At 51.5% G+C, this 461,373-nt stretch carries 393 protein-coding genes, 13 tRNA genes, 10 rRNA genes, 8 other RNA genes, 3 pseudogenes and 3 riboswitches (2 of these 430 cut by a window edge); of the genes and pseudogenes, 158 read left to right on the top strand and 269 right to left on the bottom strand.

The genetic code is table 11. The features are described 5' to 3' along the window. The 3 genes from dinF to ACF2G4_RS15865 form a co-directional block, all read right to left on the bottom strand. A protein-coding gene (gene dinF, locus ACF2G4_RS15875; protein ID WP_409075129.1) for an MATE family efflux transporter DinF crosses the window boundary here: on the bottom strand, positions 1–441 show its 5' end (the start). The gene continues 882 nt to the left of window position 1, outside the view; the window shows 441 of its 1,323 coding nt (coding positions 1–441); the start codon lies at positions 439–441; its stop codon lies beyond the left edge, outside the window. Between the two features lie 108 nt (positions 442–549). Next, entirely contained in the window at positions 550–1,164 is a 615-nt protein-coding gene (gene lexA / locus ACF2G4_RS15870) for a transcriptional repressor LexA (RefSeq protein ID WP_215847907.1), read from the bottom strand. Positions 1,165–1,270: 106 nt separating this feature from the next. After that, on the bottom strand, positions 1,271–1,639 hold the full coding sequence (locus ACF2G4_RS15865) for a diacylglycerol kinase (protein ID WP_215847908.1): 369 nt from the start codon (positions 1,637–1,639) through the stop codon (positions 1,271–1,273). 128 nt (positions 1,640–1,767) lie between these two features. On the opposite strand from ACF2G4_RS15865, the gene plsB reads away from it, so the two are divergent. Beyond that, positions 1,768–4,191, top strand: a complete 2,424-nt coding sequence (plsB, locus tag ACF2G4_RS15860; RefSeq protein WP_243078826.1) for a glycerol-3-phosphate 1-O-acyltransferase PlsB — start codon at positions 1,768–1,770, stop codon at positions 4,189–4,191. A gap of 76 nt (positions 4,192–4,267) precedes the next feature. Here plsB and ubiA read toward each other — a convergent pair whose 3' ends face one another. From ubiA to ACF2G4_RS15840, 4 genes are all read right to left on the bottom strand, one after another. Beyond that, the gene (gene ubiA / locus ACF2G4_RS15855) at positions 4,268–5,134 is read right to left on the bottom strand and encodes a 4-hydroxybenzoate octaprenyltransferase (protein WP_409075980.1); all 867 of its coding nucleotides are present in this window, start codon (positions 5,132–5,134) and stop codon (positions 4,268–4,270) included. Positions 5,135–5,163: 29 nt separating this feature from the next. Beyond that, entirely contained in the window at positions 5,164–5,676 is a 513-nt protein-coding gene (ubiC, locus tag ACF2G4_RS15850) for a chorismate lyase (protein WP_409075128.1), read from the bottom strand. Positions 5,677–5,763: 87 nt separating this feature from the next. Further along, positions 5,764–6,174, bottom strand: coding sequence for a phosphate-starvation-inducible protein PsiE (gene psiE, locus ACF2G4_RS15845; RefSeq protein ID WP_243078797.1), 411 nt, complete (start codon positions 6,172–6,174; stop codon positions 5,764–5,766). A 65-nt stretch (positions 6,175–6,239) separates the two neighbouring features. Beyond that, positions 6,240–6,947, bottom strand: a complete 708-nt coding sequence (locus tag ACF2G4_RS15840; protein ID WP_409075127.1) for a UTRA domain-containing protein — start codon at positions 6,945–6,947, stop codon at positions 6,240–6,242. A gap of 216 nt (positions 6,948–7,163) precedes the next feature. On the opposite strand from ACF2G4_RS15840, the gene ACF2G4_RS15835 reads away from it, so the two are divergent. The 7 genes from ACF2G4_RS15835 to ACF2G4_RS15805 all read left to right on the top strand — a co-directional run bounded on the left by ACF2G4_RS15835 (position 7,164) and on the right by ACF2G4_RS15805 (position 13,798). Next, positions 7,164–8,225: an ABC transporter substrate-binding protein gene (locus tag ACF2G4_RS15835; RefSeq protein WP_215847912.1), complete on the top strand. Its 1,062-nt coding sequence runs from the start codon at positions 7,164–7,166 to the stop codon at positions 8,223–8,225. Positions 8,226–8,245: 20 nt separating this feature from the next. Further along, entirely contained in the window at positions 8,246–9,058 is an 813-nt protein-coding gene (locus tag ACF2G4_RS15830; RefSeq protein ID WP_243078800.1) for an alkaline phosphatase family protein, read from the top strand. Beyond that, entirely contained in the window at positions 9,055–9,894 is an 840-nt protein-coding gene (locus ACF2G4_RS15825) for an ABC transporter permease subunit (RefSeq protein WP_215847914.1), read from the top strand. Before ACF2G4_RS15830 ends, ACF2G4_RS15825 begins: the two co-directional genes overlap by 4 nt. 9 nt (positions 9,895–9,903) lie before the next feature. Then, complete coding sequence (locus tag ACF2G4_RS15820; protein ID WP_215848358.1) at positions 9,904–10,689, top strand: ABC transporter permease; 786 nt, start codon at positions 9,904–9,906, stop codon at positions 10,687–10,689. 2 nt (positions 10,690–10,691) lie between these two features. Next, positions 10,692–11,684, top strand: coding sequence for an ABC transporter ATP-binding protein (locus ACF2G4_RS15815; RefSeq protein ID WP_409075126.1), 993 nt, complete (start codon positions 10,692–10,694; stop codon positions 11,682–11,684). A 110-nt stretch (positions 11,685–11,794) separates the two neighbouring features. Then, a complete protein-coding gene (locus tag ACF2G4_RS15810; protein ID WP_409075125.1) occupies positions 11,795–13,420 on the top strand; it encodes a Na/Pi cotransporter family protein in 1,626 nt (541 codons plus the stop codon). Positions 13,421–13,459: 39 nt separating this feature from the next. Further along, positions 13,460–13,798: an SMR family transporter gene (locus tag ACF2G4_RS15805; protein ID WP_215847916.1), complete on the top strand. Its 339-nt coding sequence runs from the start codon at positions 13,460–13,462 to the stop codon at positions 13,796–13,798. Between the two features lie 57 nt (positions 13,799–13,855). On the opposite strand, the gene panS is transcribed toward ACF2G4_RS15805, so the two are convergent. The 3 genes from panS to lysC form a co-directional block, all read right to left on the bottom strand. Further along, a complete protein-coding gene (panS, locus tag ACF2G4_RS15800) occupies positions 13,856–14,773 on the bottom strand; it encodes a ketopantoate/pantoate/pantothenate transporter PanS (RefSeq protein WP_215847917.1) in 918 nt (305 codons plus the stop codon). Positions 14,774–14,957: 184 nt separating this feature from the next. After that, a complete protein-coding gene (aqpZ, locus tag ACF2G4_RS15795) occupies positions 14,958–15,650 on the bottom strand; it encodes an aquaporin Z (protein ID WP_409075124.1) in 693 nt (230 codons plus the stop codon). 279 nt (positions 15,651–15,929) lie between these two features. After that, the gene (lysC, locus tag ACF2G4_RS15790; RefSeq protein WP_215847919.1) at positions 15,930–17,282 is read right to left on the bottom strand and encodes a lysine-sensitive aspartokinase 3; all 1,353 of its coding nucleotides are present in this window, start codon (positions 17,280–17,282) and stop codon (positions 15,930–15,932) included. 118 nt (positions 17,283–17,400) lie between these two features. After that, positions 17,401–17,594, bottom strand: a riboswitch (Lysine riboswitch). 423 nt (positions 17,595–18,017) lie between these two features. Between lysC and pgi the strand changes: the two genes are divergently transcribed. The 5 genes from pgi to ACF2G4_RS15765 all read left to right on the top strand — a co-directional run bounded on the left by pgi (position 18,018) and on the right by ACF2G4_RS15765 (position 24,036). Next, complete coding sequence (gene pgi / locus ACF2G4_RS15785; RefSeq protein ID WP_215847920.1) at positions 18,018–19,664, top strand: glucose-6-phosphate isomerase; 1,647 nt, start codon at positions 18,018–18,020, stop codon at positions 19,662–19,664. 581 nt (positions 19,665–20,245) lie between these two features. Further along, on the top strand, positions 20,246–20,494 hold the full coding sequence (yjbE, locus tag ACF2G4_RS15780) for an exopolysaccharide production protein YjbE (RefSeq protein WP_215847921.1): 249 nt from the start codon (positions 20,246–20,248) through the stop codon (positions 20,492–20,494). 73 nt (positions 20,495–20,567) lie between these two features. Then, positions 20,568–21,215 carry a YjbF family lipoprotein gene (locus ACF2G4_RS15775; protein ID WP_243078804.1) on the top strand — a complete coding sequence of 216 codons (648 nt, stop codon included), beginning with the start codon at positions 20,568–20,570 and terminating at the stop codon, positions 21,213–21,215. Next, complete coding sequence (locus ACF2G4_RS15770; RefSeq protein WP_409075123.1) at positions 21,212–21,946, top strand: capsule biosynthesis GfcC family protein; 735 nt, start codon at positions 21,212–21,214, stop codon at positions 21,944–21,946. The genes ACF2G4_RS15775 and ACF2G4_RS15770 overlap by 4 nt, the downstream gene beginning before the upstream one ends. Continuing rightward, entirely contained in the window at positions 21,946–24,036 is a 2,091-nt protein-coding gene (locus ACF2G4_RS15765; RefSeq protein WP_409075122.1) for a YjbH domain-containing protein, read from the top strand. Before ACF2G4_RS15770 ends, ACF2G4_RS15765 begins: the two co-directional genes overlap by 1 nt. Positions 24,037–24,099: 63 nt before the next feature. On the opposite strand, the gene metH is transcribed toward ACF2G4_RS15765, so the two are convergent. Next, positions 24,100–27,783, bottom strand: a complete 3,684-nt coding sequence (gene metH, locus ACF2G4_RS15760) for a methionine synthase (protein ID WP_409075121.1) — start codon at positions 27,781–27,783, stop codon at positions 24,100–24,102. 195 nt (positions 27,784–27,978) lie between these two features. Between metH and iclR the strand changes: the two genes are divergently transcribed. After that, a complete protein-coding gene (gene iclR / locus ACF2G4_RS15755) occupies positions 27,979–28,806 on the top strand; it encodes a glyoxylate bypass operon transcriptional repressor IclR (protein WP_215847925.1) in 828 nt (275 codons plus the stop codon). On the opposite strand, the gene aceK is transcribed toward iclR, so the two are convergent. The 5 genes from aceK to ACF2G4_RS15730 form a co-directional block, all read right to left on the bottom strand. Next, positions 28,760–30,523: a bifunctional isocitrate dehydrogenase kinase/phosphatase gene (gene aceK / locus ACF2G4_RS15750; RefSeq protein WP_243078807.1), complete on the bottom strand. Its 1,764-nt coding sequence runs from the start codon at positions 30,521–30,523 to the stop codon at positions 28,760–28,762. The genes iclR and aceK overlap by 47 nt on opposite strands. 60 nt (positions 30,524–30,583) lie before the next feature. Beyond that, positions 30,584–31,885 carry an isocitrate lyase gene (gene aceA / locus ACF2G4_RS15745; protein WP_409075120.1) on the bottom strand — a complete coding sequence of 434 codons (1,302 nt, stop codon included), beginning with the start codon at positions 31,883–31,885 and terminating at the stop codon, positions 30,584–30,586. A gap of 17 nt (positions 31,886–31,902) precedes the next feature. Next, a complete protein-coding gene (aceB, locus tag ACF2G4_RS15740) occupies positions 31,903–33,501 on the bottom strand; it encodes a malate synthase A (RefSeq protein ID WP_409075119.1) in 1,599 nt (532 codons plus the stop codon). Positions 33,502–33,765: 264 nt separating this feature from the next. Further along, entirely contained in the window at positions 33,766–34,695 is a 930-nt protein-coding gene (gene metA, locus ACF2G4_RS15735) for a homoserine O-succinyltransferase (RefSeq protein WP_215847928.1), read from the bottom strand. Between the two features lie 106 nt (positions 34,696–34,801). Continuing rightward, on the bottom strand, positions 34,802–35,653 hold the full coding sequence (locus ACF2G4_RS15730; protein ID WP_332626483.1) for a LysR family transcriptional regulator: 852 nt from the start codon (positions 35,651–35,653) through the stop codon (positions 34,802–34,804). Positions 35,654–35,878: 225 nt separating this feature from the next. On the opposite strand from ACF2G4_RS15730, the gene ACF2G4_RS15725 reads away from it, so the two are divergent. Genes ACF2G4_RS15725 through ACF2G4_RS15715 form a run of 3 tightly spaced genes read left to right on the top strand, consistent with a single transcriptional unit; the run spans position 35,879 to position 39,442 of the window. Continuing rightward, positions 35,879–37,012 carry a M20 family metallopeptidase gene (locus tag ACF2G4_RS15725; protein WP_409075118.1) on the top strand — a complete coding sequence of 378 codons (1,134 nt, stop codon included), beginning with the start codon at positions 35,879–35,881 and terminating at the stop codon, positions 37,010–37,012. After that, positions 37,009–37,812: a transporter substrate-binding domain-containing protein gene (locus ACF2G4_RS15720; RefSeq protein WP_243078812.1), complete on the top strand. Its 804-nt coding sequence runs from the start codon at positions 37,009–37,011 to the stop codon at positions 37,810–37,812. The genes ACF2G4_RS15725 and ACF2G4_RS15720 overlap by 4 nt, the downstream gene beginning before the upstream one ends. Next, positions 37,799–39,442: a M28 family peptidase gene (locus ACF2G4_RS15715; RefSeq protein ID WP_409075117.1), complete on the top strand. Its 1,644-nt coding sequence runs from the start codon at positions 37,799–37,801 to the stop codon at positions 39,440–39,442. Before ACF2G4_RS15720 ends, ACF2G4_RS15715 begins: the two co-directional genes overlap by 14 nt. A gap of 97 nt (positions 39,443–39,539) precedes the next feature. On the opposite strand, the gene rrf (ACF2G4_RS15710) is transcribed toward ACF2G4_RS15715, so the two are convergent. The 5 genes from rrf (ACF2G4_RS15710) to ACF2G4_RS15690 form a co-directional block, all read right to left on the bottom strand. Further along, a 5S ribosomal RNA gene (gene rrf / locus ACF2G4_RS15710) occupies positions 39,540–39,655 on the bottom strand. 97 nt (positions 39,656–39,752) lie between these two features. Beyond that, a 23S ribosomal RNA gene (locus ACF2G4_RS15705) occupies positions 39,753–42,659 on the bottom strand. Positions 42,660–42,867: 208 nt separating this feature from the next. Beyond that, a tRNA-Ala gene (locus ACF2G4_RS15700) sits at positions 42,868–42,943 on the bottom strand. Positions 42,944–42,990: 47 nt separating this feature from the next. After that, a tRNA-Ile gene (locus ACF2G4_RS15695) sits at positions 42,991–43,067 on the bottom strand. A 73-nt stretch (positions 43,068–43,140) separates the two neighbouring features. Further along, positions 43,141–44,682: ribosomal RNA gene (locus tag ACF2G4_RS15690) — 16S ribosomal RNA — on the bottom strand. A gap of 632 nt (positions 44,683–45,314) precedes the next feature. Here ACF2G4_RS15690 and purH point away from each other — a divergent pair. Further along, entirely contained in the window at positions 45,315–46,904 is a 1,590-nt protein-coding gene (gene purH / locus ACF2G4_RS15685) for a bifunctional phosphoribosylaminoimidazolecarboxamide formyltransferase/IMP cyclohydrolase (protein ID WP_243080114.1), read from the top strand. An 18-nt stretch (positions 46,905–46,922) separates the two neighbouring features. Then, the gene (gene purD / locus ACF2G4_RS15680) at positions 46,923–48,203 is read left to right on the top strand and encodes a phosphoribosylamine--glycine ligase (RefSeq protein WP_409075116.1); all 1,281 of its coding nucleotides are present in this window, start codon (positions 46,923–46,925) and stop codon (positions 48,201–48,203) included. Between the two features lie 34 nt (positions 48,204–48,237). On the opposite strand, the gene ACF2G4_RS15675 is transcribed toward purD, so the two are convergent. The 6 genes from ACF2G4_RS15675 to nudC all read right to left on the bottom strand — a co-directional run bounded on the left by ACF2G4_RS15675 (position 48,238) and on the right by nudC (position 52,637). Further along, entirely contained in the window at positions 48,238–48,900 is a 663-nt protein-coding gene (locus ACF2G4_RS15675) for a DUF1481 domain-containing protein (RefSeq protein ID WP_243080116.1), read from the bottom strand. A gap of 70 nt (positions 48,901–48,970) precedes the next feature. Beyond that, positions 48,971–49,243: a nucleoid-associated protein HU-alpha gene (hupA, locus tag ACF2G4_RS15670; RefSeq protein WP_215847934.1), complete on the bottom strand. Its 273-nt coding sequence runs from the start codon at positions 49,241–49,243 to the stop codon at positions 48,971–48,973. A 188-nt stretch (positions 49,244–49,431) separates the two neighbouring features. After that, a complete protein-coding gene (locus ACF2G4_RS15665; protein WP_215847935.1) occupies positions 49,432–50,022 on the bottom strand; it encodes a YjaG family protein in 591 nt (196 codons plus the stop codon). A gap of 62 nt (positions 50,023–50,084) precedes the next feature. Then, positions 50,085–50,753: a deoxyribonuclease V gene (gene nfi / locus ACF2G4_RS15660; RefSeq protein ID WP_215847936.1), complete on the bottom strand. Its 669-nt coding sequence runs from the start codon at positions 50,751–50,753 to the stop codon at positions 50,085–50,087. Positions 50,754–50,755: 2 nt separating this feature from the next. Further along, positions 50,756–51,823, bottom strand: coding sequence for a uroporphyrinogen decarboxylase (gene hemE, locus ACF2G4_RS15655; protein WP_215847937.1), 1,068 nt, complete (start codon positions 51,821–51,823; stop codon positions 50,756–50,758). A gap of 43 nt (positions 51,824–51,866) precedes the next feature. Then, on the bottom strand, positions 51,867–52,637 hold the full coding sequence (gene nudC / locus ACF2G4_RS15650) for an NAD(+) diphosphatase (protein ID WP_215847938.1): 771 nt from the start codon (positions 52,635–52,637) through the stop codon (positions 51,867–51,869). Between the two features lie 89 nt (positions 52,638–52,726). Here nudC and rsd point away from each other — a divergent pair, with 89 nt between their 5' ends. The 3 genes from rsd (at position 52,727) to thiE (ending at position 56,069) form a co-directional block, all read left to right on the top strand. Further along, on the top strand, positions 52,727–53,233 hold the full coding sequence (rsd, locus tag ACF2G4_RS15645; protein ID WP_215847939.1) for a sigma D regulator: 507 nt from the start codon (positions 52,727–52,729) through the stop codon (positions 53,231–53,233). A 90-nt stretch (positions 53,234–53,323) separates the two neighbouring features. After that, a riboswitch (TPP riboswitch) is annotated at positions 53,324–53,422 on the top strand. An 89-nt stretch (positions 53,423–53,511) separates the two neighbouring features. Next, positions 53,512–55,440: a phosphomethylpyrimidine synthase ThiC gene (gene thiC / locus ACF2G4_RS15640; protein WP_409075115.1), complete on the top strand. Its 1,929-nt coding sequence runs from the start codon at positions 53,512–53,514 to the stop codon at positions 55,438–55,440. Next, positions 55,437–56,069: a thiamine phosphate synthase gene (gene thiE, locus ACF2G4_RS15635; protein ID WP_409075114.1), complete on the top strand. Its 633-nt coding sequence runs from the start codon at positions 55,437–55,439 to the stop codon at positions 56,067–56,069. The genes thiC and thiE overlap by 4 nt, the downstream gene beginning before the upstream one ends. A 188-nt stretch (positions 56,070–56,257) precedes the next feature. Here the strand turns inward: thiE and ACF2G4_RS15630 are convergent, their stop codons facing one another. Further along, on the bottom strand, positions 56,258–57,724 hold the full coding sequence (locus ACF2G4_RS15630; protein WP_409075113.1) for a PLP-dependent aminotransferase family protein: 1,467 nt from the start codon (positions 57,722–57,724) through the stop codon (positions 56,258–56,260). A gap of 174 nt (positions 57,725–57,898) precedes the next feature. Here ACF2G4_RS15630 and ACF2G4_RS15625 point away from each other — a divergent pair, with 174 nt between their 5' ends. Then, positions 57,899–58,087 carry a DUF1127 domain-containing protein gene (locus ACF2G4_RS15625; protein WP_215847942.1) on the top strand — a complete coding sequence of 63 codons (189 nt, stop codon included), beginning with the start codon at positions 57,899–57,901 and terminating at the stop codon, positions 58,085–58,087. 51 nt (positions 58,088–58,138) lie between these two features. Here ACF2G4_RS15625 and rpoC read toward each other — a convergent pair whose 3' ends face one another. From rpoC to ACF2G4_RS15560, 13 genes are all read right to left on the bottom strand, one after another. Beyond that, positions 58,139–62,362, bottom strand: coding sequence for a DNA-directed RNA polymerase subunit beta' (gene rpoC / locus ACF2G4_RS15620; protein ID WP_243080122.1), 4,224 nt, complete (start codon positions 62,360–62,362; stop codon positions 58,139–58,141). A gap of 133 nt (positions 62,363–62,495) precedes the next feature. Further along, positions 62,496–66,524: a DNA-directed RNA polymerase subunit beta gene (gene rpoB / locus ACF2G4_RS15615; protein WP_243080123.1), complete on the bottom strand. Its 4,029-nt coding sequence runs from the start codon at positions 66,522–66,524 to the stop codon at positions 62,496–62,498. A gap of 330 nt (positions 66,525–66,854) precedes the next feature. Further along, complete coding sequence (rplL, locus tag ACF2G4_RS15610; RefSeq protein WP_215847944.1) at positions 66,855–67,217, bottom strand: 50S ribosomal protein L7/L12; 363 nt, start codon at positions 67,215–67,217, stop codon at positions 66,855–66,857. A 66-nt stretch (positions 67,218–67,283) separates the two neighbouring features. Continuing rightward, entirely contained in the window at positions 67,284–67,781 is a 498-nt protein-coding gene (gene rplJ, locus ACF2G4_RS15605; RefSeq protein WP_215847945.1) for a 50S ribosomal protein L10, read from the bottom strand. 297 nt (positions 67,782–68,078) lie between these two features. Beyond that, a complete protein-coding gene (gene rplA, locus ACF2G4_RS15600; protein WP_215847946.1) occupies positions 68,079–68,783 on the bottom strand; it encodes a 50S ribosomal protein L1 in 705 nt (234 codons plus the stop codon). A 3-nt stretch (positions 68,784–68,786) separates the two neighbouring features. Continuing rightward, entirely contained in the window at positions 68,787–69,215 is a 429-nt protein-coding gene (rplK, locus tag ACF2G4_RS15595; protein WP_215847947.1) for a 50S ribosomal protein L11, read from the bottom strand. A gap of 150 nt (positions 69,216–69,365) precedes the next feature. Next, complete coding sequence (gene nusG / locus ACF2G4_RS15590; RefSeq protein WP_306208808.1) at positions 69,366–69,911, bottom strand: transcription termination/antitermination protein NusG; 546 nt, start codon at positions 69,909–69,911, stop codon at positions 69,366–69,368. Position 69,912: 1 nt separating this feature from the next. After that, positions 69,913–70,296, bottom strand: coding sequence for a preprotein translocase subunit SecE (gene secE, locus ACF2G4_RS15585; protein ID WP_215847949.1), 384 nt, complete (start codon positions 70,294–70,296; stop codon positions 69,913–69,915). 229 nt (positions 70,297–70,525) lie between these two features. Continuing rightward, positions 70,526–71,710 carry an elongation factor Tu gene (gene tuf, locus ACF2G4_RS15580; RefSeq protein WP_409075112.1) on the bottom strand — a complete coding sequence of 395 codons (1,185 nt, stop codon included), beginning with the start codon at positions 71,708–71,710 and terminating at the stop codon, positions 70,526–70,528. A gap of 108 nt (positions 71,711–71,818) precedes the next feature. After that, a tRNA-Thr gene (locus ACF2G4_RS15575) sits at positions 71,819–71,894 on the bottom strand. A gap of 5 nt (positions 71,895–71,899) precedes the next feature. After that, positions 71,900–71,974 (bottom strand) — tRNA-Gly (locus ACF2G4_RS15570). Between the two features lie 193 nt (positions 71,975–72,167). Further along, a tRNA-Tyr gene (locus tag ACF2G4_RS15565) sits at positions 72,168–72,252 on the bottom strand. Between the two features lie 7 nt (positions 72,253–72,259). Beyond that, positions 72,260–72,335: transfer RNA gene (locus ACF2G4_RS15560), tRNA-Thr, on the bottom strand. A 684-nt stretch (positions 72,336–73,019) separates the two neighbouring features. On the opposite strand from ACF2G4_RS15560, the gene coaA reads away from it, so the two are divergent. Then, positions 73,020–73,967 (top strand): type I pantothenate kinase, encoded by a 948-nt coding sequence (gene coaA / locus ACF2G4_RS15555; protein WP_243080127.1) that lies wholly within the window; start codon positions 73,020–73,022, stop codon positions 73,965–73,967. Between the two features lie 49 nt (positions 73,968–74,016). On the opposite strand, the gene birA is transcribed toward coaA, so the two are convergent. The 10 genes from birA to pepQ form a co-directional block, all read right to left on the bottom strand. After that, positions 74,017–74,976 (bottom strand): bifunctional biotin--[acetyl-CoA-carboxylase] ligase/biotin operon repressor BirA, encoded by a 960-nt coding sequence (gene birA / locus ACF2G4_RS15550; protein ID WP_332624901.1) that lies wholly within the window; start codon positions 74,974–74,976, stop codon positions 74,017–74,019. Beyond that, on the bottom strand, positions 74,973–76,010 hold the full coding sequence (murB, locus tag ACF2G4_RS15545) for a UDP-N-acetylmuramate dehydrogenase (RefSeq protein WP_332624902.1): 1,038 nt from the start codon (positions 76,008–76,010) through the stop codon (positions 74,973–74,975). The genes birA and murB overlap by 4 nt, the downstream gene beginning before the upstream one ends. A gap of 152 nt (positions 76,011–76,162) precedes the next feature. Beyond that, positions 76,163–76,278, bottom strand: a 5S ribosomal RNA gene (rrf, locus tag ACF2G4_RS15540). A 97-nt stretch (positions 76,279–76,375) separates the two neighbouring features. Continuing rightward, positions 76,376–79,282: ribosomal RNA gene (locus ACF2G4_RS15535) — 23S ribosomal RNA — on the bottom strand. Positions 79,283–79,496: 214 nt separating this feature from the next. Further along, positions 79,497–79,571 (bottom strand) — tRNA-Glu (locus ACF2G4_RS15530). Positions 79,572–79,662: 91 nt separating this feature from the next. Next, positions 79,663–81,204 (bottom strand): 16S ribosomal RNA (locus ACF2G4_RS15525). Between the two features lie 406 nt (positions 81,205–81,610). After that, the gene (hemG, locus tag ACF2G4_RS15520) at positions 81,611–82,147 is read right to left on the bottom strand and encodes a menaquinone-dependent protoporphyrinogen IX dehydrogenase (RefSeq protein WP_243079690.1); all 537 of its coding nucleotides are present in this window, start codon (positions 82,145–82,147) and stop codon (positions 81,611–81,613) included. A gap of 18 nt (positions 82,148–82,165) precedes the next feature. Next, the gene (gene trkH, locus ACF2G4_RS15515; protein WP_215847952.1) at positions 82,166–83,617 is read right to left on the bottom strand and encodes a Trk system potassium transporter TrkH; all 1,452 of its coding nucleotides are present in this window, start codon (positions 83,615–83,617) and stop codon (positions 82,166–82,168) included. 32 nt (positions 83,618–83,649) lie between these two features. Next, entirely contained in the window at positions 83,650–84,267 is a 618-nt protein-coding gene (locus ACF2G4_RS15510) for an IMPACT family protein (protein WP_409075111.1), read from the bottom strand. Continuing rightward, complete coding sequence (gene pepQ, locus ACF2G4_RS15505) at positions 84,267–85,598, bottom strand: Xaa-Pro dipeptidase (protein WP_409075110.1); 1,332 nt, start codon at positions 85,596–85,598, stop codon at positions 84,267–84,269. Before pepQ ends, ACF2G4_RS15510 begins: the two co-directional genes overlap by 1 nt. Before the next feature lie 186 nt (positions 85,599–85,784). On the opposite strand from pepQ, the gene fadB reads away from it, so the two are divergent. Continuing rightward, the gene (gene fadB, locus ACF2G4_RS15500) at positions 85,785–87,968 is read left to right on the top strand and encodes a fatty acid oxidation complex subunit alpha FadB (RefSeq protein WP_409075109.1); all 2,184 of its coding nucleotides are present in this window, start codon (positions 85,785–85,787) and stop codon (positions 87,966–87,968) included. A 10-nt stretch (positions 87,969–87,978) separates the two neighbouring features. Then, positions 87,979–89,142 (top strand): acetyl-CoA C-acyltransferase FadA, encoded by a 1,164-nt coding sequence (fadA, locus tag ACF2G4_RS15495; protein ID WP_409075108.1) that lies wholly within the window; start codon positions 87,979–87,981, stop codon positions 89,140–89,142. A 72-nt stretch (positions 89,143–89,214) separates the two neighbouring features. Here the strand turns inward: fadA and fre are convergent, their stop codons facing one another. The 3 genes from fre to pepE all read right to left on the bottom strand — a co-directional run bounded on the left by fre (position 89,215) and on the right by pepE (position 92,248). Further along, entirely contained in the window at positions 89,215–89,916 is a 702-nt protein-coding gene (gene fre, locus ACF2G4_RS15490) for an NAD(P)H-flavin reductase (RefSeq protein WP_215847956.1), read from the bottom strand. 41 nt (positions 89,917–89,957) lie between these two features. Beyond that, on the bottom strand, positions 89,958–91,442 hold the full coding sequence (ubiD, locus tag ACF2G4_RS15485) for a 4-hydroxy-3-polyprenylbenzoate decarboxylase (RefSeq protein WP_215847957.1): 1,485 nt from the start codon (positions 91,440–91,442) through the stop codon (positions 89,958–89,960). 80 nt (positions 91,443–91,522) lie between these two features. After that, positions 91,523–92,248 (bottom strand): dipeptidase PepE, encoded by a 726-nt coding sequence (gene pepE / locus ACF2G4_RS15480; RefSeq protein ID WP_215847958.1) that lies wholly within the window; start codon positions 92,246–92,248, stop codon positions 91,523–91,525. Between the two features lie 208 nt (positions 92,249–92,456). On the opposite strand from pepE, the gene rfaH reads away from it, so the two are divergent. Continuing rightward, positions 92,457–92,945 (top strand): transcription/translation regulatory transformer protein RfaH, encoded by a 489-nt coding sequence (rfaH, locus tag ACF2G4_RS15475; RefSeq protein WP_215847959.1) that lies wholly within the window; start codon positions 92,457–92,459, stop codon positions 92,943–92,945. Here rfaH and tatD read toward each other — a convergent pair. From tatD to udp, 10 genes are all read right to left on the bottom strand, one after another. After that, positions 92,942–93,724 (bottom strand): 3'-5' ssDNA/RNA exonuclease TatD, encoded by a 783-nt coding sequence (gene tatD / locus ACF2G4_RS15470; RefSeq protein ID WP_409075107.1) that lies wholly within the window; start codon positions 93,722–93,724, stop codon positions 92,942–92,944. The two genes, rfaH and tatD, sit on opposite strands and share 4 nt — an antisense overlap. A gap of 100 nt (positions 93,725–93,824) precedes the next feature. Then, complete coding sequence (gene tatC, locus ACF2G4_RS15465) at positions 93,825–94,583, bottom strand: Sec-independent protein translocase subunit TatC (protein ID WP_243079696.1); 759 nt, start codon at positions 94,581–94,583, stop codon at positions 93,825–93,827. Then, positions 94,583–95,110, bottom strand: coding sequence for a Sec-independent protein translocase protein TatB (tatB, locus tag ACF2G4_RS15460; protein ID WP_409075106.1), 528 nt, complete (start codon positions 95,108–95,110; stop codon positions 94,583–94,585). The genes tatC and tatB overlap by 1 nt, the downstream gene beginning before the upstream one ends. A 3-nt stretch (positions 95,111–95,113) precedes the next feature. Further along, entirely contained in the window at positions 95,114–95,368 is a 255-nt protein-coding gene (gene tatA / locus ACF2G4_RS15455; RefSeq protein ID WP_409075105.1) for a twin-arginine translocase TatA/TatE family subunit, read from the bottom strand. 110 nt (positions 95,369–95,478) lie between these two features. Then, positions 95,479–97,116: a ubiquinone biosynthesis regulatory protein kinase UbiB gene (gene ubiB, locus ACF2G4_RS15450; protein WP_409075104.1), complete on the bottom strand. Its 1,638-nt coding sequence runs from the start codon at positions 97,114–97,116 to the stop codon at positions 95,479–95,481. Continuing rightward, on the bottom strand, positions 97,113–97,718 hold the full coding sequence (locus tag ACF2G4_RS15445; protein WP_409075103.1) for an SCP2 domain-containing protein: 606 nt from the start codon (positions 97,716–97,718) through the stop codon (positions 97,113–97,115). The genes ubiB and ACF2G4_RS15445 overlap by 4 nt, the downstream gene beginning before the upstream one ends. 12 nt (positions 97,719–97,730) lie before the next feature. After that, positions 97,731–98,489 (bottom strand): bifunctional demethylmenaquinone methyltransferase/2-methoxy-6-polyprenyl-1,4-benzoquinol methylase UbiE, encoded by a 759-nt coding sequence (gene ubiE, locus ACF2G4_RS15440; RefSeq protein WP_215847965.1) that lies wholly within the window; start codon positions 98,487–98,489, stop codon positions 97,731–97,733. A gap of 75 nt (positions 98,490–98,564) precedes the next feature. Next, positions 98,565–100,064, bottom strand: a complete 1,500-nt coding sequence (gene rmuC, locus ACF2G4_RS15435) for a DNA recombination protein RmuC (protein ID WP_215847966.1) — start codon at positions 100,062–100,064, stop codon at positions 98,565–98,567. Between the two features lie 85 nt (positions 100,065–100,149). Next, the gene (locus ACF2G4_RS15430) at positions 100,150–101,418 is read right to left on the bottom strand and encodes a tetratricopeptide repeat protein (protein ID WP_409075102.1); all 1,269 of its coding nucleotides are present in this window, start codon (positions 101,416–101,418) and stop codon (positions 100,150–100,152) included. Between the two features lie 97 nt (positions 101,419–101,515). Continuing rightward, complete coding sequence (gene udp / locus ACF2G4_RS15425) at positions 101,516–102,277, bottom strand: uridine phosphorylase (protein WP_215847968.1); 762 nt, start codon at positions 102,275–102,277, stop codon at positions 101,516–101,518. Between the two features lie 304 nt (positions 102,278–102,581). Here udp and ACF2G4_RS15420 point away from each other — a divergent pair, with 304 nt between their 5' ends. Beyond that, entirely contained in the window at positions 102,582–103,418 is an 837-nt protein-coding gene (locus ACF2G4_RS15420; protein WP_409075101.1) for a dienelactone hydrolase family protein, read from the top strand. 52 nt (positions 103,419–103,470) lie between these two features. On the opposite strand, the gene metE is transcribed toward ACF2G4_RS15420, so the two are convergent. Next, on the bottom strand, positions 103,471–105,741 hold the full coding sequence (gene metE, locus ACF2G4_RS15415) for a 5-methyltetrahydropteroyltriglutamate--homocysteine S-methyltransferase (protein WP_409075100.1): 2,271 nt from the start codon (positions 105,739–105,741) through the stop codon (positions 103,471–103,473). 144 nt (positions 105,742–105,885) lie between these two features. On the opposite strand from metE, the gene metR reads away from it, so the two are divergent. Beyond that, a complete protein-coding gene (gene metR / locus ACF2G4_RS15410) occupies positions 105,886–106,812 on the top strand; it encodes an HTH-type transcriptional regulator MetR (protein WP_215847969.1) in 927 nt (308 codons plus the stop codon). 82 nt (positions 106,813–106,894) lie between these two features. Beyond that, on the top strand, positions 106,895–107,374 hold the full coding sequence (locus ACF2G4_RS15405) for a DUF1456 family protein (protein WP_332626455.1): 480 nt from the start codon (positions 106,895–106,897) through the stop codon (positions 107,372–107,374). A gap of 115 nt (positions 107,375–107,489) precedes the next feature. Here the strand turns inward: ACF2G4_RS15405 and ACF2G4_RS15400 are convergent, their stop codons facing one another. Continuing rightward, positions 107,490–108,350: a carboxylate/amino acid/amine transporter gene (locus ACF2G4_RS15400; protein WP_409075099.1), complete on the bottom strand. Its 861-nt coding sequence runs from the start codon at positions 108,348–108,350 to the stop codon at positions 107,490–107,492. Positions 108,351–108,714: 364 nt separating this feature from the next. Between ACF2G4_RS15400 and glpT the strand changes: the two genes are divergently transcribed. Further along, on the top strand, positions 108,715–110,055 hold the full coding sequence (gene glpT / locus ACF2G4_RS15395) for a glycerol-3-phosphate transporter (protein WP_409075098.1): 1,341 nt from the start codon (positions 108,715–108,717) through the stop codon (positions 110,053–110,055). A gap of 50 nt (positions 110,056–110,105) precedes the next feature. On the opposite strand, the gene yigL is transcribed toward glpT, so the two are convergent. Both yigL and pldB read right to left on the bottom strand, forming a co-directional pair. Then, on the bottom strand, positions 110,106–110,906 hold the full coding sequence (yigL, locus tag ACF2G4_RS15390; protein ID WP_243079706.1) for a sugar/pyridoxal phosphate phosphatase YigL: 801 nt from the start codon (positions 110,904–110,906) through the stop codon (positions 110,106–110,108). Positions 110,907–110,961: 55 nt separating this feature from the next. Next, positions 110,962–111,954 (bottom strand): lysophospholipase L2, encoded by a 993-nt coding sequence (gene pldB, locus ACF2G4_RS15385; protein WP_243079707.1) that lies wholly within the window; start codon positions 111,952–111,954, stop codon positions 110,962–110,964. 114 nt (positions 111,955–112,068) lie between these two features. On the opposite strand from pldB, the gene rhtB reads away from it, so the two are divergent. After that, positions 112,069–112,692 carry a homoserine/homoserine lactone efflux protein gene (rhtB, locus tag ACF2G4_RS15380; RefSeq protein WP_215847973.1) on the top strand — a complete coding sequence of 208 codons (624 nt, stop codon included), beginning with the start codon at positions 112,069–112,071 and terminating at the stop codon, positions 112,690–112,692. Positions 112,693–112,751: 59 nt separating this feature from the next. Here rhtB and rhtC read toward each other — a convergent pair whose 3' ends face one another. From rhtC to pldA, 3 genes are read right to left on the bottom strand one after another with little or no spacing between them, the layout of a single operon-like run. Continuing rightward, positions 112,752–113,375 carry a threonine export protein RhtC gene (gene rhtC / locus ACF2G4_RS15375; RefSeq protein ID WP_409075097.1) on the bottom strand — a complete coding sequence of 208 codons (624 nt, stop codon included), beginning with the start codon at positions 113,373–113,375 and terminating at the stop codon, positions 112,752–112,754. Between the two features lie 12 nt (positions 113,376–113,387). After that, complete coding sequence (gene recQ, locus ACF2G4_RS15370; protein ID WP_215847974.1) at positions 113,388–115,214, bottom strand: ATP-dependent DNA helicase RecQ; 1,827 nt, start codon at positions 115,212–115,214, stop codon at positions 113,388–113,390. Between the two features lie 24 nt (positions 115,215–115,238). After that, positions 115,239–116,117: a phospholipase A gene (gene pldA, locus ACF2G4_RS15365; RefSeq protein WP_215847975.1), complete on the bottom strand. Its 879-nt coding sequence runs from the start codon at positions 116,115–116,117 to the stop codon at positions 115,239–115,241. Between the two features lie 195 nt (positions 116,118–116,312). On the opposite strand from pldA, the gene ACF2G4_RS15360 reads away from it, so the two are divergent. After that, positions 116,313–116,783 carry a thioesterase family protein gene (locus tag ACF2G4_RS15360; protein ID WP_215847976.1) on the top strand — a complete coding sequence of 157 codons (471 nt, stop codon included), beginning with the start codon at positions 116,313–116,315 and terminating at the stop codon, positions 116,781–116,783. A 54-nt stretch (positions 116,784–116,837) separates the two neighbouring features. Beyond that, entirely contained in the window at positions 116,838–117,743 is a 906-nt protein-coding gene (rarD, locus tag ACF2G4_RS15355) for an EamA family transporter RarD (protein WP_215847977.1), read from the top strand. Here the strand turns inward: rarD and ACF2G4_RS15350 are convergent. The 10 genes from ACF2G4_RS15350 to ACF2G4_RS15305 form a co-directional block, all read right to left on the bottom strand. Then, entirely contained in the window at positions 117,708–118,766 is a 1,059-nt protein-coding gene (locus ACF2G4_RS15350; protein ID WP_243079710.1) for an AbrB family transcriptional regulator, read from the bottom strand. The genes rarD and ACF2G4_RS15350 overlap by 36 nt on opposite strands. A gap of 97 nt (positions 118,767–118,863) precedes the next feature. Beyond that, the gene (corA, locus tag ACF2G4_RS15345; RefSeq protein ID WP_215847978.1) at positions 118,864–119,817 is read right to left on the bottom strand and encodes a magnesium/cobalt transporter CorA; all 954 of its coding nucleotides are present in this window, start codon (positions 119,815–119,817) and stop codon (positions 118,864–118,866) included. A gap of 188 nt (positions 119,818–120,005) precedes the next feature. Next, positions 120,006–120,062: a YsgD/CorL family protein gene (ysgD, locus tag ACF2G4_RS15340; protein ID WP_370661507.1), complete on the bottom strand. Its 57-nt coding sequence runs from the start codon at positions 120,060–120,062 to the stop codon at positions 120,006–120,008. A gap of 66 nt (positions 120,063–120,128) precedes the next feature. Beyond that, positions 120,129–122,291: a DNA helicase II gene (uvrD, locus tag ACF2G4_RS15335; protein ID WP_409075096.1), complete on the bottom strand. Its 2,163-nt coding sequence runs from the start codon at positions 122,289–122,291 to the stop codon at positions 120,129–120,131. Between the two features lie 54 nt (positions 122,292–122,345). Further along, positions 122,346–123,062 carry a 5-amino-6-(5-phospho-D-ribitylamino)uracil phosphatase YigB gene (yigB, locus tag ACF2G4_RS15330; protein WP_409075095.1) on the bottom strand — a complete coding sequence of 239 codons (717 nt, stop codon included), beginning with the start codon at positions 123,060–123,062 and terminating at the stop codon, positions 122,346–122,348. Further along, entirely contained in the window at positions 123,059–123,964 is a 906-nt protein-coding gene (gene xerC, locus ACF2G4_RS15325) for a tyrosine recombinase XerC (RefSeq protein WP_243079713.1), read from the bottom strand. Before xerC ends, yigB begins: the two co-directional genes overlap by 4 nt. Beyond that, positions 123,961–124,665, bottom strand: coding sequence for a DUF484 domain-containing protein (locus tag ACF2G4_RS15320; RefSeq protein WP_215847982.1), 705 nt, complete (start codon positions 124,663–124,665; stop codon positions 123,961–123,963). Before ACF2G4_RS15320 ends, xerC begins: the two co-directional genes overlap by 4 nt. Further along, a complete protein-coding gene (gene dapF / locus ACF2G4_RS15315) occupies positions 124,662–125,486 on the bottom strand; it encodes a diaminopimelate epimerase (protein WP_243079714.1) in 825 nt (274 codons plus the stop codon). Before dapF ends, ACF2G4_RS15320 begins: the two co-directional genes overlap by 4 nt. Before the next feature lie 29 nt (positions 125,487–125,515). Beyond that, positions 125,516–125,716 (bottom strand): LPS translocon maturation chaperone LptM, encoded by a 201-nt coding sequence (lptM, locus tag ACF2G4_RS15310; RefSeq protein ID WP_243079715.1) that lies wholly within the window; start codon positions 125,714–125,716, stop codon positions 125,516–125,518. Positions 125,717–125,863: 147 nt separating this feature from the next. Beyond that, on the bottom strand, positions 125,864–128,422 hold the full coding sequence (locus ACF2G4_RS15305; protein WP_215847984.1) for a class I adenylate cyclase: 2,559 nt from the start codon (positions 128,420–128,422) through the stop codon (positions 125,864–125,866). A 316-nt stretch (positions 128,423–128,738) separates the two neighbouring features. Between ACF2G4_RS15305 and hemC the strand changes: the two genes are divergently transcribed. From hemC to hemY, 4 genes are read left to right on the top strand one after another with little or no spacing between them, the layout of a single operon-like run. After that, the gene (gene hemC, locus ACF2G4_RS15300) at positions 128,739–129,680 is read left to right on the top strand and encodes a hydroxymethylbilane synthase (RefSeq protein WP_243079716.1); all 942 of its coding nucleotides are present in this window, start codon (positions 128,739–128,741) and stop codon (positions 129,678–129,680) included. Next, positions 129,677–130,417, top strand: a complete 741-nt coding sequence (gene hemD, locus ACF2G4_RS15295; RefSeq protein ID WP_409075094.1) for a uroporphyrinogen-III synthase — start codon at positions 129,677–129,679, stop codon at positions 130,415–130,417. The genes hemC and hemD overlap by 4 nt, the downstream gene beginning before the upstream one ends. A gap of 24 nt (positions 130,418–130,441) precedes the next feature. Then, positions 130,442–131,575: a uroporphyrinogen-III C-methyltransferase gene (gene hemX / locus ACF2G4_RS15290; RefSeq protein WP_215847986.1), complete on the top strand. Its 1,134-nt coding sequence runs from the start codon at positions 130,442–130,444 to the stop codon at positions 131,573–131,575. 2 nt (positions 131,576–131,577) lie between these two features. Beyond that, a complete protein-coding gene (gene hemY, locus ACF2G4_RS15285; protein ID WP_215847987.1) occupies positions 131,578–132,774 on the top strand; it encodes a protoheme IX biogenesis protein HemY in 1,197 nt (398 codons plus the stop codon). Positions 132,775–133,346: 572 nt separating this feature from the next. Here the strand turns inward: hemY and ACF2G4_RS15280 are convergent. The 21 genes and pseudogenes from ACF2G4_RS15280 to trxA all read right to left on the bottom strand — a co-directional run bounded on the left by ACF2G4_RS15280 (position 133,347) and on the right by trxA (position 149,427). Continuing rightward, a non-coding RNA gene (locus tag ACF2G4_RS15280) (RtT sRNA) lies at positions 133,347–133,476 on the bottom strand. 34 nt (positions 133,477–133,510) lie between these two features. Continuing rightward, positions 133,511–133,640: non-coding RNA, RtT sRNA (locus ACF2G4_RS15275), on the bottom strand. A gap of 34 nt (positions 133,641–133,674) precedes the next feature. Then, a non-coding RNA gene (locus tag ACF2G4_RS15270) (RtT sRNA) lies at positions 133,675–133,804 on the bottom strand. Positions 133,805–133,838: 34 nt separating this feature from the next. Beyond that, positions 133,839–133,915: transfer RNA gene (locus ACF2G4_RS15265), tRNA-Pro, on the bottom strand. A gap of 21 nt (positions 133,916–133,936) precedes the next feature. Further along, positions 133,937–134,023 (bottom strand) — tRNA-Leu (locus ACF2G4_RS15260). A gap of 16 nt (positions 134,024–134,039) precedes the next feature. Beyond that, positions 134,040–134,115: transfer RNA gene (locus tag ACF2G4_RS15255), tRNA-His, on the bottom strand. Positions 134,116–134,212: 97 nt separating this feature from the next. Beyond that, a tRNA-Arg gene (locus tag ACF2G4_RS15250) sits at positions 134,213–134,289 on the bottom strand. 158 nt (positions 134,290–134,447) lie between these two features. Then, entirely contained in the window at positions 134,448–135,188 is a 741-nt protein-coding gene (gene wecG / locus ACF2G4_RS15245) for a lipopolysaccharide N-acetylmannosaminouronosyltransferase (protein ID WP_409075093.1), read from the bottom strand. 37 nt (positions 135,189–135,225) lie between these two features. Then, positions 135,226–136,569: an ECA oligosaccharide polymerase gene (gene wzyE, locus ACF2G4_RS15240; RefSeq protein WP_409075092.1), complete on the bottom strand. Its 1,344-nt coding sequence runs from the start codon at positions 136,567–136,569 to the stop codon at positions 135,226–135,228. After that, a complete protein-coding gene (locus tag ACF2G4_RS15235; protein WP_409075091.1) occupies positions 136,566–137,633 on the bottom strand; it encodes a TDP-N-acetylfucosamine:lipid II N-acetylfucosaminyltransferase in 1,068 nt (355 codons plus the stop codon). The genes wzyE and ACF2G4_RS15235 overlap by 4 nt, the downstream gene beginning before the upstream one ends. Further along, on the bottom strand, positions 137,630–138,880 hold the full coding sequence (gene wzxE / locus ACF2G4_RS15230) for a lipid III flippase WzxE (protein WP_409075090.1): 1,251 nt from the start codon (positions 138,878–138,880) through the stop codon (positions 137,630–137,632). The genes ACF2G4_RS15235 and wzxE overlap by 4 nt, the downstream gene beginning before the upstream one ends. Then, positions 138,880–140,010, bottom strand: coding sequence for a dTDP-4-amino-4,6-dideoxygalactose transaminase (gene rffA / locus ACF2G4_RS15225; protein WP_409075089.1), 1,131 nt, complete (start codon positions 140,008–140,010; stop codon positions 138,880–138,882). The genes wzxE and rffA overlap by 1 nt, the downstream gene beginning before the upstream one ends. Next, entirely contained in the window at positions 139,997–140,704 is a 708-nt protein-coding gene (gene rffC, locus ACF2G4_RS15220; protein WP_409075088.1) for a dTDP-4-amino-4,6-dideoxy-D-galactose acyltransferase, read from the bottom strand. The genes rffA and rffC overlap by 14 nt, the downstream gene beginning before the upstream one ends. Further along, positions 140,682–141,563 carry a glucose-1-phosphate thymidylyltransferase RfbA gene (gene rfbA / locus ACF2G4_RS15215; RefSeq protein ID WP_243079724.1) on the bottom strand — a complete coding sequence of 294 codons (882 nt, stop codon included), beginning with the start codon at positions 141,561–141,563 and terminating at the stop codon, positions 140,682–140,684. Before rfbA ends, rffC begins: the two co-directional genes overlap by 23 nt. An 18-nt stretch (positions 141,564–141,581) precedes the next feature. After that, on the bottom strand, positions 141,582–142,652 hold the full coding sequence (gene rfbB, locus ACF2G4_RS15210) for a dTDP-glucose 4,6-dehydratase (RefSeq protein WP_332624882.1): 1,071 nt from the start codon (positions 142,650–142,652) through the stop codon (positions 141,582–141,584). Continuing rightward, the gene (wecC, locus tag ACF2G4_RS15205) at positions 142,649–143,908 is read right to left on the bottom strand and encodes a UDP-N-acetyl-D-mannosamine dehydrogenase (RefSeq protein WP_409075087.1); all 1,260 of its coding nucleotides are present in this window, start codon (positions 143,906–143,908) and stop codon (positions 142,649–142,651) included. The genes rfbB and wecC overlap by 4 nt, the downstream gene beginning before the upstream one ends. Next, positions 143,905–145,035, bottom strand: a complete 1,131-nt coding sequence (wecB, locus tag ACF2G4_RS15200) for a non-hydrolyzing UDP-N-acetylglucosamine 2-epimerase (protein ID WP_215847993.1) — start codon at positions 145,033–145,035, stop codon at positions 143,905–143,907. The genes wecC and wecB overlap by 4 nt, the downstream gene beginning before the upstream one ends. Positions 145,036–145,045: 10 nt before the next feature. Continuing rightward, positions 145,046–146,098, bottom strand: a pseudogene (gene wzzE, locus ACF2G4_RS15195) (ECA polysaccharide chain length modulation protein); the annotation flags it as partial. Between the two features lie 30 nt (positions 146,099–146,128). After that, entirely contained in the window at positions 146,129–147,208 is a 1,080-nt protein-coding gene (gene wecA / locus ACF2G4_RS15190; RefSeq protein WP_215847995.1) for a UDP-N-acetylglucosamine--undecaprenyl-phosphate N-acetylglucosaminephosphotransferase, read from the bottom strand. Between the two features lie 280 nt (positions 147,209–147,488). After that, complete coding sequence (rho, locus tag ACF2G4_RS15185; protein ID WP_215847996.1) at positions 147,489–148,748, bottom strand: transcription termination factor Rho; 1,260 nt, start codon at positions 148,746–148,748, stop codon at positions 147,489–147,491. 346 nt (positions 148,749–149,094) lie between these two features. Beyond that, positions 149,095–149,427: a thioredoxin TrxA gene (gene trxA, locus ACF2G4_RS15180; RefSeq protein WP_003851963.1), complete on the bottom strand. Its 333-nt coding sequence runs from the start codon at positions 149,425–149,427 to the stop codon at positions 149,095–149,097. 117 nt (positions 149,428–149,544) lie between these two features. On the opposite strand from trxA, the gene rhlB reads away from it, so the two are divergent. Further along, complete coding sequence (rhlB, locus tag ACF2G4_RS15175) at positions 149,545–150,837, top strand: ATP-dependent RNA helicase RhlB (RefSeq protein ID WP_215847997.1); 1,293 nt, start codon at positions 149,545–149,547, stop codon at positions 150,835–150,837. Positions 150,838–150,844: 7 nt separating this feature from the next. Further along, positions 150,845–152,329, top strand: coding sequence for a guanosine-5'-triphosphate,3'-diphosphate diphosphatase (gene gppA / locus ACF2G4_RS15170; protein ID WP_243079824.1), 1,485 nt, complete (start codon positions 150,845–150,847; stop codon positions 152,327–152,329). Positions 152,330–152,426: 97 nt separating this feature from the next. On the opposite strand, the gene rep is transcribed toward gppA, so the two are convergent. Beyond that, positions 152,427–154,448, bottom strand: a complete 2,022-nt coding sequence (gene rep, locus ACF2G4_RS15165) for a DNA helicase Rep (protein ID WP_409075086.1) — start codon at positions 154,446–154,448, stop codon at positions 152,427–152,429. 139 nt (positions 154,449–154,587) lie between these two features. Between rep and ppiC the strand changes: the two genes are divergently transcribed. Beyond that, entirely contained in the window at positions 154,588–154,869 is a 282-nt protein-coding gene (gene ppiC / locus ACF2G4_RS15160; RefSeq protein WP_243079729.1) for a peptidylprolyl isomerase PpiC, read from the top strand. On the opposite strand, the gene ACF2G4_RS15155 is transcribed toward ppiC, so the two are convergent. Together ACF2G4_RS15155 and pdeH are read right to left on the bottom strand one after the other, a co-directional pair. Further along, the gene (locus ACF2G4_RS15155; protein WP_409075085.1) at positions 154,870–156,930 is read right to left on the bottom strand and encodes an AsmA family protein; all 2,061 of its coding nucleotides are present in this window, start codon (positions 156,928–156,930) and stop codon (positions 154,870–154,872) included. A gap of 63 nt (positions 156,931–156,993) precedes the next feature. Next, a complete protein-coding gene (pdeH, locus tag ACF2G4_RS15150) occupies positions 156,994–157,767 on the bottom strand; it encodes a cyclic-guanylate-specific phosphodiesterase (protein ID WP_409075084.1) in 774 nt (257 codons plus the stop codon). 270 nt (positions 157,768–158,037) lie between these two features. On the opposite strand from pdeH, the gene ACF2G4_RS15145 reads away from it, so the two are divergent. From ACF2G4_RS15145 to ACF2G4_RS15130, 4 genes are all read left to right on the top strand, one after another. Beyond that, a complete protein-coding gene (locus tag ACF2G4_RS15145) occupies positions 158,038–158,970 on the top strand; it encodes a sugar kinase (protein WP_332624887.1) in 933 nt (310 codons plus the stop codon). A gap of 280 nt (positions 158,971–159,250) precedes the next feature. Then, the gene (locus ACF2G4_RS15140) at positions 159,251–159,571 is read left to right on the top strand and encodes a hypothetical protein (RefSeq protein WP_215848001.1); all 321 of its coding nucleotides are present in this window, start codon (positions 159,251–159,253) and stop codon (positions 159,569–159,571) included. Between the two features lie 29 nt (positions 159,572–159,600). After that, positions 159,601–159,822, top strand: a complete 222-nt coding sequence (locus tag ACF2G4_RS15135) for a hypothetical protein (protein ID WP_215848002.1) — start codon at positions 159,601–159,603, stop codon at positions 159,820–159,822. A gap of 384 nt (positions 159,823–160,206) precedes the next feature. Next, positions 160,207–161,079: an alpha/beta hydrolase gene (locus tag ACF2G4_RS15130; RefSeq protein ID WP_215848003.1), complete on the top strand. Its 873-nt coding sequence runs from the start codon at positions 160,207–160,209 to the stop codon at positions 161,077–161,079. 4 nt (positions 161,080–161,083) lie between these two features. Here ACF2G4_RS15130 and ACF2G4_RS15125 read toward each other — a convergent pair whose 3' ends face one another. The 8 genes from ACF2G4_RS15125 to bcsR form a co-directional block, all read right to left on the bottom strand. Next, positions 161,084–162,601 (bottom strand): pitrilysin family protein, encoded by a 1,518-nt coding sequence (locus ACF2G4_RS15125; protein ID WP_332624888.1) that lies wholly within the window; start codon positions 162,599–162,601, stop codon positions 161,084–161,086. 238 nt (positions 162,602–162,839) lie between these two features. Further along, positions 162,840–164,126, bottom strand: a complete 1,287-nt coding sequence (locus tag ACF2G4_RS15120; RefSeq protein ID WP_215848004.1) for a dicarboxylate/amino acid:cation symporter — start codon at positions 164,124–164,126, stop codon at positions 162,840–162,842. A 229-nt stretch (positions 164,127–164,355) separates the two neighbouring features. Next, a complete protein-coding gene (gene hmsP / locus ACF2G4_RS15115; protein ID WP_409075083.1) occupies positions 164,356–166,362 on the bottom strand; it encodes a biofilm formation regulator HmsP in 2,007 nt (668 codons plus the stop codon). A 148-nt stretch (positions 166,363–166,510) separates the two neighbouring features. After that, on the bottom strand, positions 166,511–169,981 hold the full coding sequence (bcsC, locus tag ACF2G4_RS15110; RefSeq protein WP_409075979.1) for a cellulose synthase complex outer membrane protein BcsC: 3,471 nt from the start codon (positions 169,979–169,981) through the stop codon (positions 166,511–166,513). Beyond that, a complete protein-coding gene (gene bcsB, locus ACF2G4_RS15105; protein ID WP_409075082.1) occupies positions 169,974–172,271 on the bottom strand; it encodes a cellulose biosynthesis cyclic di-GMP-binding regulatory protein BcsB in 2,298 nt (765 codons plus the stop codon). The genes bcsC and bcsB (ACF2G4_RS15105) overlap by 8 nt, the downstream gene beginning before the upstream one ends. Positions 172,272–172,298: 27 nt before the next feature. Then, a complete protein-coding gene (bcsA, locus tag ACF2G4_RS15100) occupies positions 172,299–174,896 on the bottom strand; it encodes a UDP-forming cellulose synthase catalytic subunit (RefSeq protein WP_409075081.1) in 2,598 nt (865 codons plus the stop codon). After that, positions 174,893–175,624, bottom strand: a complete 732-nt coding sequence (gene bcsQ, locus ACF2G4_RS15095; protein WP_243079738.1) for a cellulose biosynthesis protein BcsQ — start codon at positions 175,622–175,624, stop codon at positions 174,893–174,895. Before bcsQ (ACF2G4_RS15095) ends, bcsA (ACF2G4_RS15100) begins: the two co-directional genes overlap by 4 nt. After that, entirely contained in the window at positions 175,624–175,821 is a 198-nt protein-coding gene (bcsR, locus tag ACF2G4_RS15090) for a cellulose biosynthesis protein BcsR (protein WP_215848007.1), read from the bottom strand. Before bcsR ends, bcsQ (ACF2G4_RS15095) begins: the two co-directional genes overlap by 1 nt. A gap of 236 nt (positions 175,822–176,057) precedes the next feature. Here bcsR and bcsE point away from each other — a divergent pair, with 236 nt between their 5' ends. Genes bcsE through bcsG form a run of 3 tightly spaced genes read left to right on the top strand, consistent with a single transcriptional unit; the run spans position 176,058 to position 179,457 of the window. Next, positions 176,058–177,608: a cellulose biosynthesis protein BcsE gene (gene bcsE / locus ACF2G4_RS15085; protein WP_409075080.1), complete on the top strand. Its 1,551-nt coding sequence runs from the start codon at positions 176,058–176,060 to the stop codon at positions 177,606–177,608. Next, the gene (gene bcsF, locus ACF2G4_RS15080; RefSeq protein ID WP_215848008.1) at positions 177,608–177,796 is read left to right on the top strand and encodes a cellulose biosynthesis protein BcsF; all 189 of its coding nucleotides are present in this window, start codon (positions 177,608–177,610) and stop codon (positions 177,794–177,796) included. The genes bcsE and bcsF overlap by 1 nt, the downstream gene beginning before the upstream one ends. Beyond that, positions 177,796–179,457: a cellulose biosynthesis protein BcsG gene (gene bcsG / locus ACF2G4_RS15075; protein ID WP_243079741.1), complete on the top strand. Its 1,662-nt coding sequence runs from the start codon at positions 177,796–177,798 to the stop codon at positions 179,455–179,457. Before bcsF ends, bcsG begins: the two co-directional genes overlap by 1 nt. 434 nt (positions 179,458–179,891) lie before the next feature. Here bcsG and ACF2G4_RS15070 read toward each other — a convergent pair whose 3' ends face one another. From ACF2G4_RS15070 to ACF2G4_RS14955, 24 genes are all read right to left on the bottom strand, one after another. After that, positions 179,892–180,896 carry a glycosyl hydrolase family 8 gene (locus tag ACF2G4_RS15070; protein WP_409075079.1) on the bottom strand — a complete coding sequence of 335 codons (1,005 nt, stop codon included), beginning with the start codon at positions 180,894–180,896 and terminating at the stop codon, positions 179,892–179,894. A 9-nt stretch (positions 180,897–180,905) separates the two neighbouring features. Next, complete coding sequence (gene bcsD, locus ACF2G4_RS15065) at positions 180,906–181,352, bottom strand: cellulose biosynthesis protein BcsD (protein ID WP_243079743.1); 447 nt, start codon at positions 181,350–181,352, stop codon at positions 180,906–180,908. After that, the gene (locus tag ACF2G4_RS15060; RefSeq protein ID WP_409075078.1) at positions 181,352–185,155 is read right to left on the bottom strand and encodes a cellulose synthase subunit BcsC-related outer membrane protein; all 3,804 of its coding nucleotides are present in this window, start codon (positions 185,153–185,155) and stop codon (positions 181,352–181,354) included. The genes bcsD and ACF2G4_RS15060 overlap by 1 nt, the downstream gene beginning before the upstream one ends. Positions 185,156–185,164: 9 nt before the next feature. Next, positions 185,165–187,645, bottom strand: coding sequence for a cellulose biosynthesis cyclic di-GMP-binding regulatory protein BcsB (gene bcsB / locus ACF2G4_RS15055; protein ID WP_409075077.1), 2,481 nt, complete (start codon positions 187,643–187,645; stop codon positions 185,165–185,167). Further along, on the bottom strand, positions 187,642–189,750 hold the full coding sequence (gene bcsA, locus ACF2G4_RS15050; RefSeq protein ID WP_215848013.1) for a UDP-forming cellulose synthase catalytic subunit: 2,109 nt from the start codon (positions 189,748–189,750) through the stop codon (positions 187,642–187,644). Before bcsA (ACF2G4_RS15050) ends, bcsB (ACF2G4_RS15055) begins: the two co-directional genes overlap by 4 nt. A gap of 53 nt (positions 189,751–189,803) precedes the next feature. Continuing rightward, positions 189,804–190,607, bottom strand: a complete 804-nt coding sequence (gene bcsQ / locus ACF2G4_RS15045) for a cellulose biosynthesis protein BcsQ (protein ID WP_243079746.1) — start codon at positions 190,605–190,607, stop codon at positions 189,804–189,806. Next, complete coding sequence (gene bcsO / locus ACF2G4_RS15040; RefSeq protein WP_332624895.1) at positions 190,598–191,257, bottom strand: cellulose biosynthesis protein BcsO; 660 nt, start codon at positions 191,255–191,257, stop codon at positions 190,598–190,600. Before bcsO ends, bcsQ (ACF2G4_RS15045) begins: the two co-directional genes overlap by 10 nt. A gap of 520 nt (positions 191,258–191,777) precedes the next feature. Next, positions 191,778–192,800 carry a dipeptide ABC transporter ATP-binding subunit DppF gene (dppF, locus tag ACF2G4_RS15035; protein WP_215848016.1) on the bottom strand — a complete coding sequence of 341 codons (1,023 nt, stop codon included), beginning with the start codon at positions 192,798–192,800 and terminating at the stop codon, positions 191,778–191,780. Next, positions 192,790–193,776, bottom strand: a complete 987-nt coding sequence (gene dppD / locus ACF2G4_RS15030; protein ID WP_215848017.1) for a dipeptide ABC transporter ATP-binding protein — start codon at positions 193,774–193,776, stop codon at positions 192,790–192,792. The genes dppF and dppD overlap by 11 nt, the downstream gene beginning before the upstream one ends. 12 nt (positions 193,777–193,788) lie before the next feature. Beyond that, the gene (gene dppC / locus ACF2G4_RS15025; protein WP_243079747.1) at positions 193,789–194,691 is read right to left on the bottom strand and encodes a dipeptide ABC transporter permease DppC; all 903 of its coding nucleotides are present in this window, start codon (positions 194,689–194,691) and stop codon (positions 193,789–193,791) included. A gap of 9 nt (positions 194,692–194,700) precedes the next feature. Further along, complete coding sequence (gene dppB, locus ACF2G4_RS15020; protein WP_215848019.1) at positions 194,701–195,720, bottom strand: dipeptide ABC transporter permease DppB; 1,020 nt, start codon at positions 195,718–195,720, stop codon at positions 194,701–194,703. Between the two features lie 172 nt (positions 195,721–195,892). Next, positions 195,893–197,503 carry a dipeptide ABC transporter periplasmic-binding protein DppA gene (gene dppA / locus ACF2G4_RS15015; protein WP_215848020.1) on the bottom strand — a complete coding sequence of 537 codons (1,611 nt, stop codon included), beginning with the start codon at positions 197,501–197,503 and terminating at the stop codon, positions 195,893–195,895. A 748-nt stretch (positions 197,504–198,251) separates the two neighbouring features. Continuing rightward, a non-coding RNA gene (locus tag ACF2G4_RS15010) (RtT sRNA) lies at positions 198,252–198,381 on the bottom strand. 34 nt (positions 198,382–198,415) lie between these two features. Continuing rightward, a non-coding RNA gene (locus ACF2G4_RS15005) (RtT sRNA) lies at positions 198,416–198,545 on the bottom strand. A gap of 34 nt (positions 198,546–198,579) precedes the next feature. Beyond that, positions 198,580–198,709: non-coding RNA, RtT sRNA (locus tag ACF2G4_RS15000), on the bottom strand. Positions 198,710–198,743: 34 nt separating this feature from the next. After that, positions 198,744–198,873, bottom strand: a non-coding RNA gene (locus ACF2G4_RS14995) — RtT sRNA. Between the two features lie 34 nt (positions 198,874–198,907). Next, positions 198,908–199,037: non-coding RNA, RtT sRNA (locus ACF2G4_RS14990), on the bottom strand. A gap of 34 nt (positions 199,038–199,071) precedes the next feature. Beyond that, positions 199,072–199,148: transfer RNA gene (locus ACF2G4_RS14985), tRNA-Pro, on the bottom strand. 125 nt (positions 199,149–199,273) lie between these two features. Continuing rightward, positions 199,274–200,965, bottom strand: a complete 1,692-nt coding sequence (gene eptB / locus ACF2G4_RS14980; protein WP_409075076.1) for a kdo(2)-lipid A phosphoethanolamine 7''-transferase — start codon at positions 200,963–200,965, stop codon at positions 199,274–199,276. A gap of 205 nt (positions 200,966–201,170) precedes the next feature. After that, on the bottom strand, positions 201,171–201,932 hold the full coding sequence (locus tag ACF2G4_RS14975; protein ID WP_409075075.1) for a molybdopterin-dependent oxidoreductase: 762 nt from the start codon (positions 201,930–201,932) through the stop codon (positions 201,171–201,173). Further along, a complete protein-coding gene (locus ACF2G4_RS14970) occupies positions 201,925–202,539 on the bottom strand; it encodes a cytochrome b/b6 domain-containing protein (RefSeq protein WP_409075074.1) in 615 nt (204 codons plus the stop codon). Before ACF2G4_RS14970 ends, ACF2G4_RS14975 begins: the two co-directional genes overlap by 8 nt. 3 nt (positions 202,540–202,542) lie before the next feature. Further along, on the bottom strand, positions 202,543–203,154 hold the full coding sequence (locus ACF2G4_RS14965; RefSeq protein WP_215848023.1) for a DUF5666 domain-containing protein: 612 nt from the start codon (positions 203,152–203,154) through the stop codon (positions 202,543–202,545). Positions 203,155–203,282: 128 nt separating this feature from the next. Continuing rightward, complete coding sequence (locus ACF2G4_RS14960; RefSeq protein ID WP_243079750.1) at positions 203,283–203,711, bottom strand: organic hydroperoxide resistance protein; 429 nt, start codon at positions 203,709–203,711, stop codon at positions 203,283–203,285. 98 nt (positions 203,712–203,809) lie between these two features. Further along, positions 203,810–204,274, bottom strand: a complete 465-nt coding sequence (locus ACF2G4_RS14955; protein WP_243079751.1) for a MarR family winged helix-turn-helix transcriptional regulator — start codon at positions 204,272–204,274, stop codon at positions 203,810–203,812. Positions 204,275–204,337: 63 nt separating this feature from the next. On the opposite strand from ACF2G4_RS14955, the gene ACF2G4_RS14950 reads away from it, so the two are divergent. Next, a complete protein-coding gene (locus tag ACF2G4_RS14950; RefSeq protein ID WP_243079752.1) occupies positions 204,338–204,931 on the top strand; it encodes an HD domain-containing protein in 594 nt (197 codons plus the stop codon). Positions 204,932–204,980: 49 nt separating this feature from the next. Here ACF2G4_RS14950 and ACF2G4_RS14945 read toward each other — a convergent pair whose 3' ends face one another. Beyond that, positions 204,981–205,274 carry an HTH-type transcriptional regulator gene (locus tag ACF2G4_RS14945; protein WP_215848026.1) on the bottom strand — a complete coding sequence of 98 codons (294 nt, stop codon included), beginning with the start codon at positions 205,272–205,274 and terminating at the stop codon, positions 204,981–204,983. Positions 205,275–206,210: 936 nt separating this feature from the next. On the opposite strand from ACF2G4_RS14945, the gene ACF2G4_RS14940 reads away from it, so the two are divergent. The 12 genes from ACF2G4_RS14940 to ACF2G4_RS14885 all read left to right on the top strand — a co-directional run bounded on the left by ACF2G4_RS14940 (position 206,211) and on the right by ACF2G4_RS14885 (position 219,651). After that, positions 206,211–206,930, top strand: coding sequence for a FadR/GntR family transcriptional regulator (locus ACF2G4_RS14940; RefSeq protein WP_243079753.1), 720 nt, complete (start codon positions 206,211–206,213; stop codon positions 206,928–206,930). Beyond that, positions 206,927–207,931 carry an ABC transporter ATP-binding protein gene (locus tag ACF2G4_RS14935; protein WP_409075073.1) on the top strand — a complete coding sequence of 335 codons (1,005 nt, stop codon included), beginning with the start codon at positions 206,927–206,929 and terminating at the stop codon, positions 207,929–207,931. The genes ACF2G4_RS14940 and ACF2G4_RS14935 overlap by 4 nt, the downstream gene beginning before the upstream one ends. After that, entirely contained in the window at positions 207,928–208,989 is a 1,062-nt protein-coding gene (locus ACF2G4_RS14930) for an ABC transporter ATP-binding protein (protein WP_215848028.1), read from the top strand. Before ACF2G4_RS14935 ends, ACF2G4_RS14930 begins: the two co-directional genes overlap by 4 nt. Positions 208,990–209,050: 61 nt before the next feature. Then, the gene (locus tag ACF2G4_RS14925; RefSeq protein ID WP_243079826.1) at positions 209,051–210,523 is read left to right on the top strand and encodes an ABC transporter substrate-binding protein; all 1,473 of its coding nucleotides are present in this window, start codon (positions 209,051–209,053) and stop codon (positions 210,521–210,523) included. A gap of 18 nt (positions 210,524–210,541) precedes the next feature. After that, entirely contained in the window at positions 210,542–211,483 is a 942-nt protein-coding gene (locus ACF2G4_RS14920) for an ABC transporter permease (protein ID WP_215848029.1), read from the top strand. 2 nt (positions 211,484–211,485) lie between these two features. After that, a complete protein-coding gene (locus tag ACF2G4_RS14915; RefSeq protein ID WP_215848030.1) occupies positions 211,486–212,361 on the top strand; it encodes an ABC transporter permease in 876 nt (291 codons plus the stop codon). A 15-nt stretch (positions 212,362–212,376) separates the two neighbouring features. Further along, positions 212,377–213,978, top strand: a complete 1,602-nt coding sequence (locus tag ACF2G4_RS14910; protein ID WP_409075072.1) for a gamma-glutamyltransferase family protein — start codon at positions 212,377–212,379, stop codon at positions 213,976–213,978. Between the two features lie 226 nt (positions 213,979–214,204). Continuing rightward, the gene (locus ACF2G4_RS14905; protein WP_215848032.1) at positions 214,205–214,921 is read left to right on the top strand and encodes a DUF3053 domain-containing protein; all 717 of its coding nucleotides are present in this window, start codon (positions 214,205–214,207) and stop codon (positions 214,919–214,921) included. Between the two features lie 446 nt (positions 214,922–215,367). Continuing rightward, positions 215,368–217,311, top strand: a complete 1,944-nt coding sequence (locus ACF2G4_RS14900; RefSeq protein ID WP_215848033.1) for a PTS mannitol transporter subunit IICBA — start codon at positions 215,368–215,370, stop codon at positions 217,309–217,311. A gap of 116 nt (positions 217,312–217,427) precedes the next feature. Then, on the top strand, positions 217,428–218,576 hold the full coding sequence (gene mtlD / locus ACF2G4_RS14895) for a mannitol-1-phosphate 5-dehydrogenase (RefSeq protein ID WP_332624932.1): 1,149 nt from the start codon (positions 217,428–217,430) through the stop codon (positions 218,574–218,576). Positions 218,577–218,640: 64 nt separating this feature from the next. Continuing rightward, positions 218,641–219,186, top strand: coding sequence for a mannitol operon repressor MtlR (gene mtlR / locus ACF2G4_RS14890; RefSeq protein WP_215848364.1), 546 nt, complete (start codon positions 218,641–218,643; stop codon positions 219,184–219,186). Between the two features lie 102 nt (positions 219,187–219,288). Next, complete coding sequence (locus tag ACF2G4_RS14885) at positions 219,289–219,651, top strand: YibL family ribosome-associated protein (RefSeq protein WP_243079758.1); 363 nt, start codon at positions 219,289–219,291, stop codon at positions 219,649–219,651. 7 nt (positions 219,652–219,658) lie between these two features. On the opposite strand, the gene ACF2G4_RS14880 is transcribed toward ACF2G4_RS14885, so the two are convergent. The 4 genes from ACF2G4_RS14880 to ACF2G4_RS14865 form a co-directional block, all read right to left on the bottom strand. Beyond that, entirely contained in the window at positions 219,659–220,621 is a 963-nt protein-coding gene (locus tag ACF2G4_RS14880) for a VirK/YbjX family protein (protein ID WP_409075071.1), read from the bottom strand. Positions 220,622–220,752: 131 nt separating this feature from the next. After that, entirely contained in the window at positions 220,753–222,693 is a 1,941-nt protein-coding gene (locus ACF2G4_RS14875) for a methyl-accepting chemotaxis protein (protein WP_409075070.1), read from the bottom strand. A 276-nt stretch (positions 222,694–222,969) separates the two neighbouring features. Further along, positions 222,970–223,587 carry a superoxide dismutase [Mn] gene (sodA, locus tag ACF2G4_RS14870; RefSeq protein WP_243079760.1) on the bottom strand — a complete coding sequence of 206 codons (618 nt, stop codon included), beginning with the start codon at positions 223,585–223,587 and terminating at the stop codon, positions 222,970–222,972. Positions 223,588–223,745: 158 nt separating this feature from the next. Continuing rightward, complete coding sequence (locus ACF2G4_RS14865; protein ID WP_243079761.1) at positions 223,746–224,771, bottom strand: LacI family DNA-binding transcriptional regulator; 1,026 nt, start codon at positions 224,769–224,771, stop codon at positions 223,746–223,748. A 295-nt stretch (positions 224,772–225,066) separates the two neighbouring features. Here ACF2G4_RS14865 and ACF2G4_RS14860 point away from each other — a divergent pair, with 295 nt between their 5' ends. The 4 genes from ACF2G4_RS14860 to alsE all read left to right on the top strand — a co-directional run bounded on the left by ACF2G4_RS14860 (position 225,067) and on the right by alsE (position 227,929). After that, complete coding sequence (locus tag ACF2G4_RS14860) at positions 225,067–225,507, top strand: PTS sugar transporter subunit IIA (RefSeq protein ID WP_409075069.1); 441 nt, start codon at positions 225,067–225,069, stop codon at positions 225,505–225,507. A 19-nt stretch (positions 225,508–225,526) separates the two neighbouring features. Then, a complete protein-coding gene (locus tag ACF2G4_RS14855; RefSeq protein ID WP_243079763.1) occupies positions 225,527–225,793 on the top strand; it encodes a PTS sugar transporter subunit IIB in 267 nt (88 codons plus the stop codon). Positions 225,794–225,945: 152 nt separating this feature from the next. Then, positions 225,946–227,208 (top strand): PTS ascorbate transporter subunit IIC, encoded by a 1,263-nt coding sequence (locus tag ACF2G4_RS14850; RefSeq protein WP_409075068.1) that lies wholly within the window; start codon positions 225,946–225,948, stop codon positions 227,206–227,208. A gap of 43 nt (positions 227,209–227,251) precedes the next feature. Continuing rightward, the gene (gene alsE / locus ACF2G4_RS14845) at positions 227,252–227,929 is read left to right on the top strand and encodes a D-allulose 6-phosphate 3-epimerase (RefSeq protein WP_409075067.1); all 678 of its coding nucleotides are present in this window, start codon (positions 227,252–227,254) and stop codon (positions 227,927–227,929) included. A 43-nt stretch (positions 227,930–227,972) separates the two neighbouring features. Here alsE and ACF2G4_RS14840 read toward each other — a convergent pair whose 3' ends face one another. Continuing rightward, a complete protein-coding gene (locus tag ACF2G4_RS14840) occupies positions 227,973–229,313 on the bottom strand; it encodes an aspartate aminotransferase family protein (RefSeq protein ID WP_409075066.1) in 1,341 nt (446 codons plus the stop codon). Positions 229,314–229,490: 177 nt separating this feature from the next. Here ACF2G4_RS14840 and ACF2G4_RS14835 point away from each other — a divergent pair, with 177 nt between their 5' ends. Further along, positions 229,491–230,267: a DeoR/GlpR family DNA-binding transcription regulator gene (locus tag ACF2G4_RS14835; protein ID WP_215848044.1), complete on the top strand. Its 777-nt coding sequence runs from the start codon at positions 229,491–229,493 to the stop codon at positions 230,265–230,267. Here the strand turns inward: ACF2G4_RS14835 and fdhD are convergent. Continuing rightward, positions 230,264–231,061: a formate dehydrogenase accessory sulfurtransferase FdhD gene (gene fdhD, locus ACF2G4_RS14830; protein WP_409075065.1), complete on the bottom strand. Its 798-nt coding sequence runs from the start codon at positions 231,059–231,061 to the stop codon at positions 230,264–230,266. The two genes, ACF2G4_RS14835 and fdhD, sit on opposite strands and share 4 nt — an antisense overlap. Before the next feature lie 232 nt (positions 231,062–231,293). Here fdhD and ACF2G4_RS14825 point away from each other — a divergent pair. The 4 genes and pseudogenes from ACF2G4_RS14825 to ACF2G4_RS14810 all read left to right on the top strand — a co-directional run. After that, positions 231,294–231,758, top strand: a pseudogene (locus ACF2G4_RS14825) (formate dehydrogenase subunit gamma); the annotation flags it as partial. Beyond that, positions 231,758–232,684 carry a formate dehydrogenase accessory protein FdhE gene (gene fdhE, locus ACF2G4_RS14820; RefSeq protein WP_409075064.1) on the top strand — a complete coding sequence of 309 codons (927 nt, stop codon included), beginning with the start codon at positions 231,758–231,760 and terminating at the stop codon, positions 232,682–232,684. The pseudogene ACF2G4_RS14825 and the gene fdhE, both read left to right, overlap by 1 nt. Positions 232,685–232,732: 48 nt before the next feature. Then, entirely contained in the window at positions 232,733–233,344 is a 612-nt protein-coding gene (locus tag ACF2G4_RS14815; protein WP_243079769.1) for a glutathione S-transferase, read from the top strand. Positions 233,345–233,469: 125 nt separating this feature from the next. Further along, positions 233,470–233,677: pseudogene (locus ACF2G4_RS14810) on the top strand (type II toxin-antitoxin system ParD family antitoxin). A 33-nt stretch (positions 233,678–233,710) separates the two neighbouring features. Here ACF2G4_RS14810 and glyS read toward each other — a convergent pair. Further along, on the bottom strand, positions 233,711–235,780 hold the full coding sequence (gene glyS / locus ACF2G4_RS14805; protein ID WP_409075063.1) for a glycine--tRNA ligase subunit beta: 2,070 nt from the start codon (positions 235,778–235,780) through the stop codon (positions 233,711–233,713). 9 nt (positions 235,781–235,789) lie between these two features. Next, entirely contained in the window at positions 235,790–236,701 is a 912-nt protein-coding gene (gene glyQ / locus ACF2G4_RS14800; RefSeq protein WP_215848047.1) for a glycine--tRNA ligase subunit alpha, read from the bottom strand. Between the two features lie 399 nt (positions 236,702–237,100). Between glyQ and ACF2G4_RS14795 the strand changes: the two genes are divergently transcribed. After that, positions 237,101–238,096: an acyltransferase gene (locus tag ACF2G4_RS14795; RefSeq protein ID WP_409075062.1), complete on the top strand. Its 996-nt coding sequence runs from the start codon at positions 237,101–237,103 to the stop codon at positions 238,094–238,096. On the opposite strand, the gene ACF2G4_RS14790 is transcribed toward ACF2G4_RS14795, so the two are convergent. Both ACF2G4_RS14790 and yieH read right to left on the bottom strand, forming a co-directional pair. Next, the gene (locus ACF2G4_RS14790; protein ID WP_243079780.1) at positions 238,081–239,013 is read right to left on the bottom strand and encodes a GlxA family transcriptional regulator; all 933 of its coding nucleotides are present in this window, start codon (positions 239,011–239,013) and stop codon (positions 238,081–238,083) included. The two genes, ACF2G4_RS14795 and ACF2G4_RS14790, sit on opposite strands and share 16 nt — an antisense overlap. A 22-nt stretch (positions 239,014–239,035) precedes the next feature. After that, positions 239,036–239,695, bottom strand: a complete 660-nt coding sequence (gene yieH / locus ACF2G4_RS14785) for a 6-phosphogluconate phosphatase (protein ID WP_243079781.1) — start codon at positions 239,693–239,695, stop codon at positions 239,036–239,038. A 130-nt stretch (positions 239,696–239,825) separates the two neighbouring features. On the opposite strand from yieH, the gene ACF2G4_RS14780 reads away from it, so the two are divergent. After that, a complete protein-coding gene (locus tag ACF2G4_RS14780; protein WP_409075061.1) occupies positions 239,826–241,139 on the top strand; it encodes an NCS2 family permease in 1,314 nt (437 codons plus the stop codon). 50 nt (positions 241,140–241,189) lie between these two features. Here the strand turns inward: ACF2G4_RS14780 and ACF2G4_RS14775 are convergent, their stop codons facing one another. The 7 genes from ACF2G4_RS14775 to rpmH all read right to left on the bottom strand — a co-directional run bounded on the left by ACF2G4_RS14775 (position 241,190) and on the right by rpmH (position 247,078). Continuing rightward, positions 241,190–241,939, bottom strand: coding sequence for a 4'-phosphopantetheinyl transferase family protein (locus ACF2G4_RS14775; protein WP_409075060.1), 750 nt, complete (start codon positions 241,937–241,939; stop codon positions 241,190–241,192). 289 nt (positions 241,940–242,228) lie between these two features. Continuing rightward, positions 242,229–242,819 carry a malonic semialdehyde reductase gene (locus tag ACF2G4_RS14770; RefSeq protein ID WP_409075059.1) on the bottom strand — a complete coding sequence of 197 codons (591 nt, stop codon included), beginning with the start codon at positions 242,817–242,819 and terminating at the stop codon, positions 242,229–242,231. Positions 242,820–243,236: 417 nt separating this feature from the next. Further along, positions 243,237–244,601 (bottom strand): tRNA uridine-5-carboxymethylaminomethyl(34) synthesis GTPase MnmE, encoded by a 1,365-nt coding sequence (gene mnmE / locus ACF2G4_RS14765; RefSeq protein WP_215848060.1) that lies wholly within the window; start codon positions 244,599–244,601, stop codon positions 243,237–243,239. A 92-nt stretch (positions 244,602–244,693) separates the two neighbouring features. After that, entirely contained in the window at positions 244,694–246,340 is a 1,647-nt protein-coding gene (yidC, locus tag ACF2G4_RS14760; RefSeq protein WP_215848061.1) for a membrane protein insertase YidC, read from the bottom strand. Positions 246,341–246,342: 2 nt separating this feature from the next. Then, entirely contained in the window at positions 246,343–246,600 is a 258-nt protein-coding gene (gene yidD / locus ACF2G4_RS14755) for a membrane protein insertion efficiency factor YidD (protein ID WP_215848062.1), read from the bottom strand. Then, positions 246,564–246,923 carry a ribonuclease P protein component gene (rnpA, locus tag ACF2G4_RS14750; RefSeq protein ID WP_215848063.1) on the bottom strand — a complete coding sequence of 120 codons (360 nt, stop codon included), beginning with the start codon at positions 246,921–246,923 and terminating at the stop codon, positions 246,564–246,566. The genes yidD and rnpA overlap by 37 nt, the downstream gene beginning before the upstream one ends. A 14-nt stretch (positions 246,924–246,937) precedes the next feature. Beyond that, positions 246,938–247,078: a 50S ribosomal protein L34 gene (rpmH, locus tag ACF2G4_RS14745; RefSeq protein ID WP_003023858.1), complete on the bottom strand. Its 141-nt coding sequence runs from the start codon at positions 247,076–247,078 to the stop codon at positions 246,938–246,940. A gap of 598 nt (positions 247,079–247,676) precedes the next feature. Here rpmH and dnaA point away from each other — a divergent pair. The 11 genes from dnaA to ACF2G4_RS14690 all read left to right on the top strand — a co-directional run bounded on the left by dnaA (position 247,677) and on the right by ACF2G4_RS14690 (position 261,130). Further along, a complete protein-coding gene (gene dnaA / locus ACF2G4_RS14740) occupies positions 247,677–249,080 on the top strand; it encodes a chromosomal replication initiator protein DnaA (protein WP_215848064.1) in 1,404 nt (467 codons plus the stop codon). A gap of 4 nt (positions 249,081–249,084) precedes the next feature. Beyond that, the gene (dnaN, locus tag ACF2G4_RS14735) at positions 249,085–250,185 is read left to right on the top strand and encodes a DNA polymerase III subunit beta (RefSeq protein WP_243079784.1); all 1,101 of its coding nucleotides are present in this window, start codon (positions 249,085–249,087) and stop codon (positions 250,183–250,185) included. 173 nt (positions 250,186–250,358) lie between these two features. Beyond that, positions 250,359–251,444, top strand: a complete 1,086-nt coding sequence (gene recF / locus ACF2G4_RS14730; RefSeq protein ID WP_409075058.1) for a DNA replication/repair protein RecF — start codon at positions 250,359–250,361, stop codon at positions 251,442–251,444. Between the two features lie 17 nt (positions 251,445–251,461). After that, positions 251,462–253,870, top strand: coding sequence for a DNA topoisomerase (ATP-hydrolyzing) subunit B (gene gyrB / locus ACF2G4_RS14725; RefSeq protein WP_215848066.1), 2,409 nt, complete (start codon positions 251,462–251,464; stop codon positions 253,868–253,870). Positions 253,871–254,138: 268 nt separating this feature from the next. Further along, positions 254,139–254,945 (top strand): sugar-phosphatase, encoded by an 807-nt coding sequence (gene yidA / locus ACF2G4_RS14720; protein ID WP_215848067.1) that lies wholly within the window; start codon positions 254,139–254,141, stop codon positions 254,943–254,945. A gap of 152 nt (positions 254,946–255,097) precedes the next feature. After that, entirely contained in the window at positions 255,098–255,796 is a 699-nt protein-coding gene (locus ACF2G4_RS14715) for a FadR/GntR family transcriptional regulator (RefSeq protein ID WP_243079787.1), read from the top strand. Beyond that, complete coding sequence (locus ACF2G4_RS14710) at positions 255,793–256,668, top strand: 2-dehydro-3-deoxygalactonokinase (RefSeq protein WP_409075057.1); 876 nt, start codon at positions 255,793–255,795, stop codon at positions 256,666–256,668. The genes ACF2G4_RS14715 and ACF2G4_RS14710 overlap by 4 nt, the downstream gene beginning before the upstream one ends. Continuing rightward, on the top strand, positions 256,652–257,269 hold the full coding sequence (locus tag ACF2G4_RS14705) for a 2-dehydro-3-deoxy-6-phosphogalactonate aldolase (protein WP_409075056.1): 618 nt from the start codon (positions 256,652–256,654) through the stop codon (positions 257,267–257,269). Before ACF2G4_RS14710 ends, ACF2G4_RS14705 begins: the two co-directional genes overlap by 17 nt. Further along, positions 257,266–258,414 (top strand): galactonate dehydratase, encoded by a 1,149-nt coding sequence (dgoD, locus tag ACF2G4_RS14700; protein ID WP_215848071.1) that lies wholly within the window; start codon positions 257,266–257,268, stop codon positions 258,412–258,414. The genes ACF2G4_RS14705 and dgoD overlap by 4 nt, the downstream gene beginning before the upstream one ends. Before the next feature lie 96 nt (positions 258,415–258,510). Then, positions 258,511–259,833: an MFS transporter gene (locus tag ACF2G4_RS14695; RefSeq protein ID WP_243079790.1), complete on the top strand. Its 1,323-nt coding sequence runs from the start codon at positions 258,511–258,513 to the stop codon at positions 259,831–259,833. A 46-nt stretch (positions 259,834–259,879) separates the two neighbouring features. Continuing rightward, positions 259,880–261,130: a DUF3748 domain-containing protein gene (locus ACF2G4_RS14690; protein ID WP_409075055.1), complete on the top strand. Its 1,251-nt coding sequence runs from the start codon at positions 259,880–259,882 to the stop codon at positions 261,128–261,130. Here ACF2G4_RS14690 and ACF2G4_RS14685 read toward each other — a convergent pair. Continuing rightward, positions 261,111–261,473, bottom strand: a complete 363-nt coding sequence (locus tag ACF2G4_RS14685) for a YceK/YidQ family lipoprotein (RefSeq protein ID WP_409075054.1) — start codon at positions 261,471–261,473, stop codon at positions 261,111–261,113. The two genes, ACF2G4_RS14690 and ACF2G4_RS14685, sit on opposite strands and share 20 nt — an antisense overlap. Positions 261,474–261,760: 287 nt before the next feature. Here ACF2G4_RS14685 and ibpA point away from each other — a divergent pair, with 287 nt between their 5' ends. Further along, positions 261,761–262,177, top strand: a complete 417-nt coding sequence (gene ibpA / locus ACF2G4_RS14680) for a small heat shock chaperone IbpA (RefSeq protein ID WP_215848074.1) — start codon at positions 261,761–261,763, stop codon at positions 262,175–262,177. Positions 262,178–262,264: 87 nt separating this feature from the next. Here the strand turns inward: ibpA and ACF2G4_RS14675 are convergent, their stop codons facing one another. From ACF2G4_RS14675 to ACF2G4_RS14650, 6 genes are read right to left on the bottom strand one after another with little or no spacing between them, the layout of a single operon-like run. Beyond that, positions 262,265–263,176, bottom strand: coding sequence for an EamA family transporter (locus tag ACF2G4_RS14675; RefSeq protein WP_409075053.1), 912 nt, complete (start codon positions 263,174–263,176; stop codon positions 262,265–262,267). A 21-nt stretch (positions 263,177–263,197) separates the two neighbouring features. Next, positions 263,198–263,698, bottom strand: a complete 501-nt coding sequence (locus ACF2G4_RS14670; protein WP_409075052.1) for a YbaK/EbsC family protein — start codon at positions 263,696–263,698, stop codon at positions 263,198–263,200. A gap of 29 nt (positions 263,699–263,727) precedes the next feature. Next, on the bottom strand, positions 263,728–264,528 hold the full coding sequence (locus ACF2G4_RS14665) for a 2OG-Fe(II) oxygenase (protein ID WP_243079794.1): 801 nt from the start codon (positions 264,526–264,528) through the stop codon (positions 263,728–263,730). A gap of 5 nt (positions 264,529–264,533) precedes the next feature. Beyond that, positions 264,534–265,241: a class II glutamine amidotransferase gene (locus ACF2G4_RS14660; protein ID WP_215848078.1), complete on the bottom strand. Its 708-nt coding sequence runs from the start codon at positions 265,239–265,241 to the stop codon at positions 264,534–264,536. Then, on the bottom strand, positions 265,229–266,503 hold the full coding sequence (locus ACF2G4_RS14655; RefSeq protein ID WP_409075051.1) for an acetyl-CoA carboxylase biotin carboxylase subunit family protein: 1,275 nt from the start codon (positions 266,501–266,503) through the stop codon (positions 265,229–265,231). The genes ACF2G4_RS14660 and ACF2G4_RS14655 overlap by 13 nt, the downstream gene beginning before the upstream one ends. A gap of 18 nt (positions 266,504–266,521) precedes the next feature. Continuing rightward, complete coding sequence (locus tag ACF2G4_RS14650) at positions 266,522–267,988, bottom strand: hypothetical protein (protein ID WP_409075050.1); 1,467 nt, start codon at positions 267,986–267,988, stop codon at positions 266,522–266,524. A 239-nt stretch (positions 267,989–268,227) separates the two neighbouring features. On the opposite strand from ACF2G4_RS14650, the gene ACF2G4_RS14645 reads away from it, so the two are divergent. Then, positions 268,228–269,679: a PLP-dependent aminotransferase family protein gene (locus ACF2G4_RS14645; protein WP_243079797.1), complete on the top strand. Its 1,452-nt coding sequence runs from the start codon at positions 268,228–268,230 to the stop codon at positions 269,677–269,679. Here ACF2G4_RS14645 and ACF2G4_RS14640 read toward each other — a convergent pair. The 9 genes from ACF2G4_RS14640 to ACF2G4_RS14600 form a co-directional block, all read right to left on the bottom strand. Further along, entirely contained in the window at positions 269,676–270,923 is a 1,248-nt protein-coding gene (locus ACF2G4_RS14640; RefSeq protein ID WP_243079798.1) for a valine--pyruvate transaminase, read from the bottom strand. The genes ACF2G4_RS14645 and ACF2G4_RS14640 overlap by 4 nt on opposite strands. A gap of 81 nt (positions 270,924–271,004) precedes the next feature. Continuing rightward, on the bottom strand, positions 271,005–271,979 hold the full coding sequence (gene ghrB, locus ACF2G4_RS14635; RefSeq protein ID WP_243079799.1) for a glyoxylate/hydroxypyruvate reductase GhrB: 975 nt from the start codon (positions 271,977–271,979) through the stop codon (positions 271,005–271,007). Between the two features lie 72 nt (positions 271,980–272,051). Continuing rightward, on the bottom strand, positions 272,052–273,332 hold the full coding sequence (locus ACF2G4_RS14630) for an MFS transporter (protein ID WP_409075049.1): 1,281 nt from the start codon (positions 273,330–273,332) through the stop codon (positions 272,052–272,054). A 35-nt stretch (positions 273,333–273,367) separates the two neighbouring features. Continuing rightward, entirely contained in the window at positions 273,368–274,321 is a 954-nt protein-coding gene (locus tag ACF2G4_RS14625) for a sugar kinase (RefSeq protein ID WP_215848081.1), read from the bottom strand. A 9-nt stretch (positions 274,322–274,330) separates the two neighbouring features. After that, the gene (locus ACF2G4_RS14620; RefSeq protein ID WP_409075048.1) at positions 274,331–275,077 is read right to left on the bottom strand and encodes a sugar phosphate isomerase/epimerase family protein; all 747 of its coding nucleotides are present in this window, start codon (positions 275,075–275,077) and stop codon (positions 274,331–274,333) included. Positions 275,078–275,215: 138 nt separating this feature from the next. Then, positions 275,216–276,241 carry a LacI family DNA-binding transcriptional regulator gene (locus ACF2G4_RS14615; RefSeq protein ID WP_215848082.1) on the bottom strand — a complete coding sequence of 342 codons (1,026 nt, stop codon included), beginning with the start codon at positions 276,239–276,241 and terminating at the stop codon, positions 275,216–275,218. Positions 276,242–276,306: 65 nt separating this feature from the next. Then, entirely contained in the window at positions 276,307–277,296 is a 990-nt protein-coding gene (locus ACF2G4_RS14610; protein WP_332624916.1) for a LacI family DNA-binding transcriptional regulator, read from the bottom strand. Between the two features lie 162 nt (positions 277,297–277,458). Beyond that, positions 277,459–278,121, bottom strand: a complete 663-nt coding sequence (locus ACF2G4_RS14605; RefSeq protein ID WP_215848084.1) for an OmpA family lipoprotein — start codon at positions 278,119–278,121, stop codon at positions 277,459–277,461. Between the two features lie 116 nt (positions 278,122–278,237). Continuing rightward, positions 278,238–278,798 carry a DNA-3-methyladenine glycosylase I gene (locus tag ACF2G4_RS14600; RefSeq protein ID WP_409075047.1) on the bottom strand — a complete coding sequence of 187 codons (561 nt, stop codon included), beginning with the start codon at positions 278,796–278,798 and terminating at the stop codon, positions 278,238–278,240. Between the two features lie 139 nt (positions 278,799–278,937). Here ACF2G4_RS14600 and ACF2G4_RS14595 point away from each other — a divergent pair, with 139 nt between their 5' ends. The 6 genes from ACF2G4_RS14595 to ACF2G4_RS14570 all read left to right on the top strand — a co-directional run bounded on the left by ACF2G4_RS14595 (position 278,938) and on the right by ACF2G4_RS14570 (position 284,768). After that, positions 278,938–279,648, top strand: a complete 711-nt coding sequence (locus tag ACF2G4_RS14595) for an autotransporter (RefSeq protein ID WP_409075046.1) — start codon at positions 278,938–278,940, stop codon at positions 279,646–279,648. Positions 279,649–279,724: 76 nt separating this feature from the next. Continuing rightward, on the top strand, positions 279,725–280,408 hold the full coding sequence (locus tag ACF2G4_RS14590; RefSeq protein WP_243079805.1) for a hypothetical protein: 684 nt from the start codon (positions 279,725–279,727) through the stop codon (positions 280,406–280,408). Between the two features lie 113 nt (positions 280,409–280,521). Next, positions 280,522–281,058 (top strand): primosomal protein DnaT, encoded by a 537-nt coding sequence (dnaT, locus tag ACF2G4_RS14585; protein WP_409075045.1) that lies wholly within the window; start codon positions 280,522–280,524, stop codon positions 281,056–281,058. Next, entirely contained in the window at positions 281,058–281,798 is a 741-nt protein-coding gene (gene dnaC, locus ACF2G4_RS14580) for a DNA replication protein DnaC (protein ID WP_215848088.1), read from the top strand. The genes dnaT and dnaC overlap by 1 nt, the downstream gene beginning before the upstream one ends. Before the next feature lie 184 nt (positions 281,799–281,982). After that, complete coding sequence (locus ACF2G4_RS14575; RefSeq protein ID WP_409075044.1) at positions 281,983–283,506, top strand: sodium:solute symporter family protein; 1,524 nt, start codon at positions 281,983–281,985, stop codon at positions 283,504–283,506. A gap of 128 nt (positions 283,507–283,634) precedes the next feature. Beyond that, positions 283,635–284,768 carry an ROK family protein gene (locus ACF2G4_RS14570; protein WP_215848089.1) on the top strand — a complete coding sequence of 378 codons (1,134 nt, stop codon included), beginning with the start codon at positions 283,635–283,637 and terminating at the stop codon, positions 284,766–284,768. A gap of 46 nt (positions 284,769–284,814) precedes the next feature. On the opposite strand, the gene ACF2G4_RS14565 is transcribed toward ACF2G4_RS14570, so the two are convergent. From ACF2G4_RS14565 to ACF2G4_RS14525, 9 genes are all read right to left on the bottom strand, one after another. Then, entirely contained in the window at positions 284,815–286,263 is a 1,449-nt protein-coding gene (locus ACF2G4_RS14565; RefSeq protein ID WP_243079807.1) for a sugar porter family MFS transporter, read from the bottom strand. Between the two features lie 658 nt (positions 286,264–286,921). After that, positions 286,922–287,314 carry a hypothetical protein gene (locus ACF2G4_RS14560; protein WP_409075043.1) on the bottom strand — a complete coding sequence of 131 codons (393 nt, stop codon included), beginning with the start codon at positions 287,312–287,314 and terminating at the stop codon, positions 286,922–286,924. After that, positions 287,301–288,158: a hypothetical protein gene (locus tag ACF2G4_RS14555; RefSeq protein ID WP_409075042.1), complete on the bottom strand. Its 858-nt coding sequence runs from the start codon at positions 288,156–288,158 to the stop codon at positions 287,301–287,303. Before ACF2G4_RS14555 ends, ACF2G4_RS14560 begins: the two co-directional genes overlap by 14 nt. Before the next feature lie 253 nt (positions 288,159–288,411). Beyond that, positions 288,412–290,748: a phage/plasmid primase, P4 family gene (locus ACF2G4_RS14550; protein ID WP_409075041.1), complete on the bottom strand. Its 2,337-nt coding sequence runs from the start codon at positions 290,746–290,748 to the stop codon at positions 288,412–288,414. 14 nt (positions 290,749–290,762) lie between these two features. Next, positions 290,763–291,086 (bottom strand): DUF5375 family protein, encoded by a 324-nt coding sequence (locus ACF2G4_RS14545; RefSeq protein WP_409075040.1) that lies wholly within the window; start codon positions 291,084–291,086, stop codon positions 290,763–290,765. Continuing rightward, on the bottom strand, positions 291,083–291,307 hold the full coding sequence (locus ACF2G4_RS14540) for a hypothetical protein (RefSeq protein WP_409075039.1): 225 nt from the start codon (positions 291,305–291,307) through the stop codon (positions 291,083–291,085). The genes ACF2G4_RS14545 and ACF2G4_RS14540 overlap by 4 nt, the downstream gene beginning before the upstream one ends. Beyond that, positions 291,304–291,843 (bottom strand): host cell division inhibitor Icd-like protein, encoded by a 540-nt coding sequence (locus tag ACF2G4_RS14535; RefSeq protein ID WP_409075038.1) that lies wholly within the window; start codon positions 291,841–291,843, stop codon positions 291,304–291,306. Before ACF2G4_RS14535 ends, ACF2G4_RS14540 begins: the two co-directional genes overlap by 4 nt. A 5-nt stretch (positions 291,844–291,848) precedes the next feature. Further along, positions 291,849–292,067 (bottom strand): hypothetical protein, encoded by a 219-nt coding sequence (locus ACF2G4_RS14530; protein WP_409075037.1) that lies wholly within the window; start codon positions 292,065–292,067, stop codon positions 291,849–291,851. Then, positions 292,064–292,330 (bottom strand): helix-turn-helix transcriptional regulator, encoded by a 267-nt coding sequence (locus ACF2G4_RS14525; RefSeq protein WP_409075036.1) that lies wholly within the window; start codon positions 292,328–292,330, stop codon positions 292,064–292,066. Before ACF2G4_RS14525 ends, ACF2G4_RS14530 begins: the two co-directional genes overlap by 4 nt. A 541-nt stretch (positions 292,331–292,871) precedes the next feature. Here ACF2G4_RS14525 and ACF2G4_RS14520 point away from each other — a divergent pair. Together ACF2G4_RS14520 and ACF2G4_RS14515 are read left to right on the top strand one after the other, a co-directional pair. Then, positions 292,872–293,609, top strand: a complete 738-nt coding sequence (locus tag ACF2G4_RS14520) for a septation initiation protein (RefSeq protein WP_409075035.1) — start codon at positions 292,872–292,874, stop codon at positions 293,607–293,609. 79 nt (positions 293,610–293,688) lie between these two features. Next, positions 293,689–293,964, top strand: a complete 276-nt coding sequence (locus ACF2G4_RS14515) for an ogr/Delta-like zinc finger family protein (RefSeq protein WP_409075034.1) — start codon at positions 293,689–293,691, stop codon at positions 293,962–293,964. Between the two features lie 223 nt (positions 293,965–294,187). Here ACF2G4_RS14515 and ACF2G4_RS14510 read toward each other — a convergent pair whose 3' ends face one another. Genes ACF2G4_RS14510 through ACF2G4_RS14495 form a run of 4 tightly spaced genes read right to left on the bottom strand, consistent with a single transcriptional unit; the run spans position 294,188 to position 297,723 of the window. Beyond that, positions 294,188–295,690, bottom strand: a complete 1,503-nt coding sequence (locus ACF2G4_RS14510) for a retron St85 family RNA-directed DNA polymerase (protein WP_409075033.1) — start codon at positions 295,688–295,690, stop codon at positions 294,188–294,190. Between the two features lies 1 nt (position 295,691). Beyond that, on the bottom strand, positions 295,692–296,369 hold the full coding sequence (locus ACF2G4_RS14505) for a hypothetical protein (RefSeq protein WP_409075032.1): 678 nt from the start codon (positions 296,367–296,369) through the stop codon (positions 295,692–295,694). Continuing rightward, the gene (locus ACF2G4_RS14500; protein WP_409075031.1) at positions 296,353–296,547 is read right to left on the bottom strand and encodes a hypothetical protein; all 195 of its coding nucleotides are present in this window, start codon (positions 296,545–296,547) and stop codon (positions 296,353–296,355) included. Before ACF2G4_RS14500 ends, ACF2G4_RS14505 begins: the two co-directional genes overlap by 17 nt. A gap of 9 nt (positions 296,548–296,556) precedes the next feature. Then, positions 296,557–297,723, bottom strand: a complete 1,167-nt coding sequence (locus tag ACF2G4_RS14495; RefSeq protein WP_409075030.1) for a tyrosine-type recombinase/integrase — start codon at positions 297,721–297,723, stop codon at positions 296,557–296,559. Between the two features lie 438 nt (positions 297,724–298,161). Between ACF2G4_RS14495 and xylB the strand changes: the two genes are divergently transcribed. Beyond that, the gene (gene xylB / locus ACF2G4_RS14490) at positions 298,162–299,604 is read left to right on the top strand and encodes a xylulokinase (protein WP_409075029.1); all 1,443 of its coding nucleotides are present in this window, start codon (positions 298,162–298,164) and stop codon (positions 299,602–299,604) included. Between the two features lie 83 nt (positions 299,605–299,687). On the opposite strand, the gene ACF2G4_RS14485 is transcribed toward xylB, so the two are convergent. The 24 genes from ACF2G4_RS14485 to ravA all read right to left on the bottom strand — a co-directional run bounded on the left by ACF2G4_RS14485 (position 299,688) and on the right by ravA (position 326,241). Further along, a complete protein-coding gene (locus ACF2G4_RS14485) occupies positions 299,688–300,926 on the bottom strand; it encodes an MFS transporter (protein WP_409075028.1) in 1,239 nt (412 codons plus the stop codon). Between the two features lie 97 nt (positions 300,927–301,023). Then, on the bottom strand, positions 301,024–301,758 hold the full coding sequence (gene phoU, locus ACF2G4_RS14480; RefSeq protein WP_215848091.1) for a phosphate signaling complex protein PhoU: 735 nt from the start codon (positions 301,756–301,758) through the stop codon (positions 301,024–301,026). Between the two features lie 17 nt (positions 301,759–301,775). Next, positions 301,776–302,549, bottom strand: coding sequence for a phosphate ABC transporter ATP-binding protein PstB (pstB, locus tag ACF2G4_RS14475; RefSeq protein ID WP_215848092.1), 774 nt, complete (start codon positions 302,547–302,549; stop codon positions 301,776–301,778). 44 nt (positions 302,550–302,593) lie between these two features. Beyond that, a complete protein-coding gene (gene pstA, locus ACF2G4_RS14470; RefSeq protein ID WP_243079810.1) occupies positions 302,594–303,484 on the bottom strand; it encodes a phosphate ABC transporter permease PstA in 891 nt (296 codons plus the stop codon). Then, positions 303,481–304,443 carry a phosphate ABC transporter permease PstC gene (gene pstC, locus ACF2G4_RS14465; RefSeq protein WP_409075027.1) on the bottom strand — a complete coding sequence of 321 codons (963 nt, stop codon included), beginning with the start codon at positions 304,441–304,443 and terminating at the stop codon, positions 303,481–303,483. Before pstC ends, pstA begins: the two co-directional genes overlap by 4 nt. A gap of 87 nt (positions 304,444–304,530) precedes the next feature. Beyond that, the gene (gene pstS, locus ACF2G4_RS14460) at positions 304,531–305,574 is read right to left on the bottom strand and encodes a phosphate ABC transporter substrate-binding protein PstS (RefSeq protein WP_215848095.1); all 1,044 of its coding nucleotides are present in this window, start codon (positions 305,572–305,574) and stop codon (positions 304,531–304,533) included. 165 nt (positions 305,575–305,739) lie between these two features. Beyond that, positions 305,740–307,569, bottom strand: coding sequence for a glutamine--fructose-6-phosphate transaminase (isomerizing) (glmS, locus tag ACF2G4_RS14455; protein ID WP_243079812.1), 1,830 nt, complete (start codon positions 307,567–307,569; stop codon positions 305,740–305,742). Between the two features lie 145 nt (positions 307,570–307,714). Then, a complete protein-coding gene (glmU, locus tag ACF2G4_RS14450) occupies positions 307,715–309,085 on the bottom strand; it encodes a bifunctional UDP-N-acetylglucosamine diphosphorylase/glucosamine-1-phosphate N-acetyltransferase GlmU (protein ID WP_409075026.1) in 1,371 nt (456 codons plus the stop codon). A 162-nt stretch (positions 309,086–309,247) separates the two neighbouring features. After that, on the bottom strand, positions 309,248–309,667 hold the full coding sequence (locus tag ACF2G4_RS14445) for a F0F1 ATP synthase subunit epsilon (RefSeq protein WP_215848098.1): 420 nt from the start codon (positions 309,665–309,667) through the stop codon (positions 309,248–309,250). A 24-nt stretch (positions 309,668–309,691) separates the two neighbouring features. Beyond that, positions 309,692–311,089 (bottom strand): F0F1 ATP synthase subunit beta, encoded by a 1,398-nt coding sequence (gene atpD, locus ACF2G4_RS14440; RefSeq protein ID WP_215848099.1) that lies wholly within the window; start codon positions 311,087–311,089, stop codon positions 309,692–309,694. A 30-nt stretch (positions 311,090–311,119) separates the two neighbouring features. Next, on the bottom strand, positions 311,120–311,986 hold the full coding sequence (gene atpG / locus ACF2G4_RS14435; RefSeq protein ID WP_215848100.1) for a F0F1 ATP synthase subunit gamma: 867 nt from the start codon (positions 311,984–311,986) through the stop codon (positions 311,120–311,122). Between the two features lie 52 nt (positions 311,987–312,038). Continuing rightward, complete coding sequence (gene atpA, locus ACF2G4_RS14430; RefSeq protein ID WP_215848101.1) at positions 312,039–313,580, bottom strand: F0F1 ATP synthase subunit alpha; 1,542 nt, start codon at positions 313,578–313,580, stop codon at positions 312,039–312,041. A 14-nt stretch (positions 313,581–313,594) separates the two neighbouring features. Beyond that, positions 313,595–314,128: a F0F1 ATP synthase subunit delta gene (gene atpH / locus ACF2G4_RS14425; RefSeq protein ID WP_215848102.1), complete on the bottom strand. Its 534-nt coding sequence runs from the start codon at positions 314,126–314,128 to the stop codon at positions 313,595–313,597. 14 nt (positions 314,129–314,142) lie between these two features. Beyond that, positions 314,143–314,613 carry a F0F1 ATP synthase subunit B gene (gene atpF, locus ACF2G4_RS14420; protein WP_215848103.1) on the bottom strand — a complete coding sequence of 157 codons (471 nt, stop codon included), beginning with the start codon at positions 314,611–314,613 and terminating at the stop codon, positions 314,143–314,145. Positions 314,614–314,717: 104 nt separating this feature from the next. Further along, the gene (gene atpE, locus ACF2G4_RS14415) at positions 314,718–314,957 is read right to left on the bottom strand and encodes a F0F1 ATP synthase subunit C (RefSeq protein ID WP_003849523.1); all 240 of its coding nucleotides are present in this window, start codon (positions 314,955–314,957) and stop codon (positions 314,718–314,720) included. A gap of 48 nt (positions 314,958–315,005) precedes the next feature. Next, positions 315,006–315,824 (bottom strand): F0F1 ATP synthase subunit A, encoded by an 819-nt coding sequence (gene atpB / locus ACF2G4_RS14410; protein WP_215848104.1) that lies wholly within the window; start codon positions 315,822–315,824, stop codon positions 315,006–315,008. 8 nt (positions 315,825–315,832) lie between these two features. Next, positions 315,833–316,213: a F0F1 ATP synthase subunit I gene (gene atpI, locus ACF2G4_RS14405; protein ID WP_215848105.1), complete on the bottom strand. Its 381-nt coding sequence runs from the start codon at positions 316,211–316,213 to the stop codon at positions 315,833–315,835. A gap of 713 nt (positions 316,214–316,926) precedes the next feature. After that, on the bottom strand, positions 316,927–317,544 hold the full coding sequence (rsmG, locus tag ACF2G4_RS14400; RefSeq protein ID WP_409075025.1) for a 16S rRNA (guanine(527)-N(7))-methyltransferase RsmG: 618 nt from the start codon (positions 317,542–317,544) through the stop codon (positions 316,927–316,929). Between the two features lie 47 nt (positions 317,545–317,591). Continuing rightward, positions 317,592–319,481, bottom strand: coding sequence for a tRNA uridine-5-carboxymethylaminomethyl(34) synthesis enzyme MnmG (gene mnmG / locus ACF2G4_RS14395; RefSeq protein ID WP_243079814.1), 1,890 nt, complete (start codon positions 319,479–319,481; stop codon positions 317,592–317,594). A gap of 433 nt (positions 319,482–319,914) precedes the next feature. Further along, the gene (gene mioC, locus ACF2G4_RS14390; RefSeq protein ID WP_409075978.1) at positions 319,915–320,355 is read right to left on the bottom strand and encodes an FMN-binding protein MioC; all 441 of its coding nucleotides are present in this window, start codon (positions 320,353–320,355) and stop codon (positions 319,915–319,917) included. 155 nt (positions 320,356–320,510) lie between these two features. Beyond that, positions 320,511–320,972 carry a transcriptional regulator AsnC gene (gene asnC / locus ACF2G4_RS14385; RefSeq protein ID WP_215848108.1) on the bottom strand — a complete coding sequence of 154 codons (462 nt, stop codon included), beginning with the start codon at positions 320,970–320,972 and terminating at the stop codon, positions 320,511–320,513. Between the two features lie 104 nt (positions 320,973–321,076). Continuing rightward, complete coding sequence (gene ovoA / locus ACF2G4_RS14380) at positions 321,077–323,215, bottom strand: 5-histidylcysteine sulfoxide synthase (protein ID WP_409075024.1); 2,139 nt, start codon at positions 323,213–323,215, stop codon at positions 321,077–321,079. Positions 323,216–323,287: 72 nt separating this feature from the next. Next, positions 323,288–324,748: an ATPase RavA stimulator ViaA gene (gene viaA, locus ACF2G4_RS14375; RefSeq protein WP_409075023.1), complete on the bottom strand. Its 1,461-nt coding sequence runs from the start codon at positions 324,746–324,748 to the stop codon at positions 323,288–323,290. Continuing rightward, positions 324,745–326,241, bottom strand: coding sequence for an ATPase RavA (gene ravA, locus ACF2G4_RS14370; protein WP_243079817.1), 1,497 nt, complete (start codon positions 326,239–326,241; stop codon positions 324,745–324,747). The genes viaA and ravA overlap by 4 nt, the downstream gene beginning before the upstream one ends. A 290-nt stretch (positions 326,242–326,531) precedes the next feature. Between ravA and kup the strand changes: the two genes are divergently transcribed. Beyond that, on the top strand, positions 326,532–328,400 hold the full coding sequence (kup, locus tag ACF2G4_RS14365) for a low affinity potassium transporter Kup (RefSeq protein ID WP_243079818.1): 1,869 nt from the start codon (positions 326,532–326,534) through the stop codon (positions 328,398–328,400). Here kup and qseC read toward each other — a convergent pair. Further along, a complete protein-coding gene (qseC, locus tag ACF2G4_RS14360; RefSeq protein WP_409075022.1) occupies positions 328,397–329,770 on the bottom strand; it encodes a quorum sensing histidine kinase QseC in 1,374 nt (457 codons plus the stop codon). The two genes, kup and qseC, sit on opposite strands and share 4 nt — an antisense overlap. Then, entirely contained in the window at positions 329,758–330,429 is a 672-nt protein-coding gene (qseB, locus tag ACF2G4_RS14355) for a quorum sensing response regulator transcription factor QseB (RefSeq protein WP_409075021.1), read from the bottom strand. The genes qseC and qseB overlap by 13 nt, the downstream gene beginning before the upstream one ends. A gap of 163 nt (positions 330,430–330,592) precedes the next feature. On the opposite strand from qseB, the gene ACF2G4_RS14350 reads away from it, so the two are divergent. From ACF2G4_RS14350 to rbsR, 7 genes are all read left to right on the top strand, one after another. Continuing rightward, the gene (locus ACF2G4_RS14350) at positions 330,593–330,988 is read left to right on the top strand and encodes a YgiW/YdeI family stress tolerance OB fold protein (protein WP_215848367.1); all 396 of its coding nucleotides are present in this window, start codon (positions 330,593–330,595) and stop codon (positions 330,986–330,988) included. 182 nt (positions 330,989–331,170) lie between these two features. Further along, the gene (gene rbsD / locus ACF2G4_RS14345; protein WP_215848109.1) at positions 331,171–331,590 is read left to right on the top strand and encodes a D-ribose pyranase; all 420 of its coding nucleotides are present in this window, start codon (positions 331,171–331,173) and stop codon (positions 331,588–331,590) included. Between the two features lie 7 nt (positions 331,591–331,597). Continuing rightward, entirely contained in the window at positions 331,598–333,106 is a 1,509-nt protein-coding gene (gene rbsA, locus ACF2G4_RS14340) for a ribose ABC transporter ATP-binding protein RbsA (RefSeq protein ID WP_409075020.1), read from the top strand. Beyond that, positions 333,103–334,074, top strand: coding sequence for a ribose ABC transporter permease (gene rbsC / locus ACF2G4_RS14335; protein WP_215848110.1), 972 nt, complete (start codon positions 333,103–333,105; stop codon positions 334,072–334,074). The genes rbsA and rbsC overlap by 4 nt, the downstream gene beginning before the upstream one ends. Before the next feature lie 26 nt (positions 334,075–334,100). Next, positions 334,101–334,976 (top strand): ribose ABC transporter substrate-binding protein RbsB, encoded by an 876-nt coding sequence (gene rbsB / locus ACF2G4_RS14330; protein ID WP_215848111.1) that lies wholly within the window; start codon positions 334,101–334,103, stop codon positions 334,974–334,976. Between the two features lie 63 nt (positions 334,977–335,039). Then, a complete protein-coding gene (rbsK, locus tag ACF2G4_RS14325; protein WP_215848112.1) occupies positions 335,040–335,969 on the top strand; it encodes a ribokinase in 930 nt (309 codons plus the stop codon). Positions 335,970–335,982: 13 nt separating this feature from the next. After that, positions 335,983–336,966 (top strand): ribose operon transcriptional repressor RbsR, encoded by a 984-nt coding sequence (gene rbsR / locus ACF2G4_RS14320; protein ID WP_243079827.1) that lies wholly within the window; start codon positions 335,983–335,985, stop codon positions 336,964–336,966. Here rbsR and mdtD read toward each other — a convergent pair. Further along, the gene (gene mdtD / locus ACF2G4_RS14315; RefSeq protein ID WP_409075019.1) at positions 336,963–338,366 is read right to left on the bottom strand and encodes a multidrug transporter subunit MdtD; all 1,404 of its coding nucleotides are present in this window, start codon (positions 338,364–338,366) and stop codon (positions 336,963–336,965) included. The two genes, rbsR and mdtD, sit on opposite strands and share 4 nt — an antisense overlap. A gap of 533 nt (positions 338,367–338,899) precedes the next feature. Here mdtD and ACF2G4_RS14310 point away from each other — a divergent pair. The 4 genes from ACF2G4_RS14310 (at position 338,900) to rrf (ACF2G4_RS14295) (ending at position 343,940) form a co-directional block, all read left to right on the top strand. Then, a 16S ribosomal RNA gene (locus ACF2G4_RS14310) occupies positions 338,900–340,441 on the top strand. Positions 340,442–340,531: 90 nt separating this feature from the next. Continuing rightward, positions 340,532–340,606 (top strand) — tRNA-Glu (locus ACF2G4_RS14305). A gap of 214 nt (positions 340,607–340,820) precedes the next feature. Further along, a 23S ribosomal RNA gene (locus ACF2G4_RS14300) occupies positions 340,821–343,727 on the top strand. A 97-nt stretch (positions 343,728–343,824) separates the two neighbouring features. Next, positions 343,825–343,940, top strand: a 5S ribosomal RNA gene (gene rrf / locus ACF2G4_RS14295). 95 nt (positions 343,941–344,035) lie between these two features. Here rrf (ACF2G4_RS14295) and mobB read toward each other — a convergent pair. Both mobB and mobA read right to left on the bottom strand, forming a co-directional pair. Then, a complete protein-coding gene (mobB, locus tag ACF2G4_RS14290; protein ID WP_409075018.1) occupies positions 344,036–344,542 on the bottom strand; it encodes a molybdopterin-guanine dinucleotide biosynthesis protein MobB in 507 nt (168 codons plus the stop codon). Between the two features lies 1 nt (position 344,543). Continuing rightward, positions 344,544–345,110 carry a molybdenum cofactor guanylyltransferase MobA gene (gene mobA, locus ACF2G4_RS14285; RefSeq protein WP_409075017.1) on the bottom strand — a complete coding sequence of 189 codons (567 nt, stop codon included), beginning with the start codon at positions 345,108–345,110 and terminating at the stop codon, positions 344,544–344,546. Positions 345,111–345,162: 52 nt separating this feature from the next. Here mobA and ACF2G4_RS14280 point away from each other — a divergent pair, with 52 nt between their 5' ends. The 4 genes from ACF2G4_RS14280 to polA all read left to right on the top strand — a co-directional run bounded on the left by ACF2G4_RS14280 (position 345,163) and on the right by polA (position 350,290). Continuing rightward, on the top strand, positions 345,163–345,438 hold the full coding sequence (locus ACF2G4_RS14280; RefSeq protein WP_409075016.1) for a YihD family protein: 276 nt from the start codon (positions 345,163–345,165) through the stop codon (positions 345,436–345,438). Positions 345,439–345,481: 43 nt separating this feature from the next. Continuing rightward, on the top strand, positions 345,482–346,468 hold the full coding sequence (locus ACF2G4_RS14275; RefSeq protein WP_243079959.1) for a serine/threonine protein kinase: 987 nt from the start codon (positions 345,482–345,484) through the stop codon (positions 346,466–346,468). Positions 346,469–346,494: 26 nt separating this feature from the next. Then, positions 346,495–347,124, top strand: coding sequence for a thiol:disulfide interchange protein DsbA (gene dsbA, locus ACF2G4_RS14270; RefSeq protein WP_409075015.1), 630 nt, complete (start codon positions 346,495–346,497; stop codon positions 347,122–347,124). Between the two features lie 376 nt (positions 347,125–347,500). Further along, positions 347,501–350,290, top strand: coding sequence for a DNA polymerase I (gene polA, locus ACF2G4_RS14265; RefSeq protein WP_243079961.1), 2,790 nt, complete (start codon positions 347,501–347,503; stop codon positions 350,288–350,290). Positions 350,291–350,711: 421 nt separating this feature from the next. Here the strand turns inward: polA and yihA are convergent, their stop codons facing one another. Next, positions 350,712–351,359, bottom strand: a complete 648-nt coding sequence (gene yihA, locus ACF2G4_RS14260; protein WP_215848119.1) for a ribosome biogenesis GTP-binding protein YihA/YsxC — start codon at positions 351,357–351,359, stop codon at positions 350,712–350,714. Positions 351,360–351,911: 552 nt separating this feature from the next. Between yihA and yihI the strand changes: the two genes are divergently transcribed. Together yihI and hemN are read left to right on the top strand one after the other, a co-directional pair. Next, on the top strand, positions 351,912–352,433 hold the full coding sequence (yihI, locus tag ACF2G4_RS14255) for a Der GTPase-activating protein YihI (RefSeq protein WP_215848120.1): 522 nt from the start codon (positions 351,912–351,914) through the stop codon (positions 352,431–352,433). A 236-nt stretch (positions 352,434–352,669) separates the two neighbouring features. Then, entirely contained in the window at positions 352,670–354,043 is a 1,374-nt protein-coding gene (gene hemN, locus ACF2G4_RS14250) for an oxygen-independent coproporphyrinogen III oxidase (protein ID WP_409075014.1), read from the top strand. A gap of 48 nt (positions 354,044–354,091) precedes the next feature. Here hemN and glnG read toward each other — a convergent pair whose 3' ends face one another. The 3 genes from glnG to glnA form a co-directional block, all read right to left on the bottom strand. Continuing rightward, on the bottom strand, positions 354,092–355,501 hold the full coding sequence (gene glnG / locus ACF2G4_RS14245; protein WP_215848121.1) for a nitrogen regulation protein NR(I): 1,410 nt from the start codon (positions 355,499–355,501) through the stop codon (positions 354,092–354,094). Between the two features lie 7 nt (positions 355,502–355,508). After that, a complete protein-coding gene (gene glnL / locus ACF2G4_RS14240; protein WP_215848122.1) occupies positions 355,509–356,558 on the bottom strand; it encodes a nitrogen regulation protein NR(II) in 1,050 nt (349 codons plus the stop codon). A 139-nt stretch (positions 356,559–356,697) separates the two neighbouring features. Then, positions 356,698–358,107 (bottom strand): glutamate--ammonia ligase, encoded by a 1,410-nt coding sequence (glnA, locus tag ACF2G4_RS14235; protein WP_215848123.1) that lies wholly within the window; start codon positions 358,105–358,107, stop codon positions 356,698–356,700. Positions 358,108–358,553: 446 nt separating this feature from the next. Here glnA and typA point away from each other — a divergent pair, with 446 nt between their 5' ends. The 5 genes from typA (at position 358,554) to fabY (ending at position 363,523) form a co-directional block, all read left to right on the top strand. Continuing rightward, complete coding sequence (typA, locus tag ACF2G4_RS14230; RefSeq protein WP_215848124.1) at positions 358,554–360,377, top strand: ribosome-dependent GTPase TypA; 1,824 nt, start codon at positions 358,554–358,556, stop codon at positions 360,375–360,377. 235 nt (positions 360,378–360,612) lie between these two features. Next, positions 360,613–361,209 carry a glucose-1-phosphatase gene (gene yihX, locus ACF2G4_RS14225; protein WP_409075013.1) on the top strand — a complete coding sequence of 199 codons (597 nt, stop codon included), beginning with the start codon at positions 360,613–360,615 and terminating at the stop codon, positions 361,207–361,209. A 3-nt stretch (positions 361,210–361,212) separates the two neighbouring features. Next, positions 361,213–362,082, top strand: coding sequence for a virulence factor BrkB family protein (locus ACF2G4_RS14220; RefSeq protein ID WP_215848126.1), 870 nt, complete (start codon positions 361,213–361,215; stop codon positions 362,080–362,082). Next, positions 362,079–362,516, top strand: a complete 438-nt coding sequence (dtd, locus tag ACF2G4_RS14215; protein WP_409075012.1) for a D-aminoacyl-tRNA deacylase — start codon at positions 362,079–362,081, stop codon at positions 362,514–362,516. Before ACF2G4_RS14220 ends, dtd begins: the two co-directional genes overlap by 4 nt. Positions 362,517–362,575: 59 nt before the next feature. Beyond that, positions 362,576–363,523: a fatty acid biosynthesis protein FabY gene (gene fabY / locus ACF2G4_RS14210; RefSeq protein WP_215848128.1), complete on the top strand. Its 948-nt coding sequence runs from the start codon at positions 362,576–362,578 to the stop codon at positions 363,521–363,523. Positions 363,524–363,550: 27 nt separating this feature from the next. Here fabY and ACF2G4_RS14205 read toward each other — a convergent pair whose 3' ends face one another. The 7 genes from ACF2G4_RS14205 to gmk form a co-directional block, all read right to left on the bottom strand. Further along, on the bottom strand, positions 363,551–365,230 hold the full coding sequence (locus tag ACF2G4_RS14205) for an AsmA family protein (RefSeq protein WP_215848129.1): 1,680 nt from the start codon (positions 365,228–365,230) through the stop codon (positions 363,551–363,553). Between the two features lie 118 nt (positions 365,231–365,348). Continuing rightward, complete coding sequence (locus tag ACF2G4_RS14200; protein WP_215848130.1) at positions 365,349–366,722, bottom strand: NCS2 family protein; 1,374 nt, start codon at positions 366,720–366,722, stop codon at positions 365,349–365,351. 90 nt (positions 366,723–366,812) lie between these two features. Next, positions 366,813–368,891: an ATP-dependent DNA helicase RecG gene (gene recG / locus ACF2G4_RS14195; protein WP_215848131.1), complete on the bottom strand. Its 2,079-nt coding sequence runs from the start codon at positions 368,889–368,891 to the stop codon at positions 366,813–366,815. Further along, entirely contained in the window at positions 368,888–369,583 is a 696-nt protein-coding gene (trmH, locus tag ACF2G4_RS14190) for a tRNA (guanosine(18)-2'-O)-methyltransferase TrmH (protein WP_215848132.1), read from the bottom strand. The genes recG and trmH overlap by 4 nt, the downstream gene beginning before the upstream one ends. Positions 369,584–369,586: 3 nt before the next feature. After that, positions 369,587–371,692 carry a bifunctional GTP diphosphokinase/guanosine-3',5'-bis pyrophosphate 3'-pyrophosphohydrolase gene (gene spoT, locus ACF2G4_RS14185; RefSeq protein ID WP_409075011.1) on the bottom strand — a complete coding sequence of 702 codons (2,106 nt, stop codon included), beginning with the start codon at positions 371,690–371,692 and terminating at the stop codon, positions 369,587–369,589. A gap of 20 nt (positions 371,693–371,712) precedes the next feature. Beyond that, complete coding sequence (gene rpoZ / locus ACF2G4_RS14180) at positions 371,713–371,988, bottom strand: DNA-directed RNA polymerase subunit omega (RefSeq protein WP_003851346.1); 276 nt, start codon at positions 371,986–371,988, stop codon at positions 371,713–371,715. 54 nt (positions 371,989–372,042) lie between these two features. After that, positions 372,043–372,666, bottom strand: coding sequence for a guanylate kinase (gmk, locus tag ACF2G4_RS14175; protein WP_215848369.1), 624 nt, complete (start codon positions 372,664–372,666; stop codon positions 372,043–372,045). Between the two features lie 267 nt (positions 372,667–372,933). Here gmk and ligB point away from each other — a divergent pair, with 267 nt between their 5' ends. Next, the gene (gene ligB, locus ACF2G4_RS14170) at positions 372,934–374,676 is read left to right on the top strand and encodes an NAD-dependent DNA ligase LigB (protein ID WP_409075977.1); all 1,743 of its coding nucleotides are present in this window, start codon (positions 372,934–372,936) and stop codon (positions 374,674–374,676) included. Here ligB and ACF2G4_RS14165 read toward each other — a convergent pair. Further along, positions 374,614–375,231: a trimeric intracellular cation channel family protein gene (locus ACF2G4_RS14165; protein WP_243079969.1), complete on the bottom strand. Its 618-nt coding sequence runs from the start codon at positions 375,229–375,231 to the stop codon at positions 374,614–374,616. The genes ligB and ACF2G4_RS14165 overlap by 63 nt on opposite strands. 300 nt (positions 375,232–375,531) lie before the next feature. Between ACF2G4_RS14165 and ACF2G4_RS14160 the strand changes: the two genes are divergently transcribed. After that, positions 375,532–376,218 carry a LuxR C-terminal-related transcriptional regulator gene (locus ACF2G4_RS14160; protein ID WP_409075010.1) on the top strand — a complete coding sequence of 229 codons (687 nt, stop codon included), beginning with the start codon at positions 375,532–375,534 and terminating at the stop codon, positions 376,216–376,218. Positions 376,219–376,278: 60 nt separating this feature from the next. Here ACF2G4_RS14160 and ACF2G4_RS14155 read toward each other — a convergent pair whose 3' ends face one another. From ACF2G4_RS14155 to ACF2G4_RS14130, 6 genes are all read right to left on the bottom strand, one after another. Further along, positions 376,279–376,923 (bottom strand): oligosaccharide flippase family protein, encoded by a 645-nt coding sequence (locus ACF2G4_RS14155; RefSeq protein ID WP_215848136.1) that lies wholly within the window; start codon positions 376,921–376,923, stop codon positions 376,279–376,281. 93 nt (positions 376,924–377,016) lie between these two features. Beyond that, positions 377,017–377,283, bottom strand: a complete 267-nt coding sequence (locus ACF2G4_RS14150) for a hypothetical protein (protein WP_215848137.1) — start codon at positions 377,281–377,283, stop codon at positions 377,017–377,019. Between the two features lie 435 nt (positions 377,284–377,718). Beyond that, positions 377,719–378,114, bottom strand: coding sequence for a polyketide cyclase (locus tag ACF2G4_RS14145; RefSeq protein ID WP_243079971.1), 396 nt, complete (start codon positions 378,112–378,114; stop codon positions 377,719–377,721). A 136-nt stretch (positions 378,115–378,250) separates the two neighbouring features. After that, positions 378,251–379,393 carry an alanine racemase gene (locus ACF2G4_RS14140; RefSeq protein ID WP_409075009.1) on the bottom strand — a complete coding sequence of 381 codons (1,143 nt, stop codon included), beginning with the start codon at positions 379,391–379,393 and terminating at the stop codon, positions 378,251–378,253. Positions 379,394–379,687: 294 nt separating this feature from the next. Continuing rightward, positions 379,688–380,611: a kdo(2)-lipid IV(A) palmitoleoyltransferase gene (lpxP, locus tag ACF2G4_RS14135; RefSeq protein ID WP_243079973.1), complete on the bottom strand. Its 924-nt coding sequence runs from the start codon at positions 380,609–380,611 to the stop codon at positions 379,688–379,690. Between the two features lie 819 nt (positions 380,612–381,430). Next, positions 381,431–382,294 carry a YicC/YloC family endoribonuclease gene (locus tag ACF2G4_RS14130; protein WP_215848140.1) on the bottom strand — a complete coding sequence of 288 codons (864 nt, stop codon included), beginning with the start codon at positions 382,292–382,294 and terminating at the stop codon, positions 381,431–381,433. Positions 382,295–382,450: 156 nt separating this feature from the next. Between ACF2G4_RS14130 and ACF2G4_RS14125 the strand changes: the two genes are divergently transcribed. Beyond that, positions 382,451–382,876 (top strand): DUF3574 domain-containing protein, encoded by a 426-nt coding sequence (locus ACF2G4_RS14125; protein WP_409075008.1) that lies wholly within the window; start codon positions 382,451–382,453, stop codon positions 382,874–382,876. A 35-nt stretch (positions 382,877–382,911) separates the two neighbouring features. Here ACF2G4_RS14125 and ACF2G4_RS14120 read toward each other — a convergent pair whose 3' ends face one another. After that, positions 382,912–384,096: a NupC/NupG family nucleoside CNT transporter gene (locus ACF2G4_RS14120; RefSeq protein WP_243079976.1), complete on the bottom strand. Its 1,185-nt coding sequence runs from the start codon at positions 384,094–384,096 to the stop codon at positions 382,912–382,914. 148 nt (positions 384,097–384,244) lie between these two features. Here ACF2G4_RS14120 and rph point away from each other — a divergent pair, with 148 nt between their 5' ends. Next, positions 384,245–384,961 (top strand): ribonuclease PH, encoded by a 717-nt coding sequence (rph, locus tag ACF2G4_RS14115; protein WP_215848143.1) that lies wholly within the window; start codon positions 384,245–384,247, stop codon positions 384,959–384,961. Positions 384,962–385,010: 49 nt separating this feature from the next. After that, positions 385,011–385,652 (top strand): orotate phosphoribosyltransferase, encoded by a 642-nt coding sequence (gene pyrE, locus ACF2G4_RS14110; protein WP_215848144.1) that lies wholly within the window; start codon positions 385,011–385,013, stop codon positions 385,650–385,652. Between the two features lie 32 nt (positions 385,653–385,684). On the opposite strand, the gene slmA is transcribed toward pyrE, so the two are convergent. The 3 genes from slmA to coaBC form a co-directional block, all read right to left on the bottom strand. Beyond that, a complete protein-coding gene (gene slmA, locus ACF2G4_RS14105; RefSeq protein WP_243079977.1) occupies positions 385,685–386,281 on the bottom strand; it encodes a nucleoid occlusion factor SlmA in 597 nt (198 codons plus the stop codon). A 120-nt stretch (positions 386,282–386,401) separates the two neighbouring features. Next, positions 386,402–386,860 (bottom strand): dUTP diphosphatase, encoded by a 459-nt coding sequence (dut, locus tag ACF2G4_RS14100; RefSeq protein ID WP_215848146.1) that lies wholly within the window; start codon positions 386,858–386,860, stop codon positions 386,402–386,404. Beyond that, complete coding sequence (gene coaBC / locus ACF2G4_RS14095; RefSeq protein ID WP_409075007.1) at positions 386,838–388,058, bottom strand: bifunctional phosphopantothenoylcysteine decarboxylase/phosphopantothenate--cysteine ligase CoaBC; 1,221 nt, start codon at positions 388,056–388,058, stop codon at positions 386,838–386,840. Before coaBC ends, dut begins: the two co-directional genes overlap by 23 nt. 184 nt (positions 388,059–388,242) lie before the next feature. Between coaBC and radC the strand changes: the two genes are divergently transcribed. From radC to mutM, 4 genes are all read left to right on the top strand, one after another. Next, positions 388,243–388,899, top strand: a complete 657-nt coding sequence (radC, locus tag ACF2G4_RS14090; RefSeq protein WP_409075006.1) for a RadC family protein — start codon at positions 388,243–388,245, stop codon at positions 388,897–388,899. 241 nt (positions 388,900–389,140) lie between these two features. Continuing rightward, entirely contained in the window at positions 389,141–389,377 is a 237-nt protein-coding gene (gene rpmB / locus ACF2G4_RS14085) for a 50S ribosomal protein L28 (protein ID WP_215848149.1), read from the top strand. 20 nt (positions 389,378–389,397) lie between these two features. Further along, positions 389,398–389,565: a 50S ribosomal protein L33 gene (gene rpmG / locus ACF2G4_RS14080; RefSeq protein WP_003024094.1), complete on the top strand. Its 168-nt coding sequence runs from the start codon at positions 389,398–389,400 to the stop codon at positions 389,563–389,565. Between the two features lie 69 nt (positions 389,566–389,634). Beyond that, positions 389,635–390,444 (top strand): bifunctional DNA-formamidopyrimidine glycosylase/DNA-(apurinic or apyrimidinic site) lyase, encoded by an 810-nt coding sequence (mutM, locus tag ACF2G4_RS14075; protein ID WP_215848150.1) that lies wholly within the window; start codon positions 389,635–389,637, stop codon positions 390,442–390,444. A 2-nt stretch (positions 390,445–390,446) separates the two neighbouring features. Here the strand turns inward: mutM and coaD are convergent, their stop codons facing one another. From coaD to rfaQ, 5 genes are all read right to left on the bottom strand, one after another. Beyond that, positions 390,447–390,926 carry a pantetheine-phosphate adenylyltransferase gene (coaD, locus tag ACF2G4_RS14070; protein ID WP_215848151.1) on the bottom strand — a complete coding sequence of 160 codons (480 nt, stop codon included), beginning with the start codon at positions 390,924–390,926 and terminating at the stop codon, positions 390,447–390,449. After that, a complete protein-coding gene (locus ACF2G4_RS14065) occupies positions 390,923–391,699 on the bottom strand; it encodes a glycosyltransferase family 2 protein (RefSeq protein ID WP_215848152.1) in 777 nt (258 codons plus the stop codon). The genes coaD and ACF2G4_RS14065 overlap by 4 nt, the downstream gene beginning before the upstream one ends. Next, positions 391,699–392,973, bottom strand: a complete 1,275-nt coding sequence (gene waaA, locus ACF2G4_RS14060) for a lipid IV(A) 3-deoxy-D-manno-octulosonic acid transferase (protein ID WP_215848153.1) — start codon at positions 392,971–392,973, stop codon at positions 391,699–391,701. Before waaA ends, ACF2G4_RS14065 begins: the two co-directional genes overlap by 1 nt. Positions 392,974–393,065: 92 nt before the next feature. Beyond that, on the bottom strand, positions 393,066–394,199 hold the full coding sequence (locus ACF2G4_RS14055; RefSeq protein WP_409075005.1) for a glycosyltransferase family 4 protein: 1,134 nt from the start codon (positions 394,197–394,199) through the stop codon (positions 393,066–393,068). Further along, a complete protein-coding gene (gene rfaQ, locus ACF2G4_RS14050; RefSeq protein WP_243079983.1) occupies positions 394,192–395,268 on the bottom strand; it encodes a putative lipopolysaccharide heptosyltransferase III in 1,077 nt (358 codons plus the stop codon). The genes ACF2G4_RS14055 and rfaQ overlap by 8 nt, the downstream gene beginning before the upstream one ends. Before the next feature lie 601 nt (positions 395,269–395,869). Between rfaQ and ACF2G4_RS14045 the strand changes: the two genes are divergently transcribed. Beyond that, positions 395,870–396,892 (top strand): glycosyltransferase family 9 protein, encoded by a 1,023-nt coding sequence (locus ACF2G4_RS14045; protein ID WP_243079984.1) that lies wholly within the window; start codon positions 395,870–395,872, stop codon positions 396,890–396,892. Between the two features lie 2 nt (positions 396,893–396,894). Here the strand turns inward: ACF2G4_RS14045 and ACF2G4_RS14040 are convergent, their stop codons facing one another. The 3 genes from ACF2G4_RS14040 to ACF2G4_RS14030 all read right to left on the bottom strand — a co-directional run bounded on the left by ACF2G4_RS14040 (position 396,895) and on the right by ACF2G4_RS14030 (position 400,313). After that, positions 396,895–397,989 carry a glycosyltransferase gene (locus ACF2G4_RS14040; RefSeq protein WP_215848155.1) on the bottom strand — a complete coding sequence of 365 codons (1,095 nt, stop codon included), beginning with the start codon at positions 397,987–397,989 and terminating at the stop codon, positions 396,895–396,897. Positions 397,990–398,077: 88 nt separating this feature from the next. Further along, positions 398,078–399,106, bottom strand: a complete 1,029-nt coding sequence (tdh, locus tag ACF2G4_RS14035; RefSeq protein WP_243079985.1) for an L-threonine 3-dehydrogenase — start codon at positions 399,104–399,106, stop codon at positions 398,078–398,080. After that, positions 399,090–400,313: a glycine C-acetyltransferase gene (locus ACF2G4_RS14030; protein WP_409075976.1), complete on the bottom strand. Its 1,224-nt coding sequence runs from the start codon at positions 400,311–400,313 to the stop codon at positions 399,090–399,092. The genes tdh and ACF2G4_RS14030 overlap by 17 nt, the downstream gene beginning before the upstream one ends. A gap of 230 nt (positions 400,314–400,543) precedes the next feature. Here ACF2G4_RS14030 and rfaD point away from each other — a divergent pair, with 230 nt between their 5' ends. The 3 genes from rfaD to rfaC are packed head-to-tail and all read left to right on the top strand — an operon-like array spanning position 400,544 to position 403,514. After that, a complete protein-coding gene (gene rfaD / locus ACF2G4_RS14025; protein WP_243079986.1) occupies positions 400,544–401,476 on the top strand; it encodes an ADP-glyceromanno-heptose 6-epimerase in 933 nt (310 codons plus the stop codon). Positions 401,477–401,493: 17 nt separating this feature from the next. Next, entirely contained in the window at positions 401,494–402,552 is a 1,059-nt protein-coding gene (gene rfaF / locus ACF2G4_RS14020; RefSeq protein WP_409075004.1) for an ADP-heptose--LPS heptosyltransferase RfaF, read from the top strand. Further along, positions 402,540–403,514 (top strand): lipopolysaccharide heptosyltransferase RfaC, encoded by a 975-nt coding sequence (gene rfaC / locus ACF2G4_RS14015; RefSeq protein WP_409075003.1) that lies wholly within the window; start codon positions 402,540–402,542, stop codon positions 403,512–403,514. The genes rfaF and rfaC overlap by 13 nt, the downstream gene beginning before the upstream one ends. 54 nt (positions 403,515–403,568) lie before the next feature. Here the strand turns inward: rfaC and ACF2G4_RS14010 are convergent, their stop codons facing one another. From ACF2G4_RS14010 to envC, 5 genes are all read right to left on the bottom strand, one after another. Next, on the bottom strand, positions 403,569–404,480 hold the full coding sequence (locus ACF2G4_RS14010) for a glycosyltransferase family 2 protein (protein ID WP_409075002.1): 912 nt from the start codon (positions 404,478–404,480) through the stop codon (positions 403,569–403,571). 104 nt (positions 404,481–404,584) lie between these two features. Beyond that, complete coding sequence (locus tag ACF2G4_RS14005) at positions 404,585–405,826, bottom strand: O-antigen ligase family protein (protein WP_409075001.1); 1,242 nt, start codon at positions 405,824–405,826, stop codon at positions 404,585–404,587. Between the two features lie 2 nt (positions 405,827–405,828). Continuing rightward, on the bottom strand, positions 405,829–406,950 hold the full coding sequence (locus ACF2G4_RS14000; RefSeq protein WP_409075000.1) for a glycosyltransferase family 9 protein: 1,122 nt from the start codon (positions 406,948–406,950) through the stop codon (positions 405,829–405,831). Between the two features lie 213 nt (positions 406,951–407,163). Next, a complete protein-coding gene (locus ACF2G4_RS13995; RefSeq protein ID WP_409074999.1) occupies positions 407,164–408,075 on the bottom strand; it encodes a divergent polysaccharide deacetylase family protein in 912 nt (303 codons plus the stop codon). 3 nt (positions 408,076–408,078) lie between these two features. Beyond that, on the bottom strand, positions 408,079–409,380 hold the full coding sequence (gene envC, locus ACF2G4_RS13990) for a murein hydrolase activator EnvC (protein WP_243079993.1): 1,302 nt from the start codon (positions 409,378–409,380) through the stop codon (positions 408,079–408,081). Positions 409,381–409,632: 252 nt separating this feature from the next. On the opposite strand from envC, the gene ACF2G4_RS13985 reads away from it, so the two are divergent. The 5 genes from ACF2G4_RS13985 to cysE all read left to right on the top strand — a co-directional run bounded on the left by ACF2G4_RS13985 (position 409,633) and on the right by cysE (position 412,751). Next, complete coding sequence (locus ACF2G4_RS13985; protein WP_215848163.1) at positions 409,633–410,064, top strand: rhodanese-like domain-containing protein; 432 nt, start codon at positions 409,633–409,635, stop codon at positions 410,062–410,064. 19 nt (positions 410,065–410,083) lie between these two features. After that, positions 410,084–410,338, top strand: coding sequence for a glutaredoxin 3 (gene grxC, locus ACF2G4_RS13980; RefSeq protein ID WP_215848164.1), 255 nt, complete (start codon positions 410,084–410,086; stop codon positions 410,336–410,338). 37 nt (positions 410,339–410,375) lie between these two features. Beyond that, a complete protein-coding gene (gene secB / locus ACF2G4_RS13975) occupies positions 410,376–410,846 on the top strand; it encodes a protein-export chaperone SecB (protein WP_215848165.1) in 471 nt (156 codons plus the stop codon). After that, complete coding sequence (gene gpsA, locus ACF2G4_RS13970; RefSeq protein ID WP_243079994.1) at positions 410,846–411,862, top strand: NAD(P)H-dependent glycerol-3-phosphate dehydrogenase; 1,017 nt, start codon at positions 410,846–410,848, stop codon at positions 411,860–411,862. The genes secB and gpsA overlap by 1 nt, the downstream gene beginning before the upstream one ends. Positions 411,863–411,929: 67 nt before the next feature. Next, on the top strand, positions 411,930–412,751 hold the full coding sequence (gene cysE, locus ACF2G4_RS13965) for a serine O-acetyltransferase (RefSeq protein ID WP_215848167.1): 822 nt from the start codon (positions 411,930–411,932) through the stop codon (positions 412,749–412,751). On the opposite strand, the gene trmL is transcribed toward cysE, so the two are convergent. From trmL to cpxR, 3 genes are read right to left on the bottom strand one after another with little or no spacing between them, the layout of a single operon-like run. Continuing rightward, positions 412,748–413,221 carry a tRNA (uridine(34)/cytosine(34)/5-carboxymethylaminomethyluridine(34)-2'-O)-methyltransferase TrmL gene (trmL, locus tag ACF2G4_RS13960; protein ID WP_215848168.1) on the bottom strand — a complete coding sequence of 158 codons (474 nt, stop codon included), beginning with the start codon at positions 413,219–413,221 and terminating at the stop codon, positions 412,748–412,750. The genes cysE and trmL overlap by 4 nt on opposite strands. Before the next feature lie 35 nt (positions 413,222–413,256). Then, entirely contained in the window at positions 413,257–414,636 is a 1,380-nt protein-coding gene (gene cpxA / locus ACF2G4_RS13955; protein WP_215848169.1) for an envelope stress sensor histidine kinase CpxA, read from the bottom strand. Continuing rightward, on the bottom strand, positions 414,633–415,331 hold the full coding sequence (cpxR, locus tag ACF2G4_RS13950; RefSeq protein ID WP_409074998.1) for an envelope stress response regulator transcription factor CpxR: 699 nt from the start codon (positions 415,329–415,331) through the stop codon (positions 414,633–414,635). The genes cpxA and cpxR overlap by 4 nt, the downstream gene beginning before the upstream one ends. Positions 415,332–415,479: 148 nt before the next feature. Here cpxR and cpxP point away from each other — a divergent pair, with 148 nt between their 5' ends. From cpxP to ACF2G4_RS13920, 6 genes are all read left to right on the top strand, one after another. Next, entirely contained in the window at positions 415,480–415,989 is a 510-nt protein-coding gene (gene cpxP, locus ACF2G4_RS13945; protein WP_215848171.1) for a cell-envelope stress modulator CpxP, read from the top strand. A gap of 450 nt (positions 415,990–416,439) precedes the next feature. After that, positions 416,440–416,601: a general stress protein gene (locus ACF2G4_RS13940; RefSeq protein ID WP_215848172.1), complete on the top strand. Its 162-nt coding sequence runs from the start codon at positions 416,440–416,442 to the stop codon at positions 416,599–416,601. Positions 416,602–416,860: 259 nt separating this feature from the next. Next, positions 416,861–417,763, top strand: coding sequence for a CDF family cation-efflux transporter FieF (gene fieF, locus ACF2G4_RS13935; protein WP_409074997.1), 903 nt, complete (start codon positions 416,861–416,863; stop codon positions 417,761–417,763). Positions 417,764–417,969: 206 nt separating this feature from the next. Next, positions 417,970–418,932 carry a 6-phosphofructokinase gene (gene pfkA, locus ACF2G4_RS13930; protein ID WP_243079998.1) on the top strand — a complete coding sequence of 321 codons (963 nt, stop codon included), beginning with the start codon at positions 417,970–417,972 and terminating at the stop codon, positions 418,930–418,932. Positions 418,933–419,073: 141 nt separating this feature from the next. Continuing rightward, positions 419,074–420,066: a sulfate ABC transporter substrate-binding protein gene (locus tag ACF2G4_RS13925; protein WP_409074996.1), complete on the top strand. Its 993-nt coding sequence runs from the start codon at positions 419,074–419,076 to the stop codon at positions 420,064–420,066. A 126-nt stretch (positions 420,067–420,192) separates the two neighbouring features. Further along, a complete protein-coding gene (locus tag ACF2G4_RS13920) occupies positions 420,193–420,966 on the top strand; it encodes a CDP-diacylglycerol diphosphatase (protein WP_409075975.1) in 774 nt (257 codons plus the stop codon). Positions 420,967–420,995: 29 nt separating this feature from the next. Here the strand turns inward: ACF2G4_RS13920 and tpiA are convergent, their stop codons facing one another. Continuing rightward, positions 420,996–421,763 carry a triose-phosphate isomerase gene (gene tpiA / locus ACF2G4_RS13915; protein ID WP_215848175.1) on the bottom strand — a complete coding sequence of 256 codons (768 nt, stop codon included), beginning with the start codon at positions 421,761–421,763 and terminating at the stop codon, positions 420,996–420,998. A 119-nt stretch (positions 421,764–421,882) separates the two neighbouring features. Next, complete coding sequence (locus ACF2G4_RS13910) at positions 421,883–422,473, bottom strand: YiiQ family protein (protein WP_215848176.1); 591 nt, start codon at positions 422,471–422,473, stop codon at positions 421,883–421,885. 101 nt (positions 422,474–422,574) lie between these two features. Between ACF2G4_RS13910 and ACF2G4_RS13905 the strand changes: the two genes are divergently transcribed. After that, positions 422,575–423,009: a DUF805 domain-containing protein gene (locus tag ACF2G4_RS13905; protein WP_215848177.1), complete on the top strand. Its 435-nt coding sequence runs from the start codon at positions 422,575–422,577 to the stop codon at positions 423,007–423,009. Here ACF2G4_RS13905 and fpr read toward each other — a convergent pair. Beyond that, positions 423,000–423,746 (bottom strand): ferredoxin--NADP(+) reductase, encoded by a 747-nt coding sequence (fpr, locus tag ACF2G4_RS13900; RefSeq protein ID WP_409074995.1) that lies wholly within the window; start codon positions 423,744–423,746, stop codon positions 423,000–423,002. The two genes, ACF2G4_RS13905 and fpr, sit on opposite strands and share 10 nt — an antisense overlap. A gap of 269 nt (positions 423,747–424,015) precedes the next feature. Between fpr and emrD the strand changes: the two genes are divergently transcribed. Continuing rightward, positions 424,016–425,209, top strand: coding sequence for a multidrug efflux MFS transporter EmrD (gene emrD / locus ACF2G4_RS13895; protein WP_279234075.1), 1,194 nt, complete (start codon positions 424,016–424,018; stop codon positions 425,207–425,209). Here the strand turns inward: emrD and glpX are convergent. The 3 genes from glpX to ACF2G4_RS13880 all read right to left on the bottom strand — a co-directional run bounded on the left by glpX (position 425,199) and on the right by ACF2G4_RS13880 (position 428,700). After that, positions 425,199–426,209, bottom strand: coding sequence for a class II fructose-bisphosphatase (gene glpX, locus ACF2G4_RS13890; protein WP_215848178.1), 1,011 nt, complete (start codon positions 426,207–426,209; stop codon positions 425,199–425,201). The genes emrD and glpX overlap by 11 nt on opposite strands. 92 nt (positions 426,210–426,301) lie before the next feature. Continuing rightward, complete coding sequence (gene glpK / locus ACF2G4_RS13885; protein WP_243080001.1) at positions 426,302–427,816, bottom strand: glycerol kinase GlpK; 1,515 nt, start codon at positions 427,814–427,816, stop codon at positions 426,302–426,304. Positions 427,817–427,845: 29 nt separating this feature from the next. Beyond that, positions 427,846–428,700: an MIP/aquaporin family protein gene (locus ACF2G4_RS13880; protein ID WP_243080002.1), complete on the bottom strand. Its 855-nt coding sequence runs from the start codon at positions 428,698–428,700 to the stop codon at positions 427,846–427,848. A 407-nt stretch (positions 428,701–429,107) separates the two neighbouring features. Between ACF2G4_RS13880 and zapB the strand changes: the two genes are divergently transcribed. Further along, positions 429,108–429,347 (top strand): cell division protein ZapB, encoded by a 240-nt coding sequence (gene zapB, locus ACF2G4_RS13875; RefSeq protein ID WP_193406104.1) that lies wholly within the window; start codon positions 429,108–429,110, stop codon positions 429,345–429,347. A gap of 54 nt (positions 429,348–429,401) precedes the next feature. Here zapB and rraA read toward each other — a convergent pair whose 3' ends face one another. From rraA to priA, 6 genes are all read right to left on the bottom strand, one after another. Next, positions 429,402–429,887 carry a ribonuclease E activity regulator RraA gene (gene rraA / locus ACF2G4_RS13870; RefSeq protein ID WP_215848179.1) on the bottom strand — a complete coding sequence of 162 codons (486 nt, stop codon included), beginning with the start codon at positions 429,885–429,887 and terminating at the stop codon, positions 429,402–429,404. A gap of 157 nt (positions 429,888–430,044) precedes the next feature. Beyond that, on the bottom strand, positions 430,045–431,382 hold the full coding sequence (hslU, locus tag ACF2G4_RS13865; RefSeq protein WP_215848180.1) for an HslU--HslV peptidase ATPase subunit: 1,338 nt from the start codon (positions 431,380–431,382) through the stop codon (positions 430,045–430,047). Between the two features lie 11 nt (positions 431,383–431,393). After that, a complete protein-coding gene (hslV, locus tag ACF2G4_RS13860) occupies positions 431,394–431,924 on the bottom strand; it encodes an ATP-dependent protease subunit HslV (RefSeq protein ID WP_215848181.1) in 531 nt (176 codons plus the stop codon). A gap of 89 nt (positions 431,925–432,013) precedes the next feature. After that, complete coding sequence (ftsN, locus tag ACF2G4_RS13855; protein ID WP_243080003.1) at positions 432,014–432,955, bottom strand: cell division protein FtsN; 942 nt, start codon at positions 432,953–432,955, stop codon at positions 432,014–432,016. Positions 432,956–433,110: 155 nt separating this feature from the next. Further along, complete coding sequence (gene cytR / locus ACF2G4_RS13850; protein ID WP_409074994.1) at positions 433,111–434,148, bottom strand: DNA-binding transcriptional regulator CytR; 1,038 nt, start codon at positions 434,146–434,148, stop codon at positions 433,111–433,113. Between the two features lie 165 nt (positions 434,149–434,313). Beyond that, positions 434,314–436,509: a primosomal protein N' gene (gene priA / locus ACF2G4_RS13845; RefSeq protein ID WP_409074993.1), complete on the bottom strand. Its 2,196-nt coding sequence runs from the start codon at positions 436,507–436,509 to the stop codon at positions 434,314–434,316. Positions 436,510–436,736: 227 nt separating this feature from the next. Here priA and rpmE point away from each other — a divergent pair, with 227 nt between their 5' ends. Then, positions 436,737–436,952, top strand: a complete 216-nt coding sequence (rpmE, locus tag ACF2G4_RS13840) for a 50S ribosomal protein L31 (RefSeq protein WP_215848184.1) — start codon at positions 436,737–436,739, stop codon at positions 436,950–436,952. A 78-nt stretch (positions 436,953–437,030) separates the two neighbouring features. Here the strand turns inward: rpmE and metJ are convergent, their stop codons facing one another. Continuing rightward, on the bottom strand, positions 437,031–437,348 hold the full coding sequence (metJ, locus tag ACF2G4_RS13835) for a met regulon transcriptional regulator MetJ (RefSeq protein WP_215848185.1): 318 nt from the start codon (positions 437,346–437,348) through the stop codon (positions 437,031–437,033). 270 nt (positions 437,349–437,618) lie between these two features. Between metJ and metB the strand changes: the two genes are divergently transcribed. The 3 genes from metB to metF all read left to right on the top strand — a co-directional run bounded on the left by metB (position 437,619) and on the right by metF (position 442,325). Further along, positions 437,619–438,779, top strand: coding sequence for a cystathionine gamma-synthase (gene metB, locus ACF2G4_RS13830; RefSeq protein ID WP_409074992.1), 1,161 nt, complete (start codon positions 437,619–437,621; stop codon positions 438,777–438,779). 2 nt (positions 438,780–438,781) lie between these two features. Then, positions 438,782–441,217 (top strand): bifunctional aspartate kinase/homoserine dehydrogenase II, encoded by a 2,436-nt coding sequence (locus tag ACF2G4_RS13825; RefSeq protein WP_409074991.1) that lies wholly within the window; start codon positions 438,782–438,784, stop codon positions 441,215–441,217. 211 nt (positions 441,218–441,428) lie between these two features. Then, positions 441,429–442,325, top strand: coding sequence for a methylenetetrahydrofolate reductase (gene metF, locus ACF2G4_RS13820; protein ID WP_215848187.1), 897 nt, complete (start codon positions 441,429–441,431; stop codon positions 442,323–442,325). A 129-nt stretch (positions 442,326–442,454) separates the two neighbouring features. On the opposite strand, the gene ppc is transcribed toward metF, so the two are convergent. Both ppc and argE read right to left on the bottom strand, forming a co-directional pair. Then, the gene (gene ppc / locus ACF2G4_RS13815; protein ID WP_243080008.1) at positions 442,455–445,106 is read right to left on the bottom strand and encodes a phosphoenolpyruvate carboxylase; all 2,652 of its coding nucleotides are present in this window, start codon (positions 445,104–445,106) and stop codon (positions 442,455–442,457) included. Positions 445,107–445,477: 371 nt separating this feature from the next. Beyond that, positions 445,478–446,626: an acetylornithine deacetylase gene (gene argE, locus ACF2G4_RS13810; protein WP_409074990.1), complete on the bottom strand. Its 1,149-nt coding sequence runs from the start codon at positions 446,624–446,626 to the stop codon at positions 445,478–445,480. A 167-nt stretch (positions 446,627–446,793) separates the two neighbouring features. Between argE and argC the strand changes: the two genes are divergently transcribed. The 4 genes from argC (at position 446,794) to argH (ending at position 451,300) form a co-directional block, all read left to right on the top strand. Continuing rightward, a complete protein-coding gene (gene argC, locus ACF2G4_RS13805) occupies positions 446,794–447,798 on the top strand; it encodes an N-acetyl-gamma-glutamyl-phosphate reductase (protein WP_332625912.1) in 1,005 nt (334 codons plus the stop codon). An 18-nt stretch (positions 447,799–447,816) separates the two neighbouring features. Then, positions 447,817–448,593, top strand: coding sequence for an acetylglutamate kinase (gene argB, locus ACF2G4_RS13800; RefSeq protein ID WP_409074989.1), 777 nt, complete (start codon positions 447,817–447,819; stop codon positions 448,591–448,593). Positions 448,594–448,617: 24 nt separating this feature from the next. Then, a complete protein-coding gene (locus ACF2G4_RS13795) occupies positions 448,618–449,835 on the top strand; it encodes an argininosuccinate synthase (RefSeq protein WP_215848190.1) in 1,218 nt (405 codons plus the stop codon). A gap of 91 nt (positions 449,836–449,926) precedes the next feature. Beyond that, a complete protein-coding gene (gene argH / locus ACF2G4_RS13790; RefSeq protein WP_332625914.1) occupies positions 449,927–451,300 on the top strand; it encodes an argininosuccinate lyase in 1,374 nt (457 codons plus the stop codon). 125 nt (positions 451,301–451,425) lie between these two features. On the opposite strand, the gene ACF2G4_RS13785 is transcribed toward argH, so the two are convergent. Then, positions 451,426–452,160: a glutathione peroxidase gene (locus ACF2G4_RS13785; protein WP_215848191.1), complete on the bottom strand. Its 735-nt coding sequence runs from the start codon at positions 452,158–452,160 to the stop codon at positions 451,426–451,428. Between the two features lie 126 nt (positions 452,161–452,286). On the opposite strand from ACF2G4_RS13785, the gene oxyR reads away from it, so the two are divergent. After that, positions 452,287–453,204, top strand: a complete 918-nt coding sequence (gene oxyR / locus ACF2G4_RS13780) for a DNA-binding transcriptional regulator OxyR (RefSeq protein ID WP_215848192.1) — start codon at positions 452,287–452,289, stop codon at positions 453,202–453,204. Here oxyR and sthA read toward each other — a convergent pair. Further along, entirely contained in the window at positions 453,187–454,587 is a 1,401-nt protein-coding gene (gene sthA, locus ACF2G4_RS13775; RefSeq protein WP_215848193.1) for a Si-specific NAD(P)(+) transhydrogenase, read from the bottom strand. The genes oxyR and sthA overlap by 18 nt on opposite strands. Before the next feature lie 192 nt (positions 454,588–454,779). On the opposite strand from sthA, the gene fabR reads away from it, so the two are divergent. Together fabR and ACF2G4_RS13765 are read left to right on the top strand one after the other, a co-directional pair. Then, on the top strand, positions 454,780–455,424 hold the full coding sequence (gene fabR / locus ACF2G4_RS13770; protein WP_215848194.1) for an HTH-type transcriptional repressor FabR: 645 nt from the start codon (positions 454,780–454,782) through the stop codon (positions 455,422–455,424). Between the two features lie 18 nt (positions 455,425–455,442). Further along, entirely contained in the window at positions 455,443–455,796 is a 354-nt protein-coding gene (locus ACF2G4_RS13765; RefSeq protein WP_215848195.1) for a YijD family membrane protein, read from the top strand. A 35-nt stretch (positions 455,797–455,831) separates the two neighbouring features. Here ACF2G4_RS13765 and trmA read toward each other — a convergent pair whose 3' ends face one another. Next, the gene (trmA, locus tag ACF2G4_RS13760; RefSeq protein WP_409074988.1) at positions 455,832–456,935 is read right to left on the bottom strand and encodes a tRNA (uridine(54)-C5)-methyltransferase TrmA; all 1,104 of its coding nucleotides are present in this window, start codon (positions 456,933–456,935) and stop codon (positions 455,832–455,834) included. 111 nt (positions 456,936–457,046) lie between these two features. After that, a riboswitch (cobalamin riboswitch) is annotated at positions 457,047–457,229 on the top strand. Positions 457,230–457,298: 69 nt separating this feature from the next. Here trmA and btuB point away from each other — a divergent pair. The 3 genes from btuB to ACF2G4_RS13745 all read left to right on the top strand — a co-directional run. Continuing rightward, positions 457,299–459,176 (top strand): TonB-dependent vitamin B12 receptor BtuB, encoded by a 1,878-nt coding sequence (gene btuB, locus ACF2G4_RS13755; protein WP_409074987.1) that lies wholly within the window; start codon positions 457,299–457,301, stop codon positions 459,174–459,176. Beyond that, positions 459,121–459,972 (top strand): glutamate racemase, encoded by an 852-nt coding sequence (gene murI, locus ACF2G4_RS13750; RefSeq protein WP_215848198.1) that lies wholly within the window; start codon positions 459,121–459,123, stop codon positions 459,970–459,972. The genes btuB and murI overlap by 56 nt, the downstream gene beginning before the upstream one ends. 402 nt (positions 459,973–460,374) lie before the next feature. Next, positions 460,375–461,373 (top strand): 16S ribosomal RNA (locus tag ACF2G4_RS13745) (it continues 543 nt past the right edge of the window).

The following is a 461,373-nucleotide window of genomic DNA, read 5'->3' as shown; positions in this document are numbered from 1 at the left end:
CACCAGATTCGCCAGCATCGCGGGGGCGCTAAGCCAGCGAATATGGATAAACAGCGTTGCCTGCTCCAGCACTTGCGGATTACCGCCAATCATATGCGTGGCAAGCTGGCTGACAGGGTCGCGTAAGAAAATGAAAATTACGCCGGCGACAAGCGCCATCATCAATGGCTGAGTCAGGGCACGAGCCAGCGCAGCTTTATCATTCGCACCGAATGCTTGTGCCGTTAAACCGGTGGTGCTCATACGCAGGAAAAGCAGCAGCATAAACAGGAAGCTAGTGATAGTGGTGCCTACAGCGACGCCGCCGAGGTAAACAGGACTATCAAGGTGCCCAATAACAGCGGTATCGACCAATCCCAGCAGCGGGACGGTGATATTAGAAAGGATCATCGGCAGCGCAAGCCGCCAAAGATTTTTATCAGTTGCAGTCAAAAAACGCATTCGCAAATCCGTGCTCAGCGCCGCTGCATCAGCAGGTAAGACAGCAGCGGCTAAATTTGGGCAGACAGAATAGCATCAGACTGGCGAACAAAAGCGACTATAGGAAGATTACAGCCACTCGCCGTTGCGAACGACGCCAACAGCCAGACCCTCAATGGTCAGCGACTGGGCACGCGTATCGACCACAATCGGTTCAAAGTCGTTATTTTCTGGCAGAAGATGAACAATTGAACCCTGTTTTTTCCAGCGCTTAACGGTGACTTCATCATCAATACGCGCGACAACCACTTGTCCGTTACGCACATCTTGCGTTTTGTGCACCGCCAACAAATCACCGTCCATGATGCCGATATCTTTCATCGACATACCGCTTACGCGCAGCAGGAAATCAGCGGAAGGCTTAAACAGACCGGGATCAACTTTGTAATGCGTTTCAATGTGTTCTTGCGCCAGCAGCGGTTCACCTGCGGCCACGCGGCCAATCAGCGGTAAACCTTCCGAGGCTTCTTCTTCCATTAACAGACGAATACCCCGAGAAGCGCCAGAAACAATCTCAATAACGCCTTTACGCGCTAATGCTTTGAGATGCTCTTCTGCCGCATTGGGTGAACGGAATCCCAGCTGTGCGGCAATTTCTGCACGCGTTGGCGGCATGCCTGTTTGATTGATGTGATCGCGAATCAGGTCATAGACCTGCTGCTGCCTGCTGGTTAACGCTTTCATCCCGCCCCCTGGTTGTTTATACAGTCGCTGTGAGTATATACAGGTATTGGTGAAATGGAAACCAAAAGTCAGGCAATAATCAGCCGTTTGACGGGTTCTGGAAAGCCTATCGCAAATGCGACCAAAGCAAAGCGATCCAGACGAAAACGGCCAGTAAGATACTCAGCAAGACGGCGGCTGAACCCATATCTTTTGCACGCCCGGCAAGGGGATGGTGCTCCTGCCCGATGCGGTCAACAACAGATTCAATCGCACTATTGAGGATTTCAACGATGACCACGAGCACGACGGCCCCAATCATTAATACGCGAGAAACGGTGTCCACATCCAGCCAACACGCTACCGCAATGGCGATTAACGCGGCGATAGCTTCCTGGCGGAACGCCGCTTCGTATTGCCATGCAGCACGAAGACCTTGCCACGAATAACCGGCAGCCTTCACAATTCTAATAAGACCGGTGGCATTATTTGCCATATTATGGGAACCCTTTCAACGGATTGACGTCAATGTCTGGGCTGCCAGCTAATGGCACCACCACAGATCTTCGCTGCGCTTTCTGGTATGCTTGCGGCGCTTTGCTAACAAGAGGCTTCATGTTGTCTATGTCAGGTTGGCGTAAACTTTATTATAAATTACTGAATTTACCACTCTCGTTTTTGGTAAAGAGTAAGGCTATTCCGGCCGATCCCGTTTCTGAACATGGTCTGGATCCTACCCGGCCCATTATGTATGTTCTGCCGTACGATTCGAAGGCCGACTTACTGACATTACGCGCGCAGTGCATTAAGCACGATCTGCCCGATCCCCTCTCTCCACTCGAGATTGATGGCTCGCTGCTTCCACGCCACGTTTTTATCCACGATGGCCCGCGCGTATTTCCCTATTTTGTGCCCAGCGTTGAGTCGGTGAAAATCTTCCATGATTACCTCGACTTGCATCGCAACAATCCGGCACTCGACATTCAAATGCTGCCGGTAACGGTGATGTTTGGTCGGGCACCGGGGCGCGAAGTTCAGGGTGAAGATACGCCGCATCTGCGCGTTTTAAATGGTGTACAGAAATTCTTTGCGGTGATTTGGCACGGGCGCGACAGCTTTGTGCGTTTCTCACCCACCGTTTCGCTGCGCCGCATGGCGACTGAACACGGTACAGATCAATCCATCGCTCAGAAGTTAGCGCGTGTTGCGCGTATTCACTTTGCACGTCAGCGTCTGGCCGCGATCGGCCCCCGTTTGCCGGCTCGTCAGGATCTCTTTAATCGGTTACTGCAATCGAAAGCGATTGAGAAAGCCGTTGAAGATGAGGCACGCAGCAAAAAAATCTCTCATGAAAAAGCGCAGCAAAATGCGGTTGAGATGATGGAAGAGATTGCAGCCAACTTCTCTTATGAGGCGATTCGCGTTACCGACCGCGTAATGGGCTGGTTGTGGAGCCGTCTTTATCAGGGCATTAACGTCAACGGCGGCGAGCGCGTACGTCAGTTAGCACAAGATGGTCACGAAATTGTTTATGTGCCTTGCCATCGCAGCCACATGGATTATTTGCTGCTCTCTTACGTGCTTTACCATCAAGGATTAGTGCCGCCTCACATCGCAGCGGGTATTAACCTCAACTTCTGGCCTGCTGGACCGATTTTCCGTCGTTTGGGCGCCTTCTTTATTCGTCGTACTTTCAAAGGCAATAAGCTTTACTCCACCGTATTCCGCGAATATCTGGGTGAACTGTTTACCCGCGGATATTCCGTTGAGTACTTTGTCGAAGGTGGACGCTCTCGCACCGGTCGCTTACTTGATCCCAAAACCGGTACGCTGGCAATGACGCTTCAGGCGATGCTGCGTGGGGGTAATCGTCCGATTACGTTAGTGCCCATTTACATCGGTTATGAACACGTGATGGAAGTCGGCACCTACGCTAAAGAGTTACGTGGCGCAGCCAAAGAGAAAGAAGGCTTTATGCAGATGGTGCGCGGCTTGCGTAAGCTGCGCAACCTGGGCCAGGGCTACGTCAACTTTGGCGAACCGCTGCCGCTGGTTAATTATCTCAACAAGCGAGTGCCAGAATGGCGTGATGCAATCGATCCTATTGAGCCACAACGCCCAAGCTGGCTAACGCCAACGGTGAATGACATCGCCGCGCGGTTGATGGTGAGGATTAATGAAGCAGGCGCTGCCAATGCCATGAACCTGTGCGTGACAGCCCTGCTCGCTTCGCGTCAGCGCTCACTCACGCGTGAACAATTGATTGAGCAGCTCGAATGCTATACCCAGCTACTGCGTAACGTGCCTTACTCACCCAACTCAACCGTGCCGGATCTTACCGCCGAAGCGCTGCTTGATCATGCAATGGGCATGAACAAGTTTGAAAGTGAGAAAGACAGCATTGGCGATATCATCATTCTGCCGCGTGAGCAGGCGGTTTTGATGACGTACTATCGCAACAATATTCATCACATGCTGGTGATGCCGTCGCTGATTGCCGCTATCGTGCAGCAGCATCCGAATTTGAGCGAAGCTGAGTTGTTGCGTCAGGTTAGCCTGATTTACCCCATGCTGAAGAGTGAACTTTTCCTGCGCTGGCAAACCGATGAGTTGCCGCAGCTGCTGTCCAATTTCTGTGAAGAACTGGCGCGTCAGGGCCTGATCACTATCGAAAATGGTCAGTTACGTTTTACTGCCGCACGCTACCGTACTCTGCAACTGCTGGCGGCCGGTATTCGCGAAACGTTGCAACGGTATGCCATTACTTTCTCGATTCTAAGCGCTAAGCCTGCGATTAACCGCGGCACGCTGGAAAAAGAGAGCCGCACGTTAGCGCAGCGCCTTTCAGTTCTGCACGGCATCAATGCGCCGGAGTTCTTCGACAAAGCGGTCTTTACCTCACTGGTGCTGACGCTACGCCACGAAGGCTATATCAGCGACAGCGGTGATGCAGACGTGTTACAGACGCAGGCAACCTGGCTTATTTTGGCCGACCTGGTTACCAGCGATGTACGCCTGACGATTGAGAGCGCAGTGGCGCACGAATAAGCGTTTGGTCATATTGATGTCAAAAAAAGGCGACCTCTTTAAACAGGTCGCCTTTTTATTGAGTGCCAAGAATGCGTTAGAAAATATGGCTGAACGGCGCCGTATTCATCAGCACACCGATAAACAGCACCAACCCAACATAGTTATTGTTGAGGAAGGCCTGAAAACAGGGCTGACGCTCGCGCTGGGCAATCAGTCGCTGTTGATGCACAAACAGCGCAGCAGCCAATAATAAAGACCAGTAAAACGCGCCATTTAATTGCAGTAATAAACCTACCCACGCCATCAGTATTAGCGTTGCCAACTGCAGTAACCCAATGATCAGTTTGTCAAAACGACCAAACAGAATCGCTGTCGACTTCACGCCAATCTTCAGATCATCATCGCGATCAACCATGGCATATTGCGTGTCATAAGCCACCGTCCAGCAAATATTAGCGATGAATACCAGCCAGCAAACAAAAGGTAAGGACTCACTAACTGCGGCCCACGCCATTGGAATAGCCCAGCCGAATGCCGCCCCCAGCACCACCTGCGGCAAATGGGTATAACGCTTCATAAAAGGATAAACCCAAGCCAGCGCCAGCCCCACGACGGAGAGCAGAATAGTCATCAGGTTCATGGTCAGCACCAGTACGAATGCCACTAATGCCAACCCAACAAACAAATATTTTGCCTCTTTTGAACTCACCGCACCGCTGGGTAACGGGCGATTTTGCGTGCGCTGGACGTGACCATCCACCTTGCGATCGGCATAGTCGTTAATGACGCATCCTGCAGCACGCATCACGATAACGCCCAAAACAAACACCACCAGTACGGAAATGGGTGGCACCGCCATGTTAGCCAGCCACAATGCCCACAGCGTAGGCCACATCAACAACAAGGTGCCAATCGGTTTATCGATACGCATCAGGCGGCTGTATGCCTGCAACTTACTCATTTGTAATGTCTTTTGCACAATGCAATTCCTTAACCCCGATCGCGATAGAGCGGCGAAGCGGGCAAAAACAGTTCAGTCAGCAGCAGTGGTTTACCTGACAAGCGCAGGCGAGAGCGACGGCCCCATAAATCATCGACCTTTCCCGGCTCGATAAAATCACGGCTCAACGTTGAAGAGGAGAAAAGATAGCGGCCAAGCGGGCGTGTGCCTAACTGCTGCAACATTGCCTCCAGGCCATTCAAGGTACTTTCCGGCACCACCGTTCGCCCGGCCAGCCAGGGTTCGTCGTCACCGAAAAGAATAATTTCACGCAACCAATAGCGTTCATCGTTTGGTAGCAACGTCAGTTCGTCCGTAAGTTCGCTGGCGTTAATGAAACCTTCGCGCACCGGCTGCACCGTTACTCGCTGACAATGTTGCTCAAAGCGCCGCGTCATGGAATCTTCTTCCATCAACCAATCCAATAGCACAGGCGAAAGCGTCGGTTGCGTGGGCGAAAGCCAGTTGAGCGCACGTAATAGGCTGAGCGCATCTTGCGACATAGCACCACTCCCAAAAATTTGCAGGGCGCTAGTTTAACGCAGAGCGGCCCAGTGAACACCTGTCGTCGTGCAGAACCCTTAGCTGGTTTATTCGCGTTTTAGTCGCTGACTGTTTGCCAGCCATAACGTTACAACCAGCACCAAAATGGCGGCTGAATAGCACAACGTATCGAACGGATTTTTGTGGTCAACGATGATCAGACGAATAATCGCCGTAATACCGATATACACGAAATAGCGTAATGGGAAGTGATAACCCGACTGAAAATACTTAACAATCAAGGCAATAAACTCAAAGTAGAGGAAATAGATCACGATTCCATCAATCAGCAAATAGGACGAAGCCTGTTCGCTGCTGTTGAGTAAAACATTGGCTAAATGGATGGTTTCTTTACCAAGGAATACCACCAATATAATGGCCAGGCTCAGCAGACCTAAATTCAGCACCCATTGCAATACGGTTGCAAAGTGCTGCGCCATAGGATTTTTTTCACTCATGTTGTGTCTCTGAAAAGTCGATTATTCGCTGGCGCTATCATGCGTTAGCGTGACGCAAATCACAATCATGCTTCCACCTCAACACAGAGCGCGTCGTAACGCCAGTATTCACAATCGCAGTCAATGACCTGCTTCTGCTGGTTGCGATTGATTCGCGTGATAAGCAAACCTGGGCTGCCGGCTGCGACATTTAGCGCCGGGGCGGCAACGTCGGGTAAGGGGCCAGGGAGAATGGTGAAACGTGCGCCGCCGTAGCGAATGCCGTAACGCTGATCGTAGAGATCGGTCAGAGAGCGCGTAAGATCTTCGGAAAGCAGGCCGGGAAAAAAGTGTGGATTGAGGTAATGCTCAACATACAACACGGCCCGGCCATCAATGCGACGCAGACGACGAATACAGAAAACCGTTTCCCCTTCTTCCAGCATCAGCGCGGCGGCTATAGCGCCCTGCGCAGACACTTTCTGTGCGGCTATGACTTCGGTGCTGGCATGACGTCCTTGCTCGGCTGCCATGGCATGAAAATGACTGTGATACAGAGGATTATAGATAAGTCGCGGAGGCGCAATAAACCAGCCACGGCGCAGTTCACGATAAATTACGCCTTGCGCTTCCAGCTTCCCCAGTGCTTCGCGCAGCGTGATACGCGTAGTGGAAAACGCTTCACTTAACGCCCGTTCTGCAGGCAGTCGGCCACCACTGAACTCACCCGCTTTGATGCGCGCCAGCAAGGCGCTGGCAATCACATCTGCCGTTTTAGGTGCTATCGACTCCACAACAATAGCCTCATTTTGGTGCGCTTTCGCACTGCGTCAGTTCGATGACAACCTTTCCGTATCCGATCATTCCGAATGGATTTTATGGGAAATATTACGCATCCCCTCGCCCTGCACGTCTTTGTCATAAATCATTCATATACACCCGCTACATTGGCTCGGTTCTTGCTGGACTAGACCAGACAGGCCACTCAACTTACACCGGGAGCAACTGAGATGAAAGCGTTTATCGCCTCTGTAGTAGCCAGTGCTGTATTCCTTGCCTTGCCTGCTGCGCAGGCTGCCGATAATGACCTTGCCGCCTTAGAAAAAGCCGCCCGCAGTGAAGGTCAGGTCAATAGCGTCGGTATGCCGGACAGCTGGGCAAACTGGAAAGATACCTGGAATGACATCAACAGCAAATACGGTTTGAAGCACAGCGATACCGATATGTCTTCGGCGCAGGAGCTGGCTAAATTCGATGCAGAAAAAGAGAACGCCAGTGCAGATATCGGTGATGTGGGTGCGGCATTTGGTCCCATCGCTGTGGCTAAAGGTGTTGCACAACCCTACAAACCCACACATTGGGATCAGATTCCAGCCTGGGCGAAAGACAAAGAAGGCAACTGGGCGCTGGCCTACACCGGTACTATCGCGTTTCTGGTGGATAAACAGCAGGTGAAAGATGTCCCGCACAGCTGGGCCGATCTGAAGAAAGGTAAGTATGTAATCACTATCGGCGATGTCGGCGTGGCGGCTCAGGCGGCTAACGGTGTACTGGCAGCAAACTACGCGTTAGGTGGCGATGAAAAGAACCTGAAACCCGCGCTTAATTTCTTTGCTGAGTTGGCGAAGCAAGGTCGTCTCGGCGTAACCGATCCGGTGATTGCTAACATTGAGAAAGGCGAAGTTCAGATGGCGGTGTTGTGGGACTTCAATGGCCTCAACTATCGCGATCAAATCGATAAAAACCGCTATGAAATCGTGATTCCTTCCGATGGTTCAGTGACCTCCGGTTACACCACCATCATCAACAAATATGCCAAACACCCGAACGCGGCCAAACTGGCGCGTGAATATATCTTCTCTGACGCTGGCCAAATTAATCTGGCAAAAGGCTATGCACGCCCGATCCGCGCTGAACATCTGACTTTACCTGCTGATGTACAAGCCAAGCTGCTGCCGCAATCTGAGTACAAAAATGCGCGCCCTATCAAGGATCAGGCTGCGTGGGATAAATCCTCCAAAATGCTGCCGCGCCTGTGGCAAGAAAACGTCATCATCAATATGCAACAGTAAAGCGTGGCAAGGAGAACGGAATGAAAACGATCCTCGTGGTGCTGGACGGCTTAAGCAATCAGGTCGCGCAACATGCAATGGGCTACTTGTATGCCGAATGTGCGCAAGGTCATGGTCACTATTACACCCTTACCTGCGAATTGCCGTCCCTGTCGCGTCCGCTGTATGAGTGCATCCTGACCGGCATTCCGCCGGTTAAGAGCGGAATAATTCATAACGGCGTGAGTCGATTGAGTCGTGAGCGCAGCATTTTTCACTATGCGCGTGCAGCTGGGCTGACCACGGCGGCAGCGGCCTACCATTGGGTGAGTGAGCTTTATAATCAAACACCGTTCGTTCCGGCGCGCGATCGTCATACCGACGCGCCGGACTTGCCCATTCAGTATGGGCATTTTTACTCTGACGACAGCTACCCCGATTCTCATCTGTTTGAAGACGCTGAAAGTTTGCGCCTGCGCCACAACCCAGACTTTATGTTCATTCATCCGATGAACATTGACGATGCAGGCCATAAACACGGGTTGTCTTCACCGCAATACCGTAATCGAGCGCGCATGGCAGATGGTTATTTGTCGCACTGGATGCCGACCTGGCTGGCAGAAGGATATCAGGTGATTGTTACCGCCGATCACGGCATGAATGACGATCGCTCGCACGGGGGTATTTTGCCGGAAGAAACTCAGGTTCCGCTGTTTGTGTTTGGCCGCGCTTTCTCACTTCAAGCCGAGATTGCGCCACAGCAAACTGAACTGTGCGGCACGGTCTGCGAACTGCTGGGTGTTACGCATGACAAGCCCATCTGTCGTGGCTTACTGGCGGAGCCGAACGCATGAGGGGAAAGAGGTTAGCGCTGCTGCTTCTGCTCCCCTTCGCGCTGTTTTGGGTTGCTTTTCAGCTCGCCCCGTTGGTATGGATTGCTATCAACAGCTTTTGGAGCGAGATGAATGAAGCCTGGGGCTGGGATAACTATCACGACATCCTGACGTCACCCTTTTATTTACAGGCCTTCCGTTTCTCGTTAGACATCTCGTTTTGGTCGAGTGTGTATGGGCTGCTGATTTCACTGATTGCCGGTTATTCACTGCATCAGGTCGGTAGCGGGCGTTTACAACGCTTCATGATGTCGTTCACTAACATGACCAGCAACTTTGCTGGCGTGCCGCTAGCGTTTGCTTTCGTGATTCTACTCGGCCTGAATGGCTGCCTGACGTTACTGCTGCGCCATTATGAATTGATTGAAAGCTTCAAGCTGTTCTCGCGTAACGGCATGGTGCTGGTTTACACCTGGTTCCAGATCCCCCTTGGCGTACTGCTGCTTTATCCGGCATTTGATGGATTAAAACGTGACTGGCAGGAATCTGCCGCGCTGCTGGGTGCCAGCCGCTGGCGCTACTGGTGGCATATCGGCCTGCCGATTTTGTTTCCGGCACTGCTTGGCACCTTTGTCATTTTACTGGCGAATGCGTTGGGCGCTTACGCCACCATTTATGCCCTGACCACCGGCAATTTCAACGTCGTTCCGGTACGGATTGCGGCATTGGTTTCGGGTGATATCTCGCTGGATCCCAACACTGGCAGCGCGCTGGCCATGCTGCTGGTGCTGATCATGGCGCTGATTACCGTGGTGCAGCAGTATTTGGTGCGCCGCAGCTATCTCAACGCGAAATAGGGAGCAATGATGTCGCGTGCGGAACAGATTTATCATCGTTTGATCGTGTGGTTGCTGTTTCTCATACTGGCATTGCCGCTGGTAGCGACCTTGCTCTATGCCGTCTCATCAGACTGGAGCAACACGATCCTTCCTGAAGGTTACTCGCTGAAGTGGTTTATTCAGCTGTGGAGCGATGGCCGATTTTTAACAGCACTCGGCCATTCTTTGCTGATTTGCTTTGGCGCGCTGATCTTTTCGCTGGTGCTGGTGCTGCCTGCAATGTTTGTAATCGCTTACTACTATCCACGACTCGATGCCGTAATGAATGTGCTGATTCTAATGCCGTTTGCCGTGCCGCCCGTTGTCTCTTCGGTTGGCTTATTACAACTCTATTCGTCTTCGCCGCTGATGCTGACCGGCACACCGTGGATTCTTATCGGCTGTTATTTCACTATCGCTCTGCCCTTTATTTACCGCGCTATCGCGAACAATATGCAGGCAATTAATTTGAGAGAATTGATCGACGCCGCGCATCTGTTAGGTGCCAGCACCTGGCAAGCGGCTTTGTTCGTGGTGCTGCCGAACCTGCGTAAAGGCGTATTAATTGCGGTACTGCTTTCATTCTCGTTTTTGATCGGTGAGTTTGTATTCGCTAACCTGCTGGTCGGCAACCGCTATGAAACGTTGCAGGTTTATCTCTTCAATATGCGCAACGGCAGCGGCCACTTCACCAGCGCACTGGTTATCTCCTATTTCTTCGTGGTGCTGCTGGTGACCTGGCTGGCCAACGTCCTGAATCCTGAGCGAGGCTGATCATGAGCTACCTTGAAGTCAAACAACTGAATAAAAGCTACGGCCCAACGCAGATTTTCCAGCAGATTGATTTCAGTGCCGAAGAGGGTGAGTTCGTGACGTTACTCGGCCCCAGCGGCTGCGGAAAATCTACGCTGTTGCGCTGTCTGGCAGGATTGACCTCGGTGGATAGCGGGCAGATTTTATTGCAGAGCAAAGACATCGTGCCGCTGTCGCCACAAAATCGCCACATCGGCATGGTGTTTCAGAGCTATGCGCTGTTCCCCAATATGACCGTAGAAAAAAACGTCGCCTTTGGTTTGAAAATGCAAAAGCTGCCGGGCCATGAAGTGCAGCAGCGTGTAACCGAAGTACTGGCGTTGGTAGAGTTAACCGAGTTTGCCCGCCGCTATCCACATCAGCTCTCCGGTGGGCAATGTCAGCGTGTGGCGCTGGCGCGATCGCTGGTGACGCGCCCACGTTTACTGCTGCTGGATGAGCCGCTCTCGGCGTTGGATGCGCGCATTCGTCGCCATCTACGCGATCAGATTCGCCGTATCCAGAAAGAGCTCAAACTCACCACCCTTTTCGTGACGCACGATCAGGAAGAAGCGTTAACGCTCTCTGATCGTATCGTGCTGATGAACAGAGGGAAAATTGTGCAAAACGGTGATGCCGAGTCGCTGTATACCCAGCCGGTTGATCACTTTGCCGCCGGTTTTATTGGTCACTATAACCTGCTAAGCGCAGAGCAAGCCACGCAACTCACCGGACAAACATTCCATTCACAGGTCGCGATCCGCCCAGAGACAATACGTTTCACCCCGTCAGGTAGCGGCATCCCGGCTGAGATCATTAGCCACACCCTGCTTGGCAACGTAATCCGTTATCGTGTCAGCGCGCACGGTATAGAACTTTCTATCGACGTTTTGAACCGCACGGCGGCGGATTTACACCCTGTTGGCATGCAGATTGGTCTACAGTTAGAGATGTCGACGTTGCGCCAGGTGGCTTAAAACACAGGAAAAAATCGCGCTTCGCTCGGCAATATCCTTCACAGATTGCTCTCTCCGTCAGGCTGGCAATCTGTGCTGTTTAAAGCCTGATGGTCGAGGAGCATCTATACGTGTTAACCCTGCTTAATCTCCTTTCCGCGGTCGCACTGTTGGTATGGGGCACGCATATCGTGCGTACTGGCATTATGCGCGTTTATGGTGCTGATTTACGGCGCGTGTTAAGTCGCAGTATTGAACAAAAACCCATGGCATTCCTTGCCGGAATCGGCGTTACCACGCTGGTGCAAAGCAGTAATGCCACCACGCTTTTAGTCACTTCCTTTGTTGCGCAAAACCTGGTCAGCCTGACGCCCGCCTTAGTGGTGGTACTGGGCGCAGATGTCGGCACGGCGATCATGGCGCGTATTCTGACGTTTGATCTCTCCTGGCTTTCACCGCTGTTTATCTTTTTTGGCGTGGTGTTTTTCCTCGGGCGTAAACAGACGCGAGCCGGTCAACTCGGTCGGGCCAGCATTGGGTTGGGATTGATTCTTTTAGCGCTGCAGCTGATCGTCGAGGCCGCACGACCGATTACGCAAGCTTCCGGTGTACAAGTGCTGTTTTCCAGCCTGACCGGCGACATCATGCTGGATGCGCTGATTGGCGCGGTCTTCGCCATTATTAGTTACTCAAGCCTGGCGGCGGTGTTAATCACAGCAACCTTAACCGCCACCGGGGTGATCTCATTCAAAGTCGCGCTTTGCCTGGTGATTGGTGCCAATCTCGGCAGCGGATTGCTGGCAATGATCAACGCCAGCGGTTCCAACGCTGCGGGCAAACGCGTCGCATTGGGCAGCTTGTTATTCAAGCTGATTGGCTGCGTCATCATCTTGCCGTTCGTCAATCCGGTCGCGATATGGCTCGATAAACTGCCGGTCAGCGATGAAGAGTTAGTGATCTTCTTCCACGTTTTTTACAACCTGATTCGCTGTGTGGTGCTGGTGCCTTTTGCTGATCCTATGGCGCGTTTGTGCCGTCGCTTGATCAGTGATGACACTGAAAGCGCACTTATTCTTAAACCCAAACATTTGGATCGAAGCGCATTGGATACACCAGCGCTGGCGCTGGTCAATGCTGCTCGTGAGGCATTACGCATGGGCGACGTGCTGGAGCAGATGCTTGATGCCTTCAGCAAGGTCGTGCATGGCGAACCGCGTGAAGAGCGAACGGTTCGCAGGTTAGATGACGATGTGGATGTGCTTTATACCGCCATCAAACTTTACCTGGCGCGTATGCCAAAAGAGGATTTAGGCGAAGAAGATTCGCGGCGCTGGAGCGAAATTATCGAGATGTCGCTGAATCTCGAGCAGGCCGGCGACATTATTGAGCGCATGAGCAGCGATGTTGCCGACAAGTCCCTTGCCGCACGGCGTGCTTTTTCCGCTGAAGGATTAAAAGAGTTGGAAGCATTACACGAACAGTTGATTGCTAACCTACGGCTTAGCTTGTCCGTATTTCTTTCACATGATGTCACCAGCGCCAAACGACTACGCCGCGCCAAGCATCGCTTTCGCCTGATGATTCGCCGCTATTCGCATGCGCATGTGGATCGCTTGCATCAGAAGAATGTGCAAAGTATTGAAACCAGCTCGCTACATTTGGGTTTATTAGGGGACATGAAACGTCTGAATTCTCTGTTCTGTGCCACCGCTTACACGGTGTTAGAACAGCCCGATGATGAGCGAGATTATGAATGACTTGTTTGCGTCATGTCATTGCGCATTTAAGGAGAAAGGATGTTTAACGTTTATATCATATTAGCGATCGCCATCTGCGCCGAAACCTTAGCAACGACCATGATGAAATCATCAGAGGGTTTTACTCGCCTGCTGCCCAGCGTTGTGGTGGTGGTTGGGTACGCCATCTCGTTTTATGGCCTGTCTCAGGTAGTCAAAACCATGAATATCGGCGTCGCCTATGCGATTTGGGCAGGAATGGGCATTACGCTGGTGTCCATTTTGTCGTGGGCTATTTATAAACAGAAACTGGATCTACCGGCGCTGCTGGGAATGGGATTAATTATTGCCGGCGTGGTGGTGATTCAGCTGTTTTCAAAATCGGTCACTCACGGATAACACCGCGCAGCGTAAAAACCCGCTACAGTTCCAGGAAATGTAGCGGGCAGTATCAACTTACTTCTTCTTGATCGGTTTGCCTGACCAGTAGCCTGCCAGCAGCGAACCCGAAAGATTGTGCCATACCGAGAACAGTGCGCCAGGCAACGCGGCCAGCGGTGAGAAGTAGAGCTTGCCCAGCGTCGCCGCCAGACCTGAGTTCTGCATGCCGACCTCCAGCGCCAGCGTGCGGCAGGTAGATTCGTCGAATCCAAAAAGTTTGCCACCCCAATAGCCGCCAAGCAGGCCAATGGCGTTATGCAGAATCACCGCGACGATCACCACCAAGCCCACCGAACCAATAAAGCTCTGGCTGCCCGCGACCACTGCACTGATGATCAACAGAATGCAGATCATCGAAAACGCAGGTAAATAAGGTTCTACGCGACGTACCACGCTGTTCATGCTGTGGTGAATGATCAAACCCAAACTGATTGGAATGACGACGATTTTTACAATGCTCAACAGCATGCCGACCACATCGACTTGAATATGCGTATCAACATAGAAACGTGTTAGCAGCGGCGTGGCAAACACGCCCACCAGCGCGGAAACCGATGAGATAGTGACAGACAGCGCGACATCCCCTTTCGCCAGATAGATCATCACGTTAGATGCGGTACCACTGGCAACGCTTCCCACCAGAATCATACCCGCTGCGAGATCCGGCGGCATATGAAACAGTTTGGCCAATCCCCAGGCTGCCAATGGCATGACCAGATAATGCAAAAACGTACCGGCGATGACCGGTGCCGGGCGCACCAGCACCCGTTTGAAATCATCAATATTGAGCGTTACACCCATACCAAACATAATCAGCATCAGCAGGTAAGTAACCCAGGGACCAATACCAAGAAATGTCGTTGGGGAATAGTAAGCGGCGACAGATAACAGCACGGCCCACAGTGGGAACAGGCGGGTTAAAGTGGCGAGCATGGCCAGACTTCCTTATAAGAATGTTGTGTTTTTACGCAGGTTTGCCATAGAAATACGCGACGCAGGAACGGCTGCGAAAGCGGAAGCAGGATCATAACATTTCGTTATCACGACGTAAGGCGGAGATGAGGTCTGAAGGGAAAATGCGGATCGACTGCTGCCAATCCGCCTGAAAATGTCAAAATTACTCTGCTTTTTCCAGTATAAAGCGGTAGATCACACCACCAATTGCCGCACCAATGACGGGCATCAGCCAGAAGACCCACAGTTGTGAAATCGCCCAATCGCCCTGAAACAAGGCAACGCCGGTGCTGCGCGCTGGGTTAACGGAGGTGTTGGTGACAGGAATACTGATCAGATGAATTAAGGTTAAGGCCAGGCCAATTGCGATAGGGGCGAAGCCTGCCGGTGCACGCTTATCTGTCGCACCCATGATGACAATCAGGAAAATGGCCGTCAGCACCACTTCAATGATCATCGCTGACATTAAGTTGTAGCCGCCCGGTGATTGTTCGCCGTAACCATTTGATGCAAAACCGCTGGCAGCAACATCGAAATCCGCTTTACCGCTGGCAATCAAATACAACACGGCACCTGCACCTACCGCACCAATAAGCTGCGCAATAATATAGGGTAAAACGTGTGATGACGGGATGCGGCCACCGACCAGCAAGCCAATAGTGACCGCTGGATTAAAGTGACCACCCGAAATATGACCCACCGCGTAGGCCATCACTAATACGGTCAAGCCAAACGCCAGCGCGACGCCAGTAAAGCCAATACCTAACTCTGGAAACGCTGCAGCCAATACTGCGCTGCCACAACCGCCTAACACCAGCACGAATGTGCCGAAGATCTCCGCCACGAACTTTTGCATAATTTTCCCTTATAAGGCTGAAATAATTCAGCGGCGCTGATTATCGATTAGCACGCATTAAGCGCAACCGGAGAGAGGGATTTCAGTTCAATTATTGAGCAAAAAGAGGTGATTCAAGACGCATCTTGCTGGTGTAGCGCGGTTTGTCAGAAATAGCCGGGACGAATTTCAAGACGGGTGTGAGATATTTACTTACTTAAACAAAGATAATAAATAAAAAAGCCGGACCCTGTCCGGCTTGGCTTATTAACGAAATATTTAGTCGTAAAATATCCGCGTTTATTCAAAAAGGTTGTGATGCAGAGTACGTACTACGCTCTCCGCATCGGTGCCTGGCACCAGAAAACAGAGGTTATAGCTGCTGGCGCCATAGCAAATCATACGCAAGTTGAAAGGTTCGAGTACCCCGAAGACCTCTTTGCCCACACCGCAAGCTTTCGACAGGTTGTTGCCGATAATGGCCACCAACGCCAGATTCTCTTCCACTTCTACCCGGCACAGCGACGAAAGTTCAGTCAGCAAAGCCTGTGTCAGCAGGCTGTCACCGGTGGAGGTTGAACCGGTGGTGTCGAGCGTCAACGCCACGCTCACTTCGGAAGTGGTAATCAAATCAACCGACATACTGTGGCGCGCCAGGATGTTAAAGACTTCGGCAAGGAAGCCACGTGCATGCAGCATGTTCAGGCTGTGTAAGGTCAGCAAGGTTTGCTTGCGACGCAGCGCCAGCGCACGGAACAGCGGTGGGTTCTGGCTTTCATTACAAACGCGTGTGCCACCCGCAGACGGGTTTTTGCTTGAACCTACAAATACCGGAATATCGCTGCGAACCGCAGGCAACAGCGTAGCGGGATGCAGTACCTTGGCACCAAAGGTTGCCATTTCGGCCGCTTCTTCGAAGGTAATTTCATCAATGCGCTTCGCTGTTGGCACGACGCGAGGATCGGTAGTGTAAATACCGGGCACATCGGTCCAGATATCAATGCGTGCAGCATGCAGCGCTTCGCCTAACAGCGCTGCGGTGTAATCACTGCCGCCACGGCCTAACGTGGTGGTGCGGCCTTTGCTTTCACTGCCGATAAAGCCCTGCGTTACCACCAGCGCTTGCTCGATACGCGGCTTAAGTTGCGCGATCGTCTGTTCTGCCAACACGTTGACTTCCGGTTCAGCGCGGCCAAAACGGTCGTTGGTCCGCATCACTTTACGCACATCAAACCATTCAGCGTTTACCTGACGTTCGCGGAGAATCTCCACAAACAGCAGCGTCGACATCAACTCACCGTGGCTCACCAGTTCGTCGGTTAACGCGGTAGAGGTTGCCAGCGCGGCAGCTTCAGACAACATGGCAATGTTTTCGATCATGCGGTCGATTTCGTCACGAATGACGTCGGGACGTTGCAGATGATCAATGATGTTGTATTGAATACGGCGGATCTCTTCCAGCAGCAGGACGCGTTGCGACGGTTCCTGACCTTCAGCGAGAGAAACAAGGAGATTGGTAATGCCCGCAGAGGCGGAAAGCACCACCAGACGCGTATTGGCATTGGCCAGCACCACATCGGCGCTGCGGTTCATGGCTTCAAAATCGGCAACGCTGGTGCCACCAAATTTCGCCACAATCAGAGTTTGAGACATGTTACGACCTCGTGTCAGGTTATCTTGCTCCCGCACGTTTAACTGCGGACGAGAGACATTCTATCAGCCTTGGCACAAGGAAAGAGCAGAAATGGGCAGACCAGATCGGGTAGACGAGTCACCCAGAAGCGCCCCACCTTGCAAAACGTCCGACTGGGAACGTTTCTGGTGACAACCCAAGGGATTCAGCCCCTGTAGCCGACAATCAATCCACCGCGAATTGACCACCTCGGCGTCGCTCCCCCTGATGTGTTTTCACTGGATTACGGTTCCTCCAACACACTGCCTGGGCGACGCGCCTCTTCTGGCTTGCGCTTAGTGGCGCAAGTAGGCGCATAGAAATATCGGTTTCTGGCCCCGCTGTCAACGCTGTTGCCTGAAGGATTTTTCATTTTCAGAGCACCGCGTGGCAAATTTGCCCGCGCCGCAGCAATTAGAGTGCTAAATGGGTTCAGCCAGCAGGCTATTTCCTGATGCGGCACAAGGAAGGTGAAGCAGATTTTCGCCACACTACGCCCTGTTTTTGCATCGAACTAACCCGAAAATTGAGGCCAGAAAAATCTGGCGAAACGACGCGCCAGGCCGCACCTGCCCGCGAATGGTTCGATACCAACACAATCACTGCGGTGACAAATTTTTTCCTTTCAGTTGCAACTGTGGTCATACTGAAACGCTAACCGGGTACGCTGTGACCCCGATGGAATGACGGTTCTTAATATCAACAAGAGTGTTGCCATGAAAAATATCAATCCGACACAAACCGCAGCCTGGAAAGCGCTGCAACAGCATTTTGAACAGATGAAAACGGTAGAAATCGCCGACTTGTTTGCCCAGGATGCCGATCGTTTTGCCAAATTCTCTGCCACCTTTGATGATCAGATGCTGGTGGATTTTTCGAAAAACCGCATCACTCAGGAAACCCTCGATAAATTACAGGCGCTGGCGAAAGAGACCGATCTTAGCGGTGCCATCAAATCCATGTTCTCTGGCGAGAAGATTAACCGCACCGAAGATCGCGCGGTTCTGCACGTTGCGCTGCGCAACCGCAGCAACACGCCAATCGTGGTTGATGGCAAAGATGTAATGCCGGAAGTGAACGCAGTGCTGGATAAGATGAAAGGCTTCTCTGAGCGCATCATCAGCGGCGAATGGAAAGGCTATACCGGCAAACCGATCACCGATGTCGTCAATATCGGTATTGGCGGCTCGGACCTCGGCCCTTTCATGGTGACCGAAGCGCTGCGCCCCTATAAAAATCATCTGAACATGCATTTTGTCTCCAACGTTGATGGCACCCATATCGCCGAAACGTTGAAAGATCTCAGCCCGGAAACCACGCTGTTCCTGGTGGCTTCTAAAACCTTCACCACGCAAGAAACCATGACAAACGCCCACAGCGCGCGTGACTGGTTCCTGAAGACGGCGGGCGATCAGCAGCATGTGGCGAAGCACTTTGCCGCGCTGTCGACCAACGCGAAAGCGGTGGGTGAGTTCGGTATCGATACCAATAACATGTTCGAATTTTGGGACTGGGTTGGCGGACGCTATTCACTTTGGTCAGCGATTGGCTTGTCGATCATTCTTTCCATCGGTTTCGATAACTTCGAGCAGCTGCTAAGCGGCGCGCATGCAATGGACAAGCATTATTCCAACACGCCGGCTGAACAAAACTTGCCGGTGCTGCTGGCGCTGATTGGTATTTGGTACAACAACTTTTTTGGTGCTGAAACCGAAGCTATTCTACCTTATGACCAATATATGCACCGTTTTGCGGCCTATTTCCAGCAAGGCAATATGGAATCCAACGGTAAATATGTCGATCGCGAAGGCAATCCGGTGGATTACCAAACCGGCCCAATCATTTGGGGCGAGCCTGGCACCAATGGTCAGCACGCGTTCTATCAGCTGATTCACCAAGGCACCAAATTGGTTCCGTGTGACTTCATCGCCCCTGCGATTACGCACAATGCCTTAACCGATCATCATCCAAAACTGCTGTCGAACTTCTTTGCTCAAACCGAAGCGCTGGCATTTGGTAAGTCGCGTGAAGTGGTTGAAAAAGAGTTTACTGATGCCGGTAAAACAGCGGAATCCGTTGCGCACATCGTGCCATTCAAAGTGTTTGAAGGTAACCGCCCAACCAACTCGATTCTGCTGCGTGAAATTACGCCGTTCAGCCTGGGCGCACTGATTGCACTGTATGAGCACAAAATTTTCACTCAAGGTGCCATTCTGAATATCTTCACGTTCGATCAGTGGGGCGTGGAATTAGGTAAGCAACTGGCAAACCGTATTCTGCCTGAACTCGAAAATGACGACAAAATTGAGAGCCATGACAGTTCCACCAATGCCTTAATTAACCGCTATAAATCCTGGCGTTAATTTATTGCTGATTTCACTGGGCGGCATTATTGCCGCCCTTTTTTTGCCATAAAAGCTGAAACTGGGCGCTAATTAACCCCATCCCCCCTGCTCAACCGTTAGATAATTCTTAAAATAACCTCAGTAAATTCTGAACTTGCTGTTTTTTTTCTGGGTTTAACCCTATTAAAACTGGCCCTAAAACGCAGCCGAAAAATAATTAGCCATTGATTATTAACGTAATTATTATTTGCCTGTGATCAGGAAAATCTGATTATTCCTATTCCGTACCAATATTTAATAAAATGGCACAAAACACTTTGAAATATTCATAGCGCCAGCCAAATATCTGGCTAGATGGCGTAAACCTCCGATTTAAAAAGTGATTAACGCCAAATTGGCTTAATTATGACCGTCTTGCGCCCTCTTTTTCACTGGCTTTTACATACGCTGAACTCTGGTAATTTGTTGCCCTATACTGAACGCGCCCGCAATGGGCAACCCCGTAGTTTTTACGTTGTTGGTGCGCAAATATCGCCTGCCTGCAGCGTTAATGACGAAGGGGAAAGATCCTTCATTCACTCAATGCAGGAAATGTTGTTATGAAAAAATACATGGTTGCCGGTGCAGCCCTACTTTACGTTGCTGTCTCTTCCAGTGCTTTTGCAGCGCCAGAAGAAGCAGGTGCCGCAGCAGGCGCGCAGGCGGGAGCAATCTCTGCCGGTGCGTCTACCGCTGTCGGTATCGGCGCACTCGGCGCGTTAGTGGGACTCGGCGTTGCCGCTTCTGGCGGTGGTGACGGGGCAAATACCGGTACAACAACCACGACCACAACGAGCACCACTCGTTGATGTAGCACCTTTAAACATAACCACACTTTCGTGTGGTTATTTTTACTTTGGCATGACTTATCAGGGACACACAGTGCGCCAACTTCCTCTGCTGCTCGCTTGCCTGTTGCTGCAGGCTTGTACACAAACGCAAAAAGGGCTGGAACAAACCGTGATGCTAGCCATCAGCGGCCCCGATGATGTAACCGTTACTGACCAACAGGTAGACGCTCTGCCTTACGCCAGCATTTACGCCCGAATCAATGAAGGCCCGCGTATTTTTGTTGTGCTGGGTTACAACGAAAACAATCAACAAAAATGGGTAACGCAAGACAAAGCCATGCTGGTGACCGCAAAGGGTCGTTTGATTAAAACGCTGGGCCTGCCAGACGATTTACAGCAGGTTAGCAATCTGCAGCAGGATCCACTCGCAGACAGCCTGCACATTCAAGAGGGTGCAAGCTGGACACGCATTGTGCAGTGGACCGAACAAGGTAAAGTGCGCGCTGGCACGGTCAGTTCCACTTTCCAGCGCGGCGACGATGAAGTGATAGAGATTGCGGGTAATCGCATCGCCTGTCGGGTTTGGCATGAGCAGGCGCGTATCGACAGCTTGGGTCGCGAATGGGAAAACACGTTCTGGATCGATAACCGCAGCGGCGAAGTGGTGCAAGCCCATCAGATGCTGGCGGCGGATGCCTTCCCTGTTGAAATCACCATTCTGAAGCCGGCAAAATCATGAAAAAAATAACGCTAATGCTGACCGGTCTCAGCCTGTTCAGCGCAACAGTTTTGGCTGAAGGCCAGATAACAGTCCATGCGCCGCACAATCAGAACAGCGTGCAAATTGATGCCGTACAAAACCTGGCACAGCTGATGACACAACCTGCACTGCTGCCCTTTAGCCAGGGCGCGGTTATCGCTGAACGCGGTGCCACCGCCGTGGCACAGCAACAATACCAACAAACCCTGGCCCAGTTGCGGGCATGGCGTGCCGACAGCAGCGGCGATCGTGCTGCTGCTATCGATGAAGTACTTCGTCAGTTAGGTGAAATCAACGTTACCGGACGCCAGTTTACCCCGCTGGATCCCGACTGGATTCGTCTGCACCCCGCTGATAATCGCCGCCTCGAAGGGCAATACGATCTTTATCTGGCTGCGCCGACAAATACCGTACTCGTGCTGGGCGCACTCTCCGGTGCCGGGAAAGTCACCTGGCAGCCAGGCCAATCGGTCCGTCAGTATCTGGCAAATCATGAGCTTCTCTCCGGTGCTGAGCATAATTTTGCCACGGTGATCTCCCCTTCCGGTACGACCCAGCAAGTGCCTGTCGCTTACTGGAACCACCGTCATGCTGAAGTTGAACCCGGCAGCATTATTTGGCTCGGTTTCTCTTCATGGAGCTTGCCTGGCGCTTATGACGACCTGAACAGTCGCATGCTTACCGTTCTGACTCACCGGATACCAGACTGATGAAAAAACGTTATCTCTTCAGCCTGTTGGCTGTTTCTGTGGCGACCGCGTGTCAGGTACAAGCTGGCACTTGGCAGGAACCGGTTGGCCCTTCTCAATCGGACTTTGGTGGTGTTGGCCTGCTGCAAGTGCCTACGGCGCGCATGGCAAAAGAGGGTGAATTTAGCCTGAACTTCCGCGATAACGATCAATATCGCTATTACTCTGCGTCATTGCAGCTATTTCCCTGGCTGGAAACCACCGTGCGCTATACCGATGTGCGCACCCGTGAGTACAGCGCCGTTTCATCATTCAGCGGCAATCAAAGTTACAAAGATAAAGCATTCGACCTGAAGTTACGCTTGTGGCAGGAAGGTTACTATTTGCCAGAAGTCTCATTGGGTACACGCGATCTCGGCGGCACCGGTTTGTTCGACAGCGAATATCTGGTCGCCAGCAAAGCCTGGGGTCCGTTTGATTTCACGCTCGGCCTTGGCTGGGGCTACCTTGGTAACAGCGGTACGGTCAAAAACCCCTTCTGCTCTTATAGCGACAGCTATTGCCAGCGCCCGGGCGTAGGCCAGGCGGGTTCGATCAACGGCTCACAAATGTTTCATGGCCCAAGCGCCCTGTTTGGCGGTGTGGAGTATCAAACGCCGTGGCAGCCGCTGCGCCTGAAGATGGAATATGAAGGCAACGATTATCAAGATGATTTTGCCGGTCGTTTAGAGCAGCGCAGCAAGCTGAACGTCGGCGCTATTTATCGAGTTACCGATTGGGCTGATATCAACGCCAGCTACGAACGCGGCAATACGTTTATGTTTGGTGTGACCATCCGCACTAACTTCAACGACCTGCGTCAGGAACATCTCGACAGCGCTAAACCTGCTTATGATCCGCATCCGCAGCCGACGCTGTTAGAACCGACAGTGGTTGCCAACCAGTTAACTGACCTGAAGTACAACGCCGGGCTGAATGGCCCGCGCATCCAGACCAAAGGCCATACGCTGTTTGTCTCTGGCGAGCAGACTAAATATCGTGATACGCGTGAAGGTGTTGATCGCGCAAACCGTATCATGATGAATAACCTGCCGGCTGGCATCGACACCATTAACGTCACAGAATCGCGCTTTAACATGCCGCAGGTCACCACTGAAACCAAGGTTTCCAGCCTGCACAATGAACTGGCCGGTTATCCGTTGGGCCATGAACAACCTTTGCAGCAAACGCGTAAAAATCCGGTTGATGCCGGACAAACTGAACAAGGGATGTTTATCCGTAAGGATCGACTGAATTACAGTTTGTCGCCGGTGCTAAACCAATCGGTGGGCGGCCCAGAAAGTTTTTATATGTATCAGGTTGGCGTAATGGGTAACGTTGATTTCTGGCTTACCGATCACCTGTTGGTTGGCGGCAGCCTGTTTGGCAACCTTGCTAATAACTACGACAAGTTTAACTACAACGGCGCGCCTGCCGATTCAACCTTGCCCCGCGTACGTACTCACATTCGTGATTACGTCGAGAACAATGTGTACGTCAATGACCTGCAAGCCAATTACATGGGACATCTCGGTAATGGCTTCTACGGTCAGATATACGGTGGCTACCTTGAAACGATGTACGGTGGCGTCGGTGGCGAACTGCTTTATCGCCCGGTCGACAGCAACTGGGCAGTGGGCGTGGATGCAAACTATGTCCGCCAGCGTGACTGGGACAACATGATGCAGTTCACCAACTACAAGGCGCCAACGGGTAATGTCACCGCTTACTGGCGTCCGTGGTTTATGCAGGATGTGTTGGTGAAAGCCAGCGTCGGGCAGTATCTGGCGAAAGACAAAGGCGTCACGGTAGATCTCTCCAAACGCTTTGATAGCGGCGTGATGGTTGGTGTCTACGCCACCAAAACCAACGTTTCGTCAGAAGAGTATGGCGAAGGTGACTTCACCAAAGGCTTCTATATCTCTATTCCGATGGATCTCTTCACTGTGACGCCAACGCGTGGCCGTGCGCAGGTTAACTGGGTGCCGCTGACGCGTGATGGTGGTCAGATGCTGGGACGTAAATACCAGCTGTATGATTTGACTTCCGATCGCGACGCACGATTCAACTGATACCAGAGAGAATAAAACAAGGGCGACCACCGGGTCGCCCTTGTTGTTTACGCTGTTCTGCTGCTAATCCGCATCGTAACCCAGGTTCGGTGCCAGCCAGCGTTCGACTTCCGTTACCGACATCCCTTTACGTGCCGCATAATCCTCAACCTGATCGCGCTGAATCTGCGCCACTGCAAAGTAGCGGCTGTCAGGATGGCTGAAGTACCAACCTGAAACTGACGCGCCAGGCCACATGGCAAAAGATTCCGTCAGCTTCATACCGGTCATGGTTTCAACGTCCAGCAGTTGCCAAATCGCGGCTTTCTCGGTGTGCTCCGGGCAGGCCGGATAACCTGGCGCAGGGCGAATTCCCTGATAATTTTCGCGAATCAACTCTTCATTGCTGAGGTTTTCATTCGGCGAAAAGCCCCAAATCACTTTACGCACCCGCTCATGCAGATACTCGGCAAATGCTTCTGCCAGACGATCGGCGAGCGCCTTAACCATGATTTTGTTGTAGTCGTCATGCTGACGGTCGTAAGCCTCTGCCAGCTCATCTTCTTCGAGTCCGCCTGTAACGGCAAACGCGCCAAAGTAGTCCGCTTTTCCGCTGCTTTTAGGGGCGACGAAATCGGCCAGGCAGTAGTTGGCGAAGTCGGTTTTCTCTGTCTGCTGACGTAAGTGATGACTCACACTTATTACGTCGTCACGCTGCTCATCTTTGTAGATATGAATGTCATCACCAACGCTATTGGCCGGGAAAATACCGACGACACCGCGTGGCGTCAGTGCGCCTTTTTCACTCAGCTTATCCAGCATATCGTTGGCGTCGGCAAACAGGCGTTTCGCCTCTTCACCTACCACCTCATCTTCAAGGATGCGCGGATATTTGCCCGCCAGCGACCAGGTCATAAAAAACGGCGTCCAGTCGATGTAGTTACGCAACGTATCAATGCTCGCCTCTACCGCGCTAACACCAAGACGATGCGCCACCGGCGGCGTGTAACTTTCCCAGTCAAGGCTGGTGGCGTTATCACGCGCAACCTGCAATGAAACCGGCGGCGTACGCGGTTTCTTGCGGGCGTGCTGAATACGCACAGTTTCGTACTCTTTGCGGGTGCGTGCCACGAAGTCATCTTTCAGCGTAGCGGATAACAGTGAGGAAACCACGCCAACCGTGCGCGAGGCATTTTGCACATACACTGTCGGGCCGCTGTAGTTCTGCTCAATTTTCACCGCGGTATGCGCTTTTGATGTGGTCGCGCCGCCAATCAGCAGCGGCAGCGTGAAGCCTTGACGCTCCATCTCTTTGGCCATATTGACCATTTCATCCAGCGACGGCGTGATCAAGCCCGATAAGCCAATGATGTCAGCGTTCACTTCGCGGGCGGTTTTCAGGATTTTTTCGCCCGGTACCATCACGCCAAGATCGATGATTTCGTAGTTATTACACTGCAACACCACGCCAACGATATTTTTACCGATGTCATGCACATCGCCTTTTACCGTCGCCAGCACGATTTTACCGTTGCTGCGCCCCGCTTCTTTGCTCGCCTCAATAAAGGGTTGCAGATAAGCCACCGCTTGCTTCATCACCCGCGCTGATTTTACTACCTGCGGCAGGAACATTTTGCCCTCGCCAAACAGATCGCCCACCACGTTCATACCTGACATCAGCGGACCTTCGATCACTTCAATTGGACGCGGAGCCTGCTGACGCGCCTCTTCAGTATCCTGTTCAATAAATTCGGTAATGCCTTTAACCAGCGAATATTCCAGGCGCTTCACCACGTCCCAACTGCGCCATTCAGCCAGCTGTTTTTCTTGTGAGCCATCGCTTTTGCCGCCGCGATATTTCTCGGCTAAATCCAACAGCCGTTCGGTGCCATCATCGCGGCGGTTGAGAATAACGTCTTCGACCGCGTTTCGCAGTTCGTCAGCCAAATCGTCATAAATCGCCAGCTGACCGGCGTTGACGATCCCCATATCCATGCCTTTTTGGATGGCGTAATAGAGGAACACGGCGTGAATCGCCTCACGCACCGGGTCGTTGCCGCGGAATGAGAACGAGACGTTGGACACGCCGCCAGAAATCATCGCATGTGGTAATTCGCGTTTGATGTCTTCACAGGCGCCGATGAAATCCATTGCGTAGTTGTTGTGTTCTTCAATGCCGGTCGCCACCGCAAAGATATTGGGGTCAAAAATGATGTCTTCCGGCGGGAAGCCCACTTGCTCAGTCAGGATTTTGTAGGCGCGGCGACAGATTTCAATTTTTCGCGCGCGCGTATCTGCCTGACCGACTTCGTCAAACGCCATTACTACCATCGCGGCGCCGTAACGACGTACCTGACGCGCATGATGAATAAAGGCCTCTTCGCCCTCTTTCATTGAGATGGAGTTCACGATGCCTTTGCCCTGAATACATTGCAGGCCTTTTTCGATCACTTCCCATTTCGAGGAGTCGATCATGATCGGCACGCGTGAAATGTCAGGTTCACCGGCGATCAGATTCAGGAAACGCACCATCGCCGCTTCGGCGTCAAGCATGCCTTCATCCATGTTGATGTCGATGATCTGCGCGCCGCTTTCAACCTGCTGCAACGCCACTTCCAGCGCTTCGTTGTACTTATCTTCTTTAATCAGGCGTTTAAACTTGGCTGAACCGGTAACGTTGGTACGTTCACCCACGTTCACGAACAGCGACTCAGCGGTAATATTCAGCGGTTCAAGACCGGAAAGCCGGCAAGCGACGGGAATTTCTGGCAGCTTACGTGGCGCAACGCCTTCAACCGCACGCACCATTGCGGCAATGTGCTCCGGCGTAGTCCCACAGCAGCCGCCGATAATATTGAGAAAGCCTGACGTCGCCCATTCACCAATCTGCTGCGCCATAATGTCGGCGTCGAGGTCATATTCACCAAAGGCGTTGGGTAAACCCGCGTTTGGATGGGCGGTAACGTAACCTTCCGCAATGCGCGACAGCTCTGCCACATACTGACGCAGCTCATCGGGACCCAGCGCGCAGTTAAGGCCAAACGACAGCGGTTCGGCGTGACGCAGCGAGTTATAAAAGGCTTCAGTGGTTTGCCCAGAAAGCGTTCGCCCAGAAGCGTCGGTGATGGTGCCCGAGATCATCAGCGGCAGGTCCACGCCCAGCGCTTCCATCTCAGTTTTAACCGCGTAAACCGCCGCTTTGGCGTTCAGGGTATCAAACACCGTTTCAATCATGATGATGTCAGAACCCCCTTCCACCAGCGCCCGTGTGGATTCACGATAAGCATCCACCAACTGATTGAAGGTCACGTTACGATAAGCGGGATCGTTAACATCCGGCGAGATCGAGCACGTGCGGTTAGTTGGGCCTAATACGCCCGCGACATAGCGTGGACGATCCGGCGTTTTCGCCGTCCATTCATCTGCGCTGGCGCGCGCAAGCCTGGCGGCTTCGAAGTTGATCTCTGCCGACAGCGATTCCATCTGGTAATCCGCCATCGCGATAGTGGTAGAGTTAAAGGTATTGGTTTCGAGAATATCGGCACCCGCGGCAAGGTAGGCGTTGTGGATCTCGCGGATCACTTCCGGCTTGCTCAATACCAGCAGATCGTTGTTACCTTTGAGATCGCAGGACCAGTCAGCGAAACGGCTGCCGCGAAAATCCTGCTCATCCAGCTTGTAGCTCTGGATCATGGTGCCCATGCCGCCGTCCAACACCATAATGCGTTGCGCGAGCTGCTGATGCAGCGCTTCGATTTTGTTGCTCACTGTTGCCTCATTAACGTCAATCTGCTGGCAGAAATACCCGCCCGACATACTGTCATAACTTCGTGAAGGGTCAAAGCAACCTTGGATGAGACATTTTCAGGCAAAACGACTAAGAGATCCGACCAGAAAAGCGTTGATTGCAAATCAGCCAATTAAAACGAAAATGATTTCCATATTGCAGAAGGAGAAACAGCAATGGTTACACCTGTGGCCGCCAAACGCGGTAAGAAACCTCGCGGCACGATCGCTGCTACACCTGCAGTCGGGCAGGTTCAATCCTTAACCCGTGGCCTGACATTACTGGAACTGATCGCGGATTCTCACGGCAGCGTCGCACTCACCGAACTCGCTCAGCAAGCGGGTTTACCTAATTCCACCACGCATCGTTTACTGACTACCATGCAGCAGCAAGGCTTTGTGCGTCAGGTCGGCGATCTCGGCTTTTGGACTATTGGCGCCCATGCTTTTGTGGTCGGCAGCAGCTTTTTGCAGAGCCGCAATCTGCTGGCCTTGGTGCATCCGGTGTTGCGCTCGTTAATGGAGACGTCGGGTGAAACCGTTAACCTGGCGGTGCTGGATCTCAGCGATCATCAGGCGGTGATTATCGATCAAGTGCAGTGTACGCAGTTGATGCGCATGTCTGCGCCCATTGGGGGAAAATTACCGATGCACGCCTCTGGCGCGGGCAAAGTTTTTCTGGCGCATCTGACCGACGAACAAGTCACCGCGCTGCTGCATCAAAAGGGATTGCATCACTACACACCCAAGACGCTGATGTCGCCGCAAAGCCTCAAAGCAAACCTGGCTCAGGTGCGTAAAGCGGGATTCTCATTTGATGATGAAGAACATGCGCTGGGCCTGCGCTGTGTGGCAGCACCGATTTATGACGAACACGGTGAAGCCTTCGCCGCTATCTCTATTTCAGGGCCGATTGCACGCATGACTGACGATCGCATCACCGAGTTAGGCGCGCTGGTCATTCGTGAAGCACGTCAGGTAACGCTGGCGTACAGCGGACGTTAGCATAACGCTCGCTGAAGCGCTGCGCCTGCTGCCAGGCGATGACCTCCTCGACGTGACCTTGCGTGATGCGCTGCTGCTGGGCACGCCACCAGCTCGCGTCGAAAAGCTCAGGGTGCAGCTGCTGTAACAGCGCGCCTGTTGTCGCTTCACTGCACAATGCGTAGCGAAAGGTTTCGGGAAAAACATCATCCACTCCCACGCTGTACCAAGGCTCAGCGCTTAACTCATCCTCTTCATAACGCGCTGCCGGCACGTCACGAAAATGGAGTTCACTCATTGGGCGGATTTCATCGTAGTCATAAAACACCACGCGACCATGGCGCGTCATACCAAAATTTTTAAACAACATATCACCAGGAAAGATATTGGCCGCCGCCAACTGTTTGATGGCATTACCGTATTCCGTGATGGCATGCTTTCGCTGTGCGGCATTCGCCTGAGTAAGATAAAGGTTGAGTGGCTGCATACGTCGCTCCAGCCAAAGATGGCGGATGATGAGGCGATCGCCTTCAATATGCATTTTTTCAGCAATCGTCGCGTTAAGTTCCGCCATTAGTGCAGGAGAAATTTGCTTCAACGGCAGCGCGAACTGCTCAAATTCCTGAGTATCCGCCATGCGTCCTACGCGATCGTGTTCTTTAACCAATTGATAACAGGCGCGCACCTGCGCTTCTGTAACCTCTTTTTGTGGGGCAAAGCGGTCTTTGATCACTTTGAATACCCGATCAAATCCTGGCAGCGTGAACACCATCATCACCATGCCACGCACGCCAGGCGCGACTTCACAAGGGTGTTGCGTGTTAGCCAACGCCTGGAGGTACTCGCGATAGCTTTCAGTTTTACCGTGTTTCTGGCAGCCGATTGCCATATAGCGTTCAGCGAGCGTTTTGCCCGGTAGAATCGGCTGTAGCCACGCCACCAGCGCGGCGGGGATCGGCGCATAAACCATGAAATAAGCGCGCGCGAAACCAAACACAATGCTGGCATCGTCCCTCGCCGTTAGGCAAGTATCGATCCACAATTCGCCCTTTTCGCTGCGCTGAATCGGGAGCAGAAAAGGATAAATTCCCTGCGGCAAATGCAACCGCGCCACAATCCAGGCGGTTTTATTACGGAAAAAAAGTTCACAGCTTACGTCCAGCCAACCCTGTTCTAATTCCACGGCCGTAAAGTGTTCATTGAGATGCTGCACAATCCACTTTTCATCCCGCGCACTATCCTGCCACTGAAGTGTTAAAGGCAGATCGCGCAGCAGCTGATGAATCAGCGCCAGCCAGCCTTGCTGCGGTTGATAGCAGCGAGAGAGCGGACGCGAAGGCGCAATATTTGTCGCACCAGGTTGCGAGCTCACGATAAACAAACGCTGGGGTTGTAAATGTTCGTGTCCATGCAGTCGGCAATAAACCGAGTTGAAAAAGCTTTCAGCAATTTCATAGCGTGGGTAGCCCGGCAGCAAGGTTTCGTAATGACTTTTTACCCGCAACCAAAACGCATCATCCCAGCTGGCGGCGCCGTTCAGAATGCGCAGCTGATCGGCGACTAACCCAACATGATGATCATAAAGATGAATACGTGCCTTCATCGCCTGCTGCACCGCATGCCATTCGGCCTGCTCGAAGCGCTGCTGCGCGCCAGCGGTGATATCCAGAAAGCGACCATACTGGGCGTCGAAACCTTGCAGAATGGTATGGGCAATCAACGATTCGCGTGGCGGCATGGCGCGTCCCCCATAAAAAGCCCGCCTGTGAAGTGGCAGGCGGGAAACAGAGACAGAGAATTAAAACTGATGTTCTTCCGTCGAGCCGGTTAGCGCCGTCACCGACGATTTTCCGCCCTGAATAAGGGTGGTGACCTGATCGAAATAGCCGGTGCCGACTTCCTGTTGATGCGAAGCGAAGCTGTAACCGCGTTCACGGGCTGCGAATTCTGGCTGCTGCACTTTTTCCACGTAGTGTCGCATCCCTTCGCCTTGCGCATAGGCCTGGGCAAGGTCGAACATGTTGAACCACATGCTGTGAATGCCCGCCAGCGTGATGAACTGAAAGCGATACCCCATCTCGCTTAGCGCCTGCTGAAAGCTGGCGATGGTGCTGTCGTCGAGATTTTTTTTCCAGTTGAATGAGGGCGAACAGTTGTAGGCCAGCAGCTTGCCAGGAAACTGAGCGTGGATTGCCTCGGCAAAACGGGCTGCCATCGCCAGATCGGGCGTGGATGTTTCACACCACAGTACGTCGGCATAGGGTGCGTAAGCCAGGCCACGACTGATCGCCTGTTCAATACCAGCGTTGGTACGGAAGAATCCTTCGGCGGTACGATCGCCACGAATAAACGGACGGTCATATTCATCGCAATCGGACGTGATCAAATCTGCAGCGTCAGCGTCAGTGCGCGCCAGCAAGATCGTTGACACGCCCATCACATCTGCAGCTAAACGCGCCGCAACCAGTTTTTGCACGGCTTCCTGCGTGGGCACCAACACCTTGCCCCCCATGTGACCACACTTTTTCACCGCAGCCAGCTGATCTTCAAAATGCACCGCCGATGCCCCCGCGCTGATCATCGCTTTCATTAACTCAAAGGCATTCAGTACCCCGCCAAAACCCGCTTCTGCATCAGCGACAATCGGCAAGAAATAGTCGATGTAGCGGCTGTCGCCAGGCTCAATGCCGCTGGACCATTGAATCTGATCGGCGCGCTGAAAGGTTCGGTTGATACGTTCGATCACCTCGGGCACGGAGTTCACTGGATACAACGATTGATCCGGGTACATCTGCCCAGCGACGTTGGCGTCTGCCGCGACTTGCCAACCGGAAAGGTAAATGGCTTCAATGCCAGCTTTGGCCTGCTGCAAAGCCTGGCCGCCCGTTAACGCGCCAAGACTGTTGATATAGCCTTTCTTCGCCTCGCCATTAAGCAATGACCATAATTTCTCCGCGCCACGTTCCGCCAGCGTGCAGGCTGGATTAACGGAACCGCGCAGGTTAACGACATCTGCCGCGCTGTAAGGGCGAGTGATGCCTTTCCAGCGACTATTTTGCCAACCCTGTTCGAGTTGTTGAATTTGTTGGGTACGTATCATAGCAACGGCTCCTTCATTCATGGGATCAGGCGGTAGCCCGGCAGAGTGAGAAACGAAACCAATTTATCTTCTGTGGTGATTTGCACCATAAGCTGCGCAGCTTCACCATAGCAACCGGCGTTGAAACGCGCATCGCCCAGCGAGGTTTGTAGGTTAATGAGCTCTTCGGTAAGCCATTTCTGGAACAGCTCGGTGGTTACGCGTTGTCCATCGTTGAGCTTTTGCTGATGGCGTATCCATTGCCAGATTGAGGTACGTGAGATTTCAGCGGTGGCGGCATCTTCCATCAATCCTTCAATCGGGACGCAGCCGTTACCGCCAATCCACGCTTCGAGATAGTGCAGCGCAACGCGAATATTCGCACGCATTCCCGCTTCGGTACGCTCGCCTTCACAAGGTGCCAGTAATTGCTCGGCAACGATTGCGGCGTCATCATTTCGCATCACATCAAGCTGGTTCAGTCTGTTGCCCAACACGTCATCGAATACCGCTTTTGCCGTGTCTGCCAGTCCCGGATGCGCAATCCATGTGCCGTCATGCCCGTTGTTTGCTTCGCGCTGCTTATCTTCTTTTACCCGCTGTAACACCCATTCGTTACGCGCAGCCTCTTTACTCGGAATCAGCGCCGACATGCCGCCCATCGCGAACGCGCCACGACGATGGCAGGTTTTGATCAGCAAGCGGGAATAACAGTCCAGAAACGGCTGCGCCATGCTAATGGATTGACGATCGGGAAGAATACGATCGGGATGTTGACGCAACGTTTTGATGTAGCTGAAGATGTAATCCCAGCGACCGCAGTTCAGTCCCACAATGTGATCGCGCAGATTCCAGAGGATCTCATCCATCTGAAACACTGCTGGTAAGGTTTCGATTAAAACGGTGGCTTTAATTGTGCCGCGCGGTAGATCAAAACGATCCTCGGTAAAAGTGAAGATCTCACGCCACCAGCCGATCTCTTGTCCGCTCTCAGTTTTTGGCAAATAAAAATAGGGGCCGCTGCCCTTTGCCAGTAGCGCTTCGACGTTATGAAAAAAGTAGAGCGCGAAATCAAACAAGCCGCCGGATATTGGCTTTCCTTGCCACTGAACGTGCTTTTCTGACAGATGTAAGCCGCGCACCCGACACATCAACACTGCAGGATTGGCGCACAGCTGATAGATTTTGCCGTTATCGCCAGTAAAGCGCAGCGTTCCCTTCACGGCTTCACGTAGGGTTTGTTGTCCTTCGATCAGTTTGTGCCATTCAGGCGTGAGTGAATCCTCAAAATCTGCCATGAAAACATTAACGTTGGCATTCAGGGCGTTAATCACCATTTTGCGATCGGGCGGCCCGGTAATTTCCACCCGACGATCCCTCAAATCTTGTGGGATAGCTCGGATCCGCCACTCGCCTTCTCTTATGGAATCCGTTTCCATATCGAATCCTGGAAGTTCTCCCTCGTCGTAACGTTGCTGCCGCTGCTGACGTATCGCTAATAAAGCCTCACGTTGCGCAGTAAAACGTTCGACCAATGCATGCAAAAACGCAATCGCTTCTGGGGTAATAAGCTGCTGTTCGGCATGATTAAAGGGCTGAGTGAAATCTAAAGCACTACTGATAACCGAGTCTGTCATGGTGGCTTACTCCTGTTATTAGCGAGATCGACGTGGGTGGATCCGAATGTAGGGTAATTTTTAAGCTACAGGATCAAAGCATATGCATTTTAATTTTAAAATCAAAAACTATTTCCATTTTAATCTTATTAACGATTTATCTTATTGATAAATAATTAATTAAAACATGTTTAATAGAAGGAATGGTTTTCACTACTGAAATACAGACACAAAAAAACCGTGACAGCGAGTGGCTATCACGGTCTGATTTGATGAAGTCGGGAATTACTCTAAGGTTGGATTCATATGGCGCAGATCGTATGGTGTGATCTGGTAGACGTAATAGTTAAGCCAGTTAGAAAACAACAGATTACCGTGGCTGCGCCATGTCGCACGCGGCGGCAACTCAGGATTATCCTGAGGAAAATAATTGTGCGGAATAGCAGGGTTTAAGCCAGCCTCATAATCACGATGGTATTCACCCGATAATGTCAGCGCATCATATTCCGGGTGCCCGGTGACAAACGCCAGACGTTTATCTTTACTGGCCATCAGATACGCGCCGGTTTGTTCCGATTCAGCAAACAGCTCAAGATCGGTGTAATCAGTGATGAGTTGAGTGGGAAAATCGGCATAACGTGAATGCGGAGCCAGGAAATTATCGTCAAATCCTCGGGTCAGCAAGGCGTGTGGATGCAGGGTTTGATGCTCAAAGACGCCAGATAATTTGTGCTGACGCGTTTGCTTGGGAATACCGTACAGGATATTTAGCGCGGCCTGAACTGCCCAACAGACAAACAGCGTTGAGGTGACGTGTTCCTTAGCCCAATGCAATATGCGCTGAATCTGCGGCCAGTAAGCAACATCATTGAAATCAACCAGCCCCAGCGGCGCACCTGTAACGATTAAGCCATCATAGTTGTCATGCTTAATATCTTCGAAATTACAGTAGAAGTTATTGAGATGCTCTGTAGGCGTATTGCGAGATTCGCGGCTATCGATGCGTAACAGCTGAATATCGATCTGCAAGGGCGAGTAAGAAAGCAGGCGCAGAAACTGGTTTTCAGTCTCAATCTTTTTAGGCATGAGATTCAGTACCAGTACTTTAAGCGGGCGGATCTCCTGAATACTGGCGCGCGATGACGTCATCACAAAAACATTTTCATTGCGCAAAAAATTCGCAGCCGGTAATTCGTCGGGAACCCTGATTGGCATAGCCTGCTTACCTCTTATAACCGTATAAACGTTTAGACATCCAGATGCCCAACCTTAGCCTGGTGACTCTGTAATGTCGAGACTTCATGCGAATGATGAAAATGTTTCAACTTAGATCGGCAAACATCTCGACAAAGGGCAAAATCACTGACGCATCGCTGCTGGCATGACGATAGAGTAACCAGGTTCGGCTTTTAAGTGCTGTACCAGCCACTTGCAAAGGTTGGCACCAAAGCCGATCTGAAAGCGGCTGATAGCTTGAAACAATGGCATATCCTAATCCACGCTCAACCATCGCCAGGCACACTTCCAATTTATCGACTTGCATCGCTATGCGCGGTGCTAGCGTGAAATTGGCATTCCACCATCGCTCAATCAGATGCGTAATATGCCCGCCATGGTTGATACGAATTTGTGGTAACTGCGGTAGCAGCTTTAAATCGAGTGGCTGCTGACTAACCAGCCAATAATCATCAATGTCGACCAGTCGTTTGCCATCGCGCCAGTGGTAATCATCTTTAACCAGCGCAACATGGATCTCCTCACGTTGCAGCTTTTGGTACATCTCCTCACTTAATCCGCTAACCAAATTTACCCGGATGCCACTGTGCTGCTGGCTAAAGCGCGCCAATATTTCTGGCAGACAATAGGCGGCATAATTGCTGGTTACGCCAATACGTAATTCACCCTGTCGCGGCAGATTCAAACTCTGTAGGGTTTGTCGCAATTGCTGTGACTCGTTAAGCATTTTCTCAGCATGTTGTGCCAGATAGCGCCCTTGAGCACTGAAAACTATTTGACGTCCACTCTCTTCGAATAATAAAACGCCTAGCTTGCGTTCAATCTGTTTCAGCCGATAACTTAGTGCGGGTTGCGACGTAAACAGTTGTTCTGCTGCGCGGGTAATGTTGTGGTATTGCCACACCGTATAAATAATCTGCCAATCTTTTTCGTTCACCGTCACGCTCCTGATAATGCCACTTCCATAAAATAATTTTTGCTTTAAAGCCGCAAGCAATAAAAAAGCTCAATTGGGAATTAATGTTCAACGGGTTTATATCTGAGTAATACATTTTAATTCAATGCATTACTCGCACCTTTATGGTGAGAGAAAAGCCTTAGGTGCACCATGAAAGAGCAGAAGAATAAAATTATTTATGCTGTTGAGCAGTTACGAGACGCTATGACAGCACTGTCCCGCGATATACATAGCCATCCTGAGTTGAGCTTCAATGAGCATCGTTCCTCTGCTGCGTTGCAGCAGCCGCTTCGTGACGCTGGATTTATTCTTACCCAGCCGCTAGCAGAACTGGAAACCGCCTTTATTGCCCGTTATGACAGCGGCAAACCCGGGCCACGTATAGCGTTACTGGCAGAATATGATGCGCTGCCTGAATTAGGGCATGCCTGTGGACATAACTTGATTGGTACCGCCTCGGTAACAGCGGCTTTAGCGTTAGTGCAGAGTGGCGCGCTGAATTCAGGTTGTCTGGAAGTCATTGGCACGCCTGCAGAAGAGGAAGGCGGCGGAAAAATCATTATGGCCGAGCAAGGGATCTTTACCGATGTCGATGCTGTGATGATGTTTCATCCCAGAGAGAAAAACATGGTGACGCGCGGCGCGTTAGCTTGTGTTGATGCGGTATTCAAATTTTACGGCAAAGCAGCCCATGCTGCTTCCGCTCCCCATCTTGGTATCAGCGCGCTTGACGCCGTGATCCAGACGTTTGTGGGTATCAATGGATTACGGCAGTTTTTTACAGATGATGTGCGCGTACACGGCATTATTACGCACGGTGGTGATGCCACAAATATTGTACCGGCCTATGCGGAAGCCAAATTTCTGATGCGTGCAGCAACAGTAACTGGCTTGCAAACGGTGCGACATAAAGTGTTCGCTGCGGTTGAAGCCGCGGCCGCAATGAGTGGCGCGCGTGTTGAGATTGAAGAAGGGCTAACTTATGCAGAGCGCAATAATAATCTGGCGCTAGCCGATCTGTTCCAGCACAACCTTTTGCAACTGGGTCTAACAACAGAAGCGCCACCGGAACGCGGTGGCGTTGGCTCCTCTGATATCGGTAATGTCAGCCAACTTACCGCAGCTATTCACCCTTATTTACGTATCGGCGACGTGGTGCCACATACCCCAGAATTCGCCATAGCGGCGGCTTCTGATGCAGGTATCGACGCCATGCTTAATGCAGCAAAAGCGTTAGCAATGACTGCGTTTGATCTGCAAAACCCTGAACACTTTCAATCTGTACGTCAGGAATTTTGTGCCTGGCAAGCGGCTAATTCTGTTGGAGATTCAAAATGAAATCAGCATTAACGTTACTGGCTACATTGGCCTTGGGGATGGCAGGCACAAGTTATGCCGCCGGAGAGACATTACGTGTAGGTGCAGATTTGAGTTACCCACCTTTTCAGTATCGTGATCAAAACGGTACGCCAACCGGCTTTGAAATCGATATCACTAACGCGGTTTGCAAAGCAGTACAGGTCAAATGTGATTATGTCGTCAGCAGTTTCGACGCTGAGATTCCCTCATTGATGGCCAAAAAAGTCGATTTCATCTCCCCGTTAGGCGCAACAGCAAAACGGCGTAAATCCATTGATTTCAGCGATTTTATCTACCATATCCCTACAAAGTTAGTTGTGCATAAAGGGAGCAACTTACAACCTGACGTCGCGTCTTTGCTCGGCAAACGTATTGCAGTGCAGCAGGGTTCTATACAGGAAATGTATGCCAATAAATATTGGGCTCCTAAGGGTGTTGATATCGTGATGTATCCTGACCAGGACGTTATTTATCAAGATCTGGCTTCTGGCCGATTGGATGGCGCACTGAGCCCTGGCGTGGCGGTGACTTACGGCTTCCTGAATAAACCGGAAGGAAAAGATTTTGCTTTAACCGGCCCAGAAGTACGTGACGATCTGCTGTTCAGCATTGGTTCTGCCTATGGCGTGCGTAAAGACGATACAAAAACGCAGAAGTTGCTGAACGAAGGTCTGGCTAAAATCATGGCTGACGGTACTTGGGAAAAAGTGAAACAACACTATTTTGGCGATTTAGAAATGAAAGTTACTCGTGCAGAAAGTACCCATGCTGCCAAATGATTTGCAGCAGGCAATGCAAGCGCTGTTGCAATCGTTTCAGCATTTGCATCGCCTTTCGGGAAGCGCGGATGCTGAACGCAGCGTTGACTGGCTTTGCGCGCAACTGAGGACACATCAAATTCCTTTTAAGCGCGAGCGTTGTCGGCTCTGGCTTAGTGATCCTTTGGAAGGTTCGTTGATAGTGCAAGGCAGCGTGCCTTTAACAATCCCAGCAAAAACGCGCTCATTTTCAGCGCATTGCCCCGAAGGTATTGAGGCTGAGTTGTATTATGATCAACGCTCGCTGGTTTTTGTGCCTGAATCTGAATATGAAAGTTGGGCCAACGCAGTTCGCGGAAAACTCGTAGTGGCTGATCAAGGTTATGAAGATTATGTTCAGCGTCTTATGCAGGCGGGTGCGGCTGGATTAATTCATATTTGGGGTTCGGTGGAGCCAGCCTTGCATGAGGAAACGGTGAGCCCGATTTGGGGTACACCTGTACCCGATGACGTGCTGCGCTATCCAACTTTGCCCGTAATAAGTATCAATCATCAGGAGGGTAAAACCCTTTTGCAGCATATGCTGCATTCACCGTTACAAGCATGCATTTTTACCCGGTTACATGAGCATGTCGCGGAGTGTTCGTTACCGATAGTGGAATTGACGGGGGAAAGCGAAGAGTTTGTCCTGCTCTCTTCTCACTACGATTCCTGGCATGAAGGCGTGACCGATAATGCAACGGGGAATGCACTTTGTCTGGCGATGGCGCTACATTTTGCTCATAACAGCGGACCGTTAAAACGAGGATTACGCATCGCGTTTTGGCCTGGTCACTCAAATGCGCGTTATGGTGGCTCAACATGGTATGCCGATAACTATCGTGCCGAACTTATGCAGCATTGCGTGGCACATATCAACGTTGACTCACCAGGCTGCGTGGGAGGTAGTGAAGTTGTCGTCAATGCCAGCGGTGCAGAATCCACGTTCTGGTTGAATCAAGCGATAACATCGGTAACGGGAACCACTGCATCACGCATCACACCTATGGGCAAAGGCGGTGATCAGTCCTTTTGGGGATTAGGAATTCCATTGCATTTTGCATTGCGAGAAGAGCCGGCCTTACGCACTTCTCTTTCTCCGGGAAGCGGTGGCGGTTGGTGGTGGCATACTGAGGAAGATACGCTTGATAAAGTCGATGAGGCGCATTTATGGCGCGATGTACAAATTCATCAACGCTGGCTAGAGACATTACTGTTATCTGACACACTTCCTGTTGATCCAACAAGTTATGTCTGTGCATTACGCGGTGCCTTGGCTCAGCTGCAGATCGAACTCGATCCGATGTTTTCTGTTAAGCCTATCGATCAAATGCTGCAAGCATTGGAAAAAGCATTATTGCTTGAACATCAACCTACTGATTTAAAAAGAGTAATTGGAATTTTGCATCGTGTGAGATATCGCGCGAGTGATGACTATCACCCTGATTTGAGTTATCACGGAGGTGCTTTTCCCGGCTTGCAAATACTCCGTGGCCATAGATCAGAGCAGTGTAGTGAGCGCTTCTGGCTGATGCTTGAAACTCAATTTATACGGCAGCGTGATCGTGCATGTGAGTTATTTGCAGCGAGTTTAGACATTCTAAAAAGATAATGTGGGATTACTGGCGGGCTTTATTAGCTTGGTTTTAATAAAATTTAGACGTAAAAAAGCCCTTTGCGGATGCAAAGGGCTTTTTTACTTATTTGATGCCTGGCAGTTCCCTACTCTCGCATGGGGAGGCCCCACACTACCATCGGCGCTACGGCGTTTCACTTCTGAGTTCGGCATGGGGTCAGGTGGGACCACCGCGCTACAGCCGCCAGGCAAATTCTGTTGTCCCGCGCCGCCTTCGCCGCGCAGGGTTATCCGTCGAACAAGCTGAAATTTCTCTGTCTCTCAACCAAAACGCCTCTGGCGTTGTAAGGTTAAGCCTCACGGGTCATTAGTACCGGTTAGCTCAACGCATCGCTGCGCTTACACACCCGGCCTATCAACGTCGTAGTCTTCAACGTCCCTTCAGGACCCTCAAGGGGTCAGGGAAAACTCATCTCGGGGCAAGTTTCGTGCTTAGATGCTTTCAGCACTTATCTTTTCCGCACTTAGCTACCGGGCAGTGCCACTGGCGTGACAACCCGAACACCAGCGGTGCGTTCACTCCGGTCCTCTCGTACTAGGAGCAACCCCCCTCAGTTTTCCAGCGCCCACGGCAGATAGGGACCGAACTGTCTCACGACGTTCTAAACCCAGCTCGCGTACCACTTTAAACGGCGAACAGCCGTACCCTTGGGACCTACTTCAGCCCCAGGATGTGATGAGCCGACATCGAGGTGCCAAACACCGCCGTCGATATGAACTCTTGGGCGGTATCAGCCTGTTATCCCCGGAGTACCTTTTATCCGTTGAGCGATGGCCCTTCCATTCAGAACCACCGGATCACTATGACCTGCTTTCGCACCTGCTCGAGCCGTCACTCTCGCAGTCAAGCCAGCTTATGCCATTGCACTAACCTCACGATGTCCGACCGTGATTAGCTGACCTTCGTGCTCCTCCGTTACTCTTTAGGAGGAGACCGCCCCAGTCAAACTACCCACCAGACACTGTCCGCAGCCCGGATTACGGGCCTACGTTAGAACATCAAGCATTAAAGGGTGGTATTTCAAGGTTGGCTCCACGCGGACTGGCGTCCGCGCTTCAAAGCCTCCCACCTATCCTACACATCAAGGCTCAAGGTTCAGTGTCAAGCTGTAGTAAAGGTTCACGGGGTCTTTCCGTCTTGCCGCGGGTACACTGCATCTTCACAGCGAGTTCAATTTCACTGAGTCTCGGGTGGAGACAGCCTGGCCATCATTACGCCATTCGTGCAGGTCGGAACTTACCCGACAAGGAATTTCGCTACCTTAGGACCGTTATAGTTACGGCCGCCGTTTACCGGGGCTTCGATCAAGAGCTTCTCCTTGCGGATAACCCCATCAATTAACCTTCCGGCACCGGGCAGGCGTCACACCGTATACGTCCACTTTCGTGTTTGCACAGTGCTGTGTTTTTAATAAACAGTTGCAGCCAGCTGGTATCTTCGACTGGCTTCAGCTCCGGGAGCAAGTCCCTTCACCTACGCGCCAGCGTGCCTTCTCCCGAAGTTACGGCACCATTTTGCCTAGTTCCTTCACCCGAGTTCTCTCAAGCGCCTTGGTATTCTCTACCTGACCACCTGTGTCGGTTTGGGGTACGATTTTGTGTTACCTGATGCTTAGAGGCTTTTCCTGGAAGCAGGGTATCAGTTACTTCAGCACCGTAGTGCCTCGTCGTCACGCCTCAGCCTTGAGGCCGTCCGGATTTACCTGGACTGCCAGCCTACACGCTTAAACCGGGACAACCGTCGCCCGGCTAACCTAACCTTCTCCGTCCCCCCTTCGCAGTAACACCAAGTACAGGAATATTAACCTGTTTCCCATCGACTACGCCTTTCGGCCTCGCCTTAGGGGTCGACTCACCCTGCTCCGATTAACGTTGAACAGGAACCCTTGGTCTTCCGGCGAGCGGGCTTTTCACCCGCTTTATCGTTACTTATGTCAGCATTCGCACTTCTGATACCTCCAGCAGACCTCACAGTCCACCTTCGACGGCTTACAGAACGCTCCCCTACCCAACAGCGCTTACGCGCCGCTGCCGCAGCTTCGGTGCATGGTTTAGCCCCGTTACATCTTCCGCGCAGGCCGACTCGACCAGTGAGCTATTACGCTTTCTTTAAATGATGGCTGCTTCTAAGCCAACATCCTGGCTGTCTGTGCCTTCCCACATCGTTTCCCACTTAACCATGACTTTGGGACCTTAGCTGGCGGTCTGGGTTGTTTCCCTCTTCACGACGGACGTTAGCACCCGCCGTGTGTCTCCCGTGATAACATTCTCCGGTATTCGTAGTTTGCATCGGGTTGGTAAGCCGGGATGGCCCCCTAGCCGAAACAGTGCTCTACCCCCGGAGATGAGTTCACGAGGCGCTACCTAAATAGCTTTCGGGGAGAACCAGCTATCTCCCGGTTTGATTGGCCTTTCACCCCCAGCCACAAGTCATCCGCTAATTTTTCAACATTAGTCGGTTCGGTCCTCCAGTTAGTGTTACCCAACCTTCAACCTGCCCATGGCTAGATCACCGGGTTTCGGGTCTATACCCTGCAACTTAACGCCCAGTTAAGACTCGGTTTCCCTGCGGCTCCCCTATACGGTTAACCTTGCTACAGAATATAAGTCGCTGACCCATTATACAAAAGGTACGCAGTCACCCCATAAAAGAGGCTCCCACTGCTTGTACGTACACGGTTTCAGGTTCTGTTTCACTCCCCTCGCCGGGGTTCTTTTCGCCTTTCCCTCACGGTACTGGTTCACTATCGGTCAGTCAGGAGTATTTAGCCTTGGAGGATGGTCCCCCCATATTCAGACAGGATACCACGTGTCCCGCCTTACTCATCGAGCTCACAGCTTGTGCACTTTTGTGTACGGGACTATCACCCTGTACCGTCGGACTTTCCAGACCGTTCCACTAATGCACAAGCTGATTCAGGCTCTGGGCTGCTCCCCGTTCGCTCGCCGCTACTGGGGGAATCTCGGTTGATTTCTTTTCCTCTGGGTACTTAGATGTTTCAGTTCCCCAGGTTCGCCTCGCAACACTATGTATTCATGTTGCGATGATGCACTGAGTGCACCGGGTTTCCCCATTCGGACATCGACGGCTGTAGCGGTTCATATCACCTTACCGTCGCTTTACGCAGATTAGCACGTCCTTCATCGCCTCTGACTGCCAGGGCATCCACCGTGTACGCTTAGTCGCTTAACCTCACAACCCACAGGCGTTTTGCAACGCTGCGTGCTGTAAGCATTTGAGAGACTCGAACGCGTCGCCTGTGCACCCCTTATTACGGAGGGATGCGGCGCGCGTCGTTTCAATTTTCAGCTTGTTCCGGATTGTTAAAGAGCAGTAAAACTTCGCAATGCACTCGAAAATGCATTCTGAAGTTTTGTTTGGGTATCAACGGGGGAGTTGATGGTGGAGCTAAGCGGGATCGAACCGCTGACCTCCTGCGTGCAAGGCAGGCGCTCTCCCAGCTGAGCTATAGCCCCAAAAGTCTGGTAAAACCCGTCGACCAGTGATCCTGACGAACAGGATTTGGTAGGCCTGAGTGGACTTGAACCACCGACCTCACCCTTATCAGGGGTGCGCTCTAACCACCTGAGCTACAAGCCTGCCGGGGTTTTACTGCTTCTTTACTTTTCTATCAGACAATCTGTGTGAGCACTTCGCGGGAGGTATCTTCAGGTAAGGAGGTGATCCAACCGCAGGTTCCCCTACGGTTACCTTGTTACGACTTCACCCCAGTCATGAATCACAAAGTGGTAAGCGCCCTCCCGAAGGTTAAGCTACCTACTTCTTTTGCAACCCACTCCCATGGTGTGACGGGCGGTGTGTACAAGGCCCGGGAACGTATTCACCGTGGCATTCTGATCCACGATTACTAGCGATTCCGACTTCACGGAGTCGAGTTGCAGACTCCGATCCGGACTACGACGCACTTTGTGAGGTCCGCTTGCTCTCGCGAGGTCGCTTCTCTTTGTATGCGCCATTGTAGCACGTGTGTAGCCCTACTCGTAAGGGCCATGATGACTTGACGTCATCCCCACCTTCCTCCGGTTTATCACCGGCAGTCTCCTTTGAGTTCCCGACCGAATCGCTGGCAACAAAGGATAAGGGTTGCGCTCGTTGCGGGACTTAACCCAACATTTCACAACACGAGCTGACGACAGCCATGCAGCACCTGTCTCAGAGTTCCCGAAGGCACCAAAGCATCTCTGCTAAGTTCTCTGGATGTCAAGAGTAGGTAAGGTTCTTCGCGTTGCATCGAATTAAACCACATGCTCCACCGCTTGTGCGGGCCCCCGTCAATTCATTTGAGTTTTAACCTTGCGGCCGTACTCCCCAGGCGGTCGACTTAACGCGTTAGCTCCGGAAGCCACGCCTCAAGGGCACAACCTCCAAGTCGACATCGTTTACGGCGTGGACTACCAGGGTATCTAATCCTGTTTGCTCCCCACGCTTTCGCACCTGAGCGTCAGTCTTCGTCCAGGGGGCCGCCTTCGCCACCGGTATTCCTCCAGATCTCTACGCATTTCACCGCTACACCTGGAATTCTACCCCCCTCTACGAGACTCAAGCCTGCCAGTTTCAAATGCAGTTCCCGGGTTGAGCCCGGGGATTTCACATCTGACTTAACAGACCGCCTGCGTGCGCTTTACGCCCAGTAATTCCGATTAACGCTTGCACCCTCCGTATTACCGCGGCTGCTGGCACGGAGTTAGCCGGTGCTTCTTCTGCGGGTAACGTCAATCGACGCGGTTATTAACCGCATCGCCTTCCTCCCCGCTGAAAGTACTTTACAACCCGAAGGCCTTCTTCATACACGCGGCATGGCTGCATCAGGCTTGCGCCCATTGTGCAATATTCCCCACTGCTGCCTCCCGTAGGAGTCTGGACCGTGTCTCAGTTCCAGTGTGGCTGGTCATCCTCTCAGACCAGCTAGGGATCGTCGCCTAGGTGGGCCATTACCCCGCCTACTAGCTAATCCCATCTGGGCACATCCGATGGTGTGAGGCCCGAAGGTCCCCCACTTTGGTCTTGCGACGTTATGCGGTATTAGCTACCGTTTCCAGTAGTTATCCCCCTCCATCGGGCAGTTTCCCAGACATTACTCACCCGTCCGCCACTCGTCACCCAGAGAGCAAGCTCTCCTGTGCTACCGTCCGACTTGCATGTGTTAGGCCTGCCGCCAGCGTTCAATCTGAGCCATGATCAAACTCTTCAATTTAAGTTTGATTTGCTTAAACAAGTTAAGCGGTGCTCATCTGTAAAACGTCATAATGAATTTCATTATGTGTTCACTCGTGAGGCTTGATATTTTTTACGTCCGGAGACGCTGATATCCATCCTGCGAGTGCCCACACAGATTGTCTGATAAATTGTTAAAGAGCAGTGCGAACAGCGGCTTAGCCGGTCTGTCGCGAGGGGCGTATAATACGCTTTCCCTCCTCAGAGTCAACCTCTTTTTCAGAAGCTTTTCTCCGTCGACTCAGTCTCCTGAATCTCTCAACCCGTCAGCCCGTTGCCGGTGTGCCGTGTTGATGGATGCGCATTATAGGGAGTTGTTCGGCATCCGCAACCGTTAAATTCAACAAAAACAACCGTTCGCTGCATTCCACAGCAAAACCCCGCCTTATACGCAGTTACACACAAAGTTATCCACATTATTCGGCGTGATAAATTTAGGCGAGCATCACGCAAACGTTTTCGCTACAATGCCGCCGACGTAACGGACGCCCCTTTTCGGGGCGTTACCTGAAGTTTTCGTGCTTTCTTTTCTTTATATATAGAGAGAAGAGCACGCTAAGCTTGATGTAACGCTCTTATTTACGCGAAACAAAGCCAAGGGATAAAACCACCATGCAACAACGTCGTCCTGTACGCCGCGCTCTTCTCAGTGTTTCTGATAAAGCCGGTATCCTCGAATTTGCTCAGGCACTCTCTCAACGCGGTGTTGAACTGCTTTCTACAGGTGGCACAGCTCGCCTACTCGCTGACGCGGGGCTATCTGTCACAGAAGTGTCTGACTACACCGGTTTCCCGGAAATGATGGATGGACGCGTCAAAACGCTGCACCCGAAAGTACATGGCGGTATTTTGGGTCGTCGCGGTCAGGACGATGACATCATGGCGCAGCACGCTATCAGCCCAATCGACATGGTGGTCGTTAACCTCTATCCCTTCGCTCAAACTGTCGCGCGTGAAGGTTGCTCTCTTGAAGACGCCGTAGAAAACATTGATATCGGCGGCCCGACAATGGTGCGCTCTGCGGCTAAAAACCATAAAGATGTGGCGATTGTAGTGAAGAGCAGTGACTACGAGGCGATCATTGCCGAGCTGGATGCCAACGAAAACTCTCTGAAGCTAGAAACCCGCTTTGATCTTGCGATCAAAGCTTTCGAGCATACCGCTGCCTACGACAGCATGATTGCCAACTACTTCGGTAGCCTGGTTCCTGCTTATCATGGCGGAAGCAATGAGCCTGCGGGACGCTTCCCACGTACTTTGAATCTTAACTTTATCAAGAAGCAGGATATGCGTTATGGCGAAAACAGCCATCAGGACGCTGCCTTCTATATAGAGGAGAATGTGCAGGAAGCTTCTGTCGCCACTGCGCAGCAGGTTCAGGGCAAAGCACTTTCTTACAACAACATTGCTGATACTGATGCTGCGTTAGAGTGCGTCAAAGAATTCAGCGAACCTGCCTGCGTTATCGTCAAGCATGCAAACCCTTGCGGTGTGGCCGTCGGCGAATCCATTCTCGCTGCTTATGAGCGCGCCTACAAAACCGATCCTACTTCTGCTTTCGGCGGCATCATTGCCTTTAACCGTGAGTTAGATGAAGCCACCGCCCAGGCAATCATCAGTCGCCAGTTCGTTGAAGTGATCATTGCTCCTTCCGCAAGCGAAGCCGCATTGAAGATAACGGCCAGCAAGCAAAACGTGCGTGTTTTAGTTTGCGGACAGTGGCAAGAACGGACAAAAGGCTTGGATTTCAAACGTGTCAATGGCGGTTTGTTGGTGCAGGACCGCGATTTAGGTATGGTCGAAGCCAGTCAGCTTCGCGTAGTCAGCAAACGCCAGCCAACTGAGCAAGAATTGCGTGATGCACTGTTCTGCTGGAAAGTGGCGAAATTTGTTAAATCGAATGCGATTGTCTATGCACGCGACAATATGACCATCGGTATTGGTGCCGGTCAAATGAGCCGCGTTTACTCCGCCAAGATTGCAGGTATCAAAGCGAGCGATGAAGGATTGGACGTTAAAGGGTCTGCAATGGCATCGGATGCTTTCTTCCCCTTCCGTGACGGTATTGATGCTGCTGCCGCAGTTGGCATTAGCTGTGTGATTCAGCCAGGCGGTTCCATTCGTGATGATGAAGTGATTGCTGCTGCCGATGAACACGGTATCGCCATGATCTTCACTGAAATGCGTCACTTCCGTCACTAATCGTTTGGAGAGTTAGAAATGAAAATTTTAGTCATCGGAAATGGCGGACGTGAACATGCGCTGGCATGGAAAGCAGCTCAATCGCCATTGGCTGAAACCGTTTTCGTTGCCCCAGGCAATGCGGGCACTGCATTAGAACCTGCGCTGCAAAACATCGCCATCAATCCAACGGATATCGCTGCTTTGCTGGAATTCGCTCAACGCGAAAAGATTGACCTGACGATTGTCGGTCCAGAAGCTCCGTTGGTGATTGGCGTCGTTGATGCTTTTCGCGCCGCAGGCCTGAAAATTTTTGGCCCAACGCAAGCCGCAGCCCAACTGGAAGGTTCAAAAGCCTTCACGAAAGACTTCTTGGCACGCCATAAAATTCCTTCAGCGGAATACCAGAACTTTACGGAAGTCGAACCTGCGCTGGCCTATTTGCGCGAGAAAGGCGCACCGATCGTAATTAAAGCGGACGGCCTTGCTGCGGGAAAAGGCGTTATTGTTGCGATGACGCAGCAAGAAGCTGAAGACGCCGTTAACGATATGCTGGGAGGTAATGCATTTGGCGATGCTGGACACCGCATCGTTATTGAAGAGTTTCTTGAGGGTGAAGAAGCCAGCTTTATCGTGATGGTCGATGGCGAGAACGTGTTGCCTATGGCCACCAGCCAGGATCACAAACGTGTCGGTGATGGCGATACCGGACCGAACACTGGCGGCATGGGCGCATATTCACCTGCTCCTGTCGTCACTGATGAAATCCACCAGCGTGTGATGGATCAAGTCATTTGGCCTACCGTGCGCGGCATGGCTTCAGAAGGCAACGTTTATACCGGCTTTCTGTACGCAGGCTTAATGATCGATCAATCAGGTCAGCCGAAAGTGATCGAATTTAACTGCCGCTTTGGCGATCCAGAAACTCAACCGATCATGCTGCGTCTGCAATCGGATCTGGTTGATCTTTGCCTGGCAGCCTGTGAAGGCAAACTGGATCAAAAAGATTCGAAGTGGGATCCGCGTCCTTCATTGGGCGTGGTTTTGGCAGCGGGTGGCTATCCGGGTAACTACAACAATGGCGATCAGATTCATGGTCTGCCGCTTGAAGAAGTTGCTGACGGCAAAGTCTTCCATGCTGGCACACGTCTTGAAGACGATTTGGTACTGACTAATGGTGGCCGCGTGCTGTGTGTTACGGCGTTAGGCGATGATGTAGCTGCTGCACAGAAGCGTGCGTATGAGCTAACCAAGCCTATTTCATGGCAAGGCAGCTTCTGTCGTCACGATATTGGTTATCGCGCCATTAACCGCAAGTAAGCAAAAGGGGCACGCAGTGCCCCTTTTCACCTCTTCAAAAATCCGCTTCTTTAGGTTGCTCTGCGCAATCATCCTGCGAACTGACTCGCAACAACTGAACACCTTCCGGTGCTTCCAGCCATGAAACCATCAACGGCGCATGCGCGCTACGCTGCTGCTGCGCTAAAGTCTGTAACGCCAGTGCATCAAATGAAGGCGTCACACGCTGCCCTTCACAAGTTTGAATGACGTTGCCGCCTTGCCAATGGCCTTGCTTGAGAAACACGCGGCCACTTAACAGTGCATCACTCACTTTATGCATGCGCTGAGCGTCAAACTTATAGAGTTCGACTGAATCTGAGCTAACAGCTTCACGTCGTCCGGCAAGCTGCCGCTGCATAAAGTTGAGGCTGCCTTCCTGGTCAAAACGCAGCGTGACATCATCTGGCGTATCGCCGTTGATTTTTCGCTGCACGCTAATGAGCGAATCTTCAAGCCAGATATAATCCGTGGTTTCAACCGCATCGCCATTAAAAGGAGTAAAGATCGTACGTAAATGCGTTGCCTGATGGTCGCTATTCTTGCGCCACATACGCACGGCACCGCGATCGGCAAGATAACCACTGGCAGAAAAAGCAGGAATATCAGGGGTCGAACTGCACCCAATAAGTAACAAGGAGAGAATCAGGGTAGGAAAACGCCGGAACAGCGGAGTCATGATGTTTAACCCCTTAAACAAAAGGGGCGAAAACGCCCCCTGTTTTAAAGCTTGACCGCAGTGCGACGTCTTACTTAACGGCGTCTTTCAGCGCTTTACCAGACACGAATGCCGGTACGTTTGCTGCAGCGATTTTGATCTCATTGCCAGTCTGCGGGTTGCGACCGGTACGCTCAGCGCGGTGGTTCACTTTAAAAGTACCAAAACCAACCAGTTGTACAGCATCACCATCTTTCAGAGACTCAGTGATCGCAGCCAGAGTTGATTCCAGCGCTGCCTTTGCCTGGGTTTTAGACAGGTCAGCTTTTTCTGCGATTACATCAATCAGTTGAGTCTTGTTCATAAGTTATCCTTAAAGTGTATTTATCGCTTGCTAAGCAACGAGTGCGAGGGAAAAGCCACAATCTGGCACTCTCCAGCCAGCACGCACCGATAGCCACAATTTTCAGCCCCCCAAATGTAGACCAGACAGGGGGCCGATGTGAAGCCTCCAGGCGCGCTAATTCGGGCCTGAAGTCACGTTTTCTCGCCTTACTGCTGAAATTTTATACCGATGTTACTGATTCCCGCTTCACGCAGGTCCGATCGGAGTCCTTTGATTAATTCAAGGTCACGCTCTTCACAGTCCGCGAGCAGGCGAAAAATCTCCCATTGCAGGTCCCATTCATCGATTATTGCTGGGTTTTCACGCAGCTCTTCATCGGTCATTTCACGACCTGCCTGAGTCATTTCCAGCATCGCTATCGTGGTGATTGAGCTTTCGCTGACTTCAATGGCATGTTCCAGCGTCTCACCACTTAACTGTGCATGGAGCACTTCGCTTAATGCCACACAGGCATCGATAGCCGGATAAACGCCGTAAACCTCAAAAGCTTCGCCATCAGGAATAGCAGCTTCCAGCTTCTCAAGTTGGCTATCAAAATTAATCTTTGCATCTTTGACCGTCAGGTTTTCCCAAATCAAATCGAGAATACGACGGTAAAGCGCCGGATCGGCAAACTGCGTCTGCTCGCAAAAAGCCCAGTAATTGGGATACATGCGTTCGCACAGGCAAGCCATAAAGGTCAGGTGTTGCCAGCTTTCCAGCTTTGCCAGACGCAGATGAACGGGATTTTGTAACATGAAGGTGGCTCTTATTCGTTTAGCTGGCGGCAGTGTATCGTAAAAATGCCGCGTAAACAGCGTTAAAGCGTGTTTTGCCAACGCTGAAAGGCGGTACGATTTGAAGCGACAGCATCCGCCCAGCGCGTAGGCTCAGGCAAACGATAGCCGCGCGTACAGTTTTCAACCCAATGCAGCGCACTGTCCAGGCTAACACGATGCCCGGTCGCAATGAACAAGGGGTTACAACGCTGTTTGCTACGCCATACCCAACCGATTTGCTCGCCTTTGTCGATCAGCGGCTGGCGGCTTCCCGGTTGTGGGTCAACGTCTTGATAACGACCACATAAGCGACGCTTAGCGACGCCAATCGTAGGAACATCCACCAGCAAGCCAAAGTGTGATGCAACACCCAGCCGACGAGGATGCGAAATACCGTGACCATCAACAAATAACAGATCGGGTTTTTGCTCAAGCATCTGCCATGCCGCCATTAACGCGGGATACTCACGGAAAGAGAGAAAGCCGGGAATATACGGCATGGTGGTTTCGATACGCGCAATGCGATGTTCCACCAGCTTCAGAGAAGGATACTCAAGGATGACCAGAGCGGCACGCGTGATAGTACCCTCTTGCTCAAAGCCAACGTCTGCGCCGCCGATAAAGCGTGGCGGCAACACGTCAAAATCATCCTCACGCACCACGTCTGCGGCGCGTTGAAGCTGCTCGGCACGTAGTGCGGCAATATCCATATTTACTCCTGGTGCCATGGACGAGATAAGCGATGCACGGCTTCAACAAACGTGCCCGCGTGTTCAGGTGGGACATCCTGATGAATGCCGTGACCCAGGTTGAATACGTGACCATCACCTTTGCCAAAGCTTTCCAGAATTCCCGCGACTTCCTGCTCAATACGTGCAGGTGGTGCATAAAGCATGGAAGGATCCATGTTGCCTTGCAAGGCGACTTTGTCACCTACGCGACGGCGAGCGTCACCGATATCAGTTGTCCAGTCTAGGCCGAGCGCATCACAACCCGTTTCCGCCATCGCTTCCAGCCATTGCCCGCCACCTTTGGTGAACAGCGTAATCGGCACGCGGCGCCCTTCATTTTCATGCAAAACGCTATCGACAATTTTATGCATGTAATAAAGCGAGAACTCGCGATAATCTCGACCCGTCAACACCCCACCCCAAGTATCGAACACCATTACCGACTGCGCACCGGCACGTATTTGTGCATTCAAGTACAAAATGACGCTGTCTGCCAGCTTGTTCAGCATCGCATGCAGCGTTGTGGGATCGGCGTACATCATCTTTTTTATCTTAGTAAAGGCTTTGCTGCTGCCGCCTTCGACCATATATGTTGCCAACGTCCACGGACTGCCTGAGAAACCAATCAGCGGCACTTCGCCTTTTAAATTCTTACGAATAGTGCGCACAGCGTTCATAACATAACCCAGTTCCTGTTCAGGATCGGGGATCGGCAGGCGCTCAACATCGGCTCGACAGGTAATTGGGTTTGAAAAGCGCGGGCCTTCACCGGTTTCGAAGTAAAGTCCAAGCCCCATCGCATCGGGAATCGTTAAGATATCGCTGAAGAGGATCGCCGCATCCAGTTCATAACGACGCAGCGGCTGTAGCGTAACTTCGCAAGCCAGCTCGGCGTTTTTACACAGCGACATAAAATCGCCGGCTTCGGCGCGGGTCGCTTTGTATTCCGGTAAATAACGCCCGGCTTGTCGCATCATCCAGACCGGCGTGACATCAACCGGCTGACGTAACAGGGCGCGCAGATAACGATCATTCTTCAGTTCAGTCATTTTAAGGCTCTCTCAATTTCAAGCGCGTAGTGTAGCACTTTCCTTATGCTCCGGCGCGGCAGATGGCGACGGTATCTTCTATCAAGCGGCGCGCCACGGTGCCTGGCGGCGGTAGCATTGGCAGCGCGTCATAGCGGAACCAACCTGCATCCAGCAACTCTTTGCCGTCATGTTGCAGATCCCCGCTCTCATACTCAGCCATAAACGCCACCATCAATGATTGTGGAAAAGGCCAGGGTTGTGACGTCACGTAACGCACATTTTTAACCCGCACATTGCTCTCTTCCATCACTTCACGCGCCACAGCTTGCTCCAGCGTTTCGCCCACCTCGACGAATCCCGCCAGCACGGTATAAATGTTATTACGTTGTCGCGCATGATTCGCCAGCAGGATTTCATCACCCCGACGAATCGCAACAATGATACAAGGCGCGATCTGCGGGTAATAACGCTCACGACAATGACTACACAAACAGGCAAATTCATGTTTGCTGCGGTTCATTTCGTGACCGCAATAGCCGCACCAGCGATGGGATCGATAAAACTCTGCCAGTTGAACACCGCGCCCAGCGAGTTGAAACAGGCCAACTTCTTCATCGATTAATTGACGTACCGAGAACATGCTTTCAGATCGCGCTTCGCAAATGAGCCACACTTTTTCACCCAGCCACTCGCCGATGACCTGACCTTTAGTGCCAGTCAGACCGAATTTTTCTGCAGGTCCATGCGGTAATTCACCTTGTGGCAGCCAAAGTTTTTGCTCATGGCTGACAACCCACCATCCAGCGTCTACGCTTGTGATCTCGAATTGCATTTTTTTCGTCATCCTTAGCGTCAAATGGCACGCTGAAGTCCTGATGTTAAGTGTGTAGATAAACAACTATAACTCACATGGAGTTAGATATGCTTAACCAGTTAGACGTCCTGGCCGAGCGCGTAGGTGGCAGCAACGAACTGGTGGATTCGTGGCTTGAAGCCCGTCGCCAACTCTTAGTCGCCTATTACCATTTGGTAGGATTGAAACCCAATAAAGAAGCTTTAACGACGCTGGATGAACAGGCGTTGGATAATTTTTGTCACGGCTTGGTGGATTACCTTTCTGCCGGACACTTCAATATTTACGAGCGCATTATTAGTGAAATGAGTGGCGACAGTCCGATGATTGCTGCTGCGCAGATCTATCCGCCGCTTGAAGCCAATACGGAACGTTTGATGCAGCTGTATGATGGTCATTTGCAACAGGCAATTGACGATGATAACTGCGTGACTTTCCAGAAAGCGCTTTCTGAAGTCGGCGAAGTTTTAGAAACCCGCTTCACGCTGGAAGATAAATTGATTCAGCTGGCGTGGGATCAACAGCTGGCGCGCCCGCCGGTCGCCAATGACAGCCAGATGGCTCGTCCCGCTTAACGTTAATCACATGTAAAAGTCTTGTGATTACCTAAAAGCCCTTTTATGCTGAACGGGTTTTGATGACGCCAGTCTGATAAACCCGTTTTTAATTTCTTGTCGGAGTGCCTTCGGGCTGAGACCGTTTATTCGGGATCCGCGGAACCTGACCAGGTTAGAACCTGCGTAGGGAACAAGAGTAAATCTTCTTAGTACGCTGGCACTATTTTTGTCCATCGTATCGCTTACTCCTTCCGAACTCCGGACAAGCAACGTTCCCCCTTAACTGGAAAATTGCTATGTCTACTTCGAAAACCAATCGTCGCGAACAACGTGCCCAGGCGCAGGAATTTATCGATTCCCTGCAAGGCGGCAGTGCATTCCCCCACTCTAAACGCATTTGGATTACCGGTAGCCGTGCTGACATTCGCGTGCCAATGCGTGAAATTCAACTCAGCGCCACCCAAATTGGCGGTACCAAGGACGAACCTCGCTTCGAAGAGAATGAAGCCGTGCCGGTGTATGACACGGCAGGCGCTTATGGTGATCCAGACGCGCAGATTGATGTGCATCGCGGTCTTGAAAAACTGCGTGCTGGCTGGATTAACGATCGCGATGACAGCGAAAATCTCACGCAAATTAGCTCGACTTACACGCAGCAGCGTTTGGCCGATGACGGTCTTGATCATTTGCGTTTCGAGCATTTACCTCAACCGCGACGTGCCAAGTCCGGTCGCCGGGTGACACAATTGCACTACGCGCGTCAGGGCATCATCACGCCAGAAATGGAGTACATCGCACTGCGTGAAAATATGGGCCGCGAGCGTATACGTGGTGAAGTGCTGCTGCAACAGCATCCGGGATACAGTTTCGGTGCTAATTTACCGGAAAATATTACGCCGGAGTTTGTGCGCCAGGAAGTCGCCGAGGGTCGCGCCATTATTCCCGCCAATATTAATCACCCCGAATCGGAGCCGATGATTATTGGTCGCAACTTTTTGGTGAAGGTGAACGCCAATATCGGGAACTCGGCAGTAACCTCCTCTATTGAAGAAGAAGTGGAAAAATTAGTGTGGTCAACGCGTTGGGGTGCTGACACGGTAATGGATCTCTCCACCGGCCGTTATATACACGAAACACGTGAGTGGATTTTGCGTAACAGCCCGGTTCCGATTGGTACCGTACCGATTTATCAGGCGCTGGAAAAAGTGAATGGCGTGGCAGAGGATCTTAACTGGGAAATATTCCGCGATACGCTGTTAGAACAGGCTGAGCAAGGTGTCGACTACTTTACGATTCATGCTGGCGTGCTGCTGCGTTACGTGCCGATGACGGCAAAACGCCTGACCGGCATTGTCTCGCGTGGCGGTTCGATTATGGCCAAATGGTGCCTGTCACATCACAAAGAGAGCTTTCTCTATCAGCATTTTCGGGAGATTTGTGAAATTTGCGCCGCATACGATGTCTCGCTTTCGTTGGGAGATGGCTTACGCCCAGGTTCTATTCAGGATGCCAACGATGAAGCGCAGTTTGCCGAGCTGCATACGTTGGGTGAATTGACGAAGATTGCCTGGGAATATGACGTACAGGTAATGATTGAAGGCCCTGGCCACGTTCCGATGCAGATGATACGCCGCAACATGACCGAACAGCTTGAACATTGCCATGAAGCCCCTTTTTATACGCTCGGCCCACTAACAACTGACATCGCACCGGGTTACGATCACTTCACTTCCGGTATTGGCGCAGCCATGATTGGCTGGTTTGGCTGTGCGATGCTGTGTTACGTCACGCCAAAAGAGCATCTTGGCCTGCCGAATAAAGAAGATGTAAAGCAAGGCTTAATCACTTACAAAATTGCTGCTCACGCCGCCGATCTCGCCAAAGGGCATCCTGGCGCGCAAATTCGCGATAACGCCATGTCCAAAGCGCGTTTCGAATTCCGTTGGGAAGATCAGTTTAATCTGGCGTTAGATCCCCATACCGCGCACGCCTATCACGATGAAACGCTACCGCAAGAATCGGGCAAGGTGGCGCATTTTTGCTCAATGTGTGGCCCGAAATTTTGCTCAATGAAAATCACGCAGGAAGTGCGTGAATATGCCGCACAACAAGAAGCCGCAGCGCAGCCGATTGAAATGGGTATGGCGCAGATGTCTGAAAATTTTCGCAGTCGTGGAGGTGAGCTTTATCACCCAGCGGATACGACTCTGGAGGAAAAATTATGAATGCATTTCCCACCACTTCACCACGTTTAGGGCTTTATCCGGTGGTTGATAACGTTGAGTGGATTGAACGCCTGTTGAAAGCAGGCGTGCGTACTCTTCAACTACGAATCAAAGATCAGCCTGATGAGGCAGTCGAACCCGCTATTGTTCAGGCGATCACGTTGGGTAAGCAGTATCGTGCACGCCTGTTTATTAATGATTACTGGCGATTAGCCATCAAGCACAACGCGTATGGTGTGCATCTTGGTCAGGAGGATTTGGATGTCGCGAATTTGGCGCTGATCAATCAGGCTGGATTACGGCTGGGTATTTCCACGCATGATGATGCTGAACTGGATCGTGCGCTGGCATTGCGCCCTTCCTACATTGCACTTGGACATATTTTTCCAACACAAACCAAAGAGATGCCTTCTGCGCCGCAAGGGCTGACTGAACTGAAGCGCCATCTGGCACGTTTGCAAGATATCCCCACCGTGGCGATTGGCGGTATCAGTATTGCGCGAGCGCCAGAAGTATTGGCAACCGGTGTGGGTAGCATTGCTGTGGTTAGTGCAATTACACAAGCAGCGGATTGGCGTGAAGCAACGCGAACCTTACTGGCATTGGCCGAACCGGAAGCGGTTATTTAATCGCATTCTGTAATCTGCTACGCATTAACGTTATTACTTCTGCAAACGAACAGGTAAAGTTGGAAAGCCGCGCGCAGTGACGAAGTTAGTCACTGGCGCGTTTTTTGTTACTTGGTAGAGTTGTTCTCGCCAGACAACGTTGCCTGGCCAGGGCCAGTTTCTCCCTCTTTCTGGCCCTGCTTCCTCAACTACTTAGCTGCAAGGATTTCGATTTGTTGCTCTTGAGTAGTTTCGTGCGCACAGGTTGCCATAGCACGTTCTATTGCCTTGCCCACCAGCACCAATGCCTGCTCCGTTTTGTCCGTTAACGGCAGTCCATAATTCAGCCGCAGGCAATTACGATATTTACCCGACGCGGAAAACAGCGAACCGACAGCAATTTGGATATGTGATTCACGCAGTTCACGATTAAGGCGAACAGCATCAAATGCCTCCGGCAATTCGACCCACATCAGGAAGCCACCTTGTGGACGTGATACACAGATTCCACACGGGAAATAGTGACGCACCCAGCAATTAAAAGTTTCATAGTTGCGCTGATAGAGCTGCCGCATACGACGCAGATGCGGTAAATAATGTCCCTGCCGAATGAAATCGGCCACTGCATGCTGCGGCTGGGTTGCAGTAGAACCGGTGACGATATATTTCATATGTAATACTCGATCGCGATAACGACCCGGTGCAACCCAACCAACACGCAGACCCGGTGCCAGTGTTTTGGAGAATGAGCTGCACAGCAAAACGCGGCCATCCATATCCAAAGATTTGATGGTGGATGGACGTGGATATTCCCATGCGAGCTCGCCGTACACGTCATCCTCAATGACCGCAGCATCAAAACGTTGCACTAAAGCCAGCAAGGCGCGTTTACGATTTTCGGGCATGATGAAACCCAGCGGATTATTGCAATTGGGCACAACAACAACGGCTTTGATTGGCCATTGCTCAAACGCCAGCTCTAATGCTTCAAGGCTAATTCCACTCACCGAATCGGTAGGGATTTCGATGGCGCGAATACCAAAACCACGCAGCGTTTGCATAATGCCGTGAAACGAAGGCGACTCAACAGCAATGATGTCGCCCGGCTCACATACAGCGCGAATTGAAACCGACAAAGCTTCATGACACCCCGTCGTAATGACAATGTCTTCAGCGGTGAGCTGACAACCGCTATCAATTGACAGGCGCGCAATTTGTTCGCGCAGTGCAACGACGCCATAAAGATTGTCGTAGTTAAGTAGATACGTCTCCTGCTTTTGCGCCTGACGGCTAAAGGCTTTCCAGAGTGGCTTTAACGTTGACTGCGTTAGGTCTGGCATGCCGCTACCCAATTGCAGAATGTCATCTTCTAAACGGCTATCCAGCAACTCAAGCACCCCATCCCATTGCGTAATTTCTACTGGTCGCTGTGCTGGACGCGTCAAGGCAGGCATCGGCGGCGTTGCTTTTCTCGAGGCAACAAAATAGCCAGAGCGAGGTTGTGGCGTGATTAGCTGTTTCTCCTCAAGCAGATGATACGCCTGCTGCACGGTGCTAATACTGACGCCATGCTCAGCGCTTAACGTCCGTACTGAGGGCAGACGTTCACCACTGCGATAAAGACCCTGTTCAATACGCTGAGCCAGCAGCGTTGCCAGATGTTGATAGCGCGTCATCGTATGCCTCACATTAAGCGTATAAGAAATAATTCAATACAGATTGAGGTTATTTTTACCATTCAGTTCGATTACATTGCAATCTGTATGTTAAATAAAGGTGATTTTTGAGTCTGTATCATTACAGTTTAGAAGCCGAAAATAACTCTCAGGCACATTACTGAGGGTAAGATCATGGGATATGAAGAGAATCGAGCAGCGAAACCTTTTTCAGGGACCCCACTCCTTTTGATACGCGTTTTATGGCATAGCTTTAAAAATTGGCAGCTGCGCCGCGAAACGCGAATAATATTGTCGAGGCTGAGTGATACTCAGTTGAAAGATATTGGTATCAGCCGCGATGAATGGAACAAGTTAAATTAAAGACATAAAAAAACCCTGCCGAGGCAGGGTTTTTTATTATGCGGCTAACGATTAATCGTTGTCGCTACCGCCGAGACCGGCGTTCAACAGTTCAGCCAGGCTCGCTGAGGCTTCATCCGCAGTGACCTGCGGTGCTGCCGGCACTTCGCCAATCTGACGGCGACGTGTACGCTCCTGATGATAAGCGTAACCGGTACCGGCTGGGATCAGACGACCCACGATTACGTTCTCTTTCAGGCCACGCAGTTCGTCGCGTTTGCCCGCAACGGCTGCTTCGGTCAGGACACGTGTTGTTTCCTGGAACGATGCGGCAGAGATGAACGATTCGGTTGCCAGTGACGCTTTGGTGATACCCAGCAGGTCACGCATAAAGGTTGCAGCAACTTTTCCGTTCGCTTCCAGTTCGCGGTTAGCGATCTTGATGCGAGAGAATTCTGCTTGCTCACCTTCCAGGAAGTCGGCACTGCCCGCGCTCTGGATGGTCGCTTTACGCAGCATCTGACGAACGATGACTTCGATGTGCTTATCGTTAATCTTAACGCCTTGCAGACGGTAAACTTCCTGCACTTCGTTAGTGATGTAACGCGTCACCGCATGAACGCCACGCAAGCGCAGGATGTCATGTGGAGATTCTGGGCCATCGGAAACCACGTCACCACGCTCAACACGTTCACCTTCGAACACGTTCAGCTGACGCCATTTCGGAATCATCTCTTCGTAATGCTCGCTACCGTCGACTGGTGTAATCACTAAGCGACGCTTGCCTTTAGTCTCTTTACCGAAGGAGATGATACCGCTGATCTCCGCCAGGATAGCTGGCTCTTTCGGGCGACGCGCTTCGAACAAGTCAGCAACGCGTGGCAGACCACCGGTAATATCCTTAGTACCGCCAGATTCTTGCGGAACACGCGACAGCGTATCACCCGCACTGATCTTGACGCCATCTTCCAGCTGAACAATCGCTTTGCCCGGCAGGAAGTACTGAGCTGGCATGTCGGTGCCTGGGATCAAGACATCATCACCGTTAGCATCAACAATTTTCAGCGCAGGACGCAGATCTTTACCACCAGCAGTACGCTCGGCGCTGTCCAATACCACCAGCGATGACAGACCCGTTAAGTCATCTGTCTGACGCGTGATGGTTTGGCCATCGATCATGTCAGTGAAGCGAATATAACCGCCCACTTCCGTGATAACCGGCATGGTATGCGGATCCCAGTTCGCTACAGTTTCGCCTGCAGCAACCTGCTCGCCGTCACCTTTCGCCATAGCAGCACCGTAAGGCACTTTATAGCTTTCTTTGGTGCGTCCGAATTCGTCGATCATTTTCAGTTCGACGTTACGCGAGGTGATCACCAGCTTGCCAGCAGAGTTCGTTACCGACTTAGCGTTGGTCAGCTTGATGGTACCTTTGTTCTTCACCTGAATGCTGGATTCAGCTGCCGCACGCGATGCCGCACCACCGATGTGGAACGTACGCATTGTCAGCTGTGTACCCGGCTCACCGATGGACTGCGCAGCGATAACACCGATCGCTTCACCTTTGTTGATGATGTGACCACGTGCCAGGTCGCGACCATAGCAATGCGCACACACACCAAAATCGGTTTCACAACCTACTACAGAACGGACTTTAACGCTGTCGACAGAGTTCTCTTCCAACAGGTCACAGATGTGTTCATGCATCAGCGTGTTACGTGGAACCAGAATATCTGCGGTGCCAGGCTTCAATACATCTTCAGCAGTTACACGACCAAGAACACGTTCACGCAGCGGCTCTTTAACGTCGCCACCTTCGATGACAGGTGTCATCATGATGCCTTCGTGCGTGCCACAATCGTCTTCTGTAACAACCAAATCCTGCGCAACGTCAACCAGACGACGCGTCAGATAACCGGAGTTAGCTGTTTTCAGTGCGGTATCCGCAAGACCTTTACGTGCACCGTGCGTCGAGATGAAGTACTGAAGTACGTTCAAGCCTTCGCGGAAGTTCGCAGTAATTGGCGTTTCAATGATGGAGCCATCTGGTTTCGCCATCAGACCACGCATACCGGCCAGCTGACGAATCTGTGCAGCAGAACCACGCGCACCAGAGTCGGCCATCATAAAGATGCTGTTAAAGGAAACCTGTTTCTCTTCTACGCCGTCACGGTTAATCACGGTTTCAGTAGAGAGGTTTTCCATCATCGCCTTCGCTACACGCTCATTCGCGGCAGCCCAGATATCGATGACTTTGTTGTAACGTTCGCCAGCGGTAACCAGACCAGACTGGAACTGCTGCTGAATCTCAGTAACTTCAGCTTCTGCTTCGGCAATGATTTCCACTTTCTTAGCTGGAATAACCATGTCGTCGATACCCACAGACGCGCCTGAACGGGCAGCGTATGCGAAACCGGTGTACATCGTCTGGTCAGCAAAGATAACGGTCGGCTTCAGGCCCAAAATGCGGTAACAGGTGTTCAGCATTTTAGAGATAGCTTTTTTACCCAGCGCCTGGTTGACGATGGAGTAAGGCAGACCTTGCGGTACGATCATCCACAGAATCGCACGACCAATGGTGGTGTCGATGATGCTGGTTTTCGCAACGAATTCTTCTTGCTCGTTTTTGCTGTATTCAGTGATACGCACTTTGACGCGTGCATGCAGCTCAGCCAAGCCAGCGCGGTATACACGCTCAGCTTCTTTAGGGCCGGTCAGCACCATGCCTTCGCCTTTAGCATTCACTTTGTCGCGGGTCATGTAGTACAGACCCAGAACAACGTCCTGAGAAGGAACGATGATTGGCTCGCCGTTCGCTGGGGACAGAATGTTGTTGGTCGACATCATCAGCGCACGCGCTTCCAGCTGGGCTTCCAGCGTTAGCGGTACGTGAACAGCCATCTGGTCACCATCGAAGTCGGCGTTATAGGCCGCACAAACCAGCGGGTGCAGCTGGATCGCTTTACCTTCGATCAGAACCGGTTCAAAGGCCTGAATACCCAGACGGTGCAGCGTAGGCGCACGGTTCAGCAGAACCGGGTGCTCACGGATCACTTCGTCAAGGATATCCCAGACAACCGCTTCTTCGCGTTCAACCATTTTCTTCGCGGCTTTGATGGTGGTGGCCAGGCCACGCAGCTCCAACTTGCCGTAAATGAACGGTTTGAACAGCTCAAGTGCCATTTTCTTAGGCAGACCGCACTGATGCAGGCGCAGGTATGGACCTACGGTGATAACCGAACGACCAGAGTAGTCGACACGTTTACCCAGCAGGTTCTGACGGAAACGACCCTGCTTACCTTTGATCATGTCAGCGAGCGATTTCAGCGGACGCTTGTTGGAACCGGTGATCGCACGACCGCGACGACCGTTATCCAGCAATGCATCAACGGCTTCCTGCAACATACGTTTTTCGTTACGAACGATGATGTCTGGCGCAGCCAGATCCAGCAGACGTTTCAAACGGTTGTTACGGTTAATCACGCGGCGATACAGATCGTTCAGATCTGAAGTCGCGAAGCGGCCGCCGTCCAGCGGTACCAGCGGACGCAAATCCGGTGGCAATACAGGCAGCACGGTCAGGATCATCCACTCTGGCTTGTTACCAGACTGAACGAACGCTTCCAGCAGCTTGATACGCTTGGTCAGTTTTTTACGCTTGGTTTCAGAGTTGGTTTCGTTCAGCTCTTCACGCAGCTGCTCGCACTCTTGCTCCAGATCCATGTTTTTCAACAGGGCCTGAATCGCTTCGGCGCCCATTTTAGCGTCGAATTCGTCACCGAACTCTTCTAACGCATCAAGGTATTGCTCTTCAGTCAGAATCTGACGTTTCTCGAGGTTGGTCATGCCACCTTCGATAACAACGTAAGATTCAAAATAGAGCACGCGCTCGATATCGCGCAGTGGCATATCCAGCAGCAAACCGATACGTGATGGCAGTGACTTCAGGAACCAGATGTGCGCAGTTGGCGACGCCAGTTCAATGTGGCCCATGCGCTCACGACGCACTTTAGTTTGGGTTACTTCAACGCCGCATTTCTCACAGATCACTCCGCGATGCTTCAGGCGCTTGTACTTCCCGCACAGGCATTCGTAGTCTTTTACCGGCCCAAAGATACGGGCACAGAACAGACCATCGCGCTCTGGCTTGAAGGTACGGTAGTTGATGGTTTCCGGCTTTTTGACTTCACCGAAAGACCATGAACGGATCATGTCTGGCGAAGCCAGCGCAATCTTGATCGCATTAAACTCTTCGGTTTTAGTCTGCGCTTTTAGAAACTTTAGTAAGTCTTTCACGGATTAGCTCCCGTCGGAGTGAGACTCTCAGGGGCGTTCAACCGAAATTGAACGCCCCATAACCAGTACAATTGCGAGCGCTTTAGCCCTGTATTAAGCCGCTGCACAGAGGGCTGCGGCTTAAAATTCAGGGTTACTCGTCTTCCAGCTCAATGTTGATACCCAGCGAGCGAATCTCTTTCAACAGTACGTTGAAGGATTCTGGCATGCCCGGTTCCATCTGATGATTGCCGTCTACGATGTTTTTATACATCTTAGTACGACCGTTCACGTCATCAGACTTAACGGTAAGCATTTCCTGCAGGGTATATGCAGCGCCGTATGCTTCCAGCGCCCACACTTCCATCTCACCGAAGCGCTGACCACCGAACTGCGCCTTACCACCCAGCGGCTGCTGAGTAACCAGGCTATAGGAACCGGTAGAACGCGCATGCATCTTGTCATCAACCAAGTGGTTGAGTTTCAGCATGTACATATAACCTACGGTTACCTGACGTTCGAACTGTTCACCGGTACGACCATCAAACAGCGTAATCTGACCCGAAGAAGGCAAGCCGCCGAGCTCTAACAGCTCTTTGATTTCGCTTTCTTTCGCGCCGTCGAACACTGGCGTCGCGATTGGCATACCTTTTTTCAGGTTCTCAGCCAAACGCAGCACTTCATCATCGCTGAAGGTGTTCAGATCAACTGTCTGACGAAGGTCGCTACCCAGATCGTAAGCACGCTGGATAAAGTCACGCAGTTTTGCGACCTCTTCCTGCTTCTTCAGCATGGCGTTGATCTTCTCGCCGATACCTTTCGCCGCCATACCTAAGTGCGTCTCAAGGATCTGACCGATGTTCATACGTGATGGTACGCCCAGCGGGTTCAGTACGATGTCGACCGGCGTGCCGTTCTCATCGTAAGGCATATCTTCGATCGGGTTGATCTTGGAGATAACACCTTTGTTACCGTGACGACCAGCCATCTTGTCACCCGGTTGGATCTGACGTTTAACAGCCAGATAAACCTTAACGATTTTCAACACGCCTGGTGCCAAATCATCGCCTTGGGTGATCTTACGACGCTTACCTTCGAGTTTTTTCTCAAACTCGTGCTTCAGCTCATCGTACTGCTCTGCCAGCTGTTCCAGCTGGTTTTGCTTAGCTTCATCAGTCAGGCCGAGTTCTAACCAGCGCTCACGAGGCAGTTTGTCCAACTTATCCGCTTCAACGCCACCAGAAATCAGTACCGCTTGAATACGGCTGAACAGGCCAGCTTCGAAGATCTTCAGTTCTTCAGACAGGTCTTTCTTGGCCTGCTTCAGCTGCATCTCTTCGATTTCCAGCGCACGCTTGTCTTTTTCCACGCCATCGCGGGTAAAGACCTGAACGTCAATAACCGTGCCCGAAACACCGTTCGGTACGCGCAGTGACGAATCTTTCACGTCAGACGCTTTTTCACCGAAGATGGCACGCAGCAGTTTTTCTTCTGGGGTCAGCTGAGTTTCGCCTTTAGGCGTCACTTTACCGACCAGAATGTCACCACCAGTCACTTCTGCACCGATATAAACGATGCCGGACTCATCCAGTTTAGAAAGCGCAGCTTCACCCACGTTAGGGATATCAGCCGTGATTTCTTCTGGCCCCAGCTTGGTGTCACGAGACACACACGCCAGTTCCTGGATATGAATGGTGGTGAAGCGATCTTCCTGAACGACACGCTCGGAGACTAAGATGGAGTCTTCGAAGTTGTAACCGTTCCACGGCATGAACGCTACGCGCATGTTCTGGCCCAGTGCCAGTTCACCGAGATCGGTGGACGGACCATCTGCCAACACGTCGCCGCGCTCAACCGGCTCATCCAGGGACACGCAAGGCATCTGGTTGATGCAGGTGTTCTGGTTAGAACGGGTGTATTTAGTCAGGTTGTAAATGTCGATACCGGCTTCGCCCGCATGCATTTCGTCTTCGTTAACTTTGATAACGATACGAGAAGCATCAACGTACTGAACAGTACCACCACGTTTCGCTACGGCGGTAACACCGGAGTCAACCGCAACTGCGCGCTCCATACCTGTACCAACCAGCGGCTTATCAGCACGCAGAGTTGGAACGGCCTGACGTTGCATGTTCGCACCCATCAAGGCGCGGTTGGCGTCATCGTGTTCCAGGAACGGAATCAGTGACGCACCGACAGAAACCACCTGCTGGGTGGAAACGTCCATGTAGTCAACCTGATCGCGGCTGAACAAGCTTGATTCGCCTTTGCTACGGCAAGTTACCAGGTCATCAACAAACGCACCGTTTTCATCAAGTTCGGCGTTCGCCTGAGCGATAACGTAGTTACCCTCTTCAATTGCAGAGAGGTAATGAATTTCATCAGAAACCACACTGTCGATAACACGACGATACGGGGTTTCCAGGAAGCCATACTCATTGGTCTGTGCATAAACAGACAAGGAGTTGATCAGACCGATGTTTGGACCTTCCGGCGTTTCGATTGGGCAAACACGACCGTAGTGCGTTGGGTGTACGTCACGCACTTCAAAGCCGGCACGCTCACGCGTCAAACCGCCCGGACCGAGAGCAGAAATACGACGCTTATGCGTGATCTCTGACAACGGGTTGTTCTGATCCATAAACTGTGACAGCTGGCTCGAACCGAAGAACTCTTTCACCGCCGCCGAAATCGGCTTGGCGTTGATCATGTCCTGAGGCATCAACGTATCAAGGTCGCCCAGAGAAAGACGCTCTTTCACTGCACGCTCAACACGTACCAGACCAACACGGAACTGGTTCTCAGCCATTTCACCGACTGAACGAATACGACGGTTACCGAGGTGGTCGATATCGTCCACTTCGCCTTTACCGTTACGGATATCGATCAGTTTCTTCATAACTTCGATGATGTCTTCTTTGCTCAGGATACCTGAGCCTTCGATTTCATCACGCAGCAATGAACGGTTGAACTTCATACGGCCTACAGCGGAGAGATCGTAACGATCTTCAGAGAAGAACAAGTTCTCAAACAAGTTCTCTGCGGCTTCACGCGTTGGCGGCTCACCAGGACGCATCATGCGGTAGATCTCAACCAGTGCGCTCAGACGATCGCTGGTTGGGTCAACACGCAGGGTCTCGGAGATATAAGGGCCGTGATCCAGGTCGTTAGTGAACAGCGTTTCAATGCGCTTGTGACCGGCTTGGCTCAATTTAGCCAGCAGATCCAGCGACAGCTCCATGTTGGCAGCAATGATCAGTTCACCTGTGCTCTCATCGATATAATCTTTAGAGACCACTTTGCCCGCAATGTATTCAACCGGTACTTCGATGTGCTGAATGCCATCTTTTTCCAGCTGACGAATGTGGCGAGCAGTGATGCGACGCGCTTTCTCAACGTATACCGTGCCGTTTGCTTCGATATCGAAGGTGGCGGTTTCACCGCGCAGGCGCTCAGGCACCAATTCCATCTGCAGCTTGTTATCACGGATTTCAAACACCACTTTCTCGAAGAAAATATCGAGAACTTGTGCAGTGGTGTATTGCAGTGCGCGCAGAATGATAGTGGCCGGCAGCTTACGACGACGGTCAATACGGACAAAAAGGTTGTCTTTCGGGTCGAACTCAAAATCGAGCCATGAACCGCGATAAGGAATAATGCGTGCGTTGTACAGCACTTTACCCGAAGAGTGGGTTTTACCCTTATCGCTGTCGAAGAACACGCCAGGACTACGGTGCAGCTGAGAAACGATAACACGCTCAGTACCGTTGATAACAAAGGTACCGTTGTCGGTCATGAGCGGAATTTCGCCCATGTAGACTTCTTGTTCTTTAATGTCTTTTACGGTGCCTTCTGGCGCTTCGCGCTCATAGATCACCAGACGCAGTTTCACGCGCAGCGGTGCCGAGTAGGTCACGCCACGGATCTGACACTCTTTCACGTCAAAGACAGGTTCACCCAGACGATAGCTCACATACTGCAATTCTGAATTGCCGCTGTAGCTCGCGATAGGGAAGACGGAACGGAATGCAGCTTCCAGTCCGTACTGACCTTCTGGATCTTGCTCGATAAACTTCTGGAACGAATCAAGCTGGATGGAAAGGAGATAAGGTATGTCCAAAACTTGTGGACGTTTACCAAAATCCTTACGAATACGTTTTTTCTCGGTATAGGAGTAAACCATAGGGTTCCTCAGCTAGCTGACAAGTCGACCCACGCTGTCCGTCCTGAAAGGACAGTTCATGCAACACGATTTTGTTTGATTCACAGACTGCGCGGCAGTATGTGCAATACCTCTTTCTATCACTCTTAAATCATTTCATCGCTTTAGTGTGGGCAGGGAACCCTCACAGAAAAGCGGTATATCAAGTCGTCGATAGAGAAAGATATTGAAGAGCAACAATGGACAAACAGTGTGAAACCCCATTGAGGCCCTGTAGCGCAAAAAGGCTGGTGACCATAAAGTCACCAGCCATCAGTCTGAAACTACTCAGACTGCAACCCTAAGGTTGTCTTACTTAACTTCAACTTCAGCGCCAGCTTCTTTCAGAGCAGCTTCAAGTGCAGCTGCGTCATCTTTGCTGATGCCTTCTTTGATCACGCCAGTTGCTTCAACCAGATCTTTGGCTTCTTTCAGGCCCAGACCAGTTGCGCTACGTACGGCTTTGATTACTGCAACTTTGTTCGCGCCAACAGCTTTCAGTACGACGTCGAATTCAGTTTTCTCTTCAACAGCTTCAGCTGGGCCAGCAGCAACAGCTACAGCAGCAGCAGCAGAAACGCCGAATTTTTCTTCCATAGCAGAAACCAGCTCAACTACTTCCATTACGGACATAGCTGCAACAGCTTCCAGAATTTGGTCTTTAGTGATAGACATGTGTATTGTTCCTAAGAATCAGAAAAAGTTTATACGTTAGCAAGTACGAAGAAAAAGAATTTGGCCTTAAGCCGCTTCTTTTGCATCGCGAACAGCAGCCAGAGTGCGGACCAATTTGCCTGCAGCGGCTTCTTTCATGGTCGACATCAGACGTGCCAATGCTTCTTCGTAGGTCGGCAGAGTTGCCAGACGGTCAATATCAGCCGCCGTGATCAGCTCACCTTCAAAGGCCGCAGCTTTGACCTCAAATTTTGCATTCGCTTTCGCGAAATCTTTGAACAGACGAGCAGCAGCGCCCGGGTGTTCCATAGAATATGCAATCAGGGTCGGACCAACAAACGTGTCTTTCAGGCACTCAAACTGAGTACCTTCAACGACGCGGCGCAGCAAGGTGTTGCGGACAACACGCATGTAAACGCCAGCTTCACGACCTGCTTTACGCAGTTCGGTCATTTTATCAACGGTAACGCCACGAGAATCCGCAACAACCGCTGAAAGCGCACCTTTGGCTACTTCGCTGACTTCAGCAACAATCGCTTGTTTGTCTTGAAGATTTAATGCCATTAGCTTTAGCTCCTGGATTTGACCGGGGAAGGATTTCCCCGGAACTCACTTCACTTACTTATCCCGAGGGAAAATAAGCGCTATTACACGGTGAGCAGAATCCAGCTAAGAAAAAATTCTTTTGGTTCTGTCACCGTCTACGCAGGGGATTAAGCGTTACATCCGAAAATGTGCAGCTCCTGCGGTCTTGGACGGAGGCCAGGATAAGGCCTGGCTCCAACCTAAATACTTTGGCATGCGTATACGCATAACGGGCGTAAGATTCTAGGTGAATTTTTCGCCCGTTTCAAGCAGCAATTAGTTTGCTGTTGCGCTCAGACCAGCCTGATCAACGGCAAGACCAGCACCCATGGTGGTGGAGAGGCTGACTTTCTTGATGTACACGCCTTTCGCCTGTGATGGTTTTGCTTTTTTCAGCGCAACCAGCAGAGATTCCAGGTTTTCTTTCAATTTGTCAGCGTCAAAATCCACTTTACCGATGGTGGTATGGATGATGCCGTTTTTGTCGTTACGATAACGAACCTGACCCGCTTTAGCATTTTTAACTGCTTCAGCAACGTTAGGCGTTACAGTACCAACTTTAGGGTTTGGCATCAGACCACGTGGGCCCAGAACCTGGCCTAACTGGCCAACAACGCGCATTGCATCTGGAGATGCAATAACAACGTCAAAGTTCATTTCGCCTTTTTTGATCTGATCAGCCAGATCTTCCATACCTACCAGCTCAGCGCCAGCTGCTTTAGCAGCTTCTGCATTTGCGCCTTGGGCAAATACAGCAACGCGTACTGAACGGCCAGTACCGTGTGGCAGCACAGTTGCGCCACGTACGTTCTGATCAGATTTACGAGCGTCGATGCCGAGGTTAACAGCAACGTCAACGCTTTCTACGAATTTAGCAGTAGCCAGTTCTTTCAGCAGAGCAACGGCTTCAGCGATGTCATACTGTTTAGTCGCGTCCACTTTGTCGCGGATCACGCTCATGCGCTTGGTCAGCTTAGCCATTTCTTAATCCTCTACTACCAGGCCCATGGAACGAGCAGTACCTTCGATGGAGCGAGTCATCGCTTCAACGTCAGAACCAGTCATGTCCGCAGCTTTGGTTTCTGCGATTTCACGTACCTGAGTACGCGTTACTTTACCGACTTTGTCTTTATTCGGCTTACCAGAACCAGATTTGATGCCTGCTGCTTTTTTCAGCAGAACGGCGGCTGGAGGCGTTTTAGTAACGAAGGTGAAAGAACGGTCGCTGTATACAGTGATAACAACAGGAGTCGGCAGACCTTTCTCTAAAGATTCGGTCTTAGCGTTGAACGCTTTACAGAATTCCATGATGTTAACACCCTGCTGACCCAGAGCTGGACCAACCGGTGGACTTGGGTTCGCCATACCAGCTGCAACCTGCAGCTTGACGTAGGCTTGTACTTTCTTAGCCATGATATTTCCTCAATTGGGTTTTAGCGCCTGAATAGACAGGCTCCCCGTGATAACGATTTATACGCTAGCAAGAGCGCATAAAAACAAAAGGCGCGAAATTGTAGTGAAATTTCGCGCCTGCTGCAATAGCTAAATTATGAGCAGAAAAAGTTAGCCTTTTTCTACCTGACCAAAGTCGAGTTCGACAGGGGTAGCACGTCCAAATATTGAAACGGACACTTTCAGGCGGCTCTTCTCGTAATCCACCTCTTCCACCACACCATTAAAGTCAGCAAACGGACCATCACTAACACGGACCATTTCGCCTGGCTCGAACATCGTTTTAGGACGCGGCTTATCTCCAACCTGCTGCAGGCGGTTCATAATCGCGTCGACTTCTTTGTCGCTTATTGGCGCTGGGCGGTCAGATGTACCACCGATGAACCCCATAACGCGAGGAACGCTGCGTACGAGGTGCCAACTAGCGTCATTCATGACCATCTGTACCAGAACGTAACCGGGGAAAAACTTGCGCTCGCTTTTACGACGCTGACCGCCACGGATCTCAACCACTTCTTCAGTTGGAACCATAACTTCGCCAAACAGTTCTTCCATGTTGTGCAATTTGATGTGCTCACGTAGTGATTGCGCTACGCGGCCTTCAAAACCGGAAAACGCCTGCACGACGTACCAGCGTTTTTTTGGAGCTTCAGACATCTCAGAACCTCAGGCCAGTGATAAACGATACCAGACGGACCAGAATACCATCTAGCCCCCACAAAATCAGTGACATCACGGCGGTAACCGCGGCAACGATTAACGTGGTGTGCAGCGTTTCCTGGCGAGTCGGCCAAATGACCTTACGCATTTCGGTTCTTGCTTCACGTGCAAAAGCCACGGTCGCTTTGCCTTTTATCGTTAAAAGCGCTATGCCGCCAGCCGCTGCGATCAGCACGACCACAGCTAGCGCACGCAGAGGTAATGTCACATCGCGAAAGTAATAATTACCCACAATTGCCGCGAGTAACAACACTGCTACGACCAGCCACTTTACCGCTTCCAGGCCGCGCCCGCTCCCTTGAGCTTCGGTATTCGCACTCATAAACCAACCTGCCACAATAATTCAGAAACTATTCTGCCCCGCAGTGCGAGGCATCCAAACCGAATGAGCTTTTGGGGCGTAACTCGGCATCCAACGCCGCATAACAGAGCCTGTCTCAACAATGATTATGGTTGAAAATCACTGATGAGCCAGGTTCTATGAGACAGCGTGCAAAAAGGGCATCAAATGATGCCCTTTTCGTGTGCATTGCGTCAAATGTTATCGATAATTATGCGATAACTTTGGCAACAACGCCCGCACCAACGGTACGGCCGCCTTCACGGATTGCGAAGCGCAGACCATCGTCCATAGCGATTGGGTGAATCAGGGTAACAATCATTTTGATGTTGTCTCCCGGCATTACCATCTCAACGCCTTCTGGCAGCTCTACTGAGCCAGTCACGTCAGTTGTACGGAAGTAGAACTGTGGACGGTAGCCTTTGAAGAACGGAGTATGACGGCCGCCTTCGTCTTTCGACAGAATATAAACTTCTGATTCGAACTGGGTGTGTGGCTTGATTGAGCCTGGCTTAGCCAGAACCTGTCCACGCTGGATGTCTTCACGCTTGATACCGCGCAGCAGAACACCACAGTTTTCGCCAGCCTGACCCTGATCCAGCAGTTTGCGGAACATTTCAACGCCGGTACAGGTTGATTTCACGGTATCTTTGATACCAACGATTTCAACTTCGTCGCCGACTTTAACGATGCCGCGCTCAACACGACCGGTAACAACAGTACCACGGCCAGAGATTGAGAATACGTCTTCGATTGGCAGCAGGAACGGCTTGTCAATTGCACGCTCTGGCTCTGGGATGTAGGTATCCAGGAATCCAGCCAGTTCGATGATTTTCTCTTCCCACTCAGCTTCGCCTTGCAGCGCTTTCAGAGCAGAACCACGAACGATTGGAGTATCGTCGCCTGGGAAATCATACTGAGTCAGCAGATCACGGACTTCCATCTCAACCAGTTCCAGCAGCTCTTCATCATCAACCATGTCGCACTTGTTCAGGAACACGATGATGTAAGGAACGCCAACCTGACGACCCAGCAGGATGTGCTCACGGGTCTGAGGCATTGGGCCGTCAGTCGCAGCAACAACCAGGATCGCGCCGTCCATCTGCGCAGCACCGGTGATCATGTTTTTTACATAATCGGCGTGGCCTGGGCAGTCAACGTGTGCGTAGTGACGAGTAGCGGTTTCATACTCAACGTGAGCGGTGTTGATGGTGATCCCGCGCGCTTTCTCTTCTGGGGTGCTATCGATTTGATCGAATGCACGAGCCTGACCACCGCTGGTTTTAGCCAGAACGGTAGTGATTGCTGCAGTCAGGGTGGTTTTACCGTGGTCAACGTGACCGATGGTGCCCACGTTTACGTGCAGTTTGTTACGTTGAAATTGTTCTTTAGCCATCGTTTGTCCCTCTAAGACACGGATATATCAAAGATATCATGACATTAACCAGGCAGTGCCTGACTGCAAGGAATTACAGAGAGAAAATCAGGAGGGAGATAAAGGAAGTGGTGCTGATACCCAGAGTCGAACTGGGGACCTCACCCTTACCAAGGGTGCGCTCTACCAACTGAGCCATATCAGCACATCTGGAGCGGGCAGCGGGAATCGAACCCGCATCATCAGCTTGGAAGGCTGAGGTAATAGCCATTATACGATGCCCGCATCCTGGAACTCGGCTACCTGTTCTTTCTGTAGCTTGTGAATAGTAAGAGAAGTCCCCCTACTATTCTTAGCCTGTCAGCGTTGCTGACTGGCTTTGACTGCGCTAATGCACAATCTGAATTCAGGGTGAGAAGAAGTGACTCACCTGACAGATAAACTGATTGTTTATCAGTTCTCAACCCGAGGGTTGAAATGGTGGTGGGAGAAGGATTCGAACCTTCGAAGTCTGTGACGGCAGATTTACAGTCTGCTCCCTTTGGCCGCTCGGGAATCCCACCTACTTGATGGTGCCGGCTACCGGAATCGAACTGGTGACCTACTGATTACAAGTCAGTTGCTCTACCAACTGAGCTAAGCCGGCATCAAGTGACGCGCATTCTAGGAAGGTCGGCGGTTTGATGCAACAAAAAAATCGCTATTTTTGTTCTTTCGCTTACTATTTGTGCGAATCAAAGCAAATCAGGCTAATTTTGAAGAAAAATTGCTCGATTACGTTGTCTTTTCCATAGAATAATCAAAAGTGCAGTACGTGTTTTTAGATTTAAAGCTCATCATTTTCTAGAAAAGAATTTCGCTAGCCCTCCTGGCAGATGAAAAACAATGAAGATTTGCTTCTTACAACTTTGTAGTACTGCTCTAAGGCTCCCTTTTTTGGTACGTTTAGGTTAAAGAAAAGTCAGTATGAGAATTTTATCTCTATATAGCGCTCGTATTAGATGATTCACCATCAACCAAACACAACATATAGCGGCTGGATAACGAATGTTGTGAATGACCCCGATGTGCACTACCGCCAATCATCTCTTTTACCTACCCACCTTTATGTTTCTCAATCAAGTCAACTCACTACAGTTACAGCAAAAATGCGGTCTCGCTTGCGAAAGCAGTAACGCAAATATCTTTTTGCTTCTTTCAAAAGCCATACTGGTGATACCCTCCATTCCAATGTTCCCGACCTTAAAACAGTAGACAGCACTCCATCTTCGTTATGATGTTGCCTCTAAGGAAATCATGCTTGGTGGAAAAATTGCTGCCAGATATGCTTATGGACAAAACAACACAACTCACAACGCCTTACTTACAGTTCACTCGTACGCAATGGGCTGCATTGCGCGATTCTGTTCCAATGACCTTATCAGAGGATGAAATCGCACAATTAAAAGGAATCAATGAAGATCTTTCATTGGAAGAAGTTGCTGAAATTTATTTGCCTCTTTCTCGCCTTCTAAATTTTTACATCAGCTCGAACTTGCGTCGTCAAGCTGTGCTGGAACAATTCTTAGGCACTAACGGGCAAAAGATTCCCTATATAATAAGTATTGCTGGCAGTGTTGCGGTGGGTAAAAGTACTACAGCTCGTGTATTACAAGCGCTCCTGAGTCGCTGGCCAGAGCATCGTAAGGTGGAGTTGATTACTACTGATGGATTTCTTCATCCTAATGCCGTGCTCAAAGAGCGTGGTTTGATGAAGAAAAAAGGTTTTCCACAATCGTATGATATGCACCGCTTGGTGAATTTTGTCTCCGACCTGAAATCAGGAGCGAGGCAGGTAACAGCACCTGTTTATTCTCATCTTACTTATGATGTCATTCCTGATGGTGACAAGATTGTTCACCAACCTGACATACTTATCCTGGAAGGGTTAAACGTTTTACAAAGCGGCATGGATTATCCCCACGATCCTCATCACGTATTTGTATCTGACTTTGTGGACTTTTCCATTTATGTTGATGCCGAAGAAGAGCTTTTAAAAAATTGGTATATCAATCGATTTTTGAAATTTCGCCAAGGAGCATTTAGCGATCCTGACTCCTATTTTCACCATTATTCTCAATTACCTGAAAATGAAGCGGTCGAAATAGCCAGCAACTTATGGAAAGAGATCAACTGGTTGAATTTAAAAGAAAATATACTACCAACACGCGAGCGGGCGAGTCTAATAATGACTAAAAGTAGCAACCATGCTGTCGACAAAGTACGCTTAAGAAAATAGTGTGTTGGCAATTATAAATATAAATGCCTGCTTTTAAGCAGGCTTTTATTTAATTTGGTCTTAAAGAAATTTCACCACCGATCCAAGATTTAATTTGGCCATCTTGCTCTAACAATAAGCCACCTTGATCATCAACGCCTCGGGCAATACCGTGAACTTCCCGTTCACCTATAAGTAATTTCACCGGGCGATTAATGAAATTATCCAGCGCTGCCCAACGCGTTATAAAGGGCTTTAGGCCATCGACTTCAAATACAGATAATGCTTCACGTAAACTGTTTATAAGCTTAGCGGCGAGCTCATTTCGATCAATGTTGACATCCGCTTCTTGCAGATTAATCCAACCTTGGTTAATTTGAGTCGCTTCAGCGCTACGCATAGCTAAATTGATGCCAGCGCCTATAACAATTTGCGCAGCATCGCCTGTTTTTCCGGTTAACTCCACCAATATGCCTGCAAGTTTACGATCATTAAGATAAAGATCGTTTGGCCATTTGACCCTTACTTTTTCTGCGCCTAAAGCTTGCAAAGTTTCAGCCATGACTATGCCAATAACTAAACTAAGCCCCATCGCAGCAGCAGGGCCTTGCTCCAACCGCCAGTACATTGACATATATAAATTTGCGCCGAATGGAGAAAACCACTGTCGTCCACGTCGTCCACGGCCCGCTTGTTGATATTCAGCAATACAAGCATCACCCGACTGAAGTTCATTTATTCGATCCAATAAATACTGATTAGTCGAATCGATAACAGGGATAACGGCCAAGTTAGGATTCTTCAACTTAGCTATAATTTCTGCTTCATTTAACAATTTCATTGGCGACGGCAAGCTATAACCTTTACCGGTTACAGTGTAGATATCCAGGCCCCAGCCTTTTAGAGTTTGAAAATGCTTATTAATAGCTGCCCGGCTCATGCCGAGCAGCTCACCAAGTTGTTCACCTGAATGAAATTCTCCATCAGATAATATTTCAACCAGCTTGAGCGGAACGCTGTGATCTTTCATGATATTACCTCAACCGCATTGCATTCACCTTGGGCTTGAATAAACCTTACTTCTGGCTCAAGCCACACTTCAAATTTTTTTCCAACCTGAGCACGCACTACTTTAGCCAGAGTAACAATATCTTGCGGGGAAGCATTATCAGCATTGATTAAAACTAATGCTTGTTGCTCATGCACCGCAGCTCCTCCAATGCGAAATCCTTTCAGCTGACATTGGTCAATTAACCAACCCGCTGCTAATTTAATCTCACCCGAAGCTTGCGGATAATGAGGTATATCAGGAAAGCATGATATTAGCGTGGCAGCTTTCTCATAGCTAACTACAGGGTTTTTAAAGAAACTGCCTACATTCCCCGTTACCGCAGGATTAGGCAGTTTACTTTGCCGCATATTGCAAACAGCGTTATAGACTTCCCATGCAGTTACTGTAGCGGGGTTTAACGACCTTAAATCACCATATGACAATATTGGTTGCCATTTCTTTTTTAATTTGAATCCTACAGCGATGATCGCATACCCAAACTGATATTGGTGTTTGAAGATACTATCTCGATAAGCGAATTGGCATTCATTCTGCTGCAGTCTTTCCGTTTTTCCTGTCCGTAAATTGAGTATATCGACATACTCACAGACATCTTTTAATTCGAGGCCATAGGCACCAATATTTTGAATTGGCGAAGAACCCACCATTCCAGGTATTAAAGCCAGGTTTTCCAAGCCTGGAATACCTTTTTCCAAGGTAATCTGGACCAGTCGATGCCAATTCTCTCCAGCTCCTACATGTAGCTTCCAACTTTCAGTTTCCTCGCGAATCTCGATCCCCTTGATTCGATTGAGTACAACTGTCCCGTCAAAATTTTCCATGAAAAGTACATTACTTCCTTCACCCAGAATAAGGAATGGAGAATGCTCGATTTGGCTTGCCTGCCAAGCTTTTAAAATATCTTCAGGGGATTTTGCAACAATACGCATTTGTGTACTGACATCGAGACCAAGCGTGTTGTCGGCTTTTAAGGAAGGATGCTGGATAGACATTTTACGGCCTTAACTAATTTAAACTTTTAGTAGTTTACCGCATCACATACAGCATGTTGGGATGATTTTATCGCTTATAATCGAAAGCCAGTACAAACTCCAGACGTAAAAAAGCCCTTTGCGGATGCAAAGGGCTTTTTTACTTATTTGATGCCTGGCAGTTCCCTACTCTCGCATGGGGAGACCCCACACTACCATCGGCGCTACGGCGTTTCACTTCTGAGTTCGGCATGGGGTCAGGTGGGACCACCGCGCTACAGCCGCCAGGCAAATTCTGTTGTCCCGCGCCGCTTTCGCCGCGCAGGGTTATCCGCTGAACAAGCTGAAAATCTCTGTCTCTACAACCAAAACGCCTCTGGCGTTGTAAGGTTAAGCCTCACGGGTCATTAGTACCGGTTAGCTCAACGCATCGCTGCGCTTACACACCCGGCCTATCAACGTCGTAGTCTTCAACGTCCCTTCAGGACCCTCAAGGGGTCAGGGAAAACTCATCTCGGGGCAAGTTTCGTGCTTAGATGCTTTCAGCACTTATCTTTTCCGCACTTAGCTACCGGGCAGTGCCACTGGCGTGACAACCCGAACACCAGCGGTGCGTTCACTCCGGTCCTCTCGTACTAGGAGCAACCCCCCTCAGTTTTCCAGCGCCCACGGCAGATAGGGACCGAACTGTCTCACGACGTTCTAAACCCAGCTCGCGTACCACTTTAAACGGCGAACAGCCGTACCCTTGGGACCTACTTCAGCCCCAGGATGTGATGAGCCGACATCGAGGTGCCAAACACCGCCGTCGATATGAACTCTTGGGCGGTATCAGCCTGTTATCCCCGGAGTACCTTTTATCCGTTGAGCGATGGCCCTTCCATTCAGAACCACCGGATCACTATGACCTGCTTTCGCACCTGCTCGAGCCGTCACTCTCGCAGTCAAGCCAGCTTATGCCATTGCACTAACCTCACGATGTCCGACCGTGATTAGCTGACCTTCGTGCTCCTCCGTTACTCTTTAGGAGGAGACCGCCCCAGTCAAACTACCCACCAGACACTGTCCGCAGCCCGGATTACGGGCCTACGTTAGAACATCAAGCATTAAAGGGTGGTATTTCAAGGTTGGCTCCACGCGGACTGGCGTCCGCGCTTCAAAGCCTCCCACCTATCCTACACATCAAGGCTCAAGGTTCAGTGTCAAGCTGTAGTAAAGGTTCACGGGGTCTTTCCGTCTTGCCGCGGGTACACTGCATCTTCACAGCGAGTTCAATTTCACTGAGTCTCGGGTGGAGACAGCCTGGCCATCATTACGCCATTCGTGCAGGTCGGAACTTACCCGACAAGGAATTTCGCTACCTTAGGACCGTTATAGTTACGGCCGCCGTTTACCGGGGCTTCGATCAAGAGCTTCTCCTTGCGGATAACCCCATCAATTAACCTTCCGGCACCGGGCAGGCGTCACACCGTATACGTCCACTTTCGTGTTTGCACAGTGCTGTGTTTTTAATAAACAGTTGCAGCCAGCTGGTATCTTCGACTGGCTTCAGCTCCGGGAGCAAGTCCCTTCACCTACGCGCCAGCGTGCCTTCTCCCGAAGTTACGGCACCATTTTGCCTAGTTCCTTCACCCGAGTTCTCTCAAGCGCCTTGGTATTCTCTACCTGACCACCTGTGTCGGTTTGGGGTACGATTTTGTGTTACCTGATGCTTAGAGGCTTTTCCTGGAAGCAGGGTATCAGTTACTTCAGCACCGTAGTGCCTCGTCGTCACGCCTCAGCCTTGAGGCCGTCCGGATTTACCTGGACTGCCAGCCTACACGCTTAAACCGGGACAACCGTCGCCCGGCTAACCTAACCTTCTCCGTCCCCCCTTCGCAGTAACACCAAGTACAGGAATATTAACCTGTTTCCCATCGACTACGCCTTTCGGCCTCGCCTTAGGGGTCGACTCACCCTGCTCCGATTAACGTTGAACAGGAACCCTTGGTCTTCCGGCGAGCGGGCTTTTCACCCGCTTTATCGTTACTTATGTCAGCATTCGCACTTCTGATACCTCCAGCAGACCTCACAGTCCACCTTCGACGGCTTACAGAACGCTCCCCTACCCAACGGCGCTTGCGCGCCGCTGCCGCAGCTTCGGTGCATGGTTTAGCCCCGTTACATCTTCCGCGCAGGCCGACTCGACCAGTGAGCTATTACGCTTTCTTTAAATGATGGCTGCTTCTAAGCCAACATCCTGGCTGTCTGTGCCTTCCCACATCGTTTCCCACTTAACCATGACTTTGGGACCTTAGCTGGCGGTCTGGGTTGTTTCCCTCTTCACGACGGACGTTAGCACCCGCCGTGTGTCTCCCGTGATAACATTCTCCGGTATTCGTAGTTTGCATCGGGTTGGTAAGCCGGGATGGCCCCCTAGCCGAAACAGTGCTCTACCCCCGGAGATGAGTTCACGAGGCGCTACCTAAATAGCTTTCGGGGAGAACCAGCTATCTCCCGGTTTGATTGGCCTTTCACCCCCAGCCACAAGTCATCCGCTAATTTTTCAACATTAGTCGGTTCGGTCCTCCAGTTAGTGTTACCCAACCTTCAACCTGCCCATGGCTAGATCACCGGGTTTCGGGTCTATACCCTGCAACTTAACGCCCAGTTAAGACTCGGTTTCCCTGCGGCTCCCCTATACGGTTAACCTTGCTACAGAATATAAGTCGCTGACCCATTATACAAAAGGTACGCAGTCACCCCATAAAAGAGGCTCCCACTGCTTGTACGTACACGGTTTCAGGTTCTGTTTCACTCCCCTCGCCGGGGTTCTTTTCGCCTTTCCCTCACGGTACTGGTTCACTATCGGTCAGTCAGGAGTATTTAGCCTTGGAGGATGGTCCCCCCATATTCAGACAGGATACCACGTGTCCCGCCTTACTCATCGAGCTCACAGCTTGTGCACTTTTGTGTACGGGACTATCACCCTGTACCGTCGGACTTTCCAGACCGTTCCACTAATGCACAAGCTGATTCAGGCTCTGGGCTGCTCCCCGTTCGCTCGCCGCTACTGGGGGAATCTCGGTTGATTTCTTTTCCTCTGGGTACTTAGATGTTTCAGTTCCCCAGGTTCGCCTCGCAACACTATGTATTCATGTTGCGATGATGCACTGAGTGCACCGGGTTTCCCCATTCGGACATCGACGGCTGTAGCGGTTCATATCACCTTACCGTCGCTTTACGCAGATTAGCACGTCCTTCATCGCCTCTGACTGCCAGGGCATCCACCGTGTACGCTTAGTCGCTTAACCTCACAACCCACAGGCGTTTTGCAACGCTGCGTGCTGTAAGCATTTGAGAGACTCGAACGCGTCGCCTGTGCACCCCTTATTACGGAGGGATGCGGCGCGCGTCGTTTCAATTTTCAGCTTGTTCCGGATTGTTAAAGAGCAATATCTCAAACACGGCTGAAAAGCCGGCTTTGAGATATTTTGTGGAGACACCTTTCACCTGTCACCAAGCAAGTGGCGTCCCCTAGGGGATTCGAACCCCTGTTACCGCCGTGAAAGGGCAGTGTCCTAACCGCTAGACGAAGGGGACACAAAGGTGTGTCACGACTTCGCAGCCGTCTTGCTCATTACTTTTCTATCAGACAATCTGTGTGAGCACTTCGCGGGAAGGTATCTTCAGGTAAGGAGGTGATCCAACCGCAGGTTCCCCTACGGTTACCTTGTTACGACTTCACCCCAGTCATGAATCACAAAGTGGTAAGCGCCCTCCCGAAGGTTAAGCTACCTACTTCTTTTGCAACCCACTCCCATGGTGTGACGGGCGGTGTGTACAAGGCCCGGGAACGTATTCACCGTGGCATTCTGATCCACGATTACTAGCGATTCCGACTTCACGGAGTCGAGTTGCAGACTCCGATCCGGACTACGACGCACTTTGTGAGGTCCGCTTGCTCTCGCGAGGTCGCTTCTCTTTGTATGCGCCATTGTAGCACGTGTGTAGCCCTACTCGTAAGGGCCATGATGACTTGACGTCATCCCCACCTTCCTCCGGTTTATCACCGGCAGTCTCCTTTGAGTTCCCGACCGAATCGCTGGCAACAAAGGATAAGGGTTGCGCTCGTTGCGGGACTTAACCCAACATTTCACAACACGAGCTGACGACAGCCATGCAGCACCTGTCTCAGAGTTCCCGAAGGCACCAAAGCATCTCTGCTAAGTTCTCTGGATGTCAAGAGTAGGTAAGGTTCTTCGCGTTGCATCGAATTAAACCACATGCTCCACCGCTTGTGCGGGCCCCCGTCAATTCATTTGAGTTTTAACCTTGCGGCCGTACTCCCCAGGCGGTCGACTTAACGCGTTAGCTCCGGAAGCCACGCCTCAAGGGCACAACCTCCAAGTCGACATCGTTTACGGCGTGGACTACCAGGGTATCTAATCCTGTTTGCTCCCCACGCTTTCGCACCTGAGCGTCAGTCTTCGTCCAGGGGGCCGCCTTCGCCACCGGTATTCCTCCAGATCTCTACGCATTTCACCGCTACACCTGGAATTCTACCCCCCTCTACGAGACTCAAGCCTGCCAGTTTCAAATGCAGTTCCCGGGTTGAGCCCGGGGATTTCACATCTGACTTAACAGACCGCCTGCGTGCGCTTTACGCCCAGTAATTCCGATTAACGCTTGCACCCTCCGTATTACCGCGGCTGCTGGCACGGAGTTAGCCGGTGCTTCTTCTGCGGGTAACGTCAATCGACGCGGTTATTAACCGCATCGCCTTCCTCCCCGCTGAAAGTACTTTACAACCCGAAGGCCTTCTTCATACACGCGGCATGGCTGCATCAGGCTTGCGCCCATTGTGCAATATTCCCCACTGCTGCCTCCCGTAGGAGTCTGGACCGTGTCTCAGTTCCAGTGTGGCTGGTCATCCTCTCAGACCAGCTAGGGATCGTCGCCTAGGTGGGCCATTACCCCGCCTACTAGCTAATCCCATCTGGGCACATCCGATGGTGTGAGGCCCGAAGGTCCCCCACTTTGGTCTTGCGACGTTATGCGGTATTAGCTACCGTTTCCAGTAGTTATCCCCCTCCATCGGGCAGTTTCCCAGACATTACTCACCCGTCCGCCACTCGTCACCCAGAGAGCAAGCTCTCCTGTGCTACCGTCCGACTTGCATGTGTTAGGCCTGCCGCCAGCGTTCAATCTGAGCCATGATCAAACTCTTCAATTTAAGTTTGATTTGCTTAAACAAGTTAAGCGGTGCTCATCTGTAAAACGTCATAATGAATTTCATTATGTGTTCACTCGTGAGGCTTGATATTTTTTACGTCCGGAGACGCTGATATCCATCCTGCGAGTGCCCACACAGATTGTCTGATAAATTGTTAAAGAGCAGTGCGAACAGCGGCTTGGCCGGTCTGTCGCGAGGTGGCGTATATTACGCTTCTCTCCTTCAGAGTCAACCCCTTTTTCAGAAGTTTTCTCCGGCGACGCAGTTTCCTGTGTCTCCTGAACCGCCATCCCGTTGCCGGTTTGCCGTGTCAGTGGAGGCGCATTATAGGGAGTTCTTTCGGGCTGACAAGAGTTTATTTCAAATAAATTATCGTTCGATTTAATTTTCAACAAATCGTGTTTTTTTAACTCGTCTTGCCTGGTAAACGTGCAAATTCTTGGGCGAAACGCGTCACTTGTTGCCAGTCGGTGTATTCAACTTCTTTACTTGAATCAGTTTCGCCACCGGTCATTCGCATAATAAGCTGAATCATAATGCGATCGAACCAGCGATAACGCGGATAACGTAACGCGCCAGCAAACACAGCACAGCAATCTGGTTGCCAAGGAGACTGATTAAGAAACTTAGCGGTATACGCATTTGTTTCAGGCGAGCGTTTCTCTGGTTTGCGCGCAGTTAGGTTTACGGAGAAGAAGCCACTGGAACGTTGCTGTAGTTCACGCTGATGGCGCTTAACAAACTCTGCTACTGCCGGATGAAAATGCCCATAGCGAATTGAGGCCCCAATCAGCACGCGATCATACTGTGTCCATTCCACATTGGTCGTATCCAAAATATTCAGCACATCGCATGCCTGCTTCCCTTCCAGCTCTTTCGCTATAGAAGAAGCGATGAGTTGCGTTTGCCCATCGCGGCTGGAAAAAAGAATCAGTGCTTTCATTGTTAGTATCCTTATTTATTACTCACGCCAGAAAGTTGGCGTAAACAGCACCAACAGCGTGAATACTTCGAGACGACCAAACAGCATCGTGGAGATCAAAATCCATTTAGCCACATCATTCATTGAGGTGAAGTTATCTGCCACTACCCCCAAGCCCGGGCCTAGATTATTCAGCGTTGCGGCGACTGCCGCAAATGCTGAGAAGTCGTCTACGCCTGTGGCGATAATTGCTAGCATGCTGATCAGGAACACCAGCGCATACGCAGAAAAGAATCCCCAAACCGCTTCAAGAATACGTTCCGGCAACGCGCGGTTACCCAGCTTGATGGTATAAACCGCATTGGGATGGACGAGACGCTTCAATTCACGATTGCCCTGCTTACACAGCAACAGGATACGAATGACCTTTAACCCACCGCCCGTTGAGCCCGCACAGCCACCGATAAAAGCAGAGCAAAGCAGCAGCACTGGTAAAAACAGTGGCCACCGCGCAATGCTATCAGTAGTAAAGCCAGCGGTTGTCGCCATAGAAACGACCTGAAAGAAAGCCTGGTTCAACGTTTGCCAGCCGCTGGCATAAACATTATGAAACCACAGCACCAGCGTACAAATCATAACCAACGTGAGCTGCACACCAATAAACATGCGAAATTCAGGGTCACGCCAGTAAACACGTAAGTTGCGTCCACTTAGCAGTGAAAAGTGCAAACCATAATTACAGCCTGAGATCAGCAAAAATACCGCCACGATAGTGTTGATAGTTCCACTATTAAAGTAACCGAGGCTGGCATCATGAGTAGAAAAGCCGCCGATAGCGATGGTCGAAAAACTGTGGCCTATAGCATCAAATACGGGCATACCCGCCAGCCAAAGCGCGATGGCGCAGGCAATAGTTAATAACACATAGATTAGCCACAACGTTTTGGCCGTTTCGGCGATACGTGGCCGCATTTTGTTATCTTTCAGCGGACCGGGCATTTCAGCACGATATAACTGCATTCCGCCCACGCCCAAAATAGGCAGAATCGCCACGGCTAAAACAATGATTCCCATCCCGCCAAGCCATTGCAGCATTTGGCGATAGAAGAGAATCGCTTTAGGAAGAGAATCTAATCCCACCAGAGTGGTTGCGCCGGTAGTGGTCAATCCAGAGAAGGATTCAAAGAACGCATCAGTAATAGAAAGATGGGGTTGCTCGGCAAAAATGAACGGCATCGCACCCACGCTGCCCAGCACCGTCCAAAACAGCACCACAATTAGAAACCCTTCGCGCGGTTTTAGCTCGGTCTTCTGTTTGCGGTTTGGCCACCACAGCAGTGAACCAATAACTAATGCCATCATAAACGTCTGACTAAAAGCACGACCGGCACCGTCGCGATAGATCAGCGCGACCAAACCTGGCAAGATCATCGTGACCGAAAAGAGGATCACCAGCAGACCGACAATGCGGGTAATGGCGCGAAAATGCATTCAGCCGTTCCTTTAAAAAGAGAGTAAACAGATCAAGGTGTGAGCGAGAAAAGCGTCAACGCGCCTCGACTAAAGTCTGACAGATTTTGTCTGAATCCATCAATTTGTCCATAAGGTAAGGCCAGCGTCAGGGAAATGCGATCTTGATAATGACTCTCTGCGATCTTGCCCTCAAAGCGAAGCAATAGACGTTCAATATCACTGAGTTGTGCGTAATCACACTGAAGCGAAAAGAGTTTCATTGGCACCTTTAGGGTGCGCGTCAGCTGTTTCAAACCTTGCTGTACGCCGCCGCCATAGGCTTTTACTAATCCACCAGTACCCAACATAATGCCGCCGTAATAGCGCACCACGACGGCAGTAATTTCACCGATGTTTGCACCCATCAGCTGTGCCAGCATCGGTTTACCCGCCGTTCCGGAAGGCTCGCCATCATCGGAGAAACCCAGCTGCTGCGAGTCATTGGGAGCACCAGCAACCCAAGCCCAACAATGATGACGCGCACCGGGATGTTCATTTCTGACCTGCTGAACAAAGGCACGTGCCGCTTCTACCCCGTCGGTATGAGCTAACAGAGTAATAAAGCGGCTTTTTTTAATCGTCTCCTCACTGACGCTTACCGCGTCAGCGGGAATGTCGAAGGCGTTCATCAGGCAAGATTCAAATCGCGCGTCATGTTTTCAATACGATTGGCATGAATCACTACATTATCTTCGATGCGCACTCCCCCAAACGGCTTCAGCGCATCAATGGCTTGCCAGTTAATGTGCTGGCTAAACTTACCGGCACGCAACGAAGCAAGCAGAGAGTCAATGATATAGAAACCCGGCTCAATAGTGATCACCATGCCCGGCTCCAGCACGCGAGTACAACGGAGATAAGGATATTGTGAAGGTGCTGCAAGATGAGTGCCGTGATCATCCTGCATAAAACCAGCCACATCATGCACCTGTAATCCCAGCGGATGGCCCAAGCCGTGCGGCATAAATGGCCCAGTAATATCTTCAGCCACCAGCGCTTCTTCACTGAGCCCCTGAACTAAATCGAACTTCAGCAGCAGTTTGGCAATACGCTGGTGCATTTCCAGATGGTAGTCGGTATAACGCACACCTGCTTTCAAAGTAGCAATCAGCGCCAGTTCTTCTGCATTCATCGCTTCTACTAAGCTGGCATAGAGCGATCCGCTTTGCGCTGCATAGCTACGGGTTAGATCAGCAGCGTAACCAAGATATTCAGCGCCAGCATCAATCAGAAAGCTGTGGCGTTTCGCCGGTGGTTGATGATCCAACTTGGTGTAATGCAACACCGCAGCATGTTCATTTAAGGCGATAATATTACCGTAAGGCACATCGGTATCGCGATGGCCCGTTGCCGTCAGGTAAGACTGATTGATGTCAAACTCGCTGAGACCAGCAGAAAAGGCTTCTTTTGCCGCACGATGCCCCGCAATCGCCACTTTTTGCGCCTGACGCATGCAGGCCAACTCATATTCGGTTTTGATGCTGCGATGATAATGCAGGAAATCGATCACCGCTTTAGGGTTCACATTGCCCGAAGAAATACCCAACTGCCCAGCTCGCTCAATAACCGGGCCGATATACGCAACGTTATCGCGCTGCGCGGGCAGCAGTTGTCCAATCTCATCCGCTTTTTTCAGACCAATAACTTCAACGTCATCAGTCCAAAAACTGTTCGGCAGCGGCTCGACGTTGTGCCAGTAATCAACCGGAGAATAAAACCAGAGCTTGGGTTTATTTACGCCATCAATCCAAAGCCAACAATTAGGAACTTGAGTGACAGGAACCCAGGCTTTGAACTGTGGATTCACTTTGAAGGGATAACTGTGATCATCCAGAAATACCGTCAGCAATTCGCCGGAGTGAATCAGCATTGCATCAAGCTTATTGTGCGCCAGCACCTGCTGTGCCCGTTTTTGCAACGTAGCGATATGCGCGTGATACAGGGTTTTCAGTGAATCCATGGCCGTTTCTCCAGAGTCGCGAAATCGCCGCAGTTTAGCACAGCCGCAAAGTGGATGCCGTGTTCCGGGAGGTTGTGATCTTGTTAGCAAATACCTGAAGAGCCGTTTGCAAAAAATTAACATCACTCCCACACTCACGATCATCTGGTATGACCAGATCACCTTTCGTGGTTTCAGGAGACGCACATGCTCTACCAAGGCGCAAATCTTTCTCTTCACTGGCTGGACGACGGCATCGCCGAGCTGGTTTTTGATGCACCCGGTTCGGTAAATAAACTCGACACAAAAACGGTGGCAAGTTTGGGCGAAGCCATCGCCGTACTGGAACAGCAACCAACTTTACGTGGTCTGGTGCTGAGCTCGGCTAAACCAGCGTTTATTGTGGGCGCAGATATCACGGAATTCCTGTCACTATTTGATGCGCCGACCGAAAAGCTCAGCCAGTGGCTAACTTTTGCAAACAGTATATTTAATCGACTCGAGGATTTGCCGGTTCCAACCATTGCCGCTATTGACGGTTACGCCTTAGGTGGCGGCTGTGAATGTATTCTGGCCACCGATCTCCGTGTCGCCACGCCCGCCGCACGTATTGGCTTACCCGAAACCAAACTGGGCATCATGCCAGGTTTTGGCGGTAGCGTACGTTTACCCCGCTTGCTCGGTGCCGACAGCGCCTTAGAAATTATTGCGGCAGGTAAAGATGTTGATGGTTTGAGCGCACTGAAACTCGGTTTAGTGGACGCGGTGGTTGAAAGCGACAAGCTGCGCCAGGCTGCAATCACCATGGTCAAAGAGGCAGCGGTGAATAATAGCTGGCGTCAACGCCGCGCGCCAAAGCTGGCACCTTTGAAACTCAGCCCGATTGAAGCAGCGATGAGTTTCACTATTGCCAAAAGCATGGTGATGCAAACTGCCGGAAAACATTATCCTGCACCGATGACTGCAGTTAAAACCATTGAAGCCGCTGCTGCGCTGGATCGTAACGATGCGCTAAAGCTGGAAACGGCTGCGTTTGTACCGCTGGCGCAATCGGATGAAGCTCGTGCTTTGGTCGGTATCTTTCTTAACGATCAATATGTCAAAGCGTTGGCAAAAAAACGCAGTAGTGAAAGCGGTGCGCCATCACAGGCTGCGGTTCTGGGCGCTGGCATTATGGGTGGCGGCATCAGCTACCAGTCAGCGTGGAAAGGCGTGCCGGTTAAAATGAAAGACATCAATCCGCAGGCGCTAACACTTGGTATGAATGAAGCCAGCAAATTGCTTAATAAGCTGCTGGAGCGCGGAAAAATTGATGGCGGCAAGCTGGCGAGCGTCATTGCTACCATCCAACCGACATTGGATTACTCTGGCTTTGAGCAGGCCGATATCGTGGTGGAAGCCGTGGTAGAAAATCCGCTGGTCAAAGCTAAGGTACTGGCTGAAACCGAACTTCATCTGCGTCAGGACGCCATTCTAGCCTCAAACACCTCCACCATTCCTATCAGCCAACTGGCACAAGCGCTGCAACGTCCCGAGAATTTCTGCGGGATGCACTTCTTTAATCCCGTGCCGCGTATGCCACTGGTTGAAGTCGTGCGTGGTGAGAAAACCAGCGAAGCGACGATCGGTAAAGTGGTGGCCTGGGCCAGCAAAATGGGTAAAACGCCGATTGTGGTAAATGATTGCCCCGGTTTTTTCGTCAACCGCGTATTGTTCCCCTACTTCGCCGCTTTTAGCTTGCTGCTACGCGATGGAGCGGACTTCCGTCACATTGATAAAGTCATGGAAAAACAGTTCGGTTGGCCGATGGGCCCAGCGTGGCTGCTGGATGTGGTCGGCATTGATACTGCACATCATGCGCAAAGCGTCATGGCCGATGGTTTTCCACAGCGCATGAAGAAAAATTATCGCGATGCCATCGATGCCCTGTTTGATGCCAATCGTTACGGCCAAAAGAACGGCAAAGGTTTCTGGCATTGGGAAGAAGATAAGAAAGGAAAGCTGAAAAAAGTGGCAGATGCGGAAGTGGATACGCTGCTGCAACAGGTTTGCCAGCCTAAACGCGAGTTCACGGATGAAGAGATTCTTAACCGCATGATGCTGCCGATGCTGAACGAAGTGGTGCGCTGCTTGGAAGAACAGATTGTCGCCTCACCTGCCGAAGCGGACATGGCCTTGGTTTATGGCTTGGGCTTCCCACCATTCCGTGGTGGCGCGTTGCGCTATCTCGATACGCTGGGCAATAGCAATGTGGTTGATCAAGCGAAACGTTATACCTCGCTCGGTGCTCTCTACGAGCTGCCCGCGTTGCTGCTGCAGAAAGCTCACCAGCATGAAAGCTGGTATCCCGCCGCCAAACCCATTGATGAAGCTGCGCTGAAAAGCGCCTGAGGTAAAGAATATGGAAAATGTGGTGATTATTGATGCGGTGCGTACACCAATGGGCCGCTCGAAAGGCGGCGCGTTCCGCCATGTACGCGCCGAGGATCTTTCGGCACACCTGATGCGTGAATTGCTGAGTCGCAATCCCGCGGTGAATGCCTCTACACTGGATGACATTATCTGGGGCTGCGTTCAACAAACGCTGGAGCAAGGTTTTAATATTGCCCGTAATGCGGCGCTGTTGGCAGAGATTCCGCACCGCGTGCCGGCAACGACCGTCAACCGTTTATGCGGTTCTTCTATGCAGGCATTACACGATGCGGCACGCACCATTATGGTTGGCGATGCCCACAGTTGCCTGATTGGCGGCGTTGAGCATATGGGGCATGTACCCATGAGCCACGGCGTAGATTTTCATCCCGGATTAGGCCGCACGGTGGCGAAAGCCGCAGGCATGATGGGATTAACCGCCGAAATGCTGGCACGCATGCATCACATCAGCCGTGAGCAGCAAGATGCTTTTGCGCTACGCTCACATCAGCGCGCATGGCAAGCCACACAGCGTGGCGATTTTCAGCGCGAGATTGTCGCTACTTACGGCCACGATGTTGATGGTGTCTTGAAGCGCTATGACTTTGATGAAGTGATTCGAGAAGAGACCAGTCTTGAAGGGCTGGCAGCACTAAAACCGGCGTTCGATCCGGTAAACGGCACCGTCACAGCAGGCACATCATCTGCATTATCAGATGGCGCAGCAGCCATGTTGGTGATGAGCGAAAGCCGCGCGCGTGAACTGGGCCTGACGCCACGTGCACGCATAAGAAGCATGGCGGTGGTGGGTTGCGATCCTTCTATCATGGGTTATGGCCCGGTTCCTGCCAGCAAGTTGGCATTAAAACGCGCCGGGCTAAGCATCAGCGATATCGATATTTTTGAGTTGAATGAAGCGTTCGCAGCGCAAACGCTGCCGTGCATTAAAGATTTGGGATTGTTGGAGCAGATGGATGACAAAATCAATTTGAATGGCGGCGCTATTGCACTCGGACATCCGCTGGGTTGTTCAGGCGCACGTATCAGCACCACATTACTGAACATCATGGAACGACGCGATGCCCAATTTGGCCTTGCAACAATGTGCATCGGCTTAGGTCAGGGCATCGCTACCGTATTCGAACGTCTTTAATACGTTGAGTCTCAACCTGGCTGTTTTTACCCGCCTGTCAGAGGCGGGTTTTTTCTGTTTGCCAATGCGTTATCAAATGAAGGCGAAAGCATCACCGTACATTTGTGCTTCAACCGCGCCGCGTTCGGCACAGAAGCGATCGCGGGCAATTTTCGCCATCTCAAAACGGCCGGCAATATAAATTTCATGCTCGCTCAGCGTACTGAAATCCTGCATTACCGCGGTAAGCACCGTGCCGGATCGACCTTGCCAGCCCTGTTCTGGCTGTTCAACGACCGGGATCACTTTGAGATTAGGATGCTTAACTGACAGCGCATTGAGCTCTTCCAAATCGTACAAGTGTTTCAACTCACGGCCGCCCCAGTAAATGGCAATGTCGCGGTTCGGCTGCTGCGCCAGTGCGGTAAGCAGAATAGAACGCGCATAAGAGAAGCCTGTTCCACCTGCGATCAAAATTACCGGCTTAGTACTCTCTTCACGCAGCCAGGCATCACCATGCGGAATATCCACAGTAATTTGGCGATCGTCACGAATACGATCCATCACGGCCATTGCATACAGGTTCAGGTCGGAAGCCCCGATATGCAGCTCAATAATTTCTTTTTCCATCGGCGTCGATGCCAGCGAAAACGGGCGCTTATCGCGTTCGTCCATCACCACCATCAAATACTGTCCCGCGCGAAAATTAAAATCCGCTTCTGGAATCAGACGAACGCGATACACCGTGTCGGTAATCGCTTCAACTGAAGTTACTTTACAGCTTAACGTTGTCATGCGTTCCCTCTGTCGGGTCGTCTTTATGGTTGTGCTCACCGTCAGCGTTGTGGCGGCTGATCGAAAATACCTAACTCATCCCAGATGGCGTCAATGCGCGCCGTGACCGCAGGATCTTTCTCAATGGGCGTTCCCCATTCACGCTGCGTTTCACCCGGCCATTTGTTGGTCGCATCAAGTCCCATTTTCGATCCCAAACCGGAAACCGGTGAGGCGAAATCGAGGTAATCGATCGGCGTATTCTCAACTAATACCGTATCACGCGCGGGGTCCATACGGGTTGTAATCGCCCAAATCACATCGTTCCAGTCACGCGCATTAACGTCGTCGTCACACACAATAACAAATTTGGTGTACATGAACTGCCGTAGGAATGACCAGACGCCAAACATTACCCGTTTAGCATGTCCCGCGTACTGTTTTTTGATCGTGACTACTGCCAGGCGATATGAGCAGCCTTCAGGCGGTAAATAGAAATCAACAATCTCCGGGAACTGCTTGATAAGGATCGGTACCAGTACTTCATTCAACGCCACACCTAAAACCGCAGGTTCATCTGGTGGGCGTCCGGTATAGGTTGAATGATAGATCGCTTGATGACGCTGCGTTATATGCGTCACGGTAAATACCGGGAAACTGTCTACTTCATTGTAGTAGCCAGTGTGGTCGCCGTAAGGACCTTCGGGTGCCATGTCGCCAGGTTCGATATAGCCTTCCAAAACGATTTCCGCGCTGGCCGGAACTTCAAGATCGTTGGAGAGGCATTTCACGACTTCGGTCTTATTGCCACGAAGTAAGCCGGCAAAGGCATATTCAGACAACGTATCTGGCACCGGTGTCACTGCACCAAGGATGGTAGCAGGATCCGCACCCAGCGCGACAGAAACCGGAAAGCGCTCACCCGGATGCGCTTTGCTCCACTCCTGAAAGTCGAGTGCGCCACCGCGATGCGAAAGCCAGCGCATGATCAACCGATTTTTGCCGATGACCTGCTGGCGATAAATGCCCAGATTTTGACGCTCTTTATGAGGGCCACGCGTTACGGTTAACCCCCAGGTAATAAGCGGCGCGGCATCACCAGGCCAACATTTCATTACCGGGATACGCGATAAATCCACTTCATCACCGCTGAACACCACTTCCTGACAAGGCGCATTGCGCAGACGTTTAGTCGGCATGTTCAGCACTTGTTTGAACTGCGGCATCTTGTCGAACAGATCGCGGAATCCTTTAGGCGGCTCAGGTTCTTTTAAAAATGCCAGCAATTTGCCAACTTCACGCAGGGCGCTCACCTCTTCCTGTCCCATGCCCATCGCCACACGTTTTGGTGTGCCAAACAGGTTGCACAGTACCGGCATGTCATACCCTTTTGGGTTTTCAAACAACAATGCAGGCCCGCCAGCACGTAAGGTACGGTCGGCAACCTCCGTCATTTCCAGTATGGGATCGATCTCTTGGGTGATGCGCTTTAATTCACCACGCTGCTCTAACAGCGCGAGGAAGTCTCTTAAATCATGATATTTCATGCGGCTTTAGCTTTCCGGCCAGAGTGAAGCGGCCATTATAAGGCCGAATAACTTGGTATGTTGAGGTTTATGCGGCAACCTTAATCGCAGCGAAAAGGAACCAGCGATTGCAGTGCGCTGACATCGTAACAACGCTGAATCGGCTGGTTGTGACGGAACAGTTTAAAATCTTCATCACGCACGCTGAAGTAATTGAGACGATCTTCGCTGACGTGCAGAAAACTGCCTTCACGCAGCGCTATTACGGATTCATCAGGATTAACGGCGCAGAACTCTGCCAGCCGCTCATCGCGCGTTTCACCCATGTGACCGCTGACGTGTGCGTCAATATAATGAGGATTGATTTGAACCGGGAACAAGCCTAGCGCAGGCAACACCACAGTGCTGCGAACTGGCATGTCATTGGTGGTGCGGATCGACGGTGTCGCCACGTTACAACCCGCGCTCCAACCGACGTAAGGCACGTTACGCTCACGGACTGCGCGCTGGATCGGCACAACCAGCCCTTTTTCATGCAGCATCTGATTCAAAAACCAGGTGTTTCCGCCACTGACCAGAATCAGTTCTGCCTGTTCAATCGCCTCAACAGCGGATGAAAAATCCTGGATAGAGCGCACTGAAATTCCCAGCGAAACGCTAAGATCGACGGCACGCTGTTGCTGGTCGCCGCGAATAATCGCATAGGGAATAAGCACAGCAGAAGTGATGCCGCGCTGGGCAATCATCGCGTGCAGCTGAGGCTGCGCATAACCCAACAGCGGTGCATCATCCGCTAACTTGCCATTGCTCAACAGAAACAGTTCCATCAGGTGATCCTTTTCGCATAGGTAATGGGCATCGAGTCTGATACAGAGGATAGCGGGACGTCAATTTCCAATCCGCTTTTCTGAAGCCATTCCGCATGTTAAGAAAAGTCTCAGTTTATTTTAGCGTCTCACCCCTTTCAGCGTTTCGATGCGCTATAACTCTGGCAGCAGGTTTGGTATTCTTAGCGTCCATTCGATGGGAGCAGTTATGGAATCCTGGTACTTACTTTATTGCAAACGTGGACAGCTCTTGCGCGCTAAGGAACACCTGGAGCGGCAAGAAGTCAATTGCCTCAGCCCGATGATCGCGCTGGAAAAAATTGTGCGCGGCAAACGCACTACAGTAAGTGAACCGCTGTTCCCTAACTATCTGTTTATCGAATTTGATCCAGAAGCCATTCATACTACGACCATTAGCAGCACACGCGGCGTCAGCCACTTTGTGCGTTTTGGCACAACACCCGCAACCGTCCCCTCTGCTGTTATCGAAGCGCTGCAAACCGATGCACCGCAAATTTTGCTCGACCCAGAGACGCCGCAAATCGGTGACGAAGTCATCATCATCGAAGGCACTTTTGAAGGTCTGCGCGCTATTTTTGCGGAACCAGATGGAGAAACGCGTTCTATATTGCTGCTAAACCTGCTCAACAAGCAGGTCATGCGTAGCGTAGATAACAAACAGTTTCGCAAGGCTTAAAGCAGACGAAATAGCGTTCGCGCATTGTGATCGACGCGCGCAGTTAACGCCTTAACATCCTCTCCTCGCCAGGTAGCAACCTGTTGAGCAATATGCGGTAAAAAGCAGGGCTCATTGCGACGGGAAGTCGGACGTGGCCGCATATCACGCGGCAACAAATAAGGCGAGTCGGTCTCCAGCAGCAGACGATCCGCTGGAATCAACGGCAGCATCTCACGCAGCTCCAGTCCTCGGCGCTCATCGCATACCCAACCAGTAATGCCTACCGACAAGCCTAAACTCAGGCAAGCCTCCAGTTCGTCACGCGTGCCGGTAAAACAGTGCAACACCGCGCCGGGCAGTTTAGACAACCAAGGCTCCAGTACCGCAACGAAGCGATCGTGCGCTTCACGGCAGTGCAGGAAAACCGGCATATTCAATTCCGCCGCTAAAGCCAACTGAGCATCAAAAGCATATTCCTGCTGTTGATGCGCCGATAAATTGCGATTGAAGTCGAGCCCGCATTCACCAATCGCCACCACTTCGGGTTTTTCCGCCAAACGGCGTATTGAGCTGGCGATTTCAGCTGACCATTCGCTGGCATGATGCGGATGTACGCCTGCCGTAGACCAGCAGAAGTTTGGCTGGCCCGCCGCAAGCCGCTGCGCTTGCTGGCTTTCCAGCGCATTGGTGCCGGTAATCAGCATGCCGGTGACGCCCGCTTCGCGCGCGCGTTTAACCACCTTTTCCCGGTCGGAGGCGAATTGCGTGCTGGTCAGGTTTACACCGATATCAAACATACTTTTTCCCATTTGTAAGAGAGATATAAACAAAAACCGCCCAGAAGGCGGTTTGGATTCAACTTTATCCCGCCGATGCGGGGCGCTCTTAATAGAGACATCAGGATTCGGTGTTCTGTTCCTCATCCTGCTCTCGGCGGCCTTTCCCCACATAGTAACGTGAGAAGAATACGCCGACTTCAAACAGGCAGTACATCGGAATAGCGAGCAAAGTTTGGGAAAAAACGTCCGGCGGCGTCAGCAGCATGCCAACGACAAAGGCACCCACCAAAATATAAGGGCGTTTTTTTCTTAAATCATCTGGATTAGTGATACCAGTCCAGCAAAGCAGCACAATCGCTACCGGCACCTCAAACGCTACACCAAACGCCATAAATAACGTCATGACGAAATCGAGATAGTTGGTGATATCGGTCGCGATGGTAACGCCCTGCGGTGCCGTTTTGGCAAAAAAGCCAAAGGCCAGCGGAAACACAATGAAGTAGGCAAAAGCTACACCGATATAAAACAGCAGCGTACTGGAGAACAGCAGCGGCATGACCAGCTTGCGTTCATGACGATATAACGCTGGCGCTATAAAGGCCCAAACCTGGTACAGAATCACCGGCACTGCGAAAAATACCGACACAATAATAGTCAGCTTTATCGGCGTAAAAAACGGTGATGCGACATCCGTTGCGATCATGCTAGCGCCGGCCGGCATCTGACTAATCAGCGGCGAGGCAACCAGATGATAGATATCGTTAGCAAAGTAAATCAGCGCCAGAAAGATCACCAAAACGGCGATGATACAGTTTAGCAGGCGCTTGCGCAGCTCAATCAGATGGCTGATGAGCGGTTGGGTATCTTCAACGGCCATTATCGTTCATCACTTGCAGAAGAGGTTGTTGCTGTGCTGTGGGCGGTGGCTGACTTTTCAAGTTTCACCGCTGGCGTGGCTTCGACGCTACCGGGAGTCTGGGCAGGCGCGCTGGCCTGGCCTTCCGCTGTCGCCGGCGTCACAGGATGAGAAACCTGCGCTGACTCGACAGGTTTCTGCTGCGGAGCATGAATGGTGTTCGCTTCGTCTTCCTCTTTTTCGATATCAATGCTCTGTTGATAGGAGCGCTTCATCGAATCCGCCGTTTTACGCAGCTCTTCCATTGAGTCTTTTAGCTCAGGCGAAAGCGTGCCGCGGCCCGCTTCTTCGACCTTCTTCAGGCTGTCTTGCAACTCTTGCAGTTTCAGCTCTTGCGCCAGCTCGTTTTGCACATTGGCTGCCAGCGAACGTATCGCCCTGATCCAGCCGACTACGGTTTTCACCGCAACCGGTAAACGTTGCGGGCCGAGAACGATCAGCCCGATAACGAACACCAATACCAGTTCACTAAAACCAATATCGAACACGGTTTACACCTGCTTGTCGTTCTTGGCTTCTTCTTTGTTAGCCGAGGTTTGCTGTTTGTCCGCCAGCGTTTTGGCGTTGAAGTCAGCGTCCTGCTCGTTCGGGTGATCCTTTTTGTTGTCCTCATCACCCATGGCTTTTTTGAAGCCACGAATTGAGGAGCCCAAATCCGAACCCAGATTGCGTAATTTATTGGTACCGAAAAGAAGTACAACAATCACGGCAATAATTACCAATTGCCAAATACTGATACCGCCCATGGGATAGCCTCTAATATTCTGTGAAAAACTGTTCAATAATGCACCACAGAGAGCCTGTATAAATCAGGCCTGAGCCAGCGACATTACCGCGTTTTGTGCTGAAGTGACAATCAGTTTGTCTTACGCCAGCCAATTAACCAAGAGACAATCCCCGCTGCCATTAACACGGCAGGAAAGAAGTCCCATTCCGGTCGACTCAAGAGTACCGCCGTGCCGCTTAACAACAGCGTGGCACCGACGCCAAACAGATACTTCGCCTGATGATGGCGGGTACGCTGCACATTGAGATCGCCCACTAACTTATCGACGCTATGCCGCAAAAGCTTATGCTGACGCATGCTGTCGTAAAACAGTTCCGGCAGTTCAGGCAATTTTTCTGCCCAGAATGGCGCTTTCTCTTTCACCGCACGAATGATTGCCGGGATACCGATCTGATCCTTGATCCAGTCTTCAAGGAAAGGTTTTGCCGTCTTCCACAAATCCAGTTGCGGATAGAGCTGACGTCCAATCCCTTCTACATAGAGTAGCGTTTTTTGCAGCAAAACCAGCTGCGGCTGTACTTCCATATTGAAGCGACGTGCCGTATTAAACAGATTCAGCAGCACGTGACCAAAAGAAATCTCAGCCAGCGGCTTCTCAAAAATCGGTTCGCAGACGGTACGGATAGCAAATTCAAAATCTTCAACATTCGTATCTGGCGGAACCCAACCAGAGTCGACGTGTAATTCAGCGACCTTTTTGTAATCACGGTTAAAAAAGGCGATGAAATTTTCAGCTAAATAGCGTTTATCTTCTTTGTTAAGCGAACCCACGATGCCGCAGTCGATGCCGATATATTGCGGATCTTCTGGGTGATCGTAGCTCACGAAGATATTGCCGGGATGCATATCTGCATGGAAAAAACTGTCGCGAAAAACCTGCGTGAAGAACACCTGAACGCCGCGCTCGGCGAGCAATTTCATGTTCACGCCGTGTTGTTCAAGCGTCACTACATCTGAGATAGGGATGCCATAAATGCGCTCCATCACCAGCATTGTTTCGCTGCAGTAGTCTGAATAAATCTCAGGCACATACAGCATGCGGCTATCTTCAAAGTTACGACGCAGCTGAATAGCATTCGCCGCTTCACGCAGCAAATTCAATTCATCAATCAAGGTTTTTTCATAATCACGCACCACTTCAAGCGGGCGCAAACGGCGACCATCTGGCAGCAAGCGCGGCACCCAACGCGCTAAGCGATAGATCAGCTGCATATCTGCTTTGATCACAGGCAGGATGTCTGGGCGGATCACCTTGATAACGATTTTCTTGCCATTGGATTTCAGCGTCGCGGTGTGAACTTGCGCTATCGAGGCCGATGCCAGCGGTTTGATATCAAAATCATCAAACCAGGTTTCAATCGGCGCTCCCATCGAGGCTTCAATCTGCGCTTTCGCTTTGACGCCATCAAAAGGCGCAACACGGTCCTGCAAAATAGCCAGTTGGTCAGCAATCATTGGCGGGAACAGATCGCGACGCGTTGATAGCATCTGACCAAATTTAATCCACACTGGCCCAAGCTGCTCCATGGCCATACGCAAACGCGCACCAATCGGCTCTTCAACATGCTTGTTGGGAATCCAGAAAACGCAGCGACGCCACAGACGAAGCGGAAGGGTAATGCGCATTTGAGGAATTAATTCATCAAGGCCGTAAGTTAAAAAAACCTTGATAATGAAATACAAGCGGCGGATCTCACCAAAACTCATTTCGCCTCCAGCTGCGCTAAACGCGCAGTGAGCGCATCAAGCGAACGTTCCATCGCGTCTACCTCTTCGGAAAACCAGGCTAACTCCAGCGCGCCGGGTGCAACGCGCCACTCTTCAGTAATCGCCTGACCTAAATAATCCTGGCGCCGTTGCACTTCGCCTTTTACAAAACGCAAAGCACGCTGCGCGCCTTGGCTAATGCCCTGGGCCGCGATATCACCGATCCAGGGTGCCAAATATTCGGCGGGATCCAGCTCAGCCAGATCCATCAGTGCAGAAAATTGCTGCACCACCTGCAAGTCGCCTTCAACTTCCAGTTCACCGCTGCGGATCAGGCTGGTGAGCTGTTGACGATCGCGCAGTTTCGGCAATGTTTTTAGCTGGGTGATCACCGTGCAATCGCTGACATCCTGCCAATCACCCAACACATCCAGCTGTTGCTCGCTGAACACCAGCACTAAAGGATTGGAAAATTCGCTCAAACGCAGCGTCAGTACTTTACCTGCCAAACGTTGGCGCGCAGCTTTCAGGCCGCGGTCGCGATACAGCACGCGGTTCAGTGCAGTCTCAAGTCCGGCAGTGATTAGGGGCGTTAAGGTCATCACCATAGTCGTTTAGAACTTAAATCCACGGTGCAGCGCAACGATGCCGCCGGTCATATTGGAGTAGGTGGTATTTTCAAATCCAACATCGTTCATCATCGCCTTCAGGGTTTCCTGATCGGGATGCATACGGATTGACTCGGCCAGATAGCGATAGCTTTCTGCGTCTTGTGCCACCAACTGGCCAATACGCGGCAGGATGTGGAAAGAATACGCATCGTAAGCTTTGCTTAATGGCTCAAGCATCGGCTTAGAAAACTCCAACACCAGTAAACGTCCGCCCGGCTTTAATACGCGAAACATCGACGCCAGCGCTTTCTCTTTTTCGGTCACGTTACGCAGACCAAAAGAGATGGTGATGCAGTCAAAATAGTTATCCGGGAACGGCAGCGCTTCGGCATTTGCCTGCACGTAATTGACGTTGCCAACCACGCCGAGATTGCGCAGTTTTTCGCGACCCATTTTCAGCATGGAACTGTTGATGTCAGCCAGTACAACCTGACCCGTTTCACCAACCAAACGAGAGAACTTTGCGGTTAAATCACCGGTTCCGCCCGCCAAATCTAATACACGTTGACCACGGCGCACGCCGCTGCTGTCAATGGTAAAACGCTTCCAGATGCGATGAACGCCAAACGACATTAAGTCATTCATCACGTCATATTTTGCCGCTACGGAATGAAACACGTCCGCGACTTTGTCAGCCTTCTCGCTTTTAGCGACCGTCTGAAAGCCAAAATGGGTAGTTTCCTGCTGTGATTCATCTGCCATCGGTTTTACCTGCTCCACAAACAATTCTTCACGAAGTGTATCAGAGTCACGGAAGTCAGGCACGCAGCGCCCATGTTATTCATGGAGGCGTCTCACACGTAAGTCGCTGTCATCCGCTTCGTTTTCATCTTCTAACTCATCTTCAGCATCGCTTTCTGGCTTTGCACGTTCCACCAGCAAAGGATTGATTGAGCGCTTCACTTCAACCCCAAGGTCCCGAAAACCTTCGCTTTGCGCAATGAGATTTCCGCGCCCTTCTGCCAGCTTCTTCATCGCCTCGCGATAGCTGTTTTGCGCTTTATCCAGATTGACGCCAATCCCGCTCATGTCATCGACAAACAGCCGCATCTTGTCATACAGTTTTGCCGCACGCTCGGCGATACGCTGTGCATTGCGGCTTTGATGTTCATAACGCCACAGATTATTGATGGTACGTAGCGCCACCAGCAGCGTGGTTGGGCTAACGAGCATGATGTTCTGCTGTAGCGCTTCACTGATCAGTTCAGGCTGGCGATCAATAGCCAACAAAAAGGCTGGCTCAACCGGAATGAACATCAACACATAATCCAACGATCGTAAACCCGGCAATTGTTGATAATCTTTGCGCCCGAGCAAGCGAATGTGTCCGCGCATTGCGCTGATATGTTCCTGAATCGCCTGCTCGCGATCAACTTCATCTTCCGCGTTGAAGTAGCGTTCATAGGCAACCAGCGTCATTTTAGCGTCAATCACCACATCCTTATCTTGCGGTAAACGAACGATCACATCCGGTTGCATCCTGCCCTGCTGTTCCGACTGAATGCTGACTTGAGTTTCATATTCGTAGCCTTCGCGCAGACCTGATGCTTCCAGCACCCGGCTCAACACCACTTCGCCCCAGTTTCCCTGGATTTTATTATCGCCTTTCAGCGCTTTAGTAAGGTTAACCGCTTCCTGCGCCATCTGGGCATTCAGCTGCTGGAGCTGACGAATTTCATGTGTGAGCGTATGGCGTTCGCGCGCCTCAAGGCCAAAACTTTCATGAACCTGACGACGAAAACCATCCAGCTGTTCACGCAGCGGGCTAATCAGGCTGTTTAGACTTTGGCGGTTCTGTTCATCGACGCGCCGCCCGCTGTTTTCAAAAATGCGGTTAGCGAGATTTTCAAACTGGGCGCTCAGGCGCTGTTCACTGTTGGTCAGCAGACGCTGCTTCTCTTCCGTGGCGAAACGCGTCTCTTCCAGTCGGATGGTGACTTCACGCAGCTCAGCTTCCTGAGCACTATTAACTTCCAGCTGATTACGCAACTCGCGATTCAGCTGCTCGCTTTCGCTGCGCCAATAATCCAACTGTTGCAGACGCTCATTCGCCCCGCTCAACGCACCATGCAGTTGACGAAGTTCTTGCTCGCGTTGCTGAGATTGTTGTTGAAGTTGGTCGATATGCAGCTGCTGGCGCTGTTGTGCTGCTTCCAGCAAGCGACGCTCGGTAGCAAAACTGGCGAGTTGTTGACTGGCGCGCAGTTGCGCCAGTATCCAGCCAATGCCCAAGCCTGCCAGCGCCAGGCAGGCGCTGATAATGATGTGCTGATCCATGATTCCCTCGCCAGATGCGTTGCTGAGGGAAAAGGTAGAGTCGCACTGTATGAATGTCCAGACAATTCTGCCCGGCGTTAAGGCGTTATAACGCTCTGACGCTCAGCGTGCCTGCTTGCCAGTCATCAATCAGGAAAAACGGCATCGGCAGCACCCATTCTCCTTTTTTAACTTTCGCCGGATAATTCCAGGTATTGCCGCCGTAAGTGATTTCAACCTGCTGCTCTTCGCCGTCAACGCCATTGGTTTTTCCTGCCATGCTGGCAAAACCAGCGTTGCTGCCTACATGGAAACTGTCCGTTTTCCAACGTATCGGTGCATGTGCTGGCCAAGGCTGCGCCTGATAAAAATGAAAGATATCATCGTGATTGAGAATACTTTCTCGCACTGTTGGCCATAAGGCGACTTTCAGGAAGTACTGATCGGTAAAGCGTTCGCTGCCTTCATATTGTGCAATGAAGTCACGCATCGACTGTTCAACGTTGTTAAATACGCCATGACAGCCGCCCCACATTCCTGCCAGCAATAATTCGGTGTGTGAATAATAGTCACGCATATGGTGGAACCAGTATGGCGAAGCTAGCCAGGCGTTAACCGCCGCCACTTCACGTTCCGAAAGCAAGGAATCTGCGTCACGCACGATGTAGCGTTTTACCGCAGGATCATCCATCACCAGGAAACGCCAAAGCGTAGGGAAAATAGTTTTTTCATGCGACATATCTACTAACTGTACATGCCGCTGCTCAAGGCGCTGCCAGACATGTTTCGGCACGGTGTCGTCAAGATAGACTCGGCAAACCCAGCCCGGATAGAACTCTTGTGCCACCTCCACGTTTTTGATCAGCGTTTCGCAATAGCGCGGCTGACCACCATAAAGGCTAAACGAAATCACGTTTTGTTCAGGCTGGCTAAGATCGATGGGTTCGGGTTGCGGTGCAGGATAAGCGTAGCGCTGGCCTTGACTAAAACGTGCATCTGACTGATTCAGTGATTCCAGGCCATAACGCGCCACTTCTTCATTTTTACCTAACCAACCGCAGACTTCTGTCAGGCCATCCAACCAGGTTTCCGAAGCGGTGGCACGCAATGCAGCAGGTGCCTGATAGATTTTTTGGTAAATCTTGTAGGATTTATTGTATTGACCCAGACGCATCAGGCAGAGCGCATAATCGCTCAGCACTTGCATTTGATTAGGCATAAAACGCAGAACTTCTTCACAGCATTTCATCGCCTGCTGGAAATTATTCTGGCTCATCGCGACGCGGAAGCGCGCGGCGCTGTTTTCCATTTGCGCTTGCAGCGCAGCGGGATTAGGTCCAAAGGACGGCCGACGTACAGGAATCGTATTGCGCATAAGAAAGTTCTCAGGTTCAGCTGAAATGGCGCGCATCTTAAGGGAAGCAGCAGGTCAACCTTTATAAGCCCGGTCTTGAAACCTGCTGCCGCGCGCGTTATAGCAAGCGACGCGCCGCTTCTACAACAATCTTCACCGCATCGCTTTCGGTCTGTTTCATGGTCGCCGCATCTGGAATCTCTTTCTGCGTACGATTCACGATAACGCCCGCCACCATACCGGCTCGCAGCCCTTGGCTGGCGCACATGGTTAACAGTGTAGCGGATTCCATCTCATAGTTGAGAACACCCATCTGTTGCCACTCTTTCATTGAACCTTGAAAGCGGCTGACGACGCGTCCTGAAACAGTGTCATAGCGTTCCTGACCTGGATAAAAGGTGTCGGAAGATGCCGTGATACCAATATGGGTAGCTGCGCCACACTCCTCTGCTGCCGCAACCAAGGCAGTCGTGCAGGCAAAATCCGCTACTGCGGGGAATTCCATCGGTGCAAAGTGCAGGCTGGCACCATCTAAACGCACTGATGCGGTTGTGACTAATACGTCACCTACATTAATGTGCGGTTGAATCGCGCCGGTGGTACCAACACGCAAGAAGGTGCGCACCCCAAGCTGGGCCAGCTCTTCAACCGCAATGGAAGTGGAAGGCCCGCCGATACCGGTTGAGCAAACAATCACCGGTTTACCATCCAGTTTTGCTAGCCATGAGGTAAATTCACGGTGCGAAGCCAGATGCTGCGCATCGTCCATCAGTCCGGCGATTTTCTTAACGCGCTCCGGATCGCCGGGCACAATGGCTAAAGTCGCCCCTTGCAGATCGGCTTTGGTAAGACCAAGGTGGAAAACGTCAGACTGTGTCATTTCAGACTCCTGATTAAAAGAAAGTAGCGCGCCACTTTACGTCAGCCCGCCCGATAAATATGTGATAACACTCACTTCATAAAATGAAAGTTACATTTTTTATCAGAAAAAATGCGATCAATATCACACCTTGAGTTTAAGTCATCCCGCACTGCTACAAGCTGTACTGTGAAGCCAGTCAGCGCAATGTTAAAGAGGTAGGTGATTTTATCTGTTGCTGACTCTGTTACCCCTTGTCTGGTCCGCGCGAAATCTGGCCAGGCTATAGTTACGTGATTGCGCTATTGCTTGCACGGAGAAAACAATGAAAACCGAAGATAATATGGCACAAAAATCAGCGGGAGGCGGCTTTGCACCTGCAGTGCAGCCGACTGCTTCTACGACCATTTTTACTGAAAGCCCCGACATTCAATTCGGCGAAACCTCAGTCCCAAGCCAGGGCGAGAACATGCCTGCTTTTTTTGCCAAACCCAAAGGCGCTGAAAGCGCATTGCCGGTCGTACTCGTCGTGCAGGAAATTTTTGGCGTACATGAACATATTCGCGATATTTGCCGCCGTCTGGCGCTAGAGGGTTATCTGGCGGTTGCACCTGAGCTCTATTTTCGCGAAGGCGACCCGAACGAGTACACCGATATTCCCACGCTATTTAAAGAACTTGTGAGCAAAGTGCCCGACACACAAGTGCTCGCCGATCTCGATCACGCGGCCAATTGGGCAGCGCGTAACGGCGGTGATATTCGCCGGATGGGCATTACCGGCTTCTGCTGGGGCGGTCGTATCAGCTGGCTTTACGCAGCACATAATCCACAGTTGCGTGCCGCCGTGGCGTGGTATGGCCGCGTAATGGGAGACAAAACCATGAAGCAGCAAAAACATCCAATAGATATTGCTGTCGATCTTTCCGCGCCGGTGCTGGGTTTATATGGCGGGCAGGATGAGAGCATCCCCCTGGAAAGCGTGGAGCAGATGCGTCAGGCGATACATGCTGCAAATGCCAAAGCTGAAATTATCGTTTATCCCGAAGCAGGCCATGCTTTTAATGCCGATTATCGACCCAGCTACCACGCAGAGTCAGCCAAAGATGGCTGGGCGCGCATGCTGGCCTGGTTTAAACAATACGGTGTTGCGCCATCCGCTTAACCAATAAAAAAGGGGGCGCCTGAGCGCCCCAAAGATTCAACTCAACACACCTTTACACTTTTTCACCACGCAGGTTTTTCGCTGCTGTGACCATGTTCGCCAGCGCTTGGCGCGTTTCGGTCCAGCCACGCGTTTTCAGGCCGCAATCTGGGTTCACCCACAGACGCTCTTCTGGAATACGCTTAGCCGCCTTCTGCAACAGCGCTTCTATCCATTCAACGCTTGGTACATTTGGCGAGTGAATGTCATACACGCCTGGACCAATTTCGTTCGGATATTCGAAGTCTCTAAACGACTCCAGCAGATCCATATCTGAACGAGATGTTTCGATGGTGATCACGTCCGCATCCAGCGCCGCAATAGAATCCATGATGTCGTTGAACTCGCAATAACACATGTGGGTGTGAATCTGCGTGTCGTCTTGCGCTACGGCAGCATTCAGACGGAAAGCATCAACGGCCCATGTCAGGTATGCAGCCCAATCAGATTGATGCAGCGGCAGACCTTCGCGCAGTGCGGGTTCGTCGATCTGGATGATGCCGATACCCGCCTTTTCCAAATCGACTATTTCATCACGCAGCGCCAGCGCAATTTGCTTAGCGATGGTTTCACGCGTCACATCTTCACGGGGAAATGACCAGCAAAGAATGGTTACGGGACCGGTCAACATGCCTTTTACCGGCTTGTCCGTCAGTGATTGCGCATACTTCGCCCACTCAACGGTGATCGCTTCAGGACGGCTTATGTCACCAATGATTACCGGTGGCTTAACGCAGCGAGAACCGTAACTTTGTACCCAACCGTTTTGTGTAAAGACGAAGCCATCAAGATGTTCACCGAAATATTCGACCATGTCGTTACGTTCAGCTTCACCGTGCACCAGTACGTCCAGACCTAAGCGCTCTTGCTCAACAATCGCCTGCTTGATGTGCCCGGCAATGCCGGTGCGATAGTGGTTGCCATCCAGACGACCCTGTTTGAAATCCAGACGCAGGCCACGAATCTCTGTGGTTTGCGGGAAAGAACCGATGGTGGTGGTTGGCCAGGCTGGAAGGTTAAAGCGTTGACGCTGTGCCTTAGCACGCTCGCCATAAGGGCTTTGTCGTTCACTATCCTGTGCGGTGATCGCTTGCAGACGTTGACCCACTGCAGCGTTGTGTACACGGCTAGAGTGAGCACGAGCACGAATCGGCGCGCTCCAGGCTTCCAGCGAGGCGGCATCATCATTATTTAATGCCTGACTCAGCAGTGAAAGCTCAGCACATTTCTGTAGGGCGAAAGCAAACCAGCTTTTCACTTCTTCATCCAGACGTGTTTCCACGCTCAGATCAATCGGACTGTGCAGCAGTGAACAGGAAGAGCCGATCCACAATTGCTCCCGCTGACTCACCAGCGGTTGCAGGCGTTTAAACCAGCTACTCAGATCAGCACGCCATACGTTGCGGCCATTAATCACGCCGAGCGAAAGTAACCAGGAAGCAGGAAGTTGCTGGTTCAGTTGCTGAATGTCATCACGACCGTGAACCAGGTCAACGTGCAGACCCTGTACCGGCAGTTCACGAATCACATCAAGATTCTGACTAATACTGTCGAAATAGGTCGTTAGCAGTATTTTGCTTTGGCCTTGCAGCACAGCGTAAGCCACTTTAAAAGCGTCGCGCCAGGCCTGCGGCAGTTCCAGTGACAGCGCAGGCTCATCAATTTGCACCCACTCAATACCACGCTTAGCCAGTTCATCCAGAACCTGCTTATACACCGGCAGAATATCGTCCAGCAGTGATAAACGATCAAATTGCTCGCCCTTGACTTTACCCAGCCACAAATAGGTCACCGGACCAAGCACTACGGGTTTGATTTTATGGCCCAGTGACAGCGCTTCGTCTACTTCATCCAGCAGCTGCGTCCAGGTCAGTTTGAACTGCTGACCTTGAGTGAATTCCGGCACCATATAGTGATAATTGGTGTTAAACCATTTGGTCATTTCAGCGGCTGCAGCCGGTTCGCCGGTCGGTGCACGGCCACGTCCCAAACGGAACAGCGTATCGAGATCAACTGAACCCTCTTTGTTCTGGTGACGAGCAGGCACGTTGCCCAGCAGCAAGCTGGTGGTCAAAACATGATCGTACCAGGCGAAATCGCCAACCGGCAGCAGATCCACGCCGGCATCTTTCTGTTGTTGCCAGTGACGTGCACGCAGCTCGCGGCCCACTGCCAGTAACGCTTCCTGGCTGCTGTTACCCGCCCAGTAGCTTTCCTGCGCTTTCTTCAGTTCACGACGCAGACCAACACGAGGGAAGCCGAGAGTATGGTTCAGAATGGTCATTTGCTGTTCTCCAGATATTCTTTCTCTTTGGCTTGAAGCTGGCAGCCAAAGATGTTTAGCCGTCCAGATGTTTACACCGCTATATTCTGCGGGTACTGTATGTTCCTCAAGCGCAATTTGTTCATTTCGATGTGAAGGACTCTCATGATCGAACTCAAGCACCTGCGGACGCTTCAGGCTCTGCGTAATACTGGCTCGCTGGCTGCTGCTGCTGCCCAGCTTCATCAGACGCAATCTGCGTTGTCACATCAGTTCAGCGATCTGGAACAGCGGCTGGGATTCCGCCTGTTCGTCCGTAAAAGTCAGCCGTTGCGATTTACGCCGCAGGGAGAAATTTTATTGCAACTGGCTGAGCAGGTTCTGCCGCAAATACAGCAAGCGCTGCAAGCCTGCCATGAGCCGCATCAAACCACGCTGCGCATCGCAATTGAATGTCACAGCTGTATTCAGTGGTTAACACCTGCGCTGGATAATTTCCGCCAAAGCTGGCCGCAAGTGGTAATGGACTTCAAATCTGGCGTCACCTTTGATCCGCAACCCGCCTTGCAACAAGGCGAGCTGGACGTGGTGCTGACGTCCGATATCCTGCCGCGCTCTGGCCTGTTTTATTCACCGATGTTTGATTTTGAAGTCCGCCTTGTTCTGGCGCCGGATCACCCGCTGGCGCAGGTTGAGCACATTTCGCCAGACGATCTCGCTGACGAGGTATTAATGATCTATCCGGTGCAGCGACAACGCCTTGATATCTGGCGTAACTTCCTGCAACCCGCTGGCGTCAGCCCGGCACTGAAAAGCGTTGATAACACGTTGTTGTTGATTCAGATGGTGTCGGCGCGCATGGGCATTGCCGCCTTGCCACATTGGGTGGTTGAGAGTTTTGAGAAACAGGGATTGGTGGTAACTAAAACCTTGGGTGATGGATTATGGAGTCGGCTTTACGCCGCCGTACGTGACGGCGAGCAGCGCCAGCCGGTGCTGGAAGCCTTTATTCGTTTTGCTCGCCAGCACGCCTGTGAGCATCTGCCGTTTGTGCGCAATGCCCAGCTTCCGGGTACCGTACTGCAACGCTAATCAATCGCCACAAACCTGCGCGAGCGCAGGTAAAATCCCCTATAATGCGCAGCCTGTCGACTGACCATAAGAAGATTTCACCATGACTAACAATGATATTCTGCGCAGCGTGCGCTACATGCTCAATTTGAGCGATGCCAAAGTGGTGGCGATTTTTGCGCTGGCAGGTTGCGATGTGCCAGAAACCGATGTGCAGACGTGGTTAAAAAAAGATGACGACGCCGCGTATCGTCCCTGTCCTGACGTGTTGATGGGTTATTTCCTTAACGGGCTTATTTTCCATCGCCGTGGCAAAAGTGAAGATATGCCAGCGCCTTCCATTGAGCGCAAAATGAACAACAACATCTTTATGAAAAAACTGCGCATCGCTTTCGATTTGAAAACTACTGACATTCCTGACGTACTGAAAAAGGCTAACTTCACCGTTTCTCAAGCTGAAATTGGCGCGATCTTCCGTAAACCTGATCACAAAAACTACCGCGAGTGCGGCGATCAGATTATGCGTAATTTCCTGAAGGGACTCGCGATGATTCATCGTCCAAAGACGGGTAAACCGGCTTAAGTTCGCCTCACGCTCATTGCAAAAATATAACGGCGAAGCCCTGAGTAAAGGCTTCGCCATTTTTACGTTGCTGCTTCGCCTTTTCGACGAAAAGCCGCCTGGCCATAATCAATAATTATGTCGGACTCTTTCCAATAACCCAGCGTTTATGCACCCATAACGAGGCAATAATTACCGCTGCCCCCGCGATAAAACTCGGCCAATGCGGCTGCTGCTGCCAAATCGCCAGATTCACCAGTAATCCAGCCGGCACATGCATATTGTTCATGATGCCCAGCGTGCCTGCATCGACCTGCGTTGCGCCATAGTTCCACATGAAATAACCCAGACCCGAGGCTGCTACGCCTAACCACACCAGAATGCTCCACTGCAGCGAAGTCGTCGGTAATTTATTCGGATTTCCCCAAACGCACCAGGCGATCGCGGCAATCAGCACCGCGCCAAGATAGAACCAGGAAAAGGCGGTGTGTTGCGGCATTGGACGCGTTTCTTGCAGGCGTTTGTAACCCACCATGCCAGCCGCAAAACAGATATTTGCCAGCTGCACCAGCAGCAGACCAAACCAGAAATTTTCGCTGACTTTGTCGTAACGAATAATCGCGGCACCCGCTACGGCCAATAGAGCGCTAAAGATATAGCCGATACGCAGTGGACGCTTGCTTATCACGTCATAAATCAACGTGACATAGAGCGGCGTCATCACCGTGAACAACAAAAATTCTGACACGCTGAGATAGAGATAGGCTTCGAAACTGATCAAATACATGATGCCGAGCTGCAACATGCCCACCAACATATAAAGCAACAGCGTTGAAAGGCGATAACCACGCCAGCGCAGGAAGGGTAAAAACACCAATGCCGCCAAAGCCAATCGCATTAAAACTGAGAACCAGGTATCCACCTGTCCCGCCAGATATTCGCCAATCAGGCTGAATGAAAAAGCCCAAAGTATGGTGGTAACAATCAATAACAGCACGCTAACGACCCCGATATAAACGAAGTGACCAGTGTAAACAATGTGCTTTAATAAGGTTGCGCTATTTGGTTTACAACTGAGTGTTAACAGAGCAATCAAACCTTTGCTTGCTGTTTTGTGAACCCCTTACACTTCAATGAAAATCCATCTCTTCATCTCCTCTCGACAAAACGCGCGTAATGATCCATTTTTTGGATTTAAACGCGCTTTACTGTCACAAAACTGTAACAAATGCGCGATTCATCACAGTAACGTTACGAAACCATTATTATTCTGTGCGCGAAATGGAACACCAGAGTAAATCTTTTTTTATAATCCACGTTGCTGGGAACGAAAACCATAATGCGCCCGGAGGGCCACTCCTATGCTGAGTATCTTTAAACCCGCGCCCCATAAGTCGCAGGTTGCTGACGAATATATCGATCCGCTTTACCGCCGCCTGCGCTGGCAAATTTTCATTGGCATCTTTTTTGGCTACGCCGCTTACTACCTGGTCAGAAAAAACTTCGCTCTCGCCATGCCTTATTTGGTAGAACAAGGATTTTCCCGTGGCGATCTGGGTTTCGCGCTTTCCGGTATTTCCATCGCGTATGGCTTTTCCAAATTCATCATGGGTTCCGTTTCGGATCGCTCGAATCCACGCGTTTTCTTACCGGCTGGATTGATTCTGGCTGCGGCTGTGATGCTGATAATGGGCTTTGTGCCTTGGGCAACGTCCAGCATCATGGTGATGTTTGTGCTGCTGTTTGTGTGTGGCTGGTTTCAGGGAATGGGCTGGCCACCGTGTGGTCGTACCATGGTGCATTGGTGGTCGCAAAAAGAGCGCGGCGGCATTGTTTCGGTGTGGAACTGCGCACATAACGTGGGCGGTGGCATTCCTCCACTGCTTTTCCTGCTCGGCATGGCTTGGTTCAATGACTGGAAAGCGGCGCTGTATATGCCTGCTTTTGGTGCGATTGCGATCGCAATTATTGCTTTTGCTTTAATGCGCGACACGCCCCAATCCTGTGGTTTACCGCCTATTGAAGAGTATAAAAACGATTATCCGGTGGATTACGACGCCAGCCATGAAGAGGAACTCACGGCTAAACAGATCTTCATGAAGTATGTTTTACCCAACAAACTGTTGTGGTACATCGCATTGGCTAACGTGTTTGTTTATCTGCTGCGTTACGGCATTCTTGACTGGTCACCGACTTACCTCAAAGAGGTCAAACATTTCAGCCTGGATAAATCTTCCTGGGCTTACTTCTTATATGAATACGCTGGCATTCCCGGCACCCTGCTGTGCGGCTGGATGTCAGATAAAGTCTTCCGCGGCAATCGTGGTGCAACCGGTGTGTTCTTCATGACATTGGTGACCATCGCTACAGCGGTTTACTGGCTAAATCCGCCAGGTAATCCCGGCATTGATATGGCTTGTATGATCGTTATCGGCTTCTTGATTTACGGCCCGGTAATGCTGATTGGCCTGCATGCGCTGGAGTTGGCACCGAAAAAAGCGGCAGGCACAGCGGCAGGTTTTACGGGTCTATTCGGCTATCTGGGCGGTTCGGTTGCAGCCAGCGCTATCGTGGGTTACACGGTGGATTATTTCGGCTGGGACGGTGGATTTTTAGTGATGATTGTCGGCTGTGTGTTAGCAGTGATTCTGCTGCTGCTGACAATGGTCAGCGAACATAAACACAAAAAACAGTTGGCCTGAGTCGACATAAAAAAGGCCGGATAACCGGCCTTTTTCTTTCAACAGCTTATCTATGATAAAAACAGAGCGCGCAAGGTTTGCGGCACAGCGTCCTCGACATTGCTGCCAATCACTTCGACTTCAGGCAAGGTATCTTTTAAACGCTGGGCAGCATTCAGCATGATGCAGCTTTTGCCTGCCATACTCAGCATTTCAACATCATTCATGCCGTCCCCAAAAGCGATGCACTCTTTCAAGGAGTAGTTGAGCAGTTTTGACACCGCTTCCAACGCATGGCCCTTGGAAACGCCGCCCGCCATCACTTCCAGGCACGTCGGCAGCGAGAAGCTAACGTTAACGCGGTCGCCCCACCGTGCTTCAATCGCCTGCTCCATGGGAATCAGATGCTCAGGATTTTCACAGGTAAAAAAGACCTTGCTGATACCGTCGGTTGGCAGCATGCCTGGCTCGTAAACCTGATAATTGAACACCGATTCGCGGAAATAATCTTGTTCTGCCGGACGCGAACGGCTAACAAACCATTCGTCGTCACGATAGACGTGCGTCAGAATTTCAGGGTGATGATATTGCAGGCCGTAAAGATCGCCCGCGATGTCCTGATCCAGATTGTGACTAAAGATCAGTTCACCATCGGCATTGTGAACACGCGCACCGTTAGACGTGATCATGTAAGCCGGGATACCCAGTTTATCGCGCATCTGACCAACATCAATGTGATGGCGGCCCGTAGCGAAAACGAAGTGAATATTGCGTGCCACCAGTTGTTGCAATGTTTCGCGGGCAAACGGTGTGATGCGATGTTCGGGAGAAAGCAGCGTGCCATCCAGGTCGGATGCAACGATGTAATACATGAAAACCTCGGGTATTTATTTCAGGTGGCTGCAGCCAGCAAGGTAAATGAAAGAGTTAGCAGTGGGCTGAAAAAAAGTCGACCACGGCGTTCAGCGCTTCGGCGCGCATTTCGTCTTTTTCAAACAAGATCTCATGCCGCGCACCTTCTATAACTAGCGGTTTATCGCCTGCGCATGGATGACCTGCAGACGCCATCGCGGCGCAAAAGAGATCCTGCGAACGGTTATCGACGACACGATCGTCGCTGGCTTGTAACAGCAGCACCGGCGTCGTGATTTTATCGGCCTGACTAATAATGTTACGTCCGGCATGAATCCCTTCGCGAACCCAATGATAGGTGGGCCCGCCGACGCGAATCGCCGGATCGTCAGCGTAAAAACGCAAATTACGGCGATAACGTTCCGCGCTGTGTGTCAGGCGGTTAATGCCAAACGGATGCGCTCGCCAGCGTCCTGTGCCTAGTGCATAACCATCGCGCAGGGTCGGGCGTTTTTCAGCCCAATCAAGAATACGGTGCGCCATCCATTCCGGTAACGGCAAGGCAATACCGAACATCGGGGCAACCAATGCCACACCGTGAAAAGCCTGCGGCTGACGCGCCAAAAACAGCGTCAAAATTGCGCCGCCCATAGAGTGCGCTAAAGCATAGCGCTGTTGATAATGGCCACCAACGATCTCTTTTAAGTAGAGCGTTTCCAAATCATCAACGTAGTGGGTAAATTCGTCCACATGTCCACGATGCGAATCTTCCAGTAAACGATCCGATCTTCCCTGACCACGATGATCGAGAATGATCACATCGAAACCGCAATGAAACAGATCGTACGCCAGCTCGGGATATTTTACGTAACTCTCGATGCGGCCCGGCACAATCAAGATAACGCGCTTATGTTGCGGCGAGGTGAAGCGCACATAGCGCAAAGTCAGGTTTTCTACCCCAATAAACTCACACTCTTCTCGACCGTGCCAAAAATCCAGTAAAGGCCCGGTTGCAAAGGCGGCAAATGCTTTTTCACGCCGAAGCCAACTGGCTTTGTGTTGATTCATTCACCCTCCTGTTTGCCCTGAAAAAAGAGTCTGATTCGCCGCGTGTCGCCCATAGCGCCGCGCTTATTTCTGGCGTATTGTGTCACACTTCCGTCGATACAGGGAACGTAACCCATGACCATCGAATGGTGGCTGACCTATCTTCTCACCACCTCAATTCTCAGTTTATCGCCAGGTTCTGGCGCAATTAACACCATGAGCACGGGCATCAGTCACGGCTATCGCGGGACAGTTGCCTCGATAGCGGGCCTGCAGCTTGGTCTGTCGCTGCATATTGTTTTGGTGGGCGTGGGTCTCGGCGCACTGTTTTCTCAATCGCTGCTGGCGTTCGAGATGTTGAAATGGGCTGGCGCCGCTTATCTGGTTTGGCTTGGCATACAACAATGGCGCTCCGCCGGTGCCATTGATCTCAATGCGGTTTCTAAAGCCATGCCGCGACGTCGCCTGTTCAAACGTGCAGTGTTGGTGAATCTCACCAACCCGAAAAGTATTGTGTTCCTGGCCGCGCTGTTTCCGCAGTTCATTCTGCCGCATCAGCCACAGCTGGCACAATTTCTGGTGCTGGGCATCACCACAGTGGTCGTCGATATCATCGTGATGATTGGTTATGCCACCTTAGCGACACGCATTGCCGTGTGGATTAAGGGGCCAAAGCAGATGAAATTGCTGAATCGTCTATTTGGTGGGATGTTTATGGCCGTTGGTGTGTTGCTGGCCAGCGCGAGAAAGATTGCCTGATTTATCCTGCTGAATATTGCCCAGCCCGTTCGGGAGCGAACGGGCAAGCAAAGCCGTTCTTACCGCGAAATAATCAAGTGAATGCCGAATCCAGCAAACAGTACGCCTGCCATACCATCTATCCATTTCGCTAAACGCTGATACCTGCTACGCATCCACGGCATGGCAAAAATAGCCGCTACCAACGTAAACCACGCAAACGTCTCGCCGATGATCAGCAGGAATAACCCCCAGCGCTCCATCGCGCCGACATCATTACCAACAAACAGCGAGAACACGCTACCGAAGTAGATGATCGCTTTCGGATTCGAAAGGTTAGTAAGAAAACCTTTCAGGAAGCTCATGCCTTTTTTCGGCAGCGCGACCGTCGGCTCAGAGGGCTGAGGCTGCTTGTGGCGCTGGCGTGCTGAGCACATCAGCTGCCACCCCATCCACAGCAGATAAAGACCGCCGCCGACCATAATGATCTGATGCAGCCAGGCCATTTTTTCCAGAATCAGATGCAAGCCCATCAGCGCCACACCCGCCCAGATTACAATACCTAGCGTGATACCAAACACACCCATCATCGCCTCTTTACGTGAGCGACTGGCGGCAGTTTGAGAGACAAAAAAGAAATCCGGGCCAGGGCTCATCAGTGCAACCAAATGAACCAGCGCAACGGTAGCGAATAACATCAACATAATTAGCGTCCTTTACTCTTCATCAAGATGTTCTTTAATCATCACCAAAAATGGCTTACCAAAACGCTCCAGCTTGCGTTGACCTACACCGTTGATGCTTAACATCTCTGATGCGCTCACCGGCATCTGTTCTGCCATTTCAATCAGCGTTGCATCGTTGAATACCACGTAAGGCGGGATGTTCTCTTCGTCGGCAATGGCTTTACGCAGCTTGCGCAATTTGGCAAACAGCTTGCGATCGTAATTGCCGCCATGAAATTTCGCTGAGCTATTGCTCTTGGGTTTGGCGGTAATCAGTCGCGGTACCGCCAGCATCAACGGTACTTCACCGCGTAATACCGGTCGCGCCGCTTCCGTCAGCTGCAAAGCGGAATGCATAGCAATGTTTTGCGTCACAAATCCCAAATGGATGAGCTGACGTAGCACGCTGACCCAATGCTCATGGCTGTGATCTTTGCCGAGTCCATAAACCGGTAATTTATCGTGGCCCTGTTCGCGAATACGCAGATTGTTTGCCCCACGCAGCACTTCGACAATGTAACCCATGCCGAAACGCTGACCGACACGATAAATACCTGACAACGCTTTTTGCGCCTCAACTAAACCGTCATACCGCTTAGGAGGATCAAGGCAAATATCGCAGTTGCCGCACGGCTGCTGGCGACCCTCGCCAAAGTAATTAAGCAGCACCAGACGGCGACAGGTTTGTGCTTCTGCAAACGCATTCATCGCATTCAGCTTGTGCCTTTCAATGTCCTGCAATGGACCGGGTACTTTCTCTTCCAGACATTTACGTAGCCATGCCATATCAGCCGGGTCGTACAGCATCATCGCTTCTGCCGGCAACCCATCACGCCCGGCACGACCGGTTTCCTGATAATAGGATTCGATATTGCGTGGAATATCGAAGTGCACCACAAAACGTACGTTGGGCTTGTTGATTCCCATACCAAACGCCACCGTGGCGACCACTATTTGTAAGTCGTCACGTTGGAACGCTTCCTGCACGCGAGCGCGCTGTTCACTGTCTATGCCTGCGTGATAGGCACCTGCGCTCAGGCCACGGCTCTGCAAACGCGCAGCGGTGTCTTCAACCTTTGCTCGGCTGTTGCAGTAAATGATACCGCACTTGCCTCGCTGATCCTGGACGTAACGCAACAGCTGCTCGGTGGGTTTGAATTTTTCCACCAGCGTGTAGCGAATATTGGGACGATCAAAGCTGCTGATCTGGATAAGCGGATCGTGCATGTGCAGCAGGTTAATGATGTCATTACGCGTGGTTTCGTCGGCGGTAGCGGTCAAGGCCATTACCGGCAAATCGGGAAAGCGCTGACGCATTTTTCCCAATGCACCATATTCCGGGCGGAAATCGTGGCCCCATTGCGAAATACAGTGTGCTTCGTCAACAGCCAACATTGCTGGCTGCCAGTGCGCCAGACTGTCGAGGAAGTTATCCATCATCAGGCGCTCTGGTGCGATATAAAGCAGCTTAATGCGGCCAGTACGGCAATCTGCCATTACCGCTTGCTGCTGCTCACGCGTCATCGTCGAATTCAGGCAAGCCGCCGCCACACCGTTTGCCAGCAGCTGATCCACCTGATCTTTCATCAGTGAAATCAGCGGCGACACCACCAGCGTCAGCCCTTCCTGCACCAGCGCGGGGATCTGATAACACAGCGATTTACCGCCGCCAGTAGGCATCACCACCAGACAATCTCGCCCGTTCAGCGCTTCATTAATAATGCTTTGCTGACCGGGACGAAACTGCTGGTAGCCGAAAGTATCTTGTAATACTTGCTGTGCCAGCGCTTCCTGATTAAGAACTGCCGAGGTTGCCACGCTATTCCTGCTTTAAGTCGTTGGTCAGAAGAGGTCGTTCAGCGTCACGCCGACACCAATACGCGTCTGGCGATGATCGTAGTCGATCAGCGATTCACCATAACCGCTAAATAATTGGGTGTAAAAACGCACGTGTTCCGTGATGGGATAACTCCAACCCAACTGCGCGCCACCGAAGCCGGAGTTCCAGTTGTAGTTACCTTCCATACTGAAAATACTGTCGCCCATCATATAGCCGAGTTTGAGACGGTAATAGCCCATATATTTGGTGATATCGGGGTTATCATCGCGGCTGCTGCTTTCCGGTAAACGGTACCACGGCTTCACTTCGGCGAGGAAGTTGCCGTTTTGTGCCATCAGGCGGGCATACAGGCGGTTCCAGCTACGCGAAGTGGGATCGCTGCGACCATTCGATTGATGGTTAAAGCCCATTTCAACATCACGTAACGTCCAGCCTGCGAACGAGTAATCGGTCGCCCAGCCAAGGAAAATTTGCGGTTCGTAGTTGGTTTCACGAAACGGAGCAGACTGGCTTTGGTTCGACAGCTGCCACCATGAACGTTGTGTATAAGATGCACCCAGCACCGAGTTGTCACCCAAAATCCCGCGCCACAGCGGAAAGGCCAGGCTGAGCTGGAACTTCACTTCATCTTTACGCGCTTCTTTGGCCCAATTGTAAGAGGAGATCGCCTCTTTATTGATATCACTGGTATAGGTATAGAGTAGATAGTTGCTCTCATACGGATACAGCACAAACGGGTTATCATGTTTTTCCAACATGTTCGCAATAATGCTGCCGCGAACCTGCGGTACGTCATGGATCTCTTTAACCGTGGCTTCTTCTGCTTGCGCCAAAGTAGGAAGTAACAACGTTGCCGCCAACAAGGCGCGATGCTTACGCATAAAATTCTCCGGTGAAACGCTGCGTATTTGAAAAGAGCGGTGTGGGTGTCTTAAAAAGCAGGCCATTCTACACGCAAATGGCGCTTAATATGAGCGCTGATTTCCTAAACTGGAAAGCCTCTCGCTAGCGGCATAGAATACACATCTCATTAACATTTGGGCGCCACGTTAGCGTTATTTTTCAGGAAAAAAACCATGTCATCAGTACTGCTGACTCAGCAGGAAGCGCGCCGTCTTATCGGCGAAATTTTTGTTTATCATATGCCCTTTAACCAGGCGTTAGGACTTGAGCTGGAACGACTGGAGCCAGATTATGCGGAGCTGAGTTTCGCTAATAAAACCATGCTGGTGGGTAACGCTGCTCAGGCAATTTTGCATGGCGGCGTTATCGCTTCAGTGCTGGACGTTGCAGCAGGCATGGTTTGTGTGAGCAATGCTCTGACTCGTCAGGAAAGTATCAGCGAAGATGAGTTGCGTCAGCGTCTGTCGCGCATGGGAACCATTGATATGCGCGTAGATTATTTACGGCCTGGGCGCGGTGAACGATTTACCGCCACCAGCAGCCTGTTGCGCGCCGGTAATAAAGTGGCGGTCGCACGCGTTGAGCTGCATAACCAGCAAGGCGATTACATCGCCACGGCAACCGCGACCTATTTGATTGGATAACTTATACGACGTGCAAGCGTCGCCGTTTTTTGGATAGTCGTTTTCGGAAGGTCTATGGATACGCAACAAACGCGCCAGGGCATTGGCTTTGCTCTTGGCGCTTATTTTATTTGGGGCATCGCACCCGCCTATTTCAAACTGGTAAAAGAAGTCCCACCGACTGAAATCATGACGCATCGGGTGATCTGGTCTGCACTGTTTATGTTGCTTTTGATCACCCTAAGCCGCAGTTGGGGAGTCGTTCGCGGTGTATTACGTCAGCCCAAAAAAGTGCTGATTTTAGCGGCCACCGCGCTGACTATCGGCGGCAACTGGCTGCTGTTCATCTGGGCGGTAAATAATCAGCACATGCTGGAAGCCAGCCTTGGCTACTTTATTAATCCGCTGATCAACGTGGTATTCGGCATGCTGTTTCTGCGCGAGCGCTTCCGTCGTCTGCAATGGCTGGCGGTATTTCTGGCGACGCTGGGTGTTGTCGTGCAGCTGTGGCAGTTTGGATCGCTGCCCATTATCGCGCTGGGCCTGGCCTTGAGCTTCTCTTTTTACGGTCTGGTGCGTAAAAAGATTCAGGTTGATGCGCAGAGCGGAATGTTGATCGAAACGCTGTGGCTGTTTCCGCTGGCGGCAATTTACCTGTTTGGTTTTGCCGACAGCAGCACCAGCCATTTGGGCGCGAACCCAATGAGCCTGAATATAAAGCTGATTGCAGCCGGTATTATTACTACCATTCCGCTGATGCTGTTCGCCGCCGCGTGTAGTCGCCTGCGCCTTTCCACCGTCGGCTTTTTCCAGTATCTCGGTCCAACGCTGATGTTTTTACTGGCGGTGCTTTTTTATGGTGAAACCATCACGCCAGATAAAATGGTGACTTTTGGTTTCATCTGGCTGGCACTGCTGGTGTTTGTCTACGATGCGGTTTCCACCTCAATTCGCGCTCGCTCGCGTGTGGGCGTAGCGTGAAATAAAGCGGGCTAATGCTGGGCCGGTCAGCAAAATGGTGAACAAGCGCAGCGTTTGTAACGCCATCACAAAAGCAATATCGACCCGGCTACCCGCCGCGATGATCGCCACCGTATCAAGCCCGCCGGGGCTGGTGGCGAGATAGGCTGTCATCAAATCAATGTGTAATACTCGCGTGAGCATCCAGGCTAAACCGCCACACAACAGCATCAGCCCGATGATTGAGATGATCATTTGCGGCAAAGTCCGTAGCGCCAATAAAAACACCGGTCGGGTAAAGCGCAGGCCGACGCTCCAGCCAATTAACGCATACGCCAGCGCCAGTAGCCATTCAGGTACCTGCAACAGCGCGACACCGGTTGAGTGCAGAGCGGCACCGACCAACGCAGGCAGAAGCAGCGCACCAGAAGGAATACGCAGCCGGGTGCCGAGCCATGCGCCAGCAAACATCACGCCGAGCGTGACCCAAAACCCCTGATTCAGCGGCGGGAACCAGAGCAGCTCAACACTGTGCGCGGTATCACCCAGCCCTATACGCGCCACAATCGCCGCCGCCGTGGCGACAAAAAGTACGCGTAAATATTGCATGAAAGCCACCAGACGGACGTCCGCGCCAAAATCCCCCGCCATTGCGACCATCGCAGAAGCGCCACCGGGCGACGATCCCCATGCACCCGTTGGTCCGGGTAAATGGCTAAAACGCACCAGCAGAAAACCAGATAAACCGCTAGCGGCCAGCGTCAACACCAATACCGCTAACACGATCGGCCAGTCTTGCAGTAGCGGCGTCAGGATGGATGGCGACAGGCTTTGCGCAATCATGCAGCCTAATACTGCCTGCGCCAGCAGGAAAAAACGCTTATTGATACGTAGCGTTGCGCCTGACAATCCCATTACCACGCCGACAATCATCGGCCCAAGCAACAGCGCGGCAGGAACATGAAAATAGTGGAACAGCGCACCCAATAAAATTGACGCGAACAGCAGCAAAGTCCATTGCGCGCGCAACGAGAGAGAATCCATAAGGGAGAAATGTATTGAGGAAACGAGGATTTAGATTACGCAGAATTGCCAGCGGGAGCCAGTAAAACGGGCCGTAATAAACGGCCCGTAACAAAGATTACAACCAGTTTTTACGTTTGAAATAGAGATAAGGCGCCAGCCCCGCAAGGATCATCAGGCCAATTGCTGCCGGATAACCAAAGCTCCATTTCAGCTCAGGCATGAATTCGAAGTTCATGCCGTAGCTTGATGCCACCAGCGTCGGCGGCAGGAAGACCACGGAAACCACCGAGAAGATCTTGATGATGCGGTTCTGTTCAATGTTGATAAAACCCATTGCCGCCTGCATCAGGAAGTTCACTTTCTGGAACAGCGATTCATTATGTGGCAACAGTGATTCGATATCGCGCAGGATTTCACGCGCCTGCTCCAGCTGATTACCCGGTAAACGCGCCTTGCGCACCAGGAAGTTGAGCGCACGCTGGGTATCCATCAAACACAAACGCACTTTCCAGCCGATATCTTCCAGCTCTGCCAAACGCGACAGCGCCTGATCGTACTCTTCGCCCTGCTGACCTTCCATGATCACCCGGCTCAGTTTTTCCAGCGCGCTGTAGATGTTTTCGATTTCATCCGCCAGCTGTTCAATTTTGGTTTCAAACAGATCGAGCAGCAGTTCAAAGGCGTTGCCGTCGATCAACGTTTGATTACGGGCGCGCATGCGATAGAGGCGAAACGCCGGCAGTTCGCGCTCACGCAGCGTATAAAGACGGCCTTCACGAATGGTAAACGCCACAGTGGAGTTACCAGCGTGATCTTCTGCATCTTCATAAAAGAAGAAGGAGTGAATATGCAGGCCATCTTCATCTTCGAAGAAACGCGCAGAGGCTTCGATATCTTCCAGTTCAGGACGCGTCGCCAGACTTTGGCCTAACTCAGTTTGTACCCGCTCACGCTCGCCCTCTTCCGGTTCGATCAAATCGACCCAGACTGAAGAAGTGAGTTGGTGCGTTTCGTCTTCCAGTTCAAGACGCGTCAGGCGGCTGTGATCAAGTTTAAATGCGCTCAGCATAGCAATACTCCCCATTGCAGACTTAATGGGACAAGCCAGTACGCCGTTCTACAAAGCAGAACGGGCACGGCTAACACCTGAACACGGAAACTCACGTTTCAAGGGTAAATCAGTGCTGACTCATGCGACGAGATTAAAGAAGGGAGGTCGCTGATAACCGCTAAGGCTACCCGCGTAAAGAGGTAGCCTTAGATGTTATTCCTGTTAACCAGGTATTCGAGCCAGCATCGACTGGGCGTGTCCAAGGCATTGTCCTCTCATGATAATAGTGGGCGCATGTTACGCTGAGACGAAAAAGTCGTCAACCGATGCTAAAGCGTTTCCAGTTTGGCGTAAGCAGCAACTAACCATTTGATTCCCTGCCCCTGAAACGCCACCTGAAGTCGGCTGTGTTCGCCGCTGCCTTCCAGATTGATGATGGTTCCTTCACCAAATTTGGCATGTTTTACTCGCTGCCCCAGCGTGAAGCCGCTGTCGTTTTTCGTTATTGGCGTTCCCATACGTTGATGGTTGACCGGTCGCGTTACGCTGGCACGCAAACGTACTTCTTCAATGCAGGCTTCCGGTAATTCGCCGATAAAGCGCGAAGGACGGTGATACACCTCTTTACCATATAGGCGACGGGTTTCAGCGTAGGTCAGCGTCAGTTTTTGCATGGCGCGCGTCACGCCAACGTAGGCAAGACGACGCTCTTCTTCCAAACGTCCGCCTTCATCCAGCGACATCTGGCTGGGGAACATGCCCTCTTCCATGCCAACGATAAAGACCTGGCTAAACTCCAGCCCTTTAGCTGAGTGCAGCGTCATTAACTGCACCGCATCCTGCCATTTATCCGCCTGGCCTTCGCCCGCTTCCAGCGCAGCATGCGATAAAAATGCCTGCAGCGGCATCAAATCTTCGTCTTCATCTTGATAGCTGAACTGGCGTGTTGCCGTGACCAGTTCCTCAAGGTTTTCGATACGCGCCTGGCCTTTTTCGCCTTTTTCCTGCTCGTACATCATCCACAGGCCTGAATCTTTTATGACCCGATCGGTTTGCACATGCAGCGGCATTTCTGCGGTTTCGGTTGCCAGCGAATCAACCAGCTCACAAAAGCGTTGCAGCGCGGACGCCGCTCGACCCGCTAAGGCGCGCGTCTGCAATAATTCACGCGTCGCTTGCCACAGCGTCAGCTGTTTTTCCCGCGCAGTTTGCCGCACGACATCCAGCGTACGATCGCCCACGCCACGAACGGGGGTATTGACGACGCGCTCGTAGGCCGCGTCATCGTTACGGTTGGCCATCAGTCGCAAATAGGCCAGTGCGTCTTTGATTTCCTGACGCTCGAAGAAGCGCATACCGCCATAAATACGGTACGGCATACTGCTTTGCAGCAAGGCTTCTTCCAGCACGCGTGACTGAGCATTGCTGCGATAGAGAATGGCGCAATCTATCAGCGCATTGCCGTTTTCGTGCCAGGCTTTGATGCGATTCACCACAAAGCGCGCTTCATCCAGCTCATTAAAGGCGCAGTAAATTGAAATCGGCTCGCCGTCGCTGCCATCGGTCCACAGCTCTTTGCCGAGGCGACCGTTGTTATTCGCGATCAAGGCGTTAGCCGATTTCAGAATATTATTGGTTGAGCGATAGTTTTGCTCAAGGCGGATAGTTTCTGCGCCAGTAAAATCTTGCAGAAAGCGCTGGATGTTCTCGACCTGCGCACCACGCCAGCCGTAAATCGACTGATCGTCATCACCGACAATAATGACGCGTCCGCTGTCACCTGCCAGCATGCGGATCCATGCATATTGAATGTTGTTGGTATCCTGAAACTCGTCCACCAGCACGTTGGTAAAACGTTCGCGGTAGTGATTCAGAATGTGCGGCTTGTTAAGCCAGAGTTCATGCGCACGCAGCAGCAGCTCGGCAAAATCCACCAATCCAGCACGATCACACGCTTCCTGATAAGCCTGATAAATACGCAGCCAGGTTTGCTCCACCGGATTGCCATAGCTTTCGATATGCTTTGGACGCAGCCCTTCATCTTTTTTGCCGTTGATGTACCACATGCCCTGACGCGCAGGCCATTGCTTATCATCAAGATTCATCGCTTTGATCAGACGCTTTAACAGACGCAACTGGTCTTCGCTATCGAGGATCTGAAAATCCTGCGGCAAATTAGCATCCAGATGATGCGCACGCAGCAAGCGGTGCGCTAAACCGTGGAAAGTGCCGATCCACATTCCGCCCTGGCTGGTGCCAATCAGCTGTTCGATACGGTGACGCATCTCTGCGGCGGCTTTATTGGTGAACGTTACCGCCATGATTGAGTAAGGCGAGCAGTTTTCCACCGAGAGCAGCCAGGCGATACGGTGCACCAGAACGCGCGTTTTTCCGCTGCCCGCGCCTGCTAATACCAGCAGGTTATTGCGCGGGGCCGCAACGGCCTCGCGCTGTTTGTCATTCAAACCGTCGAGCAGTTCAGAAACGTCCATAAGCACCAATAAGTCAGAGAGTGTAAAGCAAAAGACTGGATATATTTACAGCCATTATAGCAGTGAGGTGAGCGATGCCAACTGTGAAATTTCAACATGCGGCAGCAGGCGCGCATCGTTGATGTGCATAAGATTGCCTTGGCGCAGGTTGATCCAGCAGGCTTGCATGCCGCAGCGCAGCGATCCGGCCACATCGGTAGTGAGATCGTCACCCACGTGCAGGATGTGTTCCGGCGCGATGTTCAAACGTTTTGCGGCCAGATGATACATATCTTCCCATGGCTTAGCGCGACCATCCGGGCCGGCACGCAACGCAAACTGGAAGTAGTCAGCAATTCCCAACTTTTCTAACTGCGCATTGCCGTTGGTGATGGCCACCAGCGGCACTTTTTCCGCCAACATTTTCAGCGTTTGATGCGTCTCTTCTGGCATTTTCACTTCGCTACGCCATTGATGGAAAACCTCCATCACCTGCGCAGCCCCGGCAAAGGCTTGTTCTGCGGGAATGCCAGCATTCAACATCGCCAGCTCAACCGAACGACGACGCCATTCCGACACATCATGGTAGATATCGGGCTCCCGCAGCAGCAATTCATCACGCAACGCCTGATACGCTTCCGTCGTGAAAGTTTGCAGCGAGGGATGGAACGCCTGTAGCGCAGCGTGGGATTCTGCGGTGGTTTTACGTATTACCGGATAATTGTCGTAAAGCGTGTCATCGAGATCAAAAGTCATGGCTTTGATGGCACGTAAGGGACGATAAAACTTCATTCTTTCTTTCCTCGTTTGGCGCGGGGATGGGCAGCATCGTACACCGAAGCCAGATGTTGGAAGTCGAGATGGGTATAAATTTGCGTAGTTGCAAGGTTGGCATGCCCCAACAGCTCCTGCACCGCACGGAGATCGCCACTCGACTCAAGTAAATGGGTCGCAAAAGAGTGGCGAAGCTTGTGCGGATGGATATGGCTGGCTACGCCCTGCTTGATGCCCCACTCCGCAAAGCGCTTCTGCACGTTACGCGCCGATATACGACAGCCACGCGTGGAGAGAAACAGCGCATCATCCTCGCAGCCAAAGCTGGCGCGCAGCGGCAGCCAATGTTCAAGCCAAGTTACAGCAGTACGACCAATCGGTACGCGGCGTTCTTTGCTGCCTTTACCTGTTACCCAGACTTCACCTGAAGCCATATCGACATGGCGACAATCCATGCCTACCAGTTCAGAAAGACGCAATCCACCGCCATACATCACTTCCAGCATGGCGCGATCGCGTACCGCTAGCGGATCATCAAGATCGATCTCAAGCAGCTGATTCACTTCATCAACATCAATATTTTTAGGTAAATGACGCGCTTTTCTCGGGGTAACAATGCCTTTTGCAGGATTGGCACTTAACATGCCCTGACTGACTTGCCAGTCAAGAAAACTGCGCAACGCCGAAAGACGCAGCGCGAGGCTGCTGGCGGAAAGACCGGTGCGGCGACTGCGTGCCGCCATGCTGCGCACCTGTGCCGGTTCCAGCGTCGCCCAGGCGCTGATTTTCATCTCATTCGCAATAATCACCAACGCGGCGAGCTGGCGCGCATAGTTGCTTTGCGTGAGCGGACTGAGCTGGCGCTCCACTTTCAGATAGCGCAGAAATCCGTCGACGGCATCCTGCAGCGAATGACTCATGCGCGTTCTACCCAGCGCATCAACAGTTCAGGCATCATTTGTGACAGATGCTGCAACAGCAACGTGCCCATGCCCGATTGATAATGCTGGCTGTCGCGGCTGCTGAAAATCAGCACGCCCAAATCGCCATGTTCGCCCATTAACGACATCGCCACCGAGCCAATCGCTTTGGCTTGCGGCAGCAGCAACAGCAATTCCGGGCCATTAATGCTGCCGAGATAATGGTGTTCATTGCCAAAACGTTGAATACGCAGCGGCTCAAACAGCTGGCGTGAAAGGCTTAGCTGAATAAAATCAGACGGCGCGCCAAGACGCCATTGATCATTGAACAAACGAATGTTTGCACCCGCCAGGCCCAGCTCACGCGCCCAGCGGTGCAGGCGATTTAACATCTCCTGCAGAGAATCGGCCGCCGCTAAATGTCCCTGTAACGACAGCAGACGATCAAACAGCTGGTGATTATTAGTGGCTTGCTCCATCAGCAGCGTGATCTCTTCTTCCAGCTGCTGGATATGATTGCGCTGACGTGCCATGTGCCATTCCACCAGCGACACGCTGCCACGTACCGGATGCGGCACCGCCATTTGTTCGACCTGGCGCGCATTGCGGATAAAGAAATCGGGATTTTGCCGCAGGTAATCGTTAACGGCTTGATCGTCCAGCAAGACCGTATTATCGGCTTGCTCTTCGATATTTTTCATAGATGAATAAACCCATCGTAGACGTGTGTGGCTGGGCCGGTCATGTAAAGTGGTTCTCCAGCCCCTTTCCAGGCGATATGCAGCGTGCCGCCGGGTAAATCAACACGCACTTTTGGTGCCAAAATTCCCTGCTGGATGCCACAAGCAACGGCTGCACATGCACCGCTACCGCACGCCTGGGTTTCGCCCGCACCGCGTTCATACACGCGCAGCCGAATATGTTCAGGATTGACGATTTCCATAAAGCCAACGTTGACGCGCTCTGGGAAACGTTCATGGCCTTCAAGAATTGGCCCTAATACTTCAACCTGTGCCGTTTTTACACTTTCGACCTGAATCACGCAGTGCGGATTCCCCATCGATACCGCGCCAAACATCACAGTTTGTTCAGCAACGCGGAGCAGATAAATGTTTTCCGCTTTGTTGGCGCGAAAAGGCACCTGCTGAGGCTCAAAGTCAGGCAAGCCCATGTTGACGCAGACCAGATCGTCCGGCGTTACGCTTAACACCATGCGGCCCGCCTGCGTGCTGACGCGGATGTCGCTCTTGTTGGTCAAGCCTTTCAGTTGCACAAAGCGGGCAAAACAGCGTGCGCCGTTGCCGCATTGCGACACTTCGCTGCCATCTGCGTTGAAGATACGATAGTGAAAATCGAGGTCAGGATCGTAAGGTGGTTCAACGATAAGCAACTGATCAAAGCCGATACCCAAATGACGATCGGCCAATCGGCGAATCAGTTCGGGCGAAAAAAAGACATTTTGCGTCACAGCGTCCACAACCATGAAATCGTTGCCGAGGCCGTGCATTTTGGAGAACTGCATTTTTTGCTCCGCCGGATGCGCCATTGAAATTAGTTCGCTTGAGTGCTCGAATCGTCAGTCACTAATCCGCTCACATCCGCTTTGGAAGCCTCTGTTTTTTGCGACTCAGTCGGTGTTTTTTGCGTTTGCGGCTTATCCTTCGGCGGGAAGTAAAGCGGTCCTTTTAACCCACAGCCTGCAAGGCTCGTTAATGCCAAGGCAATTCCCAACAGGCTAATTACTTTCTTCATTCTTTATGCTCTTCATGTCCTTTACCTGGATGCTTATCATCGCAGTTGAAGTCGGAAAAGCAACAGGAAATCCCCGTAAATAGCGTGAGCGTTGTGACAAGCTGTGAAGATGGCGGCCGCGCATTCATGCTGTGCGGCCCACCAGAATCAATGCATCTGATAACGCGGCTGGTAGTCGCTGTTGTCGTTGTCTGGCTGAGAAGCACACAACTGCGTCAGCGTCTGGCTGCGGAAAGGAATCACCTGGAAACGCTCGCCGGTGTTCACAATTTGATAGAACTGCGGCAGGTTAAAGTTGATAAAGCTGGAGCCGTAGGTAAACCGGTCATGCGAAGATGAATAGAACCGGCTAACGTCACGCACCAGCTCCTCTTTACTGCCTTCACAGTGGTGATAAACCTCAACCCGATTAGTTTCATCCAGAATATAGATATTAAAACCACGCTCATCGGTGGTGTCTTCAAAGAAGAACTGGATGATGCCTTCACTCGCATAAGCGTTGACGACCGGCGGTAGCGGCGTCTGATTGGTTTCGACTTTAATCGACAAGCCATGCAGTTTGTTGTTGGAAATCGCTCCATAAAACTCGACGGCATTTTCCAACTTCTGCACCGAGACGCTCATGCGTTCGAAGAACAGGCCCCAGGTTTCACCCGCCATACGCAAGGCTTTAAAGCGGCCCGGCTCCTGTCGCGTACTGGAAAGGCGCAATTCGATGCATTCCGACACCAGTTGCTGCACACGAGTACGAATTAAACCACGCAGATGCTGGCTGTAGCAGAATACTTCTACCGTATCGGGTGGCGCGGCATCTTGATGCATTTTGCCCAGAATGGTTTTCAATCCTTCAATCATCGCCTGCTCGCCGCTGAAATGCAGCGTACGTACTTCATTCCACGAGTTGCGATACAGCAGATCGATGCTGCCAATCAGACATTGCTGCTGTTGACCAAAGCTGAACACATCCAGCTTACGGAAATCAAAATGCACTACCTGATTACGAAACGCCGAGGTGGGATCGTATTCAAGATTCACAATGATCGCGAGATGACGAATTTCGCACGGGCTGTACAACGCTTTTGGCGTAGGTGAAGGCACACGCAGCGGGAAATGGCTGGAAACATCATTCACCAGCTCCTGCAAACGTGCCAAGTCGCAAATCTCATTACCTTTTATATGCAGCCGCGTTTTGCTGGTCATTAACCCGTTGAACCACGCCCACGCCACCAGTTTATTGAGGTAGCGGTTATATTCCAGCGGCTGATGGCTGATGATCGAGTTCATGTCCGGCGACTGATTATACAAATACCAGCCGGAACGATTGGCACGTCCCGGCGGCACATGGATAAAGGTCAGATTCTCCTCCGAAAGATCGGGCGAAATTTGCGGGTTAACCAAGGTGACTTTACCCGGCAACGCTTCAAACGCTGCGTACAGTTTACGTGTCAGCACGCCGATATCCTGCGGGCTGGCGCTGACACTTAAATTGTTGCGGCGCGCAAAGCGGATCAAGTTGCGATAACTCTGCATCATCGCATCCAGTAATTCATTATGGGCTTCACGAACCCGCTCGATTTTCCAGCCTGCACGATTATCGAGAATGGCCAGTTTTTCTTCGTCCCAGCCCCACTCTTTAACCAGCTGCGACAAAATCTCACGACGCCAGCCGGTGCGATGTGAATGCTCTTCACTGGTGAGCTTTTCACACACTTTGAGATAGAAGCAGCGGCGCACTAAATCAAGGCGTGGCTGATCGTCAACGCTGGTCAAATAATGCGTGACGCGTTCCAGCATCATGCAATAAGGATCAAGACCGAAGCAGACGATTTCACCATCATGCAGACGTTGCTTGATATCCATCGCCAGCAACTGCGTGTTGGGGTATTCCCAGCTGTACGCTTCCAGCAGCAAGGTTTTCAACACCGCTTTATAAGGCGAGTCGATACTTTTATAGAGCTGCCACAAGCTGGCACCGAAGTACTCTTCTGCCGACAGCGTGCCGAGGCCGCCTAAATCCAACCATTCGTTGGGTGTCAGCACACCTTTGGCATAAAGCGACATGACGTATTCGTCATAATGATGCTCTTCTTCGCCTGGAACCATATTCCACAGAATACGTTTGCCCGCCATGCGAACCGCGGTGCGGTAGAATTCATCCAGCAACAAAATATGTTGTGTTGAACCACAGTCTTCGCCACCGAGGTTACCGCTTTCGTTATGTCGAAAACGGTTTTCATCAATCAGAAAGAAACTGACTTCTACGCCCATCGACACACACCATTTCTGCAGCAAGGTACACTTACGTTGCAGATTGAGGCGCTCTTCATTGTCGAGCCAGGATTGATGGCAAACCCAGATATCAAGATCCGATATGCTGTTTTGTCCTACGGATGACGTACTGCCCATAGAATAGATGCCGGTAATCGGCATTTGCCCTTTCGGTGTATCAGCCAACGTAAGGTCATGATCGCCGGTCAAGTCAGCCAGCAAACGGTGCTGGTTTTCTTCAGGCGTGAAGAAGCTGATGCCATGTGGAACGTTACCTTCAAGGTAACCCGGCATCAGCGGATGTTGATAATGTAATAAGGTTGGCAGCAGACTGTAGACGCGCTGGAAAGCGGGTCCCATGGCAGCCAGCGCGCGATCAATACGCAGCTGGTTGATAGCATCCAGTCTCTGTTTCAGTGTCTCAATGTAGAGGTACAAGACGTTTCGCCTGATTGTCCTAATGTTTAAGCACCCTGTTTCCAAAATCTGCCGCTTTATAATCAAGATGTCGTGCAGATTATTGCTGGAAACGTGATCAATCTATCACTCGGCAGATTGACCGTAAAGAAAGTTGCGCTACTTAACAGTTTAGCACGTTCCTGCTGGCGTCCTGCCTTTTCAGACTCTGGCTCAAAGCTGCACCGCGATAAACACGGGCGAAATCTGAGAGCGGACTGTTTTCAATCCGTTGAAACTGACAGCATTCCCCTATCGATGATAGGATATTCGGTGAACGATCAAAATGGTTAACAGCATGTTAGACAAAATTTTCAGAATTGCTACAAGACAGAGTCCACTCGCTTTGTGGCAGGCACAATATGTACAGCAGCGCCTCATGAGCGCCCATCCAGGCTTACGCGTTGAGCTGGTTCCGATGGTCACCAAAGGTGACATTATTCTTGATACGCCGCTGGCTAAGGTCGGCGGTAAAGGCTTGTTCGTTAAAGAACTCGAACAGGCTATGCTGGAAAATCGTGCCGATCTGGCGGTGCATTCAATGAAAGATGTGCCGGTGGATTTCCCCGAAGGTTTGGGACTGGTGACCATTTGTGAACGCGACGATCCGCGTGACGCGTTTGTCTCTCATCATTATGCTTCAATCGACGAACTGCCGCAGGGTGCGATAGTGGGTACCTCCAGTTTGCGACGCCAATGTCAGATCAGCGCACGCCGTCCTGATTTAGTGATTAAAACCTTACGCGGCAATGTTGGAACGCGCCTGGGCAAGCTGGATGCCGGTGAATATGATGCCATTATTCTCGCCGCAGCCGGGCTAAAACGTTTAGGTCTGGCCGATCGCATTCGCCAACCCTTGCCTGCAGAGATTTCTCTGCCTGCGGTGGGCCAAGGTGCGGTGGGCATAGAATGCCGCCTTGATGACACGACGCTGATTGGCTTGCTGCAAGCGCTGAATCACGAAGACACAGCCGTGTGTGTAAAAGCTGAGCGTGCGATGAATACACGCCTCGAAGGCGGTTGTCAGGTTCCTATCGGCAGCTTTGCGCTGCTAGAAGGTGATCAACTTTGGCTGCGCGGCATGGTAGGTGCGCCGGATGGTAGCGTGATGGTCAGCGGCGAGCGCCGTGGCCCACGCGATCAAGCTGAGCAAATGGGAACCTCCCTGGCGGAAGAGTTGTTAGAAGGTGGCGCGCGTGAAATTCTGCGTGACGTTTATCAAGGCCAACCGCCTGCATGACCATTTTGGTGACCCGCCCGGAGCCCGCTGCGGCAGAATTAGTAACACGTCTGCATGCGCTGGGAAAACAGGCCTGGAGCCTGCCGCTGATTGAATTCGCGCCGGGCGGCGATCTTGATCGTCTGCCACAACAATTGGCAGATTTACGTCCCGGCGATTTGGTTTTCATGCTGTCGCAGCAGGTTATCCACTTTGTCCATCCCGCGATGCAACACGCAGGCGCAGCGTGGCCCGCCGACGTAGACTATTATGCAATTGGCCGCAGCACCGCGCTGGCGTTTCACACTATTAGCGGACTGCATGTGACCTATCCCCACGCGCAAGAAACCAGCGAAGAACTTATCCAGCTGAATGTGTTGCAGCGTGTAGGCCATAAGCGCGCCTTGATATTGCGGGGTAATCAGGGTCGGGAGTTGCTCGCAGACACTTTACGCAGCCGGGGCGCGGACGTCCTGTTTAGTGAATGTTATCAGCGCTGCCAAAAGCATTATGACGGGGCGATAGAAGGCAAACGCTGGCGAGAGCGCGGTGTTACTACTTTAGTCGTGACCAGCGGTGAAATGTTACAACAACTTTTTTTGCTGTTCCCCGCAATTGACCGTGAGGAATGGTTGCTTAACTGTCGGCTGCTAGTCGTCAGTGAACGTTTGGCTACCCTGGCCGCAAATTTGGGTTGGCAGGATATTCAGGTAGCCGATGGTGCCGATAACGACGCGCTGCTGCGTGCGTTACGCTGAACTTAACAATGGGATGTGCCACATATGACGGAACAAAAAGACTCCTCCGCCATGGTTGAAGAAACCACCCCAGCGGTTGAACGCTCTCCTTCCGCCAGCAACAAACCACCGCGTAATAATAAAAACGGTGGCATGGTGCTGGGTGCGGTAGCGATTGTGATCGCCCTGGCAATTGGCGCCGGTTTATACCTTAATGGGAAACATCAGGCCGATTTACAAGCACAAACCAACCAAAGCCTGAGCGAACAACTTAGTGCCCTGCAACAGCAGGCCAACAGCGACAAACAGCAGCTGACGCAGCAGTTAACCAGCACTGAAAGCGCCTTGAAAACGGCGCAGACTCAGCTGGAAGGTTCCGCGAAAGAACTGACAACGCTGCGTGAGAAAGTGGCGGTGATTTCTGGCAATGATGTACGCAGCTGGTTATTAGCCCAGGCAGATTATCTGGTGAAACTGGCGGGCCGCAAATTGTGGAGCGATCAGGATGTCACCACGGCAGCAGCGTTGTTGAAAAGCGCTGATGCCAGTTTGGCTGACATGAACGATCCTAGCGTAATGAATGTACGTCGTGCGCTAACGCAAGATATCAGTACCTTGTCAGCGGTAACGCAGGTCGATTATGACGGCACGATTCTCAAGCTGAATCAGTTATCGAACGGCGTGGATAATCTGCGTTTGGCCGACAACGACAGCGATGATGCCCCGATGGACAGCGACGGCGGCGAGCTTTCCAGCTCGGTTCGTGAATGGCGTCAAAATCTGGTTAAAAGCTGGCACAACTTTATGGATGATTTCATTACCATCCGCCGCCGCGACAATACTGCGCAGCCGTTGCTGGCACCGAACCAGGATGTCTACTTACGCGAAAATATCCGTTCACGCCTGCTGATTGCTGCGCAGGCTGTTCCACGCCATCAAGACGAAATCTACAAACAATCGATCGATACCGTTTCGACTTGGGTGCGTGCCTGGTATGACACCAACGACGCCGCCACCAAAGCCTTTCTCGCCCAGCTGGATGAGTTGAGCCAACAGAACATCAACATGGATTTACCCGAAAACCTGGAAAGCCAGCCGCTGCTGGAACAGTTGATGCAGACCCGTGTGCGGAACCTGTTAGCGCAACCTTCCGTCGATGCTAATCAGCAGGGAGGCTAAGCATGCTCAAGGTATTTATCCTCTTTGTGCTGCTGATTGCTGGCGTGGTCCTTGGACCGATGATCGCTGGCCATCAAGGTTACGTGCTGATTCAAACGGATAACTGGAACGTCGAAACCAGCGTGACCGGTTTAGTGATCATCTTGATTATTAGTTTGTTGGTGATTCTGGCGGTGGAATGGCTGTTGCGTCGTCTGTTCCGTACTGGCGCGCGTACACGCGGCTGGTTTACCGGACGTAAACGTCGCCGTGCTCAGCGACATACGCAATCAGCATTAATGAAACTGGCAGAAGGCGATCATAAGCAGGTCGAGAAACTGTTGTCGAAAGATGCCGATCATGCGGATGTGCCCGTAGCGAACTACTTGCTGGCAGCGGAAGCAGCGCAACAGCGTGGTGATGAAGTGCGAGCAAATCAGCATCTTGAACGTGCATCTGAACTCTCTGAAAACAATACTATTCCTGTCGAAATTACTCGCGCCCGCATTCAACTGGCCCGCAATGAAGATCATGCCGCGCGTCATAGCATAGATCGCTTGCTGGAAGTGGCGCCGCGCCATCCTGAAGTGTTACGTCTAGCAGTACAGGCCTACATCCGTACCGGAGCGTGGAGCGCATTGTTAGATATTCTGCCTGCAATGCAGAAAGCGCAGGTTAGCGATGACAACCAGCGTACCGCACTGCAACAGCAAGCTTGGCTTGGCCTGATGAGTCAGGCGATGGCCGATCAAGGCAGCGATGGCTTGAAGCGCTGGTGGAATAACCTGAGCCGCAAAACGCGTCAGGAAACGGCACTGCAGGTGGCGATGGCGGATCATCTCATTGAATGTGATGACCACGACACTGCGCAGGAAATCGTGCTGGAAGGATTGAAACGCCACTACGACGATCGTCTGGTACTGCTGATGCCTCGCATCAAAAGCGGGAACCCAGAAGCGCTGGAAAAAGCGTTACGACTGCAGATCAAGCAACACGGCGCAACGCCGCTACTGCACAGTACGCTGGGTCAGTTGTTAATGCGTCATGGTGAATGGGAGCAGGCCGCCGAAGCGCTACAGCAAGCCTTGGCGCAGCGCCCAGATGCTTTTGATTACGCCTGGCTGGCAGATGTCTACGATCGTCTGCGTCGCCCAGAAGAAGCGGCGAAAATGCGGCGGGAAGGTTTATTGCTGACGCTAAAAAATAATCCTAACGCGTAATAGGTAGGATATGTACAGCCGGGCTTGCCCGGCTTTTTTTTGCCTGTCACTTTTAATGTCTACTGCCAAATTGCAGATAAAAAAACACCTGCCATAAGCAGGTGTAAGATCAGGTCGATAAGACAACTGGACGGTACCCGACTCAACGTGGTGTCTGTTGATCCTGTAAAGCTCACGCGATACAAGCAGGCAGACAACAGGTACCCAAAATTGGCTCTGCGTCATTCCCAGGTTTATGTAGCATCCGCTAACATAAGAGGTGGAATGAGCATCTACAAAGATATTATTGCATAAATCGTGCCAGATTGGGATATCCCTAAAAAATCATTATCTTTCTGTAGGTTAAAACTGACAGACAAGAGAGAAAATTACGGGAAACGAAAAGTGTGTCGGTTAAAAGCGACAGGTAAGAGAAAGGCTGTATCCATTCAGAGACAATCTCAGTAAAACCAAGTAAATACCTTATTAAACAAAAGATTATTCGTCTCACATCAACGACAGTACGCTTAAATCACTGCGCGATTTTTCTAAAGACGAAAAAAAACCTGCTTCAGGAAGCAGGTTTCTAAAATTGGTCGGCGAGAGAGGATTACGCTTCTCGCTGAGAAGCGCCCTGCGGGCCGTTGCTGAAGCAACGTGGTCTCGCTACGCTCGGCTCAAACCTCCTTCGGAGGTTCTCATCCTCTGTTTGCTACAGGCGAAAAAAAACCTGCTTCAAAAAGCAGGTTTCTAAAAGTGGTCGGCGAGAGAGGATTACGCTTCTCGCTGAGAAGCGCCCTGCGGGCCGTTGCTGAAGCAACGTGGTCTCGCTACGCTCGGCTCAAACCTCCTTCGGAGGTTCTCATCCTCTGTTTGCTACAGGCGAAAAAAAACCTGCTTCAAAAAGCAGGTTTCTAAAAGTGGTCGGCGAGAGAGGATTACGCTTCTCGCTGAGAAGCGCCCTGCGGGCCGTTGCTGAAGCAACGTGGTCTCGCTGCGCTCGGCTCAAACCTCCTTCGGAGGTTCTCATCCTCTGTTTGCTACAGGCGAAAAAAAACCTGCTTCAAAAAGCAGGTTTCTAAAAGTGGTCGGCGAGAGAGGATTCGAACCTCCGACCCTCTGGTCCCAAACCAGATGCGCTACCAAGCTGCGCTACTCGCCGATTTTTTTAATTTGTTTTGCCTGGTGCGAAGAGAGGGACTTGAACCCTCACGTCCGTTAAGACACTAACACCTGAAGCTAGCGCGTCTACCAATTCCGCCACCTTCGCGTATCCCAGCAAAATCTGGGGTGGCTAATGGGACTCGAACCCACGACAACTGGAATCACAATCCAGGGCTCTACCAACTGAGCTATAGCCACCACAATACTTAATGTTGCAAGCCAAAAACCTACATCATATAAATCTTTACTACTAACTCGGTAATCAAACCACCGCAGCTCTTGCGCACAAAGTTAATGGCGCGCCCGACAGGATTCGAACCTGAGACCTCTGCCTCCGGAGGGCAGCGCTCTATCCAGCTGAGCTACGGGCGCGTAGCGCCGTTGCGGATGTGCATACTAGAGATAAGCGCCCATCGTGTCTAGTGCTTTTTAAATAAAAAAACGCGTTTGATTACGCTTTGTGCATTTCGTCGACAAATAGACCATTTATCTTGCTCGCACGCATGAAAACGCTGCATTTATCAGCACTATCAGAGATCGCCGCGCCAATGATAGCGCAGGTATTTCAGCAGCTTTAACTGCCTGCGCCAGCGGCTGGGTTGTCTGATCAGCCGATAAAGCCACTCTAGCCCCATATTTTGCCACATTTTCGGCGCACGCTTCACATGCCCAGTAAAAACGTCATAGGTGCCGCCTACACCCATGTAGAGCGCATGGGTCCAATGTTCGCGGCACGCCAGCATTAACTGTTCCTGACGCGGTGATCCCAACGCCACCGTCACCAACTTTGCGCCGCTGGCAGCCACACGCATAAACAGCGCATCACGCTCAGCCGGAGTAAAGTAACCATCCTGAGCACCAACAATATTCACATTCCATTGGCGACGCAGCTTGTCACACGTTTCCTCCAGCACCGCCTGGCGGCCACCAATCAGAAAAACCGGCGTCCCTTCACGGCCAGCGCGTTCCATTAGCGCTTCCCATAAATCTGCACCCGCAATTCGGTTTACCGGCGCACCTGGGTATTTTTTGCGAATGGAACGCACAATGCTAATGCCATCAGGATATTTGAACTCAGCATGCTGCAGTAAGGTATTAAGCCCTTCATCCTGCTCAGCAGTTAATATCTTTTCCGCATTGATCGCGACCAACGTGCCCGTCCGTATGCCCTTTTCCGGCATAAGAAAATCAACAAAAGACGCCATGCTGTTAAAGCCATACAGCGCCACGCCGCGAATCTGATACTGCGGCGTGTCAGGTAACATAGTCATAGTTATTCTATATCTTCCTGTGAATCCCAAAGGCTGATCAGGATGGGCTGTGTAACGCCCGTACGCCGCGACTGCGAATCAGTCCGGCGTGATCCAGTAACCTAAAAATTAATTTCGCAATGCCTAAACAGGCAGCAAAAATGAGGCAGAAAAACACCACGCGCGAACCAAAAGCATCCAGGCCTTCGCGCGCCAGCACAATCATGTTAAACACCGCACCAAAGCAGAAGCTCTGCAAAATAGCGCCGCTATAGCGATTCGTTTCAGTGCGCCCGCGTTCATAAAGCGCATCAAAACCTTTGATGATCATGCCAACCGCGACCGCGCCTACAGGAATAGCCCAAACACCCCCCATCACCAGCAGCGAGCCAATTAACGTTGGCGAAATGGCCAGCCCGGAATGGTTATTCAGCACTTCCCAGGTAAAGTAATTGGCACTGTTCAGCACCATAACCGGGCGACCTGGCCACAACCAGCTCGGGATAAACACATAAAAGTCACGCCACAGTGGCGCAAGGCCCTGAAACTCAATCTTGTGATAATTCTCCAGCAGCAAGGCCAGATTTTCCCACGGCGAGAACGTATCGCGCGTCAGGTAAAGAAAAGTGTAAAACGCTTCTGCACCCATCACGTCCAGGTTGTAACGCCGCAACGCCAGCCAAAACATGCCGCAAATGGCCATTACACCTGCCGCCGCTAACATCCATAACGTAATCCAGCCACGCGTAATGCCTATAAAAAGAAACAGTGCAAAGGCAATGATGATATTGGCTCGCGTGCCGCCCACCAGCGCATAGGTGAGCAAACCGAAGGCTGCGGTGATAATCAGAAACAGCATCCAGTTGCGCTGGGTTGGGCGCAAGAAATAGGGGATCAGCATTGCGGGTATAAAGAAATAGAAGAAACGCTTAAGCGCAACGCCAGAGACTTCGCTGGAGAAAATCTGGTTGTAAGCGGTCAGGCGGAACAGAAGAAAACCATTGTGCAGGAAGAAAACTGTCACGGTGCCCAATGCCACCAGCGCCAGGATCACACAGGTTAAATGTGTTTCTACTCGATTCATCTTCAGCCAGGGTTTCGCTGGCGGCGCATTAATCGGTTTGAGCCGCACTTTATAACTGACGTAATAGATTGCGTAAAAGGCGCTCGCCGACAGCAGCGCCTGCAACAGAAACTGAGGAGGCACCACCGACGTATCAAAACGAAACACCAGCACGCAGCTTAGTGGAAAACCAAAATAAAAAGTGAGTAAAAACAGCAAGGTAAAAAACAGATGGAAATTGAAACGCACACGCTTAAATTCCCGCCAGGTCAGGGTAAGAATAAAACCGAGTGAGAGCAGATAAACCACCAGCAGACCGCTAAACTGCATCAGGCTCATGAAGATTCCTCTTCGCAAAAACATAACGCTTCACGCCAGCCCGTCAGATAACCGGGAGCAAAGAAGGCGATTGCCTGTTTATCACATCCCATCAATTGACGTCGCGCTTCCGCCACAACGGCTAGATTGAGGGCATCCTCACTAAACAACACCGGCAGTTGCTGCTCGCTGACATCGCGCCAAAAAGGATTTTTTCGACTCAACACAAAGGGCACATTGGCCTGTATCAGTAAAGATAGCGTGCCAATGCCCTGCTGACGTTCGAACATAAAATAACCTAAATGGCAGCGTGAGAGCAGATTTAAATAGGCATCAAAGGCCAGGTTATCGCGTAGCAAGCGCACTTGTCCAGCCGGGAACAACCTGTCCGCGGTGGCCTGTATTTGCTCAATATACAGATCGTTATTGGGCGGATAGCCGAGCGGCACCATTACTTTTACCTGTTCGCCAAACTGCTCATGAATGGCGTTTAAACCCGCAATATGACGGTTACTGACGTCGCCGGAGTTACCGAGCAAGAGAGTGAACGTTTCTTCTGGTTCAGCTGTTACCGCCGCATCAGGCATTTTGGTCGGGAAATAGAGCAACGATGTCGCAACGTTGGGATGCTGTTGTTGGTAGTGATGTAAATCACCACGCGTGGCAAACACGCGCGCCACCCTACCCTGCGCGATACGCCGCAACAGATAAAACAGGCGGAATTTCAGACTGCGCGAGTCTTCATATAAGTCAGCACCCCACACATGCCAAAACAACTGCGAACGGCGCACTTTGCCGCTTAGCAGCGCCAGCCAGATCCAGGGATTAAACTGCCCATGACAAAAGAAGCGCTGCTGACGATACTTCGCCCGCTCAATCAGTTTTTGCGCCAGCGCTTTCTTGCTGCTGAATGTTTCTATCTGCAGCGCGTTAAAGGACTGAAAGTGTTCAGGCTGCTGCGTGACCACCATAAAATAGCGTGGCGATGCGGTTGGCTGTTCAACGTGCATAACATCGTTAAAAAAGCGCAGCACCGTCAGATTGTGATGGGGAATATCGGATCCCAAAACGTGAATCAAAATCATTTTTTCCGACAATAAACAATGAAAGCGCCACAGCAAAGGGCGAAATAGGCCACATAAGTGAACATATAGGCTTGCGCAGCGCCGGTGGCACCGTGAAGCGGTATGAGCCAACGCGAAAAAAGTGTCAGTAATGTGAACTGGCTGATTTCGGTCAAAATATAGAAGCGCAGCGAAGCTTTGGCGATCACCAGATATCCGAAAACGTAAGCGCCGACTTTAAATACGTCACCGCAAAGTTGCCAGACAAACAGGTCGCGCATACCACGAAAGGCATCAGAGAACAGTAAACTGATCGCCATATCGCGCAGCAGCCAAACGCAGAAACTGGCAGCGGCTACTGCAGGTAAAACAAAACGTATCGCACGACCTATTTCGCGGGCGATGTCCCGCTTGTGCTCCAGACGTGCCAGCGTGGGTAAAAGCCAGACGCTAAATGTCGCGGTGATAAATTGCAGGTAGGCATCTGAGATGCTGGTGACGCCTTGCCACAGCCCAACCTGAGCCCAGCCTTGCTGATCGGCGAGTAAATTACGCATCATCACCCAGGCAACCGGTAATGTGACAGCGGTGATCAGCGCCATGACAGTGTATTTCGCCAGCCTGCGGGCAATATCGGGTTGCCATTGTGGCCGCAGCCAACTCAGCGGCAGCGGTACGCGCCGCTTTAGGATAATCATTGCCGGTAAAACCAGTAATGCAGGCACCAGCGCCAGGCCGATAAGCGCGCCCTGATAGCCGCCAAGCCACCAGCACAACACGTAACCCGCCAAGCCGATTAAGCTGCCAAGTATCAACGCCAGCGCATTACCACGCGCGTCGCGATACCCTTTGATTAACGCCAGCGTCAAATTGGCCCAGGCAATACCAAGCTGCAAAAATGCCACAACGCGAATCACGTTTTGAAAGCGATCGTGACCAAACAGCGCTTCACTGATCGGCGTAGCGGCCAGTAAAAATATCAGCGCCACCAGGGTTGAAAAACCCAACACCATCGCCGACGCCGTGCCCACTACCGCGCGTAGCCGTTCTGCTTCCTGCTGTGATTGCGCGACGTAAGTCGTCACGCCATTGAAAATTCCCGCTCCCGCTAAGACGCCCAGGACGGTGATCAACTGACGGAAATTCCCGGCCTGCCCTACGCCTTCTGGCCCGAAACTCACCGCCAGCAGTTTTACCACCAACAAGCCCGCAGCAATTTTTACCAGCGTAGACGATGCCGTCCACACTGAGGCTTTAGCTAATGACATCAGGAAAAGAAGCTCAGCAGAGAGCTGATCACTGTGTTTTGGTTATTGTCCGACAGGTTGTAGAACAACGGCAGACGTAACAGGCGTTCACTTTCTTTGGTCGTAAAGCGATCGTTGCCAAAAAAGCGTGAAAAGCGTTCTCCAGCAGGCGAGCTATGCAGTGGGATGTAATGAAAAACAGTAAGAATTTCCGCTTCTTTCATCCAGTTAATCAACGCCTGGCGATCGTCTTGATCGTGCAATTTCAGATAAAACATGTGCGCGTTATGTTTACAGTCCGCTGGGATGGTAGGGAGCGTGATACGGCCTTTAGCGGCTAACGGTTGCAAGGCATCATGATAACGCTGCCACAGACGCAAACGCTGCTGGTTAATGCGTTCCGCGGCTTCCAGTTGCGCCCAGAGATAGGCTGCTTGCAGGTCAGACATCAAATAGCTGGACCCCCTATCGCGCCAGGTATATTTGTCTACCTGACCACGAAAGAACTGGCTGCGGTTGGTGCCTTTTTCACGAATGATTTCAGCACGCTCAACCAGACTCGCATCATTGATTAGCGTGGCACCGCCTTCACCGCCCGCCGTGTAATTTTTGGTTTCGTGAAAACTAAAGCAGCCAATATGACCAATACTGCCGAGCGCCCGACCTTTGTAACTCGACATCACGCCCTGCGCTGCATCTTCAATCACGAATAATCGGTGTTGAGTCGCCAGCGCCATAATGGTGTCCATTTCGCAAGCCACACCCGCGTAATGCACCGGCACAATAGCCCGGGTCTTATCTGTGATTGCCGCTTCAATCAGGTTTTCATCAATATTCAGCGTATCAGGCCGGACATCGACAAAGACGATTTTTGCGCCACGCAGCACGAACGCATTGGCCGTTGAAACAAAGGTATAGCTCGGCATGATCACTTCATCGCCGGGCTGAATATCAATCAGCAGCGCGGCCATTTCCAGTGATGCGGTGCAGGACGGCGTTAGCAGGACTTTTTTACTGCTGAAGCGTTGTTCCATCCACTGTTGGCAACGACGTGTAAAACCGCCATCACCGCAGAGTTTGCCGCTGCTCATCGCCGACTGCATATAGTCGATTTCAGTGCCCACAATCGGGGGCGCATTAAATGGAATCATGACCTTTCCTGTAGAACCAGTACGCCGTGCTTTCCAGCCGCGCACCGCTGCGTAAATAAAGGCGCATCGCCGTGAGATTGCTAAGTTGGGTGGCAACACGTAATTGCTTTAATTGCCGAACCCGCGCCCAATCGGCGGCAGCGAGCATCAAGCGCAGGCCAACGCCGTTGCCTTGCGCTTCCGGCAGCACCGCCAGCAAACCGATACGCGCATCCCCGTCAACTTCACGCATCGAGACAAATCCCTGCAAAGCACCGGCTTCATCGCTGGCAACCAGGCATTGATTATCGAACGTGCCGCGTACGGCATTTTCAATCCACTGAGCATAGAAGCGGCCACTGTCATCTGCGGCATACCAAGGCGCACGAAAGCGGCTTTGATTAAAAACCTGCATCGCTGCGTCGCGTAGCGCAGGGATCTGAGATTCCCGGGCAATGCGAATGCCGGTTTGGCGTTCAGTGTGTTTAAGGGTGAGCGCTAAATCTGCCTCGCCTTCCACCAGTTGAAAACCGTGTTGGCCGAGCGCATCAATCACTTCCGCTTGTTCTGCAGACACTTTAATGTGTAGCAGCGCGCAGGGATGTTGCACGGCAGTAGCCAACGGCGTTTCACCATCAAGCTCCAGCCGTACCGTATCAAGGCCGAAGAACTGGCTCTCCCACGCAAGGGGATTAATATTGACGAGGACGGGCATGCAATAAATCCAGCAAATACTGGCCGTAGCCAGTCTTAGTTAAGGCTTCACCGGCAGCACGCAACTGATCGTCACTCAACCAACCGTTGCGCCAGGCAATCTCTTCCAGACAGGCAATTTTAAATCCCTGTCGCTTTTCAACCGTTTGCACAAACATACTGGCTTCAATCAGGCTGTCGTGGGTGCCCGTATCAAGCCAGGCGAATCCACGGCCAAGCAGCTCAACCGAGAGGGCACCACGCTCAAGATACATTTGATTGATGGCGGTAATTTCCAACTCGCCACGCTCGGAGGGCTGAACCTGTTTAGCGAATTCAACCACTTGATTATCGTAAAAATAGAGTCCGGTGACAGCCCAGCGCGATTTGGGTTGCTTTGGCTTCTCTTCGATCGATAACGCATGAAAGTTATCGTCAAATTCCACCACACCAAACCGTTCTGGATCCATGACCTGATAACCAAATACCGTGGCACCCTGATTCTGCTCGACAACTTTCTTGAGCTTAGGGCTGAAACCCTGGCCGAAATAGAGATTATCGCCCAGTACCAAACAGCAACTGTCGTTGCCGATGAAGGTTTCGCCAATGATAAAGGCTTGCGCTAATCCATCCGGGCTGGGTTGTACTGCATAGGTAATCTGAAGGCCAAATTCGCTGCCATCACCTAATAATCGTTGAAACTGGTCACGATCTTCTGGCGTCGTAATGAGCAAAATATCGCGAATTCCCGCCAGCATTAATACCGATAATGGATAGTAAATCATCGGCTTATCGTATACGGGCAGCAACTGCTTCGAAACGGCGCGGGTGATGGGATGTAGCCGCGTGCCCGAACCTCCAGCCAAAATAATGCCTTTCATCTCTGCTCCTTGCGCCTGTTATTGCGTTAAGCCGAGGCGTTCACCACGATAACGGCCATCAAGAATAGCCTGCCACCACGCGGGATTATCGAGATACCATGCCACGGTTTTACGCATGCCGCTTTCAAAGGTTTCCTGTGGCGTCCAGCCAAGTTCACGTGCGATCTTGCTGGCGTCGATGGCATAACGCTGATCGTGGCCAGGACGGTCAGTCACGTAGGTAATAAGGTCACGGAAATGTGCGGTATTTGTTGGTTTGCGATCTGCAGCCAGCTCTTCCAACAGCGAGCAAATCGTTTCCACTACCTCAATATTTTTGCGTTCGTTGTGACCACCAATATTGTAAGTTTCACCCACTTTACCTCTGCTCACCACGCGATAAAGCGCGCGCGCATGATCGTCCACAAATAACCAATCGCGTACTTGCTGCCCATTGCCATAAATCGGTAAGGCTTTGCCTGCCAGTGCATTGATGATGGTGAGCGGAATCAGCTTTTCGGGAAAATGGTAAGGGCCGTAATTGTTTGAGCAGTTCGTGACGATAATCGGCAAGCCGTAAGTGCGTAGCCAGGCGCGAACCAAATGGTCGCTGCTGGCTTTGGTTGCAGAATAAGGGCTGCTCGGTGCATACGGCGTCGTTTCAGTGAAAAATGCGCTCTGGTCATGAAGATCGCCAAATACTTCATCCGTTGAAATATGATGGAAGATAAAAGCCTTTTTGCGCTCATCTTCCATCGAATTCCAGTAAAAGCGCGCAGCTTCAAGCAGCTGATAAGTGCCGATAATATTGGTTTCAATAAAAGCGATCGGCCCATCAATTGAACGATCAACATGGCTTTCCGCAGCCAGATGCATGATGCAATCGGGTTGATACTGTTTCATCACGCGGTCTAATTCTGACCGGTCGCAGATATCTACCTGTTCAAACTTGAAACGCGGATGGTGAATAACGCTGGCCAAGGACGTAAGGTTGCCAGCGTAACTCAGTTTATCCACCACCAAGACTTGATGATCAGTTTCGTTGATCAAATATCTCACCAGCGCTGAGCCAATAAAACCAGCGCCGCCCGTCACCAGAAACTGCTTCATCGCCACACGCCTTTGGTATCTACAATCCAGGATTGCGTAACTTGCGCAGCATCAATGGCACGGAAAGCATGGTGATCAACCAGCATCACCAGCAAATCAGCTTGGTTAAGTGCCTCTTCGCAGGCAACTAACGTGGCATGTTCAGCCAGCGCAGACGGAATCTGGGTAATATTGGGCTCAACAACCCATGTAGCGCCGCTGTGCCATTCGGCAATCAGCTGTGCTACGCCCATCGCCGGGCTTTCGCGTAAATCATCGATATTCGGTTTAAACGCCAGACCAAAACAGGCGATGGTGAGCTCACTGGCACGTTTACCGGTTTGCACCAGGCAATCGGCTAAGGCTTTTTTCACCTGATCTAATACCCACTGCGGTTTGGCATCATTGACTTCGCGCGCAGTGCGAATCAGCCGCGCCAGTTCAGGATTTTGCGCCACGATAAACCAAGGATCGACAGCGATACAATGACCGCCTACGCCGGGTCCGGGCTGGAGAATATTGACGCGCGGGTGGCGATTTGCCAATGCGATCAGTTCCCACACGTTAATCCCTTGATCGGCACAAATCAGCGATAGCTCGTTGGCGAAGGCGATATTGACGTCACGGAAACTGTTTTCCGTTAGCTTGCACATTTCAGCGGTGCGGGCGTTGGTTTCAACACATTCACCTTTAAGGAAAATGCGATACAACTCGCTGGCGCGCGCAGAACAGGCGGCTGACATGCCACCAATGACGCGATCGTTATTGATAAGCTCAACCATGACCTGCCCAGGCAAGACGCGTTCCGGGCAATAGGCAATAAAAATATCAGGAGCTTCACTCTGCTGCGGAAAGCGCAAATCAGGACGCGCTGCGGCTAACCATTCCGCCATTTGTTCGGTGCTGCCGACGGGCGAAGTCGATTCGAGAATCACTAAATCGCCCTTTTTAAGCACCGGTGCGATGGATTCTGCGGCCGCTTTGACGAAGCGTAAATCGGGTTGGTGCTCATCCCTAAACGGTGTGGGTACGGCAATCAGAAAAGCCTCTGCGGCTTCGGGTTTTGTGGTTGCCCGTAGATCACCGCGCGCTACAGCGTCATGCACTACGCGATCTAAATCGGGCTCAATAATATGAATCTCGCCACGATTGATGGTTTCAACAGCACGCGCATTGATATCTACGCCTACTACCTTTTTCCCTTTAGAGGCAAAAACGGCTGCGGTTGGCAGCCCAATGTAACCCAGTCCAATGATGGAAATGGTTTCAAAACTCATAAGTCGACTCTGTTATCTTTTAAGGCTTGCAAAATGCGTCCGCAGGCGGCGCCATCACCATAGGGATTATGGGCGCGGCTCATTGCCTGCCAGGCGGCTTCATCCGTCAGCAACTGGCTCACTTCATTAACGATTTTTTCAATATCGGTGCCAACCAATCTTACTGTTCCCGCTTCCACCGCTTCAGGTCGTTCAGTGGTATCACGCATTACCAGCACCGGTTTACCCAGCGAGGGCGCTTCTTCCTGAACACCGCCCGAATCGGTAAGAATCAGCCAGGCACGATTCATCAGCCAGACAAAAGGCAAGTACTCTTGCGGTTCAATAAGAATGATGTTTTCAATGCCGCTGAGAATGCGGTTTACCGGTTCGCTGACGTTGGGATTAAGGTGAACCGGATAAACAATTTGCGCATCAGGATGCTGACGAGCGATTTGTGCCAGCGCGCTACAGATGCGTTCAAAACCCTCACCGAAGCTTTCACGACGATGGCCTGTAACCAGAATCAGCTTTTTACTTTCATCAAGAAAAGGGTAACGTGCGGTTAATTGCGCATTGAGATCGCTGTCATCTAACACCCGATCGCGCACCCACAGCAGCGCATCTATAACCGTATTGCCGGTAACAAAGATGCGCGCATCCGGCAGGTTCTCCTGCAGCAGATTCTGCCGTGAACGTAACGTTGGCGTGAAATGCAGACTGGCGAGGTGTCCCGTCAACTTGCGGTTAGCCTCTTCCGGCCACGGCGATGATAAATCGCCGGTACGCAGTCCCGCCTCAACATGCGCGACGGGAATCTGTTGATAAAATGCGGCCAGGCTTGCCGCCAGCGTGGTGGTGGTATCACCATGTACCAGCACGACATCAGGTTTGAAATCGAGCAATACGGTTTTCATGCCCTGCAAAATGCGGCAGGTGATTTCAGTCAACCCCTGTTCAGGGCGCATGATGTTGAGATCGTAATCGGGTTGCAGTTGAAATAAACGCAGCACCTGATCAAGCATTTCACGATGCTGCGCAGTCACGCACAGACGTGATTCAAAGGCGGGATCCTGCGCCAATGCTTTCACAAGCGGCGCCATCTTGATGGCTTCGGGGCGAGTACCAAATACTGTCAGAACTTTCACTCTGTTTCTCTCAATGACGCGGTTCTAACATCGGACGCGGCCGACGCATCAGCGCCACACCTGCACCCACCAACGCGCCAATGGCGCCCCACATGATCATCATAAACAGACGACGCGGGCTGTCACGCGAGACCGGCTCTTCCGGTGTGCGTAAATAGCGGTAGGTTTGAAATTTGCTGTTCAGCGCCGGACCTGCCTGCAACGTGGTAAGCATTGCTCTGTTTTGATCATAGCTTATATCATAGGTCGGGCCCGTTGCCTGCAAAGTCTCTAGCTGACCTTGCAGCATCGGTTGACCTAACAAAAACAGATCGCTGTCCGCCAGGTTTTCTCCAATATCACGCGGCTGCTTTTCACGAATACCTTGCTGGTCTGCAATTTTTAACGCCTGTTGCAGGCGATGCTCCTGACGCTGAAACACCGCTTTTGCCACATCTTCCTGACGTTTAACCTGGGCTTGCAGCTGTGCACTGCGCACTTGCCATGCGCCGGTAAGTTCAGTGTTGAGATGACGTGCAGCACGTTCGCTGGCGTAGGCGATATATTGCCGCAGCAGATTGTTAGCATCGCTGGCCGTTTCCGCCTTTAATTTGACGTTATCGAAGGTACTGTGCGCGGTGTCAGCGGGTGTAAACTGGACATTACCGATTAAATCGTCCAGCAGCGCCGCATCATTATGCGCATTCCCCGTTTTACGGCTTTTGAAATAGTCCGTTTGCTGCCAGAACTCCCGGCGCGTATCCCAGGATGAGAGCTGCATGACAAATTCCTGGTAAACCTCATCCATGATCGTAGGCGACGGTGCACTCAGCGTCAGCGCATTGTTATGCACGTCCAGGTTACTGAGAAACTGCTGCTGAGCGTAGTAAGAACCCAGCATATTCACCGTTGGGCGTTCAGTCATCGCCGTGGTGCTCCATACCTGTTTCATCAACAGCGTGGCTAGCCAGGCGATCACGGCAAACAGCAACGCAAGACCAATAATCCAGCGCTTTCCACGCCATAAGCAGCAGCACAGGCCGCGAATATCCAGTTCGTTCTCCACAACGTCAGAGGGCATAACAGGGTTATCCTTTGTAAGGTCTTATCAGAGTCATTTTTTCTTCGCGTCTCGGGCGCTATTAATACGGCGCTTGATGCGTCGAATACGTCGCGCTACACGCCAGGCATGCTTCAGGCAATAGCCGTAAACCATAAAGGCAAACAGGAACAGCACCAGCATCACCCATTCGGGGATAAAGGCGAGATATTCGCCTAACACACCAATACCCGCGAGAATCGCGGCAGCAACGGTGATCAACATAAAGGCCTGACGCGAGCTAAAACCGGCCCGCATGATCAGGTGATGAATGTGCTGGCGGTCGGCAGAAAACGGACTCATGCCTTTGCGCAGGCGACGATACATGATCGCAACCATGTCCATCAGAGGAATGGCGATTAACCACAGCGCGGTAACAGGGGTGATGGGATGGCTTAATCCTTGCGTCGTTTCCAGCAAAATCCAGATGATGGTAAAGCCAATCATCGTACTGCCGGCATCGCCCATAAAGACTTTATAGCGGCGCCCCAGAAAACCGAGATTAAGCAGGATATAAGGCAGCGTGGCGGCGATCATCGCAAAGCACCACATGGCGAGGCTGAACTGACCATCGAAATAGAGGATGATGCCCATCGCCGCAAAAGTAACAGACGCAAGGCCACCCAGCAGGCCGTCAATGCCATCCACCATATTAAAGGCGTTAATGGCCGCCCATACGGCAAACAGCGTTAGCACATAGCCAAACGGCCCAACAATCAACTCAACCGGACCGATAATAAACCCAAGGCTGAGTAAGTAGAGTTTGGCACCCACCATCATCACAACAGCAACAATGGCTTGCACCACGGCGCGAATTTTCACGCTGATATCAAAGCGATCGTCTAGCGCGCCTACCAATACCAGAACACCCGCGCAGGCTAAAAACAGCAGCGCGTGCGGCAAATAATAATTTGTAATCGCGAAGGTAAAACAGATCCCTGCATATACGGATATGCCGCCAACCAGCGGAATCGCCCCATGATGACGTTTACGCGAATTCGGCGTATCAACCAAACCAATTTTTTTAGCTGCTTTACGAGCAAAAAAGAGGAAGACTAAAGAAAAGAGAAAAATTAAACCAAGCTCAGTACTCATAGTGAGTAAATTCACGTTAAACGCTCTCAGCTAACATCTTGGGCAACAATACGCGAAAATCCACTTTTACTGCTGCTCCAGAATCCGAATTCTGCATGAAGAGGTGCGTGAATGCTTAATAATTCACCACCGCTACCACAGTCATTATAAATGCTCCTGTCAGAGTTCAATCCTATAGCCCAGAAATGAAAAACGCCACGTTAAGACGTGGCGTTGTTACGATTTCCTGCTCATTTTACTAAAAAAGCCGAAACTCGCGTTCGGCTTATTTTTTATAAAATCAGGAACGCTTCATCATATCGAAGAATTCGTCGTTGGTTTTGGTCATCGCCAACTTGTTAATGAGGAATTCCATGGCATCGATTTCGCCCATTGGGTGAATAATCTTGCGCAGGATCCACATTTTCTGCAGCTCTTCCTGAGTGGTAAGCAGCTCTTCTTTACGCGTACCTGAACGATTGTAATCAATCGCTGGGAAGACACGTTTTTCAGCGATTTTACGTGAGAGGTGCAATTCCATGTTACCGGTGCCTTTAAACTCTTCGTAAATCACTTCGTCCATCTTCGAGCCCGTATCAACCAGAGCGGTCGCGATGATGGTCAGGCTGCCGCCCTCTTCTACGTTACGTGCTGCACCGAAGAAACGCTTCGGACGATGCAGGGCGTTAGCGTCCACACCACCGGTCAATACTTTACCAGAAGCGGGTACCACGGTGTTGTAGGCACGCGCCAGACGCGTAATGGAGTCGAGCAGAATGATCACGTCTTTCTTGTGTTCGACCAGGCGCTTGGCCTTTTCGATCACCATTTCAGCAACCTGAACGTGGCGAGAGGCTGGCTCATCAAAGGTCGAAGCGATAACTTCACCTTTAACCAGACGCTGCATCTCAGTCACTTCTTCTGGACGTTCGTCAATCAGCAACACCATCAGCACGCAATCGGGATGGTTATACGCCAGGCTCTGTGCAATGTTCTGCAGCAGCATGGTTTTACCGGCTTTCGGCGGTGCGACGATCAGACCACGTTGACCGCGACCAATTGGCGAAGCCAGATCCAGTACGCGAGCTGTCAAATCTTCAGTTGAGCCATTACCCCGCTCCATACGCATACGGCTGTTAGCGTGCAGCGGCGTGAGGTTTTCGAACAGAATCTTGTTCCGCGCGTTCTCCGGCTTGTCATAGTTGACTTCGTTAACTTTCAGCAGGGCAAAGTAGCGCTCACCTTCTTTAGGTGGGCGAATTTTGCCAGAAATGGTGTCACCAGTGCGAAGGTTAAAGCGGCGGATTTGGCTAGGGGAAACGTAGATATCATCGGGACCGGCGAGGTAGGAGCTGTCTCCAGAGCGGAGGAAACCAAATCCATCCTGCAATATCTCCAGCACGCCATCACCAAAGATGTCTTCGCCGCTTTTCGCGTGCTGCTTCAGGATTGAGAAAATAATGTCCTGCTTGCGCATGCGAGCCTGGTTTTCCAGCCCCATATTTTCGCCGAGGGTAATCAGCTCAGAAACCGGCGTGTTCTTTAATTCGGTAAGATTCATAGTGATGGGTTCTTAAACTCGGGGTAATACTCGGAATGTTTGTCGTGAGTGGTATGGCAATTAATCCATGCCTGTTAATGGCTTTTTTCGACTCTTCTCGACGATCATCGTCAGGGATGGCGACTGGAAGCGTGGAGAGGGTTCGATTGCTATGCCAAAGTTGGAGCTAACCGTCAGATTGCAAAACCGCTGTTATAGGTACAGTGCGACAGGGTTTAACAAGGGAAAACTTTTAGATGCTAACTACAAGGTAAGTGCGTAATGCAGTCTTGGTAACTTAGCATGCTTGAAAGAGAACGTCCAGCAGCAGGCAAAAAATTCACCAATGCTGAACGTTCAGTCCTGATTAAGCCAGATTGGCGTTCAGGAACTCTTTCAATTGACCTTTGGACAAGGCGCCCACTTTGGTCGCGGCGACTTCACCGTTTTTAAACAGTAGCAGCGTCGGAATACCACGAATACCGTATTTCGGTGCAGTGCCCGGATTGTCGTCGATGTTCAGCTTAGCGATGGTCAATTTGCCATCGTACTCTTCTGCGACTTCATCAAGGATAGGGGCGATCATTTTACAAGGACCACACCATTCAGCCCAGAAATCTACCAGTGTAACGCCGTCGGCTTTTAGCACGTCGGTGTCGAAACTGTCATCGGTCAGATGAACGATTTTATCGCTGCTCATGTTTTACTCCACAAGATTATGCCTGGCGAATTGGCGTAAAATATACCAATGTAGGTTGACTTTATTTCATCGGATACGCTTTCGTAAAGCGATAGTAAGCTGATATTCTACCACACTATGAGCAAAACACACTTAACCGAACAGAAGTTTTCCGACTTCGCCCTGCACCCTACGGTGGTGGAAGCCCTTGATATTAAAGGCTTTCAGCATTGCACGCCGATTCAGGCGTTAGCACTGCCTTTTACGCTTTCAGGGCGTGATGTCGCAGGTCAGGCGCAAACCGGTACCGGAAAAACGATGGCGTTTTTAACGTCAACGTTTCATCATCTTCTCTCAAATCCTGCGGCGGAAGGCCGTCAGGTCAATCAGCCACGCGCATTAATTCTGGCCCCAACGCGTGAACTTGCGGTGCAAATTCATGCCGACGCAGAACCGCTGGCAGCCACAACCGGGTTGAAACTTGGCCTGGCATATGGCGGCGACGGCTATGATAAACAGCTTAAAGTGCTGGAAAACGGCGTTGATATTCTTATCGCCACCACCGGTCGTTTAATCGATTACGCAAAGCAAAATCACGTTAACCTCGGTGCTATTCAGGTCATGGTGCTGGACGAAGCCGATCGCATGTTTGATCTCGGCTTTATTAAAGATATTCGCTGGTTATTCCGCCGCATGCCGGCTGCGTCCCAACGTCTGAGTATGTTGTTCTCCGCCACGCTCTCCTACCGAGTGCGTGAACTGGCGTTCGAACACATGAACAGCGCCGAATATGTTGAAGTAGAACCCGAGCAAAAAACCGGTCACCGCATTCAGGAAGAACTTTTCTATCCGTCTAACGAAGAGAAAATGCGCCTGCTGCAGACTTTGCTGGAAGAAGAGTGGCCAGACCGCGCGATCATTTTCGCCAATACCAAGCATCGTTGTGAAGATATCTGGGGCCATTTGGCTGCCGATGGTCATCGCGTTGGTTTGTTGACAGGTGATGTGGCACAGAAGAAGCGTCTGCGCATTCTGGATGACTTCACCAAAGGTGATGTTGACATTCTTGTCGCTACCGATGTTGCCGCACGTGGCCTGCACATTCCTGCGGTAACTCACGTCTTTAACTATGACCTGCCGGACGATCGTGAAGATTACGTTCACCGCATTGGTCGTACCGGACGCGCAGGTGCCAGCGGCCATTCAATCAGCCTGGCGTGCGAAGAATACGCACTGAATTTGCCTGGCATTGAAGAGTACATTGGTCACAGCATTCCGGTCAGTAAATACAACAGTGACGCGTTGATGAGCGATCTGCCGCCACCAAAACGTCTGGCGCGTAGCCGCACGGGCAACGGTCCACGTCGTGGCGGTAACAACGCCAACCGTCGCGGTGCACCACGCAACAATAACCGTAAACGTTCGAGTTAAGCTCACCATGCTAAGCGCATCGTCACTTTATGCTGCGATTGATTTAGGATCTAACAGCTTTCATATGTTGGTGGTGCGCGAAGTGTCTGGCAGTATTCAGACCGTTGCGAAAATTAAGCGCAAGGTACGCCTTGCTGCAGGTCTGGATAAGAGCAACCAGTTGTCAGCTGAAGCGATGACGCGCGGCTGGCAATGTCTCAAACTGTTTTCGGAACAGCTACAAGATATTCCTCTTGATCAAATTCGCGTCGTGGCAACTGCCACGCTGCGTCTTGCGTCCAATGCGCAACAATTCCTTGAAACCGCTCAAAAAATTCTCGGCTGTGACATCAACGTGATCAGCGGAGAAGAAGAAGCCCGCCTGATTTATCAAGGTGTGGCTCACACCACAGGTGGTTCCGATCAACGATTGGTGGTCGATATCGGTGGCGGCAGCACAGAACTGGCAACCGGCGACGGGTCCCACGCTACGGTGTTATTTAGCTTATCAATGGGTTGCGTCACATGGCTGGAGCGTTTTTTCAGCGATCGCCATCTGGCAAAAGAAAATTTTGATCAGGCTGAACAAGCGGCGCGTGAAATGATTCACCCTGTGGCGTCTCGGCTGCGCGAACAAGGCTGGCAAGCTTGTGTTGGCGCATCAGGCACCGTTCAGGCGCTGCAAGAGATTATGGTGGCGCAAGGTATGGACGAGCGCATCACCTTAAGCAAATTGCAGCAACTAAAACAGCGTGCAATTCAATGCGGCAAGCTGGAAGAGTTGGAGATTGAAGGATTGACGTTGGAGCGTGCGCTGGTTTTCCCCAGCGGCCTGTCGATTTTAATCGCCATTTTTCAGGAGCTGCATATCGAAAGCATGACGCTGGCGGGCGGCGCGCTGCGCGAAGGGTTGGTTTACGGCATGCTGCATCTGCCCATCGATCGCGATATTCGTACCCGCACGCTGCAAAATGTTCAGCGCCGCTTCAACATTGACGTCGAACAGGCGAGCCGCGTACGTCAGCTTGGGGAAACGTTTTTCCGTCAGGTCAGCGCGCTGTGGAAGCTCGATCAGCGCTGTCGCGATTTACTGCTTAGCGCCTGCGCCATTCACGAAATAGGCCTGAGCGTTGATTTCCGCCATGCTCCGCAACACGCTGCTTATCTGATTCGCCATCTCGACCTTCCCGGTTTTACGCCTGCTCAGAAAAAATTGCTGGCTTGCCTGCTGCAAAACCAAAGTGGCAGCATCGATTTAGCGCTGCTCACGCAGCAAAATGCCGTGCCGCCGCGCCTGGCGGAGCGCATGTGTCGCTTACTGCGTTTAGCGATTATTTTTTCGAGCCGCCGACGCGACGACACATTGCCAGCGGTGCGATTACGGGCCGATGATGATGCCCTGCACCTTACGTTGCCAGCGGGCTGGCTTGATATGCATCCGCTACGCGCTGAGTTGCTCGAGCAGGAAAGCCATTATCAATCTTACGTCCACTGGCTGTTAACGATTTCCTGATCGCAGCCGCTGAACTTGTCAAAGCAACCTTAAGCCTGCATTCAGTGTGATTTAGCGATCAGAGGCCAGATTTGGCCTCTTGATCACTCGGTTTCAACTACGCTTTCTTCGCCTTTTCCAGCATCGCTCTTAATCCTGCCACGCGACTCTGGCCGGTTTTCATGCGCTCTTCCGCACTTACCACTTTACGTTCGGTTTCCCACACCACATCATCTTGCGGCAGCTCAAGTAAGAAGCGGCTAGGTTCTGGGCGCATTAACTCGCCATATTGGCGACGTTCGCGGCATAAAGTGAACGTCAGCTCCTTTTGCGCACGGGTGATGCCCACGTAAGCAAGGCGGCGTTCTTCCTCGATATTATTTTCATCGATGCTGCTCTGATGTGGCAGCAAACCCTCTTCCATGCCGACCAGATAAACGTACGGGAACTCCAGCCCTTTCGAAGCATGCAGCGTCATCAGTTGCACCTGATCCAGCTCTTCATCGCTTTCACCGCGCTCCATCATGTCACGCAAGGTAAAGCGCGTAACAACCTGCGCCAGCGTCATTGGCTCATCCAGATCGGTGCCTTCAAGCATCTCAGTCATCCACTGAAACAGCGTATTGACGTTTTTCATGCGCATTTCAGCGGCTTTAGGGCTGCCTGACGTTTCAAACAGCCAACTTTCGTAATCGATACCGCGGATCAAGTCGCGCACGGCATTCACCGGTTCACGTTCGGTCAGTTGGATCAGCGTATTCAACCATTGGGTAAAACGCTGCAAATGCTCCAGTCCGCGCCCCGTCAGCGTTTGTCCCAGCCCCACATCAAAGCTGGCGTTAAATAAACTTTTATTGCGCAGATTGGCCCATTCACCCAGCTTTTGCAGCGTGGCCGGCCCAATTTCACGGCGTGGCGTATTGACGATACGCAGAAAAGCGCTGTCGTCATCGGGATTGGTTAACACGCGCAAATAGGCTAATAAATCTTTGATTTCCGGGCGCGAGAAGAACGAAGTGCCACCTGAAATACGATAAGGAATACGGTTTTGCATCAGCTGCTTTTCAAACACGCGCGACTGATGATTGCCACGGTAAAGAATGGCGTAATCTTTGTAGGCCGTTTTATTAATGAAGTGATGCGCAATCATTTCACCCGCCACGCGCTCTGCTTCATGATCTTCATTATTCGCGCTCAGCACTTTTAATTCATTGCCGATGCCCAGCTCGGAAAAAAGACGTTTTTCAAACACATGCGGATTGTTGGCAATCAAGATATTCGCCGCTTTCAGAATGCGCTGCGAGGAGCGGTAATTTTGCTCCAGCTTGACGACCTCCAACGCGGGAAAATCTTCTTTCAGCAGAACCAGATTTTGTGGGCGTGCGCCACGCCACGAATAGATCGACTGGTCGTCATCGCCAACGACGGTAAAACGCGCCCGCGCCCCTACCAGCAATTTCACCAATTCGTATTGGCTGGTGTTGGTGTCCTGATACTCATCGACCAGCAGATAACGAATGCGCTGCTGCCAGCGTTCACGCACTTCCTGGTTGCGCTGCAACAAGAGCGTAGGCAGCAGAATCAAATCATCAAAGTCCAACACGTTGCAGGCTTTAAGGTGCTGGTCGTACAAGCTATAACAGTGCGCAAAAATAGTATCTCGCTCGGAACGCGCCAGAGCGGCGGCCCGAGGCGGATCGACAAGATCGTTTTTCCAGTTTGAGATCGTTGAAATAAGCTGCTGTACCAGTGCTTTATCTTCTTCCAGCCACTGTTTGGTCAGCTCCTTCAGCAAGGCGAGCTGGTCTTGGTCGTCAAACAGCGAGAAGTTTGATTTCATGCCCAACGCGACGTATTCGCGCTTAATGATCTCAAGCCCCAAGGTATGGAACGTTGAGATCATCAGCCCACGAGCTTCTTTGCGGCCCAATGTCTGCGCCACTCGCTCTTTCATCTCGCGAGACGCTTTATTGGTAAATGTTACCGCTGCAATGTGGCGTGCCTGGTAGCCGCACTCACGAATCAGATGCGCAATCTTATTGGTAATAACACGGGTTTTTCCCGATCCCGCACCCGCCAGCACCAGGCAAGGTCCGGTGACAAATTCGACAGCACGTTGTTGACCGGGGTTTAAACGCATAACGGAATATCACTCAGTAGAAAATGAAAAAGGAGGCAGACACCCGATCTCGAACCAGAACCACAGCGGTGAGCAACGCACCTACAGTTCGAAAGATAGGGTTATAATGGGCGACGATTATACACAACGAGACACTATCATGGCGAAAACCGCGGCGGCTTTACACATCCTCGTGAAAGAGGAAGCGCTGGCTAAAGAGTTACTGGCAAAACTGGAAAAAGGCGAAAATTTCCAGCAGTTGGCGAAGAAACATTCAACCTGCCCATCAGGGCGTAACGGCGGTGATTTAGGGGAGTTTCGTCAGGGGCAAATGGTGCCGGCCTTTGATAAAGCGGTCTTCACCTGCCCGCTACTGAAACCTTACGGACCGGTGAAAACCGCCTTTGGTTATCACATCATCAAAGTGATCTACCGTAACTGATTACTTCTTGCTCTTCATCTGCTGCAAAATAGTGCTGCACTGATTGTCTTCATTATCACTTGGAGAAATCAGTGCCAGCAATGCGGCGGCAGGCGCAACCACCGCGCCCAATGCTACCGCTGCCGCGCCACGTGCAATTAACGGCCCCGCTTTCACCCCCGCATCCGGGCTTTTAAACGTGCCGCGCACGTAAAGCGGCGATCGCAGCGTGATAATGCGCACACCTTTGCTCTCAGGATTAACGGTGAGATCCATGCGTTCGTTGGCAAAGTTGGCGTTGCCGGTAATATTAATCACCGCGTTCTCGGTATCGAACACAAAGAGGTTCGGCGTTGCTAAGCCGTTTTGCAGTTTGATATCGGTCGCAGCGCAGTTGATACGCACTTCATCATCACCGAAGAGTTTACCCACCACGTAATTACCGACATTCAGCCCGGCTATTTCCATCAGGCTGCGGCTAATCAAACCATCGTTCATCAGCAACTTGAGTTGACCATTACTGGTCGCCAGCAAATCCGCCACTGAGTTGCCGTTGCCGGTAAAGCTGGCATCACCGTTTAGCTGACCCATGCTGTTTTGCATGGCAGTCACATCCGGGAACAACTGACGCAGATGCAATTTACGTGCATGTATATCCGCGCGTCCCCGCATCGGGGTTCGATCGCCTTCCAGATGTATGGTGCTGTTCAGACTGCCGCCCGCCATACCAAAGCGCAGCGGATCTAACAGCAAATCACCGTTTTTAAGCTGTAAATGGGTATAAAGATCGCTTAACGGCAGCGAATTACTGTGTTCGATGCGCTTTCCGCTGAACTTCACATCAGCGTCCATGACATCCCAGCTTTTGGTATCAAACTTGTCATGCGGCAAGACACGATCGGCAGGCTGCGTCGATTTTTCACCGCGCTGCGCTTTAGCCTGCACGGTTTTTTCACTGCCTTTACCGGAATCTACCCCAATCAGCGGCCCCAAATCAGCCATGCGCAGCTGACGAGATGTCAGTTCGCCAGCCAGTTTAGGCCGCGGTTTGCCTTGGGTATAAGTCAGCGATCCGTGAATATCGCTGTCGCCAATATGTCCATTAAAATTCTCATAGTGGAAAACCGGCCCCTTCTCACCCGCAAACTTGGCGATCAGATGACCATCGGTTTCGTACGGCGGGGTATCAGGCAGCAACACGCCGGTTAAACCATACAAGTTGGCTAAGGTGTCACCCGAGAAGCGCAGACGCACATCCAGTCCACCAAGATTCATCGGATCTTGCAACCCGCCCGTGACCTGCACGCGTGTACTGCCGTTGCGAATATCTGCCTGGAGAGGGAATGGCGTTGTCTGGCTGCGCAGCGATAACATGCCACCAATTTTGCCTTCGCCAACCAGCCGCTCATTGTTATAGGTGCCGTTCGCCTGCCAGCCAAAGATAAAATCACCCGCGCCTTTTTGCTTGTCATCGCCGCCAGCAATTTGTGCATAAGGTAACGGTTTACCCAGCGGATTCACTTTTACCGTGACATCGGCTTTATTGACGGCGTCGCGATAACGAATCTGACCTTGATCAAACAGGATATTGTCGAGACGGAATGACCAGGCTGACGGCGGCGCGTTTTCATCTTTGCTGTCACTGTTGGCAAGATTGAAGGTCCAGTTATTTTTCTTATCCGCTGTTTGGATCAGGCGTGCATCGGGCGCTTCCAGTTTGATCCACGGAATAAAAACTTCTTTATGCAGCAGAGCCAACGGTGCCAGCGTGGCGTCCACGCGTTGTAAATGCACCATCGTCACTTCTGGAATTTCGGGCGGATTGCCCAGCATGATGTCCTGCGCATGCAGATGCGGCCACGGCACCCAGCTGCGCCAGCCCGGTTCGTCGCGATTGCGCTCCCAAGCCACGCCTAAATCGCCGCGAATGGCGAAAGGACGGTTCAGTTCCGTGGAGACTTTCTGGTTGATGGTTGGCTTCAGGCGATTCCAGTCAAACGTGGCAATCACCACGATGATCACCACAACCAACAATAAAAAAATCCCAATAATCCAGCTTACTATTTTTCCCGTACGTGACATTTTGCATTCTCCTTGCCCTTCCCCGGTCTCCGTTAAAGATAGTCGAGAGCGTGGGGAACGGCATCAGGGAAGCTGGATAGGAAGATGATTCAATTCAGAAAAGGGCACTGGGCGCGAAAAAAAATAGCCTTGCGCCGCCATAGCAGGAGAAGATTGCACTTGTTGCCACTCCTCTTCTGTTTCTACACCTTCAACAATCACGCCATTGCAGTATCGGTTAATCAAAGCCAACAACATAGAAAACAAGCTGCATCCCTCTTCGCTGGCGCGCAGCAGGATGAACAGTTCACGCGAAAGCTTGATGTAGTCGTACTTGAGTTCAGTCAGAGCAGAGAAATTTGCCATGCCGGAACCGAAATCATCCAGCCAAAGCGGGCCAAGTTCCGGCATCTGCGCCACCATCTCTTCCTGCGGCAAAACATGGTGTTCGGTCAGTTCGAATCGCACCCAAGGCAAGCGCGCAATTAAATTGCGAATGGTGGGATGATTTTGAATCGACAGCAGCGAAGGGCCGTCAATATTCACGGATGCGACAATGCCGGTGCGTTCGAAAAAAGTGGCCCACTGCGTTAAGAGTTCCAGCTGTTCATGCACAACATACAGGCGTTGAGGAATATCGAGCGCCGCGAAATAGGCTTCAGACGATAACTTATCCTCCGGCGTAGACGGATGGGTGATGGCGGTCAACAATTCAATCGCTAACAGCCGACCCGTTGTCTGATAGATCGGCTGAAAAGTATAAAACCGTTGGCATTGCTGCCAGAAAAGGCGCGTTTCCTGCGGGGGATTGATGTCAGTCGAAGAAGGTAGTCTGGGACTAATATTCTCCATCACCATGGTATTTTCCTGGTTGGTGGCGAGCGCCTCAATGCGGCAACCCAACGGCAATTTTGGTAATTACTTTATTTTAGGGCCGCAATAAAGCGAAGAGTGTACCAACCCACCAACCTAAACAATCGGCGAAAAAAGCCTGCATTTATTCGCTTTATCAATCAGATCGCACCCTAATCGCGACTTAAGTGGAATCAAAACGGCGTTTTAAAAATCGTTGACGTCTGCCATACCAGACGCGAGACTAATGCAATATTTCACTACAGGCCGAAAACCATGACGCAGAAAAAAATCGCCGTTATTGGCGAATGCATGATTGAGCTGTCCGAAAAGGGTGAGAACATTAAACGTGGTTTTGGCGGTGATACGCTCAACACCGCAGTTTATATCGCCCGCCAGGTTGATGACGCGCAGCTAAGCGTAGATTACGTTACCGCGCTGGGTACAGATTCGTTCAGCGATCAAATGATCGCCGCCTGGCAGCAGGAAAAGGTTAAAACCGATCTGATTCAGCGGCTAGATAACAAAATGCCGGGCCTGTATGTGATTGAAACTGATCCACACGGCGAACGCACCTTCTGGTACTGGCGCAGCGATGCTGCCGCACGGTATTGGCTCGACAGTGCAAACAGCGACGCGGTTTGCCAGCAGCTCGAAAATTATGATTACCTCTATTTAAGCGGCATCAGCCTGGCGATTTTGCCTGATGCCAGCCGTGAGAAATTAATGGATCTGCTGTCGCGTTGTCGCGCCAACGGCGGCAAGGTGATATTTGATAACAACTACCGTCCACGCTTGTGGGCTGATAAATCCCAGGCACAAGCGGCCTATCGCGCCATGCTAAATTGCACTGATATCGCCTTCTTGACTCTGGATGATGAGCATTTGCTATGGGGTGAACAGACGCTTGAAGCGGTTATTGCCCGAACGCGCGAGGCTGGTGCCAGTGAAATCGTCATCAAACGCGGCGCAGAATCTTGCCTGGTTGCTATCGGTGATGATCCTTTGATTGATGTCGCTGCGGTACGTCTGGCGAAAGAAAAAATCATTGATACGACGGCAGCAGGTGACTCATTCAGCGCGGGCTACCTTTCTCAACGTTTGGTCGGTGCATCGCCTCAGGCGGCGGCCGAGCGAGGCCATCTCACTGCCAGCACGGTGATCCAACATCGCGGCGCCATTATTCCGCTAAATGCCATGCCGAATTAATATCTCGCCCCATTTATTGGGGCGTTATTATAACAACGCGTTAAAAAATCCATACATTAAATTTCGCCCTCCGATAATAATATTAATAATTACTGTTACCTGAACACGTTAAATATATGAATAATATAACCTGTCATTTTCAATAAAATAGTAGATCTGCGTCTGAAAAAAATAATTAACTTCCTGCTTTAGATTTACTCTGCAGCCCATTTATTTTATATTTTTTTGGTCTTGAGAAAGACAAATCTATAAATCTGACCACTAAAATAAGGAAATTTCCATGCGTGAACTGACTTTAAAAGAAGTCGAGATCATCTCTGGCGCGGGCAACTTTGCAGACAAATCCAGCGGTGGAACCATCTCCAGTGGCTACAACGGCGGCAAAAGGGGTGGCGCGCCAAAAAGTTGCGCTAACGACGTCGGCGCAGGCGCTATCATAGGATTAATCGGTGGTATTCCTGGCGGCCCGGCGGGAATGGCAATGGGTGCTACTGCGGGCGCACTGGGTGCGTCTTTAGGGTGCAATAATAGCCCGTACGGTGGCAACAAAAATAATAATAGTAATAACAACAGCGGGATTGGCGGACAATGTTCCTGGTAACGTTTGAATAAGCCGTTGCGGTGATGAAAATGCGCTTAAACGATCCACGCACCCGTAGAACAATAATCAGTCTGCTTTCATTATTTATAGCAATGCATATTGCTTATAACACCAGCTTATGTCGTTTTTCAGTTACAAAAAACCCTTACGATCTTTTAATGTGGTTTTTTATGATTGTTGGCGTTTATAGTTTTTTTGCTGCAATTTTCCGCGCACTTGATTGGTATAACGGAAAATCAAGGCAACCTTAATAAATCAGGCAGCGCTGTGCTGCCTTTTTTCAAGGTCTGAAACATCAATAACATTGATAATTGCCGAGTTAAAAAAACTAAAAATTTCAGTGTCGATAAAATTTTACGCTTTGTATTTTAGTTATTAACTCAAATTTCAACGGTTCTACCCTTTCTTCTCTGCAACATATAAAACCCCGTTATAGATTTATTATTAATAATCTTAAAAATCATTAAGTTACAAAATCACCTTGCCACCAGGCATAGTCCTAATCTGCTTATTTTTACCGTTTTCGGATGGACGTCGCTGCTAAAAAAGACCATCTTTTAATCAACAACAGCAGGACGCTGTTTACCCGGCCGCGAACAAAACAATTACAACAGCTCTCGCATCAGGACCTATTTATGAACACAGAAATTATTAATATCTGGCCGCAAGGTGATGCGCCAGGTGCGAGCGACTCGCGCGCTCAGCCTCAGATTGTTGATATGGCGAAGCCGTATGAACCTTTTGATCGTGCCGCTTCGGGCGTTCGCTGTCCAGAAATGGCCATTTGGCATCCGATTGAGTCCAACGGCATTACATTGCTTGTTGCGCCCGGTGGTGGTTATCACCGCGTAATGATTGATCGTGAAGGCAGCGCGCTTGCCACTTTTTTCACTTCCATGGGCTATACGCTGGCGGTCATGACGTATCGCCTGCCCTACGATGGGCATCATGAAGGCCCGGATGCACCGCTGGCAGATGCGCAGCGTGCGGTACGCGTATTGCGTGAACGTGCGCAGCGCGGCTTGAACGGTAAATATATCGTGATGATGGGTTTTTCAGCGGGAGGTCACGTTGCTGCCAGCTTGGGCACACGTTTCGCGGAAAAGCTTTATCCGGTGCAGGACAACGCTGAAAACCACTCGCCGCGCCCAGATGCCATGGTGCTGGTGTATCCGGTAATCAGTATGCGTGAAGGATTGGCCCATGAAGGCTCTCGTACCCGCCTGCTTGGTGCCTGGCCAGATCAGCAAACTATTGATGCTTATTCAATGGAAACACGCGTCCATGCGCAAGTCCCGCCGACGTTATTGATCCACGCTGCTGATGACGAATCGGTATCGGTCAATAACAGCATGGTGTTCTTTAGCGCATTACGGGAACATAACGTTCCAACAGAAGTGCATTTCTATCAGAAAGGCGGACACGGCTTTGGTATCCGAGGTGTGGCAGATTTGCCCCTCGCCAGTTGGCCAATGTTAGTGACCGAATGGCTCAGGGCAAAAACCTGAGTCGTTAAGAAGCCGGCGGCGCAACGTCGCTGGCGCTACCATCGGGTTGGCTAGTGCTGCTGTCCGGCTGGCTGGCATCGCTGCTGGTTGCAGGCGTTGCCGGCGGAGCCATCACCTTATCCCAGTCGCTTTGCAACATTTTCACGTTGGTTTCCGCTTCGCCTTCCGGCTGAATCAACACCATCATCAATTCCTGACTGAGTTGCTGACGCAGTTCCTGATTCAGCTGCTCGCGCGTTAATCCAGCCAAAAAAGCCTGACGCAGTTTTTGATATTGTTCAGGCGCAATATCCACCACGGAATTTTGCTGCGAACGCAGACGCTGACTGATTAACACGTCAGTATCGGTGCGGGCATAGGTGGTAAACAGTTTGTTCAGCTCCAACAGTTTTTGCGCCATCAGCGCATCAAACTCTTCCTGCGGTAAACCTTTATCACGCACTTTCGCCAGCTCACGCGCCACCAGATTCATATTCTGGGACAGCGTGTCGTTGCGCGCATCCATGTTGATTGAGCATTGCGCACGTTGGTATAGCACACGGCAATCGAAACCAACCTGTACGCCCTGCGCTTTGCTGTCGCTTAGCGCACGCTGCACATGCCAGAACAACGCTTCACGTGCCAGATCGCCTTGCCAGTAACGCTGCAAATTTTGCGAATCACGAATCGGCTGCCATGGCGTATCCCACACCAGCGACAGGCGATCCTGGCTCATCTTGCCATTGACCAGATTCACCGGCTCATGCGGCAACGGAGAAAGCGTCGGCAACGGCGCAGGCGCATCGCGCTTGCCTTTTAGCGGTGAGAAAGCTTTATTGATCTGTTCCGACAGACTGCGGCTGTCGACGTTGCCAACCACATAGAGTGTCATTGCATCGGGTGTATACCATTGACGATAAAAGGTTTCCAGCTGAGCCAAATCCACCGGCGCGCGCGGCTGCTCGGCGGGGTCATGTGCCAGTAGCGCCGACCCTTTCAGACGAAAGCGCCACCAGACATCCTGGGTGTTTGCTGGCCAAGTCGCAATAGGATCGGAAGCGGAAAGCGCGGTGTTAACCACTTGATCGGTAATGGCCATATTGCCTGCCGTTGCCGCCAACCAGTTCAATGCTTCTTTCAACAATTCTGGCCGGTTATTGGGCAGGCTAAGGTTAAATTGGGTGTAATCATAAGATGCGATGACCGGCGGGAGCGGATGCTGCGGGTCCATCGCTTGCTGCCATAAGGCGCGTTGTTGATTAGTGTCGAGCGCAGTGTTGTGCACCATGGCAAGGCGCGGCAGCAGATGACTGAAACCTGCCTGTTGCGTCCCTTCCACCAGCGAACCGGTGTTTACCACCATACGCAGTTCAATGCGATCGCTGGGGCGTTGTGGTGTCGCCAGCAACTGCCAGTTGAAACCGTTATCCAGTTTCCCTTCCTGCCAGGCAGGATCGGGTTGCAGCGTTTCTGCTTGTACACCATAACTGGTTGCCGCCAGCACTAATCCACCAACTAAAAGCCGAATTCTGGTGCCCTGCATGTGAACCCCTACTCAAACAATTCAAAAAATCGTTATCACTGGCGCATACTGCCGCTGTTATTAACGAACCGGCAGGCGCCGGACCGCGCTGTTATCCAACAACAAAGTCTTTGACCACAGGAAGGTCATGATGTCGCGCAACGAAGTGAAAAACATTAACTGGGGTTCATTATCCAAATGCCCGCTGTCAGGGCAAGCGACAGCGGGCATTTGTGGGGATTTAAATGGAAATCAGTGATTAAACAGAGGATTCAGACGTTTTTTTCGTCTTATTGCTACCTGAAAGTGTCTCCTTCAACTGGTTTTCATCCAGCTGACCTACCCACTTCGCGACTACCACCGTTGCCACACCGTTGCCGACCAAATTGGTCAGCGCACGCGCTTCGGACATAAAGCGGTCAATACCGAGAATCAACGCCAGGCCTGCTACCGGTAAATGCCCCACCGCTGAAAGCGTCGCTGCCAGCACAATAAATCCGCTGCCCGTTACGCCCGCCGCTCCTTTTGAGGAGAGCAGCAATACCACCAGCAAGGTGATTTGGTGGAAGATATCCATGTGCGCATTGGTTGCTTGCGCGATAAATACCGCCGCCATGGTGAGATAAATAGAGGTGCCATCAAGGTTAAACGAGTAACCCGTTGGAATAACCAGCCCCACTACCGATTTCTTGCATCCGAGACGTTCCATCTTATCCAACATGCGCGGCAGCGCTGATTCAGAAGAAGACGTGCCCAGCACAATCAACAACTCTTCTTTGATATAGGCGATGAACTTGAAGATGTTAAAGCCCACTACGCGCGCAATTAGCCCTAAAACTATCACCACGAACAGAACACAGGTGATATAGAAGCAGACGATCAACTGACCAAGCTGGACCAGCGAGCCAACGCCATATTTACCAATGGTGAAGGCCATCGCACCGAAAGCACCGATTGGCGCAAGGCGCATAATCATATTGATAATGCCGAAGATCACACCCGAGAAGCTTTCGATAACGTTGAAAATCAGCGTACCGGCGTTGCCCATACGATGAAGCGCAAAACCGAACAGCACGGCAAACAGCAGCACCTGTAAAATATTGCCGCCAGCAAACGCACCGATCACGCTATTAGGAATCACATCCAATAAGAAGGCGACGATACCTTGCTGCTCAGCCTGCTGCGCATAAACCGCCACGGCTTTGGCATCCAGCGTGGCCGGATCAACATTCATTCCTGCACCTGGCTGCACCACGTTGACCACGATCAGCCCGATAATCAGCGCAATGGTACTGACGATCTCAAAATAGAGCAGCGCGACTGCGCCAGTCCGTCCAACTGCTTTCATGCTTTCCATGCCAGCAATGCCGGTCACTACCGTACAAAAGATTACGGGAGCGATGATCATCTTGATCAGTTTTACGAAGCCATCACCCAACGGCTTCATCTGAGTACCTAACTCGGGATAAAAATGACCCATCAAAACGCCGATGCCGATGGCAACCAGCACCTGGAAGTAAAGGCTTTTAAATAGCGAGGTTTTCATAAACAGGAGTCCACTAGCGACAGAAATGACGATATTGTCGTATTCGTTATCATGACCGTCAGGCTGGAAAAACCAGACATCAACCGGTAGCCGAAAAATAACACTCTGTTTACGTGATTAATACAGGCTGACAAAGCCCAGGGAAATGATACAGACATAATTCTGAACTGAAACGCTTCAGCTGCGACTTTTGTAACTAAAATTCTCGCAAAATCAATGTATCAGGTGATTATTCTGTTCGTGACGGTTTCACAATCCATTGTTGATTGAAACGTGTCAGATTCACAGCTTCAGAGTAGAGGTAGCCTTGACCAATATGAATACCGCGCGCCAGTAGCCAGTCGCGCTGCTCATTCGTTTCAACACCCTCAGCAATGACATCCAGATTAATGATGTCGGCGATTGCCGCCACAATACGCACCATGGTGTCATCATCGGGCAAAGCTGAGACAAAACTGCGGTCCATCTTCAGTTTATTCACAGGCAGGGCTTTGAACTGATGCAGGTAATTCAGATTGGAATAGCCCATGCCAAAATCATCCAGCGCTACGGCCACGCCGGTTTGCTGAAGCATTCGCAATAGCGAAATCGCCTGTTCTGCATCGCCAATCTGTGCCGTTTCGGTAATCTCCACCACAAAAGTGCCGGGCGCAATACGATGGCGCTCTAACAGCGACTGGAGATGCGTCACCATGCTGGCATCACGCAGTTGCACGGCTGAAATGTTCACGCTGAGTGGAATCATCACGCCATGCTTTTGCCAACCCGCCAGAATGCGGCAGGCTTCTTCGAATACCCAACGGCCAATGGCGGAGATCACGCCAATCTCTTCGGCGCTGGCAATAAATTCTTCCGACAATCCGTAGCTGCCATCCGGTTGGCGCATGCGCAGTAGCGCTTCCGCACCTGCCAATTCACCGGTTTGCATGTTGATTTGCGGCTGGAGGTAGAGCGCAAACTGCTCGTCATGCAGGCCCTGCAAAATATCGTGCTCTTGGGTTAAACGCTTTTGCGCCCGCTCCGTTAAGGCAGCATCAAAGAACAGGATTTGGTTTTTGCCTTGATGGCGTGCCGACATCATTGCCGAGGTCGCGCGGTCCAGCAGTTCATTGGCGCCCAACGGCTCATCATCGCGTAATGCCAATCCGATACTGGCATTGGGGCGTAATTGCAGCTGCTGCAAATTCACCGGCTGATTAAGTCGAATGATCAGGTTGCGCGCCAGTCGTATCGCCCGGAACGGATTATTGGCGCGCTTCATGAGCAGCGCAAAATCACTGGGGCCGGTTTGCGCCAGTAAGGTGTGATCGTCGAGTGTGCTGCGTATTTTCTCCACCAGCGTCAGCATCAGCGTGTCGCGCTGTTCGTCACTCAACACGCCGTTGGCTTCCTGTAGCGTTTCTACGCGGATCACCATCAAACCAAACGGTCGACAAGGATGGCGCATGTGTTGATCAACCAGGGCGAGAAACAGGGTGCGATTCGGTAAATCAGTCACGGCAAAGTGGGTCGTCAGGCGACTCATTTCATCATGCACTGACTCCAGCACCTGCTGATTGCGATTGTAACTGCGGATCAGCATGCCTATTTCATCATCGCGATGTCCCTGCGGCAGCGTCAGCTTGTGCGCCAGAATAGATTGCGGCGGCAGTTCCTGTAGCTCGCGGGAGATATTCCGCAGAGGATGGATGATTAAACGGTTGATACACCAGCTGATCGCTACCGAAAGAATCAGCGCCAGCAGCAAATAGGTGATGATCATGGTCGAGAGCGTGCTGAGAATAAATTGATACACGCGCGAGGAGTTCGCTTGCAACACCAAATACGCCAGCGGTTTAGGCGAACCGGTATTTTCAACGGAATAGAGCGGCAGTGTAATTTGCACCGGCAGTTCAAACAGGCGCGCCACTAAGCGCGGCACCGGTTTTTCGGGTTCGAAATCCGCATGCAGCGCCTGAAAAGCGTTGGGTAATACCACATCCGCGCGGGATAAAATCCCGGCAGGTTTCAGCGAATGTAAAATGTGTTCAGCTTGCGGTATATCGGCTCGCAGTACCGCTTCCGACAGCGGCTGACGCACGCTATGCGCAATCGTTTCCATTTGCTGGGCGTAGTCAATCCTGCGCTGCTGCACAAAATGAAACAGTTGAATGACGATAAAAATGCTGACCGTGATAACGGCAACCAGCGAAACTGTCGCCATCTGCTTTATCGTAAGTGACCGACTTACCCGCAAAAATTCTCTCCCGACTACAAAAAAGCTCAGATATCAGACAGGAAAATGCGCAGCAAGTATATCCCAACGCAATGTTTTTTTTGATGCTTATGCGGCAAGTCGACGCAGAATCAGACCAGCGCGCCAGATTCTCCTCAGACAAGGCGCGCTATTTAAAATCGGCATAAGGCACCAACGCCTGCGGTGGCATCGCCAGATCGCCTTGCCATCCTGCGGCTGAATAACGCAGATAAATCAAACCGTGGCTTGGCGTGTAATCTTCAGCTTGCTGGATATCAATGCCCGCGCCAATAAACCAGTTTGCGGTCACGCGTCGCTCTAGCAGCGCCTGCAAAGTGTAACCGATACCGCGACTGGTGCTGCTTTCTGACAGGGGATTCGAGGCCAGCATAAAGCCCGGATTCAGCGGATAGCGCCGCTGCGCATCACGATGAGATTGCGACCATGAAGCTGAACCGCCGAGTTCATACGACCAGTTTTCCATGCGCTGCCGCCAGCTCACCGGCAGCGAGAAAGAGAGGTAGCGCTGCGGACTGTAATAACCGCCCTGACCAAAGCTGTAACCGCTGAGATCCTTCTGGTAATGCCACAGCATGCTGTTCAATCCGACGGTAGCGCGGCGATTGTCTTCATTAATCAGCTTGTAGTAATAGCCGCCCATTACACGTTCGCGGCTATTATCCGCAACGTTTTCACCGCTAATCTGATGCGCGCTTACATCGCCCCATATACCCTGTGCGCCGCCGCGATCGTAACTCAACCCCATTCCCCCGCCGGTGGCGACCACGCCGCCAACAGTTTTTCCGCCCTGTGCCGAGGGATCACGCGTACCCGCAAAAGCCAGTAACGAACTGGAGATGGGACGCCGTGAGGCGTTGATAACAATGCCAACCTCTTTCAGATCGGTTTTCCAGCTGATGCCGCCGACCCAATTTGTCACCGCAAAGCCCAGCGGCGTGGTGCCGACATCCGCCGACCAGCGATCACTCTTCCAACCGATGCCGACAGCCGTGCCTTCGTCGCGTTGGGTAAAGTCTCGGCTACAGCCGCCAGAGTTGGCGTCATTACAACTGCCGAACAGGGCGTCATGCGTACCGTTCGCGTGAGCAAAGCTCCCCGCCGAGAGCTGTACATGATCGAGCCGGACAAAAGTGCGTCCTGCTGCCAGCGGCGTGTCGGCCTGCAACAAGGTGGTGTGCGCGGTAAAATCAGAAAGTCCGCCGCTGCCTTTATTACGTGAATAATCCTGTTCCAGCGTCAGCGTCGTCTCTTGCTGACGATAAAGATCGGCGGCATCGCGGCGAATGCTGCGTTTTAGCCAGTCATCCTGCAATTCATTGCGCGTTAACGCCGTTAAGCTCTCGCTATTTTCCGGCCGTGTTGCCGTGATGCCGCTGGCGACCATCGCGTCACGATAATCATTAAGCGCCGCCGTGGACTGCTGCTGCGTCAGTTCAACGCGTGCCGCATCTCGGTAAATCAATGCTTTATCGGGTGAAGGCGGATCAGAAGCCACGCGAAGCTTTAGCGCCTGAAACAACTGCTGCGCGCGTGTTGTTTCGCCCACCTGCTGCCAGGCCAGCGCGATACGACGTTCGCTGTTACTGGTTTGCCGTTCAGTAGAAGGCAGTTTTTGCAACGCCTTGTACGCTTCCGACTTGTGTTTTAAAACAATTAGCGCGTCGATACGGCCTAATCTGGCATCGCTGTTATCCGGTTCTTTTATTAAAACTTTTTGATAGGTATCCAGCGCCTGTCGCGCATCGCCTCGCTCCAACGCCCAATCCGCTAACAGCATGTCGCGGCGCGTTGATACAGGCTGCTGAAGCAGCAAAGCCGTTGCGGCCTTTTCCTGGCCCTTTTCACGCAGCGCACGCGCCTCAGCCAGCAGCTTGTCCTGCATCAACCGAGCCGCCAATGCCCGCATATTATCGTCCCATTTTGCCGACGGCAGCCGGTGCATGGCGAAAAGCGCGGCATCGCCATCGTCATGGCTGGAAAGATAAAGCGCAGCGGCATAATGAGCAGTCACATCGTCAGGATGGTGATTCAGCAGCGCGTGCATGATGCCATCGCCCTGCTTCTTCTCGCCGCCGTTGTGCAGCGCACCCGCAAGGCGATAGTTAAGCCAGACATCATTCGGGGTTAACTGTGCCGCCTGTTGATACTTCACCGCAGCCTGCGCCCAATGGGTTTGCTGCGCCAGCGCATCACCTTCTGCACGCAAGGTATCGCTATGTAAATCACGTAATGTTTCTGCTAATGCAGGCTGCTGCGCGGCGGGCAGGCTACTCATAAATTGCAGCGCACGTGCCGGAGATTCGCTTTGATAAAGCCCAATCAAGCGACGAATGGTGGTGATATTGCTACGATCACGCGTCAACGCCTGCTGCCAAAGCTGCTCTGCTTTCTGGCTATTTTTACACGCCAGCGCCACGTCACCGAGGCCAATCAGCGCATAACTGTCGCGATCGTCAAGCGTCTGCGCCGTACGATAGTACTGTTCTGCCCTGTCGATATCCTTTTTTGCCAGCGCCTGATCGCCGTTCTCAATCGCCAGCCAGTAACGGTTGGTTTGCAGCAGCGATTGCCATTTGCCAAGCTGTGTACTTTGCTGCCCAGCTTTTACTGCGCGTTCCAGCCACCTGATTGCGCTGGCACGATGATTGACTCGCGCCTGTGCCTGGCCCATTGCACCCAGCAATTCGGCATCGTCGGGATGCGCTTTGATCGCTGCCGTCAGCGAGGGAATAGCATTCGCGCCGCCGCCAGCCTCGACTAATGCCAAACCACGTACGCGCTGGCGATAAGCGGGATCGGCCAGCAACGTTTGCTGGCGCGTAAGCTCTTCTTCACCTTGCCGCTGCTCGTCACCGCTGTTGAAGAGACTGAGATAGTGTTGCAATGCAGCCACGCTGCTGTCGCTGACGGGCTGATTACGGATTTGCGTCAGCCACAGCTCTGCTGCGGCCACGCGACCTTCATTGATGTTGGCAAGACGACGCAGTTGCGTCACCGCTTCAGCAGGCTGTTGGTGTTCAAACGCCATGCGTGCCAACTGCAGTTCAACGCTGATGTTGCCCGGATAACGCTTTTCCAGCGCCTGCAACTGTTGGTATGCCGTCGTTTCATTGCTGGGTAAGCGCGCCACCAAACGCCAATATTCCAGTGCCATACTGACATCAGGAAAAATCCCGGCAAATTGCGCATCGTAAGCGGCTTTGGCTTCTGCCAGCCTTCCCGACGCCGCCAACAAGCGTGCTTCCTGCAATTTTTGCCGCCCCTCGCCTGACATCATCTTCAGTCCCGCCGCCGACTCACGTGCGGCTTCAGAATCTGGCGCGACATGACGCAGTTGCGCCATCAGGCTCTGCGCCTGCGTCAAATCGCCCTGATGCAGTGACACGCGCAGGCGTGCCGCCAGCACCTGCGGATTTTCAGGGTCGATTTTTTCCAGTCGATAGAGCGATTGCTGAACTAAGTCGTACTTGTTGATCGATTCACCGGTGCGAATCTGCGTAAGCAACCACGCCATCGGCGAAACCTGTGGGCCCGAAGCCTGGGCGGTTAACGCGCCCAGCAATCCGCTCAGCAGCAGGCTCAGACGAATATTATTCATCATCATCTTCAGCTAAACGGCGGCGGCTCACCATTCGCATCAGGCGCCATGCCATCAGCGCAAACAGCACCACCACAATCACCGCGCAGGAAGCCAGCCAGAAAGGATGCGTTGCCAGCGCGTTCCATAAACGTTCCCACCACGGCAGATGCCCAACGTAATAACTTTCGCCAACGCGCAGGCTATCAACACCCGATTCACGAATAATGGCGGCTGAACCAAACACGTTGCCACGCTTGCTGCTGTCGAGCATGGCGCTGTTCAGCAAATCCCAGGCGCGCGGGCTGCCATCCGCCAGCAAAGCCACCACGCTACGCTGCGCATTAAACGGCGACTGGAAGCCGATAATCGCTGCCAGCGGGCCGCGTGAGCCAATCGTGGTGGTGCTTTCGACCTGACGATCGCTGCTGTTTTGCGCCGTGATATCCGACAGCGGCTGGCGCATCGGCTTGTTCATCCAGCCCTGCGCGGCTTCAACCAGCGTATTGATCGTGCGTTCATCCTGCAGATCCGCCGGAATAGTGCCGATCATCAGAAGATCCCTGTCCTGCTCTTTCGCGTTGCGCCAGTCGTCCGTCAACTGCACCCGCAGCGCCGGATAACCGGTTTGCGCGCCCATATTGCCTAGCGCATCGAGCAACGTGGTCATCTGTTGCTGACCGGGATTTTTATTCACCAGCACCAGCGTTTGTGATAAGTCAGCGTATCGGCTGAACGGGAAACCGGCATTGGCAAAGGCGCGCAGCGACGGCATTTCGATGTAATGGCGATAACCGGAAAAATCGATGCTTGAACTTTCGTCAATTACCACATGATGCCCAACCGGCGCGACAGTTTCGCAGCGTCCGTCGGCGGTGCCGCCAATAAAGGTATTGGCGTAATCGAAATCAAAACGCAGCTGATTCACTACGCCCAACCGCAGCGCCGGAATGGTGAGCTGGCGACTGCTGTCCTGCAAACCCTGAATCAATGAAAGGCGCAGGATCTGTTTATCCGCAGTATCTTTGGGTTGCAGTGGATAATCCTGCATAAACTGGTTGTTAAGATGCACCGCCAGCCGCGATCCATCTTGTTGGATCGGCGCACTGTAGCGGTAAATCAGATCCATATCGATGCCGCGTGCGCGCACTAAAAAGAGATCGGGCGGCAGGTTAAGCGTCAGGCTAATCGGATTGGGCTGCAGTCCGTCAGATTGCAGCTGATTTTGATACTGCGTGAGCTCCGCAAACGTAGTGCGTCGGTCAGTTCGCACCCAGCTCGGCGCGTCATACGCTTTGCGCGGTTCACGTAATTTAACGCTGTCGATTGTGGAGGTGTCGCCACGCAGCAGCAATTCACCCTGCGCAATCCCTTGCACGGCCGTGATCAAATCATTGTCATCACGCCCCAGAATCAGCAGCATTTTTTCATAAGGATTGCCGGGCTGGCTGACAATCTCTACCGTTGGCTTGCTGACTGACGGATGATCATTGAGGAAATCTGGGCGCTGCGCGTTGGTGGCAAACACCACCGCATGCTGCTGCTCGGGTAGCTGGTTATACAACACCGGAAACGTTTGACCACGCCACGCAGCTTTACTGCCAAACCACGAGGCCAGCATCGCCGCAGCGCGCTGTTGGTTAAGCGTGGGTTGGGTGCTGAATACCATCGGCAACGTCAGCGGACGCGCATCGCGGGCATCAAAGAACGGTTCCGGGAAATGCGAAAGATCATCTTTTAACGGCAATTTTTGCAGCGTTAAATCAAGGCGGCTCTCTTTGCCAATATCCAGCCAAATGGTGCTGTTGGCCGGGTTTTCGCAGACGTTCGCGTAATGGCCTACCAGCTCAAGCCGAATACGGTTGAAATCAGCAATGAAGCGCGGATCGAGTGAAATCTGCGTTTGGTTGCGTTTTCCCAGCTGGTCGGCGGTTAGCGTCACCAGCCCCACCATCTCATCATTAAGGTAAATTTTCAGCTGTGATAGCGTCGGGATCAGCGCGGGAGACGGGCGATAGCTGAGATTCAGCAAGGCTCGCGTCACCACTTCATCACTGCGCACACCAAATTCAATCTGGCTGGTGGTCTGGGTACCGCGTAGCGCCATGCTGCCTGGCGACGGGGCAACCTGAGCAAAATTCAGTAGGCTGTCACGCAGTGGCGCATTCGGATCGCTGGCTGTCGCTGTCAACGCAATCGGTGCTGCTGCAGCGTAAGTTGGCATCATCGGACTCGCGGGTTGGACTGCTAAACAGCTCAGCGTCGCGGTGCCCATCAGCAGGGCGGTGAACCAACCGGTTAATCTTGTCATGGTTATCTCAATCAATGTGTTGAACTGTCACGCCTGTTGGCGCGCACTGACGCTTTTTGGCAGCAGCGAGGCCAGCCAACTCAGTAGTCCGGTAAGCAGCGTAAACAGCTGACGTAATTGCGGCGGCCCATACTCTGCCAGGCGCAGATAGCCTTTGAAGCCCAGCACCATAATATCGGCAAGACTTTGCACCGGTTTATCTTCGGGGAAACCGTCCTGCCACAACGCCCAGGTATCGGCGCGAGCAAACGTGCACTGGATAAATTCGATGTGTTGTTCGGTGCTCAGTTGATGCAGCCGAATCCCGGCGCGACGCCCAAATACGCGCTGTACTTGGCAGGGGAAACTGAACTCCTGCTGTCCGCGCCGTAACAGTAAGTGCACCGCTTCATCTTCCACCAGCGCGTCGGCTTCGCGCAGTTCAACGCCGACGCCACCATCCGAATAGTCGCGCAGCGTACACGGCACCATGTGACCATCTTTGCGGGCAATCGCAGCGGGCATGGCAATTTCTACGCGGTGCGCTTCGCGTATCTGCCGCGCCTCTACCGATACCGCGACCGCACCGCCCAGAATCACCATGTTGTAAATCACCCAGATCAAGCTGACCCAAACGGTGAGGATTTCTGTGGTTGGGCCATTCGCCATGCGCCAAAACGCCATGCCAATGCCCGCCAGGTTGATCAGCACCAGGCACATATAAGGACGCGTGATGACCCAATCGAGATGCTGTTCCGCCACCAACCCACCTTTGGCCGTGACGTTAAAATTACCTTTGTGTGGATTAAACAGCGCCACCGTCGTTGGCCGGGCGATATACCAGGCAAGCACGGTTTCATAGACCTCGCTCCAGAAAGAGTGACGCCAGCGGCCCTGAATACGTGAGTTGGTCATGCTGGTGTGCAGCATGTGCGGCAAGACATAGAGGGCGATCGCCAGTGCGGGCGCATAAATGATGTAGGCGTGGAACAGCAAAAACGCTAACGGCGCGAGCAGGAAGATCAGCCGTGGAATCCCCGCCAGAAAATGCAGCATCGCGTTGGCATAACAGAGGCGTTGTACCAGTTTCAGCCCTTTGCCAAACAGGGGATTATCCAGCCGGAAGATTTGCACCATGCCACGCGCCCAGCGAATACGCTGACTAATATGCGCAGAGAGATTTTCTGTCGCCAGCCCCGCCGCTTGCGGAATACGAATATACGCAGACTTGTAGCCGCGACGATGTAAACGCAGCGACGTGTGAGCATCTTCTGTCACGGTTTCAACGGCGATGCCACCAATCTCATCCAGCGCGCTACGGCGCAACACCGCACAGGAACCGCAGAAGAATGTCGCGTCCCAGGTATCGTTGCCATCCTGTACCAGGCCATAAAACAGCGAACCTTCGTTAGGTGTACGACGAAAGCGACCCAGATTGCGTTCAAACGGATCGGGAGAGAAAAAGTGATGCGGCGTTTGCAGCATCGCCATTTTTTCTTCTTTTATGAACCAGCCCATCGTCATCTGTAAAAACGAGCGGGTTGGGACGTGATCGCAGTCGAAAATAGCAACGTAATCACCCTGACAGCGGGTTTGTAAGGCATGATTGATGTTGCCCGCCTTGGCGTGTTCATGGGTTGGACGTACCACGTAATGCACGCCAACGCTGGCCGCAAACTCGCCAAAATCGTCGCGCGTGCCGTCATCCAGCAGGTAGATATTCAGCTTCTCTTTCGGCCAGTCGATACCCAGCGCGGCATAAATCGTCGGCTTCACCACGCTCAAGGGTTCGTTAAACGTCGGCACCAGCAAATCCACGCTCGGCCACTGATCGACGGGAATCGGCATTGTCATCGGCTGACGATTGAGCGGCCAAAGCGTCTGGAAGTAACCCAGCACCAGCACCGTCCACGAATAGGTTTCCGCCGCAATCAGCAACACGCCAAAGCTCAGACTCAGCGGATCGTCCCCGTTAAGCGTTGAGGTATAGCGCCACCACAAATAGCGGCAGGAAACGGTTAACGACAGCACAATCAACATGATGGTGGATAAACGGCCCGGTACACGACGCACCAGCATCGCCAATCCCCACAGCAATAGCACAAAAATAAATTGCGTCATCAAGCCAAACGGCTGAGAGATACAGAGCAGCGCCAGCAGCGTCGTACCCATAGCAACGATGATAAACAACACGCGACGCAGGGTGGGTGAAAGACGGCGTAACCGTTTTTCTGCGCGTTGACTAACGCCTTGCGCATCCATGCGTTCAGGCAATTGTCCCAGCCATTGATACAAACGTTGACGCCAGCGGAACAGCGGCTGAAACGCGTTAAGTCGCAGACGTTCGCTGCGGACGCTGCTATCCAGCGGCAAAAACAGCAGCAGCCAGAAGCTTTGTAGCAGATAACGCAGAATATCAAGCGGCCGCGGCCGTTCGGGCGAGATATGTGGATAAAGACGACGGCGATCCTGAATCACATGTTGCCAGGCTGGCGTTTCAAAGCGTAAAAAGGCCCAACCCAGCGTGCACCATAGCAGCTGCAACACGCTGGCAATGACAGACGCGTCATGTTGACGTGCGCCGCTATAACGCCGTTGCAGCGCCTGACAAACCTGAGGGATCAATAGCCAGCGCAGCGGATTCACTGACGCACTCCCGCTATATGCAAAATCAGCCAGTTCGCTAACGTGGTGATCTCTTCGCTCGCCAAGGCGTGTGGACGATACTCACCCAGCGGCTGCTTCATCATCAGTGATTCTGCCAGTGCTTCATCCCGATGAATCAGCACCGGGATCAGGTGGGTGAGCGATGCCAGCCACAGCTGATGCAAATCCTGCTGCAATTTGCTGTTAGCATTAAATTGGTTGAGTAAAAAACGCGTATTGGCCGCAAAGGTATGTTGATGTAAACGCAAATGGCAATTGGCATCCGGCGTTAATACCTTAAGTACGCAGTCAGCCTGCGCCAGCAGAGTGTGATGCCAGGGCAAGCTGATGGCTGGGATATCCAAAAAAAGCCATTGATAGTTGCGTTTCAGGACCGGAATGGCGTTGAGCAGTTCGGCGGCGATCTCGCCATCCTGCTGTAAAAGCGTTAAGTCAGATTGATGAATGAGCTGACCAAACGGCAGCAGATCAAGGCCAGCCTGATAGCGCAGTGCGCTCTCCTGCCAGCGTTGTCCGTCGCGGATTGCCTGCATCCAACCGCGTGTCGCGGTAAGCGGCGCGTTGAAATGCGCCGCCAGCTGGTTTTCAGCATCACCATCAATGGCTAATACCGATTCGCCCAACGCGGAAAGCGCCCAACTCAGCGCCGCAGTGAGTGACGTCGCGCCAGTCCCGCCGCGCAAACCCTGAATCACCACCGTTGGCATTAGCGCTGCTGCTCCGCGACAACAGACGCTAATTCCGTCAGCAATGGCCAGCGCGCCACGATGCCCGCCAGCCGTTCTTCACGCGCAATATCAATATAGTGAAAAGTCTTGATCGCAAAAGCTTCTCTCAAGGCACTGATATCATCTTGCTGCTCACTGGCAGAGGTCACCACTGAAAAGGTGTTTTCAATATTCATTACTCTTCACTACAAAAAGTTTGTCACAAAGCGTTCGCCACAGAACTTTTTGTCACAAATAAGCGACGCAAGTTAATGTGCAGTTTTATTATTTAAATTTAATACAGGCATGCTGCGTTACGCCGATCATAAATCATTCAGAGGTATTCTGTCATAGCGTATTTTTAAATATCTTCGGTTACATTCGCCGCTTTCTATAATAAGCTAGCGCTGACTGAATGAATCGCGATACTTAAATGAAAAACTCCTCTCTACTGGGCCTGCAACAGGTTCAGCCAGAATTAATGGCAATGCAATCACCGGGATGTTATTGGGTTACCTGCCAGCGTCAGGAAGATGCCCGACACTTTATTCGTCAGGTGATCAGTGCTCAACAGTCAGCAACGCTAATCAGTGCTGATGAAGCACCTCGCGCCTTACTGACACCCACACCCGCAGCGGGCCCCGATCGTATTCCGCTGTTTTCGCTACCAAAAAATAAAAAAAGCCTGCTAAAACTCGACAGCGATTTAGCGCGAACTCTCAGTAATAAAAGCGGCCTGGTGCTGTTTTATACGGATTCGCTTCTATGGGATAAATTATCCGCTGAAGAATTGACGTTATGGATGAAACGTATCCGTAGGGTAATAACAAAAAAAGCATTCACCTTTTTAATCATCACCTTTGGCTCCACAATTATTAACCTTCGTGACAATCTTCAACGGTATTTTCGGCAGATTGACGGCGTCGCACATTTAGAATTCCAGCAAGATAGTTGGCAATATCGAATTAATTGGTGGTATTCGACCGATAGATTGTTGGCAGATCGTGCATTGCGCTTAAAACAGCATAATGAATGTTTTATTGCCGTTAATGAAAAAGAACAGCCTGAACCTTTAAGCCGTGATGATGTAACCCATTATCTCGCCGATAAAATTGTACTGGAAGGGGCCCCACCGCTATCAAAACAGTGGGTTTTATTCGCGGATAATGAGCAGGTTTTTTCCCGCGCACAACAAGCCAGTGCGGCAACGGTCATTTTTAGCCTGACGCACACAGAAGAGATCAACTCGCTGGCAAAACGTGTGCATAGCCTGCGCCGTTCACGCGGTAACGGCTTAAAGATTGTCATACGTGAGATGAAAACCAGCCTGCGCTACAGCGATGAACGCCTGCTGCTGGCGTGCGGTGTCAATGCCATCGTGCCGTCAACGGCACCGATGTCACGTTTCCTGACGACGCTGGAAGGCTTGCAGGGTTTGCAATTCAGCCGACACGTTCCGGGCAATCTTGACGCGTTGATCAGCGCATTGCAGCCCTTGCAGCAAAAGGGGTATCTCCGGTTGGATGCCTTTTGCCTGGCGGTGTCGCAGTTGATGTCGAATACGCTGCTGCCAGAAAACGATAAAGGCTTGTTGGTCGCGCTGCGTCCCGTCCCAGAGCTAAAGACGGAACAGATTCTGACGCTGTGTAAGCCGCGCCGCTACGGTGATTTAGTCACCACGCTGGACGATCGCGTCTATCTGTTTTTGTCGTCTTGCCGTTTCAACGATCTCGATACCGCGCTGACGTTTATCTTTTCGCTGCCGCACGATCAGCTTTTTGCTAATCGGGTGCTGTGGTTTGAGGATCATCAAATCCTCGCTGAGGTTGGCAAGATAAAAAATGTCGTGCCTGATTCCCTGCGCGAAATGCCGCTGTTGATGGAATCGACGACTGTTGAAAAAATCACGACTGGCGCGACGCGTATGCCGTTGCGCCGCATACCGCAACCCGTCTCACTCAATCTTGAGGGGAAAAGACGCTGATGAACTTGATGGATAGCGTGCAGATTGCGCTGCTTGTTCTGTTTCTTTTGTTATTTTTGAAGCCGTTATATCGCCACTGGTTGCCACGCCGCTGGAACGGATTCCTGAACCGCCTGTTGCCTGCACGTGCGTTGAAGTCTCACGGTTACTGGCAGCGAGAATCCTCGAAAAAGGATGTGAAACGTTAATGCATCACCACACACATGATTCCGCCTCCTCTACGTTGCTGTGGAACGGCTGGCGTGGGTTGGGCGGCTGGAATTTCTACTTTCTGCTTAAGTTTGGCCTGTTATGGTACGGCTACCTGAATTTCCATGCGCTGACTAACCTTGTCTTCCTTGCCTGGCTGCTGTTTCCGCTGCCCTCTTTACGCCTGCATCGTCTGCGCAATGGGCTATCAATTCCGCTGAGTATTGCGCTGTTCTGGCACGATACCTGGTTGCCAGGCATGCATTCCCTGCTCAGTCAGGGCGATCAGCTGGCGGGATTCTCTGGCGCGTATCTGCTTGATCTGACTAACCGGTTTATTAACTGGCAGATGATCGGTGCGGCTTTCGTGTTACTGGTGCTGTACCTGTTTGTTTCGCAGTGGGTTCGCATTTCAGTGCTGGTTTCGCTGATGCTGATTTGGCTCAATGTCATGAATTTTGCCGGTCCCTCGTTCGCATTACTGCCGACGAAAGCCGCCACGCCAGAAGTGGCACGTAACGTTGCGCCGGGCGAAAAAGCCGTCGTTAATTCGTCAGACCCGCTCGATCAGTCTGCACCGCCCAGCAGCGCTAACTTGACGGCCTGGCTCAACCGTTTTTACGACAGTGAACGCCAGCGTGTGACAGAATTCCCTGCCGCGCTTCCGGCGGATTCGCAGCCGTTTGATATTTTAATCGTCAACATTTGCTCGCTGGCCTGGTCAGATGTTGATAGCGCTCAACTGCGTAATCATCCACTGTGGCAGCACTTTGATATTGTGTTGAATAACTATAACTCGGCAACCGGTTACAGCGGCCCGGCCGGCCTGCGTTTACTGCGCGCCAGCTGTGGGCAAACCTCGCACAGCGATCTCTATAAGCCCACCGATCAGCGCTGCTACCTGTTTGATAATCTCGCTAAGCTGGGTTTTAAACAGCAGTTGATGATGGATCACACCGGCGTGTTTGGTGGCTATCTTAAAGAGCTGCGTGATTATGGTGATTTGCAGGCACCGCTGATGTCGCAAGTGGGTATCGCACCTGCGCTGACGTCGTTTGAAGGGTCGACAGTGTTCAATGACGCGCAGCTTATGCAGCGCTGGTTAGATGAACGCAGCAAAAGTAATGATGCCCGCAGCGCGACTTTTTATAACCTGATTCCGCTGCATGACGGCACGCGTGAACTGGGCAGTAGCCAAACCGCCGCCTGGAAACCGCGTGCGCAGCAACTGTTTAACCAACTCGATAGCTTCCTGAATAATCTGGAGAAATCTGGCCGTCGAGTCATGGTGGTGGTGGTGCCGGAGCATGGCGCAGCGTTGCAGGGTGACAAAATGCAGATGTCAGGTTTACGCGACATTCCCAGCCCCAGCATCACACATGTGCCGGTAGGCATTAAATTTGTCGGCATGAAAGCACCCCATCAGGGGCAGCCGTTAACGATTGATACGCCCACCAGCTTGCAGGCGATTTCAGCGCTGGTTTCGCGGGTAATTGATGGCCAGGTATTTAATGCGCCGAATGTGAATATGTCAGCCTTGACCGACAATCTGCCGCAAACGCCTGTGGTCTCTGAAAATGATAATGCGGTGGTGGTGATGTATCAGGGCAAACCCTGGATTCGCCTTAATGGCGGCGATTGGGTGGCTTATCCGCAGTAGGGATGCTGGTCCCAACCTTTTTAAGTGCGAGGTCGTCTGTCCCCCACCTCAATCCTCTTAAGTGCGGGGTCGTTTGTCCCCCACCTCAATCCTCTTAAGTGCGAGGTCGTTTGTCCCCCACCTCAATCCTCCCCCATAAATGGGGGAGGAAGATGCTGCCATATGTTAGTGATGAGGCTGCATGTGGCAGCGTCTCCTTCCCCCGCGGTGCGGGGGAAGGCTGGGATGGGGGGCAGCGCGCAGAGGAGGTCGTTTGTCCCCCACCTCGGTCCTCCCCCATAAATGGGGGAGGAAGATGCTGCCATATGTTAGTGATGAGGCTGCATGTGGCAGCGTCTCCTTCCCCCGCGTCGCGGGGGAAGGCCGGGATGGGGGACAGCGCGCAGAGAACAAAAAAACGCGCAGAGGACAAAAACATGCGCAGAGCACTTAACTCAGTGCTTATCCTGAAGCGCCAGCCACGTCAGTAACTGCAGGCTAGAGGAGAAGTAGTTCTGATCCGGGGCGAGGGTATCGCTGATGTAACCGGTTTGATTCATCGTCAAATCCCGCACCGCTAACAATCCACCCTCGAGGTTATAAGGTGCTGGCGTATTGGCCAACACATCAAACCAGGCAGGCGTTTGCTGACGACTGTAACCCTGCCAGACACGCTGGAACGGCCCCAATGCCAGGCTTTGCGGATCGTACCACCAGATATTGAGCGGAATACGAATCGCGTCATAACTAAAGCGGTTGGAATAGCCCAATGCGGGTGCCAGCGATCCATCCGCGTTCAAGGCTACCCAATCCAGCGGCAGGCCGGTTTTGCCGAAATGCATTTCGCTCAGCAAATCGTTGCCATCATCGATCAGTTTGCTCCAGACCTGAAGATGGCTGCGCTGCGCGAACGCCTGCCAGGCCGCAAACAGGAAATAAGACGGATTCAGCACCACATAGCTGTTTTTATTAAAGCCCTGCGCACCCGGCAGCATCACGGTATGGCCGCCAAAGGTGATCACATTGAGCTTCACAATGGCGCGCTGAATACGATCCGAAGCCTGCTGATACTCATTTGCCTGCCATTTCTGCGCTGCACGTTGCAGCGCCCAGGCAATCAAGACATCGCCGTCTGAAGCATTGTTTTTATCCGCAACAGGATTGTCGTTGCCCGGTGTGTAGCGCCAGTAAAACAGGTCGTTTTGTGCATTGCGCAAATGCGTTTGCGTCCACAGCCAAAGCTGGTCAAAAGTGGCGCGATCATCATTAGCTACCGCCAGCAACATGCCATAACCCTGACCTTCGGTATGGCTGACGTTGTTATTCGCGGTATCAATGATGCGCCCTTCTGGCATCACAAAGCGGCTTTTGAACGTATCCCAGCCACTCGCACTAGCTTGCACGCTAAAAGCCATTATCAAACAATAAAATAGCCATCTCAGGCAGACCTTCGCTCTCATTCCAACGTCCTATTGATATCGATAATGCAGCGTATTGCCGTCATTCAGTTCAAGTACGATTTGTACTGCTGCGCTACCGCCCTGGCCTTGCAGCCAGCCCGAATATAATCCGGCCAGTACCGCGCCAAAAGCAGATTGCCAGTCTGCTACTGCCTGCGCATTATCACCGGCTGGCAACGCATGATGCTTCAGCAGCAGCGCGTTATCTTGTGGTTGCAGCTGCACAAAACCCCAGTTAAAACGTGCCAGTTGTAGGTTAATTTCGCGCTCCAGATCCTGGACAGTGCGTGCTTCTGGCAAAGGGTAGCGCGCAGCCAGTGATTCACCCCTATTCTGTAAAAAGGCTTCAGCTTCAGCCTGACCGGCGTTGGCGACCATGCCTTCCAGCAATACGCTGACCAGATCAAACCAGCCGGGTTGATGCGGGTGCGATGCCCCACCGAAATGTTCACTCATTACTTTTCTCCGAACATATAACGGACATTCAACTGCGCCGTGCTTTCGTTGTAATCGCCAAAGGTGTCATAGCCAAGCTGGCCACCAATCGTCACGTCTTTGTTGATCTTGTAATCCGCGCCAGCATGCAGGTTATAGCCGATGCCGTTTTTGCTGTCGCCCGAATAGAAGGCGCTCTTCGCGCTACCCGAGGCAGCCAGCGCTTCCATTTGTGACTGAAGGTTTGGATCGTCCGGGAAGTAGGCGCTCTTATCCTGGCTGTAGGATTGATAACCGACCGAACCGCCAACGTTGACTTTCAGGTCATCAAACTTGCGTGAGAAATCGACCGGGAATGACACCGAAGCATAGTTCTGCGGGCTGAAGTAACCGCCCTGACCGTAGCTGAAATAGCTCAGGTTTTTCGAAAAATCCATCCACGACAGGCTCATGCCCACTTTCAGCTCGCGGTCGTCGTAATGATAAGGACGCACATACGCGCCAGCGGTTGCCTGCATACTGGTGTTGCTGGCCACGTTTTCACCAATATAGCTGTAGCCGCCCGCGCCGACATAGAAACCCGCATCGCCGTTGTCGTAACTCAGCAAAGCGTTGCCGCCGTTCTTGGTGACGCGGCCCCATTTCTTGCCGCTGGTTTTATCTTCCAAACCCACGTAGGAGAGCAGGCTGTCAGTCATTGCGCGACGTTCACCCGTCAAGATCAGCGTCAGGAAGTCTGTCAGCTTCGGCGACCATTGAACGCCACCCACCAGCGTGCTGAGATCCTGGCCCAATGGCGTACTGCCTAAATCAACTTTGTAGCTGTCGCCTTTCAAGGCGAGGTTCAGTTCAACGCCCGATGCGGTTTGTGAATCGGTGGTGGCGCTTGGCTGATCGGTTACGGTTGCCCCGCCTGCCGCCACGACGTTGCCTTGCGTGATCGCGTTGGTGCCGAAACGGCGCCATGCATCACCCGATGCGCTGCCTGCGGTCAGAGAAACAGGCGTCAGGGTGAAGTCGAAGCGCGACTCACCAAACGGCACGGTAGAGAAGGTCAGCGGCGCTTTGGCTTCGGTCAGTTTGCTCAGACCCGATTCACCATCACGTCCACGCACCTGCACCGTGCCCTGCGCCCAGGTGCCGGTTTTTTCTTGCAGATCGTCCATCATGGTGTCGATCTGATGCAGCATCTGCGTCTGCGGTGACGGCATACTCGCGCCGCTCGCCAGCGTGACGCCTTCAGCGCTGCTGGTAGCAGCCGGTGCACTTTGCCACGGCAACACGGTGCCGTAGCTGGACGGCGAGCGCCCTACTGGCGAGGTGCTGCGGTTGATAAACGGATTATCCGCTAAGGCCAGGCCGCCCACGGTTGGCGTGCCGCCTTGTGCACCTTGCAAACCAATCAGCTGCCCACGCGCCGAGCGCAGATAAACCATCGCTTGTGAATGCTCACCGTTGGCTTCAGCCACGCGCGCCATCAGCAGTTGCCGCTCGGGCGTCTGAACACTGTTCAGGCCGCGCGATAAATCGTTGGCACGCTGGACGTTGTTCTGCGCCAGTGCAACATTAATGGCACCGACTCGCGCATCTTGCGTTGGCGTGTCCTGCGTCATCAGATAGTCATACACCACGCCCGCATCTTTGTTCATCTTGCCGTCTTGATAGAGACGTGCCATAGCGAACATCAGATCGCGGTTTTGCGGATCGTGTTGCAGCGCGCCGATCAGCTTGTCGTAAGCGGCGGCGTACTGTTTCTGCTGACGCAAGCGATCTACTTCATTGATCAAATAACCGTTACGAATACCGGCCAGCTGGGTTGGCGTGCTGCGCGCCTGCAGTTCTGGGCTGCTAAGGAAACTCTGCGCTTCGCTGCCTAAACCCGCCTGATTCAGCACGTTAACCTGCGCGGCGTAATCGCCTGCATTGCCCTGTACACCGCGCTGCATGTTGCCGCGCACCACAGCAACCGCCGTAGTGACATCGCCCGCTTTCGCCAGCTTCTGCGCCAGGTTGCCCGCATCCACTGGATTAGTTGGCGGATGGGCCGCCAGCGCTTTTAGCGTATTCGCTGCTGCCGCGTTCGAACCCTGCGCCAGATATTGATCGGCAGTGTTCATCTGCAAATTGAAATTCACACGCTGCGCCAGGTCTCGCATCTCACGCGTTTGTGCGCTGGACGGAATCCGCGACAGCAGCACGCTGGCCTGTTGCCAGGCACCACTTTCGCTGGCGTTCAGTGCGCCCGCGTAAAGCTCGCTGCTGCTGGCGCCGTTACGCATCACCGGCTGCATCACGTTAGCCGCTTGTAGACTGTCGCCCTGCTGGCGATAGAGACGCGCCAGGTCGAGACGCAACCAGCCTTCGTTTGGATAACGCTGAATGCCCTGTTGCAGCGTAGCGATTGCGGCACGGGTATTGCCCGCCGCCAGCTGGCGTTTGGCCTGCTGACGAATCGGATCGATGCTGCTGCCACGCGGCGTCACGCTTTGACGCACGCTGTCCGGTAAAGAAGAGAGCAAGGTATTGGCTTCTGCACTGCGATTCTGCTGACGCAGCACGTAGAACAAGCCCTCTTTCGCGCTGCGGTTGTCCGCATCGCTTTGTAAAACAGCGCGATAAGTTTGTTCTGCCTGCTCCAGCTGATTACTGCGACGCTGCACATCGGCGCGGAACAGTTTTGCAGAAATCCCTTTTTCGCCTTCGGCCTGCGTTAACGGCTCGCTCAAAGCCAAAGCCTGCGCGCTGTCACCGCTTTTCAGCGCTTGCTGTGCGTTAGCCAACTGCGCATAGAAGCGAGCATCCGCTGCCTGTTTCTGACGCTCGGCACCTTGATCGCCTCCCATCTGAGCAGCGCGTTGCAGATAATCTGCGGCGTCCTGATAACGTCCTGCACGCTGCGCGACATACCCCATGCCCGCCAGCGCGTCGGCATCTTGCGGATTGGCAGTCAGCACTTTTTCAAAGTTACTTTGGGCACCGCTCACGTCGCCACTGTTCAGCGCGGTGAAACCTGCGCCTTTCTCAGCACCGCCGACGTTTTTACGGTAATAATCCAGCACCGCCGAATCTTGCGGGTGACGCTGCTGCCAGGTTTGATAGATCGCCGCATCCGTGGCTTGTGGTGCGAGCCACAACAGCGCCTGGCGCAGCGATCGATCGGCATCTTTATTGCCGTCCGCCAGCGATCCCAACACATCGACCCCTTCACGGCGTGTCGACTCTTGATAAGTCATTGCTTTACCCAGCGCCAGCTTAGCGCCGGTATCTTGCGGGTGTTCTGCGGAGAACTGACGCAGCGCTTCAACTGCCTGCGGCAGCAGCGTGCGATCGCCCGCCATGGTCAGATAATATTCTGCCGCCACGCTGGCAGGGGGTTCATTGCCGCTAAAGGTGTTGCGCCAGGTTTGCAACGCCGCCGCGATATTGCCGCTGCGCGCCTGCTGGCGAGCCAGTGACAGCTGCGCCTGCGGAATGGTTTGCAATTGGCGAGCGTTATCCAGCTCGCTCAGATGGGCATCATTGGGTGAAACCTGACTCAGGCGTGCGCGATACTGCGCCGCGCTGGCGTTATCACCGCCCTGCTGCGAATAGAGCGCCAGCAAATAGAGCGCCTGCGTATTGTTGGGTTCAACCATCAATACTTTTTGCAGCGAGGACTTAGCCAGATCGTCATGCGCTTTTTGATGCCAGTAAGCCGCCTGATCAAACAGGGCCTGTAACGCAGGATTGGTGGACTCAGCCGCCAACAGCGGCTGAGAAAGTGTCAGTGCGCCGCCCAGAAACAGCGCGTGACGTATGCCGGCACTCAACAGATTTTTTTTCATTATTGTTCCTTACTTCTTGCCGGAATCACGATCATTTTTGTAGTTGAGGCGGCGTCCTGCGTGACGTTTCAACATTACCCACACCGCGCTTCCCACCAATGCCGAAAGCAACAGCGCCGTCATCGCCAACAGCACAGAATGCTGGTTGGCATACCACACCACCATCATGTACCACGGCATTTCTCCGCTCGGGAACTGCGGCCCGACGCGGAAGCTGCGGATACCGTTTTCATCAGTAATGATGGCGGTATCGCCACGAATGCCGGCATTGATGCGCGCTGAACTTAAATCGTTATGCAGACGCAGCAGCTGATCGTCACTGCTTGCAACCGTCATAACCACCAGGCGATCCGGGTTCCAGGGTGAGCGATAGCTCAGGAAGCCACGCCATGACTCATTCGAAGAGAAATAACGATCGGCGTCCAGCTGCTGGCGATACCAATCCCCCATCAGCCAGGCGCGGGCTTTTTCCAACGCACTCGGCTCTTTCACGCCAAAGGTGCTGCCGCTGGCTTCGTAAGGTGAATTTGCTAGCATCGCCTGATTAAACGCGCTGTTGCCGGTGGTGCTAATGGCAAGCACATCACTCTGCTGTAAACGCGCCAGGTTGGTGCCGCCGTTTGGCAGGCCAAACAGCACCTGATTCTGAGCCAGTGCTACGCCCGTTGCGTTACCGGCTCGCGCAGCCAGATCCAGCAGGGTAGAGATCTCCGCATCGGTGGGCTTTTCTGGCAGCAGCAGTGTGGTCTGGCCAAAGTCCGCCAGCCGCGTGAACGGGAATGATGCGCCAACAAAGTAGGAGAGATTCGGCAACATGCTGAAGTGACGCGTATTGCTTAAATCAATCCACGAATCCTCTTCGATGCGGCTCTTAATGTTGTTATTCAGCAGTACACCGCATGGCGCATCGGCCTTTGGCTTGATGTTGAAATAGAGCGCCAACTGGTTGTCACCGTAGATCAGGTAAGGATCGAGGTTGAGCTGATACTGCTCCTGGCGCGCATCACCGCCCAAACGATGCCAGGCATTTTCCAGCAGGCCGACTTTGTTTACCGTCAGATTACGCAGGAAGGTGCCGTTCAGCGTCACGTTGAGTAACGAGGCGTTTTCATCAATCCAGCTTTCTGACGGGAAGCGATAGTGCAGATTAACCGGCACAGTGTCGCCATCCCACAGGAACAGGTCGGGCGCGGCGCGGAAGTTAACGCGCATCGCATCGTGCCAGATTCCGGTGCTGGTCAGGCTCTGATCTTTACGCAACAGCTCACTCAGACGCACCGGGCGGCTGGTGTTGATCCAGCGTGGCGCATCGTAAGGCTGACGGTTGGCGATTGACTGCGGCTGCACTTGCAGCGCGCTGCCATCGGTGGTCAGCGGCTGTGAAGTCAAACGGTAAGCCGCCTGACGAAGCTGCTTCTCATCTTCGCCGCTCACCAGCAACAGCTTGTAAACCGGGTTGTTCGGATTATCGACTACCTGCAGATGCGGGCCAGTGACCGCCGGGAAGGTCAGCGTGCCGATCTTGTCGCCCGGATGACCGAACAGAATGCCGTTTTTCTCTGGCAGTTCACCGCGCATCACCGGAAAACGGATGCCGCGATAATCACTCTGAATGCCCAACCAGGACGCCACCAACGCCGCCGCGCTAATCGAATCTGGCGCAACGTTGCTGGCAAATCCCATGGTTACGGCGCTTGCCGTCATACGTTGCGGATCGAGGAACGGGCGCGGGAAGTTACGCAGAGCAGTGCCAATGTTCAGCTGTTGCCCTTCAAGCGTCAGCGTAGTTTTCGGCAAAATCGTTACCTGATACTGCTCGGCGCTCTCTTTCTCACACAGCAGTTTGTCTGCATCGTTGATTTTAAAGCTGAGATTATTGCTCGACACCACCATCGCTGCGGGAATATCCAGCTGGTAGTCGCTGACATCGCTGTCGCTGGAACCCAGCGGCAGCGTCCCCAGCGGCTGACCATTGAGCATCAGTTGCAGCGAGGTGTTACGCGCAGCCAGCGCTTGCGACACGCGCAAAGACAAATTGAGATGCGCATTGGTGATGACTTCATCATTTGGCAGCGTAAAGACAATACCGGATTGTAGCTGACCGCCAGTCAGCGTGATGCCTTGAGTCTGGCCCATTTGCGCCACGGTAATGGCGCTGCTGATCGGCTGATTCAGGGCCGCGCTGATCACCGGCAGCGGCTCAGGCGCAGTGATTTCCTGACCTGGTGCGTAAGGCAGCGCGCTGGCTGCCGCTTCCAGTTGCGGATCGGCATTTTGCAGCCCTTCTGGCGGCGGCACTTGTGAAAGCGCACTGCTGTCCTGCGTCACCGCAGGGGCGGCATCGTTAACGGGTTGGTCGCTGGGCGCTGCACTGTTCACCGGCGCATCATAGCCGTTGTTTTCTGTGGGCGGCGTTTCTGCCCAGGCGGGCGTCAGCAACAGCGCAGCTGCCAGCGAGCTTGCCAGCAGAGTTTGCGTCAAGGTTTTCATGCTGCGCTGTCCTCTTTCGCGGCGGCGGCCTGTTCGGCGTGTTTCCGCTTGTCGTGGCGGCCTTTCCAGGTCAGCCAGAACAGTTCAAATACCGTGCGAACGATAGTGCCGAGCGAAACCAGCGGATTATCTTTCTTATACTCCGGCTGAATCCAGGCATCGGCACGCGCCAATACCACGCGAACCAACTCGCGGCGACGTGACAGCGGCATGGCGCCAAAACGCAGGCGAATGGTTTTTTCATCGCCGGAAATTTTACTCACGGGAATGGTAATGGTGCCGGACTTCAGCAACAGATCGATCTCTTCGATTTCATCCGTCTCATGACGATTATCGGGTGCATCCAACTGCGCGCCACCCATCGACATATCGCTGGTCATGGTGCGCGAGGAAATTCCGCTGGCGTAGTGAATAATCGCCGGGATCTGCACCTCAATACGGATTGTTTTACGGACCTGTTTGGTTTCACGGGCCACCGCAATCGCCGCCATTAGGATAATCAGGCTGAACACCGCCCAACCTACGTTGAGGGCAATAACGTAAGGATCGACACCGAAATAATCATGCATCACCGCACGCACCACGCCAGCAACGATGCCGACGGTCAGCAGCACCGCCACGATGACGTGAGGACGCACGATGTGGAAATCGAAGAAGCCCTGATCCAGCACACCGCCTTTATCGGTCACGTTAAATTTGCCGTGCTTGGGTGACAGCATGGTCAAAATCGTCGGGATGATCAGATGGAAACACATCACCGTTTCATAGATTTCACCCCAGAAGGTGTAACGGAAACGGCCATTCATCCGCGAGTTGACGTAAAGCGACATCACCAGATGCGGCAAAACATAGGCAAAGATCAACGAGGCAGAGGAGTGGATAATATTGAGATTAAACAGCAAGTAAGCCAGCGGTGCCGTTAGAAAGGCAACGCGCGGCAGACCAAACTGGAAGTGCAACATGGCGTTGAGATAGCACAAACGCTGCTGCCATTTCAGCCCACGACCAAACAGCGGATTATCGACGCGAAAGATCTGCGTCATGCCACGCGCCCAGCGGGTACGCTGAACAATGTGCAAACCCAGGCGCTCTGTCGCGAGGCCCGCCGCCAGTGGAATCGACAGGAATGCCGATCCCCAACCCAGACGCTGCATTTTCAATGCGGTGTGCGCATCTTCGGTCACGGTTTCAACCGCAAAGCCGCCAATCTCTTCCAGCGCTGAACGGCGAATCACCGCACAAGAACCGCAGAAAAAGGTTGCGTTCCAGTTGTCGTTACCCTGCTGAACCGGGCCGTAAAACAGCGAGCCTTCGTTGGGAATGCTGCGCGCTGCGCGCAGGTTGCGCTCGAATGGATCGGGAGAATAGAAGTAGTGTGGCGTCTGTAACAGCGCCAGCTTGGGATCTTTCAGGAACGGGCCCACAGTCGCCTGCAAAAAGGTGCGGGTCGCAACGTGGTCACAGTCAAAAATGCAAATCAGCTCACCTTTGGTGATTTTCATCGCATGGTTGAGGTTGCCGGCTTTTGCGTGATTATTGTTGTCACGGGTGATGTAACCCACGCCAACATCGGCGGCGAATACCGCAAACTCGCTGCGCTTGCCATCATCCAGCAAATAGACTTTTAACTTGTCGCGCGGATAGTCGATGCACTGTGCGGCCAGTACGGTGTCGCGCACGACGTCCAGACTTTCGTTATAGCTCGGCACGTAAATATCGACCGTTGGCCACAGGCTAGTATCATCCGGCAGCGGTTCAATGGTGCGCTTTAATGGCCAGGTGGTTTGCAGGAAGCCCAAAATTAATATCAGCCAGACATAAAGCTCCGCTAAATATAAGCCGATGCCCATGATGGCTTCAATTTCTGAATTAAAATGCAGCGTCTCAGTGGTGCGCCACCAAATATATCGGGTGGACATCAGCGCGGAAAGAATCACCATGACCACAGTTATTTTGCGGCTTTTGCTGAAACCCAATAAAAACATCATAACGATGCTGATTAAGCCAAAAATATACTGCTTTTGGCTATCCATCGGCGTGATGATGATCACCGCAGCGACCGGTGCAAGCACCAGCAGCAGCAGGTAAAACCCGATTTTACTCATGAATCACCCTAAAAGAGCTCTGTTTTTTTAACGCACCTGGCGAGGCCAGGCGATTAATAGTGGCTGGTGCGAATGGGGGCCTGAACTTCGCCGTTACCTACGGTGATATCCAGAATATTGGCGACGCGTTTAGCAATCAGTTCAATATCAAACGCTGCAGCGGAAGCAGGACTGAAATCATAAACAGATTGCTGTGAGGCATTCGCTTCACCCACGCTTTCATCACGATGAACCACACCTAACAAATTATCGCCCAGGCGCTGCTGTATAAATGCCGTAACGTCACGGTTAATATTGCGGCGATTGTCGCATTGGTTCAGAACGAAATAATGTCCTTGTTTAGTATTGAGGGGCTGACCAATCATTCGGTTCTCCTCAATATGCGGCAATAATGAGACCGATGCGGTATCCGCTAACATCACCACTAAATGCATATCGGCTAATGCGCTGATTGCTTTAAGCGCCGGGCCTGGGCCGGGCGGAAAATCGGCGACGATCACCAAGCCAGGGTAATTCAGTACCGTATCGAGACCACGGCGGAGGAAATGCGGATCTTTTGACAGATTCTCTTCAAACCGTTCACGTTGTGGTTCGGTAACATCGCCATACGGCAGCACAAAAATGTTGCCGCCAGTGGTGAGAATCGACTGACTCCAGTCTGCCTGCTCTTCTGAACGCGCCACAAAACCGCGCCCATCGTGAAGTGGCACACCAAAATGAAGGCGTAACGCATTCTGCACATCGAAATCGATTGCCAGAACTTTGCTACCTGAACGCGCCAGACTCCAGGCCAGGTTGGCCGCCATCGTGGTTTTTCCAACACCCCCTTTCGGCGAGCACACACAAACTAACGGCATAACGCAATCTTCTCCAATAACGGTTTCAGTAAAGTCTCTTTGGACAGGCTGACCGGTTCGCTATTACGTGAACGGAACAGCGCACCGAAACGTCCGGGCTCGGCGCTGGAAACAGCGGCAGGTGCCGCCACAGGCGCAGACGCTGCGGCAAACACAGGCTTAGGTTGAGCAACAGGTGCAGCTTGTGCGGGAACAGCCACGGGTTGAATCATAGCCGGAGCAGGCTGAAAAGCGGCGGGCGCAGGTTGAGTGACAGGCTCTGCAACCGGCTGAGCTTGAGCAAGCGGTGGTGGAAACAGTGAAGACAAACCCGATGTAGGCGCGGCAACAGGGGCAACCGACGCGTTAGGCGTTAGGCTATCCAGAATTGAGCCACGTGCCGAGGAAGGCGTCGCCAATCCAGCAGGGCGCGACGTCACGCCTTGCGCGGAATCGCTGAATTCGTCACCACGAATCGGCTGCGGCTGCGGCAGATCGATACGCTGATTGCTATCAAAAGGGGTGGTTTGGTCATCTTTTGCCAACTGGCGAATCAATGCCCATTTACTCTGTTCCGCCGCTTCCTGCGTCTGGCCAGACATATCTTTAAAGGCGATATCGAGCGTCTGCGTCTTCTCTTTAAAACGCTGTAAATCGTCGTAATTCTTCATTGGCCGTGGCCTACAACAAGGGGGGAATTATCCTGGAATATATCACATCCCTTTAAACACAGTGAGATAAATCTGATTACAAAAACAGCACATTCAATAAAAGAGTTTAATCAGATAGATTGAAATTTAACAATAAAACGCGGTTGTTAACTGTTTATGCCTGGAAATTAATAAGATAGCCTTAAGTTAAATCAAGCAACATAACATTAACAAAACTGTGTAGTCATTCATCCGACCTTGAGCTGGCACGACCATCGTTGTTAACAGCGCTTTTAGTCCCAAATACTGACTAAATTCAGACTGACTCTTAACGTTAAACAGACGTTATTAGCTGAGATTGACTGCGTTATGGCAGGTTAACTCTTTCGCTGTTTTGTTCGGCAAGTTTACCAAGGGTTAATCTTCATAAATGATTTTCACGGCTTTTGGTTTGTCATGTCGGGCGGGAAACAGCTTTGGTAAGGGTTTTGGCAGAAAATTGGCTTAAAAAAAGGCTCCAGAAGGAGCCTTATTACTTTGATTAACTGACTTTTTCAGCCGCGCCGACCGGTTGATTTTCATCCTGGTCGACAGCGAAGCAGGCAATTTGCTGTTCGCCATACAGCTTCAGTTTCGGCTGTAACTGTACGCAAGTGCCGAAACGACGACGGCAGCGCGCGTTAAAGGCGCAGCCTGGCGGCGGACTCAGCGGACTTGGCAATTCGCCGGTCAGTTTGATGCGCTCGCGGCGATCGTCTGGATTGAGACGCGGCGTCGCCGATAACAGCGCCTGGGTATACGGATGGCGCGGGTTTGAGAAAATCGCCTCTTTACTGCCCTTCTCGACACAACGTCCGAGGTACATCACCATGACTTCATCAGCAATGTGCTCCACCACTGACAAATCATGCGAAATAAAGACGTATGACAAACCCATGTCCTGCTGCAGATCCATCATCAGGTTCAGCACCTGAGCACGCACTGAAACGTCGAGCGCCGAAACCGGCTCATCAGCGATCAGCACATCGGGATCGAGCATCAAGCCACGCGCAATGGCGATACGCTGACGCTGGCCGCCCGAGAACATATGCGGGTAGCGATCGTAGTGTTCTGTTTTCAGGCCGACCTTCGCCATCATCTCCAGCGTTTTTTCGCGGCGCTCCGCTTTAGTCAGTGAAGTGTTGATCACCAGTGGCTCTTCAAGAATCTGACTGACTTTTTTGCGCGGATTGAGCGAGCCGTAAGGATTCTGGAACACAATCTGGATTTTCTGTCGACGCAGCTTCTGTGCCTGCGGATCGTGCTTCAACAAATCCTGGCCATGCCAGTAAAGTTGCCCTTCGGTTGGCGTTTCGATCATCGTCAGCAAGCGGCCCAGCGTGGATTTACCACAGCCCGATTCGCCCACCACAGCCAATGTTTTGCCGCGTTCGAGATTGAATGAAACCCCATCCAGCGCTTTAACCAGACGTTCCTGACCGAAAAGTCCTTTTTTCACGGGGTAGTGTTTTTTCAGGTCAATGGCCTGCAGCAGGTAATCCTGCTTGGTTTTCTCAAGACTCATAAGTTGGTCTCCCGGCATCGTCCAGCGGATAGTGACATTTGGACTGACGCCCTGGAATATCGCGTAATTCAGGCTCTACCTGACGGCAATGATCGGTGGCATAAGGACAGCGTGGATTGAGCAGGCAACCGAGCGGACGATCATATTTACCCGGCACCACGCCAGGCAATGACGCCAGACGCGCTTTATCCGCCGCAAACTCCGGCAGCGCACGCAGCAAGGCTTGCGTATAAGGATGGCGAGGCGCTTTAAAGATGTCCGTCGCTTTCCCGCTTTCCACCACCTGACCGGCATACATCACAATAATGTGATGTGCAGCTTCAGCCACCAGCGCTAGATCGTGAGTAATCAGGATCAACGCCATGTTTTCCTGCTGCTGCAACTCCAGCAGCAGCTCAATGATTTGCGCCTGAATGGTTACGTCGAGCGCGGTCGTTGGCTCATCGGCAATCAGCAGTTTTGGGCGACAGGCAATTGCCATCGCAATCATGACGCGCTGGCTCATCCCACCCGACAGCTGATGCGGATAAACATCCAGACGCGAAGCAGGATCGGGAATGCCGACCTGATTCAGCAGATCAATGGCACGCTGACGTCGCGTTTTCTTGTTGCCACCCTGATGCACTTTAATCGCTTCCATAATCTGAAAGCCCACGGTGTAACACGGGTTCAGGCTGGTCATCGGGTCCTGAAAAATCATCGCCACTTCCGCACCCACCAGCTGGCGGCGCTCTTTCTCGGAGATGCGCTTCAGGTCGCTCTGATTAAACTCGAGCTTCTCAGCCATGACTTTGCCGGGAAAGTCGATCAGCCCCATAATGGCCAGCGAGCTTACCGATTTACCTGAACCGGATTCACCCACAATCCCAACAACCTGGCCTTGCTCAACTTGATAACTGATGCGGTCTACCGCACGAAACGGTGCTTTATCGTCGCCGAAATGCACCGACAATTTGTCTACATTTAATAACGCCATCTCGGTGCCTCTTTACTGCTTGAGTTTCGGGTCGAGTGCATCACGCAAACCATCGCCCATCAGGTTAAATGCCAGCACGGTAAGCAGAATGACTAATCCAGGGAAAGTCACCACCCACCAGGCACTTTGCGCGTACTGCAATACGTCGGAGAGCATGGTGCCCCACTCCGGCGTTGGCGGTTGCGCACCCATACCGAGAAAGCCCAACGCCGCCATATCCAGAATGGCGTTGGAGAAACCTAATGATGCCTGCACGATCAGCGGTGCCATGCAGTTAGGCAGAATATTAACGAACATCTGACGCAGCGTACCGGCACCTGCCACGCTCGACGCGGTGACGTAATCACGGTTCACTTCGACCAATACCGCCGCGCGCGTTAGACGAATGTAGTGCGGCAGCGCCACGAAAGTCAGTGCGATAGAGGCATTGACGATCGACGGTCCGAAAATAGCCACCAGCACCAGCGCCAGCAGCAGGCTTGGCAGCGCCAGCATGATATCCACCAGACGCATGATCGTGTTATCAACCACGCCGCCAAGATAACCGGCCATCAAGCCGAAGATCACCCCAAAGATCAGTGACAGCACCACCACCAGACACCCGACCAGCAGCGACAGGCGCGCGCCGTACATCAGACGCGACAGCACGTCGCGGCCTACGTCATCCGTACCAAGGATATAACTCCAGCTACCGCCTTCCTGCCAAACTGGCGGATGAAGCAATGCATCTCGGAACTGCTCGGCAGGCGCATGCGGTGCCAGCACATCAGCGAAGATGGCGATCAGCAGCATAATAACGATGTAAACCAGGCCAATCACTGCACCTTTATTACGTTTGAAGTAGTGCCAGAATTCCTGAACGGGGGTCATCGGCTTCGGTGCAGCGGTTACGCTCGCGGGATCAACAATTGACATGATTCCCCCTTATTTCTTATGACGTATGCGCGGGTTAACCACGCCATACAGCAAATCAACCAGCAGGTTGACCACGATAATCAGCACCGCGACCAACAGCACGCCGCCCTGCACCACCGGATAATCGCGGCGCTGCAATGCTTCGATCAGCCAGCGACCAAGGCCCGGCCAGGAGAAGATGGTTTCCGTCAGAATCGCACCCGCCAGCAACGTCCCCACCTGCAAACCAATCACCGTCACGACCGGCAACATAGCATTACGCAGGGCGTGAACCACAATCACGCGCATACGCGTTAGCCCTTTGGCGCGCGCGGTACGGATGTAATCTTCACTGAGTACTTCCAACATGGCGGAGCGCGTCATACGCACAATCACCGCCAGCGGAATGGTGCCGAGCACGATGGCTGGCAAAATCATGTGCATCACAGCATCTTTGAAATCGCCTGGCTCGCCCCAAATCAGGGTGTCGATCAGCATGAAACCGGTCAGCGGATTGGTGTCATCAAGAAACACCGTGTCGCCAACACGCCCTGATACTGGCGTCAGGTTCAGCTGCACCGATACCAGCATGATCAGCATGATGCCCCACCAGAAAATCGGCATGGAGTAGCCGGTCAGCGCGATGCCTACCGCCGTGTGATCAAAGATAGAGCCACGTTTCACCGCAGCCAGCACACCCACCGGAATGCCTACAGCGACAGCGAAAAGCATGGCGCAGAAACCCAGCTCAAGCGTGGCCTGGAAGCGCGGCACGAACTCATCCCATACCGGAATGCGGCTTTTCAGCGAAATACCTAAGTCGCCGTGCATCACACCATTGATATAATGCAGGTATTGTTTCCACAGCGGTTGATCGAGGCCAAACATCGCCATTAACTGCGCGTGGCGTTCAGGGGAAATACCACGTTCGCCCGCCATGATCAGCACCGGATCGCCCGGGATCATGTGAACAAACGCGAAGGTCAACAGGGTAATACCGATAAATGTCGGGATGACAAGTCCCAGACGTCGGAGTACGAACTGCAGCATATTCCGGGTTCTCTCTTGCCCACGCGACCGTCGTCGCGAGGTTAGTTATTGCTTACATCTGACGATCGAGTAGCCTCGACCGCGACGCAGACTGGCTGCGCCTCTACCGTTTCCAGTAAAACAGGGAGATAAAGCCGGGGTGACGCGTAGCCACCCCGGAAAAGGGCAATGATTACTCTTGAATGTCTACCTGAGCAAAGTAGTGTCCGCCAAGCGGATCGACTTTATAGCCGGTGACTTTTTTGCTGACCGGTTCAAATACCGTTGAGTGCGCGATCATCAGCGCCGGTGCCTGGTCATGCATCACAACTTGAGCCTGCTTGTAATACTCGATGCGCTTCGCCTGGTCGGCGGTCGCACGTGCCGGTTGGATTTGATCCTCAAAGGATTTATCACACCAGCGCGAGTAGTTAGAGCCATCTTTCGCCGCTGAACAGCTGAACAGCGTAGCGAGGAAGTTATCCGGATCCCCATTGTCGCCCGTCCAACCCATCATCACAGTCTGATGTTCACCCGCTTTGGCACGCTTCAGATACTCGCCCCACTCATAGGTAACGATTTTGGCTTTTACGCCAATCTTCGCCCAGTCGGACTGAATCATCTCCGCCATACGGCGCGCGTTCGGGTTGTAAGGACGCTGAACCGGCATTGCCCACAGATCGATGGAGAAACCATCCGACATACCCGCTTCTTTCAGCAGTGCTTTGGCTTTTTCAACATCGTAAGGATAATCCTCAACGGCATCGTTATAGCCCCACATCGTTGGTGGAATCAGGTTTTTAGCCGGCTGGCCCGCACCTTGATAAACCGCCTGGATGATCGCTTTTTTGTTGACCGCCATGGTCAGTGCCTGACGCACTTTCAGGTTATCCAGCGGTTTTTTCTCAACGTTATAGGAGAGATAGCCGACGTTCAGGCCAGCCTGCTCATACAGGTTGATGTTCTTATCCTGCTTCATGCGCGCAATGTCTGCCGGATTTGGATACGGCATTACCTGGCATTCGCCCTTCTGCAGTTTTGCGTAACGAACCGATGCATCTGGCGTAATCGAGAAGACTAAACGATCGATTTTTGGCTTGGTTCCCCAATAATCCGGGTTAGCTTTATAAAGGATGCGTGAGTCTTTCTGGTATTGCAGCAGCTGGAACGGACCGGTACCCACTGGGTTAAGATCCACTTTTTCCGGCGTACCGGCTTTCAGCATGTTATCGGCGTACTCTTTTGACAGAATTGAGGCGAAGTCCATACCAAGGTCGGCAAGGAACGGCGCTTCAGGACGTGTCAGCACAAAGCGCACGGTATTCTCGTCCACTTTTTCGATTTTGCTGATCAGATTAGGCATATCCATGCCCTGGAAATACTCATAGCTGCCGCCGGAAACACCATGATATTTGTTGTTTGTATCCAGCTGACGTTCAAAAGTGAACACCACATCGTCGGCGTTTAAATCGCGCGTCGGTTTAAAGTCTTTGGTGGTTTGCCACTTCACACCTTTACGCAGGTGGAAAGTGTAGGTTTTGCCATCTTCACTGACGTCCCACTTTTCTGCCAAAGCAGCGTGCAACTCGGTTGTGCCGATAGTGAACTCAACCAGACGGTTATAAATCTGGCGTGAGCTGGCGTCATAGGTGGTGCCAGAGGTGAACAGCTGCGGGTTAAAACCTTCCGGGGAACCTTCAGAACAATAAACGAGGGTTTTTGCCTGAACACCGGCGGCTACAGTCATGGCAATCAGGCTCAGACCGACCTTCAGCATCCTGGATTTAGCCAGGGAGTTGATCATGCTTTTGCTCCATTGTGATGTGATGTTGTGTGCATTACCTGACCTCTGATTTTTTTATGCGGTTCAGGCGACCCACCTTTTCGGTGGAAAAGAGCGAAACGTTATTTTTGATTTCTCTGACACCGTGGAATCTGCCAGACAACGCCGCTTCTGCTTCTTTATTGACGCATCAATTTGTCAACAGTTGCAAAGAACGTCAATACAACGGTTAGTTATTTACACAGAGTGTGAGGGATAGCAAGCAACGCTAAAAAAAACAGTTTCCGCTGAAATGCCACACATTACACAGTGTCATTAGCTTAAAAACCGTGCTTTGTGCTGGCTCTTAACTTTGACGCTAGTGATTCTCACCGCTAAAAAACAAAAAACTTTTACCGGCAAACGTTGAATAACTGAACGATTCACCGTGCGTTATGACGTTCAACCAGCGAAATATGCTGTCTCAATGGTATAAGAAATCAGCAACATGCAGCTTTCGGTCATAAGAAGAATGTGTCGCAAATTAACTACGCAGGCCCGATGCAGCAAGGGCTTGAAAGGATAAGCGGGCGATATTACAGCCAGGATAATTAACAACGGCGAATGAGGATTATTAGGAAGTTATCGGAAGGTTTGGTTTAAGCGATGTGATTAAACGGCTTTTAGGGGGATAACTCTTTTGCCAAGGCTCAAACCTCCTTCGGAGGTTCTCATCCTCTGTTTACTACAGGCGAAAAAAAACCTGCTTTTAAAGCAGGTTTTCTAAATGTGGTCGGCGAGAGAGGATTACGCTTCTCGCTGAGAAGCGCCCTGCGGGCCGTTGCTGAAGCAACGTGGTCTCGCTGCGCTCGGCTCAAACCTCCTTCGGAGGTTCTCATCCTCTGTTTACTACAGGCGAAAAAAAACCTGCTTTAAAAGCAGGTTTCCTAAATGTGGTCGGCGAGAGAGGATTACGCTTCTCGCTGAGAAGCGCCCTGCGGGCCGTTGCTGAAGCAACGTGGTCTCGCTACGCTCGGCTCAAACCTCCTTCGGAGGTTCTCATCCTCTGTTTACTACAGGCGAAAAAAAACCTGCTTTAAAAGCAGGTTTTCTAAATGTGGTCGGCGAGAGAGGATTACGCTTCTCGCTGAGAAGCGCCCTGCGGGCCGTTGCTGAAGCAACGTGGTCTCGCTGCGCTCGGCTCAAACCTCCTTCGGAGGTTCTCATCCTCTGTTTACTACAGGCGAAAAAAAACCTGCTTTTAAAGCAGGTTTTCTAAATGTGGTCGGCGAGAGAGGATTACGCTTCTCGCTGAGAAGCGCCCTGCGGGCCGTTGCTGAAGCAACGTGGTCTCGCTGCGCTCGGCTCAAACCTCCTTCGGAGGTTCTCATCCTCTGTTTACTACAGGCGAAAAAAAACCTGCTTTAAAAGCAGGTTTTCTAAATGTGGTCGGCGAGAGAGGATTACGCTTCTCGCTGAGAAGCGCCCTGCGGGCCGTTGCTGAAGCAACGTGGTCTCGCTGCGCTCGGCTCAAACCTCCTTCGGAGGTTCTCATCCTCTGTTTACTACAGGCGAAAAAAAACCTGCTTTAAAAGCAGGTTTTCTAAATGTGGTCGGCGAGAGAGGATTCGAACCTCCGACCCTCTGGTCCCAAACCAGATGCGCTACCAAGCTGCGCTACTCGCCGATGGGGGCGCATGTTACTGCGACCCACCGGGAGCGTCAACCGCTTTTTACACTTTGACCGTCAATCGCCTGGAAAGCATGCAGCATGAAAAAAACACCCACGCGTCAATAAGTTCCAGGCAGCAATCATAGCGAACTCGTCTGGCTCGAAGCCGGTGCCTGACACCAGTTATTGGCCGCTTTAATGCCGCCATCTGGCGAGGTATAACCCAAACATCCCAGAATGGTATCAAACAGCTCAACGTGGCGGTGCGTTTTACCTACGCGCTGCTGCGCCTGCAGGCGCTCAAAGTTACTACGATTAGTGGGGTCTTCCAGATATTTATCTGATGCCCAAACAATCATCGGCACGCGGAACTGTTCTGGTGGTGCCATTTCACGTGGCGTACCGTGCAGGTGCATGTTTTCACTGATCGATTCGCCATGATCGGCTGCATAGAAAACAATCGCTTTCTTATCACGCAGCTGATCTAAAACGCTGTCGAGCATGGTGTCGACATACAACACAGAGTTGTCATAAGCGTTGATCAATTGTGCTTTGCTGCACGTCTCGTCAACGCCCATACATTCCGGCTGATACCGCGCAAAGCTACGTGGATAACGCTGCGAATAGAGATAATGCGAACCCTTGGTGTGCAAAACCACTAAGTGTTTGCCTTTCGGGAAACGCTCCAGCGACGTTTTTAACTCAGGCACCAGCAGCATGTCGTCGACCGATTTACCCTGATTACGCTTCTCGGAGCCAATCTGTTCGCGGAAAGCGAAGTTGTTCGCGTTGACGTTATCGTAAAACCACACTTCACTCTGCATTGCGAACAGCTCAGAAGTGAAGCCCAGCTCTTTCATCACTGCAAAGACGTTCTGCTCTTTCAGCGTGCGTCCCGGTGTGTCCATTGTGCCGCCTTCACGCACAAACATGCAGCGCAGAGAAAGCTTCGTCGCGGTATCACAGGATTCGCCACGGAACGCGACCAGGTTTTTCTCTTTAGAGAGTTTTGGCGTGGTATCACGTTCATAACCGAGCATGCCCATGTGATCCCAACGGGTGGTTTCACCGATGACAAACACTACATAGGTGTCATCCAAACCTTGCGGCGCAACATAGGTAAATTTCTTCGCGGGATCGAGCAGTTCCTGACTCTCCAGGGTTTCATCCAGTCGCGTCCAGGCAAACAGTCCAACCGCGGCCAGCCAGTTAGAAGGCAGATAAGAGTGTGCAACCACGCCGCCGTAGCTTGGCAGATCGATGTTGGTTATCTCTTCATTGGCTTTTTGCAGCTTGTCGAAATAGCGAATCGGCAACCAAACCAGCGCGACGCAAACTAACATGACTAACGTCGGTTTAAGGCGATGACCCGGCGTACGCAGCTGTTCATTGAGCGTCAGGCGAAGGTTATTTCGCCAAATCATCAGCAGCGGCAATGCACTAACCAGCACCATCCACGCCACGAAGTGAAACCCAATGACCTCTTTCGACAAATCCATATCGGTGGTCATCACCGATGCCACGATGCCGTAGCCAATCACCACATTGAAAAAAGCCATGTAATAGGCTGAAGCAACAGAGATCAGCACGATACAGGTGGCGAGCACACGATAGATTTTCTTGCCGCCTAGCGACAACAAACGCATGAGGAAAAAAGTCAGTATGACAATCGCAATGACTTCTGTGGCTGCGGTCACCCAATTTATCAGTGTGGAATGCGTCAAGAAACCGTCAAAACGGCGATAAAAAATTGGTAAATTCAGTAGGATACCGATGTACAACGCCAGCAATAGCGACAACTTTTGCTGGGTTAAACTCTTAATATAATTCATGAAAAATGGTGTTTCCCTGGAGTGATGCGCTTTATCGAACGTTAGTGTGACTATCAGATTGCAGTAGAGTTCGATTAGTAAGCGCATCGGACAAGATGCAGGAGGATTCTGAACGCGTTACTGCGAGGTGGCACAGTAGAACATGCAAGAAATGGTTAGGCCAGAAAATAATCAAAAGCGTGAACAATTGCACACTTTTTGTTCACTAAATCCCGCTAAAACCGTTATAGCCCTGATCTTCCCAATAGCCGCCTGGATTCTGATCGGTAACAAAGATCGCGCCGATATGCTTGGCGTTCTTGAAGCCAAGCTTGGTGGGCACGCGCAGCCGCAGCGGATAACCGAAATCTGGCGGCAGCGGTTTGTTGTCAAAATCCAGCGCGAGAATAGTTTGTGGATGCAGCGCCGTGGGCATATCCAGGCTGGAATAGTAACGATCATCGCATTTGAAACCGACATAGCGTGCGGTTAAATCGGCCCCGATGTGTTGCAGAAAGGTCTTAAGTGGAACGCCGCGCCATTGGCCAATCGCGCTCCAGCCTTCAATGCAAATCAAGCGAGTAATTTGTTCGGTCTGCGGCAAGCGCTGCAATTGCTCCAACGTCCAGGGCGCTTTGTTCGAGACTTTGCCCGACACTTCCAGCCGGTAATCCGCAAGATCTATCTCCGGCACATTGTATTCGGGATAAAAGGCATTAAACCGGAACGGACGGGTGATTTGATCGGCAGAATAGGTTTGTGCCAGCTTCTCACCATTAAATAACCAGCTTTGTACCCGATCGTTCCAGCGTGACATCGCCCATAAAACTTTATCGACGCTATCGCCATCCTGTAAGTTACAACCGCTGAGCAGCGAGACGGCACCCAGCGTTAATCCGCTGCGCAGCAGCATGCGGCGTTGTAGATTGATCAGCTGTTTGTGCTGATCAGGTTCCAGGATGATTTTACTTTTGGGTTGTTCACTCACGATCTGCACTCCGCTTGCCACCGGTAATCATTGGCCACAACGTTTGCGGCACCAGGATCACCATCACCACGTGAACCACTGTAAACAGCACCAAGCCGCTCATGGCATAAAAGTGCACATAACGCGCCCTATCAAAACCACCGAACAGCGCCACCAACCCGCTAAACTGCACCGGTTTCCAGATAGATAAACCCGATAGCACCAGCAGCACGCCGTCCACCAACACAAACAGGTACATCAATTTCTGTACCGCATTGTAGTCGCTGCCGCGATGATGCAGCCGCAGCCGCAATGCCGAGAAAAGATCTTGCCAGAGCGCGTGCCCACTTAGCGGTAAAAAGCGGCCACGAAATTGCCCGCTGATGATGCCCCACACCAGATAACTTACCCCGTTAGCAAACAGCAACCACATCACCGCCAAATGCCAGGCAATGTGGCCGCCGAGCCAGCCGCCGAGCGTCATCCATGCGGGAAACGTGAAATTGAACAGCGGCGAGGCGTTGTAAATGCCCCAGCCGCTCATCAGCATGCCGATCATCACCAGCACATTTGTCCAGTGACAAAGCCGAATCGGCCAGGGATGACGTGAACCCGATGCTTTTTTCATGATTTACATCGGTGGTGTCAGACCATCTTTACCAGCAGAAATACCGCGAGCCACGATGTGACCATCGCTGGCTTTGCTGCCAAACAGCACTACTTTGCCGCCCGGCTTCAGCAAACTTTTATTGCCTGGCTCAATCAGCACTACCGGTACATCATCAGGAACCTGCACCGTTTTTTGCTTGTCGCCATATTTAACCGTCATGGTGCGGCCATTGCTGTTAACCAGTTTGCCGACCGTACCGTTAGTCATGGTATTGATTTTGCCATCGGCTGATTCGAAAGGATTAAAGCCTTCACCACTGCCGCGCAGGCTTGGCGCAAATACGTGGACTTCAAGCGCTTTCAGTTCGCCATTCGCTTGCGGTACCGCGGCGGTACCGATAAAGCTGTCTGGTTTGATGTCGCTCATCTGCGCTTTGCTGACGCTGTTAACTTTAGTTTTGTCGTTGATCTCGACTTTAATTTTATCGCCCTGACGCGTGGTGACATCCAGCTGGTTGCCGCTGATGGCATCAATGGTGCCGCGCATAGGGGTAATCACATTGTCAGCGGCTGCCGCAGTAAAGGCGACGCTGAGTAATAAGCCAGGCAGTAAGGCGCGCAGGCGTGAAGTCATAGGGGATTCTCCAGAAGAAGTTAGCAGACTAACTAAGCGTAAGAGGTCTGGATAAATAGTGTGGGAAAATCGAGGGAAAAGAGTGTATTGAAACATTACGAGCCCGCTTTGCAGGCCCGTAAAAACGTTTAGCGAACGATGTTCAGCGTCACGTCAATGTTGTTGCGGGTTGCATTGGAATAAGGGCAGACGATGTGTGCTGCATCAACCAATTTTTTCGCTTCCGCTTCATCCATCTCAGGCAGATGGATATTCAGGGTGGCTTCAATGCCGAAACCGTTCGGGATTGGGCCAATGCCGACTTCGCCTTCAATCCATGCATCTTTAGGCATAGAAATCTTGTCGCGACCCGCTACAAACTTCATTGCGCCGAGGAAACAGGCTGAATAACCCGCTGCGAACAGCTGCTCTGGGTTGGTCACTTCGCCGCCTGCGCCGCCCATCTCTTTCGGCACACCTAATTTAACGTCCAGCACACCGTCAGAAGAGGTTGCACGACCATCACGACCGCCGGTTGCTTTGGCTTTTGCACGGTAAACCACTTGTTCTAATGACATAAATTCCTCGCTATATGCTATTTAATCGCCCACTACTTAAATAAGCGTAGTCGAACGGGTGAAATTTAGCGGGTGCGTGGCACCCACATTATGAATTCTTATCGCGAACGATTCAGATTATTGCGAAGATCGTCCAGCTGCGTTTTCAGCGCATTCAAAGCGGATTCATCACAGGCCGCCGCACATTGAATGGCGTCGGGAATGCTTTCTGCCTTGCTACGCAAGGCTCGACCTGTTTCGGTCAACGTCACCACTACTTGCCGCTCATCCTGACGCGAACGCTGACGATTAATGAGTCCGGCGCTTTCCAGCCTTTTAAGCAGCGGTGTCAGCGTGGCGGAATCCAAAAAGAGCTGCTCACCAATCTCCGAGACGGTGACATCATCTTTTTGCCACAGCACCAGCATCACCAGATATTGTGGATAGGTCACGTCGAGTTGCGTAAGCAGCTGGCGATACACCTTATTCATCGCCAGATTGGCAGAATAGAGCGCGAAGCAGAGCTGCTGATCCAGCAACAGTGGCGCTGCTTTCACTTTTTTGTCATCTTGATTACTGTTCATGGCTAGAATATAGATAGCGCGCTACACAATTGCAAGCAACATATTATGCTAAGGAGTAAAAGCATGATGGATTCTCTTGAAGATCAGGCGCGACGCTATGCAACACAAGCCCATGCCGAAACGGGTCAGCGACGCAAATACACTGATGAACCCTATATTGTGCATCCGGCGGCAGTCGTTGAATTGGTTCGCAGCATTACGAGTGATGAAAATTTGCTGGCCGCAGCCTGGTTACACGACACGGTAGAAGATACCGCGACCACACTAAACGATATCGACACTCACTTTGGCCCACGAGTCGCCGAGCTGGTAGAAATGTTAACAGACAGTGCCCAGCCGACCGCTAAAAACCGAGCGGCCCGCAAGCTGGCACATTTTCAGCACACGGCGAACGCAGCGCCGGAAGCGCAAACCATTAAACTTGCAGATATCATCGACAATACGCGCTCAATTGTGCGGTTTGATCCGCACTTTGCTCGTATCTATTTGGTAGAGAAAAAGGTGCAAATCGAATTGCTGAAGCAAGGTGACGCTCAATTGTGGCAGCAGGCCTCAACCATTATCGAAGCAGGCATTGCGCAGTTAGGTGAGCCGCCCTATAGCGTGCCGGAGAGTTGGTTCGTTAAACAAGCCGCTAAATATGGTGGCTTAAGCTGAAAAAACCCGCCAGCGGCGGGTTCTTTTGTTCTTCTCGTCTTATCAGTGCTTACTCAAGCAACTGCCTTCCAAGGTACGGGTTGGCATGAAGCAACTTCATTAGTTTCTGCGCCGTGGCTGAAGGACGCGTACGACGTGCCTCCCAACTTTTCACAGAAGAAACGCTAACGCCCATTACTTTGGCAAATTCATCAAGCTGCATACCGGTCATTTCGCGTAAGCGTTGTGGTTCGGGCATCGTAGGCTGGAGTTGAATTTCCAAATCAGCAGGACGTTTATCACGTGTCAATACAATCTGCTCAAGGCTGCTGAGCAATTCAAACATTGGGTCTTTTAATTCCATAGAGAACTCCTTAAAAACTCACTATGAATCACGTGAAAGTAGAGAGGTACGAACCTGAAGTCAGGTTCTGAAACCGGCCTGTTCAGGCTGCATCCCGCAAGGGTTTGTTTTTGTTATGAGTAAAACCATTACGGGACACAGCCTGTTGTGCACTGCTTTTAAAAGGTGTCAGAACAATGCAACAAAAGTCGGGAAGCTAAGTATGGATAGAGTCCTGACGATTTGCTGCGCAATTTATAATTTTTTTTTATCTATGCTTTGCCACTTTCGGCCAAAATTCACTAACCGATTGAATTTAATACGATTTAAAGAGGGTTTCTGTTGGCTTAAATTGAAAAATAATGCTTATGAATGCAGCTTTTTTTCAGGCAAATGCCATCATCCACGTCAAAAGACACTAAACGGCGTTCATAACACCGTCGCATTCAAAGATCGTCTTACGCATTGTGGCGAGTCAATATTGCAATAGCATTGCAGGCTCGCATTCATCCTGTTCACAGAAGTCACTGCAATTTCCACGCCATCTCCACGACGCCTGCGCTCGCATCAACAGGCTGTCGCATGTTGCTCCCAGCGCGGGCGGTTATTCGTTTCAATGCTTCACGGATTAAGCGAAGTTTTGTCGCGCGCACTGACGTAAACCCGCGCAGTATTGCACACTTTTACAGCAATCACGCACTGTTCTGGCGCAATGCGCTTTTCCTCACCTGGTCGTTATTCGCCAGGGTAAGTAAAACAACAGGGATCACTGCAATTATTTCATTGTTATTAATCAATGGAATACCTCATTTTTACCCTTAATCATACTGAACCAATTAAAAATTGGTTCAGTTCTTGCCTACGCTACATAGAGCCCAACTGTTTAATTCATAAACAAAAACTTATGAAAACCGGCTTTACCCCATCTTTTTCTGATAGATGACAGGCGAACCAATAATGAGTGATACGCCCGAAACCTCAGCCAACTCCAGTTCAGCACTGGAAAAACTGCGGCAGCTGCTTCAGCAGCACGACAGCACACCTGAACTCGCTTTACCCACCGAGCGAGAGCTGGCGGAGCGTTTTTGCGTAGGCCGACGTGAAATCCGCCGAGCGCTTGATGTGCTGGAAGAAGAAGGCCGCATCTGGCGTAAGCAAGGCAAAGGTACGTTTGTTGGCCCATCCGCGCCGGTTCAGCCCTTGGTGCTGCACGCTTTGCCGCAGCAATCGAATTTGCTGGAAGTGATGGAGGCGCGCTTGCAGCTTGAACCCGGCCTGGCGAGATTAGCTGCGCTACGCGCCAGCAAAGAGCAGATCTCACTGCTGCATCGCTTACTGGAGCGCATGCATCAGGTCGCACCCGGTGATGGCGATCAACATGAGTTATGGGACAGCGCCTTTCATCGTGCGATTGCTGAAGCTGCGGGCAATCGCTTGATGCTGGGTTTATTCGATGCCATTGACGCCATTCGCCGCGATCCCGGCTGGCAGCATCTGCGCGTACAAGCGCGCACCCCTGCGCGGCTGGATACCTACGATGTGCATCATTTGCGGCTGGTCACGCATATCGCGCAGCGTCAGCCTGTAGAAGCCGCCGCCGCCATGCGCGAGCACTTATTAGCGCTGCAACAAGCGTTAATGGAAGCCCTTCATCAGCCCGATCAGGAGACGTTATGAGTGACGGTTCTTGCCGCCCGGTGTTGGCGGTACGTAATTTACGCGTGCAGTTTCGCGGCTCGCCGGTCACGGTGCTGGATGGCATTTCGCTTACCCTAAACGCCGGTGAAACGCTGGCATTGGTGGGTGAATCAGGTTGCGGTAAAAGCATTACCTCGCTGGCGCTAATGGGTTTATTGCCTGCCAGTGCGCAGATTCTTGAAGGTGAAATGCGCTTCGACGATTGTGAATTACGTCACCTCAGCAACACCGATTACGCCAGTTTACGCGGCAATCAGTTGGCAATGATTTTTCAGGAGCCAATGACCTCACTCAATCCGGCGTTTACGCTTGGCGATCAACTCAGCGAGGCGGTATTAAGACACCGCCGCGTCAGTCGTCGTGAAGCGATGGACGTCGCGTTGGAAATCCTGAAAAAAGTACAAATTCCCGCACCGGAAATGCGACTCAAAGCCTATCCACATCAGCTTTCGGGTGGTATGCGTCAACGCGTGATGATCGCCATGGCACTGATCAACAATCCCAAGCTGCTGGTGGCTGACGAACCGACTACCGCGCTCGACGTCACTATTCAGGCACAAATCCTTCAGCTGTTAAACAGCCTGCAAAAAGAAACCGGCACTGCGGTTCTGATGATCACCCATGACCTTGGCGTGGTGGCGGAAGTTGCGCAGCAGGTGGCGGTGATGTACGCCGGACAAGTGGTGGAAACCGGTTCAGTCGAAGCGATTTTCAACGATCCGCAACATCCGTACACCATTGGCTTGATGGGCTCGATTCCCAGTCTTGCTGCCCGCAGCGGCCCGCTGTCCACCATTCCGGGCAACGTGCCTTTACCCGAGCAAATGCCTGCCGGCTGCCGCTTCGCGACGCGCTGCCCATTCGCTGAAACGCGTTGCCATCAAACGCGTCCTGCGCTGCACGCTTTGTCACCCGCCCATCAGGTGGCCTGCTTTCGCGCGCCGCTGGAACAGCACGTCACGCTGGGAGAGATTGCATGAAACCGATTTTGGAATGCCGCGACCTGAGCAAAACCTTTGCTGGCCCCACTCAACTGTTCAAACGTAATAAACAGGTGACAGCGGTGGATCGCATCTCGTTGCAGGTAAAAGCGGGTGAAACTCTGGCGATCGTGGGCGAATCTGGCTCGGGAAAATCCACTTTGGGCCGCCTGCTACTGCGCCTGCTGGCCGCCAGCCAGGGTCAGGTTTTTTATCAGGGTGAAGAGATTACCCATGCGAATGGTGCGCATCTCAATCGGCTGCGCCGCGAGTTACAAATCATCTTTCAGGATCCGTTTGCTTCATTGAATCCGCGTATGACGGTTGAAAGCATTGTGGGTGAACCGTTGTGGTTGCACACCAAACTCACACGTGACGATCGCCAGGCGCGAGTGCATCAGCTGTTGCGCACCGTGGGTTTGCCGCCCGCCTGGGCGCAACGTTATCCGCATGAATTTTCTGGTGGTCAGCGCCAGCGCATCGGCATTGCGCGCGCGCTGGCGTCTGAACCGACATTGTTACTTGGCGACGAACCGGTTTCGGCACTGGACGTTTCAGTGCAGGCGCAGGTGGTGAATCTGTTGGAGAGCCTGAAACAGCAGTTTGGTCTGACGATGATCATCGTCGCGCACGGTCTGGCGGTGATTCGCCACATGAGCGATCGCGTTGCGGTGATGTACCTCGGGCAAATCGTTGAGCTTGCCAGCGTTGACGAAATTTTTGATGCGCCCTTGCATCCTTATACCCAAGCGCTGATTGCGTCGGCACCACAAATGCAGCCTGGCGTGCCACGCACGCAGCCGCTGCTGCAGGGCGATTTGCCTAATCCGGCATCCCCGCCGAGCGGCTGCCGCTTTCATACCCGTTGCCCCTATGTCACCGATGAGTGCCGCCAGTTAGAGCCGATCAATCAGGTTTTACCCGGCGGACGTCAGGTCGCCTGCCACCGCTGGCAGGAAATTAATCGCGATCGCAGCGCCATTCTTATCGCGCCGCCGTCTGCCGCTTTTTTACGCCGCCGTGCCTTGTTCGAGCACGCGGTGAATCAACCGTCCTAATCTCTGGAGATATGTCGTGAAGAAAGCCCGCAAGACGTTATTAACGGCACTCGGCGGCCTGATGCTGCTCGGCGCCAGCGCGCACAGCCAGGCTGAAAGCGTGATTCGCATTGGTTTAGGTGCCGATCCAGACATGCTCGATCCGCATTTGGCGCGAACCTATTATGGCCGCTTTGTGTTTGCTGCGATGTGTGATCGCTTAGTGGATGTGGATGAACATCTGAAAGTGATCCCAGGCCTGGCGACCGACTGGTCATGGAGCGACGACGCGAAAATCCTCACCATGAACCTACGCAGCGGCGTTACGTTCCATGATGGTGAAAAATTTGATGCCAACGCCGTGAAATTCAATATCGAACGCGCCCTGACATTGCCGGGTTCGCTGCGTAAAAGTGAGATCTCTTCGATTCAAAGCGTGGAAGTCACCGGCCCGCTCCAGGTTAAATTTCATCTGAAAAACCCTGATGCCGCCTTGCTCAGCCAGTTAACCGATCGCGCTGGCGCAATGTTAGCGCCAGAAGCGGCGAAAAAACCGGATTTCATTACCCATCCGGTCTGTTCCGGCCCGTATCAGTTCGAAAGTCGCGTACAGCAGGATCGTATTGTGCTGAAACGATATGACAATTACTGGAACAAAGCGGCTTATCACTTCGATAAAGTGATTTTCCTGCCGATTCCTGATGCTTCTGTCCGTCTGGCTAACCTGCGTGCTGGCGATCTCGATCTGACCGAGGGTATCGCAGCCAGCGACGTGAAAACCGTGCAGGGCGACAGCAAACTCGCCTTAGCCAAAGTCACCGGTTTGGGTTATCAGGGCATTACTTTCAACATCAATAACGGCAAAGTCGATCCGAAAAGCCCCTTCAAAGATGCACGCGTACGTGAAGCTTTCTCGCTGGCTATCGATCGCGATGCGTTGAATCAGGTCGCGTTTGAAGGGCTTTACACCCCAGCTAATCAGGCGTTGTCACCGGTCAGCCCGTATCACGTCAAGTTGCCGGTTCCAGCCCGCGATGTGGAAAAAGCCGCTTCACTGCTGAAAGCAGCAGGCGTCACTACACCGCTTAACGTGACATTGCTGGTGACGAATAACCCGACTTCACAGCAGGTTGGACAGGTCATTCAGGCGATGGCGAGCGAAGCGGGCTTCAACGTGAATCTGCAAATGAGCGAATTTGCCAGCTTACTGGATCGCCAGCAGCGCGGCGATTACCAGCTCAGCTTGTCTGGTTGGTCGGGTCGTCCCGATCCCGATGGCAGTATTTATTCGTTTATTAACAGCAAAGGCACGCTCAACGACGGACGCTACAGCAATCCGCAGGTTGATGAATGGCTGAATGCGGCACGTCTTACCAACGATCCGGCACAGCGTCAGACGCTGTACGACAATGTGGTGAAACAGCTGCAAACCGACATGCCAATTGCTTACCTCTACTTCGAGCCACGTATATTTGGCCTGTCGAAAAAGGTGCAGGGCTTTAAAGCCTGGCCGGACGGCTTAGTGCGTCTGGCTGGCGTCAGCATGGCGCAGTAAATGCTTTGAGGAATAAAGATGCTGGAACTGATCGTTAAACGCCTGCTGCTCGCCATCCCAACGCTGCTGTTAGTGAGCATCATGGTGTTCGCCCTGCAGAAACTGCTGCCGGGTGATCCGGTGCTGGCGATGGCGGGCGAAGAGCGCGACCCGGAAGTTATCGCCCAACTGCGTGAGGCTTATCATCTCAACGATCCGCTGCCCAGCCAGTATTTTTACTGGATGGGCAATGCGTTACGCGGCGATCTGGGTGAATCACTGCGCACCAAAGAGCCGGTAACGTCGTTGATTGCCAGCAAGCTGCCGGTCACGCTGGAGCTCTCCTTGATGGCGATGATTATCGCGCTGGTGATTGGCATCAGCATGGGCATTATCGCGGCGGTGCGCAAAGATACGTGGGTGGATCACACCAGCAATTTTGTCGCGCTGTCGGGGATTTCAGTGCCGCATTTTTGGCTAGGTATCTTGCTGATTTTGCTGTTTTCGGTGCACCTGCAATGGTTACCCGCATCCGGTTATGTCCCGCTGAGTGAGAGCATTCCGCAAAACCTGAAAACGCTGCTGTTGCCTGCGCTGGTGTTGGGTACCGGTTTAGCCGCTACGTTGATGCGTCATACGCGCGCCTCGATGATTGCCGTGCTGAAAGCGGATTACATCCGCACCGCGCGCGCCAAAGGATTATTGGGCAAGAAGGTGGTGCTGAAACACGCCTTTCGTAATGCGCTGGTGCCGGTGATTACGCTGACCACGCTGCTGTTCGGCGAGTTGCTCGGCGGCGCGGTGTTGACTGAGCAAGTTTTTACCCTGCCTGGCTTTGGCAAAATGATTGTCGATGCGGTGTTTAACCGCGACTACGCGGTAGTACAAGGCGTGGTGCTGGTGGTGGCGATTGGCTTCCTGCTGCTCAACCTGCTCGCCGATGTGTTGTATGTGTTAATCAACCCGAAAATGCGAGGCTAATCATGAGCGAAGTGCTGACGGCAGGCGCCGCAAAACCGCTGCTACGTGCTAACAGCCGGGTGCTGAAGAAGTTTCTGCGTAACAAAAGCGCGCTGATTGGCGCGGTGATCGTCACGCTGTTTGTCGCGATAGCCATTTTCGCGCCGTGGCTGGCACCCGCCGATCCGATCAAGGCGAACTTTCTGGCGGTGCGCAAACCGCCGTCGGAACTGTTTTGGCTTGGCACCGATGAATTAGGCCGCGATATTCTGTCGCGTATGATTTGGGGCGCACGTACCTCATTGCTGGCGGGCTGTATTTCGGTGCTGATCGCTATTTTGATTGGCGTGCCGCTTGGGCTGATCGCGGGTTACTGGCAAGGCTGGTGTGACGGCATTATTTCACGCTTTATCGAAGCGCTGCTGGCCTGTCCGTTCTTGATTCTGGCCATTGCGCTGGGCGCGTTTCTTGGGCCGAGTTTGACTAATGCGATGATCGCCATTGGCTTGTCGGCGATGCCGATCTTTGCCCGTCTAACGCGGGGTCAGGTGATCGCCATTCGTCATGAAGAGTATATCGACGGCGCGCGAGCGATTGGTTTGCCGGATCGCTGGATTATCCTGCGCTACGTGCTGCCTAACGTGATGTCACCGATTTTGGTGCAGGCTACCTTAGCCATCGCCTCCGCCATTATTACTGAAGCCAGTCTCTCCTTTCTCGGGCTGGGACAACAACCGCCCTCGCCTTCGTGGGGTGCGATGCTCAACACTGCCAAAGGCTATCTGGAGCAAGCGCCGTGGATGTCGATTTTCCCTGGGCTTGCCATCTTTCTGATCGTGCAGGGCTTTAACCTGCTCGGCGACGGATTGCGCGATGCGCTTGATCCGCGTAACGACTGAATAAAAGGAATCATTATGAAAGAAGCATTAGATTTTGATGTCAGCTATCCCTCTCATCGCGCCCCGATGATGGGCCGCAATGCGGTTGCCACTTCGCAGCCGCTGGCGGCGCAAGCGGGTATTCGCATGTTGCAGCAAGGCGGCAACGCAGTCGATGCCGCGATCGCCACCGCCATTGCGTTGACGGTGCTGGAGCCAACCGGCAACGGCATTGGCAGCGACGCCTTCGCGATTATCTGGGACGGCAAAGAGCTGCACGGATTAAACGCATCAGGACGCGCTCCAGCGGCGTGGAACCCAGAACGATTTGCGGGTCACAGCCAAATGCCCGAAACCGGCTGGGATGCCGTCACCGTGCCCGGCGCTGTTTCGGCTTGGGTTACGCTGGCTGAACGTTTTGGCACCTTGCCGCTGACCACACTGGCACAACCGGCAATTGAATACGCGCGCGACGGTTTTCCGGTCTCGCCGCTGATTGGTCAGCTGTGGCAGCGCGGCTACAAAAAACTGAAAGACCAGCCAGGCTTCACCGCGTGTTTTGCCCCGGAAGGCCGCCCGCCGCGCATCGGTGAGCTGTTCCGTAATCCAGCACAAGCTGAGACACTGCAAAAGATCGCCGAAAGCAACGGTGAAAGTTTTTATCGCGGTGAGCTGGCGGAAAAGATTGCTGCTTTTGCCCGCGAGCACAACGCCGCGCTGACGCTGGAAGATTTAAAAAATCATCGTGCTGATTGGGTGAAGCTGCTGTCGCATCCCTTTGCTGGCGGTTCTGTACAGGAACTGCCGCCAAACGGCCAGGGCATTGCGACACTGATCGCGCTCGGCATTTTGGAAGAGTGGGATATTGGACAATATGCACCCGATTCGCCGCAGTGGCTGCATCTTTCCATTGAAGCGATGAAGCTGGCATTGGTGGATTTAGAGCGTTACGTTACCGATGAAGATCACCTCGAATTCCCAGCCGATTTGCTGTTAAGCGAAGGTTATCTTAAACAGCGTGCGGCGTTGATTAATCCAAGGCAAGCGGGTGACTTCACCTTTGGATCACCGCAGCAGAGCGGCACGGTTTATCTCTCAACCGCCGACGCCAGCGGCATGATGGTGTCGTTTATTCAGTCAAACTACATGGGATTCGGTTCAGGTGTCGTCGTGCCGGGAACCGGCATTAGCCTACAAAACCGTGGCGCAGGCTTCTCGCTGGATGCCGATCATCCTAATGTGGTGGCAGGAAATAAACGTCCGTTCCACACCATCATTCCCGCCTTTGCGCTGGATGCAGAGGGCCAACCGCTGATGTCATTCGGTCTGATGGGTGGACCGATGCAGGCACAAGGACATCTGCAACTGGCGTTACGCATTATGAAACATAAACAAAACCCGCAGGCCGCGATTGATGCGCCGCGCTGGCGTGTGGTGCAAGGGCGTGAAGTGGTGTTTGAATCGACCATCGATCGCAATACGTTAAGTACGCTACGCCGCATGGGACACAACGTGGTGCTGGAAGATCCGCTGAGCAGCTATAACTTTGGCGGTGCGCAAGTGATTGTGCGCGATCCGCAAGGTTTCTATATTGCCGCAACCGAAAGCCGTAAAGATGGTCAAGCGCTGGTTTATTAATCGTCTGGTGTGCTGCTCTGAAAAGCGCCCAGCATTGCATCTTTAACGCTGATTATTAAGCACCTTAAGCATCCCTTCCTTTGCGCATTACACAAGGAAGGGATGAAGTGTGGCTCTCTCCTGATCAACCGCGCGGGTTTCACGTTGTGTGCGCTCCCTTGTTTGTTCTATTCTTTAGGCCATTGTTACATAGACATCAGCCCGTTTACTGACAGGAGTTGAACGAATGGCTTCAGGACTTTCCCGCCTTTGGACGCGCAGCGGCATAATGCTTGCTGGCGCGCTTATCGTGCTGCAACTCACCGCATGTGGTGATAAAGAAGGCGATCAGCGCAAAGCCTTCAGCGATTTTCTCCAAAATACCGTGATGCGCAGCGGTGAGCACTTACCGAGCCTGAGCGAAAACCAAAAGCAGACCTTCGGTAAATTCGCGAGCGATTACGCCATCATTTATGGTTTCTCTCAGCAGGCGAACAAAGCGGTTGAACAAGGCATGCGCCCCGTGGTTGATGAGTTATCTGCGATTCGCGTGCCGCAAGATTATCTCACTCGCCGTGATTCGTTGCGTCAGGCTAACAGCGCGTTAGTGATTGTTACGCAGCAGATTGAAAGCGCTAAGATGCAAGCTGACAGCAGCAAAGCCTCGCTGAAACAGTCGGACGACTTGAAGAAAGTTTACGACAGCGCTTATGACAAAGTGGTAACGCAGCCCGCTAATGTGCTGATTCCGTTACTGCCGAAACTGCAAGCGTTGAGCCAGGGCGCGGTGCAAACCGGTGACTTCTTGCAGACACAAGGTAATCGCGTGAGCTTCAACGATGGCGGCGTCCAGTTCCCAACGCAGGATCAGGCCACGCAATACAATACATTAATGAGCAATTTGTCAGCGAATGCACAAGCACTGACCCAGGCACAAAATGCTGTGCAGGGCAGCCCGCAATAAGATATCAAGCAGGGCAAATCTTGAGGTTTGCCCTGCTCTCTTTTCTGTCCTTTCTTTCCAAATTCTCTCTCTTCAAAATGGCTCCCCCACAAAGTGTGAACTGACGCATTTTCGACCAACGATTGTTTGTGATCTGAATCACATAACAGCAACAAACCGTCCCGCCCAAAAGGTGACACAACTCACATAACGACCCAGTTTCCGTTCAAATAATCGCCATCGTACTTTTCTTACAGCACTTTTTTGTGATCGCCATCACTTAAATCACCCCTGACGCCACCGTAATTGGGTGATATGAATCACACTTTTCCCCTGTGCTACGCAGCGTCATATTCGCGTGATAGAGTCCGCGTGCATACAGTAATACCAACGGCTCCCCGCCGTGGTCACTTAACAAAAACAAACGCGCTCTCCTATTGCAGCGCGTCTCAATAAGGGGTGGGTTTATGTCCTCATCGGTGAAGGTCAAAGTACAAAGCTTTGGTCGCTTTCTGAGTAATATGGTGATGCCAAACATCGGGGCGTTTATCGCCTGGGGCATCATCACCGCGCTGTTTATTCCAACAGGTTGGATTCCAAACGAAACGTTGGCCAAGCTGGTTGGCCCAATGATCACCTATCTGCTGCCACTGTTGATCGGTTTTACCGGTGGACGCTTGGTTGGCGGCGATCGCGGCGGTGTGGTCGGTGCAATTACCACCATGGGCGTGATTGTTGGTGCGGATATGCCGATGTTCCTCGGCTCAATGATTGCCGGTCCACTGGGCGGCTGGGCGATCAAATCATTCGACCGCGCCATTGACGGTAAGATCAAAAGCGGCTTTGAAATGCTGGTTAACAACTTCTCTGCCGGTATCATCGGTATGTTGTTGGCGCTGCTGGCGTTTATGGCTATTGGTCCGTTGGTTGAAGGTCTGTCGCATATTCTCGCCGCTGGCGTGAATCTGATGGTGCAGAATAACCTGCTACCGCTGACCTCCATCTTTGTTGAGCCGGCGAAAATCCTGTTCCTCAATAACGCGATTAACCACGGTATTTTCTCGCCGCTGGGTATCCAGCAGGCCAGTGAAGCCGGTAAGTCTATTTTCTTCCTGATCGAAGCGAACCCAGGCCCAGGAATGGGTGTGCTTATGGCTTACATGTTCTTTGGTCGTGGCAGTGCTAAACAGTCTGCGGGCGGTGCGGCAATCATCCACTTCTTCGGTGGTATCCACGAAATTTACTTCCCGTATGTGTTGATGGCACCGCGCCTGCTGTTAGCGGTCATCCTCGGCGGTATGACTGGCGTGTTCACGCTGACTCTGCTGAATGGCGGTTTGGTTTCTCCCGCCTCACCCGGTTCTATCCTGGCGGTGTTAGCCATGACGCCAAAAGGAGCCTACTTCGCTAACATCGCTGCGATTGTTGCTGCCTTTGCTGTTTCCTTCGTGGTATCGGCCATTCTGCTGAAAACCAGCAAAGTGAAAGAAGACGACGACATTGAAGCGGCAACCCAGCGCATGCAGGACATGAAAGCGCAGTCTAAAGGCCAAGGCGCTGCGGGTGCAGCCGGAGCGGCTGTCGCGAGCGATGCCATGAGCGTTGACCTGAACCACGTACGTAAAATCATTGTCGCTTGTGATGCGGGAATGGGTTCAAGCGCCATGGGCGCAGGTGTACTGCGTAAGAAAGTGCAGGACGCTGGTCTGAGCAGTGTGTCGGTAACGAATACCGCGATCAACGCCCTGCCGGGCGATGTGGATCTGGTGATTACTCACCGCGATCTAACTGAACGTGCCATTCGTCAGGCGCCGCATGCGCAGCATATCTCGCTGAATAACTTCCTCGACAGCGCGCTGTACGCCACGCTGACTGAACGATTGGTTGCAGCTAATCGCAGCGAAACCCATCGCGGTACTGTGCAAAAAACGTTGGCTGATAGTTACGATGAAGGCAATGCGCATCTGTTCAAACTGGGCGCAGACAACGTGTTCCTTGGCAAAAGCGCGACCAACAAAGAGCAGGCCATTCGCTTTGCGGGTGAACAGCTGGTGAAAGGCGGTTATGTTGAGCCTGAATATGTTGAAGCGATGCTGGAGCGTGAGAAACTGACGCCAACCTATCTGGGTGAATCTATTGCGGTGCCGCACGGTACCGTGGAAGCCAAAGATCGCGTATTGAAAACCGGTGTAGTGTTCTGCCAATATCCGGCGGGTGTGCTGTTTGGTGAAGAGCCAGAAGATATTGCGCGTTTAGTCATCGGCATTGCAGCCCGCAATAACGAGCACATCCAGGTGATTACCAGCCTGACCAATGCGCTGGACGACGACACGGTGATCGAGAAGCTGGCCAACACGACCAGCGTCCAGGAAGTGTTGGATCTGCTTTCCGGCAGCACGGCAACCGTATAGTTAGCGCACAATTCAGAACAGCGTTCTGACAGATTATTTTCCCTGGGGTGGGTAAGCCCGCCCCGAATTCCGGGGTGGACATGCTCGCCCCATCGTCTTTTAAATGGGTCAACATTATGAAAGCGTTACATTTTGGAGCAGGAAACATTGGCCGTGGTTTCATTGGCAAACTGTTAGCTGATGCAGGCATCGACTTGGTGTTTGCAGATGTGAATCAGGCGGTGCTGGATGCACTAAACGCGCGTCATGAGTATCCCGTTCATGTTGTAGGCGAGCAGGCTAAAGTCGAAATCGTCAAGGGCGTAAGCGCGGTCAACAGCACCAGTGATGAGATCATTACGCTGATTTCAGAGGTTGATATCGTTACCACGGCGGTTGGCCCACAGATTCTGGAGCGTATCGCCGGCAGCGTAGCGAAAGGCCTGGCCAAGCGCAGCGACAACGGTAATTCCCGCCCATTAAACATTATCGCCTGTGAAAACATGGTGCGCGGCACCAGCCAGCTGAAACAGCATGTGCTGAAGGCGCTGCCAGAGCAATATCATGCATGGCTGGAGCAGCATGTCGGCTTCGTGGATTCTGCGGTAGACCGCATCGTGCCGCCTTCAGAAGCGGGCAGCAACGATCCCCTGGAAGTCACCGTTGAAACCTTCAGCGAGTGGATTGTTGATAAAACCCAGTTCAAAGGCGATCTGCCTACTATTCCCGGTATGGAACTGACCGACAACTTGATGGCATTTGTCGAGCGCAAACTCTTTACCCTGAATACCGGACATGCGATTACCGCCTATCTCGGCCAGTTAGCCGGCCACCAAACTATTCGCGATGCCATTCTGGATGAAAAAATTCGCGCCGTGGTGAAAGGTGCGATGGAAGAGAGCGGTGCGGTGCTGATCAAGCGTTACGGTTTTGAAGCCGACAAACATGCCGCTTATATCCAGAAAATTCTTGGACGTTTCGAAAATCCTTATCTGAAAGATGATGTTGAACGCGTAGGTCGCCAACCGCTGCGTAAACTAAGCGCAGGCGATCGTTTGATCAAGCCCACACTGGGCACGCTGGAATATCAACTGCCGCACACCAATCTGGTTCAGGGCATTGCTGCTGCCATGCACTATCGCAGCGAGCAAGATCCGCAGGCGCAAGAATTAACCGCGCTGTTGCAGGAGAAAGGTCCGCAAACCACGCTGGCAGAGATTTCAGGCCTTGAGGCCGACAGCGAAGTGGTGGCTTCGGTGGTGAGCGCCTATAACGCTATGGCATGATGCACGCGTGTTAGCGAAGCAAGTCGGGCGCAGTTCGCCTGCGCCCAACAGCAGTATTGAACCCATGCAGGCAATAATGGAAGAGAAGCAAGCTTTTGAAAACCGGGTGCTTGAGCGCCTGAACGCCGGTCGCTCGGTGAGAAGCTTTCTGATCGCCGCTGTCGAGCTGTTGGCCGAAGCGGTTAATCTGCTGGTATTACAGGTATTTCGTAAAGACGACTACGCCGTAAAATACGCAGTTGAACCGTTGCTGCTCGGCAATGGTCCGCTGGGTGAGTTGCCGGTGCGGCTTAAGCTGATTTACGGACTTGGCGTGATCAATCGCCATGAGTATGAAGATTGTGAACTGCTGATCGCCTTACGTGAAGAGCTGAATCACGACATGGGTGATTATCGCTTCACTGACGATGAGATTCTCGGCCCTTTTGGCGAGCTGCATTGCGTAACGGCGTGGCCGCCCGTACCGGCCTTTCATCCCGATGACGCGGAGCTTCGCGCCATGCAGCAGCAGCGCTATTTACAGATGGTGCGTTCCACCATGGTGCTGTCGCTCACCGAGCTGATTTCCCGCATCAGCCTGAAGCAGGCGTTTAAAAAGCCCAACGGCTAAACCTCAACAGGCGCATTGCCGCCTGTTATCACCCTAACCTCACCGAGAATATGCGCCGAATTTGGTGTATCCTTTGCCTGTTTTCCTCAACGAGTTGTGGTCATGAAAGAGCTAGAAAAGAACGAAATCAAACGCCTCAGCGATCAGCTGGACGCCCTGAACCGTAAAGAGCCGCTGCTGCTGGAATCGGGTGATATAGAAAAGCTGGGTGCGCTGTTAAAAGAGAAAGAAACCCTGGTTATTGAGATCGAGCGTCTGCGTAACCAGCGCGTCGAGAAGCTGAGTGTGGAAGCACAGAAGCTGCAAAAGCTGCCGTTCAGCCGCGAAATTACCAAGAAAGAGCAGGCGAACTTAGGCGCGCTGAAGAAAAGCGCGCGCGGCCTGGTTGTGGTGCATCCAATGACCGCGCTGGGACGTGAAATGGACCTGAAAGTCATGACAGGTTTCGCTAAAAACGCGTTCTGAGTTTGGATCAGGCTGCGGCCTGATCGACTTTGCGCTGTCCGGCGGCGGCATAAACCTGCTCCGCCAGACCATCTAACAGTTCGTAGCGACGGCGATATTCGGCACGTTTCTTACTGGCAATATCCTCTAACGATTTACGCGGCAAGTTTAACGGCAGCGTGAACAAGCCATCCGCGCGCGCCTCGCCATTGAGTGATAACCAAAACTCACTGTAGCTGGCAAAAAAATGGCCACTTTTGCTGTGACGGTAACGCATACTGCGAAAGACATGCGTGTTTTCTCCGACGGCGGCTATTTTATTCGCCTCACATTGTTCCGCAAAAATAAACACCGCCTCCATTAATAAACGTTTAGGAAATACGCCGTGTGCCGCTTTAGTCGCCTCACGAATAACCTCATTACTGATATGTTTTCGTGGGCCTTGTAACCCGCCAATTAATAAGGTTCGCTGTTGGTTTTCATTAATAATTGAAAACGAGAGCGAGGCAATCACCTGCTGTTGATAACGCAGCACTAGCGTGATTTCACCTTCACGATCGTAATAACCTGGGCTACAAGTCATTAAAAACGTCTCGCCAGTTTTGCCAAAAAACGTCGCAATAACATTATCTCCGGCACTTTGCAGCAGCTGACGCAATGGCACATTTTTCAGCTGCTCAATAAACTGATAATGATCAAGGATAGCCTGCGCACGCGCCGCCACGCTGAATCCCGCCCGTAAATAAGGACGATGCAGCTTAGCGGGCAACAGGCCTTGCAGGCTCATCATCTGATCGATCTGTGGCAAATGTGAAAGCTGATGTAAATAACGTAACGTTGTTATCGGTGCAATTAACGACCTTAAGGCAAATTTAAAACGAAAGCGTTTACTCAGCCACAGTTTATTTGGAATATATTTCCCACTGATTAACGGAAAAAACAGCGAAGCGGACGAACTTTTATTCGCCTCATGCGTGGTAATAATAGACATGGTAGCGTCACACCTTTAAATGGCAATGTCGCTAAGAGTACGGCGAGAATTATCAACGGCGAGTTAATGCCAGGCGAAGTTAATAAGGGAGAAGTAAGATTCTCCCTTTTGTTTACGTTTAGTTTATAAAATTAGAATTGTTCCCAACCTTCATCAGCGGCGACGTGCGCAGGCAAAGCGGGTGCTCGCTTTAATATCGGGGTAGCGATCTTGCGCGGTGCGGATACCGGTTCTGGCTGCTCTGTTAGGCGAAAAACAGAAACTGCACGCGCCAATGCCGCAGCCTGATCTTCCAGCGAACTGGCCGCAGCCGCCGATTGCTCGACTAAAGCGGCGTTCTGCTGCGTGGTGTTGTCCATTTCCACTACCGCTTGCGAAACCTGACTGATTCCCCGGCTCTGTTCATCAGAGGCAGACGCGATTTCACCCATGATGTCACGCACGTGACTTACCGACGTCACGATGGTTTGCATGGTGCTACCGGTGCTCTCTACCAGTTTCTCACCGCTATTAACCCGTTCAACCGACTCGGCGATTAACGCTTCAATCTCTTTTGCCGCCTGGGCTGAACGCTGGGCGAGATTACGGACTTCGCTGGCCACCACGGCAAATCCACGCCCTTGCTCGCCTGCGCGTGCAGCTTCAACCGCTGCGTTTAACGCTAAAATATTGGTCTGGAAAGCGATGCCATTGATAACGCTAGTGATATCTGCAATGCGTTTCGAACTTTGGGTAATTTGCTGCATGGTTTCGACAACCGCCGCCACCTGACGCCCACCGGTTTGCGCCGTGTCTGACGCTTCTGCCGCTAATTTGCTGGCCTGATGAGCATTATCAGCATTTTGTTTCACCGTTGAGCTCAGCTGTTCCATGCTGGCAGCGGTTTGTTCCACAGCCGCGGCCTGCTCTTCGGTACGCGAAGAGAGATCAATATTGCCCGCGCTGATTTCCGTTGCAGCGTGAGACACCTCCAATACACCCGAGCGAATCTCACCGATCATGGTGCGCAAATTGTCTCCCATCGCACCTACGGCGGCGAGCAGCAATCCTAACTCATCACGTCGATCGGTGGTGAGATGCTGGGTTAAATCGCCTTCGGCAATGCGCTGGGTTGCCTGCAACGTGTCGCGCAGCGGCCGGGTAATTTGACGGGAGATCCAAAAAGCGATGATACAGCCGATCAGCAAAGCAATTAACGCCACCAAGACCATCATATTGATGCCTTTTTTAACGCTGCTGGAGGCGATGTCCACTTCCCGCTTCACCAGTTGCTCGACTAAATCGTTCATCTTCTTCGCCTGCTGCGACATGTCCGCTGCGGCTTTTTGCTGCTGAGCAGAAGCAGGAACATAGGAGAGAACGCTTTTTTTATAGCGAATGAGCTGACTTTTCAGCGGCTGCAGCGCCTGCTCCTGCTGCGGTGTGACCAGGCTGGCAAACGTGTCCAGCATCACGGCGGCGTTATCGGCTGCAGTGGAAAGCCTCGCAGCGCTGTTTTCATTTGGGTCGGCCGCAACACCGCGCACCGTATAGTGGACATCGAGCAACGCGTGATCGAGCTTGCTCATCTGCAACTGCAACATCAAGTCAGCGCCCAGGCTCAATTCCTGCTTTATGTCCTGAAAAGCGGCTTCGCTTTTCGACAAATTCCAACTCTCTCTGATCGATTGGCGTGCATTAACAGCCGCAACGAACTGCTGCTGTGATTGCTGATACGCCTTGGCCAGGCCAGGAAACGTGTCGAGCCAGGCACGCATCTCCGCGTTCCAGTACAAGGTGTTTTCCATTTCATTGAAGGACGCCAGGCCTTGTTGCAGGTACTTCTGGCTTTGCGCGATATTTTCTTCAGCGTAATCAGCCTGATAATGGCGCTGCGCAGCCAATGCCTGGTTAACAGCAGCGCTAATCTCCAGACTGTAATTGATCTTCGCATTCCGGTCCTGAATGTCGCGAAACTGGTCGATGCCAGCCACTGCAATGACTGCGGCTAAAATCAAAACCAATCCAAAGCCAACGCCTAGCTTCTTCCCTACTCGTAAATTCTCGATACGTCGTCTGAATGCCTTAATCATGATGATCTGAAGTCCCGTTGCTCAATTGCATGATGAGGATAGTGTTGGCAGTTCCGCACAAAAATTTACTGAGGCGGATAATAGTTGCTGCTGAAATCTTCTATCGGTTGGGACGGGACAAGACTTTAATTGGCGCAGCGGGATTGGATGGGCATTTTGTCGGCGTAAAATGCAATGCACAGACGTTATGGCAGGCTTTAGCCCGATAAAGAACATAAAAAAACCGATGGAATTTCTTCCACCGGTTCATCATGGCGAATTTAACCTAAGGTTAAATTACTTCGCTGAAGCGAAGCGTGCTGCTGCTTCGTCCCAGTTAACCACGTTCCAGAATGCTTTGATGTAATCAGGACGTTTGTTCTGATACTTCAGGTAATACGCATGTTCCCACACGTCCAGACCGATGATTGGGAAACCAGACACGCCGGCAACCGCTTCGCCCATCAGTGGGTTATCCTGGTTTGCGGTTGAAACCACAGCCAGTTTATCACCCTTCTTAACCAGCCACGCCCAGCCAGAACCGAAACGGGTCGCTGCCGCTTTCTCGAATTCTTCCTGGAATTTTTCAAAGCTACCGAAATCTTTTTCGATGGCGGCTTTCAGGTCGCCCTGCAGCGTGGTGCCGATTTTCAGGCCTTTCCAGAACAGGCTGTGGTTAGCGTGGCCACCTGCGTTGTTACGCAGTGGACCTTTTTTGTCTGCTGGCAGCTGATCCAGTTTAGTGATCAGCTCATCCACCGGCAGATCGGCAAATTCAGTGCCTTCCAGCGCCGCGTTGGCGTTGTTGACATAAGTCTGGTGATGTTTGGTGTGATGGATTTCCATCGTCTGCTTGTCGAAATGCGGTTCCAGTGCGTCGTATGCGTAAGGCAGGGATGGCAGTGAATAACTCATGTTCTTCCTCTCCATTTAGTGTTTGAGCAGCACTTGATTGTGAGCGTGCCGCGTAAGCAGTCGAATCATTATAGTTAAATTCATGATCCATAAAAGGGTAATCAATGCCCCATTAAGCATAAGGATTTGAATGGGCTGGCAAAAGCAAACCCTTGTTTTTAAGGCTTGCCGGTACTGGCGCGCATTTTTAGCGTCACGGGAAGTTCATTGAAAACGGGCGGTTCGTCGCCGTTGAGTGCAGCTAACAGACGCTTACCCGCCATTCGCCCCATCTCTTCATAGGGCAGCGCTACGCTGGTCAGGGGTGGCGAACAGACCGCAGATAACTGTCCGCCGCCAATACTGGCGATCGCTAGCTGGCTGGGAATGGCGATGCCCGCCGCGTGGCAAGCCATGATCGCGCCGCAAGCCACCTCTTCAGTAGTGCAAATCAGCACATCCAGTTCAGGCCACGTCAAACGAATTTCCGCCAGCAGTGCGTGCCCGGTGGCGAAGGTTGGCGGCTTCGGTGAGGTAACAACACGATGCGGTGCCTGATTCATCGCCAACATTCCGCTGTGCCAGCCATTTAGCAGTTGTCTGAAAACGGTACTGTTGGTTTGGGTGCAGAGTAAACCTAAGTTGCGATAGCCGCGATCAACCAGATTTTGCACCAGTTGGCGAATCGCTTTAGCGTAATCAACGCCGACGCTGATCCCGGTGGAATCATGATGTACACCGCCAATATCAATCACAGGCAAACCGGAATTACTCAGCAGCCGATGCGCGTCAGAAGCGTTATCAAAGTTAAAGTGCACCATTGCCGCTGGGTTGTAGGAAAGCAGCATCTCTATCAGCTCGCTCTCTTCGGCCGCCGAATGGTTCGCTTCAGCCAACATCATGTTGTATCCCTGCGGACGTAGCACTTCCTGCAAGGCTTCGGATACCGCCGCGCAGCCTGGCGTGGCAAAAGACGGCACCACCATCGTGACTAATCGTGAGGATGCTGAAGCCAAATTACGTGCCTGCACGTTAGGCACATAGCCCAACTCAATTACTGCCGCATCGATTTTTTCACGGATATCAGCAGAGACTTTTTCTGGCATGCGCAACGCACGCGAGGCGGTCATCGTACTCACACCCACTAAACGGGCAACATCGGCTAACGTACTTTTGCCAGTACTGCGCCGTCGCTTCTCTGCCATGCGTTCTCCTGACTGGCTAGCCTTTTTCAACTGGACGCAGCTTAAGATTAATTAGGGCGTCGCGCCATGTTAAAAGCCACACTTTTGGTTATCCCTGAGTGAGTAACAGGAAATCAGAAAAACTCAGCCTGTCAGCGTGCTGCAAACAACGCAATCACGATCACACAAAATGTTAGCGATAACACAGTTTTTAACAATATTCATGTTAGCGCTAACTTTTGCGACTACCATCACAGAAAGTCGTTCACTAAATCACCCAGAATGCAGGTCATTCAGCCACCAACGGAAACTCAAGATGCTTACTCAATGGCTTAACGCTGATGCGATTCATATCGTTGACGATGTTATCGACTGGCAAGACGCAGTACGTAAATCTGCTGAACCGCTGCTGGCACAAGGCGCGATTACGCCCGCTTACCTCGACGCTATCTTTACGTCACATGCTGAAATCGGCCCCTATTACGTGTTGGCGCCAGGATTAGCCATGCCGCATGCGCGACCAGAACAGGGCGCACATAAAAATGGCCTGTCGCTGCTGCATGTGAAGAACGGCGTTAATTTTGATGCGGATGAAAACGATCCTGTCTACGTGGTGATTATGCTGTGCGCCTTCTCTGGCGAAGAGCATATCCAGATGATTACCGCGTTGGCTGAACTCTTCAGCGATGATTCACGCCTGCAACAGCTGTTGTCGGCAAATACCTTACCCGCCATTCAGGCGGTTATTCACTCGTAAATCACCAGAGATAACGAACATGAAAAAAGTACTGATTGTGTGTGGCAACGGTTTAGGCAGCAGCTTTATTGTTGAAATGAACGTGAAAAAGATTGTGGCGGAATTAGGTAAAGAAGCTGACGTCAGCCATACCGATTTAACCTCGGCCAAATCAGAACAGGCTGATCTGATTATTGCTGCCAAGGATATTGCCGAACAACTCGCAGGCCACAGCGCCCCCCTATTTGGTTTAACCAATTTATTGGATAACGCACGTATTAAAGAGATCCTGGCTGAAAACCTGTAATTACCTTATTTCAAAATCCTGACTCTTTTTCGCTGCAATAATTCGGCAAGCCCATCGCTGCTTATCACAAAGATAAACGTGTTAATGCGCTAAATGGGCGAGGCCAATGCACATGCAACGTAAATTATGATGGATATTGCATGGAGCCGCTTATGCTGCAATTTATTATTAAGGATGTTCTTGGAACACCTGCAATACTTGTCGGCCTGTTTTCACTGATCGGTTTATTACTGCAAAAGAAACCGATCAGTGATGTTATTTCGGGCACCCTAAAAACCATCATGGGTTTTGTTATTCTGATTGCCGGGGCCAATTTAATTGCCGCCACGCTCACCATTTTCAGCCAACTGTTTGAACACTCCTTCTCGATTCAGGGCGTGGTGCCAAATACCGATGCAATGGCGGCGCTGGCGCAGAAGAATTACGGCACTGAAACCGCAATGATCATGGTATTCGGTATGCTGGTGAACATTTTGCTGGCGCGCATTACGCCGCTGAAATACATCTTCCTGACCGGCCATCACACCTTATATATGTCAGCGATGCTGGCGGTGATTTTGTCGGTGGGCGGCATCAGTGGTTTCTGGCTGGTGTTTATTGGTGCGCTGATTCTCGGCACCATGATGGTGGTTTCTCCCGCCATTTTGCAGCCGTTTACGCGTAAAATTACCAATTCAGATGATTTGGCACTGGGTCACTTTGGCTCAAGCGGCTATCTGCTGGCTGCGCTGGTCGGCAAAGTGGTGGGTAAAGGCAGCCCTTCCATTGAAGAGCTAAAAGTACCGAAAACCCTGAACTTCCTGCGTGACTCTTCCGTTGCCATCTCGCTGACCATGATGATTCTGTTTATCGCGCTGGTGCTGGTGGCAGGCAAAACGTTCACGGAAACGCAAGTCAGTGACGGGCAGAACTTCATTGTCTTCGCCATCATTCAGTCAATCACTTTTGCCGCAGGCGTCTATATCATCCTTGCTGGTGTACGCATGGTAATTGCCGAAATCGTGCCAGCCTTTAAAGGCATTGCTGACAAACTGATTAAAGACGCGAAACCCGCACTGGATTGCCCAACGGTATTCCCGTTTGCGCCAAACGCCGTGATTATTGGCTTTCTGTGTAGCTTTGCCGCTGGCCTGATCAGCATGTTTCTCTGCCCGCTATTTGGTTTGAGCGTCATTGTTCCCGGCCTTGTTCCGCACTTTTTCTGCGGAGCCACCGCAGGCGTGTACGGCAATATTACCGGTGGACGCCGTGGTGCGGTAATCGGCTCCTTCGTTCAGGGGTTGCTGATCTCATTCCTGCCCGCCATTTTGTTGCCGCTCATGGGCGATCTCGGTTTCGCTTCCACCACGTTTGGTGATGCAGACTTCGGTATTGTCGGCATTATTCTCGGCCACATTATCTCTTTCTTCCATTGAGGTGATGAGCGGCCCTAAGCCGCTCATATAATGAGGAATCACTATGATCGCCAAATTTTCCCCTTCGCTGATGTGCATGGATTTAACCCGCTTTCGCGAACAGATTGAAGCCATGAATAATTACGCAGCTTTTTATCATGTTGATATTATGGATGGCAGCTACGTTAAAAATATTACGCTGTCGCCCTTCTTTATTGAGCACCTGCGAAAAATCACCGACGTCCCGATTGATGTACATCTAATGGTTAATCATCCAGAAGATATTATTCCCATGTGCATTGAATCCGGTGCAGATATCATTAGCTTTCATCCGGAAACCGCGAACAATAAAATATTTCGCTTATTAACGCAGATCAAAGAGGCGGGTCGGCGCTGCGGCGTGGTATTAAACCCGGCAACACCCGCTGATAGCATTCGAGAATATGCGCATTTATTAGATAAAGTGACGGTAATGTCAGTTGATCCCGGTTTTGCCGGACAAAAATTCATCCCGGAAACGCTGGATAAAATCCGCAAATTGATTGAAATGCGTAAAGAGCATGGCTTTCACTATTTAACTGAGATAGACGGTTCCTGCAACGCCAAAACCTTTAAACAGGTCGCCGCTTCTGGCGTAGAGGTGTTTATCGTGGGGACATCCGGCTTATTCAATCTGGATAATGATGTCGCGGAAGCCTGGCAGAAGATGGAATCGATTTTCGCCCGCGAGACGGCGGCGTAACAGTAAACCGGCGGCAATTACGCCGCCGGTTTACATTTTCCTGTTATTTGCCTAATTCGCGCAGTGATTTGTCTAATGCGCCAACCAGCCAGTCAATATCGCTTTCCTGAAATGCCAACGGCGGGCGCAGCTTCAATACGTTGCCGTAAGGCCCGGCTACTGAAGTCAACACGCGATGCTCACGGAGTTTCTCAATCACGTTCAATGCCAGTGTTTTGTCCGGCGTTTTGCTGCTGCGATCTTCTACCAGCTCAAAGCCGATAAACAATCCGGCACCGCGCACGTCACCGACGCATTCAAATCGCGCCATTAATTTGCTCAACTCAGCGTGTAACTTCGCGCCCACTACGCGGCTGTGCTCTTGCAACTCTTCTTCTTTGATCACTTTCAACACCGCCTGCGCCGCCGCCATCGCCACGGGATTACCACCAAAGGTGTTGAAGTAAGGAATCTCGTCGCTGAACGCCGCCAGCACATCGCTTTTCGCCAGCAAGCCAGAAACAGGAATGCCGTTGCCCATCGGTTTACCGGTGGTAATCACATCTGGCACCACGCCATGACGACCAAAGCCCCAGAACGCATCACCGGTTCGCCCAAAGCCTGGCTGCACTTCATCAGCGATAAAAATACCGCCGTTGGCATGTACCACATCGACCGCTTTTTTCAGGAAGCCACGCGGGTTAGGCAACACGCCGTCTGAGGAGAAAATCGAGTCCGCGAGGAAGCCAGCAAATTTAATGCCGTGTGCTTTCATGTCATCGATTTGCTTTTGAATTTCAGTGGCGAACCATTCGCCTAAATCTGGCGCATCGACACGATACGCATCCGGAGGCATCACTAAACGCGTGGTCGCTGCCAAAGGTTGACCGCTTCCCAACGCGGGCGACGCGCCTGATGTCAGTTCGCTGGTGCCGTGATACGCCTCTTTGGTAACAATGATGCCGGTTCCGCCGCTAAAGGCGCGCGCTACGCGAATTGCCAAATCGTTGGCTTCTGAACCCGTGCACATATACATGGCGCGATCGATCTCATCCGGGGTGGTCGCCAGCAATTCTTCGCTGTAGTTGAGAATGTTTTCATGCAGATAACGCGTGTGGGTATTCAGCATTTTCATCTGCTGCGTGACCGCGTCAATCACTGCGGGATGACAATGCCCGATGCTCGCCACGTTGTTGTAAACGTCGAGATATTTATCACCCGCCGCATCCCACAAATATTGCCCTTCGCCGCGCACCAGATGCACCGGTTTGCGGTAGAACAGGCGATACGATTCGCCCAGCACTTTGCTGCGTTTATCGGTTAGCTTTCGCGTATCGACGTCCAGCGCCTCAGCATCTTCTGCCCGAAAACTGTTGGTATCCATGATGGTAGAACGCGTAACCATGATCACTCCCGTTGCGAAGGTAAAAGGGATGCAGCTGATAAAGCCATCTTGCCTGCTTTTATTTTAAATGCAACAAAATACACAAATACAACTAAATACACATGACGCCGTTACTGCGCTCAGGTAAGCTTAGGCAGATGTTCAAGGTATCTCTGAACGCTTCATAAGGAATTTTTCATGTTGCAGGAAACGCGCCTTCACCGTATTCGCGCCTTGTTGAGTACGCTCAATCAAGTCAGTACTGAGCGCATCATCAAAGAGCTGGGCATTTCACGTGAGACGGCGCGGCGCGACATCATTGAACTGGAAGCCCAAGGGTTGGCGCGCCGGGTACATGGTGGTTTAGTGGCCATTGCTACGCAGCCGGAGCCGCCGCTAACCGTGCGTCGAGCAGCACAAGCGAAAGAGAAACAGGCGATAGCTCAAGCGGCAGCGCAATTATTACAGCCAGGCCAAACGCTGTTTCTGGATGCTGGCAGCACCACCACGTTACTGGCAGAAGCGCTACGCACCATGTCCGGCCTGACCATTTTGACCAACAGTTTGCAAGCCGCGCTGGCGCTTAGCGCGGGAGAAGAGCATGAGAGCCTGAATAATCAGATTATTTTATTGGGCGGAAATATGAGCGCAGGCGCACATCAAACGCGCGGTGAGATTACCGTTGGCGAGATCATGCGTTATCGTGCCGATGTCGCCCTGCTTTCACCGGTTGGCATTGACGCAAAAAGCGGAGCAACCAGCTTTCATCCCCATGAAGCCGCCATTGCCCGCGCCATGGTGAACCAGTCAAAACAGTGCTATTTGCTGGCCGATCACAGCAAATTAGGCGTGGTTAGCCGCACGGTGTACGCGCCACCGCAAGAGATTGATTTGTTGATTACCGATAATGGCGGCGACAAACCTGCGGCGCTTGAGGCGCTACACCAGGTTTTGCCGCAGGTGTTAATGGTTTAAATCAGCCGCTGTGGATGGGTGTAGATGGTCGCGCGACCCGGCTTGCTAAAGCCAACCAGTGTTAAATTGCACCGTTCCGCCACGTCAACGGCAAGGCGTGTTGCCGCAGAAACGGCAAACAAGATTTCAACGCCGCACATCGCTGACTTCTGCACCATCTCATAACTGGCGCGGCTGGAAACCAGCACCGCGCCCTGATTCCAGTGGGTTTGGCTGCGATAGCCCAACAGCTTATCCAGCGCCACGTGACGCCCAACGTCTTCACTCCCGCCCGTCAGTTCGCCGTTGGGTTGAATCCACGCCGCTGCATGCGTACAGCCGGTTCTCTGGCCAACCGGCTGAAAATCTTTCAGCTGCCCTAACGCCCGATCCAAATTAGCCAGTTCAAAAGTCTGAGTGAAAGGCAGCGGCGTGACCGGTTTACCAATCTGATCCAACTGTTCGACACCGCACACGCCGCAGCCCGTGCGGCCAGCTAACGCTCGGCGCTGCTCTTTTAGCGCCATAAAACGGCGGCTGGAAAGCTCAATCTGCACTTCTATGCCGTTGCAGTTCGGCACCACATCCAGACCAAAAATCTCGTTGGGCGCATCAATAATGCCTTCTGAAAGCGAAAAGCCCAGCGCGAATGCCTCAAGATCTTTGGGTGTCGCCATCATCACAACGTGCGAAATACCGTTGTAGACCAGCGCCACCGGCACCTCTTCCGCTAACCAATCGGCTTGTGATTGCGCTAAATCGCTGCGCTGCCAGACCTGGGTTTTTTGCAGCCCCACGATCTCGATCTCGTTCATGTCACTTTCCGCTTCGTTTCGTTTCACTTTGTCTTTGTCCGACTAAAACCACAATGAGTAAAAGGCATTATCGCGTCGCTTTTCAAGCCACCGCTTATTCTGAACCCACACCGCAACGGCGACAAGCTAACAGCACAAAGCGGTAACGATAAAGAAACCCGTCATGAAAAAGCGCGATCGCTTTGTACGCTACACCGCGCATTAATCACTAAATTCTGGCGTTCTGCTTGGTGTTGGTGTCGTGATATTTACTGCATTCATACTGATGTTTATGTATTACTGGAAACATAACCCGGTTAACTGGAAAGATCGGTTCTGGGCAAAAAACATCGATAAAATCGTCCTGAACGAAGAGGACGGTGACACCGGTAGAGATAACTTTGGTCAGAAAGGTCGGTTCTGGGCTGCTATCATCAGCTTAGTCCTGCTGCTTGTCAGCGGCATTGTCATCTGACGCCCTTGCTTTGCTGGCGCGTTTGCCATTCCGTTGATTCGCCTGGCGTTGGTGGTGCATTCGGTGTCGGCAGCGGCACTGATTATCGTCATTATGGTGCACATTTATGCCGCGCTTTGGGTCAAAGGCACCCTTACTGCGATGGCGGAAGGCTGGGTCTCGTTAAACTGGGCGAGACAGCAGCATCCTCGCGGGTATCGTAAGCAGCGTAATCGGCCAAAAAAACAGGAAATACGCCCCTGATGAGTATTCGCATAATCCCGCAAGACCAGCCGGAGAAGAGCGATAAAACGACGGCGGAGATGATTCCGCCATTACTTTTCCCCAGGCTGAAAAATTTATACAGTCGACGCGCGGCGCGATTGCGCGATCTGGCGGCAAAAAATCCACTGGGTGACTATCTGCGCTTTGCCGCGGTCATTGCCGAGGCGCAAGAGATTGTCCTTTATGATCATCCGCTCCACATGGATTTGCATGCCCGACTGGTACAAAGCGCCAGCGAAGAGAAACCGCCGCTGGATATTCACACTTTGCCGCGTGACCTGCACTGGCACCGTTTGCTGCACTCGCTGATTGCCGAACTTAAACCAGAGATGAGCGGTCAGGCGCTGGCGGTGCTGGAGAATCTGGAAAAGGCGTCGGCAAGCGAGCTGGAAACGCTTGCCAGCGCGCTGTTTGCAGGTGAATTTGCGCAGGTCAGCAGCGACAAATCCCCGTTTATTTGGGCAGCGCTGTCGATTTACTGGGCGCAAATGGCGTCGCTGATCCCTGGCAAAGCGCGTGCCGAATATGGCGAACAGCGTCAGTTCTGCCCGGTTTGCGCCAGCAAGCCCGTTGCCAGCGTCGTTCACATGGACCCTAACGACAGTTCACGCTATCTGCACTGCAATCTGTGCGAAAGCGAATGGTATGTTACATACAACAAATGTACTTATTGCGAGCAAACACGCGATCTGCATTACTGGTCGCTGGACAGCGAGCGAGCGGCAGTGAAAGCGGAAAGTTGTGGTGATTGCGGCACTTATCTCAAACTGTTGTATCAGGAAAAAAATCCTGCGGTTGACCCCGTGGCGGACGATCTCGCCTCGCTGGTGTTAGATGCACGCATGGAACAGGAAGGTTTTGCTCGTAGCAGCCTCAATCCGTTCTTATTTCCGGGTGAACAGTAATTTTCAGGCAAGTCGTGTAGGTAGTTAAACGTCTATTGGAGGCCCCTAATGAAACTGATTGGCAGCTATACCAGCCCGTTTGTACGTAAAATTTCCATCATCATGCTGGAAAAAGGCATCATATTTGAGTTCGTAAATGCATCGCCCTACAGCGATGAAAGCCACGTTCCTCAATACAATCCGTTAGGGAAAGTGCCTGCGTTGGTAGCTGACGATCAGCAGATCTGGTTTGATTCCTCAATTATTGCCGAATTCCTCGAACTCCGTGGCGACGCACCTGCGTTATTACCTGATGATCCCCTTGCAGCCTTACACATTCGCCAACTGGAAAAGCTGGCGGACGGCGTCAGCGATGCAGCTTTGGTGATCGTGCGGGAACAACTGCGTCCCGGCGATCTGCAATCTGAAGAGGTACTGCTGCGCAACCGTGAGAAAATTCAGCGTGGCCTCGATATGCTGGAAAAAAATGCCGCCGAGAAAAAACACCTCAACAGTGAGCAGGTTAACCTGGCCGATATCGCTGTGGGCTGCATGATTGGTTATCTCAACTTCCGCCGTGTGGTGCCTAACTGGTGCGTGAATCGCCCGGCGCTGGTCAAGCTGGCCGAAACGCTGTTTAAGCGCGAAAGTTTCGCGCGCACTACGCCACCTTCAGCCTGATCCATGACACATCGCCTGTTCAGCCTTGCCCAAAAATAAGCCAGGATGTAAGAAATACTCTTACATCAGATAACGATAGTGGCGCGTACCAGGCGTTTGATTTAGCTGATGAACTTCGTAAGTTTATTGAATCACTGAATGAATCAGGCGACTGCCGTACGCAAAGCGAAATGGTGCGGGACGAGATGTGAAAAGCAGGCTAATACGCAACTGGACATCCTAAAAGCGCGATTAAAAGAAGGGGTGGAAAGTGGTGAGCCAGAAGAGTGGGACAGGAAAGCTTTTTTAAAAATGAGTAAAGTCAGAATGCACCATAAAAAAGGGAGACGATGATCTTCGTCTCCCTTTTTAGATTATGAATTCAGCTTACTGCAACAGTGAAATATCCGCGACCTGTAAGAACAGTTCACGCAATTTCGACAGCAGCGTCAAACGGTTAACGCGCACGGCGGGATCTTCTGCATTAACCATAACCTTATCGAAGAAGTTATCTACCGCTTCACGCAGTTGCGCCAGTTCAATTAGCGCATCCTGATAACGGCCTTCCGCGAAGTAAGGTTGCAGTTTACTGCTCAAAGCGGTCACGAAGGTCGCCAACTGGATCTCTTCATTCTCTTTCAGCAGCGAAGCCTGCACGCTGTCGTTCAGGGTTTCCGTCGATTTAGCCAGAATGTTAGACACACGCTTGTTGGCTGCTGCCAACGCTGCGGCAGCTTCCAGCGAGCGGAAGTGCGATACCGCTTTCATGCGCGCATCAAAGTCAGCCGGACGCGTTGGACGACGCGCCAACACCGCTTGCAGCGTATCAATGCTGTGACCTTCTTCCTGATACCAGCTGCGGAAACGTCCCAGCATAAAGTCGATAACATCATCAACCGCTTTGGCATTGCTCAGCTTGGTACCATATAAACGCACAGCTTCTTCGGTCAGCGTTTGCAGGTCGAGCGGCAGGTTCTTCTCGACGATAATACGCAGCACGCCCAGCGCGGCACGGCGCAGCGCGAACGGATCTTTATCACCTTTCGGATGCTGGCCAATACCGAAAATACCCGCCAGCGTGTCCATTTTGTCAGCAATCGCCAATGCGCAAGCAACAGGGCTGGATGGCAATTCATCACCCGCGAAACGCGGCTGGTATTGCTCGTTCAGCGCCACCGCGACGTCTTCGGCTTCGCCATCATGGCGCGCGTAGTGCATGCCCATCACGCCTTGCGTGTCGGTGAACTCAAACACCATATTGGTCATCAGGTCACACTTCGACAGCAAACCGGCGCGCGTCGCATGATTAACGTCTGCGCCAATCTGCGCAGCAATCCAGCCTGCTAAAGCCTGAATACGATCGGTTTTATCACGCAGCGTGCCCAGATCTTTCTGGAACAGCACGGTTTCAAGGCGCGGCAGATTCTCTTCCAGACGCTTTTTCCGATCGTTATTGAAGAAGAATTCCGCATCCGCCAGACGTGGGCGAACCACTTTTTCATTACCGGAAATAATCTGCTGTGGATCGCTGGATTCGATGTTGGTGACGAAAATGAAGTTCGGCAACAGGTTGCCGTCATTGTCGTAAACCGGGAAATATTTCTGGTCACCTTTCATGGTGTAAACCAGCGCTTCAGCCGGAACCTTGAGGAATTTCTCTTCAAAGGTTGCGGTCAGCACCACCGGCCACTCCACCAGCGAGGTCACCTCTTCCAGCAGGCTATCGCTCAGATCCGCGACGCCGCCCAATTGACGTGCCGCCGCTTCGGCATCCGCTTTGATCATCGCTTTACGCGTCTGATAATTTGCGATCACCTGGCCGCGTTTTTCCAAAATTTCTGGATACTGATCGGCATTCTCAAGCGTGATCTCTTTTTCGCCCATGAAGCGGTGCCCGCGAATAATGCGTGCAGACTCAATGCCTAAAATGGTGCCTGGAATCAGCTCATCGCCCAACAGCAGCGTCACGGTATGCACCGGACGCACGAACTGTACGTCGCTCGCACCCCAGCGCATCAGCTTTGGTACTGGCAGCTTGCTCAGCGCCGTGGCGATCATCGCCGGCAGCAGCGCTTGCGCCGTTTCACCTTTAACTTGCGCACGGTGAACCAGCCATTCGCCTTTGTCGGTGCTCAAGCGTTCTGCTTGATCAACGGTAATGCCGTTGCCACGCGCCCAGCCTTCAGCCGCTTTAGTGGCATTGCCTTCGGCATCAAAAGCGGCGGCAATCGCTGGGCCGCGTTTTTCAACTTCACGATCTGGCTGTGCAGCACTCAATGTGGCGACTTTCAGCGCCAGACGGCGCGGCGAAGCAAACCAGCTCACTTCGCCGTGAGCCAGATTCGCTGCATCCAGTTCAGCGGTGACCTGAGCAGCAAAGGCTTCCGCCAGACTGCGCAGGGCTTTTGGTGGCAGCTCTTCGGTGCCAATTTCCACCAGGAAGGTTTTATCTGTCATGGCTGCCTCTTACTTTTTGTCTTTGCACATCGGGAAGCCCAGCGCCTCGCGGGAAGCGTAATACGCTTCAGCCACGGCTTTGGTCAGGGTGCGGATACGCAGAATATAACGCTGACGCTCGGTCACTGAGATCGCCTTGCGCGCATCCAGCAGGTTAAAGCTGTGTGCGGCTTTCAGAATGCGTTCGTAAGCGGGCAGCGGCAGCGGTTTTTCCAGCGCTAACAGCATCTGTGCTTCTTTCTCATACTGCTCGAAGCAGGAGAACAGGAAATCGACGTCGGCGTATTCGAAGTTGTAAGTAGATTGTTCTACTTCGTTCTGATGGAACACGTCGCCGTAAGTGGTTTTACCCAGCGGGCCATCGCTCCACACCAAATCGTAAACACTGTCGACGCTTTGGATATACATCGCCAGGCGCTCAAGGCCGTAGGTGATTTCGCCGGTAACGGGTTTGCATTCCAGGCCGCCCACTTGCTGGAAGTAGGTGAACTGCGTCACTTCCATGCCGTTGAGCCAGACTTCCCAGCCCAATCCCCATGCGCCCAGCGTTGGGTTTTCCCAGTTATCTTCAACGAAGCGAATATCGTGCACCGTTGGGTCCAGACCCAGTTCTCTCAGCGACCCAAGATAAAGCTCCTGAATGTTGTCTGGAGAAGGCTTGATCATCACCTGGAACTGGTAATAGTGCTGTAAACGGTTCGGGTTTTCACCGTAGCGACCGTCGGTTGGACGGCGTGACGGCTGCACATAAGCGGTAGCAATCGGCTCTGGGCCGATAGCACGCAGGCAAGTCATTGGATGAGATGTGCCAGCGCCCACTTCCATGTCCAGCGGTTGAACGATGGTGCAGCCCTGACGCGCCCAGTAATCCTGCAAGGTCAGGATCAGGCCCTGAAAGGTCTTGGTATCAAACTTTTGCATGTTGAATTCGCACGCGATTCGGCTAGATGAAAAAAGAGTGCGCCAGTATACCCTTTGACCGCGTGTTGTGCAGCCGGAAATCCTGAGCGGCCTGGAACCCTTCCCCGGTGTCGAAAGAGAATGCGCTGGTGATGGAATACTGCGTCGAGCCGGGCGAAAAATCCGGTGCGCATCACTGACGGCTATGCCTGGCTGCCGAGTGAGCCAGGTTTAGGTGTCGAACCCGATGACGCTGTGATCGAGAAATTCTTAGTTCGTGACTAAATTCGTGACCACGTTTAGGTAACAACGTTTATGCGCCAACTTTCCCGGATGGCTCTGAATCCTTGAGCCAAAGGTTGTTGGCGCGGCTATGACTGGCTAACCTTCTTCGCACGGAGCGCCGCGCAAGAGGAAACCATGCAGCAAAAGATTTATTGGATCGATAATTTACGCGCCATTGCCTGTTTGATGGTGATCGTGATTCATACCACAACCTGGTACATCACCGGCCCGGTGGCGGTGACGGGCTTTCACTGGGATATGGCTAACATTTTGAACTCTGCGTCGCGCGTCTGCGTGCCACTGTTTTTTATGATTTCGGGTTATCTGTTCTTCGGTGAGCGCAGTGCGCAACCGCGTCATATGCTGCGGCTGGTGCTCTGTTTGCTGTTTTACAGCGCGGTGGCGCTGGCCTATATCACTTGGTTAACGCCGATTAGTGAAGGTCGATCGCTGCTGAAAATGCTGCAAAAGCCGGTGTTCTACCACTTGTGGTTTTTCTTCGCGCTGATTGGTATTTATCTGCTTTCGCCACTGATTCAGGTGAAAGCGGTGCAGGCGCGCTACGTCGCGCTGTTGGTGGTGGTTCTGGCGGTGCTGGCTAATCCCAACACCGCGAGTCAGTCGTTGGGTCGATTTCACTGGCTACCGGTGAATTTATATGTCAGCGGTGACAGTATTTATTATTTGCTCTATGCACTGCTGGGCCGCGCGATTGGCACAATGGAAACCCAAGGGCGCCGCACAAGCTGGCTGGCTGCGACCGGATTCATCGCCTGCGTGATTGGCATTGCATTGGGCACTAAGCAAGAACTGAAGATCAACGGCGCGTTCAACGATACCTGGTATCTCTATTGCGGCCCGCTGGTATTTATCGCCGCCATCAGCTTGCTGGTTTTATTTAAAAATGTCCTCAATAGCCGCACAGTGCCGGGCATGGCGATGATTGCGCGCTATTCACTGCCGATTTATGGTTTTCACGCGCTGTTTATTCATTATCTCCGCACTCATCACTATGACGATATGTCGCGCCCGTGGCTGGATCTGCCGTGGGTATTTGGCGTGACCTTAGGTGGCAGTCTGTTGCTGGCAATGGTATTAAAACGTGTCGATAAACATCATTTGGTGAGCTGATCGTCCCAGCGCTGGCGCGCACGACGCAACTGGCGCGCCGAGGAAAATCCCGCCGCCAGCGCGGCTTTTTCTGCCGCTTCGCCCTGCTGCTGGCGCTGACGCGCAATGCCTACCCGCAGCTGCTCGTGATATTCCCGCACGCTGATACCCAAATGCTGACGAAACAGCCGCGCCAGATGGCGGCTGCTCACATGGACACGCGTCGCGAGTTCCCCCAACGACCAGCTATGTTCCGGGTGAGCCATCATCGCATCCTGCGCCCGATGAATCGCCGGATGCAGATGATTGCGGTAACGCAGCCACGGTGAAAGTTGCGGGTCATCACCAGAACGGCGAAACCACACCACCATTTCACGCGCCACGGCTAGCGCGGTTTGCGCCCCACATAAACGGGTGATCAGGTGCAAAGCGAGATCGATGCCTGCGGTGATACCCGCGCTGGTCCAGATGCTGCCATCTTCAACGAAGACACGGTTCTCTCTGATCACTGCCTGAGGCGCGGTGGCTTTCATGCGTTCCAACACGTCATGATGCGTGGTGCACTGAATGCCATTGAGCAAACCCGCCTGCGCCGCCAATAAAGCCCCCGAGCAGACACAAACCAGCGTAAGCGTTTGCGTCTGAATTGCCGCTTGTTGACGTTGCAGCCAGTCACGCGCCTGCTTCGCTTGCGGCGTGTCGTAGCAACTGCGTGAATCGTAGACGCCGGGTACCACCAGCAAACTTTCAGGCGGCAGCGTGTCGGGCAGCGGCTCGATATTGCCAATCGTCATACCCGTTGAGCAGAGCACGTTTTCCTGCGGACCGATGTAGCGCAGCGTAAAGTTGCCGTCCGCCAGCGTGAAAGCTTCAGCGGGGCCAGCAACATCCAGCGCCATGACACCGGGCAGCGTTAAGAACCAGACGGTTTGCGGCATCCATTGTCTCTGATGTTAAAGGTTAAACCAGGTTCCAACCGCGAGCGCGCCACAGCGCGGGCAGCTCCGCCATATCCTCAAATCGCGTAATCAGCGGGTGGTCAAGTTCAGGATTGTGCGCATCAGCGCAGTAGTAAAATACCGGAATACCTGCCGCAATGCCCGCGCGTGCGCCAGCTTCAGAATCGTCGACCAAAATGCAGCGTTCAATCGGTACTTGCATCTGTTCAGCGGCGTGGTACATCAGTTCGGGATCGGGCTTCCAGTGCAAAATGTCATAGCCGCTGTAGAGATGCTCCTCAAAATGCGCCAGCATGCCGGTCAGGCCCAGCGAGTGCTGCATCTTCTTCACCGTACCGTTCGATACCACACACATCGGCACTTTCACCTGATCAACCAGCGCTTTCGCACCGGGAATCGGTTTCAGCTCCAGATCGAACAGCCGCGCAACTTCAGCCCGGTAGGCGGTTTCAACCTCTTCCAGGGGCAACGTCACCTGATGCGCGTCTCCCACGTCGCGAATGATGTCGTAAAGCTTGATGCCTTTATACTTCTCAAACATCTCCTGCAGTGAAAGCGTAATACCGTAGCGGGCAAAGGTGTTTACATAGCCTTGCGTACAGAGTAATTCGCTGTCCACCAGCGTGCCATCGCAGTCAAAAAATACACATTCTACAGACATCAGACTCTATCCTTTGATTTGTGGGTACCTTCACACTCTACCATTGGCAATCGGTTGCGAAAAATCATTGTATTGCGCTGTTAAAATCGCCAGGATACGCGCCGAAAGTTTTTCTTCTGGAATGGATGAAATGAACAAACAAGGCCTTTTGCAGCGCATCTTCAAGCTGCAGGAACACGGCACGTCGGTGCGTACCGAAGTGATTGCCGGTATCACCACTTTTCTGACCATGGTCTATATCGTTTTCGTCAATCCGCAGATTTTAGGGGTGGCGGGCATGGATACCCAGGCGGTGTTTGTAACGACCTGCCTGATCGCTGCCTTTGGCAGTATTTTGATGGGATTATTTGCAAATCTGCCCGTCGCGCTGGCGCCAGCGATGGGCCTGAACGCCTTCTTCGCCTTTGTGGTGGTAGGTGCGATGGGTTATTCGTGGCAGATTGGCATGGGCGCCATTTTCTGGGGTGCGCTGGGGCTGTTGATCCTGACGCTGCTGCGTGTGCGTTACTGGATGATCGCCAATATCCCGCTGAGTTTACGCGTAGGTATCACCGCTGGTATCGGCCTGTTTATCGCCATGATGGGGCTGAAAAATGCCGGTATCATCGTGCCGAATCCTGATACGTTAGTGGCGGTGGGAAATCTCTCCTCGCACAGCGTGCTGCTTGGCGCGCTCGGTTTTTTTATTATTGCTATCCTTGCGTCACGTAATATTCATGCCGCAGTATTGATTTCAATGGTGGTAACGACCGCCATTGGCTGGATACTGGGTGACGTGAAATTTGTTGGTCTGTTTTCTGCTCCGCCATCAGTCACCTCGGTGGTCGGCCAGGTCGATATCAAAGGTGCCTTTAACATTGGCATGGCGGGCGTGATCTTCTCTTTCATGTTGGTGAATCTGTTCGACTCTTCCGGCACGCTGATTGGCGTCACGGACAAAGCCGGATTAACCGATGAAAAAGGGACTTTTCCGCGCATGAAGCAGGCGCTGTATGTCGACAGCATCAGCTCAGTAAGCGGCGCACTGATCGGGACATCCTCGGTCACGGCTTATATTGAAAGCACCTCCGGCGTAGCGATCGGCGGGCGCACCGGGTTGATGGCGGTGGTTACCGGTATTTTATTCCTGCTGGTGATGTTCTTGTCACCGCTGGCGGCAATGGTGCCCAGTTATGCCGCCGCAGGCGCGTTAATTTACGTTGGCGTATTGATGACATCCAGCCTTTCACGCGTGCGTTGGGATGATTTAACGGAAGCCGTTCCTGCCTTTGTGACCGCAGCTATGATGCCGTTCAGTTTCTCCATCACCGAAGGCATTGCGCTGGGCTTTATTGCGTACTGCGTGATGAAACTGGGCACCGGACGCTGGCGTGAAATCAGCCCTTGTGTGGTTATCGTCGCGCTGCTTTTTGTGTTGAAGATAGCTTTTATCGACGCACATTAACCACAAATTGCTGCACGTTGAATGAAAAAAGGCCGCAATAGCGGCCTTTTTTACATTTCAGGGTGCAAGCTTCGTTCGTGCGGCAAACTGGTCAAACGCAACGTATGCGGGCCGATATTAGGTTTGCTCATCTCGACTTCACGAAGCGCACGCCATTGATGCGAGCTGTCCATCTCCCACAGATGCAAACGCTGTGTGGCTGGCGATAATGCACAGGCCCAAACCAGCGTCGGTTCTGCATCACATACCACCTGAATGTCGGGATAAAGCGTTGAGCGCAAACGACCCGCGCCGGGCAGTAGGCGCAACGAATCCAGCCCGCTTTCACCTGCGCCGGTTAATTTAAGGATGCTCTGACGCAGCGTCCAGATTTGCGTTACCGCTTCCATAAAATCTTGCTGGGCATTGATCCAGGCAACTTCGCCGGAGGTTAACTCCTGCATGAGCTGTTCTTGTGTTTGTCGGCTATGAGCACGCACAATTTCCATGTCCAGACCTGCGCGTCCACCCTCTTCCGCCAACAGTACGCCAATCATATTTCCCGCATAGGCGATGCTGAAATCAGGCAAATCCCGGTCGGCAAAGGCGGGGCGACCGTTGCTGTTGGTGATCAAAGCTGGAAGTTCATTAATGCCATAAACCCGCAGCATTAATTGCGCTAACAGCGCACGGGCAGCAAGAAACCGCCCACGACGCTTGTCGGCAAAATGTTGTGCTGTATCGAATACGTCTTGAGAAATGCGCAACCTTTCGGCTAAAAATCCGGGGTCGCCGGTCCAACGAACAAAATGTCCCGCCATCTGTCGCTCCGTGAAAATGGTCAGATAATCGTCAATTACATTGTAAGAATTTTCTGAGCTGATTGCATCCAGCACAAGCCGGAATAGAACAAATTAGGAAAAGGACGAAGGCTACGGCCTGTTTTTGCGCACGGTTGTCATCAAATAACCGTGTCGCTTGATCATGATGACATTAAAGAAACGTGCGCGGCGCTATCGAAACAGAGGATCAAAACAGGCGAAGTGAAAAGCAAGATGTGCGTTAAGTCGCTAATATTGCGTCGCGAAGTCTACCGCGACGCCCTGCTCATTATGCGAATTTACAGGCTTGTTCAAAACTCAGGCGGGGTAAACGCGGATGCAGTTTGCTGTCATTACCATAACCGAGATTAATCAGCAGATTAACCTGCCATTTGCTGCCGGAGAAAAAGGCTTCATTAACTTTTGCTGGATCAAAACCAGACATTGGACCTGCATCCAGCCCCAGCGAACGCGCCGCCAGAATCAGATAACCTGCTTGTAGGCTGCTGTTACGAAATGCCGTTTCTTTTGCTAAATCCGGGCTGCTGGTAAACCAACTGCGCGCATCACCGTGTGGAAACAGCGTGGGCAGTTGCTCATAAAATTCGCTGTCCCAGGCAACGATGACTGTCGCGGGCGCAGCCAGGGTTTTTTCCAGATTGCCGGAAGAGAGTGCAGGTTTGAGCTTCTCTTTACCCTCAGCAGAGGTAACAAACACAAAGCGTCCCGGTGAACAGTTGGCCGAAGTCGGACCCAGCGCAGTCAGCGCATAAAGTTGCTCCAGCAAGGCGCTTTCTATCGGCTTATCCTGCCAGTAACTGTGTGTGCGGGCTTGGTTAAACAGCGTGTCTAATGCAGCAGTATCAAGCGGTGTACTCATTCTACCTTCCTTATTAACAGCAAAATTAAGACCCATGTTTACGACAATAAATGGCTCGCCGAGGTTAGCCGGTGCGCTTTTGCTTTTAATCATGACTTCACGCGCTATGCGTAAGCAGCAATAAGAACAGTGACAGCCGCAGTGAACAAATAACCGCCCAAGGCACTGATCGTTATACTGCAATGCTTCGGCGCAGCCAAATAACATTGTCGCAATAATGCATGCAGAGAAAGGGCTATTAAGCCACAGCGAAGGCGCGCAGGATGGGGCATCTCAAGACACTGACCAAAGCCATTAGGCTTGTCGCTGCGTCATAAGTGCTACGCAAGAATGCAGGAAAAACGTTGAACAGGGGAAGGCTAGCGCTCAAGCGAGGGCCTCCGACGGCCGTTTACCGCCGGAGAAGGAATTTGAATGCTACTTACCAATACAGAAACTGGAGAAGATCCGCCCCAGCAAATCGTCAGAAGTAAACTCGCCGGTGATTTCACTCAATGCCTGCTGCGCAAGACGAAGCTCTTCTGCCAACAATTCACCCGCCCAGGCACCCAGCAGCTGATCTTTACCCTGAAGTAAGTGCGTCGCCGCTAACTCCAACGCTTGCAGATGGCGACGACGAGCAAGGAATCCGCCCTCCACGTTGCCAGCAAATCCCATGGTTTGTTTCAGATGATCACGTAACTCATCAACACCTTCACGGGTGCGCGCTGATAGTCGAATCAGTGAGTGACCGTTTACTTCACTCAATCCCGGCGTTTCGCCTGTAGCATCGGCTTTGTTACGTACCACGGTAATCGGCAATTCAGCGGGTAAACGAGAAACAAAATCGGGCCAGATGGCGGCGGCTTCTGTGGCGTCGGTGGTGGTGCCATCGACCATAAACAGCACGCGGTCGGCCTGTTCAATTTCCTGCCAGGCACGTTCGATACCGATACGTTCCACTTCATCGCTGGCTTCACGTAATCCTGCGGTATCAATGATATGTAGCGGCATACCGTCAATATGGATATGTTCACGCAAGACATCGCGCGTGGTTCCCGCAATGTCAGTCACGATGGCGGCTTCACGTCCTGCCAGCGCATTCAGCAGGCTGGATTTTCCGGCATTAGGACGTCCGGCAATCACCACTTTCATTCCTTCCCGCAGCAGGCTGCCCTGACGCGCTTCAGCGCGGACGCTGTCGAGATCGCCAATCACTGTATTAAGCTGCGCTTCGATTTTGCCGTCAGAGAGAAAATCGATCTCCTCATCCGGGAAATCAATGGCCGCTTCGACATAGATTCGCAGGTGCGTAAGTGCTTCCACAAGATGGTTGATACGGGTAGAAAACGCACCCTGCAATGAGTTAACCGCAGAACGCGCCGCCTGTTCTGAACTGGCATCAATCAGGTCAGCAATCGCTTCAGCCTGCGCTAAATCGAGTTTGTCATTCAGGAAAGCGCGTTCAGAAAATTCACCCGGCTGCGCAATACGCAGTCCCGGTAACGCCACAATACGCTTCAGTAATAAATCGAGAATTACCGGCCCGCCGTGACCTTGCAGCTCCAGCACATCTTCACCCGTGAACGAGTTAGGGCCCGGAAACCACAGCGCGATGCCTTGATCCAGCACGCTGCCGTCGGCATCGTTAAAGGATAGATAGTCGGCATAGCGCGGCTTAGGCAGTTTGCCCAATACCTGCTGCGCAACCTCAGCTGCACGCGCGCCGGAAATACGCAGAATACCCACGCCGCCGCGTCCGGGAGGCGTGGCCTGGGCAACGATAGTATCGCTGTGGCTCATAAATTCTCTCTCACTACAAAAAACAAAAGGCGGTCGCTTTGACCGCCTCAGGATAGACCGTTTTAACGCGGGATGTCTCCCGCCTTAATGTCTTACGCTTTCTTCTTGTCGCGGCTGTGAAGACCACGTTTTTCCAGGCCACGATAAATCAGCTGCTGCTGGATAATCGTTACCAGGTTACTGACGATGTAGTACAGCACCAGACCTGAAGGGAACCACAGGAAGAACACGGTAAAGATAACCGGCATGAATGTCATGATCTTCTGCTGCATCGGATCGGTCACGGTGGTCGGTGACATCTTCTGAATGAAGAACATGGTGATACCCATGAGAATCGGCAGAATGTAGTACGGATCCTGCGCAGACAAGTCATGAATCCACAGCGCGAACGGTGCATGACGCAGTTCAACCGAGCCCATCAACATATAGTAGAGAGCAAGGAAGATTGGCATCTGAATCACCAGTGGCAAACAACCACCCAGCGGGTTCACTTTTTCTGCTTTATACAGCGCCATCATTTCCTGGCTCTGCTTCTGCTTATCGTCACCCAGGCGCTCACGCATTGCCTGGATCTTCGGCTGCAGCATGCGCATTTTCGCCATCGAGGTGTACTGCGCTTTGGTCAGCGGGTACATGATGCCGCGCACGATGAAGGTAATCACGATAATGGAGAAGCCCCAGTTACCGATGAAGCTGTGCAGGAATTTCAGCAATTTAAACAGCGGCTGAGAGATGAACCACAACCAACCATAATCGACTGTCAGGTCCAGATGCGGCGCAACGGCTGCCATCTTGTCCTGAATTTCCGGGCCAACCCACAGCGTCGCGCCCAGGTTCTGTTGCGAACCGGCGGCGATAGTCACTGGCGCAGACTTATAGCCTACTGCAGCAACACCGTTACCCAGGTTACTGGTGTAAAGCGCGTTACTGCCTGCGGTACGCGGTACCCATGCAGTAGCAAAATACTGCTGCAGCATCGCCACCCAACCATTGTTGGTGGTGATGTTCAGGTTCTCGTTATCCGCAATGGTATCGAATTTATACTTTTCGTATTTCTCATCGCTGGTCGAGTAAGCCGCACCACGGAAAGTATGCAGAGCAAAGTTATTGCTGCCGGTATCACGATGCTTTGGCAGATCAATGGTTTGCTTCAGCTGACCAAACAGTGATACTTCCAGCGGTTGCTGGGTGGTGTTGTTGACGTTGTAATCAACGTTCACCGCGTATTCGCCACGTTTGAACACAAAAGTCTTGGTGTATACCACGCCATTTTCGGCGGTAAAGGTCATCGGCACACGCAGTTCGGTCTGACCATCAGCCAGTTCGAAATGATCTTGCGATGAGGTAAATAAAGGACGCGCACCGTTGTTCGGATTATCTGGACCATTACGACCGGTTAAGCCGCTTTGCGCCTGGTAAATAAAACCTGGCGTGGTTTCGAGCAGCTGGAACGGCTGATCAGAACCCAGTTTGTCTGGGAAAGTCAGCAGTTGTGCTTGCTCAACATCGCCACCGCGGGTGTTGATATTTAATGACAGGACATCGGTCTTAACGGTGATCGTTTTGCCCTGACCGCTGGCCGGTACACCTTGACTGGCGGCATCACCCGCTGTGCTGTTAGTGTTTTGCGTGGTCTGAGTCTGCTGTGGCTGCGGAGCGTGGTCCGTCTGCCAGGCTTGCCAGATCATGAAAGACACGAACAGAAAAGCGATGAGAAAGAGATTGCGTTGCGAATCCATCGTTAATGTTCTCTGGTATCTAAGGTTTTTGGCGGCACAGGATCGTCACCACCCGGGTTCAAAGGGTGGCATTTTAATACGCGTTTTAATGTCAACCAACTGCCTTTTAACACGCCAAACCTGCGTAATGCCTCAATTCCGTATTGAGAGCAGGTCGGATGAAACCGACAGTGTGGTCCCAGTAATGGGCTGATAACGCGTTGGTAGACGCGTATCAGGACGATCAGGAGCCGCGCGCCAGGCGACAGTGACGACGCCATAATTTCTCCAACGCTTCCACCAACGTACGGTTGTCGAGATCGGCAACCCCTTTTTTCGCTACCACGACAAAGTCCATCGAGGGTAATTCATGCTGACGCAGGCGAAAGCTTTCGCGGGTCAATCGCTTGATCCGGTTGCGTTCGTGAGCGCGTTTCACATGTTTTTTAGCGACGGTAAGACCGATGCGGGGATGCCCCAGCGCGTTAAGGCGGCCGAGAATAGTAATTTGCGGCGTGCCAGCCCGTTGTGGCTGCTGGAAGACGAAAGTGAAATGAGTGGGAGTTAACAAGCGTAACTCCCTGGGAAATGCGAGCTTACCCATCAGGGTTAGCTTTATTACTTAGAAACGGTCAGACGAGAACGGCCTTTAGCACGACGACGTGCCAGAACCTGACGACCATTTTTATTTGCCATACGAGCACGGAAGCCGTGTGAACGGTTGCGCTTCAGTACGGACGGTTGAAAAGTGCGTTTCATGGCGATTTCTACCTAAACTTGAAAATTTTCACTGGATGACGCGTTTTTGGGCCAGTAATTCGACCTACGCCTCAATGTGTCTTTAATAAAGAGGCGGGATTGTAATAATTGTACAGTCCAGAGTCAATTTACTTCGCTATTCGCGGTACCTGGAAACCCGGATACAGCCCGCTGAGTCCGGGCATTGGGCATAGCACAACAACGCCGGGGGGAGAATTATACGGGCTCCGTACCAAAGCGCAAGGATCGCACAGGATCTTATTGTGATCAGATTGCAGGATCTTGCGAGCAAAACGAGAAGCTGCTAGAAAAATCACATCATTTATACTGAACCCTGCTGGTTTTTCCCCCAGCTAGCGTAAACTTCACTCCGCGCCTTGAACCTGTGGATAAAAAGGATCAAAACTGTGTAGAAAGGGAAGATCTCTGACGCGCTTTGCGCTATGATCCGCCCTTCCGCTGACGATCCTCCAGTGATTGCAGGATGGAAAACCGCTGATAGCGGTCGCAGGCGCTTTCTTTCGTCTGTGTCAAAAATGAACGTTTCTGAGTTTAGCACCTACTATTCTTATTCGAATTTGTACGAGTGGAGTCCGCCGTGTCACTTACGCTTTGGCAACAGTGTCTTGCCCGTTTGCAGGATGAGCTTCCTGCCACCGAATTCAGCATGTGGATTCGTCCGCTACAGGCTGAGTTAAACGACAATACGCTTGCCTTGTATGCTCCAAATCGCTTCGTACTCGACTGGGTTCGAGATAAATACCTCAACAGTATTAATGCACTATTGAATGAATTTTGTGGACCACATGTGCCCTTGCTGCGTTTTGAAGTCGGCACGCGTCCGGTACAGCAGACGGCAGCCGTCAGCCAGCCCGTTATGGCTAGCGTAAGCACGCCAACGCCCGTTTATACGCGTCCAGCACCCACACAAATTCTGCGTCCAAGCTGGGACAACGTTCCCGCGCCTGCTGACGTGACTTATCGCTCAAATGTGAATAACCGCCATAACTTCGACAACTTTGTCGAGGGTAAATCTAACCAACTGGCGCGCGCGGCGGCACGTCAGGTGGCAGATAATCCCGGCGGCGCCTATAACCCGCTCTTCCTTTATGGTGGAACCGGTTTAGGTAAAACCCACCTGTTACACGCGGTCGGCAATGGCATCATTGCGCGCAAACCGAATGCTAAAGTGGTTTATATGCATTCTGAACGTTTTGTGCAGGACATGGTAAAAGCGTTGCAAAACAACGCCATTGAAGAGTTTAAGCGCTACTACCGCTCGGTTGACGCATTGCTTATCGATGACATCCAATTTTTTGCCAATAAAGAACGTTCTCAGGAAGAGTTTTTCCATACCTTTAATGCCTTGTTAGAAGGCAATCAGCAGATCATCCTGACATCGGATCGTTATCCTAAAGAGATCAACGGTGTCGAAGATCGTCTTAAATCGCGCTTTGGCTGGGGTTTAACGGTGGCGATCGAGCCGCCAGAGCTGGAAACACGCGTTGCGATCCTGATGAAGAAAGCGGATGAAAATGACATTCGCCTGCCCGGTGAAGTCGCTTTCTTTATTGCTAAACGATTGCGCTCCAACGTACGTGAGCTGGAAGGCGCACTGAACCGTGTGATTGCCAATGCTAACTTTACCGGTCGCGCCATAACGATCGACTTCGTGCGCGAAGCGTTACGCGATTTGCTGGCATTGCAGGAAAAATTAGTCACCATCGACAATATTCAAAAGACGGTCGCTGAGTACTATAAAATTAAGGTCGCGGATTTGCTGTCTAAGCGCCGTTCACGTTCAGTCGCACGTCCGCGCCAGATGGCGATGGCGATGGCGAAAGAGCTGACAAACCACAGCTTGCCAGAAATTGGCGATGCTTTTGGTGGCCGCGACCATACCACGGTGCTTCACGCCTGCCGCAAAATTGAGCAGCTGCGCGAAGAGAGCCACGATATTAAAGAAGATTTCTCTAATCTCATCAGAACATTATCTTCCTGACGCTATGAAATTTATTGTTGAACGTGAGCATTTGCTGAAGCCGCTGCAACAAGTCAGCGGTCCGCTAGGTGGGCGCCCGACGCTACCGATTCTTGGTAATCTGCTGATGCAGGTTAATGAAGGATCGTTGTTGCTGACCGGTACCGATTTAGAAATGGAGATGGTGGCGCGTGTGGCTTTAACGCAAGCGCATGAACCCGGTGCCACCACCGTCCCGGCGCGTAAATTCCTCGATATCTGTCGTGGATTGCCGGAAGGTGCAGAAATTACCGTCACGCTGGAAGGCGATCGCATGCTGGTTCGTTCGGGACGCAGCCGTTTTTCGCTGTCGACCTTGCCCGCGAGCGATTTCCCTAATCTGGATGACTGGCAAAGCGAAGTCGAATTTACGCTGCCGCAAGCCACGCTGAAACGCCTGATCGAAGCAACGCAGTTCTCAATGGCGCATCAGGATGTGCGTTATTACCTGAACGGTATGATGTTTGAAACCGAAGGTGAAGAGCTGCGCACTGTCGCTACCGATGGTCACCGTTTAGCGGTTTGTTCAATGCCGATTGGCCAGACCTTACCGAGCCATTCCGTGATTGTGCCGCGTAAAGGTGTCATTGAGCTGCTGCGCTTGCTGGATGGCGGCGAAACGCCGCTGCAGGTAAAAATTGGCAGCAGCAATATTCGCGCCTATGTCGGAGAGTTTATCTTTACGTCGAAGCTGGTTGATGGTCGTTTCCCCGACTATCGTCGCGTATTGCCGAAGAACCCCGACAAAGCACTGGAAGCCGGTTGTGACGTGCTGAAACAAGCTTTCGCCCGTGCCGCGATTCTCTCTAACGAGAAATTCCGCGGTGTTCGCCTCTATATCACTGAAAATCAGCTGAAAATTACGGCGAACAACCCTGAGCAGGAAGAAGCGGAAGAGATGTTGGATGTCTCATACAACGGCAGCGAATTGGAAATTGGCTTTAACGTCAGTTACGTGTTGGATGTACTCAATGCGCTGAAGTGCGAGAACGTCCGTTTACTGCTGACTGACTCCATTTCCAGCGTGCAAATTGAAGATGTCGCCAGTCCGGCCGCCGCCTACGTTGTCATGCCAATGCGTCTTTGATTCTTATCGGCCTGGTTTACTTGTCATTCTGGTTGCGGAGAGTGCCTATCCCTGGAAGCCTACTTCAGTATGCTCCCAGGGTCTGCGTGCTGGCCGTAATCAGACTTATTGCGCTGCCGTCGGCCTGGAATGATGATTTAGCCTCTTCTTGCCCTTCTCTGCTGGATTGATTCATGGCTTTAACCCGCCTACTTATCAAAGATTTTCGTAATATCGAACAGGCCGACTTAGCGCTAGCGCCGGGGTTTAACTTCCTCGTCGGCGCAAACGGCAGCGGTAAGACCAGCGTGTTAGAAGCCATTTATACGCTGGGACATGGACGCGCCTTTCGCAGTTTGCAGGCAGGACGGATTATTCGTCATGACCAGGCCGCGTTTGTGCTGCACGGTCGCCTGGAAGGCAAAGAGCGTGAAATTTCGGTGGGATTGACCAAGAATCGCGCCGGAGAAAGCAAGGTTCGCATTGACGGCAGCGATGGTCATAAAGTCGCGGAGCTGGCGCAAATGCTGCCGATGCAGCTGATCACGCCTGAGGGCTTTACGCTGCTTAATGGCGGCCCCAAATACCGTAGAGCCTATGTTGACTGGGGCTGTTTTCATAATACGCCCGGCTTCTTTAATGCCTGGAGCAATATGCGCCGCCTGCTGAAACAGCGCAACGCTGCGCTGCGTCAGGTTTCGCGTTACAGCCAAATTCGGCCGTGGGATCAAGAATTGGTGCCGCTGGCCGAACAAATCAGCCAGTGGCGTGCTGAATACAGCGCGGCTATATCTGCTGAAATCATTGCAACTTGCGGCCAGTTTTTGCCGGAGTTTGAATTAGCCTTCTCATTCCAGCGCGGCTGGGATAAAGAAAGCGATTACGGCGAATTGCTGGAACGCAATTTCGAGCGCGATCGTGCCTTAACTTACACCGCCAGCGGCCCGCACAAAGCGGATTTCCGTATTCGTGCTGAAGGGACGCCGGTGGAAGATTTACTCTCACGCGGTCAGTTAAAACTGCTGATGTGTGCATTACGTTTGGCGCAGGGCGAGTTCCTGACGCGCCAGAGCGGACGCCGCTGTCTTTACCTGATTGACGACTTTGCTTCTGAGCTGGATGACAGCCGCCGCCGTCTGTTAGCGGAGCGGTTAAAAGCCACGCAAGCACAAGTCTTTGTCAGCGCCATTTCTGCCGATCATGTAATCGACATGAGCGACGAAAAGGGCAAGATGTTCCGCGTGGAACAGGGTAAAATAGCGGTTCAACCTGAAGATTAAATGAGCGAGAAACGTTGATGTCGAATTCTTATGACTCCTCAAGTATCAAAGTCCTGAAAGGACTTGATGCGGTACGCAAACGCCCGGGTATGTATATCGGCGATACGGATGACGGCACCGGTCTGCATCACATGGTATTCGAGGTCGTGGATAACGCAATCGACGAAGCGCTCGCCGGTCACTGTAGTGACATTATGGTCACCATTCATGCGGATAATTCAGTTTCCGTTCAAGATGATGGGCGCGGTATCCCAACCGGCATTCACGAAGAAGAAGGCGTCTCTGCCGCTGAAGTGATCATGACCGTGCTGCACGCCGGCGGTAAGTTCGACGACAACTCCTATAAAGTTTCTGGTGGCCTGCATGGCGTAGGCGTTTCTGTGGTTAACGCCTTGTCAGAAAAACTCGAGTTGGTTATTCGCCGCGAAGGCAAAGTACATCATCAGATCTATCAGCATGGCGTGCCGCAGTCACCGCTGGCTGTGACTGGTGAAACTGAAGCGACCGGTACGCGCGTGCGCTTCTGGCCGAGCCACCAAACCTTTACCAATGTCACTACGTTCGAGTACGACATCCTGGCAAAACGCCTGCGTGAACTCTCGTTCCTGAACTCAGGTGTCTCTATTCGTCTGGAAGACAAACGCGATGACAAAAGCGATCACTTTCATTACGAAGGCGGCATCAAGGCGTTTGTTGAATACCTGAATAAAAACAAAACCCCAATCCACCCAACAGTGTTCTATTTTTCAACTGAAAAAGATGGGATCGGTGTGGAAGTGGCGCTGCAGTGGAACGATGGTTTCCAGGAAAACATCTACTGCTTCACCAACAACATTCCACAACGCGATGGTGGCACACACCTTGCGGGCTTCCGCGCGGCAATGACGCGTACCCTGAATGCCTATATGGACAAAGAGGGTTACAGCAAAAAAGCCAAAGTCAGCGCGACCGGCGATGATGCGCGTGAAGGATTGATTGCAGTGGTGTCGGTAAAAGTGCCGGATCCAAAATTCTCCTCGCAGACCAAAGATAAACTGGTCTCTTCTGAGGTGAAATCTGCGGTCGAGCAGCAGATGAACGAACTGCTGGCAGAATATCTGCTGGAAAACCCAGGCGATGCAAAAATCGTGGTGGGTAAAATTATTGATGCTGCACGCGCCCGTGAAGCGGCGCGTCGTGCACGTGAAATGACGCGTCGTAAAGGCGCGTTGGATCTGGCGGGCTTGCCAGGCAAACTGGCGGATTGTCAGGAACGCGATCCGGCGCTGTCAGAAATCTACCTGGTGGAGGGTGACTCCGCAGGCGGCTCGGCGAAACAGGGCCGTAACCGTAAAAACCAGGCGATTCTGCCGCTCAAGGGTAAAATCCTCAACGTTGAGAAAGCGCGTTTCGATAAAATGCTCGCTTCACAAGAAGTGGCAACGCTGATCACTGCGCTGGGTTGCGGCATTGGCCGCGACGAATATAACCCGGATAAATTGCGTTATCACAGCATCATTATCATGACCGATGCTGATGTCGATGGCTCGCACATCCGTACGCTGCTGTTGACCTTCTTCTATCGCCAGATGCCAGAAATTGTAGAACGCGGTCATGTCTACATTGCTCAGCCACCTCTTTACAAAGTGAAGAAAGGCAAGCAAGAGCAGTACATCAAAGATGATGAAGCGATGGATCAGTATCAAATCGCCATCGCGCTTGATGGCGCTACGCTGCACACCAACGCCAGCGCACCGGCACTCGGCGGCGAGCAGCTAGAAACCTTAGTGGCTGATTTCAACAGCACGCAGAAGATGATCAAACGTATGGAGCGCCGCTATCCGGTCGCGCTGTTACGTGCGCTGATTTACCATGCAACGCTCAGCGAGTTGGGTAATGAAGCAGAAGTAACAGACTGGTTAAACGGCCTGGTTTCCTATCTGACTGAACGTGAAGCGCACGGCAGCACCTATTTTGCGCAGATCCGTGAAAACCGTGAAGAGCATCTGTTCGAACCGGTTTTACGTGTGCGTACTCACGGTGTTGACACCGATTATGTGCTGGATGCGGAGTTCATTCAGGGGCCAGAATACCGCAAGATCTGTGCTCTGGGCAGCAAACTGCGCGGCTTGCTGGAGGAAGATGCTTTCATCGAACGTGGTGAGCGTCGACAGCCTGTTGCCAGCTTTGAACAAGCAATTGAGTGGCTGGTAAAAGAGTCACGTCGTGGTTTGTCGGTGCAGCGATACAAAGGTCTGGGCGAAATGAACCCAGAGCAGCTGTGGGAAACTACCATGGATCCAGGCAGTCGCCGCATGCTGCGCGTCACTATTAAAGACGCGATTGCTGCCGACCAGCTGTTTACTACGTTGATGGGTGATGCGGTTGAACCGCGCCGCGCCTTCATCGAAGAGAATGCGCTGAGAGCAGCAAACATTGATATCTAATCGTTGATATTCACTGACGCGACGAAAAACCCTTCCTTATTCGGAAGGGTTTTTTTATGCCTGTCGCGCACTTGAAAAGCGAAAACAGGCGCAATGAGCCGTTGATTCCTCGCAACATTCTCTCTGGTTAATGCGCCATCACATCTGTGATGGCTTTTTTTTTGCTTTACGCCCCATTCCGAAGCTGTTGCCAAACGTGCCGATAAACTGGTCAATGTGAGCTGAATCGCGCTAGCATTGAATAAAACCCTGACTCAACGAGGACGTTATGGCAATTAAACTGATTGCGATTGATATGGATGGCACGCTGCTCAACCCACAACATCTGATCACGCCGGGAGTAAAAGCAGCACTTGATCACGCACGCCAAAAAGGTGTGTCCATTGTGCTGGCAACCGGCCGCCCGTTTGTTGGCGTGCAACGTTATTTGATGGAGCTGGATCTTCAGGCTGGCCAGTATTGCATCAGCAATAACGGTGCGCTGGTACATCGTGCGGAAGATGGCGAATGCGTCGCAGAAGTCACGCTAACGTTCGACGATTATCTTTACGTTGAGCAGCTGGCACGTGAACTGGGCGTACATTTTCAGGCGTTTGATAAATCTCATCTTTACACCCCAAACAAAGATATCAGCGAATATACCATTCATGAAGCTAGCCTGACCGGCATTCCGGTGCGTTATCGCGCCGTAGAAGAGATGGATCGCAACATGCGTTTTCCTAAGCTGATGATGATCGATAAACCGGGGCTGCTGGATTCCGCTATTGAGCGTTTGCCTGCCCACGCGAAAGAGACTTACACCCTGCTGAAAAGCGCGCCTTACTATCTCGAAATTCTTGACCGCCGCGTCAATAAAGGTCAGGGCGTGAAAATGCTGGCAGAAAAACTCGGCCTGAAGCAGGAAGAAGTGATGGCGATTGGCGATCAGGAAAACGATTTAGCGATGATCGAATATGCAGGCACCGGCGTTGCAATGGGTAATGCCATTGAATCTGTTAAGAAAATTGCGCAGTTTGTCACGAAAACTAATATGGAAGATGGCGTTGCTTACGCGATTGAAGAGTTAGTCCTTTAATTTCTCGGCGGCCAGGCGCCGCCCACTTCCCTTCATTCTACACTCCTCACCACCCGACGATATGTCTGTTTTGTGATCAACATTGTAGTACAACCCAACAAGGTGGTACTACAATCTTTCCTGCGCATCATTCAGGAAAAGGCAGATAAATCGTGGATCAGCAGGACGTCAGTAAAACCGATCGTATTCTTCTCACGCTAGGTGAAGAAATTGTCTCTGGACAGTTCGCCCCCGGACAGGCGCTGCCTGCAGAAGCGGAGCTGTGTGAACGCTTTACCACGTCGCGCAACATAATCCGTGAAGTTTATCGCTCGCTAACAGCAAAACGGCTTATCGAAATTAAGCGTTATCGCGGCGCCTTTGTCACAACCCATCAGCAGTGGAATTTCCTCGACAGCGACGTGCTGCAATGGTCGCTGAAGCACAACCACGATCCGCAGTTGATTGCAGCGATGAATGACGTGCGTGTATTAGTGGAGCCGCAGCTGGCGCGTTGGTCAGCGGAACGCGCCACATCACAGGATTTAGCCCAGATCGAGCACGCGCTTAATGACATGATTGCGCATCATCACGATCGCCAGGCATTTAATGATGCTGACATGCGTTATCACGAAGCGCTGTTAACCTCCGTCCACAACCCTATTTTGCAGCAACTCAGCATCGCGATTGTTCAGCTACAAAAAGCGGTATTTGAACGCACTTACCAACCCGATCGCGACAATATGCCGCAAACATTGCGTGAGCATCAGATGCTGTTTGAGGCCATTCGTCATCAGGATGCCGATGCAGCAGAAGCGGCGGCTCGCACCATGATTGCCAGCTCAACCCAGCGCTTAAAGGCAATCTCATGAGCCGCTATATCGCTATCGATTGGGGTTCAACCAATTTACGCGCCTGGTTTTACCTGGATGGCGAATGCCAAGAGACGCGACGCTCAGAAGCAGGCGTAACGCGATTAAATGGTCGCAGCCACCAACAGGTATTTGACGAAATCGTGCACGGCTGGCCAGTCAGTGAATTACCCGTGGTGATGGCAGGCATGGTCGGCAGCAATGTTGGCTGGCTACCTGCGCCTTATCTTCCTTGTCCGCTACCACTCGAATCCATTGCCGCACAATTAACTCACGTCGGCGAAAACCGCTGGATTGTGCCGGGATTGAGCATTAACCACGCCGATAACCATAACGTGATGCGCGGTGAAGAGACGCAGCTGCTGGGTGCCCAGGCATTAGCACCTGCCGCCGTTACGGTCATGCCAGGAACACACAGTAAATGGGTGATTGCCGAAGGCGACTGCATCGTTGATTTCCGCACCGTCATGACCGGTGAACTGCATCATTTACTGCTTAAACAATCGCTTATCGGCAACGGTTTACCCGAACAGCGCGATGATACGCAGGCTTTTCACCGTGGGCTGGAAATCGGTGTTAACGATGCTTCAATTTTGTCGCGATTGTTCGAGGTCCGGGCACAACATCTGTTGGGTACGCTACCACGCGAATCGGTCAGCGATTTCCTTTCTGGTCTACTGATTGGTCATGAAGTTGCCAGCCAGCAGCGCCAGCTCGCGCTAGCCGCGCCGGTAACGCTGGTGACTAATATGCAGCTGGCGCAGCGTTATCAGCATGCTTTCACCCTGATTGATATCCCGACGCAATGGCTGGAAGGCGATCGTGCCTTCCAGCAAGGAATACGGAGAATTGTTGATGAACTTACCGATTAAATTACCGCTGATTGCCATTTTGCGTGGCATTAAGCCGGAAGAAGCGGAAGCACACATTCGCGCACTGATTGATGCGGGTTTTGATGCGATAGAAGTCCCACTTAACTCACCAAACTGGCAGCAAACCCTTCCACAAATGGTGCATCAGTTCGGCGATCGTGCAGTGATTGGGGCAGGAACCGTGTTAAAAACCACACAGGTTGATGAGCTGGCATCAATCGGCTGTCGCCTGATCGTTACGCCGAATACCGATGCGGCAGTCATTCAGCAGGCGGTCAAACACAACATGTGGGTTGCAGCCGGGTGCGCCACGGCGACAGAAGCATTCACCGCCGTAAATGCAGGGGCGCAGGCGCTGAAAATTTTCCCCGCTTCAGCCTTTGGCGCGGCCTATATCAAAGCGATCAAAGCGGTGCTGCCGCCTGAAATCCCGGTATTTGCAGTTGGCGGCGTTACGCCACAGAACCTGGCGGAATATTTGGCAGTCGGCTGCATAGGTGCCGGTTTAGGCAGCGATCTCTATCGTGCCGGTCAATCGGTGACGCAGACTATCGAGAAGGCGCAAGCCTTTGTACAGGCTTATAAGGAAGCAACGCGATGAAAATTACCAGGCTCACGACCTACCGCTTACCGCCGCGCTGGATGTTTTTGAAAATTGAAACGGATGAAGGCGTATCGGGCTGGGGCGAACCCGTGATCGAAGGACGAGCCCGCAGCGTAGAGGCCGCAGTCCATGAACTGGGTGAAGCGTTAATCGGTCAAGACCCAGCGCGTATCAACGACGTGTGGCAAGTCATGTATCGCAGCGGTTTCTATCGCGGCGGGCCAATTTTGATGAGCGCCATAGCAGGTATCGATCAAGCATTGTGGGATATCAAAGGCAAAACCCTGGGTGTGCCTGTTTGGCAACTGCTTGGCGGGTTGGTGCGCGACAAAATCAAAGCCTACAGCTGGGTTGGCGGCGATCGCCCCGCTGACGTGATTGCCGGTATCGAAAAATTGCGCACTATCGGTATTGATACGTTCAAGCTCAACGGCTGTGAAGAGATGAGTCTGATCGACAGCAGCCGCAAGGTAGATGCTGCGGTCAATACCGTCGCGCAGATCCGTGAAGCCTTTGGCAATCAAATTGAATTCGGCCTGGATTTTCATGGTCGCGTAAGTGCGCCCATGGCGAAGTTGCTGATTCACGAACTGGAACCTTATCGCCCGCTGTTCATTGAAGAGCCGGTACTGGCAGAGCAAGCAGAATATTATCCTCGCCTGGCCGCGCAAACCCATATCCCGATCGCGGCGGGTGAACGCATGTATTCGCGTTTCGAATTCAAACGGGTGCTTGAAGCGGGTGGATTAGCGATCCTGCAACCTGATCTGTCGCACGCGGGCGGCATCACCGAATGTGTGAAAATTGCCGCCATGGCCGAAGCCTACGATGTTGGCCTCGCGCCGCATTGTCCGCTGGGCCCGCTGGCGCTCGCCGCCTGTTTGCAGGTTGATTTCGTTTCACATAACGCCGTTTTCCAGGAACAGAGCATGGGCATTCACTACAATCAGGGCGCAGAATTGCTGGATTACGTGGTGAACAAAGCGGATTTTGCCATGAATGACGGCATGTTTTCTCCCTTGTTAAAACCTGGCTTAGGCGTCGAAATCGATGAAGCCTTGGTGATCGAACGCAGCCGCAACGCGCCAGACTGGCGCAACCCTTTATGGCGCCACGTCGACGGCTCTGTCGCCGAATGGTAAAGCGTTAATTCAACCCTCTGCATAACTAAAAAAATCTCTGTGGTTCCGCGCTAGCGTGGAATCCAGGCCAGCTGCACCCTACGTGAGGACATTCCGATGACACAACATCTGCACCTCAGCACCGTCAAAAAAATGAATTTACGCATCATGCCGTTCATCATGTTGCTCTATCTGATCGCCTATATTGACCGCGCCAACATCTCAGTCGCTGCGCTACAGATGAACGCCGACCTGGCGATGACAGCCGAAATGTACGGCATTGCCGCCGGGATTTTTTACGTCACTTACATCATCTTTGAAGTGCCAAGCAACGTGTTGCTGACGCGCGTTGGTGCCCGCCGCTGGATTGCGCGCATCATGGTGAGCTGGGGCATTATTGCTGCGGGTATGAGCCTGGTGCAGACGCCAACCCAGCTCTATGTGATGCGCTTTCTGCTCGGTGCGGCGGAAGCGGGTTTTACGCCCGGCATCATTTATTACCTCTCCTGCTGGTATCCGCGCAGCGACCGCGCTCGCGCCATGTCGATGTTTTACATTGGCGCCGCGCTGGCCTCGGTAATTGGTCTGCCGCTTTCCGGTAGTTTGCTGAATATGCACGGAATGCTGGGCGTCGAGGGTTGGCGCTGGTTGTTCCTGCTGGAAGGGATTCCCGCCTTCTTCCTCGGCATTGTGACCTGGTTTTATCTCGACGATTCTCCGGCAAAAGCGCGCTGGCTCACTGCTGAACAGCGAAACTGGCTGGCACAAACTATCGCCCGCGACGAACAGCACTCCGCTATTCATCATCACAACTGGCGCGTGGCATTAAAAAGCGGTCGTGTCTGGGCGCTGAGTTTGCTGTGGCTGCTGCAGGCATTTGGCACCATCGGCGTCACGCTGTTCCTGCCGCTGATTGTTAAAGGCGTAGCGGAAGATCGCAGCAATCTGATGGTGAGTTTACTGTCGGCGGTGCCGTTTCTGTTTGCCTGTATTTTTATGTATTTCAATGGCCGACATTCTGACCGTACCGGCGAACGCGCACGCCATTTAGGGCTGCCGCTGATGGCTTCCGGCTTGCTGCTGTTGGCCGCGATGGCGGTTTCGCAACAGTGGATAGCTTACCTGTTGCTGGTGTTGATGGTGGGACTGAACTGGGCAATCACGCCGGTATTTTGGGCGGTCACTACCGAAACCATTTCTGGCGTAGCCGGTGCCGCCTCTATCGCCTTAATCAATGCAGTCGCGAACATTGCTGGCTTGGGCTTTCCCCCGATTATGGGTCGCATAAAAGACGCAACCAACAGCTACAACGATGGCTTGTTAATTGTGGCAGCCGCGCTGATTTTAGGCGGCATATTGGGTTTGGTGATGGGCAGAAAAAAGGCCATTGAAGGACACGAAGCCCCTGCCAAAGCGGTAAATTCGAAGCTGCATCTTTAACGCATTTGGCGTAGCGTGTGGGCAACTCTCTGATCAGGTTGCCCACATGCGCGAAAAACAACTTACCTTTGCTTCACGTCATCACCAACTCACTAATATCAACGTCTGGACCGCAGACAGCCAATGGCTGGCCTTTGATGTACGTCCTTCAGGCGCGTCATTTACCGGTGAAACCCTTGAGCGTGTCAATGTAGAAAGTGGCGATGTCGAGGTGGTGTATCAGGCAAAAGAGGGGGCGTATGTTGGCGTCGTCACCGTCAGTCCAGATTTGCCGCCCCGCTACGTTTGCATTCACGGCCCGGAACATCCTGACGAAAGCTGGCATTACGATTTTCACCATCGCCGCGGCGTTATTGTGCAAAACGGTGAAGCGCAGAATCTTGATGCCTGCGATATTACGCCGCCGTTTACGGCCGGCGCGCTGCGTGGCGGCTCTCACGTTCACGTTTTCAGCCCAGATGGCTCGCGCCTTAGCTTTACCTATAACGACCATGTGATGCATGAATGGGATACGCGCCAGGATCTGCGCAATGTCGGCATTGCTGTGCCATTGCATGCGGTCACGCCACCTAAACAACATCCACGTGAATATGATGGCAGCCATTTCTGTGTGTTGGTGAGCGCCACCACGGCGCAGCCTAAACCGGGCAGCGATGACATTAATCGTGCCTACGAAGAGTGCTGGATTGGCAATCAAGGCTATATAAAGCCGGATGGACGCCAACAACGGTGGGCGATCGCCTTTATTGGCGACACGCTCTCGCCGCAAGGGGATAAACAGCCGGACATTTTTGTGGTTGATCTACCCGATGCGCTTGAAGATTACGCCCGCGCTGGCGATACACCGCTGGAAGGCCGCAATGATTGTTTGCCTGCACCGCCCGCTGGCGTCACGCAGCGCCGCGTCACCTTTAGCGGTTTGGCGCAGCAGCCACGCCATTGGTTGCGTGCGTCATCCGATGGCAGCGCTATCGCGTTTTTAAAAGCAGATCGACAAGGCGTAATCCAGTTATGGAGCGTTTCGCCTAACGGTGGCGAGCCACGGCAGATCACCCAACTGGCGAGCAGCATTCAGTCAGCGTTCAGCTGGCACCCCGAGGGCAAGGCGATTGCATTTGTGTGTGATAACAGTGTGATGCGCTGCGACGTGTCGAGCGGTGATTGCCAGCGCTTAACCATTCAACGCGATGAAGCGCCGTCCGGCGACGCCGTTGTGTGGTCACCTGACGGAAAACAGATCGCTTATATGCGTGAAGTGAATGGTTGGCGTCAGCTGTTTAAGGTTGCGGCTGAATAGTTGGCATCGGCTGCGCCTGAGCCAGATTCTCTTGCGTATGTGCCAGCTTTTCGCTCCGCAAAACGCGAGCACGTGGGGAATCGAGAGATTGATCGTGGTCGTTGCGATAATAATCCCACGGCAGCAGTAGCGTATCCATCACTGCTGAGAACGGCAGATCAACCAATGCCAGCGGCTTCAATGCCCAGCTGGTGTTGTCATCCACTAACATATCAGCGCTGGCGCGCGTGCCGGGATAATAACCCTGGCTTGCGCCAGTGTGTGACATGACGCTGGAACAGCCTGTTGTCGCCATAGCGCAGCAGACAATGCCTGCCAGCGGTAAGGTTTTCATTATTTTCATTTCCATCATCCCTTCAGTCGTGGTATTCGCCTGACTGAGTTGGCTCGCCTGACTACGTCATCACTCTACGGTGAAGTCCGCCTTGGTCAGACAAAGGTATTCCTGAGTGTATGTCATTTCACCAGATTGGCGAAAAAAATTGCTTTTGGGGCCTTGAAAGTCGCTGGCTGGCACCCATTTTTATATCACGGTCATGCAGGGTGTCGCCGAAAGGGACGCCGCAGACCGGAACAACCTGTCCAATAGTGGAAGGTTGCCAAAACTTGCTGAATTTCAGGAGTCTTATTATGCGGAATTTTGATCTCTCTCCACTTTATCGCACCTCTATCGGTTTTGATCGCCTGTTTAACTTGCTCGAATCAAACCAAAACCAGAGCAACGGCGGTTATCCTCCGTACAACGTTGAACTGGTGGATGAAAATCACTATCGCATCACTATTGCGGTCGCGGGCTTTGCACAAAGCGAACTGGATATTACGTCACAAGACAATATGCTGATTGTGCGCGGTGCGCATCCTGAAGAGCAGGTCGAGCGTAAATATCTTTATCAAGGCATCGCCGAGCGTAATTTTGAACGTAAATTTCAACTGGCTGACCACATCGTCGTGCGCGATGCACGGCTTGAAAATGGTCTGTTAAGCATTGATTTGGAGCGCATCGTTCCAGAAGAGGCGAAACCACGCCGCATTGAAATTCTGAAATAATAATCCCTGCCGCACGTTTACGCGACGTTACGCAGGTACAGAAAGTCGATGAGTTAAACGCCGCAGCGATGCGGCGTTTTTTATTGCTTAAGGGTGTGTACGCATCAGAAATCGTTGCGTCACCATACCGCCAAACACATTCACCAACAGCCCAACGATGATCACCGAAGCGCCCAGCATTTGCTGTGCAGAGAGGGTTTCATTGAGAAACAGCGCCGCGCTTAATATACCCACCACCGGCACCAACAGCGAAAGGGGTGCGACACGCCAGGTTTCATAACGGCTGAGCAAATTGCCCCAAATCGCATAACCGACAATGGTGGCGACGAAAGCCAGATAAATCAGCGCCAGCACAGTTTGCAAGGTGATATGCAGCAGACTGAAAACAATGGCCTCTTTGCCTTCAAACAGAAACGCGCAGGCAAAAAACGGTCCGATCGGCACCAGCGCGCTCCAGATCACCAGCGACATGATCGGCACCTTGCGGTTACGCATAATGATTTTGTTGGTAATGTTCCCCAAACCCCACGACAGCGCGGCGGCCAGCGTCAGCATCATGGTGGTTAACGTAATGCCTGCGGTGGCTTGCCCCTTCATACCTGCAGTCGCCAACATAAACATGCCCAGCGTAGCGATGATAATCCCGGCGATGTGATTCCAGCGCAGTTTCTCGGCTAACAGCAATGCGCCGAGCAGAATGGTGAAGAAGGCTTGCGCCTGCAAGACCAGCGACGCCAGGCCAGCCGGCATGCCCAACTTGATCGCCAAAAACAAAAACGCAAATTGACCAAAACTGATGGTGATGCCATACACCACCAGCCAGCGCAGCGGGATCGCCGGACGACGCACAAAGAAAATCGCTGGAAATGCGACCAAGGCAAAACGTAACCCTGCCAGTAAGAAAGGCGGCATTCCCTGCAGCCCCAGTTTAATCACCACAAAGTTCACGCCCCACGCCACCACCACGCAAAGTGCTAACAGCATATCTTTTACGGACATCACGTCCTCCTTCTGCTGCCGTCAGGCGGTGATCGCCATCGGCGTGGCAATCTCTGCACAGCAGTGTTCACCCACAATATGAAAATAGTCTGCTACCGCCAACGCGATCGATTTTTCCAGTGCACCGGCGTTAAACCACAACGTGCCCACCTCCTGTAGCCGCGCGTCCACGCGGAGCGCCAGTCGTTCATCAAAACTAAACGGCGGCACCGCCCCCATTACGCACTGGGTCAGCGCCTGCGCCATCTCTGGCGTAGCGAAGCTCGACTTCTTGCCGCCAATCGCCCGCGCCGCGCTTTTAAAGTTGATCTTGCAGTCGCCCGGCACAATCGCTAACAGGTAGCGCGAATCCGCGCCTTCCGGCATGGTGACTTCCAATAACATCGCTTTTGCTGCCTGGTTCAACGCGTTACCACGAATCTCGCTGATGACATCGGTCTGACCGATCGCGTCATGCTCTACCACACGGTAATCCGCCTGATGCTCATCCAGTAATGCTGTGATTTTTTCAAATACTGTCATTCGGTTTTCCTCATTGACGGGCCCCTGAATTAACTCCAGGCAATGGCATGCTTCATTTTTTTGTCAGTCAGACCAAAGAAGAAACCCATGGTGATGCGGGTATCGCCTTCGACGCGATCGATTTCATGGTAAAACGCCGGATTAAACAGATAGATATCTCCACTGCGCGGCGAAAATTCACAGGTTTCGCTGCTGTCCGTCACGCCACTTTGATAGCCCAGCTCTCCAGCGGTTTTGAAACGCTCATCTTCCGGTGACCACTTCTTGTTGTAGATACGCAGCGTCCCGCCGGCATTCGATTCCTGAAGGCACACCACACAACTCAGCTGATGCAGAATCTGAGTTACCACCAGATCAGTCTCTGCGGCATCGCGTACGATGTTGTCGTTATGCAGCGGATTCGCGACACCATTGGCATGAAAGCGCACGATGGAACCCGCGTAATCACCCTTTCCTGGTTCATGCGCAATCCGCAAACTGTCGAGCTTGAGCGTATGTTGCACCCAGTTGTAAATCTGCGCGCGCAAGCAACTCAGTGACGGCGGCAGCGACGGCTGAATATCGCGCAGCTCGGTAAAGTAGTTATCCGGCGCAGCAGTATGTTTTGCCAGATACGGTCCCAGCGTTGTAAGTGCCCCGTTGGGGTAGTGGGAGACGCGGATCTTTTCGCGACACGATTGCAAATCATCGACCACCGCTTCGCGCACTTCTGGCGTGATGAAATTACGCAGCACCAGCAAAGGCACACGCGCAGTAACGATGTCATCCAGCCAGGTCGTTTCAACGAACATGTTGGGATTGATGACGCGGATCTGATTAAAAATGGCCATGTTGTTTACTCCCACAAAGGAATCTCATGAAGTTCATGATTGCTCATGCGCCGCCAGGTGTCGGCACTGCCCAGTGTTGAAACCGGTTCTGAAGAGATAAATGTGCAGCCGTCCTGTTGACGGTAATGCATCGTAAAATAGTCAGGATAGGGTGTGTCTTCTGGATACCATTGCCACGCCCAGGCTTTTTCCCGGGTGACGACAAAGGCATTGCCTGCGCTGCCGCCCGGCGCGACTTGTGCCATTTTGCTGCGCAGGTAATCGCGGTTGAAATCGGCTGGTGTGACCTTATCAACCAAATATTGCAAATATTCTGCCGAGTCAAAACGCGACTCCGTTAAGCCAAGATGGCGGTAAACCGTGGGCAAAAATCCGTTGTGCATCATGTACCAATGGTTGCCAGCACTGTTGCGCCACAGCGGATGTGAAAATTCCAGTCCGTGATTTTTGGTCAACGTTGCATGGCGTACATGTACCGCTAAAAAACGCCCGCGTAGTCGATCAATATCAATACCCGGCAGCGCTTCGGCAAAGGTATCGGTGCCGTGCAAAGTACGAATCTGCCCCTCTTCCAGCCACAAACAGCCCCACCCGTTGGGATGTGCTTTTATCGGCCCGTCGTGTTCGGCGCTTTCGCCACAACTCATAGCACGCGCAGCTTCCAGTACAGTAGCGGGGTCAAACTGGCCGTGCGCCAGAATCATCCTGCACATAATAAATTTCTCCCTATGCTGGCTGTTTGCGAAGTAATGATCTGATTAAATATCGCCAAAATGTCGTCACGCCCGCCGGTTGTCAGGCGGAAGGTGGCGAGAATACCGGCGTGGCGGGTTAAATCGGCATACAGCGACGATCGCTGCGATACCTGCAACGCAGGCAGATTAAGTGGCGGCAGCAATACGCCCTGCTGATGCTGCGCGATCCAGGTTTCTGCTGTCTGCAGCTGTTCACTTTGCCGCAAGCGCAGCTGACCTACGGCATGAGGTGACGCAAATTCCAGCGCAGGCATCGGTTTACCGGCTTCAATTTGAAAAGCGATCTCGGCCCAGTTAATGCCGGTGACTTCCTGCACCAAATTCACCACACCCATGCCGGAAAGGCGAAAGCCCATTTCCAAAAAATGTGGCACGCCATCCACTACGATGAAATCGATATGAAATGCGCCTTGCCGGTAATCAAAGGTTTCACAGCAGAATTTCATCAGGCTGGAAAACGAAGACGGTAAGTGTTCGGCGGATGCGGCAACATGGCCCGACTCGTAGAAACTGACGCAACCTTCAGCATCACGATGCTGCTCAATCACCTTTTGGCAGCAGGTCAGCGCTTGCGGATGACCTTTATGCACCACACCTTGCAGTGAATACTCATCGCCCGGCAGCCAGCTTTCGACAATAAAACCGGTAAAGCCACGACCGCCGTAATTCATGGTTTCCACCAGTTTGTTTACCACCGCTGCGAGTTGGCTTTCCTCTTCAATTAACCAAATGCCTAAACCCCCGCCACCATCTACAGGCTTGATCACACAGGGGTAAAGCAGCGCATCTTGCGCATCAAGAATGCTGAGTGGCGAAGCGAAGAAACGAAATTCCGGCTGTGGAAAGCGTGACCAGGCTTTTTTTAACGCCATGCGCTGCGCATATTTATCCAACGGAATAAAGGCTGCGGGCGCATCGGGGCCAGCCAGCATTTCGCGCACCCGACCGGCGCTGGTGTTGTAGGCTTCAAACCCGGCCAGCACCACGTGCGGGTGTTCCAACATCCCGGCGCGCATATAAGCCTGCATCACATCCCACGGGTTTTCGGGCCGATCGAGACGTAAAATCAGATCGAACGGTAGTGACAAGCTAAGCGACTGGTAATCAACAAAATCGCCCATCTCTGCCAGCACGGTAAAATAACCTTCGCGCTTCGCGACGTCGCAATAAGGATTTTGTCCATCGCGGGTGGCACCAATCTGCAGGAAAATCTTTCTCATCGCTCTGCCTTACCGGGATTAGCGCCCGGAGATCACTTCGGTCACGGTGTCCTGAAGCACGCCGTTATTGACCTGTATCACCGCTTTATGCGGATCAAAACGCAGCACGCGCGACAGCGGATCGGCACTTTTGCCGTCCAGCAACGAACTGACCTGTTTGCTCTGCCAACAATGACGCATTTGCGCCATCGTCATACCGGAAAGCTGGGATAACGAGTGAGCCAGCGTCATATCGTCACTGCGCTGGCTAAGAAAATCGCGAATCGCCGTTTCATCCAGTGCAATATTTTGCTGTGTCAGCCAGCTGTTGAGCTGTTTTCCTTCCTCAATGAACGGAGAATAAATCATGCAAATCAGCTGTGTTTCATCTAAATCGAACGCCTGTTCAGCGAACTGGGCTGCACGCTGGCGCTGGCGCTCAATGGCTGCATCATCCTGATAACGCGCCGCCATCTCATCGATGAGCTGCGGTGGAAAATCTTTTTGCACCATCAAGCCAAGCGCAAAGCGCACATATTCCCGAATGCCTTCGGCATAGTTTCTTTGCAACAGCGTTTCTGCTCGCAGGCCGCGAATATGCGCCATTAAGGTTGGGTTGCCGCAGTCCGATTCAGAGAAGCTGAACATCAGGTCGTCAAAACGAAAGCGCATAAAGTCATTAAGCAGTGCCCAATGCGCACCCGCTTCATAAGCGGTATCTTCATAGATGTTGAAAAACAGCGGATCGCGCGCCAACTGATGCGTAATACGGTGGGCGGGCGTGACCTGATCGGCACCATAAATATCAGAAAAATAGCGGTCGGCTACGCCATCCAGCGTTTGCAGAAAGCCACTAAAGCCGCGGCTTTTATCCGCAACGGGCGCATCAAACAGGCGAGAAAGGTGGCGCGCCCAGGCAACGTAGGATGTTTGTTCCTGTGGCGAATCGCCGGTGATGATCACATCAACGCCGCCGTTGTAATCGGCTGCCAGCCCAAAGGAGTTGACCATGCTGAGGTTGCAGGCATTGCAAAAAGTGGAACGCGCATCTGCGCGAAAGCGGTGGCCATTCATCAGCACATCGTTGCGATTTTGCTGGCGGACGCTGTCCGGCATCGGCAAATGCCGCTCGAACGGACGAATCTGTAAGCCATCAACCACCAGACATTCGGTGAATTCATCACCCGGAATAGCCAGTGATTGATAAACGCGATCGATATTTTCCATCACGCTGTCGCTCATCGCCGCATGGCGGTTGGTGCTAATGCGTAGGCGAAAGGTGTTGCCCTGCTGCTGCCAGATAAGACCTTGAATGTATCGAACGTAGGCGACCATATAGCTACTGTCTTTGCCGCCGCCGTAGGCGAGCAGCACGCGGTTATTATCAAGCTGTTGTGTGTCCGGCAAAGCCGCAAGTAAACGTGTTGAGCAACGATTAGCAGAGTCGATGATTGCGGGCGAAAGAAAGGCTTCAATTTCCCTCATCATGGTGGACAAATTATTCATTTTTCACTTTTTCCTTTGGCTAATAAAATCGCATGAACGACGTGGAAAGAATTGATTCCACTAGAAAACGCCACGGCGTGGTTAGCTAATAAATGTCTCGGTCATTGAGAGCGTTAGACGCAAGCCAGCCTCGGAGAAATACCCGTCTTGCATCATGAATAATTAAGAGATGCAGCCTAAAGTACTTTGAATGTACTCTGTTGAATATGCACAGATCAGCACGATATGGGGTGGAACAGATGGCGGATGTTATCGGGGAGCAGGAGAGTCAAAGCAGTCGTTACCGCCAGATAGCAGAACAGATCAAGCAGGCTATTCATGCGGGCACGCTGCTGCCAGACAGCCGCTTACCGTCGGTACGCACGCTGGCCACGCAATATAATGTCAGCCTGACGACGGCGTTGAAAACATTACGCACGCTGGAGGATGAGCACTACGCGGTAGCACGCCCGAAGTCGGGCTTTTTTGTTGCACCCCGTCTGCTGGAGAAGCATTCCCGGGTAACGCTGGGTGAGCAGCCGCGTGAAGTCGCCCCGCTGGATGAGCAAACTGAGCTGCATCTGGCGATGGTCGGCTCAGATTGCCGCGTACGCCTTGATTTGGCGAACGGTGACAGCGCGCTCTATCCCGTGAAGAAAATTGGCTTGCTGATGCGCCAGATGGGTTACAGCAAACCGGCGCTGTTGGGTAACACGGTAAAAGGCACCGGCTACGCGCCGCTGAAAACCGAGATCGCCCGTCGGGCGGTCGATTACGGCTGCAACATCAACACGGATGATATTCTGATCACCAACGGCTGCATCGAAGCGATTTCACTGTCGCTGCGTGCAACCGTCAAACCCGGCGATATCGTGGCGGTGGAATCGCCCTGCTATTTCGTCTTATTGCAGATGCTGCGTAATCTCGATCTGCGAGTGATTGAAGTCGAAGCCGGGCCAGAAGGCTACGTTAACGTAGAAAAGTTAACGGGTCTGTTTCGCCGTAAAGCAGTAAAAGCGTTTCTTACGCTCTGCAACATCAACAACCCATTGGGAAAAAGCATTCCCAACGAACAGAAAGCGTACATTGCGCGCCAGGCCGACGAAAATGATGTGGTGATCATTGAGGATGATATTTTTGGTGATACCGCGTTTGGTGAACGCCGGCCCTTTCCCATGCGGGCCTTTAGCCCGAATGTCATTTTGTGCAGCGGCTTCTCGAAAACCGTGGCGCCGGGGATCCGCATCGGCTGGGTTCACAGCGTGAATTTCATGCGCAAAATTGCCTCGCTGAAATATACCTCCACCATGGGCACGTCAGTGCTGTCGCAGGCGGCGGTTGCAGAACTGCTGCGCAGCGGCGGCTACGATGCGCACCTGCGCAAGCTGCGACGTGAGCTTTCATCACAAATCAGCAAAATGCGTCAGTCGGTGCTACGCGAGTTTCCGGTTGGCACGCGCGTTTCTGAGCCAGAAGGCGGTTATGTCTTGTGGGTAGAGATGCCGGTTAACGCCTTAAATGTGCGAGCACTGTTTTTAAAAGCGCGCAATGCGGGCATTGGCATTGCGCCGGGGCATATTTTCGCCACCGATGACCGCTACGATCACTGCTTTCGGCTGAATGCCGGCTTCGGCTGGAACGCCGAAGTCGAGCAAGCCATTCGTCAGCTGGCACAATGGTGCCAACAATCGTTGATTGAAAAGCAGGTTTAATCGCGCCAGGCGTCTTCTACTTCTTCCGCCAGAATCTGTATCGCACGCTCGATATTGCTGGCATCCGGGACATAGTTCATACGCATACACTGATGCGTGTGCGGCCATTCATGTTCAAGCCCGGGGAAGAAGAAGTGGCCTGGCACCATCAGTACGCCACGCGCTTTGAGTCGTTGATAAAGCGTTTCCGTGCTGATCGGCAAATCGCGGAACCAAAGCCAGAGGAAAATCGCGCCTTCGGGTTTATGGATCAGGCAGCGATCTTCCGATAAATAGCGGCGAATAATGGTGATCGTCTGTGAAACCTTATCCTGATAAAACGGCTTGATCACCTCTTCTGACACGCGCAGCAGATCGCCACGACGAATCATTTCACAGGCAATGGCCGGGCCGATGCCGCCCGGTGCCAGGCTAATAATGCCGTTCATGTTGCCAATCGCGCTGATGGTTTTTTCGTCGGCAATGATAATGCCGCAGCGCGCCCCCGGCAGACCCAGCTTGGATAAACTCATGCAGAGAATGATGTTGGGATTCCACAGCGGACGTGCATCGCTGAAGATAATGCCGGGAAAAGGCACGCCATAAGCGTTGTCGATCAGCAGCGGAATATCGTGTTGCTGCGCCAGTACATCCAGCTTCAATAACTCTTCGTCGGTAATAACATTGCCGGTTGGGTTGGTGGGACGCGAGACGCAAATCAGTCCCACATCCTCATTCATCGGGAGATGTTCGAAATCGACGTGATACTTAAACTGGCCTGCTGGCAACAGTTCGATATTCGGTTTCGCCGAGACAAATAATCCTTCATCCAGCCCGGCATCAGCATAGCCGAGATATTCCGGTGCCAGCGGGAACAGCACGCGCTTTTTGCTGCCATCGGCGCGACGTCCAGCGAACAGATTAAACAGATAGAAAAAAGCGCTTTGGCTGCCGTTGGTCAGCGCAATATTTTCTGCGCTGATGGGCCAGCCCAGCTTTTCGCGCAGCAGTTCTGCCAGCGCTTCCAGCAAAACAGCCTTACCACGTGGGCCATCGTAATTGCAGAGCGCTTCGCTCAGCTTGCCTTCATCGTGCATCTGTTGCAGCAGTTGCTGAAAATAGTCGTTCATTGCCGGGATCTGCGCGGGATTACCGCCGCCAAGCATGATGGTGCCAGGCGTGCGCAAGCCTGCGCCCATGTCTTCCATCAAACGTGAGATACCGGAATTTTGTGTAAATTTGTCGCCGAATTGAGAAAAAGCCATAGCGGTTAAAAATTTGTAATAACGAATGGGGGATCCACCATAACGCCCGCCAGTGGCGGGCGCAATGGGAAGGCGCTCGGATTACTTCAGCGCCTGCGGGTTTACGCAGTTTTTCTCAACGTTGCCGCTCAGTGCAGCGATCAAATTTTCCACCGCATCCTGCATCATGCCGTAGCGGGTTTCGTGGGTGGCTGAACCAATGTGCGGCAGCGTCACGACGTTAGGCAGTTTCAACAGCGGCGAATCTGGCGAAACCGGTTCTTGCTCAAACACATCCAGACCAGCAGCGTGGATCGTCCCGTTCTGTAACGCAGCAATCAGCGCATTCTCATCCACCACCGGGCCACGTCCGGCATTAATCAGCACCGCACTCGATTTCATTAATTTAAGCTGTTCAGCACCAATCATATGGTGCGTCTGCTCGGTCAACGGCAGGCTGATACAGACAAAATCACTCTCTTTCAGCAGCGTTTCCAGATCGCAGCGCTGGGCGTCAAAGCGTGTTTGCGCTTCTTCATGTTCGCGGCGAGCGTTATAGAGCACCTTCATGCCAAAACCAAAATGCGCACGCTGCGCCAGCGCCATGCCGATGCGGCCCATGCCGAGAATTCCCAGTGTTTTGTGGTGTACATCAATGCCAAACAGATCCGGGCCAATGCTTTGCTGCCATTTACCTGCCTTCACCCACGCATCCAGCTCGGTGACGCGGCGGGCGCTGCTTAATACCAGCGCCATCATGGTATCGGCAACGGTTTCGGTCAGTACGGTCGGCGTGTGCATCAGCACCACGTGACGCTGATTCAACGCATCGACATCAAAGTTGTCATATCCCACCGAAACGCTGGAGCAGACACGCAGTTTTGGCATTTTCGCCAGTAAGTCACCATTCACTTTGCCGCCAGATCCCAGTAAACCTTCTGCCTGTTGCAAGGCGTCTGCATATTGCTGTTGGCTTTCTGGCGACAGATCGTTGATTTCAGTCACCGCGCAGTGTTCGTCGAGGCGGGCGCGTAAATCGTCGGGCAGGCTTTTGTACAGAATCACAGATGGTTTCATCAATTGCTCCCTGTAAATGAGTGACGGGCGACACACAGGTCGCCCGGAAAAATACGCTTAGCGCTTACGCTTTCAGGCGTGTTTCGCACCATGTAGCGGCGGCGTTTTGTTTTGTGCTGGTTTGACGATTAACGTCAACCAGACTGAAACCAACAAGGCACCGCCCATAAAAATGTAGGAGGCTGACGGGCTACCGGTCGCTCCATTAAGATAGCCGACAACCCAGGATCCCAGGAAGGAACCGAGTGCACCCATGCTGTTGATCAACGCCATTGCGCCACCCGATACGTTGCGAGGCAGCATTTCAGGGATAATGGCGAAGAACGGACCGTAAGGGGCATACATCGCAGCACCCGCAATCACTAACAGCGCATAAGAGAGCCAGAAATTATCTGAACCCACCAGATACGAACCGAGGAAAGCCAGCGCACCAATCAACAGCAGCGGCCAAACAAACAGCTTACGGTTTTGTGTCTTATCCGAAGCCCAGGAGACCACCACCATCGCAATGGTCGCCGCCAGGTACGGTACCGCCGACAACCAACCCGCTTCAACCATGCCCATTTGCGTACCGTTACGCAGAATCGACGGTAGCCACAGCACGAAGCCATACACGCCGATGCTCCAGGCGAAGTATTGCAAACACAGGATGATCACGTTGCGGTTACGGAACGCTTCGCCGTAGTTACGTACCGCTTTGATATTCTCTTGCTCTTTCTGTAATTCAGCCTGTAAGGCCGCTTTTTCCGCTTCACTCATCCAGCGCGCCTGCGCCGGCTTATCTTGCACCAGGAACCACCAGGCAACGGCCCATATCACCGCCGGAATACCCTCAATGATAAACATCTCGCGCCAGCCGAACGATTCAATCAGATAACCGGAAACCACCGACATCCACAGTACCGTGACCGGATTACCTAAAATCAGAAAGGTGTTTGCCCGCGAACGTTCTGACTTGGTAAACCAGTTGCTGATGTAAATCAGCATTGCAGGCATAACCGCAGCTTCCACCACGCCAAGTATAAAGCGAATGGCCGCCAGCATCGGAATGTTGCTTACTACCCCGGTCAGCGAGGCGCAGCCGCCCCACAAAATCAGGCACCAAAAAATCAGTTTTTTCACGCTACGGCGTTCAGCGTAAATGGCGCCGGGGATCTGGAAAAAGAAGTAGCCGAGGAAGAACAGCGCGCCAAGTAGCGATGACATGCCTTTGGTAATGCCCAGGTCGTCATTAATGCCTGCCGCAGAGGCAAAGCTAAAATTCGCACGATCCAGGTACGCCAGACTGTAGGTGATAAACACGATGGGCATGATGAACCACCAGCGTTTAGGCGCAATTGTCTGCTTTTTCATAGAAAAACCCTCTGTCAAAGCGATTGAGATGCAGGTTAGTATTCGCCCAGTTGCTGACGCGTCGGCAAACCTTCGCTGTCGCCAATCACCTGAATCGCCAAAGAACCAATTTTGTTACCGCGGCGAATCGCCTGCGGTAGCGTTTTACCTTCCAGCAGCGCGCTAATGACGCCAACCGCAAAACCATCTCCAGCGCCGACGGTATCCACCACGTTGTCGACCAAAATGGCTTCTACCTGCCCTTTTTCGCCCTCCGCAGTTTTAAACCATGCGCCGTCACAGCCGGTTTTGATCACCACCGCTTTCACCCCTTTATCGAGGTAGAAGTCAGCGATAGCTTCCGGTTGACGATGGCCGGTTAAAATCAGCCCTTCATTTTCACCTGGCAGCACCCAATCGGCATATTCCGCTAAATGGTTAAGCTGCTTACGCATTTCATTTTCACTGCGCCATAAAACGGGACGCAGGTTGGGATCGAAAGAGATCGTTTTGCCGCGTGCACGCATCTCTTTTGCCGTGTGTTTCAACAGCGCTAATGAACTGTCAGAAATCGCCGCCGCCACGCCGCTCAGATGGAGATGGCGCGCAGAGCCAAAATAGTCGTGATTAAAATCTTCCACCGAAAGGTGACTGGCTGCCGAGCCTTTACGAAAATACTCCACCAGCGGGTCAGAACCATCATCCACTTTTGATTTAAGCTGAAAGCCGGTCGGATAGCGTTTATCACAGGCTACCTGCTGATGATCGATGCCTTCTTTATCAAGTTGCTGGCAGATGAAACGACCAAAGGTGTCATCACCGACACGGCTTACCCAGCCGACCTTCAAGCCGAGACGCGCCAGACCGATTGCCACGTTAAGTTCTGCGCCAGCCGCGCGTTTTACAAACGTTTCAGCAGCGGCCAGATCGCCGGTCTCACGCGCAACGAACATTGCCATCGCTTCGCCGATGGTCACAACGTCAAGCATGCCGGTTTGATGCGTTGTCATGTTTACTCCTTAAACGTTGCGCAGTAGCGCCACGTAATGACGTGTGACGGCCAACAAATCATCGCCTTCCAGCGGAAATTCAATACCGCGCGGTGCATTTTCTGGCAGCTTTTTCAACAGGTTCAGCCAACTCTCATCCGCGTCGTCCAGCGCAATAGCGCGGAAGCTGTCGCCTTGCGCGACCGCCGCTTTAACATGGATATAGCTGACATACGCACCCAACTCAGCGGCAGCTTGCTCGGCGTTTTCTTGTGTCCAGCACCAGTTAGCCATATCGAACGTCATGCTAATGGGTAAATCTGCTTCGCTGACCGCAGCGAAAAAACGCTGAGACGGCGCCAGCTTGCCCTGTTCAGTTTGATCGTTTTCTACCGCCAGCTGGATATCGCTGCTGGCAAGAAGTGCGCGCAGCTGCTCGGTTGGCAGCGTTTGGAAGTTGCCCAATGCAATTTTCAAACGCTGGGCCTTTAACTGCTGCGCTTCTTCAAAGTAGTTCGTCAGCTGAGGATTTAATCCGCCGTCGTCACAAAACAGCGTATCGGGTACGGAATAGCTGGTACGTAACTGATGCTGCTCAATGGCTTTAGCCAGCGCAGGCAAATCAGTCAGCGTGGCGTCATCAAACAGTTCGCGGCGGATTTCAACACCGTCTGCACCAGCCTGTTGAATGATCGGCAATAAGGCTAACTGACCACCCAGTGCGGCGATCTGCTGATGCCCATAGGCGGCGGTAACGACGATGATTTCTGCTTTCATGTTTTGCTCCTGCGGGGACATTCCCGTAACGAATATAAAAACGTTAGATGGAACCGGTTCCAAAGCAAAGAAGCAAAACTTGAAATTATGATCGTGCTCACGAAGTGAGCACGGCGTGGCGGGAAAGAGTCTTAAAAATTAGGGCAAACGCTGGCTTGAACCGCGGATAATCAGTTCACCGGGAAAAACCTGTTCAACGATCGGCAGATCGTTGCTTTGAATACGGGCGATTAAGCGCTCCAGCGCTGCATAACCAATCTGCCAGGTTGGCTGTTTCAAGGTCGTGATGCCGACACCCGCTAAAGCGGCCCATTCCAGTTCATCAAAACCAAGTAGGCCAATCTCATCGCCCCAACGCAGATTAATGCGTTGCAGAGCACGTGCGACTTGCAGGGTTAACGCGCCGTTAGCCGCCATCACCGCACTGCGCTTGCCCGCATGACGCTGGTAGAAAGCATTCAAGGCTGCATCCATTTCAGCGGGCTGATGCAGCGGCACTTCAGCGTTTTCATGCTGTATATGCGGGTAATCAGCGAGCACTTTTCGAAATGCCTGCAAACGCTCGCGACGCGTATTGACGCTGCCTAGCGGTTCGCTGAGAAACAGCAAGGCGTCATAACCGTTATCCACCAAATGACGCGTCGCCGTTTCAGCAGCTTCGGCATTATTCAGCCCAACCACATCACACGCAAAGTCAGGAATTTTACGGTCAATCAGGACCATCGGCAGCAAAGATTGTTGCAGGCGACTCAATACTTCTTCACGCATCCCAACGGCATTGACCACAATGCCTTCCACCTGATAACTGCTGAGCAATTGCAAATAATGCTGCTCCAGATCCACTTCGTTATTGGTGTTACACATCAGTAAGGTGAAGCCACATTCACGACAGGCCGCTTCAATGCCGCACATCACGTCCACAGAGTAGGGGTTGGTGATATCGGCGATGATCAAACCAATTAGCCGGGTTCGGCCACGTTTTAGGCCGCGCGCCATCTGACTTGGGCTGTAGCTCAGGTCAGCAATAGCCTGCTCAATGCGGGCCTTGAGATCCACAGAAAGGAGATGTTGTTCACCGTTCAGATAGCGAGAAACACTGGTTTTTCCGGTTCGTGCCGCGTGAGCAACATCGCTGATAGTGGCGCGAGGCGGCCTGGTTTTCATGAAATACCCTGCTAAGTAAGAATCAGGCAGAGACTAGCACAGCCGAAGCCGGTCGCAAAAAACCGTTATGCGTGGGCCTGCAACTGTAGCCAGGGCTGCCAAAGGGTTTGTAATTGGTTTAACGGCGCACCATCAAGCAGAGATAAAACCATCTCCGCGACCCGTTCACCGATTTCATTGTTCGAGGCCTGCCGGATAGCAATAATCGGCTGATCGAGAATCGCATCACGCGGCAGACCATCCCAGGCAATCAACGTGACGGCATTGTCGCCCTGCAAACGGCCCGCTTGCTGGAGCGCCATCGCCGCGCCTTCCGCAAGTGGACTGCAATCGGTAATGATGGCCTGTGGCAGCTTGCCTTGCGCCAGCCAGGCGCAGGTTTGCTGATAGCCGCATCGCCGCGAAGGCGCAACCGCAGCCATAGCAAACGGTGGAATCTGGCCCAGAGCATCCAAATAACCCTGACGCCTGTCGCGCACAAACGTGCAGGGTTCGTTGCCGCCAAGCCAGGCAATCTGTTGCAGATTATTTTTCAGGCAATGATTTACCGCCAGCTGCGAACCAGCGTAGTTATCCACATCAAACCAGGCATAGGTTTGTGGTAAATCGCTGCGCCCCATGGCTAAAAAGTTAAAGCCCTTTTGTTGCAGTTGCAGTAAGCGCGGATCTTGCGGCGTGGTGTGAGTCACGATAATGGCGTCTACCGCACGGCTTCGCAGCATACGCGTTAAGGTAGGTTGGCTTTCTTTTGGCTTATTGGCGAGCAGGAGTAAGTCAATTTCATGGCGGGAGAGGCACTGATCCAGCGTCAGTAATATCTCGCTGAAGAAGCCATCACTCAATGGCGGCGCGCTGACCGGATACACTAAACCCACCGCATTAGCGCGGCCTGTTTTCAGGTGACGAGCCGCCGCATTAGGGCGATAGCCGCGTCGGCGAGCTTCCTCTTCCACGCGCTGACGCGTTTCCTGCGCCACATCCTCGTAACCATTCAAAGCACGGCTTACGGTTGTCACTGAAAGACCTAATAGGGAAGCAATGGCTTTAAGCGACATGATGCGTTACTCACAGTTCGGATTTAGATCACGCTAGCATAAAGTTTAACCTGGCTCTATGTATCGGCACCTAACTGGAACTTATTGCGCACTTTTTCCTCAAAGTTGTCGGAAAATAAGGTGAACATTAACGGTGCGCCCCCGGTTAAGAGGGCGACACAATTAACCAAGCGGCGTCAACGTAATCTCTACACGACGGTTCTGGGCTTTTCCGTCTTCCGTGCTGTTGCTGGCGATAGGATTGTCCGGTCCCGCACCTTGAGTACGTAAACGATTATTCGCGACGCCCTGTCCAATCAACGTGCTGGCTACGCTTTCAGCGCGCTGCTGCGATAAACGCATATTCAGCGCACGCGTGCCGGTACTGTCGGTATAACCCACTACGTTAACAGCCGTTTTTGGATACTCTTTCAGGACCATTGCCACGCCAGACAGCGTATTGGTTCCCGCCGCTTTCAGGCTGCTGCTGTTGGAATCAAAGGTGACATTGTTTGGCATGTTAAGCATGATGTTATCACCCTGACGCGTCACGCTGACGCCCGTACCGCGCATCTTGTCGCGCAGTTTGGCTTCCTGTACATCCATGTAATAACCGACACCGCCACCCAAGGCTGCGCCACCCGCAGCGCCAATCAACGCGCCTTTACCACGATCTTTCTTCGATGATGAAAGCACGCCTACGCCCGCGCCAACCAGTGCACCGAGGCCAGCACCCATGCCTGATTTACCCGCCTGAGATTCGCCGGTATAAGGATTGGTAGTACAGCCTGACAGGGCCAGGCTGCCGCTCAGTAACAAGGTGATCGCTAATAAATTTTTCTGCATTTTCGTTCCTTTACACTCTTCACAGTGGAGAAATGTCTCCTCTAAAACGGATCGATTATGCCGTGGAATGATGAGGAAAGGCGTGAGGGAAAGTCTTATTTTGTAAACAATGGCCGCTAAAGATTATCGGGATGGCAGAAACAAGTCGTTTGATGATCGTTAATCAGCCCGCAAGCCTGCATAAATGAATAACAGATTGTCGGGCCGATGAATTTAAAACCACGCGCTTTTAAGGCTTTGGAGAGCGCAATAGCCTGCTCTGACGTGGTGGGCGCTAAGCGGTAATCGGCGTGATGATGAACAATTGGCGCATTATCAACAAATTCCCAGACGAAACGGGCAAAATCTTCACCCTTTGCTTCCATTGCCAGATAAGCACGCGCGTTGGTAATAATGGCTAAAATCTTGCCGCGATGGCGAATGATACCGCTGTTTAGCAGCAGTTGCTCGATATCATCCTCATTCATTAAGGCCACGATTTGCGGATCAAACTGACCAAAAGCTTCCCGATAATTTTCGCGTTTTTTTAGCACGGTAATCCATGACAATCCCGCTTGCTGTCCTTCCAGACATAACATTTCAAACAGCATTTTTTTGTCAGTTTGCGCGATTCCCCACTCTTTATCGTGGTACGCCAGATAGAGCGGATCCTGTGTTACCCAGCCACATCGTTGCATCGTAGTAATCCTGATTGTAGGAAAATTTTATCGAGACCCTTGATCTTAGGGACAATCGGTTAATAGTTAAACGACAGGCGCAATAACGATCCTTTAATCAAAGCGCCCGATCATTCCTTCAGCCTCGCCTGGAGAATTCATGTTGCAGAAAAGTCCGTGTACAGGCCAGCACTATCCAGTGCGGCTTTTTTGTAGTGCGTTGCTTTTAGCGATCATTCAACCCGCCTTTGCATGGGGTGGCGACTTTGCCCTGCATGACAATCAAAGTTCTACGGTCATCCCTCCCGACTACAACACCATTTTGGCGGAAAAAATCTCTCGCACTCCATTGGAATTTACCGACGAGCAGCAAGGATTATGGGATGCAGCGCTCAATGCGCCGGCATCGATCCCAATGGCATTGCGTAGCGAACCCGGCAGCGTTGGGGCAACGCCGCTTGGCACCCGTTTTAGTGCAGGCTGGGATTTGCCAATCAATCACTCGTTTACGACCGGTCCGGTGGCGCAATATGCTATTGATCAGCGCCCGCTCACTTGCCCACAATGTGATTTCAGTGAGCGGCCCAATCACGATCAGGTCGCGAGTGTTGGCTGGCGCGTCGATTCAAAGTTAGGCTGGATTACGCCTTGGGCTCAGCTCAGTTACAGCCATCAGCTCGTGGAGGAGAATCTTAATTACCGTGCTGAAGACGATCCCAACAATCGTCAGGAGAATTGGGTAGACGTCAGCGTCGGGGCGCATATGCCGCTTAACAATAATCTGGCGGCTTTCGCCTCTTTTTCTCAAACCGATGCGCTGAATACCGGTGAACAGTTCATTTATAGCTTGGGTGTAAGCGCCAGCTTTTAAGGTGCGGCATAAAATGAGAAGGCGCGCGTGCTGAATGAAATATAATGAGCGCGCTAATCATAATACTGGTAACACTATGCGTGAAAATTTGACAATTATTGGCCGTGAAATGGCCGTTTTTATATTTGCAGCACTTTTCCTTATTTTGATGGTGGCGCCAATTTATATCGACGTTGCCTGGATGAATGATGCGCTGCATGAAACCTCCTTAACGGAAACCACCCAGGAAGCGTTACTGGCCATTGTGGCCGTGTTGTTCTTTGCTGCGGCGTACCAACGCCCTGAGCAGCGTGGCGCTTTAACCCTGATCGGCGGCTTTTACAGCTGTATGCTGATTCGCGAACTCGATTTCCTGTTTGACATTATTCATCACGGGAGCTGGGTATGGTTTTCGCTGGCCGTGACGGCTGGTTGCCTTGCCGTTGCGATTCGCTCACCGAAACGTACTCTGCAAGGTCTGGCGAATCTGCTGCAAAATCGCAGTTGGCCGGTAATGGCGAGCGGCTTTTTAGTCGTGCTGGTGTTTTCACGCCTGTTTGGTACGCATTATTTGTGGGAACACATGATGATGGATGGCTACAACCGCGTAGTAAAAAATATGGCGGAAGAAGGCACCGAATTGCTGGGATACAGTTTGTGCACGCTGGCGTCGGTACGTTATTTATGGCAAACCCGCCCGGTAACAGCCGCAGTTAGCGAGCCAGTCTTAAAACCCATGGCTTCTCATCGCAGCAAAGCGACGCCCATCACGTCGTCCTAAACGCCTCAGCGCTTTTTGAGCGATTCTGCGCGTTAAAAAAGGTACAATATGCACTTCTGCGTCGGACAGGTCATCTCTCCGGCGCAACGTGTTTGCTAACGTCAGGTCTCTTCATGTCAGTCAAAATCTTAACGTCAACGCTTATTGGCCTGGATGCTTTCCGTCAGGATCCACTTAACGCCCTTCAACAGGCTGACAAAGGCACGCTGGCGGTGTTAGAAGATTATGCGCCGGTGATGTACGCCATCACGCCGGAGCGTTTGGCGCATCTCTTAGCGCTGGAAGCCGCCATACAGCAACCCAATGACGTGGCGCTGGATGACAGCCTGTTTAACGATGCGCCCGCCGCGATTCATACGCCGGTCGGCAAGTTTGCCATGTACGATGGCTGGCAACCGGACGCTGATTTTTCACGCCAAGCCGCAATTTGGGGCGTCGCACTCAGCGAATCGGTGACCGCCTCGGAGCTGGCTGCATTTGTCGCCTATTGGCAAGCAGAAGGCCGATTATTCCATCATGTTCAGTGGCAGCAAAAGCTGGCGCGTAGTATACAGATGAATCGCGCCGCTAACGGCGGGCAGCCTAAGCGTGACATTACGCAGTTGCCCAATCCCGACCGTACTATTCCCGATGGTTTCCGAGGTGAGTAATGAAAACGCCGACCGATCTCTTTAGCCGTCTGAAAAAAATGATGCCTGCCGGCACCCAACCTAAATTCACCAGTGGTGAAGATCTGCTGGCGTGGAATCAGGAACAAGGCCGCTTGCGTTCTGAAGCCATTGTGCGCGAAAACCGCGCGATGAAAATGCAGCGCATCATGGGCCGCTCCGGCATTCGCGAACTGCATATGAATTGCTCATTCGATAACTATCGCGTTGAGAATGAAGGCCAGCGTAAAGCGCTCGAACTGGCGCGACAATATTGCGCAGAGTTTGACGGCAGTATCGCCAGCTTTGTTTTTTCCGGCCGTCCTGGCACAGGTAAAAACCATTTAGCCGCAGCTATTGGCAACGATTTAATTTTACGCGGTAGAAGTGTGTTAATCGTAACGGTCGCCGATCTGATGTCCAGCATGAAAGGCACGTTTAGCGGCACCAGCGATATCACCGAAGAGCGGCTGATTCAGGATCTCAGCAGCGTCGATCTGCTGGTGATCGATGAAATTGGAATGCAAAGCGAATCGCGTTACGAAAAAGTAATTATTAATCAGATTGTTGATCGTCGATCCTCATCAAAACGTCCTACCGGTATGTTGTCCAATCTCGACCACGCAGGTATGAACACTTTGCTGGGAGAAAGGGTGATGGATCGCATGCGCTTGGGCAACAGCCTTTGGGTGCGCTTCGACTGGGAAAGCTATCGCAGCCGGGTTCGCGGCGACGAATATTAAATCTTACTGCCCGCTTCGTCGGGCAGTTTTATTTCAGCCGCTGCCGTTTTAAAGTGCAGCGGGCAGACAGATTCACCTTCCATTTCCAATAACCGTGCCAGGACGCTGTTATCCTGACCAGAGATAAATCCCTTAATGCCGACGACGCTGCTGTGTTCGTTGGGCAGCCCTTCTGGAATCTGCGATGAACGTGCTTGATTATGCGGTAATGGCGCTGTATGCCCTGATGATCGTACTCATTACGCTATGGGCGATGCGGAAAGTGGGCAGCACGCGCGACTTTTTTACCGCTGGCGGCAAAATGCCATGGTGGCTTTCTGGCGTCTCGCATCATATGTCTGGCTACAGCGCCGCCGTCTTTGTCGCCTATGCCGCCGTTGCATATAACATGGGCATCACGCTCTATTTCTGGTGGGCTTTGCCCATCTCCATCGCAGTATTCATTGGCTCACGGGTGTTTGCGCCACGTTGGGCGCGTTTGCGTATCCACATGAATATTGAATCGCCAATGGAATATCTCGTCACGCGCTACAATTTGCCAACGCAGATGGTGCTGGCGTGGAGCGGCGTACTGCTGAAAACCTTTGATGTCGGCGCCAAATGGGCAGCTATCGCAATCATCATCAACGTATTTACCGGTATTGATCCGATCATCGGAATTTGCCTTTCTGGCGCTCTGAGCCTGTTTTATACCGTAATGGGCGGATTGTGGGCTGATGCCTGCAACGATTTTGGTCAGTTCATCGTGCAGTTTGTGGCGGCGATTGTCATGCTCATCGCCGTTGCCCTGCATTTGGGCGGTTTTCATGCTTTATTGTCCATCTGGGATCATTTGCCAGTCGGCCACACACAAATCGTGCAGGAACCCTACACGTTGGGGTTTATTTTCGCCTATTTCATTATTTACACGCTGAGCTACAACGGCGGCACCTGGAATTTGGCGCAGCGGTTTATTGCTGCTTCTGGGGGTCGCGAAGCGCGTAAAGCTGCCCTGCTTTCATCCGCGCTTTTCCTGATCTGGCCGCTGGTGCTGTTCTGGCCGATGTGGGCTGCTCCACTGCTCTATCCTGATCTTGCCGCTCCGTCGCGTGCTTATTCACTGATGGCTATGGAATTGCTGCCCAATGGCTTAGTCGGCTTGGTGTTGATCGCTATGTTTACACATACGCTCTCAATGACCTCGTCTGATGCCAATGCCATCACCGCCGTTGTTACTCGCGATATTCTGCCCGGCATGATGCCGAACCTTTTCCAGCGCGGTAAAAGCTCTTTGCTGGTGGCGCGTCTCACCGCGTTTCTGTTCATTATTCTGACGTTGATTATCGCGATAAATGCCAGCCACTTTGGCGGCGTTTTATCGCTACTGATTATCTGGTTTGGTGGCCTGGTCGGCCCCATTTCTATCCCTATGCTGCTCGGTTTGCTCCCGTGGTTTCGGCGCAGCGGCAGCGCGGCGGCGATCACGAGTTGGGCCATTGGCGTTACGACCTTTTTCTACGTGAAGTTTGTATTGAACGATGTCAGTACCGCCACGCAGGTTGCCGCGCCCGTGCTCTCTTCACTGGTGCTGTTCACCGTAATGGGCTGGATGCGGCGCTCACCCGTTGATCCACAAGTTGATGCACTTCTCCACGCACTTAATAACGATCAGGGCATGCCGGAAAAATCGCGCTGGACACAGGAAAGCCCCGTTTCGCCAGAGCGTTAATTGTGTAATGCCACGGCGATCGCCGCCGGTTATTGGGCGTTGTGTGAAACAGGGCATGAAAGTGTGGGGTGACGAATGCACAGACGCTGATACACTGAAACTCTTCTCTTCTGTTGAGTGAATGCGTCATGAAAGCCAGTGGCAAAGGGCCAGCATTATTGCGGCTAAATAACCAAAAGCGGGTGATGACGCAACTGCGCAGGATGCGCGTAACGTCACGCCAGGATCTCGCCCAAACCCTGTCGCTCAGTAAAAACACGGTTTCGTTGATCATTGATGACCTGTTGGAACAGGATCTTATCGAGGAGTTAGGCCCGGTCAGCGTGGCGACCGCAGGACGACCAAAGATTGAAATCACGCTGCGCCCGGAAAAGTTAAAAAGTGCTGGCGTGATGGTAGAGCGTAATACCATTCACTGGCGCGTCTGTGACTATTTTTCACAGGTACTTGCTGAAGAAACGCTACGCACTGACACCAGTAATCCCACTAAACTGCTGGCTGAACTGGCAATGGTTTGTCGTGAGATCAGCGATAAATTCCCCGACTTATTGGGCATCGGGCTGGGCTTTCCCGGCATTGTCGATCCGCAACGCGGCTGGATGCACCTTTCTACCCATCTCGGCTGGCAGGATGTCGATCTGCTCACCTCTCTGCGCAAACATGTCCGTATGCCTATCCGCGTCATGAATAACGTGAAAGCGGCAGCGCTGCTCTCTGTGCAGCAACTTGCGCTGACGACAGAAAGCAGCCACTTCTATCTGCGCATTTCGGAAGGTATTGGCGGTGCGTTAGTGCAGGATGGTGAAGTCTTTACCGGCAATAGCTGGACGGCGGGAGAAGCGGGCCATTTAACCGTACAACCAAACGGACCCCGTTGCAGCTGTGGCCGACAAGGTTGCCTGGAAGCTCTGATTAGCCAACCGGCGATAAAACAACAGCTGGCTCAACGTCAGCCGGGCTTAACCTGGCAAAACCGAGAAAGCGCCCCAAAAATTGTGAATGAAGTGATGATGCAGGCGGGAAGTTTTCTGGGTAAGGCGCTGAGTCAAATCATGCTGCTGCTTAATCCGGCCAGCATCGTGATTGATTGCCCATGGAGTGCACATCTCGGGTTTTGCGAGGCAGTCAGCGGCGTGGCAGAGTCCAGCGCATTGGCTTTTACCTATCAACATACCGATCTGCATTTTCTGCAAACCCGGCTTAACCCGGCAAATGGATTGGCGCTAGCTGTGCTTGAGCAGTATGAGCAGCGAGTCAGTTAATCCATTCATTTTCCACATAAAGGGCAGCTTTCGCTGCCCTTTCATCTTATGAACGCGACTGATTAGCCGGTTCATTCACAAGAACGCCTTCCTCAGCCTCAACATTGAATTTCTCCAACACGCGCGCATGGATTTTTTCCAGCGGCACGCCCGCCGTTTCAGGTAAATACCGGAAGGTGAAGAAATACATGCCCACCGAGAAGATTGCGAACAACAGCAGCGGGAAGCCGCCATGGAAGACTTCAACCAGGTAAGGGTTGCTGTTCATAATCGGGAACGTGGTACTGATGATGAAGTTTGCCATCGACATTGCGCAGATTGAAATGCCCACGCAGATAGCGCGAATTTCTGTTGGGAAAAGTTCACCCAGCACCGTCCAGACAACTTGTCCCCACGTGATGCCAAAGAACACCATGTAAGCGAATAAACCCACCACAGCCAGCAAGCCAGGCAAACGGTAATAAAACGCGACAAAGGTATACGCCAGGAAGATGGCAGAAGTGATGGCCCCAATCAGCAACAGCTTGCGACGTCCCATTTTATCAATTAATGACATGCCAATCAGCACACCCACAAACTGACAAACCGAGAGCCAGAAAGTTTGTAACAGCGCGGAATCGGTGCTGCTTGCGACGTTTTTCAACAAGGTAGGACCGAAATATTGAATAACATTAATGCCGCTGATCTGGTTACCCACCGCTAATCCAATACCGATAATCAACAACGGCACGGTGGTTTTATTCAGGCGGAAGCGGGCTTTGTGCTGACTCGCGGCCTCTGTGGAGAACGAGCTTTTAATCTCCTGCAAAACGCTTTCTGCGTGATCGCGATTAGAGATTTTGCTTAGCGTATCCAGCGCCTCTTTATCTTTTCCCTTCAGAACGTTCCAGCGAGGGGATTCAGGAATGAAAGCGATAAAGAAGACAAACAGCGCACAGGGCACTAATGCGGTCGCCAGAATGTAGCGCCAGCCGATATCAATCATCATTTCTGGCAGCATCGATTTATTGATGAAGTAGTTGGTCAGCAGAACCACTGATTGCCCACCGACGCAGCACACGGCATATAACGCGGTAGTGCGACCACGAAACTTTGAGGGTGACAGCTCAGCAAGGTAAATGGGAGAAATCACCGAAGCCAGACCAATCGCCAGGCCGCCGAGAATGCGGAAAGCGACAAAGGTAACGAAGTTGTGCGCGATGGCGGTGCCAACCACCGAGGCGGTAAACAGCAGCGCGGTGATCGCGAGGGATTTTTTTCGGCCAAATTTATCGCTGAGTTTTGGCGCAATGAAGCAGCCCACCAGGCTACCGAGCAGAATATTTGACACAGCCCAACCGGTTTCAGCTGGTGATAACTGAAAATATTCACTTAGCGGCTCGATTGCACCGGAAATAATCGACGAGTCATATCCCATAAGCAGGCCGCCAAATGCAGCGACCGTACAACAGAGCATGACGTATTTCATGTTGTAGCGTTTTTGCCGGGTATCCATCTTTCAAGCTCCTGTTCTCTACTGCCTGAACGTATCCAGTTCAGAAAGAGGAGTCGTTATTGTCTTCGGGTTTAGCGGCTTCAGAGTGAAAGCACACATGAAATATATTTTCTAAATCGATAAATTTGGATTAATTTTTCCAAAAGTGTGAGCGGGGTTGGAATATTTCGTGATAGTAAAGATGGGAAACTATCAATTTTTGCCTTTAGGAACAGTAGGATAAACAGATAAAACCAAAAAAAGAGAAAACTATCAGTGATTACAAACGATTAACCCCTGAGAAAGTAACACGCTTACTTTTCAGAAAACTAAGCCAGTATGCTTGATGAAAATTTTTATTTATATAAATCATACAGATAATAAACAAGCTTTGACTACTTCATGACGTTCGGCTCAAAAATCTGCAGTGAGAGAGAACAGAAATTAAGACAGGAATTGATTTCTTTCCAAAAAATATGAAATTATTTTTCCATTATGGAGAGAGATAAAAAGAGAGAGTTGGAAGCGTTGGAGCTGTGCATTGCTTAACAGCCGTGTGAGATCACAGGAGTCAATATCATTGCGCAATGATATGTTTTTATTGTGTTTGTATCCATCAACCCCTCTTTACTATACATATTTATATACATGTTTAGCCTGCTTCGATTTTTTTCTTGATTTAAGAAAGTCTTTTCACTGTCAATCCATCTACAAAGAAGCGATAAGAAGCATAAATAAAAAGAATTATTTGAAAAATACCTAATGTTAGTGTGGGGGTTCTGATCATAAATATATATATTATAAGGCTTGGAGCTATTCCAGTAATAAATATTTTTGCTGTATGTAATTCCCAACCTTCTCTTTTTTTATTGCTAGAACTCGAAATTAATGCTGACGATAAAGACATTAATGATTGGCCGAAAATTATGAAGCTGACAATTGACCAATCACTTGCCAACAGGACATCTAACCACTTCCCATCAATAACTTTTACGATTATCAGTGTAGTAAATGGCATTAAAATGAATAAATACGAAGCCATTAATGACTTAATGTGGCTAGAGTAAGGCATCTTGATCCTCATTACTAGGCACCACTTTTAATACTTCAACAATTAATGCATTTTTAACTGGAGATTTTTTATTTTTTTGATCTACTTCGTAGTAAATTTTAGCAATCATGCAGTATCTTGCTGTAATTAAAGGAATTTCACCATTTTGGTATGCTCGTAACCACTCTTTATGCATTATTGAAGCCATAAATGTTCTATTGGTAGTTCTGCTTCTAACTTGCCACTGTGAGTCTCCAAAATTAACTGGTTTTATAATGTCTAAGCAATCTCTTCCGTGATAAAACATTGGGTTTTTTATATTGAACATTGTATCTGGATCGCCCAAGAATCGCATTCTTGTATTAATATGTACAATGTTGTTATCATTAGGATTAATGCTTTCAATTTCCGCTTTTTCATCCTTGTAGAGCAGCTCGTTAGCAGCAGATAGGTTTTTTAGAACCTTAGCAAATTCCACCCTGTTTATATAAAAAGAAATATTTCCAGTATTTTCCTCCATTCTCCTCTCTTGCTTCTTTGCCAAATCATCGACTTGTTCTGGGAGAATTATTTCCTCAATTTCAACTAAGTCATTCATAAGGTCAGATGACATTTTAGTTATAAAAGAGCCAAATCCATTTCCAATAGATCCAAGCAATGCTTTTATAGAACCTTTCTCAATATCTTGTAAGCGTAATTCATATTCAATATTATCATTCGAAGCTTGGGCTATAAGTTGGCCATATTGTTTATATGCGGAAATATATAAAGCCATAGCAGAAAAAACCTGCTCTGGATTATCCCTGTTTTTCAAATAATCAATTTTTATACCGACAGCGTTTTCCATTTTATCACCATCTACCATGAGGATAATCCACGTTAAAATTAGGCTCTAAGAAGAATATTATTACTATTAGTCAATGATAGAGATACTAAATACGGCTAGTTTAAACAAGAAAAAATGATTTTATAGTAAATCCTTCACATTGTTCACCATCTAAATTTAATCATAATTTTCAAAGGTTTGAGTGGTGACTGATAAGTGTTGGATGAGATAAATTCATCATCTTTGATGATGAATAGCTGTAAAAAAACCGGCTTTCGCCGGTTCTGGTTAGTCACATCGCGGTGGGATCATCACACTTTGGCAGCCAGTCGCTGCTGCTTTCTTCCGTGAGATCGAGGTTGGTTTGCATCCCTGACTTTGTGCGCCGCTTCAGATAGTGATGCCCGTACTCCCTCAAGATGCTCTCAAGCGACAGGCCAAACATCTTCATGCTGAGCGGGTTCTTGTAGCCGTTAGCTTCCATGTAAGCCAGATAGGCGTGGTAGAGGTAGCGCTTAGGCTGAAGTGGCCTGATGCTGGCGTTCCCCATATAAAGCGCATTCGGCTCCGGCGTAGTAAACAGGTAGCCGCAGAAATCCACCATCGGATCGGCATCGCGCTTGATGCGCATGGCTTCATCTGAGTTCTGCTGTGACTGAAGCAACGCCCTGGCGTCCTGCGGTTGGCTGAACTGCTGCATCAGCTGGCGTACGATAACGGCCAGCTCGCTGCTGATTTTTTCCTTCAGCTGCGGATCACGCTCGTTCGGCGGGATGATTTCAGGAAAGTGCAGGATTACACGGCGGCGTGATACGCCGCCGCTGCGGTCAGTGAATCGCATCGGGTTGTTATTCACTGCCAGTATCACTGCCGGAATATGCGTGGAATAGGCATCCCGGTATTTCGGATCGACGGACACCGCATCGCCGCCGGTAATGGCCTTGAGGCCCGCGCCGTCGCCGCTCCACTTCTCCTGATCGGGCAAACGAATAAGAGAATAACCAATCACCGCCGCGCGCTCGCGCGATGATTCCAGCGTTTCGATAGACGCAGAAACCGAGTTGTCCGCACCGGCCAGCATGGTGGCGGTTTCTGCCATTATGCTTTTGCCGCTGCCGCCGGGGCCGGTGACCTCCAGAAACAGCTGCCAGTCGTATCGGTTCGCCAGCACCATAAACAGCGCGGCGAGAATGATGTTGCGCTTCTCCGCGCAGCGCCCGGCGGCACGGTCCAGCCACTGCCAGAAGCTCGGAGCGTGGCTTTGCAGCGTTTCTCCTTCAACGGGGCTTGTGTAGTCCACGTCGCTGACGGTGCGCAGCCAATTTTCACGCCGGTGCGGGCTGAATAAGCCGCTTTTTGTATCGAGCACGCCGTTGCGAAAGCCAATCAGGCGGCGCGCCGGGTCGGCCTGCTGTGGCAGCATCAGCTTCAGGGTTTCCACCACGCCGGAAATCTTGCCCGCCGAGAACGGAGCACGCAGGCGCTGGAACAGCTTTGCCACGTCGCGCTCAAACTGCTTACCGGAAATAACCTTCCACGCACCCGCTTTATAGCTCGACAGGATTTCCCCGCTGGCATCCACGGCCAGCGCACGGTGATAATGTTCCGCCACGCGCTCGGCTTTTTCGCTGGCGCTCATGGCCGAAAATTCCGCTTCACTCATGACGTCGAAAGGGCTGTTAGCCGTGGCGGGCCTAGCGGTCTCCGCCAGCGCTTGCTTCGTTGCGGCTTCGCCGTGCTCCATGAATGCGTCGTTCCAGTCGCCGAACACCGGCGGCAGCGCCATGACGGCATGGCTGGCGCCAGCGGCCTTCCCTCCTTTGCGCTGGCCGTCGCCGTTCAGGTCGCGATCTGCGGCAATCATCAGCTGCAGCGTTGCGTGCTTTTCGCGCGCAAGGCCAGCCAGAGAAAGGAGGTTGGCGGACGATAGCGCAACCCACACCTCATCGCCGGTCAGGTTATGCACTGTCAGGCCGGTAGAGTAGCCCTCGGTCAGCCAGATCCGCTTTGCAGGCTTGCCGGTGCTGAGAATGTGACACGCCTCTTTTACCTGGCCGCCTTTTAGCGTGCGCTTCTCACCGTCAGCGTTTATCAGCTGCACGTTCACCAGCTGGCCGCTCATATCGTGCAGCGGCACAATCAAATCACCGGTGTGGTAGGAGGTTAATGCCACCTTGTGCGCCTTTGTAAGCGTGAGGCTGGACTGCCCCGGCCAGCCCTTGCGGGACAGGTAGGCGTTGCCCGCCGTTTCCTTTGCGGTACTGACCAGCTGCTGCGCCAGCGTAACGGCGGCTGCGCGGACGGCCTCGTCCGTCACCGCCTCCACCATCGTCATGGTTTCAGCCGATACCGGCGGCAGGTTGCCGGTCAGGTCGTTAACGCGGGCGGCGGCCTCGCTCACCGTAATGCTGAGTGCCTTTCTCACGAGGTCCATGCCGTCACCGGCGCCACACTGGTTACAAATCCACGTGCCGCGCCCGTCCTTATCATCGAAGCGGAAACGATCCGTTCCCTGGCACATCGGGCAGGGCATGTGGCGATTCCTGACTACCTTCACGCCCAGAGCGGGCAGGATGCGGGGCCAGTGGCCCCGCGCGGTGATTGCCGCGTCTGATACGATCGTTTTCATTGTTCTGTTCTCCCTCAGTGCAGTACTGTCGTGCCGGTCATGCGCCCGCACAGCTCATCCATCATTACCTGACCAAGAAAGCTCAGGCGCGGGGCTGACTTTAGCGGCCCGACGGCCAGCAGGTCGTCCAGCAGGGCGCAGGCAATTTCCTGACCGCGCTGGCGTCCGTGCTGGCGCAGATAAAAGCCCTCCAGCTCGATTTCAATAACGTGCTCAAGGCGCGCCAGCGTCAGGCCGGGGTAGCGCTGCTGCTCAGAGCAGGCGGTCAGCCAGGCGCAGGCGACGGCGCGACGGGACAGCGCGGCGCGCAGCTCGGGGGTAAGGGTGCGTTCTTTCATGGTTTAACCTCCGCGTTCATCCAGCTGTTCTGGCAGCGCGTCACCACGTCGTCCAGCTGCTCGGTGATAAGAAAGACCAGCGAGGCTAGCTGAGCGCGCTGTTCGGGCTGCGGCAGCTCGTGGCATTCCTGAAAGGCTGTCATGTCACTGACGAAGCGCCCGGCGTTGCGCAGGTGCTCCAGGCGTACCAGGTCGGCGTGGGAAATGGTGGCGTGATTCATACGCGCACCTCCCGGGCCGGCAGGCGTGCGGCAAAGGACAGCACGTAGTCGCGGGCAAGCGTCAGGCGGGCGGTGCGCTCATCGGCGGCAACGGTGCGGAGCATGTGAATACGCTGCTGGCGCTCGGAGCGGCGCACGGCGGCAAAAACGAATACAAACTGAGGGTATGGGGAATTAAGGACCGTAGCCATGATGGCAGTCTCCAATGTTAGTAGCGTACAGCTACCATCGGAAACGCCAATTTCACTGGTGGTAGCCCAGACGGGGTTGGCGTAACCGGCAACATTGGAAACCGGCGCTTCGTGAGAAGCCCCCGCCTGAGCCACCATTACGCGGACGGTACAACGGATACAGAACCGTCGCCCGGAAAATGGGTGCATCAAGGCACAGACACAAAAAAAGACGCAAGGCGCGTCTGGTGTCGCCAACGTTATATTCAGGACGCCAATCCCGGCTGCCGATTTTGCGACAGCAAAATTACTGTACCAGGGAATAGCCCCGGCGTGCAAGCCGGGGAGAAGGTTAAGCAGCATCATTTGCCTCAGCAGTTGGTAAGGGCGATGCTTTTACGACTGAACGTCTGCGTATCAATATTTTCTGTTGAAGACGTTGCGCTCTGAACGCTGAAGTTTGTCTCTTTCCCGTTAAATCGCTGTGGCTGCCCCGGTTTATCGACTTCACAGGCGATTGCCAGCGCCAGTTGCTTAGCATCTGCTGCGGAAAGTTCGTGGGACTTACTACCAATCGTGAGCAGAATCATGCTGCACGCTCCTGGCCGCGCGCGGCAATGCGTTTGTTCATCCAGATGCTGATTTCACTGGCGAGCCAAGCGACGTTTTTACCACCCAGCGTAATCTGCGACGGGAAATTGTTACGGCTGATAAGGTCATAGATTGTTGAACGCGACAGGCCAGTAACGTGAATGACTTCCGGCAGGCGTAGGAAGCGGTCATTAAGTGCTGAAGGTGCGGGTAAAATGGGGGCCGCCGGAGCGGATACTTGTGCTGAAATTGCAGTGTGCATGAGCTACCTCTTAAGGTTCCGTAATGACCCGGACAGATACGCCCGGTGTCGGGTAGCTCTTTATTTTGCGAATATTTGGTGTGGAATCAACAAGTGAAAATGGTGTAGTGGCTCATAAAACATCTCTGATTTTTATAGGATTGCCACTCTTTGCCATAGATTGTCAATGATTGCCAAATAGTGATGAATAGTTTTTATCAAATGACTAAAAGAAATATTGGTTCCTACTCATATTCAAAAAAATTCTAAGTGTTATTCCATCATGCAAACTGGAAGGGTGAATAGTGGTGAATAGAGGGTGAAGTATTTTTTATCAACTATTCACCACTTAATTTACTGTATTTATTATATTTTTGTCTTAGGTGAAGAGTTGTGAAGGATAAATATATAAATATTAAGTGAGGTAAGATCTTGCAAAACCTTTTCTTGGCTGGCCAGAAGAAGGGATTTTGTCTGGTCCATGACACAACGCTGTCCGGTAGTCCCCTTGTGCCAGCACCGGCACAATTGATTTACCAAAACCGGAAAGACAGGAACCGACATGAACGAGATGAATATCACTACTGACGGCATTACTGCATTACCTGCCGCAACGCAGGAGGCGCTTGAAAAAGTAAAGATCGCAAAGGCAGCGTGGTTGTCAGCCCGCCAGAAGCAGAATGAAGCCGGAACAACCGCCGCGACCATCAGAACGCGCCGGGATGAAACGGAAGCTGAAGTTAAAGCAATGAATGAGGAGTGGCGCACGCTCTTTCGTGAGAGCAAGGGCAGCATGTCACCGCGGATGAAAAAGCTGCGCATTGAGATTGCGCTTGGTCGCGAGACGCTTGAAGAGTTTGAAAGCCTGCTAAGTGCTCACGAATTTGAAACCGAAACTTTACCCTGGACCACCGCCGATCTTGCGAATGCCTATGTTAACGCACACGAAGCGCTGATAACGGTGCATTCCCGTTATGTATGGTCGCAGTTCATGGCATCACATGGTGATGCGCTGCTGAATGCGCTAAGCATGCGCATGTATGAAATGAGATGTCTTCACGCATCAGGAATGGAAGGCATAAATGACGCGTCCACTATGTTTAATAAGTTCATCAACAAGGAAATTATCGCTAAAGCTAAGAGCTGGACACCATCAGCTGAAGGAGACGCGCTGCTAAAAGAATCGGGCATGTATCCGACATCACCGGCTCACAATGACATCCATAGCGCACCAAACCCCATCGCACGCTTTAAGCGCGAGAAGCAACGTGATCGCATTCTCCAGGAGCGTGCTCAATGACCATCTGCATTACGTCCACTCAGCATCAGCGCAACCGTGAGAGGCTGAACAGTCTCACCACCCAGAAAGGAGGCACATCGTGGCTCTGAAATGTCCTGAATGCGGCTGCGTTGCTCATACGCGCACCAGTGCCTATGAAGCACCGAGCGTGAAACGTACCTGGTACCAGTGCCGAAATCTGGATTGCTCCTGTACCTTTACCGCATTGGAAAGCGTCGAGAAAATCATCATGAAGCCACATAAATCATCTGTCGAGACGGACAAAATTGATGAAACTCCGCCGAAAAAGCCACAGACGCTCAATCGTTATGGTTCGGCGAGCAAGCTCTCAAACAGGCAGCAATCGCCCGTCTGATATTCACCCAAACACCCGGCCACAATGCCGGGTTTTTTAATGCCCTTCCTCTGGCGAGCCATCTCTTGCGAGAGTGCATGACTATGCTGCATGAAAACGCATGAATCACTGCACACTAACTATCCCACCGCAGCCTATATCGGACGCGACTTGAGAGCAGTCATGCAGGCGCATGAAAACCGACACACAAAGCGGGCAGGCGTGGCGGGGGTACGAGCGCGCGCTACCCTTGTTTAAGGGTCAGCAAAAAATGTAGGATATCTCTGTACTTTTTTTCATTGAAAGAGAAACCATAAGGTTCAAAAGATTTAAGATAATTGAAGTATCCTCTGAGTCTGTTAATCGTTTCTTCGCTATTGTCCTGTTCTTTACTGGCGTGATCAAATGCCGAACGAATTTTCTTCCTATAAACTTTTGTAGGTCTTATCGATTCATTAACGAGAATACCAGTAACAACTTGCCTGTTGTTACTTGAAATAATGCGTTTCTTTTTTTCATTTAATCTAAATCCCTTTAATTGCAGATTATATTCCGCAGCTTTTATGATTGACTCAATGTGTTCTTTTTTATCACTGCTAATGGATATGTCATCCGAGTAACGAGTGTAGACACTATTAAGGGTTAATGCATTAAAAGTCATTATTTCATCGAAATCAAAAAGAACTGCATTTGATATATTAGGACTGGTTGGTGCTCCTTGCGGTAAGGAATCATTGTAAGTAACTATTCCAGAGATGGTATTAATAATATGCTCTGGTATGTTGTTTTCGTAAAAACAATCCTTCACCATTTTTTTATTAATTGAGACAAAGTAATCAGAGATGTCAATGTTTGCAACGAATTTCTTTTGGACATGATTGATGGCATTATCTTTTATGCTTACGCCACTTCTATATGAATAACAGGAAGAGTGTGTTTTTAAACGATTTAATAAATGATCATTAATCCAGTATTGTAAAGTTTTAATGAATTTTTTTGGAGCGAGGATAGTTCTTGAACCACCAGATTTTTTTTGTAATTCAAAGGTTCGATAATATCTTTTTGGCGATTTTATCATGGCCGTTATCAACCCTGGAGAAATACCAATGCATGAGGCAATAGCAGTTACACCATCGTTATTAAATATTTGATCGTCTATTTTATTAAAAGAATAGTAATTTAATGAAAAACCAAATCGACTAGCAGAAGCAGTCGGTGACATTTTCGTTGTGTTTGGAGTACTGGCCTCATCACTGGACATCGAACCAATTTTTAATTGCTCGTAGATCCGCACCCAAGCCTGCCTTGGGCTGCTGGGTAGGGCCCCTGCAGCCCAAGGCAGGCTTGGGTGCGGAACCTCTTTTGAATTGTGCCTTAACTGTAAAGACGGCGAATCACCGCCCATATTCTCTGTATCAGTAGAGGCCAGTACTCTTACTAATTTACTAGTGGAATGACAGTTGTCAAGCATAAACAGCCTTAATTTGTCACGTAGTCTTTTCAGAGTTGATGGTAATCGTTCATTACCTTTAGGTGTTAAAGAGTAAAGGTTATTGCGCTTAGAAACTTTAATCATAAAACCAAGTTGCTCAAGCGATTCGAAATATTGAGTCATTTTTTCAATTTCTGGTAGTAATCCATTGTCGTTTAGAGCCGAACTGAGATATTTTAAAACTTCATTGGGCGTTGCGGGCTGAATAACAGATAGCCCCCAAATAAGCAACTTATAATTAGTAGACTCTTCCATATTAATCTCCTAATAAACCACCTTGGCGTTGTATTATTTTTTTATTTTCAATGCGAGAAATCACAGATTGCAAGCCTGCATCATCTAAGGAGTCTAAAGAATATAACTTGCAGTTATTATCATCACAGTATTGGAACGCACCGTTGGATAAAAAAACATCGCTATTTTTTAGTGTTTCGTTAGAGATTATTATCATGTCTGTAGCATGGATTTTTTTTGATACTTTATAATAACTAATTAATGTTAATTGTGATAACGTGATGTCATCTAATGCAAAAATTATGACTGTGTCACATTTTATCGTTTTTATGAATTCCAATTCCGCCAGATGTGGATATGTTATTTGGGTTTTTGGTAAAGCTGTTTTACCTCCACCCTCATAAACTACAGCGCCCATATCATCCAGTTTTTCTTTGATGTGTTTTATTGTTTTTAAAGTAGATTCATCATTAATTTCTGAGTTGGGATAGCAGAGTAATATATTGTATTCCGTCGATACAAATTCTTCTTTAATAGCATTCCTTACTTCATCAATTAACCTGTTTTCTATAGCGGTTGTGTCAACTCCTTGGCTATTGGCATTGACGTTGACTTGCACAATAACTGTCTTGTTGTTTGCCCCAACAACAGTAGACTTTATTTTCTGATCAATATTTTCAGTTTTATTGTTTTTCATCATTTTGATTGATGTTTGTTGTATTTCCCCACCCGAAAACAAAAACTTTAGCGATCTTTTTAACGCCAGCTTTTACTTTTTTTCTAAATATTAATGCAGTGATAATTAACACTACTAGTGATATGACATAAACGCCTATACCAGAGAATACCCACTCAACATTAGTACGTAACCACGTCATTTAAAAACCTCAGGTTATTAAATTATCAGAATACCACTGTAACATTATCCGCCTATTTTCTAGATATATAGCATGATTATATGTCCCTCTAATAGCATTTTTATCCACATGAGCCAACTGTATCTCAATCCAAGCACTGTTGAACCCTTGCTCATGCAGAATTGTTGACATGGTATGTCGAAAACCATGACCAGTAGCACGCCCTTTATAGCCGAGCAGCTCTATCACCTGTGAGACGCTTTCTTTAGAAATTGGCTTACTACGGTTATTTCTTCCAATAAAAATGTAAGGGTAATGCCCTGTTATAGGTTTCAATTGGCTGAACAGCCCAATCACCTGAGTAGAAAGCGGCACAAGATGAGGCCTACGCATCTTCATTCGTTCAGCAGGTATTTCCCATACACCCTTTTCGAGGTCAACCTCATCCCAAGTTGCAAAGCGCATCTCCTGAGTTCTTACACCCGTCAACATAACAATCTTTGTAGCATTCTTAGTAATAATGCTGCCGGTATATGCCTCCAGATCGCGAACAAAATGATGCAACTCTTCCGCTGATAAATACGGATGGTTCTTTTGTTTAGGAACGGCCAGTGCAACAGCTAAATCAGGCGCTGGGTTGTACTCGGCTCTACCCGTAATAATTGCATAACGAAACACCTCGCCGCAGCGTTGTCGTACCTTACGCGTTTTCTCTAACGCACCACGCCTTTCAATACGACGCAGCACCTCTAGCAGCTCCAGCGGCTTAATTTCCGATATAGGGCGATTGCCGATGAAAGGAAACACATCCTGCTCAAAGGTCTTAATGATCTCCTCGCGATAGGCCACCGTCCAACGATCAGCCTTATTCGTATGCCATTCACGGCTAACGGCTTCGAACGAGTTCTCCGTGGAGATTTTAAGTGCCAACTTTTGAGCCTTGCGCTCCTCTACTGGATCAATGCCATTAGCTACCTGCTTGCGCGCCACATCGCGCTTCTCTCTCGCCTCAGCAAGTGAAACGAGACTGTATGAGCCAAACGACATCAGCTTAGCTTTGTCGTTGAAGCGATAGCGAAAGCGCCAGCCTTTGCTGCCATCCGGGTTGATGAGTAAAGCCAGCCCGAGGCCGTCGCTGAGGGTGTAAGGCTTTTCTTGAGGTTTTGCGCGTCGAATTTGTATGTCTGTGAGAGCCATGTGTATAAGTCTAAAGTGTGTATAAAAATTTTATACGCATCACTATACACATTTGTCGTGGATTCTGGCAGATGCTGTAGGACTCATACGGACAGGTAGAATGCTAATAGTTTTGTTTTTAAAAGGAATTTAATATTTTATCGGAAGGCTGCGGAAGTGTAGTGGCGGAAGATCACAGGAGTCGAACCTGCCCAGGAACGTTGGCGGTCCCAACCCGATTTAAAATCCGGCCGCTTCACCGGAGACGACGATCTGTCTTTATGATAAGGCCGCTGGGGATAGCATTCGCCAGATTGCCGACAATACCGCGGCGGGGTTAATCACATCGCAAAAGCTCGCGCATGCGACCTTGATCAATTTCTTCACACCGTTTCAACCTGCCTACGCCATTCCAGTAGATACTGAGCGCGTCATCATTCCACGCAATAGGAGCAGGTCATGTTCATTGGCATTGATCTCGGCACGTCGGGTATCAAGGTGGTGTTAGTCGACGCGCACAGCAACGTGCTGGCCAGTCAAACGGAAAAACTCAGCGTGTCCCGGCCTAAACCGCTGTGGAGCGAGCAAGATCCTGAAGCGTGGTGGCAAGCGCTAGACAGCGCAATGCAGGCGCTGAGCAAAGATCATCCTCTGCGCGACGTTAAAGCGATAGGGCTGAGTGGACAAATGCACGGTGCAACGTTGCTGGATAAGGAATCTCGCGTGCTGCGCCCTGCCATTTTATGGAATGACGGTCGCAGCGCTGAACAGTGTCGTGAGCTGGAAGAGAGAGTGCCGAATTCACGTCACATCACCGGTAACCTAATGATGGCGGGCTTTACCGCGCCAAAGCTACTTTGGGTACAGCAGCATGAACCCGATATTTTTCGCCAGGTCGCTAAAGTGCTGCTGCCAAAGGATTATCTGCGCTGGCGTTTGAGTGGCGATTTCGCCACCGATCTTTCCGACGCGTCGGGCACGATGTGGCTGGATGTGGCGCAACGCGACTGGAGCGATGAAATGCTTCATGCCTGTAATCTGACGCGTGAGCAGATGCCGCGCCTGTTTGAAGGAAACGCGATCACCGGTACGCTGAATGCTGAACTCGCGACACGCTGGAAGATGAACGCGGTGCCGCTGGCTGCGGGCGGTGGTGATAATGCCGCCGGTGCGATAGGCGTGGGCATGGCGGAGCCGGGGCAAGGCATGTTGTCGCTGGGCACATCCGGCGTCTATTTCGTCGTGAGCGACGGCTATCTCAGTAATCCCGAACGGGCGGTACATAGCTTTTGTCATGCATTGCCGCAGCGCTGGCATTTGATGTCGGTGATCTTGAGTGCGGCGTCATGTCTCAATTGGGCCGCCGCGCTAACCGGTTGTGAAGACGTTTCGCAATTATTAAACGAAGCGGAACAGGCCAAAACGGATGTGTCACCGCTGTGGTTTTTGCCTTATCTTTCTGGCGAGCGCACGCCGCATAACAATCCTGAAGCTAAAGGCTGTTTCTTTGGTTTCACCCACCAGCATGGTCGGGCTGAACTCGCGCGTGCCGTGTTGGAAGGCGTGGGGTTCGCGTTAGCGCAAGGCATGGATGCCGTGCATGACTGTGGCGTCACGCCAGAGAGTATTATGCTGATCGGCGGTGGCGCACGCAGCGCAATGTGGCGGCAAATGTTGGCAGATATCAGCGGACAGACGCTGGATTATTGTCACGGCGGCGACGTGGGGCCTGCATTGGGCGCGGCACGTTTGGCGCAGTTGGCGGTCGATCCTGATGCTAAGGCCTCTACATTGGTGCTGGTTCAGCGCCATCAGCCTGATGCGGAACGCTTTGCCCGTTATCAGCCAATGCGCGAGACGTTTAGCCGGTTGTATCAGCAGTTACAGCCTTTAATGGCGTGAGGAAGAAGCCAGTGATGGAGCAGCATCGCCTTCCCCCGCTTTGTGGGGGAAGGCCGGGATGGGGCCAGCGCGCCTAGCCAAACTTAACCAATTGCACCTAGCGCATCTTCCTTGCTCTGCTTTTTCGGCAGTAAAAATAGCGTGGCGAGGATATCCAGCAGATAAATCAGCGCCAGCAAGGTAATCGCTGCAACGAAAGAGAACTTACTCGCCAACAGGCCGATCACTACTGGGCCAAAGCCGCCAACGCCGCGTCCGAGGTTGAACAATACGTTCTGCGCTGTGGCGCGCGCCTGTGGTGGGAAGGTGTCAGAAATCAGCGCGCCATAGCCGCCAATCATGCCATTCACAAACATGCCCATCAGCGCACCGGTAAACAGCATCACGGTGGGATCGCGCAGTTGCGCATAGATGATGACCATCGCCACCGCACCAAACTGATACAGCAAAAAAATCTTCCAGCGCGCAAAGCGATCCGCCAACACGCCAAACAGCCAAATACCAAATGTCATGCCGACCACGGTAACTGCCGTCCACAAGCCCGATTTGGTCAGGCTAAAGCCAAAGTTGGAGGAGAGATAGCTTGGCATCCAGATCATCAAACCGTAATAACCGAAGTTCTGTACTGAGCAAAGAATGAAGATGCCGAGGCTGGCTTTTGTGGTATCACGATCGCGAACCAACAGTTTGAGTCGCGCCACAAAAGACAAGGAAGGAACGTGCTTTACCTGCTGCGTGTAACCTTCCGGTTCGCCCATGCTGCGGCGAATGGCAAAGGAAACAATCGCAGGCAGCAAACCAACCAGGAACATGCCGCGCCAGCCGATCACGCTCAATAACGGTGGCGTGATAAACGCAGCCAGCAATACGCCAAGCTGCCAACCGATGCCCACCCACGCTGATGCGCGATTGCGCTTCTCTTCAGGCCAGGCTTCAGCAATTAACGCCATGCCAATACCGAATTCGCCCCCTAATCCCACGCCAGCCAGCGTGCGATAAGCCAACAAATCCCAGTAACCTTGCGCGACTGCGCACAGGCCGGTAAACACCGAAAAAACCAAGATGGTGATGGTCAGCATACGAATGCGGCCAAAGCGGTCGCTGAGATTGCCAAACACGATGCCGCCGATAACTGCGCCGATCAATGTCCAGGTCACTAACGACCCCGCTTGTGACGGATCAAGCGCCAGTGACACGCTAATGGCGGGCAACATAAAACCAAGGATCAGCAGATCAAATCCGTCCATGGCGTAACCACTAACGGCAGCCAGCATGGCTTTAGCAGGCGTGGCGCTCTGCCTGGAGTGGGGAGAAGAAGACATCAATTGGCACCTAAAAGGGGAAAGTGCCGCAAGTATAAAGGAGTGAGGGGGGCAACAGGAAACCCGTGCGTCAGAACAACGCACGGATTAAATCACATCAGGAAGGTTTATTGCTGCCGTCGTCACCGGAAAGCAGTTCATCTAACCGGTCACCGCCAACATGGCGGAAATCCTGACCTTTAACGAAGTAGAAGATGATTTCACAGATGTTCTGACAGCGGTCCCCGATGCGTTCAATGGCTCGAGCGCAGAACAGGGCGGTCAATACGCTTGGGATAGTGCGCGGATCTTCCATCATGTAAGTCATTAACTGACGCACAATGCCTTCGTACTCTTTATCGACTTTCTTGTCTTCACGATAGATTTCAATCGCTTCGTTAAGATCCATACGCGCAAAGGCATCCAGCACATCATGCAGCATCTGCACCGTGTGGCGGCCCAATGATTCCAGGCTCACCAACAGCGGCATATGCTGTTGACCAAACTTTTCCAGCGCGGTGCGGCTGATTTTCTCAGCCACATCACCGATGCGCTCCAGCTCAGAAATCGTTTTGATGATCGCCATCACCAAGCGCAGATCGATGGCGGTTGGCTGACGTTTGGCGATGATGCGCACGCAGGCTTCATCAATCTCCACTTCCATCATGTTGACCTTTTGGTCACCGTCGATGACGCGCTGTGCCAGTTCGCCGTCCAGATTGTGCATCGCGGTAATCGCATCCGTCAGCTGCTGCTCGACCATGCCGCCCATGATCATCACTTGGGTACGAATGTGTTCCAGCTCCGCATTGAACTGCCCGGAGATATGTTTATTCAGATTCAAATTGTCCATGGCAATCTCCTGACAAATCAGCCGTAGCGGCCAGTAATGTAATCTTCAGTTTGTTTCTGCGCAGGCTTAGTGAACAGCGTGTCGGTATCGCTGAATTCAATAAGTTCGCCCAGATACATAAATGCGGTGTGGTCGGAACAACGCGCCGCCTGCTGCATGTTGTGGGTAACAATCACCACGGTGTAATCCTGCTTCAGCTCGGTGATTAGCTCTTCAATGCGCCCGGTGGAGATCGGGTCGAGCGCGGAACAAGGCTCATCTAACAGCAGAACTTCCGGGCGAATGGCGATGCCGCGAGCAATGCACAGGCGCTGCTGCTGACCGCCGGAAAGACTGTAACCGCTCTGATGCAGCTTGTCTTTGGTTTCATTCCACAGCGCCGCTTTGGTCAGCGCCCATTGCACGCGCTCGTCCATGTCAGCCCGCGACAGCTTCTCAAACAGACGCACGCCAAAGGCAATGTTGTCATAAATCGACATCGGGAACGGGGTTGGCTTTTGAAATACCATGCCCACGCGAGCGCGTAACAGCGCGATATCCTGATGCGTGGCCAAAATGTTATCGCCATCCAGCAGGATGTCCCCTTCAGCACGCTGTTCAGGGTAGAGCGAATACATTTTATTGAAGGTGCGCAGCAAGGTGGATTTGCCGCAGCCCGACGGGCCGATAAACGCCGTAACCTGATTTTTAGCAATATCCAGATTAATATTTTTCAGCGCGTGAAACTTGCCGTAATAGAAGTTCAGATTACGGACCTGAATTTTATCGGCAGATGAAGTCGCGTTACGCATTGTTCGTCTCTCTTAAACGGTGCCGCGCAGGGCAGCACCGGAAGTTAACCGTGTTTACCTTTGGCGAAAATCACACGCGCTATGATATTCAGTAGCAGCACGCACAAGGTAATAATCAGTACGCCAGCCCAGGCCAGGCTCTGCCATTCGGCAAACGGGCTCATAGCGAATTTAAAAATGGTGACCGGCAAGTTAGCCAGCGGCTGCATCATGTCGGTGCTCCAGAACTGGTTCGACAGCGCAGTAAACAGCAGCGGTGCGGTTTCACCGGCGATACGCGCGATGGCCAGCAGCACACCGGTGATAATGCCCGACACTGAGGCTTTTAGCGTGATGGCTGAGATCATCTTCCATTTTGGCGTACCCAGCGCGTAAGCCGCTTCTCGCATGGTATCGGGAACCAATCGCAGCATGTTTTCCGTAGTACGGATCACGATCGGGACCTGTAACAGTGCCAATGCAATCACACCAGCCCAACCGGAGAAGTGCTGCATCTGCGCCACCACGATGGTGTAGACAAACAGGCCGACCACAATCGACGGCGCTGACAGCAGAATGTCGTTGATGAAACGAATCACCTCCGCCAACCAGTGTTTACGCCCATATTCAGCCAGGTAAACGCCCGCCAGGATGCCCAGCGGCGTACCGAAAAAGGTCGACCAGAAAATCAGCAGGCCGCTGCCCGCTAAAGCATTGGCTAAACCGCCGCCTGCCGTATTCGGTGGCGGCGTGGATTCGGTAAACAGTTCCCACGACAAACCATCCAGCCCGCGTGAAACGGTGGTATAGAGAATCCATACCAGCCAGAACAGGCCAAAAACCATGGTCAGTAGCGACAGCGTCAGCGCAATCTTGTTTTTTGTACTGCGCCAGGACTGCATCTTACGGCGTGACTGCTCAAGCTCAGTGCGCGCCTGCAATTCAATTGTTGTCATGAGCGCGCTCCTTCACTTTTCGCCAGGCGTAAAATCATCAATTTAGAAATCGCCAAAACGATAAACGTGATCACAAACAGGATCAGACCCAGCTCCATCAGTGCGGCAACGTGAACGCCGGACTCTGCCTCCGCGAACTCATTCGCCAATGCCGAGGTAATGCTGTTACCCGGCATAAACAACGAGGCACTATCGAGTTGGTAGGTGTTCCCGATGATAAAGGTCACTGCCATGGTTTCACCGAGGGCGCGGCCCAGCCCCAACATGATGCCGCCAATCACACCGTTTTTGGTGAACGGCAGCACGATGCGCCAGATCACTTCCCAAGTGGTGCAACCGATGCCGTAAGCAGACTCTTTCATCATCACCGGGGTTTGCTCAAACACATCACGCATCACCGAGGCGATGTAAGGGATGATCATGATGGCGAGGATCACGCCTGCCGCGAGGATACCAATACCGAAAGCCGGGCCGGTAAACAGCTCGCCAACAATTGGAATGCCTGACAGCACTTCACCCACCGGCGTCTGAAAGTACTCGGCAAACAGCGGAGCGAAAACAAACAGGCCCCACATGCCGTAAACGATACTTGGAATGGCCGCCAGCAATTCGATGGCAGTACCGAGCGGGCGACGTAACCAGTTCGGAGAGAGTTCAGTCAGGAACAGCGCAATACCAAAACTCACCGGTACCGCGATGACCAAGGCGATGACAGAGGTAACGATAGTGCCGTAGATCGGTACCAGCGCACCAAATTGTTCGTTAGGCGCATCCCAGGTTTTGGTCCATAAAAATGAGAAACCAAATTTCTGAATGCTTGGCCAGGAGGAGATAATCAGGGAGACAATAATGCCGCCCATCAGCAACAGCACAATGATCGCGGAGAGTTTTACCAGCGCGCCGAAAATCTTGTCGCCTTGCTTGCTTGGAGCTTTGAATGCCGGCTTCGTTGCAGCCATAGAAGTCTCAGTCTTCAGAGGTTATCAGGGCGGCTCAACGCCGCCCATGAGGTCTGAACGAACAGATGTCCGATCAGGGTCATTCACTTACTGGTAAAGCGCTTTGCCAGAACTGTCTTTGATATTGGCTTTCCAGGCAGAGCGAATTTGTTCAGTCACGCTGTCTGGCAAGGTGGCGTAATCCAGGCTGGTGGCGGTTTTATCACCATTTTTATAGGCCCAGTCGAAGAACTTCAGCACTTCGCTACCTTTGTCAGCGTTAGCCTGATCCTTGTACAGCAAAATGAACGTGGTTGAAGAGATTGGCCAGGCGTCGTCGCCTTTCTGGAACGTCAGATCCTGGGCAAAAGATTTGCTCCAGTCTGCGCCTTTCGCGGCATTGCTGAAGCTGGTTTCGCTTGGTGCAACCGCTTTGCCATCGGCATCCATCAGCTTGGTGTACGTCAGGTTGTTCTGTTTGGCATAGGCATATTCAACGTAACCAATTGAACCAGGCAGACGCTGTACAAACGCCGCCACGCCATCGTTACCTTTTCCGCCTAAACCGGTCGGCCAGTTAACGGTGTTGCCTTTACCAATTTTGCTGTTCCACTCTTCATTCACTTTCGCCAGGTAGCTGGTGAAAACGAATGAGGTGCCGGAACCGTCAGCGCGGCGAACCACGTTGATGTTAGTTTCTGGCAGTTTGACGCCTGGGTTCAGCTTGGTAATCGCCGGATCGTTCCACTTTTTAATGGTGCCCAGATAGATGTCGCCGACGGTTTTGCCATCCAGCGTCAGTTCGCCCGATTTGATGCCCGGCAGGTTAACCGCCAGCACTACACCACCGATCACGGTTGGAAACTGGAACAGGCCATTTTTTTGCAGATCTTCATCTTTCATTGGCGCATCTGACGCACCAAAATCCACGGTCTTGGCGATAATTTGTTTCACGCCACCCGAAGAACCAATACCCTGATAGTTGATTTTGCTACCTGTGGCTTGCTGATATTCTGCTGCCCACTTGGCATAAACCGGCGCCGGGAACGTCCCGCCTGCGCCCGTCAGATCGGTGGCTGCATAAGCAGAGACCGCGCTTACGGCGAAGGTGGCGGCGAGGATTCGGGCTACGGTGCTACGCATCAGTGTCATGTTCCCTCCAGGGGAGTTAATCTCAGGCTCAAAGCCGTTTTAGTAAGATTTTGTGATTGCTGCTGGAGGGAAAATAGGACAGTTTGGTTACAGTGAAATGTACGAAATATGACAGTTATATGACAGCGTGCAGAAATGAAGCGGGCCCACATCGGGGCCCGTTTTTTATTCCACCGTAACCGATTTTGCCAGGTTACGCGGTTGGTCGACGTCGGTGCCTTTGATCAACGCGACGTGATAAGAGAGCAGTTGGAGCGGCACGGTGTAGAAGATTGGCGCAATCACCTCTTCCACATGCGGCAATGGAATGATCTTCATTCCTTCGCTGTCGCTGAAACCGGCATCTTGATCGGCAAACACATACAGCAAACCGCCGCGTGCGCGAACTTCCTCTATGTTCGACTTCAGTTTTTCCAGCAGCTCATTGTTCGGCGCGACCACAATCACAGGCATATCCGCATCAATCAGTGCCAGCGGGCCATGTTTCAGTTCACCTGCCGCATAGGCTTCTGCATGAATATAGGAGATCTCTTTCAATTTCAGCGCCCCTTCCATCGCGATCGGGTATTGATCGCCACGGCCAAGGAACAGCGCATGATGTTTATCAGAGAAACCTTCAGCCAGGTTTTCAATCAGCTTATCCTGCGCCAGCATCTGTTCAATGCGGCTTGGCAGCGCTTGTAGACCGTGCACAATTTCATGTTCAGTCTCAACAGACATGCCATTCAGGCGACCCAGCTTTGCCACCAGCATCAGCAGCACAGCGAGCTGGGTAGTAAACGCTTTGGTCGATGCCACACCGATTTCAGTGCCCGCTTTGGTCATTAACGCTAAATCAGATTCACGCACCAGCGATGAACCCGCTACGTTGCACACCGCCAACGAACCGAGATAGCCCAGCTCTTTAGACAGGCGCAGCGCGGCCAGCGTGTCGGCAGTTTCACCCGACTGTGACAAGGTGATCAGCAGGCTATTTTTGCGCACCGCCGATTTGCGATAGCGAAATTCAGAGGCGATTTCCACATCACAAGGAATATTAGCCAGCGACTCAAACCAGTAGCGCGACACCATCCCCGAGTTGTATGACGTGCCGCAGGCAATAATCTGGATATGCTCAACCTGGCTCAGCAATGTTTCGGCTTGTGGGCCCAATTCGCTGAGATCAACTTCTCCGTGGCTAAAACGACCGGTTAAGGTGTTTTTGATCGCCATTGGCTGCTCGTAAATCTCTTTCTGCATATAGTGGCGATAGATGCCTTTGTCACCCGCATCGTATTGCACGTTCGATTCAATTTCTGCACGCGTGACCTGCTGGCCTGCGCGATCAAGAATAGTCACGTCGCGGCGAGTCACTTCAGCGATATCGCCCTCTTCCAGGTAGATGAAGCGACGCGTTACCGGCAGCAGCGCCAGCTGATCGGAGGCGATAAAGTTTTCGCCCACGCCACGTCCAATCACCAGCGGACTGCCCGAACGAGCCGCCACCAGCAGCGAGGGATCGCGGCTGTCCATGATTACCATGCCATACGCACCACGCAGCTGAGGAATGACACGCAATACCACTTCACGCAGCGATCCGCCCTGCTTCTGCTCCCAATGCACCAGATGCGCCACCACTTCGGTGTCGGTTTCTGAGGCAAAGTGATAACCGCGACCGATCAGCAATTCACGCAGCGGTTCATGGTTCTCAATAATGCCGTTGTGCACGATGATGATGTGCTCTGAAATATGCGGATGCGCATTGGCCTCTGAGGGTTCACCGTGCGTTGCCCAACGCGTGTGAGCAATCCCGGTACCCCCGATTAGCGGCTGCTGTTCTGCGGCTTCAGCCAGTTTGTGTACTTTTCCTAAACGACGCAGGCGCGTGACGTGCCCTTGGCGATCCACCACGGCCAAACCTGCCGAGTCATACCCGCGATACTCAAGACGACGCAGACCCTCTAACAGAATTTCTGCGATATCGCGTTGTGCTACTGCACCAACAATTCCACACATAATAGTTTCCTGACTTCATGGCTCTTCGCCATTTTCGTTGTCATACGACCTGATTTCCGGCTTTGCCGGTTCCCCGAGCCTTGTAGAGAGTGGGGATTATAGTTTTGGACGTGCAGCGGCTCGCTCAAGGCGAGCCGTAAAAAATTTATTTTTTCTTCTGCGGACGTTGCCATCCCGCTTTGTGATTCTGCTCTTTACGGTTATAGACCAGCTCAGCGCCAGTGACATCCTTCATTACCGTGGTACCTGCCGCGATTGTCGCCCCCGCAGCCACCGTTACCGGTGCGACCAGTTGCGTATCCGAACCAACAAAGACGTCATCACCGATAATGGTTTTAGACTTATTCGCGCCGTCGTAATTACAAGTGATGGTACCTGCGCCAATGTTTACATTAGCGCCAATCTCAGCGTCGCCCAGATAAGAAAGGTGGCCTGCTTTAGAGCCTTTGCCCAAGCGCGCTTTTTTCATTTCGACAAAGTTGCCAACGTGCGCGGCTTGCGCCAGCTCGCTGCCGGGACGCAGGCGAGCGAAAGGACCCACCGTACATTCCTGAGCGAGATTCGCATCCTCGATCACCGAATAGGGGCTGATTTCGCAATCATCGCCAATCACACTGTTTTTAATGATGCAGCCCGCGCCGATTTTAACGCGATGGCCCAACGTCACCTGACCTTCAATAATGACGTTAGTATCGATTTCGATATCGCGACCGTGTGCCAGCGTACCGCGCAGATCAAAGCGCGCCGGATCGCGCAGCATAACCCCAGCCAACAGCAGCTTCTCCGCTTGTTCAGCTTGATAGGTGCGTTCCAGGGTTGCGAGTTGCAGACGGTTATTCACGCCATCCGTTTCGCTGATGCGTGCCGGATGCACCGCATTGATCAGTCGGCCTTCCTGGTGCGCTAACGCAATAATGTCAGTGATGTAATATTCACCCTGCGCATTGTTGTTGGTGAGCTGTGCCAACCAGCGTTTTAAATCACCGCCATTGGCGATCAGGATGCCAGTGTTGATTTCATTAATAGAGAGTTGTGTAGGTGTGGCGTCTTTTTGTTCAATAATTCCAACGATTGTTTCATTCTCACGTACAATGCGACCATATCCGCTTGGATTATCTAGCACTACTGTGAGTAATCCGATACCACCTTGTGGTTTCGCATCACGTAAACGCTGTAACGTGGCCTCTGATATAAGAGGAACGTCTCCGTACAGCATCAGAATGTCTTCATCGTCACCAAAAAATGGCGCTGCCTGCTGCATTGCATGGCCAGTGCCTAATTGCTCAGCCTGTAATACCCAGTTCAAGGCACTGTCGGTTAACGTTGCTTTGAGTCGATCGCCGCCGTGCCCATAAACCAGATGAACATGCTGCGCACCAAGACCTTTGGCGGCGTCAATCACATGCTGAACCATCGGCTTACCTGCCAAAGTATGTAAAACTTTTGGCACATCGGAATACATACGTGTGCCCTTGCCAGCGGCAAGGATCACCACACTCATCGCGCTAATAGACATAATCATCCTGACTGAATTTTTGACTGCGGAAAGTTAAACGGTTTAGGGTTGAGATTACTACATTTTTCTCGGGCCGAAATTAGGTAGGCTCTTGCTTCATGGCTTTTAGACAAAAAAAATGCCAGCCCAAAGGGCTGGCATTTCGTGACGCATAAAGCCGGATTACATCGCTTTTTTGGTCAGCTCGATCACGCGCAGTTTAGCAATGGCTTTCGCCAGCTCGGCAGAGGCTTGAGCATAATCCACGTCGCCGTGGCTGCTGTTGATGTGCTCTTCTGCTTTACGTTTTGCTTCCAGAGCACGCGCTTCGTCCAGATCGGTACCGCGAATTGCGGTATCGGCCAGAACGGTGCTGCTACCCGGCTGCACTTCCAGCACGCCGCCAGAGAGGTAAATAAACTCCTCTTCGCCGTGCTGTTTCACGATACGGATCATTCCAGGCTTAATGGCAGTCAGAAGCGGGGCGTGACCAGGAAAAATCCCCAGCTCACCTTCGCTACCTGACACCTGGATTTTCTGTACCAGACCAGAGAATAACTGCTGCTCTGCGCTGACAACATCCAGGTGATAAGTCATAGCCATATCTTTCCTCCCGGGAAACCGTTATTACAGTTTCTTCGCTTTTTCTACCGCTTCGTCGATAGAACCGACCATGTAGAAAGCCTGCTCTGGCAGGTGGTCGAATTCACCGTCCATGATGCCTTTAAAGCCACGGATGGTGTCTTTCAGCGAAACGTATTTGCCCGGTGAACCGGTAAATACTTCGGCCACGAAGAACGGCTGAGACAGGAAGCGCTGAATCTTACGCGCACGTGCCACCAGCAGTTTGTCTTCTTCAGACAGCTCGTCCATACCAAGGATGGCGATGATGTCTTTCAGTTCTTGATAACGCTGCAGCAGTGACTGCACGCCACGAGCAACATCGTAGTGCTCCTGACCAACAACCAACGGATCCAGCTGACGGCTGGTAGAGTCCAGCGGATCAACTGCTGGGTAGATACCCAGAGAAGCGATCTGACGGCTCAGCGTTACGGTTGAGTCTAAGTGGGCGAAGGTGGTCGCTGGAGACGGGTCAGTCAAGTCATCCGCAGGAACGTAAACGGCCTGAACAGAGGTGATTGAACCGGTCTTGGTGGAGGTAATACGCTCCTGCAACACACCCATCTCTTCTGCCAGCGTTGGCTGATAACCTACCGCAGATGGCATACGACCCAACAGAGCAGATACTTCCGTACCGGCCAGGGTATAACGATAGATGTTGTCGATGAACAGCAGAACGTCGCGGCCTTCATCACGGAATTTTTCCGCCATGGTCAGACCGGTCAGTGCAACGCGCAGACGGTTACCCGGCGGCTCGTTCATCTGGCCATACACCAGTGCAACTTTATCGATAACGTTGGAGTCAGTCATTTCGTGGTAGAAGTCGTTACCCTCACGAGTACGCTCACCCACACCAGCAAATACCGAATAACCTGAGTGCTCAGCCGCGATGTTACGGATCAGCTCCATCATGTTTACGGTTTTACCTACACCCGCACCACCGAACAGACCGACTTTACCGCCCTTAGCGAACGGACACATCAGGTCGATAACCTTGATGCCGGTTTCCAGCAATTCCTGCGAGTTTGACTGATCTTCATAAGAAGGTGCTGCGCGGTGAATAGAGGCGATCTCTACTGCACTGCCGTCTTCTTCTTTCAGCTCGCCTTTCATGTCGATTGGCTCGCCCAGCACGTTCATGATACGGCCCAGGGTCGCTTTACCGACGGGAACCTGAATCGGTTTCTGCAGGTCGTTAACTGCCAGACCACGCTTCAGACCGTCAGACGTACCCATTGCGATGGTACGTACTACGCCGCCGCCCAGCTGCTGCTGTACTTCCAGCACCAGACGAGCATCACCATTCTGAACCTCGAGGGCGCTGTACACTTTTGGTACCGCGTCCTGAGGGAATTCGACGTCAACAACGGCGCCGATAATCTGGACAATCTTTCCAGTTGCCATCTTGAATCCTCTACCTAATTCCAAACCTGGTTAAACCGCGGAGGCCCCCGAGACGATCTCGGTAAGTTCCTGGGTGATGCTGGCCTGACGAGCTTTGTTGTATACCAACTGCAGCTCTTTGATCAGATTTCCGCCGTTATCGGTTGCGGCTTTCATCGCTACCATACGTGCGGCCTGCTCACTGGCCAGATTTTCCACCACACCCTGATACACCTGCGATTCGACATAACGACGCAGCAGGGTATCCAGCAGCGCTTTCGGATCGGGTTCGTACAGGTAATCCCAGGTCTTCGCCTTCATCTCTGCTTCACCTTCCGCTGGCGGTAACGGCAGCAGTTGGGTAATGGTCGGAGTCTGAGACATGGTGTTATTAAACTTGTTGCTGACGATATACAGCTTGTCGATGCGGCCTTCATCATAAGCCTGCAACATCACTTTTACTGGGCCAATCAGTTCTGACAGGGAAGGTTTATCTCCCATGCCGCTGACTTGCGCCACGATGTTGCCACCTACAGAGCCGAAGAATGACATCCCTTTGGAACCGATAATCGCCAGATCGCTCTGCACGCCTTTATCAGACCAGGATTTCATCTCTGCCAGCAATTTTTTGAACAGGTTAATGTTCAAACCACCACAAAGCCCGCGGTCAGTTGAAACGACCAGGTAGCCGACGCGCTTGACGTCACGCTCTTGCAGGTAAGGGTGCTTGTATTCCAGATTACCTAACGCAAGGTGACCAATCACTTTGCGCATGGTGTCTGCATACGGACGGCTGGCTGCCATGCGTTCCTGCGTTTTACGCATTTTGGAGGCGGCGACCATTTCCATCGCTTTGGTGATCTTCTGCGTATTTTTTACGCTTCCGATCTTACTACGTATCTCTTTTGCGCCGGCCATTAGCTTCTCCTCAAAGCCTTGCGGCTTGCCTTTTCAGACAAGCCGCCAGACATTACCAGGACTGGGTTGCTTTGAACGTATCGAGCAGGCCTTTCAGCTTCGCTTCGATTTCGTTGTTAAAGTTGCCAGATTGGTTGATTTCCTGCATCAGCTCGGCGTGATCGCGATCGGCGAAGGCCAGCAGTGCAGCTTCGAAGCTGCCGATTTTAGCAATTTCAACGTCGTTCAGATAACCGCGCTCAGCAGCGAACAGAACCAGACCCTGTTGCGCAACAGACATCGGCGCATACTGTTTCTGCTTCAGCAGCTCGGTCACTTTCTGACCGTGGCTCAGCTGTTTACGGGTTGCATCGTCCAGATCAGAAGCGAACTGCGAGAACGCAGCCAGTTCACGATACTGTGCCAGCGCGGTACGAATACCACCGGACAGTTTCTTGATGATCTTGGTCTGCGCTGCACCACCCACACGGGATACCGAAATACCAGGGTTAACGGCCGGACGAATACCGGAGTTAAACAGGTTGGATTCCAGGAAGATCTGACCATCAGTAATCGAGATTACGTTGGTCGGAACGAACGCAGAAACGTCACCCGCCTGAGTTTCGATGATTGGCAGCGCGGTCAGAGAACCGGTTTGGCCTTTCACTTCACCGTTGGTGAAACGCTCAACGTAATCAGCGCTTACGCGTGATGCACGTTCCAGCAGACGAGAGTGGAGATAGAACACGTCGCCAGGGAAAGCTTCACGACCTGGTGGACGGCGCAGCAGCAGTGAAATTTGACGGTAAGCGATAGCCTGCTTAGACAAGTCATCGTACACGATCAGTGCATCTTCACCGCGGTCACGGAAGTATTCGCCCATCGCACAACCTGCGTACGGAGACAGATACTGCAGTGCTGCAGATTCTGAAGCAGAAGCAACCACCACGATGGTGTTCGCCAATGCGCCATGCTCTTCCAGCTTACGCACCACGTTAGAAATGGTTGATGCTTTCTGACCAATCGCAACGTAGACACATTTAATGCCTGAATCACGCTGGTTGATAATGGCATCGATCGCCATCGCGGTTTTACCGGTCTGACGGTCACCGATGATCAGCTCACGCTGGCCACGGCCGATTGGAATCATCGCATCGACAGATTTGTAACCGGTTTGAACCGGCTGGTCGACTGACTGACGGTCGATAACACCCGGAGCAATCACTTCAACTGGCGAGAAGCCGTCGTTGTCGATTGCGCCTTTACCGTCAATAGGTGCACCCAGAGTGTTCACCACGCGGCCCAGCAGGCCACGGCCAACTGGAACTTCCAGGATACGGCCAGTACACTTAACTTTCATGCCTTCGGCAAGGTCAGAGTACGGACCCATCACCACTGCACCTACAGAGTCACGCTCGAGGTTCAGGGCGATAGCGTAACGGCTACCCGGCAGGGCAATCATCTCACCCTGCATGACATCGGCCAGGCCGTGTACGCGGATGATACCGTCACTTACAGAAACGATAGTACCTTCGTTGTGAGCTTCACTCACGACATTGAACTGAGCAATGCGCTGCTTGATCAGTTCGCTGATTTCGGTGGAATTCAGTTGCATATGCTCCAGTCCCCTTAAGACTGCAAGACGTCTGCCAGACGCTCAAGACGGCCGCGTACGCTGCCATCAATCACTAGATCACCCGAACGGATGATCACGCCTGCCATTACGGACTTATCAATTTTGCAATTCAGCTTAACTTTGCGTGACAGACGTTTTTCCATCGCGGTGCTGATTTTAGTCAGCTGGTCGTCACTCAGTGTACTGGCAGAAATCACGTCAACTTCCGCTGTCGCTTCATGGGCGTCACGCAGTTGAATGAATTGATCCAGTACAGCTGGAAGCGCTGTCAAACGTCCGTTTTCCGCCATCACCTTAATCAGGTTCTGCGCGGGTTCATCCAGTTGATCACCACAGACTGCGTTGAAAGAAGCAGACAAAGCTTCCGGCGCCAAAGCACCGGAAAGGAGTTCTGCCATCTGTTCATTGCGAGCCACTTCTGCGGCAAACGCCAACATTTTTTGCCAGCGTTCAATACTTTGATGCTCAACAGCAAAGTCAAAAGCTGCTTTGGCGTAGGGGCGAGCTACAGTAATTAGATCAGACATCAGCCCCTCCCTCCTTACAGTTCAGCGACCAGTTTATCAACGATGTCGCTGTTAGCAGCTTCATCCACGGAACGTTCGATGATCTTCTCGGCACCAGCTATTGCCAGCAACGCGACTTGCTTACGCAGTTCTTCACGTGCACGTTTACGCTCAGCATCAATTTCAGCCTGCGCTTGTTCAACGATTCGATTACGTTCGTTCTCAGCTTCGGTTTTGGCTTCGTCCATGATCTGCGCGCGACGCTTGTTCGCTTGCTCGATAATGACCTGGGCTTCTTCTTTGGCTTTTTTCAGCTGGTCGGTCGCATTAGCCTGCGCGAGATCCAAATCTTTCTTCGCGCGTTCAGCAGAAGCAAGGCCTTCAGCAATTTCTTTCTGGCGCTTTTCGATGGCAGCCATAATCGGTGGCCATACGTACTTCATGCAGAACGCGACAAACAGGATGAACGCGATGGCCTGGCCGAGGATTGTTGCATTAATGTTCACAGCACAATGCCTCTAATTAAGTATTTAACTTTTCTGCCGTTATCAAAGATAAACGGCAGAATCCGTTCACTCGTACACAACATGTGATGAGTGAACAAAGGGCTTTAGGCGACAGCAAACATCACGTAGAGACCCAGACCAACAGCGATCATCGGGATTGCATCCACCAGACCCATTACAACAAAGAACTGCGTGCGCAGCAGAGGAATCAGGTCAGGCTGACGAGCAGCGCCTTCCAGGAATTTTCCTCCGAGGATGCCGATACCGATCGCAGCACCGATTGCCGCCAGGCCCATCATCACAGCGGCAGCCATGTACAGCAGATCCATATTCAGGTTTTCCATGACAGTCTCCAGTTTGTTTCAGTTAAACGCTTAGTGTTGAGAAAAAAATCAATGTTCTTCAGATGCCATCGACAGATAGACAATCGTGAGGACCATGAAAATGAAAGCCTGTAGCGAAATGATCAGGATGTGGAAAATGGCCCAAGGCACATTCAGCAACCACTGTGACCACCACGGCAACAGACCGGCAATAAGGATAAAGATCAGCTCACCCGCATACATGTTACCGAACAGTCGCAAACCGAGAGAAACCGGTTTAGACAGCAGGCTCACACCTTCCAAAATCAGGTTGATAGGGATGAAGATCGGGTGATTAAAAGGCTGCAGCGTCAGCTCTTTCGTGAAGCCGCCAATGCCTTTCATTTTGATGCTGTAGAACAGAATCAAAATAAATACGCCCAACGCCATAGACAACGTGATGTTCACGTCTGCAGACGGCACGACGCGCAGCGCCGGCAGGCCTAAGAAATGCTCACCAATATATGGCAGCAGATCGATAGGTAGCAGATCCATGAAGTTCATCAAGAAGACCCAGACAAAAATTGTCAGAGCCAGCGGGGCGATAAGTTTGCTCTTACCGTGATACATGTCGCGAACGTTGTCATCAACGAACCCAACAACCAACTCGATAGCCGCTTGTAATTTCCCTGGCACACCGCTGGTGACGGTTTTCGCCACTTTACGGAACAACACCAGGAAAACCAGTCCCAGCACCAGAGAGAAAAACATGGAATCGATATTTAATACCCAGAACGTCGCGGGAGCGTCGTGCGGATTCACTAACTCGAAAGTACGCAGGTCCAGCTGAAGGTTATTCAGATGGTGCCCTATGTATTCTTGCGGAGTAGAGATTTCTCCTGCAGCCATGATGCCTCTTACCCTTTGTTGTTAATTACCGCCGGTGCCAACATCTGAACCACCAGCACCGATAACCAGGTTATTCCGAGAGGCCAGAAGACCGCTCCGAATACACCCAACGCCACAATGAGCAAAATGATGGTCGCGAACACTTTGGCTATTTCACCCAAAGCGAAGCTCCACGCGACTCGCCCCGAAGCCGGGGTTTGCCCCTGCAGGCGCCAGGCTAAAAACAAAAACAACACGTTTGGCAGCCAGGCTGCCGCTCCGCCAGCCAGAGCAGAAACGCCCCAGTGGACATCTTTCAGAGCAAAGAGTGCACCGATGATGACAGTCGTCACCAGCTGAATAACCAGCAGGGTTCGGGCGTATTTCACACTGTAAAGAGACACTGACATGACGCTGATACTCTCCTGCCCCGTTAGGGGTATGTCGCGTGTCGTATAAGACTGCCTTTACTCATTTGAGTCAAGCAGCAAAAGCCGTGCAAATTATACGGGCCGCACCTGCGATTTCAATCGCTAAGTAGCGAAAAGGTGAACAATTATTTAAATTTCTTTCCGAGCGCCTATTTTTCCAAAGATTAATCCGCTGGAATTGGCAGGCCATCTACTGAAAATGCAGCCAGGACTTGCTTTTAAAGCGTGCTTTAGATCACATAATAAGCATCTGACCTACAATAACTTTTGTGACAATACCCAATTTACCGTTTTTAACAGGCAGTTATTTATTTAACTATCATCAAGTTATAAATAGTGTCAGGTCGCAAATCTCTTATTATCGATAAAAACATGTTGTTGACATCGAAGAGTGCAATAAAAGTGTGTAATTCATATTACGCACGCCAAGTTATTACTGCGATATATTTTCCGACGTGACTATCAGTATTCAGATGAACGGCAATATAAGTGATCTTTCTGATAAATAATTGTGAATTAAAAGTTAAATGTAACAGAGTTTTTCGGATAATTTCCGTTGGCTTTTTTAACCTTATTCCTGCGCACCTTTAATAAAAAACGCGCACGATAAAAGAATCAACTGCCGTTTTTTTAGCCACATTTTCTGCTAAGACGAAACCTTAACCTTCCCTTAATCCACAATCTTTAAATGCCTATTCGCGACCAATGATGACCAGATGACGTTCACCATCCAACTGAGGCACTTTCAACTCGACAACAGCATCTAACTTGTATCCGGCAGGTAACGAAGCAATCTCATCGTCTGGGCGAACGCCTTTCAAAGCAAAGAAGCGTCCTTCTGGCGCAGGCAGATGATGACACCAGTTCACCATGTCCTCCAGCGAGGCAAAAGCGCGGCTAATAACGCCATCAAAAGGCGGCTCCGAAGGAAACTCCTCCACCCTAATCTGCACAGGCGTGATATTTTCGAGACCAAGTTCGTGCTGTACCTGCCGTAAAAACCGTACACGCTTTCCCAAACTATCAAGCAGCGTGAAATGTGCTTCTGGCATGACGATCGCCAGCGGAATGCCTGGCAAGCCCGGCCCGGTCCCTACGTCAATAAAGCGCGAGCCTTTCAAATGTGGTGCAACGACGATGCTGTCGAGAATGTGGCGCACCAACATTTGCTGTGGATCGCGTACTGACGTCAGGTTGTAAGCTTTATTCCACTTATCCAGCAGCGATACGTAGCCAATCAGCTGCTGTTTTTGTTGATCGGAGAGGGAAATATTAGCTGCTTGCAGCAGCGAGGTGAGTTTGTTAATCACAGCGTGAGTCCAGTCAGCGGGGGCGAGTTGCCTCGCCCCGTTTCAGGTCAGGCGCTTTTGCGCAGCAGACCCTGTTTTTTCAAATAGATGAGCAAAATCGAGATGGCGGCTGGTGTGATACCAGAAATGCGTGAAGCCTGACCGATTGACGTCGGTTTATGATCGTTCAGTTTGGCAATCACTTCATTCGACAAGCCATTAACCTGACGATAATCGAGATCGACCGGCAGTAAGGTATTTTCATTACGCTGCTGGCGATCAATCTCTTCCTGCTGACGCGCAATGTAACCTTCGTACTTTACCTGAACCTCAACCTGTTCAGCAGCCTGCGCATCTGACAGAGCTGGGCCAAACCCGTTCAACGTCATCAATTTCAGATACGTCAGTTCTGGACGACGCAGCAGATCTTCACCGCTGGCTTCTTTAGTCAACGGCGCGCTCAGCACGGTATTCACGTCAGCAACGTTTTCTGATTTCGGGTGTACCCAGATATCACGTAGACGCTGACGCTCTTGCTCAATGGATTCCAGTTTCTGATTAAAACGCGCCCAGCGAGCGTCATCCACTAAACCGAGCTCGCGGCCAGTTTCAGTCAAACGCAGATCGGCATTGTCTTCACGCAGCATCAAACGATACTCCGCGCGTGAAGTGAACATGCGATACGGCTCTTTGGTGCCAAGCGTGCAGAGGTCGTCAACCAACACGCCCAGATAAGCTTGATCGCGACGTGGAGCCCAGCCTTCTTTGTCGGCAGACTGACGTGCGGCGTTCAGACCTGCTAATAATCCCTGCGCGGCGGCTTCTTCATAACCGGTAGTGCCGTTGATTTGTCCGGCAAAGAACAGGCCGTGAATATATTTGCTTTCCAGCGTCTGCTTAAGATCGCGCGGATCGAAGAAATCATACTCAATGGCATAGCCTGGGCGAATGATCTTCGCATTTTCCAGCCCTTGCATAGAGCGAACGATCTGCATCTGTACATCAAACGGCAAGCTGGTTGAGATGCCGTTTGGATAAATTTCGTTACTGGTCAAGCCTTCAGGCTCAAGGAAGATCTGGTGCGCATTACGATCGGCAAAGCGCATCACTTTATCTTCGATCGATGGGCAATAACGTGGGCCGATCCCTTCGATGATCCCAGCATACATTGGGCTACGATCGAGGTTATTGCGGATCACGTCATGGGTTTTTTCGTTGGTATATGTGATCCAGCACGGTACCTGTTGAGGATGCTGTGAAGCATTCCCCATGAACGAGAACACCGGCATTGGATTATCGCCATGCTGCGGCGACAACACGCTAAAGTCGATGGATCGTGCGTCAATACGCGGCGGCGTACCGGTTTTAAGGCGGTTTACACGCAGTGGTAAAGCTCGCAGGCGTTTTGCCAGCGGGATGGAAGGTGGATCGCCAGCACGGCCACCGCTGTAGTTATCCAGCCCGATATGAATTTTTCCATCGAGGAAAGTCCCTACCGTAAGAACCACCGTTTTTGCACGGAACTTCAGGCCCATTTGCGTCACAGCACCCACGACACGATCGTTCTCGACAATCAGATCGTCAACCGCCTGCTGGAAGATCATCAGGTTGGGTTGGTTCTCAAGTGCAGTACGTACTGCCTGACGGTAAAGCACGCGATCCGCCTGAGCACGTGTCGCTCGGACGGCGGGCCCTTTACTCGCGTTTAGTATCCTAAACTGAATACCTGCCTGGTCGATCGCACTGGCCATCAAACCGCCTAAGGCATCCACTTCCTTCACCAAATGTCCTTTGCCAATGCCACCGATCGCCGGATTACAGGACATTTGTCCAAGCGTATCAATGTTATGGGTGAGTAACAGGGTTTGCTGACCCATTCGAGCAGCAGCCATAGCGGCTTCTGTACCCGCATGACCACCACCAATTACGATGACGTCAAAAGGATCTTGATAAAACATGAAGTGGTACCTCGTTGATGGACATTCAGGGATCGTTCTCCCTTGGGCCGTGGATTCTACTTAAATTCAGCGCAGGGGGAAAGCAATGGGATCGTCAGTGTTTAAAAGAAAGGATCTTTATTCTGTATATGATCTTCTTGTTAGATCTCTTATTAGGATCGCGATCTGTTGTGGATATGTCTCAAAAAAGCTCATGAAACAACAGGATGTATAAGATCACTAGCTGTTAATGATCGGTGATCCTGCAACGTATAACCTGAGATCAAAATGGCTAGTTATCCACAGCTCAAAAAATAGACTTGGGTTGTTCTTTGGATAACTACTGGTTATACGCAGGAAAAAGGGGTAGTTATCCACAATTAGATGGCTTTCAAAAGCATAAAATCAGCATCTTCCACTGGGGATCGTGGCTAATTCCCGATCCTCAGCCAGATCAAATCAAGCTTTTCCAGTCCGCGATCCACTCTTCAGCTGGATCTTCAGGAATCTCATGCTCAAGAACATCGATTTCAAGGCGATCGCCAATACGTTGAGCACCGCGCGCGATCAATAACGTTTCTATATTACGGATCGCGCCACAAAAAAGATCGTACTCGTGATTGCCAATACCAACGGCACCGAAGCGCACGCCAGACAGATCGGGCTGGCTTTCATTAATAGCGTCATAAAACGGCACAAGATTATCAGGCAGTTCACCTGCGCCGTGAGTAGAGGAGACAATCAGCCAGACGCCTTCCTGCGGCACTTCATCCAGTTCCGGCCCATGCAGCATCTGCGTTGAGAAGCCAGCTTCCTGCAATTTTTCTTCGAGATGTTCAGCGACATATTCGGCGCTTCCCAAGGTGCTGCCACTGATTAAAGTAATATCGGCCATCATGCTCTCCTGGACTAAAGGCGAGCATTGTACGCTGTGATCAAGCAGTGATCCACCTGTGGACAACAGGGTTAATAGATCGGAGGATGCGAACGCAGCCGTTGGGAGACGGCGCATTCACAGGGGATAAGGTTGTGCACAAGGCAGGGGATGAATCAGGGTTTGATGGTGCGCATGATCGGGTTTTGCAGCGAGATCAGCGTTTCAGTCGACTGAATTTCGTCAATTGTCTGTATCTTGTTGATCAGTACCTGCTGCAGCGCATCAATAGAACGACACATCACTTTAATGAAGATGCTGTAATGGCCGGTGGTATACCAGGCTTCAACGACTTCATCCAGTGCATCAAGCTTGCTCAGCGCAGCAGGATAATCGCGGGCACTTTTCAGGATAATGCCGATAAAACAGCACACATCGAAGCCCAACTGTCGTGGATCGATTTCAACGCGCGTACCCAGAATAATCCCAGCCTGTTTCATCTTTTCTACGCGTACATGAATGGTGCCCGGACTGACGTTGAACTGTTTTGCCAGTTCAGCATATGCCGTGCGTGCGTTATCCAGCAGCGCATTCAAAATGCCGCGATCCAGGTTATCCAGTTGCAGATGTTCGGCCATTGCCATCCTCTTTATGTTACTTCTTCATTGAACTGTTGAGAATGTGCAGCAAAACGGGGGATTAGGCAATGTATCGGCAGCGGTGAATGCCGCTGCCGGGTAGATTAACGCTTACGCCAGAGGGTTAATTGCGCCTGCGTGTGTTGAAATTTACGCGCCGTTTCACGAATAACAAACGGCACATCCTGTGGTGCGCCAACCTGTTCAAAATCCGCCGCTAAAAGACGCTGCAGCGCTTGTAAGGTCGTTAGCGCTTCGCCATTTTCGCGCACGCCACCAAGCCAGTTCTCTTTTGGCGTGAACGCTTCCAGCCAGGTATAAGGCGAAGAGAGAGCGAGCATACCGCCCGACCGGATCATGGGCGTGATGTCCTGCAGGAAACGCTTCGGCTGGCGCAGGCGATCAATCAGGTTGGATGCCAATACCAAATCATATTGCTGTGGTTGCGGCTTCAGGTTACAGGCATCGCCCTGCACAAACTGGATCCGCTGCGCGAACTCGCTTCCCATATTCAAATCTTTCAAGCGCACCTGACGATATTCCACCAGCTCACCTTCTTCAGGCACCACATAGCGGAACTCTTCGCCACTGGCTAACTGCAGCGCCACATCAATGAAGCGTGCTGAATAATCCATACCCACAACGCTGTCGAAGTGACGAGCCAGTTCAAAGCTGGCACGACCGGTGGCACAGCCGATGTCCAATGCCTTGCCACGTAAAGAGGTGTGCTGCAACGCCAGATTCACCAACGTTTCTGCATAGTTCTCTACGCCGAAATAGCGTGGACCATATTGGAAGTCGAGATATTGCGACACCATACTGTCGGTTTCATACGGGTTAATTGTCATGCTCTCTTGATGTGAAGAGACAACATAACGAAAACCCGCATGCTGGAAAAAGTGGCGACGAAAAGCGTAGCGCGCCGACTTCAGCGCTTCATTACCGGTGGAGATCCAACTGCCGCCTTTGATTAAGGTATGTTTACCGTCAAAGGTTGGCGTTGAGAAATCATCGTATAAAGGATGCACTCTAAAGCCTTCAAAGCCGCTAATCGGCGTTGTCGTCCATTGCCAGACATTGCCGATCACGTCGAAAAAGTTACCTTGCGGGAATTGATCAACGGGACTGGAAGAGGCCCAATACGCCAGGTTTATATTACCCGGTGCGCGTTCCCAGTTCGGCTGATCGCCTTCAACCTGCTCACGCAACTGCGCCCATTCCGCTTCGCATGGAAGCTGAATAGATTTTCCGGTTTGGTCAGCTTTCCAGCGGCAAAAAGCGGATGCTTCCAATTGATTCACCTCGGCTGGCCAATCCCATGGCATGGCCACTTCTTCCGTCATCAAGCGCAATTTCAGCTGATCGGGCATCGTTGGGGCGCCGACCCAGAAAGTAGGCATTTCTGCCTGCGCAAATTCGCGCCAGCCTAAGCCTTCATTATCCCACCAGCGTACATCCTGATAACCGCCCGCGCTGATGAATTCAAAAAACTCAGCATTACTCACCAGCATTTTGCTGGCCTTAAACGGCTTCAGTTCGACGTGCTGCGTTCCATATTCGTTATCCCAGCCGTAAGTATCATCGGTTTTACCTAAGGTAATGCGGCCGCCGGGCATCTCAACCAGCGAGTTGGCGGGAACGCTATTGCGAGCATGACGCGCGTTTGGGCAAGCAGGCCATTGCGGCTGAGGTTTGACCCATTCAATAGGCAGTTGGCGTATCAATACACTGGAGGTTTCCAGATGAATGCGCTCATGTTCAATGCCCATCAAAATAATCCACGCTGGGCTGTCCCAGCTGATCGGCAATTCCAACGGCATGGTTTGAATAAATTTACTGATCAGCGCTTTTACGCTGCCGCGGTAATCACGTACTTCTTCGATGGTTGGCCATTCATAATGGTCGTCGTTGAGATCATCCCAGCTCATTTCATCAACGCCAATCGCCATTATCGCTTCTATGCGATCGTCTAAGCGTGCATCAATGTAGCGACCCGCCATGAGCTTATTAATGTAAAAAGTGGCGGTATGACCAAAATAGAAGATCAGAGGATGGCGCAGTGGGATGGCTTTATTGAACCAGGCGCGCTGATCGGCAAGACAGGTAAACAAGTCTTCGTACTGTTCCCAGGTTTGGGTAAAGTACGCCAACAGTTCGGCACGTTTTTGTTCTACGTTATGGCCGGAGAGCAGCAAAGTACGCGTCGGCGCAAGCAGATCGCGATGAGATTGGGCTGGTGTCACAGAAAGCTCCAGATTGCTGAGTAAGTAAATGCGATTACTCACTATAGCAAATAAGGATTTCTGCCTGATGACTTAGCGCCGCCAGTGACGCAACAGGCGGCTTTTCATTCCGGTATCGAATCGCCAGATATGATCAAAAATGCGCAAAATACCGGGTTTGCCATGCGTCGACATAGCGACAGCATGGAAGCGTTGCTGATGATGACGCTGACGTTGTTTTATCGCGCTGATGACCTCTTCCGGCAGGCGCTGAGCGATAAAATCAGACACAATAACGGCATCAGCTTCCTGCCAGATAGTGCCTGCCATACGTTTCACCACCGACGACAAACACGCGGCCAGATCGGTGCCGCCACGAAAACGCTGGCTAAGAAAGCGAATCGCCTGCTCCAGACCATCATCGCCGGTTAATTCATAGCCAATGACATCGTGAGCAAACAACATGATGTAGCAGCGACGGCGATCGGCCAACGCCACTTTTAGCAAAGCCAGGCAGAAGGCTTTGGCGCAGCGTTCATTGAACCCGCCCATGGAACCCGACGTATCAACACAGACAATGAACGGACCGCGCGGCTGCTCTTCATGCTGCTGGTGGCTTACCGGGCGCATCGTCACCTTTTCGTGCCAGGCATCGCCCTGCAACTTATAAGTCAGTAACCGTTTTTCCACCAGCCGCCGATAAAACTCTAACTCTAGCTCGCTGATACTCAGCGCGGCCAGCTCTGGCGGCAGAAGACGCAGCACATCATCACTTTGATGAATACCGCTGACCTCTTCTGGCACAGCATCAGGTTCATGCACCAGATGATGAAAGGCTTCCATCGGCGCCTCTTTTGACGGCACTGATTTTGCTTCGCGACTGCGACCCAGTTGTTGGGCCAGCTTCATTAGCTCCGGCTGCTGCGCCAGAAAATCGCCATATTGCAGCATCAACTCATAATCGCCGTGTTGTAGCGACGACTTACTCATATCCCATAACCGGCCCGCTGCGGCTTCATCATCGTCACTTAACAGGGGTGCGAGTTGGCCGCTTAGCGCCATGCGCTGCTGCAACTCTGCTATCAGGCGTTCACGCTGCTGTTCCAGCAATTGCTCATTCAACGTCAGAGTTTGCAACGTCAGGCTAAGCCGCCAGCGCTGTAAAAAAAGCGTGTGCTGCGCCGAGCTGAGCTGGTGTGCTTCAGTGTGGTGAAGCAGCCGATTGGCTTCTTCTATAAAAGGGGAAGGCAGGCGATCCAGCGTATCTAGCGTGTCCGAAAGCTGGTGGTTAAATTCGTGGTGGCTGAGCAGTTGCACCCGTTGAAAGAGCTGAAATTCCTGCGACAGCATTTCCGGCACGGGCGTGGCTTTGAGTTCCGCATTAATTTCTGCCTTCCAGCGCGGCACATCGCGCAACAGCGCTTTCTTCAGGCCCGGAAACTTTTCAAAGAACAGAGCAAATTGGGGAGACGCCAGCAGCGCGATAATCAACTCTTCAATCAGTTCAGTTTCGCCGATTGAAAGCAGCGTGCTTAGCGTCTCAACCGAAATCATTTACGCGCCTGTTTTAGCTGTTCTGCTACATCTTGCAGGCTGCTTTCAACCCGCGCAAACCAGTCATCGCTGATAAATAAACAGCGCTGGTGTTGGCTAAACAGATGGCGCTGGGCGCGAAGTTGCGCATCCAACTCATCCAGCGCTTCAACGATTTCAGTGGGCAATTCATTGTTGTTGCTAATACCCGGCAGCGTCAGGCGAGTCGCTTGCAGGCTAACATCACGTACCGCCAGGCAATGCTGCGCATCAACCAATAAATCCACCGTTTGAGCAAAACCGATACCGTTGAGTTTGCCGCGAACGTCGCCGCCTTTCAGCAGCCATTGATTAAGCGCATCACGCGCTATAACAATGTGCGTGACCTGCATGTCATGCAGCGTCAGCGGCTGTTGCAGCATTAAAGTGAGTTGTTCATCAGTAAACGTTTCGGGCAGATCGTAATGCGGCTTGCGGCTGAACATTCCGCTGTGTTTCTCCAGGGTGATCGCCTGTGACACGCTTTGTTGCTGCTGCAACGCCATACGGCGCGTTTTGATTTGCTGAAGTTTGAGCAGCATCGGCTGCTGTTGCCAGGCATGCTGAGTCATCAATTGATCGATTTCACGATCCAGCAATTGCATTGAGGCGACATCGTGCCACAAGCAATCTTTCAGCAGGATCAAATCAATCGGCGCAATGGTGGTTCGGCCACTGTAAAACGCGCTGGCCTGCAACAGATGAATCGCTTTTTTCCAACGACGATCGGAGATGTAAGGCGCTTGCGGCTGATTTTCCAGCTGCTGGCGCAGTTGATAGATCAGTTCAAAAACGTTGTCCGGTAAATTGACCTGACTAATGCCTTGCTGCCATTGCAGATACTCTTCGTCGCTGATGCGCAGCCCTTCCGCTACCGGATTGGCGTTTTCATCTTGCTGGTGGGTTAACATGCTGCGGAAGTTCTGTTTCTCATGCACGTTATCCAGCCACAGGCGGATTAACATGCGGTCATACAGCGCTTCCAGTCCACTGTCCGCTTCAGGCAATTCGTTGGATGCTGTCACCAGCAGACGCATCGGGATTTTTTCTTCGCTATCACCATTACGGAAGCGGCGTTCGTTAATGGCAGTAAGCAGCGTATTCAAAATCGCCGGGCCGGCTTTCCATATTTCATCAAGGAAAACAATCTCGGCATCCGGCAAATAGCCTTTAGTAAGACGCTGATAACGCCCTTCATCTTTTAGTGCCTGAATCGACAGCGGACCAAACACCTCTTCCGGCGTAGAAAATCGGGTCATCAGGTATTCAAAGGCGCGAGCATTCTGGAAGGCGTATTTCAGGCGGCGGGCAATCAGGCTCTTTGCAATGCCCGGCGGCCCCAGCAGGAATACGCTTTCACCGCTCAGGGCGGCCAGCAAGCAGAGGCGAATGGCATGATGACGCTCATATAAGCCTTTTTCTAATGCGTTGCTGAGGCGAGAAATTCTTTCTGCCAAAAGATGGGGTTGAGCCATAATCACATCATTGTCCTTAGGATCATCAAGCTGCCGCGCTTAGCGAACGCAACACTTTATAGATTATGATGCGTGAAAGCGTTGATAGCTGTCAGCTTTTTTGTTTCAGAAGGTTCAACAAGGCTTAAACCCCGCTTAACCCGCTTATTTTAAGGTAAAAAGAGCCGGATGGCAGATAACCAGACGGTTTACAAGGATGGGATTTTTTTGGAATACGTGCATACTGTGCGCTTTTTAGAGGCTTGAGCGAGCGGTTTTGTGCCTCTTTGACTCCAACAAAAGATAACTCTATGAGCTCGGATAAGAAGCAGTCGCTTGGTGGATTAACGCTGGCCGCTATTGGTGTAGTTTACGGAGATATCGGTACCAGTCCGCTGTATACCTTGCGTGAATGCCTTTCAGGTCAGTTCGGTTTTGGTGTGGAACGTGAAGCCGTATTTGGTTTTCTGTCACTGATTTTCTGGCTGCTGGTATTGGTGGTGTCGCTTAAGTACATCAGCTATGTCATGCGTGCCGACAACGCGGGTGAAGGCGGAATTTTAACGCTGATGTCGCTGGCAGGCCGCAATACCGGCGCTCGTGCCACTGCTGTGCTGGTGATTATGGGGCTGATTGGTGGCAGCTTCTTCTACGGTGAAGTGGTGATCACGCCCGCTATTTCTGTGATGTCAGCGATAGAAGGGCTGGAGATTGCTGCACCGTCGCTGGATCCCTTTATCGTACCGCTTTCTATCGCCGTATTAACGCTGCTGTTTATGATTCAAAAACATGGCACTGGCATTGTCGGTAAACTGTTTGCACCGGTGATGTTGCTGTGGTTTTTGGTGCTGGCGGTGCTGGGCGTCAATGGCATCATGAAAAACCCAGAAGTGTTGCAGGCGCTGAATCCGGCACATGCGGTTAACTTCTTTTTGCACTACAAAACCATCTCATTCTTTGCGCTTGGCGCGGTGGTGCTGGCGATTACCGGTGTTGAAGCGTTGTATGCGGATATGGGGCATTTCGGCAAAATACCGATTCGACTCGCCTGGTTCTCGGTGGTGCTGCCTTCACTGGTGCTGAACTATTTTGGTCAGGGTGCACTCCTGCTCAGCGATCCCGCAGCGATAAAAAATCCGTTCTTCCTGCTGGCACCAGAATGGGCGCTGATTCCTATGCTGATCCTGGCCACGCTGGCAACGGTGATTGCTTCACAGGCGGTGATTTCTGGTGTGTTCTCGTTGACGCGTCAGGCGGTTCGTCTGGGGTATCTGCCGGGCATGCGTATCATCCATACTTCAGAAATGGAATCGGGTCAGATCTACATTCCGGTTATCAACTGGGTGCTCTATTTTGCTGTGGTTATTGTCATCGTCAGCTTTGAACATTCAAGTAATCTGGCAGCGGCGTATGGTATTGCGGTAACTGGCACTATGGTGCTGACATCCATTCTCTCCTGCACTGTGGCGATCAAAAACTGGCATTGGCAGAAGCTAGCGGTTGGCGTCATTTTGGTACTGATGCTGTGTATCGATATTCCGCTGTTCACTGCCAACCTGGTTAAGATTTTCTCTGGTGGCTGGCTGCCGCTTTGTCTGGGATTAGTGATGTTTATCATCATGACGACCTGGAAAAGTGAGCGTTTCCGCCTGTTGCGGCGTCTGCATGAGCATGGAAATTCACTTGAAGCGATGATCGCGTCACTCGAGAAATCACCGCCGGTTCGCGTACCGGGCACTGCGGTCTATATGTCGCGTGCACTGAATGTGATTCCTTTCGCTATGCTGCATAATCTCAAGCACAACAAAGTGTTGCATGAACGTGTGGTGTTATTAACGTTACGTACGGAAGATGCGCCTTACGTGCATAATGTACGTCGCGTCACTATTGAGCAGCTCTCACCCACATTCTGGCGCGTTGTCGCGAGCTACGGCTGGCGTGAAACGCCGAACGTGGTAGAAGTTTTCCATCGTTGCGGGTTAGAAGGTTTAAACTGCCGCATGATGGAGACTTCATTCTTTATGTCGCACGAATCGTTGATTATGGGTAAACGTCCGTGGTACTTGAGGTTGCGCGGCAAGCTGTTCCTGGCGCTGCAACGAAACGCATTACGTGCGCCTGATCAGTTTGAGATCCCGCCCAATCGTGTGATTGAGCTGGGAACGCAGGTCGAGATTTAAGCGGGTGCGCCACTGATTAGGGCGTGAGATGACCAGCGCAAGGTGACGCACAATCCGCCGCCTTGCCGCTGGTTAAAGGCAATCTGCATGTCATGAAGATGCGCGATGTTGCGCACAATGGATAATCCCAAACCGCTACCGCTTTTTTCCTGTCCCGCTGGCCGCCAAAAACGTTCTCCTAAGCGCTGTAAATCGGCTTCACTCACGCCTGTACCGTTATCCTCAATGCGTAAGCTATTGGCTTCCAGCCAGAGATCAACGTCACTTCCCGCAGGCGTGTAGCGAATCGCGTTATCCAGCAGGTTGCGCACCAGCAGCGAGAGCAGTAACGGGTGTCCCTGAATTACCGGTTCAGCCTGCGCGTGTAAGCGTAGCGTTACCCCAGCGTTGTCAGCCAACGGCAATTGAGCAATGAGCGTATCTTGTAAGGTTCGCTGTAGATCAACCGACTGAAAAGCACTGCGTGCGTCATCCGCTTCGACGCGCGAAAGAGTCAGTAATTGATCCACTAATCGCGTGGCGCGCGTAATACCGGCATCCAGTTGATGTAATGCATGGGTACGCATGGCTTCATCATCAGCGGCAAGTTGAATCACTTCACTCTGAACCTGAAGTGCGGCCAATGGGCTGCGCAGTTCGTGGGCTGCGTCGGAGGTAAAGCGGCGTTCGCGATGCATCATGGCGCTGATACGGCTGAACAAGCCATTTAATGCCACGATCAGCGGCTGTACCTCTTTGGGTAAAGGTTTGGCGTTTAAGGGGGTGTCATCATCGGGCTCACGCTGGGTGAGCTGCTGCGCCAGCCGCTTCAGGGGACGCAACTCATACCACACCAGGCCAATGAGCAACAACAGCATCAGCGGCAGCGCGATCAGCCACGGCAAGACGCTGGCGTTGACCAAATCTTTTGCCATGTCATCGCGATATTCCCATTCCTGACCGACAATCACGCGGAACTGCTGGTCCTCGGTGGTCAGCCAGACAAAGCGCCAGCGATCGTCATCATTATCTAAACGTCCATCACGGAAGCCCTGATAATCTGCTTCAAACGGGAGATGTTTGCCGTTATCGCCATCATTAAGCACCTGTTTGCCATCGCGAGAAAAAACGGCAAACGCCAACGCATCATCATCCTGATCGCCACGATTATGACGCAGCAGCCGTTTGGTTTTAGGCAGAGAGACATTATCCAGTGTGGCAAAATCCAGGCTAAGCAGGCGCTTAGCGAGCAGCATCTGTTGAGTATCGAACAGTTCATTGATGGTTTCACGCGTTTGATACCATGCGCTCAGGCTGGCGCTGCCCCAGCAAACGCCCAGCAGCAAAACAAAGCCAATGCCAAGGCGCAGGAACAGGCTCATTGATCGCATGCCGCTTCCCCCAGCGTATAACCCACGCCGTGAACGGTGCGAATGAAACGGCTGCCCAATTTTTTGCGCAGATGATGAATGTGGACTTCTATCGCATTGCTGGAAACGTCGTCATCCCAGTTATAGAGCTTCTCTTCTAGCTGGCTGCGCGTCAGGACGCGACTGGGATTAAGCATAAATAATTCGAGCAGTGCCAGCTCACGGCTTTTTAGTTCAATCGCTTCGCCGTCCATCATCACGCTGTGATTTCCGGGCGAGAGCACCACATTGCCGTGGCGCAGTTCGGGTTGAACCTGACCATGACGACGACGAATCAATGCCTGTAAACGTGCTGCCACCTCAGTTAGGGCAAAAGGTTTGCAAAGGTAATCATCTGCACCGAGCTGTAAACCTTCGACTCGCTGATCCAGCGCGTCGCGCGCGGTGAGAATCAGCACCGGCACATCGTGGCCCTGCTGGCGCCATTGACGCAAAATATCCAGTCCGTCACGTTCCGGCAGAGAAAGGTCGAGAATGACCGCATCCCAGGGTGCGGCGGCTAATGCCTGAAATCCTGCTTCGCCGGAGACAAACCAGTCAACGCTGAATCCTAATTTGCTCAGTCCCGCTTTGATGCCATCGCCAATTAAGCGATCGTCTTCGATTAATAAAATGCGCATCGATTCTCCCCCGATAGAAAGGGCTTTATACGAAGCACAGCCAAGCTTGTACAGCAGCTTTCACTCTATTTCGGCTATTTTTTATCCTTAAGATCCTGTTAAGAACCTTGTGCTTAACTGTATGCATCAAAACGAAATACATTCATGGACAAGAGGTGGAATGATGAAAAAGCAAGCCGCACTGTTAGCTGTTGTTATGTTGGCCTCTGCGCCGGTTTTTGCTGCTCAGCAAGGTGGATTTGTCGATCCTAATGCGCCTGCTGCCCAGGTTAAACAAGGTGGGTTTAATGCGGACAACACCAGCGTTGTCACCGTAAAACAGGCTGAAGAGATGAAAGATGACAGCTGGATCACTGTACGTGGTCAGTTGGAAAAGCAGATTGGTGACGAGGATTATCAGTTCCGTGATCAAACCGGCACCATGAAAGTCGAAATTGATCACAAGCGCTGGAATGGACAGACCATTTCGCCGAAAGACCGCGTTGAGTTGACGGGTGAGCTAGACAAAGATTTCAACAGCATTGAGCTGGACGTTAAGCAAGTGAAGAAACTGCCTTAAATCCTGCTTTCAGGACCGCTGCGGCGGTCCATTCTTTCCTTTCTCCTATCCCCTAAGACAAATTCTCTCCCGCTGAAGCGAAACGTTTCGATAGCGATCACACTTCTTTCATTTGCCGATTGAGTTGCTTTATACATTTCATACACTGCAGCCAGCGAAACGTTTCGCTGTGGAGTGAATAGATGAAAAAAGGTCGCTTGTTAAACGCTGAACTCTCTCATGTGATTGCCCGCTTGGGTCATACGGATACGCTCACCATTGCCGATGCAGGCTTGCCGATTCCGGCCGGGCCACAACGTATTGACTTGGCGCTTACGCCGGGCACGCCCGATTTTATGCAGGTGGTCAATGCTGTCACGCTGGAGATGCAGGTAGAAAGTGCCCTGATTGCGGAAGAGATTAAGCTGCACAATCCGCAGCTCCACAGCGCGCTGCTCGCTGTGCTCGAAGCCTTGCAACAGCACCAGGGGAATACCATCGCGGTACGTTACACCAGCCATGAACAGTTCAAACAACATACTCAGCGTAGTCAGGCGGTCATTCGCAGCGGAGAGTGTTCTCCGTATGCGAATGTCATCCTGAGCGCCGGTGTGACCTTCTGAGGCCGCTATGCAACCGTTACTGCAACTCATCGGGATTGAAAAATCGTTCCCTGGCGTGAAAGCGTTGAAAAGTGCTTCGCTGGCTGTTTACCCCGGACGCGTTATGGCGCTGGTGGGAGAAAACGGCGCGGGCAAATCTACCATGATGAAAGTGCTGACCGGCATCTACAGCCGTGATGCGGGATCGCTAAAGTGGCTGGGGAAAGAAACCACCTTTAGCGGACCAAAAGCTTCCCAGGAAGCGGGCATCGGTATCATTCATCAGGAACTTAACCTGATTCCTCAACTTAGCGTGGCGGAGAATATTTTCCTCGGCCGCGAATTCGTCAACCGCTTTGGTCGCATCGACTGGAAACGTATGCATGCCGAAGCGGATGCCTTACTGAATCGGCTTAACCTGCGTTTTAACAGCCACAAGCTGGTGGGCGATTTGTCGATCGGCGATCAACAAATGGTGGAGATCGCCAAAGTCATCAGCTTTGAGTCGCAGGTCATTATCATGGATGAGCCGACTGATGCGCTCACCGACACCGAAACGTTATCGCTGTTTAACGTGATTAACGAATTAAAAGCGCAGGGCTGCGGCATTGTTTATATCTCGCATCGTATGAAAGAAATTTTCGAGATATGCGATGACGTCACCGTGTTCCGCGATGGCCAGTTTATTGCCGAGCGTGCGGTAAGTGATCTTACCGAAGAGAGCCTGATCGAGATGATGGTCGGACGCAAACTGGAAGATCAATATCCTCGCCTCGATCAAGCGCTAGGCGACGTGCGTTTAAAAGTAGAAAACCTTAGCGGACCAGGGGTAAACGGCGTCAGCTTCACGCTGCGTAAAGGCGAAATCCTTGGCGTCTCCGGTTTGATGGGCGCGGGTCGAACCGAATTAATGAAAGTGCTGTACGGGGCATTGCCGCGTAGTGAAGGCAACGTGTTATTGGATGGACGCGAGGTCGTCACGCGTTCACCGCAGGATGGGTTGGCAAACGGCATCGTTTATATATCGGAAGATCGTAAACGTGACGGTTTAGTGCTGGGTATGTCAGTAAAAGAGAACATGTCTTTAACCGCGCTGCGTTATTTCAGCCGCGGCGGTGGCAGCCTGAAACATGCTGAAGAGCAACTTGCGGTAGGCGATTTTATTCGTCTGTTTAACGTCAAAACCCCGTCGATGGAGCAGCCGATTGGCCTGCTTTCTGGCGGTAATCAGCAAAAAGTGGCGATTGCGCGTGGTTTGATGACGCGGCCCCATGTGCTGATCCTTGATGAACCAACGCGCGGTGTTGATGTTGGCGCAAAAAAAGAGATTTATCAGTTAATTAACCAGTTCAAAGCCGAAGGGCTGAGCATTATTTTAGTGTCGTCGGAAATGCCGGAAGTGTTAGGCATGAGCGATCGCATTCTGGTGATGCATGAAGGCCACTTAAGCGGCGAATTTACCCGTGAAGAAGCCACTCAGGAAAGCCTGATGGCGGCAGCCGTTGGCAAGCAACACAGCGAGGATTTAGTTGTATGAGTACCCAAACCTTACCTTCCAGCCGTCGCTGGTTCAGCAAAGAGTGGCTGCTGGAGCAAAAATCGCTGATTGCGCTGATCGTGTTGATTGCCGTTGTCGCGAGCCAAAGTCCGAACTTCTTTACCATCGCTAACGTGTTCAACATCCTGCAGCAAACCTCGGTCAACGCCATTATGGCGGTGGGCATGACGCTGGTGATTTTAACCTCTGGCATCGATCTCTCGGTGGGCTCGTTACTGGCGCTAACCGGCGCGGTAGCTGCATCGCTGGTGGGGCTGGAAGTCAATGCGCTAACGGCGGTAGCGGCCTCGCTGGCGCTGGGTGCTGCAATTGGTGCAGTAACGGGCACGATTGTGGCGCGCGGCAAAGTGCAGGCGTTTATCGCCACGCTGGTAATGATGCTGCTGCTGCGTGGCGTCACGATGGTTTATACCAACGGTAGCCCCATTAATACCGGCTTCAACGATAACGCTGATCTGTTTGGCTGGTTCGGTATCGGCCGCCCGCTGGGTATTCCCACGCCGGTCTGGCTGATGGCGATCGTGTTTATCGTTGCCTGGTACATGCTGCATCACACCCGTCTTGGACGTTACATCTATGCATTGGGTGGCAACGAAGCGGCAACGCGCTTATCCGGCATCAATGTGAACCGCGTCAAAGTGATCGTCTATTCCCTGTGCGGCATGTTGGCGGCGCTGGCAGGCACCATTGAAGTGGCGCGCTTGTCCTCAGCGCAGCCAACGGCAGGAACCGGTTATGAGCTGGATGCTATCGCTGCGGTGGTGTTAGGTGGAACCAGCCTGGCAGGCGGTAAAGGGCGGATTGTCGGCACGTTAATTGGTGCGCTGATTTTGGGCTTTCTGAATAACGGCCTGAACCTGATGGGCGTTTCTTCGTACTACCAGATGATCGTTAAAGCGGTGGTAATCCTGCTCGCGGTGCTGGTGGATAATAAAAGCAGTAAATAACTCTGACCTTTACACAGGATGAAATGATGAAAAAGTTGACCGCATTGGCTGTCATTCTTGGCGCTACATTAAGTGCTGGCGCAATGGCAAAGGAGACTATCGCGCTGGTTGTCTCTACGCTGAATAACCCATTCTTTGTTGCGTTGAAAGATGGGGCGCAAAAAGAAGCTGACAAGCTGGGTTACAACCTGGTGGTGCTGGATTCGCAAAACAACCCAGCAAAAGAGCTGGCTAACGTGCAAGATTTAACAGTACGCGGCACCAAGCTGCTGCTGATTAACCCAACAGATTCCGATGCAGTTGGCAATGCAGTGAAAATGGCTAATCAGGCCAAGATTCCTGTTATCACCCTTGATCGTGTGGCATCACAAGGCAGCGTGGTGAGTCACGTTGCCTCTGACAACCGTTTTGGCGGCAAAATGGCAGGTGACTACATCGCTAAGAAAGTCGGTGAAAATGCAAAAATCATCGAACTGCAGGGCATTGCTGGCACTTCTGCGGCGCGCGAACGTGGCGAAGGCTTTAAACAAGCCGCCGATGCGCACAAATTCCAGATCCTTGCCAGCCAGCCGGCAGATTTTGACCGTACTAAAGGTCTGAACGTGATGCAGAATCTGTTGCAGGCGCATCCTGACGTGCAAGCTGTGTTTGCCCAGAATGATGAAATGGCGTTGGGTGCACTGCGTGCGCTGCAAACTGCGGGTAAAACAGATGTGATCGTGGTCGGCTTTGACGGCACTGCTGATGGCGTTAAAGCGGTTGAAGCGGGCAAACTGTCAGCGACTGTGGCACAGATGCCGGACAAAATTGGCATGATTGGCGTTGATACCGCTGATAAAGTGCTAAAGAGCGAAAAAGTGCAGGCGGTTAATCCAGTTGACCTGAAGCTGGTTAGTCAATAAATCAAAGAAAAGCAGGGCATTGCGCCACCTTTCCGGTGGCGCACTCTTTCTGGATCATTCCCTATGAGCAAAAACTCAAAACTGACCGTTCTTGGCAGCATCAATGCTGATCACATCCTTAATTTGTCGCACTTTCCGCGTCCCGGTGAAACGGTGATCGGGACGCAGTATCACATTGCGTTTGGTGGCAAAGGGGCGAATCAGGCCGTTGCCGCTGGGCGCGCAGGCGCGGATATCGCGTTTATCGCCTGCGTGGGCGCTGATGATATTGGCGAGCGCATTCGTCAGCAGCTGGCGCAGGACAACATTGACGTTGCATCAGTGGAAAGCGTTGAGAATGAATCTACCGGTGTGGCGATGATTTTCGTGAATGGCGAAGGCGAGAACAACATTGGTATCTATTCAGGTGCAAATGCCGCGTTAACGCCAGCCTGCGTTGAACGTCATCAGCAAATCATTGCACAGGCTGATGCGTTATTAATGCAACTTGAATCACCGCTGGAAAGCGTATTGGCGGCAGCCAAAATCGCCAGTCAACATCAAACGCAGGTCATTCTCAATCCTGCCCCAGCGACCAGGCTGTCAGATGAACTGCTCGCGTTGATTGACATCATTACCCCGAACGAAACCGAAGCAGAAATCCTGACGGGGATTGCGGTAAAAAGTGATGACGATGCGGCCCAGGCAGCTAAAGCGCTGCATGCGAAGGGCATTGAAACAGTGTTGATTACTCTCGGGCGTCGTGGCGTATGGCTGAGTGAACAGGGCAATGGCCAGCGTATTGCGGGTTTCAGCGTCAAGGCCGTAGACACCATCGCGGCGGGCGATACGTTTAACGGCGCGTTTATTACTGCACGGTTGGAAGGTCAAGCTATGCATAATGCAGTGCGCTTCGCCCATGCTGCCGCTGCCATTGCCGTAACGCGTCCGGGCGCGCAGCCTTCCGTGCCGTGGCGCGCGGAAATCGATGATTTTTTGCAACAGCAGGATTAAGCGCTTGGCTACCATGAAAGATGTCGCCCGTAGAGCGGGCGTCTCAACCTCAACTGTTTCTCACGTTATTAATAACAATCGTTTTGTGAGCGAGGGCGTACGTGAAAAAGTTGAGCGAGTCATCCGCGAACTGAACTATGCGCCTTCAGCGTTGGCACGCAGCTTGAAGATCAACCAAACGCACACCATCGGCATGCTGCTTACCGCCAGCAGTAACCCATTTTATGCCGAAGTGGTACGCGGCGTGGAAGACAGTTGTTATGAACGCGGATACAGTCTGATCTTGTGTAATACCGCAGGCGATGAGCAGCGGATGAATCGTAGCCTGGAAACCTTGCTGCAAAAGCGTGTTGATGGTCTGCTGATCATGTGCACGGAAAGTCATCTACCTTCAGCGGATATTCTCAACCGCTATCCTTCTATTCCTACCGTAATGATGGACTGGGCGCCGTTTGAAGGGCGCGGCGACATTATTCAGGACAATGCCTTACTGGGCGGCGAACTGGCCACGCAGCATTTAATCGACAGCGGTTATACGCAAATCGCCTGCATTGCGGGACCACTGGATAAAACCCCGGCGCGCATGCGTCTTGAGGGTTATCAGAATGCGATGGCGAAAAATGGTCTGGATATCTTGCCGGGATATATAGTGAAGGGAGATTTTGAATTCCAGGGCGGTTACAACGCGATGATTGAGCTGCTCGCGCTTGAAACCCCTCCTCAAGCGGTGTTCACCAGTAACGATGCCATGGCGGTTGGCGTTTATCATGCGTTGTATCAGGCGGGATTGCAGATTCCTCAGGACATGGCGGTGATGGGCTATGACGATATTGAACTGGCGCGTTATTTATCGCCGCCGTTAAGTACCATCCATCAGCCAAAAAATGAACTGGGCGAGTTGGCGATTGATACCTTGATCCATCGTCTGCGCGATCCCGACGTCAGCCAGCAAACGTTGGTGCTGACGCCGGAACTGATTGTACGCGGCTCCGCTTAAGCCTTTTTCTTCTTTTTATCGCGATTGCTGATCAAATTGCGGCCATCGCCATTGCGCAGCATCATGAATGTCAGCGCTGACAATACTGTGATCACACCCATTGTCAGGAAGGTCTCATGGAATTGCTGCACAGTGCTGGTTTCAAACTCCTGATAAAAGCGCAGCACCGCGGCGCTGACGGCAACACCAAAACTGATCGCCAGCTGCTGCGTTACGGCAAGCACGCTGTTGCCGCCGCTGGCGTTGTCATCATCTAAATCGGCCAAAGTTATGGTGTTCATCGCCGTAAACTGTGTCGACATTGCCATGCCAAGAATAAACAGCGGTATTAATAAGAGGAAAACGCTTTCTGCGGGTGACTGTAGCGAAAACGTGGCGATCAGAATACCGATAATGACGGTGATGCTGACTAACACACGACGATAGCCAAACCAGCGCAGCAACTGCGTTACCGTTGATTTAGCCAAAATCGATCCGATTGCGGTAGGTGCCATCATACATCCAGCAATAATCGCCGAATAACCAAAACCAACTTGCAGCATCAATGGCATGAGAAACGGCACGCATCCAGTACCCAGACGCGAAGCGATATTGCCAATAATGCCGACTGAGAAGGTGCGGGTTTTAAACATGGGTAGGCTGATCAGCGGTGAAGGATGACGGCGCGCATGCATTATATAAAGAAGAAGTAATAAAACTCCGCTGCACAATATGCCTGCGGCCAGCCAGGCAGAGACGATACGCTCACCAAATAACTCAATACCGATTGAGATCATCACCAATCCAAAGCCAAACAGCATAAAACCAAGGAAATCGAAGCGACGTTTAGGCGTGGTGAAGTCCGGCATATATTTTCGCGCATAGAAAATGCCAAGAATGCCGACAGGAATGTTAATTAGGAATATCCAGTGCCACGTGGCGTAAGTCACCATTACCCCACCGAGCAGAGGACCCAGTATTGGGCCGACCAAACCCGGCATAGTGACAAAATTAAGCACGGGCAATAATTCACTGCGCGGATAGGCGCGTAACAAAGCAAGTCGCGCAACGGGCATCATCATCGCACCGCCGACACCCTGAATAATGCGCGAGATAACCAGCATTGAGAGCGTTTGTGAAAAGGCGCAAGCCAGCGAACCCAACGTAAATAGCGAAACCGCCACAATAAATACTTTGCGCGTGCCATAGCGATCGGCAAGCCAACCGCTGACAGGAATTAGCATGGCAACAGTCAACGTATAACTAATGACGGCGGATTGCATCGCAAGGGGAGAACGTTCAAGGCTGGTGGCTATAGCAGGTAAAGCAGTGTTGAGAATGGTGGCATCCAGTGCCTGCATGAAAAATGCCATGGCAGCTATCCATGGCAGACCGGCCATACTGCGCGCGGATCGAATCATTGAGCATCCTTTTAAGGGTTATCCAGCAGTAAGATTGAAAAAGAATAGCATTGGCAACAATGCTGGGTATGCGCGTTTTTGCTGTTTGAGCGGTTTTCTGTGCGTTATTCCGGCAGGAAATGCCTGTTTTTAACCCGTTCGTTTAAAAAAGAGACGGTCAGTAATTTTATTCAAAGAAATACTTGTCAGCCCGGAAGAACTCCCTATAATGCGCCTCCACTGACACGGCAAACCGGCAACGGGATGGCGGTTCAGGAGACGCAGGAAACTGGGTCGACGGAGAAAAGCTTCTGAAAAAGAGGTTGACTCTGAGGAGGGAAAGCGTATTATACGCCCCTCGCGACAGACCGGCCAGGCCGCTGTTCGCACTGCTCTTTAACAATTTATCAGACAATCTGTGTGGGCACTCGCAGGATGGATATCAGCGTCTTAGGACGTAAAAAATATCAAGCCTCACGAGTGAACACATAATGAAATTCATTATGACGTTTTACAGATGAGCACCGCTTAACTTGTTTAAGCAAATCAAACTTAAATTGAAGAGTTTGATCATGGCTCAGATTGAACGCTGGCGGCAGGCCTAACACATGCAAGTCGGACGGTAGCACAGGAGAGCTTGCTCTCTGGGTGACGAGTGGCGGACGGGTGAGTAATGTCTGGGAAACTGCCCGATGGAGGGGGATAACTACTGGAAACGGTAGCTAATACCGCATAACGTCGCAAGACCAAAGTGGGGGACCTTCGGGCCTCACACCATCGGATGTGCCCAGATGGGATTAGCTAGTAGGCGGGGTAATGGCCCACCTAGGCGACGATCCCTAGCTGGTCTGAGAGGATGACCAGCCACACTGGAACTGAGACACGGTCCAGACTCCTACGGGAGGCAGCAGTGGGGAATATTGCACAATGGGCGCAAGCCTGATGCAGCCATGCCGCGTGTATGAAGAAGGCCTTCGGGTTGTAAAGTACTTTCAGCGGGGAGGAAGGCGATGCGGTTAATAACCGCGTCGATTGACGTTACCCGCAGAAGAAGCACCGGCTAACTCCGTGCCAGCAGCCGCGGTAATACGGAGGGTGCAAGCGTTAATCGGAATTACTGGGCGTAAAGCGCACGCAGGCGGTCTGTTAAGTCAGATGTGAAATCCCCGGGCTCAACCCGGGAACTGCATTTGAAACTGGCAGGCTTGAGTCTCGTAGAGGGGGGTAGAATTCCAGGTGTAGCGGTGAAATGCGTAGAGATCTGGAGGAATACCGGTGGCGAAGGCGGCCCCCTGGACGAAGACTGACGCTCAGGTGCGAAAGCGTGGGGAGCAAACAGGATTAGATACCCTGGTAGTCCACGCCGTAAACGATGTCGACTTGGAGGTTGTGCCCTTGAGGCGTGGCTTCCGGAGCTAACGCGTTAAGTCGACCGCCTGGGGAGTACGGCCGCAAGGTTAAAACTCAAATGAATTGACGGGGGCCCGCACAAGCGGTGGAGCATGTGGTTTAATTCGATGCAACGCGAAGAACCTTACCTACTCTTGACATCCAGAGAACTTAGCAGAGATGCTTTGGTGCCTTCGGGAACTCTGAGACAGGTGCTGCATGGCTGTCGTCAGCTCGTGTTGTGAAATGTTGGGTTAAGTCCCGCAACGAGCGCAACCCTTATCCTTTGTTGCCAGCGATTCGGTCGGGAACTCAAAGGAGACTGCCGGTGATAAACCGGAGGAAGGTGGGGATGACGTCAAGTCATCATGGCCCTTACGAGTAGGGCTACACACGTGCTACAATGGCGCATACAAAGAGAAGCGACCTCGCGAGAGCAAGCGGACCTCACAAAGTGCGTCGTAGTCCGGATCGGAGTCTGCAACTCGACTCCGTGAAGTCGGAATCGCTAGTAATCGTGGATCAGAATGCCACGGTGAATACGTTCCCGGGCCTTGTACACACCGCCCGTCACACCATGGGAGTGGGTTGCAAAAGAAGTAGGTAGCTTAACCTTCGGGAGGGCGCTTACCACTTTGTGATTCATGACTGGGGTGAAGTCGTAACAAGGTAACCGTAGGGGAACCTGCGGTTGGATCACCTCCTTACCTGAAGATACCTCCCGCGAAGTGCTCACACAGATTGTCTGATAGAAAAGTAATGAGCAAGACGGCTGCGAAGTCGTGACACACCTTTGTGTCCCCTTCGTCTAGCGGTTAGGACACTGCCCTTTCACGGCGGTAACAGGGGTTCGAATCCCCTAGGGGACGCCACTTGCTTGGTGACAGGTGAAAGGTGTCTCCACAAAATATCTCAAAGCCGGCTTTTCAGCCGTGTTTGAGATATTGCTCTTTAACAATCCGGAACAAGCTGAAAATTGAAACGACGCGCGCCGCATCCCTCCGTAATAAGGGGTGCACAGGCGACGCGTTCGAGTCTCTCAAATGCTTACAGCACGCAGCGTTGCAAAACGCCTGTGGGTTGTGAGGTTAAGCGACTAAGCGTACACGGTGGATGCCCTGGCAGTCAGAGGCGATGAAGGACGTGCTAATCTGCGTAAAGCGACGGTAAGGTGATATGAACCGCTACAGCCGTCGATGTCCGAATGGGGAAACCCGGTGCACTCAGTGCATCATCGCAACATGAATACATAGTGTTGCGAGGCGAACCTGGGGAACTGAAACATCTAAGTACCCAGAGGAAAAGAAATCAACCGAGATTCCCCCAGTAGCGGCGAGCGAACGGGGAGCAGCCCAGAGCCTGAATCAGCTTGTGCATTAGTGGAACGGTCTGGAAAGTCCGACGGTACAGGGTGATAGTCCCGTACACAAAAGTGCACAAGCTGTGAGCTCGATGAGTAAGGCGGGACACGTGGTATCCTGTCTGAATATGGGGGGACCATCCTCCAAGGCTAAATACTCCTGACTGACCGATAGTGAACCAGTACCGTGAGGGAAAGGCGAAAAGAACCCCGGCGAGGGGAGTGAAACAGAACCTGAAACCGTGTACGTACAAGCAGTGGGAGCCTCTTTTATGGGGTGACTGCGTACCTTTTGTATAATGGGTCAGCGACTTATATTCTGTAGCAAGGTTAACCGTATAGGGGAGCCGCAGGGAAACCGAGTCTTAACTGGGCGTTAAGTTGCAGGGTATAGACCCGAAACCCGGTGATCTAGCCATGGGCAGGTTGAAGGTTGGGTAACACTAACTGGAGGACCGAACCGACTAATGTTGAAAAATTAGCGGATGACTTGTGGCTGGGGGTGAAAGGCCAATCAAACCGGGAGATAGCTGGTTCTCCCCGAAAGCTATTTAGGTAGCGCCTCGTGAACTCATCTCCGGGGGTAGAGCACTGTTTCGGCTAGGGGGCCATCCCGGCTTACCAACCCGATGCAAACTACGAATACCGGAGAATGTTATCACGGGAGACACACGGCGGGTGCTAACGTCCGTCGTGAAGAGGGAAACAACCCAGACCGCCAGCTAAGGTCCCAAAGTCATGGTTAAGTGGGAAACGATGTGGGAAGGCACAGACAGCCAGGATGTTGGCTTAGAAGCAGCCATCATTTAAAGAAAGCGTAATAGCTCACTGGTCGAGTCGGCCTGCGCGGAAGATGTAACGGGGCTAAACCATGCACCGAAGCTGCGGCAGCGGCGCGCAAGCGCCGTTGGGTAGGGGAGCGTTCTGTAAGCCGTCGAAGGTGGACTGTGAGGTCTGCTGGAGGTATCAGAAGTGCGAATGCTGACATAAGTAACGATAAAGCGGGTGAAAAGCCCGCTCGCCGGAAGACCAAGGGTTCCTGTTCAACGTTAATCGGAGCAGGGTGAGTCGACCCCTAAGGCGAGGCCGAAAGGCGTAGTCGATGGGAAACAGGTTAATATTCCTGTACTTGGTGTTACTGCGAAGGGGGGACGGAGAAGGTTAGGTTAGCCGGGCGACGGTTGTCCCGGTTTAAGCGTGTAGGCTGGCAGTCCAGGTAAATCCGGACGGCCTCAAGGCTGAGGCGTGACGACGAGGCACTACGGTGCTGAAGTAACTGATACCCTGCTTCCAGGAAAAGCCTCTAAGCATCAGGTAACACAAAATCGTACCCCAAACCGACACAGGTGGTCAGGTAGAGAATACCAAGGCGCTTGAGAGAACTCGGGTGAAGGAACTAGGCAAAATGGTGCCGTAACTTCGGGAGAAGGCACGCTGGCGCGTAGGTGAAGGGACTTGCTCCCGGAGCTGAAGCCAGTCGAAGATACCAGCTGGCTGCAACTGTTTATTAAAAACACAGCACTGTGCAAACACGAAAGTGGACGTATACGGTGTGACGCCTGCCCGGTGCCGGAAGGTTAATTGATGGGGTTATCCGCAAGGAGAAGCTCTTGATCGAAGCCCCGGTAAACGGCGGCCGTAACTATAACGGTCCTAAGGTAGCGAAATTCCTTGTCGGGTAAGTTCCGACCTGCACGAATGGCGTAATGATGGCCAGGCTGTCTCCACCCGAGACTCAGTGAAATTGAACTCGCTGTGAAGATGCAGTGTACCCGCGGCAAGACGGAAAGACCCCGTGAACCTTTACTACAGCTTGACACTGAACCTTGAGCCTTGATGTGTAGGATAGGTGGGAGGCTTTGAAGCGCGGACGCCAGTCCGCGTGGAGCCAACCTTGAAATACCACCCTTTAATGCTTGATGTTCTAACGTAGGCCCGTAATCCGGGCTGCGGACAGTGTCTGGTGGGTAGTTTGACTGGGGCGGTCTCCTCCTAAAGAGTAACGGAGGAGCACGAAGGTCAGCTAATCACGGTCGGACATCGTGAGGTTAGTGCAATGGCATAAGCTGGCTTGACTGCGAGAGTGACGGCTCGAGCAGGTGCGAAAGCAGGTCATAGTGATCCGGTGGTTCTGAATGGAAGGGCCATCGCTCAACGGATAAAAGGTACTCCGGGGATAACAGGCTGATACCGCCCAAGAGTTCATATCGACGGCGGTGTTTGGCACCTCGATGTCGGCTCATCACATCCTGGGGCTGAAGTAGGTCCCAAGGGTACGGCTGTTCGCCGTTTAAAGTGGTACGCGAGCTGGGTTTAGAACGTCGTGAGACAGTTCGGTCCCTATCTGCCGTGGGCGCTGGAAAACTGAGGGGGGTTGCTCCTAGTACGAGAGGACCGGAGTGAACGCACCGCTGGTGTTCGGGTTGTCACGCCAGTGGCACTGCCCGGTAGCTAAGTGCGGAAAAGATAAGTGCTGAAAGCATCTAAGCACGAAACTTGCCCCGAGATGAGTTTTCCCTGACCCCTTGAGGGTCCTGAAGGGACGTTGAAGACTACGACGTTGATAGGCCGGGTGTGTAAGCGCAGCGATGCGTTGAGCTAACCGGTACTAATGACCCGTGAGGCTTAACCTTACAACGCCAGAGGCGTTTTGGTTGTAGAGACAGAGATTTTCAGCTTGTTCGACGGATAACCCTGCGCGGCGAAAGCGGCGCGGGACAACAGAATTTGCCTGGCGGCTGTAGCGCGGTGGTCCCACCTGACCCCATGCCGAACTCAGAAGTGAAACGCCGTAGCGCCGATGGTAGTGTGGGGTCTCCCCATGCGAGAGTAGGGAACTGCCAGGCATCAAATAAGTAAAAAAGCCCTTTGCATCCGCAAAGGGCTTTTTTACGTCCTGCATCCGGGCAGACGGCAGCGGCAAGCGCTAAATACCGCCGGCTCAGCGGCCGGCAAGCCAGCCGGCGATAAAGTCAGCCACCCGGTCAGGCCGGCTGATGTTCAGAACGGGGACGTGAAGCGCCGGGCAGGCATCGCCGGCCACGGCAATAACGTGCCCGCCGGTTAAGGCCTCAGCGCTTTCCTCAGTACCCGCCCGCCATAAAACAATTTTAGGCACAGCTTCGTTTTTAAATCCCTCCACCAAAACTAAATCCAGCTTAGAAGTATCCATACGGCTTACTAAATAATTCAAATCGAACTCTTCTGTATCGGCGTTTTCACACATTAACGCCCAGCGTTGCGAGCTGGCGACGATGACTTGATCGGCCCCGGCCTTTCTTAGCACGTAGCTATCTTTGCCTGGCGTATCAATATCCACATCGTGATGGGTATGCTTGATTAAGCCAACACGGATGCCACGCTTTTTAAGTAAAGGAATAACTTTCTGTAGCAGTGTCGTTTTTCCTGTACCGCTCCAGGCGGCTATAGCAAGTATTTTCGCTGTCATATCAGAGTACTTTTAACAGATCCTCGGGCGTGTTTATGTTACGGAAAGCTGACTCATCATCGTTGAGCTGTATTGCATGGCCACCTTGTTCTGTCAAAAACTGTATTAAGCGACGCTGGCCTTGTTGTAAATAAATCTCGAGCGCATCTGCGACACATCGATGTATTAGCGCCAATGTAGGATGATCGCGTTCTCGTGAGCACACCCATACAGCGGGTGCATCACCTTTTTGCTGTAAGAGTTGATGCACATAATCGAGAGGAATTGCTGGCGTATCGCAAGAGCAGAATACCGCCCAGTCACCAGGAATCACCTTGAGCGCACTTAAAATGCCGCCCAATGGGCCTGGATAATCGGTAATAGCATCTTGTATGACCTGGCAGCCACTCAACTGATAACGATCAATGTTACGGTTGGCGCTAATCATGACAATGTCGACTTGCGGCTCAAGCCGCTGAAGAACATGCTGATAAAGCGGTATGCCATTGAGCAGCAATAGTCCTTTGTCCTGACCACCCATGCGGCGGCCTTGACCACCGGCCAAGATGACGCCGGTTAATGCTGACATAATCATGCCCTCGCTTTTAGCTTTCTGTTAATCACGTTGTGAGGATCCCCAGATGAAATGCCATCGACTGAATGAGTTAATTGAATTACTACAACCTGCCTGGCAAAAGGAACCCGATCTCAATCTGATACCATTTTTACAGAAACTCGCACAACAGTCTGGATACAGTGGCCCATTAAGTGAATTAACGGACGACGTATTGATTTACCATCTGAAAATGCGTGACTGCGCTCAGAGCGATGAGATTCCTGGGCTGAAAAAAGATTATGAAGTCGATTTTAAAACGGCATTACTGCGTGCCCGAGGTGTCATTAAAGATGGCGAGTAATGTATCCTTGCTGGCTAACAGCATGAGACTACATAGGTAAAAAATGAGCGAAGCCGCTTTCACATTCCAGACGCTGAATCCCGACGTGATCCTTGATGCGCTATGGGATACAGGGATTCGTGTCGAGTCAGGGCTGACAGCGCTAAATAGTTATGAGAATCGCGTTTATCAGTTTAGCGATGATGACAAACGCCGTTATGTGGCAAAGTTTTACCGTCCACAGCGCTGGAATGCAGAGCAAATTAATGAAGAGCATCAATTCGCTTTGGATTTGTTGGCTGATGAAGTTCCTGTTGCGGCTCCACTGATTCTGAATGAAAAAACGTTGCAGATGCATTCTGGTTTCTTTTTTGCTGTCTTTCCCAGTTTGGGCGGCCGCCAATATGAAACTGATAATGAAGATCAGATGGAATGGGTTGGCCGTTTTTTAGGGCGCATTCACCAAACGGGGCGTAAGGCGCTGTTTGAGCATCGGCCAACGATGGGCCTGGATGAATATATCCATGAGCCTCGCCAGGTATTAGAACAGAGCAACTTAGTGCCTGCTAAGCTCAAAGCCAGCTTATTACAGGCAGTCGACAAGCTTGGCATCACTCTGCAGCAGCGCTGGCATAATGCATGGCAGCCGCTACGATTACACGGCGATTGCCATCCGGGTAATATTTTATGGCGCGATGGCCCACTGTTTGTCGATTTGGATGATGCCAGAAACGGTCCTGCTGTTCAGGATCTCTGGATGCTGATCAACGGCGATCGTCAGGAGCAGCGAATTCAATGGGATATTTTGCTAGAGGCCTACAGTGAATTCAGCGACTTCGATATTAATGAATTGTCACTGATTGAGCCTTTACGCGCGATGCGCATGGTTTATTATTTGGCCTGGGTAGTGCGCCGTTGGCAGGATCCGGCTTTTCCACGCGCCTTTCCATGGATGACAGATGAAGATTTCTGGCGCAGACAGATTTCACTATTTACCGAGCAGGAAAAGTTGTTACAGGAACCTCCTCTACAGCTTACCCCGCAATTTTAATGAAGAAGTCAGGAGAGTTTTTCACGATGAAAAAGATTTGGTTTGCACTGATTGGTTTAGTGCTGGCGTTTAGCGCGTCTGCTGCACAATTTGATGATGGTAAACAGTATGTCAGTCTGCAGAAGCCGGTCGCAGGTGAACCTCAGGTGATGGAGTTTTTCTCTTTTTTCTGCCCCCATTGCTACCAATTCGAACGCACTTACCACGTCAGTGATGCCGTGAAAAAGAACCTGCCCGAAAACGTAAAAGTGGTTAAATACCATGTTGATTTCCTGGGCGGCGATTTTGGTCCAGTTGTGACGCAGGCCTGGGCGGTTGCAATAGCATTGGGCGTTGAAAGTAAAGTCACCGCACCTATTTTTGATGGCATTCAAAAAAGCCAAACCATCAATGATGCCGCTAGTTTGAAAGAGACTTTCGTTAAAGCGGCGGGTATCTCTTCTAACGAATATGATGCTGCATGGAACAGTTTTGCCGTTAAGGCATTGGTTGCTCAGCAGCAGAAAGCGGCAGCCGATGTTAATTTACAAGGCGTGCCGGCGATTTTCGTTAATGGCAAATACATGGTAAATAATGGCGGTTTGGATACGAGCTCAATGGATAACTTCGTAGCAGATTATGCCAACGTCGTTAAATTCTTGGTTGAGAAAAAGTAATACCTGCAATCTGCCCAAAAAACGCCAGTTTAGCTGGCGTTTTTTATTTGTATTAAATTTATAAATGCACTACCCAATCTCCAGGGCATAATTTTAATATCCACACAAGGGATCACGTAATTAAAAACCTCGATCGGGTCACTGACTTTCTATAACTCAATGTATTAAAAGATATTACTCAGAAAGATAATTCTTTTGTTATGTAAATAATTAAACGTTATGATTTTTACGCACAAAGTTATCCACAGCATGATCGTTGCGATCCTCGCCTCATTTGCATCAAAAATGACGGTGATTTACCGCCATAATTCAACATTCTCGCCAAGCTGTGGCATCCTTATAGACCAATCCATGGCAACGAAGAATAGACAGACTTATGGCGCAAATAGCAGAAAATCCACTGATTCTGGTTGATGGCTCATCCTATCTTTATCGCGCGTATCACGCGTTTCCGCCGCTGACCAACAGCGCTGGCGAGCCGACTGGTGCCATGTATGGTGTGCTTAACATGCTTAAGAGCCTGTTAACTCAATACAATCCAAGTCATGTTGCTGTGGTCTTTGATGCCAAAGGCAAGACTTTTCGAGATGAACTGTTTGAACACTATAAATCTCATCGCCCACCGATGCCTGATGATCTGCGCGCGCAAATAGAGCCGTTACATGAAATGGTAAAGGCTATGGGTTTGCCTTTACTCGCGGTAAGTGGCGTTGAGGCAGATGACGTAATCGGTACGTTAGCGTTAGAAGCAGAGCAAAAAGGTCGCTCTGTTTTGATCAGTACGGGTGACAAAGATATGGCGCAGCTTGTCACACCCGCTATTACGCTAATCAACACCATGACTAACACGATCCTTGGCCCAGATGAGGTGGAACAAAAATATGGCGTACCACCTTCGCTGATCATTGATTTCCTCGCCATGATGGGCGACAGCTCGGATAACATTCCGGGTGTACCGGGCGTGGGTGAAAAAACGGCACAAGCATTGCTGCAAGGCTTGGGCGGTATGCAGTCCATTTATGACAATTTGGATAAAGTTGCTGATTTGTCATTCCGAGGAGCCAAAACCATGGCGACGAAGCTGGAACAGAATCGTGACGTCGCATTCCTGTCTTATCAGCTGGCAACGATCAAAACCAATGTTGAACTGGAGTTGACGTGCGAGCAGCTAACCGTGAGCGAACCAGATGTCGCTGCACTGCAAACGCTGTTTAGCCGTTATGAATTCAAGCGTTGGTTAGCCGACTTACAAGATGGAAAGTGGCTACAAGGTAAAAAAAACAATCAGTCCGCCCAGAAGATCTTACCTGATGAACCGGCTGAACAGCCGACCGAGACCGTCAGCGTGCTTTCTGCAGATGGCTACGTCACTATCCTTGATCAGCAGACATTTGATAGCTGGATTGAAAAACTGAGAAAAAGCGATGTTTTTGCGTTTGATTTAGAAACCGATTCGCTGGATACATTAAGTGCCAATATCGTCGGTATCAGTTTTGCTGTTGCGCCCGGTGAAGCCGCTTATCTTCCTGTCGCACATGATTACCTTGATGCGCCTGAGCAGCTTGATCGTAAAACGGTGCTGGCACAGCTCAAACCGCTGCTGGAAGACAGCACAGCCTTTAAAGTCGGTCAAAATTTAAAATATGACCGTGGGGTGCTGAAGAATTACGATATTGAGCTTGCAGGCATCAAGTTCGATACCATGCTGGAGTCATATATTCTCAACAGTGTGGTCGGCAAGCATGACATGGATAGCCTTTCTGCACGCTGGCTCAAACATAAAACGGTGACGTTCACAGAGATTGCCGGAAAAGGTAAAAATCAGCTCACATTTAACCAGATAGCGTTAGAGCAGGCGGCGCATTATGCTGCTGAAGATGCTGACGTTACGCTGCAGTTGCATTTAAAAATGTGGCCAGAGCTAGAAAAAGAAGCGGGTCCGAAAAAAGTCTTCGAGCAGATTGAAATGCCTTTATTGACGGTAATTTCACGCATTGAGCGAAATGGCGTGTTGATCGATCAAAATATTCTGGCACAGCATTCTAAAGAACTTACCACGCGTTTGGCGGAGCTTGAATTAAAAGCGCACGAGTTGGCCGGTGAGCCGTTTAACCTTTCTTCCACCAAGCAGCTTCAGGTTATTCTGTTTGAAAAGCAGGGTATTAAGCCTACTAAGAAAACGCCTGGCGGTGCGCCATCGACCAGCGAAGAGGTGTTAGCCGAACTCGCATTAGATTATCCGCTGCCAAAAGTCATTTTGGAGCATCGTGGTTTATCTAAATTGAAGTCGACTTATACTGACAAACTGCCAATGATGATAAATCCTCTGAGCGGCCGCGTTCATACCTCTTATCATCAAGCCGTTACCGCAACCGGACGCCTGTCATCTACCGATCCTAATCTGCAAAACATTCCAGTGCGCAATGACGAAGGACGTCGTATTCGTCAGGCTTTTATTGCCGCTAAGGGAAACCGTATCGTTGCGGCTGACTACTCACAGATAGAACTGCGCATTATGGCGCATCTCTCCCAGGATAAAGGCCTGTTAGATGCCTTTGCCCAAGGAGAAGATATTCACCGCGCCACGGCATCAGAGGTGTTTGGTGTTGCGCTGAGCAAGGTAAGCGGTGAGCAGCGTCGCAGCGCAAAGGCGATTAACTTCGGTCTGATTTATGGCATGAGTGCGTTCGGGCTGTCGCGGCAGTTGAACATTGGTGCAGGAGAAGCGAAAAGGTATATGGATTTATACTTTGAACGTTATCCAGGCGTGCTGCGTTATATGGAAAATACGCGACAGTTAGCCGCCGAAAAAGGCTATGTCGAAACGCTTGATGGGCGTCGACTGTGGTTGCCGGACATCACATCCAGTAACGCAATACGCCGTAAAGCTGCCGAACGTGCAGCGATTAACGCACCGATGCAAGGCACAGCTGCAGACATCATTAAGCGGGCGATGATTGCCGTAGATGGCTGGCTTGAACAGCAGGATGACAACGCGGTGAAGATGATCATGCAGGTACACGATGAATTGGTGTTTGAAGTCAACGCAGATGCAATTGAGTCAGCAAGCCAGCAGATCCGTACATTAATGGAAGGCAGTATGAAATTAGATGTGCCGTTGCTGGTGGAAGTCGGCGTCGGTGATAACTGGGATCAGGCCCACTGAATTTGACTTTGGGCCTGTAAAGGCGCTTTTTTACAGGCCCACTCAGAACCATAAGTAAATTGTTTACTTAATCGGTTCAGCCATGCCTCTTTGAGCCTGAAAAAATATGCGTTCACTAACTCTTTAACGACTAAGCATTTTTTTGGTAATTAAACTACATCTAAGAATCATTTTTGTGACGCGCCAGGTAAAAAAACTGTCAAGTTATGAAAGCCAGCTACAAAAAATCCTTTGTGGCGCAGAAAAAATCAGGTAAAGTTCGAGGCGTAGGGTACAGAGGTAAGATGTTCTATCTTTCAGACCTTTTACTTCACGTAATCGGATTTGGCTGAATTCTAGCCGCCCCAGTCATTATATGACTGGGGCGTTTTTTATTGGGCTTTGTCTGGAAGCGGCGCTCTGGCCGCTAATCATCTTCTACTTATTCTTCAGAATCACTCTCTGCATCTTCTTCTTCGCGCGCCGGTTCTAATTCATTAAACCAGCTGTCTAACTTGTGGCGTACTTTATCGACATTGATCTTCTTCAATGACGAAAACATCTCAACTTGCACATCGCCCATGAATGCTGCTGAAGCTTCACGAACTGCATTAAGCTGTGCTTTACGCGCGCCTGATGCCAATTTGTCGGCTTTGGTCAGCAATAGCAGTACTTCTATATTGCTTTCAACTGCCCATTGGATCATCTGTTGATCGAGATCTTTTAGCGGGTGACGAATATCCATCAAAATCACCAACCCTTTCAGCGCCTGACGTTTTTGCAGATATTCGCCCAGTGCACGTTGCCATTTCAACTTCATCTGCTCTGGTACTTCGGCATAGCCATAACCCGGTAAATCGACCAGACGTTTGCCTTCGCTCACCTCAAACAGGTTAATTAATTGCGTACGGCCTGGCGTTTTACTGGTGCGCGCCAAACTTTTTTGATTGGTTAACGTGTTGAGTGCGCTAGATTTACCGGCATTAGAGCGTCCAGCAAAGGCCACTTCAATACCGGTGTCAGATGGCAAATGACGGATGTCAGGGGCGCTAAGAATAAAGCGGGTAACGTGATAATTTAGTTCAGGCAAGATGACACTCCAAAAATACGTATTCGGGCAATGGCGCTGATTATACGCGTTATGGCGCGAAAGTGCTCAATGGCATCCTTTTAGGCTTTTTTGTAAGAGATTTGCCATTAAAAGTGGCAGTTATATCCTCTTTTATTTAATTTTTTAAAAAAATAAATCATTAAAATTCATTTATTTAAATAAAAAGTACGGGTTTTCCATCGAAACTCAAGACAAGTCTGGCTTGAGGGTTTTACTAATTGGTCTACATTATTGTGCAGTGCATGGCAGCACCCATTAGGATGATGCGCTCAGGAATGTCATGAAGATGAAGAGCGATGGAGTGGAAATGGTCAAGGATTGGGACCGGACAAGGAAAAGGAGATGCTCAGGAGATGAGCTGGCGCGGGAATAACCGGGATGTTGCGAGCCAAAAAGGATTTAAAACATGATTCCTTCTTATGAAGGTGTGAAATAAGGCGACAGCTTAAGCTGTCGCCTTTTTTCTTTGTCTGCTTTCTGCTAGATTTCGCCGCAATTCTATACTGAATAAAAACGCTGAGATAAAACACTATGAAGCAACCTGCACGAGCTGCGAACGGCAAACCTGCCGCCAAGGCCAAACGCAAATCGCGTGAAGAAATAAACATTGAAGCACGTGACCGCAAGCGCGATAAAAAGCATCGCGGTCATGCGTCAGGCAGCCGTGCGAATCCCGAAACCAAGGGCAGCAAAAACGGCGGCTCAGGCACTACAGCTAAAGATCCGCGTATCGGGAGTAAGAAGCCGATCGCGTTAGGCGCTGAAGGTCAAACCGCACCGGCTAAAGTGAAAAAGGCGCCAACCAAACCTGCCGTTGAGAAAGTGCGTCTAACGCCTGAAGAAGAATTGGCGAAGCTGGAAAACGATCCCCGTTTGGATAATCTGCTTGATCGCCTTGAAGGCGGTGAAACGCTCTCCGCTGAAGATCAAGGTTGGTTAGACGCAGCGCTTGATCGTATCGATGAGCTGATGGAGCAGTTAGGCATCGCCATGGATGACGACGAAGACGAGCAAGCCGAAGAAGATATGTATCGTCTGCTGAAAGGCAACTAAGCTTTTTGACCGGCATGTGTGTTTGCGCATGCCGGGCTTAACAGGTAAACACGAATGTTTTGGCCTGGATCAATTTTCGCGCTGTTACTTACATGTTATCTACTTTGGTTATTGATTAAACTACGACGCCTGTCGCGTCTGAAGCATCGTATAAGTCGGGTTTCATCATCCCGCTCACCTTTCTCCTCTTCTGCATCGCGACCTTCTCTTAGACGACGTCACCGGAAGGAATAAGTATGTCATCGCAGCAGATCGAGTGGGATCAGGCGTTAATTGAAAAGTACAATTACGCCGGTCCACGCTATACCTCGTATCCCACCGCGCTCGAGTTCAACGAAAACTATGCAGAAGATGATTTCCAACGAGCGGTAGCGCGTTACCCCGATCGCCCTTTATCTCTCTATATCCACATTCCGTTTTGTCATCGCCTCTGTTATTTCTGCGGCTGCAATAAAATTGTGACGCGCCAGTTGCATAAAGCCGATCGCTATTTGGATGTGTTAGAGCAAGAAATTCGCCAACGTTCGCCTTTTTTTCGCCAGCGTCGAGTGACTCAGCTTCACTGGGGCGGCGGCACGCCGACTTTCCTGAATAAAGCGCAAATTACCCGTTTGGTCACCTTGCTGAAGCAGCATTTTGACGTGGCGGCAGACGTGGAAATGTCGATCGAGATTGACCCACGTGAAATCGAATTAGATATGATCGATCACCTGCGTACGCTGGGCTTTAATCGCCTGAGTATGGGCGTACAGGATTTTAATAAAGCCGTTCAGGAGCGCGTTAATCGCGTGCAGGATGAAAATGTCATTTTTGGTTTGATGGAAAGAGCCCGCCAGCAAGGCTTTAGCTCAACCAGCATCGATTTAATTTATGGTTTGCCACTGCAAACGCCAGAAAGCTTCGCCTTTACTTTAAAGCGCGTTACTGAGCTCAATCCCGATCGCCTCAGCGTCTTTAATTATGCGCATATGCCTACGCTATTTGCTGCTCAACGCAAAATCAAAGAGGAGGAGCTGCCTTCTGCCTCGCAGAAGCTTGTTATCCTTCATGAGACCATCGCTATGCTAACGCAGCAGGGTTATCAGTTCATCGGTATGGATCATTTCGCAAAGCCGCAGGATGAGCTGGCAGTGGCTCAGCGTGCAGGCCTGCTTCATCGTAATTTCCAGGGTTATACCACGCAGGGCGATAGCGACTTGCTTGGGCTGGGTGTGTCGGCAATTAGCATGATCGGTGACAGCTATGCGCAAAATCAAAAAGCGCTCAATGTGTGGTATGAAAGCGTGGGCAGCACGGGTAATGGCTTATGGCGAGGTCTAACGTTGAGCCAGGACGACTGTTTACGTCGCGACGTGATAAAAATGCTGATATGCAATTTTTCTTTGGATTTTAAAGCGGTAGAAGCGCAATGGAATATACACTTTAACGACTATTTCGCTGAGGATTTAACGCTATTGAAACCATTGATTGCGGATGGGCTGGTGGAGCATAGCGCGACAGGGCTACAGGTTACGGGAGTGGGGCGTTTACTCATTCGGAATATCTGTATGTGCTTTGATGTTTATCTGCGCCAAAAGGCGCGTCAGCAGCAGTTTTCGCGCGTTATCTAAAGTAAACGGCTGAAGCACAAGCAATGCTCCAGCCGTTCATCTCAACACTTATTCCATGCCGAGCTCTTTTAGCTTGCGAGTCAAGGTATTACGTCCCCAGCCCAACAAACGTGCCGCTTCCTGCTTATGGCCCTGCGTATGTCGCAGCGCAGTAGTCAGCAGCGTGCGCTCCATCTCCGGCTGTGCTTCTGACAACAAGTTTTGATGACCGGAACGTAAAGCGCGATCGGCCCACTGTGCCAGCAACGTTGCCCAGCTATCAGGCAGTGATTGCACTGGATTTTCTGGTGTGTTCGATTCAAACAGCTCTGAAGGCAGATCCTGAATCAGTACTTCCTGGCCAGCCGCCATCACCGTTAGCCAGCGACAGGTATTTTCCAACTGGCGTACGTTACCGGACCAGTGAAGGCGCGTTAATGCTGTCTCGGTTTCAGGATGCAAAATTTTCGCTTCGACACCCAGTTCTCGCGCAGCAACCTGCAGGAAATAACGCGCCAGACGAGGAATATCCTCGCGACGCTCGCGCAGCGGTGGCAAATGTACCCGGATGACATTCAGACGGTGGAATAAATCCTCACGGAACTTGCCTTCCTGTACTCGCAGCTCAAGGTTCTGATGCGTAGCAGCAATGATGCGAACATCGACCTTTACAGGCGCATAGCCGCCAACACGATAAAACTGGCCATCAGCTAAAACGCGTAGCAAGCGGGTTTGCACATCTAAAGGCATATCACCGATTTCATCTAAAAATAGTGTGCCGCCGTCGGCCTGCTCGAAACGGCCCTGCCGAATCTGATTCGCTCCAGTAAAGGCGCCTTTTTCATGACCAAACAGCTCGGATTCAATCAAATCCTTGGGAATGGCAGCCATATTCAGGGCAATAAATGGCGATTTTGCCCGTGGGCTATGACGATGCAGCGCGTGCGCCACTAACTCTTTACCGGTACCCGATTCACCATTGATCAGTACGCTGATTGACGAGCGCGACAGGCGACCAATGATACGGAATACATCCTGCATGGCAGGCGCTTCACCGATAATATCGGTTGTTGGCCCGCTAACTGGCTGATTACGCGGCTGCTGCTGTTCCTGATAATGACTGATAGCACGCTCAACCAGCGCGACCGCTTCATCAATATCGAAAGGTTTCGGCAGGTAATCAAACGCACCTTGCTGGTAAGCACTGACCGCAGCATCTAAATCAGAATGCGCCGTCATGATAATCACGGGCAACATCGGATGACGCTGTTTAATCTGTTTTAGCAGCGCCAGCCCATCCATACCCGGCATGCGAATATCTGACAATAAAACATCTGGGGTTTTGGTCGAAAGTGCATCTAGCACCTCGCTTGCGCTGTCAAAAGTGGCGCAGTTTAAACCGGCTCCAGTGAGCGCGCGTTCAAGCACCCAGCGGATGGAGCTATCGTCATCGACGATCCAGACTATCCCTCGTTGCATAGAAACCTCACTGGCGAATAGGCAAGTAAACCGAGAATTCGGTGTGACCAGGCCAACTGTTAAATTCTATTTTTCCTGAATGCTGATCGATCAAGCTGCGTGCGATTGAAAGGCCTAAACCGGTGCCGCCTTCACGCCCGCTGACCATCGGATAGAACAGCGTATCTTGCAGTTGAGCTGGAATACCCGGGCCGTCATCCTCTATATCGATGCGCGCCACCAGGCGATATCGCGTGCCATGCAGCGTTAACTGAAACGCCGTGCGGGTACGAATAATGATTGTGCCGCCTTCTTCACCCAACGCCTGAAGGGCGTTGCGTACTACGTTCAGCAGAACCTGCTCAATTTGATCCGGGTCATGCGGCAATTCCGGCAAGCTGGGGTCATAATCGCGCACCAGCGAGACGTTGTCAGGCAGCTCCATCGACACCAAATTCACCACGCGCTCAGCGACTTGATGAATACTTTGAGTGATGTGCATGCCAGGCTGCTGCGGCCCTAACAGGCGATCTACCAGGTTTCGCAACCGGTCCGCCTGCTCAATAATAACTTTGGTGTATTCGTTCAGCGACGGATCGGGCAGCGCACGTGATAACAATTGCGCAGCACCCCGTAACCCTCCCAGCGGATTTTTAATTTCATGTGCCAGACCACGAACCAAATCGCGCGCTGCAACCTGCTGGGCGTGCTGTAACTGTTCCTGACTAAGACGACGTTGGTTATCCATCGGCGCCATTTCCATCAGGATAAAACCATCAGGCAAGCGTTGCGCCGTCAGTGACATAATGTGCGCGCGGCCATCCACAACCAGCGTCACTTCACTGTCGGTAAATCCCTGGCCAGCCTCAAGACTTTCACGCATCACCTCAACATTCAGCGAAAAGTAGCCGGTTAATTCAGGTAACGGCGTGCCGAACAATTTACGTGAGCTTTGCGCCAGTAATTGCTGCGCCGCCGGGTTGGCGTAATGAATAACCAAATCGTTATCCACCAACAAAATACTGTTGATTAATGAATTGAGAATCTGCCCTGCATCGGGCAGAGAGCCAGTTGCCATACAGCGTTCCTTTGCACTAAGTGAGTGCATTGTAGTATTTAAGCCGAATTTCAGGCGAATGAACGATGAATTCGCGGAGAAAAAAGCCCATCCGAAGATGGGCTAAAAATTTCCACGGCAACATAAAACCTAAAATTGATTAAACGCTGTAGTAAAGCTCGAACTCTACCGGGTGCGGAGTCATGCGAACGCGGTCGTCTTCAGCTTTACGCAGGGTGATGTAGGCATCGATGGTTTCGTCAGTGAACACGCCGCCACGGGTCAGGAACTCGCGGTCTTCGTTCAGTGCGTTCAGCGCTTCTTCCAGTGAGCCAGCCACTTTTGGAATCTCAGCTTCTTCTTCCGGCGGCAGGTCATACAGGTTTTTGTCCATCGCGTCGCCAGGATGGATCTTGTTGATGATGCCGTCAAGGCCAGCCATCAGCAGAGCAGTAAACGCCAGGTATGGGTTTGCCGCTGGATCCGGGAAGCGCGCTTCAATACGACGTGCTTTCGGGCTAGCAACAACTGGGATACGGATTGATGCAGAACGGTTACGCGCGGAGTAAGCCAGCATAACCGGTGCTTCATAACCCGGGACCAAACGCTTGTAAGAGTTGGTAGTCGGGTTAGCTAAGGCGTTGATTGCTTTAGCGTGCTTGATAATACCGCCGATGTAGAACAGCGCCATTTCAGACAGGCCGCCGTACTTGTCGCCAGAGAACAGGTTCTCGCCACCTTTAGACAGTGACATATGGCAGTGCATACCAGAACCGTTGTCGCCAAACATTGGCTTCGGCATGAAGGTCGCAGTTTTACCGTATGCATGTGCAACGTTGTGCACAACATATTTGTAGATCTGAATTTCGTCAGCTTTTTTGGTCATGGTGTTGAAGCGGGTTGCCACTTCGTTCTGACCAGCAGTAGCCACTTCGTGGTGATGCGCTTCTACTACCAGACCCATTTGTTCCATGGTCAGACACATGGCAGAACGGATGTCCTGAGCTGAGTCAACAGGTGGAACGGGGAAGTAGCCGCCTTTCAGACCTGGACGGTGACCTTTGTTACCGCCTTCGTACTCTTTACCGGTGTTCCAGGCTGCTTCGATATCGTCGATAGCAACGTGTGAGCCGGAAGTAGAAGAACCGAAACGGATGTCATCAAACAGGAAGAATTCTGGTTCTGGTCCGAACAGCACGGTGTCCGCGATGCCAGAAGAGCGCAGGAAATCTTCAGCGCGCTTTGCGATTGAACGTGGATCACGATCGTAGCCCTGCATGGTGCCTGGCTCGAGAATGTCGCAACGGATGATCAGCGTAGAATCTTCGAAGAACGGATCCATTACCGCCGTGGTTGCGTCAGGCATCAGCACCATGTCTGATTCGTTAATGCCTTTCCAGCCACCGATGGAGGAGCCATCGAACATTTTGCCTTCTTCGAAGAAGTCAGCGTTAACCTGGTGAGCAGGGATAGTAACGTGCTGTTCTTTACCTTTAGTATCGGTAAAACGCAGGTCAACAAACTTAACTTCATTCTCGTTCATCATCGAGAGAACGTGTTCAGCGGACATACTCAACTCTCCTGGAAATGGTCATTGTCTACATGGTGAGAGAACTTCGTTGCCTGGAATGCGTCTCTTATTACAACCATTCCTAACCAACTGAATCTCGGCAAGCTCTTCAACCGTTGTCTAACTGTCGTTTTCGCTTGATTAATATAAAGCGAATTCTGTGCCAACTTTCTGTCATCGTGCTAAATAGCGCTATAATGCGCTCTCTTATCTCTCTTGCGCTGCACCAGTATGGATGCCTTGCACCAAGATTGTGCTTTTCACGCAAATATCAGCACCAATTTGGTGCGTCACGCCAACTTAGTGCATTTTCTGCACCGAGAACAGTGCGAATTTCCCCCAATGCAATAAACTTTCAGTGAAAAGTGTGATCATGTTCAGTCTTCCGCTTAATCCGTGTACAATAGCGCGCTATTTCTATTTCTATAAATGCCTGAGGCAAAGCTGTGATCGAAAATTTGCGTAACATCGCCATCATCGCGCACGTTGACCATGGAAAGACCACCCTGGTTGACAAACTGCTGCAACAATCCGGTACCTTCGATGCCCGTACCGAAGCTACTGAGCGCGTGATGGACTCCAATGACCTGGAGAAAGAGCGTGGGATTACCATCCTCGCAAAAAACACCGCCATTAAGTGGAATGACTACCGTATCAACATCGTTGATACCCCAGGACACGCCGACTTCGGTGGTGAAGTTGAGCGCGTCATGTCCATGGTGGATTCGGTGCTGCTGGTTGTAGATGCGATGGATGGCCCTATGCCGCAAACCCGCTTCGTGACCAAAAAAGCGTTCGCGCATGGTCTGAAGCCGATTGTGGTTATCAACAAAATTGACCGTCCTGGCGCACGTCCAGATTGGGTTGTTGATCAGGTATTTGACCTGTTCGTTAACCTTGATGCGACCGACGAACAGCTCGACTTCCCTATCATTTACGCTTCTGCGCTGAATGGTATCGCGGGTCTGGAACACACTGACATGGCGGACGACATGACCCCGCTGTATCAGGCAATTGTTGACCACGTTTCTCCGCCACAGGTTGAAGCTGACGCGCCACTGCAGATGCAGATTTCGCAGTTGGACTACAACAACTATCTGGGCGTTATCGGCATCGGCCGCATCAAGCGCGGTAAAGTTAAGCCGAACCAGCAAGTGACTATCATTGATAGCGAAGGCAAAACCCGTAACGGTAAAGTCGGTAAAGTGCTGGGCCACTTGGGTCTGGAACGTATCGATACTGATATGGCAGAAGCGGGCGACATCATCGCGATCACCGGTCTGGGCGAGCTGAACATCTCTGACACTATTTGCGACACGCAAAATGTTGAAGCGTTGCCAGCCCTGAGCGTTGATGAGCCAACCGTAACCATGTTCTTTAACGTCAACACCTCACCGTTCTGCGGTAAAGAAGGTAAGTACGTGACTTCACGTCAGATCCTTGAGCGTCTGAACAAAGAACTGGTTCACAACGTTGCGCTGCGTGTTGAAGAAACCGAAGATGCTGATGCGTTCCGCGTATCAGGTCGTGGTGAACTTCACCTTTCTGTACTGATTGAAAACATGCGTCGTGAAGGTTTCGAACTGGCGGTATCCCGTCCGAAAGTTATCTTCCGTGAAATCGATGGCCGCAAACAAGAGCCATTCGAAAACGTTACGTTGGATATCGAAGAGAATAACCAAGGCTCAGTAATGCAAGCCATGGGTGAGCGTAAAGGCGATCTGAAAAACATGGATCCGGATGGTAAAGGCCGCGTACGTCTCGACTACGTGATCCCAAGCCGTGGCTTGATTGGCTTCCGTAACGAATTCATGACCATGACTTCCGGTACCGGCCTGCTGTACTCCACCTTCAGCCATTATGACGATATTCGTCAGGGCGAAGTGGGCCAGCGCCAGAACGGCGTACTGATCTCTAACGGCCAAGGCAAAGCAGTTGCGTTTGCATTGTTCAGCCTGCAGGATCGCGGCAAATTGTTCCTGGGTCACGGTGCAGAAGTATATGAAGGCCAGATCATCGGTATTCACAGCCGTTCTAACGACCTGACTGTTAACTGTCTGACCGGTAAGAAGCTGACCAACATGCGTGCTTCTGGTACTGACGAAGCGACAACTCTGGTTCCGCCAATCAAGATGACTCTTGAGCAGGCGATCGAGTTCATCGATGATGACGAACTGGTAGAAGTGACGCCGCAGTCAGTACGTATCCGTAAACGTCACCTGACTGAGAACGACCGTAAGCGTGCTTCACGCGGTAGCAAAGACGTTTAATCTGTCTGTTACAGTCGTTTAATAATGAGCCCCGCAATGCGGGGCTTTTTTTTGCCTGCCATATTCTGATTTTGGTGTGATTTTAACTTCTCCGGCTAAATGACCCCGCCCGCGTAGCACCAGCCTGTCGCTTTCTTGCGGCAGCTTCCACTTCGTAGCTTTCTCTTCGCTGTTGCCTGTTCAGCCTCGGCTTTTGCCGCTAGAGTGAATAATCCAGGGAATAGAAGGAGGCACCATGCTGTACATATTTGATTTAGGTAATGTGATCATCGATATCGACTTCAACCGCGTATTAGGCGTCTGGAGCGATCTGAGTCGAGTACCGCTGGCATCTTTGCAAAGCCATTTCCATATGGATGAGGAGTTTGAACAACACGAACGCGGCGAAATCAGCGATGAAACATTTGCGGCTGCACTGTGTGAAAAACTGGACATTGCCCTGAGCTATGAGCAGTTTACGGCAGGCTGGCAGGCAGTCTTTGTCGGCGTACGTCCTGATACCTTGGCGTTGATGCATAAACTGCGAGCCGAAGGCCATCGCGTGGTAATTTTGTCTAATACCAATAAGCTGCATTATGCTTTCTGGCCAACGCAATATCCTGAAGTTCAACAAGCAGCAGACAAACTTTACCAGTCGCAGGATCTGGGCATGCGCAAGCCAGAAGCACGCATCTATCAGCATGTATTGAATACTGAAGGTGTTAGCGCCGATCACGCGGTGTTCTTTGATGACAACCAGCAAAATATTGAAGCGGCACGTGCATTAGGCATTGAAAGCGTATTAGTCACTGACAATAAAACTGTGCCCAACTGGTTTGCGAGCCAGCACTAAACCATGATGTTGCGAAGATACCGTCCTAAGCTACATGCCTTCTGGTTGTGGCTCAAACTGCTGTGGAAACGCATTAACGATGACAACATGACAACACAGGCAGGTAATCTGGCTTACGTCTCGTTGTTGGCTCTGGTACCGCTGATTGCCGTGGTCTTTGCCTTATTTGCTGCCTTTCCGGTGTTCTCTGACGTCAGCGTGCAGCTGAAAAGCTTTATCTTCAACAACTTTATGCCTGCCGCAGGCAACACGCTGCAACGTTATCTTGAACAATTTGTGGCTAACGTGAATCGCATGACGGCGGTAGGTGCGGTGGGGTTAATTGTTACCGCACTGCTACTGATGCATACGGTTGATGCCGCGCTCAATGACATCTGGCGCAGTGATAAAAAGCGCCCGCTGGTTTACTCATTCGCCGTGTATTGGATGATTTTAACGCTGGGGCCGCTGTTGGCCGGGGCCAGCCTGGCGATCAGCTCGTATTTGTTGTCGCTACGCTGGATAAATGCCACAGGCGTGACCAGTTTGATTGATCAGATGTTGCGTATCTTTCCCTTGCTGTTGTCGTGGCTCGCTTTTTGGTTGTTATACAGCATTGTTCCAACCAAACGTGTGCCGCCACGCGATGCGCTAATTGGTGCCTTAATTGCCGGTGCGCTTTTTGAGTTGGGTAAAAAGGGCTTTGCGCTGTATGTTACGATGTTCCCTTCATACCAGTTAATTTATGGCGTGCTAGCCGTCATCCCTATCCTGTTTTTGTGGGTTTACTGGACGTGGTGCATTGTCTTATTAGGTGCTGAAATCACCGCCACGTTGGATGACTATCGCCAGTTAAAACAACAAGAAAGAGAATTAAAACGAGAGGAACCATGATTGCATTGATTCAACGCGTGCAACACGCCAGCGTCAGCGTCGATCACAGCGTGATAGGGGAAATTGGCGCAGGTCTATTGATTCTTCTGGGCGTGGAAAAAGGGGATGAAGAGAAGCATGCGGAGCGTCTCGCAGAACGTGTATTGGGCTATCGCATTTTCAGCGACGAGCAGGGCAAAATGAACCTGAGCGTTAAACAAGCGGGCGGCAGCGTGCTGGTAGTCTCGCAGTTCACGCTAGCGGCTGATACACAAAAAGGCATGCGACCGTCGTTTTCAGGTAGTGCGGAGCCTGTAAAAGCGGAACGCCTTTATCACTATTTCAGCGACTGCTGTCGCAAGCAGGAAGTCATTACAGCAAATGGCCGCTTTGCTGCTGATATGCAAGTCGCGCTGGTGAATGATGGTCCTGTAACGTTTTGGTTGCAGGTGTGAGGTCGTTAGCCGAGCGGCAAGGGAACAGCCACGCAAGCTCCGAACGAGAGAATCACTTTATGTATCATCTTCGCGTGCCACAGACGGCGGAGGAGCTGGATATTTATTATCAGTTCCGCTGGGAAATGTTGCGAAAACCGCTGCGTCAGCCGCAGGGTTCGGAACGAGATGCATGGGATGCGTTAGCGCATCATCAAATGGTAGTAGACGAGCAGGGCAATCCCGTTGCCATCGGCAGGCTGTATATCAATGCTGATAACGAAGCAGCTATTCGCTTTCTGGCCGTTCATCCCTCGGTACAAGGCAAAGGCTTAGGTACGCTGGTAGCGATGACGCTGGAATCGGTTGCCCGCCAGGAAGGTGTAAAGCGTGTTACCTGTAGCGCCCGTGAAGATGCCGTGGCGTTTTTTGCCAAGCTGGGGTATGTCAATCAAGGCGAAATTACTGCGCCGCAAACCACGCCGGTACGTCACTTTTTGATGATCAAACCGGTGGTCACGCTGGATGATATCCTGCATCGCGCCGATTGGTGCGGCCAGCTCCAGCAGGCGTGGTACGAGAATATCCCGCTTAGCGAGAAGATGGGCGTTCGCATTCTGCAATACACCGGACAGAAGTTCATCACGACCATGCCGGAAACTGGTAATCAGAACCCACACCATACTTTATTTGCGGGCAGTTTATTCTCGCTGGCAACGCTGACCGGCTGGGGTTTAATCTGGCTGCTGCTCCGTGAGCGCCATTTGGGCGGCACGATTATCCTCGCGGATGCACATATACGCTACAGTCGGCCTATTAGTGGACGCCCCGGCGCTATCGCCGATCTCGGCTCATTAAGTGGCGATCTCGATCGTCTGGCACGTGGGCGTAAAGCGCGCGTGCAGCTGGAGGTAGAATTATTTGGTGATGATGAGTGTGGCGCGGTATTTGAAGGCGTCTACATTGTGCTGCCCGCCGATCCTGACGGGCCGCTGGAAGAGGGCGGTTCTGGCGCCCGAATCAACTAATACAAAGGGCCGAATTTCGGCCCTTTGTTATTTTACCTGACCAGCCTGCATGCTCTGCTGCAATTGCTGGTTATCGGTTGTCACCGAAAGATTACCGTTTACGGTGGGGCGTAAAGGTTCATTAGCCTTTAATGCCGCGTTGAGATGCAACTGCAAATTGCTGTCCCCGGTTAGTGAAAGCGCAGGCCATCCCCAGTTCTGTAAAACGTTTACCGGAACTGCGCGTCCGGTGAGATTAAGCGTTAAAGGACGATCTGCTTGCTGTCCCACGCCAGCGGTGCCTTCTAGCAATCCCTTATTATTAAAGGCGCTCATTTCTGTCACTTGAATCTGCTGATCGTTAGCCGTTAAAGCAATGGAAGGATGACGTAAATCGGTGCGGTTAAACGTGGCTTCAGCGGCATTCAGGTTCACCTTACCAGACCAGAATCCCCATTGATGTTGACGCGCCAGCAGCACATTTTCTCCATTACCGTCCAATGAAGTCATCTGGAAGGGGAAGGCCGGATTAATATCGATGATCAGGTTGCGATTAGAGGTAAAACGCGTCACTAAAACAGAGTCTAGCCAGTCCGGTAATGCAGTCTGCCAGCGCACTCGCCAATTTTCCGGCAAGGTATATTCCAATCCGGCCACCGCCAAATTATCCAGCGTGAGGCGTTTATCACTGCGTGACCAATTGCCGTCAGCACGTATCACTCCGTTGGCCCAGCGAGAACTAAACTGGTTCAGCGTAATGCCTTGCGGCGAAAAATCGACGTTGACAATGGGATCATTCAACTCAAAACGACCATTGATAAAGTTACCCGCATTCATCGCCAGCGAACCATCCTGACTCTGCCAGTCGTTGCCTTGCCAGTTAAGATTTTTCAGCGTTAGATCGAGATCGGTAACTGCCCAATCCGGGCCTTGTAAACGCGCATCGGTCATATCCAGACGAGTAATCGAAATTGACGGTACGTTTTGGAACGGACGCAAAAAATCGCCCAGATTGCTGGCGGTTTGCAGACGAATATCATTCAGGCGGAGCTGATTAATCTTCCAGTTGCCTTGCGCATCGCGTTCACCGTTACCCGTCATGGAGCCGCGGGCCAAATCAGCGCCAATATTGCTGAACAGCATACGTCCTTGCGTTACGCTACCCTGAATCAGTACGTTGTCGCCGGGTACACCGTTTAACGACATTGTGCCTGCACTCATTTGGAACTGCGCATCGCGGCCAAGCATATCGCTGGCGGTTGGTTTCCACGGTACTATGCCGCCGTTAACCTGTTGAGCGAACAGAGGCAATGCGTTATTCGGGCTATCAACACGCATATTGTTCAACTGCAGGCGATTAGCCTGAACCGGCAGTGCGCTGGTTGGCGTCAGGTTTGCCAGATTAATTTCGCCGTCACGTAATTCAATGCTGCTGAAATGCAGCGGATCGCTGAACTGTACTAACGCTAAACCCAAATCAACACGTTTTGCGACCAATACCGCAGGCTGACCATCATGACCAAAACTGAAATTATCGAGTGTGATATGAGAAGGGGCAGAGAAATTGTGCTCTATCTTACTCAGGGAGAGATGCCAGTCAGTTTTGTCACTCACCCAACGGCTAAACCAACCTGCACCCCATTGCGTTTGCAGCATGACATAAATAAAGACCAGGCCGAGCAGCAGCAGCAGCACTAAGGTGAGAAAAAACTTTCCTAAAAATTTCATTGCATCCATCCCGAGTTAAATCCGGTCAGAGGTTGTTATGCCTGAAATACCGTTACAGCTCAACCGCCTGGATGTAAATCCGAATAAATAGCAGGCAGGCCGAAGCCTGCCTAAAGAATTACTTTTCCTGAGGGAAGATCAGGTTTAAGACGATAGCGGTGATGCCGCCTGCCGCGATGCCAGAAGAAAGCAGCGTTTTCAACCAGTCAGGCGCAAATTGCAGGATCAGCGGCTGCTGAGAAACACCCAAGCCAACAGCCAGCGACAGCGCAATAATCATGATGGCACGACGATTCAGCGGTTCGCGCGAAACAATGCGCACACCAGACGCCGCGATAGTCCCAAACATGACGATCGTCGCGCCGCCCAGTACAGGTTCTGGAATATGCTGCACAAAACCGCTCACTGCTGGAAACAGGCCAAGGACGATCAGCATCAGGGCGACGACAAATCCTACGTAACGGCTGGCAACACCGGTTAACTGAATCACACCGTTGTTTTGACCAAAGCAGGAGTTCGGGAATGTGTTGAAGAGTGCCGAAACAAAAGAATTCAAACCATTTGCCAGCACGCCGCCTTTAAGACGCTTCATATAAAGCGGGCCGCTTACCGGTTGTTCAGAAACGTCAGATGTCGCAGTAATATCGCCAATCGTCTCCAGTGATGTCACCATAAAAACCAACATCAGCGGAATTAGCAGGTTCCAGTCAAAGCCCAGGCCGTAATAAAGTGGCATCGGGATGGCAACCAGCGGCTGATCGCTGGAAGCAGAGGTTTGTGGCAGCATATCCAATGACCAGGCAAGCAGATAACCCACTGCCATAGCAATCACCAACGAAGCAACGCGTAGATAAGCATTTTTCTGACGATTAAGCAGGATAATCACTAACAGCACAGCGCCTGCCAGCAGCAAGTTTTTCGGTGCGCCAAAACTGTGATCGTTCATCGCCGCAAAGCCGCCGCCAATGGAGGTCAAACCCACCTGAATCAGCGAAAGACCGATAATCATCACGACAATGCCAGAGACCAGCGGTGTAATAATGCGACGCGCCAGATGCAATACGCGCGACAGCACCATTTCAGTACAAGATGCTACCATTAACGTGCCGAACAGCGCTGCCATCATAGTTGGCACATCGGCCCCGCCGTTTTTAAGCGCCATTCCACCCATAATCAGCGGCGTCACAAAGTTGAAACTGGTGCCCTGAATCGATAACAGACCAGAGCCCACGGGGCCCCAGGTTTTTATCTGCAGGATTGAAGCTACGCCCGAAGCAAAAAGCGACATGCTAATGATGTGCTGCGTATCATGCGCGGGCAGGCCGAGCGCCTGGCAAATCAGCAGTGCAGGTGTAATTACCGCAACGAACATGGCCAGCAGATGCTGACAGGCGGCAAACAGGGTTTGCGGCAGCGGCGGACGATCTTCAAGACGGTAAATGAGTTCACTTTGACTGACGGAAGGTTGGCTTTGCTGCGGATTGCTGGACATCTTTTGCTGTTCCCAGAAAAATAGTGTGGCGATTGTAATCATCCGCGAGACAAAAGCAATCGTTTGCCCAATGGTGATAAAAAACGCCGGTTAGACGTTGGTATAACGGACATTTTCCGGTAGCCAGCGTTCAATCAAGGCGCTGGCCTGTTCGGGATAGTGCTGGTGGATGTGGCGTGCGACGCGCTGCACTTCTGGTACCATCGCCTGGTCGCGCAAAAGGTCCGCAACTTTGAATTCAGCATTGCCAGTTTGGCGTGTTCCTAATAACTCGCCAGGCCCACGTATTTCTAAATCGAACTGCGCGATGACAAAGCCATCATTGCTGTCGCGCAGCACCTGCAACCGCTTCTGCGCGGTTTTGCTGAGTGGTGCTTTATAGAGCAATACGCAATGTGACGCGACGGCACCTCGCCCAACGCGCCCGCGCAGCTGATGAAGCTGCGCCAAACCCAGGCGCTCAGGGTTTTCGATAATCATCAGACTGGCATTAGGCACGTCAACGCCAACTTCAATAACGGTGGTGGCTACCAGTAATTGCAGCTCATTAGCCTTGAAGGCCTGCATAACTGCCTGCTTCTCTGCCGGTTTCATGCGGCCATGAACCAGCCCAATATTCAAATCAGGCAATGCATTTTTTAAGGCTTCCCAACTCGCTTCCGCCGCTTGCGCTTCCAGCAACTCTGACTCTTCAATTAGCGTACAAACCCAATATGCCTGACGGCCTTCCCGGCAAGCATGCTCAACGCGCGTCATGATTTCATCACGGCGACTATCGGGGATAGCGACTGTGGTGACTGGCGTGCGGCCTGGCGGCAGTTCATCGATGGTCGACGTATCAAGATCGGCATACGCGGTCATCGCGAGAGTGCGGGGAATGGGCGTGGCAGTCATGATTAACTGATGCGGATGGAAACCTTGCTCTTCGCCTTTTTCCCAGAGCGCCAGGCGTTGATGTACACCAAAGCGATGTTGCTCATCAATAATCACCAAGGCCAGGCCGTTGAACTGTACCTGTTCCTGAAACAATGCATGCGTGCCAACCACCATTGCGACATCGCCATTAGCGATAGCATCTTGCTGTGCCTGGCGTGCTTTGCCTTTTTGTTTTCCGGCTAACCAACCCACCTCAATACCCAGCGGCGCAAACCACTGCCGGAAATTGGCCGCGTGCTGCTCAGCCAGCAGTTCAGTCGGTGCCATGAGTGCAACCTGTTTGCCATGCGCAATAACGTTTAGTGCAGACAATGCCGCAACCAGCGTTTTACCAGAACCGACATCACCTTGTACTAAACGCATCATCGGGAAATCGTTGGCTAAATCTTTTTCAATCTCTTGCACTACCCTTTTTTGCGCGTTGGTCGGCGAGAAAGGCAGCGCTGCCAGCAATTGCTCGCTGAGGTTATGACGTGCCGGCATCGGTAAAGCGTAATAGCGCTGTGCGCCAGCGCGAACGGCCAACATGCTGAGATTGTGTGCTAAAAGCTCTTCAAGAATCAGTCGACGTTGAGCCGGATGACGCCCGCTCTCCAGTTCGCTTAATTTTAAATCGGGTGGTGGACGGTGCAATGTGCGCAGTGCATCCGGCAGGCTGATCAGTCCGCCGCTTAATTCTTGCGGAAGTAACTCAGCAATTGGGCAGCTTTCCAGCAGTGTCAGCGCTTGATCGGTCAGGTTACGTAGAGTCGCCTGGCGAATGCCTTCCGTGGTGGGATAAACCGGCGTTAGCGTCTCTTCCAGCGCCACATTGCTGTGTTCGCCCTGAATACGGTATTCAGGATGGATGATTTCAGCGCCACGCTGGCCGCGTTTGATTTCGCCGTATGCAGTAACGCGACGGCCTGGCGCAAGGCCATTTTTCATCCCAGCGTTAAAGTTGAAGAACCTCAACGTCAGCACGCCGCTGCCATCACTGATTTGGCACACCATCATACGGCGACGACCAAAAGTGATTTCAGAATGCAACACTTCGCCTTCTACCGTGGCCCAAATGCCGGGCAGCAAATCATCAATGGCGTAAAGTTGGGTGCGGTCTTCGTAGCGTAGCGGCAGATGCAGCAGTAAGTCTTGAATGGTGTGCAGGTCAATTTTGGCAAGTTTCGCTGCCTGACTGGCGCCGACGCCGGTCAGGGTACTGAGCGGGATGGCATCCAGCAGGCGACCTTTCATTTTTTACCTTTGGCTTGCATGGTGGCCCACCAATCAGCATCGGCTTCCACTTCGCCTTGCGTATTGATGTGCGGATAGGGCAAGCCTTTTTGATTAGCCACGCGGGCCAGCACCGGATAACCGCCTTCAAACAGCAAACGTTGCTGCTCTGCTTCATCCAGCAAGCTGTAGTCGCGTTGATAAAGGCCAGCGTTTTGACGTTGACGCTGTGCTTCATAAAGGATCAGTGCGGAGGCAACCGAAACGTTCAATGACTGCACCATGCCAACCATAGGAATAATAATGTCCTGATCGGCCAGCGCGAGCGCTTCTTCGGTGATGCCGGTTTTTTCCTGACCCATCAGAATACAGGTGGGTTTGGTGTAATCAATTTCACGAAAGTCTACGGCGCTGTCAGAAAGATGCGTCGCAAGGACCTGCATTTTTTGGTCTTTCAGGTGCTTTACCGCTTCGCGAATGTTGCGATGTGTGACCACTTTGACCCAGCTATTACTGCCTGCCGAAGCGGAAACTTGAGTTCGCATACGTTGACTTGGCCAAACGGCGTGGACTTCATGAATGCCGACGGCATCAGCGGTACGAATCACTGCAGAGACGTTATGCGGCTTGTGCACCTGTTCCATGCAGACGGTAAGATCGTGCTGGCGCAAGGCCAGCATCTCTTGAATACGCGCAAATCTTTGATCGTTCATGGACTAATTACGATTACGATGAACTTTGATCACGTCTGGCATCACGCGGATTTTACGCATGATATTGGCCAGATGGACGCGATCGCGCGCGGTCAGGCGGATAAAGGCGCTGTAAACGCGGCCATCGCGCTCTTCCGTGTTCAAGCTCTGAATATTAGAACCGGCGGTATTAATCGCTGCCGTCAAATTTGCCAGCGCACCCTGATGATTGAACATGTCGACTTTAATCTCGGCTACAAATTCTTGTTCGGTGACTTTGTCCCACTCCACCGGCATGAATTTTTCTGGTTCTTTCTGATAACCGCGAATGTTTCGACACGATTCATGGTGCACGACCAAGCCTTTACCTGGACTTACGTGAGCGACAATCGGATCGCCTGGAATCGGTCGGCAGCATTTTGCAAAGGTGATCAACACGCCATCGGCGCCTTTGATCGGCAACTTGCCACGCTTACTGCTTCCCGATTGCGTAGAACCCGTTTGCGTCAGGTTTTTTGCCACCACTACGCTCATTGCATTGCCGAGGCCAATTTCTGCCAGTAGATCATCAAGCGACGTCAGCTTCATTCGGTCAAGCTCTTGCTTGATGCTCGCAGGCGGCACTTCTGCCAGCTTGCGGCTACCGCCTAGCGCGTGACTAAGCAAGCGACGGCCCAGATTAACGGAGTCTTCACGTTTGAGGTTCTTCAGCAACTGGCGAATCTTGGCGCGCGCTTTCGAGCTAACGACAAAATTAAGCCAGGCAGCGTTCGGGCGAGCGCCTGGTGCGGTAATAATTTCGACGGTTTGACCGCTAGCCAGCGGTTGCGACAGCGGATAAGGCTGGCGATCAACGCGTGCGCCAACACAGGCATGACCGATATCGGTATGCACCGCATAGGCAAAATCCACAGGCGTCGAGTCAGTCGGTAATTCGACAATGCGACCTTCAGGCGTAAACACATAGATCTCATCTGGAAAGAGATCGGATTTCACGCTTTCGATAAATTCAAAGGAACTGCCCGCGCTTTGTTGCAACTCCAGCAAGCTTTGCAGCCAACGCTGAGCGCGTATTTGCGCGGTGGTGCCACTTTCACCCGCCTGTTTGTAAGCCCAGTGCGCGGCGACCCCCATTTCTGCCATCTGATCCATATCTTCAGTACGAATCTGAACCTCCACCGGAACGCCGTGCGGGCCGATCATGGAGGTATGCAGCGATTGATAGCCGTTGGCCTTGGGGATGGCGATGTAATCTTTGACGCGACCAGGACGCGGCTTATATAAGCTGTGCATCTGACCGAGTACGCGATAACAGGTATCCAAATCTTTCACGATGACGCGAAAGGCATAGATATCCATGATCGAGTGAAAACGCTGCTCTTTCAGCGTCATTTTGCGGTAGATCGAGTAGAGATGCTTTTCTCGACCGCTGACGCGGCAGGGAATACCGGCTTCTTGCAGTCGGCCATCAATCTCAGAAAGAATCTTCTGGATCATCTCTTTACGGTTACCGCGCGCTGCTTTTACCACCTCTTTAATCACCCGATAACGATTAGGATACAAGGCTTCAAAGCCCAGCTCTTCCAGTTCAGTTTTAAGGTGATGAATACCTAAGCGGTGGGCCAGCGGGCTGTAGATCTCTAACGTTTCCAACGCGATGCGGCGACGTTTATCCGGACGCAAAGCGCCCAGCGTGCGCATGTTGTGGGTGCGGTCAGCCAGCTTGATGAGAATGACGCGGATGTCTTGCACCATCGCCATTATCATCTTGCGGAAGTTCTCTGCCTGCGCCTCTTTTTTGTCGCGGAACTTCAGCTTATCCAGCTTTGAAACGCCTTCCACCAGCTCAGCAACACTTTTGCCGAACAGCTGTTCCATATCCTGATAAGTCGCAGGCGTGTCTTCAATGACATCATGCAGTAGCGCGGCCATGAGTGTTTCATGGTCGAGCTTCATTTCTGCCAGAATACAGGCTACAGCGACAGGATGGGTGATGTAAGGCTCGCCGCTGGAGCGAGTCTGTCCCTCGTGAGCATCACGTGCAACAAGGTAAGCTTGCTGGAGGTGCTTGATATGCTCCTCTGGCAAGTATTTTTCAATCAGTTGATTGAGGCTTTCAAACAGATACAAGGTTGACCTGCAGGTTGCTGTTAACGACGACCTTCAGCGATAGCGGTAACAGCTTGTAATTCAGCGGCTTCCTGCTCTTGCTGCTCCTGACGATCACGCACATCTAAAATCTGATTGGTGACCAAACCTTCTTCGATTTCGCGCAATGCGATAACGGTAGGTTTATCGTTCTCTTCTGGAACCAGCGGATCTTTGCCGCCTACCTGCATCTGACGTGCACGACGTGCAGCGACCAACACCAGGTCAAAACGATTACCAACTTTTTCTACTGCGTCCTGAACGGTTACGCGTGCCATAGGTGTGCTACTCCACAGATGAAGAAATGACTGGGCATCATACTGAAACTGTATTCAGACTGCCAATAATTTGCTGATTAAAGCATCATGACGCGCCTTCTGGCGTGCCATACGTAAACGCTCTGCGCGAATAATGGTTTTAAGATCGGAAAGCGCCAGATCAAAATCATCATTCACAATTAAATAATCGTACTCGGCGTAATGGCTCATTTCGGCCACTGCCTGCGCCATGCGACGTGTAATCACCTCTTCGCTGTCTTGGCCACGGCCCCGCAAGCGGCGATCCAGTTCGTCTTTCGACGGCGGTAAAACGAAGATGCTGCGTGCGCTGGGCATTTTGGCACGAATTTGCTGCGCGCCTTGCCAGTCAATATCAAGAAATACGTCAACGCCGGTAGCGAGGACTTGCTCAATCGCTTTACGCGAAGTGCCGTAATAGTTGTCAAAAACCTTTGCATGCTCAAGGAAAGCGTCTTCGGCGATCATTTTTTCAAATTCTTCTTTTTGAACGAAAAAATAATGTTCGCCATGCGTTTCGCCCGGGCGTACGCCGCGGGTGGTATGCGAAACAGACACCTGCGTATCGTACAGCGGCTGTGTCTTTAAAAGTGCCTGAATCAGGCTGGATTTACCTGCGCCGCTTGGGGCGGAAACTATATAGAGCGTGCCTTGAGCCATGATTTTCTTGAATTGAATAATAGCGGAGTCGATTTTCTGCAGAGTATACACAGCTTGCCGTCGACACGCAGCGTTTGCGCAGCGGTGACGGGTAAACTTTTGCGTATCGTCGCGCATAACACTGCGTTCTATATGTAACGCAAAGTGAAATTCTGCGTAATCTCTCCCAAGGAATAAGCGTCCAACTGGTTGAAGTGAATGTAAAAGTGTTGAATGACAAAAAACGTCAGGAGACAAAAGATGAAACGGATTTTCACATTGGCTTTGATGCTCATCACTACAGCATTTTCACTCTCTGCTGCCCAATTTGATAAGCAATCCGCACAATGTCCAGCCTGGACGCCTGCTCGCGCTCACAATGAAATGAGTCAACTTCAACAGCAATTACAGAAGTGGGATGATGCCTATTACCGAGAAGGTGTGAGTCCAGTGACTGATAATGATTACGACAGTTTGCTACAGCGCTTATCGCAATGGCAGCGCTGTTTTGAATCTTCTGCGGCTGACTATCAGTCGCAATTACCTTCTGGTGGTTCAACCTTTCATCCTGTCGCCCATACTGGCGTCAAAAAACTACGTGACAAGCTGGCAGTCGGATACTGGATGCAAAACCGCGACGATCTTTGGGTCCAGCCTAAAGTCGATGGTGTAGCGGTATCTTTAGTCTATCGGCATGGCAAATTGGTTTCGCTTATCAGTCGTGGAGATGGATTACGCGGTGAAGAGTGGTTGGCTAAAGCGGCGATGATTCCTGCCATTCCGCTGTCTATTGAAAGTGAGCTCGAAGATGTAATTTTACAGGGCGAGCTCTTTCTGAAGATGTCCGATCATCACCAGGCTATTGCGGGAGGTAAAAATGCTCGGGCGCAGGTTGCCGGTGCCATGATGAGTAAAAAAGCGAGCCCCTTACTGACCGAGATAGCCATTTTCATTTGGGGTTGGCCAGATGGACCTTCAGATATGGCCGATCGTTTGCAACAGCTTACGCAATGGGGCTTTGATCTTGCAGCGCAATGGAGCAAAAGCGTTAAGGATGAAGACGATGTCGCTGGCTGGCGTAACCGATGGTTTCACGCGCAACTGCCTTTTGTCACCGATGGCGTGGTTATACATCAGGCTTCTCGGCCTAAAGGGAAAAGCTGGTTGCCCGGTCAAGGCGATTGGGCCGTGGCCTGGAAATATCAGCCGCCAGAGGTGAGCAGTGAAGTGCTCTCGGTCGATTTCTCAATAGGGCGTACCGGAAAGATTGCTGTGGTACTTAATCTACAGCCGGTTCAGCTGGATGATAAAACCGTCAGACGTGTGAATGTCGGCTCATTAACCCGTTGGCGAGAATACGATGTGATTGCTGGTGACCAGGTCATCATCAGCCTGGCGGGTCAAGGGATCCCAAAATTAGAAAGGGTAATCTGGCGTGTGACAGAACGTGATTATCCTCAACAGCCAGATGCCGCAAATTTCACACCGCTGAGTTGTTATCACTTCACACCTGACTGTCAGAAACAGCTAGTGGCAAGACTGAATTGGCTTAGCCAAAAATCTGTGCTTGATATTGCAGGCGTACAACGCAGCACTTGGTTGCGCTTACTGGAAAAACCCGGCATCACGCATCTTTTTTCATGGCTGACATTAACGCCCGAACAGATCACCGCCGCGGCAAGCATTTCACCTGAGCGAGCAGAGCAGATTTGGCACCGCTTTAATCTGACACGACAGCAACCATTGCGGCGCTGGATTCACGCTTTAGGCATACCTTTGCCGCGCAAAGCCTTGAATGCATTAACGGATAGCGGCTGGGACTCAATATTGCAGCGCAATGTACAAACATGGCAGGCGTTGCCAGGCGTTGGCAATGTATTAGCACAACGGATTGTTATGATGTTGCAGGATACCGAGCTGCGATCGCTTATCACTTTTTTACAGCATCAAGGCATTCCTGCAACGACATCAATGTTCCGGGTGAGGGTAGTTGAAAATCGGCAGGCCGAGACGGAAGCGCAGCGCCAGTAAACGGGCAAAGAAACCGAACAGCAGCGTAATGATCACCACGGCTTCGTGTGCCAACGGTGTTTTTAACAGCAGTATGTACATCCAGCCAGACGCGAACGCGATACCGGCATAGAGCTCTTTCTGGAATACCAAAGGAATACGATTACAAAACATATCGCGTAGCACGCCACCAAATACGCCGGTAATCACTGCACTAATCGCGGCGATAATCATTGCATGGCCGGTATCTAATGCTACCTGAGCACCGATGATTGAAAACACCACTAAACCCAAGGCGTCCAACACCAGGAACACTTTTCGCAAGTGGGTCATCAACGGAGCAACCACGGTAGTGACGACGGCAGCAGCGGCAACAATCATAATATATTCGGGGTTTTTAACCCATCCGAGGGGGTAATGACCCAGCAGGATATCGCGTACCGAACCTCCGCCAATCGCAGTGACAGAAGCAATGATTATTACGCCAAACAGATCCATTTTACGCCGTCCTGCAGCAAGCGCGCCGGTCATCGCTTCTGCAGTAATACCAATAATATAGAGAACAGTAAGTAACATAGCAGGCTCCAGAAAGTCGGCAGCAAGGCTACGGTGTTAAGCGCGTAACGGCTACTGAGTTTTTCGCTTATCCAAAAAAGTGAATGAAAGGGTTAAGTGTTAATGGTGAATAATGATATAAAAATCAATGGGATGGATTAAAATCTTTAAACTTCACTTTAGGTAAATTATATGCGCTTTAACAAAGAAAGTTATTTATTGCTGACAAATTAAGCTCGGCTTTTTAGGCGTCGCTTATGAAGAGAACGTTTGTATAACGCTTAACTTTTGGCTCACAGCATAATGACCTTCAGGACGGGAATGAAAAACCGCGCATCCAAGATTCTCTTTTACTCTTCTGATCGGCTGGCAGCTGTAGGTATTCATCATACGCTAGCGGCACTTTTTCCGCAGTGGCAAGCGCACGAAGTCTGGTCTTTTAGCGACATTTTAACGCAGTGCGAACTGCGCCAACCTCGGATGATCGTCTGCATATTTCATGAAAATATGCCGTTGGCAGGTACCTTTAATGTTCTCTTTCAATTACAGCATGCTTTTCCCGCTTTACCTGTATTGGTAATGACGCGCCGCCTCATTCCCGTATTACGGTCAATGAGTTGCTTTTTACCTACCCTGGAAATTATGGATCTGAAAGTTTCTCATTCTGCATTACGCCAGCAGCTGACATATAGAATAAATGGCGGAGAAGAACGCAAAGGGATGAGGGATCGTGCGGAAATTATTTTGCCAGACCGGCAGTTGCGTATTCTGCTGATGATGGCATGGAATTGCAGTATCGAGCACATCGGCAAAGAACTCAGTCTTAATTATAAAACCGTGAGTGCCTACAAACTAAATGCATTAAAAAAACTGAAAATTAATACCAAAAATGATTTGGCAGACTTGTTCATGGTCATTGATGAATTGAGGATGATAGTCAATGCAATCAAAATAAGCGATGCAGATAAATGGCAGGAAGTGAATTTTCAAAAAGAAAAAGCGTGCTGATTAACAGCACGCGAATGCATCGTTTAGATGCCCAGAGCCCACCATACAGACTTGCTTTTATTATACGTTTCTTGCGCGAATTTGAGAAAATGATTTAAAGTTAAAGCGATATTCGGGCTGGAACCATGAGCGGCCGTAATAGCAATACATCAACATACGTATAGATGCCATCGCCAGATAACCCCAAATTGCGCATAATACTGAAGGTGTTAATAATACCGTAAAGAGTGTGACAGCCAGACCCGCTATTACTGAGGACATTTCAGTGAAAGCAATGCAGCTATATTGCTTTTCACGCTGTAATATAGCGCGATATTGCTGGCCTTGCGGGATAATGATAAAGACAACCGACACCATCTCAAGCATAACCGCCAGTTCCGGCTGGTTAAAAATGCGGCTAAGTACGTCGCTGCCGAGGAATAAGAAGGCACAAATCAACACGCCAGTTAGAACATTGCCCCAATAAAGTGTCGAAAGATCGTTTATTGAAAGCATGCGATAGCGAATAAGTGAATTAGAAAATCCGCGGTCTGCTAAAGCATCTACAGCTAATAATCCAACTACGGCAATGGCAAGCAGGTTTAGTTCATTCGCCTGCAGAATCTGTGCTAATAAAGAAAGCTGTAATACACCAATGCCAATGATTTTAATTGAAGAGAGAAGAGACCATTTTGCGCTTGTGAGACTTCTTTCATGTATAGCCATAATATGCTCGTTATGGTACATGTACCAGTTCGAAGTTATTCTTCGTGTAACGGCAAGCTGTGATTGCTGTAACACAGTAGGTAGTACAAGAGATCAATGCAATTTTTCTGGTCTAAGTCCTGAAATACCTTGCCAGGCTTGCCATGTTATTATTGATTCAATTAAATGATGTTCAGATAAAAAATAAATGTCCCTGGAGTATTCACGATTCCGTGTAATGGCAGAATCTCCTGCTGTTAGCAAAAAATCCGCCAGATCACGAATGAATCCTGTTGTAGTTGTATATTCTCCAGCCAGAATCCTTCCAGCTATCTCAACAAACTCTTTTTCTGATAACAAAGGATAGGTTGAGCGTTCCATTATTTTTTCCTGGTGTTATTTTTATAGGTGTTGCTGTGTGTAAGGAGATTTATACCGTGTTTTATTTAAATTAACACCATAAGAAAACTCTGATTAAAGCCACTCAGGAAATAATGGTTTCATGCCATTCATGATAGATTTTAATTGCTGTAAGACATTCATTATTGAACGTTGTATAGATTGAAAGCTTCTATGGAAGCGGTTCCATTTTTATGAAGAGATAAAAATGCATGAAATCAAAGGGGATAGCAGCTTATGAGACCATTACTACCAGGATTTTCCCTGGCAATAATGGTTAAGCAAAACTGGTTATAAGTGCAAATGCGGGAGCAAGAGGCTGATGATGTGTTTATGCTTTTTCTAAGAAAAATTTCAAAATATTTTTATAAAAAGCCAGAGATAACTCAAGTTCCAAAAAAACTTAATCCATTGATTTTATTCAGTAAGCAATTTGTTAAGTTGAGCAAGATCTTTCCTAACCCATTCAATATCTTTAGAAAACTTCTCTTCTGACATCAATGGTTGACGATAAACGGTGATCAAGACTTCTGCGCCTTGCTCATTAGCAATTACTCGCATTGGCATATAAATTTCTTTGCCTACGCCGTTATTTATCCAGTGATCCATCACGCCAAATGGATTATGAGAAGTGAAGCGAATCTTGATTTTTCCTTCCGGACCTTGTGCTCGCCAATGCGTTCCTTCTGGCTCAAGCGTATTGCCGCTTAATCCCGATGCCCACTTGGGAAAAAACTCCGGTTTCCAAATCGTTTCATAAAGATCTAGCCAGTTACGCGCAATAGTCATGCTAAGGGTTTGTGAGGACAGCATGTTACCTCCTGAAGGATCAAAAATTCATTAAAGCATGAGGGTGAAACCGGGAAAACGTTACACAGGCAGAAGTGTGGGGTCGATGAGGTTAAGTTCGTACAAAGGACAGCCTTGCGTGCTGCCCGTTAGTGATCGATCAGATAAAGTTGCCGCGTGCTGACACAGGTTCAACTTGGCCGCGACCATCTGCATGGCGTAAGACAAAGCTGTCAGATTGCGCCATCACTGCGCAACTGTGATTGGGAAAGATACGAAGCAAGCTGCCAACCACAGGGCGAATATCCTGATAAACGATAAAACCATGTTCCTCAGATAACTTGCTGACCTCATAAGTATTACCCATCTCGTCTACCGCTATGCCGAAGCCGCTGGCGTTAGTACCGTGCGGCCCTTTATCAGAGCTCAACATTTTTGAGCCTGCATCTACAATAGCAAAGTGCTCATTCACGGCTACCACACGCGTGATAACGCTAAGGGCTAACTCATCCACGCTACTTAATCCAAGGCGACAGGCAGTGAGATCGAGTAGTGCATAATTTCCAGGGCGGATTTCGTGTGTGCCAGGCACAACATTGGCGGCCAATGCAGTCGGCGTCGATCCCACGGACACGGGACAAATGTTGAAGCCTGCCTGGTGCAGTTGGGCTTGCAGCGCAAACATCAGTTGCGCTTCTTGTATTGCGATCTTGCTAATAGCCGCTGGATTTCCGGCACCATAAGCATGACCTGCGTGTGAAACCAATCCAGCAAAGCGTAGCCCGTTTTGTCTGAGTGCTTGCGCCAGTTTTATCGCCTCATCGTTATGGGGATTAACCCCAATGCGATGCAAACCCACATCCACTTTGATTGCCACGGCAAGTTCACAATCAGGCTGTTTACGCTGTGCTTCAGCTATCGCCGCGACGCCGTGTAGCGCATCAACAATTAAAGTGATTTTCGCTTGTTGCTGTGCTGCCTGTTGTAATAACTCCGCGATGCTTTCAGCACGGACTACGGGATAAGCCAGCAGCAAGTCGCGCGCTCCGCCACGTAAAAAACTCACACCTTCACTCGGCTTCGATACCGTAATACCTTGTGCGCCTAACTCTTGCTGGCGGCGCGCAATAAACACACTTTTGTGGGTCTTGATGTGAGGGCGTAGCGCCACGCCAGCGTTATCTGCTTTTGCCTGCATGCGCTGAAGATTCTGTTCAAGTCGTTGTGCATCGACTTCGATGAAAGGCGTAAGGCGATCGTCAAAAAGAGGGCGTTGCCAGTTGTCGGCGCTGTTCATATCCATACGAAATTCCTGCATTGGCTTGCTTAAAGCAGACATCATTCATCAATTTTTATACGAATGCCAGACAGCTTTTGATAGTGCTTTCTGAAAGTCATTACCTGAATTCTTCCTTAATACTCTCCTCATGGAACCTGGCTGAGCTACGTGGAGTATGTGAGCGGGGGAAATTGCTGAGGTTGCCAAGATAAGATCAACTGGATGCGTCGGGAAAACCTGGTTTGAATCGGCTGCTGGACAAACAATCACGCAAAAAAAAGCAGGCTCAAAGCCTGCTTTTTCTATCGAACGTAAAGGTTAGACGTAAAGTGACGCTTCGCCTGGTGGACGCGTTTTAAAACGGCGATGCAGCCAAAGGTATTGCTCTGGTGCACGCAGGATCTGGTTTTCGATGACCTTATTCATATAGGCTGCCGCCGCCGCTTCATCATTATGCGGGTAATTTTCTAACGCAGGTTCGATGATCAAATGATAACCATCATTATTCGGGTTACGAATCAGCATGATAGGCACCATAGCCGGTTTCGCTAAACGCGATAAAACAAATGTGCCGTTGGTGGTTGCTGCTTTTTCCACGGCGAACAAGGGCGCAAAGGTGCTGCCTTTCGGGCCGTAATCCTGATCGGGGGCGAACCACACCGATTCACCCTGTTTTAATGCATGCACCATGCCGCGTAGATCGCGACGGTCAATCATCGCTTTGTTGGAGCGCATGCGACCTTTGGTCTGCACATACTCCATCGCTAGATTGTTGTGTGGACGATACATTGCCATCATCGGCTGGCATAAGCCGCTGATTCGGCCGCCCAGTTCCAGAGACATAAAATGCACACCAATCAGCATGACTCCGCGTTTTTCATTTTGCGCGGAATGCAAATTAGCTAAACCGGATACCTTAAACAGGCGCTTAACCGCGCGGTCGGACCAAAACCAGGCAATACCGGTTTCTGCCAATGCCATGCCCAGCGAAGCAAAGTTACCTGCAATCATACGCTCAGCTTCTTCATCACTGATGTTAGGGAAACAAAGCTCGATATTGCGACGTGTAATGCGTTCACGGCGTTGTAAAAAATGACGTGAGATTTTACCCGCGCCCGCACCGAGGCGGATAAGAATGGGATAGGGAAGTTGGACCAATAGCCAGAGCACGCCCAAGCCAAACCAGGTGACCCAGTAGCGCGGATGCAGCAGCGAGGCGCTAAATTGTCCGGTGATTTTCATTGCTAACCTTTATGGAATAAATGGATGTATCGCACAAAGAGCATTTCCATGAGTTCCCCAGGCGGTACAGCTGTACTGATTTCGACCAGCACTTTATCAAATAGTGCCTTCAAAGAAAGGTAAACTCCAGAATCTACAGGATTGATTGGATTCATGGAGGGCACATAGCTTAACAAATAAAGTGGATGGCATGAGATAAAAGCGATATTTAACAGTGGTTTAGTAAGTTCGTTAATTATAAAGGAATCTTGGGCTGATGCGCTAATGAGACCTGTCTGGAAATTATTTCTTATTAATCATTACGCATTACTTACACGGCAGTTTACAGCAATTTATTTACGTTACTAACAAACAAAAACGTTGAGCATAAAGAGGTTTGCCAACCAGACCTGAACCGTCATTAAAACGCAGTAAAAACAAACAACGCATAAATTTTCATAAAATATTTAGCGGATAAGAAAGCGCATTTAATGGTCAAGCACATGTTTATCTCGCCTCATTTATTCATTATATCGCATGAGGTGTTTGAAATTTGACCGTTTCGAGGCATTTAAGACAACGCGGGTCGATAAGCGCGATGATTAACAGGAATACACATAAATGCGAGTTTAAAATCTTGATCACACGAGATTATTTATCTGTTAAAAATGCCATCGTGGAAAACAAACTGAATACGATTTATACCAAGCTGATGATTGTTCTAAACCCAAGGCAGACAGAAAAGTGAATGCACCTTAGTCACAAGACCATTTCATCTGTGTTAACAAAAAAGCCCGCACGGACGGGCTTGGCAACATTCTGCGTCGCTTCTGAATACTGTTACTCGATGTTCTGAATCTGCTCGCGCATCTGTTCAATCAGTACCTTCAGCTCAATCGCGGAGGTGGTGATCTCAGCATTGATTGACTTTGATGCCAGCGTATTCGATTCGCGATTAAACTCCTGCATCATAAAGTCGAGGCGACGGCCAACGGCTTCTTTCTTTTTCAGGATGTTATAGGTTTCTTTAACATGCGCTTCGAGGCGATCCAGTTCTTCTGACACATCAACACGCTGCGCCATCATTACCAGCTCTTGCTCAAGGCGATTGTTTTCCAGCTGCACTTCAGCATCTTCCAGCTTCGCCACCAAACGCTCACGCTGCCATTTAATGACTTCAGGCATTTGTGCGCGGACCTTGATCACTTCCTGCGATACGCCTTCCAGACGTTGTTCGATCATCGCTTTCAGTGCAGTACCTTCGCTTTCACGCGCGGCAATGAAATCATCCAGCGCGCCATCCAGCGCTTGCAGCAGCTGAGTGTTAATCGCATCGAGATCCTGCTCTTTCGCCGACATCACGCCAGGCCAACGCAAAATATCCATGGGATTAATCGCGCCTTCATCGCTCTGCATTTTGACCCAATTGCCCGCTTGCACCAGCTGTTTTGCCAGCGCTTCATTGAGCATCAGTTCACCTTGTGCACTCGGGTTCGCATCAAAACGCAGGTTGCACTCAATTTTACCTCGCGTCAGGCGTTGGCGAATGCGTTCGCGGATCACTGGCTCCAGACCACGAAATTGTTCCGGCAAGCGGATATACGTTTCAAGATAGCGTTGGTTTACGGAACGCAGCTCCCAGGCGGCGCTGCCCCATTCGCCTTTTGCATCGCGGCGGGCATAAGCGGTCATACTGCGGATCATAAGCGTTACTCATTTTTCAGAAAGATTGAGTGAAGTATAGCGAGGCAGCGCAGCGCATAACAGGCATAAGCGCAGCAGAATCAGGAATAGGAAACATTTCCCCTTTAAACCACAGGCACTTATGATTAAGTCTGACTTATTTATTGAGGAACACGAATGGCTCGCGTTATTGCCCTTCCTCTTGCGCTGGCTTTGTTACTGGCAGGCTGCAAGACACCGCCCGCACCACCCACGAAGCCGCAACCGATTTGTGCTGGTGGCGACGTGATGATACAGACCACGCTGTGGTTCGGTCTGAGTAAGCCGCAAGGCGGCACGGTGAGTTCGCTCGATTGGATGAATTTTGTCGATAAAGAGGTCACGCCACGTTTCAAGCAGGGCTTGTCCGTTTATGAGGCGAAAGGTCAATGGCTGGGTGAGAATGGTCAACTGGCACGTGAGAACAGCAAAGCGTTGATGTTGATTCACAGTATCAATGCTGAAAGTAATGCACCGATAGAAGCGTTGCGCAGCGTTTATAAAAAACGTTTTGGTCAGGAATCGGTGATGCGCGTGGATGCGCCGGTTTGCGTCAGCTTTTAAGCGAGAATAGGCGGCTCGCAGGCCGCCGCTTCGTCTTAAATAAACAGTCCCGCAAAGGCAGCTGACAACAGGCTTACCAGCGTTGAGCCATAAACCAGTTTCCAGCCAAAACGTGAAACTACGTTGCCCTGTTGTTCGTTCAGGCCTTTGATTGCCCCGGCAACGATGCCGATGGAAGCAAAGTTGGCAAACGACACCAGGAACACTGACAGAATGCCTAATCCACGTGGACTCATACCTGCAGCCACTTTTTGCAGTTCAATCATGGCGACAAATTCATTGGCGACCAGCTTCGTTGCCATGATGCTACCCGCCTGCAATGCATCTGCCGAGGGAATGCCAACCAGCCAGGCAAATGGATAAAACACATAACCCAGTAACTGCTGGAAGCTATAGCCAAACACCGCCGCAAACAGCGCATTCACAGCCGCAATCAACGCAATAAATCCAATCAGCATGGCCAGAATAATCATCGCCACTTTGAAACCCGCCAGGATGTATTCACCCAGCATTTCAAAAAAGCTCTGATCTTCATGCAGTTTATCCAGTGCAATTTCCTGCTGGTCTTGGTTATTACCCGGATTAATGATGGACAGAATAATGAAGGTGCTAAACATATTAAGCAGCAGAGCTGCGACCACATACTTGGCATCAATCATTGTCATATATGCACCGACAATGGAGAGCGAAACCGTGGACATTGCCGTGGCAGCCATGGTGTAAAGGCGCTTAGGTGGAATATCGCCAAGGATACCTTTATAGGCGATAAAGTTTTCCGATTGGCCCAGAATCAGGGTGCTTACGGCGTTAAACGACTCAAGCTTGCCCATGCCGTTGATCTTTGACAGCAGCGTTCCCACCAGGCGAATCAGCAGCGGCAGAATTCGCCAATGCTGCAAAATACCAATGAGCGCGGAGATAAAGACAATCGGACAAAGCACGCCCAGGAAGATAAACGCTAAACCTTGTTTACTCATGCCGCCAAACACGAACTCAGTACCTTGTGCGGCAAAGCCCAGCAGCGTTTCAAAAAATCCGCCAACCGAGCCGACCAGCGCCAGTCCGCTGGCAGAATGCAGAAAGAACCAACCCAAAGCGGCTTCTATAACAATCAGTTGAATGATAAAGCGTGGGCGAATCTGTTTGCGGTCATGACTGACCAATAGCGCAAGGGCGAAAATCACCACCAGCGCGAGCAGGAAATGAAGAATAGCGGCCATGTTTTTTATATTTGAAAGAGAAAGAGAGGGGCATTTAGCCACAGTCGACGCATAATTTCATCTCGCAAAGCGAGAGGCCGCAGCAAGAGACAGCAGGCATGGAAGTCCGTATAATGCGCAGCCAATCATTAGCAAGCCGGAGATTACCATGCGTCCAGCAGGCCGTAGCGCACAACAGGTGCGTCCCGTCACATTGACCCGCAATTACACCAAACACGCTGAAGGTTCCGTTTTGGTGGAATTCGGTGAAACCAAAGTGCTTTGCACTGCCACGGTGGACGAAGGCGTTCCGCGTTTCCTCAAAGGCCAAGGTCAGGGCTGGGTCACCGCCGAATATGGCATGCTGCCGCGTTCAACGCACAGCCGTATGGCGCGTGAAGCTGCCAAAGGCAAACAAGGTGGTCGTACGCTGGAAATTCAGCGCCTGATTGCTCGCTCACTGCGTGCTGCTGTTGATCTCAAAGCCTTGGGTGAATTCACTATCACCCTCGATTGCGACGTCATTCAAGCTGATGGCGGTACGCGTACTGCCTCTATTACAGGTGCTTGCGTCGCGCTAGCCGATGCATTGAACAAGTTGGTAGCAGCGGGCAAGCTGAAAGCTAATCCGATGAAAGGCATGGTTGCTGCAATTTCTGTCGGCATCGTCAACGGCGAAGCACTGTGCGACCTGGAATATGTTGAAGATTCCGCTGCTGAAACCGACATGAACGTCGTGATGATGGAAGACGGTCGCATGATCGAGGTGCAGGGCACCGCTGAAGGCGAACCGTTCAGTCACGAAGAGTTGCTGGCGCTGCTGGCGCTGGCGCGAGGCGGGATTGAAGAGCTAATTCAGGCGCAGAAGGCCGCACTGGAAAATTGATGTAACAGGCGACCATAGAGTCGCCTTTTCTTTATTTGAGGAGTAAGAGATGAAATCCTGGCAGCGTCAGTTTATTGAATTCGCCTTGAACAAGCAGGTGCTCAAGTTCGGTGAGTTCACTTTAAAGTCTGGGCGCAAAAGCCCCTATTTCTTTAACGCCGGTCTGTTTAACAGCGGACGGGATTTAGCGCTGTTAGGACGCTTTTACGCGCAAGCGCTGGTCGATGGCGGTGTGGATTTTGATCTGCTGTTTGGTCCCGCTTATAAAGGCATCCCCATCGCCACCACCACCGCAGTTGCGTTAGCCGATCATCACGACCGTGACGTTCCTTACTGCTTTAACCGCAAAGAAGCGAAAGATCATGGCGAAGGCGGTTTGCTGGTAGGCAGTCCGCTTGAAGGACGCATCATGCTGGTGGACGACGTTATCACCGCGGGTACGGCAATTCGCGAATCAATGGATATTATCAGCGCGCACAATGCGACGCTGGCAGGCGTATTGATTTCACTGGATCGCCAAGAGCGTGGGCGTGGCGATATTTCAGCGATTCAGGAAGTGGAACGTGACTATAAATGCAAAGTCACCGCCATTATTACGCTGAAAGATTTGATTGCTTATTTGGAAGAGAAGCCAGAAATGGCCGATCATTTAGCGCAGGTACGTGCTTACCAAAAATCTTACGGAATTTAAGCGAAAGGCGGGTGTGATGCCCGCCTTTTTTATTAGATTAACTGTGAGGCGATCAGCGGCCAGCGTGTGTCAAAGTCTGCTGTTGGCCGGAAGCGAAACTCAGAACGAACGTAACGTGAAAGTAACCCTTCACAAAATGCCAGAAGCTGACTGGCTAAAAGCGTGTCATCAGTTTGAAAACCTTCACCTTCACGCATTTTCCGTTCACGCATCACCTGACGCAACTGCACTTCTATACGCTCAAACAGCTGATTAATACGCCCTTGTAAGCGATCCTGCTCAAACATCAGCGCATGGCCGGTCAAAATACGCGTCAGCCCTGGATTACGCTCACCAAACCCCAGAATCAGTTGCACGATAAGACGCAGACGCGTCATCGTCTCTTTCTCATCCTTGAGGATAAGATTGATGCGGGTAATCAGACTGTCTTCGATAAATTCGATCAGGCTATCGAACATGCGTGTCTTGCTAGGAAAGTGGCGATATAAAGCCGCTTCAGAAACGCCTACATTCGCCGCCAGTTTAGCGGTAGTAATTCGCTGACTGCCATCGCCGGATTCCAGCATTTGCGCCAGCGCCTGCAATATCTCTTCGCGACGGTTCCTTTTCGCGACTTTTTTTTCTGCCATGATCTTAAAGACCCCTGAAATTCACCATACACAGGCAACACCTACGCATCTGCCACAAGAGAGCGTCTCATGGCGATGAGAACTAAAATGATTGGCGTAAGTGAAAGTGGGTAGTGCGGGTTACTGGCGGCCTGAATGACCGAAGCCACCTTCACCGCGCAAGCTGGCGTCAAAGTCTTCAACCAGATTGAATTCGGCTTGCACCACTGGCACAAAAACCAGCTGTGCCATGCGATCGCCGGGCTGCAGCGTAAAGCTTTCCTGACCGCGGTTCCATACAGAAACCATTAACTGGCCCTGATAATCGGAATCGATCAGGCCCACCAGATTACCCAGAACGATACCGTGCTTATGGCCCAAACCCGAGCGCGGTAGAATCACTGCAGCCAGGCTTGGATCGGCAATATGAATTGCCAAACCAGTGGGTACCAGCGTGGTCGTGCCTGGCGTAATCTCCAGTGCACCATCCAGGCAGGCGCGTAAATCTAACCCAGCGGAACCCGAGGTCGCGTAAGTTGGCAGTGGGAAATCCTTGCCGACACGCGCATCAAGAATCTTAACGTCTATTTTTTTCATCATAACGGCTGACAATCTCGTCTAATAATTGTTGGCCAAGGAGCGACTTATCGCTGAGCGGTAAGTGTTTTTCTCCTTCCTGCCAAAAAAGGTGAAGCGCATTGGTGTCGCTATCAAATCCTTGTCCGGCTTTCGCAACGTCATTCGCGCAAATTAGGTCCAGATTCTTGCGCACCCGTTTTTGCCGGGCGTATTCTTCCACATTCTGGGTTTCAGCGGCAAATCCAACGACAAAAGGCCGACCTTTCTGTAATGCAGCGACACCCGCGACAATGTCGGGATTCTTTATGAGCTGTAGCGTGACGTTATCATCGCCACCCTGTTTTTTGATTTTCTCAGCCGCAATTTCAGCGGCCCGGTAGTCTGCCACGGCTGCGCTTGCAATGAAAATATGTTGTTGGTCTATCTTGCCCATCACTGCTGATTGCATCTCTAAAGCGGTGGTGACATCAATACGCTTTACCCCAGTTGGCGTGGTCAGATTGACCGGGCCAGCGACCAGCGTGACGTTTGCGCCGCGTTTGGCCGCTGCGGTTGCAATGGAAAAACCCATTTTCCCCGAGCTTTTATTTGTCAGGTAACGCACCGGATCGAGCGCCTCACGGGTTGGGCCGGCCGTAATCATAATGTTGATATGTTGCAGATCGTTGACGGGTGACGCCCACTGCACGGCGTGATCAACAATCTGAAGGGGATCCAGCATGCGACCGGGCCCCACATCACCACAGGCCTGACTGCCGCTGTCCGGGCCCCAAATCAACAGACCACGGGCATGCAATATTTGCAGATTTTGTTGCGTTACAGCGGCACGATACATTTGTTGATTCATTGCCGGTACTACAGCAATCGGTGCGGCGGTAGCAAGACACGACGTAGTCACCAGATCGTTCGCCATGCCTGCTGTTACGCGAGCAATCAAATCCGCTGTTGCCGGGGCGAGGATAATCAGATCGGCCCATTTGGCCAACTCAATGTGGCCCATTGCGGCTTCGGCTGCCGGATCAAGCAAGTCATCAAATACCGGATAGCCGGAAACAGCTTGCAAGCTGAGTGGAGTAATAAAGGCTTTAGCGCCTTCCGTCATCATTACGCGGACTTCGGCACCGCGATCGCGTAGGCGACGAACCAATTCAGGTGCTTTATACGCGGCGATTCCGCCGCTGACGCCCAAAAGAATTTTTTTACCGGCTAATCCCATCATGCTGTTGGCCTCACTAAACGGTTTGCCGCGTCTGGCGCGACTTAATGCACGAACTTTACCATAAAACCCCTAAATCGCTTTTTCACTCCCTGCCGTTTGCGAGACGCCTCGTAAAACGACGCAGTGCTGATGGCAGCAGACGGTGTGATTCGTCAGGATAGTGAAGACATCAGGGAGAACCACCATGGAAAGTATGGCACCGCGAGAAAAATTACAGCTTTTGGGTGCGGAAACACTGAGCGATGTTGAGCTGCTGGCCATTTTTTTGCGCACCGGCTCTGCAGGCGTCAACGTCATGGTGCTGGCACAGCAGATGTTGCAAGAGTTCGGTTCGCTTTATCACATCATGACAGCAAGCAAAGCGGCTTTCAGTGGCATTAAAGGGGTGGGTGATGCGAAGCTCGCGCAACTGCACGCGATTGCCGAGCTGGCAAAACGTTTCTTTGCCAGCCAACTCGCGCGCGAAAATGCGATGGAAAACCCACAGGTAACACGGCATTACTTGCAAAGCCTGTTAGCGCATCAGGAACGCGAGATCTTTATGGCGCTGTTTTTGGATAATCAACACCGTGTGTTACTGGCGCAAAAGATGTTTTCTGGTTCAATAAATAGCGTCGAGGTACATCCACGCGAGATTGTGCGGGAAGCGTTAAAGGTCAATGCAGCGGCATTGATACTGGCGCATAATCACCCTTCTGGCATGTCTGAGCCGAGCAAGGCCGACCGTGAAATTACACATAAAGTGAGCGAAGCCTGTGGTTTACTGAACATTCGTTTGCTCGATCACTTAGTGATTGGCCATGGTGAATATGTCTCATTTGCCGAGCGTGGATGGCTTTAAGTATAAGAAAATAGGGTCCAGATGGTGGCTTTTTACACGATCATTCGGGATCTTTATCTGTTCGGGACTTGAGCACTTGCGCCGAGCGGCGTATACTACGCCACCTTTGAGAATCTCGGGTTTGGCGGTTAGGCCAGCTTAGCGGGTTCCATGGAACTCGCCTGGCGGGCTATGAGCCTGACGAGGCGGCCAAAACCTAATTTTTAAAGCTCGAGCTGATTTGATTTTTGGAGATATTGACATGTCACGAGTCTGCCAGGTAACTGGAAAGCGCCCGGTGAGCGGTAACAACCGTTCCCACGCAATGAACGCGACGAAACGCCGTTTCCTTCCGAACCTGCACTCACACCGTTTTTGGGTTGAGAGCGAGAAGCGCTTCGTTACTCTGCGTGTATCTGTAAAAGGTATGCGTACTATTGATAAAAAGGGCATTGATACGGTTTTGGCCGATCTGCGTGCCCGTGGTGAGAAGTACTAAGAGTACTAAGGAACTGAATCATGGCTAAAGGTATTCGTGAGAAGATCAAGCTGGTTTCCTCTGCTGGTACAGGTCACTTCTATACCACCACGAAGAACAAACGTACTAAACCAGAGAAGTTGGAACTGAAAAAGTTCGATCCGGTTGTACGTCAGCATGTGCTCTACAAAGAAGCTAAAATTAAGTAATTTTAGTGTTCTGCTAAAAACCCGGCTCCGGCCGGGTTTTTTGTTTGTGAAAAACGCTGAGGAGAAGCTATGCCAGAATTACCTGAGGTTGAAACCAGCCGTCGCGGTATCGAACCGCATCTGGTAGGAGAAACTATCCTGCACGCTATTGTGCGTAACACACGTTTGCGGTGGCCTGTTTCTCAAGAAATTCTCGCGCTCAGCGATCAGCCGGTTCTCAGCGTTCAGCGTCGTGCTAAATATTTACTGTTAGAGTTGCCGCACGGCTGGATCATTATCCATCTCGGCATGTCTGGCAGTTTGCGGGTGTTACCCGAAGAGTTGCCTGCAGCTAAACATGATCATGTTGACTTGGTTATGAGTAACGGCAAAGTGCTGCGTTACACCGATCCACGGCGTTTTGGTGCCTGGTTGTGGAGCAGCGATTTAGCGGGCAGCAGTGTGCTGTCACACCTTGGCCCAGAGCCGCTCAGTGATATTTTTGATGGTGATTATCTTTTTGAGAAGTCGCGTGGTAAGCGCACGGTGATTAAACAGTGGTTAATGGATAACAAAGTGGTGGTTGGCGTTGGCAACATATACGCCAGTGAGTCCTTGTTTACTGCTGGGATCTTACCCGAGCGACCCGCAATGAGCCTGAGCAAAAAGGAAGCCGAATTACTGGCTAACACGATCAAAGCGGTGCTGCTGCGATCGATTGAGCAGGGTGGTACCACTTTACGTGATTTCTTACAGAGCGACGGCAAACCAGGCTATTTTGCACAGCAATTGCAGGTTTATGGCCGAGCCGGTGAGCCGTGTCGTGCGTGTGGAATGCCGATTATTAGCGGCAAGCACGGGCAGCGCAGTACTTACTGGTGCCCGAACTGCCAGCATTAACGCTACGCTAGCTTAGCTTGTAATGCCTGATGTACTGGCGCTGGAAGGAAGGCGGTGACATCGCCGCCGTGGCGCGCCACCTCTTTCACTAGCGAAGAGGAGACAAAGGAGAAGCCTTCAGAGGGCATCAGGAACACGCTTTCCAGCGTAGGCAGCAAATGACGATTCATATGCGCCAGCTGCATTTCATATTCAAAATCCGATACTGCACGTAATCCACGCACCAGGACATTAGCCTGCTGCGCGCGGGCAAAGTTCGCCATTAAATCACTGAAGCCAACTACTTCAACGTTAGGCAGGTGCGCAATCACTTGCTGAGCAAGTTCTACACGCTCATCCAGGTCAAACATCGGCTTTTTACTCGGGCTGGCCGCTATCGCCACCACAAGATGATCAAACATCTGGGCTGCGCGCGTCACAATGTCAAGATGCCCCAATGTAATGGGATCAAAGGTTCCGGGATAAATGGCTTTAGTACTCATATGCGCCCTTTTGCCTTGGCATGACCGAGCGCCCAAAGCGCTGCGTATTTGTTGAATGTATACTGCGCGTTGACCATCGCGAGTATCCAGCCTTGTTTGCCATCGAGAAAGCCGGCGCGTAGCAGCAACGTTTTAATAAATGCGCCCAGCGTATGGCTAAAAATGGAGAACAGCCCGCAACGCTTGCCGCGCTGAAAGCGTTCTTTTGCCCAGGCTTCAGCATAGGCAAGCTGTTTGCGCTGGAAAGCGATTAAGTCACGGCAGGTTAGGTGCTGTAGATCGCCTTTCAATACCTGAACTGGCGCGCCTTGGGTATTGAGTGATTCATGCACCAGATTATCGTTATAAGTGAGCGTGCGGGGATAAAGGCGCATTACGCGATCGGGATACCAGCCGCTGTGACGCATAAAACGGCCCAGAAACAGGTTACTACGGCACAGGCTGTAAACAGTGTTGCTGGGCGGCGTCATTAATACTTGCTCAATGGCGTTGCGTAATTCAGGCGTCACGCGCTCATCAGCATCGATCATCAAAATCATTTCGTGGCTGGCGTAACTTTGCGCACGTTGACGCTGTTTGCCGTAGCCTGGCCAGCTGTCAGCGTGAAACACTTCAGCGCCCGCTTCGCGCGCAATTTCAACGCTATTATCGGCGCTGCCAGAATCCAGCACGATAATCTCATCGGCCCAGTCAACGGAGGCAAGGCAAGCCGGCAACAGCTCTGCTTCGTTCTTGGCGATCATCACCACCGAAAGTCGTTGGCGTGTTGGCATTAATGGGCCCGTGGCGGTAAATGAGGTTCGAGTAACTGTAGCAGACGCTGTAAAGCGCCTTGATTTTGATGCAGCACCTCTACGGCATGTCGGCCGTAATAGCGGCGATAATCATCATCCTTCAGTAAATTAGCGACCTCTTTTTCCAGAGAGATCACATCAGTGACGGTGATTAAACCTTGCGCTTCCTGCAATTTGCTGCAGATATCTTTGAAGTTCCAGATATGCGGGCCCATCAGCACAGGAAGAGCATGTGCTGCGGGTTCTAGCGGGTTATGGCCGCCACGTTCTACCAGGCTGCCGCCCACAAATGCCAGATCAGCAATGCCATAAAGCAGCATTAATTCACCCATTGAATCGCCGATGACCACCTGAGTCGAACCGGAAGGAATTTCACCGCTGCTGCGTAAAATAAAGCTGAAACCACGCTTTTGCGTCAGCTCACGTGCATCGTTGAAACGCTCAGGGTGACGTGGCACCAGAATCAATAACAGGTCGGGGAAAGTTTGCAGCAATCGGCGATGAGCATCTAACACGATAGCTTCTTCACCTTCATGGGTGCTGGTGGCGATCCACACAGGACGACGCGGCGCCCATTGCCGACGCAGCGTGACTGCCCGAGCAGCCAGTTCTGGCGTTACTGAGATATCAAATTTTAGGCTGCCGGTAATCGTTAGCTGGGCGCGTTTCAAACCTAGCTCAACGAAACGGTCGCCATCTTCACTGGTCTGGGCCGCAATCAGCGTAATGCTTTGTAGTAACTGACGCATGAAATTGCCCAGTTTGCGATAACCTTTAGCCGAACGCGCTGATAAACGCGCGTTAGCAATTACCAAAGGAATTTGTCGCTTATGCAGAATACGAATGATATTCGGCCATAGCTCAGTTTCCATGATGATAACCAATCTTGGATTTACCGTATCAAGGAAACGATTGATGGAGCCGGGCAGATCGTAAGGGAGATAGACGTGATGCACATCTTTACCAAACGCAGACTGAGCGCGCTCGGAGCCGGTTGGCGTCATTGTGGTGACAGTAATGGGCAACGTCGGATAACGATGGCGTAAAGCACGCACCAGCGGAACGGCCGCTAACGTTTCTCCAACGGAAACCGAATGCAGCACAATGCCATGTGGTTGAACTTTGCCTACACAATAGCCGTAACGCTCGGCCCAGCGTTTACGGTATGCCGGAGCTTTACGACCGCGCAGCCACAGGCGCAGCCAAATCAGTGGCTGAATAAGATAGAGCAATGCGGTGTAAATGGTCGTCATAGTTACCGTTACGACACGTTGGCGTCAAAAAATACAATAAAGTCAGATTGCGGCATGTTATCAGAAACCACTCGCGCACTCATCTGACTTTGTCAGTTGGTCTTTAACACCTGCTGATAGAGTGATGTTAAGGAGCGAGCCAGCCTTTGTGGCCCATAAGGTTCAATTCTGCGGCGTGCAGCTTCACCCATGCTTGAATCCACTGAAAGTGCAGGAATAGTCTGAATGGCTTCACTTAATGCGTTGATATCCAAAGCATCACAGACGAAGCCTTCTTGACCAGCCGTGATAAATTCTGCTCCACCGCAGCCGGTGCTGGTGATCACCGGTAAGCCGCAAGCCATTGCTTCCAGCACAACATTTGGGAACGGATCATAGAGCGTGGGCAGTAGCAGGCCATCGGCAGCGTGATAGAAGGGTTGCACATCCTGTTGTACGCCGACAAAGCGCAGGCGGTCCAGGCAGTTAAAACGATTCGCCAGTTGTTGATAACGCTGCAATTGCTTGTCTTGTCCTACCACAATCAGATAGCGATCGCTCTTTGCCAACGCCTCTATGGCGGCTTTTAAGCCTTTACGCTCAAAACCGGAACCGACATAAATCAGGACTGTAGCGCTGTCTGGCAGCTTGAGATGCTGACGTGTAGCGTGTCGAGTCGCTTCGGTGGCAGGCTGAAAGCGCTCAGCATCAATCGCGTTATGAATAACGTGAATTTTATCGGCGTTCAGTGAGAAGCAGCGCAAGATATCGCGCTTTACCATGTCTGAATTGCAGATAACGGCTTTGAGCGTTGGAGAATTAAACATCTCCGCTTCTGCCTGCAATACGTAGCGGTGGTAAGGGCTCAGTTTGGCGCTCAAGCGCTGCATGGGCGACACGATGCGCGCGCGTTGCTCAAGCCAGACGCGATGCACGCCGTCACCGGCACGAAAAATATCACAGCCAGCAATGCGCTCGTGGCTCTGTACGATATCAAACTTCTCTCGTTCCCAGCAGGCTCGAGCTGCTTGAGCAAAACCACGTTCACGTGAAACTCGGCCCAGTTTGGCCGGGTTGCAGATGTGCAAATGCCAGTCAGGATTAGGCGTACCTTGCCAGCTACGCGTAATAATGTTCAGGTCCAGCTGCTCGCTGCCCAACGCTTCCAACGCGCGCGATATAAAGCGTTCGGCACCGCCATCGGGACGGTATTTCTGGCGCACAATGGCCAGACGTAACTTACTCATTAAGGTAGCTCCTTGCTGCGGCAACCACATCCTCTACTGGAATGATGGAAAGAAAGCGCTGTTGCGTGTTGGTATCAATCGAGTCTGGCGAAGGTAATGGGCCATAATCACCCGCCCAAATGACGCGATTATGTTCCCCCCAAGGCCGCCAGTGCTGCAGCTTGGTTGGACCAAAAAGCGCAATACAGGGTGTATCAAGTGCAGCCGCCATGTGCATTGGCGCGGAATCAACGCCAATAAACAGCTGCGCGTGATCGATCAGCGCGGCTAGCTGCGGCAATGAGAATTTTCCTGCGAGCGAAACCACATCTGGCGAACGACATAAAGATTGAATGTGTTCAATCATTACTCGTTCTTTTTGATCTGGCGCGGCAGTCAATATCACTTTTCGATTCTGTTTTGCCAGCTGATCGATGGTGGCTGCGACTTTCTCATCTTCCCAGCATTTAAAACCCCAACGGGAAGTGGGCTGCACCACAATGAAGGGCGAATTGATACCGTTTTCGAGCAGCGTTGATAGGACGTATTGTTTGTCGTTTTCGCTGTAATGCATTGAGACGCGAGCACCTTCACGGCTAATGCCGAGCGGCGCAAGCGCGCTCATGTTTTGTTCAACGGTATGCAGCGTGCTGTGATCGGCGGTAGAAACCAACTGATTATGGCAAAATCGCCAAAGAGCATTGTCGCGCTTCTTAAATGCGAAACCGATACGCAGCGGTGCTCGCGATAAACGCGTAATGATTCCTGCACGCCACTGATCGGCCAGGTTGATCACTAAATCATAATGGCAGGCGCGAACATCAGCGATCAGCGCACGTTCATGCGCTAACTTACGCCAGGCACCTTCATTCTTCCATTTGCGGTCAATGATGTGCAGGCGACGAATTGCCGGGTGCGCTTCCAGCATCGGACGCGTTTCTTGATACAGCAATACATCAATATTCGCCTGCGGATAGCGTTGATGAAGCGCATTGATAACAGGCGTCGTCAGCAGCATATCGCCATGATGGCGTAACTTGATAAGCAAAATATTTTGCGGAGAAATGTTTGCCAAAATCGGGCTTGCCATAAACCAGTGTTCTCAAATTGGAATGAACCGATTGTATGGCAAAGCCTTTAGGGGTTAAAGCCAGCCATTCGGGTTATTTGTTACGCCAAACAGAAGCGGCAAACTAAAGCAGCAACTGAAACGCCTGCGCCAGGCCACATACATTTATCAACATACAAAAATGTGTTCCGGTTGAAAAGATATCTACAATGATTGCTCTTCGGGCTTGGGCATCGGGTTTTCGACTTACGTTGTGGCAAGTGCTGAACGCTTTACGGATGATTTGATAGTGAGAAACCGAATAAATTCCCTTTGTGTCGCGATAATGGCAAAGAATTCACTGGCCGCGTGCGCCCAGGCAGGAGTTACAAGCCAGACTTACCCTCAACTTTTTCCGTGATGTCAGGGAAAAGGAACGTAATGAATGAGCCAATACACATAAGGTATTAGTCCTTTCTCGATTCGACTACTGTGGCGCATTATTTTAGTCTCTGATACTCAGTCCTTTCATCCATCAGAACTTTATTTAAAATAAGGGTCAAACGTAGAGATTTTTTGCATTTATATTGCATACCTCCTGACCTTTTTAGAAAGCCATTCATTGCCAATTGGGCCCACTTTTATGAAGAATATATTGCTAATCAGACGTGACAATATCGGTGATATGGTATGTACGACACCGCTAATTGAGGGAATAAAACGTACCTGGCCCGATGTAAAGTTAACTGTTTTAGTCAACAAAGTGGCTCAGGATGTGGCGCTGAATAATCCGTACATTGATGAGTTATATGTCTATAAAAAATCAAAACACCGTGAAAAAGGCGAAAGTGCACTGAAGGTGTATCTACAGAGGCTAAAAATCTTTTTTGCGCTGCGTAAAACAACATTTGATATGACGATTTTAGCCAATCCGGTGCCCTGTAAATACAGTTTGCGCCTGGCTACGATGGCGGGAGCTAAAAAAATAATCGGTGCCGGTACCAATCCCGCCGAGTTAACTATCCCGCTGGCTAAGGAGGATTTCAATGGTGCACATCAGGTAGAACATACCTTTACCTATCTCACCAAATTAGCGCCATCGGCTGTTGCCATCCCGGAAGTGAATGTTTATCTGAGCCCGCAGGAAAAGGGTGAGGCGGAGAAACGGCTGGCGGATAAAATTCCTCAAGATGCGCGCGTGTATGGCATTCACATCAGTAGTCGTAGCGCTAAACGCCGCTGGCCGGTGGAATCTTATGCGCAGATCATTGAGAAAATTTTGCAAGATCCTAAAGCCCATGTGCTGCTGTTTTGGTCGCCGCAGGGTGCATTAGATCCCAACGATGTCGGTGATTCGGCTCGTATGCAATCTTTGTTGCAACAGGTTAATTCACCGCGCGCAATTGCCTATCCAACCTCATCTATTCGTGAATTGATTGCCGGTCTTGATCGCTGTGAACAGGTGCTGTGTAGCGATGGCGGTCAAATGCATATCACCGCCGCGTTACATAAAAGACAGGTAGTCTTTTTTGGTGACACCAACGCGGCAGCCTGGCATCCATGGTCTGGTCAGTATGCTATTTTGCAGTCAGCGTCTGGCGATTGTGCCGATATCAGCGTTGATGAAGCCTGGGCTGCCTGGCAGAAATTGCAGGCAGCCTCATAAGATCAGGCCAACTCGGTATACTGCTGAGTGATTTTTTTGACGTCGTAATGTTCCAAAGAAGATTCATTGATATGCGGCAAATGGTGGTAAATCTCCACCATCTTGTCCGCCAAAGCCTGCGCATCAATTGGCGTCAATAAATCAGCCATGCCCGCTTTAACCAAAATCTCTTCGGGACCACCGGGACAGCGAGTACTGATCACTGGCGTTCCGCACATCAGTGATTCCACAATCACATTGCCAAATCCTTCACTGTCCGAGCTCAGAACCATCATGCGGGCATGTTTAATATAAGGAAAAGGGTTTTCCTTGAAGCCTAAGAACAACACGCGATCGGCAATGTTTAACGCTTCAGCCAGGCTTTTGGCTGCCTGAATACGCTCTTCGGTGCCGGTTCCCAGTAAAACCAGTTTGCATGGCAGGCCTGACTTAGCAAATGCGTGGAGAAGGCGATCTTGTCGTTTTTGCGGGTGGATGCGTGCCACGTTGATGATGTAATCGGTACCGGCCAAATCACACGGTTCACTGGCCCGCTGGCGAAGCGTAGCGCTGTCGAAAGGATTGTTAATGACCGCTGTTTTGGCGGGTGTTACGCCCATCACGTCAATCAGATCATCAAGTACCGCCTGGGAAACAGCAGTGATATTTTTGCCCTGATAAATTTTCGCCATCTTGTTTCTTTTCAACGTGTAATTCAGGCCCTTGCGGTGCCCAAGATAAGTTGATGAGAGAACGCCATGAATGCAATACCACAGTCGAGCGGGATCGATAGCTTTACAGCGCGCAACGATGCGATCGGTTTTATGTAGATTGGAGATAATCAGATCAAACTTACCGTTGGCGGCTTCGTCCTTGCTTAGCACCTGGTCCAGCTTTTTGGCTCGACGAGACAGCTCAGTGAGCTTACGCCATGGCGCCTTGCTGTGTTGCGTCACCACTTTATAGGCTACGCCTTCGGGGAGTTTATATGCGCAAACCTCGGCTAAAGAATAGAGGCTGACGTCATGGCCCATCTGCTGCATACACTCGCTTAGGGTCAGTACGACTTTTTCAGCGCCGCCGCCAGGCAAGCCATCAATGATCATCAAAATGCGCATATCACGTCCAAAACTTCGGTAAAATTAAGCGCCAGTTATACCTTTTCGCTGGCGCTGGCGCTATCCCGAAACGACCTTTAGCCTCGCGTTAATCCCAGCTCAGTATGACTTTTCCTGAGCGTCCTGAACGCATTTCATCAAAGCCCTGTTGGAAATCATCAATGTGATAGCGATGCGTAATGATCGGGGTGAGATCGAGGCCTGACTGAATCAGCGCGGCCATTTTGTACCAGGTTTCAAACATCTCGCGGCCATAAATACCCTTGATGAATAATCCTTTGAAAATCACCTGATTCCAGTCGATAGCCATTTCACCGGGCGGAATGCCTAACAGCGCAATGCGTCCGCCGTGGTTCATCACTTCTAGCAAACTGCGGAAAGCGGGCGGCGCACCTGACATCTCTAATCCGACGTCGAAACCTTCCGTCATGCCCAGCGAGTGCATCACATCATGGAGATCTTCCTGTGCCACGTTAACTGCTCGCGTTACGCCCATGTTGCGGGCCAGCTCAAGCCGATAATCATTAATATCGGTGATCACCACATTGCGCGCACCCACATGGCGGCAAACGGCTGCGGCCATAATACCAATTGGCCCGGCACCGCTGATCAAAACATCTTCACCAACCAGATCAAAGGAGAGCGCGGTATGCACTGCGTTACCAAAAGGATCAAATATCGCTGCTAATTCGTCAGAGATGTTTTCAGGAATTTTGAAGGCGTTATACGCAGGTATCACCAGATACTCGGCAAAACAGCCCTGGCGGTTTACGCCAACACCGACGGTATTGCGGCATAAATGCGTACGTCCGGCGCGACAATTGCGGCAATGGCCGCAGGTAATATGCCCTTCGCCTGAAACACGATCGCCAATAGTGAAGCCTTTCACTTCCTGACCAATCGCAACGACTTCACCCACATATTCGTGGCCGGTAATCATCGGGACCGGAATGGTTTTCTGTGACCAGTCGTCCCAGTTGTAGATGTGCACATCGGTGCCGCAAATAGCCGTTTTGCGAATTTTGATCAGCAGATCGTTATGACCTGGCTCAGGAATCGGCGCATCCGTCACCATCCAAATACCGGGCTCTTTTTTCAGTTTAGCGAGTGCTTTCATCGGCAGTTCCTCTGGCAATGACGCCAAGTTGTTGACCGATGCGGGTAAAAGCGGCCACCGCGCGTTCGAGTTGCTCTTGCGTATGCGCCGCAGAGATCTGGGTGCGAATGCGCGCCTGACCTTTTGGCACCACCGGATAAAAGAAGCCGGTAACGTAAATGCCTTCCTGCTGGAGCAAACGGGCAAATTCCTGCGCCACATTCGCATCACCCAGCATGACTGGAATGATGGCATGATCGGCGCCAGCCAGAGTAAATCCGGCGGCTGTCATTTGTTGACGGAAATAGCGGGCATTATCCCATAAGCGTTGACGCAGGCCATCACCTTCGCTGAGTAACTCCAGCACGCGAAGCGAGGCAGCGACAATGGCGGGTGCCAGGGAGTTAGAAAAGAGATAAGGACGTGAGCGCTGGCGCAACCATTCAATCACTTCCGCTTTAGCAGCGGTATAACCGCCCGATGCGCCACCCAGCGCTTTGCCTAAGGTGCCAGTAATAATGTCGACGCGGCCCATGACATCGCAATATTCGTGCGTGCCCCGCCCGGCGTTGCCAACAAATCCCACTGCATGAGAATCATCAACCATCACCAGCGCAGAAAATTCGTCAGCCAGATCGCAAATGGCCTTTAAATTAGCGATGACGCCATCCATCGAGAACACGCCATCGGTGGCAATCAGAATATGACGCGCACCTTTATCGCGTGCTTGCTGTAAACAGGCGCGCAGTTCTTGCATGTCATTGTTAGCGTAGCGATAACGTTGTGCTTTACACAGCCGCACGCCATCAATAATCGAAGCATGGTTTAGCGCATCAGAAATAATGGCATCGTCTGCATCCAGTAAGGTTTCGAACAGGCCGCCGTTGGCATCAAAACAAGATGAATAGAGAATGGCATCTTCCATGCCGAGAAATTCCGCCAGACTTTTTTCCAGCTGCTTGTGGGTATCTTGCGTACCGCAGATGAAGCGCACCGAAGCCATGCCGAAGCCGTGAGAATCCATGCCGTCTTTGGCGGCCTGAATCAGGGCGGGATGATTGGCTAAGCCTAAATAATTATTGGCACAGAAATTTATGACGTGATTGCCGTCCCCAACTTCAATATCGGCTTGTTGGGCAGACGTAATAATGCGTTCTTGTTTAAACAACCCTTCCTGACGCGCCGTATCCAGTTGCTGACGTAATTGTTGATAAAATTGCGCTGGCATCATTGCTCTCCTCAGATGGCGGAAATTTGGCACATCTTACTGAGCAGAGAGTCCAATCGCGATAAATCGCCCAACAGAATGTCAATTTTGCAGCATAGTTCACGCCTCGGCGCAGGAAGTACAAATGGTTACAGAGTCATCTGGCTGTCTGCACCTTGATGAAATGTTATGATAATAGTCATTAGCGTGTGGAACCTCCTGTTTCACCCCATAACTTCGAAGGTATTAACATGATTATCGTAACTGGCGGCGCAGGAATGATTGGCAGCAACATCGTCAAGGCGCTGAACGATCGCGGTCACACCGACATTTTGGTGGTGGATAATCTGAAAGACGGCACCAAATTTGCGAATCTGGTCGATTTGGATATCAGCGATTACATGGACAAAGAAGAGTTTCTGATTAGCCTGATGGCTGGTGATGATCTCGGTCCAATCGAAGCGATATTCCATGAAGGTGCCTGCTCTGCCACCACCGAATGGGATGGCAAATACATGATGGATAACAACTATCAGTATTCGAAAGAGCTGCTGCACTTCTGCCTTGAGCGTGAAATCCCGTTTCTTTATGCCTCATCTGCTGCGACTTACGGCGGACGCAACGAAAACTTTATTGAAGAGCGTCAATATGAGCAGCCACTGAACGTTTATGGCTACTCAAAAATGCTGTTCGATCACTACGTGCGTCAAATTCTGCCAGAAGCTAATTCGCCTGTGTGTGGATTCCGTTACTTCAACGTGTATGGCCCGCGTGAAGGGCACAAAGGCAGCATGGCCAGCGTAGCTTTCCATCTTAATACGCAGATCAGCAACGATGAAAATCCAAAACTGTTTGAAGGCAGCGATGGCTTCAAACGCGATTTCATTCACGTTGATGATGTTGCCGCTGTGAACCTGTGGTGTTGGGAGAATGGCATTTCGGGAATCTATAACTGTGGTACCGGTCGTGCTGAATCTTTCCAGGAAGTGGCTGATGCTGTGCTGAAATTCCATGAAAAAGGTCAGATTGAGTACATTCCGTTCCCGGAAAAACTCAAAGGACGTTATCAGGCCTACACACAAGCCGATCTCACTAATCTGCGCGCGACAGGCTATGACAAACCGTTTAAAACCGTGGCGCAAGGTGTGGCTGAATACATGGTTTGGCTAAACCGTAACGCGTAAAGGAACCTGCACCGGCAATGAAAATTCTGGTTATCGGCCCATCTTGGGTCGGCGATATGATGATGTCGCAAAGTCTCTATCGTACGCTCAAGGCCGAGCATCCTGATGCCGTGATTGACGTGATGGCACCCGCATGGTGCCGTCCGCTGTTGTCACGCATGCCGGAAGTGAATCAGGCGCTGGCGATGCCGCTTGGACATGGCGCGCTGGAAATCGGCGAGCGACGTCGATTGGGCAAGTCGCTGCGCGGTAGCCATTATGATCGCGCCTATGTGCTGCCTAACTCCTTTAAATCTGCGTTGGTGCCGTTCTTTGCAGGAATTAAACGTCGCGTTGGTTGGCGTGGGGAAATGCGTTACGGCCTGCTAAATGATCTGCGTAAGCTGGACAAAGCGGCTTTTCCGTTGATGGTCGAACGCTATGTTGCGCTGGGCTATGACACGCCAGTCAGTTCAGCAAAACAGCTGCCGCAGCCTTTGTTGCGGCCGCAGTTGCAGGTTGAAGATCAGGAAAAAATTGAAACGGCAGCGCAGTTTCAGCTTTCTGCCGATCGTCCTATTGTGGGCTTCTGCCCTGGCGCTGAGTTTGGACCAGCTAAACGTTGGCCGCACTACCATTATGCCGCGTTGGCGCAGCAACTCATCGCTGAAGGCTATCAAGTGGTGCTGTTCGGCTCGGCAAAAGATCGTCCTACCGGTGAAGAGATCATTGCGGCATTACCTGACGAAGCCCGTTCCCATTGCCGTAATTTGTCAGGCGATACGTCGCTGGAACAAGCAGTGATTCTGCTGGCGCATTGCCGTGCAGTAGTCAGTAATGACTCTGGTTTGATGCACATCGCCGCTGCACTAAACCGGCCGTTAGTGGCGTTGTATGGACCGAGCAGCCCAGACTTCACACCACCGCTCGCCAGGCAAGCGCGGGTGATTCGCCTGATTACGGGCTATCACAAAGTACGTAAAGGCGACGCAGAGCAGGGTTATCATCAAAGCATGATCGACATTCAACCAGTTCGCGTTCATCAGGAATTAAATGCGTTATTGAACAGCGAGCAGGAGATGTCATGCACGTCCTGATTGTTAAAACCTCTTCAATGGGCGATGTTCTGCACACATTGCCCGCGCTAACGGATGCGATGCACGCCATTCCTGGCATTCGTTTCGATTGGGCGGTGGAAGAGAACTTTGCTCAGATTCCAGGCTGGCATCCAGCGGTAGATAAAGTGCTGCCGGTGGCTATTCGCCGCTGGCGTAAACACTGGTTTGGGAGTCAACAGCGTGAAGAGCGCGTGTTGTTTAAGCGAGAATTGCAGTCACGTCAGTACGATATTGTGATTGATGCACAAGGGCTGATTAAAAGTGCTGCGCTGGTGACACGCCTGTCAAAAGGTGTGAAACATGGTCAGGATAGTCGCAGCGCGCGTGAACCTTTCGCCAGCTGGTGGTACGACATACGCCATGAAGTGAGTAAGAAGCAGCACGCTGTTGAGCGTACGCGAGAACTTTTTGCTAAAAGTCTTGGTTACGAAAAGCCACAGACGCAGGGCGATTATGCTATTGCCGGTCATTTCTCGACGATCGCGACAGAAGATACCGCTCCTTATTTAATCTTTCTTCATGCCACCACACGTGATAACAAACACTGGCCGGAAGATCACTGGCGTGGATTGATTGAGCTGGTTCAGCCAATGGGTTTACGTGTGAAATTGCCTTGGGGCGCCGAGCATGAACATCAGCGGGCACAGCGTTTGGCGGAAGGATTCGAGTATGTAGAAGTCTTACCGAAGCTATCGCTGGAAGCCGTAGCGCAACAGCTGGCTGGCGCGTGTGCAGTGGTATCCGTTGATACCGGTTTAAGTCATCTTACCGCTGCGCTTGATCGCCCTAATATCACTTTATATGGCCCAACCGATCCGGGGTTAATTGGTGGTTATGGTAAGAATCAATACAGCATGAAGGCTGAGGATAATAATCTTAACTCAATTATTAGTCGTGACGTTTTTGCCAAACTAACGTCAATTTTTAACAAGATAAGATAAAATATTTTTAGAAAAACATCCCCAGCCCATGTATTAATTATGAGCTGGGGATAATTATTTGCACTTCAAAATAATATATTTTTTTTTGATACTGAATTTAATTAACGGGCTGATAAAAAACTTAAATAATGGCGTCTTGCATAATATATCATTCATTCTATTTCTGTTTGCATCAGACAATTGATCATTGTGCTTATACAGTAATTGTATAATATGAGAGGCGGTTAAATAACGCCACTTCTCCCCAAGCTCAGCATCCATTATGGTCAATGCTTGCGCCCTTAAATTCACCTTCGCAGAGGTTAATTTATTAGATAGGCTATGCGCATATTTAATATAGAGATAAAAAGGTGCTTCATTATAGAGAGTTTTTTCTGATTTACTGAGCAAAGTCGGAAGAAGAGCAATATCTTCATAACAAGTGAATTCGGGGAAAGGATAAGCCTCTAGCAGCGTTTTCTTTATTATTTTTCCAATAAAATGACCTTGGAATTTCTTGTGCACCAAAAATTCGCGAATAGCGACATCGGATTCAAGTTTTTTGGGCGACTGCCATTTCCAACCAGAAAGCGCAGGGGGCATTCCTCGGACTTCTTGCAATGGAGTTACCAATATATCAAATTCATTCTGCTCAATAAAAGAAACTAATTGGGCGAGAGCGTTGCTGTATAAAAGGTCATCACCATCAACCATGGTAATATATTTACCATTACAGCGACTGACAGCAAAGTTTCTCACTTTACCGATGTTTTTAAATTCTGTCCTATAATAAAAGCAATGGTTATTTTTACTGGCGACATCTTGCAAAAGCACGCTTGTCTGATCGGTTGAAGCATCATCGATCATGATAATTTCACAATGTGAAATTTTATCGGCTAATGAATGGAAAACACTCTCCATATTTTGCATGATATAATTTTGCAAATTATGAGCTGTTACCACAACAGACAAAATTTTTTTCTTCATTATTACACCAAATTGAACACTCTTTAAGAAAGCAGTATCTTCTTTACGATATGTAGGTTTACCTTACATCTTCTTATTTATCATTAAGATGTAAGGTCTATGCCTTAAAGCGATTTATTCAATCGCTTCCTTTCACCCTGCCAAAGTATAGTCAGAAGCATGATAACTGGGAAAAATATCGTTTGATCGCGACTTATATAGATCACGTCAGTCAATCCAGTAATAAGAATAAGTATCATTACAGATAAAAGAGCCGGATTGTGGTAGCGCCAACTCACCATGATGTTAATAAAATAATAAAATAATAAAACGATTACGCCTAATATGCCTTGTAGACTTGCCGTTTCAATCACTTCGTTATGAAGGTGCACATCTACATAAGCGAGAGAAGATTTATCACGTTGGGTATTATCGACGTAATTTTGAAACCATTGTTTGCGTTCCTGCTGGCTCATACCAAAAAAATTGGAAGAGAAACACTGAATACCCACTTTCCACATGGCGAGACGTGTTGTCAGTGAGCCCATATCATTGCCCTGAGATTGCTCAAAAATTTGATATTCCTGATAGGTTGCATCAATACGAGGCTTAATAACTTTAGTATAACTTGCGCCAATCAATAGCGTGATGGTGCATAATGTCAGCACGAAGCTTTTCCAACCTAAATGACGGAATTTAAGTAAACCAATGAGCAATAAAGTGACGGGAAAACTCACCATCGTATTTCGAGTGCCCGTTGCGAACAAAACTAAGTACGCAACAATAAAAATCACGAATATTGAAAAATAGTGAAAGCGACGTTGAGCATCTTGCAAGAAAATGAAAATAACAGCAGAAGCCAGCGCACTATACATATAAGCAGCACCTGTTGCCCTGCTTTGGAAGAAATCAACGCGGGGGATATTGTGCATGACCTGCCAAATCCCAACGACCGAAGCAGTTATAAAGGAAATGAGCAATCCATATTTTATGCTTTTAATATTTTTTGGCGTTAAAAACCTTTTATGTCCAAGGAAGAAAAGTGCGATTACCGCAGCAATCATTAGTCTTTTCCCGCTTGCCAGATAAGAATTGTAGATATCGAAGTCGTCTTGACCGATGTATTCGATGGCAAACCATAAAACTTTGCTCAATCCCAATAGGAAAAGCGCTGAAATAAATAATTTCTCAGACTTGGTTAATGTGAACTTTCTGAAACAAAGCCCAATAATCGTCAAATAAGATGTGATAAAGAACGCAATGCGAGCAAATTTTAAATCATAAAAAGTAAATAATATAGAAAAACAAACAATAATAAGTGATGAATTAAAAATCCATCTTAATTTATCTTCAGTTGTCGAATTCAAGATCATTCGTGTACTTTTGCCTCTGGTAAAGTTTCTGCTCTAATCTTATTAAGTATAAATTCTGCCGTTTCTGCTACGCGCTCTGGTTTAATGACATCCATTACATGTGCCAGATCAGCATGAGATTTTTTGCGACTAATATAGATTAAATGATGCAGATCAGGATTTTGAAATGCTCCGGTTGCATAGGGATTAGCCGTGACAAATAAACCCAGCGTCGGAGTATTAAGCGTAACAGCAATATGTAATGGGCCAGTATCTCCCGTTACGAGTAAATCCATGTTATTAATTATCCGACATAATTGAGGTAAGCTGGTGTCTCCAACTTCATTAACGATACGCGCATGTAGATTAGCGGGTAATAACCGTAAAAAGGTCTCAGCCCGGCCTTTATCGCCTGGACCGCCAATCAGTACCAGCGTCAAATATTGAAATTGTTTGAGTAATAAAACGGCCAATTGAGAAAAATTTTCTGGCGCCCAACACCTCTCTGGTGTTGATGCGCCAAGTTGAAAGCCAATAACAGGATGGATATTTGCTGTTTTATTCCCTACAGAAAAAGGCAGTTTCATTGTTATATCAGAAACATCACAGCCCAAACCTTCAACAAGCTTGAGTTTTCTCTCAATCACATGACCTTTGAAAGCAATGGTATAATCTGCCAACCATTTATCACGCAACGCTATATCATCCCGATAATTATCCTTTAGAATTAAACGCGAACCGGCAAGAATGGCGCATAAATAATCATAGGGTTCATGTGAATGCAGCAGCAAGGCTATATCAATGGGAGGTTCACCTTTCAGTGAACGAAGCACGCGAGAAATAGTAATAGCTTTGTTATTCCAGAATACTAACTTATTCCAATCGTTGCCTTCTTTAAGAAAGTCTGCATATTTTTCATGCGCAACCAGCGTGATTTGAGCATCAGGAAAACGTTTTCTTACGGCTCTGATCGCAGGTGTATTAAAGAGAAAATCGCCCAAAGCGGTCGTCGAAAAGATCAAGATATGCTTGGGGCTTAACGCTTCAGCGTTAAGCGAAGTTTCAACGCGCTTGCGTGACAGAAAAAGGTAACTTTTGATGACCTTATCCAGCAACTTCGCTTTCCAGATTTTACGCATAAAAATGACTCATTTTTAACTTAATAATTCCAAAAGTTATTGGACTGTCATGCCGGTTATTTGTTTCCGCATGAAGTGATTTTTACAAGCGGGCGCCTGATGTCGCTAAAAATGAGGCGTTGAGACGACTAAAAATGCCTAATGCATCGGCGTTTGACAAGGCCGATGATGAAAATCCCTTTTCATCCTGCCTCTAGATAAGCGATCTCAAGACTAAAAAAGTGCTTTTACGATTTTGGTAAATTCACTTTGATTGATGCTTTCTCCCACCACGCTTAATGCACGTGTGGCCGGAACAGGCGCTAGAGGCTGCTTAATTTTGCACAAGCCTGGCGGTTGGAAATGAGGTTGCACGGGCGTGGTGATCGCCGGCTTGTTACCTTGTGAAGGCGTGCCACTGTGCAGTGGTTCATTCAATAACTGGCTTGGGCGAACAAGCGTGATATCTGCAGGTAAGGTGGGTAGCATTTGCTGTAAAACCCGCACCGTATTGGGGTGTGGATGACCTATCGCAATGGCGTAGCCATCGCGCTGCGCCAGCTTTACTGCGCGACTAAATTGCTGCCGTATGGCAGTAATATCCTGGCTGTCATCCAGGAAAACACGGCGCTTCAGCACGCGGACCTTGGTGCCTTGCGCGGCCGGTATGGATTGGCTGTTAGCAATCGTCATGCTGTCGAGAAAGTAAAAATTGTAGTGGTTAAGCGTCTGCATCACTTTCTGCATACCAAACAGGCTGGAGGTCATTTTGCTGCCCATATGGTTATTCAGCCCCACCGCATAAGGCACGTTATTCACCGCGTTGCGAATGATTCGCTCAATTTCGGTGCTGCTCATCTCTGGTGTTAACGTATCTTTTTCCAGTGGCTGCTTACTCAGCGGTGCCATCGGCAGATGAATCAAAACTTCATGACCACTTTGGTGCGCTTTCGTTGCCATGTCGCGCGCATGCGGCGCGTTAGGCAGCACCGCTACTGAAATCTCGGGCGGCATCTGCAACACTTTTTTCTCTTCGGCAGGACGATAGCCAAAGTCATCAATGACAATGGCAAGTTTGCCTGCGTGAGCGACGCAGCTAAGCAATAAACCGCTCACAATAGCGGGGAGTTTTCGGAGTTGAAGCAAAACTTATTTTCCTAACCACGGGAGTGGGTTGACGGCCTTTCCTTGACGTCGGATTTCAAAATAGAGCGATGGCGTGCCGCGGCCGCCGCTGGTGCCCACTAAAGCGACAGGCTGTCCTGCCTTCACTTGAGCACCCACACTCACAAGCGCACTCTGGTTGTAGCCATAAAGACTCATATCGCCTTTACCATGCTCAATGACCACCACAAGCCCATAACCTTGCAGCCAGTCAGCCATCAAAACACGGCCATCAGCGATGGCTTTGACTTCCGTTCCTTCCGGTGCGTCGATAACCAGCCCTTTCCAGCGCAGTTCACCTTGCAGTTGCTCACCGAAGCGGTGTTCTACGCGGCCACGAACAGGCCACAATGCTTGTCCACCGGCACGCCCTAAACCGCCGGTGCGCGCCATCAGCTCGCGTTCGCTCTGTGTGGGTTGGTAGTTGGAACCTTTCGATTTAGCCTGCGCCTGACGCTGGCGCACTTTCTCTGCCTCACGCGCTTCTCGTGCCGCTCGTTCACGAGCTTCACGTTCAGCTTTGGCGATTTTGTCTTGCAGACGGCTTTCGTTCTGGCGCATTTCAACCAGGTCAGCTTGATCTTTCTCCAGCGAATTTTCCAGCGCGCTCAAGGTTTTCTTACGTGCAGTACTCGCTTGTTGAAGTTTATCTTGTTGACCCTGCTGCTGTGCGAGCAGTGACTTTTGCTGTTGCTGCTTTTGCTGTAGCGCGTTGCGTTGCTGATCCAGATCCTGACGGGTCTTTTGCAGCTCCTCAATGCTCTGTTGGCGGGCATCGTTGAGATAGCCAAAATAAGCCAAAATGCGCTCGTTGCGTTGGCTCTCTTCTCCACTTAGCAGGAGTTGCACGCCATTATGCTGGCCTTGTCGAAAGGCGGCATCCAGCTGTTGAGATAATAGCGTTTCTTGCTGCTGTTGTTGCTTTTCCAGGCGCGTAATTGAGGCGGCGAGTTGAGTGATTTCGTTATTTAAAGCAGAGAGGCTATTGCGTGTTTCACGCAGTTGACGACTGGCCTGAGCAATCACCTTTTCCTGGCTTTGTAACTGATCGAGCAACTTACTGCGCTGCACTTTTTGCGCTTTGACGATTTTTTCTTTTTCAGCAATATTTTGCTGAATAGATTGCAGTTGCGATTTATTATCGTCAGCACTTTGTGCGGTAACGGGCAACAACAGCGCGCCCGCGCAAAGCAGGCTGAAGGAGAGGGTGGACAAGTGTGTTAACAACGGCAGGTTATCTCCGTTGTGACGGGTCCTTGTGTGTAAAACGGTTGTTTTTCCCTTCATAGGCCAATGATTATTCCACGATGAACAGCCGCTTACCAGTGCGCCGGACCAGCATTTGCTTTTCCAAACATGTCTGTTTTAGACCAAACCCGGCATAAGCGTTACGTCATTTTTGCCATTCGGCGATTTTTTTTGGAAAATGATGCACAAATATTAACTCTGACCGCTTAGCGTCTGTACATGCGAAGTGGCGCAGGTATACTCAGAACCCTTGTTTTAGCTTATTAGCCCGGTCTGGAGTCGTTACCCCTCATGCAAGAAATTATGCAGTTTGCAAGCAATCACCCCATCCTGAGTCTGGCATGGGTCGTTTTACTCGTTCTGGTGATTGTGACTACCGTTAAAGGAATGTTCTCTAAGGTAAAAACTATCAGCCGCGGTGAAGCAACCCGCCTGATTAACAAAGAGGACGCGGTAGTTGTAGACGTGCGTTCGCGCGATGATTATCGCAGGGGACACATTTCAGGCGCAGTGAACGTGGCAGCGGCTGAGCTCAAAAAAGGCAATTTAGGTGAACTAGAAAAGCATAAAGCGCAACCCATAATTGTGGTGTGTGCGACAGGACAAAGTGCTGCTGATTCTGCTGCACACCTGAGTGCTGCGGGTTTTACGCAGGTTACTGTATTGAAAGATGGCGTAAGCGGCTGGAGCGGCGAAAATCTGCCGTTAGTACGCGGTAAATAAACTTACTGAGGTGCACACCATGGCGAACATCGAGATTTACACCAAAACAACCTGTCCTTACTGCCACCGGGCAAAGGCGCTGTTAAGTCAAAAAGGCGTAACGTACCAGGAGATTCCCATTGATGGGGACATGGCGAAACGTGAAGAGATGATCAAACGCAGCGGCCGCACCACCGTTCCTCAGATTTTTATTGATGCGCAGCACATTGGCGGCTGCGACGACCTTATCGCGCTCGATTTCCGCGAAGGTTTAGATCCGTTACTGCAGGCGTAGTTTACGCTGAACATTCTAACTCACAGGACTTAGTTACATGTCAGAACACAACACCAACGAAATGCAATTCCAGATTCAACGCGTTTACACCAAAGATATCTCTTTTGAAGCGCCAAATGCGCCGCAGGTTTTCCAGAAAGAGTGGGAACCGGACGTAAAATTGGATCTGGACACTGCATCTTCACAGCTGGCTGACGAAGTTTATGAAGTGGTGCTGCGTGTGACCGTGACCGCAACCGTAGGTGAAGAAACGGCGTTCCTATGCGAAGTTCAGCAGGCCGGTATTTTCACTATCAGCGGCATTGATGGGTCACAGATGGCACATTGTCTGGGCGCATACTGCCCGAACATCTTGTTCCCGTATGCCCGTGAATGCATCACCAGCCTGGTTTCACGTGGTACTTTCCCGCAGCTTAACCTGGCGCCGGTTAACTTTGATGCGCTGTTCATGAACTATCTGCAGCAGCAACAAGGTGAAGAAGGCGCTGAACCACATCAGGATGCCTGATGACAAATAACGCTTCGATTAGCGTCATCGGTGCCGGCTCGTACGGCACCGCTTTGGCGATTACCCTGGCCCGCAACGGCCATCCGGTATTGTTGTGGGGACACAACCCTGCGCATCTGGCGCAACTCCAATCTGACCGCTGTAACACCGCTTTCCTGCCCGATGTGCCTTTTCCTGACTTTCTTGCGCTTGAACCCGATCTGGTAAAAACCATTGCTGCCAGTCGCGATCTATTAGTCGTGGTGCCGAGCCATGTTTTTGGCGACGTGCTCACGCAAATCAAACCGCATTTGCGTGATGATTCTCGAATCGTCTGGGCGACCAAAGGTTTGGAGAAGGAAACCGGGCGTTTACTGCAAGATGTAGCACGCGAGATCTTGGGCGATGCGATTCCGCTGGCGGTGATTTCGGGTCCAACATTTGCGAAAGAACTGGCGGCAGGAATGCCTACGGCGATTGCGTTGGCCTCTACCGATGCGCAATTCGCTGAAGATTTGCAGCAAAAGCTGCATTGCGGCAAAAGCTTCCGCGTCTATAACAATCCTGATTTCATTGGCGTCCAGTTGGGCGGCGCAGTGAAAAACGTTATCGCGATTGGTGCAGGTATTTCTGATGGTATCGGCTTTGGTGCCAATGCACGTACGGCCTTAATCACTCGCGGGTTGGCAGAAATGAGCCGCTTGGGAGCGGCATTGGGCGCTGATCCTACCACCTTCATGGGAATGGCAGGATTAGGTGATCTTGTGCTGACCTGTACCGATAATCAGTCACGTAACCGTCGTTTTGGCATGATGCTGGGGCAAGGCGAGGATGTTGACAGTGCGCAACGCATTATCGGACAAGTTGTAGAAGGATACAGAAACACCAAGGAAGTCAAAGCATTAGCCGCTCGTGTTGGTGTAGAAATGCCGATAACTGAGCAGATTTATCAGGTGCTATATTGCGAAAAACCGGCGCGGGATGCAGCATTGAGTCTGCTGGGGCGTACAAGGAAGGACGAAAACAGCAGCAGCTAAGCAGGGAGCGAAGCGTAATCACCTGTAGCGCCAATTCAGGCGCTTTTTTTATCGGGAGAAAACAGCAATGTCGTCTGATGAGTTAGAACTGGTCTGGAATAATATCAAAGCAGAAGCGCGTGCATTGGCCGATTGTGAGCCCATGCTGGCCAGCTTTTACCATGCGACATTGCTTAAGCATGAGAATCTCGGCAGCGCGCTGAGCTACATGCTGGCAAATAAATTGTCTAACCCCATCATGCCAGCAATCGCTATCCGTGAAATCGTTGAAGAAGCTTATCGCGAAGATCCTTCAATGATTACCTCTGCGGCTTACGATATTCAGGCGGTGCGTCAGCGCGATCCAGCCGTAGACAAATACTCCACGCCGCTGCTCTATCTCAAAGGCTTCCACGCTTTGCAGGCTTATCGCATCGGTCATTGGCTGTGGAAAGAGGGACGACGTGCGCTAGCGGTTTATTTACAGAATGAAGTTTCAGTCTCATTCGCGGTAGATATCCATCCAGCAGCAAATATTGGCCACGGCATCATGCTCGATCATGCGACCGGTATTGTGATTGGTGAAACGGCAGTGATTGAGAACGATGTGTCGATTCTGCAATCAGTCACGCTTGGGGGAACCGGTAAAACCAGCGGCGATCGCCATCCAAAAATTCGTGAAGGGGTGATGATTGGTGCTGGCGCGAAAATCCTTGGCAATATCGAAATCGGACGTGGCGCAAAAATTGGTGCCGGTTCTGTGGTGTTGCAGCCCGTTCCGCCACATACCACCGCAGCAGGCGTGCCTGCACGCATCGTTGGTAAGCCCGGCAGTGAAAAACCATCAATGGATATGGATCAGCACTTCAATGGCAGTCTGGCGGGCTTCCAGTTTGGCGACGGCATTTAGCCTTTAATCAGCGCGCCAGCATAATCGAGTTGGCGCCACGCTTCGTATACCACCACCGACACTGCGTTCGACAAATTCATGCTGCGGCTTTCTGCCATCATAGGAATGCGGATTTTATGCTGTGCGGGCAGGGCATCCAAAATTCCAGCGGGCAAGCCACGGCTTTCAGGGCCGAAGAGCAAGTAATCTCCCTTCTGATACGCCACAGCGCTGTGTGCAGGCGTTCCTTTGGTCGTTAAGGCAAACAGTCGCTCAGGACTTTCACTGGCTAAAAATGCCTGATAATCGGCGTGCTTCTTGATAGCGGTAAATTCGTGATAGTCGAGTCCGGCACGGCGCAGTCGTTTGTCATCCCAAGTAAAACCCAAGGGTTCAATCAAATGCAACTGGAAGCCTGTGTTTGCACAAAGGCGGATGATATTGCCGGTATTAGGTGGGATTTCTGGTTCAAATAAAACAATGTTTAGCATAAGGCCCCCGATAACGAGGGCCGAAGCATAGCAAATTATTGACGAGCAGAGGAGTAGAGTGGTAACCACATTGTCAGTCGTAAGCCGCCCAGCGGGCTGTCATCAGCTTTTACCCAACCGTGATGTTGCTGGATAGCGGTATCAACGATGGCTAAGCCTAAACCGGTTCCACCCGATTCACGGTCGCGTGCTTCATCAGTGCGATAGAACGGACGGAAAATCTGTTCGCGATCTTCTGCGCTCACGCCAGGGCCATCATCATCAACGTGAACAGTAATCCCTGATATATCCACCGAGAAGCTCACGCTGATCTGAGAATTAGAGTAACGCAATGCGTTACGTACGATGTTCTCAAGCGCGCTTTCCAACGCATGTGGATTGCCATAAAGCGGCCATGGGCCAGGCGGATAAGGAATATCTAATTTTTTGCCCATCTGTTCTGCTTCAAATTTGGCATCTTCCAACACGCCATTCCACAGATGATTGGCTTTCATCGCTTCACTGATTAATGCATTTTTGTGCTGAGTACGCGACAGCACCAGTAAGTCATTAATCATGCCGTCCAGACGCTGTGCTTCCGTTTCTATACGTTGCAACTCTTTACCTTCGCCATGACGGCGGCGCAATAACGCTGTCGCCAGTTGTAGGCGGGTAAGCGGTGTACGTAACTCATGGCTAATATCTGAGAGTAAGCGTTGCTGACCGTTCATCATGCGCTCAAGCGCGCTGATCATTTGGTTGAAGCTGGAGCCCGCTGCCAGAAATTCTTGCGGACCAGATTCCAGTTCCGGATGCTGACGCAAATTGCCACTTGCTACCTCATCTGCTGCGTATTTTAATTTACGCGCCGGACGCGCCAGGCTCCACGCCAGCCACAGCAACAGCGGCGAGCTGATCAGCATAGTGACAATCAATAACAAGAGCGGGCGGTCAAAGAGCAGGTTCACAAAGTCGAGCTGGGAACTGGTCGCAGGACGAATCATATAGAGCTGGTAGTTATCTTCACCATCATGCACGGCGAAGGGTCCCACAAGCTCTACACGACCATACTTCTTCTTCTGCGGATGATCGGCATTATCGGATTGCCCGATAAAATTACGAATCACCTGCATTTCGTTGTGTTGCGCACCAATCACCCGGCCTTCGCTGGTAACCAGCACCAGGCGTTGACCCGGTGGTGCCCATTTCTCTATCGCGCGGAAGAGTCGACGCCACCACATCAAATCATTAGGGGGATCTTGCGATAATTCGACTTCCACATGCTGCTCTATCATCAAGCCTTGCCGCTGTTCACTTTCCATTAGCGAGGTCATCTGACGCGAATCCAGCTTGGGCACCATTAACACCAGCATCAACACCAATGCCAGCGTTAACCAGAAAATGGCGAAGATGCGGGTGGTCAAACTTCCAATCATGATGCCGAAACCATCAGATAGCCGCGTCCCCGTAAAGTTTTAAACCAAGGATGCCCATCGCGGCGCTCAGGCAGTTTGCGACGTAAGTTAGAGATATGCATATCAATGGCACGGTCAAACGGCGTTAAGCGCTTACCCAGCACTTCCTGGCTCAGATGCTCACGTGAAACAACTTGACCAAGATGTTGCGCCAAAAGATAGAGCAGGGTGAACTCTGTGCCGGTGAGATCCAGCGTCTCATCATCGAAGCTGGCCTCCTGACGACCCGGATTCAAACGCAGGCAATCTACCTCTAACGTCGGTGAACTGTTGTCATGCTGTTGCTGCTGTTCGCTCCAGTTGGAACGGCGCAGGATGGCACGAATACGCGCAACCAGCTCACGATCGTTAAACGGCTTCGGTAAGTAATCGTCCGCACCTAATTCCAGGCCCAGCACCCGATCTAACTCGCTGCCGCGTGCGGTCAACATGATTACGGGTGTTTGATATTGCTGACGCAGTTCTTTTAAGGTGTCGATACCGTTCTTCTTCGGCATCATGACATCGAGCAAAAGTAAATCAATTGAGTTATCGAGCAGGTTCAGCGCTTGTTCACCATCGCTGGCCACGACCACTTCAAACCCTTCCATTTCCAACAGTTCTTTTAAAAGCGAAGTTAATTCGCGGTCATCATCTACCAACAGGATTTTATTCATTTTTGTAGCCCTCCGCAGGCAAAATACCGTGTTCCTACAGCACCAATCCATCGCTTTACGTAGTTTTACACCCCCTGACGGATGTTTGCAGCTTTCGCCGTACACTGGCTCTCGTTGAATCGCAAAACGGAACGAACTGGAGTAAACGATGCGCAAAGTAACCGTCGTTGTCCTTGCCTCAGCGTTGGTTATTTATCACGCCAGCGCAGGAGCAGCAGACACCACGACGATTGACGAGATGCATCACAGCGGATTGACGACAGGCAGTATGACGCAAAATCCGCAAAGCCACATGTTCGATGGCATCGAGTTGACTGAACAACAACGGCAACAGATGCGTGACCTGATGCAACAGGCTCGGCATGAACGTCCGGCGATAAGTATTGATGATGTTGCAGCCATGCATGACTTGGTGACTGCAGATAAGTTTAACGAAGCGGCCATCCGTGAAAAAGCGGAAAAAATCGCCCAAGTTCAGATTGAACAGCAGGTCGAAATGGCACGAGTTCGCAACCAAATGTATCACTTGCTCACACCTGCTCAGCAAGCGACGTTACAGAAGAATTATCAACGTCGGCTTAGCGAAATGCGCGAGTTATCGAATTTGCAGTCAGCGTCATCGCTGCAAGCAGTGAGTAGTACCGGCAGTAACCAGTAACATAGTATCCCTGTTTTCCTTGCCATAGACACCATCCCTGTCTTCCCCGCCATGATGGCGGGGTTTTTTTTGCTTAATTTTTGCCATAACTCTCTTACCTGGCGAAATAACTTACTTAACCCTCCTGATGAGCCGTGCGCAAATTCACCCTATTAACATTGCTTTGGCGGTTCGCTTTTTTGCTGTCTTTTTATATTTCAATAAAGCGTAAAAATTAATACCAACTATTCTCTGAAATTTTAAACCGTTAATAAGTAATGAGTTAGTTGCTATCGCTAACTTTTTTATGTAATAAATACAGTGAGTTAACATTCCCTCGCTGCGCTTGCGGCGCAGTGCTCATCTTCTATACTTAATTCCGTTGCAGCAAGGAAGGCGATATACCCCGGGATAACGGAGAGCATCAACCACATCATGTATTCCAAAATGAATCTATTAACGGAGTAAATTATGGCAGAGCATCGTGGTGGTTCAGGTAATTTCGCAGAGAATCCACAGAAAGCATCCGAAGCTGGCAAAAAAGGCGGTCAGAGCAGCGGTGGCGGCGGTAACTTTAAAAACGATCGCGAAAAAGCCTCCGAGGCAGGGAAAAAAGGCGGCAAAAGCAAATAGTCACGCTCGTCGTTAGACCTGACCTTGCCAAATCTGCACTTTAATTTGGCGCTTATGAAAGTAAGCAATCAGCCCCGACCTCTTCCCTGGCCGGGGCATGTTTTATCCACGTTTTTCAAAGAACCACTTCCTCTTCTTTATCTCAGCCATTTTCATCTGTTTAAGCCGGTTTCATGCGTAGCGGCAGCACGAGTGTTAAACTTGAGCGATTGTCCCAGTTTGGGTACACGCCTTCATTGGCGCGCACATGGAGCCTGATATGCAACCCACCTATGCTCGATTAGTTAAACGCGCAGCATTGTCAGCTACTATTCTTGCGACCATCTTATTGATTGTGAAGATATTTGCATGGTGGTACACCGGTTCTGTAAGCCTGTTGGCTGCCTTAGTCGATTCGCTGGTGGATATTGCTGCATCACTGACTAATTTGCTGGTGGTGCGTTATGCGTTACAACCTGCAGATGCCAATCACACCTTTGGTCACGGCAAAGCGGAATCGCTAGCAGCGTTGGCACAAAGCATGTTTATCTCCGGCTCCGCACTTTTTTTGTTCCTTACTGGCCTGCAACATCTTGCCTCACCCAACGTCATGCGCGCGCCTATCGTCGGTATTGTTGTCACGGTTGTTGCACTGTTCTCAACCTTAACGTTGGTCGCTTTCCAGCGTTGGGTAGTACGTAAAACACGTAGCCAGGCAATTCGCGCCGATATGCTTCATTATCAATCTGATGTGATTATGAATGGCGCAATTCTGGTGGCCTTGGTGTTGAGCAGCTACGGTTTTGTTCGGGCCGATGCACTCTTTGCCTTGGGGATTGGTGTTTTCATCCTTTATAGCGCCTTGCGTATGGCGAATGATGCCGTTCAGGCACTGCTTGATCGTGCTTTACCGGAGGAAGAAAGACAGCAGATTCTGGACATCGCCACACATTGGCCTGGCGTTCAGGGTGTGCACGATTTACGCACGCGCCAATCCGGGCCGACTAAATTTATTCAACTGCATCTGGAGTTGGAAGATCAGCTGCCGTTAGTGCAGGCGCACCGCTTTGCCGATCAAGTTGAAAAAGCCTTACTGAAGGAATTTCCCGGTTCTGACGTAATAATCCATCAGGATCCTTGTTCTGTGGTACCGTTCGAGCGCCAGGATTCTTTCGGGTTTTAACTAAAATAATCAACTTAGTACGAAAGAAAATGACGTGACGCTAACAATGCTGCAAAAATTAGTGAAAACTTGTCTGACCTGAATCAATTCAGCAGCAAGCCTTTGATATACTATCTGCCATCACGTGTCGCGCTTATCGAAAATTTAGCTTACCGGCGCTCGACAGGCAGGATTAACCCTTAGTTTTGAACAATCCAGAGGTTGTCATGATCAAAAAAATTGGTGTATTAACCAGCGGCGGCGACGCTCCAGGCATGAACGCAGCCATTCGCGGCGTTGTTCGCTCCGCGCTGAGTGAAGGACTGGAAGTTTTTGGTATCTATGACGGCTATTTGGGTTTGTATGAAGATCGGATGATCAATCTTGACCGCTACAGCGTCTCCGACATGATCAACCGTGGCGGCACCTTCTTGGGGTCGGCGCGTTTCCCTGAATTCCGTAACGACGAAGTTCGCCAAATTGCCATCGAAAACATGAAAAAGCGCGGCATTGATGCGTTAGTGGTGATCGGCGGTGACGGTTCTTATATGGGCGCAAAACGCCTGACTGAAATGGGTTTTCCCTGCATCGGTTTGCCAGGCACTATCGATAACGATGTTGCCGGTACCGATTACACGATCGGTTATTTCACCGCGTTGGAAACTGTTGTAGAAGCAATTGACCGCTTACGTGATACCTCTTCGTCGCACCAGCGCATTTCGATTGTAGAAGTCATGGGACGCCATTGCGGCGATCTGACACTTGCGGCTTCTATTGCTGGCGGTTGTGAATTCATCGTATTGCCTGAAATTCCTTACACGCGTGAAGAGTTGGTAGCGGAAATCAAAGCGGGCATCGCGAAAGGTAAGAAACATGCCATTGTTGCGATCACCGAGCACATCTGTGATATCGACGATCTGGCGCGCTTCATTGAAACGGAAACCAAGCGTGAAACGCGCTCCACTGTGCTTGGCCATATTCAACGTGGCGGCGCACCTTGTGCTTATGACCGCATTCTGGCGTCACGTATGGGCGCTTTTTCCATTGAACTGCTGATGCAGGGATATGGTGGCCGTTGCGTGGGCATTCAGAATGAAAAAATGGTGCATCATGACATTATCGATGCCATTGAAAATATGAAGCGCCCCTTCAAACGTGACTGGTTAGATACCGCTAAACAGCTTTACTAACTTTTTCAGGGCGCGCTATAGAGTGCGCCCTGCCATCCTCGCCTTATATTCCCCTAAGTTATATCAGCTGGTTTTTAATTCTTTTAGCTCTGGAAGGGTTTATGTCACGCTTATCTCATAACGATATTGGGAGAGTGCGCAATGAACAAGTGGAGTATTGGTTTTACCCTTTTGCTGGCTTCTACCAGCGTATTGGCGAAGGATATTCAGTTATTAAACGTTTCCTACGATCCAACGCGTGAATTGTACGAACAGTACAACAAAGCATTCAGTGCGCACTACAAACAGGAAACGGGTGACAACGTGGTTGTCCGTCAATCGCATGGCGGTTCAGGCAAGCAAGCCACGTCAGTGATCAATGGCATTCGTGCTGATGTCGTCACGCTGGCGCTGCAATCTGATGTGGATGCAATTGCAGAACGTGGCCGCATCGATAAAAACTGGATCAAGCGTCTACCCGATAATTCTGCGCCTTACACGTCCACCATTGTATTTCTGGTGCGTAAAAACAATCCAAAAGGTATTCATGACTGGAACGACCTGATCAAACCGGGCGTTTCTGTTATCACGCCAAACCCGAAAACATCAGGCGGTGCACGCTGGAACTATCTGGCTGCATGGGGTTGGGCATTAGATCACAATAATGGCGATCAGGCTAAAGCGTTAGCGTACGTAAGAGCCTTGTTTAAGAACGTTGAAGTGCAGGATTCAGGTGCGCGTGGCGCCACTAACACCTTCGTAGAACGTGGCATTGGCGATGTGCTGATTGCCTGGGAAAACGAAGCTTATCTGGCGGTAAACAAACTGGGCAAAGATAAGTTTGAGATCGTCACGCCAAGCGAGTCAATTCTGGCAGAACCTACTGTATCGGTCGTCGACAAAGTGGTTGATGAGAAAGATACGCGCAAAGTCGCTGATGAATATTTGAAGTATCTCTATTCCCCAGAAGGCCAGACCATCGCGGCGCAGAATTATTACCGCCCACGCGATGCTGAAGTTGCGAAGAAATTTGCCAGCAGCTTTGCTCCAGTAAAACTTTTCACTATCGACGACAAGTTTGGTGGCTGGACAAAAGCACAGAAAACGCATTTCACTGACGGCGGTACTTACGATCAGGTGATGAAGCCTGAATAACGTCTGTTAGTTCAGTTAAACCCCGAAAGCGGAAGTTCTGCGAGTAGGGGTTTTGTGTTTTAAGCGTGACATTAACACGCCAGCAGGTGAGGATGCGGACTGGTGGAGAAAAGAGGAAACCTTGCTATGCAGGGAAGCCGTCATGCCTTTAGTCTGATTACATGTTTGCTCGCGCTAGTGATTACGGCAATGCTCATTGCGGCTTTTCACTTCAAGAAAAATTCCGATGCCTTGTGGCAAATCGTCAGCGAAAAGTGTGTACCACATTTGCAGCAAACAGGGCAGCCCAAACCTTGTGAACGCGTTGATCTCGCTCAAGGTTATGCAATGCTGAAAGATCGCAATGGCCCGCTGCAATACTTGCTTATCCCCTTAGCGAAAATCACCGGTATTGAAAGTCCACAACTGCTTAATCCCACCACGCCAAACTATTTTTCTTTCGCCTGGGCTCAACGCCATTTATTAGCACAACGTTATGCCGCACCGATTACTGACAATACCTTATCGTTGGCAATTAACGCTGAATATGGACGCACACAAAACCAGCTGCATATTCATATCTCCTGTTTACGGCCGGATGTGCGACAGCGTCTCGACGCGCTGGCTCCCAGGCTAAACAGCGAATGGCAAACAGAGACGCTACATAGCCATCGCTATTTACTGCGCACGCTGACAACCGCAGAACTGGCGCAGCAGAGCGTTTTTATGCAGTTGGCAGCGGAGGTTCCGAATGCGCGGCATGAAATGGGGAAATATGGCCTGGCGCTGGCGAGCTTAGCAGATGGACGATTGGTGCTGATGGCGCTTGAGCGCAACTGGCTATTATTGAACAGTGGTTCGGCGGAAGAGTTGCAGGATCACAGTTGTAAATTATTGCGGCCAATAAAAAAGGCGACGTAGCCGCCGCCTCTCATCGGGTATTACGGGTATTACGCGTTTTTCGCTGCTGCAGCGGCTTTGACGATCACGGTGAAAGCATCGGCTTTCAGTGAAGCGCCGCCAACCAGCGCGCCATCGATGTCTGGCTGAGTAAAGAGTTCGGCCGCATTTTTGTCGTTAACAGAACCGCCGTACTGAATGATCACTTGTTCAGCAATCGCGGCATCTTTCTTCGCGATATGGTCGCGAATGAATTTATGAACGGCCTGTGCCTGTGCTGGTGTGGCAGATTTGCCAGTACCGATAGCCCAAACAGGTTCATAAGCGATAACGGCATCTTTAAAGGCTTCTGCGCCCTGAGTTTCCAGCACGGCGTCGATCTGACGTGCGCAAACTTCTTCGGTTTTACCGGCTTCGTTTTCTGCTTCGGTTTCGCCAATGCACAGAACAGGGATCAAGCCCGCAGCTTTCAGCACTGCATATTTCTTCGCGATGAACTCGTCGCTCTCTTTGTGGTATGTACGACGCTCAGAGTGACCGATGATGATGTATTTCGCGCCGATGTCTTTCAGCATGTCCGCTGAAACTTCACCGGTGAATGCGCCAGACAGATTCACGTCCACGTTCTGAGCACCCAGAGCAATGTGGCTACCGGAGATGGCATGTTTTGCCTGATCGAGGTAAATCGTCGGTGGCGCAATGGCTACACCACAACCTTCAACGCCAGACAGTTCTTTGCGCAGACCTTCGATCAATTCGGCGGTCATCTGCTTGCTACCATTCAACTTCCAGTTACCCATAACCAGTGGATGTCGCATTCTATCCTCCGCATAACGCGTTCATGAAATAGCACTGCCAGCAGGCAGCGTTGTCTGCCAGACAGTATAGAGATCAAATGTGTTGATAGCTTTGCTTTTCGTCATTTTTGCCTGCCCGATCAAGGGTTGGCGAGCGTTAGTTTCACCGGTTCGATGGCGAAGGTAAGCCCTTTATCGCCGCTGTCAGAGACGACAAAGCGCAGCGCGCCCTCGTTGTGGGCAAAGTAGTGTGAACCTTTGCCGTCGCTCAATAATTCTGTCAGTTTTTTACGTCCTTCTTCAGGCGTTAAACCGGGAACAAAAAAGCGCAACATCGCCGTCATATAATCCATGGCTTTGGTTTGTGATGCATTCTGATCCGGCCCGGGCAGCGGCAACCAGGTAATTTGCAGGGTTTTGATCTTCCCGGTTCCCGGTTCCAGCGCAGTAGAAGCGTAAAGTGTTTCGCTGATCTTACTGGCGGCACGCGTCAGATTGCTTTTATCGTCCCGGTTATCAATGGCACGATACTCCAGCAGCGGGAGTTCAGGATTAGTAGTGTTATATTTTTCGCGAAACTGGCCGATAGTCATATCAAAGGTAGGCGCGCCAGATAACAGATAAGGCGCGGCGGGCATATGTTCAGCCCGATCCAACGGTTGTGGATCGGCGGCAAATGCCGGAACCGTCAGCGCAAGACTCAACAACAGTGCGCCAGGCAAATTCTTCATTTTGTCGACCCTAACCAGTAAACTCAGCCCCAAATTAGACCGGTTTTTATCCGCAAGGTCAAAAAGCACGGCAGATTAAATTTATTTCTGGGTGATAAAGCATGACATTACAACAATGGTGTTTCTCGTATCGTGGACGATTAGGACGGCGTGACTTTTGGATCTGGCAGGCTGTTTGGCTGTTAACCACCACATTGTTATTTGTTCTCGCCGGGAATGATTTACTTGATACGCAGATGGCCGCGTTTGGCGTGGTTTGTCTGCTTTGGCCCGCCAGTGCGGTGCTGGTAAAACGCCTTCACGATCGCAATCGTCCTGGCTATTGGGCATTTCTGGTGATCGTCGCGTGGATGCTGGTGGCGGGGAACTGGAGCATGCTTGATGGCGTACTGCCGTGGCTGGTGGGGCGCGCCATTCCTTTCATCATTTTTGTTGGGCTGTTGCTCGATCTGGGCCTGTTTCGCGGCACCGCCGGTAAAAATCGCTTCGGTGCCGCTGCGCTGCCGGTACGTTATAAGCCTGCCACTTACCAGTAATGTTCGCTGGTCATATGCCCCGGCTTGCGTTTGAGATGCTTACGCATGCCGCGCGTATCTTTCAGCAGTTGCTGCGTATCACGTACCATTTGTGGATTGCCGCATAGCATAACGTGGCTGGTTTCGGCATCCAGCGTTAATCCTACCGCGCGTTCCAGCTCGCCGCTTTCGATAAGCGCGGGTACGCGGCCGTTGAGTGAGCCGGCAATCTCTTCGCGGCTTACCACGGTTTGGATATGCAGTTTGCCGTTGTAGGTTTGCTGCAATTGCTGCATCAGGGGGAGAAAACTCAGGTCGGCGGCATAGCGGGCCGCATGCACCAGCACAATATTATCAAAGCGATCGAGCCCTTCGCCCTCCTGCAAAATCGACAGATAAGGTCCAATCGCGGTGCCCGTCGCCAGCATCCATAACGTTTTACATTCCGGCACTTCATCCAACACAAAGAAGCCAGCGGCTTCTTTTGTGATCATAAGCTGATCGCCGGGACGCAGTGCGAACAGGTGCGGACTCAACTTACCTTCCGGCACTGTAACCAGATAGAACTCCAGCAAAGGATCGCTTGGCGCATTGACATAGGAATAAGCGCGCTGCACGCGTTCTCCATCAATTTCCAGCGCCAGCTTGGCAAACTGACCTGCGGTAAAGCGATCAATCGGTGCCTGTACCCGAAGGCTGAACAGCGCATCGGTCCAGTTTTTTACTTCTTTTACTTGCGCATTGACCCACTCGGCCATATTCACTCCTTGGTTGTTTTTCAGGCTGACGAATATCTTCGCTACCTGACGCTGATATTTCTACCCTGTTCCCGGTCAAAGGCTCTAATCGACAAACTGTTGCGCCACCTTTACAAGCTGGTGCATAAACTTGACGCACGCAAGTTTATCGCTTTTGCCTCGCCTCTCGCTTTGTCACACAATCCTGATATTTTGCCCGGCATTAACCTGTATCAGCCTTTTTTACGGCTGCTTTATCCTTAATCTCTAGATAAACCTTTCACACAATAATGATGAATAAATTAGAAAATCGCCGATTACTGGTGATGTTGATTGTATTGGTCGCGGTAGGGCAGATGGCACAAACCATTTATGTTCCGGCGATGGCCAGCATGGCGGAAGCGTTAAACGTGCGCGATGGCACGATGCAACGCGTCATGGCAGCTTATTTAATTACCTACGGCGGATCGCAGCTGATCTACGGCCCGCTGTCTGACAGTGTTGGTCGCCGCCCGGTGATCCTTGTCGGTATGATGATCTTTATGATCGGCGCATTAACCGCCATGTTTGCCCCTTCGCTCAGCGTTCTGGTGCTGGGCAGCGCGATTCAGGGCATGGGAACCGGCGTGGCGGGCGTGATGGCGCGTACCATGCCGCGCGATCTCTATTCAGGTCAGGCGCTGCGCCAGGCAAATAGCCTGCTGAATATGGGCATTTTGGTCAGCCCGCTGTTGGCACCCGTGATCGGCGCCATGTTAACGCAGCTGTTTGGCTGGCATGCCTGTTTCGCCTTTTTACTGTTACTGTGCCTGGCAGTCACCAGCGCGATGGCGCGTTGGTTGCCAGAAACCCGGCCCTACAGCGCCGAAGTGACACCCTTTCTAAAGCGCTATAGCCGCTTGCTGAGCGACACCCACTTCGTGCGCTACATCATTCTGTTGATTGGCGCGCTGGCAGGCATTGCCGTGTTTGAAGCCAGCTGTGGCGTATTGCTGGGCGGTGTGTTGGGGCTGAGCAGCTTAACCGTCAGCATCCTGTTTATTCTGCCTATACCTGCGGCTTTCTTTGGTGCGTGGTTTGCCGGGCGTGAACAGCGTTCATGGCACAGCCTGATGTGGTGCGGTGTGAATAGCTGTTTACTGGCGGGCATTCTGATGTGGATTCCTGCTTGGTTTGGCGTGATGAACATCTGGACGCTGCTGGTGCCTGCTGCGCTGTTCTTCTTCGGCGCGGGTATGCTGTTCCCGTTGGCGACATCAGGCGCGATGGAACCTTATGCATGGCTGGCGGGCAGCGCAGGCGCATTGATTGGTGGTTTACAGAATTTAGGGGCTGGGCTGGTGGCGTGGCTGTCAGCGTTGATGCCGCAGCGCGATCAGTTCAGCATTGGCATGTTGATGTTTTTCACTGCGCTGGTGATGCTGCTGTGTTGGTTGCCACTCTCGCGTCAGCCGGAGAGCAGCAACCAGCCGGTTACAGGATAAATTGATGCAGCGCCGGATCTTTGCGATCGAGATAGTGAATAGACTGGATGCGGCGAATGGTGCGCGATTTACCGCGAATCAATAAGGTTTCACTGGTGGCGATATTGCCCTGGCGCGTAATGCCCTTGAGCAAATCGCCGCTGGTGATGCCGGTGGCGGCAAAAATGACGTTGTCATTACGCGCCATCGCATCCAGCGTTAGCAGCTTGCCCGCTTCAATCTTCATTTCAGCGCAGCGTTTCAACTCTTGCTCGCCAATCAAACGGTTTTGTTCGTTATCACCTTTGACCTGATGACGGGCTAACAGCCGTCCTTGCATATCACCATCCAAGGCACGAATCACCGCTGCCGACACCACACCTTCAGGCGCGCCGCCGATGCCGTACATCACGTCCACTTCGCTGTCTGGCATGCAGGTTAAAATTGACGCAGCAACATCGCCATCCGGGAAAGTAAACACCCGCACACCAAGTTGTTGTAGCTGCTTAATCACGTCATCGTGGCGCGGCTTGGCCAGAATCGACACGGTTAATTGTTCGAGTGGTTTGTTCATCGCGGCGGCGATGTTGCGTAAATTGGTTTCCAAAGGCAGGTCGAGATTGATATGACCTCGCGCCGCTGGGCCGACAATCAACTTCTCCATGTACATGTCTGGCGCATGCAAAAAGCTGCCCTTGTCGCCCACGGCCAGCACGGCGAGCGCATTGGCTTGGCCCATTGCGGTCATGCGGGTGCCTTCAATCGGATCGACGGCAATATCCACCGCGTCGCCGCTACCGGTTCCCACTTTTTCTCCGATATAGAGCATCGGTGCTTCGTCGATTTCACCTTCGCCGATCACAATCTGGCCGTCGATATTGATGGTGTTTAACACGTGACGCATTGCGTGGACAGCTGCGCCGTCGGCAGCATTTTTATCGCCGCGGCCTAACCAGCTGTATCCCGCTAAGGCGGCAGCTTCGGTTACGCGGGAAAATTCAATGGCAAGTTCTCGTTTCATGGCATGCACCTGACAAAAAACAGGCGAGCAGTGTAGCACAGCGGGGAGAGGGCGGGAAAAAGGCCCGCGACAAGCGTCGCGGGCTGACAGCATTACTCTTGTTCTTCCCACGCTTGCGCGCGAGCAACGGCTTTTTTCCAACCGGCATAACGGAAGTTACGCTCGGTGGTTTCAAGGCTTGGACGGAATTCGCGCTCAATCACTGATTTGGCGCGCACTTCCTCCAGGTCTTTCCAGAAGCCGACGGCCAGACCTGCCAGATAAGCAGAACCCAGCGCAGTCACTTCACGCACTTCTGGACGCTCAACACGCGTGCCGAGAATGTCGGACTGGAACTGCATCAGGAAGTTATTCGAAACAGCGCCACCATCGACACGCAGCGCCTGCAGACGGGTGTTGGCATCGTTCTGCATCGCTTCCAGCACATCACGCGTTTGGTAAGCGATCGATTCCAGCGTCGCGCGAATGATGTGATTGGCATTAGCACCACGCGTCAGGCCAAACAATGCGCCGCGTGCATACGGGTCCCAATAAGGTGCACCCAAACCGGTGAAGGCTGGCACCATATAAACGCCATTGCTGTCTTTGACTTTCATTGCAAAGTATTCAGAGTCAGCAGCATCGCTGATCAGCTTCATCTCGTCACGCAGCCACTGAATCGCCGCACCACCAATGAATACTGCACCTTCCAGCGCATAGTTAACTTCGCCACGTGGACCGCAAGCGATGGTCGTCAACAAACCATGCGTTGAGGTCACTGCTTCGGTGCCAGTGTTCATCAGCATGAAGCAGCCGGTGCCGTAAGTATTTTTTGCCATGCCAGGTTGCACGCACAGCTGGCCGTAAAGCGCTGCTTGCTGGTCACCTGCAATACCGGCGATTGGAATACGCGTACCGCCTTTACCACCGATGTTGGTCTGGCCGTAAACTTCAGAAGAGGATTTAACCTCTGGCAGCATCTCACGCGGAATATCGAGAATATCCAGCATGCGCTGATCCCACTCCAGCTTATGGATGTTGAACATCATCGTACGTGAGGCGTTGGTGTAATCAGTGATATGCACCCGTCCTTGCGTCATTTTCCATACCAGCCAGGTATCAACCGTACCAAACAGCAGTTCACCGCGTTTCGCACGTTCACGTGAGCCTTCTACATGATCCAGAATCCACTTCACTTTGGTGCCGGAGAAGTAAGGGTTAATCACCAAACCAGTGGTGTGCTGGATATACTCTTCCAGTCCCTCTTTCTTCAGCTTGTGACAATAATCTGCAGTGCGGGGATCTTGCCAAACGATAGCGTTATAAATCGGCTTACCGGTTTCTTTATCCCAGACGATGGCGGTTTCACGCTGGTTAGTGATACCAATTGCCGCGATTTCGTCAGAGCGAATGTCTGCATGTGCCAGCACTTCCACCAGCGTTGAGCTTTGTGAGGCCCAGATATCCATTGGGTCATGCTCAACCCAGCCCGCTTTCGGGTAGATCTGAGTAAATTCGCGCTGAGATACCGCCACAATATTAGAGTCGTGATCCAGAACGACGGCACGAGAACTGGTTGTGCCCTGATCGAGCGCGACAATGTATTTTTTATCGGTGGTAGTAGTCATAAATTCTTTCCTGATGATAAAGGTGAAACTTACGCTTTACGCTGCTGAGCGCGTGCGACCGGTTTTTCTGTTGTTGTGCTGGCAGGTTCTTGTACTGCGCCAGGCAAATGGCGGCCAATCAGAGCGCGATAACCAAAAGCACCCAAACAAGCACCTACAATCGGGCCAAAAATCGGCACGAGGAAATAAGGAATATCACGACCGCCGGTAAAGGCCACGTTACCCCAGCCTGCTAACCAAGCGAAGAGCTTCGGTCCGAAATCACGTGCCGGGTTTAAGGCGAAACCGGTTAATGGACCCATCGCGCCACCAATAATAGCAACCAGAAGGCCAATCAGCAGAGGAGCCAATGGACCGCGTGGCAGGCCGTTACCGTCATCGGTGAGGCCCATGATTACTGCCATCAATACCGCCGTAATCACCATCTCAACCAAAAATGCCTGACCCACGCTGATATGCGGATTTGGGTAGGTTGAGAAAATGCCAGCTAAATCCAGGCTTTCAACTGTGCCACGCACCATCTGGTGGCTAGATTCATAATCTAAGAACAGGTTGTAGTACAAGCCGTACACCAGCGCTGCTGCGCAGAAAGCGCCAGCGATCTGCGCCACGATGTAGGGCACCACTTTACGCCCTTCAAAATTAGCAAACAGGCAAAGCGCGATAGTGATAGCAGGATTTAGATGCGCACCAGATACGCCAGCAGTGAGATACGCTGCCATGGAAACGCCTAAACCCCAGATGATACAAATTTCCCACTGACCGAACTCGGCACCGGCGAGTTTTAGCGCTGCCACACAGCCTGCACCAAAAAAAATGATTAACCCGGTTCCGATAAACTCGGCAATACACTGACCTTTGAGCGTGTTAGTTGTTTGACTCATAATGTTGTTCCTGAAGCGAGGTTAAATTTTATCAGTTTTTGTTCTCAATCCATGAGTCACCCAGCTCTATTGTAGGGCTGTTGTAAATTTATCGTTAACGAACATAAACGAGAAATAGCGAAATCGATTTTTGTGTGCTGTGTCATAAAAATGCGCGTTTTCGCGTGTTTTTGCTTTCCTTAATCATCATATGCGCGTTCTGGAATGGTGAGCGCGATCGCGCAAAGACGAAACGGCACGATTCTTAGGGTTAAGCTGAAAAGTGTTACAGACTGCGCCGTAAAAGGCAGCGCTGCTGGACTTGCGCGGTGAGGCTACATACAATCGAAACATCGTTGCTGGCTGAAGCATTCTGTGCTTAAGCTGGCATCATCAACGCCTTGCAAGATTTAGGAGAGGTCAGAAAGATGTCATTTGAAGTTTTTGAGAAACTGGAAGCGAAAGTACAGCAGGCGATTGATACCATCACTCTGCTGCAGATGGAAATCGAAGAGCTGAAAGAGCAGAACAACAACCTGCGTAACGATGCGCAGCAAGCTGCTGGCAATCAAGATGCGCTGGTGCGCGAAAATCAGCATCTGAAAGAGGAGCAGCATGTCTGGCAAGAACGCCTGCGCGCGCTGCTGGGAAAAATGGAAGAGGTTTAAACCTCCGCTGATACGTAAAACGGGTGCCGCTGGCACCCGTTTTCGTTTCTGGACTTATTCTATATCCAGCGGATCTTCAGAGAGAATGATACCGGTGTTATCAGCATAGAGATGGTCGCCAGAAAAGAAGGTCACGCCACCAAAATTGACGCGCACATCGCTTTCGCCAACGCCTTCTCCCGCCGCACCTGCTGGAATCGCAGCAATAGCCTGAATGCCAATCTCCAGTTCTTCCAGCTCATCAACCTGGCGAACCGAACCGTAAATCACGATGCCTTCCCACTCGTTTTGCGCCGCTAAACGCGCCAGTTGCGCATCGACTAAGGCGCGACGTACTGAGCCGCCGCCGTCTATCAACAGCACACGACCGCGACCATTTTCTTCCAACAGATCGTAAAGCAAGCCGTTGTCTTCAAAACATTTCACTGTGGTAATCTGACCACCGAATGAGGTGCGCCCACCAAAGTTTGAAAAAAGCGGTTCAACAACATTCACTTCTTCATGGTAGATGTCGCAGAGTTCAGATGTATCGTATTTCATAAGGGTTTCGTCTGTTTGCCACAGGAGCGGTAAGTATATCGCTTTCTACGGATTGTTGGCAAAATCATCACCGGATGAAAAGGGCGATGCATCAGCAGTATGCAGAAAAAAGCCCAACCGGATGGCTGGGCTTTGAATGAGTATTGGACTAAACGCTTTAGAGAATAAAGCGGCTTAAATCTTCGTCCGCGACCAGCTGATCCAAATGCTGACCAACGTATTCGGCATCGATTGTCACTGATTCACCGCTGCGATCGCTGGCGTCATAAGAGACATCTTCCATTAAGCGCTCCAGCACGGTATGTAAACGGCGCGCACCGATGTTCTCGGTGGTTTCGTTAACCTGCCACGCCGCTTCAGCGATGCGACGAATACCGTCGTCGGTGAAGTGAATTGTCACACCTTCTGTGTTCATCAGCGCCTTGTACTGCACGGTGATGGACGCATTGGGTTCAGTCAGAATGCGCTCGAAGTCATTCACCGTCAGCGCCTGCAATTCAACGCGAATTGGTAAACGACCCTGCAATTCTGGAATCAGATCGGACGGGCTGGCAACCTGGAATGCACCTGATGCGATAAACAGGATATGGTCAGTTTTTACCATGCCGTGTTTAGTCGAAACGGTACAACCTTCTACCAGCGGCAGCAGGTCGCGCTGTACGCCTTCACGTGATACGTCTGGGCCGCCGGCATTCTGACCGCCACGCTTACAGATTTTATCGATCTCATCGATAAACACGATGCCGTGTTGCTCAACAGCTTCAATGGCATCCTGCTTTAATTCTTCTGGATTCACCAGCTTAGCGGCTTCTTCTTCCACCAGCAGCTTCATCGCTTCTTTGATCTTCAGCTTGCGTGGCTTCTGCTTCTGACCACCAATGTTCTGGAACATTGACTGCAGCTGGCTGGTCATCTCTTCCATGCCCGGCGGTGCCATGATCTCTACACCGGCTGAGCTGGCCGCGAGATCAATTTCAATCTCTTTATCATCCAACTGGCCTTCACGCAGTTTTTTGCGGAATGACTGACGCGCCGCAGACGGTTCGCTGCTTTGCTCAGACTGGCCCCAGTTATTTTTCGCCGGTGGAATCAGTACGTCGAGAATACGATCTTCCGCCATCTCTTCCGCGCGATATTTGTTCTTTTCAATCGCCTGGCTGCGCACCATTTTGATGGCTGAGTCGGTCAGGTCGCGGATAATTGAATCCACTTCTTTGCCGACATAGCCCACTTCGGTGAACTTAGTGGCTTCTACTTTAATGAACGGTGCATTGGCGAGTTTTGCCAGACGACGTGCGATCTCGGTTTTACCGACACCCGTTGGACCGATCATCAGAATATTTTTCGGTGTGACTTCATGACGCAGCTCTTCGTCGAGCTGCATACGGCGCCAGCGGTTACGCAGTGCAATAGCCACGGCACGCTTAGCGCTGTCCTGGCCGATGATAAAGCGATTAAGTTCGCTGACAATCTCGCGTGGGGTCATCTCAGACATGGTTAAAATCCTTACGCCTTGGACGGTAATTCTTCGAAATTAACGTTATGGTTAGTGTAAATGCAGATATCACCCGCGATATTCAGCGATTTCTCTACGATGTCTCGCGCGCTCAGCTCCGTGTTTTCCAACATCGCACGGGCCGCAGCTTGAGCGAAAGGACCGCCAGAACCGATTGCGATCAAGTCATTTTCTGGCTGAATCACATCACCGTTACCGCTGATAATCAGCGACGCAGACTCATCCGCGACGGCCAGCAGCGCTTCAAGGCGGCGCAGCATGCGATCGGTGCGCCAGTCTTTCGCCAGCTCAACGGCAGCTTTGACCAAATGGCCTTGGTGCATTTCCAGTTTACGTTCGAAGAGTTCAAACAGGGTGAAGGCATCTGCTGTACCGCCAGCGAAACCGGCGATCACTTTATCGTTGTAAAGACGACGCACTTTTTTAACGTTGCCTTTCATTACGGTATTGCCGAGAGTAGCCTGGCCATCACCGCCAATCACTACCTGGCCGTTGCGTCGTACACTTACTATTGTTGTCACGGGCAGACCCCTTATTGCAGTCGGAAAAAAGCTCCGCGCACAAGGCGCGGAGTATCATGCAAACAGATATGGGGCGGGTTTAGCGGGTTTCAACCCCCGACAGCGAGCGGAATACAGCTTGAGTGTCCAGAACTGCGCAGACGTTTGAGTGTGCTATCCGCGGTTGCCCGATCCTTATAAGGTCCGATAACCACGCGATTCCAACCGCCACCTGTCGTGATACGACTTTCAAAACCTTCAAAGGCTAAGCCAGCACGTACAGATTCAGCCTGATCGGTTCCTTTGAACGAACCACACTGCACCATCCAGCGCTGTGAAGCCGCTTTTTCTGTTGGCTTAGGCTTCGCGGCCTCTTGCGGTTTCGGCTGCGCGGCGGGCTCACGCGTAACAGGAGCTTGTTGTGCCTGACGCTGCACGCTCTCCTGCTGCTGGCGCTGTTGAGCTTGCTGCTGAAGTTGTTGCTGTTGACGCTGCTGTTGCTGCTGAAGTTGTTGCTGTTGGCGCTGCTGTTGCTGCTGAACTTGTTGTTGTTGACGCTGGATTTGCTGTAGCTGCTGCTGATGTTGCAGCGTAACCTGACGCTGTGCTGGCGTTTGCTCATTCCACGGCACTTCGTTCAGCTGGGTAGGTTGCTGGCGCATGTCAGCCTGCATCTGTTCCAGTAGCTGGCGCTGCTCATCCGTCAGTTGCGTTTGCGACTTCACTTCGCCGCCTGAAGAAGGCTCAATTGGCGTAGGCATCGTTACCTGACGATTTTCCAGCTCTTTGATGTACTTCCAGCGCTCTTCAGGCTTTGGCGGTAAGCCATTGCCGTTGGCTTTATGATCCGTAATTACCGGCGCGTCTTCTTTCTTGTGATGCGCGAGGAACCATAAACCACCGGCAAAGGTCACCAACACCGCAACCGCCAGTACAATCATCAATTTCGATGCGCCCGATCCGCCTTTGCTGCTTTTCTTGCCACGACTGGGGCTTTTTTTGCGACGCGTCCCTGTTGAACGCCCGCGGCCTACATAATCTTTTTGTGCCACTCTCGTTCTGATACCCTTCAAAAAAATAATGCCAAATGGGCAATTTTGCTGCTTTTACTCTGCCCGGCAAGGAGCCCGCCATGTTACTTAAGGGTAGGTACTTTGACCAGCGATGTTCGCCTTAAGAATCTACTGAAAATGAACGGAGATTGCGCTTATTTTTCACGCTTTTTGCTGGGTGCCGTGCTGCCTCGTATGGCTAATTCGGCATCGAGCAAGCGCGAGCCGTTGTTCACCCGCTTACCTTGCAACTCCGCAAGCAGCAACAGCATCGCTTCCCGACCTATTTGGTAACGCGGCTGCGTCACCGTCGTTAGCGGCGGTTCGCAGTAGCGTGACAATTCAATATCATCAAATCCCACGACCGAAAGATCTTCAGGAACGCGTAATCCCATGCGCTTTGCCTGATTAATGGCACCGAGCGCCATAATATCGCTGTGACAGAACAGCGCACGAGGTGGCTGCGGCAGCGCCAACAATTGATTCATCGCGGCGACGCCCGCTTCAAAAGTGAAGTCACCACGCACAATATAGGTGGGATCAACCGTGAGCCCGCTGCGACGCATCGCCTGAACATAGCCTTGCAGACGATACTGGCACAGCGGCATGGTTTCAGGTCCGGCGATGCAGGCAATCTGCTTATGGCCGAGCTGCAACAGATGATTTACGGCCTCGAAAGCGGCGGTCAGGTTATCAATATGAACGGTGGGCAGCGACATCTCAGGCGCAAACTCATTGGCCATCACCATCGGCGGTAAGTTGCGTTGTTCTTCGAGGCTGGCATCAAACGGCAACTGTGAACCGAGCAGCACCATCCCGTCGATTTGGCGTGTCACCATCAAATTCATAAAGGTTTTTTCTTGCTGATTTTGATGCGCGCAGTCGCCAATCAGTACCAGATATCCTTCTTGCGCAGCGGTCACTTCTACGCCCCGAATGATCTCACTGAAAAAGGGATCACAGATATCGGGCACAATCACCAAAATGGTTTGTGTTTCACCACGGCGGGCGTTGCGCGTTAAGCCATGTGGCGCATAGCCAACAGCAATGACAGCTTGCTCAACTTTCTGTCGGGTCGCTGCGGAGACTTTTTCCGGGTTCATTAGCGCGCGCGAAACGGTAGCGGTCGAGACACCCGCTTTTTCAGCCACATCTTTCATAGTGGCGGCGGGCTGTTGTTGATTCTGCTCCAACACATGCTCCTGACGCGTTATGCGCGTTCGAATGTTTATTTGGTCTGGCCTGAAAAGCAAGCCGGGCAATATTGTTAACGATTGCCCGGCCAGGTTGTTACTTAATTTGCATAAAAATTGTGACTTATGCGACTTTTTTCGATCTGGCTCGCAGACCTGCGCGGCTTAGCTTTCCGTTGGGTCGATATCCAGCGTCCATTTTACTTTGCGCCCAGCGGGTAAAGTGGAAATCAGCGGCATTGAACTGCTTAGCAACTGCTGTAAACGCTTGCGCGAAGGATGCTGCACTAACAGCTGCCAGCGCCAGCGTCCGCTGCGTTTAGGTTGCAGCGCTGGCAGCGGCCCCATCAACCACGTCGATTTATCATTTAACGGGCTGGCTTCCAGCAAATTTCGCAACTGCTGGAGAAATTCAGCAGCCTGTTGATTGTCATGATCTTCCGCGCGGAACAGCGCATGGCTGGTCCACGGGGGCAGAAATACTGACTGGCGCTCAAGAAGCGTCTGCTGGGCAAAAGCAAAATAGCCTTGATGCAGCAAAATTTGCAGCAGCGGATGCTCTGGATGGTGAGTTTGCAGCAGCACTTCGCCCTGTTTGCCTGCGCGACCGGCACGCCCGGCGACTTGGGTATAAAGCTGAGCAAAGCGTTCGGCGGCACGAAAATCGGCTGAGAACAGCGCACCATCGACATCCAACAGCGAGACCAGTGTGACGTCTGGGAAGTGATGCCCTTTAGCCAGCATTTGTGTGCCGACCAGAATGCGTGCGCCACCTCGATGCACATCGGCAAGATGTTGCTCTAACGCCCCTTTGCGGCTGGTGGTATCACGATCAATACGCGAAATCGCAACGCCCGGGAACAGCGTGCCAAGCTGCTGTTCAAGCTGTTCAGTACCGACACCAACCGGCATCAAATGGGTCGATCCACATTGTGGACATTGATTGGGCAGCGGGCGCTGGCTGTCGCAGTGGTGACAACGCAATTGGCGTTGATGCTGATGCAACGTGTAATAACGGTCGCAGCGCTGGCATTCCGCAATCCAGCCGCAGTCGTGACACAAAAGGGCGGGAGAAAAGCCGCGTCGATTTAAAAAAAGTAAAACCTGATTATCGGCCTGAAGATGCTGGCGCATTTTACCAATCAGCGCAGGCGACAGCCCGCCAATCAGTTGCACGCCTTTTAAATCGATCAACTGCTGCAGTGCAGGTTTGGCATTACCGGCGCGCTTGGTTAAATCAAGCTGACGATATTTACCGTTACGCACGTTGTGCAGCGTTTCCAGCGCGGGCGTCGCGGAACCCATGACAATCGGAATATCTTCTTCATGGGCGCGAAATACCGCTAAATCACGCGCCTGATAACGCCAGCCTTCTTGCTGTTTATAGGAACTGTCGTGCTCTTCATCAATAATGATCACACCCGGCCTGGCCAATGGCGTAAACAGCGCCGAGCGCGTGCCAATCACAATCGCCGTCTCGCCACTGCGTGCGCGCAACCACACTGCCAGACGCTCGCTGTCATTCAGGGCGGAATGCAGGACGTCAATTGGCGCGTCAAAACGCTCACGAAAGCGGGCAATGGTTTGGGGTGTTAAACCGATTTCCGGCACTAGCACCAGCGCCTGCTTGCCGCGTGCCAGTACGTTTTCCAATATGCTGAGATAAACTTCCGTTTTACCGGAGCCGGTAATACCCGCCAATAACCAGGCAGCGTAGTGTTCATCTTCGCCACGTATAGCGCCAACGGCGGTGGCCTGATCGGTATTAAGCCGCAGACGTTCACCTTTGACGGCAAAGCTTTCACGCCAGTCTTGCATTTGCGGCTGGTGCTCATGCAAATCACACAATCCTTTAGCGCGTAAGGCCTGCAACACGGCATCAGTCAGATCGTGTTCACTGACCTGATGACGATAAAGCGGTTTTTGGCGTAAAGACGCCAGCGCCTGCTGCTGTTTTGGCGCACGCTTCAGGCTTTCGGGCGATGTTGCACGACCTTGTTCAGTAAGTTGCCATTGCCACAGCGGCGTCTCCTGTGCAGGTTTGCCCTGACGCAGCAAAACCGGCAGCGCATGGCTTAATACTTCACCGAGCGGAGAATGATAATATCCTGCCGCCCAGTTTAGGATGCGCCATAAGGAAGGCGGGAACAGCGATTCGCTATCCAACACCTCCGCCACTTTTTTCAATTGTGCTTCAGGCAGATCGCTGGTTTCACGCAGCGCGACTACGATGCCAATCATTTTCCGATTGCCAAACGGCACGCTCACCCGCCCACCGATGACGGGCTGCGTACCTTGCGGCGGCAGATAATCAAACAGGCGGGGTAAAGGAACGGGCAGGGCAACCTGAACAACGGGCATAGCAATCTCTTTCCGGTTCAATCATTGAGGGAACGTAGTGTACCAGCTGGGAGATTAGGCGGGTATATCAGGTGATATTTGCAGCAAGTCATAATGTTCTGTATAATATGCCGCCTTCGATGAGAAAGTGCTCGTCGGGGTACACCATTAATTGTTCAACAGCGTGTGGTGCTGCGCGGGTTTAAAACCTGGCGCGGAGAGCGACACGGCCTTAAATGAGGTTTCCCATGAAAAAAGGTATTCACCCAAAATACGAAGCAGTTACCATCAACTGTACTTGCGGTAACGTGATCCACACCCGTTCTACGCTGACTCACGAGCTGAACCTGGACGTTTGTGGCCAATGCCACCCGTTCTATACCGGTAAGCAGCGTGAAGTGACCACTGGTGGACGTGTTGACCGCTTTAACAAGCGCTTCAGCGTACCAGGCAGCAAAAAATAAGATTACGGCATTCGAATCTGTTCGATTCGACGGCAAGAAAAAACCCAGCTTCGGCTGGGTTTTTTTATGCGTAACGATTTAGTATTCCCAGGTGTCTGGATTGATACCCATATCGCGCATGATCTTTTTCGCTTCTTCTGGAATTTCATCACTGCGTTCTTTGCGCAAATCCACGTCGTCCGGCAGCGGTTGCCCGGTAAAGGCATGTAAAAAGGCTTCGCACAGCAGTTCACTATTGGTGGCGTGACGCAGGTTATTCACCTGACGACGGGTACGTTCATCCGTCAGAATCTTCAGCACGCTCAACGGGATAGACACTGTAATCTTTTTAACCTGTTCACTCTTTTTACCGTGCTCAGCGTACGGGCTGATATATTCGCCGTTCCATTCAGCCATGGGTTACCTTAATCAATAAAAGTTAAATGTTAGGAAATCAGTGAATTATGCCTGATTTTTTAATGCCTGACCCCTTAATGGCGGGTTTTTCTCCGTTCAACCGGTGTAAATCAATCTTGAACGCCAGGCAATGACGCGTAATTTTAGCGGGTATTGCGATTTTGCTCAATCTATACGCAAAGACATTTAGATGTCCAGATGTATTGACGTCTAATTAAGGAGTGCTATCCTGTTGCCTTCTTATTCCACACTTCAGGAACAGTTAGCACCATGACGCGTAAACAGGCAACCATCGCAGTTCGCAGCGGTTTGAATGATGACGAGCAATATGGCTGCGTTGTCCCCCCGATTCACCTCTCCAGCACTTATAACTTCCTTGATTTTAACGAGCCACGCGCTCACGACTATTCACGCCGTGGAAATCCTACGCGTGATGTAGTGCAGCGCGCGTTAGCCGAACTGGAAGGGGGCGCAGGCGCGGTATTAACCAATACCGGTATGTCAGCGATTCATTTGGTGACAACGGTGTTCCTGAAGCCAGGCGATCTGTTAGTCGCACCACACGACTGTTACGGTGGCAGCTACCGCTTGTTCGATAGCCTGAGCAAACGCGGTGCTTATCGCGTGAAGTTTGTTGATCAAGGCAATAAAGCCGCCTTACAGGCTGCGCTGGATGAAAAACCGAAACTGGTGTTGATAGAAAGCCCGAGCAACCCGCTGCTGCGCGTGGTCGATATTGCTGCTATTTGCGAAGCCGCGCGTGAAGCGGGTGCCCTCAGCGTAGTCGATAACACCTTCCTGAGTCCTGCATTACAAAATCCGTTGGCGTTGGGCGCAGATTTGGTGGTGCATTCCTGTACTAAATACCTGAATGGCCACTCCGATGTGGTGGCGGGCGCGGTGATTGCCAAAGAGCCACAACTTGCAACCGATCTTGCCTGGTGGGCGAACAATATTGGCGTTACCGGCGCTGCTTTTGACAGCTATTTGTTGTTGCGTGGCCTGCGCACATTATCGCCACGCATTGCTGCGGCACAACGTAATGCACTCGCAATTGTTGATTACCTAAAGCAACAGAAATTAGTGAAAAAGCTGTATCATCCTTCGCTGCCGGAAAACGCCGGGCACGAACATGCGGTACGTCAACAGCGCGGTTTTGGCGCCATGCTAAGTTTTGAAATTGACGGTGACGAAGTATTGCTGCGCCGTTTTCTAAAAGCATTACAGTTGTTTACGCTGGCAGAATCACTTGGCGGCGTAGAAAGTTTAATTTCTCACACCGCGACCATGACGCACGCCGGCATGTCAGCGGAAGCGCGTGCAGCAGCGGGTATTTCCGAAACGCTGCTGCGTGTTTCTGTGGGTATCGAGGATCACGAAGATTTAATCGCCGATTTGGATAATGCATTCCGGATCGCTGCCGAGGGTTAAGCATGACGATTTCAGCAGGCGCGGGAACGCCGAACAGTAAGCAGTTGCACAAATTTGGTGGCAGTAGCCTGGCGGATGCGCGTTGCTATCAGCGTGTAGCCAATATTATGGCGGACTACAGCCAGGCGGGCGACTTGATGGTGGTTTCGGCGGCAGGTTCAACCACCAACCAGTTGATCAGTTGGCTGAAGCTGAGCCAAAGCGATCGGCTGTCGGCGCATCAAGTGCAACAGGCTTTACGACGTTATCAAAGCGAACTGATTAGCGCGCTGCTGCCTGTTGAAATTGCCGCATCCCTTATTACCCGGTTCATTCGTGATTTAGAAAAACTCGCCGGGCTGCTGGATGGCAACATCACCGAAGCGGTCTACGCAGAAGTAGTGGGCCACGGTGAAGTTTGGTCAGCGCGGTTAATGGCGGCGGTGCTGAGTCAGCATGACATTGAAGCCTGCTGGCTGGATGCGCGTGATTTTCTGCGTGCAGAGCGTGCAGCACAACCGCAAGTAGATGAAGGTAAATCGTGGCCGCTGCTGCAATCGTTGCTGGCGCAGCATCCGCATAAGCGCATCGTCGTGACCGGGTTTATCTGTCGTAACGAGGCGGGTGAAACGGTGCTGCTGGGCCGTAACGGCTCCGACTATTCCGCCACCCAAATCGGTGCGCTAGCGGGTGTGGGTCGCGTCACCATCTGGAGCGATGTCGCCGGTGTTTACAGTGCGGATCCTCGTAAAGTTTCTGATGCCTGCTTGCTGCCGCTGTTACGTCTCGATGAAGCCAGCGAACTGGCACGTCTTGCCGCGCCGGTATTGCACACTCGCACCTTGCAGCCCGTTTCCGGTAGCGATATCGACCTGCAATTGCGCTGTAGCTATCAACCCGAACAAGGTTCCACACGTATTGAGCGCGTGCTGGCATCCGGCACGGGTGCTCGTATTGTCACCAGCCATGACGATGTTTGTTTGGTTGAAATTCAACTGCCAGAACAACATGATTTTGCCATTCTGCACAAAGAAATCGATCTGCTGCTGAAGCGTGCGCAATTGCGCCCGTTGGCGGTTGGTGTGCATCCCGATCGTCAGCTGTTACAGCTTTGCTATACCTCAGAAGTGGTCAATAGCGCCTTTATGCTTTTGCAAGATGCCGGTTTACCGGGTCATTTGCAGCTGCGTGATGGCTTAGCATTGGTGGCGTTGGTAGGCGCAGGCGTGACGCGTAACCCGCTGCATACGCATCGCTTCTGGCAGCAACTGAAAGATCAGCCGGTTGAATTCGTCTGGCAATCAGAAGATCACATCAGTGTGGTCGCGGTATTGCGCGTGGGCCCAACTCAACATCTGATCCAGGGCCTGCATCAGTCGCTGTTTAGGGCAGAGAAACGCATCGGCCTGATTTTATTTGGTAAAGGTAATATCGGTTCACGCTGGCTAGAGTTGTTCGCGCGCGATCAAGAAACGCTTTCTGCGCGTACCGGCTTTGAATTTGTTTTGGCGGGAGTGGCAGACAGCCGCCGCAGCCTGCTGAGTTATGAAGGGCTTGATGCCAGCCGCGCATTGGCTTTCTTTGACGACGAAGCGGAAGAGCGCGATGAAGAGTCCTTGTTCTTGTGGATGCGCGCGCACCCGTTTGATGACTTGGTGGTGTTAGATGTCACCGCCAGCATACCGTTGGCGCAGCAGTATCTTGATTTTGCCAGCCACGGTTTTCACGTGATTAGCGCAAACAAAGTGGCAGGTGCATCTGACAGTCAAACCTGGCGTCAAATTCGTGATGCTTTTACCAAAACGGGTCGCCACTGGCTTTACAACGCGACTGTCGGCGCGGGTTTACCGATTAACTATACGGTGCGCGACTTGCGCGACAGCGGCGATACTATTTTATCGATAAGCGGTATCTTCTCTGGCACCTTGTCCTGGCTGTTTCTGCAGTTTGACGGCACGGTTCCGTTTACCGATCTGGTGGATCAGGCCTGGCAGCAAGGTTTAACCGAACCCGATCCACGCGTTGATCTTTCTGGTCAGGACGTGATGCGCAAACTGGTGATTCTGGCGCGCGAAGCGGGGTATAACATCGAACCCGATCAGGTTCGAGTGGAGTCCCTGGTGCCGCACAACTGTGAAAAAGATTCAATCGACCATTTCTTTGAGAATGGCGAAGAACTGAATGAGCAGATGCTGCAGCGGTTTGAAGCCGCACAGGAGATGGGTTTAGTGCTGCGCTATGTGGCGCGTTTCGACGCGAATGGCAAGGCGCGCGTGGGCGTCGAAGCGGTGCGCCCAGAGCATCCGCTGGCTTCGCTGCTGCCATGTGACAATGTCTTTGCCATCGAAAGTCGCTGGTATCGTGATAATCCGCTGGTGATTCGTGGACCCGGCGCGGGACGCGACGTTACTGCTGGCGCAATTCAGTCTGATATCAACCGCCTTTCTCAACTGCTTTAATCTTTAAGGCAGGCGCATTCGTCGCCTGCCTTCACTTCATGTTGCCGCCTCCAGATGAATTTCACTCATGTTGTTTGAATATTTGTCACCGTTTTAAATCATTTATAAGTTGACGCTTCGCCAGGAATCGTTCATTTTGAGCATCTGGACGTCTAAACGTATGGATGTTCGCAGTCCGATAGTTAACCGAAGTGATCGATGAGGTAGCAGGATGAGTTTCTTTCATGCCAATCAGCGCGAAGCGCTAAATCAAAGCCTGGCAGAGCTGAACGGGCAAATTAATGTCTCTTTTGAATTCTTTCCGCCTCGTACCAGCGAAATGGAAGAGACGCTGTGGAACTCTATCGATCGTCTGAGCAGCTTGAAACCGAAATTCGTTTCAGTAACGTATGGCGCGAATTCGGGCGAACGCGATCGTACTCACAGCATTATTAAAGGCATCAAAGATCGCACCGGCCTGGAAGCGGCCCCGCATCTGACTTGCGTTGATGCTACGCGTGATGAGTTACGCGCTATTGCGCAGGATTACTGGAACAACGGTATTCGTCATATTGTGGCATTGCGCGGTGACCTGCCGCCTGGCGGTGGCAAGCCAGAAATGTATGGCTGCGATCTGGTATCGCTGCTAAAAGAAGTCGGTGATTTCGATATTTCTGTTGCGGCTTACCCGGAAGTGCATCCGGAAGCCAAGAGTGCGCAGGCTGATTTGATCAACCTGAAGCGTAAAATCGATGCGGGTGCGAACCGTGCGATTACGCAATTTTTCTTCGACGTTGAAAGTTATCTGCGCTTCCGCGACCGCTGCGTATCAACCGGTATTGACGTTGAAATCGTACCGGGCATTCTGCCTGTTTCTAACTTCAAGCAGTTACAGCGTTTCGCCACGATGACTAACGTGCGTGTACCGGGATGGATGAGTGCCATGTTTGCGGGTCTGGAGGATGACGCTGAAACGCGCAAAATGGTGGGTGCCAACATCGCCATGGACATGGTGAAGATCCTGTCACGCGAAGGCGTGAAAGATTTCCACTTCTATACGCTGAACCGTGCCGAAATGAGTTATGCGATCTGCCATACCTTGGGTGTGCGTCCAGCCATCGCGGTATAACTTTTCTGTTATAAAAAAGCCGGGCAATAAGATTGCCCGGCTTTTTTGTTTCTTAATCTCAGCAGATTACCTACAAGAGGGAATAGCGAAGAAGGGGAGCGACGAATCGCAATCCCCGTTCCATCATCATTAACCGGTATTGCGCATACCTGCCGCCACACCTGCAATAGTCACCATTAACGCCTGTTCAACGCGAGCATCTGATTCATCACCGCGCGCTTCCTGCGCACGTGAGCGATGTAGCAGTTCAGCTTGCAGGACGTTGAGTGGATCGGTATAGACGTTACGCAGCGCAATGGATTCGGCAATCCATGGTTGGTCCGCCATCAGATGCGCATCGTTGGCGATGGTCAGCACCGCTTTGATATCAGAATCGAGTTGATCGCGCAGCTGTTTACCCAGCGGCCACAGCGATTTGTCGACCAGACGTTGATCGTAATATTCCGCCAGCCATAAGTCAGCTTTAGAGAACACCATTTCCAACATGCCGAGACGCGTTGAGAAGAAAGGCCAGTCACGGCACATCGCTTCCAGCTGATCTTGATGGCCCGCTTCCATCGCCTGTTGCAGCGCCGCGCCAGCACCCAGCCAGGCAGGCAGCATCAAGCGGTTCTGTGTCCAGGCAAAAATCCATGGAATTGCACGCAGCGACTCGACGCCGCCGGTTGGACGGCGTTTCGCCGGGCGCGAACCCAGCGGCAGCTTGCCCAATTCTTGTTCCGGTGTTGCCGAACGGAAGTACGGGACAAAATCTGGGTTTTCCCGCACGTAACCGCGGTACATGGCGCAAGAGTCAGCAGAGAGCTGATTCATAATGTTACGCCACTCCGTTTTTGGTTCTGGCGGCGGCATCAGGTTCGCTTCCAGAATGGCACCGGTGTAGAGCGAAAGACTGGCGATAGTCACTTCTGGCAAACCGTATTTAAAACGGATCATCTCGCCCTGTTCAGTCACGCGCAGGCCACCTTTCAGGCTGCCCGGCGGCTGTGACAGCAAGGCAGCATGCGCTGGTGCACCACCACGGCCAATCGTGCCGCCGCGTCCGTGGAACAGCGTCAGCGAAATGCCGGCTTTTTCACAGGTTTTGATTAAGGCATCTTGCGCCTGATATTGCGCCCAGCTGGCGGCCATTACGCCGGCATCTTTCGCCGAGTCGGAATAACCAATCATCACCATCTGCTTGCCCTGAATGAAGCCGCGATACCAGTCAATGCTGAGCAGTTGGCTCATGACATCATTGGCGTTATTCAGGTCATCAAGCGTTTCAAACAGCGGTGCAACCGGCATGGCGTAATTGATACCCGCTTCCTTCAACAGAAGATGCACGGCCAGCACGTCAGAGGGCGTTTTCGCCATTGAAATCACGTAAGCAGCAATGGAACCTTGCGGCGCTTCAGCGGCAACGCGGCAGGTTTCCAGCACTTCACGCGTGTCGTCACTTGGCTCCCAGCTTCGTGGCAGCAGCGGACGCTTGGAGTTGAGTTCACGGATCAGGAACGCTTGTTTGTCCGCTTCTGACCAATTTTCATAATCACCAAGGCCGAGGTAGCGCGTAACTTCAGCAATCGCTTCAGTGTGGCGCGTGCTTTCCTGACGCAGATCGATACGTACCAGCGGCACGCCAAAACATTTCACGCGGCGCAGCGTATCCAGCAACTGACCGTTGGCGATAATGCCCATGCCGCATTGCTGTAGCGATTGATAAATGGCGAACAGCGGTTGCCAGAGTTGATCGTTGGAAACCAGCAAATCAGCCGGGCGCGGCAGTCGTTCGCCTTTCAGGCGACGTTCAAGAAAGGATTGCGTCGACATCAGCTGGCTGCGGATGCGCTTCAGAATCATGCGATAGGGCTCAATCGCTTCGGGATCGCCGCACAGGTCGCGCACTTCATCGCTGCATTCTGACATCGACAGTTCGGAAATCAGCACACCAATATCACGCAGGAACAGATCCGCAGCTTTCCAGCGACTTAGCTGCATGGCATGACGCGTAATTGCGGCGGTAACGTTAGGGTTACCATCACGATCGCCACCCATCCACGACGTAAACTGCACCGGCACAAAATCCACCGGAAGTTTGATGCCGAACGCTTCTTCAACCTGTTCATTCAACTCGCGCAGGAAAGCCGGTACGCCTTCCCATAAGCTGTTTTCCACCACCGCAAAGCCCCATTTGGCCTCATCGATAGGCGTTGGGCGATATTTACGAATTTCATCGGTATGCCATGCCTGCGCGACCAGTTGGCGCAGGCGGCGCATGATTTGGTTGCGCTCGTAATCGGAAATGTCGCTGTGATCAAGCTGCTTTAAACAGCTGTTCACTTCCACCAGCTTGTGAATCAGCGTGCGGCGCGTAATTTCGGTTGGATGCGCTGTCAGCACCAATTCCAGCGACAGCGATTCAATGGCTTCACGGATAGCGCTTTCGCTAATGTCTTTCTGCTGCTTGAGGCTTTCAAAAGTTTTTTTCAGCAGTTCCGGGTGGTTCGCCCCTTCGCCGCTGTGAGAAATAGTTTGATACTGTTCAGCCACATTGGTGAGGTTAAGGAACTGACTAAACGCACGCGCGACGGGCAGAAGCTCGTCATTAGACAAATTTTGCAGCGTGTTCAGCAGTTCCTTGCGATGAGTGTCATTTCCTGCACGGGATGACTTGGACAGTTTGCGGATGGTTTCCACCCGGTCGAGGATGTTCTCTCCAAGCGCATCCTTAATCGTATCCCCGAGCAGTTTGCCGAGCATACTGACATTACTTCGCATTGCGGAATATTGTTCGTTCATTTGACCCTGACACCCTTATCGTCTTAATAAACTTCTACACCCAGCCGTTTTCAGGCCGCAAAAAAAAGCAGACAACTTTTACTTTTCTCAGTCACAACCGCGTGTCGCTTCTGAGGATTCGCTCAGTTGCTGCCTTTCTGCAATCTGAAATTGTTTGGATAATCACCCAATGGGCATAACATCGTCTTTTATCTAGCCACGTAATGCTTCATTCGTCAATTGACTTAAAGTGAAGCAAACGTGCAGCTAAATGACGGAAATTCATAGAATTTAACTGACAGGAAGCGGGATAAGTTATTCTTATTGCTAAATCCCACAGAATGACGGGGCATTTTGCTGTTAATACAGTGAAATGCCCCATTTGATGTTAATCAGTGACAAAAATGCTGCACGACCTGATTTATCAGCTCACGAGTCGGCTTAATAAATGCAGTATCAATAAATTCATCTGGCTGGTGTGCCTGATTAATTGATCCTGGGCCTAAAACCAAGGTTGGGCACAATTGCTGAATAAAAGGCGCTTCGGTGCAGTAGTTCACCACTTCAGTCGGCGTACCCAGCAATTTTTCCACCACTTTCACCAGTTCATGATTGGCAGGGCATTCATATCCGGGAATCGGCGGATGCAGTTCGCCTACCGTAATGCGACCCGGCCAGCGCGCACTTACGGGTGCCAGCGCGTCGTTAAGTAATTCGTCTAAATCACTCAGTGTCAGACCCGGCAGCGGACGAATATCCATGTGCAGTTCACAGCAGGCACAAATGCGGTTTGCCGCATCACCACCATGAATATGGCCAAAGTTCATGGTTGGATAGGGAATCGCAAATGCGTCATGGTGATAACGCTCTTTCAACGTGTTACGCAGCTGCATTAAATGACCAATGGCATCATGCATCAGCTCAATCGCATTCACGCCGCGAGAAGGATCGCTGGAGTGGCCCGACTGGCCCTGAACACGAATCGCATTGGAAAGATGGCCTTTGTGAGCGCGTACGGGTTTCAGCGAAGTCGGCTCGCCGATGATCGCGCAATCTGGACGCAACTGAGTCGACTCAGAAAAATACTTAGCGCCCGCCATGGTGGTTTCTTCGTCAGCGGTGGCCAGAATGTAGAGCGGTTTGCTTAGAGTGGTCACGTCCACATCACGCAGCGTATCGAGAATGAAAGCAAAAAAGCCTTTCATATCGGCAGTGCCTAAACCGTAGAGCTTGTTGTCATGCTCAGTTAGCGTGAAGGGATCACGCGTCCAGCGCCCATCGTCGAAGGGGACGGTGTCGGTGTGACCGGCGAGCAGCAGCCCGCCAGCCCCAATTCCGGTGCGGGCCAGCATGTTGAATTTATTGCGCGTGCCGGGTACCGGCTGCACTTCAACGCTGAAGCCGAGGTCACGGAACCAGCCGGCCAACAAATTGATTAAAGTTTCATTACTCTGATCCAGCGCAGCGTCGGTTGCGCTGATTGATGGCGTAGCGATCAACTGGCGGTACAGTTCGATAAAAGGCGGTAATTTTGACTTCACTGTTGACGGTCCTTGAGTTAGGATGTATCAATATTCATGCATTAATAGTGAATAAAAATACATAAACGTCGTCTGCATGTGAACCTAAATTTTCTGCAAACGACATCGTGGGCAACGGGGCAAGGCCGCGACCCGGAACGTGTGACTGTAAAAAGGTATACAGCCTGATGTTGAATACGCTGATCGTTGGTGCCAGTGGTTACGCTGGCGTAGAGCTTGCCACCTTCCTGAATCGCCATCCACATATGAACATAACCGCTTTGGCGGTTTCAGCGCAAAGCCCTGACGCCGGAAAGCGCTTATCTGAACTTCATCCACAGCTAAAAGGTGTGGTTGATCTGCCGCTGCAACCGCTCAGCAGTGCAGCTGAGTGGGCAGATAAAGTCGATGTGGTGTTCCTGGCGACTGCCCACGAAGTTAGCCATGATCTGGCGCCGGAATTTCTTAAGGCCGGCTGCGTGGTATTCGATTTGTCAGGCGCTTTCCGCGTTAACGATGGCAACTTCTATACCCAATATTACGGTTTTACTCATCAGCATGGCGACTGGCTGGATAAAGCAGTTTACGGCCTGGCTGAGTTTCAGCACGAGAAAATTAAAGAAGCGCAGCTGGTCGCCGTGCCGGGTTGTTACCCAACGGCATCTCAGCTGGCGTTGAAACCGCTGTTGGATGCAGGCCTGCTGAATGAGGCGCAATGGCCAGTGATCAACGCGACCAGCGGCGTGAGCGGTGCAGGGCGTAAAGCCAACGTGGGCACCAGCTTTTGCGAAGTGAGTTTGCAGCCTTACGGACTGTTTAATCATCGTCATCACCCCGAAATCGTGGCGCATCTTGGTACGCCGGTGATTTTTACCCCACATCTCGGCAGCTTCCCGCGTGGAATTTTGGCCACAATCACCTGCCGCCTGAAAGCAGGCGTGAGCCGCGAAGATATCGCGGAAGCGTTCCATAACGCCTATCACGACAAACCGCTGGTGCGGGTTTACGAAGAAGGCGTTCCGGCGTTGAAAGCGGTGGTTGGCCTGCCTTATTGTGATATTGGTTTTGCCGTACAGGGCGAGCATTTAATTGTGGTCGCAGCCGAAGACAATTTGCTGAAAGGTGCTGCGTCGCAGGCGGTGCAATGCATGAACATTCGTTTCGGCTTCCCTGAAACGCAGTCACTGATTTAACGGACGAGTGAATTAACGATGAGCAATCCCTTAATTATCAAGCTTGGCGGCGTGTTGTTGGACAGCGAAGAAGCGCTGGCCCGTTTGTTCGATGCGCTGTTGACTTACCGCACCGCGCATCAGCGCCCGTTGATCATCGTTCACGGTGGCGGTTGCCTGGTGGACGAGCTGATGAAAAAACTCGCGCTGCCGGTAAAGAAAAAAGACGGTTTGCGCGTCACGCCTGCCGACCAAATCGACATCATCACCGGTGCGTTGGCAGGAACCGCCAACAAAACGCTGCTGGCGTGGGCGAAAAAATATGGCATTAATTCTGTGGGCCTCTGTGTGGGGGATGCCGGTTTAGTGAATGTGGCGCAGTTCGATGAAGAGCTAGGACATGTTGGCAATGCCACGCCAGGCAATCCTGCGTTACTCAATACCTTGCTGAATGCGGGATATATGCCCGTTGTCAGTTCAATCGGTATTACCGACAGCGGCGAGCTGATGAACGTCAATGCCGACCAAGCCGCGACCGCGCTGGCTGCAACTATCGGTGCCGATTTAGTCTTGCTATCAGATGTCAGCGGTATTCTGGACGGCAAAGGTCAGCGCATCGAAGAGATGACCGCTGAAAAAGCTGAACAGTTAATTGCCCAAGGCATCATTACTGATGGCATGATTGTTAAAGTGCACGCGGCGCTTGATGCCGCCCGCACGCTGGGCCGCCCAGTGGATATCGCCAGCTGGCGTCACGCTGAGCAACTGCCTACTCTTTTTAACGGCGTGTCGATTGGCACCCGGATTCTCGCTTAACGACTCTGATTCAAGGATTACGAAATGCAAACGCAAGGCATCAAAAAAATCGTTCTGGCTTACTCCGGTGGCCTTGATACTTCAGCCATCATTCCATGGCTGAAAGAGAACTATGGCGGCTGTGAAGTGGTCGCGTTCGTGGCAGATATCGGTCAGGAACGCAGCGATCTGGAAGGCGTTGAAAAGAAAGCGCTACAGTCGGGTGCCTCAGAATGTCACGTTGTTGATCTGCGTGAAGAATTTATCAGTGATTATGTCTATCCCGTGCTGCAAACTGGCGCACTGTACGAAGGCACTTATCTGCTGGGCACCTCAATGGCACGTCCAATCATCGCGAAAGCACAGGTGGAGCTGGCGCTGAAAGTGGGTGCTGATGCGCTGTGCCACGGCGCTACTGGTAAAGGTAATGACCAGGTGCGTTTCGAAACCACCTATACCGCGCTGGCCCCACAGCTGAAAGTGGTTGCGCCATGGCGTGAGTGGGACCTGCGTTCACGTGAAGCGCTGCTGGATTACCTGAAAGAACGCAACATTCCAACCACCGCGTCACTGGAAAAGATCTACAGCCGTGACGAAAACGCGTGGCACATCTCTACTGAAGGTGGCGTGCTGGAAAGCCCGGCAAACGCACCAAATAAAGATTGCTGGGTATGGACTGTTGATCCACTGGAAGCGCCAGATCAGCCAGAAGAAGTGACCGTGACCGTAGAAAAAGGGCGTGTGGTCGCCGTAAACGGCGAGAAACTGAGCCCGTTCCAGTGTCTGGAAAAACTGAATGTGCTTGGCGCGAAACATGGCGTGGGGCGTATCGATATCGTAGAAAACCGCTTGGTGGGCATTAAATCTCGCGGCTGCTACGAAACCCCAGGCGGCACCATTATGGTTAACGCGCTGCGTGCGATTGAGCAGCTGGTTCTGGATCGCGACAGCTTCAAATGGCGTGAACAGCTGGGTCATGAAATGTCTTATGTTGTTTACGATGGTCGCTGGTTCGCACCGCTGCGTAAATCGATTCAAGCCGCAGCCGAATCGCTGGCGGAAGAGGTGAATGGCGAAGTGGTTCTGCAGCTTTACAAAGGCCAGGCGACTGCCACGCAGAAGCGTTCTGCAAACAGCCTCTATTCAGAAGAGTTTGCGACCTTCGGCGAAGACGAAGTGTACGATCACCGTCATGCCGGCGGCTTCATCCGTCTGTTCTCGCTCTCTTCACGCATCCGTGCCCTGAACGAGCAGAAGAAGTAATTCGCAGGCGAGGTCAGCCTCGCCTCACAGCATGACATCAGGGGCGGCATTTATGCCGCCCTTCGTTTAACGATTTGAAGGAGATTTCCACATGGCACTTTGGGGTGGACGGTTTACCCAGGCAGCAGATCAACGTTTCAAACAGTTTAACGACTCGCTGCGCTTCGACTATCGCCTGGCAGAGCAGGATATCATCGGCTCAATCGCCTGGTCCAAAGCGTTGGTGACGGTGAACGTGCTGAGCAGTGACGAACAACAGCAGCTAGAAGCCGCGCTGAATACGTTGCTGGAGGATGTACGCGCGAATCCTGAGCAGATTTTGCAGAGCGATGCCGAAGACATTCATAGCTGGGTTGAAGGTCAATTGATTGAGAAAGTCGGTGCGCTGGGCAAAAAACTGCACACCGGCCGCAGCCGTAATGATCAGGTCGCAACTGACCTGAAACTGTGGTGCAAAATGCAGGTTGAAGCGCTGCTGGGCGCCACGCGTGAATTACAGCAAGCGCTGGTGGTGACGGCAGAAGCGAATCAAGACGCTGTGATGCCGGGTTATACCCATTTACAGCGTGCTCAGCCGGTAACGTTTGCTCACTGGTGTCTGGCTTATGTAGAAATGCTGGCACGTGATGAAAGCCGTTTGCAGGATACGCTGAAGCGTCTGGACGTTAGCCCGCTGGGCTGTGGCGCGTTGGCGGGCACCGCGTATGAAATTGATCGTCAGCAGTTGGCGGGTTGGTTAGGTTTTGCCTCCGCGACACGTAACAGCCTGGATACGGTTTCGGATCGCGATCACGTGCTGGAACTCTTATCTGACGCTGCAATTGGTATGGTGCACTTATCGCGCTTCGCCGAAGACCTGATTTTCTTTAATACCGGTGAAGCTGGCTTCATTGAACTGGCAGACAAAGTTACCTCCGGCTCATCGCTGATGCCACAGAAGAAAAACCCGGATGCGCTGGAATTGATTCGTGGCAAATGTGGCCGCGTGCAGGGCGCTTTAACGGGCATGATGATGACCCTGAAAGGGCTACCGCTGGCGTACAACAAAGACATGCAGGAAGACAAAGAGGGATTGTTTGACGCATTGGATACCTGGATCGACTGCCTGCATATGTCTGTGCTGGTGTTGGACGGTATTCAGATAAAACGCCCACGTTGCCAGGAAGCGGCCGAGCAAGGTTATGCAAACTCCACCGAGCTGGCGGACTATTTAGTGGCTAAAGGCGTGCCGTTCCGTGAGGCGCACCATATCGTCGGTGAAGCCGTTGTTGAGGCGATCAAGCAAGGTGTGGCGTTAGAAGCGTTGTCACTGGCACAGCTGAAGCAGTTCAGTGCGACCATTGAAGAGGATGTTTATCCGATTCTTGCACTGCAATCCTGCCTCGACAAGCGTAATGCGCAAGGTGGCGTTTCACCGCAGCAGGTCGCTCGCGCCATTACGGAAGCAAAGCAGCGTTTAGCGTAAAAGCGTAAATCGCAGATAAAAAAAAGCGGGCACATAAAATGCCCGCCAACCTCTAGCTTCAGAATTACATCTTTTTTATAGGCACATCATCAGAGGCCAGCACTCCCGGCTGACACAGAGATTTTTTACGCTGAAAGCAGGAACTGCTCCAGATCATCGCTCCCGCCGATGTGGCGACCGCCAATAAACACTTGTGGCACAGTGGCGCGACCAGAAACGGCACGCAGGCTCACGGTGGTAGCATCTTGTCCCAGCACGATTTCTTCATACTGAATACCGCGATCCAGCAGCATCTGCTTGGCTTTAGTACAGAATGGGCAGCCTGGCTTAGTAAATACCGAGACGGATTCCTGCACTTTAAATTCTGGTGCCAGATAACGCAGCATAGTGTCGGCATCTGACACTTCAAACGGGTCGCCTGGCTTGTTTGGCTCAACAAACATCTTTTCAATTACGCCATTTCGTACCAGCATTGAGTAACGCCATGAGCGTGGGCCAAAACCCAGATCGGCTTTCTCAACCAACATATCCATGCCGCGGGTGAACTCGCCATTACCATCAGGAATAAAGGTAATATGTTCAGCACGCTGCTCTGCTTTCCACGCGTTCATCACAAAGGTGTCATTCACTGACACGCACAGGATGCTGTCAACACCATGCTGTGCAAATACGCTATGCAATTCGTTGTAGCGCGGCAGATGGCTGGATGAGCAGGTGGGCGTAAACGCGCCCGGCAGAGAAAACACAATTACAGTTTTGTCTTTGAACAACTCATCGGTGGTGATATCGACCCAGCGATCGCCCTGACGGGTGTGAAAAGTAACGTCTGGGATCGATTTACCTTCCTGACTTGTATACATATTTTCTCCTCGTGAGCGATGGTCTTCAATTTGATGGGTGCATTATTCCCATCGCAGCTTGATAGGGCTAATCGTTCATTGCTATTCTATCTATCGCCACGGGCTATCGTGGTTTGGAGGGTAACAATGAATATTCGTGATTTGGAATACCTGGTTTCGCTTGCTGAGCACCGTCATTTCCGCCGTGCTGCGGATGCATGTCATGTTAGTCAGCCGACGCTAAGCGGACAGATTCGTAAGTTAGAAGATGAACTGGGCGTAATGCTGCTTGAGCGTACCAGCCGTAAGGTCTTATTCACTCAGGCTGGGTTGTTGCTGGTGGATCAGGCTCGTACCGTGCTGCGTGAAGTTAAAGTGCTGAAAGAGATGGCGAGCCAGCAGGGTGAAGCGATGTCAGGTCCATTGCATATTGGACTGATTCCAACCACCGGCCCCTATTTGTTGCCGCAAGTTATTCCTATGCTGCATAAAACGTTTCCGAAGCTAGAAATGTATCTGCATGAAGCGCAAACCCAGCAGCTGTTGGCCCAGCTCGACAGCGGCAAACTTGATTGCGCTATTCTGGCATTGGTGAAAGAGAGCGAAGCCTTTATTGAGGTGCCGCTGTTTGATGAGCCAATGAAGCTGGCAGTGTATCAGGATCATCCGTGGCACGATCGTGATCGCGTTCCGATGTCCGATCTGGCTGGTGAGAAGCTGCTGATGCTGGAAGATGGTCATTGCTTACGCGATCAGGCGATGGGTTTCTGCTTTGAAGCGGGCGCTGATGAAGATACCCATTTCCGTGCGACCAGCCTCGAAACGCTGCGCAATATGGTAGCAGCCGGCAGCGGTATTACGCTGTTACCTGCGCTGGCTGTGCCAAATGAACGTATTCGTGATGGCGTCTGTTATTTGCCTTGTTACAAGCCGGTGCCTCAGCGCACGATTGCGCTGGTATACCGTCCGGGTTCACCTCTGCGCAGCCGTTATGAACAGCTGGCAGAGGCTATTCGCACTCACATGCAAGGCTATTTCGATACCACGTTAAAACAGGCGGTTTAAGCCATTTAACGCGGCGACGCGATAGGCCTCAGCCATGGTGGGGTAGTTGAAGGTGGTATTCACGAAATACTCAATCGTGTTGCCACCGTTTTTCTGCTCCATGATCGCCTGACCAATGTGAATAATCTCGGCGGCACGCTCACCAAAGCAGTGAATGCCGAGAATTTCTTTGGTCTCGCGGTGGAACAAAATCTTCAGGCTTCCCACATTCATGCCAACGATCTGTGCACGCGCCAGATGCTTAAACTGCGCACGACCGACTTCATAAGGCACTTTCATCGCTGTCAGCTGCTGCTCGGTTTTACCCACAGAACTGATTTCAGGAATGGTGTAAATTCCGGTTGGGATATCTTCAATCAAGTGCGCGGAGGCTTCTCCTTTGATCAGCGCTTGTGCCGCAATGCGGCCCTGATCGTAAGCAGCAGAAGCAAGACTTGGATAACCAATAACGTCACCGACCGCATAAATATGCGGTTGCGCAGTTTGATACATGCTGTTCACTTTCAGCAGACCGCGGCCATCGGCTTCCAGTCCAACGTTTTCCAGCGCCAGCGAATCAGTGTTCCCGGTACGTCCATTTGCGTAAAGCAGGCAATCGGCTTTCACCTTTTTACCTGATTTCAAATGCATGATTACGCCATCGCTTACGCCTTCAATTTTCTCAAACTCTTCGTTGTGACGAATCACCACACCGCTGTTCCAGAAGTGATAAGACAATGAATCTGACATCTCCTGATCCAGAAAGGCCAGCAGACGATCGCGGGTGTTGATCAGATCAACCTTGACGTTAAGACCCCGAAAAATTGACGCGTATTCGCAGCCAATGACACCGGCACCATAAATAATCACGTGGCCAGGTTCGTGGTGTAGGTTGAGGATGGAATCGGAATCATAAACGCGAGGATGGGTAAAATCGACGTCTGTTGGGTGATAAGGTCGGGAACCGCAGGCAATGACAAATTTTTCTGCGGTCAAACGCTCGCGTGAACCGTCAGGCTGTTCGATTTCAATGGTGTTGGCATCAACAAACTGTGCATCGCCTTGGTAAAGTTCACAACGATTACGTTCGTAAAAGCCTTGGCGCATGGCCGTTTGCTGGCTGATGACGCTTTCGGTGTGGTTAAGAATATCAGCAAAGGAGGAGCGAAGAAGTCGGGTCTGATCACTGTAGAGCGGGTTTTGGTTGAACTCGATAATGCGACTCACTGCATGACGAAGCGCTTTTGAGGGGATGGTGCCCCAGTGCGTACAACCGCCGCCGATGTTGTGGTAGCGTTCGATCACCGCGATGCGCGCACCTTGCTTCACTAGCCCCATCGCCGCACCTTCACCGCCGGGTCCTGAGCCAATCACAATGGCATCGTAATCGTAAGACTTTTGCATACCAATACGTCCTATTATTTATACATTTTTACAACGGGATTCTAACATCTCGCCGCGCACATCTGAATTCTAACAGCGATTTTCAACGCAGTTTGACAAAGAGTGAGGTTCACAGCCGTTCACAAAGTTTGCGCTCATGTACGCTGAAAATTTTGTTATAGTGCCCATTCAACACCGCAAAAGGCCGATAGAATGGGCGTCAGAGCGCAACAGAAAGAACGTACACGACGTACACTGATTGAAGCAGCCTTCAGTCAGCTCAGCGCCGAACGCAGTTTTACCAGTTTGAGTTTGCGTGAGGTTGCCCGCGAAGCCGGCATTGCGCCGACCTCCTTTTATCGCCACTTTAAAGATGTCGATGAACTCGGTTTAACCATGGTTGATGAGAGCGGATTAATGCTACGTCAGCTGATGCGCCAGGCGCGACAGCGCATTGCCAAAGGCGGCAGCATCATTAAAACCTCGGTTGCCACCTTTATGGAGTTTATCGGGAACAACCCCAATGCATTCCGCCTGTTATTGCGCGAACGTTCTGGCACTTCTGCCGCTTTCCGTGCTGCGGTTGCGCGCGAAATTCAGCATTTTATCGCTGAACTGGCTGATTATCTTGAGGTCGAAAATCGCATGCCGCGCAGCTTTACTGAAGCCCAGGCTGAAGCAATGGTCACCATTGTATTTAGTGCGGGCGCGGAAGCGCTGGATATCGATGCCGATCAGCGCAGCAAGCTGGAAGATCGCCTGGTGCTGCAATTACGCATGATCGCTAAAGGCGCCTATTACTGGTACCGCCGTGAGCAAGAACGTCTGGCGGTCACATTGGATAAAACTGAAGAGTAATCAAACAAGGATAATGCCATGACCCAACAGGTTTCCCGCGATAAAGGCACACTGTTATTGGCTTTTATTACCGGTTTAGCGATTAACGGCTCGTTTTCGGTGCTGTTCAGCGCTTTTGTGCCGTTCTCTATATTTCCCATTATTGCGTTGGGTTTAGCGGCGTGGTGTTTGCATCAGCGCTATCTGAACTGCAATATGCCGGATGGCATGCCCGGCTTAGCGGCCGCGTTTTTTCTGTTGGGAATTTTGGTTTACAGCGCATTAGTACGGGCTGAATATCCTGATATGGGATCGAACTTTATCCCGACTATTTTGATGGTCGCGCTGGTGTTCTGGATTGCCACGCGTATCAAGCGGAAGCGTAATCAGTAAAAGTAAAAGCGGGAACCCAGCGGTTCCCGTTTTTTTTAGGCTTTGCGCGTGAGCAGCACGCCGCATTCCATATGATGGGTATAGGGAAACTGGTCAAACAGCGCTAAACGCGTAACAATATGGGTTTGCGCCAAAATGTGCAGATTGTCGCTCAGCGTTTGCGGATTACAGGATATATAAAGGATGCGCGGATAAGCCTGCACCATCTTCACTGTTTCATCATCTAATCCGCTGCGCGGCGGATCGACAAAAATTGTCTCGCATTCATAGCTTTTCAGATCGATACCTTCCAGACGATTAAAACTGCGTACACCGTTCATCGCCTGCGTAAATTCTTCCGCCGCCATGCGAATGATCTGCACGTTGTCGATCTGATTGGCCGCAATATTGAATTGCGCAGAGGCTACAGAGGGTTTAGCAATCTCAGTGGCTAGCACCCGACGGAAATTGCGCGCCAGCGCCAGCGAGAAGTTGCCGTTGCCGCAGTAAAGTTCCAGCAAATCGCCTTGCGATTCTTTTGTGACATCCAGCGCCCATTCCAGCATTTGAATATTCATCGCCGCGTTGGGTTGGGTGAAGCTATTTTCAACCTGACGGTAGATGAGTTCGCGGCCTGCGACCGGCAAGCGCTCATCAACGTAATCGTGGTCGAGGCAAATTTTGGTTTTGGTTGCGCGGCCAATGAGCTGAACATCAATACCTTCTGCGCGCAGTTGATCGCGGAGTTCGCTTGCCGCCTGCTGCCAGACATCATCCAGCTTGCGATGGTAAAGCAATGAAATCACGATCTGATGACTCATTGTCGACAGGTAATCGATCTGAAACAGCTTGTGGCGAAGCGTACGATTGTCACGGATCGCGGCGATCATTTTTGGCATGACCAGATTGATTAATTCGCTGGCCGCCGGAAACTGATCGACACGGATACGTTCGCGCGTCTGTTGATCAAAGATGATGTGATAGATGTCATCACCATCGTGCCACAAGCGAAATTCTGCGCGCATGCGATAGTGGCTGACCGGCGAACGGAACACCTCCACTTCGGGCGCAGCAAAAGGCGTCATCATCGTGGTTAAACGGCTGACTTTTTCCGCCAGTTGCGCGTCATATTCTTCAATGGGGAGATGTTCGGGCGTCATGATCAATCCTGGTTAATAGCAAACTTGCCGGGCGATTGTAGGCATTCAATATCTGTTGTCCAGTGTTGTGCTGATAAGATGTTTGGAAGTCTGGACTTCCGTATCGCCACTCCGTAGACTGCGTGCGCCGGCCTCAACCTGAGTTAATAGGGAATCCAGTGGAAATCTGGAGCTGACGCGCAGCGGTAAGGAATGTCGTGGTGATTGCATTTGCAGACACTGTCCCGCGGGATGGGAAGTCTTCACCATTTATGGTTCCCAGCCCGAAGACCTGCCGGTGTGACGTCGCAACTCGTACGATCATCGCGTGCTATTGATTGTATGCCTGCGGCATCCTGCTTGGTCTTTTGGATGCTATTAAAAATGAATAAAACTACAGCATCGCTGTTCGCCTTCAGTGCAACGGCGATTTCTCTCTGGGCGCAAAACGGTTTCGCTCAGGAGAATGATGATACGCAAATTGTGACCGCAAACCGTTTTGCACAGCCGGTGTCCAGCGTGTTAGCACCGACAACGGTGGTGACACGTGATGAGATTGATCGCTGGCAAGCTAAAAGTCTAACCGACGTAATGCGTCGCCTGCCCGGCGTCGATGTCGCGCAAACCGGTGGTCTTGGGCAGTCCAGTTCAATGTTTATTCGCGGCACAAACTCCAGCCATGTTCTAATCCTGATTGATGGCATCCGCCTCAACCAAGCCGGCATTTCAGGATCCTCTGATCTGAGCCAGATTCCACTCTCGCTGGTGCAACGTATCGAGTACATACGCGGTGCACGCTCAGCCGTTTATGGTTCCGATGCAATTGGTGGTGTGGTGAATATCATTACCGGACGTGCGCAGCCGGGCACCACGCTTACGGCAGGTGTAGGTTCTAATGATTATCAGTCGTATGACGGTTCTACCCAGCAGATGTTGGGTGATTCCACGAAACTGACGATGGCGGGTAGCTACACCTATACCAAAGGTTATGACGTTGTTGCCGGTTATCCTAATGATTATGGCCCCGCACAGCATGACCGCGACGGCTTCATGAGCAAAACAGTGTATGGCAACCTCGACCATCAATTTGGTGATGAACTCAGCGGATTCGTACGTGGCTACGGCTTTGATAACCGTACTGCTTACGATGGTTCATATACATACGATAGTAGCTTCAACGCGATTGGCTTAGCAGATACCCGTCAGCTTTATAGTCAGACATGGGACACAGGCTTACGCTTTAACCGTGACTTTTATTCCACACAACTGATTGCCAGCTACGGTCGAACGAAAGATATCAACTACGATCCGCGTAATGGTCGCTATGGCGCTGCTTCTACTTTTGATGATGTCACGCAATATAACCTGCAATGGGGAAATACTTTTCAGGTTGGGCAGGGAGATATTAGCGCTGGCGTCGATTGGCAAAAAGAAACAACCGAACCAGGCACGAATTATCTAGCCGATGGATATGAACAGCGCAATACCGGTCTTTATGTTACGGGGCAGCAGCAATTCGGCAATATTACGCTCGAAGGCGCAGTGCGCGGCGATGATAATAATCAGTTTGGTTGGCACAATACTTGGCAAACAGCAGCTTCATGGGAATTCACTCCGGGTTATCGTGCTTTTGCTTCTTATGGCACCGCGTTTAAGGCGCCTAATCTTTCACAAGTTTATAGTCCAGGTTATGGCAACCGCGATCTTGACCCAGAAAAAAGCAAGCAATGGGAAGGTGGCTTTGAAGGCTTAACCGGACCGATTAATTGGCGCGTCTCTGGCTATCGCAACGACATCGATAATTTAATTGATAGCGATCCTGTGACCTATCGCTACTACAACATTGCGAAAGCGCGAATTAAAGGTGTAGAGGCTACAGCATCCTTTGATACAGGCCCTCTTAGTCATCAACTTTCATATGACTATGTTGATGCTCGTGATGGGGATACAGATCAGCAACTGGTTCGCCGGGCTAAACAGCAGGTTAAGTATCAACTCGACTGGACTATATATGATTTTGACTGGTCAGTGACTTATCACTATTTGGGTGATCGTTATGATAATGACTACAACAGTTATCCGACACATCGAGTGAAGTTAGGAGGCGTAAGCTTATGGGATCTTGCTGTGTCGTATCCGGTCACTTCGCATCTCACCGTTCGTGGTAGAATTGCCAATCTGTTCGATAAAGACTACGAGACAGCGTATGGCTATCAAACTCCAGGACGAGAGTATTACCTCAACGGGAGCTACAGCTTCTAATCTGCGTCCCACCGTGCTGGTATTTGACTCTGGCGTCGGTGGGCTTTCCGTCTATGATGAGGTTCGGCAGCTTTTGCCGGATCTTCATTATCTCTACGCCTTCGACAATGCGGGCTTTCCTTATGGCGAGAAAACCGAAACGTTCATTATTGAACGTGTCGTTGCTATCGTCGAAGCGATCACTCAGCGATATCCTCTTTCTTTAGTGATCATCGCCTGCAATACAGCGAGTACCATCTCCCTACCGGCGTTACGTGAGCGTTTTGCCTTTCCGGTTGTTGGCGTTGTGCCAGCAATTAAACCGGCGGCGCGTTTAACGCGTAATGGTGTGGTGGGCTTACTGGCTACGCGAGCGACAGTACGCCGTCCTTATACACATGAGTTGGTGCAGCAATTTGCGACCTCATGCAAAATCGAAATGTTGGGGTCGGCGGAGCTGGTGGAGTTGGCTGAAGCGAAGCTGCATGGTGATGAAGTATCTTTAGACGAGGTGCGACATATTGTTCAGCCTTGGCTAAGAATGTCTGAACCGCCAGATACGGTTGTGTTGGGATGTACGCACTTTCCTTTATTGCGTGAAGAGCTTCAGCAAGTATTACCAGAAGGAACACGTCTTATCGATTCTGGTGCTGCTATCGCACGTAGAACGGCTTGGTTGCTGGAGCATGAAGCACCCGTGGTACGTTCTTCCCAGGAAAATGCAGCATTTTGTACGCAAATGGACAGCGAGGCGGTGCAATTATCGCCCGTTCTACAACGATATGGCTTCCCTTTGCTTGAAAAACTAGCGGTTTAACGCGTTTGAGTAGAAAAAAACAGCAGTCAGAAAATTAATTGAAATTAGCACTTGTCAGCCCGGAAGAACTCCCTATAATGCGCCTCCACTGACACGGCAAACCGGCAACGGGATGGCGGTTCAGGAGACGCAGGAAACTGGGTCGACGGAGAAAAGCTTCTGAAAAAGAGGTTGACTCTGAGGAGGGAAAGCGTATTATACGCCCCTCGCGACAGACCGGCTAAGCCGCTGTTCGCACTGCTCTTTAACAATTTATCAGACAATCTGTGTGGGCACTCGCAGGATGGATATCAGCGTCTTAGGACGTAAAAAATATCAAGCCTCACGAGTGAACACATAATGAAATTCATTATGACGTTTTACAGATGAGCACCGCTTAACTTGTTTAAGCAAATCAAACTTAAATTGAAGAGTTTGATCATGGCTCAGATTGAACGCTGGCGGCAGGCCTAACACATGCAAGTCGGACGGTAGCACAGGAGAGCTTGCTCTCTGGGTGACGAGTGGCGGACGGGTGAGTAATGTCTGGGAAACTGCCCGATGGAGGGGGATAACTACTGGAAACGGTAGCTAATACCGCATAACGTCGCAAGACCAAAGTGGGGGACCTTCGGGCCTCACACCATCGGATGTGCCCAGATGGGATTAGCTAGTAGGCGGGGTAATGGCCCACCTAGGCGACGATCCCTAGCTGGTCTGAGAGGATGACCAGCCACACTGGAACTGAGACACGGTCCAGACTCCTACGGGAGGCAGCAGTGGGGAATATTGCACAATGGGCGCAAGCCTGATGCAGCCATGCCGCGTGTATGAAGAAGGCCTTCGGGTTGTAAAGTACTTTCAGCGGGGAGGAAGGCGATGCGGTTAATAACCGCGTCGATTGACGTTACCCGCAGAAGAAGCACCGGCTAACTCCGTGCCAGCAGCCGCGGTAATACGGAGGGTGCAAGCGTTAATCGGAATTACTGGGCGTAAAGCGCACGCAGGCGGTCTGTTAAGTCAGATGTGAAATCCCCGGGCTCAACCCGGGAACTGCATTTGAAACTGGCAGGCTTGAGTCTCGTAGAGGGGGGTAGAATTCCAGGTGTAGCGGTGAAATGCGTAGAGATCTGGAGGAATACCGGTGGCGAAGGCGGCCCCCTGGACGAAGACTGACGCTCAGGTGCGAAAGCGTGGGGAGCAAACAGGATTAGATACCCTGGTAGTCCACGCCGTAAACGATGTCGACTTGGAGGTTGTGCCCTTGAGGCGTGGCTTCCGGAGCTAACGCGTTAAGTCGACCGCCTGGGGAGTACGGCCGCAAGGTTAAAACTCAAATGAATTGACGGGGGCCCGCACAAGCGGTGGAGCATGTGGTTTAATTCGATGCAACGCGAAGAACCTTACCTACTCTTGACATCC

It is taken from the genome of Pantoea phytostimulans (assembly GCF_046118715.1).
GTDB classification, from domain to species: domain Bacteria; phylum Pseudomonadota; class Gammaproteobacteria; order Enterobacterales; family Enterobacteriaceae; genus Pantoea; species Pantoea phytostimulans.
The sequence above is the reverse complement of the archived record's forward strand: the minus strand, read 5'-3'. Positions and strand labels throughout refer to the sequence as shown.

Excerpts from the sequence above, each read along its gene's own strand:
- lexA (WP_215847907.1), bottom strand. The coding sequence starts at position 1,164 with ATGAAAGCGTTAACCAGCAGGCAGCAGCAGGTCTATGACCTGATTCGC.
- ACF2G4_RS15865 (WP_215847908.1), bottom strand. The coding sequence starts at position 1,639 with ATGGCAAATAATGCCACCGGTCTTATTAGAATTGTGAAGGCTGCCGGT.
- plsB (WP_243078826.1), top strand. The coding sequence starts at position 1,768 with ATGTCAGGTTGGCGTAAACTTTATTATAAATTACTGAATTTACCACTC.
- ubiA (WP_409075980.1), bottom strand. The coding sequence starts at position 5,134 with ATGAGTAAGTTGCAGGCATACAGCCGCCTGATGCGTATCGATAAACCG.
- ubiC (WP_409075128.1), bottom strand. The coding sequence starts at position 5,676 with ATGTCGCAAGATGCGCTCAGCCTATTACGTGCGCTCAACTGGCTTTCG.
- psiE (WP_243078797.1), bottom strand. The coding sequence starts at position 6,174 with ATGAGTGAAAAAAATCCTATGGCGCAGCACTTTGCAACCGTATTGCAA.
- ACF2G4_RS15835 (WP_215847912.1), top strand. The coding sequence starts at position 7,164 with ATGAAAGCGTTTATCGCCTCTGTAGTAGCCAGTGCTGTATTCCTTGCC.
- ACF2G4_RS15830 (WP_243078800.1), top strand. The coding sequence starts at position 8,246 with ATGAAAACGATCCTCGTGGTGCTGGACGGCTTAAGCAATCAGGTCGCG.
- ACF2G4_RS15825 (WP_215847914.1), top strand. The coding sequence starts at position 9,055 with ATGAGGGGAAAGAGGTTAGCGCTGCTGCTTCTGCTCCCCTTCGCGCTG.
- ACF2G4_RS15820 (WP_215848358.1), top strand. The coding sequence starts at position 9,904 with ATGTCGCGTGCGGAACAGATTTATCATCGTTTGATCGTGTGGTTGCTG.
- ACF2G4_RS15815 (WP_409075126.1), top strand. The coding sequence starts at position 10,692 with ATGAGCTACCTTGAAGTCAAACAACTGAATAAAAGCTACGGCCCAACG.
- ACF2G4_RS15805 (WP_215847916.1), top strand. The coding sequence starts at position 13,460 with ATGTTTAACGTTTATATCATATTAGCGATCGCCATCTGCGCCGAAACC.
- panS (WP_215847917.1), bottom strand. The coding sequence starts at position 14,773 with ATGCTCGCCACTTTAACCCGCCTGTTCCCACTGTGGGCCGTGCTGTTA.
- aqpZ (WP_409075124.1), bottom strand. The coding sequence starts at position 15,650 with ATGCAAAAGTTCGTGGCGGAGATCTTCGGCACATTCGTGCTGGTGTTA.
- lysC (WP_215847919.1), bottom strand. The coding sequence starts at position 17,282 with ATGTCTCAAACTCTGATTGTGGCGAAATTTGGTGGCACCAGCGTTGCC.
- pgi (WP_215847920.1), top strand. The coding sequence starts at position 18,018 with ATGAAAAATATCAATCCGACACAAACCGCAGCCTGGAAAGCGCTGCAA.
- yjbE (WP_215847921.1), top strand. The coding sequence starts at position 20,246 with ATGAAAAAATACATGGTTGCCGGTGCAGCCCTACTTTACGTTGCTGTC.
- ACF2G4_RS15770 (WP_409075123.1), top strand. The coding sequence starts at position 21,212 with ATGAAAAAAATAACGCTAATGCTGACCGGTCTCAGCCTGTTCAGCGCA.
- ACF2G4_RS15765 (WP_409075122.1), top strand. The coding sequence starts at position 21,946 with ATGAAAAAACGTTATCTCTTCAGCCTGTTGGCTGTTTCTGTGGCGACC.
- iclR (WP_215847925.1), top strand. The coding sequence starts at position 27,979 with ATGGTTACACCTGTGGCCGCCAAACGCGGTAAGAAACCTCGCGGCACG.
- aceK (WP_243078807.1), bottom strand. The coding sequence starts at position 30,523 with ATGCCGCCACGCGAATCGTTGATTGCCCATACCATTCTGCAAGGTTTC.
- aceA (WP_409075120.1), bottom strand. The coding sequence starts at position 31,885 with ATGATACGTACCCAACAAATTCAACAACTCGAACAGGGTTGGCAAAAT.
- aceB (WP_409075119.1), bottom strand. The coding sequence starts at position 33,501 with ATGACAGACTCGGTTATCAGTAGTGCTTTAGATTTCACTCAGCCCTTT.
- metA (WP_215847928.1), bottom strand. The coding sequence starts at position 34,695 with ATGCCAATCAGGGTTCCCGACGAATTACCGGCTGCGAATTTTTTGCGC.
- ACF2G4_RS15725 (WP_409075118.1), top strand. The coding sequence starts at position 35,879 with ATGACAGCACTGTCCCGCGATATACATAGCCATCCTGAGTTGAGCTTC.
- ACF2G4_RS15720 (WP_243078812.1), top strand. The coding sequence starts at position 37,009 with ATGAAATCAGCATTAACGTTACTGGCTACATTGGCCTTGGGGATGGCA.
- ACF2G4_RS15715 (WP_409075117.1), top strand. The coding sequence starts at position 37,799 with ATGCTGCCAAATGATTTGCAGCAGGCAATGCAAGCGCTGTTGCAATCG.
- purH (WP_243080114.1), top strand. The coding sequence starts at position 45,315 with ATGCAACAACGTCGTCCTGTACGCCGCGCTCTTCTCAGTGTTTCTGAT.
- purD (WP_409075116.1), top strand. The coding sequence starts at position 46,923 with ATGAAAATTTTAGTCATCGGAAATGGCGGACGTGAACATGCGCTGGCA.
- ACF2G4_RS15675 (WP_243080116.1), bottom strand. The coding sequence starts at position 48,900 with ATGACTCCGCTGTTCCGGCGTTTTCCTACCCTGATTCTCTCCTTGTTA.
- hupA (WP_215847934.1), bottom strand. The coding sequence starts at position 49,243 with ATGAACAAGACTCAACTGATTGATGTAATCGCAGAAAAAGCTGACCTG.
- ACF2G4_RS15665 (WP_215847935.1), bottom strand. The coding sequence starts at position 50,022 with ATGTTACAAAATCCCGTTCATCTGCGTCTGGCAAAGCTGGAAAGCTGG.
- nfi (WP_215847936.1), bottom strand. The coding sequence starts at position 50,753 with ATGGATATTGCCGCACTACGTGCCGAGCAGCTTCAACGCGCCGCAGAC.
- hemE (WP_215847937.1), bottom strand. The coding sequence starts at position 51,823 with ATGACTGAACTGAAGAATGATCGTTATCTGCGCGCCCTGTTACGTCAG.
- nudC (WP_215847938.1), bottom strand. The coding sequence starts at position 52,637 with ATGCAATTCGAGATCACAAGCGTAGACGCTGGATGGTGGGTTGTCAGC.
- rsd (WP_215847939.1), top strand. The coding sequence starts at position 52,727 with ATGCTTAACCAGTTAGACGTCCTGGCCGAGCGCGTAGGTGGCAGCAAC.
- thiC (WP_409075115.1), top strand. The coding sequence starts at position 53,512 with ATGTCTACTTCGAAAACCAATCGTCGCGAACAACGTGCCCAGGCGCAG.
- thiE (WP_409075114.1), top strand. The coding sequence starts at position 55,437 with ATGAATGCATTTCCCACCACTTCACCACGTTTAGGGCTTTATCCGGTG.
- ACF2G4_RS15630 (WP_409075113.1), bottom strand. The coding sequence starts at position 57,724 with ATGACGCGCTATCAACATCTGGCAACGCTGCTGGCTCAGCGTATTGAA.
- ACF2G4_RS15625 (WP_215847942.1), top strand. The coding sequence starts at position 57,899 with ATGGGATATGAAGAGAATCGAGCAGCGAAACCTTTTTCAGGGACCCCA.
- rpoB (WP_243080123.1), bottom strand. The coding sequence starts at position 66,524 with ATGGTTTACTCCTATACCGAGAAAAAACGTATTCGTAAGGATTTTGGT.
- rplL (WP_215847944.1), bottom strand. The coding sequence starts at position 67,217 with ATGTCTATCACTAAAGACCAAATTCTGGAAGCTGTTGCAGCTATGTCC.
- rplJ (WP_215847945.1), bottom strand. The coding sequence starts at position 67,781 with ATGGCATTAAATCTTCAAGACAAACAAGCGATTGTTGCTGAAGTCAGC.
- rplA (WP_215847946.1), bottom strand. The coding sequence starts at position 68,783 with ATGGCTAAGCTGACCAAGCGCATGAGCGTGATCCGCGACAAAGTGGAC.
- rplK (WP_215847947.1), bottom strand. The coding sequence starts at position 69,215 with ATGGCTAAGAAAGTACAAGCCTACGTCAAGCTGCAGGTTGCAGCTGGT.
- nusG (WP_306208808.1), bottom strand. The coding sequence starts at position 69,911 with ATGTCTGAAGCTCCAAAAAAACGCTGGTACGTCGTGCAGGCGTTTTCC.
- secE (WP_215847949.1), bottom strand. The coding sequence starts at position 70,296 with ATGAGTGCGAATACCGAAGCTCAAGGGAGCGGGCGCGGCCTGGAAGCG.
- tuf (WP_409075112.1), bottom strand. The coding sequence starts at position 71,710 with ATGGCTAAAGAACAATTTCAACGTAACAAACTGCACGTAAACGTGGGC.
- coaA (WP_243080127.1), top strand. The coding sequence starts at position 73,020 with ATGGACAAAACAACACAACTCACAACGCCTTACTTACAGTTCACTCGT.
- birA (WP_332624901.1), bottom strand. The coding sequence starts at position 74,976 with ATGAAAGATCACAGCGTTCCGCTCAAGCTGGTTGAAATATTATCTGAT.
- murB (WP_332624902.1), bottom strand. The coding sequence starts at position 76,010 with ATGTCTATCCAGCATCCTTCCTTAAAAGCCGACAACACGCTTGGTCTC.
- hemG (WP_243079690.1), bottom strand. The coding sequence starts at position 82,147 with ATGAAAGCACTGATTCTTTTTTCCAGCCGCGATGGGCAAACGCAACTC.
- trkH (WP_215847952.1), bottom strand. The coding sequence starts at position 83,617 with ATGCATTTTCGCGCCATTACCCGCATTGTCGGTCTGCTGGTGATCCTC.
- ACF2G4_RS15510 (WP_409075111.1), bottom strand. The coding sequence starts at position 84,267 with ATGAACGCCTTCGACATTCCCGCTGACGCGGTAAGCGTCAGTGAGGAG.
- pepQ (WP_409075110.1), bottom strand. The coding sequence starts at position 85,598 with ATGGATTCACTGAAAACCCTGTATCACGCGCATATCGCTACGTTGCAA.
- fadB (WP_409075109.1), top strand. The coding sequence starts at position 85,785 with ATGCTCTACCAAGGCGCAAATCTTTCTCTTCACTGGCTGGACGACGGC.
- fadA (WP_409075108.1), top strand. The coding sequence starts at position 87,979 with ATGGAAAATGTGGTGATTATTGATGCGGTGCGTACACCAATGGGCCGC.
- fre (WP_215847956.1), bottom strand. The coding sequence starts at position 89,916 with ATGACAACGTTAAGCTGTAAAGTAACTTCAGTTGAAGCGATTACCGAC.
- ubiD (WP_215847957.1), bottom strand. The coding sequence starts at position 91,442 with ATGAAATATCATGATTTAAGAGACTTCCTCGCGCTGTTAGAGCAGCGT.
- pepE (WP_215847958.1), bottom strand. The coding sequence starts at position 92,248 with ATGGAACTGTTTCTGTTGAGCAATGGCAAGTTAGCGGATGATGCACCG.
- rfaH (WP_215847959.1), top strand. The coding sequence starts at position 92,457 with ATGGAATCCTGGTACTTACTTTATTGCAAACGTGGACAGCTCTTGCGC.
- tatD (WP_409075107.1), bottom strand. The coding sequence starts at position 93,724 with ATGTTTGATATCGGTGTAAACCTGACCAGCACGCAATTCGCCTCCGAC.
- tatC (WP_243079696.1), bottom strand. The coding sequence starts at position 94,583 with ATGGCCGTTGAAGATACCCAACCGCTCATCAGCCATCTGATTGAGCTG.
- tatA (WP_409075105.1), bottom strand. The coding sequence starts at position 95,368 with ATGGGCGGTATCAGTATTTGGCAATTGGTAATTATTGCCGTGATTGTT.
- ubiB (WP_409075104.1), bottom strand. The coding sequence starts at position 97,116 with ATGAGTTTTGGTGAGATCCGCCGCTTGTATTTCATTATCAAGGTTTTT.
- ACF2G4_RS15445 (WP_409075103.1), bottom strand. The coding sequence starts at position 97,718 with ATGACCTTAACGCCCCTAATCACTGCCGGACTTGAGACTGCACTGAAC.
- ubiE (WP_215847965.1), bottom strand. The coding sequence starts at position 98,489 with ATGGCAGATGAATCACAGCAGGAAACTACCCATTTTGGCTTTCAGACG.
- rmuC (WP_215847966.1), bottom strand. The coding sequence starts at position 100,064 with ATGGATCAGCACATCATTATCAGCGCCTGCCTGGCGCTGGCAGGCTTG.
- ACF2G4_RS15430 (WP_409075102.1), bottom strand. The coding sequence starts at position 101,418 with ATGCGCAATACGATTCCTGTACGTCGGCCGTCCTTTGGACCTAATCCC.
- udp (WP_215847968.1), bottom strand. The coding sequence starts at position 102,277 with ATGACACAGTCTGACGTTTTCCACCTTGGTCTTACCAAAGCCGATCTG.
- ACF2G4_RS15420 (WP_409075101.1), top strand. The coding sequence starts at position 102,582 with ATGAAAACCGAAGATAATATGGCACAAAAATCAGCGGGAGGCGGCTTT.
- metE (WP_409075100.1), bottom strand. The coding sequence starts at position 105,741 with ATGACCATTCTGAACCATACTCTCGGCTTCCCTCGTGTTGGTCTGCGT.
- metR (WP_215847969.1), top strand. The coding sequence starts at position 105,886 with ATGATCGAACTCAAGCACCTGCGGACGCTTCAGGCTCTGCGTAATACT.
- ACF2G4_RS15405 (WP_332626455.1), top strand. The coding sequence starts at position 106,895 with ATGACTAACAATGATATTCTGCGCAGCGTGCGCTACATGCTCAATTTG.
- glpT (WP_409075098.1), top strand. The coding sequence starts at position 108,715 with ATGCTGAGTATCTTTAAACCCGCGCCCCATAAGTCGCAGGTTGCTGAC.
- yigL (WP_243079706.1), bottom strand. The coding sequence starts at position 110,906 with ATGTATTACATCGTTGCATCCGACCTGGATGGCACGCTGCTTTCTCCC.
- pldB (WP_243079707.1), bottom strand. The coding sequence starts at position 111,954 with ATGAATCAACACAAAGCCAGTTGGCTTCGGCGTGAAAAAGCATTTGCC.
- rhtB (WP_215847973.1), top strand. The coding sequence starts at position 112,069 with ATGACCATCGAATGGTGGCTGACCTATCTTCTCACCACCTCAATTCTC.
- rhtC (WP_409075097.1), bottom strand. The coding sequence starts at position 113,375 with ATGTTGATGTTATTCGCTACCGTTGCGCTGGTTCATTTGGTTGCACTG.
- pldA (WP_215847975.1), bottom strand. The coding sequence starts at position 116,117 with ATGCGTAAGCATCGCGCCTTGTTGGCGGCAACGTTGTTACTTCCTACT.
- ACF2G4_RS15360 (WP_215847976.1), top strand. The coding sequence starts at position 116,313 with ATGTCATCAGTACTGCTGACTCAGCAGGAAGCGCGCCGTCTTATCGGC.
- rarD (WP_215847977.1), top strand. The coding sequence starts at position 116,838 with ATGGATACGCAACAAACGCGCCAGGGCATTGGCTTTGCTCTTGGCGCT.
- ACF2G4_RS15350 (WP_243079710.1), bottom strand. The coding sequence starts at position 118,766 with ATGGATTCTCTCTCGTTGCGCGCGCAATGGACTTTGCTGCTGTTCGCG.
- corA (WP_215847978.1), bottom strand. The coding sequence starts at position 119,817 with ATGCTGAGCGCATTTAAACTTGATCACAGCCGCCTGACGCGTCTTGAA.
- uvrD (WP_409075096.1), bottom strand. The coding sequence starts at position 122,291 with ATGGACGTTTCTGAACTGCTCGACGGTTTGAATGACAAACAGCGCGAG.
- yigB (WP_409075095.1), bottom strand. The coding sequence starts at position 123,062 with ATGAAGTTTTATCGTCCCTTACGTGCCATCAAAGCCATGACTTTTGAT.
- xerC (WP_243079713.1), bottom strand. The coding sequence starts at position 123,964 with ATGAGTCATTCGCTGCAGGATGCCGTCGACGGATTTCTGCGCTATCTG.
- ACF2G4_RS15320 (WP_215847982.1), bottom strand. The coding sequence starts at position 124,665 with ATGAAAAATATCGAAGAGCAAGCCGATAATACGGTCTTGCTGGACGAT.
- dapF (WP_243079714.1), bottom strand. The coding sequence starts at position 125,486 with ATGCAGTTCTCCAAAATGCACGGCCTCGGCAACGATTTCATGGTTGTG.
- lptM (WP_243079715.1), bottom strand. The coding sequence starts at position 125,716 with ATGAAGAAAGTAATTAGCCTGTTGGGAATTGCCTTGGCATTAACGAGC.
- hemC (WP_243079716.1), top strand. The coding sequence starts at position 128,739 with ATGTTAGACAAAATTTTCAGAATTGCTACAAGACAGAGTCCACTCGCT.
- hemD (WP_409075094.1), top strand. The coding sequence starts at position 129,677 with ATGACCATTTTGGTGACCCGCCCGGAGCCCGCTGCGGCAGAATTAGTA.
- hemX (WP_215847986.1), top strand. The coding sequence starts at position 130,442 with ATGACGGAACAAAAAGACTCCTCCGCCATGGTTGAAGAAACCACCCCA.
- hemY (WP_215847987.1), top strand. The coding sequence starts at position 131,578 with ATGCTCAAGGTATTTATCCTCTTTGTGCTGCTGATTGCTGGCGTGGTC.
- wecG (WP_409075093.1), bottom strand. The coding sequence starts at position 135,188 with ATGACTATGTTACCTGACACGCCGCAGTATCAGATTCGCGGCGTGGCG.
- wzyE (WP_409075092.1), bottom strand. The coding sequence starts at position 136,569 with ATGAGCCTGATGCAGTTTAGCGGTCTGCTGGTGGTTTATCTGCTCTCA.
- ACF2G4_RS15235 (WP_409075091.1), bottom strand. The coding sequence starts at position 137,633 with ATGATTTTGATTCACGTTTTGGGATCCGATATTCCCCATCACAATCTG.
- wzxE (WP_409075090.1), bottom strand. The coding sequence starts at position 138,880 with ATGTCATTAGCTAAAGCCTCAGTGTGGACGGCATCGTCTACGCTGGTA.
- rffA (WP_409075089.1), bottom strand. The coding sequence starts at position 140,010 with ATGATTCCATTTAATGCGCCCCCGATTGTGGGCACTGAAATCGACTAT.
- rffC (WP_409075088.1), bottom strand. The coding sequence starts at position 140,704 with ATGCCCGTCCTCGTCAATATTAATCCCCTTGCGTGGGAGAGCCAGTTC.
- rfbA (WP_243079724.1), bottom strand. The coding sequence starts at position 141,563 with ATGAAAGGCATTATTTTGGCTGGAGGTTCGGGCACGCGGCTACATCCC.
- rfbB (WP_332624882.1), bottom strand. The coding sequence starts at position 142,652 with ATGAAGCAGTTTCTGGTGACGGGCGGCGCTGGTTTTATTGGCTCAGCG.
- wecC (WP_409075087.1), bottom strand. The coding sequence starts at position 143,908 with ATGAGTTTTGAAACCATTTCCATCATTGGACTGGGTTACATTGGGCTG.
- wecA (WP_215847995.1), bottom strand. The coding sequence starts at position 147,208 with ATGAGTACTGAGCTTGGTTTAATTTTTCTCTTTTCTTTAGTCTTCCTC.
- rho (WP_215847996.1), bottom strand. The coding sequence starts at position 148,748 with ATGAATCTTACCGAATTAAAGAACACGCCGGTTTCTGAGCTGATTACC.
- trxA (WP_003851963.1), bottom strand. The coding sequence starts at position 149,427 with ATGAGCAGCGATAAAATCGTTCATCTGACCGATGACAGTTTCGACACC.
- rhlB (WP_215847997.1), top strand. The coding sequence starts at position 149,545 with ATGAGCAAAACACACTTAACCGAACAGAAGTTTTCCGACTTCGCCCTG.
- gppA (WP_243079824.1), top strand. The coding sequence starts at position 150,845 with ATGCTAAGCGCATCGTCACTTTATGCTGCGATTGATTTAGGATCTAAC.
- rep (WP_409075086.1), bottom strand. The coding sequence starts at position 154,448 with ATGCGTTTAAACCCCGGTCAACAACGTGCTGTCGAATTTGTCACCGGA.
- ppiC (WP_243079729.1), top strand. The coding sequence starts at position 154,588 with ATGGCGAAAACCGCGGCGGCTTTACACATCCTCGTGAAAGAGGAAGCG.
- ACF2G4_RS15155 (WP_409075085.1), bottom strand. The coding sequence starts at position 156,930 with ATGTCACGTACGGGAAAAATAGTAAGCTGGATTATTGGGATTTTTTTA.
- pdeH (WP_409075084.1), bottom strand. The coding sequence starts at position 157,767 with ATGGTGATGGAGAATATTAGTCCCAGACTACCTTCTTCGACTGACATC.
- ACF2G4_RS15145 (WP_332624887.1), top strand. The coding sequence starts at position 158,038 with ATGACGCAGAAAAAAATCGCCGTTATTGGCGAATGCATGATTGAGCTG.
- ACF2G4_RS15140 (WP_215848001.1), top strand. The coding sequence starts at position 159,251 with ATGCGTGAACTGACTTTAAAAGAAGTCGAGATCATCTCTGGCGCGGGC.
- ACF2G4_RS15135 (WP_215848002.1), top strand. The coding sequence starts at position 159,601 with ATGCGCTTAAACGATCCACGCACCCGTAGAACAATAATCAGTCTGCTT.
- ACF2G4_RS15130 (WP_215848003.1), top strand. The coding sequence starts at position 160,207 with ATGAACACAGAAATTATTAATATCTGGCCGCAAGGTGATGCGCCAGGT.
- ACF2G4_RS15125 (WP_332624888.1), bottom strand. The coding sequence starts at position 162,601 with ATGCAGGGCACCAGAATTCGGCTTTTAGTTGGTGGATTAGTGCTGGCG.
- ACF2G4_RS15120 (WP_215848004.1), bottom strand. The coding sequence starts at position 164,126 with ATGAAAACCTCGCTATTTAAAAGCCTTTACTTCCAGGTGCTGGTTGCC.
- bcsC (WP_409075979.1), bottom strand. The coding sequence starts at position 169,981 with ATGAATAATATTCGTCTGAGCCTGCTGCTGAGCGGATTGCTGGGCGCG.
- bcsB (WP_409075082.1), bottom strand. The coding sequence starts at position 172,271 with ATGACAAGATTAACCGGTTGGTTCACCGCCCTGCTGATGGGCACCGCG.
- bcsQ (WP_243079738.1), bottom strand. The coding sequence starts at position 175,624 with ATGCCAACGGTGGTGATTCAGGGTTTGCGCGGCGGGACTGGCGCGACG.
- bcsR (WP_215848007.1), bottom strand. The coding sequence starts at position 175,821 with ATGAATATTGAAAACACCTTTTCAGTGGTGACCTCTGCCAGTGAGCAG.
- bcsE (WP_409075080.1), top strand. The coding sequence starts at position 176,058 with ATGAAAAACTCCTCTCTACTGGGCCTGCAACAGGTTCAGCCAGAATTA.
- bcsF (WP_215848008.1), top strand. The coding sequence starts at position 177,608 with ATGAACTTGATGGATAGCGTGCAGATTGCGCTGCTTGTTCTGTTTCTT.
- bcsG (WP_243079741.1), top strand. The coding sequence starts at position 177,796 with ATGCATCACCACACACATGATTCCGCCTCCTCTACGTTGCTGTGGAAC.
- ACF2G4_RS15070 (WP_409075079.1), bottom strand. The coding sequence starts at position 180,896 with ATGAGAGCGAAGGTCTGCCTGAGATGGCTATTTTATTGTTTGATAATG.
- bcsD (WP_243079743.1), bottom strand. The coding sequence starts at position 181,352 with ATGAGTGAACATTTCGGTGGGGCATCGCACCCGCATCAACCCGGCTGG.
- ACF2G4_RS15060 (WP_409075078.1), bottom strand. The coding sequence starts at position 185,155 with ATGAAAAAAAATCTGTTGAGTGCCGGCATACGTCACGCGCTGTTTCTG.
- bcsB (WP_409075077.1), bottom strand. The coding sequence starts at position 187,645 with ATGAAAACCTTGACGCAAACTCTGCTGGCAAGCTCGCTGGCAGCTGCG.
- bcsA (WP_215848013.1), bottom strand. The coding sequence starts at position 189,750 with ATGAGTAAAATCGGGTTTTACCTGCTGCTGCTGGTGCTTGCACCGGTC.
- bcsQ (WP_243079746.1), bottom strand. The coding sequence starts at position 190,607 with ATGCCGTTAGTTTGTGTGTGCTCGCCGAAAGGGGGTGTTGGAAAAACC.
- bcsO (WP_332624895.1), bottom strand. The coding sequence starts at position 191,257 with ATGAAGAATTACGACGATTTACAGCGTTTTAAAGAGAAGACGCAGACG.
- dppF (WP_215848016.1), bottom strand. The coding sequence starts at position 192,800 with ATGAGTCTTGAGAAAACCAAGCAGGATTACCTGCTGCAGGCCATTGAC.
- dppD (WP_215848017.1), bottom strand. The coding sequence starts at position 193,776 with ATGGCGTTATTAAATGTAGACAAATTGTCGGTGCATTTCGGCGACGAT.
- dppC (WP_243079747.1), bottom strand. The coding sequence starts at position 194,691 with ATGTCAATTGTTGATCCCGCGAGCGTAACCGCTGCACCGAAGCCGATG.
- dppB (WP_215848019.1), bottom strand. The coding sequence starts at position 195,720 with ATGCTGCAGTTCGTACTCCGACGTCTGGGACTTGTCATCCCGACATTT.
- dppA (WP_215848020.1), bottom strand. The coding sequence starts at position 197,503 with ATGATCAACTCCCTGGCTAAATCCAGGATGCTGAAGGTCGGTCTGAGC.
- eptB (WP_409075076.1), bottom strand. The coding sequence starts at position 200,965 with ATGAATTATATTAAGAGTTTAACCCAGCAAAAGTTGTCGCTATTGCTG.
- ACF2G4_RS14970 (WP_409075074.1), bottom strand. The coding sequence starts at position 202,539 with ATGAAAAAAGCATCGGGTTCACGTCATCCCTGGCCGATTCGGCTTTGT.
- ACF2G4_RS14965 (WP_215848023.1), bottom strand. The coding sequence starts at position 203,154 with ATGACTTCACGCCTGCGCGCCTTACTGCCTGGCTTATTACTCAGCGTC.
- ACF2G4_RS14960 (WP_243079750.1), bottom strand. The coding sequence starts at position 203,711 with ATGTCATTAGAACAAGTGGTTTACCGTGCAAAAGCCAAAGCAACCGGC.
- ACF2G4_RS14955 (WP_243079751.1), bottom strand. The coding sequence starts at position 204,274 with ATGAACAGTAATCAAGATGACAAAAAAGTGAAAGCAGCGCCACTGTTG.
- ACF2G4_RS14950 (WP_243079752.1), top strand. The coding sequence starts at position 204,338 with ATGATGGATTCTCTTGAAGATCAGGCGCGACGCTATGCAACACAAGCC.
- ACF2G4_RS14945 (WP_215848026.1), bottom strand. The coding sequence starts at position 205,274 with ATGGAATTAAAAGACCCAATGTTTGAATTGCTCAGCAGCCTTGAGCAG.
- ACF2G4_RS14940 (WP_243079753.1), top strand. The coding sequence starts at position 206,211 with ATGAGTGATACGCCCGAAACCTCAGCCAACTCCAGTTCAGCACTGGAA.
- ACF2G4_RS14935 (WP_409075073.1), top strand. The coding sequence starts at position 206,927 with ATGAGTGACGGTTCTTGCCGCCCGGTGTTGGCGGTACGTAATTTACGC.
- ACF2G4_RS14930 (WP_215848028.1), top strand. The coding sequence starts at position 207,928 with ATGAAACCGATTTTGGAATGCCGCGACCTGAGCAAAACCTTTGCTGGC.
- ACF2G4_RS14925 (WP_243079826.1), top strand. The coding sequence starts at position 209,051 with ATGCTGCTCGGCGCCAGCGCGCACAGCCAGGCTGAAAGCGTGATTCGC.
- ACF2G4_RS14920 (WP_215848029.1), top strand. The coding sequence starts at position 210,542 with ATGCTGGAACTGATCGTTAAACGCCTGCTGCTCGCCATCCCAACGCTG.
- ACF2G4_RS14915 (WP_215848030.1), top strand. The coding sequence starts at position 211,486 with ATGAGCGAAGTGCTGACGGCAGGCGCCGCAAAACCGCTGCTACGTGCT.
- ACF2G4_RS14910 (WP_409075072.1), top strand. The coding sequence starts at position 212,377 with ATGAAAGAAGCATTAGATTTTGATGTCAGCTATCCCTCTCATCGCGCC.
- ACF2G4_RS14905 (WP_215848032.1), top strand. The coding sequence starts at position 214,205 with ATGGCTTCAGGACTTTCCCGCCTTTGGACGCGCAGCGGCATAATGCTT.
- ACF2G4_RS14900 (WP_215848033.1), top strand. The coding sequence starts at position 215,368 with ATGTCCTCATCGGTGAAGGTCAAAGTACAAAGCTTTGGTCGCTTTCTG.
- mtlD (WP_332624932.1), top strand. The coding sequence starts at position 217,428 with ATGAAAGCGTTACATTTTGGAGCAGGAAACATTGGCCGTGGTTTCATT.
- mtlR (WP_215848364.1), top strand. The coding sequence starts at position 218,641 with ATGCAGGCAATAATGGAAGAGAAGCAAGCTTTTGAAAACCGGGTGCTT.
- ACF2G4_RS14885 (WP_243079758.1), top strand. The coding sequence starts at position 219,289 with ATGAAAGAGCTAGAAAAGAACGAAATCAAACGCCTCAGCGATCAGCTG.
- ACF2G4_RS14880 (WP_409075071.1), bottom strand. The coding sequence starts at position 220,621 with ATGTCTATTATTACCACGCATGAGGCGAATAAAAGTTCGTCCGCTTCG.
- ACF2G4_RS14875 (WP_409075070.1), bottom strand. The coding sequence starts at position 222,693 with ATGATTAAGGCATTCAGACGACGTATCGAGAATTTACGAGTAGGGAAG.
- sodA (WP_243079760.1), bottom strand. The coding sequence starts at position 223,587 with ATGAGTTATTCACTGCCATCCCTGCCTTACGCATACGACGCACTGGAA.
- ACF2G4_RS14865 (WP_243079761.1), bottom strand. The coding sequence starts at position 224,771 with ATGGCAGAGAAGCGACGGCGCAGTACTGGCAAAAGTACGTTAGCCGAT.
- ACF2G4_RS14860 (WP_409075069.1), top strand. The coding sequence starts at position 225,067 with ATGCTTACTCAATGGCTTAACGCTGATGCGATTCATATCGTTGACGAT.
- ACF2G4_RS14855 (WP_243079763.1), top strand. The coding sequence starts at position 225,527 with ATGAAAAAAGTACTGATTGTGTGTGGCAACGGTTTAGGCAGCAGCTTT.
- ACF2G4_RS14850 (WP_409075068.1), top strand. The coding sequence starts at position 225,946 with ATGCTGCAATTTATTATTAAGGATGTTCTTGGAACACCTGCAATACTT.
- alsE (WP_409075067.1), top strand. The coding sequence starts at position 227,252 with ATGATCGCCAAATTTTCCCCTTCGCTGATGTGCATGGATTTAACCCGC.
- ACF2G4_RS14840 (WP_409075066.1), bottom strand. The coding sequence starts at position 229,313 with ATGGTTACGCGTTCTACCATCATGGATACCAACAGTTTTCGGGCAGAA.
- ACF2G4_RS14835 (WP_215848044.1), top strand. The coding sequence starts at position 229,491 with ATGTTGCAGGAAACGCGCCTTCACCGTATTCGCGCCTTGTTGAGTACG.
- fdhD (WP_409075065.1), bottom strand. The coding sequence starts at position 231,061 with ATGAACGAGATCGAGATCGTGGGGCTGCAAAAAACCCAGGTCTGGCAG.
- fdhE (WP_409075064.1), top strand. The coding sequence starts at position 231,758 with ATGAGTATTCGCATAATCCCGCAAGACCAGCCGGAGAAGAGCGATAAA.
- ACF2G4_RS14815 (WP_243079769.1), top strand. The coding sequence starts at position 232,733 with ATGAAACTGATTGGCAGCTATACCAGCCCGTTTGTACGTAAAATTTCC.
- glyS (WP_409075063.1), bottom strand. The coding sequence starts at position 235,780 with ATGACAGATAAAACCTTCCTGGTGGAAATTGGCACCGAAGAGCTGCCA.
- glyQ (WP_215848047.1), bottom strand. The coding sequence starts at position 236,701 with ATGCAAAAGTTTGATACCAAGACCTTTCAGGGCCTGATCCTGACCTTG.
- ACF2G4_RS14795 (WP_409075062.1), top strand. The coding sequence starts at position 237,101 with ATGCAGCAAAAGATTTATTGGATCGATAATTTACGCGCCATTGCCTGT.
- ACF2G4_RS14790 (WP_243079780.1), bottom strand. The coding sequence starts at position 239,013 with ATGCCGCAAACCGTCTGGTTCTTAACGCTGCCCGGTGTCATGGCGCTG.
- yieH (WP_243079781.1), bottom strand. The coding sequence starts at position 239,695 with ATGTCTGTAGAATGTGTATTTTTTGACTGCGATGGCACGCTGGTGGAC.
- ACF2G4_RS14780 (WP_409075061.1), top strand. The coding sequence starts at position 239,826 with ATGAACAAACAAGGCCTTTTGCAGCGCATCTTCAAGCTGCAGGAACAC.
- ACF2G4_RS14775 (WP_409075060.1), bottom strand. The coding sequence starts at position 241,939 with ATGGCGGGACATTTTGTTCGTTGGACCGGCGACCCCGGATTTTTAGCC.
- ACF2G4_RS14770 (WP_409075059.1), bottom strand. The coding sequence starts at position 242,819 with ATGAGTACACCGCTTGATACTGCTGCATTAGACACGCTGTTTAACCAA.
- mnmE (WP_215848060.1), bottom strand. The coding sequence starts at position 244,601 with ATGAGCCACAGCGATACTATCGTTGCCCAGGCCACGCCTCCCGGACGC.
- yidC (WP_215848061.1), bottom strand. The coding sequence starts at position 246,340 with ATGGATTCGCAACGCAATCTCTTTCTCATCGCTTTTCTGTTCGTGTCT.
- yidD (WP_215848062.1), bottom strand. The coding sequence starts at position 246,600 with ATGGCGTCGTCACTGTCGCCTGGCGCGCGGCTCCTGATCGTCCTGATA.
- rnpA (WP_215848063.1), bottom strand. The coding sequence starts at position 246,923 with ATGGGTAAGCTCGCATTTCCCAGGGAGTTACGCTTGTTAACTCCCACT.
- rpmH (WP_003023858.1), bottom strand. The coding sequence starts at position 247,078 with ATGAAACGCACTTTTCAACCGTCCGTACTGAAGCGCAACCGTTCACAC.
- dnaN (WP_243079784.1), top strand. The coding sequence starts at position 249,085 with ATGAAATTTATTGTTGAACGTGAGCATTTGCTGAAGCCGCTGCAACAA.
- recF (WP_409075058.1), top strand. The coding sequence starts at position 250,359 with ATGGCTTTAACCCGCCTACTTATCAAAGATTTTCGTAATATCGAACAG.
- gyrB (WP_215848066.1), top strand. The coding sequence starts at position 251,462 with ATGTCGAATTCTTATGACTCCTCAAGTATCAAAGTCCTGAAAGGACTT.
- yidA (WP_215848067.1), top strand. The coding sequence starts at position 254,139 with ATGGCAATTAAACTGATTGCGATTGATATGGATGGCACGCTGCTCAAC.
- ACF2G4_RS14710 (WP_409075057.1), top strand. The coding sequence starts at position 255,793 with ATGAGCCGCTATATCGCTATCGATTGGGGTTCAACCAATTTACGCGCC.
- ACF2G4_RS14705 (WP_409075056.1), top strand. The coding sequence starts at position 256,652 with ATGAACTTACCGATTAAATTACCGCTGATTGCCATTTTGCGTGGCATT.
- dgoD (WP_215848071.1), top strand. The coding sequence starts at position 257,266 with ATGAAAATTACCAGGCTCACGACCTACCGCTTACCGCCGCGCTGGATG.
- ACF2G4_RS14695 (WP_243079790.1), top strand. The coding sequence starts at position 258,511 with ATGACACAACATCTGCACCTCAGCACCGTCAAAAAAATGAATTTACGC.
- ACF2G4_RS14690 (WP_409075055.1), top strand. The coding sequence starts at position 259,880 with ATGCGCGAAAAACAACTTACCTTTGCTTCACGTCATCACCAACTCACT.
- ACF2G4_RS14685 (WP_409075054.1), bottom strand. The coding sequence starts at position 261,473 with ATGAAAATAATGAAAACCTTACCGCTGGCAGGCATTGTCTGCTGCGCT.
- ibpA (WP_215848074.1), top strand. The coding sequence starts at position 261,761 with ATGCGGAATTTTGATCTCTCTCCACTTTATCGCACCTCTATCGGTTTT.
- ACF2G4_RS14675 (WP_409075053.1), bottom strand. The coding sequence starts at position 263,176 with ATGTCCGTAAAAGATATGCTGTTAGCACTTTGCGTGGTGGTGGCGTGG.
- ACF2G4_RS14670 (WP_409075052.1), bottom strand. The coding sequence starts at position 263,698 with ATGACAGTATTTGAAAAAATCACAGCATTACTGGATGAGCATCAGGCG.
- ACF2G4_RS14665 (WP_243079794.1), bottom strand. The coding sequence starts at position 264,528 with ATGGCCATTTTTAATCAGATCCGCGTCATCAATCCCAACATGTTCGTT.
- ACF2G4_RS14660 (WP_215848078.1), bottom strand. The coding sequence starts at position 265,241 with ATGTGCAGGATGATTCTGGCGCACGGCCAGTTTGACCCCGCTACTGTA.
- ACF2G4_RS14655 (WP_409075051.1), bottom strand. The coding sequence starts at position 266,503 with ATGAGAAAGATTTTCCTGCAGATTGGTGCCACCCGCGATGGACAAAAT.
- ACF2G4_RS14650 (WP_409075050.1), bottom strand. The coding sequence starts at position 267,988 with ATGAATAATTTGTCCACCATGATGAGGGAAATTGAAGCCTTTCTTTCG.
- ACF2G4_RS14645 (WP_243079797.1), top strand. The coding sequence starts at position 268,228 with ATGGCGGATGTTATCGGGGAGCAGGAGAGTCAAAGCAGTCGTTACCGC.
- ACF2G4_RS14640 (WP_243079798.1), bottom strand. The coding sequence starts at position 270,923 with ATGGCTTTTTCTCAATTCGGCGACAAATTTACACAAAATTCCGGTATC.
- ghrB (WP_243079799.1), bottom strand. The coding sequence starts at position 271,979 with ATGAAACCATCTGTGATTCTGTACAAAAGCCTGCCCGACGATTTACGC.
- ACF2G4_RS14630 (WP_409075049.1), bottom strand. The coding sequence starts at position 273,332 with ATGAAAAAGCAGACAATTGCGCCTAAACGCTGGTGGTTCATCATGCCC.
- ACF2G4_RS14625 (WP_215848081.1), bottom strand. The coding sequence starts at position 274,321 with ATGACAACGCATCAAACCGGCATGCTTGACGTTGTGACCATCGGCGAA.
- ACF2G4_RS14620 (WP_409075048.1), bottom strand. The coding sequence starts at position 275,077 with ATGAAAGCAGAAATCATCGTCGTTACCGCCGCCTATGGGCATCAGCAG.
- ACF2G4_RS14615 (WP_215848082.1), bottom strand. The coding sequence starts at position 276,241 with ATGAAAACCAGGCCGCCTCGCGCCACTATCAGCGATGTTGCTCACGCG.
- ACF2G4_RS14610 (WP_332624916.1), bottom strand. The coding sequence starts at position 277,296 with ATGTCGCTTAAAGCCATTGCTTCCCTATTAGGTCTTTCAGTGACAACC.
- ACF2G4_RS14605 (WP_215848084.1), bottom strand. The coding sequence starts at position 278,121 with ATGCAGAAAAATTTATTAGCGATCACCTTGTTACTGAGCGGCAGCCTG.
- ACF2G4_RS14600 (WP_409075047.1), bottom strand. The coding sequence starts at position 278,798 with ATGCAACGATGTGGCTGGGTAACACAGGATCCGCTCTATCTGGCGTAC.
- ACF2G4_RS14595 (WP_409075046.1), top strand. The coding sequence starts at position 278,938 with ATGTTGCAGAAAAGTCCGTGTACAGGCCAGCACTATCCAGTGCGGCTT.
- ACF2G4_RS14590 (WP_243079805.1), top strand. The coding sequence starts at position 279,725 with ATGCGTGAAAATTTGACAATTATTGGCCGTGAAATGGCCGTTTTTATA.
- dnaT (WP_409075045.1), top strand. The coding sequence starts at position 280,522 with ATGTCAGTCAAAATCTTAACGTCAACGCTTATTGGCCTGGATGCTTTC.
- dnaC (WP_215848088.1), top strand. The coding sequence starts at position 281,058 with ATGAAAACGCCGACCGATCTCTTTAGCCGTCTGAAAAAAATGATGCCT.
- ACF2G4_RS14575 (WP_409075044.1), top strand. The coding sequence starts at position 281,983 with ATGAACGTGCTTGATTATGCGGTAATGGCGCTGTATGCCCTGATGATC.
- ACF2G4_RS14570 (WP_215848089.1), top strand. The coding sequence starts at position 283,635 with ATGAAAGCCAGTGGCAAAGGGCCAGCATTATTGCGGCTAAATAACCAA.
- ACF2G4_RS14565 (WP_243079807.1), bottom strand. The coding sequence starts at position 286,263 with ATGGATACCCGGCAAAAACGCTACAACATGAAATACGTCATGCTCTGT.
- ACF2G4_RS14560 (WP_409075043.1), bottom strand. The coding sequence starts at position 287,314 with ATGCCTTACTCTAGCCACATTAAGTCATTAATGGCTTCGTATTTATTC.
- ACF2G4_RS14555 (WP_409075042.1), bottom strand. The coding sequence starts at position 288,158 with ATGGTAGATGGTGATAAAATGGAAAACGCTGTCGGTATAAAAATTGAT.
- ACF2G4_RS14550 (WP_409075041.1), bottom strand. The coding sequence starts at position 290,748 with ATGAAAACGATCGTATCAGACGCGGCAATCACCGCGCGGGGCCACTGG.
- ACF2G4_RS14545 (WP_409075040.1), bottom strand. The coding sequence starts at position 291,086 with ATGAAAGAACGCACCCTTACCCCCGAGCTGCGCGCCGCGCTGTCCCGT.
- ACF2G4_RS14540 (WP_409075039.1), bottom strand. The coding sequence starts at position 291,307 with ATGAATCACGCCACCATTTCCCACGCCGACCTGGTACGCCTGGAGCAC.
- ACF2G4_RS14535 (WP_409075038.1), bottom strand. The coding sequence starts at position 291,843 with ATGATGCTGCTTAACCTTCTCCCCGGCTTGCACGCCGGGGCTATTCCC.
- ACF2G4_RS14530 (WP_409075037.1), bottom strand. The coding sequence starts at position 292,067 with ATGATTCTGCTCACGATTGGTAGTAAGTCCCACGAACTTTCCGCAGCA.
- ACF2G4_RS14525 (WP_409075036.1), bottom strand. The coding sequence starts at position 292,330 with ATGCACACTGCAATTTCAGCACAAGTATCCGCTCCGGCGGCCCCCATT.
- ACF2G4_RS14520 (WP_409075035.1), top strand. The coding sequence starts at position 292,872 with ATGAACGAGATGAATATCACTACTGACGGCATTACTGCATTACCTGCC.
- ACF2G4_RS14510 (WP_409075033.1), bottom strand. The coding sequence starts at position 295,690 with ATGGAAGAGTCTACTAATTATAAGTTGCTTATTTGGGGGCTATCTGTT.
- ACF2G4_RS14505 (WP_409075032.1), bottom strand. The coding sequence starts at position 296,369 with ATGATGAAAAACAATAAAACTGAAAATATTGATCAGAAAATAAAGTCT.
- ACF2G4_RS14500 (WP_409075031.1), bottom strand. The coding sequence starts at position 296,547 with ATGACGTGGTTACGTACTAATGTTGAGTGGGTATTCTCTGGTATAGGC.
- ACF2G4_RS14495 (WP_409075030.1), bottom strand. The coding sequence starts at position 297,723 with ATGGCTCTCACAGACATACAAATTCGACGCGCAAAACCTCAAGAAAAG.
- xylB (WP_409075029.1), top strand. The coding sequence starts at position 298,162 with ATGTTCATTGGCATTGATCTCGGCACGTCGGGTATCAAGGTGGTGTTA.
- ACF2G4_RS14485 (WP_409075028.1), bottom strand. The coding sequence starts at position 300,926 with ATGTCTTCTTCTCCCCACTCCAGGCAGAGCGCCACGCCTGCTAAAGCC.
- phoU (WP_215848091.1), bottom strand. The coding sequence starts at position 301,758 with ATGGACAATTTGAATCTGAATAAACATATCTCCGGGCAGTTCAATGCG.
- pstB (WP_215848092.1), bottom strand. The coding sequence starts at position 302,549 with ATGCGTAACGCGACTTCATCTGCCGATAAAATTCAGGTCCGTAATCTG.
- pstA (WP_243079810.1), bottom strand. The coding sequence starts at position 303,484 with ATGACAACAATTGAATTGCAGGCGCGCACTGAGCTTGAGCAGTCACGC.
- pstC (WP_409075027.1), bottom strand. The coding sequence starts at position 304,443 with ATGGCTGCAACGAAGCCGGCATTCAAAGCTCCAAGCAAGCAAGGCGAC.
- pstS (WP_215848095.1), bottom strand. The coding sequence starts at position 305,574 with ATGACACTGATGCGTAGCACCGTAGCCCGAATCCTCGCCGCCACCTTC.
- glmS (WP_243079812.1), bottom strand. The coding sequence starts at position 307,569 with ATGTGTGGAATTGTTGGTGCAGTAGCACAACGCGATATCGCAGAAATT.
- glmU (WP_409075026.1), bottom strand. The coding sequence starts at position 309,085 with ATGTCTATTAGCGCGATGAGTGTGGTGATCCTTGCCGCTGGCAAGGGC.
- ACF2G4_RS14445 (WP_215848098.1), bottom strand. The coding sequence starts at position 309,667 with ATGGCTATGACTTATCACCTGGATGTTGTCAGCGCAGAGCAGCAGTTA.
- atpD (WP_215848099.1), bottom strand. The coding sequence starts at position 311,089 with ATGGCAACTGGAAAGATTGTCCAGATTATCGGCGCCGTTGTTGACGTC.
- atpG (WP_215848100.1), bottom strand. The coding sequence starts at position 311,986 with ATGGCCGGCGCAAAAGAGATACGTAGTAAGATCGGAAGCGTAAAAAAT.
- atpA (WP_215848101.1), bottom strand. The coding sequence starts at position 313,580 with ATGCAACTGAATTCCACCGAAATCAGCGAACTGATCAAGCAGCGCATT.
- atpH (WP_215848102.1), bottom strand. The coding sequence starts at position 314,128 with ATGTCTGATCTAATTACTGTAGCTCGCCCCTACGCCAAAGCAGCTTTT.
- atpE (WP_003849523.1), bottom strand. The coding sequence starts at position 314,957 with ATGGAAAACCTGAATATGGATCTGCTGTACATGGCTGCCGCTGTGATG.
- atpB (WP_215848104.1), bottom strand. The coding sequence starts at position 315,824 with ATGGCTGCAGGAGAAATCTCTACTCCGCAAGAATACATAGGGCACCAT.
- atpI (WP_215848105.1), bottom strand. The coding sequence starts at position 316,213 with ATGTCAGTGTCTCTTTACAGTGTGAAATACGCCCGAACCCTGCTGGTT.
- mnmG (WP_243079814.1), bottom strand. The coding sequence starts at position 319,481 with ATGTTTTATCAAGATCCTTTTGACGTCATCGTAATTGGTGGTGGTCAT.
- mioC (WP_409075978.1), bottom strand. The coding sequence starts at position 320,355 with ATGGCCGATATTACTTTAATCAGTGGCAGCACCTTGGGAAGCGCCGAA.
- asnC (WP_215848108.1), bottom strand. The coding sequence starts at position 320,972 with ATGGCCGAACATCTGCAACTGGATAACCTGGATCGCGGCATTTTGAAT.
- viaA (WP_409075023.1), bottom strand. The coding sequence starts at position 324,748 with ATGATTTCGGTTGAGACGCTAAGCACGCTGCTTTCAATCGGCGAAACT.
- ravA (WP_243079817.1), bottom strand. The coding sequence starts at position 326,241 with ATGGCTCAACCCCATCTTTTGGCAGAAAGAATTTCTCGCCTCAGCAAC.
- kup (WP_243079818.1), top strand. The coding sequence starts at position 326,532 with ATGAGCTCGGATAAGAAGCAGTCGCTTGGTGGATTAACGCTGGCCGCT.
- qseC (WP_409075022.1), bottom strand. The coding sequence starts at position 329,770 with ATGCGATCAATGAGCCTGTTCCTGCGCCTTGGCATTGGCTTTGTTTTG.
- qseB (WP_409075021.1), bottom strand. The coding sequence starts at position 330,429 with ATGCGCATTTTATTAATCGAAGACGATCGCTTAATTGGCGATGGCATC.
- ACF2G4_RS14350 (WP_215848367.1), top strand. The coding sequence starts at position 330,593 with ATGAAAAAGCAAGCCGCACTGTTAGCTGTTGTTATGTTGGCCTCTGCG.
- rbsD (WP_215848109.1), top strand. The coding sequence starts at position 331,171 with ATGAAAAAAGGTCGCTTGTTAAACGCTGAACTCTCTCATGTGATTGCC.
- rbsA (WP_409075020.1), top strand. The coding sequence starts at position 331,598 with ATGCAACCGTTACTGCAACTCATCGGGATTGAAAAATCGTTCCCTGGC.
- rbsC (WP_215848110.1), top strand. The coding sequence starts at position 333,103 with ATGAGTACCCAAACCTTACCTTCCAGCCGTCGCTGGTTCAGCAAAGAG.
- rbsB (WP_215848111.1), top strand. The coding sequence starts at position 334,101 with ATGAAAAAGTTGACCGCATTGGCTGTCATTCTTGGCGCTACATTAAGT.
- rbsK (WP_215848112.1), top strand. The coding sequence starts at position 335,040 with ATGAGCAAAAACTCAAAACTGACCGTTCTTGGCAGCATCAATGCTGAT.
- rbsR (WP_243079827.1), top strand. The coding sequence starts at position 335,983 with ATGAAAGATGTCGCCCGTAGAGCGGGCGTCTCAACCTCAACTGTTTCT.
- mdtD (WP_409075019.1), bottom strand. The coding sequence starts at position 338,366 with ATGATTCGATCCGCGCGCAGTATGGCCGGTCTGCCATGGATAGCTGCC.
- mobB (WP_409075018.1), bottom strand. The coding sequence starts at position 344,542 with ATGACAGCGAAAATACTTGCTATAGCCGCCTGGAGCGGTACAGGAAAA.
- mobA (WP_409075017.1), bottom strand. The coding sequence starts at position 345,110 with ATGTCAGCATTAACCGGCGTCATCTTGGCCGGTGGTCAAGGCCGCCGC.
- ACF2G4_RS14280 (WP_409075016.1), top strand. The coding sequence starts at position 345,163 with ATGAAATGCCATCGACTGAATGAGTTAATTGAATTACTACAACCTGCC.
- ACF2G4_RS14275 (WP_243079959.1), top strand. The coding sequence starts at position 345,482 with ATGAGCGAAGCCGCTTTCACATTCCAGACGCTGAATCCCGACGTGATC.
- dsbA (WP_409075015.1), top strand. The coding sequence starts at position 346,495 with ATGAAAAAGATTTGGTTTGCACTGATTGGTTTAGTGCTGGCGTTTAGC.
- polA (WP_243079961.1), top strand. The coding sequence starts at position 347,501 with ATGGCGCAAATAGCAGAAAATCCACTGATTCTGGTTGATGGCTCATCC.
- yihI (WP_215848120.1), top strand. The coding sequence starts at position 351,912 with ATGAAGCAACCTGCACGAGCTGCGAACGGCAAACCTGCCGCCAAGGCC.
- hemN (WP_409075014.1), top strand. The coding sequence starts at position 352,670 with ATGTCATCGCAGCAGATCGAGTGGGATCAGGCGTTAATTGAAAAGTAC.
- glnG (WP_215848121.1), bottom strand. The coding sequence starts at position 355,501 with ATGCAACGAGGGATAGTCTGGATCGTCGATGACGATAGCTCCATCCGC.
- glnL (WP_215848122.1), bottom strand. The coding sequence starts at position 356,558 with ATGGCAACTGGCTCTCTGCCCGATGCAGGGCAGATTCTCAATTCATTA.
- glnA (WP_215848123.1), bottom strand. The coding sequence starts at position 358,107 with ATGTCCGCTGAACACGTTCTCTCGATGATGAACGAGAATGAAGTTAAG.
- yihX (WP_409075013.1), top strand. The coding sequence starts at position 360,613 with ATGCTGTACATATTTGATTTAGGTAATGTGATCATCGATATCGACTTC.
- ACF2G4_RS14220 (WP_215848126.1), top strand. The coding sequence starts at position 361,213 with ATGATGTTGCGAAGATACCGTCCTAAGCTACATGCCTTCTGGTTGTGG.
- dtd (WP_409075012.1), top strand. The coding sequence starts at position 362,079 with ATGATTGCATTGATTCAACGCGTGCAACACGCCAGCGTCAGCGTCGAT.
- fabY (WP_215848128.1), top strand. The coding sequence starts at position 362,576 with ATGTATCATCTTCGCGTGCCACAGACGGCGGAGGAGCTGGATATTTAT.
- ACF2G4_RS14205 (WP_215848129.1), bottom strand. The coding sequence starts at position 365,230 with ATGAAATTTTTAGGAAAGTTTTTTCTCACCTTAGTGCTGCTGCTGCTG.
- ACF2G4_RS14200 (WP_215848130.1), bottom strand. The coding sequence starts at position 366,722 with ATGTCCAGCAATCCGCAGCAAAGCCAACCTTCCGTCAGTCAAAGTGAA.
- recG (WP_215848131.1), bottom strand. The coding sequence starts at position 368,891 with ATGAAAGGTCGCCTGCTGGATGCCATCCCGCTCAGTACCCTGACCGGC.
- trmH (WP_215848132.1), bottom strand. The coding sequence starts at position 369,583 with ATGAACGATCAAAGATTTGCGCGTATTCAAGAGATGCTGGCCTTGCGC.
- rpoZ (WP_003851346.1), bottom strand. The coding sequence starts at position 371,988 with ATGGCACGCGTAACCGTTCAGGACGCAGTAGAAAAAGTTGGTAATCGT.
- gmk (WP_215848369.1), bottom strand. The coding sequence starts at position 372,666 with ATGGCTCAAGGCACGCTCTATATAGTTTCCGCCCCAAGCGGCGCAGGT.
- ligB (WP_409075977.1), top strand. The coding sequence starts at position 372,934 with ATGCTCATCACTACAGCATTTTCACTCTCTGCTGCCCAATTTGATAAG.
- ACF2G4_RS14165 (WP_243079969.1), bottom strand. The coding sequence starts at position 375,231 with ATGTTACTTACTGTTCTCTATATTATTGGTATTACTGCAGAAGCGATG.
- ACF2G4_RS14160 (WP_409075010.1), top strand. The coding sequence starts at position 375,532 with ATGAAAAACCGCGCATCCAAGATTCTCTTTTACTCTTCTGATCGGCTG.
- ACF2G4_RS14155 (WP_215848136.1), bottom strand. The coding sequence starts at position 376,923 with ATGGCTATACATGAAAGAAGTCTCACAAGCGCAAAATGGTCTCTTCTC.
- ACF2G4_RS14150 (WP_215848137.1), bottom strand. The coding sequence starts at position 377,283 with ATGGAACGCTCAACCTATCCTTTGTTATCAGAAAAAGAGTTTGTTGAG.
- ACF2G4_RS14145 (WP_243079971.1), bottom strand. The coding sequence starts at position 378,114 with ATGCTGTCCTCACAAACCCTTAGCATGACTATTGCGCGTAACTGGCTA.
- ACF2G4_RS14140 (WP_409075009.1), bottom strand. The coding sequence starts at position 379,393 with ATGGATATGAACAGCGCCGACAACTGGCAACGCCCTCTTTTTGACGAT.
- lpxP (WP_243079973.1), bottom strand. The coding sequence starts at position 380,611 with ATGAAAATCACCGGACAATTTAGCGCCTCGCTGCTGCATCCGCGCTAC.
- ACF2G4_RS14130 (WP_215848140.1), bottom strand. The coding sequence starts at position 382,294 with ATGATCCGCAGTATGACCGCTTATGCCCGCCGCGATGCAAAAGGCGAA.
- ACF2G4_RS14125 (WP_409075008.1), top strand. The coding sequence starts at position 382,451 with ATGGCTCGCGTTATTGCCCTTCCTCTTGCGCTGGCTTTGTTACTGGCA.
- ACF2G4_RS14120 (WP_243079976.1), bottom strand. The coding sequence starts at position 384,096 with ATGGCCGCTATTCTTCATTTCCTGCTCGCGCTGGTGGTGATTTTCGCC.
- rph (WP_215848143.1), top strand. The coding sequence starts at position 384,245 with ATGCGTCCAGCAGGCCGTAGCGCACAACAGGTGCGTCCCGTCACATTG.
- pyrE (WP_215848144.1), top strand. The coding sequence starts at position 385,011 with ATGAAATCCTGGCAGCGTCAGTTTATTGAATTCGCCTTGAACAAGCAG.
- slmA (WP_243079977.1), bottom strand. The coding sequence starts at position 386,281 with ATGGCAGAAAAAAAAGTCGCGAAAAGGAACCGTCGCGAAGAGATATTG.
- dut (WP_215848146.1), bottom strand. The coding sequence starts at position 386,860 with ATGATGAAAAAAATAGACGTTAAGATTCTTGATGCGCGTGTCGGCAAG.
- coaBC (WP_409075007.1), bottom strand. The coding sequence starts at position 388,058 with ATGATGGGATTAGCCGGTAAAAAAATTCTTTTGGGCGTCAGCGGCGGA.
- radC (WP_409075006.1), top strand. The coding sequence starts at position 388,243 with ATGGAAAGTATGGCACCGCGAGAAAAATTACAGCTTTTGGGTGCGGAA.
- rpmB (WP_215848149.1), top strand. The coding sequence starts at position 389,141 with ATGTCACGAGTCTGCCAGGTAACTGGAAAGCGCCCGGTGAGCGGTAAC.
- rpmG (WP_003024094.1), top strand. The coding sequence starts at position 389,398 with ATGGCTAAAGGTATTCGTGAGAAGATCAAGCTGGTTTCCTCTGCTGGT.
- mutM (WP_215848150.1), top strand. The coding sequence starts at position 389,635 with ATGCCAGAATTACCTGAGGTTGAAACCAGCCGTCGCGGTATCGAACCG.
- coaD (WP_215848151.1), bottom strand. The coding sequence starts at position 390,926 with ATGAGTACTAAAGCCATTTATCCCGGAACCTTTGATCCCATTACATTG.
- ACF2G4_RS14065 (WP_215848152.1), bottom strand. The coding sequence starts at position 391,699 with ATGCCAACACGCCAACGACTTTCGGTGGTGATGATCGCCAAGAACGAA.
- waaA (WP_215848153.1), bottom strand. The coding sequence starts at position 392,973 with ATGACGACCATTTACACCGCATTGCTCTATCTTATTCAGCCACTGATT.
- ACF2G4_RS14055 (WP_409075005.1), bottom strand. The coding sequence starts at position 394,199 with ATGAGTAAGTTACGTCTGGCCATTGTGCGCCAGAAATACCGTCCCGAT.
- rfaQ (WP_243079983.1), bottom strand. The coding sequence starts at position 395,268 with ATGGCAAGCCCGATTTTGGCAAACATTTCTCCGCAAAATATTTTGCTT.
- ACF2G4_RS14045 (WP_243079984.1), top strand. The coding sequence starts at position 395,870 with ATGAAGAATATATTGCTAATCAGACGTGACAATATCGGTGATATGGTA.
- ACF2G4_RS14040 (WP_215848155.1), bottom strand. The coding sequence starts at position 397,989 with ATGCGCATTTTGATGATCATTGATGGCTTGCCTGGCGGCGGCGCTGAA.
- tdh (WP_243079985.1), bottom strand. The coding sequence starts at position 399,106 with ATGAAAGCACTCGCTAAACTGAAAAAAGAGCCCGGTATTTGGATGGTG.
- ACF2G4_RS14030 (WP_409075976.1), bottom strand. The coding sequence starts at position 400,313 with ATGCCAGCGCAATTTTATCAACAATTACGTCAGCAACTGGATACGGCG.
- rfaD (WP_243079986.1), top strand. The coding sequence starts at position 400,544 with ATGATTATCGTAACTGGCGGCGCAGGAATGATTGGCAGCAACATCGTC.
- rfaF (WP_409075004.1), top strand. The coding sequence starts at position 401,494 with ATGAAAATTCTGGTTATCGGCCCATCTTGGGTCGGCGATATGATGATG.
- rfaC (WP_409075003.1), top strand. The coding sequence starts at position 402,540 with ATGCACGTCCTGATTGTTAAAACCTCTTCAATGGGCGATGTTCTGCAC.
- ACF2G4_RS14010 (WP_409075002.1), bottom strand. The coding sequence starts at position 404,480 with ATGAAGAAAAAAATTTTGTCTGTTGTGGTAACAGCTCATAATTTGCAA.
- ACF2G4_RS14000 (WP_409075000.1), bottom strand. The coding sequence starts at position 406,950 with ATGCGTAAAATCTGGAAAGCGAAGTTGCTGGATAAGGTCATCAAAAGT.
- envC (WP_243079993.1), bottom strand. The coding sequence starts at position 409,380 with ATGAAGGGAAAAACAACCGTTTTACACACAAGGACCCGTCACAACGGA.
- ACF2G4_RS13985 (WP_215848163.1), top strand. The coding sequence starts at position 409,633 with ATGCAAGAAATTATGCAGTTTGCAAGCAATCACCCCATCCTGAGTCTG.
- grxC (WP_215848164.1), top strand. The coding sequence starts at position 410,084 with ATGGCGAACATCGAGATTTACACCAAAACAACCTGTCCTTACTGCCAC.
- secB (WP_215848165.1), top strand. The coding sequence starts at position 410,376 with ATGTCAGAACACAACACCAACGAAATGCAATTCCAGATTCAACGCGTT.
- gpsA (WP_243079994.1), top strand. The coding sequence starts at position 410,846 with ATGACAAATAACGCTTCGATTAGCGTCATCGGTGCCGGCTCGTACGGC.
- cysE (WP_215848167.1), top strand. The coding sequence starts at position 411,930 with ATGTCGTCTGATGAGTTAGAACTGGTCTGGAATAATATCAAAGCAGAA.
- trmL (WP_215848168.1), bottom strand. The coding sequence starts at position 413,221 with ATGCTAAACATTGTTTTATTTGAACCAGAAATCCCACCTAATACCGGC.
- cpxA (WP_215848169.1), bottom strand. The coding sequence starts at position 414,636 with ATGATTGGAAGTTTGACCACCCGCATCTTCGCCATTTTCTGGTTAACG.
- cpxR (WP_409074998.1), bottom strand. The coding sequence starts at position 415,331 with ATGAATAAAATCCTGTTGGTAGATGATGACCGCGAATTAACTTCGCTT.
- cpxP (WP_215848171.1), top strand. The coding sequence starts at position 415,480 with ATGCGCAAAGTAACCGTCGTTGTCCTTGCCTCAGCGTTGGTTATTTAT.
- ACF2G4_RS13940 (WP_215848172.1), top strand. The coding sequence starts at position 416,440 with ATGGCAGAGCATCGTGGTGGTTCAGGTAATTTCGCAGAGAATCCACAG.
- fieF (WP_409074997.1), top strand. The coding sequence starts at position 416,861 with ATGCAACCCACCTATGCTCGATTAGTTAAACGCGCAGCATTGTCAGCT.
- pfkA (WP_243079998.1), top strand. The coding sequence starts at position 417,970 with ATGATCAAAAAAATTGGTGTATTAACCAGCGGCGGCGACGCTCCAGGC.
- ACF2G4_RS13925 (WP_409074996.1), top strand. The coding sequence starts at position 419,074 with ATGAACAAGTGGAGTATTGGTTTTACCCTTTTGCTGGCTTCTACCAGC.
- ACF2G4_RS13920 (WP_409075975.1), top strand. The coding sequence starts at position 420,193 with ATGCAGGGAAGCCGTCATGCCTTTAGTCTGATTACATGTTTGCTCGCG.
- tpiA (WP_215848175.1), bottom strand. The coding sequence starts at position 421,763 with ATGCGACATCCACTGGTTATGGGTAACTGGAAGTTGAATGGTAGCAAG.
- ACF2G4_RS13910 (WP_215848176.1), bottom strand. The coding sequence starts at position 422,473 with ATGAAGAATTTGCCTGGCGCACTGTTGTTGAGTCTTGCGCTGACGGTT.
- ACF2G4_RS13905 (WP_215848177.1), top strand. The coding sequence starts at position 422,575 with ATGACATTACAACAATGGTGTTTCTCGTATCGTGGACGATTAGGACGG.
- fpr (WP_409074995.1), bottom strand. The coding sequence starts at position 423,746 with ATGGCCGAGTGGGTCAATGCGCAAGTAAAAGAAGTAAAAAACTGGACC.
- emrD (WP_279234075.1), top strand. The coding sequence starts at position 424,016 with ATGATGAATAAATTAGAAAATCGCCGATTACTGGTGATGTTGATTGTA.
- glpX (WP_215848178.1), bottom strand. The coding sequence starts at position 426,209 with ATGAAACGAGAACTTGCCATTGAATTTTCCCGCGTAACCGAAGCTGCC.
- glpK (WP_243080001.1), bottom strand. The coding sequence starts at position 427,816 with ATGACTACTACCACCGATAAAAAATACATTGTCGCGCTCGATCAGGGC.
- ACF2G4_RS13880 (WP_243080002.1), bottom strand. The coding sequence starts at position 428,700 with ATGAGTCAAACAACTAACACGCTCAAAGGTCAGTGTATTGCCGAGTTT.
- zapB (WP_193406104.1), top strand. The coding sequence starts at position 429,108 with ATGTCATTTGAAGTTTTTGAGAAACTGGAAGCGAAAGTACAGCAGGCG.
- rraA (WP_215848179.1), bottom strand. The coding sequence starts at position 429,887 with ATGAAATACGATACATCTGAACTCTGCGACATCTACCATGAAGAAGTG.
- hslU (WP_215848180.1), bottom strand. The coding sequence starts at position 431,382 with ATGTCTGAGATGACCCCACGCGAGATTGTCAGCGAACTTAATCGCTTT.
- priA (WP_409074993.1), bottom strand. The coding sequence starts at position 436,509 with ATGCCCGTTGTTCAGGTTGCCCTGCCCGTTCCTTTACCCCGCCTGTTT.
- rpmE (WP_215848184.1), top strand. The coding sequence starts at position 436,737 with ATGAAAAAAGGTATTCACCCAAAATACGAAGCAGTTACCATCAACTGT.
- metJ (WP_215848185.1), bottom strand. The coding sequence starts at position 437,348 with ATGGCTGAATGGAACGGCGAATATATCAGCCCGTACGCTGAGCACGGT.
- metB (WP_409074992.1), top strand. The coding sequence starts at position 437,619 with ATGACGCGTAAACAGGCAACCATCGCAGTTCGCAGCGGTTTGAATGAT.
- ACF2G4_RS13825 (WP_409074991.1), top strand. The coding sequence starts at position 438,782 with ATGACGATTTCAGCAGGCGCGGGAACGCCGAACAGTAAGCAGTTGCAC.
- metF (WP_215848187.1), top strand. The coding sequence starts at position 441,429 with ATGAGTTTCTTTCATGCCAATCAGCGCGAAGCGCTAAATCAAAGCCTG.
- ppc (WP_243080008.1), bottom strand. The coding sequence starts at position 445,106 with ATGAACGAACAATATTCCGCAATGCGAAGTAATGTCAGTATGCTCGGC.
- argC (WP_332625912.1), top strand. The coding sequence starts at position 446,794 with ATGTTGAATACGCTGATCGTTGGTGCCAGTGGTTACGCTGGCGTAGAG.
- argB (WP_409074989.1), top strand. The coding sequence starts at position 447,817 with ATGAGCAATCCCTTAATTATCAAGCTTGGCGGCGTGTTGTTGGACAGC.
- ACF2G4_RS13795 (WP_215848190.1), top strand. The coding sequence starts at position 448,618 with ATGCAAACGCAAGGCATCAAAAAAATCGTTCTGGCTTACTCCGGTGGC.
- argH (WP_332625914.1), top strand. The coding sequence starts at position 449,927 with ATGGCACTTTGGGGTGGACGGTTTACCCAGGCAGCAGATCAACGTTTC.
- ACF2G4_RS13785 (WP_215848191.1), bottom strand. The coding sequence starts at position 452,160 with ATGTATACAAGTCAGGAAGGTAAATCGATCCCAGACGTTACTTTTCAC.
- oxyR (WP_215848192.1), top strand. The coding sequence starts at position 452,287 with ATGAATATTCGTGATTTGGAATACCTGGTTTCGCTTGCTGAGCACCGT.
- sthA (WP_215848193.1), bottom strand. The coding sequence starts at position 454,587 with ATGCAAAAGTCTTACGATTACGATGCCATTGTGATTGGCTCAGGACCC.
- fabR (WP_215848194.1), top strand. The coding sequence starts at position 454,780 with ATGGGCGTCAGAGCGCAACAGAAAGAACGTACACGACGTACACTGATT.
- ACF2G4_RS13765 (WP_215848195.1), top strand. The coding sequence starts at position 455,443 with ATGACCCAACAGGTTTCCCGCGATAAAGGCACACTGTTATTGGCTTTT.
- trmA (WP_409074988.1), bottom strand. The coding sequence starts at position 456,935 with ATGACGCCCGAACATCTCCCCATTGAAGAATATGACGCGCAACTGGCG.
- btuB (WP_409074987.1), top strand. The coding sequence starts at position 457,299 with ATGAATAAAACTACAGCATCGCTGTTCGCCTTCAGTGCAACGGCGATT.
- murI (WP_215848198.1), top strand. The coding sequence starts at position 459,121 with ATGGCTATCAAACTCCAGGACGAGAGTATTACCTCAACGGGAGCTACA.